The organism is Neobacillus sp. DZ-9 (assembly GCF_059587065.1).
This window is the reverse complement of sequence record NZ_JCAIOL010000005.1, coordinates 57,672-450,925: the sequence shown is the minus strand read 5'-3', so window position 1 is coordinate 450,925 and position 393,254 is coordinate 57,672. Positions and strand designations below refer to the sequence as shown.

The 393,254-nt window shown below is 38.6% G+C and carries 375 protein-coding genes, 1 tRNA gene, 3 pseudogenes, 2 riboswitches and 1 other annotated feature (1 of these 382 only partly in view); of the genes and pseudogenes, 94 read left to right on the top strand and 285 right to left on the bottom strand.

Going from position 1 to position 393,254, the window contains the following annotated elements; genetic code table 11:
• From AC59HZ_RS17090 to AC59HZ_RS17070, 5 genes are all read right to left on the bottom strand, one after another.
• Nucleotides 1-530: phosphate ABC transporter ATP-binding protein (locus AC59HZ_RS17090; RefSeq protein ID WP_496546988.1), on the bottom strand; the 530-nt coding region annotated here is incomplete at its 3' end.
• 11 nt (nt 531-541) lie between these two features.
• Nucleotides 542-1,363, bottom strand: a complete 822-nt coding sequence (gene pstB, locus AC59HZ_RS17085) for a phosphate ABC transporter ATP-binding protein PstB (protein WP_496546987.1) — start codon at nt 1,361-1,363, stop codon at nt 542-544.
• A gap of 19 nt (nt 1,364-1,382) precedes the next feature.
• Entirely contained in the window at nt 1,383-2,267 is an 885-nt protein-coding gene (gene pstA, locus AC59HZ_RS17080; protein ID WP_496546986.1) for a phosphate ABC transporter permease PstA, read from the bottom strand.
• Nucleotides 2,267-3,187: a phosphate ABC transporter permease subunit PstC gene (gene pstC, locus AC59HZ_RS17075; protein WP_496546985.1), complete on the bottom strand. Its 921-nt coding sequence runs from the start codon at nt 3,185-3,187 to the stop codon at nt 2,267-2,269. The genes pstA and pstC overlap by 1 nt, the downstream gene beginning before the upstream one ends.
• Nucleotides 3,188-3,257: 70 nt before the next feature.
• Nucleotides 3,258-4,166, bottom strand: a complete 909-nt coding sequence (locus AC59HZ_RS17070) for a phosphate ABC transporter substrate-binding protein (RefSeq protein ID WP_496547074.1) — start codon at nt 4,164-4,166, stop codon at nt 3,258-3,260.
• 136 nt (nt 4,167-4,302) lie between these two features.
• On the opposite strand from AC59HZ_RS17070, the gene AC59HZ_RS17065 reads away from it, so the two are divergent.
• Nucleotides 4,303-4,515, top strand: coding sequence for a hypothetical protein (locus AC59HZ_RS17065; RefSeq protein WP_496546984.1), 213 nt, complete (start codon nt 4,303-4,305; stop codon nt 4,513-4,515).
• A gap of 45 nt (nt 4,516-4,560) precedes the next feature.
• On the opposite strand, the gene AC59HZ_RS17060 is transcribed toward AC59HZ_RS17065, so the two are convergent.
• The 4 genes from AC59HZ_RS17060 to AC59HZ_RS17045 all read right to left on the bottom strand — a co-directional run bounded on the left by AC59HZ_RS17060 (nt 4,561) and on the right by AC59HZ_RS17045 (nt 12,455).
• Nucleotides 4,561-5,490, bottom strand: a complete 930-nt coding sequence (locus AC59HZ_RS17060) for a phosphate ABC transporter substrate-binding protein (protein WP_496546983.1) — start codon at nt 5,488-5,490, stop codon at nt 4,561-4,563.
• Between the two features lie 148 nt (nt 5,491-5,638).
• The gene (locus AC59HZ_RS17055) at nt 5,639-6,352 is read right to left on the bottom strand and encodes a winged helix-turn-helix domain-containing protein (RefSeq protein WP_496546982.1); all 714 of its coding nucleotides are present in this window, start codon (nt 6,350-6,352) and stop codon (nt 5,639-5,641) included.
• Nucleotides 6,353-6,517: 165 nt separating this feature from the next.
• Nucleotides 6,518-9,601, bottom strand: coding sequence for an efflux RND transporter permease subunit (locus tag AC59HZ_RS17050; RefSeq protein ID WP_496546981.1), 3,084 nt, complete (start codon nt 9,599-9,601; stop codon nt 6,518-6,520).
• 106 nt (nt 9,602-9,707) lie between these two features.
• A complete protein-coding gene (locus AC59HZ_RS17045; RefSeq protein WP_496546980.1) occupies nt 9,708-12,455 on the bottom strand; it encodes a bifunctional YncE family protein/alkaline phosphatase family protein in 2,748 nt (915 codons plus the stop codon).
• 242 nt (nt 12,456-12,697) lie between these two features.
• Between AC59HZ_RS17045 and AC59HZ_RS17040 the strand changes: the two genes are divergently transcribed.
• The gene (locus tag AC59HZ_RS17040; protein ID WP_496546979.1) at nt 12,698-12,880 is read left to right on the top strand and encodes a YolD-like family protein; all 183 of its coding nucleotides are present in this window, start codon (nt 12,698-12,700) and stop codon (nt 12,878-12,880) included.
• 311 nt (nt 12,881-13,191) lie between these two features.
• Here AC59HZ_RS17040 and AC59HZ_RS17035 read toward each other — a convergent pair whose 3' ends face one another.
• Nucleotides 13,192-15,129 (bottom strand): PhoX family protein, encoded by a 1,938-nt coding sequence (locus tag AC59HZ_RS17035; protein WP_496546978.1) that lies wholly within the window; start codon nt 15,127-15,129, stop codon nt 13,192-13,194.
• Nucleotides 15,130-15,257: 128 nt separating this feature from the next.
• Nucleotides 15,258-16,535, bottom strand: a complete 1,278-nt coding sequence (locus tag AC59HZ_RS17030; RefSeq protein ID WP_496546977.1) for a VTT domain-containing protein — start codon at nt 16,533-16,535, stop codon at nt 15,258-15,260.
• Nucleotides 16,536-16,776: 241 nt separating this feature from the next.
• On the opposite strand from AC59HZ_RS17030, the gene AC59HZ_RS17025 reads away from it, so the two are divergent.
• Complete coding sequence (locus AC59HZ_RS17025) at nt 16,777-19,899, top strand: efflux RND transporter permease subunit (protein WP_496546976.1); 3,123 nt, start codon at nt 16,777-16,779, stop codon at nt 19,897-19,899.
• Nucleotides 19,900-19,981: 82 nt separating this feature from the next.
• On the opposite strand, the gene AC59HZ_RS17020 is transcribed toward AC59HZ_RS17025, so the two are convergent.
• The 10 genes from AC59HZ_RS17020 to AC59HZ_RS16975 form a co-directional block, all read right to left on the bottom strand.
• Nucleotides 19,982-21,070, bottom strand: coding sequence for a PrsW family intramembrane metalloprotease (locus AC59HZ_RS17020; protein WP_496546975.1), 1,089 nt, complete (start codon nt 21,068-21,070; stop codon nt 19,982-19,984).
• A 153-nt stretch (nt 21,071-21,223) separates the two neighbouring features.
• Complete coding sequence (hmpA, locus tag AC59HZ_RS17015) at nt 21,224-22,513, bottom strand: NO-inducible flavohemoprotein (RefSeq protein WP_496546974.1); 1,290 nt, start codon at nt 22,511-22,513, stop codon at nt 21,224-21,226.
• A 149-nt stretch (nt 22,514-22,662) separates the two neighbouring features.
• Nucleotides 22,663-23,358 carry a respiratory nitrate reductase subunit gamma gene (gene narI / locus AC59HZ_RS17010; RefSeq protein ID WP_496546973.1) on the bottom strand — a complete coding sequence of 232 codons (696 nt, stop codon included), beginning with the start codon at nt 23,356-23,358 and terminating at the stop codon, nt 22,663-22,665.
• A gap of 15 nt (nt 23,359-23,373) precedes the next feature.
• On the bottom strand, nt 23,374-23,976 hold the full coding sequence (narJ, locus tag AC59HZ_RS17005) for a nitrate reductase molybdenum cofactor assembly chaperone (protein ID WP_496546972.1): 603 nt from the start codon (nt 23,974-23,976) through the stop codon (nt 23,374-23,376).
• Nucleotides 23,973-25,475: a nitrate reductase subunit beta gene (narH, locus tag AC59HZ_RS17000; RefSeq protein ID WP_496546971.1), complete on the bottom strand. Its 1,503-nt coding sequence runs from the start codon at nt 25,473-25,475 to the stop codon at nt 23,973-23,975. Before narH ends, narJ begins: the two co-directional genes overlap by 4 nt.
• Nucleotides 25,465-29,130: a nitrate reductase subunit alpha gene (locus tag AC59HZ_RS16995; RefSeq protein ID WP_496546970.1), complete on the bottom strand. Its 3,666-nt coding sequence runs from the start codon at nt 29,128-29,130 to the stop codon at nt 25,465-25,467. Before AC59HZ_RS16995 ends, narH begins: the two co-directional genes overlap by 11 nt.
• Complete coding sequence (locus tag AC59HZ_RS16990; RefSeq protein WP_496546969.1) at nt 29,111-29,407, bottom strand: hypothetical protein; 297 nt, start codon at nt 29,405-29,407, stop codon at nt 29,111-29,113. The genes AC59HZ_RS16995 and AC59HZ_RS16990 overlap by 20 nt, the downstream gene beginning before the upstream one ends.
• A gap of 16 nt (nt 29,408-29,423) precedes the next feature.
• Nucleotides 29,424-29,714 (bottom strand): hypothetical protein, encoded by a 291-nt coding sequence (locus AC59HZ_RS16985; RefSeq protein ID WP_496546968.1) that lies wholly within the window; start codon nt 29,712-29,714, stop codon nt 29,424-29,426.
• A 41-nt stretch (nt 29,715-29,755) separates the two neighbouring features.
• Nucleotides 29,756-30,178, bottom strand: coding sequence for a hemerythrin domain-containing protein (locus AC59HZ_RS16980; protein ID WP_496546967.1), 423 nt, complete (start codon nt 30,176-30,178; stop codon nt 29,756-29,758).
• Nucleotides 30,179-30,334: 156 nt separating this feature from the next.
• On the bottom strand, nt 30,335-31,834 hold the full coding sequence (locus AC59HZ_RS16975; protein ID WP_496546966.1) for a nitrate/nitrite transporter: 1,500 nt from the start codon (nt 31,832-31,834) through the stop codon (nt 30,335-30,337).
• A 306-nt stretch (nt 31,835-32,140) separates the two neighbouring features.
• Between AC59HZ_RS16975 and AC59HZ_RS16970 the strand changes: the two genes are divergently transcribed.
• From AC59HZ_RS16970 to AC59HZ_RS16950, 5 genes are all read left to right on the top strand, one after another.
• Nucleotides 32,141-32,797: a response regulator gene (locus tag AC59HZ_RS16970; RefSeq protein WP_496547073.1), complete on the top strand. Its 657-nt coding sequence runs from the start codon at nt 32,141-32,143 to the stop codon at nt 32,795-32,797.
• A 1-nt stretch (nt 32,798) separates the two neighbouring features.
• A complete protein-coding gene (locus AC59HZ_RS16965; protein ID WP_496546965.1) occupies nt 32,799-33,905 on the top strand; it encodes a sensor histidine kinase in 1,107 nt (368 codons plus the stop codon).
• Nucleotides 33,906-34,020: 115 nt separating this feature from the next.
• Nucleotides 34,021-34,959 carry an ABC transporter ATP-binding protein gene (locus tag AC59HZ_RS16960; protein ID WP_496546964.1) on the top strand — a complete coding sequence of 313 codons (939 nt, stop codon included), beginning with the start codon at nt 34,021-34,023 and terminating at the stop codon, nt 34,957-34,959.
• Nucleotides 34,960-34,971: 12 nt separating this feature from the next.
• The gene (locus tag AC59HZ_RS16955) at nt 34,972-36,084 is read left to right on the top strand and encodes an ABC transporter permease (RefSeq protein WP_496546963.1); all 1,113 of its coding nucleotides are present in this window, start codon (nt 34,972-34,974) and stop codon (nt 36,082-36,084) included.
• Nucleotides 36,084-37,229: an ABC transporter permease gene (locus AC59HZ_RS16950; RefSeq protein ID WP_496546962.1), complete on the top strand. Its 1,146-nt coding sequence runs from the start codon at nt 36,084-36,086 to the stop codon at nt 37,227-37,229. The genes AC59HZ_RS16955 and AC59HZ_RS16950 overlap by 1 nt, the downstream gene beginning before the upstream one ends.
• A gap of 140 nt (nt 37,230-37,369) precedes the next feature.
• On the opposite strand, the gene splB is transcribed toward AC59HZ_RS16950, so the two are convergent.
• Both splB and AC59HZ_RS16940 read right to left on the bottom strand, forming a co-directional pair.
• Entirely contained in the window at nt 37,370-38,398 is a 1,029-nt protein-coding gene (gene splB / locus AC59HZ_RS16945; RefSeq protein WP_496546961.1) for a spore photoproduct lyase, read from the bottom strand.
• Entirely contained in the window at nt 38,395-38,646 is a 252-nt protein-coding gene (locus AC59HZ_RS16940; RefSeq protein WP_496546960.1) for a transcriptional regulator SplA domain-containing protein, read from the bottom strand. Before AC59HZ_RS16940 ends, splB begins: the two co-directional genes overlap by 4 nt.
• 197 nt (nt 38,647-38,843) lie before the next feature.
• Here AC59HZ_RS16940 and AC59HZ_RS16935 point away from each other — a divergent pair, with 197 nt between their 5' ends.
• A complete protein-coding gene (locus AC59HZ_RS16935; protein WP_496547072.1) occupies nt 38,844-39,236 on the top strand; it encodes a pyridoxamine 5'-phosphate oxidase family protein in 393 nt (130 codons plus the stop codon).
• A gap of 23 nt (nt 39,237-39,259) precedes the next feature.
• Here AC59HZ_RS16935 and uvsE read toward each other — a convergent pair whose 3' ends face one another.
• The 9 genes from uvsE to AC59HZ_RS16890 form a co-directional block, all read right to left on the bottom strand.
• Nucleotides 39,260-40,225: a UV DNA damage repair endonuclease UvsE gene (uvsE, locus tag AC59HZ_RS16930; protein WP_496546959.1), complete on the bottom strand. Its 966-nt coding sequence runs from the start codon at nt 40,223-40,225 to the stop codon at nt 39,260-39,262.
• A 63-nt stretch (nt 40,226-40,288) separates the two neighbouring features.
• Nucleotides 40,289-40,873 carry a 5' nucleotidase, NT5C type gene (locus AC59HZ_RS16925; protein WP_496546958.1) on the bottom strand — a complete coding sequence of 195 codons (585 nt, stop codon included), beginning with the start codon at nt 40,871-40,873 and terminating at the stop codon, nt 40,289-40,291.
• A 12-nt stretch (nt 40,874-40,885) separates the two neighbouring features.
• Nucleotides 40,886-41,980, bottom strand: coding sequence for a bifunctional diaminohydroxyphosphoribosylaminopyrimidine deaminase/5-amino-6-(5-phosphoribosylamino)uracil reductase RibD (ribD, locus tag AC59HZ_RS16920; protein WP_496546957.1), 1,095 nt, complete (start codon nt 41,978-41,980; stop codon nt 40,886-40,888).
• Nucleotides 41,973-42,731 (bottom strand): GTP cyclohydrolase II, encoded by a 759-nt coding sequence (locus AC59HZ_RS16915; protein WP_496546956.1) that lies wholly within the window; start codon nt 42,729-42,731, stop codon nt 41,973-41,975. The genes ribD and AC59HZ_RS16915 overlap by 8 nt, the downstream gene beginning before the upstream one ends.
• A 195-nt stretch (nt 42,732-42,926) precedes the next feature.
• The gene (locus AC59HZ_RS16910) at nt 42,927-43,733 is read right to left on the bottom strand and encodes a hypothetical protein (RefSeq protein ID WP_496546955.1); all 807 of its coding nucleotides are present in this window, start codon (nt 43,731-43,733) and stop codon (nt 42,927-42,929) included.
• Between the two features lie 97 nt (nt 43,734-43,830).
• Complete coding sequence (locus tag AC59HZ_RS16905; RefSeq protein WP_496546954.1) at nt 43,831-45,306, bottom strand: pyruvate kinase; 1,476 nt, start codon at nt 45,304-45,306, stop codon at nt 43,831-43,833.
• A 149-nt stretch (nt 45,307-45,455) separates the two neighbouring features.
• The gene (locus tag AC59HZ_RS16900) at nt 45,456-46,814 is read right to left on the bottom strand and encodes an arsenic transporter (RefSeq protein ID WP_496546953.1); all 1,359 of its coding nucleotides are present in this window, start codon (nt 46,812-46,814) and stop codon (nt 45,456-45,458) included.
• A gap of 382 nt (nt 46,815-47,196) precedes the next feature.
• Nucleotides 47,197-47,493 carry a hypothetical protein gene (locus AC59HZ_RS16895; protein ID WP_496546952.1) on the bottom strand — a complete coding sequence of 99 codons (297 nt, stop codon included), beginning with the start codon at nt 47,491-47,493 and terminating at the stop codon, nt 47,197-47,199.
• A 51-nt stretch (nt 47,494-47,544) separates the two neighbouring features.
• Nucleotides 47,545-48,042 (bottom strand): hypothetical protein, encoded by a 498-nt coding sequence (locus AC59HZ_RS16890; protein WP_496546951.1) that lies wholly within the window; start codon nt 48,040-48,042, stop codon nt 47,545-47,547.
• A 220-nt stretch (nt 48,043-48,262) separates the two neighbouring features.
• Between AC59HZ_RS16890 and AC59HZ_RS16885 the strand changes: the two genes are divergently transcribed.
• Complete coding sequence (locus AC59HZ_RS16885; RefSeq protein ID WP_496546950.1) at nt 48,263-49,333, top strand: CotH kinase family protein; 1,071 nt, start codon at nt 48,263-48,265, stop codon at nt 49,331-49,333.
• Between the two features lie 220 nt (nt 49,334-49,553).
• Here AC59HZ_RS16885 and AC59HZ_RS16880 read toward each other — a convergent pair whose 3' ends face one another.
• From AC59HZ_RS16880 to AC59HZ_RS16830, 11 genes are all read right to left on the bottom strand, one after another.
• A complete protein-coding gene (locus AC59HZ_RS16880) occupies nt 49,554-50,858 on the bottom strand; it encodes a YheC/YheD family protein (protein ID WP_496546949.1) in 1,305 nt (434 codons plus the stop codon).
• Nucleotides 50,859-50,875: 17 nt separating this feature from the next.
• Nucleotides 50,876-52,222, bottom strand: coding sequence for a YheC/YheD family endospore coat-associated protein (locus AC59HZ_RS16875; RefSeq protein WP_496546948.1), 1,347 nt, complete (start codon nt 52,220-52,222; stop codon nt 50,876-50,878).
• Nucleotides 52,140-53,582, bottom strand: coding sequence for a YheC/YheD family endospore coat-associated protein (locus AC59HZ_RS16870; RefSeq protein ID WP_496546947.1), 1,443 nt, complete (start codon nt 53,580-53,582; stop codon nt 52,140-52,142). Before AC59HZ_RS16870 ends, AC59HZ_RS16875 begins: the two co-directional genes overlap by 83 nt.
• A complete protein-coding gene (locus tag AC59HZ_RS16865) occupies nt 53,563-54,633 on the bottom strand; it encodes a YheC/YheD family protein (protein ID WP_496546946.1) in 1,071 nt (356 codons plus the stop codon). The genes AC59HZ_RS16870 and AC59HZ_RS16865 overlap by 20 nt, the downstream gene beginning before the upstream one ends.
• Nucleotides 54,634-54,793: 160 nt before the next feature.
• Nucleotides 54,794-55,498, bottom strand: a complete 705-nt coding sequence (locus AC59HZ_RS16860) for an NlpC/P60 family protein (RefSeq protein WP_496546945.1) — start codon at nt 55,496-55,498, stop codon at nt 54,794-54,796.
• Between the two features lie 21 nt (nt 55,499-55,519).
• Nucleotides 55,520-55,927, bottom strand: coding sequence for an NUDIX hydrolase (locus tag AC59HZ_RS16855; RefSeq protein WP_496546944.1), 408 nt, complete (start codon nt 55,925-55,927; stop codon nt 55,520-55,522).
• Entirely contained in the window at nt 55,914-57,785 is a 1,872-nt protein-coding gene (locus AC59HZ_RS16850; protein WP_496546943.1) for a 2-aminoethylphosphonate aminotransferase, read from the bottom strand. Before AC59HZ_RS16850 ends, AC59HZ_RS16855 begins: the two co-directional genes overlap by 14 nt.
• Complete coding sequence (aepY, locus tag AC59HZ_RS16845) at nt 57,778-58,908, bottom strand: phosphonopyruvate decarboxylase (RefSeq protein WP_496546942.1); 1,131 nt, start codon at nt 58,906-58,908, stop codon at nt 57,778-57,780. Before aepY ends, AC59HZ_RS16850 begins: the two co-directional genes overlap by 8 nt.
• On the bottom strand, nt 58,895-60,499 hold the full coding sequence (aepX, locus tag AC59HZ_RS16840; RefSeq protein ID WP_496546941.1) for a phosphoenolpyruvate mutase: 1,605 nt from the start codon (nt 60,497-60,499) through the stop codon (nt 58,895-58,897). Before aepX ends, aepY begins: the two co-directional genes overlap by 14 nt.
• A 28-nt stretch (nt 60,500-60,527) precedes the next feature.
• On the bottom strand, nt 60,528-61,934 hold the full coding sequence (locus AC59HZ_RS16835) for a Mur ligase family protein (RefSeq protein ID WP_496546940.1): 1,407 nt from the start codon (nt 61,932-61,934) through the stop codon (nt 60,528-60,530).
• Nucleotides 61,935-61,946: 12 nt separating this feature from the next.
• Nucleotides 61,947-63,347: a UDP-N-acetylmuramoyl-tripeptide--D-alanyl-D-alanine ligase gene (locus AC59HZ_RS16830; protein ID WP_496546939.1), complete on the bottom strand. Its 1,401-nt coding sequence runs from the start codon at nt 63,345-63,347 to the stop codon at nt 61,947-61,949.
• A gap of 447 nt (nt 63,348-63,794) precedes the next feature.
• On the opposite strand from AC59HZ_RS16830, the gene AC59HZ_RS16825 reads away from it, so the two are divergent.
• From AC59HZ_RS16825 to AC59HZ_RS16815, 3 genes are all read left to right on the top strand, one after another.
• Nucleotides 63,795-64,343 (top strand): YwrJ family protein, encoded by a 549-nt coding sequence (locus tag AC59HZ_RS16825; protein ID WP_496546938.1) that lies wholly within the window; start codon nt 63,795-63,797, stop codon nt 64,341-64,343.
• 65 nt (nt 64,344-64,408) lie between these two features.
• Nucleotides 64,409-65,641 (top strand): hypothetical protein, encoded by a 1,233-nt coding sequence (locus AC59HZ_RS16820; protein WP_496546937.1) that lies wholly within the window; start codon nt 64,409-64,411, stop codon nt 65,639-65,641.
• Between the two features lie 189 nt (nt 65,642-65,830).
• Nucleotides 65,831-66,499 (top strand): YwrJ family protein, encoded by a 669-nt coding sequence (locus AC59HZ_RS16815; RefSeq protein ID WP_496546936.1) that lies wholly within the window; start codon nt 65,831-65,833, stop codon nt 66,497-66,499.
• 94 nt (nt 66,500-66,593) lie between these two features.
• Here AC59HZ_RS16815 and AC59HZ_RS16810 read toward each other — a convergent pair whose 3' ends face one another.
• Together AC59HZ_RS16810 and AC59HZ_RS16805 are read right to left on the bottom strand one after the other, a co-directional pair.
• On the bottom strand, nt 66,594-67,241 hold the full coding sequence (locus AC59HZ_RS16810; RefSeq protein ID WP_496546935.1) for a phosphatase PAP2 family protein: 648 nt from the start codon (nt 67,239-67,241) through the stop codon (nt 66,594-66,596).
• A 73-nt stretch (nt 67,242-67,314) separates the two neighbouring features.
• Nucleotides 67,315-68,388: an NAD(P)H-dependent flavin oxidoreductase gene (locus AC59HZ_RS16805; RefSeq protein WP_496546934.1), complete on the bottom strand. Its 1,074-nt coding sequence runs from the start codon at nt 68,386-68,388 to the stop codon at nt 67,315-67,317.
• A gap of 149 nt (nt 68,389-68,537) precedes the next feature.
• On the opposite strand from AC59HZ_RS16805, the gene AC59HZ_RS16800 reads away from it, so the two are divergent.
• Nucleotides 68,538-68,930: a thiol-disulfide oxidoreductase DCC family protein gene (locus AC59HZ_RS16800; protein WP_496546933.1), complete on the top strand. Its 393-nt coding sequence runs from the start codon at nt 68,538-68,540 to the stop codon at nt 68,928-68,930.
• A 585-nt stretch (nt 68,931-69,515) separates the two neighbouring features.
• On the opposite strand, the gene AC59HZ_RS16795 is transcribed toward AC59HZ_RS16800, so the two are convergent.
• A complete protein-coding gene (locus AC59HZ_RS16795; protein ID WP_496546932.1) occupies nt 69,516-69,926 on the bottom strand; it encodes a VOC family protein in 411 nt (136 codons plus the stop codon).
• A gap of 143 nt (nt 69,927-70,069) precedes the next feature.
• Complete coding sequence (locus AC59HZ_RS16790; RefSeq protein WP_496546931.1) at nt 70,070-70,621, bottom strand: GNAT family N-acetyltransferase; 552 nt, start codon at nt 70,619-70,621, stop codon at nt 70,070-70,072.
• 439 nt (nt 70,622-71,060) lie between these two features.
• On the opposite strand from AC59HZ_RS16790, the gene treP reads away from it, so the two are divergent.
• The 5 genes from treP to AC59HZ_RS16765 all read left to right on the top strand — a co-directional run bounded on the left by treP (nt 71,061) and on the right by AC59HZ_RS16765 (nt 76,729).
• A complete protein-coding gene (gene treP, locus AC59HZ_RS16785) occupies nt 71,061-72,485 on the top strand; it encodes a PTS system trehalose-specific EIIBC component (protein ID WP_496546930.1) in 1,425 nt (474 codons plus the stop codon).
• 74 nt (nt 72,486-72,559) lie between these two features.
• Nucleotides 72,560-74,227: an alpha,alpha-phosphotrehalase gene (treC, locus tag AC59HZ_RS16780; protein ID WP_496546929.1), complete on the top strand. Its 1,668-nt coding sequence runs from the start codon at nt 72,560-72,562 to the stop codon at nt 74,225-74,227.
• 14 nt (nt 74,228-74,241) lie between these two features.
• Nucleotides 74,242-74,955 carry a trehalose operon repressor gene (gene treR / locus AC59HZ_RS16775; RefSeq protein ID WP_496546928.1) on the top strand — a complete coding sequence of 238 codons (714 nt, stop codon included), beginning with the start codon at nt 74,242-74,244 and terminating at the stop codon, nt 74,953-74,955.
• Nucleotides 74,956-75,252: 297 nt separating this feature from the next.
• Complete coding sequence (locus AC59HZ_RS16770; RefSeq protein ID WP_496546927.1) at nt 75,253-75,930, top strand: SOS response-associated peptidase; 678 nt, start codon at nt 75,253-75,255, stop codon at nt 75,928-75,930.
• 181 nt (nt 75,931-76,111) lie between these two features.
• Nucleotides 76,112-76,729: an RraA family protein gene (locus AC59HZ_RS16765; protein ID WP_496546926.1), complete on the top strand. Its 618-nt coding sequence runs from the start codon at nt 76,112-76,114 to the stop codon at nt 76,727-76,729.
• A 39-nt stretch (nt 76,730-76,768) separates the two neighbouring features.
• Here the strand turns inward: AC59HZ_RS16765 and AC59HZ_RS16760 are convergent, their stop codons facing one another.
• On the bottom strand, nt 76,769-77,263 hold the full coding sequence (locus AC59HZ_RS16760; RefSeq protein ID WP_496546925.1) for a GNAT family N-acetyltransferase: 495 nt from the start codon (nt 77,261-77,263) through the stop codon (nt 76,769-76,771).
• Nucleotides 77,264-77,398: 135 nt separating this feature from the next.
• Complete coding sequence (locus AC59HZ_RS16755; RefSeq protein ID WP_496546924.1) at nt 77,399-77,758, bottom strand: c-type cytochrome; 360 nt, start codon at nt 77,756-77,758, stop codon at nt 77,399-77,401.
• A 239-nt stretch (nt 77,759-77,997) separates the two neighbouring features.
• On the opposite strand from AC59HZ_RS16755, the gene AC59HZ_RS16750 reads away from it, so the two are divergent.
• The 6 genes from AC59HZ_RS16750 to AC59HZ_RS16725 all read left to right on the top strand — a co-directional run bounded on the left by AC59HZ_RS16750 (nt 77,998) and on the right by AC59HZ_RS16725 (nt 83,814).
• The gene (locus AC59HZ_RS16750) at nt 77,998-78,195 is read left to right on the top strand and encodes a hypothetical protein (RefSeq protein WP_496546923.1); all 198 of its coding nucleotides are present in this window, start codon (nt 77,998-78,000) and stop codon (nt 78,193-78,195) included.
• A 96-nt stretch (nt 78,196-78,291) separates the two neighbouring features.
• The gene (locus AC59HZ_RS16745; RefSeq protein WP_496546922.1) at nt 78,292-78,690 is read left to right on the top strand and encodes a hypothetical protein; all 399 of its coding nucleotides are present in this window, start codon (nt 78,292-78,294) and stop codon (nt 78,688-78,690) included.
• An 84-nt stretch (nt 78,691-78,774) separates the two neighbouring features.
• The gene (locus AC59HZ_RS16740) at nt 78,775-79,725 is read left to right on the top strand and encodes an alpha/beta hydrolase (protein WP_496546921.1); all 951 of its coding nucleotides are present in this window, start codon (nt 78,775-78,777) and stop codon (nt 79,723-79,725) included.
• Between the two features lie 263 nt (nt 79,726-79,988).
• Nucleotides 79,989-81,539: a spore germination protein gene (locus AC59HZ_RS16735; RefSeq protein WP_496546920.1), complete on the top strand. Its 1,551-nt coding sequence runs from the start codon at nt 79,989-79,991 to the stop codon at nt 81,537-81,539.
• Between the two features lie 24 nt (nt 81,540-81,563).
• Entirely contained in the window at nt 81,564-82,664 is a 1,101-nt protein-coding gene (locus tag AC59HZ_RS16730) for a GerAB/ArcD/ProY family transporter (protein ID WP_496547071.1), read from the top strand.
• On the top strand, nt 82,651-83,814 hold the full coding sequence (locus tag AC59HZ_RS16725) for a Ger(x)C family spore germination protein (protein ID WP_496546919.1): 1,164 nt from the start codon (nt 82,651-82,653) through the stop codon (nt 83,812-83,814). The genes AC59HZ_RS16730 and AC59HZ_RS16725 overlap by 14 nt, the downstream gene beginning before the upstream one ends.
• An 85-nt stretch (nt 83,815-83,899) precedes the next feature.
• Here the strand turns inward: AC59HZ_RS16725 and AC59HZ_RS16720 are convergent, their stop codons facing one another.
• The 12 genes from AC59HZ_RS16720 to AC59HZ_RS16665 all read right to left on the bottom strand — a co-directional run bounded on the left by AC59HZ_RS16720 (nt 83,900) and on the right by AC59HZ_RS16665 (nt 98,186).
• A complete protein-coding gene (locus tag AC59HZ_RS16720) occupies nt 83,900-84,619 on the bottom strand; it encodes a YebC/PmpR family DNA-binding transcriptional regulator (RefSeq protein ID WP_496546918.1) in 720 nt (239 codons plus the stop codon).
• Nucleotides 84,620-84,773: 154 nt separating this feature from the next.
• Nucleotides 84,774-84,971 carry a CLC_0170 family protein gene (locus AC59HZ_RS16715; protein WP_496546917.1) on the bottom strand — a complete coding sequence of 66 codons (198 nt, stop codon included), beginning with the start codon at nt 84,969-84,971 and terminating at the stop codon, nt 84,774-84,776.
• A 22-nt stretch (nt 84,972-84,993) separates the two neighbouring features.
• Nucleotides 84,994-86,208, bottom strand: a complete 1,215-nt coding sequence (locus AC59HZ_RS16710) for a Ger(x)C family spore germination protein (protein WP_496546916.1) — start codon at nt 86,206-86,208, stop codon at nt 84,994-84,996.
• Nucleotides 86,189-87,298: a GerAB/ArcD/ProY family transporter gene (locus AC59HZ_RS16705; protein ID WP_496546915.1), complete on the bottom strand. Its 1,110-nt coding sequence runs from the start codon at nt 87,296-87,298 to the stop codon at nt 86,189-86,191. The genes AC59HZ_RS16710 and AC59HZ_RS16705 overlap by 20 nt, the downstream gene beginning before the upstream one ends.
• Nucleotides 87,246-88,847 carry a spore germination protein gene (locus AC59HZ_RS16700; RefSeq protein ID WP_496547070.1) on the bottom strand — a complete coding sequence of 534 codons (1,602 nt, stop codon included), beginning with the start codon at nt 88,845-88,847 and terminating at the stop codon, nt 87,246-87,248. Before AC59HZ_RS16700 ends, AC59HZ_RS16705 begins: the two co-directional genes overlap by 53 nt.
• A 201-nt stretch (nt 88,848-89,048) precedes the next feature.
• Complete coding sequence (gene ilvA, locus AC59HZ_RS16695; RefSeq protein WP_496546914.1) at nt 89,049-90,314, bottom strand: threonine ammonia-lyase IlvA; 1,266 nt, start codon at nt 90,312-90,314, stop codon at nt 89,049-89,051.
• Between the two features lie 85 nt (nt 90,315-90,399).
• Nucleotides 90,400-90,667 (bottom strand) — a binding site (T-box leader).
• A 170-nt stretch (nt 90,668-90,837) separates the two neighbouring features.
• Nucleotides 90,838-92,436 carry an amidohydrolase gene (locus AC59HZ_RS16690; protein ID WP_496546913.1) on the bottom strand — a complete coding sequence of 533 codons (1,599 nt, stop codon included), beginning with the start codon at nt 92,434-92,436 and terminating at the stop codon, nt 90,838-90,840.
• Between the two features lie 147 nt (nt 92,437-92,583).
• Nucleotides 92,584-94,218 carry an ABC transporter substrate-binding protein gene (locus tag AC59HZ_RS16685; RefSeq protein WP_496546912.1) on the bottom strand — a complete coding sequence of 545 codons (1,635 nt, stop codon included), beginning with the start codon at nt 94,216-94,218 and terminating at the stop codon, nt 92,584-92,586.
• Nucleotides 94,219-94,265: 47 nt separating this feature from the next.
• Nucleotides 94,266-95,183, bottom strand: coding sequence for an oligopeptide ABC transporter permease (opp4C, locus tag AC59HZ_RS16680; RefSeq protein ID WP_496546911.1), 918 nt, complete (start codon nt 95,181-95,183; stop codon nt 94,266-94,268).
• A gap of 17 nt (nt 95,184-95,200) precedes the next feature.
• On the bottom strand, nt 95,201-96,151 hold the full coding sequence (locus AC59HZ_RS16675; RefSeq protein ID WP_496546910.1) for an ABC transporter permease: 951 nt from the start codon (nt 96,149-96,151) through the stop codon (nt 95,201-95,203).
• Between the two features lie 29 nt (nt 96,152-96,180).
• Nucleotides 96,181-97,173, bottom strand: coding sequence for an ABC transporter ATP-binding protein (locus tag AC59HZ_RS16670; protein WP_496546909.1), 993 nt, complete (start codon nt 97,171-97,173; stop codon nt 96,181-96,183).
• Nucleotides 97,170-98,186, bottom strand: coding sequence for an ABC transporter ATP-binding protein (locus AC59HZ_RS16665; RefSeq protein ID WP_496546908.1), 1,017 nt, complete (start codon nt 98,184-98,186; stop codon nt 97,170-97,172). The genes AC59HZ_RS16670 and AC59HZ_RS16665 overlap by 4 nt, the downstream gene beginning before the upstream one ends.
• A gap of 233 nt (nt 98,187-98,419) precedes the next feature.
• On the opposite strand from AC59HZ_RS16665, the gene AC59HZ_RS16660 reads away from it, so the two are divergent.
• Both AC59HZ_RS16660 and AC59HZ_RS16655 read left to right on the top strand, forming a co-directional pair.
• On the top strand, nt 98,420-99,157 hold the full coding sequence (locus AC59HZ_RS16660) for a response regulator transcription factor (protein WP_496546907.1): 738 nt from the start codon (nt 98,420-98,422) through the stop codon (nt 99,155-99,157).
• Nucleotides 99,158-99,170: 13 nt separating this feature from the next.
• Nucleotides 99,171-100,940 carry a cache domain-containing sensor histidine kinase gene (locus AC59HZ_RS16655; RefSeq protein ID WP_496546906.1) on the top strand — a complete coding sequence of 590 codons (1,770 nt, stop codon included), beginning with the start codon at nt 99,171-99,173 and terminating at the stop codon, nt 100,938-100,940.
• A gap of 73 nt (nt 100,941-101,013) precedes the next feature.
• Here AC59HZ_RS16655 and AC59HZ_RS16650 read toward each other — a convergent pair whose 3' ends face one another.
• Nucleotides 101,014-102,201: a M20 metallopeptidase family protein gene (locus AC59HZ_RS16650; RefSeq protein ID WP_496546905.1), complete on the bottom strand. Its 1,188-nt coding sequence runs from the start codon at nt 102,199-102,201 to the stop codon at nt 101,014-101,016.
• A 14-nt stretch (nt 102,202-102,215) separates the two neighbouring features.
• Complete coding sequence (locus AC59HZ_RS16645; RefSeq protein ID WP_496546904.1) at nt 102,216-103,403, bottom strand: amidohydrolase; 1,188 nt, start codon at nt 103,401-103,403, stop codon at nt 102,216-102,218.
• Nucleotides 103,404-103,595: 192 nt separating this feature from the next.
• Between AC59HZ_RS16645 and AC59HZ_RS16640 the strand changes: the two genes are divergently transcribed.
• Complete coding sequence (locus AC59HZ_RS16640; RefSeq protein ID WP_496546903.1) at nt 103,596-104,108, top strand: gamma carbonic anhydrase family protein; 513 nt, start codon at nt 103,596-103,598, stop codon at nt 104,106-104,108.
• 276 nt (nt 104,109-104,384) lie between these two features.
• On the opposite strand, the gene map is transcribed toward AC59HZ_RS16640, so the two are convergent.
• The 10 genes from map to AC59HZ_RS16590 all read right to left on the bottom strand — a co-directional run bounded on the left by map (nt 104,385) and on the right by AC59HZ_RS16590 (nt 112,935).
• Entirely contained in the window at nt 104,385-105,125 is a 741-nt protein-coding gene (gene map / locus AC59HZ_RS16635) for a type I methionyl aminopeptidase (RefSeq protein WP_496546902.1), read from the bottom strand.
• A 120-nt stretch (nt 105,126-105,245) separates the two neighbouring features.
• Nucleotides 105,246-105,926 carry a YdeI/OmpD-associated family protein gene (locus tag AC59HZ_RS16630; protein WP_496546901.1) on the bottom strand — a complete coding sequence of 227 codons (681 nt, stop codon included), beginning with the start codon at nt 105,924-105,926 and terminating at the stop codon, nt 105,246-105,248.
• 82 nt (nt 105,927-106,008) lie between these two features.
• Nucleotides 106,009-107,334 (bottom strand): MDR family MFS transporter, encoded by a 1,326-nt coding sequence (locus tag AC59HZ_RS16625; RefSeq protein ID WP_496546900.1) that lies wholly within the window; start codon nt 107,332-107,334, stop codon nt 106,009-106,011.
• Between the two features lie 140 nt (nt 107,335-107,474).
• Nucleotides 107,475-108,044 (bottom strand): hypothetical protein, encoded by a 570-nt coding sequence (locus AC59HZ_RS16620; RefSeq protein WP_496546899.1) that lies wholly within the window; start codon nt 108,042-108,044, stop codon nt 107,475-107,477.
• A 117-nt stretch (nt 108,045-108,161) separates the two neighbouring features.
• Nucleotides 108,162-108,563 carry a hypothetical protein gene (locus AC59HZ_RS16615; RefSeq protein ID WP_496546898.1) on the bottom strand — a complete coding sequence of 134 codons (402 nt, stop codon included), beginning with the start codon at nt 108,561-108,563 and terminating at the stop codon, nt 108,162-108,164.
• Between the two features lie 104 nt (nt 108,564-108,667).
• The gene (locus AC59HZ_RS16610) at nt 108,668-108,937 is read right to left on the bottom strand and encodes a Spo0E family sporulation regulatory protein-aspartic acid phosphatase (RefSeq protein ID WP_496546897.1); all 270 of its coding nucleotides are present in this window, start codon (nt 108,935-108,937) and stop codon (nt 108,668-108,670) included.
• Between the two features lie 222 nt (nt 108,938-109,159).
• Nucleotides 109,160-110,401 (bottom strand): ATP-binding protein, encoded by a 1,242-nt coding sequence (locus AC59HZ_RS16605; protein ID WP_496546896.1) that lies wholly within the window; start codon nt 110,399-110,401, stop codon nt 109,160-109,162.
• 175 nt (nt 110,402-110,576) lie between these two features.
• On the bottom strand, nt 110,577-111,443 hold the full coding sequence (locus AC59HZ_RS16600) for a proline iminopeptidase-family hydrolase (RefSeq protein WP_496547069.1): 867 nt from the start codon (nt 111,441-111,443) through the stop codon (nt 110,577-110,579).
• Entirely contained in the window at nt 111,436-112,095 is a 660-nt protein-coding gene (locus AC59HZ_RS16595) for a Type 1 glutamine amidotransferase-like domain-containing protein (RefSeq protein ID WP_496546895.1), read from the bottom strand. The genes AC59HZ_RS16600 and AC59HZ_RS16595 overlap by 8 nt, the downstream gene beginning before the upstream one ends.
• Nucleotides 112,096-112,104: 9 nt before the next feature.
• On the bottom strand, nt 112,105-112,935 hold the full coding sequence (locus AC59HZ_RS16590; protein ID WP_496546894.1) for a hypothetical protein: 831 nt from the start codon (nt 112,933-112,935) through the stop codon (nt 112,105-112,107).
• 179 nt (nt 112,936-113,114) lie between these two features.
• On the opposite strand from AC59HZ_RS16590, the gene AC59HZ_RS16585 reads away from it, so the two are divergent.
• Together AC59HZ_RS16585 and AC59HZ_RS16580 are read left to right on the top strand one after the other, a co-directional pair.
• A complete protein-coding gene (locus AC59HZ_RS16585; protein WP_496546893.1) occupies nt 113,115-114,389 on the top strand; it encodes an MFS transporter in 1,275 nt (424 codons plus the stop codon).
• Nucleotides 114,390-114,451: 62 nt separating this feature from the next.
• Nucleotides 114,452-115,275: pseudogene (locus AC59HZ_RS16580) on the top strand (MFS transporter).
• Nucleotides 115,276-115,313: 38 nt separating this feature from the next.
• Here AC59HZ_RS16580 and AC59HZ_RS16575 read toward each other — a convergent pair.
• The 5 genes from AC59HZ_RS16575 to AC59HZ_RS16555 form a co-directional block, all read right to left on the bottom strand.
• The gene (locus AC59HZ_RS16575; RefSeq protein WP_496547068.1) at nt 115,314-116,726 is read right to left on the bottom strand and encodes an AAA family ATPase; all 1,413 of its coding nucleotides are present in this window, start codon (nt 116,724-116,726) and stop codon (nt 115,314-115,316) included.
• Nucleotides 116,727-116,826: 100 nt separating this feature from the next.
• Entirely contained in the window at nt 116,827-116,958 is a 132-nt protein-coding gene (locus AC59HZ_RS16570; RefSeq protein ID WP_496547075.1) for a hypothetical protein, read from the bottom strand.
• Between the two features lie 525 nt (nt 116,959-117,483).
• Nucleotides 117,484-117,777, bottom strand: a complete 294-nt coding sequence (locus AC59HZ_RS16565; RefSeq protein WP_289984334.1) for a hypothetical protein — start codon at nt 117,775-117,777, stop codon at nt 117,484-117,486.
• A 173-nt stretch (nt 117,778-117,950) separates the two neighbouring features.
• A complete protein-coding gene (gene aspA, locus AC59HZ_RS16560) occupies nt 117,951-119,381 on the bottom strand; it encodes an aspartate ammonia-lyase (protein WP_496547067.1) in 1,431 nt (476 codons plus the stop codon).
• A 36-nt stretch (nt 119,382-119,417) separates the two neighbouring features.
• Nucleotides 119,418-120,422 carry an asparaginase gene (locus AC59HZ_RS16555; protein ID WP_496546892.1) on the bottom strand — a complete coding sequence of 335 codons (1,005 nt, stop codon included), beginning with the start codon at nt 120,420-120,422 and terminating at the stop codon, nt 119,418-119,420.
• Nucleotides 120,423-120,606: 184 nt separating this feature from the next.
• Here AC59HZ_RS16555 and AC59HZ_RS16550 point away from each other — a divergent pair, with 184 nt between their 5' ends.
• Complete coding sequence (locus tag AC59HZ_RS16550) at nt 120,607-120,972, top strand: helix-turn-helix domain-containing protein (protein WP_496546891.1); 366 nt, start codon at nt 120,607-120,609, stop codon at nt 120,970-120,972.
• 198 nt (nt 120,973-121,170) lie between these two features.
• Here AC59HZ_RS16550 and thiC read toward each other — a convergent pair whose 3' ends face one another.
• Nucleotides 121,171-122,928, bottom strand: a complete 1,758-nt coding sequence (gene thiC, locus AC59HZ_RS16545; protein WP_496546890.1) for a phosphomethylpyrimidine synthase ThiC — start codon at nt 122,926-122,928, stop codon at nt 121,171-121,173.
• Between the two features lie 176 nt (nt 122,929-123,104).
• Nucleotides 123,105-123,218, bottom strand: a riboswitch (TPP riboswitch).
• Between the two features lie 165 nt (nt 123,219-123,383).
• Between thiC and AC59HZ_RS16540 the strand changes: the two genes are divergently transcribed.
• Nucleotides 123,384-123,563 carry a small acid-soluble spore protein H gene (locus tag AC59HZ_RS16540; protein WP_496547066.1) on the top strand — a complete coding sequence of 60 codons (180 nt, stop codon included), beginning with the start codon at nt 123,384-123,386 and terminating at the stop codon, nt 123,561-123,563.
• A gap of 75 nt (nt 123,564-123,638) precedes the next feature.
• The gene (locus AC59HZ_RS16535) at nt 123,639-123,803 is read left to right on the top strand and encodes a transposase (protein WP_496546889.1); all 165 of its coding nucleotides are present in this window, start codon (nt 123,639-123,641) and stop codon (nt 123,801-123,803) included.
• Here the strand turns inward: AC59HZ_RS16535 and AC59HZ_RS16530 are convergent.
• Nucleotides 123,753-124,754 carry an MFS transporter gene (locus tag AC59HZ_RS16530; RefSeq protein WP_496546888.1) on the bottom strand — a complete coding sequence of 334 codons (1,002 nt, stop codon included), beginning with the start codon at nt 124,752-124,754 and terminating at the stop codon, nt 123,753-123,755. The two genes, AC59HZ_RS16535 and AC59HZ_RS16530, sit on opposite strands and share 51 nt — an antisense overlap.
• Nucleotides 124,755-124,873: 119 nt before the next feature.
• Here AC59HZ_RS16530 and AC59HZ_RS16525 point away from each other — a divergent pair, with 119 nt between their 5' ends.
• Nucleotides 124,874-125,620 (top strand): hypothetical protein, encoded by a 747-nt coding sequence (locus AC59HZ_RS16525; RefSeq protein WP_496546887.1) that lies wholly within the window; start codon nt 124,874-124,876, stop codon nt 125,618-125,620.
• A gap of 64 nt (nt 125,621-125,684) precedes the next feature.
• Here AC59HZ_RS16525 and AC59HZ_RS16520 read toward each other — a convergent pair whose 3' ends face one another.
• The 3 genes from AC59HZ_RS16520 to AC59HZ_RS16510 form a co-directional block, all read right to left on the bottom strand.
• Nucleotides 125,685-126,410 carry a DUF475 domain-containing protein gene (locus AC59HZ_RS16520; RefSeq protein WP_496546886.1) on the bottom strand — a complete coding sequence of 242 codons (726 nt, stop codon included), beginning with the start codon at nt 126,408-126,410 and terminating at the stop codon, nt 125,685-125,687.
• Nucleotides 126,411-126,560: 150 nt separating this feature from the next.
• Entirely contained in the window at nt 126,561-127,769 is a 1,209-nt protein-coding gene (locus AC59HZ_RS16515; RefSeq protein ID WP_496546885.1) for an MFS transporter, read from the bottom strand.
• Nucleotides 127,770-127,920: 151 nt separating this feature from the next.
• The gene (locus AC59HZ_RS16510; RefSeq protein ID WP_496546884.1) at nt 127,921-128,394 is read right to left on the bottom strand and encodes a hypothetical protein; all 474 of its coding nucleotides are present in this window, start codon (nt 128,392-128,394) and stop codon (nt 127,921-127,923) included.
• Nucleotides 128,395-128,614: 220 nt separating this feature from the next.
• Between AC59HZ_RS16510 and AC59HZ_RS16505 the strand changes: the two genes are divergently transcribed.
• Entirely contained in the window at nt 128,615-129,160 is a 546-nt protein-coding gene (locus AC59HZ_RS16505) for a flavodoxin family protein (RefSeq protein ID WP_496546883.1), read from the top strand.
• A gap of 43 nt (nt 129,161-129,203) precedes the next feature.
• Here AC59HZ_RS16505 and AC59HZ_RS16500 read toward each other — a convergent pair whose 3' ends face one another.
• The 3 genes from AC59HZ_RS16500 to AC59HZ_RS16490 form a co-directional block, all read right to left on the bottom strand.
• Nucleotides 129,204-129,530, bottom strand: coding sequence for an antibiotic biosynthesis monooxygenase family protein (locus AC59HZ_RS16500; protein ID WP_496546882.1), 327 nt, complete (start codon nt 129,528-129,530; stop codon nt 129,204-129,206).
• Nucleotides 129,531-129,557: 27 nt separating this feature from the next.
• Nucleotides 129,558-130,082 carry a DinB family protein gene (locus AC59HZ_RS16495; protein WP_496546881.1) on the bottom strand — a complete coding sequence of 175 codons (525 nt, stop codon included), beginning with the start codon at nt 130,080-130,082 and terminating at the stop codon, nt 129,558-129,560.
• A 68-nt stretch (nt 130,083-130,150) separates the two neighbouring features.
• Entirely contained in the window at nt 130,151-132,514 is a 2,364-nt protein-coding gene (locus tag AC59HZ_RS16490; protein ID WP_496546880.1) for a polyprenyl synthetase family protein, read from the bottom strand.
• A gap of 145 nt (nt 132,515-132,659) precedes the next feature.
• Here AC59HZ_RS16490 and AC59HZ_RS16485 point away from each other — a divergent pair, with 145 nt between their 5' ends.
• The gene (locus AC59HZ_RS16485; RefSeq protein ID WP_496546879.1) at nt 132,660-133,205 is read left to right on the top strand and encodes a GNAT family N-acetyltransferase; all 546 of its coding nucleotides are present in this window, start codon (nt 132,660-132,662) and stop codon (nt 133,203-133,205) included.
• 39 nt (nt 133,206-133,244) lie between these two features.
• Here the strand turns inward: AC59HZ_RS16485 and AC59HZ_RS16480 are convergent, their stop codons facing one another.
• Together AC59HZ_RS16480 and AC59HZ_RS16475 are read right to left on the bottom strand one after the other, a co-directional pair.
• A complete protein-coding gene (locus AC59HZ_RS16480; protein WP_496546878.1) occupies nt 133,245-134,033 on the bottom strand; it encodes a hypothetical protein in 789 nt (262 codons plus the stop codon).
• A 137-nt stretch (nt 134,034-134,170) separates the two neighbouring features.
• Nucleotides 134,171-135,040 (bottom strand): cation diffusion facilitator family transporter, encoded by an 870-nt coding sequence (locus tag AC59HZ_RS16475; RefSeq protein WP_496546877.1) that lies wholly within the window; start codon nt 135,038-135,040, stop codon nt 134,171-134,173.
• A 245-nt stretch (nt 135,041-135,285) separates the two neighbouring features.
• Between AC59HZ_RS16475 and AC59HZ_RS16470 the strand changes: the two genes are divergently transcribed.
• Nucleotides 135,286-135,726 carry a YaiI/YqxD family protein gene (locus AC59HZ_RS16470; protein WP_496546876.1) on the top strand — a complete coding sequence of 147 codons (441 nt, stop codon included), beginning with the start codon at nt 135,286-135,288 and terminating at the stop codon, nt 135,724-135,726.
• A 64-nt stretch (nt 135,727-135,790) separates the two neighbouring features.
• Here AC59HZ_RS16470 and AC59HZ_RS16465 read toward each other — a convergent pair whose 3' ends face one another.
• The 23 genes from AC59HZ_RS16465 to AC59HZ_RS16355 form a co-directional block, all read right to left on the bottom strand.
• Nucleotides 135,791-136,117 carry a YciI family protein gene (locus AC59HZ_RS16465; RefSeq protein WP_496546875.1) on the bottom strand — a complete coding sequence of 109 codons (327 nt, stop codon included), beginning with the start codon at nt 136,115-136,117 and terminating at the stop codon, nt 135,791-135,793.
• 96 nt (nt 136,118-136,213) lie between these two features.
• On the bottom strand, nt 136,214-136,603 hold the full coding sequence (locus AC59HZ_RS16460; RefSeq protein ID WP_496546874.1) for a cupredoxin domain-containing protein: 390 nt from the start codon (nt 136,601-136,603) through the stop codon (nt 136,214-136,216).
• Nucleotides 136,604-136,772: 169 nt separating this feature from the next.
• Nucleotides 136,773-136,946, bottom strand: a complete 174-nt coding sequence (locus AC59HZ_RS16455) for a hypothetical protein (protein WP_496546873.1) — start codon at nt 136,944-136,946, stop codon at nt 136,773-136,775.
• Nucleotides 136,940-137,590: an enoyl-CoA hydratase-related protein gene (locus AC59HZ_RS16450; RefSeq protein ID WP_496546872.1), complete on the bottom strand. Its 651-nt coding sequence runs from the start codon at nt 137,588-137,590 to the stop codon at nt 136,940-136,942. Before AC59HZ_RS16450 ends, AC59HZ_RS16455 begins: the two co-directional genes overlap by 7 nt.
• Nucleotides 137,591-137,628: 38 nt before the next feature.
• Nucleotides 137,629-138,804: an acetyl-CoA C-acetyltransferase gene (locus AC59HZ_RS16445; RefSeq protein ID WP_496546871.1), complete on the bottom strand. Its 1,176-nt coding sequence runs from the start codon at nt 138,802-138,804 to the stop codon at nt 137,629-137,631.
• A 144-nt stretch (nt 138,805-138,948) separates the two neighbouring features.
• Nucleotides 138,949-140,406, bottom strand: coding sequence for a 4-hydroxyphenylacetate 3-hydroxylase family protein (locus AC59HZ_RS16440; protein WP_496546870.1), 1,458 nt, complete (start codon nt 140,404-140,406; stop codon nt 138,949-138,951).
• Between the two features lie 43 nt (nt 140,407-140,449).
• Entirely contained in the window at nt 140,450-142,177 is a 1,728-nt protein-coding gene (locus AC59HZ_RS16435) for a CocE/NonD family hydrolase (protein WP_496546869.1), read from the bottom strand.
• Between the two features lie 10 nt (nt 142,178-142,187).
• The gene (locus AC59HZ_RS16430; RefSeq protein ID WP_496546868.1) at nt 142,188-143,618 is read right to left on the bottom strand and encodes an amidase; all 1,431 of its coding nucleotides are present in this window, start codon (nt 143,616-143,618) and stop codon (nt 142,188-142,190) included.
• Nucleotides 143,619-143,812: 194 nt separating this feature from the next.
• Complete coding sequence (locus AC59HZ_RS16425; protein ID WP_496546867.1) at nt 143,813-144,997, bottom strand: M20 family metallopeptidase; 1,185 nt, start codon at nt 144,995-144,997, stop codon at nt 143,813-143,815.
• A 69-nt stretch (nt 144,998-145,066) separates the two neighbouring features.
• Nucleotides 145,067-146,104: an alpha/beta fold hydrolase gene (locus AC59HZ_RS16420; RefSeq protein WP_496546866.1), complete on the bottom strand. Its 1,038-nt coding sequence runs from the start codon at nt 146,102-146,104 to the stop codon at nt 145,067-145,069.
• A gap of 20 nt (nt 146,105-146,124) precedes the next feature.
• Nucleotides 146,125-146,676, bottom strand: coding sequence for a polyhydroxyalkanoate biosynthesis repressor PhaR (locus AC59HZ_RS16415; protein WP_496546865.1), 552 nt, complete (start codon nt 146,674-146,676; stop codon nt 146,125-146,127).
• Nucleotides 146,677-146,736: 60 nt separating this feature from the next.
• Complete coding sequence (locus AC59HZ_RS16410) at nt 146,737-148,062, bottom strand: MFS transporter (protein ID WP_496546864.1); 1,326 nt, start codon at nt 148,060-148,062, stop codon at nt 146,737-146,739.
• A gap of 31 nt (nt 148,063-148,093) precedes the next feature.
• On the bottom strand, nt 148,094-149,683 hold the full coding sequence (locus AC59HZ_RS16405; RefSeq protein WP_496546863.1) for a class I adenylate-forming enzyme family protein: 1,590 nt from the start codon (nt 149,681-149,683) through the stop codon (nt 148,094-148,096).
• Between the two features lie 25 nt (nt 149,684-149,708).
• Nucleotides 149,709-150,473 (bottom strand): SDR family NAD(P)-dependent oxidoreductase, encoded by a 765-nt coding sequence (locus tag AC59HZ_RS16400; RefSeq protein WP_496546862.1) that lies wholly within the window; start codon nt 150,471-150,473, stop codon nt 149,709-149,711.
• A gap of 242 nt (nt 150,474-150,715) precedes the next feature.
• Nucleotides 150,716-152,152, bottom strand: a complete 1,437-nt coding sequence (locus AC59HZ_RS16395; RefSeq protein ID WP_496546861.1) for a sigma-54 interaction domain-containing protein — start codon at nt 152,150-152,152, stop codon at nt 150,716-150,718.
• Between the two features lie 380 nt (nt 152,153-152,532).
• Nucleotides 152,533-153,177, bottom strand: coding sequence for a glycosyltransferase (locus tag AC59HZ_RS16390; RefSeq protein ID WP_496546860.1), 645 nt, complete (start codon nt 153,175-153,177; stop codon nt 152,533-152,535).
• Between the two features lie 121 nt (nt 153,178-153,298).
• Nucleotides 153,299-153,979 (bottom strand): DsbA family protein, encoded by a 681-nt coding sequence (locus tag AC59HZ_RS16385; protein ID WP_496546859.1) that lies wholly within the window; start codon nt 153,977-153,979, stop codon nt 153,299-153,301.
• Between the two features lie 49 nt (nt 153,980-154,028).
• A complete protein-coding gene (locus AC59HZ_RS16380; protein WP_496546858.1) occupies nt 154,029-154,433 on the bottom strand; it encodes a DoxX family protein in 405 nt (134 codons plus the stop codon).
• A gap of 221 nt (nt 154,434-154,654) precedes the next feature.
• Nucleotides 154,655-155,512, bottom strand: coding sequence for a M56 family metallopeptidase (locus AC59HZ_RS16375; RefSeq protein WP_496546857.1), 858 nt, complete (start codon nt 155,510-155,512; stop codon nt 154,655-154,657).
• A gap of 1 nt (nt 155,513) precedes the next feature.
• Nucleotides 155,514-155,930, bottom strand: coding sequence for a BlaI/MecI/CopY family transcriptional regulator (locus tag AC59HZ_RS16370; protein WP_496546856.1), 417 nt, complete (start codon nt 155,928-155,930; stop codon nt 155,514-155,516).
• A 170-nt stretch (nt 155,931-156,100) separates the two neighbouring features.
• Entirely contained in the window at nt 156,101-156,409 is a 309-nt protein-coding gene (locus AC59HZ_RS16365; RefSeq protein ID WP_496546855.1) for a putative quinol monooxygenase, read from the bottom strand.
• 160 nt (nt 156,410-156,569) lie between these two features.
• A complete protein-coding gene (locus tag AC59HZ_RS16360; RefSeq protein WP_496547065.1) occupies nt 156,570-157,472 on the bottom strand; it encodes a cation diffusion facilitator family transporter in 903 nt (300 codons plus the stop codon).
• 442 nt (nt 157,473-157,914) lie between these two features.
• On the bottom strand, nt 157,915-158,340 hold the full coding sequence (locus tag AC59HZ_RS16355) for a DoxX family protein (RefSeq protein ID WP_496546854.1): 426 nt from the start codon (nt 158,338-158,340) through the stop codon (nt 157,915-157,917).
• Between the two features lie 814 nt (nt 158,341-159,154).
• Here AC59HZ_RS16355 and AC59HZ_RS16350 point away from each other — a divergent pair.
• Nucleotides 159,155-159,421, top strand: a complete 267-nt coding sequence (locus tag AC59HZ_RS16350) for a ferritin-like domain-containing protein (RefSeq protein ID WP_496546853.1) — start codon at nt 159,155-159,157, stop codon at nt 159,419-159,421.
• A 34-nt stretch (nt 159,422-159,455) separates the two neighbouring features.
• Nucleotides 159,456-159,815, top strand: coding sequence for a spore coat protein (locus AC59HZ_RS16345; RefSeq protein WP_496546852.1), 360 nt, complete (start codon nt 159,456-159,458; stop codon nt 159,813-159,815).
• Between the two features lie 163 nt (nt 159,816-159,978).
• Here AC59HZ_RS16345 and AC59HZ_RS16340 read toward each other — a convergent pair whose 3' ends face one another.
• Nucleotides 159,979-160,557: a GNAT family N-acetyltransferase gene (locus AC59HZ_RS16340; RefSeq protein ID WP_496546851.1), complete on the bottom strand. Its 579-nt coding sequence runs from the start codon at nt 160,555-160,557 to the stop codon at nt 159,979-159,981.
• A gap of 43 nt (nt 160,558-160,600) precedes the next feature.
• Nucleotides 160,601-161,404, bottom strand: a complete 804-nt coding sequence (locus AC59HZ_RS16335; RefSeq protein WP_496546850.1) for an RDD family protein — start codon at nt 161,402-161,404, stop codon at nt 160,601-160,603.
• A gap of 113 nt (nt 161,405-161,517) precedes the next feature.
• Here AC59HZ_RS16335 and AC59HZ_RS16330 point away from each other — a divergent pair, with 113 nt between their 5' ends.
• Nucleotides 161,518-162,498, top strand: a complete 981-nt coding sequence (locus AC59HZ_RS16330) for a stage II sporulation protein M (RefSeq protein WP_496546849.1) — start codon at nt 161,518-161,520, stop codon at nt 162,496-162,498.
• Here the strand turns inward: AC59HZ_RS16330 and AC59HZ_RS16325 are convergent.
• The 5 genes from AC59HZ_RS16325 to AC59HZ_RS16305 are packed head-to-tail and all read right to left on the bottom strand — an operon-like array spanning nt 162,476 to nt 167,438.
• Nucleotides 162,476-163,837, bottom strand: coding sequence for a DUF58 domain-containing protein (locus tag AC59HZ_RS16325; RefSeq protein WP_496546848.1), 1,362 nt, complete (start codon nt 163,835-163,837; stop codon nt 162,476-162,478). The two genes, AC59HZ_RS16330 and AC59HZ_RS16325, sit on opposite strands and share 23 nt — an antisense overlap.
• Nucleotides 163,788-164,717 carry an AAA family ATPase gene (locus AC59HZ_RS16320; RefSeq protein WP_496546847.1) on the bottom strand — a complete coding sequence of 310 codons (930 nt, stop codon included), beginning with the start codon at nt 164,715-164,717 and terminating at the stop codon, nt 163,788-163,790. Before AC59HZ_RS16320 ends, AC59HZ_RS16325 begins: the two co-directional genes overlap by 50 nt.
• On the bottom strand, nt 164,714-165,832 hold the full coding sequence (locus AC59HZ_RS16315; RefSeq protein WP_496547064.1) for a DUF4350 domain-containing protein: 1,119 nt from the start codon (nt 165,830-165,832) through the stop codon (nt 164,714-164,716). The genes AC59HZ_RS16320 and AC59HZ_RS16315 overlap by 4 nt, the downstream gene beginning before the upstream one ends.
• 5 nt (nt 165,833-165,837) lie before the next feature.
• Nucleotides 165,838-166,494, bottom strand: coding sequence for a DUF4129 domain-containing protein (locus AC59HZ_RS16310; protein WP_496546846.1), 657 nt, complete (start codon nt 166,492-166,494; stop codon nt 165,838-165,840).
• A gap of 29 nt (nt 166,495-166,523) precedes the next feature.
• A complete protein-coding gene (locus tag AC59HZ_RS16305; RefSeq protein ID WP_496546845.1) occupies nt 166,524-167,438 on the bottom strand; it encodes a DUF7847 domain-containing protein in 915 nt (304 codons plus the stop codon).
• A gap of 216 nt (nt 167,439-167,654) precedes the next feature.
• Here AC59HZ_RS16305 and AC59HZ_RS16300 point away from each other — a divergent pair, with 216 nt between their 5' ends.
• From AC59HZ_RS16300 to AC59HZ_RS16290, 3 genes are all read left to right on the top strand, one after another.
• Entirely contained in the window at nt 167,655-168,515 is an 861-nt protein-coding gene (locus AC59HZ_RS16300) for a TetR/AcrR family transcriptional regulator (RefSeq protein WP_496546844.1), read from the top strand.
• Between the two features lie 111 nt (nt 168,516-168,626).
• Complete coding sequence (locus tag AC59HZ_RS16295) at nt 168,627-169,520, top strand: MFS transporter (protein ID WP_496546843.1); 894 nt, start codon at nt 168,627-168,629, stop codon at nt 169,518-169,520.
• Nucleotides 169,505-170,230, top strand: coding sequence for an MFS transporter (locus tag AC59HZ_RS16290; RefSeq protein WP_496546842.1), 726 nt, complete (start codon nt 169,505-169,507; stop codon nt 170,228-170,230). Before AC59HZ_RS16295 ends, AC59HZ_RS16290 begins: the two co-directional genes overlap by 16 nt.
• A gap of 208 nt (nt 170,231-170,438) precedes the next feature.
• On the opposite strand, the gene pepF (AC59HZ_RS16285) is transcribed toward AC59HZ_RS16290, so the two are convergent.
• Nucleotides 170,439-172,226, bottom strand: a complete 1,788-nt coding sequence (gene pepF / locus AC59HZ_RS16285; protein WP_496546841.1) for an oligoendopeptidase F — start codon at nt 172,224-172,226, stop codon at nt 170,439-170,441.
• 173 nt (nt 172,227-172,399) lie between these two features.
• On the bottom strand, nt 172,400-173,359 hold the full coding sequence (gene trhO, locus AC59HZ_RS16280) for an oxygen-dependent tRNA uridine(34) hydroxylase TrhO (RefSeq protein ID WP_496546840.1): 960 nt from the start codon (nt 173,357-173,359) through the stop codon (nt 172,400-172,402).
• A gap of 293 nt (nt 173,360-173,652) precedes the next feature.
• Here trhO and AC59HZ_RS16275 point away from each other — a divergent pair, with 293 nt between their 5' ends.
• Entirely contained in the window at nt 173,653-174,825 is a 1,173-nt protein-coding gene (locus AC59HZ_RS16275; protein WP_496547063.1) for a glycosyl hydrolase family 18 protein, read from the top strand.
• 36 nt (nt 174,826-174,861) lie between these two features.
• Here AC59HZ_RS16275 and AC59HZ_RS16270 read toward each other — a convergent pair whose 3' ends face one another.
• On the bottom strand, nt 174,862-175,224 hold the full coding sequence (locus AC59HZ_RS16270) for an acyl-CoA thioesterase (RefSeq protein WP_496546839.1): 363 nt from the start codon (nt 175,222-175,224) through the stop codon (nt 174,862-174,864).
• A gap of 110 nt (nt 175,225-175,334) precedes the next feature.
• Between AC59HZ_RS16270 and AC59HZ_RS16265 the strand changes: the two genes are divergently transcribed.
• Nucleotides 175,335-175,721, top strand: a complete 387-nt coding sequence (locus tag AC59HZ_RS16265) for a hypothetical protein (RefSeq protein WP_496546838.1) — start codon at nt 175,335-175,337, stop codon at nt 175,719-175,721.
• Nucleotides 175,722-175,779: 58 nt separating this feature from the next.
• Here the strand turns inward: AC59HZ_RS16265 and AC59HZ_RS16260 are convergent, their stop codons facing one another.
• From AC59HZ_RS16260 to AC59HZ_RS16240, 5 genes are all read right to left on the bottom strand, one after another.
• Nucleotides 175,780-176,718 carry an MBL fold metallo-hydrolase gene (locus AC59HZ_RS16260; protein WP_496546837.1) on the bottom strand — a complete coding sequence of 313 codons (939 nt, stop codon included), beginning with the start codon at nt 176,716-176,718 and terminating at the stop codon, nt 175,780-175,782.
• Nucleotides 176,708-177,760 carry an NADP-dependent oxidoreductase gene (locus tag AC59HZ_RS16255; protein ID WP_496547062.1) on the bottom strand — a complete coding sequence of 351 codons (1,053 nt, stop codon included), beginning with the start codon at nt 177,758-177,760 and terminating at the stop codon, nt 176,708-176,710. The genes AC59HZ_RS16260 and AC59HZ_RS16255 overlap by 11 nt, the downstream gene beginning before the upstream one ends.
• 26 nt (nt 177,761-177,786) lie before the next feature.
• The gene (locus AC59HZ_RS16250) at nt 177,787-178,767 is read right to left on the bottom strand and encodes an NADPH:quinone oxidoreductase family protein (protein ID WP_496546836.1); all 981 of its coding nucleotides are present in this window, start codon (nt 178,765-178,767) and stop codon (nt 177,787-177,789) included.
• 164 nt (nt 178,768-178,931) lie between these two features.
• A complete protein-coding gene (locus AC59HZ_RS16245) occupies nt 178,932-179,711 on the bottom strand; it encodes a DODA-type extradiol aromatic ring-opening family dioxygenase (protein WP_496547061.1) in 780 nt (259 codons plus the stop codon).
• Between the two features lie 22 nt (nt 179,712-179,733).
• Nucleotides 179,734-180,378, bottom strand: coding sequence for an alpha/beta hydrolase (locus AC59HZ_RS16240; protein WP_496546835.1), 645 nt, complete (start codon nt 180,376-180,378; stop codon nt 179,734-179,736).
• A 148-nt stretch (nt 180,379-180,526) separates the two neighbouring features.
• On the opposite strand from AC59HZ_RS16240, the gene AC59HZ_RS16235 reads away from it, so the two are divergent.
• Complete coding sequence (locus AC59HZ_RS16235) at nt 180,527-181,066, top strand: helix-turn-helix domain-containing protein (protein ID WP_496546834.1); 540 nt, start codon at nt 180,527-180,529, stop codon at nt 181,064-181,066.
• Between the two features lie 29 nt (nt 181,067-181,095).
• Here the strand turns inward: AC59HZ_RS16235 and AC59HZ_RS16230 are convergent, their stop codons facing one another.
• The 3 genes from AC59HZ_RS16230 to AC59HZ_RS16220 all read right to left on the bottom strand — a co-directional run bounded on the left by AC59HZ_RS16230 (nt 181,096) and on the right by AC59HZ_RS16220 (nt 182,634).
• Nucleotides 181,096-181,887, bottom strand: coding sequence for an alpha/beta fold hydrolase (locus tag AC59HZ_RS16230; RefSeq protein ID WP_496546833.1), 792 nt, complete (start codon nt 181,885-181,887; stop codon nt 181,096-181,098).
• 88 nt (nt 181,888-181,975) lie between these two features.
• Nucleotides 181,976-182,224, bottom strand: a complete 249-nt coding sequence (locus AC59HZ_RS16225) for a hypothetical protein (protein ID WP_496546832.1) — start codon at nt 182,222-182,224, stop codon at nt 181,976-181,978.
• 131 nt (nt 182,225-182,355) lie between these two features.
• On the bottom strand, nt 182,356-182,634 hold the full coding sequence (locus AC59HZ_RS16220; protein ID WP_496546831.1) for a DUF1292 domain-containing protein: 279 nt from the start codon (nt 182,632-182,634) through the stop codon (nt 182,356-182,358).
• A gap of 143 nt (nt 182,635-182,777) precedes the next feature.
• Between AC59HZ_RS16220 and yxiS the strand changes: the two genes are divergently transcribed.
• Nucleotides 182,778-183,074 carry a protein YxiS gene (yxiS, locus tag AC59HZ_RS16215; RefSeq protein ID WP_496546830.1) on the top strand — a complete coding sequence of 99 codons (297 nt, stop codon included), beginning with the start codon at nt 182,778-182,780 and terminating at the stop codon, nt 183,072-183,074.
• Between the two features lie 33 nt (nt 183,075-183,107).
• Nucleotides 183,108-183,191, top strand: a tRNA-OTHER gene (locus tag AC59HZ_RS16210).
• 100 nt (nt 183,192-183,291) lie between these two features.
• Here the strand turns inward: AC59HZ_RS16210 and AC59HZ_RS16205 are convergent.
• Entirely contained in the window at nt 183,292-187,434 is a 4,143-nt protein-coding gene (locus AC59HZ_RS16205) for a S8 family serine peptidase (RefSeq protein WP_496546829.1), read from the bottom strand.
• A gap of 456 nt (nt 187,435-187,890) precedes the next feature.
• Here AC59HZ_RS16205 and AC59HZ_RS16200 point away from each other — a divergent pair, with 456 nt between their 5' ends.
• Nucleotides 187,891-189,111 carry a helix-turn-helix domain-containing protein gene (locus AC59HZ_RS16200; RefSeq protein ID WP_496546828.1) on the top strand — a complete coding sequence of 407 codons (1,221 nt, stop codon included), beginning with the start codon at nt 187,891-187,893 and terminating at the stop codon, nt 189,109-189,111.
• A gap of 112 nt (nt 189,112-189,223) precedes the next feature.
• Here AC59HZ_RS16200 and AC59HZ_RS16195 read toward each other — a convergent pair whose 3' ends face one another.
• From AC59HZ_RS16195 to AC59HZ_RS16160, 8 genes are all read right to left on the bottom strand, one after another.
• On the bottom strand, nt 189,224-190,297 hold the full coding sequence (locus AC59HZ_RS16195; protein WP_496546827.1) for an alpha/beta fold hydrolase: 1,074 nt from the start codon (nt 190,295-190,297) through the stop codon (nt 189,224-189,226).
• A gap of 23 nt (nt 190,298-190,320) precedes the next feature.
• A complete protein-coding gene (locus AC59HZ_RS16190) occupies nt 190,321-190,872 on the bottom strand; it encodes a polyhydroxyalkanoate biosynthesis repressor PhaR (protein WP_496546826.1) in 552 nt (183 codons plus the stop codon).
• An 18-nt stretch (nt 190,873-190,890) separates the two neighbouring features.
• Nucleotides 190,891-191,526, bottom strand: coding sequence for a hypothetical protein (locus tag AC59HZ_RS16185; protein ID WP_496546825.1), 636 nt, complete (start codon nt 191,524-191,526; stop codon nt 190,891-190,893).
• A 100-nt stretch (nt 191,527-191,626) separates the two neighbouring features.
• Entirely contained in the window at nt 191,627-192,898 is a 1,272-nt protein-coding gene (locus tag AC59HZ_RS16180) for an MFS transporter (RefSeq protein ID WP_496546824.1), read from the bottom strand.
• A gap of 127 nt (nt 192,899-193,025) precedes the next feature.
• Nucleotides 193,026-194,930 carry an alkyl/aryl-sulfatase gene (locus AC59HZ_RS16175; protein WP_496546823.1) on the bottom strand — a complete coding sequence of 635 codons (1,905 nt, stop codon included), beginning with the start codon at nt 194,928-194,930 and terminating at the stop codon, nt 193,026-193,028.
• A gap of 146 nt (nt 194,931-195,076) precedes the next feature.
• On the bottom strand, nt 195,077-196,285 hold the full coding sequence (locus AC59HZ_RS16170; RefSeq protein ID WP_496546822.1) for an iron-containing alcohol dehydrogenase: 1,209 nt from the start codon (nt 196,283-196,285) through the stop codon (nt 195,077-195,079).
• A gap of 38 nt (nt 196,286-196,323) precedes the next feature.
• Nucleotides 196,324-197,841, bottom strand: coding sequence for an aldehyde dehydrogenase family protein (locus AC59HZ_RS16165; protein WP_496546821.1), 1,518 nt, complete (start codon nt 197,839-197,841; stop codon nt 196,324-196,326).
• A 62-nt stretch (nt 197,842-197,903) separates the two neighbouring features.
• Nucleotides 197,904-199,421 (bottom strand): long-chain-fatty-acid--CoA ligase, encoded by a 1,518-nt coding sequence (locus AC59HZ_RS16160; protein ID WP_496546820.1) that lies wholly within the window; start codon nt 199,419-199,421, stop codon nt 197,904-197,906.
• Between the two features lie 136 nt (nt 199,422-199,557).
• Here AC59HZ_RS16160 and AC59HZ_RS16155 point away from each other — a divergent pair, with 136 nt between their 5' ends.
• The 4 genes from AC59HZ_RS16155 to AC59HZ_RS16140 all read left to right on the top strand — a co-directional run bounded on the left by AC59HZ_RS16155 (nt 199,558) and on the right by AC59HZ_RS16140 (nt 204,433).
• Nucleotides 199,558-200,484 (top strand): LysR family transcriptional regulator, encoded by a 927-nt coding sequence (locus AC59HZ_RS16155; RefSeq protein ID WP_496546819.1) that lies wholly within the window; start codon nt 199,558-199,560, stop codon nt 200,482-200,484.
• Between the two features lie 271 nt (nt 200,485-200,755).
• Nucleotides 200,756-202,252 (top strand): spore germination protein, encoded by a 1,497-nt coding sequence (locus tag AC59HZ_RS16150; RefSeq protein WP_496546818.1) that lies wholly within the window; start codon nt 200,756-200,758, stop codon nt 202,250-202,252.
• A 26-nt stretch (nt 202,253-202,278) separates the two neighbouring features.
• Nucleotides 202,279-203,358: a GerAB/ArcD/ProY family transporter gene (locus tag AC59HZ_RS16145; protein ID WP_496547060.1), complete on the top strand. Its 1,080-nt coding sequence runs from the start codon at nt 202,279-202,281 to the stop codon at nt 203,356-203,358.
• Nucleotides 203,351-204,433, top strand: a complete 1,083-nt coding sequence (locus tag AC59HZ_RS16140; RefSeq protein ID WP_496546817.1) for a Ger(x)C family spore germination protein — start codon at nt 203,351-203,353, stop codon at nt 204,431-204,433. The genes AC59HZ_RS16145 and AC59HZ_RS16140 overlap by 8 nt, the downstream gene beginning before the upstream one ends.
• An 83-nt stretch (nt 204,434-204,516) precedes the next feature.
• Here AC59HZ_RS16140 and AC59HZ_RS16135 read toward each other — a convergent pair whose 3' ends face one another.
• The 7 genes from AC59HZ_RS16135 to AC59HZ_RS16105 form a co-directional block, all read right to left on the bottom strand.
• Complete coding sequence (locus AC59HZ_RS16135; protein ID WP_496546816.1) at nt 204,517-205,635, bottom strand: Ger(x)C family spore germination protein; 1,119 nt, start codon at nt 205,633-205,635, stop codon at nt 204,517-204,519.
• Nucleotides 205,632-206,741, bottom strand: a complete 1,110-nt coding sequence (locus AC59HZ_RS16130) for a GerAB/ArcD/ProY family transporter (RefSeq protein WP_496546815.1) — start codon at nt 206,739-206,741, stop codon at nt 205,632-205,634. The genes AC59HZ_RS16135 and AC59HZ_RS16130 overlap by 4 nt, the downstream gene beginning before the upstream one ends.
• Nucleotides 206,731-208,209, bottom strand: a complete 1,479-nt coding sequence (locus AC59HZ_RS16125) for a spore germination protein (RefSeq protein WP_496546814.1) — start codon at nt 208,207-208,209, stop codon at nt 206,731-206,733. Before AC59HZ_RS16125 ends, AC59HZ_RS16130 begins: the two co-directional genes overlap by 11 nt.
• 117 nt (nt 208,210-208,326) lie before the next feature.
• The gene (locus AC59HZ_RS16120; protein WP_496546813.1) at nt 208,327-209,700 is read right to left on the bottom strand and encodes a nucleoside recognition domain-containing protein; all 1,374 of its coding nucleotides are present in this window, start codon (nt 209,698-209,700) and stop codon (nt 208,327-208,329) included.
• On the bottom strand, nt 209,675-210,391 hold the full coding sequence (locus AC59HZ_RS16115) for a FeoB small GTPase domain-containing protein (protein WP_496546812.1): 717 nt from the start codon (nt 210,389-210,391) through the stop codon (nt 209,675-209,677). The genes AC59HZ_RS16120 and AC59HZ_RS16115 overlap by 26 nt, the downstream gene beginning before the upstream one ends.
• Nucleotides 210,381-210,635, bottom strand: a complete 255-nt coding sequence (locus AC59HZ_RS16110) for a FeoA family protein (RefSeq protein ID WP_223590403.1) — start codon at nt 210,633-210,635, stop codon at nt 210,381-210,383. Before AC59HZ_RS16110 ends, AC59HZ_RS16115 begins: the two co-directional genes overlap by 11 nt.
• Before the next feature lie 162 nt (nt 210,636-210,797).
• The gene (locus AC59HZ_RS16105) at nt 210,798-213,074 is read right to left on the bottom strand and encodes an ATP-dependent DNA helicase (RefSeq protein ID WP_496546811.1); all 2,277 of its coding nucleotides are present in this window, start codon (nt 213,072-213,074) and stop codon (nt 210,798-210,800) included.
• A gap of 125 nt (nt 213,075-213,199) precedes the next feature.
• Here AC59HZ_RS16105 and AC59HZ_RS16100 point away from each other — a divergent pair, with 125 nt between their 5' ends.
• Nucleotides 213,200-213,931 (top strand): YqcI/YcgG family protein, encoded by a 732-nt coding sequence (locus tag AC59HZ_RS16100; RefSeq protein ID WP_496546810.1) that lies wholly within the window; start codon nt 213,200-213,202, stop codon nt 213,929-213,931.
• Between the two features lie 22 nt (nt 213,932-213,953).
• Here the strand turns inward: AC59HZ_RS16100 and AC59HZ_RS16095 are convergent, their stop codons facing one another.
• The 3 genes from AC59HZ_RS16095 to wrbA form a co-directional block, all read right to left on the bottom strand.
• Nucleotides 213,954-215,195 carry a glutamate-5-semialdehyde dehydrogenase gene (locus AC59HZ_RS16095; protein ID WP_496546809.1) on the bottom strand — a complete coding sequence of 414 codons (1,242 nt, stop codon included), beginning with the start codon at nt 215,193-215,195 and terminating at the stop codon, nt 213,954-213,956.
• A gap of 7 nt (nt 215,196-215,202) precedes the next feature.
• Nucleotides 215,203-216,315: a glutamate 5-kinase gene (proB, locus tag AC59HZ_RS16090; protein ID WP_496546808.1), complete on the bottom strand. Its 1,113-nt coding sequence runs from the start codon at nt 216,313-216,315 to the stop codon at nt 215,203-215,205.
• Nucleotides 216,316-216,697: 382 nt separating this feature from the next.
• The gene (gene wrbA / locus AC59HZ_RS16085) at nt 216,698-217,309 is read right to left on the bottom strand and encodes an NAD(P)H:quinone oxidoreductase (RefSeq protein ID WP_430063192.1); all 612 of its coding nucleotides are present in this window, start codon (nt 217,307-217,309) and stop codon (nt 216,698-216,700) included.
• Between the two features lie 165 nt (nt 217,310-217,474).
• Between wrbA and AC59HZ_RS16080 the strand changes: the two genes are divergently transcribed.
• Nucleotides 217,475-218,710: an MFS transporter gene (locus tag AC59HZ_RS16080; protein WP_496546807.1), complete on the top strand. Its 1,236-nt coding sequence runs from the start codon at nt 217,475-217,477 to the stop codon at nt 218,708-218,710.
• 40 nt (nt 218,711-218,750) lie between these two features.
• Here the strand turns inward: AC59HZ_RS16080 and AC59HZ_RS16075 are convergent, their stop codons facing one another.
• From AC59HZ_RS16075 to AC59HZ_RS16035, 9 genes are read right to left on the bottom strand one after another with little or no spacing between them, the layout of a single operon-like run.
• Nucleotides 218,751-220,481 (bottom strand): AMP-binding protein, encoded by a 1,731-nt coding sequence (locus AC59HZ_RS16075; RefSeq protein ID WP_496546806.1) that lies wholly within the window; start codon nt 220,479-220,481, stop codon nt 218,751-218,753.
• A gap of 38 nt (nt 220,482-220,519) precedes the next feature.
• Nucleotides 220,520-222,076, bottom strand: a complete 1,557-nt coding sequence (locus AC59HZ_RS16070) for an acyl-CoA carboxylase subunit beta (RefSeq protein ID WP_496546805.1) — start codon at nt 222,074-222,076, stop codon at nt 220,520-220,522.
• Between the two features lie 40 nt (nt 222,077-222,116).
• Nucleotides 222,117-223,079: an ABC transporter ATP-binding protein gene (locus AC59HZ_RS16065; RefSeq protein ID WP_496546804.1), complete on the bottom strand. Its 963-nt coding sequence runs from the start codon at nt 223,077-223,079 to the stop codon at nt 222,117-222,119.
• The gene (locus tag AC59HZ_RS16060; protein WP_496546803.1) at nt 223,072-224,085 is read right to left on the bottom strand and encodes an ABC transporter ATP-binding protein; all 1,014 of its coding nucleotides are present in this window, start codon (nt 224,083-224,085) and stop codon (nt 223,072-223,074) included. The genes AC59HZ_RS16065 and AC59HZ_RS16060 overlap by 8 nt, the downstream gene beginning before the upstream one ends.
• 12 nt (nt 224,086-224,097) lie before the next feature.
• Nucleotides 224,098-224,937, bottom strand: a complete 840-nt coding sequence (locus AC59HZ_RS16055) for an ABC transporter permease (RefSeq protein WP_496546802.1) — start codon at nt 224,935-224,937, stop codon at nt 224,098-224,100.
• Nucleotides 224,938-224,952: 15 nt separating this feature from the next.
• Nucleotides 224,953-225,900: an ABC transporter permease gene (locus AC59HZ_RS16050; protein WP_496546801.1), complete on the bottom strand. Its 948-nt coding sequence runs from the start codon at nt 225,898-225,900 to the stop codon at nt 224,953-224,955.
• Between the two features lie 27 nt (nt 225,901-225,927).
• Complete coding sequence (locus AC59HZ_RS16045) at nt 225,928-227,487, bottom strand: ABC transporter substrate-binding protein (protein ID WP_496546800.1); 1,560 nt, start codon at nt 227,485-227,487, stop codon at nt 225,928-225,930.
• Nucleotides 227,474-229,117 carry an AMP-binding protein gene (locus tag AC59HZ_RS16040; protein WP_496546799.1) on the bottom strand — a complete coding sequence of 548 codons (1,644 nt, stop codon included), beginning with the start codon at nt 229,115-229,117 and terminating at the stop codon, nt 227,474-227,476. The genes AC59HZ_RS16045 and AC59HZ_RS16040 overlap by 14 nt, the downstream gene beginning before the upstream one ends.
• On the bottom strand, nt 229,104-229,316 hold the full coding sequence (locus tag AC59HZ_RS16035; RefSeq protein WP_496546798.1) for an acetyl-CoA carboxylase biotin carboxyl carrier protein subunit: 213 nt from the start codon (nt 229,314-229,316) through the stop codon (nt 229,104-229,106). Before AC59HZ_RS16035 ends, AC59HZ_RS16040 begins: the two co-directional genes overlap by 14 nt.
• Before the next feature lie 377 nt (nt 229,317-229,693).
• Here AC59HZ_RS16035 and AC59HZ_RS16030 point away from each other — a divergent pair, with 377 nt between their 5' ends.
• Together AC59HZ_RS16030 and AC59HZ_RS16025 are read left to right on the top strand one after the other, a co-directional pair.
• Nucleotides 229,694-231,550: a helix-turn-helix domain-containing protein gene (locus tag AC59HZ_RS16030; protein WP_496546797.1), complete on the top strand. Its 1,857-nt coding sequence runs from the start codon at nt 229,694-229,696 to the stop codon at nt 231,548-231,550.
• Between the two features lie 101 nt (nt 231,551-231,651).
• On the top strand, nt 231,652-232,278 hold the full coding sequence (locus AC59HZ_RS16025) for a hypothetical protein (RefSeq protein ID WP_496546796.1): 627 nt from the start codon (nt 231,652-231,654) through the stop codon (nt 232,276-232,278).
• Nucleotides 232,279-232,320: 42 nt separating this feature from the next.
• On the opposite strand, the gene AC59HZ_RS16020 is transcribed toward AC59HZ_RS16025, so the two are convergent.
• From AC59HZ_RS16020 to AC59HZ_RS15905, 24 genes are all read right to left on the bottom strand, one after another.
• Nucleotides 232,321-234,564, bottom strand: coding sequence for an AAA domain-containing protein (locus tag AC59HZ_RS16020; RefSeq protein WP_496546795.1), 2,244 nt, complete (start codon nt 234,562-234,564; stop codon nt 232,321-232,323).
• 102 nt (nt 234,565-234,666) lie between these two features.
• Nucleotides 234,667-234,867: a helix-turn-helix domain-containing protein gene (locus AC59HZ_RS16015; protein ID WP_496546794.1), complete on the bottom strand. Its 201-nt coding sequence runs from the start codon at nt 234,865-234,867 to the stop codon at nt 234,667-234,669.
• Nucleotides 234,868-235,029: 162 nt separating this feature from the next.
• Nucleotides 235,030-235,677 (bottom strand): deoxyribose-phosphate aldolase, encoded by a 648-nt coding sequence (gene deoC, locus AC59HZ_RS16010; RefSeq protein WP_496547059.1) that lies wholly within the window; start codon nt 235,675-235,677, stop codon nt 235,030-235,032.
• 174 nt (nt 235,678-235,851) lie between these two features.
• On the bottom strand, nt 235,852-236,115 hold the full coding sequence (locus AC59HZ_RS16005) for a EutN/CcmL family microcompartment protein (RefSeq protein WP_496546793.1): 264 nt from the start codon (nt 236,113-236,115) through the stop codon (nt 235,852-235,854).
• The gene (locus AC59HZ_RS16000) at nt 236,115-236,390 is read right to left on the bottom strand and encodes a BMC domain-containing protein (RefSeq protein WP_223590451.1); all 276 of its coding nucleotides are present in this window, start codon (nt 236,388-236,390) and stop codon (nt 236,115-236,117) included. Before AC59HZ_RS16000 ends, AC59HZ_RS16005 begins: the two co-directional genes overlap by 1 nt.
• Entirely contained in the window at nt 236,391-236,678 is a 288-nt protein-coding gene (locus tag AC59HZ_RS15995; protein ID WP_496546792.1) for a EutN/CcmL family microcompartment protein, read from the bottom strand.
• 14 nt (nt 236,679-236,692) lie between these two features.
• The gene (locus tag AC59HZ_RS15990; RefSeq protein WP_496546791.1) at nt 236,693-237,148 is read right to left on the bottom strand and encodes an RpiB/LacA/LacB family sugar-phosphate isomerase; all 456 of its coding nucleotides are present in this window, start codon (nt 237,146-237,148) and stop codon (nt 236,693-236,695) included.
• Complete coding sequence (tpiA, locus tag AC59HZ_RS15985; protein ID WP_496546790.1) at nt 237,148-237,984, bottom strand: triose-phosphate isomerase; 837 nt, start codon at nt 237,982-237,984, stop codon at nt 237,148-237,150. Before tpiA ends, AC59HZ_RS15990 begins: the two co-directional genes overlap by 1 nt.
• Nucleotides 237,985-237,995: 11 nt before the next feature.
• Entirely contained in the window at nt 237,996-238,274 is a 279-nt protein-coding gene (locus tag AC59HZ_RS15980) for a BMC domain-containing protein (protein WP_223590918.1), read from the bottom strand.
• A gap of 112 nt (nt 238,275-238,386) precedes the next feature.
• On the bottom strand, nt 238,387-239,814 hold the full coding sequence (locus AC59HZ_RS15975) for an aldehyde dehydrogenase family protein (RefSeq protein ID WP_496546789.1): 1,428 nt from the start codon (nt 239,812-239,814) through the stop codon (nt 238,387-238,389).
• Between the two features lie 2 nt (nt 239,815-239,816).
• Nucleotides 239,817-240,116 carry a EutN/CcmL family microcompartment protein gene (locus AC59HZ_RS15970; protein ID WP_496546788.1) on the bottom strand — a complete coding sequence of 100 codons (300 nt, stop codon included), beginning with the start codon at nt 240,114-240,116 and terminating at the stop codon, nt 239,817-239,819.
• Between the two features lie 14 nt (nt 240,117-240,130).
• Entirely contained in the window at nt 240,131-240,871 is a 741-nt protein-coding gene (locus AC59HZ_RS15965; RefSeq protein WP_496546787.1) for a hypothetical protein, read from the bottom strand.
• A 5-nt stretch (nt 240,872-240,876) separates the two neighbouring features.
• Complete coding sequence (pduL, locus tag AC59HZ_RS15960; protein WP_496546786.1) at nt 240,877-241,536, bottom strand: phosphate propanoyltransferase; 660 nt, start codon at nt 241,534-241,536, stop codon at nt 240,877-240,879.
• Complete coding sequence (gene deoR, locus AC59HZ_RS15955) at nt 241,529-242,491, bottom strand: DNA-binding transcriptional repressor DeoR (RefSeq protein WP_496546785.1); 963 nt, start codon at nt 242,489-242,491, stop codon at nt 241,529-241,531. The genes pduL and deoR overlap by 8 nt, the downstream gene beginning before the upstream one ends.
• A gap of 330 nt (nt 242,492-242,821) precedes the next feature.
• The gene (locus AC59HZ_RS15950; protein ID WP_496546784.1) at nt 242,822-244,177 is read right to left on the bottom strand and encodes an aspartate aminotransferase family protein; all 1,356 of its coding nucleotides are present in this window, start codon (nt 244,175-244,177) and stop codon (nt 242,822-242,824) included.
• Nucleotides 244,178-244,217: 40 nt separating this feature from the next.
• A complete protein-coding gene (locus tag AC59HZ_RS15945; protein WP_496546783.1) occupies nt 244,218-245,684 on the bottom strand; it encodes a CoA-acylating methylmalonate-semialdehyde dehydrogenase in 1,467 nt (488 codons plus the stop codon).
• A 133-nt stretch (nt 245,685-245,817) separates the two neighbouring features.
• Nucleotides 245,818-247,434: a PucR family transcriptional regulator gene (locus AC59HZ_RS15940; RefSeq protein ID WP_496546782.1), complete on the bottom strand. Its 1,617-nt coding sequence runs from the start codon at nt 247,432-247,434 to the stop codon at nt 245,818-245,820.
• A gap of 82 nt (nt 247,435-247,516) precedes the next feature.
• A complete protein-coding gene (locus tag AC59HZ_RS15935) occupies nt 247,517-247,750 on the bottom strand; it encodes a hypothetical protein (protein WP_496546781.1) in 234 nt (77 codons plus the stop codon).
• Nucleotides 247,751-247,773: 23 nt separating this feature from the next.
• Nucleotides 247,774-247,989 carry a hypothetical protein gene (locus AC59HZ_RS15930; protein WP_223590483.1) on the bottom strand — a complete coding sequence of 72 codons (216 nt, stop codon included), beginning with the start codon at nt 247,987-247,989 and terminating at the stop codon, nt 247,774-247,776.
• 22 nt (nt 247,990-248,011) lie between these two features.
• On the bottom strand, nt 248,012-249,430 hold the full coding sequence (hydA, locus tag AC59HZ_RS15925; RefSeq protein WP_496546780.1) for a dihydropyrimidinase: 1,419 nt from the start codon (nt 249,428-249,430) through the stop codon (nt 248,012-248,014).
• A gap of 21 nt (nt 249,431-249,451) precedes the next feature.
• Nucleotides 249,452-250,738, bottom strand: a complete 1,287-nt coding sequence (gene preA / locus AC59HZ_RS15920) for an NAD-dependent dihydropyrimidine dehydrogenase subunit PreA (protein WP_496546779.1) — start codon at nt 250,736-250,738, stop codon at nt 249,452-249,454.
• Between the two features lie 18 nt (nt 250,739-250,756).
• Nucleotides 250,757-252,109, bottom strand: a complete 1,353-nt coding sequence (locus tag AC59HZ_RS15915; protein ID WP_496547058.1) for an NAD(P)-dependent oxidoreductase — start codon at nt 252,107-252,109, stop codon at nt 250,757-250,759.
• Nucleotides 252,110-252,610: 501 nt separating this feature from the next.
• Nucleotides 252,611-253,417 (bottom strand): uroporphyrinogen-III synthase, encoded by an 807-nt coding sequence (locus AC59HZ_RS15910; protein ID WP_496546778.1) that lies wholly within the window; start codon nt 253,415-253,417, stop codon nt 252,611-252,613.
• Nucleotides 253,418-253,432: 15 nt separating this feature from the next.
• On the bottom strand, nt 253,433-254,101 hold the full coding sequence (locus AC59HZ_RS15905) for an oxidoreductase (RefSeq protein ID WP_496546777.1): 669 nt from the start codon (nt 254,099-254,101) through the stop codon (nt 253,433-253,435).
• 182 nt (nt 254,102-254,283) lie between these two features.
• Here AC59HZ_RS15905 and AC59HZ_RS15900 point away from each other — a divergent pair, with 182 nt between their 5' ends.
• A complete protein-coding gene (locus AC59HZ_RS15900) occupies nt 254,284-254,583 on the top strand; it encodes a hypothetical protein (protein ID WP_496546776.1) in 300 nt (99 codons plus the stop codon).
• Nucleotides 254,584-254,624: 41 nt separating this feature from the next.
• Here the strand turns inward: AC59HZ_RS15900 and AC59HZ_RS15895 are convergent, their stop codons facing one another.
• Complete coding sequence (locus AC59HZ_RS15895; RefSeq protein ID WP_496547057.1) at nt 254,625-255,392, bottom strand: cobalamin-binding protein; 768 nt, start codon at nt 255,390-255,392, stop codon at nt 254,625-254,627.
• Between the two features lie 141 nt (nt 255,393-255,533).
• Between AC59HZ_RS15895 and AC59HZ_RS15890 the strand changes: the two genes are divergently transcribed.
• Entirely contained in the window at nt 255,534-256,586 is a 1,053-nt protein-coding gene (locus AC59HZ_RS15890) for a metallophosphoesterase family protein (RefSeq protein ID WP_496546775.1), read from the top strand.
• A gap of 12 nt (nt 256,587-256,598) precedes the next feature.
• Here the strand turns inward: AC59HZ_RS15890 and AC59HZ_RS15885 are convergent, their stop codons facing one another.
• Nucleotides 256,599-257,075 (bottom strand): branched-chain amino acid aminotransferase, encoded by a 477-nt coding sequence (locus AC59HZ_RS15885; protein ID WP_496546774.1) that lies wholly within the window; start codon nt 257,073-257,075, stop codon nt 256,599-256,601.
• Between the two features lie 119 nt (nt 257,076-257,194).
• Complete coding sequence (locus AC59HZ_RS15880; protein WP_496546773.1) at nt 257,195-258,718, bottom strand: DHA2 family efflux MFS transporter permease subunit; 1,524 nt, start codon at nt 258,716-258,718, stop codon at nt 257,195-257,197.
• Between the two features lie 185 nt (nt 258,719-258,903).
• Between AC59HZ_RS15880 and AC59HZ_RS15875 the strand changes: the two genes are divergently transcribed.
• Complete coding sequence (locus AC59HZ_RS15875; protein WP_496546772.1) at nt 258,904-259,797, top strand: TetR/AcrR family transcriptional regulator; 894 nt, start codon at nt 258,904-258,906, stop codon at nt 259,795-259,797.
• A gap of 59 nt (nt 259,798-259,856) precedes the next feature.
• On the opposite strand, the gene AC59HZ_RS15870 is transcribed toward AC59HZ_RS15875, so the two are convergent.
• From AC59HZ_RS15870 to AC59HZ_RS15855, 4 genes are all read right to left on the bottom strand, one after another.
• Nucleotides 259,857-260,339 carry a PaaI family thioesterase gene (locus AC59HZ_RS15870; RefSeq protein ID WP_496546771.1) on the bottom strand — a complete coding sequence of 161 codons (483 nt, stop codon included), beginning with the start codon at nt 260,337-260,339 and terminating at the stop codon, nt 259,857-259,859.
• Nucleotides 260,340-260,369: 30 nt separating this feature from the next.
• On the bottom strand, nt 260,370-261,521 hold the full coding sequence (locus tag AC59HZ_RS15865) for a lactate 2-monooxygenase (protein ID WP_496546770.1): 1,152 nt from the start codon (nt 261,519-261,521) through the stop codon (nt 260,370-260,372).
• 143 nt (nt 261,522-261,664) lie between these two features.
• Nucleotides 261,665-262,357 carry an LrgB family protein gene (locus AC59HZ_RS15860; RefSeq protein ID WP_496546769.1) on the bottom strand — a complete coding sequence of 231 codons (693 nt, stop codon included), beginning with the start codon at nt 262,355-262,357 and terminating at the stop codon, nt 261,665-261,667.
• Nucleotides 262,341-262,718, bottom strand: coding sequence for a CidA/LrgA family protein (locus AC59HZ_RS15855; protein WP_496546768.1), 378 nt, complete (start codon nt 262,716-262,718; stop codon nt 262,341-262,343). Before AC59HZ_RS15855 ends, AC59HZ_RS15860 begins: the two co-directional genes overlap by 17 nt.
• Nucleotides 262,719-262,955: 237 nt before the next feature.
• On the opposite strand from AC59HZ_RS15855, the gene pepF (AC59HZ_RS15850) reads away from it, so the two are divergent.
• Complete coding sequence (pepF, locus tag AC59HZ_RS15850) at nt 262,956-264,770, top strand: oligoendopeptidase F (protein WP_496546767.1); 1,815 nt, start codon at nt 262,956-262,958, stop codon at nt 264,768-264,770.
• Nucleotides 264,771-264,810: 40 nt separating this feature from the next.
• On the opposite strand, the gene AC59HZ_RS15845 is transcribed toward pepF (AC59HZ_RS15850), so the two are convergent.
• The 6 genes from AC59HZ_RS15845 to AC59HZ_RS15820 all read right to left on the bottom strand — a co-directional run bounded on the left by AC59HZ_RS15845 (nt 264,811) and on the right by AC59HZ_RS15820 (nt 271,688).
• On the bottom strand, nt 264,811-266,136 hold the full coding sequence (locus AC59HZ_RS15845; RefSeq protein WP_496546766.1) for an aspartate aminotransferase family protein: 1,326 nt from the start codon (nt 266,134-266,136) through the stop codon (nt 264,811-264,813).
• Nucleotides 266,137-266,179: 43 nt separating this feature from the next.
• The gene (locus tag AC59HZ_RS15840; protein ID WP_496546765.1) at nt 266,180-267,013 is read right to left on the bottom strand and encodes an ABC transporter ATP-binding protein; all 834 of its coding nucleotides are present in this window, start codon (nt 267,011-267,013) and stop codon (nt 266,180-266,182) included.
• A 1-nt stretch (nt 267,014) separates the two neighbouring features.
• On the bottom strand, nt 267,015-267,812 hold the full coding sequence (locus AC59HZ_RS15835) for an ABC transporter permease (protein WP_430063072.1): 798 nt from the start codon (nt 267,810-267,812) through the stop codon (nt 267,015-267,017).
• Nucleotides 267,813-267,910: 98 nt separating this feature from the next.
• A complete protein-coding gene (locus AC59HZ_RS15830) occupies nt 267,911-268,903 on the bottom strand; it encodes an ABC transporter substrate-binding protein (RefSeq protein ID WP_496546764.1) in 993 nt (330 codons plus the stop codon).
• Between the two features lie 20 nt (nt 268,904-268,923).
• Nucleotides 268,924-270,021: an iron-containing alcohol dehydrogenase family protein gene (locus AC59HZ_RS15825; RefSeq protein ID WP_496546763.1), complete on the bottom strand. Its 1,098-nt coding sequence runs from the start codon at nt 270,019-270,021 to the stop codon at nt 268,924-268,926.
• Nucleotides 270,022-270,308: 287 nt separating this feature from the next.
• Nucleotides 270,309-271,688, bottom strand: a complete 1,380-nt coding sequence (locus AC59HZ_RS15820; protein WP_496546762.1) for a sigma-54 interaction domain-containing protein — start codon at nt 271,686-271,688, stop codon at nt 270,309-270,311.
• Nucleotides 271,689-271,951: 263 nt separating this feature from the next.
• Here AC59HZ_RS15820 and AC59HZ_RS15815 point away from each other — a divergent pair, with 263 nt between their 5' ends.
• A complete protein-coding gene (locus AC59HZ_RS15815) occupies nt 271,952-273,001 on the top strand; it encodes a sulfite oxidase (protein ID WP_496546761.1) in 1,050 nt (349 codons plus the stop codon).
• A gap of 42 nt (nt 273,002-273,043) precedes the next feature.
• Here AC59HZ_RS15815 and AC59HZ_RS15810 read toward each other — a convergent pair whose 3' ends face one another.
• The 13 genes from AC59HZ_RS15810 to AC59HZ_RS15750 form a co-directional block, all read right to left on the bottom strand.
• Nucleotides 273,044-274,780, bottom strand: coding sequence for a bifunctional metallophosphatase/5'-nucleotidase (locus tag AC59HZ_RS15810; RefSeq protein ID WP_496546760.1), 1,737 nt, complete (start codon nt 274,778-274,780; stop codon nt 273,044-273,046).
• A 128-nt stretch (nt 274,781-274,908) separates the two neighbouring features.
• Complete coding sequence (locus tag AC59HZ_RS15805; RefSeq protein WP_496546759.1) at nt 274,909-275,907, bottom strand: VanW family protein; 999 nt, start codon at nt 275,905-275,907, stop codon at nt 274,909-274,911.
• A gap of 157 nt (nt 275,908-276,064) precedes the next feature.
• A complete protein-coding gene (locus AC59HZ_RS15800) occupies nt 276,065-277,048 on the bottom strand; it encodes a proline dehydrogenase family protein (RefSeq protein ID WP_496546758.1) in 984 nt (327 codons plus the stop codon).
• Nucleotides 277,049-277,368: 320 nt separating this feature from the next.
• Entirely contained in the window at nt 277,369-278,502 is a 1,134-nt protein-coding gene (gene ftsZ, locus AC59HZ_RS15795; RefSeq protein ID WP_496546757.1) for a cell division protein FtsZ, read from the bottom strand.
• Between the two features lie 417 nt (nt 278,503-278,919).
• On the bottom strand, nt 278,920-279,270 hold the full coding sequence (locus AC59HZ_RS15790; RefSeq protein WP_496546756.1) for a 2Fe-2S iron-sulfur cluster-binding protein: 351 nt from the start codon (nt 279,268-279,270) through the stop codon (nt 278,920-278,922).
• Between the two features lie 143 nt (nt 279,271-279,413).
• Nucleotides 279,414-280,118 carry a GntR family transcriptional regulator gene (locus tag AC59HZ_RS15785; protein WP_496546755.1) on the bottom strand — a complete coding sequence of 235 codons (705 nt, stop codon included), beginning with the start codon at nt 280,116-280,118 and terminating at the stop codon, nt 279,414-279,416.
• Nucleotides 280,119-280,165: 47 nt separating this feature from the next.
• Complete coding sequence (locus AC59HZ_RS15780; RefSeq protein ID WP_496546754.1) at nt 280,166-280,696, bottom strand: chromate transporter; 531 nt, start codon at nt 280,694-280,696, stop codon at nt 280,166-280,168.
• A complete protein-coding gene (locus AC59HZ_RS15775) occupies nt 280,693-281,313 on the bottom strand; it encodes a chromate transporter (protein WP_496546753.1) in 621 nt (206 codons plus the stop codon). Before AC59HZ_RS15775 ends, AC59HZ_RS15780 begins: the two co-directional genes overlap by 4 nt.
• A 65-nt stretch (nt 281,314-281,378) precedes the next feature.
• Nucleotides 281,379-281,858, bottom strand: coding sequence for a GlcG/HbpS family heme-binding protein (locus AC59HZ_RS15770; protein ID WP_496546752.1), 480 nt, complete (start codon nt 281,856-281,858; stop codon nt 281,379-281,381).
• A 14-nt stretch (nt 281,859-281,872) separates the two neighbouring features.
• Entirely contained in the window at nt 281,873-283,351 is a 1,479-nt protein-coding gene (locus AC59HZ_RS15765) for an aldehyde dehydrogenase family protein (protein WP_496546751.1), read from the bottom strand.
• A 123-nt stretch (nt 283,352-283,474) separates the two neighbouring features.
• On the bottom strand, nt 283,475-284,206 hold the full coding sequence (locus AC59HZ_RS15760; protein ID WP_430063029.1) for an iron-containing redox enzyme family protein: 732 nt from the start codon (nt 284,204-284,206) through the stop codon (nt 283,475-283,477).
• 246 nt (nt 284,207-284,452) lie between these two features.
• A complete protein-coding gene (locus AC59HZ_RS15755; protein WP_496546750.1) occupies nt 284,453-285,220 on the bottom strand; it encodes a creatininase family protein in 768 nt (255 codons plus the stop codon).
• 58 nt (nt 285,221-285,278) lie between these two features.
• Nucleotides 285,279-285,611 carry a 2Fe-2S iron-sulfur cluster-binding protein gene (locus AC59HZ_RS15750; protein ID WP_496546749.1) on the bottom strand — a complete coding sequence of 111 codons (333 nt, stop codon included), beginning with the start codon at nt 285,609-285,611 and terminating at the stop codon, nt 285,279-285,281.
• 255 nt (nt 285,612-285,866) lie between these two features.
• Here AC59HZ_RS15750 and AC59HZ_RS15745 point away from each other — a divergent pair, with 255 nt between their 5' ends.
• Together AC59HZ_RS15745 and AC59HZ_RS15740 are read left to right on the top strand one after the other, a co-directional pair.
• Nucleotides 285,867-286,202 (top strand): hypothetical protein, encoded by a 336-nt coding sequence (locus AC59HZ_RS15745; protein WP_496546748.1) that lies wholly within the window; start codon nt 285,867-285,869, stop codon nt 286,200-286,202.
• Nucleotides 286,203-286,589: 387 nt separating this feature from the next.
• Nucleotides 286,590-287,972, top strand: coding sequence for a hypothetical protein (locus AC59HZ_RS15740; RefSeq protein ID WP_496546747.1), 1,383 nt, complete (start codon nt 286,590-286,592; stop codon nt 287,970-287,972).
• Between the two features lie 26 nt (nt 287,973-287,998).
• On the opposite strand, the gene AC59HZ_RS15735 is transcribed toward AC59HZ_RS15740, so the two are convergent.
• Entirely contained in the window at nt 287,999-288,679 is a 681-nt protein-coding gene (locus AC59HZ_RS15735) for an NAD(P)-binding domain-containing protein (RefSeq protein WP_496546746.1), read from the bottom strand.
• A 129-nt stretch (nt 288,680-288,808) separates the two neighbouring features.
• Nucleotides 288,809-290,257 (bottom strand): hypothetical protein, encoded by a 1,449-nt coding sequence (locus AC59HZ_RS15730; RefSeq protein ID WP_496546745.1) that lies wholly within the window; start codon nt 290,255-290,257, stop codon nt 288,809-288,811.
• A gap of 604 nt (nt 290,258-290,861) precedes the next feature.
• Here AC59HZ_RS15730 and nadX point away from each other — a divergent pair.
• The gene (gene nadX / locus AC59HZ_RS15725) at nt 290,862-291,668 is read left to right on the top strand and encodes an aspartate dehydrogenase (RefSeq protein WP_496546744.1); all 807 of its coding nucleotides are present in this window, start codon (nt 290,862-290,864) and stop codon (nt 291,666-291,668) included.
• A 59-nt stretch (nt 291,669-291,727) separates the two neighbouring features.
• Here nadX and AC59HZ_RS15720 read toward each other — a convergent pair whose 3' ends face one another.
• From AC59HZ_RS15720 to AC59HZ_RS15695, 6 genes are all read right to left on the bottom strand, one after another.
• Nucleotides 291,728-292,411, bottom strand: a complete 684-nt coding sequence (locus tag AC59HZ_RS15720) for a GntR family transcriptional regulator (RefSeq protein WP_496546743.1) — start codon at nt 292,409-292,411, stop codon at nt 291,728-291,730.
• 77 nt (nt 292,412-292,488) lie between these two features.
• On the bottom strand, nt 292,489-293,106 hold the full coding sequence (yyaC, locus tag AC59HZ_RS15715; RefSeq protein ID WP_496546742.1) for a spore protease YyaC: 618 nt from the start codon (nt 293,104-293,106) through the stop codon (nt 292,489-292,491).
• A 217-nt stretch (nt 293,107-293,323) separates the two neighbouring features.
• Nucleotides 293,324-293,800: a hypothetical protein gene (locus AC59HZ_RS15710; protein ID WP_496546741.1), complete on the bottom strand. Its 477-nt coding sequence runs from the start codon at nt 293,798-293,800 to the stop codon at nt 293,324-293,326.
• A 76-nt stretch (nt 293,801-293,876) separates the two neighbouring features.
• A complete protein-coding gene (locus AC59HZ_RS15705; protein WP_496546740.1) occupies nt 293,877-295,064 on the bottom strand; it encodes an aminotransferase-like domain-containing protein in 1,188 nt (395 codons plus the stop codon).
• Between the two features lie 195 nt (nt 295,065-295,259).
• Entirely contained in the window at nt 295,260-296,978 is a 1,719-nt protein-coding gene (gene cysI / locus AC59HZ_RS15700) for an assimilatory sulfite reductase (NADPH) hemoprotein subunit (RefSeq protein ID WP_496546739.1), read from the bottom strand.
• Between the two features lie 26 nt (nt 296,979-297,004).
• Nucleotides 297,005-298,825 carry an assimilatory sulfite reductase (NADPH) flavoprotein subunit gene (locus AC59HZ_RS15695; RefSeq protein ID WP_496546738.1) on the bottom strand — a complete coding sequence of 607 codons (1,821 nt, stop codon included), beginning with the start codon at nt 298,823-298,825 and terminating at the stop codon, nt 297,005-297,007.
• Nucleotides 298,826-299,042: 217 nt separating this feature from the next.
• Here AC59HZ_RS15695 and AC59HZ_RS15690 point away from each other — a divergent pair, with 217 nt between their 5' ends.
• Both AC59HZ_RS15690 and AC59HZ_RS15685 read left to right on the top strand, forming a co-directional pair.
• Complete coding sequence (locus AC59HZ_RS15690) at nt 299,043-299,942, top strand: LysR family transcriptional regulator (RefSeq protein WP_496546737.1); 900 nt, start codon at nt 299,043-299,045, stop codon at nt 299,940-299,942.
• Between the two features lie 104 nt (nt 299,943-300,046).
• On the top strand, nt 300,047-300,901 hold the full coding sequence (locus AC59HZ_RS15685; RefSeq protein ID WP_496546736.1) for an MBL fold metallo-hydrolase: 855 nt from the start codon (nt 300,047-300,049) through the stop codon (nt 300,899-300,901).
• Here the strand turns inward: AC59HZ_RS15685 and AC59HZ_RS15680 are convergent.
• The 3 genes from AC59HZ_RS15680 to AC59HZ_RS15670 form a co-directional block, all read right to left on the bottom strand.
• Nucleotides 300,890-301,564: an NUDIX hydrolase gene (locus tag AC59HZ_RS15680; RefSeq protein WP_496546735.1), complete on the bottom strand. Its 675-nt coding sequence runs from the start codon at nt 301,562-301,564 to the stop codon at nt 300,890-300,892. The genes AC59HZ_RS15685 and AC59HZ_RS15680 overlap by 12 nt on opposite strands.
• Before the next feature lie 126 nt (nt 301,565-301,690).
• Nucleotides 301,691-302,194: a DinB family protein gene (locus tag AC59HZ_RS15675; RefSeq protein WP_496546734.1), complete on the bottom strand. Its 504-nt coding sequence runs from the start codon at nt 302,192-302,194 to the stop codon at nt 301,691-301,693.
• An 85-nt stretch (nt 302,195-302,279) separates the two neighbouring features.
• Nucleotides 302,280-302,924, bottom strand: coding sequence for a sterol desaturase family protein (locus tag AC59HZ_RS15670; protein WP_496546733.1), 645 nt, complete (start codon nt 302,922-302,924; stop codon nt 302,280-302,282).
• Between the two features lie 246 nt (nt 302,925-303,170).
• On the opposite strand from AC59HZ_RS15670, the gene AC59HZ_RS15665 reads away from it, so the two are divergent.
• Nucleotides 303,171-304,748, top strand: coding sequence for a phytoene desaturase family protein (locus AC59HZ_RS15665; RefSeq protein WP_496546732.1), 1,578 nt, complete (start codon nt 303,171-303,173; stop codon nt 304,746-304,748).
• 411 nt (nt 304,749-305,159) lie between these two features.
• Here the strand turns inward: AC59HZ_RS15665 and AC59HZ_RS15660 are convergent, their stop codons facing one another.
• The 7 genes from AC59HZ_RS15660 to AC59HZ_RS15630 form a co-directional block, all read right to left on the bottom strand.
• Complete coding sequence (locus AC59HZ_RS15660) at nt 305,160-306,902, bottom strand: beta/alpha barrel domain-containing protein (protein ID WP_496546731.1); 1,743 nt, start codon at nt 306,900-306,902, stop codon at nt 305,160-305,162.
• A 103-nt stretch (nt 306,903-307,005) separates the two neighbouring features.
• Nucleotides 307,006-307,335: an asparaginase gene (locus AC59HZ_RS15655; RefSeq protein ID WP_496546730.1), complete on the bottom strand. Its 330-nt coding sequence runs from the start codon at nt 307,333-307,335 to the stop codon at nt 307,006-307,008.
• Between the two features lie 100 nt (nt 307,336-307,435).
• On the bottom strand, nt 307,436-308,971 hold the full coding sequence (locus AC59HZ_RS15650; protein ID WP_496546729.1) for an NCS1 family nucleobase:cation symporter-1: 1,536 nt from the start codon (nt 308,969-308,971) through the stop codon (nt 307,436-307,438).
• 461 nt (nt 308,972-309,432) lie between these two features.
• On the bottom strand, nt 309,433-310,065 hold the full coding sequence (locus AC59HZ_RS15645) for a DUF2238 domain-containing protein (protein ID WP_496546728.1): 633 nt from the start codon (nt 310,063-310,065) through the stop codon (nt 309,433-309,435).
• 119 nt (nt 310,066-310,184) lie between these two features.
• Nucleotides 310,185-310,553 (bottom strand): hypothetical protein, encoded by a 369-nt coding sequence (locus AC59HZ_RS15640; RefSeq protein ID WP_430062950.1) that lies wholly within the window; start codon nt 310,551-310,553, stop codon nt 310,185-310,187.
• Between the two features lie 96 nt (nt 310,554-310,649).
• On the bottom strand, nt 310,650-311,771 hold the full coding sequence (locus tag AC59HZ_RS15635) for an NAD(P)/FAD-dependent oxidoreductase (RefSeq protein WP_496546727.1): 1,122 nt from the start codon (nt 311,769-311,771) through the stop codon (nt 310,650-310,652).
• A 309-nt stretch (nt 311,772-312,080) separates the two neighbouring features.
• The gene (locus AC59HZ_RS15630; protein WP_496546726.1) at nt 312,081-312,992 is read right to left on the bottom strand and encodes a carbohydrate kinase family protein; all 912 of its coding nucleotides are present in this window, start codon (nt 312,990-312,992) and stop codon (nt 312,081-312,083) included.
• Nucleotides 312,993-313,114: 122 nt separating this feature from the next.
• Here AC59HZ_RS15630 and AC59HZ_RS15625 point away from each other — a divergent pair, with 122 nt between their 5' ends.
• Nucleotides 313,115-313,531 carry a DUF2243 domain-containing protein gene (locus AC59HZ_RS15625; RefSeq protein ID WP_496546725.1) on the top strand — a complete coding sequence of 139 codons (417 nt, stop codon included), beginning with the start codon at nt 313,115-313,117 and terminating at the stop codon, nt 313,529-313,531.
• A gap of 164 nt (nt 313,532-313,695) precedes the next feature.
• Nucleotides 313,696-314,829, top strand: a complete 1,134-nt coding sequence (locus tag AC59HZ_RS15620; RefSeq protein ID WP_496546724.1) for a CAP domain-containing protein — start codon at nt 313,696-313,698, stop codon at nt 314,827-314,829.
• A 33-nt stretch (nt 314,830-314,862) separates the two neighbouring features.
• On the opposite strand, the gene AC59HZ_RS15615 is transcribed toward AC59HZ_RS15620, so the two are convergent.
• Nucleotides 314,863-315,489, bottom strand: coding sequence for a hypothetical protein (locus AC59HZ_RS15615; protein WP_496546723.1), 627 nt, complete (start codon nt 315,487-315,489; stop codon nt 314,863-314,865).
• 88 nt (nt 315,490-315,577) lie between these two features.
• Between AC59HZ_RS15615 and AC59HZ_RS15610 the strand changes: the two genes are divergently transcribed.
• Nucleotides 315,578-317,170 (top strand): acetolactate synthase large subunit, encoded by a 1,593-nt coding sequence (locus AC59HZ_RS15610; protein ID WP_496546722.1) that lies wholly within the window; start codon nt 315,578-315,580, stop codon nt 317,168-317,170.
• Between the two features lie 21 nt (nt 317,171-317,191).
• On the opposite strand, the gene AC59HZ_RS15605 is transcribed toward AC59HZ_RS15610, so the two are convergent.
• Nucleotides 317,192-317,755, bottom strand: a complete 564-nt coding sequence (locus AC59HZ_RS15605; RefSeq protein WP_496546721.1) for a hypothetical protein — start codon at nt 317,753-317,755, stop codon at nt 317,192-317,194.
• 154 nt (nt 317,756-317,909) lie between these two features.
• On the opposite strand from AC59HZ_RS15605, the gene AC59HZ_RS15600 reads away from it, so the two are divergent.
• Both AC59HZ_RS15600 and AC59HZ_RS15595 read left to right on the top strand, forming a co-directional pair.
• A complete protein-coding gene (locus AC59HZ_RS15600; protein WP_430062927.1) occupies nt 317,910-318,104 on the top strand; it encodes an alpha/beta-type small acid-soluble spore protein in 195 nt (64 codons plus the stop codon).
• Nucleotides 318,105-318,229: 125 nt separating this feature from the next.
• On the top strand, nt 318,230-319,066 hold the full coding sequence (locus AC59HZ_RS15595) for an SDR family oxidoreductase (RefSeq protein WP_496546720.1): 837 nt from the start codon (nt 318,230-318,232) through the stop codon (nt 319,064-319,066).
• A 33-nt stretch (nt 319,067-319,099) separates the two neighbouring features.
• Here AC59HZ_RS15595 and pdxR read toward each other — a convergent pair whose 3' ends face one another.
• The 7 genes from pdxR to AC59HZ_RS15560 form a co-directional block, all read right to left on the bottom strand.
• On the bottom strand, nt 319,100-320,503 hold the full coding sequence (gene pdxR, locus AC59HZ_RS15590; RefSeq protein WP_496546719.1) for a MocR-like pyridoxine biosynthesis transcription factor PdxR: 1,404 nt from the start codon (nt 320,501-320,503) through the stop codon (nt 319,100-319,102).
• 82 nt (nt 320,504-320,585) lie between these two features.
• On the bottom strand, nt 320,586-321,125 hold the full coding sequence (locus tag AC59HZ_RS15585; RefSeq protein WP_496546718.1) for an NADPH-dependent FMN reductase: 540 nt from the start codon (nt 321,123-321,125) through the stop codon (nt 320,586-320,588).
• Between the two features lie 98 nt (nt 321,126-321,223).
• Nucleotides 321,224-321,397 carry a hypothetical protein gene (locus AC59HZ_RS15580; protein WP_496546717.1) on the bottom strand — a complete coding sequence of 58 codons (174 nt, stop codon included), beginning with the start codon at nt 321,395-321,397 and terminating at the stop codon, nt 321,224-321,226.
• A 121-nt stretch (nt 321,398-321,518) separates the two neighbouring features.
• Entirely contained in the window at nt 321,519-322,010 is a 492-nt protein-coding gene (locus tag AC59HZ_RS15575; protein ID WP_496546716.1) for an aminodeoxychorismate lyase, read from the bottom strand.
• Entirely contained in the window at nt 322,000-322,380 is a 381-nt protein-coding gene (locus AC59HZ_RS15570) for a hypothetical protein (RefSeq protein WP_496546715.1), read from the bottom strand. Before AC59HZ_RS15570 ends, AC59HZ_RS15575 begins: the two co-directional genes overlap by 11 nt.
• A 168-nt stretch (nt 322,381-322,548) precedes the next feature.
• A complete protein-coding gene (locus AC59HZ_RS15565) occupies nt 322,549-323,481 on the bottom strand; it encodes an aldo/keto reductase (RefSeq protein ID WP_496546714.1) in 933 nt (310 codons plus the stop codon).
• 71 nt (nt 323,482-323,552) lie between these two features.
• Nucleotides 323,553-324,854 (bottom strand): MFS transporter, encoded by a 1,302-nt coding sequence (locus AC59HZ_RS15560; protein WP_496546713.1) that lies wholly within the window; start codon nt 324,852-324,854, stop codon nt 323,553-323,555.
• A 372-nt stretch (nt 324,855-325,226) separates the two neighbouring features.
• On the opposite strand from AC59HZ_RS15560, the gene AC59HZ_RS15555 reads away from it, so the two are divergent.
• Nucleotides 325,227-326,237, top strand: coding sequence for a 2-oxoacid:ferredoxin oxidoreductase subunit gamma family protein (locus AC59HZ_RS15555; RefSeq protein ID WP_496546712.1), 1,011 nt, complete (start codon nt 325,227-325,229; stop codon nt 326,235-326,237).
• An 18-nt stretch (nt 326,238-326,255) separates the two neighbouring features.
• Complete coding sequence (locus AC59HZ_RS15550) at nt 326,256-328,568, top strand: thiamine pyrophosphate-dependent enzyme (RefSeq protein ID WP_496546711.1); 2,313 nt, start codon at nt 326,256-326,258, stop codon at nt 328,566-328,568.
• A 34-nt stretch (nt 328,569-328,602) separates the two neighbouring features.
• On the opposite strand, the gene AC59HZ_RS15545 is transcribed toward AC59HZ_RS15550, so the two are convergent.
• Nucleotides 328,603-329,103, bottom strand: coding sequence for a hypothetical protein (locus AC59HZ_RS15545; protein WP_496546710.1), 501 nt, complete (start codon nt 329,101-329,103; stop codon nt 328,603-328,605).
• A 195-nt stretch (nt 329,104-329,298) separates the two neighbouring features.
• Nucleotides 329,299-329,859, bottom strand: coding sequence for a class I SAM-dependent methyltransferase (locus AC59HZ_RS15540; RefSeq protein WP_496546709.1), 561 nt, complete (start codon nt 329,857-329,859; stop codon nt 329,299-329,301).
• 136 nt (nt 329,860-329,995) lie between these two features.
• On the opposite strand from AC59HZ_RS15540, the gene AC59HZ_RS15535 reads away from it, so the two are divergent.
• Together AC59HZ_RS15535 and AC59HZ_RS15530 are read left to right on the top strand one after the other, a co-directional pair.
• Nucleotides 329,996-330,496 (top strand): GNAT family N-acetyltransferase, encoded by a 501-nt coding sequence (locus AC59HZ_RS15535; RefSeq protein ID WP_496546708.1) that lies wholly within the window; start codon nt 329,996-329,998, stop codon nt 330,494-330,496.
• 191 nt (nt 330,497-330,687) lie between these two features.
• Nucleotides 330,688-330,909 (top strand): hypothetical protein, encoded by a 222-nt coding sequence (locus tag AC59HZ_RS15530; protein WP_496546707.1) that lies wholly within the window; start codon nt 330,688-330,690, stop codon nt 330,907-330,909.
• Nucleotides 330,910-330,952: 43 nt separating this feature from the next.
• On the opposite strand, the gene AC59HZ_RS15525 is transcribed toward AC59HZ_RS15530, so the two are convergent.
• Nucleotides 330,953-331,738 carry an arylamine N-acetyltransferase family protein gene (locus tag AC59HZ_RS15525; protein ID WP_496546706.1) on the bottom strand — a complete coding sequence of 262 codons (786 nt, stop codon included), beginning with the start codon at nt 331,736-331,738 and terminating at the stop codon, nt 330,953-330,955.
• A gap of 247 nt (nt 331,739-331,985) precedes the next feature.
• Between AC59HZ_RS15525 and serC the strand changes: the two genes are divergently transcribed.
• Nucleotides 331,986-333,083 (top strand): 3-phosphoserine/phosphohydroxythreonine transaminase, encoded by a 1,098-nt coding sequence (gene serC, locus AC59HZ_RS15520; RefSeq protein ID WP_496546705.1) that lies wholly within the window; start codon nt 331,986-331,988, stop codon nt 333,081-333,083.
• A 127-nt stretch (nt 333,084-333,210) separates the two neighbouring features.
• On the top strand, nt 333,211-333,480 hold the full coding sequence (locus AC59HZ_RS15515; protein ID WP_496546704.1) for a hypothetical protein: 270 nt from the start codon (nt 333,211-333,213) through the stop codon (nt 333,478-333,480).
• A 178-nt stretch (nt 333,481-333,658) separates the two neighbouring features.
• Here AC59HZ_RS15515 and AC59HZ_RS15510 read toward each other — a convergent pair whose 3' ends face one another.
• The 4 genes from AC59HZ_RS15510 to AC59HZ_RS15495 form a co-directional block, all read right to left on the bottom strand.
• Nucleotides 333,659-334,183 carry a cupin domain-containing protein gene (locus AC59HZ_RS15510; RefSeq protein WP_496546703.1) on the bottom strand — a complete coding sequence of 175 codons (525 nt, stop codon included), beginning with the start codon at nt 334,181-334,183 and terminating at the stop codon, nt 333,659-333,661.
• A gap of 144 nt (nt 334,184-334,327) precedes the next feature.
• On the bottom strand, nt 334,328-334,795 hold the full coding sequence (locus AC59HZ_RS15505) for an SRPBCC family protein (RefSeq protein ID WP_496546702.1): 468 nt from the start codon (nt 334,793-334,795) through the stop codon (nt 334,328-334,330).
• 217 nt (nt 334,796-335,012) lie between these two features.
• On the bottom strand, nt 335,013-335,732 hold the full coding sequence (locus tag AC59HZ_RS15500; protein ID WP_496546701.1) for a YwaF family protein: 720 nt from the start codon (nt 335,730-335,732) through the stop codon (nt 335,013-335,015).
• A gap of 165 nt (nt 335,733-335,897) precedes the next feature.
• Nucleotides 335,898-336,848 carry a ribose-phosphate diphosphokinase gene (locus AC59HZ_RS15495; protein ID WP_430062870.1) on the bottom strand — a complete coding sequence of 317 codons (951 nt, stop codon included), beginning with the start codon at nt 336,846-336,848 and terminating at the stop codon, nt 335,898-335,900.
• Nucleotides 336,849-337,056: 208 nt separating this feature from the next.
• Here AC59HZ_RS15495 and AC59HZ_RS15490 point away from each other — a divergent pair, with 208 nt between their 5' ends.
• Entirely contained in the window at nt 337,057-337,263 is a 207-nt protein-coding gene (locus AC59HZ_RS15490; protein WP_430062867.1) for a hypothetical protein, read from the top strand.
• Nucleotides 337,264-337,303: 40 nt separating this feature from the next.
• On the opposite strand, the gene sstT is transcribed toward AC59HZ_RS15490, so the two are convergent.
• A complete protein-coding gene (gene sstT / locus AC59HZ_RS15485) occupies nt 337,304-338,542 on the bottom strand; it encodes a serine/threonine transporter SstT (protein ID WP_496546700.1) in 1,239 nt (412 codons plus the stop codon).
• 391 nt (nt 338,543-338,933) lie between these two features.
• Here sstT and AC59HZ_RS15480 point away from each other — a divergent pair, with 391 nt between their 5' ends.
• Entirely contained in the window at nt 338,934-339,182 is a 249-nt protein-coding gene (locus AC59HZ_RS15480) for an ABC transporter (RefSeq protein ID WP_496546699.1), read from the top strand.
• Between the two features lie 104 nt (nt 339,183-339,286).
• On the opposite strand, the gene AC59HZ_RS15475 is transcribed toward AC59HZ_RS15480, so the two are convergent.
• The 7 genes from AC59HZ_RS15475 to AC59HZ_RS15445 form a co-directional block, all read right to left on the bottom strand.
• On the bottom strand, nt 339,287-339,775 hold the full coding sequence (locus tag AC59HZ_RS15475; RefSeq protein ID WP_496546698.1) for a GNAT family N-acetyltransferase: 489 nt from the start codon (nt 339,773-339,775) through the stop codon (nt 339,287-339,289).
• Nucleotides 339,776-339,910: 135 nt separating this feature from the next.
• On the bottom strand, nt 339,911-340,213 hold the full coding sequence (locus tag AC59HZ_RS15470) for an MTH1187 family thiamine-binding protein (RefSeq protein WP_430062860.1): 303 nt from the start codon (nt 340,211-340,213) through the stop codon (nt 339,911-339,913).
• A 156-nt stretch (nt 340,214-340,369) separates the two neighbouring features.
• Nucleotides 340,370-340,585 (bottom strand): hypothetical protein, encoded by a 216-nt coding sequence (locus tag AC59HZ_RS15465; RefSeq protein WP_496546697.1) that lies wholly within the window; start codon nt 340,583-340,585, stop codon nt 340,370-340,372.
• 3 nt (nt 340,586-340,588) lie between these two features.
• Nucleotides 340,589-341,023, bottom strand: coding sequence for a hypothetical protein (locus AC59HZ_RS15460; RefSeq protein ID WP_496546696.1), 435 nt, complete (start codon nt 341,021-341,023; stop codon nt 340,589-340,591).
• An 82-nt stretch (nt 341,024-341,105) separates the two neighbouring features.
• Nucleotides 341,106-342,095, bottom strand: a complete 990-nt coding sequence (locus AC59HZ_RS15455; RefSeq protein ID WP_496546695.1) for a helix-turn-helix transcriptional regulator — start codon at nt 342,093-342,095, stop codon at nt 341,106-341,108.
• 53 nt (nt 342,096-342,148) lie between these two features.
• Nucleotides 342,149-342,295: a hypothetical protein gene (locus AC59HZ_RS15450; protein ID WP_496546694.1), complete on the bottom strand. Its 147-nt coding sequence runs from the start codon at nt 342,293-342,295 to the stop codon at nt 342,149-342,151.
• Between the two features lie 885 nt (nt 342,296-343,180).
• On the bottom strand, nt 343,181-344,404 hold the full coding sequence (locus AC59HZ_RS15445) for an MFS transporter (protein WP_496546693.1): 1,224 nt from the start codon (nt 344,402-344,404) through the stop codon (nt 343,181-343,183).
• Nucleotides 344,405-344,731: 327 nt separating this feature from the next.
• On the opposite strand from AC59HZ_RS15445, the gene AC59HZ_RS15440 reads away from it, so the two are divergent.
• On the top strand, nt 344,732-344,878 hold the full coding sequence (locus tag AC59HZ_RS15440; protein WP_496546692.1) for a hypothetical protein: 147 nt from the start codon (nt 344,732-344,734) through the stop codon (nt 344,876-344,878).
• 65 nt (nt 344,879-344,943) lie between these two features.
• Entirely contained in the window at nt 344,944-345,699 is a 756-nt protein-coding gene (locus tag AC59HZ_RS15435) for a YoaK family protein (protein WP_496546691.1), read from the top strand.
• A 48-nt stretch (nt 345,700-345,747) separates the two neighbouring features.
• Here the strand turns inward: AC59HZ_RS15435 and AC59HZ_RS15430 are convergent, their stop codons facing one another.
• Nucleotides 345,748-347,538 (bottom strand): S9 family peptidase, encoded by a 1,791-nt coding sequence (locus tag AC59HZ_RS15430; RefSeq protein ID WP_496546690.1) that lies wholly within the window; start codon nt 347,536-347,538, stop codon nt 345,748-345,750.
• Nucleotides 347,539-347,781: 243 nt separating this feature from the next.
• Here AC59HZ_RS15430 and AC59HZ_RS15425 point away from each other — a divergent pair, with 243 nt between their 5' ends.
• Entirely contained in the window at nt 347,782-348,354 is a 573-nt protein-coding gene (locus AC59HZ_RS15425) for a hypothetical protein (RefSeq protein ID WP_496546689.1), read from the top strand.
• A 161-nt stretch (nt 348,355-348,515) separates the two neighbouring features.
• On the opposite strand, the gene AC59HZ_RS15420 is transcribed toward AC59HZ_RS15425, so the two are convergent.
• The gene (locus AC59HZ_RS15420) at nt 348,516-349,247 is read right to left on the bottom strand and encodes a gamma-glutamyl-gamma-aminobutyrate hydrolase family protein (protein ID WP_496546688.1); all 732 of its coding nucleotides are present in this window, start codon (nt 349,245-349,247) and stop codon (nt 348,516-348,518) included.
• Between the two features lie 248 nt (nt 349,248-349,495).
• Between AC59HZ_RS15420 and AC59HZ_RS15415 the strand changes: the two genes are divergently transcribed.
• Complete coding sequence (locus AC59HZ_RS15415) at nt 349,496-350,275, top strand: Cof-type HAD-IIB family hydrolase (protein WP_496546687.1); 780 nt, start codon at nt 349,496-349,498, stop codon at nt 350,273-350,275.
• Nucleotides 350,276-350,303: 28 nt separating this feature from the next.
• Nucleotides 350,304-350,837, top strand: a complete 534-nt coding sequence (locus AC59HZ_RS15410) for a GNAT family N-acetyltransferase (protein ID WP_496546686.1) — start codon at nt 350,304-350,306, stop codon at nt 350,835-350,837.
• 322 nt (nt 350,838-351,159) lie between these two features.
• On the opposite strand, the gene AC59HZ_RS15405 is transcribed toward AC59HZ_RS15410, so the two are convergent.
• Both AC59HZ_RS15405 and AC59HZ_RS15400 read right to left on the bottom strand, forming a co-directional pair.
• Nucleotides 351,160-351,810, bottom strand: coding sequence for a PspA/IM30 family protein (locus tag AC59HZ_RS15405; protein ID WP_496546685.1), 651 nt, complete (start codon nt 351,808-351,810; stop codon nt 351,160-351,162).
• A gap of 21 nt (nt 351,811-351,831) precedes the next feature.
• Nucleotides 351,832-352,170 carry a lmo0954 family membrane protein gene (locus AC59HZ_RS15400; RefSeq protein ID WP_496546684.1) on the bottom strand — a complete coding sequence of 113 codons (339 nt, stop codon included), beginning with the start codon at nt 352,168-352,170 and terminating at the stop codon, nt 351,832-351,834.
• A 243-nt stretch (nt 352,171-352,413) separates the two neighbouring features.
• Here AC59HZ_RS15400 and AC59HZ_RS15395 point away from each other — a divergent pair, with 243 nt between their 5' ends.
• On the top strand, nt 352,414-352,821 hold the full coding sequence (locus AC59HZ_RS15395) for a hypothetical protein (protein ID WP_496546683.1): 408 nt from the start codon (nt 352,414-352,416) through the stop codon (nt 352,819-352,821).
• Nucleotides 352,822-352,873: 52 nt separating this feature from the next.
• On the opposite strand, the gene AC59HZ_RS15390 is transcribed toward AC59HZ_RS15395, so the two are convergent.
• The 21 genes from AC59HZ_RS15390 to AC59HZ_RS15290 all read right to left on the bottom strand — a co-directional run bounded on the left by AC59HZ_RS15390 (nt 352,874) and on the right by AC59HZ_RS15290 (nt 375,600).
• Nucleotides 352,874-353,149, bottom strand: a complete 276-nt coding sequence (locus AC59HZ_RS15390; RefSeq protein ID WP_496546682.1) for a hypothetical protein — start codon at nt 353,147-353,149, stop codon at nt 352,874-352,876.
• A complete protein-coding gene (locus AC59HZ_RS15385; protein ID WP_496546681.1) occupies nt 353,134-353,403 on the bottom strand; it encodes a CGCGG family putative rSAM-modified RiPP protein in 270 nt (89 codons plus the stop codon). The genes AC59HZ_RS15390 and AC59HZ_RS15385 overlap by 16 nt, the downstream gene beginning before the upstream one ends.
• A gap of 721 nt (nt 353,404-354,124) precedes the next feature.
• Nucleotides 354,125-355,309, bottom strand: a complete 1,185-nt coding sequence (locus AC59HZ_RS15380) for a M24 family metallopeptidase (protein ID WP_496546680.1) — start codon at nt 355,307-355,309, stop codon at nt 354,125-354,127.
• A 19-nt stretch (nt 355,310-355,328) separates the two neighbouring features.
• Nucleotides 355,329-356,315 carry an ABC transporter ATP-binding protein gene (locus tag AC59HZ_RS15375; RefSeq protein WP_496546679.1) on the bottom strand — a complete coding sequence of 329 codons (987 nt, stop codon included), beginning with the start codon at nt 356,313-356,315 and terminating at the stop codon, nt 355,329-355,331.
• Complete coding sequence (locus AC59HZ_RS15370; protein ID WP_496546678.1) at nt 356,290-357,300, bottom strand: ABC transporter ATP-binding protein; 1,011 nt, start codon at nt 357,298-357,300, stop codon at nt 356,290-356,292. The genes AC59HZ_RS15375 and AC59HZ_RS15370 overlap by 26 nt, the downstream gene beginning before the upstream one ends.
• A gap of 13 nt (nt 357,301-357,313) precedes the next feature.
• Nucleotides 357,314-358,633 carry an aspartate aminotransferase family protein gene (locus AC59HZ_RS15365; RefSeq protein ID WP_496546677.1) on the bottom strand — a complete coding sequence of 440 codons (1,320 nt, stop codon included), beginning with the start codon at nt 358,631-358,633 and terminating at the stop codon, nt 357,314-357,316.
• Between the two features lie 11 nt (nt 358,634-358,644).
• Nucleotides 358,645-359,844, bottom strand: coding sequence for a hypothetical protein (locus AC59HZ_RS15360; RefSeq protein ID WP_496546676.1), 1,200 nt, complete (start codon nt 359,842-359,844; stop codon nt 358,645-358,647).
• A 1-nt stretch (nt 359,845) separates the two neighbouring features.
• Nucleotides 359,846-360,784 carry a succinylglutamate desuccinylase/aspartoacylase family protein gene (locus AC59HZ_RS15355; RefSeq protein WP_496546675.1) on the bottom strand — a complete coding sequence of 313 codons (939 nt, stop codon included), beginning with the start codon at nt 360,782-360,784 and terminating at the stop codon, nt 359,846-359,848.
• A gap of 18 nt (nt 360,785-360,802) precedes the next feature.
• Nucleotides 360,803-361,705, bottom strand: coding sequence for a nickel transporter permease (nikC, locus tag AC59HZ_RS15350; RefSeq protein WP_496546674.1), 903 nt, complete (start codon nt 361,703-361,705; stop codon nt 360,803-360,805).
• An 11-nt stretch (nt 361,706-361,716) separates the two neighbouring features.
• Nucleotides 361,717-362,700: an ABC transporter permease gene (locus AC59HZ_RS15345; RefSeq protein WP_335443713.1), complete on the bottom strand. Its 984-nt coding sequence runs from the start codon at nt 362,698-362,700 to the stop codon at nt 361,717-361,719.
• 58 nt (nt 362,701-362,758) lie between these two features.
• Nucleotides 362,759-364,366 carry an ABC transporter substrate-binding protein gene (locus AC59HZ_RS15340; RefSeq protein ID WP_496546673.1) on the bottom strand — a complete coding sequence of 536 codons (1,608 nt, stop codon included), beginning with the start codon at nt 364,364-364,366 and terminating at the stop codon, nt 362,759-362,761.
• Between the two features lie 34 nt (nt 364,367-364,400).
• Nucleotides 364,401-365,498, bottom strand: coding sequence for a M24 family metallopeptidase (locus AC59HZ_RS15335; RefSeq protein ID WP_496546672.1), 1,098 nt, complete (start codon nt 365,496-365,498; stop codon nt 364,401-364,403).
• Between the two features lie 231 nt (nt 365,499-365,729).
• Complete coding sequence (locus tag AC59HZ_RS15330; RefSeq protein ID WP_496546671.1) at nt 365,730-366,065, bottom strand: DUF3870 domain-containing protein; 336 nt, start codon at nt 366,063-366,065, stop codon at nt 365,730-365,732.
• Between the two features lie 385 nt (nt 366,066-366,450).
• Nucleotides 366,451-367,929: a glycoside hydrolase family 18 protein gene (locus AC59HZ_RS15325; protein WP_496546670.1), complete on the bottom strand. Its 1,479-nt coding sequence runs from the start codon at nt 367,927-367,929 to the stop codon at nt 366,451-366,453.
• Between the two features lie 112 nt (nt 367,930-368,041).
• Entirely contained in the window at nt 368,042-369,136 is a 1,095-nt protein-coding gene (locus AC59HZ_RS15320) for a threonine aldolase family protein (protein WP_496546669.1), read from the bottom strand.
• A 49-nt stretch (nt 369,137-369,185) separates the two neighbouring features.
• On the bottom strand, nt 369,186-370,166 hold the full coding sequence (locus AC59HZ_RS15315) for an aldo/keto reductase (RefSeq protein WP_496546668.1): 981 nt from the start codon (nt 370,164-370,166) through the stop codon (nt 369,186-369,188).
• Nucleotides 370,167-370,240: 74 nt separating this feature from the next.
• Nucleotides 370,241-371,371 (bottom strand): hypothetical protein, encoded by a 1,131-nt coding sequence (locus AC59HZ_RS15310; RefSeq protein WP_496546667.1) that lies wholly within the window; start codon nt 371,369-371,371, stop codon nt 370,241-370,243.
• Between the two features lie 117 nt (nt 371,372-371,488).
• The gene (locus tag AC59HZ_RS15305) at nt 371,489-372,763 is read right to left on the bottom strand and encodes an L-cysteine desulfidase family protein (protein ID WP_496546666.1); all 1,275 of its coding nucleotides are present in this window, start codon (nt 372,761-372,763) and stop codon (nt 371,489-371,491) included.
• A gap of 152 nt (nt 372,764-372,915) precedes the next feature.
• Nucleotides 372,916-373,815 carry a formyltetrahydrofolate deformylase gene (purU, locus tag AC59HZ_RS15300; RefSeq protein WP_496546665.1) on the bottom strand — a complete coding sequence of 300 codons (900 nt, stop codon included), beginning with the start codon at nt 373,813-373,815 and terminating at the stop codon, nt 372,916-372,918.
• Nucleotides 373,816-373,991: 176 nt separating this feature from the next.
• Nucleotides 373,992-375,434, bottom strand: a complete 1,443-nt coding sequence (locus AC59HZ_RS15295; RefSeq protein WP_496546664.1) for an MDR family MFS transporter — start codon at nt 375,432-375,434, stop codon at nt 373,992-373,994.
• The gene (locus AC59HZ_RS15290) at nt 375,415-375,600 is read right to left on the bottom strand and encodes a hypothetical protein (RefSeq protein ID WP_496546663.1); all 186 of its coding nucleotides are present in this window, start codon (nt 375,598-375,600) and stop codon (nt 375,415-375,417) included. Before AC59HZ_RS15290 ends, AC59HZ_RS15295 begins: the two co-directional genes overlap by 20 nt.
• A gap of 213 nt (nt 375,601-375,813) precedes the next feature.
• On the opposite strand from AC59HZ_RS15290, the gene AC59HZ_RS15285 reads away from it, so the two are divergent.
• Nucleotides 375,814-375,942 carry a hypothetical protein gene (locus AC59HZ_RS15285; protein WP_496546662.1) on the top strand — a complete coding sequence of 43 codons (129 nt, stop codon included), beginning with the start codon at nt 375,814-375,816 and terminating at the stop codon, nt 375,940-375,942.
• 56 nt (nt 375,943-375,998) lie between these two features.
• Here the strand turns inward: AC59HZ_RS15285 and AC59HZ_RS15280 are convergent.
• The 3 genes and pseudogenes from AC59HZ_RS15280 to AC59HZ_RS15270 all read right to left on the bottom strand — a co-directional run bounded on the left by AC59HZ_RS15280 (nt 375,999) and on the right by AC59HZ_RS15270 (nt 378,623).
• Nucleotides 375,999-377,190: pseudogene (locus AC59HZ_RS15280) on the bottom strand (glucose-1-phosphate adenylyltransferase).
• A gap of 270 nt (nt 377,191-377,460) precedes the next feature.
• A complete protein-coding gene (locus tag AC59HZ_RS15275) occupies nt 377,461-377,586 on the bottom strand; it encodes a hypothetical protein (protein WP_263297743.1) in 126 nt (41 codons plus the stop codon).
• 104 nt (nt 377,587-377,690) lie between these two features.
• Nucleotides 377,691-378,623 (bottom strand): D-2-hydroxyacid dehydrogenase, encoded by a 933-nt coding sequence (locus AC59HZ_RS15270; protein ID WP_496546661.1) that lies wholly within the window; start codon nt 378,621-378,623, stop codon nt 377,691-377,693.
• Between the two features lie 114 nt (nt 378,624-378,737).
• Between AC59HZ_RS15270 and AC59HZ_RS15265 the strand changes: the two genes are divergently transcribed.
• Nucleotides 378,738-379,565: an HAD family hydrolase gene (locus AC59HZ_RS15265; protein ID WP_496546660.1), complete on the top strand. Its 828-nt coding sequence runs from the start codon at nt 378,738-378,740 to the stop codon at nt 379,563-379,565.
• Nucleotides 379,566-379,618: 53 nt separating this feature from the next.
• Here the strand turns inward: AC59HZ_RS15265 and hpt are convergent, their stop codons facing one another.
• From hpt to AC59HZ_RS15245, 4 genes are read right to left on the bottom strand one after another with little or no spacing between them, the layout of a single operon-like run.
• Nucleotides 379,619-380,122, bottom strand: a complete 504-nt coding sequence (gene hpt / locus AC59HZ_RS15260; RefSeq protein WP_496547056.1) for a hypoxanthine phosphoribosyltransferase — start codon at nt 380,120-380,122, stop codon at nt 379,619-379,621.
• 60 nt (nt 380,123-380,182) lie between these two features.
• Entirely contained in the window at nt 380,183-381,334 is a 1,152-nt protein-coding gene (locus AC59HZ_RS15255; RefSeq protein ID WP_496546659.1) for a Ger(x)C family spore germination protein, read from the bottom strand.
• A complete protein-coding gene (locus tag AC59HZ_RS15250; protein WP_496546658.1) occupies nt 381,331-382,791 on the bottom strand; it encodes a spore germination protein in 1,461 nt (486 codons plus the stop codon). The genes AC59HZ_RS15255 and AC59HZ_RS15250 overlap by 4 nt, the downstream gene beginning before the upstream one ends.
• The gene (locus AC59HZ_RS15245) at nt 382,757-383,890 is read right to left on the bottom strand and encodes a GerAB/ArcD/ProY family transporter (protein ID WP_496547055.1); all 1,134 of its coding nucleotides are present in this window, start codon (nt 383,888-383,890) and stop codon (nt 382,757-382,759) included. Before AC59HZ_RS15245 ends, AC59HZ_RS15250 begins: the two co-directional genes overlap by 35 nt.
• A 128-nt stretch (nt 383,891-384,018) precedes the next feature.
• Nucleotides 384,019-384,199: riboswitch (Lysine riboswitch) on the top strand.
• Nucleotides 384,200-384,317: 118 nt separating this feature from the next.
• Here AC59HZ_RS15245 and dapA point away from each other — a divergent pair.
• Nucleotides 384,318-385,199, top strand: a complete 882-nt coding sequence (gene dapA / locus AC59HZ_RS15240; RefSeq protein ID WP_496547054.1) for a 4-hydroxy-tetrahydrodipicolinate synthase — start codon at nt 384,318-384,320, stop codon at nt 385,197-385,199.
• A gap of 46 nt (nt 385,200-385,245) precedes the next feature.
• Here dapA and AC59HZ_RS15235 read toward each other — a convergent pair whose 3' ends face one another.
• Nucleotides 385,246-386,211 carry a quinone oxidoreductase family protein gene (locus tag AC59HZ_RS15235; protein ID WP_496546657.1) on the bottom strand — a complete coding sequence of 322 codons (966 nt, stop codon included), beginning with the start codon at nt 386,209-386,211 and terminating at the stop codon, nt 385,246-385,248.
• 164 nt (nt 386,212-386,375) lie between these two features.
• Here AC59HZ_RS15235 and AC59HZ_RS15230 point away from each other — a divergent pair, with 164 nt between their 5' ends.
• The 4 genes and pseudogenes from AC59HZ_RS15230 (at nt 386,376) to AC59HZ_RS15215 (ending at nt 389,456) form a co-directional block, all read left to right on the top strand.
• Entirely contained in the window at nt 386,376-386,768 is a 393-nt protein-coding gene (locus AC59HZ_RS15230) for an SET domain-containing protein (protein ID WP_496547053.1), read from the top strand.
• Between the two features lie 131 nt (nt 386,769-386,899).
• The gene (locus AC59HZ_RS15225) at nt 386,900-387,667 is read left to right on the top strand and encodes a sulfite exporter TauE/SafE family protein (RefSeq protein WP_496546656.1); all 768 of its coding nucleotides are present in this window, start codon (nt 386,900-386,902) and stop codon (nt 387,665-387,667) included.
• Nucleotides 387,668-387,808: 141 nt separating this feature from the next.
• Nucleotides 387,809-388,242 (top strand): annotated as a pseudogene (locus AC59HZ_RS15220) (Rrf2 family transcriptional regulator).
• 26 nt (nt 388,243-388,268) lie between these two features.
• The gene (locus tag AC59HZ_RS15215; protein WP_496546655.1) at nt 388,269-389,456 is read left to right on the top strand and encodes an MFS transporter; all 1,188 of its coding nucleotides are present in this window, start codon (nt 388,269-388,271) and stop codon (nt 389,454-389,456) included.
• 72 nt (nt 389,457-389,528) lie between these two features.
• Here AC59HZ_RS15215 and AC59HZ_RS15210 read toward each other — a convergent pair whose 3' ends face one another.
• The 3 genes in view from AC59HZ_RS15210 to AC59HZ_RS15200 are tightly spaced (at most 14 nt apart) and all read right to left on the bottom strand, a layout consistent with a single transcriptional unit that may run on beyond the window.
• Nucleotides 389,529-389,993 carry a flavodoxin domain-containing protein gene (locus AC59HZ_RS15210; protein ID WP_496546654.1) on the bottom strand — a complete coding sequence of 155 codons (465 nt, stop codon included), beginning with the start codon at nt 389,991-389,993 and terminating at the stop codon, nt 389,529-389,531.
• The gene (locus AC59HZ_RS15205) at nt 389,990-391,036 is read right to left on the bottom strand and encodes a ribonucleotide-diphosphate reductase subunit beta (RefSeq protein WP_496546653.1); all 1,047 of its coding nucleotides are present in this window, start codon (nt 391,034-391,036) and stop codon (nt 389,990-389,992) included. The genes AC59HZ_RS15210 and AC59HZ_RS15205 overlap by 4 nt, the downstream gene beginning before the upstream one ends.
• A 14-nt stretch (nt 391,037-391,050) precedes the next feature.
• Nucleotides 391,051-393,254 carry the 3' portion of a ribonucleoside-diphosphate reductase subunit alpha gene (locus AC59HZ_RS15200; RefSeq protein WP_496546652.1) on the bottom strand. The gene runs 67 nt beyond the window's last position, so only the last 2,204 of its 2,271 coding nucleotides appear in the window; its start codon lies off the right edge, out of view; its stop codon occupies nt 391,051-391,053.

Below are 393,254 nucleotides of genomic sequence, written 5' to 3'. Positions count from 1 at the left end.
ATGAGTAAGACATCCGGTTTTGTTGCAAGTGCTCTTGCAATGCACAATCTTTGCTGCTGTCCGCCTGATAGACCAAGTGCTGGAGCATTTAATCGATCCTTTACTTCGTCCCATAAGGCTACGTCCATTAAAGATTTGGTTACAATCTCTTCAAGATGGGTCTTTCTTTTGATTCCATGGATTCTTGGTCCATAAGCAACATTATCAAATATCGATTGTGGAAACGGATTTCCTTTTTGAAAAACCATTCCAACATTTTTTCGCAGTTCTACTAGATCCATTTTTTCATTTAAAATATTTTGTCCATTATAATTAATTTCTCCTGTCATCTTAACATTTGGAACATAATTAATCATCAGGTTCAACGTCTTGATAAAAGTTGACTTTCCACAGCCGGAAGGACCAATAATCGCGGTTACTTCTTTTTTGTTAATCGGGAAGTTTATTTTTTTTAATGCATGATGCTCACCATACCATAAATTCAAATCATTTATTTGAAAAACCTGTCTATGTACTGTTACGGCAGACATACGAATCCTCCTTATCCAAACCTTCCTGAAATGTACTCTTCGGTCTTTTTTTGTGAAGGATTGGTAAATATTTTTTCCGTTAAATCGTATTCAATCAAATCACCGCTTAAGAAGAAAGCTGTTTTATCGGAAATACGAGATGCCTGCTGCATATTATGAGTTACGATAATAATGGAATAGTCCTTTTTTAATTCTATGATAAGATCTTCAACCTTTCCGTTAGAGATTGGATCGAGTGCGGAAGAAGGCTCATCCAGAAGCATAACGGTTGGTTTCATCGCGATCGTTCTTGCAATGCAAAGACGTTGCTGCTGTCCGCCTGAAAGACCTATTGCTGATTTATGAAGACGGTCCTTTACTTCTTCCCACAATGCCGCCTTTCGCAGGCTTTCCTCAACAATTCCATCAAGCACGCTTTTCTTTCTCGTTCCTGCAAACTTTAAAGCGTGGGTTATATTTGCATAAATCGATTTTGGAAAAGGATTCGGTTTTTGAAAGACCATTCCAATTTCCTTTCGTAATGCAACAACGTTTATTTGATCAGATAAAATATTCAGGTCCTCATAAATGATTTCTCCTTTTGCATGTGCTCCAGGGATAAGATCATTCATCCTATTAATACTTCGTAAAAAGGTGGATTTTCCACATCCAGACGGGCCGATGAGAGCGGTCACAGAATTTTTTTCAATATCCAATGATATCCCATTAACAGCTCGTTTTTCTCCATAAAAAATCTCTAAGTTTTTTACTTGTAGAATATGATTTCTTTGCAAATTCTCAAGACTTCCAACTGCTTTTGTTTCGACCGGTCTTTCTTTTGTAGCTGTAACCATGATTACTCACCTACTTTTATTAAGATGCTGTAATTTTCCGATGTATCATACTCCCGATCCATCTTGCCAATAAATTAAAAATTAATACAGAAATAACTAAAACCGCAGCTGCACCGCTAGAGACCTCTTCTACATCCGGGATTAAGCCTTGAGTATTGACAGACCAAATGTGCACGGCAAGAGTTTCTGCTGGGCGAAAAATATTTAATGGAGAGGTTTGAGAAAACGGATTCCAATTTGCGTAATCCAGTCTTGGTGTTGACAGACCGGCCGTAAATAAAAGCGCCGCTGCTTCACCAAATACCCGCCCGGAAGCAAGGATGATTCCTGTTAAAATAGTTGGGAATGCACTTGGTAATATGACGGTTTTAATTGTGTGCCAATGTGTAATGCCTAATGCAAGGCTGGCCTCTTTCAACTCCCTTGGGACAGAACGGATAGCGTCCTCACTTACACGCACTATAACGGGTAAATTAAACACTGTAAGTGCTAATGCACCCCCTAATATGGTATAGCCCCACCCTGTTAAATTAACAAACATCAATAAACCAAACATGCCAATTACAATTGAAGGAAGCGATGCTAAAACTTCAATGCATGAACGAATAATGTCTGTTACCTTTCCAGGTTTAGCATACTCAGCCATATAAATTCCGCCGCCAATCCCTAGTGGCACAGCAATCAGCATCGTAATAAACAGGACATAAAACGAATTAAATAATTGATCGCGGATTCCCCCGCCCGCTCGTACGTTTGATGAAGGACCCGTTAAGAAATCAAGGGAGATATTTTTTAATCCGTTTACCAAAATATAGTAAAATAAACCAACAAGTATTGAAATAATAACAAGTGCAATGACATAAAAGACACCTGAAGCAAATCGATCAGCAGATTTGGCATTCATTACATCTTCCTCCTTGAAGATAAATAACGTATGAAGAGAATAAATGCGAACGACATGATTAATAAGATTAATCCCATCGACCAGAGAGTATTATTTTCCACACTTCCATATGTGGTGTGCCCCATATTTAACGTAATAATGGTTGTCAACGTTGCGGACGCATCCAGTAAACTTGAAGGCAAATTCTTCACGTTACCAATAACCATTTGAACAGCTAAAGCTTCTCCAAATGCTCTCGCCATCCCAAGTACAATAGCAGTGAGCAATGTTGGCATTGCTGCAGGAATGAGTACTTTTCGAATGGTTTGCCACCTAGTTGCACCTAGTGCGTAAGAACCTTCTCTTAAGGGCTTGGGCAAAGAGCTCATCGCATCTGTAGCAATGGTTGTTACGGTTGGCAGAATCATGACAGAAAGAACAATGGTTCCGGATAGTAGACTAAATCCAAGTCCACCGACATTTTCCCTGATAAAAGGAACTAATACTGTAAGTCCGATAAATCCATAAACAACGGATGGAATTCCGACTAAAAGCTCTATGACTGGCTGCAAAATTTTTCTTCCCCAAGAAGGCGCAATTTCTGTCATAAAGATGGCTCCGCCAATACCTAACGGTGCCGCTACTAGTGCTGAAAGAAAGGTTACTGCAAATGAACCGAAAATGAATGGTAATGTTCCGTATGCTGGCTTGGCTTGATTAGTAGGATTCCAAGTCTTACTCGTTAAGAACTCAATAAGACTTACACCATTCTTAATAAAGGATTGCAGACCTTTTGTTCCTAGAAAAATCGTAATGGCTATCGTTGCTGAAATCATAATGACAGCACATAAAATCACTAGGACTTTTCCCCTGAATTCTCCCCCCATCCTATCTTTACTTGATTTTAATAGTCTTTCTTTTGCAGGAACCAGTTTTTCCATATTGCACCAAACACCCCTAAATTACGTCGTAAGGGTAAATGTGGATCCACATTTACCCTACTTATAATAATTATTTATTTGTTTGATTCCCTTTAGCGTCACGTTCTACTTTCATTTTGGTAACCGGTAAGTACCCCTGATCTTTTAACAATTTGTTTTGAACGTCGTCGGACATTAAATAGTCTAAAAATGTCTTTGTTACACCAGTTGGTTCACCTTTTGTATAGGAATGTTCATAAGCCCAAACAGGAAACTTGCCTGATTGCACATTTTCATCTGTCGGTTCAACACCATCGATAGATAATGGCGTTACCTTATCATCAGTGAAATAAGAAAATGCTAAATAACCAACTGCCCCAGCCGTTTCATTAACAATTTTCTTTACCGTGTTGGAAGAATCTTCGGTAATTCCCTCTGCAGGTGTTGCTCCATCAAGAGCAAATTTATTAAAGACTGCACGTGTACCAGAAGCATCAGGGCGATTTACTAAGACGATTTTTTGATCTTTCCCGCCAACGTCCTTCCAGTTTGTTATTTTGCCCGTAAAAACTTTAATGAGATTATCTTTTGAAATGTCCTTAATTCCAACATCTGGATTAACCGCAGCGGTTATCCCAACAACCGCTACTTTATGATCCACTAACTGGTTGGCAGGAATGCCTTCTTTTTCTTCAGCAAAAACATCAGAGTTCCCAATCTGGACGGACCCTTCAGCCACTTGAGACAAACCTGTTCCAGACCCGCCTGCATTTACTTGAACATCCACCTTTGGATTATTGGCCATAAATTCTTCTGCCGCGGCAGCAACAAGAGGCTGCATAGCTGAAGAACCGGAAACAACCAGGGATCCTGATAGCTCTTTCCCGCCTTTATCAGCAGTATCTTTTGTTTTATCTTTTGTTGCACCGCCGCCACAAGCAGCTGTAATCACCATGAATGTTAAAATTATAATCATTAGACTTAACTTTTTTAAACTTATCATCACTGGATTCCTCCTTGAAAATGGCTCATTTTATATTTTGTCTTTCCTAAAATAATTTATTTAGGTTATTTTTTAAATTTTTTTATAACCTAAGTGTACTTCCAGTTTTTCAGAAAATAAGTGAGGTGATTTTATGTCTATTGATGAACAAAACAAAATTGAGGCTAGGGAAACAAATCAAAATATGAGTCAAAAATTTAAAGACTATAGTGCGAGGGAGTCCTCTGAGGTGAATTCCGAGGCAGAAATGGCAAATCAGGAAATACAGGAACAATTCTATGGAAAAAACGAAGATAATCTTGCACCTTTTCATGTGGATATCAACAATCCACCAATTAAAAAATAAATGAAAAAGGTAAATGCGCTTGGCATTTACCTTTTTCATCGTTCATTATTTATTTGTTTGATTTCCTTTTGCGTCACGCTCTACTTCCATTTTTGTTACAGGTAGATATCCTTGTTCTTTTAATAAGTTGCTTTGAATATCATCTGACATCATAAAGTCAAGGAACGCTTTAGCAAGTTCAGTTGGTTCACCCTTTGTATAAGAGTGCTGGTATGCCCATACAGGGAATTTACCAGATTGTACATTTTCTGCAGTTGGTTCTACACCATCGATTGCAAGAGGTGTTACAGTGTCATCAGTGAAGTATGAGAATGCAAGGTATCCAATGGCACCATCTGTTTCGTTAATAATCTTTTTAACAGTGTTTGAAGAGTCTTCTGTTACTCCTTCAGCTGGTGTAGCACCATCAAGTGCAAATTTATTAAATACTGCACGTGTACCAGAAGAGTCAGGACGGTTTACAAGAACGATCTTTTGGTCTTTACCGCCAAGTTCTTTCCAATTAGTGATTTTTCCAGTGAATACTTTGATTAGGTCTTCTTTTTTGATATCTTTAATTCCGACTTTAGGGTTAACCGCAGCAGTCATACCTACAACAGCTACTTTGTGGTCTACAAGCTGATCAGCTGGAACGCCTTCTTTTTCTTCAGCGAATACGTCTGAGTTACCAATTTGAACAGATCCTTCAGCAACTTGTGATAGGCCAGTACCAGATCCGCCAGCATTAACTTGAATATCAACATTTGGATTTGCTGCCATAAATTCTTCGGCTGCCGCTGCCACTAATGGCTGCATTGCAGATGAACCAGAAACGACTAATGATCCAGAAAGTTCTTTCTTTTCTTCAGTTTTAGGTGTTTCATTCTTTGCAGTTCCTTCTGTTTTATCAGTAGAAGCTCCGCCTCCACATGCTGCCATGATTACCATTAATGCTGCGAATACTGTAAGCAGGCTTAGTTTTTTAAAGCTTTTCATTTGCTTTATTTCCCCCTAAGAGTAATGAATTTTTGTTCCGCTTTACATTTACTAGTATAGGAGTAAAGTATTAATTCAGTTTTAATAGAATGTAAAGGTTTTGTAAAAGTGTCCTCCTTCCGTTAAATAACACTTTTTCCGAATAATGTTAATATCCTTGTTGCACTTCAAATTTATAGCCAAGACCACGAACGGTTTTAATATAAGCCGGCCGCTTGGTATCCTCTTCAATTTTTTCTCTTAAATGAGCGATATGCACGTCCACAATTCTCGTATCCCCTGCAAATTCATAATTCCATACAGAACTAAGCAGGTTATCACGAGTTAGTACTCTGCCCTTATTTTGCACCATGAAAAGGAGCAGCTCAAATTCCTTTAATGTTAACTCCAGAAGAGTTCCTTTAATGTAGGCTTCGTATTTTTCAGAATAGATTGTTAATTTACCTATTTTTATTTTTGGCCCGTTTTTTTGCTCTTGTGCATCTTCCGCTTGAGCCTGGGTTCTTCTTAAGATCGCTTTTACTCTCGCAATCACTTCTCTTGGGCTAAAGGGCTTTACCATATAGTCATCAGCGCCGAGCTCAAGACCTATTATTCTATCAAATTCATCATCCTTTGCCGTCAGCATTAAAATAGGAGTCATGACTTTATCCTGACGAAGCAATTTACATACTTCCATTCCATCCAGCTTTGGAAGCATTAAATCTAAAACAATGATGTCAGGAGCTTCGATTGTTGCTAAACGTTTACCAGCTTCACCATCCATCGCGGTAATGACTTCAAAACCAGCCTGCTCCAAATTATATTGTAGGAGCGTTACAATGGACTGTTCATCATCGACAACAAGTACTTTATTTTTCATCAAATCACCCGCTTAACAGTAAGATAGAGACTTGTCCTATAAAACTAGCTCATCCCTCCAATTTGTAAATATAGTTCCATTAAACATAAAGAATATTAATGCCGCGTTTTGCTTTTGTTAAGGGAATGCAAAGATTTTGTAAAAACTAAATATTTCTTTCCAACTCTACGCTGAGATTTGGGACTTTTGTGAAGCTTTTGTGTTTCTGCCTTTTCCAGTCATCCATTCATACATGATTGGAATAACCAAGAGGCAAATAAGCGTCGAGCTGATCATACCTCCCACCACAACAACTCCCAATGTTTGTGACACGATGGTGTCTGCTTTACCTGACACGGCTAAAGGAAGCAAAGTTAATACAGTTGTACCTGCTGTCATTAAAACTGGTCTGACCCGTGTAGCGGTCCCGGTCACGATGGCTAATTTTGGTTCTAATCCGTCTCTAAGATTTCTTTCAATTTTATCGACAAGGACGATCCCGTTAGTCACGACGATTCCCGTCAACATCAATAATCCCACTAATGCTGCGAGATTCCATTCAAGTTGAAAAATAAACATTCCGATTACAGAGCCAATAAAGGCTAATGGGATACAAATTAATACGGTCATAGGTGCTCTCCATCCCCGAAAGACAGAACTTATGATGATCAGTACAAGCAAAATGGAAAAGAACAAAGCAAGCGCCATTTCGTAAATCATTTCATATACCTGCTGAGGAGCACCCGCGAATGAATACTCGATACCCTCAGGCAGCGGTATTTTTCCAAGGGCAGTTTTGACTTGTTTTGACACTTTCCCAATATCACTTGAAATGATATTTGCGGTAATCACAGCATACGGTTGTCCATCCTTCTCTTGAATCACCGATGAACCTGTTGGCTCTAATGATGCAAGCTGATCCAATCTCACGCTTTTTCCATCCTTATCTTGGAAGATCTCACCGCCCATTAACGTAAAGATATCCTTTGAAGTGCCATTTTGTTTATCGGTATGAATAACAATTGGAAATTGATTTTGATTAATTGAGATGAACCCTTTTGTTCCTTCAGCGGTATATTGCTGAATTCGATTGATAACGTCCTCCAGCTTAATACCAAAATGTTCGATTGCCTTGCGGTTTAGAGTAATCTGATACTGAGTCATATGATCATCAGCTTCCGCGGCCCCTTGTACTGATAGACCTGGAATAAGTTTAAGCTCGTTTCGTATGGTTTGAGCCATTGTTTCTAGTGTTTGACTATCGGATCCCGTAAGATTAATTTTTAATTGGGAATCATCGCCTGCAATATTTTGATTTGAAACAGCGTAAACAGCTTTGCTTGACAACGAATTTAATTGATTTTGTAAACTCTTTATAAAGTCATTTACATCCGTACCGTTCTTAACCTTTATGGAAAAATTGGCAATATTCGGTTTCTGAAGCCATCCGCCTCCTGCATCAAATACATCATCCGATTGAGGAGTAAACGTTGATCCGAGTCCTGAAGAAAATGACTCTACTTTATGATTCGTTTCCAATAAGGCTTCCAATCTTTTTACTTCTGCATCGACTTCGGTTAAGGAAGTATTTTGAGGCATTTCTAATTGGACAGCGATTTGACCCGTTTTGGCTGTTGGCAAAAAATTCACTGGCAGGAAGGCAGCTCCCATCGACGTTAATAGAAATAATGAAACAAAGGTTAAGACCACTTTTTTCTTTCGGTCAAATACCCAATTTAGAATTTTTTGGGCGAAAGGCTCTAATTTATCATCGCCCGACATCGGTCTTCCCTTCCAAAACAGGTTGTAAAGTGCAGGAACAACCAAAATGGAAACGAATAGTGAGATAATTAAGGCAATCACCACAGACCAAGCAAATCCGGAAAAAGCTGAACTTACCATCCCGCCAATAAGCGCGATGGGAACATAGACGGCAACAGTAGTCGCAGTTGATGAAACAATGGCAGGAATCATTTCTCTTACAGCATGTGTTAGTAAGTGGACGCTGGTTTTCGCGTTTGCCTCATGTACTTTCCGGTTCATATTATCAAGGATAACGATCGAGTCATCGACAACCCTGCCCATGGCAACAATAAGTCCTGAAACAGTAAGAATATTGAGACTAATACCCATGGTTTTTAATAAGCCAGTTGTTGCCAAAAGACAAATTGGCAGTGAAAGGACAATTAATAAGGTTGAACGGACTTTCCGGAAAAACAGAAAAACACAAATCATTGAAAACAAGCAGCCTAATAAACCTTCTTTTATTAGGCCTTTTAGAGATTCGTTAACCTGCGCGCCTTGATCAAATAAAATGGAGGCTTGAATATCTTTATTCTTCAATGCAGGAATATCTTTGATTTTACTCTTTATCCGATCAGATACATCTGTAATATTGGATGTTGAAGTCTTCAAAACATCTAATAGTACGCTAGGCCTCCCATCGGATCTTGAGATCGTCTCCAGGTTGACTATGGAGTTTGAAATGCCTGCAACCTCTGATAGAGGTACAGCTTTGCCTTCCCCGTTATGAATAGGCAGCTTCAATAGATCTTGTTGATTTATGCCCCACCCAGAAACTTGGACAGGAATAGATACCTGGTTGTTTGAAACCTTTCCCTCTAATCCAGTAATATAGTTTTCTTGAAGTGATTGTTTTACGTCATTAACGGTTAAACCAGCTTTCGTTAAATCTTCCAGCCGGAGGTTGACGGCATATCCAGCTGTTCCACCTCCGGATACTCGGACATCTTTTACCCCTGGTACTGATTTCAATCGGTTTACGAAATCCTCTTGAATAGAGGTTCGGAGCATATTTTCTGAGATATTTTCAGAAGAACTCATCAGACTCATTCTTATAATGGGCATGGAATGTGTACTAAGTCGGGTTACCAGCGGTTTATCAATACCAGCAGGTAATTTGATATCAGCCAAGGCTTTTGTAACCTGTTCCTCCGCTTGTTCCATTTTATAATTCATAGGAAAGTTTAGACTGATCAATGATCCGCCATTAAAGGAGTTTGTTTCTACATCTTGAAGACCATCAACGACCCGTACTGCCTGTTGGATAGGTTCTGTAATTATTGCTTTTACTTGATCCGCCTGGTAATTATCTGCACGTACTGTTACAGACAGGGTTGAATTATTGATTTCTGGCAGGTAGTCCCTTTGTATCTGCCATGCAGACATCCCACCCCACACGAGTATTAGAACTATTAAAGTTAATATGAGAATTCCGCGCTTCATCATTTCATAAATCAATGGTTTCATATCATTTTTTCCGGGCAATGGAAGCCCGAACTGCTCCCCCTTTTATTTATAACAATAGCTACCCTTGCGGATAGCTATTGTTATGATTCATTTTTCATTTAATCTTTTAGTCATTGTCAGTAGTGGTCGGAGCAAAGCTTTCAGGCTGTTTTTCGACCTCTTGGGGTGCAAGTGCTTTTTTCTCACCTGGGTATGGTTTATCAAAGCCTTCTGTCGCATACCAAACGGCATGATTTTGCATATTTGCGTTGATTTCATCCGGTACTGCATTTTTGCCGGTTAACTTATCTTTGTTCTTGTTGGACCACTCTGTCCATTTTTTCGAGAGTTCCTTTGCCTCCGGTGTTACATTGGTTGTGTTGGCAAGAACAGCCGTATTTGCTTCAGGTGTTCCGTTTAACGTGTCAAGCGGGATTTGGTTTGGCACAAATTCGTATGGTGTAAAGTCCGGCTTATTCGTAAAGAGTTCACTCATTGGCTCTGCAGCTGCATCGTTTTGGTTCATAGTAGGAATTCCAAGAATCTGCTCAATACTGCGAACCATATTGATGACAGTCCAATAGTGGCTGTTTGTAATCCCTTTCTTCACCCAAGGGCTGATGACAAATGCAGGCTGACGATGGCCGTCAACGTGATCTAAACCGTTTTGGGCGTCATCTTCTGTAACGATAATGACAGAGTCTTTCCAGTAAGGGCTGTGAGAAATCAAATCAACAATTTTACCGACAGCCAAGTCATTATCCGCAACCATCGCTTGAGGTGTAGGGAAGCCCGAAGCGAGTCCATTAGTATGGTCATTCGTTACCCACATTGTCGTAAGAGCAGGTAAATCATTATTCTTAACGTGTTGTTCAAACTGTTGTTTGAAAATTTCAAAACGATATTGATCTGGTATGCCCATGTCAAACGTTGGGAACGGTTTATGTGTAATTGGTTCAAGTGACGGAATATCCGTTTTTGCCTCATAGTTTCCAATCGGAACATGAAGATCGCCTTGCTTTTGGCCGGAAAGAATTAAATAATCATTATACCAATCAGTCCAAGAACCTTGTGGCAACGTTCCGGTAAATGCAGTTGTATCTTCTCCAAAGTTTTCTACAGTCTTGCCATGTTTAAGGGCCTGATCCCATAAATGGCCTGTAGGTGCATATGCCATCGCATCCCCAGCACCACCAGGATAGCTTCGCACGTTTGCAGCATCAGTTTCTTTATCCTCGTAGTCATTGTTGGTTCCTTGCATTACCCATTGGTGGCCGCTTGCTGATTGGATACCGCCAACGTAAGTATTGTCCAGAAGCGGGAACGTAGTAGCCAGTTTATGCAAGTTAGGGGTTACTTTTTGTGGGAACTGCGTTAAGGCTACTTCTCCATTTCCTTTTCCAACATCACCCAATACTTGGTCATATGTCCGGTTTTCTTTGATAATATAGAATACGTGTTTAATTGTTGAAGGCTCACCGATACGCTCAGGCATCGCAACAGGCTTTTTATTGTCGCGCGGTTTCGCGTTAAGATCCTTTAAGCCGTACCAGTTATTGTTTTTGTACACTTGATCTGTTCCCTTTGCTAAGGCCTGTGCAGTCGGGAATGGAATCAAGGAAAGTGACCCTTGCTGCGCATACGAAGAGTGACCGTTTACGGTAATTCCCTGGATGTTCAAATTACGTGTTGGCCCGCGTGATCCAATACCATCGGCATTGGCAACGACAAGATTTTTATTGGCTGAATCGACTGCGATATCGACTGGGAACCATGCCGTTGGTAAAAGTCCTTGCAATTCAGGTGTCTTATCTGGAGCCTGCCAGTCATAGACCGCAATGGCATTGTCACGGCCAAGGCTGACCATTAACTTGCCATCCACCATTTTAACAGCGTTTGGAGCTGAACCTTTTGGCGCATTTGGATATGGTTTAATGTCAATCGTTTGGACCACATCATTTGTCTTTGAATCAATTACTGAAATGGTGTCACTATTTGTGTTGGTTACAAATATGTACTGGCCTGACTGTGTCATCCGTTCCGGCTGTACGCCAACTGTAATGTTCTTAATAACTGTATTTGTCGAAAGGTCAACGACAGAAACGGTTCCCGTTGTAGTAGCACCTGTTTCATCTGTAACAACTGGAGTGCCTGAAGAGTCAACCGTAGTGTCGCCTGCTTGAGCTTTGCGGCCGCCTTGGTTGGTTACATAAGCAAAGTTACCGTCAACTAATACGCTTGTAGGAGCATTTTCGACGGCAACTTTGGTTATTGCACCTGTTACCGGATCGATTACGCCAAGGCTGTTGTCACGGTTTAAAGCAACTAGAAGCTTGCCGTCTGGCGCAACAGTAATATCAAGCGGGTTGATATTACCGCCGACAGTTGCTTTAGGAAGAGTGATAGATTTTAGAACTTTGGGAGTGCCATCTTGTCCAACAGTCATAACGACAACTTTACCAGTTGAGCTTGACGAACCAGTTGCATATAGCTGGCTTCCATCTTTTGAATAAGCCAAGCCCCACATACTGGAAAGACCTAAGCTGATATCCTGGGCTTTCATCACTCCGCTTGCAAGATCGATGACATTGATTCCAGTGCCGCCGTAATTGTTGCGGCCAACGATAGTTACAGCAGTTTTTCCATTTGGATTAACAGCGACCGTCATCGGGTTCCCGCCAAATTCAATTTGTTTTCCAGCTGGTGTGATCAATTGGTTAACAGGTGTTTGCACGGAACCATCTGCTTGTTGACCCACTAAATTGCTTCCAAAAACACCGTCTTGCGCAGCATAGACACCGGCTGAACCTAATAGCATGGTACTTAATGTAAGTCCCGCAAACAGCCTTTTCTTTTTTCTAAGTTTCTTTAACATCTCTCTCACTCCCTTTTTTGGTACGGTTTAAGATTACTCCTGTTTTATTAAGTGCTTATTGAATAATTGTTAATTACAAATTAATAAAATTCTGACTATATATCTATTACTATTAGACTAGTTAATTTTTCCAAATAACTTGTGATTTTGTTCACAATAACTTAACATTTTCAACATGTTTTCTTTATAAACTTATCTTATAATGTGTAGTGTGAAATCAATTCGAATAAAGGAGGATTACAATGTTCCTGAAAAAACTTGTTCAAAATGGTCTGATTACGATTGATTATTATAAAAATGGTGCTTTAAAGACCCTCAAGGGGCGTGTATATTGCCTCAATCTTAAAGAACAACTGCTATCATTAAAAGATGAAAAACAAGTGTTACACTCCATCCGTTTATCAGGTATTAAACAAATTTATTAAAGTTATATTATGGAAATGTTCATAAATTAGGGTTATTTTTTCATCTAAAAATGATTTGTTATTAACCAAACAAAACATACCTTAAATCTTCTATTTCCTTCAGATTCATTAACTCTCCCAAAATCGGCGATTATGGTGGTACACCCTTATTAAACTTTCAATTTATTACTATTAAGTGCGATTCATGTATAAGAAAAGAACCCGATTTGATCATTCGGGTTCTTTCATTTTCTTGAATAATAAACTCCGGTAACCTTGGATTACCGGAGTTTAAAAAAGGAAGCTCTTGATAAACAGCTTGATTCTGTTTATTATTTTTTCAAATCGGTTTTTACATCACTTTTGGTATTTTGCAAGTCACCTACAAAAGGCATCCCGGAAATATAGCCTACTCCACCAGTGCGATCAATACCAATTTCTTTTTCCATCGCCTGTTCTAATTCGGTTTTATCGACTGCAGTGATTTTCTTACCTTCTAATTCATCTCCTGGATGCTGGAAGTTACTCATAATGTATGAGAATCCATTGAGGTTATCTTCTGCAAACAAACCAGTCGATTCAGCACCTGCTGGAACGGAGAGGATTCTAGAGAGTTCCTTAGTATCTACATTATAAGCCCATACAAAGTTGTTTGTATGCATACCGCTATCCTCACCGATAAATAGCGTTCTTAAAGCTTCCGAATAGCTTAAATTATCCGTATTGGCTACTGAATTGACATCCGCTGTATTGCCGTATGCATCTGCAGTTGGCATATCCTTACCAGCAATCAATCCAGACATGCTGGCAGCCACATATTTACTTTTAATCTTATCGCCTTTGCTGTCTTTTTGACCATCAGTTAAATCTAATTGATACGTAACACCTGATTTAATTTTTGGAAGTTTCATATCATCTGCTGGATCTGCAGCATTTTCGAGCATACCATTGCTTTGATCGGAAATCGCAATGTAAACCTTTTTATCCCTCTCGTTTAAGGTTACACCTTCCATTTTATTAAATTCAGACGTCGCACCAAGCATTGCTGCATATCGGCGGGACTCTAGGAACGCAGCCGCTTTTTCCATACCAGGTTTCAGTTTTAAATATTCTGTTTTGCCGTATGAGTATTGCTTAATTGCTTTAAAGCCCTCTTTTGGAACATCAGATGTTTCGAAAATATCGCTGAACTTAATACCGCTGTCGATAATGTGTTTGACTTCTTTATCAGTTGCATGACCAAGTTTTATCCATTCTAAGTTTCCAGCTCCGCCATTTTCAGTACCAGTTTGGTGGAATTTTGCGGCATATAATGTACCGGCAGAAAGATCCTTCGCTTGATCGGCTACATACATGAACATTGTTGTATAAGAACCATCATCACCAAAGAAGGCAGTCCGGTTATCAGGCATCATCTTCATTAATTCATGGGAGAAACGGCCAATGCTGTAATGTTTTGAAACAGAAGCAGAACCGTGTTTGTCTACATTAATTTCAGGAATAAATCCGTAGAAATAAGGGTTTGCTTTTGACTTATCGCCAAAGTAAAGCTTAGCAAAGCTTTCTACCTGACTTCTTGCTGACGAATTCGGATCTAGTTCAAAACTGCGGGCATCTGGCTCATACTCCTCAGACCCTAAATGGGTATTCCATGGGGAAAGGGAACCATTACATGGAATCCAAAGTCCATTAACACTCGAAAAATCAATTTTCTTAACCGATTTAGGGGTTAATTCACCCGTTTTCTTATCTTGATTAAGAGTAGATAATGACATCGATGCAGGAACGATTCCATATGCTGATTTACCAGCCGCATCAATCGTTTGATATTCATAATGGGTTACCATGTAAATCTTTCCGTCAATTGGCTTCAATAAACTGTTTGAATCTGGTGCATCTGATACATAATATGTTGGTTTACCCTCCACACTCGTATCCATAATTGGGTCACCATTCACATCAATTGGTGTACCTGCAGGAATCAACTTCCCTTTGTTCATAGCTACTTTGTCTTCGGATTTAAAAAGTCTCTTATATGAAAGTGGGAAATTCTTCACTTCACCATTGCTATACTTCACTTCCATAGATGCGTTCGTATAGGTTTGAACCATTTTATCAATCGTTTTCGGTGCTTCCATTCCATTAAACTTTACAGAATCAATCGTAACATGACCATTTCCTGCCGCTGCAGCAGGTGTTAAAGCCGGAATAGTTATAGCTAATCCTAGTGCGATTGCAGCCGCTTTTTTGCTAAAACGCTTCTTACTCATTGTTCTCCCCCTAGTAAATTCATTTTCTTCTACAACACTATTAAATAAAATGAATGTTAACCTAGGGTTTACCTTGTGTAAAAGGTTTGTAAAATTAGTTAAAGTCCTTGTAAAGTTCCCAAGGACAATTATTCTTTTCGGACAACAAGTCGAGACATTTCAAACAACAGAAAGTTAAAAAATATCCAGACTCCGCCATAGACATATCCCCCAACAATATCACTAGGAAGCAGCGCATTTGATGCAATTTGTACTATTGCCCAACCAATTAATATGACTAACCCAAATATTGGGATAAAGATAGGCATATAATTATTTTTCGTATGCCTGACAAGTAAAAATATGGTGGTTCCATAGACGATCATCATTAAAGTAGCATTTACATCAGGAAAATTAGCAGAATGAAATTTCCCTACAAACCCGATGGATTGAAGCGTGTCAAAAATCTGCATAATGGTTTCATGAAATATTCTAGCTCCTAGAATCGAAACAATGAGAAGAAGATACTCCAGCATCCTATTCTTGCCTCTTCTCCATATACGAACTATGGTTATTGCTATTACTACGCAAACAGAATATGGTGATTGAAATACATTAAATAACTTCATCCAGCTCATAAAAATAGTGGACTGGACCAAATATTCAGTAATCTCATTAAACTGCGTAAACTCACCATATAAATAGTCTTCAGCTAAGCCCAGCATAAGTACGACCATTCCAATAAAAACCAATGTAAAAACAATAAGAAAAACTTCAGTAGCTCTAATCGTTCTAAACCGATTCATTAACCAATTTAAAAAACGAATAAGAAAATCCTTTATTTGATTTTTATAGAATCGATAGACCAAATACACTGCGATAATTATGGCGATAGCAATGATAAAAATAGTGAAATATTTCTTTGCAGCCTGATGGAAAACCTCCCATTGGGGCCCCAATACTTTTCCCAAGGTAATAAAACATAACCCCCAAAGAAAAGAACCAATATAAGCAGGAATAATAAATCTTCGAAACGGCATTCTTGAAATCCCTGAAATATAACCTGTGAAATGCCTAATACCAGGAATGAAATAAGCAAACACTAGCAATTTGCTGCCGGATCTTTCAAACCAAGCAGTTGTTTTTTCATATCTTTCAGGTCCCATATGGATATACCTGCCATATTTTTCGATGAGTTTATATCCTCCTGATTTTCCTATCCAATAAGTGACGGTTATGCCGGCACCACCTGCTAAAAAGACTGTTAAGAGTGCGAGAGTGTAATTCATTTTTCCCTGAAAGACAAAGTATCCCGCATAACTCATTAGAAATTCTCCAGAAATAGGCAGGGCCAAGAGCTCTAGAAAGATCCCTATAAATAAAATGACATAGCTATGCTGCTCAAATAGAGTGATTAGATGTGACATATGATGCCTCCAAAGATATAGAAATAGAGTTAGCATATAAGCTCTTCCTTATCTTCCTGAAATGTAGCACAGTAATTGGATAAAAATTGCATCTTAATCAATTATTAATCTTTTTTTCAGTGAACGTTCAAGTTCATTTTCTATACTTAGAGTGCCCTCTTTTGGAAATCAGTCACATTTTCTAATAACTTCTAAAGAAAAAATTAGGGTTCATTAAATATAGATATGGGGAGATAAAAACATGAAAAAATTAGTAGAGGCAACCATGCAAAGAGCCATACTTATGATTGTGTGTGTTGTCATCATCTTGGCTTGGGGTGGTATTTCCGCTTTTCAAATGCAGCGGGATTATTTGCCTGGAATTAATAATACTACCCTTTCGGTTAGTATGAGAGTACCTGGTTATCAAGCCGCACAGGTGAAACAGCAAGTAACCGATAATCTTGCAGGTGCCGTCAAAACGGTGGATGGTTTGTCCAATGTTGAAAGCACATCGTATGATGGCGGCTTGTTTATGAGTTTGTATTTTCCGATGAATACCGACATGAAACAAGCTGAGGATCAAGTTAATAAAGCCTTGGCAAATGCAGATCTTCCGCAGACAATTACTAGCACTCCTTCGGTGACGCGATTAACAACAAGCTCATTTCCTATTTTGACTTACAGTGTAACAAGTTCAAAATTGGATGAACCAACTCTTCGCTCGACCGCAACACAGGAAATTGTGAAGCAATTAAAATCTGTTCCTGGTGTATCGGATGTTTCCGTATTTGGGGGAGCGAAAGATGGGTATGTATTAACTGTCCGTATGAAAGACCTAGTGAAAAACGGATTAACATTGGATGATGTAAATAAATCGTTTGCATTGGCTGTTCCATCCATGCCACAAGGGAATATTGTAAACAACCAATTAGCTATTCCAGTATCATTTGATGGACTACCATTAACAGTTCAGCAAATGGAAAACGCAACAATTAAGAATAAGGAAGGAAAAACCATTCCTGTTTCAGCGTTCGGTACCATCACTCATTCATTAAATGACGTAAAAACGGTTTCCAGAACAAACGGAGCACCAAGTGTTACATTGAATGTAATCAAAACGCCTTCAGCAAATATTACCGATGTTGCTGACCAAGTAAAAGACCGGGTCGCGCATCTTCACTTGGATACAGTAAATCCAAAAGATGTTTCGTTTAAAGTATTACTCGACCGGGAGAAAGAATTAAACAGCTCACTATTTGGACTAGTCCGTGAAGGGTTGCTTGGCTGCTTATTCTCCATGATTTGTGTGTTCTTCTTCTTCCGAAATGTAAGAAGTACATTATTAATTGCTATTTCATTGCCAATTTCGTTACTGGCAACAACGGCTTTCTTAAAATCAATGGGTATCACTTTAAACATTTTAACGGTTTCTGGTTTGATTGTAGCGATGGGCCGTATTGTCGATGATTCGATTGTTATATTAGACAATATGTATCGGAAGCGGGAAGAATCTAAGGATAAATCTCTTCTTTCCATTTTGGCATCCTCTGTTGTTGAAATGATTCCTGCGATTTTAGGTTCGACCTTAACAACGATCGCAGTTTATATTCCAATCGCATTTGTAGGCGGCGTCATTAGTGCTTCCTACAGTGGGTTTGCATGGTCAGTCGTAATTGCCCTTATCATTTCATTCTTTGTTGCGATGCTTGTCATTCCTGCGCTTGCGTTTATGGGATGGAAAGGCGGAAACGGAGAAAAACAAACCGTCAAACTCGATACAAAAATGAAACCTATATTGCAATCCGCTTTTAAACACAAAAAAGCAATGATAATTGTTTCGATCTTAGTCTTTTTAGGTGCAGGAATCTATTCTGCTTTCCTTCCAGTAAGCTTATTGCCTAGTGCAAAAATCGGGCAAATTGCCATTAAAGCTGAATTGCCAAAAGGAAGCACATTAATCCAAGTAGATTCTGAAGTGCAAAAAATCGAAAAATCATTAAAAGAAAATCCAAAAGTCGATGCATATTCAGCCAATTTTGGTTCAACCATGTCACCGCAAAGTGATGACGTGTTTGACCAAGGCGGCGGCTTTATCACCTATCCAAATGTCGCTAACCTTTCAGTTGTGTTAAAGAATGACAAGGATTCAGATTCTGTCATTAAAGAGTTACAAACAAAGCTTCCGACATTATCTAAAGATGTTACTTATACCGTAACAAGTCAGAACATTTCTGGTGACGATTCACAAATGCGTATTTTGTTTACAGGTTCAGACCAAGCAACATTGGATCAAGTAGCTCAAGAAGCAAGAACCAACTTATCAAAAATATCTGACTTAAGTGTCGATGGAAAAGTAGATTTAACAAATGGCGCGCCTAAATATAAAGTGTCTTTTGACCAAAAAACTATTCAAGACAAAGGCGTAAAAGTAGCAGACATTCTAACAATCATTAATCGTTATATGTCTGGATCTAAAGATGCAACGATCACTATTGATCATAAAGCACTTCCTGTGGACCAATATTTAGATCAAATTGCATCTGGAACAAACTCTACTATTACTTTAAATGCTACTGCAGATGATGTGTTAGCATCTCTAGCTGCCGAAACGTTAAATGGTAATAATGGAGAAAAAGTTCGTTTTGACCAAATTGCTAAAATTTCAAAGGATACCTCTCCTTCAACTATTAGCGAACGAGACGGTCAGCCATTCTCCCTTGTAACAGCACAGATTACATCAAATGATATCAGCAAAGTGTCAAGCCAAGCGGAGAAAGCTCTAAGCAGCATGAAACTTCCTAAAGATGTAACGTACTCATTGGGAGGAATCTCTGAGCAAGTGAAACAAATGATTTTCGATATGTCTGTTGCCGTTGCCTTCTCAATCCTTTTAGTGTTGCTCATTACTTCTACCATTTTCAAAGGATGGAGAGCACCATTATCGGTACTTTTAAGCATTCCACTTGCTTTAAGCGGTGTGGTTATCGCACTCATCTTATTCCATGGAGAATGGAATTTGGCCGCATTAATTGGGGTTCTAATGCTTACTGGTATCGTGGTTACAAACGGAATTGTGTTAATTGACAAAATCGAACGAAATCGAAAAGAAGGAATGCCTGTTAACGAGGCGGTATTAAAAGGTAGTCTTTCAAGGATTAGACCTATCTTAATGACAGCTGCTGCAACAGTCCTTACTTTGTTACCACTTGCATTTTCACACAATGCCGATACAGTCATTTCTCAAACGCTCGGAATTGTCGTTATTGGCGGTATGGTAACATCAACAATTAACAGCTTTATTATCATTCCGATTATATATGAATGGCTGCATAAAAAATCAGCAGCTAAGAATACAAGTGCAATCGCCCAAAGTATGCACTAAAAATTATAAATTAATTATTCAAAAACAAAAAAACACCGACTTGGTCGATGTTTTTTTGTTTTTTTATTTCTTTCACCTTACATTAGGGTGTTGGATCTAATGGACTTATTATTGCCCTTCCCTTCTTCTCAGCGATCTCCTTTAAGCCCATCCGAATCATCCGAAATACGAGAATCCATGAGGCGGTCATCAAAATGATTTGTCCAACCGGGAAAATGCCTGGAATCGGAGCGTCCCATAAAGCATGCAACATAACAACGATAAAAAATATCCGAAGGAATTTTGCTTTTATAAACATGTTTAATTCCGGATTTTTATCCCCTTGTACCCTGCAAAATGCGGCACCTGTCAAAGCGGCCCAAGCGACATGGCCGCCAGGGGCTAGAAAACTGCGCCAAAGGATAGTGGAATACAGGCTTTCGAAACTACCTGAAAGAAGTGCCCTTAATGCATAACCAGCGGTTTCAAAAGCAGCGAAGCCGGCTCCTACCGCAGCACCTATCAGAAGACCGTTAAGTATATATCTGTATTTAATGTTGCGCACGAAAAGGATTACCGTCGCAACCTTTGCCAGTTCCTCGGCGACCCCTATCGTGATCGGATTGATGTTATGTTTTAAGATATTAAAAAAAACAAGGGCGACCAGCATCGATAGAATTCCGCCGATAAACACCACGTAAATGACTCTATAAAAAGCAATATTCTGAGGTGCGTTCATTTCCCAGAAGAATATTAGAGTGGTAAATGGCACTGCAAAAGCACCGACAATAATAAGTCCTGGTAAGAAGTTAATATTTTTGAACAAGCTCACACCCAAAAACAATCCAAGGAAAGAAATGAGTGCAATGATGAAAACCCTCGTAAATAGCCAAGGTTTCGGCCATGTTTCCTTTACTTCCTCTATTTTAGGAGTAGTAAGAGCTGTTCCAACGATGAAAAGCCGTTCAGCCTCAAGAATACTATGATTTCGGAACACCCGTGAGAATATATTTTGAAATTTTGGTTCAACTGAACGTTCAAATTTCGGAACCATGTCGACATAATGGGCAAATTCATAGAAATAGCTGTTTTCGTCCTGCTTACCGTTGTCAGGGTGCATAAACTTTTCTCCGCAGTTTAAACAAAACTTTACCCCATCCGGATTAACATAAACACATTCCGGGCATTTCATTTGTCTTCCCCCTTTTCATTATTCAAATTTTCTAATCGTAAACGTGCTAATAAATGTATGATTCCCTTTAGAAACCAATAATACCATTATATTTTTTGCGAAAATTTAGCGCAAAAAAGGCAGGAGGGTTAGAAAACCTGCTGCCTTTTTGCATTAATCCATTTCATCCAATCTACCAAAAGACCCAAAAAATTCGTAATGAATATGTTCTTCCGGTACTCCCCACTGCTTTAACGCTTTATTTACTACCTTCATGAAAGGCTCGGGTCCGCAAAAATAAAAATCAGCTTCTTTTGACGGTAAAGTTTGTTGTAGCCATTCTAGATTAAAAAATCCCTCTTTATCAAAGTTCCGCATTTCTTTATCTTCTTCTGATGGTTTCTCATAGATCTCGAAGGATTTCATATTTTTATGTTCTGCTGCCAGATCATTCACATGTGTTTTAAAAGCATGCAGCTTACTATTGAGGGATGCATGAATATAATAGATTTCCCGGTTCGGCTTTTCTTTTACGGTTGTATTTAACATAGACATCATCGGTGTTAATCCTACTCCGCCGCTAATTAACACTAAAGGCAGGTTAGAATCCATATCCAAATAAAAATCACCTGCTGGCGCTGTTACCGGGATGATATCTCCTTCATTGATATGATCATGCAGGTAAGTGGACACAATCCCTGCAGGAACATTATCGCCTTTTATATCTTCACGTTTAACGCTGATTCGGTAATAGTCTAATCCGGGACGATCAGATAAACTGTATTGTCGCAAATGGGTGTAGGTCTCACCTGGAATCTCTAGTTTAACGGTTATGTATTGCCCTGGTATAAAGCCGGCAATCTCCTTCTCATCTTTCGGTTTTAAGTAAAACGATGTAATAACGTCGCTTTCTACTACCTTTTTATTGACGACGAAATCACGGTAACCAGCCCATCCGCCTGGCATAGCTTCAGTGGTTTTGTACATTTTGTTTTCCATTCGGATGAAAACATCTGCTATCACTCCATAAGCATCTGCCCAAGCATCAATAATTTCACTTGTAGCCGCATCCCCTAATATTTCTTTAATCGCTCCAAGAAGGTTTTCACCGACAATCGGATAATGCTCCGGTTTGATTTGCAAGCTTCTATGTTTTTCTCCGATTCTCTCTAATACAGGCATAATTTGACTAAAATCCTCAATGTTAGCCGCAGCGCCATAAACAGCATCCGCGAGTGCTTTCGGCTGGTGGCCTGTAATTTGATGTGTCTGATTAAATATATTTAAAAGCTCTGGATGCTGCTTAAACATCCTCTTATAAAAAGCTTTCGTAATTGCTTCTCCGTGCTCTTTTACGACTGGCAATGTTGCTTTAATAATTTCGAGCTTTTGTGGGTCAAGAGCCTTAACCGTTTTTAAAACCTCTTGCCACGACTGCTTATCTTCTATTTTTGTAATGGACATAATCCTTTTAAAACCCCCTTTATTTGTACAAAATTAATTTATCCATATTGTGTAATTCTAAATGAGGTATTTTTTGTTATATGATGGGTTAACTTGGTGAAAGTATCGGATAATATGATTAATAGGAAAAAAGAGGAGGTTTCCCCCCTCTATCGACTATTCTTATTATAACCGTTTCTTGAGCGATACTGCTGCGGAGCGCGTGTTGGATAACGAAGAGGAAAACTAAACATATGGACAAGATGGGTAAACGGTATTGCGGCAAATAAAATAAAAGAGAAAATGATATGGACCTTAAAGAGAGCAGGAACGCCTACCATGAGTTGGGCCTGTGGGTGGAAGGTAAATAAACTCCTGAACCAAGGGCCAATTGCCAGGCGATACTCGTATTCCCCGACCGTCGTATTGTAAATCAGAGTCATGTACGTCCCTAATCCTGCCACTAATAGCAGCCATACTAGAGTAAAATAGCCGCCCCTTGTCGTGTGAGCGCGTACCCTTGGAAAGGAGAACTTGCGAATGAGCATGACGACCAATCCAAATACCACCATTAGACCTGCAATACCGCCGCCTGCAATGGCCATGAAATGATAAACTTCATCTTCCACACCTAACGCATGGTACACTTCAATGGGAATCAACATCCCCATGACATGACCGATAAAGGCAAAAATAATCCCATAATGAAAGACCATTGAACCTATTCGCAGCCATTTTTTTTCGAATATTTCTGTTGAAGGGGCGGTCCAGCTTTTTCCGCGAAAAATAAATCTGTAAAAGGTAGCGATAATTAGGATTGTTCCGCATAAATAAGGAAAAATGGTCCACCAAAACACAACTTCCATTAAATAGCCTCCCTCTTAGCGATACATCAATGGATATGGCAGCTCGTCCAAATCCGCTTCCTCACGTAAATTTTCCAGTAAAGAGATTTCTTGAGACCCTGGAGCTTCAAAGACAAACTTCAATAATAGTTCAATCACATTATGGTACGGATTGCTGTCAGCGAGATTCGTTACAATCCGATTGATCGCGTAAGCAACCCGTCTAGAAAGGTTGGAAATACTTTCATTCTCTTCAGATACCGCTAAAAGCTCTAATAGCAAGGGAATATAATCAGCCAGCTCCTTGCCGGCATAATCATAGCCGCTTTCACTAATCAGCTTTTGTAATTGAATAAGCGCAAAGCCGCGCTTTCTGCTATCTCCCAGCTCATGAGCGGTTAAATACAGATTGGTCTTCTCTTTATAATCAAACGTTTCCACATATAGCTCCTGCAGAACCTTTAACGTCATTTCATATAGAGGATTGATTCGATTGAAAATTTCCCGGCGAATTTCCTCTGATGGAATGTTTTCATGGAGGAACGAAAGTAATGCTGTCCGTTCCTCTGCAAACGCTTGATCAGGATAATTCAGCAGTCTCGACAAAAGAACCATAATCGCTTTTTCCTCATTAGTCATGAACTTTCACTTCTTTCAAATGGATAAGTGGTCATCCCTTCAGGTGGGGCCAGGTCTTCAATGCTGCAAGCACCCTGCCTATAATGCAAATCATCATTCATATCACGGCGCCCTGTCGGAATGACAAATCGCTCATTGTATTTGGCAACCGCCAGCAGCCTTGCCATGTCTTCCAATTCTTCAGCGGTTGTATGAGCTTCTTCGAGAAGTTTGCTCTTCTTTAATTCATCGAACCCGCCAACCGTTTTGGCGCGCATATGAACTCTCATTGCTGCCATTTTTAACAAAACCTTACGGATAACACTTGTATCATCTGCTGTTAAAATGGAAGCTAAATATTCCATCGGGATTCTCATTTGATCAACCGCAGGGATATAGCCCTCAGCGGTTAATTCCTGTTCATTTGTGATATGATTCATGATCGGACTTAGCGGAGGAACATACCATACCATCGGCAAGGTCCGGTATTCCGGATGGAGCGGCAAGGCGATTTTCCATTTGATCGCCATTTTATAAACCGGTGATTCCTGGGCGCTTTGAATCCAGCTATGGTTAATGCCTTGCTCTTGCGCTTTTTCGATTATCTCAGGATCAAACGGATCTAAAAAGACGGATAACTGAGATTCATACAAATCCTTTGGATCTTCAACCGATGCAGCTGCTTTCACCCTATCTGCATCATATAAAACCACACCGATGTAGCGAATCCGGCCCACACAAGTCTCTGAACAAATGGTTGGAAGACCAGCTTCCGTCCGCGGATAACAGAAATTACACTTTTCTGCTTTATGTGTATTCCAGTTATAGTACACCTTGTGGTAAGGACACCCGTTCATACAGAAGCGCCAGCCGCGGCAGGCATCTTGATCCACCAAAACAATTCCGTCCTCATCTCGTTTATATAAAGCACCTGATGGACAGGAGGCGACACATGATGGATTCAGACAATGTTCACAAATCCTCGGCAAATACATCATGAAGGTTTTTTCATATTCCGTTTTAATATGTTCTTGGAGCTTACGGACATTCGGATCATTCGGAACCGATTCACTTCCACCTGCCAAATCATCATCCCAGTTTGGGCCCCATTCAGGTTTATCGATATAGTTGCCGGTAATCATTGACCGCGGCCGTGCTACCGGGATACTATCGCCTTTTTTTCGGTGATGAAGATGCTGGAAGTCATACGTCCATGGCTCATAGAATTCATTTAAATCCGCCATGTTTGGGTTATAAAATATATTCGCTAACTTCGAAAGCGGGCCTCCCGCTCTTAAGTGCAATCTTCCATTTCGCAGCACCCAGCCGCCTTTATAGCGGTCGGTATTCTCCCACTCTTTTGGATATCCCACGCCTGGACGGGTTTCGACATTATTAAACCAGACATATTCCATTCCCGGCCGGTTAGTCCAAACATTTTTACAGGTGACAGAACAAGTATGACAGCCAATGCATTTATCCAAATGCATGACCATGGCAACCTGAGCTTTAATCCTCAAGCCAATCGACCTCCTTTAACGGCCGGACAATCGTCATGGTATCCCGTTGACTTCCGGTTGGTCCATAGTAATTAAATCCGTAGCTTAATTGTGAATACCCGCCAATCATATGAGTGGCTTTTGGATAGATTCTCGTTACGCTATTATGGGTACCGCCGCGGGTCTTATTGATGGTATTTCCGGGAACCCCCATTGTTCGGTCCTGCGCATGATACATGTAGACCGCGCCTCTAGGCATTCGGTACGTTAGAACGGCCCTTGCCACGACCACGCCATTTCGGTTATAAAGCTCAATCCAATCATTATCTTTAATTCCGATAGCGGCCCCATCCTCTTCATTCATCCACACGACCTGCCAGCCCCGGAACAACTGGACCATGTTGTTCGTATCGGTGAACATCGTATGGATTCCCCACTTTTGATGCGGCGTCATATAACGGAGGGTAATGGATTTTCCATGATTCTCAACTTCCTTTTCCCCTTTCACAAAAGCGCCTCTAGAAATAGGCGGGATATATAAAGGAAGTCCTTCGCCAAAATCCAGCATTACCTCATGGTCAAGATAAAAGCTTTGCCGTCCGGTAAGGGTATGCCAAGGAATATGAAATTCTTTATTTACGGTAAATGGAGAGTAGCGCCGGTTTTCATTTTCTAAGCCACTCCAAATCGGTGTTGAAATCGCTGGGCGTGGTTGAATCGTGATGGATTCCAACGTGTAGTCCTCTTCTTCTCGACCTTCTGAAACATGGCCAAGCTTTTTCCCTGTCTTCGCCTCCATGGATTTCCAGCCTTCTACGGCGCGTTTTCCATTTGTCGCTCCAGACATGAGAAGAATTGCATTAATGGCTTTTTTATCAGAATATAAATCCGGATACCCTTTTCCAATGCCCTCGTGCTTGGAAGGTCCGAGGCGGTCAAGCAGCTCTTCGTATACTCTCTCTCCAGGAATTTTGACTCCCTTTGTACCATAGCCATTCTTTATATTCGGTCCAATGGTAATCCACATATCATACACATGCGGATAATCCCTTTTCACGAAATTGAAATTAGGCATTGTTTTGCCTGGAATCCCTTCAACCTCGCCTTTACGCCAATCCTTTACTTTTCCAAATGGCTGCGCAATTTGATTAATCGTATCATGGGCGAGCGGTGACATGACGAGGTCTTCTTGGGCAGGAAGATGATCTTTTGCCAGCTCGGAAAAAGCCTTGGCAATTTCCCTGAAGGCGTCCCAATCGCTTCTTGTGTCCCATGGAGGGTTAATCGCCGGATTAAACGGATGAACAAATGGATGTAAATCCGTGCTGCTGAGATCGAATTTTTCATACCAAGTAGCGGCAGGCAAAATAATGTCGGAGAATAAACCAGAGCTGGTCATCCGGAAATCCATACTAACAAACAGGTCTGTTTTTCCTTCTGGCGGTTTTTCAGAAAGATGGACATTTTCTGGCTGCCAGGAGTTCTCAATATCAGTTAACAATGAATCTTGTGAACCGATTAAATGTTTCACAAAGTACTCATGCCCCTTACCGCTGTCTCCCAATAGATTGGAGCGCCAATTAAAAAAGACACGAGGGAAATTACGAGGGTCATTCGGATGTTCAATTGCAAAATCCAGTTTTCCTTCGGTAAGCTGCTTCGCAATATCCTTTACGACAGCTTGATCATCCTGATCCCGTCCCCGAGCTTCCCGCAAGATGTCCAAAGAATTTTGTGAAAGCTGAGGAAAGCTTGGGAGCCATCCTAAACGACATGATAGTGCATTAAAATCTGCTGGGTGCATGCTTGTGTATTGGCTTCCCCATTCTGTTTTTTCTTCACGTTTCTCATACTCATAGCGGAATTGTTCGGTGTGGAAATAAAAAAACGAAGTCCCATTCATCAGTCTTGGTGATTTCACCCAATCATTAGCAAAAGCAATTTGTTGAAATCCTTCAAGCGGGCGCACTTTTTCCTGTCCTACATAATGGGCCCAGCCGCCGCCATTGACTCCTTGTGAGCCGGTTAATAAAACAAGATTCAAAATGGAACGGTAAATTTGATCGCTATGATACCAGTGATTAGTTCCACCGCCCACCGCTATCATCGATTTTCCTTTGGTCAGCGCTGCATTCTCCGCGAATTCTCTCGCTACTTGAATTACATGGGCTTTGTTGACACCTGTAATACTTTCCTGCCAGGCAGGAGTATAAGGGTTTGCCGCATCGTTATAGTCTAGAGGATAATCGCCTATTAATCCTCTACCAACACCCGTATGAGCCAGCATTACGTCATAAACGGTCGTAATAATTAATTCATTACCTGACTTGTCTTTGATTTTCTTAACAGGCACGCCACGTTTCACGATCCCGCCGTCTTTTTCACCAAAATAAGGGAATTCTACCATGGCGGTTGAGTCTGAGTCCTTGATAAAGCTCATTTTGGGGTTAATTTCATTTAGATCGAGGTTCCACTTATTTCCGTTATCCCACTGAAAGCCTTCGCTGCCATTCGGGATGGCAAACGTGTTGGTCCCTTCATCCCATACAACCGTTTTCCATTCCCCTAACTCATGCTCATCGGAAATGTCAGATGCCCGTAAAAACCGGTCTGAGCGGTAATCTTCATTCTTTTTGTTTAACAGGACAAGGAACGGAAGGTCTGTATATTGTTTGGCATACTCGATAAAATAAGGAGTTTCCTTATCAACGTAGAATTCTTTTAAAATTACATGCGTCATCGCCATCGCCAACGCCCCGTCGGTTCCTGCTTTAGCCGGCAGCCACATGTCCGCAAATTTTTCATACTCAGCATAGTCCGGACTAACCCCGACTACCTTTGTGCCGTTGTACCTCGATTCCACCATAAAATGGGCATCTGGTGTTCGAGTTTGCGGGATATTCGTTCCCCAAATAATAAAATACTTGGAGTTATACCAGTCCCCGCTTTCCGGAACATCCGTCTGATCTCCCCATACCTGCGGTGAAGCGGGCGGCAAATCGGCATACCAATCATAAAAGCTTAGAATGGTCCCGCCAATGAGGGATAAGAATCTCGTTCCTCCCGAATAGCTGGCCATTGACATCGCCGGGATCGGACTGAAGCCGACAATCCGGTCGGGTCCATACTTTTTAATCGTATAAATGGAAGCTGCGCCAATCATTTGGCATATGTCCTTCCAGGTACCTCTGACAAAACCGCCTTTCCCGCGCGCTTTCACATATCGTTCTCGTTTTGCTGGGTCTGTGACAATATTCTCCCAAGCTTGAATGGGATTATCGGCTTTTGCTAATTCTTCTTTCCATAACGCATAAAGATCCCCGCGGACATAGGGGTACTTCACTCGGGTAGGACTGTATGTATACCAAGAAAAACTGGCACCACGCGGACATCCCCTTGGTTCATATTCAGGAAAATCATCTCCGGTGGATGGGTAGTCCGTTTGCTGAGTTTCCCATGTAATAATTCCGTCTTTGACATGAATTTTCCAGCTGCAGGAACCGGTACAATTCACCCCATGGGTAGAACGGACGATCTTATCGTGTCCCCACCGGTTACGATAAGCGGTTTCCCAATCACGAGGGCGGGGATTTTCTTCAGTCCAGCCATCATTAATTCGTTCGCCGCGAACAAGGTGTTTTAGGGAATGCAGAAAATTATTTTTCTTCTGTTCCATTGACGTCATCCCATCCTTTCAACCGATCTCTTAAGGGATTAAAATCCTCTCCCACTAATCGAAACGAATCCTTTCCAGCGTTTAATTCTTCTAAAAAAACATTCCAATCTGCCGCATTTGCAGCAGATAAAATAAGGTGCTGCAAGGTATTCATGTCATCAATATCATAGATTTTGTCTATCATTTCAGCTGACAGCCTGCCAAATCTCATCTGCAAGACCATTATTAAATCTTCTCTGTCATCCACGAGCAGCGCCTCTGATTCAAAGGAAAACACGACCCCCTCACTCCTTTTATAACTTGATCATTTTATAGTAGTCGGCTATTAAGATAGATTTACATTGTTTGGCGGCTTCATCAAAAAAGCCAGAAACATCCTCATCTGGACGGCTAGCCTGTTCAAAGCTGAATTGCTTTGTGATAGATTGTGAAAAATCATTTGAGAACCTTAAGGTGACAACTAAACCATTCTCATGTTTCAACACTGTGGCTTGTATATCATGTGGATGGATATGATGGCTGGATAAAGTTTCAACCATTTCCTTATATAATTCGGGAGCAGCAAAACGCAACAATTTTTCCACTGGTATTTTCCTCTCCTTTTTCCATTACTTCCTAATTTTTATCATTCGTTACCAGCCAGCAGTTTATTCATTTCATCTTCATTATGGATGGAGTCAACCACAATAAGGGAATCCAATAAGGAAATGATTCTGAAGTCAATCTCATTATTTGTCATTTGTTCTTTTATTTTCTCTACGATTCGACGCATCAAATCATGGTCACGTGTTAGTTGAATGACAAGGGTTTTTAGCACGGGATTTTCCTTGACCATTTCTTTATATAACCCTTCTTCTTCTGCCTCTGCATGTTTTAATGTCCGGGATTCCCAGTGTTCAATTACTACATCTAAAACCTGCAAAGCTTTGTCTTTTTCCCCTTCCACTAAACATTTTTGAAATAGGTCTTTTAATTCTTTCGCTTCATTCAAGGCCGCATCATGGATAGAAGAATGGGCATCTTGTTTTCTTAAGCTTGGTCCTGACATAATTTTTTCTCCTTTATCAAATATGAATCTATTCTATTCTTCATAATCCTTTCCATTCTCCTTTTCTCTAAACTCGGTTGGATGGTATTTATGTAAAACGGTAAAAGGACTCCAAATTATGTAATATGTACAACAAAAGAGCCGAAGGATATCCCTTCAGCTTTTCGGCACTGTCATATCACTAAATAAACCAAGGAAATACTTTACTTCCCCAGCGTCATTTCTCACTTCACTGATGGTAAGCCATTCCAAATAGGTTTCCCCATTTTTCCGTTTGTTCCAGATTTCTCCTTGCCAATAACCCTCCTCTTTAAGGGATTTCCACATGTTTTGATAAAAAACCGGTTCATGCTTGCCGGACTGTAAAATGTTTGGATTCTTTCCGATTACCTCTTCCGACTGGTAGCCTGTTACCTGTGTAAATGCCCGGTTGACTTTTGCAATCATTCCTTTTGTATCGGTCACCATCATACTTTGCCCAACGTTTTCCATAATCTTTGTTTCCAAGCTCAATCTTTCTAAGTAATACATCCACACTATAATGACAAAGCTCGCGAGCGCAAACATCGCAAGGGACATAAAACCAATCGCGAAATGTCCGGTTATGTTAAACACCGTGGTAAGGACAAGCGGCGGGAAAAATCCCCCCAGTCCACCCATAGCAGAGACGATCCCATTAACGATTCCTGCCTGTTTTGAAAAATAATACGGGACAAGCTTAAAAATCGTTCCATTGCCAATCCCTGCACAAAACGCAACTGTTAAACAGCCAATCGAATACAACGTTATCGTTGGTGAAAAGGAAAGTAAAACACCTGAGAAAGTTAATCCGCCGAATACAAATAGCATGATGAGAAAAGGATTGAATTTGTCACCGAGCCACCCGCCAACGGGTCGTAATAGGGTGGCAATGGTAATAAATCCAGCTGTCCTCATCCCGGCATCCACTGATGTCAACTTAAAGTTAGATACTAAAAAGTTTGGCAGGTAGACGGTAAATGCCACGAATGAACCAAAGGTAATGAAATAAAACAGGCTTAAAAACCATAGTTTCTCGTTCTTATATACGGCTTTTATTTGTCCTGATAATGGAACATTAACCTTTGTCTCTTTTCGGTCTCCAAAAAGAAAATTTAATAAGGCAAATAGGATGATTGGAATTAAAAATAATCTTACTGTGTTTTGCCATCCTATAGTATTCGCCAGGATGGGTGCTGAAAACGAAGTAATGGCTGTCCCGATATTTCCTGCACCATAAATTCCATTTACAAAGCCGTGTCTCTCCTTTGGATAGTACTTGGGCAACGAAGTCACTCCGATAGAAAAAAGGGCCCCTCCCAGACCCAGAACCAATCCGCCAATGATCAAATCGGAAAGTGAATCTGCCAAACTAATAAAGTAGACGGGAAAAATTAAGATAATAAAACTGATAAAAAAAATGATTCGGGCGCCAAAACGGTTTGTCCAGTAGCCCAGAAGGATTCGCAAAAGCGACCCTAATATTACGGGCACGGCTGTTACCATAGCAATTTCATTAGGAGTTAGAGAAATTCCTTTTTTTATAAATGGCATTAAGGATGAAATAATTACCCAGACCATAAACCCAATGACGAGACTTAAGGTTTGAAGAGGCAGCTGCCATTTTTGCATATTCATCTTTTATCTCCTCCTCACATGTTAATAAAAATAACATTATGCAAACTCTTTTTAGTTTACGAAATTAGTGAGTTTTCAATGCACTATAAATAGATTCCAAAAATAAAAAGCGATTCGTGATTTCAACATCAAGAATCGCTTTTTTAGCTTATAATCCTAAATCTTCAGTTATAATCCCAATTTTTTACTATATATATATCGGTATTGTAATAGACAAATATAGAAAGTGGAAATTTTACAAAGCAAGATTACTGGCTTCCCATAAATGAGTTATAATGGAGAAAAAAGGAAGTGACCGGCGAGGATATGGCTCCACTACAACCTAAAAAAATTAAATTGATTATTGCCGATGATAATTCATTTATCCGGGAAGGATTAAAAATTATTTTAAATACATACGAAGAATTTGAAGTGTTGGATACGGTGAATAATGGAAAAGAAGCTTTGGAATACTGCATGAAGCATGAGGTAAATATTGCCTTGCTCGATGTTCGTATGCCGAATATGAATGGCGTGGAAGCAACGAAACTCATCAGTGAACAAACGAAAACAAAACCGATCATTATAACGACCTTTGATGACGATGAGTACATATTAGATGCTATCAAAAATGGTGCAAAAGGTTACTTGCTGAAAAATAATGATCCTGAACGGATTCGCGATGCCATCAAAAGCGTCATGAATGGAAATAGCATTATTCAGGATGTTGTTTTGGAAAAAATCAAATCAAACTTAACGGAGAAAAAAGAAACAGAAACAAAAATTGATCCTACATTGTTTACAGAAAGAGAACGGGAAATCATGTCTCTAATAGCCAAGGGCTATTCAAACAAAGCCATTTCCAAGCAATTATTTATTTCAGAAGGAACGGTCGCCAATTACATCACCTCTATATTGGGGAAAACAGGACTTGAGCATCGAACACAAATTGCCATTTACTATATTACTGGGAAAGTAGAATAAGATGGATTTTTGGATTATTTTTAGCAAGCTGGCTTTATTGATTTTTATAGCCTTTACCTGTGTCAGGACTGACATTAGTCATATTTCATGGGTTGTTTTCACTATTCTGCTTTATTTCTGTATAAATATCACCCTAAATATCTTTAAAAAAAATTCATTAAAAAGAATCCTGTTATTACTCTCAATCGGAATATCGATTTCATCCTATTTCGAGATAAATTCGTTGTTTATTTTACTTTTACCTTTAGCACTAATTGAATTGGCAGCTGATTTTTTCAATAAAAAAATAATCACCCTGCTCATTTCCATAGTCCCTATATTAAACATTAATGAAACACTACAGCCTCTATATGGTTTAGTGTCGATTTTTTGTTTCATGATTTTTACCATTACATTCGTGTATGGGGATAGACTGTTAAAAGATGAAAAACAACTGGATTCAATGAGAAAAACACTTCAAAAAATGACCAAAAACTTAAATGAAAATACAGAATACATCCGCCAGTCGGAATACACCTTTAAATTAGAAGAACGAAATCGAATCTCACAGGAAATCCACGATAAAATTGGGCACTCGATGACGGGGGCGCTTTTTCAAATGGAAGCAGCCAAGCGTTTAATTGAAACTGACAAACGCAAAGCAACAGAGCTGCTCCAAAATGCCATTAATATTTCCAAGGATGGGATTGAAAACATTCGATTGACACTTAAAAATATGAAGCCGCCTTCTGAGCAGGTGGGGATTCATCGGATCAAGCTGATAATTGACGAATTTGCCGCAAAACATCAATATAAAACGGTCCTGACTCATGATGGCAATTTAGATATCATTACCCCGATCCAATGGAAAATTATACTTGAAAATATCACAGAAGCCTTAACCAATACCATGAAATATTCCACTGCAACGCACGTTTCAGTTGAATTGAAAGTGTTGAACAAAATGATTAGAGTCGAAGTTAAGGACAATGGTTCAGGAGCGGAAAAAATTAAAAAAGGGCTAGGGATCATCGGGATGGAAGAACGAACTGCTTCCGTTAACGGGAAAATGATTGTCGATGGAACCCGTGGTTTTTCTGTCACCACCCTCCTCCCTATTCAACCGTGAAAAACTCACGCAAACAATATGAATTTTCTCATGTGAAAAGAATGAACGATTGCACTTATCACCGTTCATTCTTTTTTTTATACTTAGACCATACAAACGATTTAGGGGTGAAAAGATGAACGTTTTAGAGATTAAAAATTTAACCAAAAAATTCAGTGATTTTATTGCTGTCGATAATATGTCATTAACAGTTGCCGAAGGTGAAATATTTGGATTTTTAGGCGCTAATGGTGCAGGAAAAAGTACCACCATCAATATGATTGCTGGCCTTCTGCGGAGTAATGAGGGTGTCATCAATATTCTAGGAAAAAATGCTTCCAAAAAAAGCCGTTTTGCTAAAATGAACATCGGGATGGTCCCTCAAGATTTAGCGATTTATGAGGATATGACCGCCTTTGAAAATGTGAAATTCTTTGCTGGACTTTACGGACTGCGCGGTACGGAGTTAAATGCAAGGGTGGAAGAAGCACTGGAATTCGTAGGTCTACAGGATAAACACAAAAGTTATCCTAATAGTTTTTCAGGCGGCATGAAACGACGGCTGAATATTGCCTGTGCCATTGCTCACCGTCCAAAACTAATCATCATGGATGAACCAACGGTCGGAATTGATCCACAATCACGGAATTATATCTTAAATTCCGTTCGAAAATTAAATGATATGGGCTGCACGATTATTTACACCAGTCACTATATGGAGGAAGTCGAGGAAATCTGTTCGCGCATCGCGATCATTGATCACGGCAAGATCATTGCCGAGGGTACTAAGGAACAGCTAAAATCCATCATCACCAATACAAAGGATTTATGGATTGAAGTCAAATCAACGGAAAATGTGAATGTGGAATCTATCAAAGCAATCAATGGTGTGGAAGCCGTTCAGGTTGATGAAAATCTTATCAAAATAAACTCTGACACAGGCGTTAACAATCTTAATAAAATCATTGAGCATTTTATCAATAGTCATATTGAAATCCGCTCCCTCCAAGAAAAAGCGCCGAACTTAGAGACCGTTTTCTTAACATTAACAGGTAGAAATTTGCGTGACCAATAAGGAGGATGTACTTTGAATATACTCAATATTGCTTGGAAAGGAATTAAAACGGACTTTAGGGATACTCGGACCTTGTTTTTTATGCTCGCTTTCCCCATCCTGCTTATGCTTGTACTCGGATCTGCCTTATCGAACACATTTGGCGACAGTCTTCCAGTGGATGACATTCATGTTTTATATCAAGATTCTTCACAAAGTAAAAATTTTAATCAATTTATCGATGCAGCAGAAAAATCTGGGATTCACTTTCAAAAAGTGACCAAAAAAATCAATCCAAAAAATGAAGTGAAACAAGGCAAATATGATGGATATGTAGAAGTGACACAAAAAGGTTTACAGCTGTATGTCAATAACGGGAACAGCATCGAAGGGAATATTCTTCAAGGAATGCTCACTTCCTATGTCGATAAATATAATATTGCTTCAGAGATCATGAAGGTTGCCCCTGAAAAGCTGGCAAGTGCCTTTACTCGCGAGAAAAAGGACGATTTTATTAAGGAAACTTCCATTCTTCCAAATAAACAGCCAGGTTCGATGGATTATTATGCGATAGTGATTACAACGATGATTGTCCTATATGGAGCAATGTCATCAAGCTCTTTAATCGTCAGTGAAAGGGTCAGAAAAACGGCAGATCGTTTAATTGCCTCACCTGTGAGGAAAAGTGAAATTTTTATCGGGAAAGTTCTAGGAAGTCTTGTCAGCAATACTGTTTGTATCTTATTAGTTATTTTGTGTAGCAAACTATTTTTTAAAGCCAATTGGGGCGATCATTTGGGGATGGTCATTCTCGTCTTACTGACCGAAATCATTTTTGCGGTCAGCATGGGAATTGGACTCAGCTTTTTGACAAAGACAAGTGCGGCTCCAAGAATTATCATCATGCTGTTTGTCCAGTTAGCGTCATTTTTTGGTGGAGCCTATTTTAAAATTGATAATCCGTCAGGAATCTTTAAGATTATCACGGATCTCTCTCCCCTTACCTGGATAAATTCAGCCATTACCAAAATGATTTATGCAAATGATCTTTCAGCAGCCATTCCTGCAGTGACCATCCATTTGACTGGAGCACTAATATTCTTACTAGTGGCTGTCATCTCTTTACAAAAACGGGAGGGACTATAATGAAGGATATCCTCTGGTTAATTCAAAATACGCTAAGTGTAACATTCCGAAAAAAGAAAAATATTATTTTATATCTTTGTATGCCCTTAATCGGCATCTTAATTTCCCTGCTCGTGTATGGCGGAGATCAAAAATTAATCCTGCATGTCGGAATTGTCAATCAAGACAAAAGTGAAATCGCATCCGATACAATCAAATTTTTAAAAGGCTTGGAGAATGTTAAAATTGTAGAAATTCCCGCTGATAAGGTTCAGGGTAAAATAATTTCGGGCGAGCTAGATAGTGTTATTACCCTTGAAAAAGGGTATTCAGAAAGTGTTTTAGCGGGTAATCCTGATAATGTCCAGATTACTTCGATAAAAGGAGCTCAAATCACGGGATTTGTTAAATCCTATTTATATCAGTACATCGATAATATTTCTACAATTAGTATTGCAGCTGCAGGTAATCAACAAACCTTTAAGCAGATGTATCAGGATTTTCAACAAACGAACTTCAAGTTGACTACTCATCCGTTAGTTGATACATCTAAAAACAAGAATATGACCAATCAAACCATTGGGTTCCTTATAATGATCATGCTTATGTCTGCAGGTAATATGTCAGAGATCATTCTTCTTGACAAAGAAAACAGAACCTATTTCCGCTTGCTTTCGACACCCATTAATGCTAGAAAATATTTATTGGCTAATGTCTCAGTCAACATGATTATTATGTCGATACAGGTTCTCATCACATTAACGATTATGAAAATCCTTTTTAATATCGGTATTAACATGTCATTTTGGCAGGCTGCCTTCGTGATGATTCTATTTTCATTTATTTCAGTAGGGCTCAACTTGGTGATTATTGCATTTTCTAATAGCCGTAGTGCTGCAGGAGCGATGCAAAATTTGATTATTACACCAACGGTTATGATTTCCGGATGCTTCTGGCCGGTAGAGGTGATGCCAAAAACGTTACAAAAAATCGCTGATTTCCTCCCGCAGCGCTGGACCTTAGCTACCTTAACAAAGCTGCAAGAAGGAAGCTCCTTCAGTAGTTTATCTTTAAATTTTATGATTCTAATTGCCTTTGCAGCTTCCTTTTTCCTTATCGCCGTTTATAAATTCAGCAGAAACAATTCTACACAGAATTTTGTTTAAACAGTAAGGTCCGTCTCCCCTCTGAAGGAATATACCTTCATTTGCAACTGAATAATTTTCCAAATATAGGAAAAAATATATTTTACATCATGAGAGTACAACAGCGAAAAGGTCTTGGAAAATAATCCCCAAGACCTTTTTCATGTGAAATATTCCAATTTTGCATTTGGGAAAAACTTTTCCATATAACCGTAAAGATGAGTTTTTAAATCTTCTTCATCTTCTTTTTGATAAATGTATTTGCCAATTCCATATTTCCCCCATTTGTATCTTCGCTTTTCTTCATCCAATTCTAATTTTGTCATCGGATAGTTTTTTTCAATGACTTTTTTAGCCGGTTTGGTAAAACGGTGTTGAATAAATTCAAAGGTTAAGTCCTCCTTTGCCTCTGGAGGCAATTCAACTTCCAAACGCTCAAACATTTTGTAATAACCGTCTTCCCATCCTTCATGAAGATAAATCGGTGCAACAATAAATCCAAGTGGGTACCCTGCTCTTGCTACTTTCCCAGCCGCCTCTATCCTTTTCTCTAATGGCGAGGTCCCAGGCTCAAAGTTTTTAATGACATAATCGGCGTTAACGCTAAACCTAAATCTTGTTTTCCCATTATGATTGGCACCAAGTAGGTGATCCACATGATGAAACTTGGTTACAAATCTAAGTTTTCCAAGTTCAGATTTTCCAAAATGCTCAATTGCTCTTTTTAGCGTATGTGTTAAATGATCAATCCCGACAATATCAGAGGTACAAGAGGCTTCAAACCTAGTCTGCTCTGGAGCCCGCTCCTCCATGTATTTATCGGCAGCTTCAAGAATCTCCTCAACATTCACGTATGTACGGATATATGGTTTGCTTCCCATTGTTGTTTGTAAATAACAATAATGACAATGCCCCATACATCCAGTCGCGAATGGAATGGCATACTCTGCCGAAGGCTTAGAAGTATCGAATTTCAGTGTTTTTCTAATTCCAACCACAAGTGTTGACTTAGCAACTCGATATCTTTGGAAGTCATTGTCACCGGGCAAATTTCTAACTTGATTATGGGATGTGGTGTAACGGATTTCGACATCCATCTTTTCAAATTTTTCTAAAAGTTCTTGCCCTAATGGGTAGTCCAATGCATTTGGCTCAAAGTAAACCAGTTTAGGTGTGAAAGGGTTATTCATTCCAATATCCCTTCTGAAGCACTGCCATAATAGTAATCAAAGGCTTGGTTTGCCTCTTCTTCTGTAGAATAAATGGCCATCTCATTGGAAAGTGGGTAATAGGTTTCATACAAAAATAACGCTAATTCATTGGGATGCTCAGGGTTATTGACAACCGCTGCTGCTTGGATGTTTGCAACATCCTGTGTATGGGGATTTCGGTAAAAAACATAAACGATATCTCCAGCATGGTAATTTTCGTTTTTCATTCCATCACCTTTTCTTCTTCGCAATTAACCATTGTAACCCATTATTAAATTTTTCCCTTTTCGCAGCTTAAATTATGTTTTCTTGATAATGGAAATTAACCATCGATTAGTATAGGTTAGTTAATTATGAGGAAATTAAAATTGACTTTTAAAAAAGGAGCAGATTCAATGAACGATCGAAATTTAAAAGAAAGGTTATCCAGATTATCTCTGATCACAAAACTGGTGTACTTTCATCAGTTGAAAATAATAAGCCCCATTCACGCTATATAACGTTTTACAATGATGACCTAACCCTGTATACACCAACAAAAAAGGATACTGAGAAAATTGAAGAAATAAAGAAGAACTCATCCGTCTCTGTCTTATTAGGTTATGAAAAAAATGGACAAAGCGATGCCTATGTAGAAATTACAGGAACTTCTAGCATAAATGACTCACAAAATCTTAAAAAGCAATATTGGGATGAATCATTCAAACAATGGTTCGACGGTCCAGATGATCCGAACTATGTGTTTCTTCAAATCGTTCCTGAAACTGTTCGGATCTTGAATCTTAATGGTGAACCTCCACAAGAATTTACTTTATAAGAACCTTTGGCTCTTCTTTCCGATTATTTCAAACGAAAAGAAGAGCCATCAATGATTTCAACATCCTCTTGAGTTCTTATCTCCTCCATTAAATGAAAAAGTGCCTCATCTTTTCTTTTAGCTTCAATCATACAGTCAATTTGCGGAATGCTTCCCTTAATTTCTGTAAGAAACTTGAAAAACATATTAATATCAACATAATCCGAATGGTGGCGAAATTCTTTTTGACTTTTTGGACTTGAAATATGCATCTTTATGGGAAGCTGAGAATACTTCCAGGTATGGACCACGCGCTCCCAATTCCCCTCCCAATTTGAATCCTGGTGAAGGGCAAGATGATGATGGTAATCAAATACAAGCGGTATTTCTAATTTTTCACATAAATAAAGCGTATCTTCTAAGGTAAAGGAGGTATCGTCATTTTCAAGCATAATCATTTTCTGAATCCCTCTTGGAACGGTCATCCAATTATCAACAAAGCGTTCGAGTGATGTTTCGGTTTCTTTATAGTTCCCGCCAACATGCATGACGCAGCGGTGAGTGGGATCAATTCCCATCCCCTTTAGTAATAAATAATGCAGCTTCAAGGTTTTGATTGAATTCTTTAATATGTGATCCTGTTGGGAATTAAGGAGAACGAAATGATCTGGATGGAAATCAACTCTCATCTTATGCTTTTGGACAAAATCACCCACTTCATGCAAACTACTTTTAAGAGGTTTCATATAATCCCAATCAAGAAGTTCCTCATGATTGGCTAAAGGGATTAATCGTGAGGTTAACCGATAAAAATGAATGTCAGAAGCGGCATTATGCTTAAGGATTCTTAACGTATTCTGCAGGTTTTCTTGTGAAATACGCTCTAATTTACGAATCGCAGCCTCCCGGTCATCAATTTTCTGGAATTGAGCGAATGTCATTGTTTTTGAAGGGGAAGCGTTTTTTAGTTCCATGCTCATAGCTACATAACCGAGACGTACAATTGTCATTTGTTCACCTCATCAATGGTTTGGAGAAAAATAGCCTGTTCCTTTTGGAACAGGCTGTTAATATTAAACTTCCCTTTTTTCTACTTCGCACTCTATAACAGTAGAGAAATCTGACCAATTTACAATTCGCGGTAAATCCAAATCTCGATTATAGGATTGATCTCTTACAAACACCTTTGTTGATTCTTGAAGAAGTGTATTTAGAACTTCCGGCTTATCATCGAAGTAATAATCCAATTTTAAATTTTTGATGATGTCCACTTTTTCATGATCTTGCATGCCATAGAAAAAACGTTCATCACGGATGGGAAAACCTCTTTCCTTTAACCATTCCATTGTGCGATCCCTATAGCCCTTTGGCCTTGAGGTGATGTAATAGATCTCATGCCCTTGTTTATCCAGTTGCTGCAACGTTTCAACTGCATCGGGATAAGGCGGACAGGATGTAAAATAAATTTCTTCTAATGATTGCATCCACATGTCCTTCCCTTGTTCATCCGTTAACCCAAAGGGACCATGGATCTCTACTCTTTTTAGTTCATGAAAATGGTCAATCGGCACCTTTTGATTTAATTTTTTATTATAAAGATGGAAAGCGTGCTCTCTTAAATTTATTAACGTATCGTCTATATCAAAGCCGAATTTCATTTTAAATACCCCTCATTTATTGTAAAGCGGATAGCCGATAAATTTAAAATCAGGCCCGATTTTTGTAAAAGATCCATCCGAAAGCTCGACAGCCTCGCTCATTTGTTCAAATCCTTCCCCTTCAAGGAAGGTTGGGGCATGCTTTCCGCCGATTAGTTTAGGAGCAAAATATAAGACCACTTTATCAATGAGTTGATTTTCTAAGAAAGAAGCGTTGATTGTTCCCCCACCCTCGATTAATAAAGAAGAAACTAAATTTTCTCCCAGGATATGTACCACGTCATTTGGATCGACATGTTTGGGGCCGTTGGTTTGAAAAACCTTTATTCCTAGTGATAAAAGTGCGGCTTCCTTTTCCTTGTCATAATTCTTACTTGTAAAAATCCATGTTTCTGCCTGTTTATCGGTGACAACTTTAGATTCTAAAGGAATTTTTAAAGAGGAATCCATTATGACACGGATTGGGTTCCGTCCATTCGGAATCCTTGTCGTCAACTCAGGATTATCTTTTATGACGGTATTTACACCGACTAAAATCGCCATATTTTCATTTCTTAGGTGATGGACATCTTTCCTTGCTTCTGCAGAAGTAATCCACTTGCTGTGCGAAGTGTGAGTCGCGATTTTGCCATCTAAGGTAATTCCTGATTTCAAGGTCACAAAAGGCTTTTTCTGTACAATAAATTTATTAAATACCTCATTCATTTGTTGAGATTCCTTTTCACGGACCCCAATTATGACTTCGATCCCAGCATCTTCAAGGATTTTAACTCCGTTTCCTGCAACGATTGGATTTGGATCAAGTGTTGCAATCACTACACGTTTAAGTCCTGACTCTACAATAGCAACGGCACATGGGCCAGTTCGTCCATGATGGGAACAAGGCTCGAGGGTTACATATATGGTGCCCCCCTTCGCTTTATCCCCCGCCATTCGGAGGGCATGAATTTCCGCATGCGGTTCACCGGCCTTTAAATGGGCTCCAATACCAACAACCCGGTTATCATTGACAATAACAGAACCGACCAAAGGATTGGGATCTGTCTGACCCTTCATGGCTGTTGCATTTTGCAGGGCCAAATCCATATAGAATTCGTGACTAGTCATTTGGGCAAGACCCCTCTTCTTCTTTTAAATGACCGGAGCGATTAATTTTTGTCTGAAGGTATTTTTCATTATACTCAGATACATCTCCCCATAATGGCCTTCTCCCTGAAACAGGTAAACCGGAATTCTTCAAGGCATCTAATTTTTTGGGATTGTTTGTCATAAGAGTAACTGGCTTTGAACGTAGGGCTTTAAGAACTTGGATGGCATCGCTGTAGTTTCTAGAATCATCTACAAACCCAAGTGCTTGATTCGCTTCAACGGTATCATAGCCATTTTCCTGAAGGATATAGGCCATTGCCTTGCTGAATAAACCAATCCCTCTTCCTTCATGGTTCGCTAAATAGAATAAAGCGCCTGTCCCATGTTCAACTATCATTTTCATGGATTGTTTCAATTGATACCCGCAATCACATCTTTTACTGCCAAAAATATCACCAGTATGACAAATGGAATGCATCCGTATGATCGCGTCTTCGCCGAATTCAAAGTCCCCATAGGCAAGGACACTCGACTGCTGGAATTCCGCTAAATTGACAGATGAAAGTTTGTCAATGATCCTTTCAAAATCCTCTGTTACTTCGTCGCAATTTAACCAGCAATACCATTTAAAAATAACCGTTTCACCGTATAAATTAACAGGGAGGCGAATGGGTCCTACTAAATAAATAGCGCCCTTTTGGGTTTTAATTAATTGGATTTTATCTTCTAAAACCGAAAGAACCTTTGGCTCTAATTTGGTTTGCTTCAAATGGATTCCCCCTTTTTTTATTATTATTTGTTAAAGTTTCAAAAAAACGCAAGGAATATGACCAAAAAAATGGTGGTTACTACTGTATTCCTGTAATAAAACATCGGTAATTTTGATTTAAACGAAATAAAAATTGCCGAGATAAATAACCTTTCTCGACAATCTGACGCCATTCACTTCGAATGGCGTTTTATTTTAGATTTTCAGTTTCGTAATAAAAAACAATTCGTTTTGGAACATATCTAAAAACTCTTCAAAGGAGGAATTAATTAAATGGGGAAAAAGATTTTCGAGTGCTTCGTAGTAATCCTGGCCTAATACTTCCCGGAGAATGACATATTTATTAAAAAGCAGTGCTTTTTCGAAATCAATACCCAGCTCGTAAAGGCCTCTAAACAAATCTGCCTTAGGTATTTTTTTAATTTTTCGATAAATTTTTTCGTTTTTTTCAATAAATTTTTCATTTAAGTAATGGGTTACATAATCAGTATAAATCATTTGGCCAATATCATTGGTTTCTTTCTTGGAATAATTAAAACCAATTACACGGTCTTCTTTATTTTCACGGATGATGAAGGTTTTATTCCCCTGTAAATGAGTAATAAAATTTTTCACGCTTTTATCAAAAATTTTGTTAAATTGAATGATTTGATGCAGTTTCACCGCAAAGTCCTTGTGTTCCTCTCCGACGACAAAAAGTCGATCCACGATTGGCAAAAGCTTTAAAACCCCTTCGGATAACTGGCTCGAGGCATCATAGATGATGATGTCGTGCTCCTTCTTCATCTTTTTAACTTTTTGTTTTTGTTCAGCCAGAGTTAATTTGGAGAATTCATGAAGGAGATGGTTGGAAGGATCCTCTTTTTCTAATGATCCATAGGAAATGAATGCAACAGATAAATTGGTGTTTGTTTTCAGCCACTGAAAAACGGACAGGGACAATTCTGTTACACCAGACTTTGCTTTTGGCGAATAAAAGCCGACCAAATACACTTTACTCACCTGCCTTTTATTTTAATAGTATTCAAAGTGGAAAGAATGGATATAGACATTCCCCCGATAACACAAAAAGAGCCGCGCTGCGTCGACTCTTCATCAACTATAAAATTTGGTAAGTACTTGGGTGGATCCTTGGTGAAGTACTTTGATCTGTTTGCAGTATAGTTCGAAGCATTTTTAAGGACTCAATGATATAAGGACCTTTGTTTAGCATAATACAAGCAGCTTGCTTTCCATAAGAAGCATCGGTTATTTCTGCCCGAGATGGAACACCTGTTTTCGTTAATTTTTCTAAGACACCTGTTGCCCAAATGGCGGGGATATAAGCAGCAGAACAAATTTTAAGGATTTCATCCTGGGCGATGGCCAAGTTTTCCGGTCCTACCTCTACGGCTAAATCCCCTCTTGCGATCATAATGCCAAAGCTTTTAAACTTTAAGCCCTCGAGGATAATTCTAGCTAACTGGTGAACAGCATCCTTTGTTTCGATTTTTGCTACAACCGCGAGATTCATTCCATTATATCGTTTCATTGCCTCACGAAGTTTTTCCAAGTCTATAGGAGAATGAACAAATGAAATTCCAACAATGTCGGCATGCTCAATAATAAAGGGTAAATCATAAAGGTCCTTTTCCGTTAAAGCTGGAACGTTTAAGCTTGGAAGTGAATCAGGCAAATTTACCCCCTTACCTTCCTTTATTCGAAGCGGTTTAATGACCGGTGAAAGGATGGAAATTTCAATATATTTTGATGTAATATATTTCACGACTCCCTTGATTTTACCATCGTCGATAAAAATCCTATCCTTTAGTCTCACATTTCGAAACGCTTTTTCTAGTGTAACGGGTACGCCAGCCGGAACATCAGCGGCAGCAGGGTGCCCTGTTATTTCTGGATCAAGATATAAACGTAAAATGTCGCCTTTTATGACAGATATTTCGAACTGCTCAAGCTTGCCGATTCGCACCTTTGGACCTGCCATGTCCATGTATATTTTGCAAGTGCGATGATCATGATTCCCCTCTGCCTTTAACTTTTTTTCCGCCCCTCGCAATCCTTCAATAATTTGTTTCCATATCCCTTGGTGATTGTGTGCACAGTTTATCCTGGCAATCTCCATTCCGTTCAATAATAACGCTTCCATTATTTCAGGCTCATGTATCATCTTGGCATCTAAAGTAACCATGATTGCAGATTGAGCCTGCTTTTCCCATTTTCCAAAAAGTTCTGCTGAATTTCTTTCCGAAATTTCTTTTGATTCAATTGGTGTTGGAATAGTGAGCCTGGCGGGTGGCTCAGTTTTGACCTTTAAGTGGTTTAATATTTTTTCCATGGTAAATAAAACGTGCAAAGTGGAGAATTCCAAAGGCGGAAGCCCTTCAGCCGCTAATGGAAAATATAATTCACGTAAATGATATTTTCGAAGTGCTAAAAAAGCCAGCAAGTTATCCCGATTTTGCTGCCCATTTTCCAATGGGAATTTTTCTAATGCCTGTTCACTTTCTTGAATCACTTGATGATAAAGGCTTGATACTTTTTGAGAAAGTTCTGGTTGATTAATTGAGACATTAACCACATTCTATTCACTTCCTTGTTAACGCTGAATTATCCATTTATTTTATTATTCAAGGAGAAAGAAAGTGAAAAGAAAGGATCAAAGATTAGAAATTAATGATAAAAAATTAAAAATTAAAAGGACTCATCCTTTGATGAATCCTAGCAAAATTATGGTACAAAAACGAGTAATAACCAAAAATACAAGCAGATGAGCGTGAAGACCAACGTTAGCGGAATAACCAGGATTGTCACTTTAATATACTCCATCCAGGTTATTCTAATTTTATTTTTCTTTAGGATATGCATCCAGATTAACGTTGCTAAAGTTCCGATTGGAAGAATAAGCGAGCCCACATCACTGCCAATTATATTACCTAGGTAAACGGTTTTTATTAGGAGCGGACTTAATCCCATATCCGTTAATGCCAAGGTTGAGATCATTAATGCGGGGTGATTGTTAAAGATGTTGGAAAGCAGTGCGGTTATTAATCCCATGGTTAAACTTGCATGCAATAAGCTACCGGAGACTAATGGTTTTAAATGGTCAATTAAAAAGCTTGAAAGACCAATATTGTGTAAACCAAAGATGATAACATACATACTAAAAGCAAAGATTAAAATATGCCAAGGAATCTTTTTGACGACGTCCTTTGGATTGGTCTTTAAATATACCCATCTCCAAATTAATAAAATCATCGATCCAAGTACGGCGACTAGGGATACCGATATTCCAACAAAAGATGCTGCAAATAAACTAATTCTTACAAAAAATACAAAGATTAGCATTCTAATCATTAGCTTTTGTTGTTGATTAAATAAATCTTCCTTATTATTCTGCAATGGGTGGTACCGCCGGTTTTTTTGTAAAGGGATACAATAGGAATGGTGTCCGATCTCACGGGGAATGTCATTCTTGAATACTAGAAACAATAAAAAGGAAAGAAATAGTAACCCAATTACCCCTGGCACAAACATCATTTCTGTTTGTATATAAAGGTCCATTCCAATTATTTTTAATGCAATTAGATTCACAATATTACTGACACCGATCGGTGCACTGGACGCAGTAGCAATTAACGCCCCACTCAACAGGAATGGAATTTTTTGTTTATTTTTCAATCCTAAATTATTTAATATTAATATTAATATCGGTGTTGTTATTAATATACTGCCATCATTATTAAAGAAAAGCGTCATTAGAAAGCAGAGCAGTAGGGTGAACCAAAATAAGCGAAAACCTTTCCCTTTTGATAATTTTAACATTAGAGCTGCAGTCCAGTTAAAAAAACCAAAGCTTTCAAGCACAATTGCCATAACAATGGTTGCGATAATGGTAATCGCTGCTCCGGTGACCTTGGAGCTGATATCTAGTAAATCCCCTGTCGAAACGCTTCCACTTAAAAAAACAAGAATGGCTCCAATGGATGCCGGAATTGCTTCGTTCATGTTTTTTGGACGGATAAAGATCATAACCATTGTTAGAATAAAAGCAAATATGGTAATGAGAACCGTCGATTGATGGTACATAAAAATTAATTTACTCCTTTCAAAGAGTTTCGTTCTTAATTTTCCGTTTCTTCATTTCTTGTCCTTGCTCTATATTACGTCCGTTTTGTGAGGCTTGACCTAAACGAATATCTCGGATAAGTAATAAATCAGCATTAATCTATAAATTTCATATAGATTTTTACCTATTTTTTTCTATATAGGCAGATATCACAATACTAGATTACTAGGCTTATGTACGATAAATTAGATGAATATTGAATTCATTAAGTTAAAAGAAATTTATAACAAATAAATAACCGATACTGATGGTCAGTATCGGCGTCTTCTTTTTTGACTGGTGGAATTGAATATTGATTTTTCACCTTAACCCTTGCCGCTCTTACCTTAGCTGCCTGTAAAATCAGTACCTGTACCGCCTAAGAGCTGCTACTGGAGCTGCTTCTTCGTCTTCTGGAACTGCTTCCTGAGCTTCTTCTTCGGCTTCTGGAACCGCTTCCTGAGCTTCTTCTTCGGCTTCTGGAACCGCTTCCTGAGCTGCTTCTTCGGCTTCTGGAACCGCTTCCTGAGCTGCTTCTTCGGCTTCTGGAACCGCTTCCTGAGCTTCTTCTTCGGCTTCTGGAACCGCTTCCTGAGCTGCTGCTGGAACCGGTCCAAGAGCCGCTCCAGGAGCTGCACGAAGAGCCGCTGCTTCTTGCACTGCTTACTCGGCCGCTGGAACCGCTTCCTGTAGAACCAGTACCTGTACCACCTACAGTGCCCATACTCGAGCTGCTTCCTCGGCTGCTGGAACTTCTACCAGAGCCGCTGCCTGTAGAAACAGTACCTGTACCACCCACAGTGCCGCTACTAGAGCTGAATCCTCGGCTGCTCGATCTGCTACTAGAGCTGAATCCTCGGCTGCTCGATCTGCTGCTGGAGCTGCTTCCTCGGCTGCTCGATCTGCTGCTGGAGCTGCTTCCTCGGCTACTCGATCTGCTGCTGGAGCTGCTTCCTCGGCTGCTCGAGCTACTGCTAGAGCTGCTGCTGGATCCACTGCTACCCCTTTTACCAGGACCTTTTTTGCCTCTACTGCTACTGCTACTGCTACTGTTACTGCTACTGCTGCCGCTACTGCTGCTGCTAGAGCCCGTACTGCTAGATCTGCCTGTACTTCCTGTACTGGAGGAGCTTGAAGACCTCCTTTGTGCAACAACACATTGTTTGTATTTTCTTCCAATAGGGTTATTATCCATAAAGCCGACAACATTATTTTGTTCTGCTTGCGAAAGCAACTCTGCAATATCAAGTTTTAAAACCATTTTTCCACCACTTTCTAGGTATTTTATTCTCTATTCCAATTTATGTGGAATTAGCACATTTGCCATAGACAAACATTTAATTTTTTGCTCGTAATTTTTTTAAGTTCATAAACACATACATATACATAAATGCATATATCTAGAAAAAAGTTGTTTAGGGGAATTCAAGTGTTAAAATATGAGATTTTTATCAATCCTAAGTGGTTAAGAAAATTGAATAAGGACATTTGGAATGATGATTTAGTGCCTGCTGAATTAATGATCGGGGAAAATCGATATGCAGTAAAAATTTCCTACAGAGGGAATGTCATTAGAGATAAGAAAAAAAAATCTTATCGAATTATTTTCGATAAGCCTTCTGTTGTAGATGGAGCCCATGAAATAATTCTAAATGCGGAATACATTGATGTTACTATGAGCAGAAACAAACTCTCCTTTGATTTATTTAATAGGATCGGTGTTTTGGCCCCCCACTCGAAGCATGTTCTCCTCTATATTAACGGATATTGTAAGGGCATTTACCTAGAGATTGAATCTGTCGACCAATATCTACTAGAAAAAAGAAATTTACCAACAGGCCCAATTATTTATGCGACCAATAATCGGGCAAATTTCTCATTACTAACCAAAAAGAAAGAACTGAAAACCCGGTTGAGCCAGGGCTATACTTTAAAATTTGGTACGAACGAAGATATAGAGGAATTAGAACAATTTATTGCCATGATTAACACTTTTAGTAATGAAGATTTTGAAAAAGAAATTCCTAAAGTACTGGACGTCGATCAATATCTAAAATGGGTAGCTGGAGTTGTTTGTACCCAAAACTATGATGGTTTTATTCATAATTATGCTTTATATAAAAATAGTAAAACACAATTATATGAAATCAGCCCATGGGACCATGATGGCACTTGGGGACGAAATATACGCGGCCGGTTGATGGAATATGACTATGTTCCATTTACTGGATATAACACCCTTACAGCAAGGCTCCTTCATCTTACACGATTTAAGAGACAATACAAGGATATCCTATCAAATATCTTAGAAAATGATTTTACTTTTAAAGTTCAAGAGCCTATTATTAATAATCTTTTTGAGACATTAAAGCCATACATGAGCCTTGACCCATATATTACTTCAAATCCCGAAGCAATAGATGAAGAAAAGAAAGTCATTTTTAATTTTATACAAAAAAGAAGTTCCTACATTATGGATGAATTAACAACATTTAAGTAGAAGTATATGGTCTAGTATCATATACTTCTTTTGCTTTTTTCATAATCTATTAATGGAAATAATAGTAATTCAATCTAGTATGTTTAACATGTATGATAGAATTATTAGCGCCTGGAGCGGAAATCAACAGACAAATTTAACAAAGCCAATAAATTAAAAAGCCCTAAATTATGATGTCATAATTTAAGGGCTTTTTGAAAATATCGTTTAACATAGCCTTTTACTTAAAGCCAGAAATTGATTTTGCGTAATCTAATGGAGCTGTAACAACTTTTAAATACAATTGCTTATCTGAATTTATTAATGCTATATGATCTTTTAATGGACTGATGGTTATCAGCCATAATTTCTGTGTCTCATCTAAAATCATTTGTATACCCATTTCAGCGTAGTTCCCGCCGGATTTTTCTAGATTTTTACAAAGATAGATACAAAACTCAATGATTTCCTGTTCCTTTAAAAAAACCTCTCTTTCGTCCATTTGAAATAATTTCCTAAAAGCATCTCTGCCATTTATTGTGAATGCTGTTTTACTGGAAAAAGAAGGTGTACTGCCAATTTCACTAAGTTGAGCAGCGATATAGGAACATTTCCAATCCATCCTTGCATTTTTTTGCATCATAACAATAAAATCTACCCAACGATGATCGTATCTCTTAACAGGCACAGCTTGCTGAACTAGATGTACTCCATTGGATAACAAGCCGTTTAGAAATTTTTTTGCTTCATCATAGCTATCAAAATTATTTTCCATTGAAAAATAATCGATGAATCGATATTTTTCACCCGTTTTTTCTACCTTAAAAAAATTTTGTCCCTTGCCAGCTTCGACAGGTTTAATATATGCGGATCCAAATTCCGCCAACAGCTCATCGAGGTTTTGTATGTCTTCCAATAACACAGTAAATGGCAAGTGTTTTAGAAGTTGTTTATCATCGTGAAGCCATTCCCATAATTCCCACTTATTACATAAATTCGTGTTAACTATAGAATCTCCGAAAATCGAAACCATTTTATCATAATCCGTTTTGTTTACATCAATATGAAGGTATAAGCAATCAGGAAATGGAAATGTACCAAACTTCCAGACAACGTCATCTCCATTACCCTCACCCTGATAATAAAATCCCTCGATGGTTTGATTAGAATAATTAATGCTATCAGATGCACAAATAAAAATGAGGCCCTTAATATGGTCATAGCTTGTAAAATAATTTAAATATTGATTTAATGCCTCAATGGTCATATCCTGTTTTTCCCTAAAAGCAAGAAAACCAATGACAGGACCAATGTGAATATTCCTGCCGTTAATTTTCATTTCATATTGGAGCTGATCAGGGAGTTCAAAAGGTAATTTTAGAGCACTAGCCATTCCAATAACATAATCCGGCAAGTCGTTTTGGAACTCAACGTTAACCTCATGTCTCCACTTGCCAATATTCACGATCATCCTGCGATGCCGGGCTTCCCCGATTTTCAACAAAGCTTCTGGAAGAAGCATTAGTTTTTCGTTTATAGTTGACATTCTTTTTATATATTGACTCATGGCAAATCCTCCGGAAAACCAGCAAGTCTTTTTGCATATAACATATTCAGCCGTTTGATTTGATAAAAAAGTGGTCTGTCATTGATATCAAGAGCGAACAATGGACTAGGATTCAAGTTGTTCATTTCAATAATCCATATGTTTTTCGAGGTGTCAATCGCGATATCTACCCCTAAATTTCCACAATGTACCCCACATTCTTCAATTCGGTCCGCAGCATTAAGTATGATTCTATTAATTTCTTTCCGGAACCTATAAACCTCTTCATCTGACAAACCGAATATTTTTTGAATCGTAATTTCTCCAATTTCAGCAGTACCACCAGCAAGAATATTGGTTACTATGCTGCCTTGCTGTCCATATTTTGCAACCATACACATATCTTCCCAAACACCAGATTGGTTTTTTACCATAACAATACGGAAATCAATTTTTCTGCCCTCATAGGAGATTAAGTCAAGAGCCTGCTGGAGAATAATGGTTTTCCTCTTAAACTGGTCCTTAAAATATGAGTCAAGCTCTTGAATGCTTGAAAATTGCTTTTCATACGGAACACCATTTTGATGATATTCTAACTTCAGTCCATTTATCCCATTTTTTGATACCTTAAATATCCGGTCACCCATGCTGCCATGAACTGGTTTTACAAAGATTTCATTATACATTCCAAGGAGGTAATCAATATCTTCGGCATGATTATAAATCATGGTTTTAGGCAGATAGGGAATGATCTCAGATGATTCACTTAACCATTTATACATCTCCCATTTGTTAAACACATAACTGTTAAAATAACGACTGCCATATACAGTTTGAAAATGATTTCGCCAATCTTTATTGAGATAGATAATTTTAAAAACAGATGCAGGATAGGCGTAAACTCCTGGCTCCCACTTTTTCATTTCCGGATTATATAAATAACCTTCGATTGTCTTTTCAATTGGATTGATTCCTTCGAGTGAGAAGGCTAATGCAGCTCCTCCGATATGATTATAATCATATAAATAATTGGATAAATACTGTACTGTTTCATCCAAACTCGACTTTTTAGATGCTGTAAGGATTCCGATATAAGGCCCGAGTATTATTTCGTTCATCTCCCGGCGAATCTCATAAAGGCAATTCAAAGGGATTCTAAGATGTTCAATGACTTCAACTGATATTTTCAACTCGTTTTCTTCTAAAAAAGAGGATGTTCTAAGCTTTATTTCCAAAGATTGAATACCAAATCGCAGAAACCATTTTTTTCGGGCTGAAATATTATTCCGTTTTGCCATATTCGGATGCATGGTTATGCAGTTTAGTGCATTCAGGTCCGGAATGATGTTGAATTTTGTTCTCATCTTGCACCTCCCTGCCAAAACCTGCCACCTGAGCAGAATATAGAATTGGTTCGTAGCAAATCCGCTGATAAATTCTCTCATCCAACTCTTTAAATCCTTTAAAAGCTGGTCGTACATTCGATTCTATAAACCAAAAATGTTTTTGCTGGTCAAGGGCTAAATCTAAACCAAATTCAGCAAAATGATAGCCTGTTTCATCCATTATTTTGCAAAACTCTAGCGATATTGATAAAATTTCTTTTTCGATTTGATCTATATCCACATCCGCACCGAACGCTAGTTCCAATGCCTCATTTAGGTAAAGCGCCCTGCCTCCGTTCGAAATATTTGTAATCATTCTGCCCATAGGAGCAAGTCTGCACTCGATACCATTACACTGCCATTCATTGCTTGTGTTTTTTTGCATTACAACTCTGATATCCCATGGTCTTCCATCAATTTTAGCTAAATTAATATATGGCTGGATAATATACTCATTTTGCTGGTATATACCCTTACTTAAATATTCCTCTAATTGAGTATAATGAATAATAATATCGTTATATTGTTGATGATCGTGAATTTTTATCCATCCGTTGGGTTTCTCAGTAATTATTGATATGCCTCTGCCTCTAGAAAGATTTTTGGGTTTTAGTATCACATTTTTATATAGTTTTAGAAACCTTGAAAGATTTGATATGTTCAATATTTCGGTTTCAGGGATTATGGGTCTTAGGGATTCATTATCCTTTATTCGACTGTATAACTCCCATTTATCAAATCTAACGTCATTAAAAACCTTCCAATTTAACTCATCTTTATACTGATTTACAAAATTATTCCGAGAATTAAAACCTCTTCGATAAACGACAGAAGGTAAAGGCAATTTCCCATACTCCCATTTTTGAGTAACAAAATTAAAAAATTGGCCGTAAATACATTTTTCATTCCAATCAATCGAACAATATCGGAACGCGATGAAGAGTCCACCTACTTGTTGATAGACTCCCATAGCATCCGTAAGCTCCTTCATTCTGCGGTGATGATAATAAAAATGCTGATCACCTAACAAGAAGCCAATTACTGGTCCTATGCGAATCGTCGAATCGGAAAAATACATTTGATATGTGGCCGATGTTTGAAGGAGAAGTTCTTCAATCGTTTCTATAGACATTTGAAAGACTGCTGGATTTTCAAAATGATTTCCTGTTGAAGATAAAACGTCAGGATTTGCTTTTACCGTTATAGAGATTTCTTTTTGTCCAAAGATCAGTTTAGTCTTGGTTTTTAGTTTGTTGGCCATTTCAATTGAAGTGTAAATAATATGTTGGAATTGATTTGAAGTATCCGCAGCACCTCGCTCAACTTTGATCCAATCCATTTGGCTGCACCCTTTTCGTTACATAATTATTCATTTGATAATACAGATAATTAAATGAATTATTGAGAAGTGTTAATTGAGTATCGAAATCTAGGAGTTGAAAGAAGGATTGATCTTGTTCGAAACCGCTAATATGAATCAGATAGGGGCAATTATTTTCGTCGAAAATAAAGTCAAATGTATAACTTCCAATGAATGGGATGTGGAAATCTAAAAACCTGCCGATTTGGATTGAAATATCTGAGAGTTGTTCTTCGTTTACTGGACTTATTAAATCGCGTGTCGCTTCGCTTGATGTAGAATAAGACAACTCTTTTCTCGAAAAAATCCCTTTTTTAACTGCCATAACAGTACTGCACCATTCGCCCTTCTCACTTTTCTGCAGAAATATCTTCGTCTCTAATGGATCATTTCCCATTCTTAAGAGCTCGATCCCTTTGAATAAGATATATTTCTTTTTGTTTATCATTTTTTTTATATAACTAACCAAATCGTCCTTTTTTCGCAATTGCCCATTTTGTCCAATGTAAATCATATAGTCATTGTTCTGAAAATTTTTGATTACAACAGCTTTTGGCGGGAGAAATGAATTTTCCGGCAGAAGAAAAAATGTATCATATTTGTGATCAAAATCGATGAAGGTGGAAGTATTAAATGATTTTGATGGCAAGAGATAAGGCCGAAAGGATGGACAAGATGCTAACATTTCGAAAATGATTCCTTGTATGAATCGATTTACTGGATTTATAACAGTAATAGCCTCCAATTTCCTTAAAATGCGCATTTTATCAATTTTATCGGCTGTTGAATGAAGAGCAAAATTATAAATATAAGCTGGTACTTTACATGGTCCATGACTAATATTGTCACCTGCAATCATTGTACCGGTAACAACCAGTTCTTCTAAATCCAAATGACCTAATGTAAAGAGAACAATTTTTATATTTTTACTTTTTGACAAATGTCTGAATTGATCGATCATCATCGTATAAAGCTGCTTTTGCTTTTTTTCATGATAAATGAAACCAAAATCAACGGTATCGAGTTGCACGGTCTACACCCCTTTTGTTGCAACGGGTAACAAAGTCAATACTTTATTTTATGAAAAGGATTCATAAATGTATGCCCAAAACCGAAAACCATTAGCAAAATCTGTTAAATAAAATCTAGGACTTGATAAAGTAGAGTAATTGTATGCAATAATCATAGTATTAAGGCATGATTATAGGATTTTGAGGCGGTAGAACATAACTCTTCGGAATTACTGGCCCTTTATCTTTATGACCAGAAATTTTCAAACCAGGAGTCCATGAGCCTTCCGGAAGTATTCGTTGGGCATTATAGAAATGCTTCCCATACCAGTGTTTATATTTACTGATAATCCCGATGGCCGTTGGTGCGCCTGTTGCTGTGCAAATTACCGTTGGTTTCCCGTCCAGTTGCCCCATATATATTCCAACATGACCGATGAAATAGGTTCCGTCAGCTCTTTCCTTCCACCACGTTAAAATATCACCCAGCCGCAGATTTTCCACACCATCAAGCCTCCAATATGAATCAACCAGTTTAGGATGGACACCTTCAACTCTCCGCCCAATTCCAATTGATTCATATTTTTTGGAGACCCCCGATAATTTAAAACCAAAATCACCAAAAACTAATTTGGCAAATCCAGAGCAATCGATCACTCCATGGGAATGATAGCCATTATAGCCGCTTCCATACACAGTATAGCCATGATGCATATACCAGATTGCTCTTTCCACAATTTGGTCAGCCAGACTGCCTTTTAAATTTCGATAGGTTTCCCGATACTTATCAACCTTCACCAATTCTTTTCGCACATAGTCCTTGTAATTCTTTTTGTACTTAGCGATTGCTTCTTCTGTAGTTAATAAGACAAAGGAGACACTCATTACTTAACTCCTTATTAAAGATTAGGATTCTATAATAAACGGATGTGTATCTTCATTTAAGCATTTAATAATTCTTTCTTTATACGTTTTCCAGGTTACTTTATTTAATGCCTCTTCAATAGGAAAATAACCAGCATCCAAGGCATCATCCCCTCCGCTTACCTCGCCGCGGAATGGGCTGCCTAAAAAAAGAACCGTACATCGGCTGTTTTTTACATCTTGAATCAGTCCGCACATTTTCGACAACTGAATCTCGATCCCAGCCTCCTCCTTCACTTCCCTTATGGCTGCTGAATGTAATGATTCCCCATTATCTACGTACCCCCCAGGGAACTCCCAGCCTCTTTTCCAATTTTTCACCAAAAGAATCTCATTTTGATTATTTAGAATTGCAACTGAAACAGCTAACCTATGTTTAGGAAATGCCATTTATCTCGTTCCTTTCAGGACAATAACCTATTTTTATAAAATATTGTTCGAGAAGATCTATAAATTTTTCCATATCAGTACATGTAATTTCCCCAATATTTGCAACTCGAAAGGTATTCTGTCCTTCAAGCTTTCCTGGATAGATTGTAAATCCTTGATTATAAAAATAATCATGCATATCTTCAAAATCATAGCTAGGGTGATCAGGGTCAACAATCGCAGTTATGATACGGGAATGATGTTCCTTCCTCACTAAATGGGATAATCCTAGCCTTTCTATGCCTTTCATAAGAACATCCCATGTCTTGGTATATCTCTCATACCTCCTCCCAACTCCCTCAATGATCACTTCTATGATTGCTTGTTTAAGAGCATAAAGTGTCTGAACAGGAGGAGTGAACTGCAGTTGCTTCGTTTTTAAAAAATGGCGATACTGTGAATAAAGATGAAGATACAAGTTCCTTGGTTTAAGGTGCTGGGTCTGAACCAAATCGGCCGTGTTGGCAATAACGAAACTTACACCAGCCATGCCTTGCAGGTTTTTGTTAGAAGAGGCGGCCAGATAGCTAATATTCATTTGCTCCATGTCGATTGGGATAGCCGCAAATGAGCTCATAGCATCGACAATCAATTGAATGTCATAAATTCTGCAAATACGTCCAATTTTCCCGATATCATTTAGCAGACCGGTTGTGGTTTCGTTATGAACCACGCATAAATGAGAAATTTTCATAGTTGCTTTTTGAATGAAATCCTCTAAGGCAATTAAATCTATCTCTTCATGCGAACTACTTTTATATTCAAGGTAATTCAGCCTATAAACTTCTGCTATCTGACACATCCTTTTTCCGTAAGAACCGTTATTAATGATAAGCACGGCTTCATCACCAATAACAGAGCTTAATATCGACTCAACCGCTGCAGTTCCAGACCCTCCAAACAATACGGTAGTATAATTTGTCGGATCTGCAACCAATTTTGTAAGTTCAGTTGAGATCATTTCCATTACTTCACCGAATTCTTCTTCTCTCGGACAAATGTCTGGAACAACCTGGGCAAATTTTACAGTATCAGTCGTTGTAGCAGGACCAGGATTTAATAATATGTTTCTATTTACGGACGGAAAATTCTTTTCTTTCATTTTAACCATTGGATATATAAATTGCTTTGCTCCAAGCAAATGCGCTTCATTGTCAATTTCACACCAGATTAAATGATCCAGCTTATCAACAGATAATTTCATTTGTTTCGATATGCCAATTAATGCCGATTCATAATCCAATAATGGATTTTCTATAAAACTAGACTTGGCATAGTCACACATTGCGAGAAAAGCTTGATGGGAAATCTTTGAGATTCCCGTTAACTCTGCGTCAATTGACTTAAGATCATGTCGGTTTTTAGACATATTTACTAAATGCTGATTTTCATCGATTTCAAGAAAAACTTCATCATTAGAATTTGTAAAACCACTTGCTAGGATGACGTCTGGCTTTTTCTGCTGAACTAAATGATCTAAAGCCTGTTTTTCATAGATAAGATCACTTTCCAGAAGAAGGAAGTCCTCGGAAACGTGCCCCCTCACGTTATAAAGAGTATACATACTGCCCGTTGTTCTATATTTATCATTCCGTACACAGTGAATTTGTGGATATTTTGTAGTCAGCTGCTCATAGACTTCAGACAAATGCCCTGTTCCTATGATAATCGTCTCTATACCTGATTGAAGTAACTTTAAAATAGATTGCTCAATAATGGGCTTGTCATCCAATTTTAGAAAACCTTTTGGCAGGTTTTCTGTTTTTTCACCTAGTCGGGTTCCCATACCCCCAGCTAAGATAACGGCCGTTTTAACCATTCAGGAACACCTTCAATCTCTCTTTTATTTCATGTGGCTTCATTTTAGGTCTTCCTAGATTTTCTTTTGATCCTTTTGCAATGTTAATATAAAGGAAGGTCAGTTGTTTGTCTTTCTTCCAAGCATTTATTTGGGCTTCTAATTCTGTCAGGTTATGGATGTGAATAGAATTTGAGTAACCGGAGGCTGCAGCAATGTCAACGAATTGTACATTGTGGGATACCGTGAGCTGTCCGCCCGTAGAATCATGAGTATTATTATCTACTAGAATATGAAGCATATTTTTGGGAGCGTAGTATCCATTAGTTGCAAGACTTCCCATCCGCATCAAAAGGGCCCCATCTCCTTCAATGACAACAATTTCATGATCCTTTTTAGTTATTGCAAGACCGAGGCCAATCGAACTTATACAGCCCATTGAACCAACCATATATAGGTTATTGGATGAATCTTCAACTTCATAAAGCTCTCTTCCCGTTTTTCCTGTAGTCGCTAATTGTACAGTTTTTTCTCCTTTTAATGAATTAATCAGTTTTAATGTTTCAAATCTTGTAGGAAATTCATTTTCATTAGTTTTCATTATTTTGATCTTATTTTGGTTTGAAAGTTGTTTTTGATCGTTTAAGGGTTCTTTCTCAAACGTATTTTTTTTCACAACAAAAAAGAAAGATTGATCGTTTTCGAAAAAAGCATTGGCCCTCACTAATTGCTTCTTTACCTCGTCGAAATCACTTGATAGATACTCCCATTTAATATTCATTAGGTCCAGCATTTCTGTCGTAATACAACCCATTAACTCATGTTGGGGTTCATCTGGGATACCTGGCTCCCCTCTTAGGCTGACAAAGCCAAGAACTGGAAGCCGGAAGGGGAAATTTAGGGAAACCAATGGCGAAACGGCATTGGTTAACCCAGAATTTTGCATGAGAACAACTGGTTTTTTTCCACCGAGATAAGCTCCTGCAGCAATAGCAACTACTTCTCCCTCATTGGTTGCTGCAATATAATCACAATCATTAATCGCATAGTTAATTAAATTCTTTAAAAATGAACAAGGGACACCTGTGAAAAAATCAAAACCATGCCTTCTTAATTCATTGCCAAATTCTTTAGTGCTTATCAAACAAATCACCTGCTTTATGGAGATCTATAATTGTATCAATATCAAGCCAAGATCCCTTAATATATTTCACGGCAATTGGATGTGAAAGACTAATGTGATTAAAGAGGTCCGCCATGGTCAGTTGTTTAAAGTTTTCTCTTTCGGATAAATCCGCAAGAGCTTTTTTTACAATGTTAGAACCATTTTTGTTTATCTTCCAAAGGCCGATAAATTCCCCATGGATTTCTTTATCTTTTAAGTCACCGGACATTTTCGTAAATTTAACAGTACTGGAATATAGCTTTTTGGAGTATGGTGTGGAAGTGGATACTAAGTCGCGATCATTGGTGATGGTTTCTACATCTGCGTCTACAATGAGGGTAATGTCACTCATATCATTTAAGAGGTCGTTAAGAATATAATTTTTAAAAATGATATCTCCATAGCTTATGATAGTATTTTCTTTAATTTTTTCCCGAGCTAGATATAAGGAATAAAGTTCCGTCGTTTCCGAATATAAATCATTATCAATCACTGAAAAATTAGCTGCAGCAACTCTGTCTTTCGCAAATCCCCTGACTACGGAAATATCCTTAATACCAACCTTGTTAAATTCGTCCACCTGGATTGATAGAATTGGCCTTCCCCCAACCTCTAATAAGGTTTTTGGGATTTCATCAGTCAACTCTTCCATATCCCCGCGGCTCGCTGCCAAGATGACTGCATTTACGTTCTTCCCAGAGGCAGGTAGATATCTTTTTTCCGCTCTCTTTAGCTCATCCGCTCCCTGTATGCGAAATACTTCATCAACAGAAACAACCTGTTTTTCAATATTGATTAGACTTTCTTCTTCAAAGATTTGCTTTGTGGTTTTTTGCATGGCTGTTATCGCTGATCTTAGATTATGATTTGCCCATATAACAAGGTTAGCACCCAATTCTCTGAATTTTTGGGTTGGAACTGTATAGTATTTCGTTGGTACAAGCACGACTGGCAGTCTGCCTCCCCACTCCTTCATAAAGGCCTCAATCTCAGTTATATCGCTTCTCTTGCTATGCATTAGGATGGCATCGGTTCCGGCCTGGCGATATGCCTCGGCCCTCCTAAGCGCCTCACTAAGTCCCCAGCCGGCAATAAATGCCTCAACTCGAGAGACGACAACAAAGTCATCATCCATTTGACTATCCTTCATTGCTTTAATTTTGCCGCAAAATTCTTCTATATCGGCTAAGGGCTGTGTCTCTCCACCGATAAAAGAATTAGTTTTTGGGAATAATTTGTCCTCAATACAAACTCCGGCAATTTGTCTGGACTCTAATTTTTTTACAAGTCGTCGCGCATTATTAAAGTTACCGTATCCTGTGTCACCATCGAGAAGAATGGGAATGGAAGTGGCTTCACTCATAAAGTCCAGCGTGTCGAGAACTTGTGTCCATGATGCTTCGTTATTATCACGAACTCCCATTGAAGCTGAGATGGATAATCCGCTCCCCCAAATTCCTTTGAAGCCCGCTTCTTCAACAATTTTTGCTGATAAACCATTGTGGGCCTCCATAATATATTCCAATTCGCTGGAACTAATTAAGTTTCTTAATTTTGTTGTCTTCTTCATTGCTATCTCCCTTTCAGTTGTAAACAAATCATTGGCCTTTATCCAGGATTTTTTGCTTTAACTCTTTGAAGGAATCCTGGACCATGACTCGGTGGGGTATTTTCATCAGAAGGGCAGTATTTTGATTTAAATACTGTTCAATTAATTGATAAATTTCTATACCATTTTGGCAAAAATGGACTTTACTAGGGTCCATGCCGATTTCAAGTGCTTTTCTGCCGATTTCTGTTGCTTCATCGCCTACAATTATGAGATGATCAAGTTTTGTTTCGACTGCTTTCTCTCCCATTCTTGCATACTGCTCCAGCGCATATATACTCTCGCCCAACTGAGGCATATAGCCTAAAAGGGCGATTTTCATTTTTGTACTTGAAGTTTCTTGTAATACTTCGAGGGCAGAGGCCATAGAAAGAGGAGCAGCATTCCATGTATCGTCAATTATCGTGCACCCGCCTGCTCCAATATGGAATTCCAAATGTTCGTTCATTTGTTCAAATGATGACATTCTCTCACAACATTCCTTTACATCCATTCCTGCAGAGGAAGCTGCTGCAATGGATGCAAGGGCATTATAGACATTTGGTTTGCCGTATCCGGGGACAAAAACAGGAAAAGTTTGATTTTGATGAGCCAGTAAAAATTTCATTCCACCATCTTCATATCGAACATCCTTAGCCTGAAAGTGGCACCCATCAGTGAAGCCGAAATAAATGACATGCTGATAACTATTTACATCCAAAACTTTTTTTATGTTCTCATCATCTGCGTTCAAAATGATGATACCAGTTTGAGGATCCAGCCCATTTATGATTTCTGCTTTTGCCTTCATATAGGCTTCTGGTGTTTTGCTGTCTGTTAGGTGGTATACGTCAATGTTTAGAAGGATTCGTATTTGAGGTTGGAAATATTGGATTGTATTCGTTAGGTAACCAGGTGAGGCAACAGGCATTTCAAATACGGCTGCCTCTGTTTCATCATCAATTCCAAGCAAATATTTCAAATTGAGTGCTCTTTGATTGTTGCTTAGAAATGTAGATTGGACTTTATAACGTTGTCTTAAGATATGTTTTACCATTTGTTTTGTTGTTGTTTTTCCGCACGTTCCTGTGATACCAATAACAGGTATCTGAAAAAGCTGGCGATAATAGGAAATAAAATTCCAGTATGCTTTTTCAATATTCGAAACTTTTATGATAATAAGATCCTCTGACAAATCTTTGAATTTATCAGGGAGTTCAGTCACCACCACAACAGATTTGTATTTATTAAATAATTTCTTTTCAATTTTCATATCATGATAGCGATAAAAAAGTAGGGTAAAGTCTTTTATTTTTTTTGGTCGATAAACAACATTCTGAATCAAAGGGTTCCTCGACCCCTTAACATTGGTAACGCCTATCTGTTCAAGAATATCTTGGAGAAATAGAGGTTTCATACCGTTCCCCCCTCATGATTCAATGATTTTTGATTTTAGCTCTTGAAATGAATCTTGAATCATAACTCGATGGGGAAGTTTAAGAAGTATTGTCGAATCCTGGTTCAAATATGGTTGAAGAATTTGATAGAGTTCATTCCCATCGTTAGAAAAGAATACATTACTTGGGTCCATCCCAAGTTCTATTGCGCGACTTCCAATTTTTTTTGCCTGATCCCCAACAACAATAAGTAAATCCAAATTGGCATCGAATGCCCTGCCACCCATCTTGGCATACTCTTGCTGTGCATAATCTCCATCGCCAAGCTGAGGCATATATCCTAAAAGCGCAATTTTTCTTTTGGAATCTGGTATTTCATCCAATACCTGAAGGGCTGATGTCATGGAAATGGGTGTTACATTCCACGTATCGTCAATGATCGTTGCCCCTCCCACCCCATTCTTGAACTCCAAATGTTCAATCATATGGTTGAACGTTGCCATATCTTCGCAGGCCTCTTTTATTTCTACGCCTGCACTCGAAGCAGCAGCAATGGCAGCAAGTGCATTATATACATTATGTTTTCCACTTCCAGGTACGAAGACAGGATAGGATTGATTCTGATGAAGGAGTGTAAACCGAATACCTTTAGAATCGGCAGTCACGTTTTCCGCTCGATAGTGACAGCCCTCACTTAAGCCAAAATATTGAATAATTTTTGAGTACCTACTTACATCAATTTTTTTAATGTTCGGATCATCACCATTTAGGATCAGTGTTCCATGCACTGGATCTAAATCATGAAGAATTTCGGCTTTTGCTTTCAAATAACGTTCTGGTGTTTTACAGCCCACTAAATGATAGACATCAATGTTTAATATCATCCTTATATTCGGGCGAAAATATTTCAAATAGTCCAGAATATCGCCAGGGTAATCTACACCCATTTCAATAACAGCTGCTCCAGTATTCTCATTAATTCCAAGTAAATATCTGTGACTTCGCTGCCCACCATTAAAGCTTTTATAGGTTGCTTGGACTGTATAACGTTTTTCAAGGATATGTTTAAGCATTTCCTTCGCTGTTGTCTTTCCTGCAGTACCTGTGATTCCAATTATCGGGATACTGAAAAGACTTCGATAATAATCAATGAACCTCCAGTAAGTATCATCAATGTCATCCACTTTAATGATCGTAATTCCATCTCCAAAGCTGGAAAAATCCTTTGGTTTTTCTGTTACAACAATTACAGGAGTTGATTTTCTAAATAACGCGGAGTCAATTTTAGATTTTGTATATATATCGATGAGAAGGGTATTAGGGCCGACCTTTGAAGGTTTGGTAACTACATTTTTTATAAGAGGATTACCCTCTCCCTGTACCAATTCACCACCAATTATCGGGCTAATCTCATTTAAATAAAGTTCTTTCATCTCCTGCTCCTTTCTTCATATTTTTATATAGTTCAAAATTAGCCAATCATTCTTTATAAATATGAGCAAGAAAGAATGCTTATGAGCAGACGTTTTTTTATTCCTAAACAAAAGATATTCCATAGGAGTTCATTTTGTGTAGGAGAATCCTTTTTTTCTATAAATTTATTAAAATACTGTTTTAGTTTATGACCGATCGTAATTACTTGCTATACGTGTTAACCAAAATCCAAAGAAAAGAATAAGTTTATTAATATCCCCTTTTCCAAATAGAGCTGACAAGCTCCATTTCTTGAATTGAATATATAGTTAAATATCATATACGTTTTTTTGCCTATTTTTTTCAAAATGGGTAAAAAAAGGCTACTTGTTTAGTACAACATCACACCGTGATACATATTGATGTAGTGTAAATGTTTATTTAATTTAAAGGAGGAAAATACTTTTATGAATAAAGACATGATGAAGTCTTTGGTCGGAAAAATTATAAAAATTGACCGGGGTGGTCCAGAATCAAGAATTGGAAAGTTACTGGATGTCAATGAGGATCATCTTGTTCTTCTCACAGAAGATGAAGGTGTGGTTTACTACTACACGCATCATATTAAAAGTGTGACGGAGAATGCAAAGGAACAACTGGAATTTAACATTGAAGTTCCTGAGGGTTTTACGTACAAACAAGCAGACAACTTCCATGGTCTGTTGGATCAATTAAAGTTCCAATGGGTCAAAATTAATCGCGGCGGTCCAGAAAAATTAGAAGGTGTCCTAAGCGATATTAATAATGATTTCGTTTCCTTAATCAATAAGGAGGAAATTGTTCGCCTTTCCATGTACCATATCCGCAATATCAGCTATGGATTAAAAATTGAAAAGGCAGAGGAAGAAAAATCAGATAACCAAAATAGCCAAGAAAAAATGTCTTCTTCTGACAAACAATCATCAAAACAACGAGTCGTAAAGTCCGAATCCTCAAAAAGCCAATATGCAAGATAATTAAAGATAAGAACCTTGTCGCTTCTCGAAGGAGAAGCGACAACATTATAAAAGGAGGATTTTTAATGGGTGGAAATAATTTTTCATCGACATTAGATTTATTAATTGGATTTAACGTAAATCTATACGTAGGTGAAGAAGTATATAAAGGAAAATTAATTGGAGTCGAACCCGATCATGTCATTTTAGAAAATGAAAACAACTATATCTTCTATTATAGTCTCGATCAGGTTCAAGCAATCACGAAGAATACGAAACAATTTCAAGGCGAAGATACAGAAACTGAATTCTTAAAAACACAAAGCTTAACGGAAGTATTGCATTCACTGAAACAATCATGGGTAACAATTTTGTGCTTAAACAAGCGGTCATTTAACGGTATATTGAGCCATGTTGATTCAGATTATGCTACATTGATTAGTGGTGAAGAAAGAATTTTAATTAAGTTAACCCATATTTCAAATATTTTAAAAGGTTTTATCCAAAATAATGATAACTCCAACTCCAATCAATCTGAAAAACAGGAAAATGTAAAAGCAGAAGATAATAAAAAGGAAAAGAAAGCGGAAGTTACCGCACAAGTGACTTCCACCGAATCTTCAAAACAAACGGTGGCCTCTTCATCAAAAGAAAGCAAAGCAGAGAACAAATCCGAAGAAAACGTTAAAGTTGTATCGGAAGAAAACGATCAACAAACAAAAGTTTGGTCTCAATCCATTAAGAATGTCACTAAAAAGTTAAATGAGGTTACAACTCAAAAAATCAACAATGAAATTAGAAAGCCTAAAGAAGAACAAGTTCAAAACATCCAAAAGCAAGAAAAACCACGAGCAGCTGAGAACAAATACACGCACATCAAAGAAGAAAAACCACGAGCAGCTGAGAACAAATACACGCACATCAAAGAAGAAAAACCACGAACAGTTGAGAACAAAAACATCCACATCAAAGAAGAAAAACCTGCAGCTCAAAAAGTAGTAACAGAAGCAAAAGTTATAAAAGAAGCAAAAGTTGTAAAAGAAGCAAAAGTTGTAACAGAAGCAAAAGAAGCTCAGGTGACGCAAAAACAAGAACCTATCGCACCAGTTTATAAAGCTAAAGAAATCGTTACTGTACCTAAACAGGCTGCGGAAGAGAACAAGAATGAAACTGCTCAGAATAAAAAGGATGAGACAAGAAAAGTGGAACAGCCAGTCAGAGGCTTCCGTTTTGCTGGTGAACCTGCAACATCAAAGGAAATCGAAAGAACTTCATTCTTCTCCGGATGGCCAAATAGAAGTAATAAGACAAGATTCTAACTCGCAAATTCATAGCTTATGAAACCATATATGAAGTATCCCAAAAATCACTGCGATTTCACTAAACCTTTTAGCATCCTAAGACATTTACAAAATAGTGTTGGGTATGAAATATTTTCAATTCATCGCAAATCCATTTCAACCCAGCTCTTTTTGTAAATTGAAATTAAAAGGAAAGGATGTGAGTTGATGAATTTAAAAGACAATATCGGTAAATATATTAAACTAGAAATCTCTGGAAAAAAGTTTATAAGTGGAATACTCTGTGATATCGGCAGTGACCTATGGGTTGTTTACAATGGATATGATTACCTTTACATTCCAACTATTCATTGTCAAAACTGGCAATTTTTGAAACAGGATGAAATAGATGAAATTAACCTAAATGACGATTTGGCGCCAATATACAATCATAATGAAGAAATTTCATTAAGAAAAACCCTAACAGCAGCAAAAGGCATTTTCACAGAAATTTATGTAACAAGTAAACAAGCACTCCATGGGTATATTATTAGCATTATGAATAACTATTTTGTTTTCTACTCCCCCATTTATAAAACAATGTTTATCTCCCTTAACCATCTAAAATGGTTGATTCCATATACAAACAATCAACGACCTTATGGATTAAGCAATTCTAATCTTCCAGTAAACCCTAGCAACCTTACCTTTGCCAGATCGTTTGAAGTCCAAATTGAAAAATTAACGGGAGAGTTGATTGTATTCAATATTGGTGAAAATGAGAATGTAATCGGAAAAATCCAAGGAATCAAGAATAATTTTGTTGAATTAATTAGCGCTAAAGAAGACCCAGTTTATGTAAATCTTCAGCATATTAAAACGGTTCATATGACATAAAATCCTCAAATTATTTTTGGCAATGAATGAAACAAGCTTATTAATTCAATAACTTAAATAGAGTGTCTAAAATGACACTCTTTTTAAAGGAATTTTATTTATTTTTCACATAAACGGTTTCGGACTTATTTGGGACACGCAAGTATAAGCGTTCAAAGGATATTCCAAATAAAAAAGAAACCAGATACATGGAGCCAATCATGTCAAAAACAACATGCTGCTTGACAAACAGGGTCGATATGATAATTAACCCACCTGTTACATGAATACATAAATTGTTTATCAGATGCTTATTTTTTATATGAAGTGAAGCAAGCATCACCGCAAAGGTTGTAAGTACATGGATACTTGGGAAACAATTATAGGGACGGTCCTTCTTATAGATCCATTGAACCAAGCTGGTTAATAGATCATTTCCTTCAAGGTCAGGCCTCGGTACGGTTGTTTGGAAAAAGAAATAAATAATGAAGCAAATAAACTCAGCAACAACCATTAATATTACAGTTTTAAGATATACCTTTGTATCCTTAAAACAAAAATAGACTAAATAAAAAAAGATGTAACCATACCACAAAATGTATGGAATGATAAATATCGATAAGAACGGAATGGCATGATCAATTGGAGTTGAAAGGTCCACTCCCTTTTGTGCCCGGAGATTTAATAATTGATATATCTTGGCAAGGAGAGGAATCACCAACATGAAAAGCAAGTAGGGTGCTTTCTTCAAATGATTTTTCACGCAGTCACCCCCAAATTACTAATATAATAGTTTACTCAGAATGAAGTAAAAATTTGAAGCTTATTTAAGCGGTTTATAGTTTTGAGCGTACTATTTCCGCCTCATTTACAATCTGATTGATTAGGTCACTAGCACGTAATTTCCGAGCAAGCCTCGGGCTTTGGCCAGCCCAAAGTGACATATATTCGGGATTTCCCGTTGCTGCTGAGTTCTTTCTTATCGCTTTAGTTAATTCGTTTTGTATCGGATAGTCTGGCAATCCATCTTCATAATTGGACAATTTTTCAATGAAGCGATTGTTTACACCTCTGGCCATTTTTCCTGAAAAGGCTTTGGTAACTACAATTTGCTCCTCAGTTGCTTGAATAATCGCTTCTTTATGAATTTTGTTTGCACTGCTTTCTTCGCAAACAAGAAATGCAGAACCCATTTGGACCCCAAGAGCACCAAGGGATTTCGCAGCAATGAATCCTCTTCCGTCCATGATTCCGCCAGCTGCAATAATAGGAATGCTAAGTTGATCAGCCACCTGTGGGAGTAATGACATTAAGCCTATTAAGCTATGTTTATTTTCATTTTGAAAGGTCCCGCGATGGCCACCTGCTTCTGTCCCCTGGGCAACAACAGCATCCATCCCTGCCTTTTCATTAATAAGGGCTTCTGATACCGTTGTGGCAGTTCCGATTAAGACGACCCCGTTTTCCTTAAGTTGATTAACCATTTCAAGCGGTGGAATCCCAAAAGTAAAGGAACAAATAGGCACATTTTCATCCAATATAATATTTAATTGTTCATGAAAACTTTGTAGATCTTGTTCGAAGCTTGGAAGTACGGATTGGTCCTCAGCACCTAGTTCTTCCAATATTGGCTGTAATAATGTTTTGGCATGATGCAGATTTTTTTTATCAGCTTCATATATTGCAGGTACGAATACATTTACACCGAATGGTTTATCAGTTAACTGCTGAACTTCCTTTATCTGAAGCCGGACTTGTTCAGGACTCATATAACCGGCTCCAATCATCCCAAGGCCGCCAGTGTTGGAAACCGCGGCCACTAACTCAGAGGACGTAATCCCCCCTGCCATCGGTGCTTGAATAATTGGATATTTAATCTTTAGCAATCTCGTAAAATCATTTTCCCACAAGACATTCGGCCCCCTTGACCCGATTTTACTTCTAATATTTCCCTATATAAATTTTATCATTGTTTTTATGTGGAGCAAGAATAAATTATTTCAGGACTAGTTTGTTATTGTGATATGATTGACCCATCTGAGATTAAGTTGGTGAAAATGTGGAACGGATTGTTCTATTTGATGGGGTCTGTAATCTTTGTAATCAAAGTGTTCAATTTATTTTAAAACGGGATGCCGATAAAGCCTTTAAATTTGCTTCGCTCCAAGGTGAAACCGGTCAAAAGCTTCTGAAACAATACGGCTTAAATACCGCTCTGAATAGCTTTGTACTCATCGAAAACAATAAACCATACCTAAAGTCAACTGCTGCATTAAGAGTTTGTATGAACTTAAAAGGTGCATGGAGATTATTTCCCTTCTTTTTAGTCATCCCTAAACCCATTAGAGATTTCGTCTATGATGTAGTCGCCATTAATCGTTATAAATGGTTTGGTAAAAAAGAAAGCTGTCTGCTACCTGCTCCCGAATGGAAGGACAGGTTTTTGGAGTGATCTACTTTATTGGTAGCGGAAAAATTTTTTTCAGACTCAAGGGCTGTATGGGTCGTCCATAGTGACCGTGGGGCTTCTTTTTTCGGAATCAGGGGCATTATGAACCGTCCTTAGTGACCATGGGGCTTCTTTTTTCGGAATCAGGGGCATTATGAACCGCCCTTAGTGACCGTGGGGCTTCTTTTTTCGGAATCAGGGGCATTATGAACCGCCCTTAGTGACCATGGAGCGACTTTTTTCAGAATCGGGGGCATTATGAACCGCCCTTAGTGACCATGGGGCTTCTTTTTTCGGAATCAGGGGCATTATGAACCGTCCTTAGTGACCATGGAGCGACTTTTTTCAGAATCGGGGGCATTATGAACCGCCCTTAGTGACCATGGGGCTTCTTTTTTCGTAATCAGGGGCATTATGAACCGCCCTTAGTGACCGTGGGGCTTCTTTTTTCGGAATCAGGGGCATTATGAACCGTCCTTAGTGACCGTGGGGCTTCTTTTTTCGGAATCAGGGGCATTATGAACCGCTCAAAATACCTTCAAAAAAAATCAATGCCATCAAACTAAGAATGGCATTGATTTTTTTTATTTAAGATTTTGGATGATTCAAATCCCAAATGATGCCGAAAGCGTCTTTTACTTTTGCATATTTTGCACCCCAAAAAGTATCCTGTAGTTCCATAAAAACGGTACCTTTTTCACTTAGTGCGTTATAAATTTTTTGAATTTCTTCTTCGCTATCTAATTCTATTGCCAAGGAGATATTACTTCCTACTGTAACTGGATTGCCTGGAAAAGCATCGGAAGCCATTAAAAATAAATCGTCCTTTTTAAATTGTGCGTGAATTATTCTGTCCGCTGCCTCAGGAGGTGTCGGGTAATCTGCTTCTCCATATGTTTGCACGTTTATTACTTCCCCGCCAAATACTTCTCGATAATACTCTAATGCTTCTTTTGCATTGCCATCAAACATCAAATAAGGTGTAGCTTGTCCCTTCAAATTAAACACTCCTCTAAATTTAATACCACTTTATCATTCGATTATTCTAAGTAAAATTCCTTTGTTGAAATAACAAATTTTCGAGTCAACAATAGACTATTTTTTCTATTTATCATTTTTCTATACCTTTATGAAGTAATTAGCTACGAACCCTGATAAGATGCTTTATGAAATTGGCCAATATATTTAAAAAGCAACTTCCCATCTCCAAGTATTTCAGCAACATTTGATAACTTCAGGAACATCGCTTGGTAAGGTTCAGGAACCCAAATGTAGTGGTGGATGTAATCCGTTAAAACAAAACCGCATTTTTGCCAAAAATGGATTCTTGCTAAATTCTCGGGTGTTGCCTCGGATTCCACTTCAATGACCAAACTATCATAGGTTCCGGAGGTTATTGACCATTCCTTAATATAATTAATCGTTTTCAAACCATAACCTTGGTTTTGATAGTCATGGTGAACAGCTAAATAATCAATCAGCAAGGTTTGGGTATCCTTAAGCTTTCCAGTTAGCGCCATCGATACAACTTGGTCACCGATAAAACCAATATGTAAAAAGCAGATTTCTTTCCGGAACATATTACGAATAATTTTTTCTGGTTTAGCGCCCTTTTCAGCAAATGCGTGATGATAAATAGAACTGACCATTTCCCATGTCTTCTCATCCCACTGATGAATCGTTTCGAATATCACAGGTGGCATTCCTCCATAAAAATGAATAAAGCTTTGCTGCTAATTTTACCAAATAGCCCTCGGAACTAAAAAAAAACCTTTGAACAAAAGTCAAAGGTTCCAACGAGAACTTAGTGGTCAAGGCTAAGCTCTCACATTAGGAGGTCTAAACTCAGAAGAATTTAAACATCTTTATATTACCATTTTCTAAAAATTCTTTCAACACTTCAAAGCTGTAAAGAGCAAAAGTGGTTCGAAAGACTCAATTTAATTTGAATTGCTATTTTTTGTTTCAAAATAATCCGTTGACAAGCTTGTATATACAAGTTAGAATGAAAACGTCATCAAAACTTGTATATACAGGTTACAAATTCTCAGTTTGAAAAGGTATTCAACACCTGTATATCTATATAAAAAATAATGTGAATTGGGTTATTCCCATTCACCAGGGGGAAGTCAAATGGCAAAGTACAAAGATCCTTCAAAAGATTTATTGAAACACATTGGCGGTAAAGAAAACATAGCAGCCGTCACCCATTGCGTAACCAGAATGCGATTTGTACTCAACGATCCTAGCAAAGCTGATGTAAAAGAAATCGAGTCGATCGGACTCGTAAAGGGTACATTTACCCAAGCGGGCCAGTTCCAAGTAATCATTGGAAATGAAGTCTCTAGCTTCTACAACGAATTTGTCAAGATAGCTGGTGTAGACGGAACTTCAAAGGAAGAAGCCAAAAAAGCGGCCAAGCAAAATCAAAATTGGATTCAGCGTATGATGGGTCATTTAGCGGAAATTTTCACACCATTAATCCCTGCTCTAGTAGTCGGCGGTTTAATCCTTGGTTTCCGAAATGTAATCGGTGACATCAAATTATTAGATAACGGCACGAAAACCATTATTGAAGTATCCCAGTTCTGGGCCGGTGTTCATTCCTTCCTATGGTTGATTGGGGAAGCGATCTTTCACTTCCTTCCAGTTGGAATCACCTGGTCCGTTGCGAAGAAAATGGGTGCGTCGCAGATCCTGGGTATTGTTCTTGGTATTACCTTAGTCTCACCGCAATTATTAAATGCTTATGCAGTTGCAGGTGCAAAAGAAATTCCAACTTGGGATTTTGGTTTTGCCCACATTAAAATGATTGGGTATCAAGCACAAGTAATCCCTGCTATTCTAGCTGGATTAGTTTTAGGTTTCTTAGAAACTAGATTGCGTAAAATTGTTCCTAACTCAATCTCTATGATTGTTGTACCATTCCTGGCATTAGTTCCAACTGTATTAATTGCTCACACGATTCTAGGCCCTATCGGCTGGTCTATCGGTTCTGGTATCTCTCATGTTGTATACTCTAGCTTAACTTCAGCATTTGGCTGGCTATTCGCAGCAATCTTCGGTTTTGCTTATGCTCCACTTGTTATCACAGGTCTACATCATATGACAAATGCGATTGACCTTCAATTGATGAGTGAACTTGGCGGAACAAACCTATGGCCAATGATTGCCCTTTCAAATATCGCTCAAGGTTCAGCCGTTCTTGCTATGATCTTTATTAATCGAAAAAATGAGGAAGAAAAGCAAGTATCCATTCCAGCAGCGATTTCATGTTACTTAGGTGTAACAGAGCCTGCGATGTTCGGTATCAACTTAAAATATGGTTTCCCATTCCTTGCTGCGATGATTGGTTCCATGGTTGCAGGCGTTGTATCTGTAGCTAGCGGTGTTATGGCAAACTCCATTGGTGTCGGCGGACTTCCTGGTATTTTATCAATCCAACCAAAACATATGGCTATGTTTGCTATCTGTATGTTAATTGCGATTGTGGTTCCATTCATATTAACGAACATCTTTGCAAAAACAGGTGTTAAAAAGTTTTCTGTAAAAAAATAAAACTCCATTAGGAGGGAGACAGACTCCCTCCTTTTTGACATTAGAATCAAAAAAATTTTAGGTGGGTGTTTGAAATGGCAACATCATGGTGGAGAAACGCAGTGGTATATCAAATCTATCCAAAAAGTTTTTATGATACATCAGGAAATGGTACTGGGGATATCCAGGGTATTATCGAGAAACTCGACTATTTAAAAAATCTCGGTGTTGATGTCCTATGGCTCACCCCTATCTATCAATCTCCTCAGCGTGATAACGGGTATGATATAAGTGATTACTACCGCATTCACGATGAATATGGAACAATGGAAGATGTTGATCGGCTGCTTGAAGAGGCCCATAAACGCGGGCTTAAAATCATTATGGATATTGTCATCAACCATACGTCAACCGAACATGAATGGTTTAAACAAGCAAGATCCTCTAAGGATAATCCTTACCGTGATTTCTATATTTGGAAGGATGGGGTGAACAGCGGACCTCCGACCAACTGGGAATCAAAATTTGGAGGTTCTGCTTGGGAATATGATCAGGATACGGATCAATATTACCTTCACTTATTCGACGTCACTCAGGCAGATTTAAATTGGGAAAATGAAAAAGTTCGCGAAGAGCTTTATGAATTGATGCATTTTTGGCTCAAAAAAGGTGTCGACGGCTTCCGGCTTGATGTGATTAATCTTATTTCCAAAGACCAGCAGTTTCCTCAGGATGACAGTGACGGACGCAAATTTTATACAGATGGACCGCGGATTCATGAGTTTCTTCATGAAATGAATGATAAAGTTTTTTCAAAATACGATATCATGACAGTTGGTGAAATGTCCTCAACGTCGATTGATAACTGTATTGGGTATACCAATCCTGAACGTGAAGAATTAAACATGATTTTCAGTTTCCACCACTTAAAAGTAGACTATCCAAATGGTGATAAATGGACGAGTGCGGAATTTGACTTTCATGCCTTGAAGCAAATTCTTTCCAAGTGGCAGTTGGAAATGAATGAGGGCGGCGGCTGGAATGCCCTTTTCTGGTGCAACCATGACCAGCCTCGTGTAGTATCCCGTTTCGGTGATGACAAAAAATATCACAAAGAGTCGGCCAAAATGCTGGCAACGGCTTTGCATATGATGCAAGGAACCCCTTATATATATCAAGGGGAAGAATTCGGAATGACCAACCCGGACTTTTATTCCATCGACGATTACCGCGATGTTGAATCGATAAATATTTTTAACATCAAGAAAAATGAAGGCCTGGATGAACAAGAAATTATCAAAGTCCTTAAGCAAAAATCCCGGGATAACTCTAGAACTCCTCTTCAGTGGAATGCTAGTTCTCATGCAGGCTTTACAACTGGATCCCCTTGGATTGAAACAGCAGCCAATTATCCAGAGATTAATGCTGAGAACGCACTTCAGGATTCAACTTCCATCTTCTATCACTATCAAAAGCTAATACAATTAAGAAAAGAATATGATGTGATCACGGAAGGTAATTTCGAGTTAATTTTAGATCACGATGAAGAAGTATTTGCTTACGTTAGGACGAATGGGCCGGAAAAGTTACTGGTCATTAACAATTTTTATGCGAACGAAAAGTTGATCACCCTTCCTGCCTACTTACATCTTGATGATTATATTAGTGAAATGTTAATCTCAAACTATACAGATTCCCCTTCACTAAAAAGGGAAGTCCAGCTGCGGCCATATGAGTCGCTTGTGTATCACCTGAAAAAATGAACGGAGAGGTCAACATGACGAACAAGTATCTAACCATATATAACACCATTGTCGAGCAAATCAAGAGCAGTGAAATTCCACCGCAGACGCTTCTTCCTTCTGAAAATGAATTATCCGAACAATTCAACACCTCCAGGGAAACAATTAGAAAAGCGTTGAATTTGCTGTCGCAAAATGGCTATATTCAAAAAGTTAGGGGCAAAGGTTCGATTGTGATTGATCTTTCGAAGTTTGATTTTCCCGTTTCCGGCTTGGTCAGCTTTAAAGAACTGGCACAAAAAATGGGCAGAAAACCAAAAACTATTGTGAATGAGTTTTCCTTAATCAAACCCGAAACCTATATCCGGCAGCAACTTCACCTTTCAAGCAAAGATCTCGTTTGGAAAGTAGTTAGAACGCGGGAAATGGGCGGAGAAAAAATTATTTTAGATAAAGATTTCTTAAGTAAAAAGTATGTCCCCAATTTAACTGAAGAAATTTGTGCGGATTCCATTTATCAGTATCTTGAAAACGACTTAAACATGACCATCAGTTTTGCCAGAAAAGAAATTGTCGTGGAAGAGCCTACCAACGAGGATCGCGCCCTTCTGGATTTGGAGGGCTTTCATAATATCGTTGTAATCAAAAACTATGTTTATTTAGATGATGCAAGCCTTTTCCAATACACAGAATCAAGGCACCGTCCTGATAAATTCCGCTTTGTGGACTTTGCGCGGAGATCGCGGTAATTCAAAAGGAGACCTCTAATATATCAAAGGGATCTCCTTTTTCATGTTTTTTTCATTCAGGTATTGTTTACTGCCAGATAATCTTTCAAAGCGAATTGTAGTGTCCCTTTGAAATCCGCTACCAGGTCCAAATTTATACCCAAATGAATCAATGTCTTGACTATTTCTCTACGTAAACCCGTTAAAACCAAAATTTCCAGAAAATTAATAGGTTAAATTATCCTAGTTCTATATTAATTTTGAAAAAAGAATCCTTAATTAGGTAAAATAATTGTAATTAGTTATGGGGGGATGAGTATGTGCGGTCGGTTCACATTAACAGCAAGTGTCGAGGAAATTATTGAGAGGTTTTTGATCGATTCTTTTTTAGAAGAAGAATTATTTTCGTCCAGTTATAATATCGCCCCCTCACAGTCCGTCTTAGCGGTCATTAATGATGGAAAATCAAACCGAATGGGATTTTTAAGATGGGGATTAATCCCGCCATGGGCAAAAGATTTGTCCATTGGTAATAAAATGATCAATGCCCGTGCCGAAACTTTAACTGAAAAGCCAAGTTTTCGCAAAGCTTTTATGAGAAAGCGATGTCTAATCGTTGCTGATAGTTTCTATGAATGGAAAAGGCATGAAGATAAAACGAAAACACCGATGCGAATTAAACTTAAAACGGATGAATTATTTGCGATGGCAGGTCTTTGGGAGCAATGGAAATCACCAGAGGGTAAATCAGTGTTCTCTTGCTCGGTTATTACAACCACTCCAAATGAATTAATGGAGGATATTCATGATCGGATGCCCGTGATTTTAAAACCCGATGATGAAAATACCTGGCTCAATCCCACTATTTCCGATACTAACTTTTTAAATCAATACCTAGTGCCGTTTGATCAAAATCTTATGGAGGCTTATGAGGTTTCTTCACAAGTAAATTCTCCTAAAAATAACAGCATTAATCTCATTCAAAAAATTTGTTAAAAATTTTTTTGAAAATGGACATGTTCACTACATGCACGTCCATGCTTGTTCATATGATGTATTACCCATAAAAGTTTTCCTTCTTTGGAAAGTGGTTACGCCACTTTCTTTTTTTTATTTTCCTCCCAATTAAAATCCCTTATAATGGATAAAGAATTGGAAAATGGAGAGGAGAATTTGGATGGATCAGATCGTCGATAATTTTCGAAATATTCCTACAACGTGCATTTCAGACGCTATGGATGGATTAAATAACCTCCACCCTTCGATTAAACCGCTTAAGGAAGAATATAAAATAGCTGGACGAGCCTTCACGGTTAAAATTCCGGTTGGTGACAACCTTGCTGTCCTAAAAGCAATTCGGGAAGCAAAGCCTGGCGATATTCTCGTTGTTGATGCAAAAGGTGATCAATATCGAGCGATTGCAGGAGATTTTATCGCTGGAATGGCACAAACCCTTGGTATTGGCGGAATCGTTGTTGACGGTGTGATACGCGACATCGTTGGAATCAAGCAACTGGATTTTCCAGTCTTCTCTAAAGGAACAGCTGTTGCAGCAAGTGGAAAAGCTGGCGTGGGTGAAATAAATGTTCCGATATCATGCGGTGGTACTGCAGTCAATCCAGGCGATATTCTCGTTGGCGATGCCGACGGAGTCGTGGTCATCCCTCAAACAATCGAACAGGAAGTATTAACAAATTCCCTTGATAAATTGAAAAAGGATCAAGCTAGAGAAGCTGGTATTTCCGGTAGCCGGGAAGCGATTATCAAATACTTGGATGAGATGTTATCAAAATAATACAAAACCCCTTTTCCTCGATGGTTAAGGGGTTTATTACTATATTTTCATGTGCAATATGTACATCGGCCCCTGCCGGCCCACAGCACGTATTCCTTCATCAACAAAGCCGGATTTTTTATAAACATGCTGCGCAATAGTATTGATTTGGTTTACAGCTAGGATAATTTCATTTTTCCCTGGAAAATGCTCTTTCACGAATGACGGCAACAACTCCAATGACTTCTGAGCAATTCCTTTTCCTTGGAAGGATGAATCCACTGAATAAGCTCTCAATAACATAGCCTGCTTATTATCAGAATAATCCTTTGCCCCATTCCAGCCATGGAGGACGAAAAAACCTGCAATCTTTTCTTCATAAAGAATCATTATGGGAACACGCTCTTCTTCATTTTCACAAGCGCGAATGGCATCTACCGGTTGTGCAGTAAATCTAGACTGTTCCTCACTCAAATAATAATTTTTAAACAAGTGCAAATACTCAGGTTGATAAAATTCTAAACGAGTTATAGACTTCGAAATGGATTGTTCCATACTCTATTTCCCCCTTAAAAAACGAAGCTGATATTTTGATAGTATATCAAATTGAAGGATTGATTGTTGTTGATTTGTATAATAAATCAAAATAGTCCGAACCTTGTCCGGACTACTCCACAACTTAAGTATAGATTATTTTTGATCCCATAAGTAACTTACAACAGCATCATACTCTTCTTTAGATAATGAAGCGGGTGCTGATTTTGGCATATTCTTAGAAATGAAAGCTTGTAAATCTTCTTTCGTTTTAAAATCGGTATGGATTCTGTTTGCATCCAGTACTTTTTGACCACCTGTAATATCGCCTGAACTATGGCAGGTAATACAGCTTTTTTGAAATACTTCATCCCCTGCTAAAGCAGTCGCCGGTGTACTCTCTTCCTGTTTTGCCGGTTCTTTCGCTGGTTCCTTCGCGCTATCATCTTTGCCGCAAGCGCTCACTATACCAATCAAAAGAATAAAAAAAATGGCAAATCCAAAAATCTTTTTCAAGCCGCCACCTCTATTCTTATAGATTCTTAGAATTGCCTATATGTCTCTTCACCTATTATTAGAGTAAACGGCAATTCCTAAGTCCATATTATTGTAAAATCTGTTCAATTATTCCTATGCGTTTAGTAAAATAGGGACACACATTATTTCAGCAATATTAGGATGAAATACCTATATATTCCTTTGAAATGGGGATGTTAATACATGAAACTTAAACCAATGAAAATGGAGATGAAAAAATGAGCGACAGCAAACAAGCTCACGAAGAAGAGCTTCTAGAGGCTGCAAACCAAATTAATAGTTTGCATACCTACAGCCTGGCAGCTAAAGATGATTCTTTAAACACCACCGACCACATCACTGCAAATACCCTTGCAGAACCCGCGAAAGCAGCAAATGATTCGGCGGAAGATATGGTGGAATCCAAAAACCAATAAGATAAATTTTCAAAAAAATCCCCTCCTCCTAAAAAATGTCATATTCTCCAGATCTGAACATAAAATAGAATATACGTTCGTAGGGAGGCGAGGATTTTGGTTAAACAATCCTTGATTACAGGTGAGATGTTAGTCAGGTATTACGAACTCAATAAACAGAAAAAAGAAATCGAGCTGGAAATGAATGAATTAAAAGAGGCTTTTCAAAGTTATTTTAATCATTTAGTTGGCATAGACCATAAAGGCGAAATCACCATCAGCGGCTATAAGCTGCAAAGGCAAATTCGGAAAACGGAAAAATATCATGAAGTAGAAACAATTAAAAGATTAGAAGATTTAAAGATGAATGACCTCATCCAAGTAGTGAAAAAGCCAGATGATGTTAAAATTAAAGCCGCTCTAAATCTAGGATTTTTAAAAGCGGATCAGTTGGATGACTGTATTATTACTACTACTACCCCAGCGATTTCCGTAAAGCCTTTATCACCTAGATAAATCATTTATAATGAAGAAGGAACCTATATGTTTGATATGTAGGTTCTTTTTTCATTGTTGTTAAATAATGGAGGATTTTCACGAATGATGAAGAAATACATATATGTAAACACTTACATACCATTTGAAAGGGGCAATGAGGAAATGGCAAGTCAAGAAAGTTTGTTAGTTCGGCAATATTTAAAGTCTTTTTCATCCAACCAATCGGCAGAATTTAATCTTGACGCAGCACGAAAAGGCTTGGAGACTTTATCTGGTTTAACTCCCGTTGCATCGGATATTAACGTAGAAAAAACAGAATTTGAAGGAGTTCCAGCTGAGTGGGTAACGGCTCCAAATGCTATTGAAGATCGTGTATTCCTCTACCTTCATGGCGGAGCCTACATAATGGGAAGCTGTAATACTCATCGTTATTTAGCTTCTAAGCTTTCTAGGTCTACTGCTGCTCGTGTTTTAGTCCCTGAATATCGACTTGCACCAGAAAATCCTTTCCCTGCAGCGGTTGAGGATGCGGTTAAAGTGTATCGCTCGTTGATTTCATCAGGTATTTCTCCTGAACAAATTGTCATTGGCGGAGATTCAGCTGGCGGCGGTCTAACCTTATCAACGCTGTTAACGTTAAAGGCTGAGGGTGATAAGTTACCTGCCTTAGCAGTACTTTTATCACCATGGACTGATTTGGAAGGAACAGGTGAATCGATGGAAACTCGTGCGGCTGCTGACCCTTGGTTATCACCTGATTCTACTCGTATTGTTCCAGCTTTATATATTGGTGATACGGATCGTCGTCATCCGATTGTTTCACCAATCTACGCCGATTTATCAGATCTGCCGCAAATGCTGGTCCATGTCGGCAATGATGAAATCCTTTTAAGCGATTCGGCCCGCCTTGTAGACCGTGCCCGTGCTGCGGGAGTCGAAGTCAGCTTTAAAGTTTGGGATGAAATGTGGCATGTCTTCCAAACCTTTCAAATTCCTGAAGGCCAGCAGTCGATAGATGAAATCGGTGAATTTGTCGTTAATAAAATAGGCTAAGATTAGGGTTACACAAATCTTTAGCTGGTACAAAAATGGTAAGCCATAAAAGGGGCTTACCTTTCTTTTTGAATTATTTTGTTTTTGAATCATTTTGTATTAGGCAGGTAGATGTAAAAAAAAGGTTAATTCTAGCATGATTAGTAAATAATATCAACGATGATTTCTAGTTACTTCCAAAGATTATCTAGGTGATGGTTTTTGTTTGTCCATATACCATTTTCTTTAAAAAGAACAATTTCATTAGAGAAAGAGTGATTAAAGTGCAATGGCGGAGGTTCAAAATCCAGCAGGTGAATAAACAAGAAAAGCACAAACAAACACAAGTACCAAAACAGCCTGCTCAATTGACCGGCAATCTCACTACAGATTTAGATTTAATTCGAGAAGAAATTGGCCACAATTCTGATGTGAGATTTCGTGAATTTCACCTGGGAAAATTGGATATTGGAGCAGCCATAGTATTTATAGATGGATTAGCAGACACGGACCTTATAAATAATCATATTTTGATGGAATTGATGTCCGCTTCACCAATTGAAACTGGCCGCCCTCTTAAAAGTCCCTCCTTAAAAGATTATATTAAAAACCAAGCCCTTTCTGTTCACGGTATTAATGAAGTTCATACACTTAAAGAAATAACCTCCGGAGTCATGTTTGGTTCGATTGCTTTATTAGTTGATGGTATATCAGACGTTTTCCTAGTTGGAGATGCAAAAGTAAAAACAAGAAATATGGATGAGCCGCCAACAGAGGTATTGGTTCGAGGGCCGAGGATAGGGTTTATTGAAAATATCAGTGATAATACCGCACTTTTACGCCGGCATGGCAAAGATCAAAACTTAGCCATAATTAGCTTTAAAATAGGAGAACGGTCAAAAAAAGAACTAGTGATCACATATATGAAGGATATTGTTGATCCGCAATTATTAAAAGAAGTGAAGGAGCGGATTAACAAAATAAAAATAGATGATGTCCATGATTCCGGCTATATTGAACAATTAATTGAAGACAATTTCTTAAGTCCTTTTCCTCAAGTACAGAGTACAGAACGGCCGGATCGTGTGATGTGTGCATTAATGGAAGGAAGGGTAGCTATACTATTAGACGGTTCACCCTTTGCCTTAATAGTTCCTGTTACCTTTAACATGCTCCTTCAATCACCTGAGGATTATTACGAAAGATGGCTTTCAGCATCATTAATTCGGATCTTACGTTATTTTGCAGCCTTTACTTCTTTATTTGTTCCTTCTTTATATATTTCTTTTACTTCCTTTCATCCTGGGTTAATACCAACCAAGCTTGTTTTTTCCATTGCAGCATCCAGAGAAGGAGTCCCTTTTCCTCCTCTAATTGAAGCACTTATTATGGAAATATCGATTGAAGTATTAAGAGAAGCTGGGCTTCGTTTACCAAGACCATTTGGTCAATCGTTAGGCATTGTTGGCGGATTAATCATTGGAGAAGCTGCAGTACAAGCAGGAATTGTCAGTCCGATCATGGTAATAGTTGTGGCCGTCACTGCCATTTCTTCATTTGCGCTCCCGCAATATAATGTAGGGATTGCATTAAGATTGCTTCGCTTTGCCTCAATGCTGTTTGCTAGTGTGTTTGGACTGTATGGAGTCGTCTTGTTCTTCCTTTTGCTTTGCAGCCACTTGGTCCAGCTTGAAAGTTTTGGCATTCCATACGTCAGTCCTGCTGTATCTTTTCGAGTGAATGATTGGAAGGACTTTATTATACGAGTACCCCTATTCATGTTGAGACGACGTCCAAAGCTGTTACATCCAAAAGATTCAGAAAGAAAAAGGTAACGGTACGAAAGGAATTGACTAATGATGCCTAGTAGTCCTTTAAATCAAATAACTACTTATCAAGCAGTAATGTTTATCACAAATTTTATTCTCGGTGCAGGGATTTTAACGTTACCAAGAACCCTGACAGAGAAAATAAAGACTCCTGATTCTTGGATCGCTGTCATTGTAAGTGGTTTGATCATTACTTTTATTGCAGTATTAATAATAAAACTTTGCCAAAGGTACCCAAACGAAACTTTCTATCAATTCAATCAAAAACTCCTTGGAAGATGGATAGGATCATTGCTAAGTTTAACTGTTATCAGCTATTACATTGTGCTCTCCGCGTATGAGGTTAGAACAATGTCTGAAACCATAAGGCTATTCTTATTACCGGGGACACCAACATGGGCAATTATGATGCCATTTTTATGGATAGGTCTGCACTTAGTCCGTGGAGGAGTTATTGCTATTGCACGGTTTTTAGAAATTATATTTCCAATAACGGCTATATTTTTCCTTGCAGTCATGTTTTTAGGCATGGAATTATTTGAAATTAATAACCTAAGGCCGGTATTAGGTTCGGGAGTTATGCCCGTTTTAAAAGGTTTAACAACCTCTTCTCTTTCCTTTGCCGGCTTCGAAATTCTCCTTTTTATTTTTATGTTTATGAAAGAAAAAAATAAAGTAACGAAAGTCCCAATAATCGGAGTTGGAACACCGTTTTTCTTTTACGCCATTACAGTAGTAATCGTGATCGGTGCCATTTCAGTAGACGGCGTAGTGTCACAAACATGGCCGGTACTCACATTTATTCGAAGCTTTGAAATCACTGGTCTTTTATTTGAACGTTTCGACTCCCTTATTCTTGTCATTTGGATTATGCAAATATTTGCAACGTATGTCATCGCCTATTTCATTGCAACACTCGGATTAAATCAGATTTTTGCAAAAAGTGCCCGTCCCTTTATTTATGGTTTATTACCTGTTATTTATGTTATTTCTATGGTCCCTAAAAATATCAATGAAGTATTTATAATGGCAGACGAAATTGGTAATTTTTCCTTTTTCTTATTTTTTATCATACCAATCGTTCTCCTCATTATTTCAACCATAAAGGAAAGAAAACATGAAAAAATGTAATCAATTTCGGCTATATTACCTTGTTTTCATGATTGTTCTCCTCCCCTTCTTACTTACAGGCTGCTGGAGCAGCAGAAACATTGAAGATCTTAATTTCGTAGTTGGATCGGCAATCGACAAGGCGGAAAATGGAAAAATTAAATCCACTCTCCAATATGTCATACCTAAAGCTATTGGGAAAACAAATAGTAATGCGCCACAACAAAAACCTTATATTAATGTTTTCTCGACAGGAAAATCACTGGAGCCCGCAGGCTGGGAAACGACATTAACAAGAGAGGGGCCCATATCTGGTGCACATGAAAAGGTCTACATTATTGGTCAAGAACTTGTACGCAAAGAGCCTCTTAGAGAAATAACAGATTTATATTATCGGTCTATAGAAATTAGAGGAAGCTCCTACATTTTTATCTCTAGAGGTGAAGCAGCAAAAACTCTTGAAACAAAAGAAGCCGGTGTTATTCCGGCTTTACGCTTAGTAGAAATGGCAGAACAGGAATTAACAACAAGAATGTTAACACACATTTCTTTAATTAAGATTTGGGGAAAATCGAATTCACAGACAAGCTTCCTTTTGCAGCTAATTGATGCCAAAAAAGGGGGAATTGAATTTAATGGAGCTGCAGTGATTAAAGGAAAAAGCAACAAAATGATTGGTATTCTTAATAAGGATGAGATAGAAGGAATCAATTGGATAATGGGAGAAAGGAAAAGCGGAGCGGTGAAAGCCTTCGAAAAAGAGTCTGATAAACCCACTTATTATCAGATCAATTCTATAAACAGCAAAATTATGCCACATGTGAAAGGAGATAGAATATCGTTTCATGTAAAAATCGAGTCAGAAGGAAAAATTGCTGAATATTGGAATCCACACTTTAAACCGGCTTTTGAGAATAAAAATCTTAAACGAATTGAAAAAGCGGCTGAAAAAGAAGTGATGCGCTTGGTAGAGAATACAACAAAAAAGATTCAAAAAGGGTACCATACAGATGTTGTGGGATTTGGAGACGAATTACGAATTCAATATCCTGAAGTTTGGAAAAATGTTAAGAATGATTGGGATGAAAAATTTAGTGAAATTCCAATTACTTATGATGTTACGTTAACAATAAAGGATTACGGAATGATTGGTTCGAAGAAAAAGAAGTAAATTTTTATTTTACCAAAAGTCTTTAATTATTAAAGATGATAAAAATAAACAGTGCCTGAACTAAAAATTTCAGGCACCAATATTTTTATTCCCCTAAATCAACATTGTGATAAACTTGCTGCACATCATCTAAATCTTCCAAAGCATCGATCATTTTTTCAAACTTTGCTTGTGCGTCCTCTGGAAGAGTAACATCGTTCTGTGCCATCATAGTCAATTCTGCAACCGTAAATTCTGTTATTCCCGCACTTCTGAATGCTTCTTGAACAGCATGGAACTGCTCAGGCTCTGCATAAACGATCACTTGATCTTCTTCATCGATGATGTCGCGCACATCTAAATCAGCTTCCATTAATAGCTCAAGGACTTCTTCTTCCGTTTTACCTTCAACTCCAATAACTGCAGTTGCATCAAACATATACGCTACAGAACCGCTGACTCCCATGTTTCCGCCATTTTTACCAAATGCCGCACGAACATCAGAAGCGGTACGATTTACGTTATTTGTCAACGCATCGACGATCACCATAGAACCGCTTGGTCCAAAGCCCTCGTAACGAAGTTCGGTATAGCTTTCCTCTGAACCGCCTTTTGCCTTATCAATCGCACGATCAATAATATGTCTCGGTACATTGTATGTTTTTGCCCGTTCAAGGACAAATCGTAACGATTGATTGGATTCTGGATTTGGTTCACCTTGTTTTGCAGCTACATAAATTTCAACACCAAACTTTGCATAAATACGACTCGTATTTGCATCCTTTGACGCTTTCTTTTCTTTAATATTGTTCCATTTACGACCCATTTTGAACACTCTCTTTCTTCTTGATTCAATGCCTATTCTATTGCCTTTTAAACCATAAATTATACATGCTCCACTTGCACAGATAATATTATACCGTAAATGGGCCATTTGTTAAGTGTTTAATAATCGAAAAATGCAAGGATTCTTACACCAACTAGAGAAAAATATTGTAAACCCAATTGACACTCATTAAGGCAAACCCAAGTGAGATGTTAATCCAGCCTAAGAACTTCGATGCTTTTTGTTCTTTTTCTAGATTTGCATTTTTATATGCATTTACATCCGTCAACAGAATTAATACGCCTGCGAGGTAAAATAAGGTCACCAAAAATCCTAAGTAACCAATATTCAAAATTCAACTTCCTTTCTCTCTACTATTTTGCTTTCATGCCAACCCGATGAATGTTTGTTTCAACATGAACATTAACAGTTAAATCTTTATAAATCCTATCCCAATTTTCTTTTGTTTTAATTTTTCCATTCCAATATCTCGGTAATTTTGCTCGAAAATGTTCTCCAAAACCAAAGATATCTGATTTGGTTTTCTGTGTCTTTTTAATTAAATCCCTGATGGATTTAGCGGTGTCTTTTGATGCCTGCTTATCGATATCTTTAATCATTTTAGATTTTGATAATGAAATGTTTGGACTATACTTTTCATCAATTTCGCTCTCATATCGAACCTTAATATCAACATGGGGTTTACCGTCCTTTATTCTTACCTTAATTTTGGTATTTCTGGAAACAGCTCTTACCAATACCATTTCTTCCTTTCCTGGTATTTTGGTAAAAGCTCCATACCCACCTTTTTTTATTCCAATGATGGACATATAAACTCCTATCTCCGAAGGGGATGCCTTGCCGACCATACGATCGCTATGAAAATATGCAAAGCCGTTTAATTGAATATTTGATCCTTTTTTGAGTGCTAGGTAAGGTAGGATTGGATCCTGACCTTTACTTGATAGAATGGTCCAAAATAGTCCAATGAAACTTGGGGGGAATTTTCCAAGAGCTGAAAGATTATCAACCATGTCAGCCAAATAGAGTGATGGAACACGTTCAAGTTCTGGAGACAATTTCATATATTTGGATGCTGGCTCTTTAGAAACCACTAGCGAAGCCGTTCGTCGTATTTCTGGATTACGCCTAAGGAAATCATTAAACCGCTGTGTGCCTCTTTTCGCAACCTTTTCATTTAAAACAATTATCCGTAAATGACCAAGAAATAATTTATCCGCTAATTCTTGCTGAAGATTTAGTATGGCATCATCTACTGTATGACCAACCACTTCCATGACTAATACAGGCTTTTCAGCACCTCCTGTTTGCTCTGGACCTAATGGTATTCGACCAGGAACTGCAATTTGTGCAGTTAATTTAATCATTTGTTCTTTTGGAATTGGAAATTGATTTTTTAAATGGGAAATTTCATCTTCTTTTGGCGCCTTCGAATCAACCACGTCAATACCTATCGCCAACACAGTCGCGCGCTGCTCAATTTCTTGACTGTCCCAGCATCCTGATAGTAATGGGAAAAGGAGAAAAAAAAGCACAATCAGCGGAAGCTTACAATTGTTGCGAAACACTTTTTTTCCGCCTCCAGCTCTTTATGAAGTCAATCAATAATAACAAGCCAGGATAAAAAATTGTGATCAATAAGCCTGCTCTGCCTACGTATTGGATAACCTCATACAATTGTAATATGTCTTTGGGAAGCATTGCCAAAATAAAAACAAAGGGGAGAATAAAGTAACTCAGCATTTTATGGTCCTTAAAATGACATAATTCCTTAATGGAATGAATGGTAAAGAAATAACTCGAAAATAGTGTCGTGAAAACGGCAGTTACCCAAACCGCTAGGAAAATTACATCCAGCCTCTGCAAAATATTGCCTGGCACTGTGGTTGTTCTGGCCAACTCCAATGTAGGCCAGAAAATTTGTTTGATCTCTTCTGGACCAAACACAGCAACTGTCGCAATGACCAATAAGAGGTATAAACCACCAGAAATAAATATACCCCAAAAGCTTGCCTTCAACGCTTTATTGGGCGTTTTCATCGAAGGAATAATCATCGTGATGATGAAAGAACCTTGAAAAAGCGCAGAGATTGTTAACATGCCCGTAAACATATTATAAAAATTTGTGCCAATTAGAGGACGTAAATATAAGATATTGGCATTCTTTAATGACAAAACAACAACAATAATCGCAGGTGCCAATATCATTGGTACATAAAAATTGTGAATGTAGGAAAACACGTTAATGTTGTTTCGACAGCTTAAACAGGCAAGCAAAAGCATGACAATGACGGTAACCTCCAATGGGGTCTCTCTTAAGACTGCAGAAACCACAACTGCCCCAAATTCACGGGATGCCAGTCCAGTTAAAACCAAAAAAAAGAAAATAATAAATAAACTGCAAAATCTCCCCATCCATTTACCTATTATATCCTGGCTATATGTGATGATGGTTTTTTCAGGATGACGCATTCCCAACAGTGTAAGAATAAATATACCAATAGCTGCTAGTATTATTCCAATTAATGTAACAAGTGGAGCACCTGTATCACCGGCTCGCACTGCAAATAAGGGCAGCGGAAGGACTCCAACCCCAATAATGGTACTAATTATGATTGTCGATGTTTGAAGTGTTGTGATTTCCTTCGGATCCCCCATTATTCAAACCCTCCCGTTGATCATTGCCAATCTTACTGTCTTTTAATACTGTATTATTATTTTTTTTAAGTCTATTTCGATTCTCAGGGTGGAGAAAATTCGGTCTTTTTGGCATCCACCATAAAGGACTCCGAAAGACTACATCTTTTACGCCTTGATAATCTTCTGGGGAAACAGGAGCCATATATGGGACACCAAATGATTTTAACGACAGCATATGGTTAAAGATAAAGATAATTCCAATGACAACTCCGTATAGGCCGAACATTCCAGCCATAATCATAATTGGAAACCTGAGCATTCTTAGGGCAAAGGCGGCAGAATATGCTGGCGTCGCAAATGAACCAATGGTAGTTATGGCAATGACTACTACGGTAATTGGGCTTGCTAACCCGGCTTCAACCGCCGCCTGTCCAATAACCAGCACACCTACGATTGATAGGGCACCACCCACTTGTTTAGGGAGCCGGACAGTAGCCTCCCTTAATACCTCCATCGCAACTTCAATAATCAATACTTCAAAAACAGCAGGATACGGAACTCCTGCTCTTCCTCCAGCGACAGCAACAGCAAATTCTGTTGGCAGCAATTCAGGATTAAAAGAAATTAAGGATACATAAAGGGATGGAAAAACTAATGAGAAAACTAAAGCTAATATACGTGCCATTCTGACAAAGCTGCCCATCAAAAACCTGGAAGAGTAATCCTCCGTTGTTTGATAAAATTGGTTAAACACAACAGGAACCATTAAGGCAAAGGGGGAACCATCCACAAGTATAGCCACCCTGCCTTCGATTAAATTAGCCACTGTCCTATCGGGCCTTTCAGTACTTTGCGTTTGCGGAAATGGCGAAAAAGGATTATCCTCGATAAATTGTTCTAAATAGCCAACATCCATAATCGCATCAATATCAATTTCAGATAATCTTTTTTCAACTTCCTTAATGACTGTCTCGTTAGCAATTCCTTTTAAATAACAATACGCTACGGTTGATTTTGTAAGCCTGCCAATCTTCATTGTTTTCACTTGGAAATCTGCCGTTGGAAGTCGGTATCGCAGTAATGCAATATTCGTAGTAATACTTTCGATATACCCCTCCCGAGGACCTAAAATAACTTGTTCTGTTTCCGGTTGGGTGATGGACCGCTTTTCAATGCTTCTCGTACCAATATGAAGAGCTTCTCCTACTCCATCAATGCAAATCACAGTTTCACCGCGCAGAAGTACCTCTATTAATTTTTCAATATTCGCTTCAGTTCTTGCTTGACAATGATATAAAGCTTCATTGAGAATCAAATAAATTAATTGTGGGAGCGGCTTCTCTCTTCCTATCAAATGTTCAGGAACATACATTAACGGTTTTAAAATATCTATATTGATGATTTCGATATTAACTAGATTGGGGAAATAGAAAAGTGCTGCGTTGTATTGTCCGAAAATTTTGAAATACTTTATATCAAGGTCATCATTTTCACCCAAAATTTCTATTATTAATTCCTCTGTCTCTTTTAACGAACTAGAGGCTGTGGTGTTACTGTGCTCCTCCATTACTTTACTTGGAACCAAAGGTTTTGCTTTTATTGTGTTTAATTTTCTTTTCTTAGTATTTCGAAATAAAGACACACCACCACCACCCTTTTATAACTTTTACCAATTTAATATAAATATTCCAATAAGCTTGCTATTTTGGTGTGATTAAATACAAAAAAGTGGTTCAGTTTCTCTGAACCACTTTTTTTCAAATTATGACTATACAAGCATTTGAAATAAGGTGCTATCTTTATTGACTTCCCGATAAACGAATCCCTTCGTTTTAATCCGATCAATTAATGGATAGTAATCGTCTTTATCCTTCAACTCAATTCCAACCAAAGCCGGTCCGGTTTCACGATTATTTTTTTTCGTATATTCGAAATGGCTAATATCATCGTTTGGACCAAGAACGTCTAATAAGAATTCACGTAATGCTCCAGGTCGCTGCGGGAACTGGACAATAAAATAATGCTGCAAACCTTCATAAAGCTTCGAGCGCTCTTTAATTTCCTGCATTCTTCCGATATCATTGTTTCCGCCGCTGATGATACAAACAACCGTCTTGCCTTTAATTTCATCTGCGTATGTATCTAAGGCTGCAACGGAAAGTGCTCCTGTTGGTTCTACGACAATAGCATTTTCGTTATAAAGAGTTAATAGGGTCGTACATACCTTTCCTTCTGGAACAACGACGATATCATCAACAATCTCTTTACAAATGTTGAAGGTATTAGACCCAACTTTTTTAACCGCAGCACCATCTACAAACGGATCAATTTTTGCAAGTGAAGTTACTTCACCCTTTAAAATCGATTCCTTCATTCCAGGTGCTCCTTCAGGCTCTACACCAATTAAATGGGTCTCCGGAGAGATGTGCTTTAAATATGTTCCTACCCCGGCCATAAGCCCGCCACCGCCGATTGCGCCGAATAGATAATCAACTTTTTCAGGACAATCATTAAGAAGTTCAACCGCCACCGTACCTTGACCCGCGATGACGTCAAAGTCATCAAAAGGATGAATAAACGTCCGGTTTTCAGCACGGCTGCATTCCAGCGCCTTTTCAGAAGCATCATCAAAGGTATCGCCTACTAATACAATTTCAACACTATCCTTGCCCCAGAATTTCACTGAGTTTACCTTTTGTTTAGGGGTTGTGGTTGGCATGAAAATTTTGCCGCTAATTTTTAATAGATGGCAAGAGTAGGCCACTCCTTGGGCATGGTTGCCTGCACTAGCGCAGATAATTCCGTTTTGCATTTCCTCAGGGCTTAACTTTTTAATCCGATTATAGGCCCCGCGAATTTTAAAGGAACGGACACTTTGCATGTCTTCCCGCTTTAAATAAACATTACAGCCATACCTTTCAGATAATAAATGGTTAAATTGCAGTGGAGTTGGCGAAATCACGTCCCTAATCGTGTGACTTGCAATGATGATATCCTCGACATTCAGCGTTTTTTTGTCTACTTGTTGACTCATTTTCTCGGTTCCTCCTCATATTCAAACATCATTTTTTCTCATTAGTTGAGGGTTTGAAAACAACAAAAAAAACCCGTCCCATATGGATAGGGACGAGTTGTTCTCGCGTTACCACCCTACTTCCGCAACAAATCTTTCGTTGCGGCTCTCGATAGACGTACAGCACTTAGCACTTTGTAATTCGTACTTGTACGCATTCCAATATAACGGAGGAATTGCCGGTATAGCCTACTGATACCGTTCAGCTATACATCTCGGAGATGATCTTCAGAATGTCCTGCTATCGACTCCCACCAAACGTCGACTCTCTAGGGAACAAGTAGCATTCTTACTCTTCTCGTCATTGATTTAAGATTAATTTTTTATTAGGTTACCATCGAAAAAAATCCCTGTCAATATTTTTTGACTATTTTTTATATTTAGACAATTTATAAAGCGCTTACATTTCACAAAGACAAAACGTCCTCTACGGGAGGACATTTGTCCACGAACGGTGCCTGACACCATTAATCATCTTTTCGCGTTATTTTTGGTATTTTATTTCGCCGTTTATGATGGTCATTTCAATCTCTGTTGCGAGGATTGCATCTGGGTTTTCTATTGTCATTAGGTTTTTGGTATAGATGGTCATGTCGGCCAGTTTTCCGCGTGAGATGGTTCCTTTAATATGTTCTTCATTGGTGGCGTAGGCTCCGCCTATTGTAAACAATTTAATTGCTTCCAACATGGATAATTTTTCATTCGCATTCCAGCCTTGATGTGTTTCTCCTGGAGCTCTCCGGGTTATGGCCGAATGGATACCAAGCAAAGGGTCAACGGGCTCTACTGGTGCATCAGAACCTCCCGCACACAAGACACCTGCAGACAATAAAGTTTTCCACGCATATAAATATTGCTCCCGCACCTCTCCTACTCTTTCGCGTACCCAAGGATAGTCCCCTACGACAAATCTTGGCTGGATGTCAGCGATTCGACTCTTGTCCGCTAATCTGCGGACTAAATCCGGACGAACAAGAGAGGTATGAATGATGCGATCACGATGGCCCACTGTCGGAAACTGGTCAAGGATATCTAAAACATTTTCCAACGCTTGGTCACCGATAGTGTGAACAGCAATAGGCATAGAGAAATCACGTGCCTCTTTGACAATTTCATATAAAGCTTCTTGGGATAGCATTGCATCTCCAAATTCGCTTGGCGCATCATGATACGGCTCAGAAAGAAGAGCTGTTCGCCGGCCGAAGGCCCCATCAGCAAAAATTTTGATAGCCCCTATTTGTAATGTCTCATTGCCAAAACCTGCTTGCATTTCTCTTTCTTTTAATCGTTTAAGAAAAGGATAATCAATGAGGAGGTTACTCCGTAAACCAACTTGCTCCTGGTTTAACAATTCATCATACAACTGATACGTTTGATCAAGCCCTCCAAAATAGGCAGGGTCATTAGTATGGACACTTGTTAACCCCTTCGAAACGGAAAAATTCATGGCATCCCGCAATCCATTTTTTAATTCATCGTAGGTTTTATCTGGCATGTTTTTCGTCACGATCTTCGATGCAGATTCCAGCAGTAGTCCAGTCGGCTTTTTCGAAAGTGGATCCAAGACTACGGTTCCACCAACTGGCACCTCAATAGAAGGATGGTATCCGCTCATTTCTAATGCCTTGCTATTTACCAAAAATGCATGGTGGCATATACGCTTCAAATAGATGGGACAATGTGGCGCAACATAATCCAGCTCCTCGATTGTAGGAATAGTGCCCTCAGTGAAAAGATTTTCATCCCAGCCCATCCCGATTAGCCAGGCCCCTGGAGCAACGGTTTTCGCCCTTGCCTCAATTTTCCTAAGCATTTCGTCTTTGGATCTTACTCCTGTTAAATCAAGATCTAAAAAATTAAAAGCCACACCTGAAAGATGCAAATGGCTGTCAATCAGACCAGGTGTAACCATTCTGCCCTGTAAATCAATGATTTCAGCATCTTCTCTTCCCCATTGAAGAACCATATCGCGATGGCTTCCTAAATCAATAATTCTGCTTTTTTCAACCACAACCGCTTCCACTATTGGCAAATTCGAATCAAGCGTATAGATTTTTCCATTTGTAAAAATCGTCTTTGACATAGCCGCTCCCCCTAGCCATAAAAATTGTTTGACATATTTCTTCTATATATAATACCAAAGATGATAGATTACTCGACAATTTCATTTTAGTTAAACTAAGAAAAAGAGACCACATTCATTCAGGAAAGTAGTCTCTTCTTAATGCTTTTATTTTTGTACTACCCAATCTTGAACATTATAGAACATACCAAATTGTTTTGGTAAACCTACTTTTACCTTTTTAGATACGGCTCCCATCAGGTAATCGGAATAAAGTGATATAGTAGGCAAGTCTTCATGTAAAATTTCTTGAACTTTATTGTAAATGACTCTGCGATTTTCAGGGTTTGGTTCTAACTTTCCTTTATTCAACAATTCATCCAACTCTGGATTACTATAACCGGCAAAGTTATAAGGTCCGCCTGTTCCATAGAAGGCACTTACATCAGGATCCACTTGATAAGGTATTCCAAGGAACATTAAATCAAAATCATGTTTTGCCCCTTTTTGCATATGGGTAGGGAAATCAAACTTTTGAATTTGAACATTTAAGCCGACTGCTTTTAAATTCTCAGCTATAATAACGGCTGATTGTTCACGAACCTGATTGCCAATTGGAACATTGACTCGAATTGGCTTACTCTTATCCCAGCCTGATTCCTCAATAAGCTGTTTTGCTTTCTCCGGATCATATTCATAGTTCTTAATATCTTTATCAAAATAAGGGTGCAGTTTTGTATACGGCCCATCAATGATCTCAGCTTTCCCTTTTAACAGCTTCTCAACAATTTGAGGTCGGTTAATCGCATAGGCAATAGCTTGACGCATCTTCGGATCAGTAAACGTTTTAGTATTCATGTAGATTTCTTGATAATCATAGCCCTTCCCGTCTACAGCCTCGACATTCGCCATATTTTTCACTTTTTCAACATCTTGGATGGCAATGGCTCCAGTGGATGGGTAATTCAAATGAATTTCCCCTGTTTGCAGCTGTGCAGTCATATTGGCTTGAGGCACAACTTTAAAGAAAAGCTTTTCGGTCTTCGGTGCCCCGCGGTAATAATCAGGGTTCGCCTTATATTCCACCTGTGTTTCCCCTTTGAAATTTACAAGTGTATAAGCGCCATCTGTTACAGTCGGTTTCAGCATAAATGGATCTTGATGAAGCTTTGCAGGATCTTTATCTTTTAGAATATGGCTTGGAATGGTTCGGATATTGATTAAGTTCCCTTTAATATAGTTAGGGTCAGTTGGTTTTTTTGTATGAATGATAAACGTTTTATCATCGACGATTTCGATGCCTTTTACCGTTTTTTCACCTTTAGGCAGCTGCCCATTATCATCTAAGCCTTCAATGATATTAAGAGTTTTCAGGCCAACGCTTTGAACAGCAGGATTTGCCAATGTGTCAAAGGTGAATTTAACATCCTCTGTTGTAACGGGCTTCCCATCCGTCCAATTTGCTTTTGAATTAAGTTTAATTGTAAAGGCTTGATTATCCTTTGTTTCAAAGCTTTCTGCTAACTTAAATTGGAATTCCATATTTTCGTTTAGTTCAAAGAAAGGGTCGAATAGAATCGATGATAGAGTCATAGCTCCTAAATCACGGGCGTTAATCGGATTAAGTGTACCTATGGCGTTTGAAACACCCACAACAATGGTATCACCCAAACTTGCAGATGCATTCCCCTTTCCTTTGTCCTTTGATGAAGACGATGTTTCATTTGCACCAGAACATGCACTTAATAATAGCAGCAAAGCAATGGAAAAAATGGTTAAAAACTTTACCTTCCCATTTCTCATCTCTGTCCCTCTTTTCCTTATAAAATATTTGAATAGTTTTTACAAAACTATTTCAATGTTTTCGGATCAAGTGCATCTCGCAGCCCGTCTCCGATAAAATTGATGGCTAAAACAACAAGAACAATCATAATCCCTGGTGGAAGCCAAAGCCATGGCTGCGAGGTTAATACTGTTAAGGATTGAGCATCAGTCAGCATATTTCCCCAGCTCGCTGTCGGCGGCTGAACCCCCATACCTAGAAAACTAAGCGAAGCTTCAACAATGATGGCTGCCGCAATTCCAAAGGTTGCCTGGACAAGAATAGGTGCAATCGCATTCGGCAATATATGCTGAAATAAAATCCTTGGAGTACTTAACCCAAGCACTACTCCAGATTTCACAAAATCAACATGCTTTAACGAAAGGACGCTGCCGCGGACAAGTCTGGCAACGGAAGGCCAGCCGAGAAGTCCCAATATCCAGATAATATTTAACAAATTTGGTCCCAGAATACTGACGACTACAAGGATTAACATCAGACTTGGGAATGACATAAAGACATCGGTTAAGCGCATTAACACGATATCCACCCATCCTCCAAAGTAGCCAGAAACCGCCCCGACAATCGTACCTATGATACTATAAATTAAAACGGCACCAAGGCCGACTATCATCGATACCCGGGAAGCATAGATTAAGCGGGTAAAAAGATCCCGTCCAACTTGATCGGTGCCTAACCAGTGCTCCGCAGACGGCGGCGCTGAAAATTCATCATAAACCTGAAAGGGTTCCTTTGGTGCAATCCAAGGAGCAAAAATAGCAACGAGGATAATGAAAAGCATAAAAATACTCCCTGCCACCGCTAAACGATGCTTCATAAAACGTTTTACGATAAGCTGTAAAGGTGTTTCCTCCCTCCCCAGCTCTGTATGGGAAATGGGTGGTATTTCCATTTCATTTTTGATACCAGTTTCCAGCATTGGCATAAACGATCCCTCCTCTCCTACTTATATTTTATCCGTGGATCCACAAACGAATAGAGAATGTCCGTAAATAGGTTTGCAAATAAAACCATAAAAGCTGTTAAAAGATTGAGCGCCATCAGAGTTGGATAATCCCTTGACATGATGGATTGGATGGTAAGCTGTCCCATTCCCGGCCACTGAAAGACCTGTTCCGTAATAACCGCACCGCCAAGTAAAAAAGGAATTTCAAGACCGATAATCGTGATAATCGGAATGAGTGCATTTTTTAAAGCATGTTTATTTGTGATGACGATTTCTTTTAATCCCTTAGCCCTGGCAGTCCGCAAATAATCCTGTCCAAGTACCTCTAGGAGACTTGCCCTGACATAGCGGACGTATTGTCCGGCAATTCCTACCGCCAGAACCATAACCGGTAGGATGAGATGCTTGATCTTGTCAAAGAAATCATCTTCACTTCCTAGGGTCGACATCCCTCCTGCAGGCAGCCATTGTAATTGTACGGCGAAGATATAAATAAGACCTAAGCCAAGGAAAAAATGCGGAATCGAGATCCCGAAAAAGGAAGTACCGGTCGCCAAATAATCAAGTTTGCTATATTGCTTTACTGCACTAATAATTCCGATCGGCAGCGCAATGATTAATCCCACGATAAGGGCAAGAAACGTTAATTGAAAAGTAGGGCCAATCCTTTCTAAGATTACTTTCGAAACAGGTTCAAAGGTGGAAAAGGAATAGCCTAGATTGCCCTGCACCAGATTACCGAGCCAATGGAAAAATTGAACCCATAAAGGGTCATTCAAGCCCAATTGTTCTTTCCGTAAATTGAGGAGCTCTTGTGAAGTGTTGGGGTCAACATACATATCAACCGGGTTCCCGGGCGCCATATTAATAATGATAAAGTTGACAATCGTTACCCCAAATAAGACTGGAATCGCAATTAATAGCCTGCGAATAATATATGGAACCAAATTTGCCCCCTCCTTCTAAAACATATCTTCTACGATTCATGAATGGCAAAGCATGCAACGCTATGTTCCTTCCCTTTAAGAACCGGACTTTGCTCCCGGCAAATCGCGGTTGCGATTGGACACCGTGTATGAAAGCTGCATCCGCTCGGTGGATTGGCTGGGCTCGGAACATCGCCTGGTATGATGATTCTTTCTTTCGATCTTAGTTCAGGATTCGGAATAGGATAGGAGCTTAATAATGCTTTTGTATACGGATGCTTTGGATTGCGAAAAATTTCTTCTGTTTTCGCTACTTCAACGATTTTCCCTAAATACATGACGGCAATTCGATCACTGATGTATTTCACGGCACCTAATCCATGGGCAATAAATAAATAGGTCAGGTTAAATTCCTTTTGCAAATCCTTTAAAAGGTTTAGGATTTGGGCCTGAATCGAAACATCCAAAGCAGAAACGGGTTCATCACAAATAATCAATTTTGGATTAAGAGATAAGGCTCTAGCAATTCCAATCCGCTGCCTTTGACCGCCGGAAAATTCATGCGGATAACGATTTTTATAGCTTTTAGGTAGTCCGACCAATTCCATAAGTTCATCCACTCGTTTATGGAGGTTTTCTTTCTCCACTACTCGATGAATTTTCATCGGCTCCTCTAATAGATCCTTGATTCGCTTCCTAGGATTTAAAGAAGAATAGGGATCTTGAAAAATAATTTGCAGGTCCCTGCGAATACTTTTCATCGTTTCACTATTTGCTTTCGTAATTTCCTGCTCCTGAAAGAACACCTTACCCTCCGATGCATTTTCAAGCCTTACAAGTGTTTTTCCAATGGTTGATTTACCGCAGCCAGATTCCCCTACCAATCCGAGTGTTTCACCGGATTGGATGAAAAAATCCACCCCATCCACTGCTTTAACATGTCCAACCGTTCTAGAAAGGATCCCTTTTTTAATAGGATAATAGGTTTTTAATTTTTCTACTCTTAATAGAGGATTCGTTACCTTTTCCTTCGTGATGGTCATTTGACTAATGCCTCCTTTGGCATTCCAGTGATCATACTTGGTTGAACCTCCTCGATTAACCAGCATCTCACTTTGTGCCTTTCCTGAATTTGCTCAAGTCCAGGCTGTTCCTGCTGACATCGCTTTGTGGCATGTGGACATCTTGCATGAAATCTGCAGCCTTGTGGCATATTCTTCAAACTTGGGACCGAACCAGGAATTGAGGCAAGCCGCTTTTCATTTTCATATTCCAAATGAGGTATGGACGCCATTAAACCTTGTGTATAAGGATGCTTCGGTTCTTTAAAAAGCGTGAATACATCGGCCTCCTCCACGACCTGCCCTGCGTACATGACAATGACTCGATCGGCAGTCTCGGCAATAACTCCAAGATCGTGGGTAATGAGCATGATGGCCGTATCTGAATCCTTTTGCAAGTTTTTCATTAAATGTAAAATTTGTGCCTGTATCGTTACATCCAGTGCTGTAGTTGGTTCATCCGCGATCAGAAGCTTCGGTTTACAAGCCAAGGCCATGGCAATCATCACCCTCTGCCTCATCCCTCCCGATAACGCATGCGGATACTCCTTCATGATTTCCTTTGCCCTCGGAATACCAACCTTTTTTAACATTTCCACAGCATATTCCTTAGCTTCCTTATTATTCATTTTCAGATGAAGCTGGATTCCCTCTATCATTTGATTGCCAATGCTGAAAACAGGATTTAGGGAGGTCATAGGTTCCTGAAAAATCATAGAAATTTCATTCCCTCTGATTTCTCTAAGGCGTTGCTGTGTTACCTGTGTCAGATCTTCATCACCGAAAAAAATATGTCCATTTTTTACTTTTCCGTTTTTACCGAGCAGACCCATAATCGACAATGAAGTAACACTTTTGCCGCAACCTGATTCACCTACAATTCCGATTGTTTCACCCGGTTTGACAGAAAAACTAACCTCTTCAACCGAAATCACTTCTTCCTTGTCCGACTCAAAGGCAATTCTTACATGATCAACTTCAAGCAAAGGTCTCATTTCCTCACCACTCTTCCAAAGATAATATTAAAAATATTCAGTCTTTTTAAAAGCTGTTTCATTACCGTTTAACTTGATTAACACTATTTAATCAAAGTATAGAAATGAAAAAAAGGGACTTGGATTGACATTTCGTATCATTAATTGACAAGCAAAAAAGGATTCCTCTTGTTGAACTATTAAAAGTATTGTATATTTTGAATATTATAATAATTTCACAGGAGGTGTACTTAATGTATAATTTGGTGATTGCTGATGACGAATATGAAATCCGACATGGATTAGTAAACTTTTTCCCATGGGAAGAGATTGGTTTCGAAGTGATTGGACAGGCATCAAATGGTAAAGAGGTACTGGATCTGATTTCCGAGGGCAATACTGATGTATTACTTTGTGACATCCAAATGCCAATCATGACTGGCATTGAGGTGATAAGAGAAATTCACCAGCAGAATTCACCTGTAATGACTATTTTTCTAAGCGGTTATCAGGACTTTCACTTCGCTCAGTCAGCCATTAAATATGGGGTAAAGAATTATATTTTGAAACCAACTAAATTTTCGGATCTAACAGAAGCGTTTACGCAAATCAAGAAAGAACTCGATATAAGAAATCCCTCCCCTCCCCTACCGGAAATTGCAGCAAACGTAAAAGATGAGGACCCTATTATTCAAAAAATAAGAGATTATGTAAAAACCAATTATAAAAACGCCACCTTAGAAGATGCCGCTCAAATTGTTTTTATGAACCCCCATTATGTGAGCAAATATTTTAAACAAAAAACTGAAGAAAATTTCTCTGACTTTGTCTTTCAAATAAAAATGGAAGAAGCAGCGAATTTATTGAAAACGATGAAATATAAGGCATATGAAGTCAGTGAAATGGTCGGATACAGCAACGCCAAGAATTTTACCAGAGCTTTCCGTAAATATTTCGGTATTAGTCCGAAAGAATATAGACTCATAAATTAAGGACTCACGATACATGGACTCACATAAACGTTCTTTTTATATTAAAAATTTAATCAAACTTCTCATTCCAATGCTCATTCCTATTTTCATTCTAGGATCAGCTGCGATACCCTTAATTCATTTCAATTTAAAGGAAAAAATTAATCAGGAAAATCTGAACCTGCTCAATCAAATTCAAATGAATGTGGTAATGATTTTTGATGAATTGGATTCGATTAATTTAACCATTGCTGCTAGTGCGGTTGAATTTATTGATCTGCAAAACATGCTAGAAAAAGAATGGCTTGACCAAGAGGATTATGTAAAGCTGGCATCGATCAAAAATACGATTGATTCCCCTGCTATTGCACATCCCTATGTTGATTCCATTTACATTTACATAGAAAATGACAAAAATCGATTTTTAACCTCTACAACCGGCGGAGTGGTCGACCTTAATACTTTTGAAGACACTTCTTGGTACGAGAGTTTAAATAAAGGGAAAAGCAGTGATAAAGTTTGGACAAAGAAAAGAACCATCGTTCGGAAGCCAGAAAATTTTCCAGCTAAAAAGATAGAAGTCATTTCCGTGTATCGAAGTTTTACTCTTGCAAATGGCGATCTTGGTTACATTGTCTTGAATGTAAACACAACTTATTTGAAAGATTATCTAAATAGTTTATATAAAATGCCAGGACAAAATATTTTGGTGATGGATATGACTAACCAGGTTCTCTTTGAAAACCATCCAGTCCATTTAACCTTTTCTGATATTGAAAAAATGGTTACTACACCAAATAAAATCGACACCATGAAAATTCAGAATGAAGCCTCTATCGTTTTTAAATTGGAATCTGAAAAATATAGTTGGTTGTTTTTTTCATCCATTCCGAAGAGTTCTCTTTATAAACTCCCGTATCAATTGATTATGGTTACAATAATTCTACTAATCTTGTCTATCATAGTTGGGGGAATTTCAGCTTATTATTTAACGAGAAGAAATTTCGCAGACATCCGTTCCATTATCACCATTTTAAATAAAGCAGAAAAAGGTGAACCGCTCCCACATTTACCAACCGTGGTAAAGGATGTTCACAGCTTTATTATTCATAAAATCGTGACGAACTTTATGGAGCAATCTTATATGAAAGTTCTTCTTTCGGAACGAAAGTATAAAATGCAAGCACTGGAACTTTCTATGCATCAATCACAATTAAATCCACATTTTTTATTTAATACACTAGAAACGATTAATTGGAAGGTTATTAGTCTTACGAAGAGACCAAATGAAATTAATGATATGATCGATCATTTGGCGAATATCCTTCGTTTTTCTTTAGATTCAAATGATGATTTAGTGGTATTAAAGGATGAAATTAAACATACGAAAAGTTATGTAGAAATCCAAAAGATCAGGCACAAAGATCAATTTACATGTGTATGGGAATGTGATGAGGGTGTTGAAAAATATTATGTCGTAAAGCTTTTTCTGCAGCCCCTTATTGAAAATTCGCTCGAGCATGGCATGGCGGGATTGGAAAGAACTCTATCCATAAAGGTGCGAATCAAAAGCAGTGCATCATTCCTAAATGTATCGGTCATTGACAATGGTACGGGAATTGGAGCGGAGAAATTAATGGATATTCGCTCAAAATTGGAGTCAGCTTATTCCTCTTCTGATCATATCGGTCTTTATAATACGAACAAGCGTTTACAATTAACCTATGGAGAAAAACACGGAATTACCATTCGAAGTAAGCTCGGATGGGGAACGATAGTGGATGTGCAGATACCAATCAATTAAATTTAGAATATATAAAAATGAAGCCGGCGAAGAGCAAAACAAACTGCCTCGCCGGCTTCTTTACGCTTCATGTTTATTTTTCATTTAAAAATTTTAAGGAAGTCCGTACAAAATAATGAACCCCAAGAATCAGAGCCTCTTCTTTTATATCAAATTTTGGATGATGATGCGGATAATTTTCAGCAGGATTTTCGCTTCCTGCGCCCAGGAAGGCAAAACAGCCCGGAGCAACCTCGGCAAAAGCTGAGAAATCTTCACTTCCCATCAAGGCTTGTGACCTGACAAAGTTCCTTTCCCCAAAGGTTTCCACAATCGTATGTTCTACAAGAGAGGTGATATTTTCTTCATTTATTGTTGGACTATATCCAAAGTTATAGTCTAATTGATAGGTTGCATCGTGAGCCGCTGTCAGCCCCTTTGTTAACTTTTCAATCCAAACTGGAATTTGCTTACGAATTTCGGGGTCAAACGTACGGACGGTTCCCCCGATCGTTACACGATCAGGTATGATATTATTGGCGGTTCCTCCATGGAACTGGGTAACTGAAATTACAGCACGCTGGCTTGCATCCACTTTTCGGGAAATAAGCTGATTGATTCCGTTCACAAGCTGTACACCTATCGCAATGGGATCAACCGTGCCATTGGGTTCTGAACCATGCCCCCCCTTGCCTTGAATTACGATATCAAAATCATCACATGCTGCTGTCACATTTCCATAACAAAGGGAAAATTTTCCTAAAGGACCTTGAGAACCAAGGTGAAGCCCAATTACCCCATCGAGCCCCTCAGCTGCACCAGCCTTGATCATCTCCTGTGCACCGCCAGGGGACAATTCCTCCGCATGTTGAAAGAAAAATCGAATTTCCCCATTTATTTCGTCCTTTAACTGGGAAAGGACTTTTGCAGCGCCCAGAAGCATGGCCGTATGTCCATCATGTCCACAAGCATGCATGACCCCGCTTTTTTTCGAGGCAAAGGGCAAACCCGATTCCTCCTGAATGGGCAGAGCATCCATATCGGCTCTCAAGCCAATCACCCTGCCCGGCTGTCTGCCAAAAAGACGTCCCATAACACTTGTAGGAGTTACCCAAGAAACCTCAATATTTCCGAAGGATTGAAGTTTTTCAAATACGTATTTAGAGGTCTCGACTTCTTCAAATGAAAGCTCAGGATTTTCATGGAAATGCCTGCGCCATTGGACCACTTCCGCCTCAACGGCTTCTACCAAGTTTTGAATATCGACGATTTTTTCAATCACAATTTTAGCCTCCCCTATTTTTCATTCAAGAATTTTAAGGCTGATTGCACGTAATACTGTACACCAAGAATCAGGGACTCTTCTTTTACATCGAATTTAGGATGATGATGCGGGTAATTCTCCTCCGGTTTTTCACTACCTGCACCTAAGAAAACAAAACAACCTGGGGCAACTGCCGAAAATGCTGAGAAATCCTCTCCTCCCATGATGGCTTCGGCAATCACGCGATTGCTTTCTCCAAACGTTTCCACAATGGTTTGATCCACCAATGCGGTGATCTTCTCCTCATTCACAACGGAAGAGTAGCCCAACTGATAATTCAATTGATAGGAAGCATCATGGGCTTCGGTTAGCCCTTTGGTAATTTGTTCAATCCAAACTGGAATTTGACTGCGGATTTCCGGATCAAAGGTACGAACTGTCCCGCCAAGGGTCACACGGTCAGGGATGATGTTATTGGCTGTTCCTCCATTAAATTTTGTAACCGAAATGACCGCACGTTTACTGGCATCCACTTTTCGAGAAATAATCTGATTAATTCCATTCACAATCTGAACACCAATTGCAATAGGGTCTACAGTTGCAAAGGGTGCGGACCCATGTCCACCCTTACCTTGGATCTCAATATCAAAAGCATCCGTTCCAGCTGTTACAGGACCATAGCATACGAAAAATTTTCCAGCAGGAATCTGCGACGCAAGATGGAGTCCAATTACACCATCAATTCCTTCTGTAACACCGGCTTTAACCATTTCTGCTGCACCACCTGGGAAAAGTTCTTCAGCATGCTGGAAGAAAAATCTGATTTCCCCTTTTATTTCGTCTTTTAATTGAGAAAGGACCTTTGCGGCTCCTAACAACATGGCAGTATGTCCATCATGACCACATGCGTGCATGACATCCTTGTTTTTGGAGGCAAATGGCAGTCCTGTTTCCTCTTGAATTGGAAGCGCATCCATATCCGCTCTTAAGGCCACGACTCTGCCTGGCTGACTGCCAACGATCCGTCCCAATACACTTGTAGGAGTTACTTTTGAAACTTCGATATTACCGAAGGCTTGGAGCTTTTCAAAAACGTATTTGGATGTTTCAAACTCTTTAAACGAAAGCTCAGGATTTTCATGGAAATGCCTGCGCCACTCAACTACTTCCTCTTCAACGGCTTCAACCAATTTCTGAATATCAACGACTTTCTCAATCATATCCCTTTACCTCCTCAAAATTCTGTATTCAAGATAATTTTAGAGAAAAAAGGTGGATGAAAACAATAAAAATTTAGAATATTCGAATAGTTGCCAATTAAAGAGTATTTTTCTTAAAACAAGAGACCTTTTTTAGACTCTCTTATGCTATATTAAATTCAAAAGATTCGAAATACATAGGAGAGATGAAAAATGAAAATTCCATACAATGGGAAATCCCCTGCTATTCATGAATCTGTATTTGTCGCACCAGGGGCATATTTAGTTGGGGATGTACAAATTGGGAAGGATTCGACGGTTTGGTTTAATGCGGTATTAAGGGCGGACGATGGCCCGATTATTGTCGGTGAAAGATGCAGCATCCAGGATAACACCACCATCCACTTATACGAAGGATTTCCCGTCATTATTGAGGATGATGTAACTGTTGGCCATAATGTTATTTTGCATGGGTGTAAAGTTGGCAGAAATTCGATAATTGGAATGGGCTCTACACTATTGGACAATGTTGAGGTTGGTGAGGAATGCATTATAGGTGCCAATACGCTCCTAGCTGGCGGAATCAAAATCCCGCCGCGCTCCCTTGTTCTCGGATCACCAGGTAAAGTGGTAAGAGAGTTAAACGAAAAGGACCTACAAATGCTTCAGATGTCCAGTGAGCATTATGTTCAAAAAGGAAAGGAATTTAAAGATATATTGAAATAATAGAAAAAGAGGTGCGGGATAGCACCTCTTTCAGTTTGATTGGGAATAGTAGTGAGCTTTCATTTACCGTGGAAGCACTCTTTTCCTCATTTCGGTAAATGAAATGGGCTTTCATTTACCATGGGAACTCTATTTTCCTCGTCACGGTCAATGAACTGGGGTTTCATTGACCGTGGGAGCTCTATTTTCCTCGTTTCGGTCAATGTACTGTGTGAAGCTCTAAAGTCATCTTCTCTATTATTGAACCTTGTATTTTTCGTAATAATAAGAAACCAATTATAGAGTTATGATGATTGGTCCCTCTTTCGTAAGGATCAATGTATGTTCAATCTGAGCGACAAAGCTTTTTTCAGTTGCATAAGTCCATTCGTCGTCCTTTTGGAACACTTCTTCTTCATCGGTGGAGATAAACGGTTCGAAGGCAATGACCATCCCCTCTTTTAGCAGCTCATCATCCCATGGTTCATAATAATTATAAACATGGTCTGGTGCTTCATGAATCCTGCGGCCAATTCCATGTCCCGTTAGGTTTTTAATAACGGTTAAACCATGCTGTCTAGCTGTTTGGTGGACGGCTTTGCCGATCCCGCTTTTTTTAGCGCCTGGTCTTGCTTTCTTTAGACCTGCTTCAAAAGACAATTTTGCTACATCACAAATTTTCTGCAAAATGTCTTTCCCTTCACCGACTACAAAGGAAATGCCAGTGTCAGCGAAATAACCGTTTTTAGAACCCGATACATCGATATTGACAAGGTCGCCTTCCTGAATAACGCGCTTTCCAGGAATACCATGTGCCACCTCATCATTGACACTTATACACGTAAATCCTGGGAAATCGTACTCTCCTTTTGGAGCAGAAATGGCACCTGCTTTTTCAAAAAGCTCACCAGCGATATCATCCAATTCTTTAGTCGTAATTCCCGGCTTCGTTTGACGAACCATTTCATCCCGAATGGATGCTACAATCTTACCTATTTCCTTTAAACTTTTAAAATCTTCTTCTGTCTTTGCTATCATCGTATACTACCTACTCTTTATTTTATTGTAATCATTTTAATATTTTACCTTTAGTTGCGTGAAAAATCCAAGAAAAACAATGATAAAAGCCCTCTGCATTTCAAAGGCCCTTCATGCATCTTAATTCCGCTTACTTTGTCGATATAATTCCATTGATTTAAACCCATCCCCCAAAACGGTTTCCATTTCGAGCAGACGCTTTTCCTGGGTTTCTTTTCTTTTGGCGCTGTATACATACCGTGCCCAATCCTTTTGATAGCCGGGAGTTAGGTCATTATAGAAATTTAATAAATCCTCTTTATTGTTTAAGTACTGCTTAATGTCTTCCACATTATTAATATAGTCATCCACACATTGACTAGCTTTTGAACTTGCGGCTTTGTTCGCTTTCTTTGGTTCGGATTTCAAGCCTACAACTGTAAACACATCATTTAAACTCACCATTCTGGCGAACTTGATTTCACTGCCAGAAACATAGCCATCTTCATCTACACCTATGCCGGGGAATATACTGTCGCGCTCTATGTATTCCTTATACGTCGGATTCCCTTTTTTCGGATAAGCAAAGAACAGATATCCTTTATCCTTCAGTAGCTTCTTTTCAATCACAAGCTTTATTTTACTAGAAAATTCTTCTAAGCTAAAAACAAAGAAAAAGCACATGTCATATTGATCTTTTTGAATCGATGAATCAAATTCAAGTTCACTAAAATCTTTCACATCTTCTGGTAATCCAAGAACGAGCTTCGTTGGATATTTCGTAAGATTTAATTTATCAATAACCGTTTTTTGTGAATTCATTGAAAGAGACTCCTTAAATTCTTTTTCTATAGTATAAATATAAAATCCCACCCTCGTCTACAACGGAAGGTGGGTTTTTATCTTAATTTCCTCGTAAAGCGGCCGTTTTGGCTGGAATGAAGAAGCTTAATAATACCGTTACCAGGCTTAAGCATAATGCATATAGGAAGACGTTTTTCATACCGATAGAAATACTGGCAGCTTGGTTAATAAGGACACCCATGATGGTTACCCCAATTGAGGTCCCGATGTTTCTTAAGAACATTTGCAAGGATGTTGATACCCCTTTAATATCCGCGTCAGCAAATTCTTGGGAGGCAATGGTGCCAACTGCAAATAATAAGCCAAAGGAAACACCTTGGACGGCCAGTATTAAAAACATCCCTAGGTAGGATAGTTCATTAAGGAATAAAAATAATGCCAAGCCTGATATAGCCGTGATAAAGCTTCCAATGATAAATAATTTTTTATAACCGAAGCGGATAATCCATTTCCCAGCCGGCGTGCTTCCAAACATCCAGCCGATGGCAATACTTAAAAGAATCAGTCCGCTTTTATAAATGCTCATATGGTTTCCTTCTTGTAAATACAGAGGAATAAAGTTGGATGTTCCGAAAAAGGAAAGACAGTAAACCAACATAAAAAGGTTGGACATGAGGATTCCCTTGTTTTTAAACAACGAAACAGGAAGGAATGGATGTTGCTCTTTCTTTTCCACAAAAACAAAGACGATCAATCCAATAAAACCAATGATCACGAACCAAATGGCATGGCTGACATTTGTAGCTAGCAATAACAGCGAGATAGATATCCCGAAAAGGAAAAAACCTTTAAAGTCGATGTGAGTCTTTTTAAATTCGCTTTGTTCCTGATATGGTATTAAACAAAGCACGGTTGCAATACCTATGGGGATATTGATGAAGAAGATCCATCTCCAGGATAATGCTTCAACAAAAAAAGAACCTAAGACAGGACCGACAATGGAGGAAATTGCCCAAATACTGCTAAAGACAGCTTGGATTTTCCCTCGTGTTTCGATTGTAAATAGGTCACCAACGATGATGATGGAGAGTGGAATCATCCCGCCGGCTCCCAAGCCCTGAATACCTCTGAAAATAATCAGCGTCACCATCGAGTTCGCCATGCCGCAAAGGATGGAACCAAGAGTAAATAAGCCGACCGCGAACATTAATAATTTTTTTCGGCCGTACATATCTGAAAGTTTTCCGTAAAGCGGTACGGTAACGGTGCTTGCTAGCATATAAACGACAAATATCCAGGCAAATAACTCCATCCCGCCCAGCTGCTTCACGATGGTCGGGCTTGCCGTTTGCATGATGTTGGCATCGAGTGCCGAAATTAGGGTTGTAATTACTAACCCCCAAAATACATATTTATTTTTGTTCATAAAACCTCCTGAAAAAAAGACCTGTTGATTTTCAACTACCTATTTTTTACAATATTTCCCCCATATATCATTATAGCAAAATGGGAAACTATTTATCTAATGTTTTACACTAAAAAAAGGCTGAAGGATTTCAGCCTTTTTTATCGGATTAAATACCCGCTCGTATGGAATTGATACCATTTTCCTGCAATATATTGACGGTTTTGAACCATTTCGCCGTTTTTTGATAAATAGTAGGCTTTTCCTTTATCTTTGATCCAGCCGGTTGCCATGGGACCTGTGGAAGTTAAATAGTACCATTTATTATTTTCCTTCAGCCATCCAGTTGCCATTGCTCCTGATGGCTTTAAGTAATACCATTTCCCACTGACAGACTCCCAGCCTGTTTGCATTTCACCATTGCCATTTAGATAATACCACTGACTGGCATTGTTTAACCATCCTGTTACCTTTAAACCATTGGGATTTAAAAAGTACCATTTCCCATGACCGTTCACCCAGCCAATTCGTTTGCTGGTTTGCACTGCAATCGATGATGGGTTATACATGTTAACAATGGAAATACCTGTGTAATAAAATTTTAAAATTTCATCGTAAATCTTCCCGACATCGCCCATGTTTTTGGCGCCCCATTGACTCATGCCGACACCATGACCATCACCTAATCCTTTGACAGAAAACGTTTCATTATCAGATTTAAATTCAGACACTAAATAACTTCACATTACACGATTCCCAATAATGGAGCGAACTTTTGATGCACTCACATCGGCAATGGCTAGACGCTTGAGAATTTTCCACGAAGGATACATTTCAATTGGATAGTCCTACATGAACACTGAATTAATCGGACGAACATAGCGCATATTTTCCACCACAAAATCAAAACTGCCAAGGTATGCGCGATTATTGATGGAAATCTGAGAATTAGGCTGTACAGGATTGGCTGATAATACAACAGAGGAATATAGAAGAACACCGTCTTTATATAATGCAATTTTTCCATTTTCCTGTTTTAATAGATAACTATTACCTGAAATTAACTTTAGATTTTGGTTACTCGTAAGATAATCGCCATTTGGTTTTAGGGTAATTTCCGTTTTGTTTCCTAAAAAATTAATCAACTTCACTTTAATGATTGGTTCAGGCTGTTCGGCAAAACCCTTAATTTGAGGAAACAAAGAAACAATGATTGTAAAAGTAATCACATTTAGCAGGACTTTTTTCAATCTTTTTTCCCTCCGAAACTATTAATAGTACCAAGTGCTAGAGTTATCATATATTAATAGTTCAGAAGTCCTCAATGGAACATTATTTCCAAATATAAATCCTATTAAAATTGGAAGTACCGAATGTATGAACTGCACCCTAGCATTAATAGCTTAAAGGTGCATTCATTTAAGAAAAGTATAAATTCATGATATTGTTGGATGGGCTTAAAACGGTTAGGCCGTAAATATAATCGATTATATTCGTTTAGCATATCATCCAGTTCTTGGCTGCAAAGGATCGTTTCTTCACAATGCAGTCCTTTTGCCATCCCTATTTTTATCATCTCGTCTCTTTTCTTACTTATTGCCTTTTCTAACTGTTCCTGTCTCATAGCAAAAATACACCTCAAAAAATATGTGATAATTTCGAATACTGTAAACAATTGCCGCAAAATGTATTATATCACGTTATCGTTTTAGTAGAATCGTTTCGCTAAAACAAGCTAAAAAAAGACGGGATTCCAATGTTTTCGACCTTTTCGTACAACGAACTACCAAAATCGACATTCTCATAAAAAAAAAGAATTCCTCTGTAAGCGGAGATTCTTTTTGGTCTATGAATAGCTGAATTCCTTTTTCAGCAACGGCTGTGTGATCGTCGGCAAGACGATTTCAATCGTTGTACCTTGATTTACTTCACTTTGGATCAAAAGCTGTCCATTATGACTTTCAATAATCCGGTAACAGGTCATTAAACCAAGACCCGTCCCTTTTTCTTTGGTCGTATAAAAAGGCTCCCCAAGAGTCGCAATCCGTTCCATAGGAATTCCAATCCCTTGGTCAGAAATTTTTATCGAAATATTTCCCTCTTCTCTTTCCTTCACCTTCACAAAAATATTACCGCCATCCGGCATGGATTCAATAGCATTTTTTAAAAGGTTTAAAAATACTTGTTTTAACTGGTTTTCCTCACAAGTGATGGTCGGAATCTCCCCTTCAAAATCAACGAAGATTTCCACACTGTTTAATATGGATTGGGTGTTCATTAAGGTGATGACATCGTTAATTAAAACCGTTACATCTTTTTCAATAAAAACAGCCGCGGTGGGTTTTGCCAAAAAGAGGAATTCACCAACAATCGAATTTATTCGTTCTAGCTCAGCTAAAACTATATCAAAATACTCATCCTGTTGCTGATTGGCCTTAAATAGCTGGATAAAACCCTTGATGGAGGTAAGTGGATTGCGGATTTCATGGGCAATACCCGCGGCCATTTGCCCTAATAATGCCAGCTTCTCAGACTTTTGTAACAAGCGGTCCGTTTGCTCCTTTCGATCAGTGATGTCCTTCCCAATCGAAAGCATCGCCTCTTTACCGCCAAATACGATATTCATAGAGGAGGATTCAAAATAGAATATTGTTCCGTCGAGCCGCTTCGCTTTGTATACGATCGTATTGACCGGCTGTTTTGCTTTTTTAATTTGCTTATATCGCTCCAATAAACGTTCCTTATATTCAGGAACAATGAAATCCATAACGGTTTTTCCGAACAAGTCCTCTATCTGTTTCGCACCAGCCATGCATAAAGCAGCATGATTTACATAAATAAATTTATGGTTATGGGTAATATAAACCGGTTCAGGTAAAGAATCGATCAATTTCTTGTAACTTTCCTCACTGTCACGAGCTTTTTTCCCAAGGTAGCGTGCTTTATCATATTGCCATCCGACCACCCAGGCGATTCCGGTAAAAATTAAAAAATCAAGCGTGAAAAAAGGATGATGTTCATAGAATCTTTGATATATTGAAAAAAGTATCGAAATGGATACTAAAGAGATTTGACCCATGTTTTTCATTGTTTTGCCCCTTATATAGGAAAATTGTCTTATAACACATTTCGTCATAATCCTATATTTTCCTTCTTATAAATCTATTTTTCTTTTTAATAATAGCAAAATAATAATAGAAGGTAATTATCTTTTTTTAAAAGGAAAAATCCACCATGATGAAATGGTGGATTTTTTGTAAATTTTAGTCGACAAATTTCAGATACTCTCTTACCACTTGCAAATACTTTTCCGGCTCTTCGACATATGGCATATGAGCACTGTTCTCAAATACATGGAATTTGGCGTTAGATGTAAGGCTGCTAAAATATTCGGTTGATTCCGGAGTCGCCTCATCAAAACGACCGCATGTGTACAAAGTGGGACAAGTGATTTCCTTTAATTGGGAAGTGCAATCAAAATTTTTCAAGTTTCCTAGGACTGTGAATTCAGAAGGACCCCACATGATATTGTATACTTCTGGATTGCGATATTGGGAGCCTTGTTTCAACCACTCTGGATACGGATCCAATCTGTTTACGAAGTTTTTATTAAACACCAGGGTTGCATCCTGATATTCCTTAGAATTGGTCATTTCCGATTCTTCACAGCGTAAAATGATTTCCTGAATCTCTTGTGGCAGCTTTTTAAGGTTCTTTCGCTGATCTTCCTCCCACAAAGGAGCGCTAAGGCAAGGGCTTGAAAAAATAACACTTTTTACACCGCTTGGCTTTGTTAAACAATAAGCTGCAGCTAGCGTCGTCCCCCATGAATGACCTAAAATATGTACTTCATTTAAGTTAAGGGCACCTCTAACTTGGCCTAATTCCTCGACAAACCGCTCAAGCTGCCATAAAGTGGTGTCCGTTGGCCGCTCCGACTTGCCACAACCAAGTTGATCATAAAAAATTACCGGACGATCCAGAGACAAAGCTTTTAGCCCTTGGAGCGAATAACACGAGGACCCTGGTCCTCCGTGTAATATGATGACGGGCGTCCCAGCGCCTTCTTTATTGTACATTTCATACCAAACCTTGCCGCCTGTTACTTCAATAAACCCTTCTTCATGCATGATGTGAGCCCCCTTCAATAATTTTTCCATTACGTATTTCGTTGATTTTTCCATAAAACTCAATATGCTCACCTTGAATGACAATGCCATCACCGTCATTACAGGTATAAATTGTCTTCTGGTTAGAATACCCCAAAAGCTCCGGCAACTGGGTATTTTGTTTATCCCAATGCGGCATAAACTCAAAATCTATTAAATCTAAAGCGTTTAATTGTTCCAAGTAAACGAAATTTTCATCTATGTACGCCGCGATTTTTATCGTCTTTGACATTAAAATGCTTCCAGCACTTACACCTATCAATAGTTTCCCGTTTACCGCCATCTCATTGATTTTTCCAAGCAGGTTTCTCTTTTGTAAGTTTTTTAAAAAATAGAAGGTATTCCCGCCAGATAAGTAGAGGCCATCACAGCTTTCGAGCTCTCCCAACAGGGATTCGTCATACTCCTCGTCTACATCAAAAAAGAGGAACTCGGTTATATCCAAAGAAAGAAAATATTCCTTTGCCGCGATAAAGTATTTCCTTTCTTTATCTAACTGGGAGGGAATATATCCAAGCTTAAATGATTTACCTGCGATAAGACTTTTGATTCGCGCTTCTAACTGAAGATTATTTTTCTTGGAAAAATCACTTAATAATACTAAATTTAGCAATTTCTATCCTCACTTACTATACATTTTTATTTGATAAAAGATATAACTTAACACCAAGGTAAACAGTGAAAACAGGAAAGCAATACCTGAAAAAGCAAGAACATAAGCATTATATTCCGCGAGTTTGACAATCAAGCGGTAACTGTCTATTTGGAGCAGGCCAGCAGCAATATTAAACAAAACTAATAAAAAGAACATCATCATTAGCCCTTTTGCTGAGCCTTGGATATCCGCTTTGCTTAATGCAATATGGGAAGAAATACTGATAGCTATGGCTAAAAATATCCAAAAAAGCGGGTTGATGAAATTTCCTAGGGTAAAAAGACTTTTACTTATCGCAAATATGGCGCCCACTATTGATTTAATAACATTTATATCCAACTTTTCAAGAGAAACATGTTGATGAAACTGCTCCTGAAAAGTTTTAAAGGATTGAGGCACGAAAAGATACATTCCCAAAATCAGCGAACCAATTCCACTAAAAATGGGTCCTAAGCCAATAAAGAAGTTCCCCACCTGCTGATACATGCTGTTCCGGTTATATTGATGCTCGACAAATCCAAGCACGCCATTCGGACTGTTCAGCTGCAGAAGTTTGACCCTCGTAACCCGGTGTCCCCATAGGAAGCACTGGATGAGATGGCCGATTTCATGAATGGGTGTGCCAATCCATGCAGTTACCAACACCCCTCGGGGGCCAAAGGCGCGTACGAGGTACGAATTTGAATAACGTTCAAGAAATCCTAAAATTAGCCCCACCGCGATGATGGATCCCACCAGATAGATCAATTCTATAAAACTTAGCAGCAACATATGTAAAAAAGATACTAGGATTTCCATGGCGATCTGACCCTTCCGCTTGTTCTGTTCCTATTCATCCATGTTAGACCATTTTCATAAAAAACATGCACCTTTCAGGCTACTGTCTGGATTTAAGCCATTTTATTGTACAATAGATTAAATAATGTAATATTCTTAATATTATTTTCACATTTTTGGTTAGGATTGTAGGTGAGGATTTGAAACGGATTCATTACAGTTGGATTATCTTGATTGTTGCTTTTTTCTCAATTATAGTCGCAGGTATCATCCGGTCATCATCTGGAGTATTTATTGTCCCATTTGAAAAAGAATTTGGATGGGATCGGTCAGTCATTTCTTTAGCTTTTGCTATCAGTCTGTTTTTATATGGTTTTTCAGGTCCATTTATGGCGGCTCTGCTTGAAGTTTTTGGGCTAAGAAAAATGATGGCAGCGTCTATGACTACATTATTGAGCGGTCTTTTCCTTACCTTTTTCATGAAGCAGGAATGGCAGTTGCTTCTCATTTGGGGAATCATTATTGGATTGGGTTCAGGATTGTTTTTAACCGTTCTAAGTACATATGTTTCTAATCGCTGGTTTGTGAGTCGACGGGGCTTAGCGCTTGGAATCCTAACGGCTAGTACAGCTACAGGCCAGTTAATTTTACTTCCGATTTTAGCGATTGTGATAAAAAATTATTCCTGGCGCTGGGCTATTGGCTTAATTCTAATTCTATGCTTCGTTATGTTCGTAATTATTCTCTTATTTATGAAAAACACACCCAAGGAGGCGGGGATATTTCCTTATGGCTTAGATAATGAGCCTGACGAGTCCAATATCCTTGAAAAGAAAAATCCAATTGTGATGGCTTTTCATGCATTACAAGACGCAGTGAGAATTAAAGAATTTTGGTTGTTAGCTGGCAGCTTTTTTATTTGCGGTCTTTCAACTAGCGGCTTGATCGGAACACATTTTATATCTTATTGTATCAGCTTTGGAATCCCTGTAGTTACAGCCGCTTCCCTGCTTTCTTTTATGGGAATCTTTGACCTGATTGGAACAACGGTATCGGGTTGGTTATCTGACCGTTTTGATAACCGCTGGTTGTTGTTTTGGTATTACGGTCTTAGAGGGGCATCTCTTGTAATACTTCCTATTGCATTAAATAGTGGCTCTATTACTCTACTAATCATTTTTTCCATTTTTTATGGATTAGATTGGATTGCCACTGTTCCTCCAACAATCAGCATTTCAAGGCAGGTTTTTGGAATTGAAAAAAGCGGCATTGTGTATGGATGGATTTTCGCAGCTCATCAGGTAGGGGCAGCAGTGGCCGCATATGGCGGCGGCATCATTTATAAAATCTTTAATTCTTACACATGGGCCTTTTTCCTGGGGGGAATCTTCTGTTTACTTGCAAGTCTTTTTGTAATGGTCATAAAAAAACAAAAATTATCTGGTTTGTACTCTAAAACGGAAATGAAGTTATAATTATATGGAATTATGGATAACAGGAAGGAGAAGGAAGCTTGCAAACAGGAACATCAAAGACAATCGGGTTAACAGAAGGGCTGCCTGCAGCAGGGCAGAAAACAACATTGTACCGGATCCTGTTGCTGATTAGTGTCGTTCACTTATTTAACGATACCATCCAAGCCATTATTCCATCTATTTTACCGATTTTAAAAACCAAAATGGAGCTGTCCTACTTGCAAGCAGGAGCGATTATTTTTACCCTTAACATCACAGCATCGATATTACAGCCGCCGATTGGATTTTATTCTGACCGCCGCCGAGCTCCATATTTACTCCCGCTCGGAATGGTTCTTACATTTATTGGTGTATTAGTCTTAGCTTTATCACCCAGCTATTGGATGGTCTTACTCTCGACCGTTTTTATCGGAATAGGTTCAGTCGTATTTCATCCGGAAGCATCCCGGGTAGCCTTTATGGCCGCTGGCAAGAAGCGGGGCCTGGCACAATCCATCTTCCAAGTAGGCGGAAACTTCGGCCAGTCCCTTGCCTCCTTAATGACGATTCTCATTTTTGTACCATTTGGCCAATTTGGGGCAATCTGGTTTACCGTCAGGCGTTTGTAATTTTGATTTTTAATGGATTTATTTTAATGACTGGCTGGTCTGTGACCGTTGTTTATGCTCAGGAACTTGTACCAAGTATGATCGGAACCGTTTCAGGTCTTACGACGGGACTATCGTTCGGCCTCGGAGCCCTTGGTGCCGTTGCACTTGGATCGTTAATCGACACCTACTCCCTCAAAACGGTTTTGAATCTGGTAAGCTTCTTGCCACTCATAGGATTACTCGGTTACTTCCTTCCAAGTAACCGTAAAGTAAAAGAATGGTCTTCTGAAACATAAAAAAAATGGATGGTTTCTTAAACCATCCATTTTTTCATTTATTCAGATTCCTTTGACTCAACATCATTCTCATTGATGGTTCCAGCAAGAGCATTTAACGCAGGTATATCAAAATTCACTAATGGTTTTACCTTTGGCGGTTCTGGCCTAGTTTGGCCATACAAGCTCACATAAATTTCTTCAATCTCTTCTCCTGTCAAATCGCCACGCTTCAATAACTCTGCGGCAATTGAGTGGACAAAGTCAGCATGGTCATTGACAAGTTTTTTCACTTGTTGCATCTGGTCTTTTAACAACAAATTTATTTTTGGACGCAGTGCTCGAAGACCATCGATTCGGGTTCCTACCGCAAGCCAGCTGAACAGTTCATCGCCCATACCGACCATGCCAAGGTAAACACCTGCTACCATAGTAGCCTGCCGTAGATCTGAGGTAACCCCGTTTAATTTCTTGCCGAGGAATTCCTCTTCCACTGCCCTGGCAGCCAAACAAACTTGAATTTCAGCGAGCAATTCACTGTCACTTTCGTTATACCGCTCTTCGGTCGGTTTAGTAGCCGCAAGGCCAAGCGCACCGCCGCGCCGAATAATCGTGACCTTCCATACTCGTTCGTGAGGCTTCAAGAGATATTGTGCCACCGCATGGCCAGCCTCATGATAGGCGACGTTACGCTTCTCATCATCCATCATAGAGCTTAATGGCTGTTTAAGCCCCCACTCATAGGTTTCCATCGCAGCCCGGAAGTCTTCGTAACTGGCTAGCTGGGCCCCACGCTGGTGGGCGATAACGACAGACTCATTGACAATATGCTTGATTTGCGCTGGACTATAGCCAATTGTGTCAAGAGCGGCCTTCTCAGAAGTCAGCGATGAATCGATTTTTACTTTTTTAAGATAGTATTGGAAAACATCTACCCGGCCATCATAATCAGGGGAGTCGACCCAAAGCTTGCGGTCAAAGCGGCCCGGCCGGAGCAATGCCTGGTCGAGGACATCAGGAAGGTTGGTTGCGCCAATCGTTAGAACGGCTGGGCGCTCTGCTACTTTTTTCCGTAGGCCCAGGGAGCGAAGAAACTTAGCGATTTTGGAGTTATCGATGTTCGGAGGGTCCATTTGTAATAGAAGTTCATTAAGCAGCCCGGCTCCCCCCATACCGGCCATGCCCATCAGTCCTCCACCTCCTCCTCCTCCGCCCTGGCGGCTCATCCCGATGGCGTCGATCTCATCGATAAAAATAATACAGGCGCCATATACATCTGCGAGCTTCCGGGCTTTCTTATAGAGACCCATCACTTTAAGGTTACCTACGCCAAAGAACATATTTTGAAAGCTTGGAGCCGAGGCATAGGCAAAGGGTACCTGTGCTTCGTTGGCGATTACTTGAGCCAAATAGGACTTCCCTGTGCCTGGCGGACCGCATAGAAGCAAGCCTCTTATGGCTTCGCCGCCCATTTCTTTAAACTCTTTTACCCCCCTAAGCAGGGTAACAATCCGTCTGGCATTTTCCACAATTTCAGGATTGCCCCGATAATCGTCCCAGGTCGTACCGGTCTCACCAGGCAAGATCCAGTACGTTCGGCCTCGGGCCAGAAACCAGAATAGCGCAACAAACTGTATGATCATAAATAACATTGCGAATAGCAATTGAAACAAAAAGCTGATGATTGTCAAGGCGACCGACCAATAGGAAGGTCCTCCCTTCACCAATACCACACCAATAAATACGATAAAGGCGAGCCAGAGCAGGAATTTGCGCCACTTTATCCATCGATGACTCTTCATGGTCCCACTTCCATTTCGGAAAATTTGGAATATTATATGAAGAAACAGCCTAAAGGTGTAAGCACTAATATCTTAAAATCGAGATTTTTTGAAATTTTATTGACAATAATATGGGACTGTAAATATCCTCTCTCTTAATGACCGTCCCAGTATTGTTTGAAAGCAGATGGGAATTAGGAGCCTCTACTAATGACCGTCCCGGCACTTTTTGAAGACTGAATGGGAATTAGGAGCCTCTCCTAATGACCGTCCCGGCATTTTTTGAAAGCAGCTGGGAATTAGGAGCCTCTCCTAAAAACCGTCCCGGCACTTTTTGAAGGCTGATGGGATAAATAAACCCTTCATTAATCAACTTAACACTTTTTTATGATATTGAATTTCTTAGCCAAATCAAAAGACCCTCCCTGGAAGGGAAGGCCTCTAATCATTATTTAACTAGTTTATTTTTGATGTCCAACAAGTACTTGATTACGACAGCAAGACCGCCAATGAAGTAGAAGGTAATCATAATCCATCCTGTTGGATCAATTGAATTCATGGAAATAAGAAGGTTCAATGGAAGAACGAAGTAAACGATATCCTTTAAATAATCTAGTACAAAACTTGTATCAAAGGAGCCTTTCCAGAACATTTGGATAAACTGAATTAGGAAATTAAGAATCATTAGTCCAAAAACGGCCTGCATAGTATATAGCATCCAGGCTGAAAGTCCGAAGTCCATTTATCATCACCACCTTTGCTATATACTATGCTTGTAATAATAACTGGTGATGGGAATGGCCCTTCCTAATTCACAAAATATTCATAATTAACAAACTTAATTTTATTACCATTCTAAAAGCAGAAAAGGTGCCTGTCACCCTCATTATTTGAAGGGTAACAGGCACCTTTTCATTAATCTCTATCCAGTAAAGACGCTCCAGCAATTCCTGGATGGGTCATTTCATACGGATCAAGAATTAAATCAAGCTCCGCTTCGGTCAACACTTGATATTTTAAACATAAATCACGAATCGATGTACCATTTAGAATTGCCTCTCTGGCTATTCTTGCTGCGGCTTCGTATCCTAGATGCGGATTCACAGCGGTAATGACCCCGGCGCTCTTTTCAACATACTCCTTTAAGCGTTCTTCATTTGCTTTAATCCCTTTTAAACAATGTTCCGTAAAGGCGCGGAAGGCATTATTCATGATGCTGATAGACTGCAGAAGGTTGAAAACCAACACCGGCTCCATGACATTCAATTCAAGCTGGCCTGCTTCTGAGGCAAGGCAAATCGTATGATCATTTCCGATAACCTGGAATGCTACTTGGTTAATTACTTCCGGCATAACTGGATTCACTTTTCCTGGCATGATGGAAGACCCCGGCTGGCGGGCAGGCAAGCTGATTTCTGCTAATCCCGCACGAGGGCCGGATGCCATTAGGCGCAGGTCGTTAGCGATTTTAGACATATTCATCATACATACTTTTAAAGCTGCAGAAACTTCTGTGTAGGCATCGGTATTCTGAGTCGCATCTACAAGATGCTCCGCTCCAACTAGCGGCAGCCCGCTGATTTCGGCAAGATATTTTACCACATGTTCTATATAACGGGGATCGGCATTTAATCCAGTGCCAACAGCAGTTGCCCCCATATTCAATTCAAATAAATGCTGGCGAGACTGCTTAATTCGTTTGATGTCCCTCTCGATGACACGGGCATAGGCTTCGAATTCCTGTCCGAGACGGATTGGCACAGCATCTTGAAGATGTGTCCGTCCCATTTTGATAACATGATTGAATTCTTGAGCCTTTTGTTGAAAAGCACTATGCATCACGTTCATGGTTTCCAGCAATTTTTCAAGAAGGTTTAACACAGCAATATGAATGGCAGTCGGAAACGCATCGTTTGTCGATTGTGACATGTTCACATGGGTGTTCGGACTGCAATGATAGTAGTCCCCTTTTTCTTTGCCCATTAATTCGATGGCACGGTTGGCAATGACCTCATTGACATTCATATTAATCGATGTCCCGGCACCGCCTTGAATCGGGTCGACAATGATTTGGTCATGCAGCTTACCATTCATTAATTCTTCCGCAGCCATAACGATTTTCTCGCCAATGCCGGAATAAAGCTGTTTAACGTCCATATTTGCCAGTGCTGCCGCTTTTTTCACCATCGCCATTGCGTTTATTAATTCTTCATGGATTCGGTAGCCCGTAATCGGGAAGTTTTCGACGGCCCTAAGAGTTTGAACACCGTAATAGGCATCGGCCGGCACTTCCTTTGTTCCTAAAAAGTCCTTCTCCATTCGAACATTTACATTGGTCTTATTCATGGTGGTCATAGTATCTCTCCTCGATATTAGTTAAGATTATTCTTCTTTATCAGAATTGATTGTTAAATCCCCTGCTAGAGGTGTCTCAATGATTTTCTTTACCTCATCTAAACCATCCGATTGTCCAAGAGCCCACATGAGTTTTGCGACAATTGCTTCTGTGTTCATATCCCCTGATAAAATAACGTTATGCTGCGCTACCTTCCGGCCGACTTCATAGAGGAGCAAATCTTCCCCTTCTTCAAGGCATTGGGTCGTAATGACGACCGCAACACCCGCACTGGTCAGCTCTTGGATTTTTGTAAGAAGGTTCCGTCCTTCAAACGGTAATCCTCCGTTACCAAAACTTTCTATTATGATCCCTTTATATAATCCTTTTAAACTATCAAAAATCTCTGGTTTTGTTCCGGGATATAATTTCATTAGAAATACGTCGGTGCATAAACGAGTGTTTATTGAAAGCTTGTCCTTGGCAGGTGCTGCTTTCCACTGATATTTCACTTCCTGGTCATTCACAAATGCAACATAGGGGTGATTCACACTTTCAAAAGCATCATAGCTTTTTGTTCTCATTTTAACTGCTCTTGTTCCGAGAATGACTCTGCCGTCAAAAACGATAAAGACTCCTCCAATTGTTTCACAGGCAAACCGGATGGCGTCGGCGACATTTTTTTTCGCATCTGTTTTTTTGAAGCTGATTGGAACTTGTGAACCTGTTAAAACAACTGGCTTATCAAGTCCTTGGAGCATATAAGATAGCGCAGCAGATGTATAGGCTAACGTATCAGTTCCATGCGTAATGACAAAACCGTCATATTCTTGATACTGATCATGGATAGCTTGGGCCATTTCCACCCAATGCTCTGGCTGCATATTGGTGCTATCAATATTCATTAAGATTTCACTATCAATTTTAATATCATAGGAAGTAATTGTGCAATAATGAAGCAATTCCTCAGCGGATAGACCTGGAACGAGTCCTTCATTTCCTTCTACGGATGCAATGGTTCCTCCGGTGGCTAGCAATAAAATTTTCTTCAAATGTATCAGCTCCATTGAGTGAAAAAATAGTGATTATTCGCGTATTGCGTATCTATACTTTTCATTATAGAACTTAAATAGGATAAATCAATAGTTTGTACTCGAAACGCGTACATTTTTCTATTCGAGTCTATCATTCTATGCTATAATGTGAACAATATTAAGAAAATGGAGTTGGAGACGAATGCTGGATCGTTTATCCGAATTAAGAAAGGAACGAAAATGGTCGCTGCAGGAAACCGCTGATCAATTAGGAATCGCTAAAAGCACTTATGCTGGATATGAGTCAGGATACCGGGAACCTTCCTTACTTTCACTCACACAAATAGCGGAATTATTTGATACGTCTGTTGATTATTTGTTAAGGAGAACAGATGAGTTGCATCGGATGCAGACAACAGTTGAAATCACAACTGCCATACTTCCCCTATCTCCTTCTCTTTTGATAGATGGGGAACCATTAACGGCAGACGAAAAAATCGACTTTATCGCCTTTATACGTTCAAAAAGAGAATTAAAATTAGAAAAAGGCCCAACATGTAAATGTTGAGCCTTTTGTTTCTTACACCATTAATAATAGGTGCTTTCAGCGAACCCACACTTCTGACATTTTCTCATTCCAGGGGTTTCCCAAAAAATATGCCTACATCGGCATTGAATGGAGTCTATTCTACTTTTTAAAAAATGAATTTTTTGGTATAAATCATCAATTTCCTCTAATAAATTTTTTACTTCATAGGAAGAAGTATTATCGGTATATTTTTGACCCATTGATGAGAAACTCCTCCGCTTTTTTCTTCATACCTTCATTCCTTTCATCTTTCTTTGCCATACCTCGAATATCATGGGAAATTTTCATCGAACAGAACTTTGGACCACACATGGAACAAAAATGAGCTGTTTTGGCCCCTTCAGCAGGGAGCGTTTCATCATGGTATTCTCTTGCACGTTCAGGATCCAATGAAAGGTTGAATTGGTCCTCCCATCTGAATTCGAAACGGGCTTTCGATAAGGCATTGTCTCTCAATTGCGCACCTGGATGACCTTTGGCCAGATCAGCAGCATGGGCTGCAATTTTATAAGCAATAACGCCATCACGAACATCATTCTTATTGGGTAAGCCAAGATGTTCCTTTGGTGTTACATAGCAAAGCATGGCCGTTCCAAACCAGCCAATCATCGCGGCGCCAATGGCAGAAGTAATATGGTCGTATCCAGGTGCAATATCGGTTGTTAAGGGCCCAAGAGTATAAAAAGGAGCTTCTTTACAAATTTCCATTTGCTTTTCCACATTCTCCTTAATCAAATGCATTGGAACATGTCCAGGGCCTTCAATCATGACCTGGACATCATGCTTCCAGGCAATTTCCGTCAATTCCCCTAAAGCTTCAAGCTCTGCAAATTGCGCTTCATCATTGGCATCGGCAATGCTGCCAGGGCGAAGTCCATCTCCCAATGAAACCGAAATATCATACTGCTTTAAAATTTCACAAATTTCTTCAAAATGGGTGTAAAGAAAATTTTCCTGATGATGGGCCAGACACCACTGCGCCATAATCGAACCTCCACGGGATACAATTCCTGTCGTCCGTTTCGCTGTCAAAGGGATAAAACGTAACAACACACCAGCATGAATCGTAAAATAATCGACCCCTTGTTCTGCTTGTTCAATCAACGTATCGCGATAAACTTCCCAGGTTAGATTTTCAGCAATTCCATTCACCTTTTCAAGGGCTTGATAAATCGGCACCGTTCCCACTGGGATTGGGGTATTGCGGATAATCCACTCTCTTGTTGTATGTATATTTTTTCCAGTAGATAAATCCATGATTGTATCAGCTCCCCATCGAGCAGCCCACGTCATTTTTTCAACCTCTTCTTCAATTGAGGAAGAAACAGCAGAATTTCCAATATTGGCATTGATTTTCACATGGAAATTTCGTCCAATAATCATCGGTTCACTTTCAGGGTGGTTGATATTAGCTGGAATAATCGCTCTCCCGCGGGCAACTTCATCCCTGACAAATGCAGGCTCTACATTTTCACGAATCGCGATAAATTCCATCTCAGGAGTGATGATCCCTTTTTTCGCATAATGCATTTGGGTAACATTATGGCCTTTTTTGGCACGCAAAGGTGATTTGTTTATGTTAGGAAACCATTCAAGATTGGCTCGCTCGTCTGCATCACGGAAGCCATTATCTATTGGCATTATTTCTCTTCCTGCATAGTTTTCAACATCATTACGTTCATAAATCCATTTTTTGTGAAGTGCCTGAAGCCCTTTCCTGATATCAATTTGATGGTTCGGGTCTGTATATGGCCCACTAGTATCATAAACTCGAACAGGTGCATTTTCTTCTTCACCATAAGTTGTAACCGTTCGTGCCAACTGAATTTCTCTCATCGGGACTTTAATGTCAGGTCTTGATCCTTCAAGATAAACTTTTCTGCTTCCTGTAAATGGTGATTGTAATTCGATGTTTACGTTTACTCCCTTTTGCATTGTAACTTCCTCCTAAAAATGATAGATTTTGCAATCTAGAAGTTACAGCATAGTCCATTACATGTTAAGTCCATAGACAGACATATAAATAGATGACAATAAAAAAAGGCTCTGTTGGCAAACAGAACCTGATTAATCGTCAAAAAGTAGCGGCGCATAATAGAAAAACGAAAATGACACCTTCAAAACTACTTCCCTACGCTGGTATGATCCAGATCAGGTTCAAAGGGTCAAAAGATTTTATGCATCCTTCTCTCAGTCCGAGCTATCGGACCCCCCTAGTAGAGCAAACAACAATATATTGTTATATAACTTACATATAATAAATAACATAATTTTAACTATTAATAAAGCTTTTTACATTACTCAACCAATAAATTATTCCATTCATATGAATAAACCCTTAGATTATTACAAATACTCTTGTAGTAAAAAACGAAAGGAGGTTACGCATGATGGACGCACAACGCGCACAGGAAATATGTAATTCACCACAAATGGAAAACGTGACCTATAACGGTACTCGTATTTATATTGAGCATGTAGATCAACAAAGCGGAAAAGCAACCATTCATCCACTGGAGGAACCAAACAATAAACAAAGTGTTTCTGTTACAAACCTAGTAGAACAATGATGAAACGAAAAGCAGTAAACCGTTGTACTGCACCCCAAAAGTTAGAGAGAAATTTAACTTTTGGGGTGTATTTTTATGGCTAAATATAGTGAACAATTTAAATTAAAACTTGTAAAAGAATATCAAGAGGGAAAATTGAGCTATAAACAATTGGCAAAGAAGCATGGAATGAAAGACAGTACCCCGATTTTAACCTATGATAGCTGCATGGAAGAAAACGCTGCTGGAGGGTGGTGCTGATGCCCTAAGAATAAATGTGAAAATTTCTCCCACTCCTTCTGCTAACCAGCCAGTTATCAGATATCCTATAGGTAAAAGAGCAAATGAACCTAACATATCTAAGCGTTCAACTCTTCCAAATTTTTCTTCTGGGACAAGTTCTTGAAGACTCGTTTCCCAAATCAATCCAAATAACATAATTCCGGCACCTTCCATAAACATACACAACATTAATACCGGAACACTCGAGATAAATGGCATCATTAACAATGCTGCTCCACTTAATGCAACGCCCCCATAAGCAAGCAAGCCTCTTTTTTTCCATTCTTTTCTTAAACCAAAAATGATTCCGCACAAAATAGCCCCTGCCCCGGACGAAGAAAGAACAAGCCCAAATACAACTGGTTCAAACTCATAATAAATATTCACAAGCCATGGTATTAACACCCTAATGATGCCGCCTGAAAAAATATTTATTAAGGAGAATGCTAGAATCGTAATCCATAACCAGGGCTTTTCTTTAAGGACCACAATCCCTTCCAAAAAATCCTGTTTGATTGAATTTTTCTCCCTCTGTATTTCTTTTGTTTTTTGAAAGGATAACGTTCGAAGGCTAAATAAAAAGATCAATGAAATAATGTAAGTAAGGGCATCAATCCCAATTCCCCAACCTGAAGATAAGGAAGCTAAAATCAATCCTCCTATAATCGGACCTGATATTCTTAACACCTGCATACTGACTTGAGTTAAAGAATTGGCGGCGTTACGAATATCCTCTGTAAAAACCTTTGCTCTTACAGCTGAATAGGCTGGCGGAAAGAAACTATCCATCATGCCCATAACAAACATGATCATAAAAAGGACGCTCATGTTTAACTGCCCCATAAATGCGATCACAGCTAAAATAAATAGGATACAAGCACACACACTGCTCATCCCTCTGGGTTCTGGCCTTGTATCATACTCTATCATTTGCCTATTTTCTCTTAATCTTAAAAAAAAAGGCTAATTTATTAGGACAACGTCATCCCGTGACACATATAGATGCAGTGTTAATATAATTCATTAAATTTACAGGGGGAAAACTTATTATGCATAAAGACATAATGAAATACTTTATTGGGAAAGTCATAAAGGTCAATCGGGGCGGCTCTGAATCCAGAATTGGGAAGTTAATGGATGCCAGTGAAGATCATCTAGCCCTATTCACGGAAGACGACGGACTCGTCTATTATAATACTCAACATATAAAGAGCTTTACCGATAACATGAAGGGCCAAATGGAATTTAACATCGTGGTCCCAAATGATATTCAATATAAACAAGCAGATAATTTCTATAGCTTAATGGAATCATTGAAATTTCAATGGGTCAGTATTAATCGCGGAGGCCCGGAGAAGATTGAAGGTGTTTTAAGTGATATCCATCCAGATTACGTGTCTTTAATTAACAAAGAGGAAATTGTCCGCCTTTCGATGTTCCATATCCAAAATATTAGCTATGGCCTTAAAATTGAAAATGCCCAAAATGAACAATCGAATAACCAGGCTTCAAATCAATCGAAGCAATCGAAGCAATCAAACAAACAAGAGGTTTCCCGATCCTCCAAATCAGAGAAACAAAGCGTATCTCGCTCTGATAAAGAAGCCGAAAGACAATCATCAAAATCAGATTCCGATAGGAAGAAATCACGTCAACGTGTACAGTATATTCAAGAGGAACCTTTAACAGACGAGGTTATTATGGAAAGAGCGAATAATGAAGATGATGATGTATCTTTATCTGAATTACTGTCCTCAATGGAGAAGTATTTACGAAAAGTCACTAAGAAGGAGTAACAACTATTACCAATAAATTAACAAATATAAGCAGGGTACTAGCCACCCTGCTCCATTTTTGAAATTAGATCGTTCTTTCTGAATTGCCACGGAAAAAATGAACGATAAAGGTTCCCATGAATACAGCTATTAAAATACTAAAGAAAATTAATTCATCGAGATGAAATCCGAAGGCTGCAGCCATCATTTTAATGGCAATGATGGCTATTAAAATAAAGGCTGTCGTTTCCAATTCCGGGACTTTTTCAATTAAGGTTAGGAATAATTGAGCGACACCGCGCATCATTAAAATTCCTAACATCCCGCCTAATAGTAGTACCCAAACTTGATTCGAGACGCCGAATGCCGCAATTATGCTGTCAAAGCTAAAGGCAATGTCCATAAGCTCAACGGTTATCACAGTTCTCCAAAAGCCCATTCTTTTGCCTTGGATTTCGCCTTCTTCTTCATTTTTCTTAATAAAATTTTGAAAAACCATCCAAAGGAGATAATGACCGCAGACAATTTTGATCCAAGCAATATTGATTAAGGAAACCCCTAACCCTATCGCGATAACACGAAAAAAATAAGCACCAAAGATTCCATAGAATAGGGCTTTCTTTCGCTGATGTTTTGGAAGATGCTTCACCATAACGGCTAAGACTAAGGCGTTATCGGCAGAAAGCAGCCCCTCCAAAATGATTAGTGTTCCGATAATCCCCCAGCTTGCTGGATTAGAAAAGACTGATCTTAATGCGTCTAGTGATAAAAAGGTATCATAACTATTAAATATTTCATGTAAGAAACCCATCTGCTTGTCCTTCTCCTTTATGTCTAGTTTAGTTACAAAAAAATATGGACTTATTATTTTAAATGTATGTACACCCATTGATTATATGAACCAAAAAAAATCCCCGGGTCCTCAAATTGGACCCAGGGGTTTTTTTGGATAAACAATGTACTATTTACTTGATACAGCCTTTCTTTTCAGGCTGCTATTCAACTCATTGCTATTCCAATAAGCCATTACCATCGCAACTAATAATAAAATGCCCGTTAACATAAATACACTTTGTACAGGGAAAATGCCCCCCAGTAATCCGCCGATCAACGGTCCTGTCATCCCGCCAATTTGGGTAGCCGTTTGGTTTAAACCAAACGCTCTTCCGCGGAAATCCTCTGTTGTCGATTTCACTACCAAGCCGTTTAAAGCTGGGAAAACCGCACAGAAGAAGATTCCAGACACAAAGCGTATCATCGAGAATCCCCATAAATGAGTGAATAGAATCTGGCCGATGGTGAAAATTCCGCCACCGAGCAGTCCTATAAAGAGAACTTTCTGAAATCCAACCTTATCTGCCCATTTTCCCCATAAAGGAGCAAAAAACGCACTTGCAATCCCTGGCAGGGAGAACACAATTCCTGCCAGTAATGAAGTGTTATCGGCAGAACCGCTCAATTTAACGATATACAAAGGTAACACCGGTTCGATCGTCATCACCGAACAGGCAGTAATGACGGTTAAAATTAAAACAAGCAGGAGCGGACGGTTCTCCAAGGCTGTTTTAAAATCATTTTTTACAGAGCCTCGTTTCTTGCTTGGTGTGAAATTTTCTTCTGTTACTAAAAAAATGATCAAGAAGGTCGCGATAAAAACAATGAATCCAGCGCTAGCAAAAGCCCAACGGTTTCCGACTAATTCTGCCATTCCCCCGCCGAGCAATGGTCCGACAATTCCTCCTGATGCCGAGGCAGAAGAAATCATCGAAAGTGCGTAGCCCACTTTTTCATTTGGCGTGTTGGTTCCAATCAAAGCAATCGCACCAGGAATGAACCCGCTTAATAACCCCTGCAGGATTCGCAGCACCAATATTTCATAAGGATTTGTGACAAAAGCCATTAACGTATAAATAACAAACAAAGCAAATCCTGCCCGAATGATCATCGGTTTTCTGCCATATTTATCTGCCACACTCCCCCAGAACGGCGAGGCAATGGCCCCGGCAAAAAAGGCCGAACCGAATAACAGACCTGACCACATTTCAGTGTGATCGTGAACCCCGATTTGAAGTAGAAAAATCGGTAAAAAAGGAATGACCATGGAAAAACTTGCTGCTGTGAAAAAAACTCCGATCCAGAGCACCCACAAATTTCGTTTCCACCTTAGCATGCTGTTCCATCTCCCAAAAAGATATATTTTTCCAATGTGCAATTTTAATATTGTTATAATATCACAAACTTCATTTATTTTCATTCCCGAAATATTTGATTGTGGAAGTAAAAATGCCCCGAGTGCGTGATAACACTTGGGGCAACATTGATTATTCATTATTTCTAATCATTTCATTCACCATGGTTTTCATTGAATGGATGACCGTTTTTTTGTACTTCACTGCTAAAATAAGGACCCTGATTTGTTGGGATCGGGATAAATCATGGAAACGGGGCTCTTGCTTCAATAAGGATCGTACAATCGACCAGCTTTTCGGCATTAAGGGAAAATCATCCAGAGGTTGTTTCTTTCGGATACGATAAAACCATGAGGCGATTCCAGGGGATGTGCTTTTATCAACAATACATGGTGCATAGATACTTTTTGTATGTTTCCGAAGATTTTCGAATCGGTCGTGACCGCTCACAATGATATAACTGTCGTCTTTCCGATTTTTTTTGACAATCAAAACAAACATGCAGTCCCACATAAACCTTTGAAGTCTCTTAATGTGCTCCGTTATTTTCATTGATAAATCGGGTTTGATCTTGTTCAAGGGTATATACTGCACCGTGAACTTCATTAGCATCCCCTCCTTACAAATGGAAGCAACTTCGGTAATCTCATATCATTATATGTAGGAACTGGGCTCATGTTTACTAAGGGAGAATCTTTTCCTTTTCTTAATATGACTTGACCCCCCCTTTTTTAAATAATTAATGGAAAATCAACATTCTCGATTTTTCCTCTCTGATACGATATAGTTATCTACAACTTATTGGATTTGAAAGGAGAAATATGGGATGTCTATCGCAGTAATTTATGGGGGAACCCGCCCAAACGGCAATTCGGAACTCTTGACCGATCATGCGGTCCAAGGAATAGCTGCCGAGAAAGTTTACCTTAAAGATTTTATTATCAAGCCAATCGAAGACATGCGGCATTCCCCAGAAGGATTTCAGGACAGACATGATGATTATAACTCTATCCTTGATCGGATTCTTCCGCATGATATTATTATTTTCTCTACGCCCATTTATTGGTATAGCATGTCAGGAACGATGAAAAATTTTATTGATCGCTGGTCCCAAACTCTAAGGGACGCCAAATATCCTGATTTTAAAAAGACCATGTCTTCAAAAAAAGCTTATGTGATTGCTGTTGGCGGAGATAATCCCTACCTAAAGGGCTTGCCGATGATTCAACAATTTAAGTATATCTTTGATTTTATGGGGATTGAGTTTGGCGGTTATATTCTTGGGAAGGGAAGCCAGCCTGGGGATGTATTACAAGACAAAGAGGCATTCTTCGCTGCTTCCCAATTAAATAATCATTTAAAAAATCTATAATTTTAACGGGCTGAACTCCAATGGAATTCAGCCCGTTTTTCCTTCACATTTCAAAAAAACTATGTCTTTCCACTTTACAGACTCTTAGAGAAAAATTTTTATACCATTCACTTTTCCCCTTTGCCTGTGCAGCTTTGTGTTCAACATGTTCCTTCCAATTCTTGATGGATTCCAGCGAATCCCAATATGAAACAGTGATACCTAGTTCCGTATCACGGGCGCTTTCTACTCCTAAAAAACCTTCTTGCTGATATGCTAATTCTATCATTCTATCTGCCATTTTTCCGTAACCCTTGTCGCCTTCAGTTCGCTGTGAAGCAAAGATCACCGCGTAATAAGGCGGCACGGGAGTATTTGCAACCCGACTCATTTAAGTCCACCACTCCTGACAATAAAATTACTTTTTCAAAATGCCTAAAAACTCTTTCCAAGGGCCAACGTCAGCCCTGTATCTCTCAGCCATGACCCGAACAATTTGGGCAATGTGAGTTAAATCATGAACAACCCAAGTAGAAAGCAATTCTCTTACCTTTACAATACCAAGATCAGGGTGTGAACCCGTCAATTCAAGTTGTATATCAGGATTAATTAGCCCAAGGAGTTTGTGTATATTTTGTGTTCTCAATGTTTTAAATTCAAGTAACTTTTGGTCGATGGAACTTTCAACGTTTTTATTTAAGTGTGAAAAACGATCAAATGCGGGGAAAGATTTATTAACTCCTTCCTGAAGAATATATTCCAATCTTGGTAACCAATTAATCTTTTCTGCCTCAATAAGATGCTCAATTACTTCAGAAACATTCCAGGTTCCTTCACCTTCATTGCATTGCAACCAATCATCAGATAATCCAGATAAAAAATTCTCCAATGTTGGAGGAGTACGCTCCAGAACTTCAATAGCTTCTTTCATATTAAAATTCATATTAATGCTCCCTTTTTAGATTAATTCAGCGAGAGACTTTACAATAATCTCTTTCGAAAATATCACTTTTAATGATCCCGATTTACAATATAATTCAATAAATGTTTTAAAAAGGAAGTTTTTCGCGGCACTTCCTGCCACACTTCCATCGCTAAACAGTAATGCTCCCACATCGCTCTTTTCGCGCCATCCATTCCTAGGATAGATACAAAAGTGGAATGATTATGTTCCGCATCTTTGCCAATTTGTTTTCCAAGTAAATCCAAATCTCCTTCAACATCCAGCAGGTCATCCTTAATCTGAAAGGCTATGCCAGCATGACGGGCGAATTTTTTCAAAGCTTCCCTTTCAAGCTCTGTAGCCTTTGCGAGGATGGCAGGCATGATAAGGGAAGCTTCGAATGCAATCCCGGTTTTGTAAAAGCTCATCAAATTCAATTGTTCAAGCGTCAGTGGTTTCCCTCTTGAATCCAAGTCCATTGCCTGACCCTTACACATATCGGCTGTCATTTGCGCCGAATATCGAATCAAGTTCAGCACCGTTTCAGAATCAAACTGGTTAAGGGATGCTTGTTCCTCGATCGCCTTTTGGGTTAGAAAAAGACCGGTTAATTCAGCTATCGCATTGTTATAAACCATGTGCAGCGTTTGACGGCCCCTGCGAAGGTCTGCATTATCCTGTGCGGGCAGATCATCAAAGATAAGCGACGCCGTATGCATATATTCCAAGGATTTCAAAAGGGGCACGATGGCCGAAGGATTTAATCCATATTCGTTGACGCCCATAACCCAAGTCATAATGGGACGCAAACGCTTGCCATCACCCTCAAGACTATAATTGGCAGCATCAGTGATTGGATCTTTCGGTAATGACGCATGTTGAGGTTTAGCGATATACAAGATGCTGTTGATCTGATTGCGGACAGTTTCAATCGTATCTAAAAAATCTTCCTGCTCTTTTCGTTCATTTTTCAAAATGGTTATCATATGGTCCCGAAGCAGTTTATCAAAGAAATCGACATCATCAGCTTTACGGACCATTTTTTGAATAACTCGATTGAAATTCGGAAAGCCAGAAGCGAATAGCTCCATCACTTTAATGTATTCTTCGCTCCCCTTCCGCTCTTTAAAACGCTTTAACCCGTTAATCGCCCGATCTAAAATCACTTCACAGGTCTTGGGGTCTGAACGATACACGTTATGTATTAAATGGGAAATGACCGCCCAGTATAATTCAAACGGATTGATAAGGTCCGGACGCTTATCATGATATTTCATGTAGTAAGTATAGGGTGTTACGGCCCCCTCCTCCATGTCGTCAAACATATCGGCAAAATCATCAGCAAGCTGGTTGTAGATGCCGTAAAAGAATGTTCGGCTTTCAAAGCCTGCATCCTCAGGAGCACTGATCACGGAACGGACAATCAATCGAGAAGATGACGATTTTAAGATAATCGGGACATAAAGCTCATCATTGGTGTACCTGTCATAGGATAAATCCTTTTCACGATCTACTTCTTGTGATTGAAAAAACACAAAGGCCTGTTCGAAAAAATGGATTCTATTATCTGGACGCTGGTGAATTTTAATCGCTTCAAAGGCATCACGGAGTTCTGAATGAATAAAACGAATTAATTCCGCGTTATCACCCTTCCACTCCGCCAATTCCGGCACATTGCCTGTGATAAGAGTGGTCCGTATCAAATTGGAATATTGCTTTTTTTCATCTGCAGACAAAACTTTGGCATCGAGAAGATCGTCAATGAAGGGATAGGTCAGGCCGTAGGCATAGCCAAGCCTAATCGCATGATCAAGTCTTATTGTACGCTCTGCTGGAGATATTTTATCGTCCATCTCTTCAAACTCGTGCATCAGCACACCAGCAATAATTTTAATTAGCTTTCGCTGAGCATTTTCAGCATCCAACCCATCTGGAATATTGGAGGATACAATCTTAAGTTTATTTATCAGCCAGATAATGGCAGTTTCAATGCCTTCCTTCTGAGCCCAGCGGTACAAACCGGCCATGCTGAACATCTCCGTATTGTCTTCCTTATTTGTCAGATGACTTTTTAAATTGTCAACGACACTGCGAACTCTTTTCTTTGTTTCGGGAGAGTCCAAGGCTTTGCCGAGATCCCGCATGTAAAGATAGGAAATGCTTCGATCCAGATAACGGTCTAGTTTACCTCTGTAATGGAGCCATTGGATATAATTGTGGTACCCATTTGGACCCGTTTTTTTTCGAGAAAATAAGGATAGGAATGTATGGTGATGGATATGGTTTTGTTTCCAGGATTGGATATCATCTATTAGTATTGGGACATAGGTCTTTTCTGAGACCAGATCATATAGCGTTTTAAAATAACGAGCAGCCTTTTTCTCTGCACGCTGATAACATTCATCTGAATTAATCATTAGCTCTACATTCATACTATATGATCCCTCAACTTAATATTTTAAATTCTAAATCTACAATAATATTTATTTATTCAATTATACTATAAGCACTATTCGAAACCATTGAGATTCTTTATAATTTAGTAAAAAAGGAAAATTATGTTTGGAGGACGTCTAATTGATTGCTAAACAAAAGGATTTTAATATTAATAATTTTAGATATATTGTACGCTCTGCAACTGAATCCGATGCCCAAAACCTATCTGAGGTTCGATTGCAGATCGATGGCGAAACAGAAAATTTAGATCGTGAACCAGGTGAGGCATACATAGATGAAGCAGGATTTAAACAAATCATTAAAGATGATACCGAAAGTAGCAATAACCTGTTTTTTGTGGCTGAAGCAAATGAAAGAATAGTAGGTTTTTCAAGGCTTGAGGGAAGTAAACTGAAAAGAACCTCTCACAAGGTGGAATTTGGAATTTGTGTATTGAAAGAATATTGGGGATATGGAATCGGTAAAAACCTTTTAAGCGAGTCGATTCAATGGGCTGACTCCAATAATATTAAGAAAATAACACTGAATGTCCTCGAAACCAATGAAAATGCGATCGGGCTTTATAAAAAATATGGATTTGAAGTGGAAGGAGTATTGAAAAAAGACAAAATTCTATCTGACGGTAATTACTATAATACCATAGTGATGGGAAGGTTTAATGGATAGGAAACTAAACGCTCGGCAGCTTAAGCCGAGCGTTTTCAATTATTCTTCAATATTATTTCTATAAAGATCATAGTCTGTCTTAACGAAATGAAAGGCTGCAGCGCTGCCTCCTTGATCAGGATGAGTAATTTTTAATAATTTTTTAAATCTTGCTAAAACCTCTTTTTGCCCTGCCGTTTTTGAAAGTCCTAACTTTTGACGATAATCAAGTGTTTTAGGCTGTAAAATGGTCTGCGGTTTTTCAGCTTCCCTTTTGCCCTCTTTAGAAAGCTCTTCTCTTAATTTTAACAACTCATTCCTTAATTCCATATTTTCTTTCAGTACTTTTATCGTTTCTGCTTGTAATTCATTTATTTCATTTTTTAGGTTAATATTTTCTCTGTTTAGTTTATCCCGTTGCTGAATCAGCGTTTTTATGGAAGATTGATGAAGTTCTTCGATCCCTTTAAGTTGGTCATCCTGAACTTTTATTTTTACTTGCAAATCACGGATGGCCTTATCCTGATCTGAGGATCGAGTTACATGCTGTGAAATGGATTCCTTTGATATGTAATCTGTTATCTGGTCTCTATTTCCAACCCTCTGTATCTTGCCATCATTTAGCCAGCGTTGAACAACGTGGAGACCAGCACTAGCGGAAACACCTGCATCCTTTAACAGGTTAATAGCTTGATCTGTATCATCTAGGATGTATTCGGTTTTCCGAAGTCCTATTTTTCCCTCGTATTTAATTTTTCGCTCCCGCAGCCAGCGCTTCACCGTTTGAATGCTAATATCGTCTGGAACTCCTGCGTTTTTTAACAACTCAAAAGCTTGATCAGTATTCACATTGAACCTCCTATCCCTCTTTTTCTAAAAAGACAGGCTAACATTATAGTAATGGAGTCACTTCACAATGTGAATGGCTATTTAAGACTATTCGATGTTTGGTACATTCGGATTATATTAATTTCATAGTATCGAATTTAACTTGGCTCTACATGGACATGAACATCATATACACCATGGTCTTCCATCATGATTTTTTCAACAAAGGTAGCTATATCATGAGCTTCTTTAATACCGAGCGTAGAATTAACAAGAATAACAACATCTATTACTTCATTATTCCCATAGTTTCTTCCTTTTATTTCTTTTACTCCTTTTACGCCATCCAATTCTTTAATGACATTGTTATATAGATGGATTTTATCTTCATCGAAACCGTCCGAAAGTTCAAGTGAAGCTTCTCTAAAGATGTCCCATGCGGTTTTACATATTAATAATCCTACAACAATAGCAGTTATGCTATCCAGCCAAGGCATATTTAATTGTGAACCCAAAATACCTAATGCCGTTCCTAAACTTACCCAAGCATCGGAAATGTTATCTTTTGCAGCTGCCATTACAGCTTTGCTATTAATCTTAAGTGCTAATTTCTTATTGTAATGGTAGACAAAATACATGACTAGCGCCGAAAAAACACCTACATATGCTGCTATAATATCAGGTGATTCTTTTGTCCCTTTAAAAATGGAGGTACCTGCCCCAATTAACACTTCAAGACCCACCGCAGCCATAATAAATGCAGCAACCATTGACGCTATCGTTTCACTCTTCCGATGTCCGTATCGATGGTTTTTATCAGGTGGTCTTTGTGAAATCTTGAGTCCAATGAGTACAGCAATTGATGCGATGATATCGGTTGTATTGTTAAGGCCATCTGCTTCTAACGCATCGGAATGGCTTATGTATCCAATTACTAGTTTTACGATTGAAAGACATATATAGGCAATAATACTAATGATGGCTCCACGTTCACCTAATTTAAGGTCATTATACTTTTCCTGTTCCATCCTAGATCCTCCCCTTATAGCACTTGATTATGATAACAGCTAAAATACAGGTGGGTCTAGAGCAATCTTTTTGCATCGTTTTATATTAATAAGGGACATGCAAATATGTTGCACAAGCGAAAATTTCACTTGCGGCATACATTGCTATTAGGTATATTATTCTGTCTAATTTTTCCATATATTGTTTGACAAAAGCGAAATCTGCCCTTATTATCAACTCGTACATATTTATGGGAGAGATCTAGATGAAAATTTATGTTGATGCAGATGCTTGTCCGGTAAAAGATATAATTATTTATGAAGGTACCAAGGCTGAAATCCCTGTTATCCTTGTAACTAGCTTTTCTCATTTTTCTAATGCGGAGCAACCATCTGGTGTGGAAACCATTTATGTGGATGCAGGAGCAGATGCTGCGGATTATCGGATTATGAAGTTAGCAGATAAAGCTGATATCATCGTTACGCAAGATTATGGACTTGCCTCGCTAGGTTTAGCAAAAGGCTGTACGGTTCTTCACCATAAAGGGTATAGCTATACAAATGAAAACATCGACCAATTGTTACAAACCCGTTACTTGAGTGCAATGGCTCGAAAAAGCGGAAAGCGTACAAAGGGTCCAAAACCATTTACAGCAGAGGATAGGGAGAAATTTAGGGAGCTTTTTAAAACAGCGATTTCACGTTAAACTAAAGAAAATCTGCTAAATTGACAGTCCTAAACTTCCGCAAAAGCTCCCTTTAATAAGGATGTTATTTGGGTAATGTTGCCATCATCGGATAAAATTCCACTGTCATTACTCCTGCCATAACAGCGGGATCTTCTGCGATGAGTTTTGGAACTTGGTCTTCCCTTTCAACTTCGATGATTGCGAGTCCATGTGGTTCTTTAGGATTTAGAACCGGTCCGAAAACCAAAGCAATCCCCTGTTTCTGTTGTTCTGTCCAATAGGCGATGTGTTGTAGCATGATGTTCCTTTCTTCTTCGGTCATATCCTGATGAAAAGTTGCTCTTGGCGGAGTAGACATTAACATGAAGTGTCTTTTTCCAGTATTATTGCTTGAGATGTTGTTCGACAATACGTATCCCTCCCTCTCGAATTACACAAAGCTAAATTTTCAAATAAGCAAAACTCATTGCCTATTAAACAAGCAAGGCCCTACTGGCCTTGCTTGTTATTTGACTATTACTTTTCCAACCATTCCACTTTGGAAATGGTACCGACATATCAGGTCATATGTACCGGGGTTTGTTGGTGTCACGGTAATGGTTTTTTCTTTTCCTGGCTGGACTTCGGCGTCAATTCCGAGTTTTTCCACTGTGAAGGTGTGTTCTTTCTTACCTACGTTTTTCAATATCAACGGTGTTGATTTTCCATTGAGAAGCGTAATGGCTTTTGGATTAAAGTAATCATCGTTCAATTTAACCTCAATCGCTTTCACCGTCTCCATAGGCTGGGTTTCAGTACTAGATTCGGCAAATACGCCGAGTGTGCCTAGACTTGTCACAACGACAATCATTGTAATCAAAACGACCAATCCTGCTAACCGCTTTTTCACAGACATTCGCAATCCCTCCTTTCCTTACCACTATTTTTTTCTAATTCGCAAAATATTATCAAAATGCATCGTAAAATACCTAGCTTTAAATTAGGGATACTCATGCGCAGGTGCCCATATGGTGATGTTCAATATTAACCCCCTTAACCAACAAGATTAAGGGGGAATGTAAATATTAAGTTAAATCATGAAAGAAATCAGGTACATCACTGCTTTTTAGCGGAAAGTGAGGGGATCTCTTTTCAAGAAACGATTGGACACCTTCCCTCGCATCACCGTTGTTTCCAGCCCACCAGAGAAACTTCGATTCAGCAAGATGTGAGGCACCCGGAGAGTTCTCACTTAGCATGTTCCACAAAAGCTTCGGACAAATCGGTTTGAGGTCGCTGCAGTTTCACCTGCAATTAATTGAGCAATTTCATAGGCTTTATTAAGCACATCGTTCACTTCGTACTGGACCAAGCCAGCCGCTAAGGCCTCAGACGTTGGTATGTATCTGCCCGTATACATCCATTCAAGCGCCTTTCCAATTCCGACAAGCCGAGGCAGAAACCAACCCGAACACGCTTCAGGACCAATGCCTCGTTTGGCGAAAACAAAGCCGATTTTCGCGTCTTTTTTGACGATCCGTTTATCCATGGCAAGTGTCATCGTTAACCCAATTCCAACGGCAGGACCATTGATAGCAGCAATGATTGGTTTTCTCAAGTTGTGTACAACAAGGCTGACCTGCCCGCCTCCATCCCGAAAGTCATCGATTGATTCTGTAGATGAAAACGTCTCCCCACCGCTGCCTAAATCCATTCCCGCACAAAATGCTTTTCCTTCCCCTGTTACGACAAGGACACGAACTTCATCATCCAGATCAGCTTTTTTATATACGTCCACCAGCTCCTCGGCCATGAGGGACGTGAACGCATTCATTCGCTCCGGACGGTTTAAAAAAATGGTTAAAATACCATTTTTAAGTTCCGTTTTAATGGTTTCGTACAAAAATTCTCATTCCCTTCAACTGCCTGGATTACAACTCTTTAAACGTGCTCAATCACCATCGCGATACCTTGGCCTCCGCCGATGCATAAGCTTACGACCGCAAAGCGTCCGTACTGTCGTCTCAATTGGTAAGCCGCAGACAATAAAATTCTTGCCCCGCTTGCACCAACTGGGTGCCCTAAGGCAATCGCGCCGCCGTTCACATTGGTTTTGTTCCGATCGAGTCCAAGCGCTTTTTCTACAGCCAAATATTGAGCGGCGAACGCCTCATTTACTTCAAAGAGATCGATGTCATTAATCGTTAGCTTTGCTCGGTTAAGCGCCTGTTTGATTGCTGGAACAGGTCCGATGCCCATGATGGTCGGGTCTACCCCGGAGACGGCCCAAGATACGATACGAGCAATCGGCTTTAGATTGTTTTTTTGGACAGATTCTTTTCCTGCAACCACAAGTGAAGCCGCTCCGTCATTGATTCCTGAAGCATTCCCTGCCGTGACGGTGCCATCTTTTTTAAATGAAGGCTTTAGCTTGGATAGGGCTTCTAAGTTCGCATCTGGCTTGATATGTTCGTCTTCTCGGATAAGCAGGCTTCCTTTCCTTGTTTTGACCTCAACAGCGACAATTTCCTCTTCAAATGCATGAACGGCTCTGGCAGCTCTTTGGTTTGATTCTACAGTGAAAACATCTTGTTCTTCTCTTGAGATTTCGTACATTTCTGCAAGCTTTTCAGCAGTAAGGCCCATTCCGCAGCCTGTGTATTGGTCTGTTAATGTTTCTAACAGCATGTCATCGAATGATAAGTTCCCCATTTTCGCCCCCGCAAAGCGTTGAGTGAAATTGGCATAGGGCGATTGCGACATATTTTCCGCTCCTCCAGCAAGGACGATGCTTGCATCACTGACTAAAATATGCTGGGCAGCCGAAACAACAGCTTGAAGTCCCGAGCCGCATAACCTGTTCAACGTTAGTGCCGGCACTTCCTGAGGGACACCGCTTTTTAGGCCAATATGCCTCGAGATGTAGGCTGCATTTTTTTCTGAGTGAATAACGTTCCCGTAAATGACATGGTCGATTTGTGCTGGGTCGACCTTTGAGCGGCGCAGCGCTTCTACAGCACTTGCTTTTCCAAGCTCAGTTGCACCCGTTTGCGCGAAGGAACCGCCAAACTTTGTAAACGCTGTTCTTGCTCCATCAATCAAATAAACTTCTGTCAATTTTTTTCCCTCCCAAAAAGGTATTAATAGTTTAAAAGAGTTTCAACTATTTGATTTATATTTATATCTAATAGAAAATCATAAAATTTAACGAGTAGATGCAGCTCAGCACCTACTCGGACTAAAATCAGTATTCCCTTAATACTAGCGAGTCAGTTTACTTGTTTTCTCTGAATCCTTGACAATTTCTGAGGCAAATTTAATCTTTTCTCCCCAATTTATAGAGCGTTGGATGACTACTTTTTGGGCTTGAGGCGAACCTGCCCCATGCATGCATTCAATAATAGGAGTGGAGCCTGTCATATTTTCAACGAGCCTCCCCATTTTAATTCTCTGAAGGGTGTCTACGTTTTCTCCAGTACTATAGTATTTGTGAATATATGGAGCAATCCTTGGATTATCTAGCTCTTTTTCGGAAGGCAAGGTTGCAACAAAGCCGCCTGCAATATCCTGTGACAGCTTTGTCACTTCAGGATAATATCGGGCAGTATTCAACTTTGAAGCATTGGCAAGGACCGGATCGACAAAAGCGGTTCCACAGCCATTTTTGGAGCAATTAAACGAGCAAGCAAGGGCCCCGCTGTACATGGTTTCCACTAAATGAGCCATCTCGGATAATTTCTCCTTCACATGACTGGCCTTTGATATTCCATGCATGTCAGCAAGAGAGGCCGTTGCCCCGATCAGGACATCCAGATTACCTGCTTTACAGGCTCCGTAATTTTGGCGATGGTAGGATGCGAATCGATCCACTAGCTTGCCTGTATACTGCGTTTCCTTATACATAAAGACACGTTCCCAAGGAACAAAAACATCTTCAAATATTATCAGCGCTTCTCCGCCAACTACGCCATATTTGGCATTTCCTTGATCGACTTTCCCTTCCCATTTACGGCTATCATTTACCTGTCGCCCAAAGACATAAATAATCCCTTTTGCATCTGCGGGAACAGCAAAGGAAAGCGCATAATCGGCATCATTTGGTGACATTGCAGTACCAGGCATGACTAAAATCTGATGTGAATTAATGGCGCCGGTTTGATGCATTTTTGCACCGCGGACCACAATCCCATCTTTTCTTTCTTCTACCATCCTTACATAAAGATCCGGATCATGCTGTTCGGAAGGCCTTTTGGAACGATCTCCCTTTGGATCTGTCATGGCTCCATCTGTCATAAAATCATTATTTTGCGTTTCGATTAAGAAGCGCTTAAATCTTTCATGGTATTTCGTCCCAAGATCCCGGTCCATCTCCCAAGTGGTGGAGTAGAGGGTAATGAGTCCATCCATTCCAACACATCTTTGAAAGCAAGTCCCGGTTATTTGTCCCGCAACCCTGAGCATCATCGCTTTTTTAACGAGGTCCTCCTGGGTTTGGGGAATATGGGTCCAACGGTTAATTTTCTTTCCGGTAAGATGGGAGATGGCACTGCCAAGCTCCTCATACTTCTCTTCTGTCCCTAATTTATACGTAACGGAAGCAGCATTTATATGTGGCCGCATGGCCGGGTGATCGACTACATTTTCGATCCTCTCACCCATAAAGTAAACTTCCTTCTTCTGATTGCGGAGACTTTGAATATATTCCTCAGGTGTCATCATAATTATCATCCTCCTGGGTTATTGTTACTACCAATCTACAAGTTTACCTCGGAATAACCGGCAATAAAATATGCGATGGATATCTTTCACTATGAAAGACTCGTTGTTCTGCAGATATTAACTCTTTGCTGTTTTTACCTGATTCACCCGTATTGGTATTGCGGTCAAATCGAGGAAAATTGCTGCTTGAAATCTCTACTCTTATCCGGTGTCCTTTTTTAAATAAATTACTGGTTGCCAATAAGTCAATTTCATAGCGATATACTTCATTTGGTGTTAGGAGTGATGGCGGCTGATTTGTGTCCCTGTTTTTGGCGCGAATAATGCCATCCACGATGTTATAGGCCTTGCCATTAGGATGAACATCTACAAGCTTAGCCGTAAAATCGGTATCAACAGCCGAGCTTGATGCGTATAAAATCGCCTTTACTGGTCCAGTTACTTCTAAGTCCTCCTCTAATACCTCACTCGTATATACTAATACATCTTCCCTCGTTTCTAGGAATTGCTGGTCGATTGGGCCGCGCGGATAATTCATAGGCATTAAATGGTTGCCGCCAAGTGTCGGTATAGGATTTTCCGGGTCATAGATATAACAATCGAAACACTCCTCCTGCGGCAGTTTGATCGATAATGTCCCATCCCCAGCTTTAGTATTGGCTTTTCCATTACTATTGAAGTAAAAAGGTGTATAAACGGTTCGTTGTAATGGCCACTCCTCTTCATTCCGCCATTTATTCTCACCCATAACAAAAATTTTCACAGGAGACTCTTCATCGATTCCGTTTTCGATTCCTTTTAACCAATGATCAAACCATTTTAATTGCAGGCTTGTTAGATCTATCTTATAATCCAGCATCAGGCTCGAAGCACTTAAGCCAAAATTCAGATCCCCAACTGTTGGTGAAAAGCCTGCATGTGCCCATGGTCCAATCATCAGTTTTATATTTTTTTTCTGTTTTAATTTTTCGAAATGCTCGAGGTCCTGCCCTAACAGGAGATCATACCAGCCAGCAATACCGAATACAGGAACATTCAGCCTTTCAGATTTTTCTTGAACACTTATATCCAAGTGGTAATCGTCTTTTGTTTCATGTTCCAAAATATCGTGAAAAAAGGAGGCAAAACCGTCGCCAAGTTTGAGCCATTCACTGTCTTGAATAGGCAATTGATTAAATCCGGCCTCTTCAATATGGTCGATGGAATGAACGAGTGTCATAAATTCTTTGATAAAGTCCTCTTTCCCTTGCTTTGCCTTGATAACAGCATTAGGGCCAATCGTTGCTAATGTCCAGGAAATGATCAGACCAAGTTCTAGCGCGCCTCCACGGTACATAAATACATCAGTTCCCCAGGTTATTGGAAAGATCGCTTTCAGATGAGGCGGCTGCATGACGGCCGCCTGAAATTGAGTCATTCCCTTATACGACAAGCCGTACATACCAACATTTCCATCTGAGTAAGGTAAAGAGGCTGCCCATTCCACTGAATCGTACCCATCGTTATATTCATTTTTATAAATATAAAAGGGGTCCCCCTCTGAATCAAAGCGTCCACGGACATCCTGAATAATGACGACATAGCCTTGATGGGCTGCCGCAATGGGATCTAGGACCATTGTGGTTAGAGGGAGAAATGTCCTATTGTATGGCGTTCGTTGCAGGAGGACGGGATATTTTCCTTCTCCTTCAGGGCGAAACACATCTGCATACAAGGTCGTGCCATCTCTCAGAACTGCAGGGACATTTTTTTCATGAATAATTTTACTCATAAAAACCTCCTTATTTTCTTATAATGGCTGGGGTTGGATCAATATAGGTTTGAAATGATTTCTCATAGGCTCTGCAAGCTTGTAACACAAGTTTATCAGCAAACCGGTTCCCTGCTGCTTGCAATCCGACTGGAAGTCCCTTCTTTGTCAGTCCGACTGGTAATGAGGCAGCAGGATGTCCTGTCAGGTTATAGATTTGAGTCATCATCCAACCTGTAGCTGAGTTCACACTTTTCCCATTAATCATGGATGGTCCCTGGAGGTGATGTTCAAAGGCGGTTACTGCGTTCGTTGGGGAAAGTAATAGATCGTAATTGTTCAAGATTGCTTGGATCTTTTTCCAAACAATGGTCCGTTTTAGTTCGAGAGTTTTATAGTCGATGGCGCTAAATTTCCTGCCTATTTCGATCATCTTTGCCATTCCTTCAGAAAAGCTTGCAGGGTTACGATCAAAATGCTCACCATAACCAGCAGCAAATTTAACACACCACAATCCCGAAAAAGTTCGTACAAGTTCTTTTAAGCTAAAACCGAAATCGATTTCCACCTCTTCCACTTGAGCGCCAAGCTTTGCAAAATTCTGAACCGCTTTATCAATGACTAGGGCAACTTCTTCAGAAACTTCATATAATCCAAAATTCCGGGTATAGGCGATTTTTAACCCTTTTATGTCTATATTAAGATCTGTGTAATCTTCGTTTTCTACTGGAAACGAACTAGGATGGCTGCGATCAAATCCTTGCATGACAGAGAATAACAATGCCGCATCTTCCACTGTCCTTGCCATTGGCCCGTTATGTAGGTACGGATGTTCAGACCCATAGAAATTACTGCGATCCCCATCATTAGGAATGACACCATATGTTGGCTTTAAGCCAAAAACCCCCGTAAACGCAGCCGGTATCCGAATGGACCCGCCCCCGTCACTTCCTTCGGCAAAAGGCGCAAGTTTAGCGGCAACTGCTACGGCAGAACCACCACTGGAACCCCCAGGCGTTAAATGGTCATTCCACGGATTTTTCGTCACGCCAAAAAGAGGATTGTCTGTTGTCCCTTTATGGCCAAACTCGGGTGTATTCGTTTTCCCTAAGACAATAGCCCCTGCCGCTTTTACTCTTTGTAAAAAAATAGGATCATAGTCTGGAACATAGTCTTTAAAAAGCGGTGAGCCATATGTGGTTAACATCCCTTTTGTCGGAGTTAAGTCTTTAATCGCAATCGGGATACCGTGAAGTTTCCCCAGCTTCTCCCCCTTCATGACGGAATCTTCCGCTTTTTTTGCTTCTTTCATTGCTTGTTCATTGACAGTAACATAGGCATTCCATTTTGAGTTTTGTTTGTCAATTCGGTCTAAATAAGCGCTTACAACTTCTACTGGGGATAGTTCCTTTTGTTTAATTAATGTTCCTAATTCGGTTGCAGTGAGATCGGTTACTAACAAGATTTACACCCTCTTTTTAAAAATGGATTTTTATCAAAAACTATTAAATCAAACTACACTTTAAATTTTATTATACATTAAAGGAAAATTATGTGAATTAAATTGCATTTATATTCTGAATATTTTAATTAATTAGCTTTAATAAAGAAACCGGCTTACTAAAATATGATTAAGCCGGTTTTTGTAGATAAATATTAGTTTTCCTCTAAATAATCAATTGCAAGTGCCATGAAATATCGAATAGAATCCATAAACTTATCAATTTCAACATACTCATTTGGCTGATGAGCGAGTGTCGGCTTTCCAGGACCAAAGATAATGGCAGGGACCTGCAAATACGGGCAATAAACCGATGCATCGGTATAATAGTTGACACCTAAAGGCTTTAAATCTAGGTCTAGATGATTTTTCCCTGTTGCAATCGCCAGTTGAACAAAATCATCAGATTCGCTAGTACCAACCGATTCCATACTATTAATAACCGATAATTCATACGTTGCTTCTGATTTGGCAGCAACCGTTTTGATCAAATTCTCAATGTCTATTAAAATACGTTCATTATTTTGTCCGGGAACGGTTCGGATATCAAGGGTCATCTTGCATTGATCAGGAACCACATTGGTTTTTACGCCGCCTTCAATCGTTCCGATATTCATAGTCGGGTGGCCCAGTACGGGATGCGGTGTGTATTCAAATTGATAGGTTTTTAAACTATTGATAAAATCGTTCATCGTTAGAATTGCATTGATACCCTGGTCGGGCATGGAACCGTGTGCTGTTTTTCCGTAGGTAGTAATCTCCAGCCATAAACAGCCTTTATGTGCATGAAAAATTTGGTTTTCACTAGGTTCCGATACAACTAATGCAGTAGCCTTGTCAATTTGCCCCTTTTCGACTACTTTTTTTGCACCGAAGCCATCCACCTCTTCTCCCGCTGTTCCAACAAACTGAAGCTTCCCTTTAAGTTTCACTCCTGCCTGCTCTAAATACTTCATAGCAAGGACCATGGCGGCAACTCCGCCCTTCATGTCTGTTGCACCTCGGCCATATACTTTGTTGTCCACTATTTCACCGGAAAATGGGTCATGTTCCCACTCGATCTTCCCTGGTGGCACTGTATCGAAATGACCGCTGTAAATTAGATACTTTTCATCTGTTGTCTCATTTGGATAGGTAACAAATAGATTCGCCCGGTTGTTCCCGAGATCGTCTAATTTAACTTGAAGATTGCTAGTTTTCAAATAAGCTTGTATGGCCTCAGCGACCCTTTTTTCATTTCCTTGTGGATTCACGCTATCCACTTGAATCAGTGACTGTAAAAATTCAACAGACTCTTTTTCGTTAATAACATCAAAAATAGCTGATTGCAAAATAGACATAACAATACTACCTCCCTTTAATCAAAGATACTACCTGTCACAACAGGCAGTATCCAAATTAATCCAGCATTACTTTGAATGGTCGCCAAGCCATTTTTCAAGGATTCCATTTAACTTTCCGGTCATGGCTAAGGAAACATGTCCTGCATCGACACTTAAATAGGTTTTATCTTTACTTGACACTAAATCCATTAATGGCTTGCTTTGGCCTTCAGGGATGAGGTTATCGTTTTTCGAGCTGACAACCAGCAGATTGGCCTTGATATTTGCTAAATCCACTTTTTGGCCATGAATCGTAAACTCGCCTTTTACCAGTTTGTTTTCTTTAAAAAGATCGATCGTTAATTGCCGGAAAGCTCCGCCCGTTAATGGAACATGTCCTTTTGTCCATGTGTTCATACGGCGCCACTTTTCCACAAATCGCCTGTCATTAGCGCGGGTTAAAAGTGTAACATAGGGACTATTGTAGATGGGAGAGGTTACGGACCTGAACATCGCCTCTACGAAAGAAGGTGGAATAACCCCAAACACATCGATTATATGGTCTAGATTGACCTCACCTTCCTTTAGTCCTTCCTCCCATTGATCCGGCAGTGCTGCAACACTAAAATCAATTGGAACGGTGGCAACAATCAGATTCCGAATAGGTTCTTCGGCAATCGCTGCATACATGGCTGCGAAGGTTCCGCCCAGGCAATATCCAATAACGGAAACTCCCTCCGCACCAGAGTGCCTTAAAGCACGTTGAACCCCTTTTTTAATATATTCAGCAATATAGTTTTCAATATTTATATCCTTATCTTCGTCACCAGCAATGCCCCAGTCTAATAAATAGACATCATAGCCATTGTTGACCAGGCCTTCAATGACACTGGATCCAGGAGCAAAATCAAGAATAGTAGGCCGGTTAAACAAGGAATAAATCATAAAAATAGGTATTTCATATTTTTTCTCTACAGCAGCATAATGCCACAAGGTTGCTTTATTTTTTTTCCAAATCGCTTTTCTTGGGGTATGATTGGTGCTAGGCTCGGGACCAATAACGGTATTTACGAATTCCCGCCAGCGCTCCACTTCTTTTTCAATATCAATAATAGTTGTTGCCAACCTGACTCTCCTCCTAGCATTTACTTAGTTAAAACTAATTCACGCTCGTGTTTTTGGCTATTTTCTGCCAACAATAATTTAAGACTGATAATCTCTTCTTTTAAACTATTCATTTCAGCTAGATCCCTTTTAATCTCTTGAAGTTCGGTATGAATCTCCCTAACCGTTTCCGATTCTTTTTTCTGTTCCGTTTTAAGCTGTTTCATTTGCTTAAGCATCTCACTAGTGATTTTTGCAATACTACTGTTTTCATTATTGGAAGCTTCGATGGAATCCTGTAAATTCCAAATCAGTTCCTCCAGGGCATCAAGCTTTTCTTCCGTTTGAATCGTTAGTTTTGCTGCATTTGTTATATCTCTTTTTGTCGGTAGATTTAACAGATTGGCTGCTTCCTGTTGATATTTTTGAAGCAACTCTAGAAAACGTGCCTGGATATCTGAGCTAATGGAAGCCATCTTGACTGCTTCACGATTGTTTGTCCACGATTGAATCATCTCATTCGTTTGTTTTTCCCATTGGTTCATATAGGTTTGCCACGTTTTATATGGATCAAATTCTTTTTGGTCTGCCATTGTCATTCTCCTTGTCTGGATGATTAGTTGAATGTGACTTTGTTTATGTTTAAAGAATGTTTAACTAACAGATTTTTCATTATCGATTGTGTTAACGGAATCCTTCATTACTTTCTTTTCCTTTAGTATGATCGAACAAAGTGCCGCTACTGCCGAAACGATGGCAAAAAAGATGAATACTCGGCTAAAATTCTGTGTTCCATTAGCCCCTACTGTAACTAAATAACCGGCAATTAGCGGAGAGATAAAGGAGCCTAATTGACCAATTCCATTTGCTAAACCTGTAGCACTTCCGACAATTTCCTTTGGATAACGCTTTGGTAAATAAGCATAGATAGAGCCAAAGTTTAAGTTTACAAAGAATCCAACCAGCAATAAAAGTGTAAGTAAAAGACCGGTATTTCCTTTTTCTACTGAACCAAGCATCCATAGAACAGGAATACTTCCGATATACCCTATCAACGCAACCGGCTTCATCCGATGAACCACATTATCCATCAGCCAGCCGCCAAGCATCATGGCAAAGAATGCAACGATATATGGAGCAGAGGCGAAAAGGCCCATTTCCTTAATATTCAACCCGTGCTGTGTAACCAGGAACGAAGTTAACCAAGTGGAAGTTCCCCAATAAACGGCCAACTGACAAAATAGACATAATGTAAAAACATAAAAATTAACATCTTTTAGGAAAACGCCATAGGCTTTTCTTTTCTCTTCCTTCGACAGCTTTTTAGGAGCAACGTTTTCTTCCTCGAGATCTTGATCCTTACTCAATTTTCCTTTTTCAATCATTTCTTTTGGAGAATCTGCTACAAACTTCCATAATAAAAAGATTCCAAGTACCCCAGGGATCGCGAGTACATAGAATACCGGTCTCCAAGCACCGCCAAAAAAGGAAACGGAAATACTTGTGACAATGACAGGAACGATGGCAGGAGCTACTGCCCAAGAGGTGGCGAAAAAGGAAACCGCTCTTCCTCTTTCTTTAAAGGGAAACCAGTTATTGATCGCACGAATGGCAGGAGCAAAATGATGTCCTTCTCCAAGTCCTAAACCAATTCGAAGGGCAATAAACTGAGCAAAGTTTTTGACCACACCTGTTATCGCTGTAACGAAAGTGAACACGGTAATAGCAATATACATAACCCGTTTCGAGCCAATTTTATCAGCAAGGAAACCTGCGCTGATTTGGGCTGCGGCATATGCAAAGAAGAATACAGAAGCAAGCTGGCCCACCTCAACAGGTGTTAAGTGTAAATCCTTCTGAATGAACGGTAAAAAGGTTAAGACCGCCATTCGGTCAAAATAGTTAATAATATAGACTAACCAAAGTATGACAAGAACCCAATAACGATATCCCCAAGCTTTTTTCATAATCGCTGACATGTTCCTCTTCCTTTCGTTCGAAAAAATTATTTTATTTGGTCTGAAGGTTCCTTAATACGTTCTTTAAAACCTTACCACCCGGATTTCGGGGCAGCTCTGAAACAAATTCGATTAGTTTAGGAACCTTATAATTTGCTAATCTCTCGGCCACAAAATCTTTTATATCTTTCTCCTCGAGGATTTCCCCCTCCTTCGGGACGATCACGGCTTTAACTACTTCTCCAAATAGTTCATCTGGAACGCCTACCACAGCCGCTTCCAATACCTTTGGATGATTATAAAGGACATTTTCTACCTCGATGGAGAATATTTTTTCACCGCCACGGTTGATTAAATCTTTTTTGCGGTCGACAATATACACAAAACTTTCCTTGTCGATTTTGGCCATATCGCCTGAGCGCCAATAGCCATTTAAGAAGGAAGCTTGGTTGGCCGTTTCATTGTTCCAGTATCCCTCAACGATCATCGGGCCCTTAATTAATAATTCGCCCACTTCACCAGGCCGACACAGTTCATCCTCCTCGTTGACAACCATCATTTCCCCAACCGGAACGGGCAGGCCGACCGAGCTCATTTTATCTTCGTTATAAAGTCTAGGCATGATGGTGGCTGGTGAAGAAGTTTCCGTCGCGCCATAGGCATTATGCAAATACGAATTCGGAAAATACTTCTTCAACTTATAGATGGTTTCCGAAGACATTGGCGCTCCCCCGTATGCGATACAGTTAACATTTGGATAACTGTACAATGAAAAATTCGGATGGGACATCATCATAATGTAAATGGTTGGAACGTTAAATAAAAAGGAAACCTGTTCCTCAGCAGTTAACTGAATGAATTCTTCCGTTTTGTATCTCCTCATAATAACGGAGGTTCCGCCGACTCTTACCATGTGAAAAAGCTGGCCGATTAAGCCTGTCACATGGAAAAGAGGAACAGCGATTAACGTCTTAGCTTCGTAATAGGTGTGCAACACCATTTCATAATTCATCGAGCTGTGAATGGCACCCAAATGACTGCCCACTGCCCCTTTGGGAAGTCCGGTTGTTCCAGAGGTATACATGATAAATAACGGGTCATCCTCTGACACATCAATGTCCTCAATAGAAGAGGTCTGCTCTAAAATTTCATATGGCAGATAGTCTTTTCGTTTCGGAGTTTGATTCCCAATCAGGAAGAAATATTGAACACCTGGAATCGAATCCTCATCTCTCATGGCTTCAACCTTATGTAAGAATTCATCATCAACAAACAAAATTTTACTGCCCGACTGTTCGAGCATAAAGGTAAGTTCTTTTTCTTTTAACCTTGTGTTAAGCGGCACCACAATGGCTCCTAACCTGGCACAAGCGAATACTAGAAGACTAAATTCGATGCTATTCCCTAATAAAAGAGCGATTCGGTCTCCTTTTTTCACACCCATGGATTTTTGCATATGTCCGGCAATCTTCTCCACACGGTCCTTCATATCTTTATAGGTTAATCGATTTCCATCCATGACAAGAGCTTCTTGGTCTGGATAGTTTTGCACCGACTCTTCGAGCATCGAGTAGAGGTTCTTGGGACGATCTTGGAACACCTTTACTTCACGATTAAAGTGGAATTCATTGACGATATTCATTTTTAAACCTCCTAAATCATTAGCATTATCGTGCTGTATAGCCTCCATCAACATGCAGTACCTGACCAGTTACATATTTTGAAGTATCAGAAGCTAAGAAAACGACTGGTCCAACAAGGTCAGAGGTTTCTCCGATTCGTTTAATCATGGTAGAACTAATGATTTTTTCCGATCTTTCCGGATCAGAAAGCCATTCCTTCGTCATTGGAGTGATAATATAACCTGGTCCAATGGAGTTAACCGTAATGTTATGAGGAGCTAATTCCTCCGCCCAAACCTTTGTTAATTGGTTAATGCCTCCTTTACTTGCCGCATAGGAAGTTTGAAACTGCATGCCGATTGTTCCAAGAATCGATGAGATGTTAATGATTTTTCCATAGTTTTGTTTAATCATCTGCTTTGCACAAGCTTGCCCTACTAGAAAAAGTCCTTTGAGATTGACATTAAAAACGGTATCCCAATCACTTTCTTCTACCTCTACCAGCGGTTTGCGGATGTTCATTCCGGCGTTGTTGACTAAAATATCAAGCGAGCCGAATTTCTCGACAATTTGAGTAACCAATTTTTCTACCTGGTCTTTTTTTGTCACATCGCATGGAATATAAGTGGCATCAATATTCTTTTCTTTTAGTTGTGAAACAGCGTTTTCCCCTTCCGCTGTCCCACGGCTGGAAATGACCAGTGTAGCACCATAATGCCCCAATGCCTCTGCCATTCCATAACCGATGCCTTTACTTCCACCTGTGACGAGCGCCACTTTTCCTGTGAGATCAAATGTTGGTATGTTCATACCCTTTTACACCTTCCAATCTTTGCTTAAGCTATTTTTGAAATACTGAAAAATGCATACATATTTTCTATTTGCAAAAAGCGTGCCAATTTTCTGTAAAAATAGAAAATATGTAATTTTTCGACATTTTTATACAAAAGTAGATATATTTCTCGTTATATTTAAGTAAAATCTGAAAGTATTCAAATAAAAAAAGCCAGCGAATGACTGCCTGCTTTTTAAAAATTTGATTCCTTTTTTCATCACATCGTTAAACCCAGCTTTTGCATTTTTTTTACGAGGGCTGATTGACTAATACCTAAAGCCTCCGCGGCACGTCGTGTTGTCTTCGATACCTCCATTTGCTCTTTAATGATTTTCCGTTCCACATTTGCCAGGGTTTCTTTCAGCTTACCGCCTTCAGATTTTTTAGAATCCCTGCTTGGTAGCAGGTAAGGAGGTAAATCCTTTATGGATATTTCATCTTGATCCGTTGTCACAGCCAGCCTTTCGATAAAATTTTCAAGCTCTCTTATATTTCCTGGCCAGTGATACCCTTCAAAAAATTGAAGGATTTCAGGATGAAACCGTTTATTTAAATGCGTTTTTTTATTGGTTTTATTTAAAAAGTAGAACGCAAGAGGAACAATGTCAACCTTCCTTTCCCTCAATGGAGGAACCTTTATAGGTACAATGTTGAGCCGGTAATAAAGGTCCCTTCTAAAGTCATTCTTATCGACCATTTCCTCTAAATTCATATGTGTGGCTGATATGACTCGGACATCAATTTTGATGCTTTTTGTGCCGCCGACACGCATGATTTCAAATTCCTGAAGGACTCTTAATAGCTTCACCTGGAGATCGATGGGCATGTCGCCAATCTCGTCCAAAAAAATGGTTCCCCCATTTGCCAGCTCAAATAGACCGGGCTTGCCCTGACTGTTCGCCCCTGTAAAAGCTCCTTTTTCGTAGCCAAACAATTCAGATTCCAGCAAATGACTTGGGATCGCGCCACAATTTACTTTTATCAATGGCTTGGCCGCGCGGTCGCTTTCTTGGTGCATGTAATTGACAATCACTTCTTTCCCGACACCAGACTCGCCTAATATAAGGACGCCGGAATCCACCTTTGCCACCTTTCTGGCAAGATGGAAAACCTTCATGATTTCCTGGCTTTGCGCGACAACCCCATCAAGATGCATATGTATTAATTCTCTTTTTCGTAATTCTTCAATTTCATTCATATAGGTTTCGGTCATTTTTTTGGATTGATAGAGTTCGGTTTTTATGGCGTTTAATTCCGAAATATCCCTTACATTTGTTACAACGTAAATGATATCACCATTTCTATCAAATACCGGACTTCCCGTAACCAATAGTTCCTTTCCTCTCACCGATTGAATAATCGTTTGGGGTGTTTTCTTTTCTAAAACTTTCACCGTGACTGATTCTGACACGATCCCCTCTTTCACAACGGTCTTCATGTTCTTTCCAAGCAATTCTTCGCTTTTTACTCCCGTAGTTCTTGAATACGCAGCATTTACCATTATGCCCACTCCATGTTTATCTGCCACGTAAATGCCATCATAACTGGACTGAAAAATCGATACTAATATGGTTTCAATATCGTTCTTTGTAACACTATCAAGTTTCGTGATCTCTGATAGGAAAATATCAGCATTTGGATGCCTCGTTTTCATTTCATGGTCCCCCTGGTGGAATAGTTAAGTGAATTCGAAAGGTCGATTACATTTAGAATCAAAATTTAAGGTTGATTCGAATTGGAATCATTTTTCCTATTTAATTCGCTAAAAACATTTTAAGTTCCTTTGTTTTTTCTGTTTTTTGAAAAAATTAGGAGGAAATGACTATTAAGACTTGGTCCTGTCAATATAGCGGTGCCATAATACCATAAAATATAAGATAGAACTATTAACCTAGGGTTTAATTACAGTAAATGAGTGGTGAATTTAATATTTCAAGAATGTTAATTTGTTAAATTAAACTTCTAATGGCATAGAGCAAACAAATGCCCCCCAAAATGAAAGAATCTCCAACAGAATGCTGGAGATTCTTACGATTATTTTTTAAACTTATCTGGAAACTGCTTTACAACTCCCGCAGAAATAGTATCTGCCATTAGAATTATATGTGAGACCCCACCGTCAATTGAAATTATTCTTGCGTTCCAATCCTTTGCTAAGCTTGCAGATAAATCATTTGTCACAAATTTCAGATGCATATATAACAATTTTTTTAGATCTTCATTTTTTAAATGGGGATTGGCACTGCTAAGGAAAGCTGCAATATCATCAGCATTTCGATACCATTCTTTGTTTAACTGATTCACCAAGGCTTTATTTCCGTTTTTAGCCGCATCGACAATCTTTCCCGCAAGAACAATATGCTCCTTAAGCAAAGCCGTAAGTTTGTTCCCGGCTTTCTCTCCGTATACTGGCTTTACAGCATTCCCAATATCCTCCTGATTTTTCAAAAGCCTAGTCAGTACCTGCTTTTGATCCTTCGCTCCAGCTGTTGTTGCACTTGTAATATAATTACTTGTCCACAAAACATGATCTATCCAAAGTCTCCTGAATTTATTTTCGAACTTTACCTCAGATTGGCTAATGCATTTTACCTGCGGTTTAGCGAATGCACTGGTGGTGCCAGCCATCATGTTTAGTGGAAATAAAAAAATCAATCCCATTAACAATAATTTTCTCATAAAGCCTTTTCCCTCCAAAGTTAAAAAGTACCTTTTTATTATTTGTATATATGGGATTTTTATATTCATACTACAAAAAACCTTACCATAAATGTCGGTAAGGTTTTGATGTATTACAAAATTATTCTTTTGCTGCTTCGTTTACTCTTTTCTTGAAATCATCGTAGGTATTCCCTTCAAATTTTACACCATTAATAAAAATGGTAGGGGTACTAGTAATACTTAACTTATTAGCAGCGTTCATATCTTTTTCCCATGCTTCTTTTGTTTGCCCATTATTATAGGAGCTGACCACTTTTTTCACTTCTGCATCAGAGGCAATTTCACTTAATATTTCCTTTAGGAAAGATTCTGTATAAATATCCATTTGCTCTGCTTTAGAATCATCTGGTTGTTTTTTATATAATAGCTCATGGAACTGCCAAAACTTTTCGTTTCCTAACTCTTTAAATACTGCTTCGGCAAATTTTGCAGACCGAGTAGAATCAACATTGATAAACGAATAATTCATAAAATAAAACGAAGCCTTTCCAGTATCGATAAAATCCTTTTGGATATTCGGAAAAAGCGAATCATTAAAATTTTTACAATAGGGACATTTATAATCACCAAATTCAACTATCTTAACAGGGGCTGACTTTTCCCCTAAAACAGGCTGTCCTTCGTAGTCCATTGCTTCTTGTTTTGCTGTATTTGATAAAAATATTAAACCGAAGAGACATACGGCTATTAGACCAATCACCCAGAAAATAAATTTTGATTGTTTTTTCGATTGTATTGTTTTTTTGTTAACTGAAGCCATCTATTTCCCCTCTTTCTTAGTATTGTAATCTCTCCATGAATTCAAGATCTTATTGTTGATTTTTAGCAAACAATTTTGAATCTAGAGAAAGAGTAGAATTAGAATTTAGGAATAAAAAGCCTGCCATAACAGCAAAAGCTAGTTCTAATTCATACCCTGCACCTTGTCCATTTCCCATAAAGCCTGCTGCTAATTTTACTTTAAATATGGCTCCGATCATGATGAATAAAAAGAGCATTGCTATGTATCGAGTACCAAATCCGATTATTAATAACAGTCCGCCAATTAATTCAATAATGGCAACTGCGTACGCCATAAAGCCTGGTAGTCCAATACTGTCAAACCAGCTTGCGGTATTGCTTATACCACTTTGAAACTTTGAAACACCATGGATAAAAAATGATAATCCTAAGAATACCCTTAAAATAAATACCCCAACCTCTGTTTTTTTCAATTTTGCTGCTCCTTTCTTTTACATCTTTTCTTGTAGAAAATGAAAATCCAAACACTACGATGTGTAGTGTTTATTAAAATAGTATTTCCTAATAAAAGAAAATAACTTTCTTAATACACTACTCATTGTAGTGCAAGCATCCAATAATGGTCAAGAATTATTAATCATTAAAAAGATACCCATTAAATTGAGAAAGGATTGGATTTCGCTCCAACCCTTTCTCATGCAATAACTAAGATAAATAAGATTAATATAAAAACATTTAACGAAATAATTATCGAACCTGTGTCAACCTTAACAGGGATAGTTTGTTGAGGATCAATCAGTTGTTTAAGCCTGTAATCGACTGTTTCATCGGCAAAATGCACAAGAGATGTAGTAGGATTTGAATTAAAGTTCAATTTCTTCTTGATTAGCTTTAATAGCGCACTTCCCAAACCAAGTTCAGAACCCATTCGATTAATCGCAAATTCATCTGCAGCCAGTTCAATTAAAATCCTATAATTCTGATACGACCATTTTGTAAGTGGGATATACCACATCGCTTCAGAAATGATTTGTAAAATAAATACTTTAATACCATCAAAATATTTCTGATGTGAAGTTTCGTGATATATTACTGCTTCTAATTCCTTCGAATCTAACATTTCGATTAATGTATTAGAAAGCACTATTATTGGTTTACAAAAACCAAAAGTAAATGCCAATAACTCATTATTTTCAATAACAACAATGTCTTCATTTATTCTATTAAACATTTGATTCAAATGTTTAGATTTATCATTATTAATATGTTGGAGCAACTTTTTACGAAATGACCTTAACATAATGATTTGATTAACAACCTTTTTACCAATAATGATTACGGAATAAAAAATGTAGAAGTTTACCATTAGCACTATCGCATAATAGGCAAACGTTCCTCTTTCAAATAAACTTACGCAAAAATTAAAAATATTAAACAGCTCTATTGGTCCAAATAGGATATTTATCAAGTACATAACCATTTGGGCAAACAAAATGATGGCAAAGAAAAGGGCTAATCCTAATACTGCAATTGATTTATGTTTCCAGGCCATTTCATTTTCTGTCCTTTTTTAATTGTTCCAGTTTATGCTCTAGTTTTTGCAATAAATGATCATCAATATCTTTTAAGGAATCCAACATATGATTGACGACTAGTCCCCCAAATTCATCCAAAAGATTTTCCGTTAGCTTCTTTGATTGGTGGTTAATAAAATCTTCTTTGGATTTTAAAGGTTTAAAGAGAGACGTTCTTCTCTCCAATCTTTTCGTAAGGATGTTTTTATCAACAAGACGATTCATTACAGTCATAACTGTATTAAAATTTATAGGCTTCTCGTTTTCTAATTGATGCTGGACTTCTTTTATACTCATCTCATTGCCGTTCCAAAGAATGTTCATGATCTTGGCCTCGAGTGGACCGAAAAAGCGATTTAGTCCTTCTTGGTCAAAACGAAAATTATTAATTGTCATTTAACGACCACCCTTCCATTACAAATTGTAGTGTAAAATATATTTTTTTTCAATCTGATTTTATGACTACTAAAGCTCAATACACTAAAAAACAAAAACAACACAAAAAGCCAACAGATAACTGTTGACTCTCATAAAAACAAAAAGAAGGTATATAAAAGAAAACTGATTTAAACAAAAGATTCTCCCTCACCTTGCTTTAAGGATTTTATCCTGACCATCCCAGATAATAATGGCTTCGCAAGTTTTATTATTTTCCTGGTTGATTCAAGCGCCATAGAGGATTGGTATGTGCCTTCACTACTCCATACCTCACTTATGAACACTAGATTAGAATCTTCAATGGATACATTAAAGTTAAATAAATGGCAGTCAGCCAGATTTTTCATATACGCTGTAGCTTGGGTCACTAATTCAATTAACAATTCACGTTTTCCCGATTTTGCAATTAATGTACTATATATGCAATATTTACTCATGTTCATACCTCCTTTTTTCTATGGCTTTGAGAATTAATACTGATGACAATAAAAAACTACCTTAAGAAGATAAGATAGTTAAATGTTGGCGGGAGGTTAATTTTTTTATTATTATATGCTTACTTTTTAGACCAATGATGAGATTTTAATGAAAATTCGGTTAGGAAGATTTTATATCCTCTTTTCGAAAGTACGGATTCAAGTGGATAAGCACCTCTTCAATATTTTCATGTTTTCTCTTCAGTTCCTGTTTGATTTCTCTGGTTAGATCATGACCTTCTTTAATGGTTTTCTCGTGATCAATTGATATTCTAAGATCAACCAAAATATAGTGGCCATGTTCCCGCGCTCGTATCCTGTCGATTCTTTTAACTTCTCGAAATGAGGAAACGATTGATCGGTAGTCATTTAGAATTTCTGAATCAATGTTTCGTTCAAGTAATATATCAAAAGATTCCTTAAGCATTTCCCTCGCTAAATTAAAAATTAAAACTGCTACTACAATACTAGCTATTTTATCCCCGTAAAGAAGAACTTGAATGTTAAATTTATCTCCAATAATGGATAAAATCACACCCAGCGCAGCCGCTATTGATGCAACAATATCTGCTTTATGATCATATGCAATTGCTTCAATCGCCTTACTGTTTTGCACTTTCGCAACCTTTAAAGAGTATCTATAAAGTAACTCTTTAGTACCATAAGATACAATTGCCACCCACATAGCAAGAATATTTGGTGTAGATATTGGGTGAAAGAATCCTACAGCTGCCTCATATACCACATAAAGAGACACCAGGAGTAAGATTATCCCTACAATTCCTGAAACAATGATTTCTGCTTTTCCATGCCCATATGGGTGCTCCTGATCAGCAGGTTTATTTGCAATTTTAATAACTAATAGTACTATTACAGATGCAAAAACATCAGCGGCTGAATGGATTCCATCCGCAAACACCGCATCACTCTTCCCGTACCAGCCCACGATTAATTTTCCTAACGTCAAAAGAATATTACTAATAACACTTATCCAAGCAACTTTTTTTGCTAAAGATTCTCTCATATCCAATTTAATCCCACCTCAAAAAAATCACTTGAGTATCTTATCAAATAAAGTTTGGGTGGGTCTAGAGAAACATTATTGCAGAAATCTATTAATTTATCACTAATAAAACAGTTTAATAGGTTTCAAACAAAGTTGTATTAATGAAACATATTCTTTATTCAACATAAAACAATAAGAAACCAGGTTTAAAATAATATGTTGATATAATAATTAAATGGAATTCTAACTCATTTACTCAAAAATTATTTTTAAAAAGATATTTGTCCCCTTTTACTAGTCCATTCTTGTCCAACATCCCTGAATAAACTGTTAAGTGAGATTGGTTGGACAAGGAGGTAATAAAATTGGGAAGAAATAATTTCAATAATGAAATGGGCTCAACCAAAGCGTATAAAAAAGCCAATCGACCATTGTCGATTGGCTCTATTATCATTCATTCTTAAGCGGCTTTTCTTAATTCAGTTGAATCCTTTTTAGTAAATAATTGATCGATTGATAATAACCTGCTGCCGCTGATTACTAGAAAAACTGCCATTGCCAAGAAGCCTAAATCTAATTCATATCCTGCCATTTGTCCATTTCCTAATAATCCAACTGAAAGTTTTACCTTTAGGATTGCCCCAATCATTAGGAAAGAAAATAAAGCAGAAACAATTCTTGTTCCCAATCCAATGATTAAAGAGATGCCTCCAATAATTTCAAGCAAGCCTACAGCATATGCCATAAATCCTGGCAATCCAATACTACTGAACCAACCTACTATATTTTCAATTCCCCCCTGATACTTTACAATCCCATGAATTAAAAATAATACACCTAATGTCACTCTTAAAATAAGTGCTCCTACTTCGTTTTTTAATTGCATTGTTCTTCTCTCCTCTTTTATAGTTTTATTTATAAATCTCGAAACTATTTATTATTAATTCGAGATAAATAGGCAAAATGTTTTGTCTTTTTAGTTTTCCTATATGAACTTTTGTTCTCTTATAAAATACCAAACATGATTATGGAATGTCAACGGTTTTTTTGTTTATATGAAATAAAGTTTTCTAATAGAAAACTTTCTGTCTTTTCAATCTAATGCTTTTGAATCTTATTGCTTCAAGACTTCCTTCGGTTTCCACCACCAAAAAAATGAGTGTCAAATTGATATACAATTTGACACTCATTTTTGGTATGGAACACCGTTACTAATTAAACCCGAAGCACTTTAAATTGCCCGCCTCCGAATACCGAATGAATATAGTCAATTTTAGCATTATCAAAATAGACCATATATCTTTCATTGACTAAAAATTGAATTCCATCTTGCTCTATGATTTCATCATTACCTAAAGCTGACTCCTCCAGAGTCAGACGAAGCTGTGGGCCCCCTCAGCTAATTCCCATGGCTAAACGGATTAGCGGCTTTTTCCCTTCGTCAATAACATCCTGAACTTCATTTGTAATTTTTACGATTGCAGCATGAGTAATTTTAACCATGACTGTTCCTCCCTATTTCTTGTATTAAATCGGGTAATTGATATTAGCACCGACTATTCCTAACATTCCCTAAATAAAGAATCCAACAAATCTAGGTAAACGCACCGGACAACAGCTAAAAGACTTTCACATTATTATGTATAAACTTTCTTGCCGGTAACACATTATGTATAGACAATTTTGAAAGGAGTTTTACTATGCAGACAAATCAAGTACCGATTCCCAATCCACCGCCTGCAATCACCACAAAAGATTTATCTTATATAAAGGATGCTTTATCCTGGGAGCTTTTAGCGTTTAAGAAATTTCATTTTTTAGCTCAGAATGCAACCAATCCCCAATTTAAGCAAGCATTGGATAAAGCAGGACAAATGCATCAAAATCATTATCAACGTTTACTAACTCATCTACAGGTCGATAACAATTCGATATTAGCCAGCCTGCCTAAAACACAGCAGCAGTGATGTATCCGAATTAATAACTATGGAGGTTCAGTGAATGCAAAATCAACAAATGCAAAGTCAGCAACCGCAAAACCCAAATCAAATTGCCAATCCGCAATCCGGACAATTACCGAAAGTAAAAGGCCCTGAGATGAACGACCGTGACTTCTTAAATGATGGACTCAGCACCTGCAAATATTTAACGGACAGCTTAAACACTGCTGTACGTGAGGCTAGCCATGATAAACTGCATGCTGATTTACTTCAAATTTTAAACGAAACACACCAAAGCTGTCGGGAGCTGTATTTATTAATGTTCCAAAATGGCTGGTATAAGCTTGAAGCAGAGGAACAGCAAAAAGTTGACCAAGCTTATCAGCAATTTAGCAATTACTCTACACAATTCCCATATTAAGTTGGAAAGCCTGGTTGGTTAAACCAGGCTTTTGCGTTTTTAAGTTGTCATTCGCGGGGTAACTTATTCCAACTCCAAATAACGTTCAAATGGCATTTCACAAGCCTCATACTGACCTATTTTATAAAAAAACTGCCATAAAAAGGCAGTTCAATTACAAAATCTATTCCAAATTATCTAATATATTTTCATTCGGAGAATCATCTTTAAAGGTCAGAACTTCTTCAACAGGCTGATAGGACTCACCATAAAAATATTGATCTTTATATGTATGAATCAAATCATATGTTTTTTTCATCGCTTCAAAAATCATCTCTTCAGATTCATTTTTCGGTGCCCAATAGAGGATTTCCATTGCATTGATCTCATTGGTTGCCAGCGACCGCCTTTTGTACCCGATTGAATGGGCATGCTCGAAACCTTCCCGTTTATAATAATGCAGCCGCTTTTCAGTATCACTGTCTTCGTAATTAACTGGCTCTACTTCCAGAATAATCGGTTTCCCCTTTTGTTTCATTTTTTCCATCAATTTATGACCAAGTCCCTGGCCGCGGGCATTTTTTGATACAAAGAGGTAATCAATAAAAACAAAATTGTCTAGTTCAGCGTACATTAATACATGATTGGGTCCCTCATCCTTATGGTAAATATCGGAACGCTCTTTTAGCAGGGTTTCCATATGTTCTTTTGATTTCATTTCCTCAACCGGAAAGTATTGATTCAATTTTTCATACCAATGCATGGTTATACTCCTTTATGGAAAAATTTCATAAAGGAAGTATGTGTTAAATTTCAAACTCCCATTCGTCGGTTAGGACTAAATAAAGGACCAATAGAATGTTTTCTAATTCCCAATCATCCTTCTCTTCCACACCTAAACCTATTTTCGGCAGCAAAATACCGGAGATCTGCTTCGTTAATGGATTCCTTTCTGATTCAGGTAATTGTTGAAAACGGCTGACGTATGTACTTACGAGCTTCCAATCCTTCACACTGAATGATTTTAACGCCCATTCGTCAATGGAAAGATCATTTTTGGATAAACCTCTTTTTTCAATTTCTTTTTCTATTGGTGTAAGTTTCTTTTTCCGTTTCGCCTTGCGCTCGTGGACAACAATCGTGCCAGCAACGAGATCGCCAAGTCTTTTATGCTTAGAATGGAAAAATACCATAATCATGCCAAGGAAATAAGCTGTTGGCAAGGAATCAATGATACGCATTAAATTACGGATAAAGCTTGAGAGCAAGGTAATGCTATGCCCATTTTCCTGAATAACTCTTATCCCTAATAATTTTTTTCCTATCGTCCTTCCTCCTGAAAAAAACTCAAAGGCAAAGAAATACCCCCAATTAATGATAAACAAAGCAATAATCATGATGGCAATTGGAATCGTATTCTCTGCGAAAAATATCGGTAGAAATGTTTCATTGTTCATGATAATTACTAAGATAATAATAATTGAGGCATTAACTGTCCATAAAATTAATTGATCAATTAAAAAAGCGGCTGCCCGGCTGCCTAAACCGGAAAGCTGAAATTGAAGTGATACATATTCAGGTGTTTTGATATCCATTTTGTCCTGATTCAAAAGAAGTCCCCCTAAAACAAGGATGTTTTTTTCTATTTCTGTTCCTATTTTTCTACAAAATTACTATAATTAGGAATAGTAATCCAAGCCTGACTAAACAAGAAGGTGTCAAAATGAATCTAAAGCAATTTGTTAAAATGCATCGAGAAGATTGGAAACAGCTCGAACAGCTGATTTCAGCATTAAGTAAAAGCAGAAAAACCATTACTGGCGAAAATATTACGCAATTTAATCGACTTTACCAAAAAGCTGCTCAGAATTTATCGTACAGTCAGACCTACTTCCCAAATGATGAAGTTACACAATATTTAAATGGACTTGTTGCTAAATCCCATAATCTTTTATACAAGGATCAAGTTTCAAGCTTTAAACAAATTCGATATTTTTTCGGAACCAAATTTGTCGGCCTGTTTTTAGAACAATGGAAATTCGTTGTGGTTGCGATGTTACTTTTTACCATCGGTGCATTGGGGAGCTTTATTTCAGTCTATAATGATCCCCTTCATATTTATTCTCTAATTCCGGCCAATATCGCTCAAGGAGTTGACCCTGAACAAGTTGGCAGCGATCGTGGTGCAGTAGATTCTTCCCTGATGTCTGCAAGTATCATGACGAATAACATCAAAGTAGCAATATTAGCCTTTGCAGGAGGTATCACCTTTGGGTTATTAACTGTTTATTTACTTGTCTACAATGGCATCCTAATTGGAGCGCTTGCTGCCCTATTCTGGCACCACGACAAATCCTATGATTTTTGGGCCTTTATTGTCCCCCATGGCATGATCGAACTTACAGCCATTTTTATTGCTGGTGGTGCAGGGTTATTAATGGGCTACAAGTTGTTTGTCCCGGGGCAGCATACAAGAGGTTACCAATTAAAGAATCAAGCCAAGCGCTCCGTTCAGCTTCTGTTAGGAACGATTCCGCTTTTTGTTATTGCAGGAGTGATTGAGGGCTTTATCACACCTGCCGCGATTTCTTTAGAAGCAAAATACCTAGTCGCTTTCTTAACAGTCGTTGGCTTAATCCTTTATGTCATCATTGGCAGGTTAAGACTGACGAAAACTAAAACTATAAAAGGTTTTGATTCATAATGGCAATATAATGGGAAACGGCCCTTATCGCCAATTTTTCTTCTTGGGCCTCGATCATTTGGAGGCCCTGTTTTTCCCATTTATTTTTCTCTCTTTTCTTAATCAGATTTTGCTGCTCAGCAATACTTTTTAGCATTGCCGTCTGAACATCGATTGGCTCCTCATTTATTCTTCGTTGTAATGAACGATCCTCAATTCCGATCATTAAAAACAGATGTCGTTGTCTAAGCTTCTTTAAATAGATAAGGGCACTTTCTTCATGGAGAAAGGTGCGAACATCACTAAATAACAGGAGCAGACTTCGCTTCTTTTGGACCATTTCTAAATATTGAAGGACTGCGGCATAATTGGATTCTGCTGCATCTACTTTCAAGTTGTAGATGGCTTGCAGGATAGTCTGGAGGTGAGCCATCCCTTTCGCTGGCGGGACATAAACTTTTATTTCATTTGAGAAAGCCAGCACAGACACATAATCTCCCTTTTGAAGGGCAGCCGCCGTACAGGTCATTGCCGCCTCAATTGTTCTTTCTAAGCGGTTTCCCTTCTTTAATTCGGCCCCCATCATTCTTCCGCAATCAATTAAGATCGTGATATACTTGCCATGCTCCGGTTCATATTCATTTGTCATGACTTCATGAAGTTTCGCCGTTTGTCGCCAGTTAATTTTTCGCGGATCATCCCCGACCACATAGCTTCTTATTTTTGAGAAATCACCAGCACCGCTTCGCATTCTGCGAATCTTTAGCCCTTCATGAAGCAAAAATTGCTGGGCATTTTCTAAATATTGCTTTGTCTCGGTTAAATCAGGAATAACCTTTATTGAATCGGCTAAATCCACAGTTACCTGCTTTTCCCACAATCCTAAAAGACTGCGATATCGAAAATATAGCTTTTGAATCTCATATTGACCTCTTTCTTGAGCAATCGTTTCATATGAGACCGCTCCGGCAGATTCCTTAGGGATTGATCCAACAAGTGGAAATCCCTGTTCAAAGGATTGCGGGAGTCCATCTATCAGGCGATATGAAAAAGGATAAACTGATTCATTCTTTATATTAATTTTGAAAGAATAGGTAATCCCCCTTTCCATCTCTTCTGAAAGTGAACGACTAAAGAAAAGCTGATTTTTTCTTGGTGATAACAAAAGATCTGCAAGACTTACCAAAAAAACGAATCCATTTACGAACAAGACATATCCCCATGAATAAACTCCCCAAAAAGACCCAAGCGTTAAGAAAAGGGAAAAAATAAAAAATAGGAGCAATAATCGATTTGTCGGCAATATCCCTCTATCTTGGAACAGGAACCGAGCCCACAAGCTCTTCAATGATTTGGTCAACGGTTGCTCCCTCCAATTCCACATGCGGGGATAATTGAATCCGGTGTCTTAGGGCCGGTTTGGCCGTCATTTTCACATCATCTGGGGTTACATAATTTCTACCATTTAGGTAGGCCCAGGCTTGAGCCGCTTTTCCAATCGATATTCCTGCTCTTGTACTTGCCCCAAAGCGAATCGATTCTGATTCCCTAGTTCTCCGAACAATTTGCATGATGTAATCGATCACATTCTCACTTACAGTTACTTTCTCAATCTCTCTTCTAATGGAAACAAACGTATCCATTTCTAGAACGTTAGTGATAAATGTTTCATCAAAGCTTTTTTCAATGACTTGTTTTAGTACATCCTTCTCTTCTTCAAACGAAGGGAAATCAATATGAAGCTTAAACAGAAAGCGATCCTGCTGTGCTTCAGGGAGCGGATAGGTTCCTTCGAATTCAATTGGATTTTGTGTGGCCACGACAAAAAATACTTCCGGCAGTTGATAGGTTTCACCTTGGATCGTTACTTGCTTTTCCTCCATAGCTTCCAAAAGAGCCGCTTGTGTTTTTGCAGGTGTCCGGTTAATTTCATCCGCCAAAAGAATATTTGTAAAAATAGGACCCTTTATGGTTTGAAAGGTACTATCCTTTAGGTTGTATATCGTGCTTCCTGTGATATCACTGGGAAGTAGATCAGGGGTAAATTGGATCCGGTTAAAGCTTCCACCGAGCAGACCAGCAAGCGTCCGAACCATTTGTGTTTTGCCTGTTCCAGGGACCCCCTCAAGCAAGACATGTCCTCCTGCTAATATCGCAGATAAAAGGAGCCTTAAATTTAGGCTTTGTCCTAATATTCTCTCCTCATATTTATCTAAAAAGGATGTTAACTCCGTTTTCATCCCGCCTCAACCTCTTTCCTCAATTGATCTAACTTTTTTGACCAAAGCAAGTATTCCTGCTTACTGATTTTTTCTTTTTCTAAAACTTGTGTCAATCCATTGATAAATGGCCGAATTTCACTAGTCGGTATTTGCTGCCATTTTCGCTCCAAATAATTAGGAAGATCCATCCATTTCCGACTGTAGGGAATCCCCCATCGTTCTTGGAGAAGAAGTTTTACATAGTCAGCTTGAATGATTATCGAATCATGATAGCGCCTGCCTTTAAGATACCAGGCTGTTAAGGCACGAATTCCTTCATCACTAAAGCGGACTGTTTCCTCCCTTGGCATGAAAATCGGGCCAAATCGCTTTCCTTTCAACCATAACCAAAGAATGATAACTACTGCTCCCTGAAGTAAAATAAGCAATAACCATTTAGGAAATGCCGACATAAACCCTGTGTCATTCCATTGGCCATGAATGTATTCGTCAAACAAAATCGCGTTTGAATTTCCTTCTTTTATTAATAGTAGAATTTGAGACAAATTATCTAACTTTAGGATATTCTGATTTGTCATCCATTCAGGTGATACCGCAACAATCAATCGTCCCTTGCCGATGGTACGTTTTAAGGCAATAGGACCTAAATGATCATGAAAAAGGATTTTGTCTTGACCGCTTGGCTTCAAGCGCTGACTACTTTTCACTTTTGACTTTACCACTCTATTCTCATTATCAAAGATAGTAGTAGGAGCATCATTCTTAGTGGATACGGTTTTAACGTCAAACATCCCTTTAGGATTGTCTTTTAATAACAAAATCGTGTTTCCATCTTCCATAAAAGAGACGTATTTTTGCATTTCCTCTTTGGTTAGCTGAATAGACGGCTCGATCATAATAAGGAGCTTATTCTTTGCAGTATGGGGCAGCAATTCTGGCGGCTTCCCCCAAATGGCAACATCCGTTTCTTTATTTAAGTATGTATAAATAGCCTTTACACCGGTGGGGGAGGGAGAATCCGTCACATATCTTGGAAAGGGCTGTGGCTTTGGTGAAAAGGTGAAGTAACTTATAAGGATAAAAAGGATTAGTACCGATATAAGCCAAAGCCAAGTTTTCCTGCTTGAATACATATTTTTCAATGTGTCTCCTTCCTCCCCACTTCTTGACGCTCTTCTTCAAGCAGCCAATTTTTTACCCCATTTTTAAATGGCAGGAACGCCTCTTTTTCAATCTTTTGTTCGCCATAAGTTACTTGATCGAAAAAAGAAGCAAGGCTATAAAATTGATCAGCACTTTCCCTATTGACTTTACGAAGTTCCTCATAATAATCCCAATTCGTTTTCCACATTCTTGCCTCAAGCCAACCCTTTTCATGGAAGTAAAGCAATAAAGCTAAGAATAAATGGCGGGTTGCTAGAGTGTAATCTGCGAAAGATTCTTGCCGCCTTGCTTCTTGTAAGTGCTGTTGAAACGACCAATTTATTTCCTGTAATGATTTGAGCGGTTTTTGCTCCCGGTGCAGACGGTTTCGCCTGTTATTACGGATAAGGAAAAAAGCAACAACCGCTAAACCTATTATTACGATAGCAATGATGGCAATTAGGATTGGGCCAGAAAGTCGACTGGCAGATGAGATAGAAGGAAACAAGTTTTCCAGCTTGTTACTTATCCATTCTTTCGCCTGTTCCCACAAAGTTTCCAGAAAGCCCTTTGTTTGATTGTTGTAGACCTGGTATTCCTTCATACTTAAGATATCTTTTAATTCATTTCGTGCCTTGTTAGCATCCAGCAAAAACAATCACCTAACTTTAAATCGGTTATTTATTTCAAATAATAGTCTTCAATCATTTCTTTAATATCATCAGCATCATGTCTAGTTTTTAAATCCAGATACATAACCGCATATCCGACAGTGAAAAACATTGTCGTAATGATCGTTATAAGGTTACTAATGATCGATAACAACACACTGTTTCCTAAGGAGAGTCCTAAACTCGCTTGTACAGCAAAACTAATACTAGAGATTATCAAGTAAAATACAATATAAAGCCCCAATAATGGCCAAGTGCGTTTCTTGGTTATCCTCCAGCTTCTTGAAAGGCCCGGTGATTGACGATCAAGTACGACCGAAGCAAAATAAAAACTCCAGCGGGTTATTAGTAAACCAATTACCAATGCGAAAGCAATAAAAAGCAATACCCCTGTAAGAATTCCAACTATTGGATGCCCAAGTGCCGAAACTCCGAAGCCAGCACCAGTAATGATGGCCACAGGAATTAGGATGATTCCAAACACGATTAGGCCAAATAACAGCGAACTCCCTAGCATGGGCCAAAATCTTGAAAAAGCTTCTTTTATCACTAAGCCTGATGAATATTCTTCATTTTCCCTAATGTGATTAACCGCAAAAAGCACTGCAGCTTCTGCAACGGGAAACAGAAGGAAACTTACAATTGCTATCACAATTACTCCTATATCTGCACTGATACTGCTGGTTTCGAATGTTCCTGACTCTTCAAAGCTTGAAAGCATTTTTTCAAACCAATCACTCCCACTCCCAACCTGTCTAAAAAAGCTAGTCCCCGACATAAGCTGAAGGATGGCTTGAATTAAATAAACAGGTCCCATTAAAATAAGTACAATCAGGAAAAACTCCTTAAAATGTTTTTTACATAAATTAAACGTGTGATCCAGAATTTCACCAAATCCTTTTGGTTTCGTAAATTTCGAATCCAAATCAATTTCCCCCTATCTAATAGAAATATATTTAAGGTTTATTTTATCAGTATTCTACCAGAATAAGTGTAAAAAGTTATTAAAAAATGGAAAATATGGGTGTTTTTGAGCAGATACACCTTCTTTATGTTTGTTGACAAATGAGTTCAATTCGAATAGCATTTTGACTATACAATTAGAAATCTGACCGGACAGTCATTTTTTGGAGGGTTTATTTTGCGGGAAAAGGAAAAGATTATTATTGAGTCGGGGATGAAGTTATTTGCCAGCAAAGGCTTTTCTTCAACCTCCATTCAAGAAATTGCAACAGAAAGCGGCATCTCTAAAGGGGCATTTTATTTACATTTTAAATCAAAAGATGAATTATTACTTGCCATTTTGGAGTATATCTTTGAAACGGTTCACTCTAGTATCTCCATATATGAACAGCAAAATTTGTCCCCACGAGATAAATTTATCAAACAATTATCTTCGCTCTTTGGTACTTTTTTAGGGCATAAAGAGTTTTTAATCATGCTTTCAAAAGAACAAGCCATTCCAAGGAATGAAAAAATTAAAGACCTTATGTTTAGCAAGCACTATGAGAATCACCTTCTTTTTCGTAAAGGATTAAGGGATATTTATGGAAACAATATAGAAGCTTATACCGTTGATCTGGCCTTGATACTTGAAGGATTATTTCAATCCTATATGAAATTGATGTTTTTTGAGCCAAATGGGTTCGATTTTGATGGTTTGACTCAGTATTTAATGAGACGATTAGATAGTATTGTAAAAGATATTACGTCTGAACCGCCATTTTTAACAGAAGATAAGATTAAAACCGTACTGATAAAATCAAAGGGTCTCTTTGAAAATATTGACATCCATCAAATAGTACAAAAGATGAGAGAAGAATTAAGTCATCTAGATAATAAAGAATCGTTGGAAATATCACTGGATGTTCTGGAAGAGGAAATTAAAAAAGAAAGTCCACGAATTCCAGTAATCAAAGGTATGTTATTTAACTTTAAGGATGTTGGTGAATTTAAAGCATATACGAGTTCCATTGCGTCTTATTATGGATTTGAGGATTAATCAAATCCATACTTTTTGATTTTTATTGACTGACCAGACATACGGGTGTATAATGACTCAGCGGTCAATAATTGCTAAAACGAATAAACACTATGGATAGGAGACATAAATATGGGAATACAAGAAAAAGGGATTAATACCCGATTAGTCATAACCGGCTTAATCATTGGTATGTTCTTTAGTGCCCTCGAGCAAACAATTGTCGGGACAGCCATGCCAACAATTATTGCTGAGTTAAATGGCTTCAAAATTTTTGCCTGGGTAACAACTGCCTACATGATTACCTCGACAACAATAGTACCAATTGTCGGAAAGCTATCTGACCTTTATGGCAGACGGTCTCTCTATTTACTCGGAACCATCATCTTCATCATAGGTTCGGGTCTATGTGCTACAGCGACCAACATGGAACAATTGGTCCTCTATCGTGGACTTCAAGGAATTGGCGGCGGAATGATTATGCCGCTTTCACAAACAATTATCGGTGACATCTTTACAGCTGAACAACGAGCAAAATGGCAAGGTATCTTTGGCGGTCTCTTTGGATTAAGTTCCGTTATTGGCCCGTTCCTTGGCGGTCTGATTGTCGACCATATCAGCTGGCATTGGATTTTCCTCATTAACGTGCCTTTCGGCTTATTATCTGCGTTATTAATCTTTGCCGGATTAAAAAATGAAAATGCTGCTGCGAAAAAAGAAAAAGTGAACATCGATTATTTAGGAATTATTACCCTGATACCAGCAATTGTATTGCTCTTGCTTGGTTTAACCTTTGGCGGCGATAAATTTGCCTGGGCATCCACCAAATCCTTCCTGATTTTCGGAGGAGCAATTGTCCTATTTATTATTTTCGGATTTATTGAGAAAAAAGCAGTTGAACCTATTTTAGATTTATCCTTTTTTAAAAATCGTATTTTTGCCACAATGAATGGCTTAGGATTTTTGTTAGGGCTTGGCTGTTTGGGGCGATTATGTTCGTACCAATGTATATGCAAGGAATTCTAGGGGTTTCACCAACTCAAGCTGGTTCTACGATGACTCCGATGATGATTGCTATGATTGCAGCAAGTATTATTGGCGGTCAATTATTGCTTAGATTTAGCTTCCGTTCGGTATTAACAGCCGGAATGGTACTCGCAGGTCTAGGATTTTATTTGATGAGCACCATGGGATTGGATTCTAGCGAATTTACAGCATACGCCTATATGGTCGTTCTTGGTTTAGGAATGGGATTGGTAATGCCTACGTTGATGATTGCGATTCAAAATGAATTTCCAAAATCACAGTTAGGTACAGTTACATCTGCGTCCACTTTCTTCCGTTCTATTGGCGGTACGATCGGCATAACAATTTTAAACTCCGTCATGAACCATTCTCTTGAAACAAAAATGGCCGATATAGCTAAAAATACTGACAACCCTGTTGCTCACGGAGCTTTAGAAACTCTTTCCGATAAAACAGATGCACTTTTTGGACTATTACTCAACCCAGGGCTTTTAAAACTACCTGGTGATATACAAAAAATCGTCATTCACGGGATTGAAACGGCTTGGTCAGAATCCTTTACAACCGTCTTTTTAACAGGTCTAATTTTTATTGCAATTGGTGTATTAGTTGCTCTATCTGTTGGTAAAGGCCGTATTAAAAAGGACAATGAACTTACCCAAGAAAAGGAACAATCAGAAAAGTCCTTTGGACGGGAAGCAACTGAATAAGTTTAAAATGAAAACAAGGCATGTAATAATGCCTTGTTTTTCACATTAGTCCCCTGCTATTTCTTCACCGCCTAATTGATTTGAAAAAGCTAGAAAAACCGTTAGCCAAGATATTAGTGACGTAGTTATCATCCAAAACTAAGACAATAACCCGCAGAATCCTGCGGGTTATTTTGACCTTCATCGCTCCTTGGAAATAAATAGTGGATTATAATTTTGAGAACTCCTCAACAAGTTCGCTAAACTTACGAAGAGAATTCTCAATCGGGAGAGGTGTCGTTAGGTCTACCCCGGTCTTTTTCAACAATTCCAGCGGATAATCGGAGCTGCCGCTCTTTAAAAACTCTAAATAGGAATGTAAGGTTTTCTTATCCCCTTCTAAAATCTTTGTTGCTAAATGGATAGCTGAAGCAAATCCCGTGGCATACTTATAAACATAAAATGGACGATAAAAATGAGGAATTCGAGACCAGCCATATTTTACTTCCACATCGCATACAATCTCTTCTCCATTGTATTCTCTAAATAACGCCTCATAGGTTTGATTGAATACTTCTACATTTAATGGACGGCCGTCTTGCGCCATTTCATGTGTCTTTTTCTCAAATTCGGCAAACATGACTTGAGTAAAAAAGGTCCCCTTAAATTGATCTATAAAATGATTGACTAGGTGTTTTCGGATGTTGTCATCTTTCTCGATGTTGAGCAAATAGTTAATTAATAAAACTTCATTGACTGTCGAAGCTACTTCCGCCACAAAAATACTATAGCCCGCGGTAATTTGCGGCTGATGTTGTGAACTTAGCTTACTATGAACACCATGACCGCATTCATGGACTAATGTAAATAAACTGTCTAAATCATCTTGATGATTAAGCAGGATATATGGATGGACACCATATACTCCAAGATTATAGGCTCCGGAACGTTTGCCCGGGGTTTCACGAACATCGATATATCTAGCATCTTTAAACTCTTTTAAGATACCCAAATAATCATCGCCAAGAGGTGATAATGCGTTGCACATCGTTTCGTAAGCCTCTTCAAAAGTGATTACCTGTTTAACGCCGCTGATGAGCGGAACACTCATATCATATTGTCGCAGTTCATCTAACCTTAACTTTTCTTTACGGATTCTATTATATTGATGAAGCGGGGCGATATTCTCCTTAGTAGTTCGGATGAGATTTTCATAAACCTCTTTTGGTACGTTATCACCAAATAAAGCTTTTTCAAGCGCTGATGGATATTGACGTATTCTAGACATAGTCACATTATTTTTAATGGCTGCTGAAAGTGTGGATGCAATGGAATTCTTCAGTTGTACATATGGTTGATAATACGCCTTATAGGCTTCCCTTCGCTTATCCCGGTCTTCATCCTCGATTAATTTTGAATACATCCCCCTAGTTAATTCCACTCTATCACCGTTCTCTGCAGTCACTTCGCCAAATTTGATATCTGCGTTATTTATCATGCCAAAAGTATGACTTGGAACTGATAGCGCTTCCCCTAATTGGGATAAAACTTCCTCCTGATCCTTACTTAACACATGCTTTTTATACCGGAACGACTCTAATAAATCCTCTTCAAAGTATTTTAAACCTTCTTCTTCCTTTATATATGCCTTTAAGGTTTCTTCCTCTAAACTTAATAAAAAAGGCATGAAAAAAGAAGTTGATGCACTGACCTTTACACTCAATTGTTTAGCCCGATCTAACAAAACCTGAGAGCTTGTTTCCCTTGTATCTACATCAACATTCAACATGGAAAAAGCATAAACCTTATTAAAAACAAACGATAATTCTTCCCTTTGCTTCAAATAAAGATATAAGGATTTCCCATCGGTTATCTTACCATCAAACCCCTTAAGTTCTGCTGCCATTTTTTCTATTAGCTGAAGATCATTTTCCCACTTATTTTCGTCTGAATATATATCTGTTAGATTCCATTTCTCGTGAATAGGGACTTCTTTTCTTGTCGTGTAGGTTGTCATTCGTAATGCTCCTTTTTTCAATAACTTTTACCTCTAAAAACTTCCTTATGTTAAATATATTCGAATGGATTCACCTAAATCCTTTAACATGGAGATAAAAAATTTCCATTTTCAAAAGTAATAGCAGATAAATAGAAAAAGCAGGCCATTAATATGACCTGCCTCATCCTTGTTTATATAATTACTTCTTCACCAATGGCCTTCAATCTTTCTGATACTTCATCTTCGCTTAAACCATGCTGGGCGATATAACGATTTTTCGGGTGTACCCGGCATTCATGGGAACAGCTGCGTAAATGTTTATGTTCATTTTCCTCTGAGCAAAGGATCTTTCGATTACATTCTGGATTTGCGCAATTAACATAACGTTCACATGGCTCACCCGTATAGAAATCTTTACCTACAACAACTTGCTCTTTATGATTAACTGGGACGCTGATCCGCTCATCAAAAACATACAGCTGGCCATCCCATAATTCCCCCTGTACATCCGGGTCTTTTCCGTACGTGACGATGCCGCCTTCTAATTGTGAAACATCTTCAAAGCCTTCCTTTCGAAGCCAGCCAGAGAATTTTTCACAACGAATACCACCTGTACAATACGTAAGAATCTTTTTACCTTCAAACTCTTGTTTATTTTCTCTAATCCATTGCGGTAAATCCCGGAAGTTGAGAATGTCTGGCCTTACTGCACCTCTAAAATGACCTAAATCAAATTCATAATCATTTCGCGCATCAATGACGACAGTATCCTCCCTTTGCATCGCTTCGAAAAATTCCTTCGGTTTTAGATGCTTGCCGGTAAGAACATTCGGATCAACATCATCCTCTAACCGGAGAGTAACAAGCTCTGACCTAGGTCGAACACGTAATTTTTTGAAAGCATGCTCATCAGCATCATCTATTTTAAAAACAGTACCCGAAAAAAGCGGATGCTCATCCATCCATTTCATATAGGCATCCGTTTGTTCGATAGTACCAGACACAGTTCCATTAATTCCTTCCGCGGCAATGATGATACGACCCAATAAACCTAAATCCTGGCACTCTTGGCGGTGTTCATTCGCCGTTTCCTCCGGATTCTCGATTTGTACGTATTTATAATATAATAACACTCTATATTCTTGTTTCATGTTTACCACCTTACATTAATAAAACTGTTTAAAATTCTAACAACCAATTTTAACAAAGTTTAAATTAACTTTCAATCAAATTGCCTGTAAGTGGATTAATGATAATGATTTCTTCATATTTTCTATTTAATTGTAAACTCTATAAATGAAAAAGCGATAAATGGTTGTTACAATGGGATCCCAATTAGAAAAATGAAATAATCCAAAAACAGGTCGATATTACCAACTCATTCTTCCCATTTTTTCTGTTACAATTTTTTAGGTAAGTGAAAAATAGGGAGGAATCCATATTGATGAAAAAACGTAATCTCCTCCTAGGACTGGTAATTGCCATTACCTTTATTGGAGGAATTATTACTGGAACATTATTCACTGGAGATAAGTCACAGTCAAACCACTCTGATAAGATTAATATAGATAAAGCACCAAAATCTTCCATTAATCCAATGGAAAAACCATTACCCCAAGTAGATAAATCTCATTCCAAAGTTTTAATCGGCTATGTTCAGGATTACCGTGATCCAAATATAGTTGATTACTCAAAACTTACGCACGTAATCTTTTCTTTCGCGCATCCAACTAAGGATGGCGGGATATTGCTTAATGGAGATACTCCATTAAAAAACTTACGTACGATGGTAACAAAAGCAAAGAAGCACAATACAAAAGTCATGATTGCAGTTGGCGGATGGTTTCACATGAATGGTGGAGAATCTTATCCGTATTTTAAAGCGGCTATCTCTAATCCTGTATCCAGAACAAAGCTAGTTAATGAGCTTACTAGTTTCGCAGACAGGGAAAAGCTAGATGGAATTGATATCGATTTTGAGCATCCCCATTCAACTGCTGATGCTCAAAATTTAGCCGCTTTCGCCAAGGAATTAAGCGAAAAGCTTCACCCGAAAAAGAAGGAATTATCGATTGCCGTATATGCAAAAATTCATGCAATCACCTTGAAGGAAACAGGGTTTGTCAAATATGAGCCGACCATGTTCCAGTATGTTGACCATGTTAATATCATGGCCTATGACGGTCAATGGGATGATGGCTATCATGCTGAGAATTTGTCTCCCTACCCATATGCTGAAAAGATTGTCGAGTATTGGGCAAACTATTTCGATCAGCAAAAATTATCAAAAGAAAAACTGGTTTTAGGCGTTCCCTTATATGCCCAGCCTGTAGATCCAAAAATCAAGCAGGTTTCCTATTCAGCCATCGTTAATCAAAACCCAGCTAATGCTGCCAATGACACAGTAAAAATGAATGGCACCACCTATTATTACAACGGCGATGTCACGATGAAAAAGAAAACTAAACTCGCCCTTGATCATGGTTTTGGCGGAATGATGCTTTGGGAAGCAGGCCTTGATTCCCAAGGCCCGAAAAGTTTAACTGGGACGATTTATACTGCAATTAAGGATTCAAGCAAGGAACCTGTCAAATATTACACAGTGAAGAAAAATTAAAGGCTGTCTCCTCTTAAATGAGGGCAGCCTTTTTTACTATTCCATGACATCTGATTGGTTATATAAATGTTTCTCTAATTCCATTCGAATATTTTCAGGAATTGGCTCTGATTTTTGCTTTTGGACATTAAAGTTTACATAAAAGGCAGTTCCTTTTGCACATACCCGTTTATTTTGATGAATTTCTTCATAAAGCTCTAAACTCGAATTTCCAATTTTCTGCACCCAAGTTTTAACCTCCACATTTTCACCAAAATAAATCTGGCTAACATATTCAACATTCATTTTAAGAATAATCATTCTCCAATTTTCAAATGAATGATCAGGAGTAAATAATTTAAAAAGTTGATTACGGCCTGCTTCGAACCAAACTGGTAGCAATAAGCAGTTTAATGACACATATTAATCATAAATTTTGGTATTTGTCGAATAATTTCCCGAAGTTTTTGAAGGATTTTGTCGCATTTTACAGAAATGAGTAATAGAGTTGCAAAAAAGGAGGAAAAGAGATGAAGAAAGTTCTACCATTACTATTTGGAGGCTTAATCGCTTTAACATTGTTTGTATCCACTGGGAATACAGCAAAAGCAGCAGAAATATTTTCGATACAATCTTTAATAACAGATGAACCTTGCCATTGTGAAGATGTTATACCAATCCTTGGAGCTGAAAGAAATAAAATCGTCTCTGATATTTTGAAAAGTGAAGGATATAAGAATGTTAAAAATAATTTTAAAAAACAGGGATATAAATTCGATGGTGTAAATGCAATAGAAGTATTTTATAATTACTATTACAAAGTAAAGATTGTAGGAATTCCTGTTACTAATGAAGAGGGTAAAACAGAAATGGCTGTTTTTATTGATGGTGTTTTTCAAGGTGTTAATCCATTATAGATTTAAATAAGTAAAATCCTTCCACACTCTAAAAGCTGGGAAGGATTTTTATTTTAATTTAAACTGCTTCGAAATACCAGATACCATTACTTAAGTACTTTTTACACTGATCACTTTGATGAAGATATTCCAAATGAGCCAAAGTCTCTCCAATGGCAAAACGGGTTTCATGGGTGGTTAAATTTTTAAAGAGCTTTTGGCATACTTCATAGATGGTCGATGGATTTTGGATAAATTCAAATGTTGCATCGAGCCGCTCATGGTGATGGGCAATTAATTCCTCAATCCTCTTATTGGCATTCCGGAAGGGATTACCATGTGAAGGGATGACATAATCGACGTCAAGCATTTCAATTTTTTTCAAAGATTGAAAGAAAGCTTCTAATGGGTTCTCAATCCCACGGAACCAGTAGGAAATATTCGGTGAAATCTTTGGTAAAATGTGATCGGTTGAGAAAAGGATGCTGTTCTCCTTGTTGTACAAGCTAATTAATCCATCAGAATGACCAGGAGTGAAAATCACTTCATATTCATATTTTCCAAAAAGGATCTTCATTCCCTCTTCCAAATAATGAGTTACCTTCGGATAAGGTTTTACCCTTGGAGTAAAGCTTCCTTCATCATTTGTCAGTTCAAATGAAACATTATCTGGCAGACCACTCATATCATAATTCATTTTCACAAATTCAAGAGAACCTGGTTCCCAATACGTTAATCCTGCCTCTTCATCAACCTTCGTCATCCATACGGCAGCATCAGTTAATTGTTGCAACGTCCCAGCATAGCCAAAATGGTCAGGATGATAGTGTGTAATAATTAGATCTTTAATATCATGTTTTTCAATAATTGGCTGCCATATATCCCTCGATACCGCATTATTTAATCCCGCATCAATAATCGTCCATCCCTCAGAACCTTCTCCTAAGAAACAATGAACATGATTTAATCGAAAAGGCAATGGGATCGTTACTTTTGTAACACCTATATCATTCAGCAATAGATGCCTCCCCCTCCACTGGGTTAAGGGAAGCAGCCTCAGCGACCTTCACAAGTTGTTTACCAATGTTTTCACCTCGAAAAAGTCCAAGAAAAGCTTCCACGGTATTTTCAAAGCCTTCTATGACATTTTCTCGGTATTTGATTTTTCCTTCACGTACCCACTTTGCTAACATTGTGTAACCTTCTTTATTATGTTCCGCATAGTCAGAAACAATGAACCCTTTCACCATGGAACTGGTTTTAAGTAGATGTCCAAGAATCCTTGGGCCCATTTCTGGTTTTTCCAAATTGTATTGAGAAATTTGGCCACAAATGACAATCCGTGACTGAAAATTAATCAGCTTCATCACTTCGTCCGTCACCGTTCCACCGACATTATCAAAATATACATCAATACCATTCGGGCATGCTTTTAATAGTTCCTTGTATACGTCTGGTGATGTTTTATAGTTGATCGCTGCATCAAAGCCTAATTCTGATGTTAGAAACTCACATTTCTCCTCAGCTCCTGCAATTCCAACTACACGGCAGCCTTTCAGTTTTGCGATTTGCCCCACTATCGTCCCTACAGCACCTGAAGCTCCAGAGACAACAACAGTTTCCCCTTCCTTTGGCTGTCCAATGTGTAATAATCCAAAATAAGCGGTCAAACCAGGCATTCCAAGAACATGAAGGGCCGTGGAAATCGGTGCGGCATCTGGATTGATTCTTCGGATGTTACTGCCATTGGAAACATTGTATTCCGCCCATTCCAGCCGTCCATCAACAAAACTATTAACCTTAAATTTCGGATTCTTCGATTCAATCACTTGACCCACGATTCCTCCAATGAATGGTTCCCCTACCTCATATGGCTTAGCATAAGATTTTGTATCCGACATTCGGCCGCGCATGTATGGGTCAACAGAAATATAGAGTGACTTAATTAATACTTCTCCATCCACTATTTCTGGTACGCTCGTTTCAATCGTTGTAAAATTACTTCCATCCGGCATTCCAACCGGTCGGTATGCTAATAGGATTTTTTTATTGTTAATCATCATTTTTCAGCCCCCGTATGATTGATTTATACTTTTACTACAACTTTCCCCCACGTTTTCCTCGTTGCAAGTAAATTTAAGGCATCCGGTACATCTTGAAAGTCAAACTCTTTATAAATGAGCGGTTTGATTTTTCCTTTTTCATATAAACTGATTAGTTCCTCATGTTCTTGATACACTTTTTCAGGATATAGTCGATTAAAATAACCCCAGTGGACACCAACAACCGAATAATTTTTTACTAAGACATGATTGGCTGGAATGCTTGGAATGTTACCTCCAGCAAACCCGATTACCAAAATCCTGCCATCGAATGCAATGCATTTTCGGGAACGGTCAAAAACCTCGCCACCAACCGGGTCATAAATCACATCTGCACCTTTACCATCAGTTTCTCTTTTCACCACTTCAACAAAGTCCTCTGTTAAGTAATCAATGACCACGTCAGCACCAAGCTGTCTGCAAATTTCTGTTTTTTCCGAACCGCCCGCAGTTGCTATTACAAATGCGCCTGCTGCCTTTCCTAACTGGATAGCTGCAGAACCAACGCCTCCTGCTCCAGCATGAACAAGTAATACCTCGCCGTTTTGGATATTAGCCCGATTAAATAAGGCGTAATAAGTGGTGTGGTATGTAATAAACATCGAAGCAGCTTCATTCCAGCTCATTGATTCAGGAATGGGATAGACCGAACCCTCTTCAACAGAAACGAATTCCGCTAAACCTCCATGCGGCTTTTGTGGTAATGCTAACACTCGCTGCCCCTCTTTAAACCTGCTGCCTTCCTTAGCTTGAACCACTATTCCGGATACCTCTGATCCAATCGTAAATGGAAGCGGCGGTTTTTCTTGATATTTTCCTTGACATAAAAGAATATCAAAAAAATTAAGCGCAACCGACTTAACCTGGATTAATACTTCGTTTTCTGCACGTTCAGGTTTTTCCGCATTTTCCATCCTTAGAACATCGGAAGGCTCCCCAAGTTCTTTTACTAGCCAGCTTTTCATGATTTTTCCCCCATCGTTTATTAATTGTTGAAAGCATTGTTTACATTTATAAGAATAATAACAATATTCATAAAATTTATCAATTTATTTAGTTTAACGAAAATTTAAATAGACAACAAAAAAAGGCCAGTAAACTGACCTTTTTTCCTTGAACTCGTAATGACTTACCCAAACTGCCAAACACTATGTGATAGATTTCCATAACGGAAGCTTCGATGTAATAAGCTTGCTTTTTTCACATCGTCAGCCGCTCCCATGGCATAAAACAAGGGAATAAAATGTTCATTTCCATAAGGAGGAACACTATATTCTGCATATGGTGCCAAAGAATCATACTTGAATAGTGACTCCACATCCCAAGTTTGCAGGTGATGGGCCAACCAATCTTCGAACTCAAGGGCCCATTGATCAACCTGGCCATTATCAGCCCATTTCAGTGCTCTCAGGTTATGAGATGTTCCTCCGCTAGCAATAATTAAAACGTCATTAGCTCTTAAAGCAGTTAAAGATTTCCCAATTTTATACTGTTCCAGAGGAGTAAGTTTTGGGTTAACGGACATGGCGATGACAGGAATATCAGCATTTGGATAAAGTAAACGAATGACAACCCATGCGCCGTGGTCCAATCCGCGTGAAGCTTCTACTTCAAACGGAATATCGCTTGCTTTGAACAAATTCTTTATTTCCTCTGAAATTTGCTGATCCCCTTTTGCCGGATATTTAATCGTATATAAGGCAGGATCGAATCCCCCGAAATCATAAATGGTGCTATATTCTTTAACTTCACTTACTTTTTGATTCTGGGACTCCCAATGTGCTGAAAATAATACGATGGCTTTTGGACGCGGTAATTCCCGGCCCAGCTGATTTAAGTAATCTGTGTATTCATTGTTCTCAACTGCAAGCAGCGGTGCACCATGAGCGATAAAGAAAGATGGCAGCATTTCTAATTCCTCCCTTTTAGTTTTATTTTTCAAGAATTTCAAACAGCCATTTCATAAAATCCTGCTGATTTTGTAGAGAAACGGAGTGACCTTCCTGATACGTTTTAAAGGTTACATTTGCACCTAATTCTCTAAAATATTCATTATTGGCTACTCCCCATTCAAAAGGAAGAACTTGGTCCATTTCCCCATGAGAAATAAATAGGGATAGGTTATTAACAGGTTTTATTTCATACTCTTCCTTAACAAAACCAGGAATATATCCGCTAAGGGCAACGATGCCTTTGATCCTGTCCCCTAAGGTAAGACCAAGTGTCATGGAAAGAATGGCACCTTGGCTAAAACCTAGTAAGAACAAATTATTTAGGTCTAATGGATATTCTTGGCATGCATAATCAATAAAGCTTGTAAGCATATTTATCCCTTCATCGAACACTTCACGGTGCGGTTTCCCATAACCCTGAATTGTAAAGAAGGCAAAACCAGGAGGCTGCGGCAGATGACCTCTTATACTGAAAATGTAAAATTTTCCTTCTAATTCCTTTACTAATGGCAACATATTTTGTTCATTACTGCCAATTCCATGTAAGAGAAATATGGCTGGATACGTTTTATTCGGATCTATTTGATTTGGTCGACGAAGTTCATAAACCATTGGAGAAATCATTTTTGCAACATCCCTTCGTTATTAAAAAATGTTTTCAAATATGAATCTTTGTTTTTTATAAGATAACAAGAAAGCGAGTGGATTGTCAATTATTTATTTGCTAATATATAAATAAGTTTTTTATTTAGAAACTTTTGAGGTGATTAATTTGGATATTGGTTCAAAAATTCGTGCAATCCGAAATCGAAAGAAAATTACGATTGCCCAAATGTGCGAAGGCACCGGTCTTTCCAAGGGTTTTATAAGCAATGTAGAAAACAATAATACTTCTCCGTCGATTAATACGCTGCAGACAATTGCCAACTTCCTTGGGGTTCCATTACCTTATCTTTTGTTGGAGAAAAAGCAACATATGCACGTTGTCAGAAAAAATGAGCGCACCTACTCATCCTTTAATCAATTAAAGATTGAGCACATTACTTCAAAAGGCGGTTTACGGATGATGAGCGTGGAGTTTCCACCAGGTGCTTCGATGGGGGAAGCCAATTCACATCAAGGGGAAGAGTGTCATTTAGTATTAGAAGGAAAAGTTCTTGCTGAACAAGGGGAGGATTCAATCATCTTAGAAAAGGGAGATTCCTTCAGTTGGAATGCAAGTGTACCGCATTTTGTGAAAAATATTGGAGATCAAAAGGCGGTTGTTTTAATATCTGTCTATTCAGATACAGAACTAAATGACTTGTTTTAAGAGGAACCGTTATGGTTCCTCTCATTCCATTAACAGCATTCATAAATTGTTGATAAAAAAAGCTTCATTTCTGAAATAAGTTTTTTCGGCTCTTCGTACATACTCATATGGCCGGCATTTTTAATAACGGATTGTCTGATAGTGGACTTCCTCACCGAGAATGTTTTTTCAGCTGGAATAATTTGATCGTGCTCACCTGCGATTAATAAAACTGGCAGATTGGTTGCCTCCAATACTTTATTTCGGTCAGGCCTGTCTTTCATCGCAATTAATGTTCCTATGGCACCCTGTGGGGGTGTTGCAAAGCCGATCTTCTTTGCCGTTTCAACATACGTTTCATTTTGATGATCAGCAGAAAAAAGTTTCGGGATTAGGCCCTCGATTAAAGGTTGGATTCCCTCCTGTTTGATTTTTTCGGCATTGGCAGCTCTTCCCTTTTTCGCTTCATCTGAATCAGGAAAGGCTGTAGAATGAACCAAGGAGAATCCTTTCAACCGGTCACTGAATTTTTCAGCAAAGGCTAGTGTAATATAACCGCCTAATGAATGGCCAAACATCGTCACTTTCTGGATCGTTAATTCATCCAGAAGGCCTTTTATACGATTGGCAAAATCATCAATTGTACAAGTATCTCCAAAAGGATCCGATTTACCATGGCCTGGCAAATCCGGAACAATCACGCGATAATTTTTGGAGAGCTCAGGTACAACTTCTTCCCAATATTGTGAACTTCCGCAAAACCCATGCAACAGGACGATTGGTTCTCCTTCACCTTGGTCTGCATAAGCAATCGTTGAATTTTCAAACTCCAGTTTCTTCATCGATTTTCACTCCAAATATTTTTAATGTTTTCAATACTAATCATATAAAAAAGCATTACTTAATGAAAAAGTAATGCTCTGCTTTTAGTTACCCAATCTGTTCCTCATCATGCTCCACACTAAGTAATGCTCTTTTATTTGGAATTAGTGATAAATTTGATTTTTTTAATAAATAATCTAAATGTTCAACTGGCATTGATCCATAGCCTTTGCCATCGCCAAGAGTAAATTGAATCGTGATACCGTTATTTGAGAGGACTGTTAACGATTCAGCAGAATTAAAATAGCTCTGAATACCCTGAGAGATTTGAAATTTTGTTCCTTCTTTAATAGACATTCCGTTTCTCCTTTGATGATTTTTCTCTGATTAGTATTCCATAAATTTCTTTATTCATACATAATTTTTCCAATAAAAAACCAATCAAAAAAAAGAGAGGCAAATTCATTACCTCCTGGAATATCTTATTCTTAATCTTCCTCTTCTTCCTCATCCATCATTTCATCAAAGGCTGCGGATACCTTATCAAACTCCTCATCACTTTCAATGGCGGAAAAATCTCCTTCTTCATCTACTTTCAAAAAGAAGATATCAATATCATCGTCTGTTTCTTGTTTTACATCTTCTGCAAAAGCAACAGCGACAAAATCAGAGCCTTCAATATTCATTACACCAAGTACTTCAACTTCCTGTTCATCGTCATTCTCGTCACTGATGGTAAATATTTCGCCTACTTCGATTTTGCTCATCTCAAATCCACCTCTCCTAATAGTGTAAATCATCCTTCAATCAGTATGTCTAAATTAGGAGAAAATCATTCTCCAATACAAAATCAACATTTTTCTTAAAAAACTTTTATAATGAATCTATAACAATAAAAGGAGAATTCTTTATGAATCGTAAACAAATAGAAGAAAAAATCATCGAGAACTTTAAGGGCGAAGAGAAAATGATGATTCTCGTTTTTACGCAATGGTGTGTGAACCATGATCTGGATCCCGAAGACTTATATCTAAAGGCATATCCGAATCAGGCTTCAAACCCAGCCTTAAAAGAAGCAATCGAGTTAACCGTGCCGAAGGAAGAAGCTGGAGAAGTAGATGACCAAACCTTGCTTGGAGTACTATCGTTGTTTGGAAACGATGATTTGGCATTTGTGGTTACAGAAGAAATAAGAAAGAAGAAATGAATAATTTCATCCATAAAGGTCATATTACAAACAGGACTTGTAGCTCAATGTAGAGCAACTGGCAGTCATGAACATTGGCTGTTATGTGTTTTGCGGGTTCGAATCCCGCCAAGTCCTTTGATAAAAAATGCAGATATCTATAAAGGATGTCTGCTTTTTTATTTATAAAAACTGATAAAGGCTGCCTTTGATGATCAAAGGCAGCCTTTATCAGTTTTTAATTGAAACTTTTTTTCAATTCTTCTAATGTTAAATCCTTAGTTTTTTCAACTGGTTTATTGGACGTTGGGATGTATGGATTGATGGACATGAAATTCTTTTCGATATAGTTGAAGTCAATAATGTCAACGACTCCATCTTTATTAAGATCTTCTTTCAATCTATCCCCTGTAACTCCAGCATTGTTTGCAACCAGCTTTGCGTCATAAATATCGATTACATTATCTCCGTTGACATCTCCAGCAGCAGCAGTATCCGTATAGACATTATAGAAAATACCTTGGACTATTCCATCGATCGTCCTGCTTAAAGTTATTTTTTTGCTGTATTGGAAATGCCCAGGAATATCGACAATTAATGTATATTCATCCTTCGTGGCAGGAATATCCGTTATTGTCATATAACCATTTTCTGAAATATCAGCAGGGTACTTTTTACCGTTTTTATCAACTAGATAAGCCTTTGTTCCAATCTTTGAATAATCTAAATCATAATTATCGAAATTAACTGCTTCACCATGATAGTAACCTTCGAACCACGAGTGCTGAGAAATGAATTTAAACTTTTCTGCAAATGTTGGTAAAGAAGACTTACTACCAGTGCTTGTTTGATAAGAAGATTCTTGATAATAGAATCCACTTTCTACCATGTAATTATGGTCATCGACTACTTTTAATGTGATATCAAATAAATCAATATCATCATTAATTGAAACTGGTAATTTTGTCTTTTTGTCTGAAATATCTACAGCAAATGCTGAAAGATTAGACCAGGTGCTTTTTGTAATTTGTGGCTTTGCGACATTAATTGTCCAATTATTTTTCTTTGCAAGATCCACTAGCTGTTTTGATGGCTTAACGTCTACAACTTTATAGAAATTAGGCACATCGATTGTTACAGAAGCACTTGTTAAATCTTTCGCGTTATGAACGGTAAATGTATTTACAAACTCCGATCCAAGACTTACACCTTTTGTATTTGGTTTAATTGTAGAATATTGATCTCCTTTATCAATAAAGGTGAATTCTGGGAAAATCGGATTTCCTGCAGTAGCGTAATCATAAGTATAGATAGCTACATTTGTTGGGTAGTTTGCATATTCTTCTGGAAGGACACCAAATTTAAATTCACCATTTGCATTTGGGAAAAATTCAGCTGTTGGCCAATAAGAATCTTGATATGCGTACGCGGTATTGGCCTCTTGAGTGATGTCATGTCCTCTACTTTTTAAATAGTCAATCGTATCATCATACAATTTTCCATGTACCCAATATGCTGTATAGTCTTGTCCGTCATAATTTTCAGTTGTTAAATCTGAACGTGAAAGTTCTTGGATTCCTGTTTTCTTATCAAATTCCAGTGTCGGAGCTGTATTATCGATCACCATGTCATTATCGATTTTATATGTTTTACCATCCACTCCGGTACCAATATAAGAAACAATGTATTTACCTTCTTTAAGCGGTTCATATTCCTGTGCTAAAGGTTTATTCGGATCACCTGTAAAATATTTTACTTCACCTGAAAATCCGAAAAATATTAAGTAATCCGTATCAACTGACGCATTTTCTAAATTAAATGTGCCATAAAACCCAATTGGTTTTCCATCTAGATCGCTAACCACTACATCAATCGTTTTCATAAGACTATTTAACTTGAATTCGACTGGTGTAAACGGCTCGATGTATGGATGAAAGTTACTAAGGTCATTCGTTATGGCATATTTATAAAATTTAAGTTTTTCGAATCCAGGTTTAGCATAACGAACATGGAAAGGAATTTGATATTCTGTAGTTTTCGACTCATTTTCAATATAAATATATCCCTCATATATACCAAATTCTGCATCTGCTGGAATCGTTATTTCTGCATTAATAGCCCTACTTTCATTCCCACCCACTTCGATTGAAGACGGTAATTGAAGCGTCACACCGCTCTTGCTTGCATCCCTTGAAACACCATCGATTGTTAAAAATTCTACTCTTGAATGATATGTTTCTAGTTCACTACTTAAATTCTTAATAGAAATCGAGGTTGTTCTATTTTGAGTCTCATTTGATTGTGCAATACTACCAAAAGGTATAGATCCTGAAATGTCATCGATTTCTATTTTAAATCCATCTTCATCTAAGGAAGTCGTCTTATTTTGTACTTCAAATAACGTTGAATTGTGAACTGCCTCATAAGCATCTACACGTCCTGCTCCAACTTCATTTACATTGTACGTACGACCTTTTAAAGGATCGGCCGTATTCATAAGCGCAGCTTTTACATCTGCAACTGTATAATCTGGATGTGATTGTAATAATAAGGCTGCAACTCCAGCAACATGTGGTGTTGCCATGGATGTTCCACTTAAACTCGCATAACCACTCGAATAATCGACACCATCTTCCGGACTATTAATATATTCTGGAACAGTAGAGAATGTAGAAACTCCAGGTGCTACTACATCTGGTTTAATATCAAAGTTATTACTAACTGGACCACGCGAGCTAAAATCAGCTAACACATCACCTGTAGTCATATTTGACTGTAAGTCTGTTAATTTAAGTTTAGCTGTAGGATCTGCTTTTAATTTTTCTGAAAGTTTTACTCCATCGGACTGTGACATTTTAAAGGTTGGGACATAGCCATGATTTTCACCCAAGAAATATGGAATTTCTCCCTCCTCATTATTGTAAATCAATACAGCTACAGCACCTTTATCATGAGCTCGTCGGATTTTTTCATCAAATGATATTGTGCCACGAGAAATTAATGCCACTTTCCCATTAATGTCTTTGTCAATATAATCCTCTTCTGTACCAATTCCTACTTCAACAACATCATACTCTTTATCCATTAACTTTAGATAATCTTTACCAAGGCTATGCCCCATTAATGTATTTTGAACTGTAATATCTTCTAAACTTGTTTTAACGGTTGGAATATCAGTCGGCACATCACTAGCACCCACAGTGATTGCTAGTGGAGAGGCACCTGGTGAACCTAACGTACCAGGAGTTGGCCCTGCATTTCCTCCGGCTATAACAGGTATGACCCCTTTTAATGCTGCATTGTTGATTGCTACAGATGTAGCGTCTAAGGAATTATTATTACCATTACCTAATGATAGATTAATAACATCCATTCCATCTTCTACAGCTCTTTCTATACCGGCGATAATGGATGAATCATATCCTGATCCATATTCACCTAATACTCGATATGCATACAAGTCAACATTCGGAGCGACACCTGTCATTGCATATTCAACATCATTTTTAGGGTTAGCTGCAATTGTTCCAGCAACATGAGTACCGTGTTCTGTATAGTATGAACTACCATCTATCGTTTCAGGTTGACCAGATGCAAGCCATTGCGCTCTAGTTGTTTCCATTGGATCAGAGTCATTATCGACAAAATCATATCCGCCTTTATAAACATCTTTTAAATCAGGGTGATTATAGTCAATCCCTGTATCAAGTACCCCAACTTTTATTCCTTGTCCTTTTAAGCCCTCATTATGTAAACGATCAACTCCTATATGAGGAAGTGCTGGTGGAATTACTTTTCCAGTTGTTGGTTCTTGGGTAGTAGTCGATTCATTTATCGGTAAACTAACGACATTGTCTTTCCAAATCCTTTTAACTACACCCGTCTGAAGCAAGGTATTAATTTCGCTTGTAGGAATCGTCATAGCCATTCCATTAAATACATTCTGGTAAGTTTGTTTAATTTGATATTTAATTGAATTTTCTTTTTTATTTTGGTTTAACTCCTCCTTCTTCTTAAAAATTTCAGTTAATCGTTGTTTAAAATATTCTTGTTCCCCTTTTATCTTTTCTGCTTTATTTTTAGATGTACCTTTTGATTTTGATTGCTTGGCATTTTCGACCGGAGCTGTTTTGAACTCAACAATGACATGTGCTGTTTTATCCTTTAATGACAATAAACTTGGATCAATAATAAAGCCTTCTTGTGGAGTTAATCGCTTAATAGACTGTTTTTGTTCTTCCGTAAGTCCTTTTAAGATCGATTCAGCAGAATTGGAAATAGCATACGTTTTGTGCTGGGGCATTAAATAAGATGTAAGTAAACTAGATGCTAATACACCTGTTACCATAACATTTAGAAATCGTTTCTTTCGAATTTTCATTAATTGACGCTCCTTCTACTAATTTAATTTCAGCGGCAAATTATAAACCTATAATTTTCTAAAAATAATAAATCTAGCAGTTTTCCTTAATAAAATGGTTACATATTCCTAAGATCATCGCTTTCCTCCCTAAAGAAAGATAGTGTAAAATAAGAGTAAGAATAATTAGACAACTCTATTAATTCATATTGTACTTGATTTTTGTTCTCGGCAAATTGGGGGAATTTTTCATCAAGTCGTTCTAATATCACTGCATAATTTGTCATAACTCCTGTAAAACACTGTCAAATTTTGAAGAATTGAACGTTTTTTTGTAAAATCTTAAACTGTTAGATTACTTTTAATTGACATCTTTTGAACTATATAAAAAAAATCATCTTTGTACTTGGGGGAATCTTGTTTTTCCTAATTCTCGAACACATCAAGATAAAATTTTTATAGAAGGAGAAATTCATTATGTATGAGGGGAAAATCATTAGGTTTTACCGCGAAAAATACCAAATTACTCAAGAGCAATTAGGATACGGGATTTGTTCTGGAACACATATTAGTAAAATTGAGCGTTTACATACTGAATATGCACCTGAAATTATCACTCTTTTATCCGAGCGTCTAGGATTAAATATCGAAAATGAAATAACAAAACTTAAAAATATAAAAAAGCGCTTACATCATTGGCATGATGTTATTATCATGCAATTATTTGAAGAAATGAATCTTATTAATCAAGAACTTGAGCAAGAAGAATTAATTCAAATCTCTGATTATATCAATTTTTACAAATTACTTCGGATAAGGTATTTACTAATGCATAATCTGACCGATGAAGCATTTAACATCATCGAGGAAATCCAAAAGAACAAACATAAATTATCATCCTATGAAGCAAATCTGTTCAAACACGTTTTAGGAATTTACTATTTAGCGAAGCATGAAAATATCAAAGCAATTCAAGCATTAAAGTCAATAAATGACACAGATTACAATAACAAGGAATATACCTATCATTTAGCAATCGCGTACCATTCGATTGAATCACCTGTTATGGCTTATTTTTTCGCAGATAAGTCGCGTCAATATTTTAAAGAAATTAATAACTATCTTAGAGTGATTGATGCAGAAATGCTTATGGTGATTCAAGTAAAAGATGATGGAGATTTTAAAGAGACTATTCAGAGGTTTGAAAGCTTAATCAAAAGCTGTGACCTTTGTCATTCACCTGCTCGAAAAGCAAAGGTAATACACAACTTAGCTTTTGAACACTTTAGAAGAAAAAATTATGAACCAGCTAATAAATACTATAAAGAGTCAATGAGTCTCAAAGATAGTGATTCAAGCCCATACTTACTTTCTCTAGAAGGGTATATAAACAGTGCATATTATGGGGAGTTACTTCCAAAGGATGAATTATTACAACTGGCAAATGAAGGACTTGAAACAGCTCTAAATAAAAATGACCAATTATTTATAAACTTATTTACCTTACTAAGTTATTTAATTCAAGATAAAGAACGGGAATACCATCAATACTTGTCCGAACATTCATTACCGTTGTTTGAAAAATTTGGGTTTGTCTATTTAATTAAACGTTCAAAAAAAGAATTGTTTAATTATTATTTTAAAAAGAAACAAAATGGTAAAGCCTTAAAAATGGCCCATGTATTGATTAATCATTAAATAGAAGAGGCATGCCACATTTAGTGACATGCCTTTTTTAATAAAATAATTGTAACTAGGTATCCAAGCGGGAAGTATAAGAATCCTTTCCGCTATTTCTTGTAAATAAAAATTATACAAGTACTTCCCCAATTTCCTCTGATCGAGCTGAAAGCCACCTATCCCAAACTTCAGCGAATACCCCGGTCAATGCAAGCGAAACATGTCCACCTTCATAAACCTCATAAGATTTATCTTTACTTGAAACAAGGTCCATCAGCGGAAGACTTTGCTTGTCTACAATAATTGTGTCACGTGAGCAAGAGAAGACAAAAAGCGGGCAGTTTATATTCTTTAAATCCACCTTCCTGCCCCCAATCACCAATTTTCCTTTTAAGAGTTTATTCTCTTGATAGAGATCGTTGAACATCTGTTTGAATGCAGCACCTGCAAACGAAACAGAGTCCTTCGTCCACTTATCCATTCGGCGCCACTTTTCTACATATTTCTCATCATGTGCACGGGTAACCAGATTAATTTTAGAACTTGCAGAACCCGGAGATACCATCCTAAATATCAAATACATAATTTCTGATGGAATGGTCCCATGTGCATCGGCAAAACGGTCAAGACTTAGCTGCCCCTTTTGTAGTGCTTCCAGCAATTTATCAGGAAAGATGCCGATACTAAAATCGATTGGAACGGCTGCAAGGGATAAATTCTTAATTGGCAGTTCGGTGATTGAAGCAAGAATGGCAGCAATGGTTCCACCCAGGCAATAACCGGCAAGGGAAATTTCCTTTGCACCTGAATGTCTTAAAGCTCGTTTAAGGGCGTTCTCCAAATAATCAATGATATAATGATCTAGTGTGATATCAGCATCTTCAAGCCCAGGGGACCCCCAGTCCAATAGGTAGACATCATAGCCGCGCTCGGTAAGTCCGCCTACAACACTGCTTCCTTCACCGATATCAAGAATGTACGCCTTATTTAACAAAGAGTAGACTAGAAATACTGGGATGGCATGTCTTTTTTTCTTTGCAGGATGAAACCATAAGGTTGCTTTATTTTTCTTCCAGACAGTCTGTCTTGGTGTAGGTACAATCTCTGGCTTTGGCTCGGTCATAATTTTATAAAGCTGTTTCCACCGTTTCGTTTCTTTTTCTAAGTTAAAGTTTGGAAAAAGGTTTGTTCCAAATGCTTTCATTATTATCACTGCTCTCCTCGATGTTATTTAATTTTATTACCGGTGAGCACCAGTTCTTTATCCTGCTTCTTTTCCGGTTCTTTTTTCTGCTTTTCCCGTCGTATTTCGATGAGACCTCTCTCTATTTCTTTCCGCAATTCCTGAAGGTCAGCATTCATTTTTTGCGTTTCCGCCACCTCTTTGGACATCTTTTGGAATTCATTCTTCATTTGCATGACAATTGTTAATATCTCTTCGAACATTCCTACATTTTCTTTCGTAATGGAGCTTACACTGTCTTGTAATTTCCAAATTTGTTCTTCTAAAATATCAATTTTTTCTTCTGTCTGAATAGATTGCTTCGCGGCATTCGCGACATCTTTCTTTGTCGGGATATTCATTAGTGAAGCAAAAAGCTCTTGGTTCTTTCTAAGTCGCTCTAGGTAAGATGAATAGGTGTTGATGCCGAAACCTGCTGTACGAACAAATTCTTCGTTGTTTGCTAGGTTATATAATAGGCCATTTACTTGTTTGTCCCACATTTCACTCAATTGGTTGAAACCCAAAAATGGATCAAAGGTTTTTTCATTTGACATACTGATGCTCTCCTTAAATTAAGACTTTGTAGGTTCTTTTTCCATATATTTATTTAGCGGGAAAATAAGGTCTTTGAATGGTGTTGTAAACAGATTGACAAACCCTTTTTGAAATTCATAAATCGGATTTCCAGCTTGTTTAACAGCTTGGATATATTGCAATCTTCCTTTTTTCCTAAGATCCATATATTGATCAATCATTTCTAGGTATTTCTCAATCGGCTGGAAATTTGCAATCGTTTGACTAGGAGTACTTAAGGGAGTCAATACACTCTTTTGAATCTGATCCATTTGCGCATTCATTTCCTCATAAGACTGAATCGGAAAGAAATGCTGCAAGGTGGTGGTTGACATTAAAAATTGTTCTCTTGCAGTCTTTTCCCATTCAGTAAATTCCTTTGTAAGTTGCTCTGCTATTGCTTTTAAATTCCCCTGATTCCTTTGTACACTTTCAGAGCATCGTCTCACCTCTTTTAAGAAGACTTCGTCGCGATGATCAGAACTTTTTGCCCATTCATCTAATTCATCAAATGCATATCTCCAGAGCATGTCTAAGCTAGAAAGCGATGCTTCTTTTTCGCCATCGACAGTGATTACTTCGTCCTGTTTTTCTACTTTCAATGATTCTTTTAAATTATCTTTTTTTGCAGCCATTTTATTCCCATCCTTTTAAAAATTTGTTAAAGATTTTGGTTTAGTTTGAAGTCTAGGTTATTAATAAGTCCAGTCAAATAATCTCAAATCTATGTTGCCACTAGAGGTTCACTGTTCTTTTTTCATTCTTTGTTGCGCTTCGTTGTTTTGGCTTTCCGAAAAGGAACATGAACATAGCTGTAACCAACATAGCAACAGAAATTCCATATATGGATGAGCTAAAACCCGCTGCTGGATTTGCACCTGAAGCTTGAATGAGCTTTCCAAAAATAATGGGAGCAAAAATACCTGATGATGTCATGATTCCATAATAAGTTCCTGTCATAAGACCTCGCCGCTCAGGGAGTAAACTAATGATTACTGAAGGATTAAGGTTTCCAGCTGTAGTCACTAAGGTATACACTATGGAGAGGATGATGATGATCGAACCCTTTCCAGTAGCAAGGGGATATAACGCATATATAATGCCTGCTAGAATCAGGCTACTGGCAGAAAAAAGAATTCTCGACTTCCATAAATTTAGAGTTTTTTTGTATATTCGATCTGAAAAAATTGCAAGTACTAATGCAAATATCGCGCCAATTAATCCAGAAATGGCAATAATATTTCCAGCTTGTTGTTCAGTGAACCCCTTAACTTTCATTAGATAGGCGGGATTAAAGGTAAGTCCAAAGACAATATAAGAAAAGCCGATACATGCAGCTAAGGATGTAAAAATAAAAATAGGAGATCGTAACGCTTTCCACTTGTCTTTCCCATTTGTCTCTAGTTTGTTTTCCTGTTTGCTTTCCTCTTCTTTAAACGAAACATCTGTTTTCAATCTTCCGAGCCAAAGCCAGCCAATTAACCAGACAAAGCTAATAATGCCAGAAATAAAAAATGTTTGTTTCCAACCAAAATTTGACATTAGAAAAACCACTATTGGAGCTGAAACCGCAATGCCCACAACATTGCCAAAATTTAAGATGGATATGGCTAATCCACGTGATTCCGGTTTAAACCATTTACTAATATGACTGGTTGCGGTTGCTTGAAAAGGACCTTCTCCTATACCTAGTAATACCCTGCTAAATAAAAGTAATGGAAGGCCAGAAACAATTATCACCATTGATTGCGCAATGGTCCAAATAATCGCCATAACTATCAATAATTTTTCTGTTCCATAACGATCAGATAAAGAAGCCCCTAATATTCCAGCTAATGGGAATAACCAAAAAAAACTGCTTCCTACCATTCCAAATTGAGAGAAAGATAGATTCAAATCCTTCATAATATGAATTCCGGCTAACCCTGTAATGGATTTATCGGAAAAATTAACAATAGACAAAATAAAAAGTGCAAGTAAAATAACCCATTTGGTCCAACCTTTCATTCGTACTCCTGCCTCTCAACAAATATTTCTTAATTTTTAATGGCATTAACTTTTTATACCCAAGGAGGAAAACACCTGCATTGTTCACCTTTATAGCGGATAAATTTAAGCAGGTGCTATTTGTTAATTAAGGTGTTACGATATTGGTTAATCTGTCAAACTCGTCTAATAGCAATAAAAAGTCATTCAATTTTGTTTGATCACCAGAAATGTTTAATTTACCTGCTGCTGCTGCTTGTTCTGGTGAAAGCAAGCCGAGTCCAACCCCAAAGAATGTTAATCGTTCCAGGGTTAAGGAAACATCCGGATTAGCGTCTAATTTTCCAGCCTTATAAATCAGAACGGAGTTTTCTAAATAAATAGCAAAGTTTTGGTTAATATCGGATAGAACTACATTCAACGTTATTTTTTTACCTTCTGCCCTTAGTCCGTTTAGTTTAACGGCGATCAGCTTTAAGAAATCCTCGATTGGCATATGGTTGATAATTCCGGAAACATCTAATGGGGCAAGATCTTTCTTGATTCCATTCCTGAGTTCGGAAGCACCAACAAGGTAAATATTACGCCAATTGGCTGATTCGGCTTGGTAACCCAATTGTTCGTAGGCATCTGCCAATAAATTTTTGGCTTCCGAATTTTCTGGGTCAGCCATTACGACATTTTTTAATACTTGAGCTACCCAGCGGTATTCCCCATTTTCAAAATCGGCTTTTGCTTTTTCCAAAATGGCTGACGCCCCGCCCATGTATTCTACATATTTCAGACCCGTTTCCACCTGTGGTAATGGATCTAAATCGGAAGGATTTGCACTATAATAGCCCAAATAATAATTGTATATCCCCTTTGAATTATGCTTCAACGTACCGTAATATCCTCGATTTCCCCAATACGTATCTAATGATTTGGGAAGTTTGATTGTTTCCGCTATTTCCTCCATCGTATATCCGTTATTAGCTAAACGTACGGTCTGGTCGTGCATATATTTATATAAATCGCGCTGCAATTTCAAATGTCCTAAAGCACGTCCTTTGCCCCAAACAGGCCATGCATGAATCATAAGCAAGGCATCAATCTCTTCGTTTTCAAATAAATCGATGGTTTTATCGAGTGAATTGGCCCAATGCAGGGCATCCCGAGTTTTTGCCCCTCTTACCGTATAAATTTGATGCATCAATTGATTGGCGTTCTCTGAGACAAATAATGCTTTATAATCTCGTATATAAAAATGCATTTCAGCTGGTGCTTCAGTGTTCGGGGTCAACAAGAATTGAAAGGTTACCCCGTCGATTTCCATCGTTTGGGTTTCATTTTCAATTTCAATCGTTGGCAGTGCAAAACTCATGGTTCCAGAGCTCATCGTATTACCTATACCAATTGATACCGAACCCTCCCTGCCATCTGGAATATTTTTTCCGAACTGATACTCGGCACGGCGCGCCATAATGGTACCCAAAAGCACATTTTCACTTAATGCTTCCTTTGTAAAATGCTGTGGGGCTATAATTGGAATATCTGGGTTTTCCGCATATTTTTGAACTGCTTGAATACCGCCGAAATGGTCAACATGACTTTGACTAATAATGATCGCTGAAACTGGCTTTCTTGGACGATGTTTATAATATAATTCCATTGCGGCTTCTGCAGATTCAGTACTTCCTAATGCATCACAGACAATGACTCCTTGTTTACCTTCAAAAAAGAAAGTGGTGGCCATGGATTGCCCACGCACTTGATAAATACCTTCTACAACTTCAAATAAACCAGATATTGCTTGTAATTGGGCATTTCTCCAAAGGCTTGGGTTCACTGTCTCTGGAGCAGTATCGTGAAGAAAATCTAACTTATCGATGTCCCAAACGACTTCCCCAGAAGGACCTTTTAGGATGGTAGATTCCAAAGGTGCAATAAAACCGCGGTTCGCATCCTCAAAATCCTGTAGATCGTCGAAATTTAGTGATTCATATACTGCTAAATTTACTTTTTTTGTAAAAGAAGTGGCGGACTTAGATTGATTTAATATTTTACTAATCATATAAACCTCCGAGGATTGTGTTTTTTTAAAATGCTACAAAAAAGGAAAACACTTTTGACTTCCTGGCAATAAGGTCCGGTCTGGAGACCATACATAAACAGGAGGTTTCAAGTGTTTTCCGTGTGACAAGATTGCCTATGGTCGTGTTAAGCCTCTATTGCTTTTAGCTCAAACACTTCGTTTATCACTTTGGTGATAATTGGCGCTGGTATCTTGAAGAAAACTCCTGCAGGGTCATGATGTACAGCCGGCACCAATAGGTGAAGCTTGTCTTCGTTACATTCAAAGTCAGCAAAAGAATCAGGTAAATTTACCGCTTTACGTAAATCTCTTATATATTCGATAACTTCCTCTAAACATTTTTCCGGTTGTTCTGATGGATTCTCGATACCTAGAGCTTGGGCAAATCCAGTGATTCGCGGCAAATAGTAGGCAGGCAAAGATTCCATAACATTTGGCAACAGTACAGCATTAGCCAGTCCGTGCGGGATATTGAATTTTGCCCCGATTGCATGCGCCATATTGTGAACTGGAACGGCATTCAGACATAAGCAGAAAGCAGAAATGGCCATCGAACTTGCCATCAGCATATTCGCTCTTGCTGAAAGCTCGTCACCTTTGTGCACCGCAGTCTTTAAATTATCAACAATCATACGAATCGATTGCAGGGCATAGGCATCTGTCATCGGATTCGCCTTCGGTGAAAAATAAGCTTCCACTGCATGCGTTAAGGCATCAAATCCTGTAAAGGCAGTTATTTTAGGCGGAAGGCCTACTGTTAAATCCGGGTCTAAAATCGCCATGTCCGCATTGATAAACGGATGAATCAGGTTTGATTTAATTCCAAGATTTTCATTAAGGATAACTGCTACTGGTGATACCTCCGCACCTGTTCCCGCTGTTGTCGCAATGGCTACATGCGGAATCGGAATATAATTGGCAGCTGGCCACCATTCCATCACATTTCCTGTAAGAAGAGATTCACGAATATCATCTAGGCCTTTATGGAGCATCCACTTGATACCTTTTACTGTATCTAAGACGCTGCCGCCGCCAAGAGCGATCAAGGCATCACCGTTGCACTCTTTAAAGAAACGGGCCCCCCGATTAATAATTCCGCCCTTTGCATCCTGTTCGATTTCATCAAACACCCCGACAAGCTCTGGTGTACCAGGCATGATTTCAAACAATTCTTTAATTTTCTTTGTAATTCCGGCTTGAGTTAACCCTTTATCTGTGAAGAGTACTGCCCTTTTACCTCCAAGCCCTTTAATCATCTCAGGAAGCAATGTCCTAGATCCCGCCCCGCTATTTACAACCGTTCGTACAGAAAATTGAAAAAATGATGTCGACATTAAATCACCTGCTTTTTAGATTTGTATTGATAAAATTATCACAATAATATTTGATACCATGGTCTTTGGCTTACTTCAGGCACGAGTGAGCAGTGGACATGCTTGAGTTGAGAATATTCGTCCAATGCATGGCGTCCTAATTCCCGGCCAAAACCACTTTGCTTGTATCCGCCAAATGGCGCATCACTTCGGAGCATATGCCAATCATTGATCCATATCGTTCCTGCCTTTAATTCACGGGCAATTTGCATGGCTTTATTTACATCCTTGGACCAAACGCCGCCTGCTAGTCCATAAATAGTATCGTTCGCAATTTCGATTGCCTCCTCAACAGTGGAGTAACGGATGACTGAGAGCACAGGACCGAAGATTTCTTCTCTAGCAATCTTCATGTCATTATGAACATCTGCAAAAATGGTAGGCTCAATATAATAGCCATTTTCAAATCCTTCCACAATTGCACGCTTTCCTCCGCAAACCAATCTCGCCCCTTCTTGAATTCCAGATTCTATATAAGAGAGTACGGTATCCAATTGTTGCTGAGATACCATCGGTCCCATTCCCGTTGCAATATCTAATGGATTTCCAATTTTAATTGTGCTTGCAAGTCCAGCTAATTGTTCAATGACTTGTTCATAAATGGAATCATGTACTAATACACGCGTACCGGATTCACAAACTTGCCCAGAGTGTGTCAAGAATCCGAATAAAATGCCAGGAATGGTAATGCTCATGTCAGCATCAGGTAATACGATTGCCGGTGATTTCCCACCTAACTCAAGCGTGACGCGTTTCACCGTTTTAGATGCCTGCTCCATAATGCGGCTCCCTACTTCTGTAGAACCGGTAAAAGCCACTTTGTCTACACTTGGATGCGTGACAAGCGCTTCTCCAATGCTGGCACCAGGGCCAGATACAACATTGAATACACCTGCCGGGACTCCTGCTTCAGCTGCCAATTCCGCTAATTTCAAGGTAGATAGCGGTGTATTGGATGCTGGTTTGACTACGATTGAGTTACCCATAGCCAACGCAGGAGCAATTTTCCACATAGCTAAAATCATTGGAAAGTTCCAAGCAGTCACAGCTGCTACAACCCCAAGCGGCTCACGCCAGACTTGGTTATTGCTTGGTCCAGGAAATGGTACAGTAGGAAGAGACTCAACATACGGATACTCTACAGTAAACTTTGCTGTTTGCTGTAAAAGATCTACAATGGATAGGATGTCTAAGTTTGAAATCCGTCGAACTGTCGCTCCCGAACTAATAGACTCTAAGTAACCCAGTTCTTCAGCATGTTCAATGATCTTGTTTCCAAATTGGACAAGTACGTGAGCACGTTCTTGTGGAGATTTTTTAGCCCATACTCCCGAATCAAAGGACTGTCGAGCAGATGAAACGGCCGCCTCCACATCTTCTTTCCCAGCTTTCGCTACCTTAGCCACGACTTCACCAGTTGCAGGGTTGATTACATCAAACGTTTCTCCGCTTATCGCTGGCTTCCACTCCCCATTTAAAAAGAGTGGAAATTCCAATGTTTGCACTGCTGCTTTCATAGCAATTCCTCCTTATTCTTTAAAAACCAATCATTATTTTTTAAAAAATGTTCCTTATCAAACTAATAAACTTCCACTTGTTCAACACGCAAAGCTCTTCTCAAAATCTTTCCAGTGCTGTTCTTAGGTAATTCCAACATAAATTCCACTTGTTTTGGCAGCTTGTACTTTGCAAGCTTGTCTTGGCAGAAATACAGGATGTCATCCATCGTGATACCATCATCATTAATAACCACAAATGCCTTCACGATCTCTCCGTATTCTTTATCCGGAACTCCGATCACGGCTGTTTCCACTATGGCCGGGTGTTGGTATAATACCTCTTCGACTTCTCTCGGATAAACATTGTATCCGCCAACGAGAATCATATCTTTCTTACGGTCAACGATATAAATGTATCCATCTTCATCCATACGGGCCAAATCACCCGTATAAAACCAACCGTCTTTCAAAGCAGCAGATGTGGCTTCCGGCATTCCTAAATAGCCGATCATTACATTGGGACCTTTTACAATTAATTCGCCGATTTCGCCTCTTGGAACTTCCATTCCATTCGGATCTACCACTTTATTTATTACTTCTGGTATATCTACACCTACTGAGCCTGGTTTACGAATTCCTCGTAACGGATTGAAGGCTGTTACAGGGGCTGTTTCAGAAAGGCCATAGCCCTCTAAAATGTGAACCTTAAACTTCTCTTCGAATCTATGTATTAATTCAACTGGAATCGAAGCCCCGCCTGAAAAACAAACACGTATCGATGAAAAGTCTTCTGCAGTCGATCCTGGCACTTGAAACAAAAAGCTAAACATGGTCGGAACCCCGGCAAAAATCGTTGCATTCTCTCTTCTTATCGTGTTGATCACTTCGCTTGGACTAAATTTCGGAACAATGACAATGGCTGCCCCGCAAGCAATCGGAATGTTGATACAAGTCGCCATACAAAACACATGGAACATCGGAAGAACCGCAATGATACGATCTTCTTCAGTAAATTCGGTAAGCTGGGACATCGAAGCTGAATTGGATGCCATATTCCGATGGGATAGCATCGCACCTTTCGGCTTACCTGTCGTGCCGGAAGTATAAAGAATGACCGCCAAGTCATCCTCTTCGATGGAAGGGCTTTCAAAAACTTCATTTGGTTCCTGAATGAGACACTCCCAAGGCCAATCGTTTTCAAATGAATCTGTATAGATGGTCATTTTCAACTTTTCTAGTTTTTCTCTCAACGGGGCAATTGTCACTTCCAACCATGAATGAGCAATAACACCTATTGCTTGGCTATTCGATAAAATATAGGAAATTTCTCCTTCAGTGTAAGAAGGATTAATTGGAACAACCACTCCACCTGCCCGAAGAATCCCATAGTAAGCAATTACAAATTCAGGACAATTACCAAGCAATAGAGCGACTCTATCACCCTTTGCGACTCCTGCGGCAGATAAGGCTGATGCAGCACAATCTACCATTTTATCAAGTTCTGAATATGTTTTACTTTGATTCAGAAATGTATAGGCGGTGCGATTTGGAAATCTTGCTGCACTGTTCTTTAAATTAACATTCAAATTCAAAGACATCCTTTTCCTTTCCTCCTTTTATTTTTTAGAAAATTAAGATTTTCTTGAATTCATTATATATATAATTTACACTGAAATAAATCAACCAATAGTGAATTATATAGAAGCTACACTTCTATATTCAAAGGAGAAAACTATGCATATCGAACAAATGGAATACATTGTAAAAGTTGCTGAAACGGGATCTATTTCGATCGCAGCAGAAACCCTGCATGTTTCTCAATCGGGAATCAGTCAATCGATTACTAGATTAGAAGAGGAGTTGGGCGTAAAAATATTTAAACGCCACCGACGACTTGGTGCCGTTCCAACTGATGAAGGAAAAACGCTAATTAAAAAGGCATATGAAGTAATGATGAAGCTTCAAGAATTTAAAGAAGCAGCTCAAACTTATAACACTGTCAATTCTGGAAACTTAAAATTATCATCTATTCCCGGATTTATGCTGTTCCTGTTAGAACCTTTATCTTCTTATAAAAATGCCTATCCAAATGTGGATATAGAAATTTCAGAAAAACCGGTCCAGCATATTATCGAGCATGTGCAAAATAATCAAATTGACATTGGATTAATTACGATATACGAAGATTTATTGAAAAAAAGAGAAGATTTACTTTTTGAAGTAATCCTTGAAGGAAAGATGATGGTATCCGTTAGCAAAAAGTCACCATTTGCAATAACTAAAACCATTACTCCTCAACAATTGATGTCTCAAAAAGTTATTTTATATAATGGTGATTATGTAAAACAATTTGCAAGTAAGTTAATGAGTAAATTTGGACCTATGAATATATTATTTACATCAGATAATACAGAAGTAATTAAAAAGGCGATTGCGGAAGGCTTAGGAGTTACTATCTTACCTAATTTTACTTTGTTAAATAATCCAGATGTTTTAAGCGGTGAAATCGTTCCGGTCGAAATAGTAGAGTATGACCAAGAAACAATAGGTCTAGGGTGGGTCCGCTCCGTTCATAATAAATTTTCAAAAAACACAAAGAAATTTTTGGAACATTTTAAATTCCACTCCCGGATGCTGACTTATTCATCTCATAATGATTAGTGTTAAAGAAAACTCCCTTCCAAAAATGAAGGGAGTTTTATTGTAGAACTCATTTATGAATTAAAACTTGCTTTTAATTCTTGTAGGTAAAAATTAAAAGAACTTTATCCATTTTCTTAATATTTATTCATTATTTTTTTTACAAAAGACTATTAACATTATTTCCCCATTATTTGTTTACCAAAATAATGTAAGCAGAATAAAATATGTGAATTTGAATAAAATCCTCCATTTTACACAAAATGAAAAAAATGATTTTAGAGGGATTTAGATGAAGATAAAAAATGGCGATAAGGACAAAAGCGAGACCTCCCACAAAACAAATGATCAAAATTGGCTTGAAAGATTATCCAAATCGAATGATTTCGTTCACGAGCATACTTCCTTAAGAGAAGAAGAGCCTTTTTGGATTTCATATTATCGCACCCTAATTTCATCGGACATTTTACACCAGGATGTTCTGCCCTATTTACAAGAACCTCTTCCACTAGAAGAATTAAAAAGTAGAATCACTGTCCAGGAGATTATCTTTACCAGGGATGAAGAGAAAATCATCCAAAGTATTATGAATGGGTCCTTGGCTGTTCAAAAGCATCAACATGATGAAGAATGTTTATTAATTAATATTGCAAACACCAAATTTCGTGATGTCAGCATACCAACGCTGGAATCATCAGCAGTTGGCCCGCAGGTTGGATTTATTGAAGAAATAGACACCAATATTAATCTTATCCGAAAAAGATTGCCTGTTCCGGAACTCCTCGTAAAGGAAATGAAGGTTGGAGAACTTTCCAAAACAAGAGTAGCTGTACTTTACATGGATGGAATTGCTGATCCAGAAAATGTAAACACCGTCATCCAAAGAATAAACGATATTCAATATGACCATATTCAGGACAGTTCATATATTGCATCGATGATTGAGGACAATTCTAATTCTTTGTTTCCGCAATCGATATCAACGGAAAGAACTGATCGAGTTGCCGCCGGATTGACAGAAGGAAAAATAATCATTGCCGTTGATGGATCTCCAAATCTCGTCATTCTTCCCATTACCTTTATGGAAGCTTATATTGCAATGGAAGATTATAGTTATTCCTGGATTATTGGAAACTTCTTCCGTTTATTGCGTTTGGCAGCTGTTTATATCTCCATGTTGGTAAGTCCGTTGTATGTAGCCATTATGACTTATCACTATGAACTAATACCGGCAAAGTTACTGGAGACGCTTGTTGGCTCACGGGAAGCCGTCCCCTTTCCTCCATTCTTAGAGGCTCTTTTCTTGGAATTAATGATTGAAATGGTAAAAGAGGCCGGAATCCGGTTACCATTAAAAATTGGACAATCACTAGGTGTTGTGGGTGGCATTGTGATAGGGCAAGCTGTTGTGGAAGCAGGATTAACAAGCAATGTTTTACTCATTTTAGTAGGGCTAGGTACTTTAGCTTCTTACACTTCCCCAGTGTATAAATTCAGTAATACCATTAGGTTTATTAAGTTTCCAGTTATTTGTTTTGCCCAATGGTTCGGTTTGTTTGGGGTATTTTTTTGCTTTCATTTCACTGTTGTCCATTTACTGCGGTTAACTTCGCTGGGACGCCCCTATTTTGGCCAGTATCCTATACGGAAAACGTCGATTCAAGATTTATGGATAAGGCTCCCTTTCTCGATGCAAAAAAATAACCCAATAAACTTGAGACCACAAAAAAAGAGAAAGTCTACTGGTACTGGAAAGAACCCAGAGCCATTGAACGATTTTTATGAATAAATCGTAAAGGAGAATTCAAATTGCAAGTGAACATAAGGCATCAAGTTTCTCCTTATTTGGTCTTCTTTATTATTTACAATTCACAGGTTGGGGTTGGCATTTTAGGATTCCAGAGAGTCATTGCAGCGAAAGCGGGATACGATGCGTGGGTTGGTGTATTAGCGGCAGGGTGTTTAGCTCAAATCTTTGTATGGATTATGTATAAACTGCTAGGAAAAGCCAATGGAGATATAATTGATGTACATACAAATATTTTTGGAAATGTCCTGGGCAAATTTTTTAGCTTTATCATCATGTTTTATTACTGGTTAGCAAGCGTGTCAGTTTTACTCGGCTTCATAAAGATTATTCAAGTTTGGATGTTTCCTACTATACCATCGTGGGTGCTTGCTTTATTAATTCTAATATTAACGTATTACTGTATTTCAGGAGGATTCAGGGTTGTGGTCGGTATATCCTTTTTATCGTTCATTTTTCCGCAATTATTGTTAATCCTCCTTTATATTTTTCCATTAAAAATTGCGCATTTTTCTAATTTGCTGCCTATAATGAATCATTCCTTTATGGAATTAGTGGATTCCTTTAAAAGCTCGATGTATACATTAGCGGGAACGGAGACGTTATTGATGTACTATCCATTTATAAGGGACCCTAATGCATCCAAAAAATTTGCTCATTTAGGTGTCCTATTTACTACTTTACTCTATACGATTTCTGCCATTGTTTCCTTTACCTATTATAGTGATAATCAATTAAAAACGACGATTTGGCCTGAACTGACTCTGACTAAAATAATAAAGTTTTCATTTTTGGAACGATTTGAATACTTATATATATCCATGTATTTGATTATCGTTTCTGCATTAATCACTATTTTATTATGGTGCTCCAGCAGAGGATTTAAGAAGATATTTAATAAGAAGCAAAAGTATATATTACTCATATTAAGTCTATTAAGTGCAATCATTTGTCAATTATCAAATGGTTCCTTTTTGGAGATTCTTGATAAATATGTCACAAAAATGAACTTATGGATATTCTACGGCTATATACCTATGCTTCTACTTGTTTTTACCTTTCTAAAAAGAGGTAATCAAAATGGTTAAACGGTTAGCAATTTGGTTGGTTCTTATTTTATTATTATCAGGATGTTCCTTCCTCCCTACCTATATTGTCAATGAAATCGATATGATACAGGGGGTAGGATATGATCTGGCCGGAAAAAAGGACTTAATGGGAACGATTGTATTTCCCATTTTTAAAAGAGATAAAACTTCTTCAACAGAAGTTAGAACAGCTATAGGGAAATCCAGTAAAGAGGTTCGTTCGATCTTAAATAACGAAACTCGATATCCATTGGTAAGTGGTCAAGTCCGGGTAGCTCTTTATGGAAAAAAACTGGCAGAAAAAGGGATTAATGATTTTGTAGATACCATACAGCGTGATCCGTCTATTGGGAGCCTTGTTCAAATGGCAATTGTTGACGGGGATACTAATGAATTATTTAATATGAAGAAATTTAAAAAGGAGAATGTTTCAATTCATGTCCATGACGTGCTGGAACATAATATGGAATTTGGGCTACTGCCTCGAACTAATTTACAGACCTTTTTATTTCAACAATTTCAAATAGGACAGGATCCTTATTTACCTTTAATTAAAACGGAAAAAGATAACATTAGGATTACTGGCATGGCACTCTTTAAATATGATCAATATGTTACATCTATTTCAATGGAAGATCTTTTCATATTTAAGACTTTGGTTGAAACAAGCAGGAATAGTTTATACCAATTTATTCTAGAAAATGATGATACGGTCGTACTTGAAACTCTCAGTTCAAAGGTAAAGTATAAAGTAAAAATTGTCCATGGTAGACCAGAATTTACGATTCATCTAAAAATGAGACAAAGACTTCAAGAATTCGCTCCTTCAAAGAAACAAAGGGTGACTTTTGATAAAAAAAAGATTCAAAAACAGGTTGAACAGAAATTAGAAAAAAATGCCCTAAAGCTCGTCAGCCAATTTAAGAAAAATCATGTAGACCCGTTAGGTTTAGGAGCAAAATATAAGGAACATTATCGTGGATTTAATGAAAAACAATGGAACATGTATTATCCCAACATAAAAGTTCTTGTAAAAGCCGATGTAGATATCCGACAAATCGGAATTATTGATTAGTGAACTCATATAAATGACCCATCATACGAGGAAAGGTTTATTAACCTTCTACAAGATTGATGGGTCATTTTCAAGGCTATTGGTTAATATATAATCCCTCGTTTAACTGTGTCAACTTTCACGTTTATTTTAATAGGTATATCCGGATATTCCTTTTCCCAATTAATTTTTTTCCACTCTTTATGATGATCAGCGATTAAATAGCGTCCAATTCCAAAGGCATCACAATTAGCACTTTTTAGTGTTTCTACCATTTCATTCGCTTCTTCCTCAATTCTTCGTGCTACTTTTTTATTGAGATCCAACTCCTCTTTTTGTCCATATAATGACCCTTTTGGATATTCATTTATTTCGACAAACAGCTTAAGATTTATGGTTGCTGCTGGTTTACCTTTTACAAATTTAATATCCATATCTCTTTTCGTATTTAAAACCGAGAAAGAGACAAAATTTTTTACATTATTGCCTTCAATGTTTTCTAGACTTTCTGTCAGCTTAATATCCTTGCTCTTTTCTCCTTTTGCCATTAATAAAATAACTGGTTTGTTGCCTTTTAACGTTTTACCTGTAAAGCTTCTCTTGTGAAACAGGGCAATTCCTGTAACCTTTACCGTTCCTTTATCTATTTTTTCAATATACGGAAGTGTAAAATCCTCTCCTTCGTCAAACATACTTGTAAGTATCGTTTGTTGATTTTCAACAGGAACAATGGTGTGTTCTTCTGCACTTTTTATAAGATCAATCAATCCTTCACTTATCAAATTTTCCTTTAATTTTTTCATTTTGATGATATCAGAAGCTTCGCCCTTCACTACAGCCACTTTTGCTGCAAGTGAACTTCTTGGATCACGAAAAAAGACATCGAAGTAAGGATAAAGGTCCTTGGTCGCAATTTTGTCCCCAATCAATAAGATTCTTAATTTATTTGGTTCATAAACACCCGGAATTTGTTTGTCCACTTCTAATCTGGTTTCCCTTATTGTATTTCCTATTTCTTCTACTATGTAGTTAATCGACTCACTTTGACCGCCTGAAATGATTTTGCTTGTCCGGATTGCCGTTGTAGCTTTGATTTTATTGTTTTTCGCTAAATCGATACCAATACTTAAAACAAGCGAACTATCCTTTAAGAGTTTTTCATCCCAGCATCCTGACAGGACAAGCAAAACCATTAATATTAAAAAACCTTTTCCTATCATCATTTAGGTTCCCCTTCATTCATGTCTTTCCGATGGAAAAGCAAGGACAAAATGATAGCCAATAACGGTATTCCCACTGTAAAAATGAAACTTAAAATGGTTATCAGTTTAAACTGAGTAATGATGGATTCTCTTGAAGTTGGAATGAATAGAACAAGAAAATAAACAAGAATTGTTATGATAATTGTTGGAATGGTTCGTTTTTTTAAGTGAAATAGCGTACATAATCCCATATTTGTCAGATAAATATAGGAGACATAGCTGGTCATCATCATGACAATCCATAAGGAAACAATAATGAGATCGAGCCTCTCTATGACTCCAAAGATTGTAATCGATTTAAATAAATACAAAATGGGTTGTGGAATCAAAATCAATTCTTTTGAACTAAAAAATAAAATACAGGTTAACATCACATATATATAGATTAATGTTATAAACACAATGGAAAACATAGAGGACTTAACCTTACTTTTTATCGTACCCTTTACAAAAGGTAAAATGACCAATAAGCTGTCAAACCCTAAAAACGAAGGAATGCTGCTCCTGCTTCCTCTTAATATATTAGTAAAGCTAACTTCATCAACAGGAAATAAGTATTTCCAATGAAAATAAGGCAAAGAACCTAGATTCATGAACATGAGAAGAATAATAATCCAAAAACATAGCTGAAAAAAGCGTGTAATTATTCTTAAGCTTTCCTTTCCTAAAGAAATTCCAAGCATAAACATAAGCAATAAAATCACTGATCTTGGAGTAGAGGTAAGGATCCAGTTTCTGATAGTTTCCATGTATACCCGATTAATATTCATGCATATAAGGAAAAAATATATTAGGTAGCCCAATATGATTAACTTTCCTAACCATTTTCCGAACATAATCATACAAATTTCATAAATGGTTTTCCTTGGGAATCGACGATGCAAATAAAGATAGGTCAAGACCAGAAAAAAAACGACAAAACCAGTTATCAAAATGGATATCCATGAGGCTTGCTGGGCATCTTTGTATACCAAATGAGGAAATGATAAAATGCCTTCTCCTATTGTTGCCAGTACAATGAAAAAGAACATCTGAAAAGAGGAAATGCTCTCCTTCTTATTCTCCATCCTGAGTCCACCTCTTTTTTCCAGTGGATTGTTTTTGATTCATTGGTTTCGCTGTACTAGGCCGGTCCTTCATTTTCCAATAAGGTACTCTTATTAGCGTGTCTTTTAAATCGGACACACGAATGGGACCAAGTGGCGCAAAATAGGGAGCACCGAAAGATTCTAATTTTACTAAGTGAATCATTAAAAACATAAAACCTACAACGATTCCAACTAACCCTAAAAGCGCTGCCGCAACAATCATTGGAAAACTTAATAAACGAATCGATGAACTCATTTCATGAATAGGCACAGTAAAAGACGAGATTGCCGTAATAGCAATGACAATGATCATGGTATTCGAAACAAGATTTGCTTCTACAATTGCTGTACCGATTACTAATCCCCCTACAATGGCTACTGTTTGAGCCATAGAAGTAGGCAGCCGGATTGCCGCTTCTCTTAATAATTCAAGTGTAAGCTGCATAATCAAGGCTTCGATAACAGGTGGATATGGTACATATTCCAAACTTGATTTAATATTTGTTACTAATTCATAGGGAAGGACCTCATAATGAAAGGAAACGATTGCAATATAAATGGATGGTAAACTAATACTAATAAAGAAACCTAGCAGTCGGATTATTCGTAAAAACGAACCTAAAATAAATCTAGAGTTATAATCATCCGGAGATTGATAAAAGGAAAAGAAGTTTACGGGCATAATTGATGCAGTGGCGCTTCCCTCCACCAAAACCGCAATTCGACCATCCATCAAGTTTGCGACAACACGGTCTGGTCTTTCTGTTTCTAAAATTTGCGGAAATGGAGAGAATGAGCTATCCTCAATAAACTCTTCCAATTTTCCAGGTGTAAGATTATTCTCAAGATTAATGGTAGAAATCCGTTTTTTTACGATGTTAACCACATCTGGATTTGCGATGTTTTCTAAATAAAGTATCGAAATATTCGTGGTTATATCCTCTCCACCTACACTTAACAGTTCGTTCTTTAGATTTGGAGTTCTAATACGATTCCGAAGAATATTAATATTTTTATTTAAACTTTCAACAAACCCGTCATGGGAACCGCTTACGATTTTTTCTGAATCAGGTTCCCTTATGGAGCGGGTTTCAAATAATCCGGTATCCAGCAGGAAAGCGATGTTCGAATTTCCCTCAAAAATTGCGACTTTACCATCCATAATACCAGAATAAATTTTTTTAAAGTTATCAGTTGCACTTATATTCGCTATAGGTATATCCACGATTGAGTCTTTATAATCTAACTTATAAATTTCATTTACAATTCTACCGTTAACGATATCCTTATTCGTAATCGAATCGATAAAAGTAATCCCAATCTTCCGATCTTTTATATCGAAAACTCTTGTCTTAAAATCATGTATGTTAGAAAATTTATTATTCACCGTTTGAATATTCAAATGAAAATCTGAATGAATGGTATCCGTTAAAGTTTCCTCTGACATCCTAATCCTCCACATAATAGGTAGTTATAGGTTTCTTCATTTACCTAAGACCTATTCGTTCATACTTCAACTTAATAAAAAAAGACACCACATTAATAATGTGATGTCTTCAGAATATTAAACCCAGCCAAAAAATCTTACTGTTTGCGTAATCACCAATGGAACAATGATAGCAATAACGGTTGGTATTAGAAATGCTAAGAAAGTCCATTTCTTACTCTTTGTTTCTTTATAAATATTAAGCAGAGTCGTTCCACATGGATAATGAAGCAGTGAAAATAACATCATGTTTAAAGCGGTTAACCATGTCCAGCCGTGATCGAGAAAAATTTTCTTTAAATCCACCAAGCTATCAACTTCAGTTAATGAACCGGTTGATAAATATCCCATCAACAGGATTGGCAGTACAATTTCATTTGCTGGCAGTCCCAAAATAAAGGCCATCATAATATATCCATCTAGGCCTAACATTTTTCCAAATGGGTCCAAGAAGTTCACTGCATACATCAGGATACTCGTATCGCCAATATAAATATTCGCAAATACCCATGTTAAAATCGCTGCGGGTGCCGCGACCTTAACCGCCCGGACTAAGACAGACCATGACTTAGTTAAAGAAGAACGTATCACCGTATCAAAGATTTTGGGCTTGCGGTATGGCGGAAGCTCTAACGTATAGTGAGTCGGAACCCCCTTTAGAGCGGTTTTCGATAGTACCCACGAAACGAAAAAGGTCACAATGATTCCAAACATGACAATTCCAACAATGACACCTGTGGTGACAAGTGATGCCATCCCGCCTGTGAAACCAGCTGCCATAAATAACGAAGACAACACAATTAAGGTTCCCCAACGTCCATTACATGGAACAAAGTTATTGGTCAAGATGGCGAGCATCCGCTCCCGTGGAGATTCGATAATCCTTGTTGAAATAACGGCAGCAGCGTTACAGCCAAAACCCATGGCCATTGTTAATGACTGCTTTCCATGTGCCCCGACCCTTTTAAATAAACGGTCCATATTAAAGGCTACCCGCGGCAAATACCCATAATTCTCAAGTAATGCGAAGGTTGGAAAAAAGATCGCCATCGGCGGCAGCATTACACTTATAACCCAAGTTGTTCCCCGATATAATCCGAGTACAAGAATTCCATGAAGCCATTCTGGAGCATGTATAAAGGTAAAAAATTGGGTTATAAAACCTTCCAGGTAACCAAAGAACTCTGCTATCAAGGATGACGGAATATTAGCACCAGCTATCGTTATATAAAACAATAATCCGAGCATCGCAATCATTATCGGAAAACCAAAGATCGGTGATGTAAAAATGGCATCTAGCTTTTCTGTCCTCGTATCCCGTTTTGTTTTTGTATAGGCAATGCCTTCATGGCATAATTTATGGCTGCGATCATAAAGCTGTTGAACAATATCATCCCTCAGCTTTGGTGTTGACAGCTTTTGGGCTTCAGCAAATATGTGTTGAATACTCATACTCTACCTGCCTCCCGGACAATCTCTGATTTATTTCGTTCAATAAGGTTTCGTCTCCATCTAGCAATCTCAAAGAAACCCATCGGGAAGATAATTGATCGCCAACGATTTCACGAACCTTTGGTTCAATTTTCTTAATTTGTTCTTCAATTTCTTCGGAATACGCCATTCTTACCGGGTTACATTCAATGGCTCCAGTCACAATGCGATCAAGGGTATCTAAAAGCATCGGAAAGCCTTTTTTGTTCCGGGCTGAGATCTTGATGACAGGAACCCCTAAGCGATTCGTCAACAATCGTTCATTTATTTGAATCCCTTGTTGTTCGGCAACATCAATTAGGTTTATCGCAATAACCACGTTTTTTGTCATCTCTAAAACCTGGAGGGCAAGATTCAAATTTCGTTCTAACGATGTTGCATCGAGAACAACGAGCGTTACATCAGGTTTTTCGAAAACGATATAATTTCTAGCAACCTCTTCATCTTTTGAATTGGAAAAGAGCGAATAGGTGCCTGGGAGATCGATAAGTTGAAACGTTTTATCCTTAAACTGCACAGTGCCTTGGGCAAGCGAAACCGTTTTGCCGGCCCAGTTGCCGGTATGCTGTCTGAGGCCCGTTAAGGCATTAAACAACGTGCTTTTGCCCGTATTCGGGTTTCCCGCTAAGGCAATTCGATATTCAGTTCCCATCGGATACCAGCTCCCCTTCTATTTTAGAACTTTCCTCTTCCCTAAGTGCAATCGTTGTTTGGCTGACACGAAAGGCAATGGGGTCACCCAAGGGGCTTTTCCGTACGACCTCAACCAATGCGCCAGTCACAAATCCTAAATCTAATAATCTTCTTCTCATCACACCGTCCAGATTTAAAGAAGTAATTTTTATGATATTTCCTTTTTCACCATTCACTAATTTCATTGTTTTAGGTTTATCCATCTCTCTTTCCCCTCCTTCAAAGTTTTTACCTTGTGCAACTTTTTGTTAATTATATGACAAAGATTCCGATTTTGTCACCTTATTTACAAAAATAAATAAGAATTATTTTAAAAAACGGGACCCATGTCCAAGCAAGAAAAAAAAGCACGCTTCAAAACGTGCTTAAATTATCGTGTAGTCCCGCCATTCCTGCGGCATTAGATTTTGATATTTGGTTTGTAGAAATCGATCATCGGCAAGTATGATCGTTCCGTGGTCTTCTTCTGAACGAATTAATCTTCCTCCAGCCTGCAACACCTTATTCATTCCAGGAAAAACATAAGCGTAGTCGTAACCTTGCTTTCCCTTCTTGTCAAAATGGTCCTTAATTAAATTTCTTTCAAAACAAACTTGAGGTAACCCCACACCTACCACTACTACTCCATTAAGGCGATCGCCAATTAAGTCGACTCCCTCGGAAAAAATCCCGCCAAGAACAGCAAAACCAAGCAAAGTTTCTTTCTGATTTGGGGTAAATGCCTCTAAAAAAGCCTCTCTTTCTTCTTCACTCATGCCTGCTTCTTGTAAAAGTGTTTTCGTTTCAGGATCTGACAGTTTAAACTCCTCAAAAACGGAACGTAAATATTGATGGGACGGGAAAAAAATTAAATAATTGCCTGGCCGTTTTTTAATAAATGATTGAAGCATTTTTACTAACGGATCCTTCGTCCGCTCCCGGTCTCGAAAACGTGTGGACACCGGCTTTATAAGAATATCCACTTGTTCTTTTGTAAATGGCGAAGGGATTGAAAGGATGTAATCTTCCCCCTGTCCGCCAAGAATATCTTGGTAATACGGAAGCGGCGATAAAGTTGCTGAAAAAAACACTTTAGAGCGAAAGCCTTTCCCCATTTGCTTTAACAATTTTGAGGGATCCATGCAAAAAAGCTTCACAATTAAATCCGTTTTCTGCTTCTCGCCATAAATCATATAATGTTCGTCGAGAAGTTCTACAATTTTACAAAAGTTGTTTACCTTGAGGTAGGCTTCCAATAAATGATTAGAAGGTCCTGTTTTTAAAAGCTCCTCTGCAGCATCCAAAAATTGGCCAAGCAGGAGATTTAGGTTATCATCCCATTTTTGAATAGTAAACTCATTTTGATTGGCATTTTCTTTTTTCAAAGAAATAAACCAAGAATTCAATTTATGCGCTGCTTCATAAATCTCTTGATTGACTTCCTTAAAGTCTTTTTTCAATTGAAGAAACATTTCTTTGTTGATGGAAGCTGAAAACATTTCCCGCCCGCGGTCCACTAGATTATGAGATTCATCAACAAGTACGGCAGTCGACTTTTTCTGTTCCTCAATAAGCCGCTTTAATGAAACTTGAGGGTCGAATATATAATTGTAGTCACAAATAATCGCATCGACCACATAGGCTAGGTCAATTGAAAATTCGAAGGGACAGACTTTATGTTTTCTAGAATAAGTTTCAATTACCGCTCTTGTCATACCTTGTTCATTCGCTAAAATATCGAGTATGGCATCATTTATCCGATCATAATACCCATCAGCAAATTCACAGTGTTCTTTTTGACAGATGGTTTCCTCTTTAAAACACATTTTATCTTTCGCTGTGATGGTGACCGTTTTTAAACAAAGGCCGCTAGTTCGCATTCTTGCGAAGGCATCTTCGGCAGTGGTTCGTGTAATGGTTTTGGCCGTAAGATAATAAACACGGTTTAAGTGGCCTTCCCCCATCGCCTTAACTGACGGAAATATAGTTGAAATGGTCTTACCGATTCCTGTTGGAGCTTTCGCAAATAAATTTTTTCCTTCAGAAATCGTTTTATAAACAGCACCGGCCAATTTCCGCTGACCTTCACGATAGGAAGAAAATGGAAAACTTAATACCTTACAGCTTGCGTTTCGCTTCTCACGATGCTGAAATTGTAGCTGGGCATATGGTGCATACCCTTTGAGACAATCGAAAACAAATTGCTCTAGCTCTTGAAAAGTAAACGTCTTTTTTATGTATTTTTTCTCTTCTGAATCGACATGAACATAAGTTAGCTGAACATTTATGGCTGGTAATTGATGATCTCCCGAATAAATATAGGCATACATTTTTGCCTGCGCCCAGTGAACTGGATACCCCTCTCGTTCAAGGAGTTCAAGCGGATGAGAAAACGACTTGATTTCATCTATTGTCACTTCACCATCTTTGAATAAAAGTCCATCACATCTGCCATCAATGATATATTTGAACCCTTCAAAAGGAATTTCAACACTGAGGTAAACTTCCTTTTGATCTTCCTCTTGATAGGTTTTTTGGATTTTTTGATGAATTCTTGTTCCATCTAGTAATGTTGCTTTTGAACGAAACCGTGAATCGATACTGCCGCTGCGGTAAACATATTCAACAAGTGTTCGAACTGATATTTGAACATCTTTTGTCACTGAATCACCAACTCAAAATAGGAATACACGTTTGTATTTTTATTTTAACAGAAATGAAACAAAAAGTTGAAATTCTCACCCTCTTTTTTAAATTTCATATCTTGAGAATGAGAGGTGGGAGCTTAATGAGTATCTATACAAAAGAAACACTTCAGCAGATAGCTTTAGAACATTGGCAAAAGGATGCAATGGAAAAATTCGAGGCAAAAATGACGGATAAATCCAAGCCCTTTCCTTGTATTCCTGCCACCCAAGGGTACCAGCTCCATCATTTTCGCTATGGTTTCGTTAGAAATTCCAATGCAAAGCAGCTTACCGTAATGCTGGAAGAATATTCAAACTACTTTCGAGAAATTGGTTCCTTTACATCATTAATTATTTTTTATGAACCAAATTGGGAATTACCTGAAAAAACCCCAGTTGAAAAATTTGAGCTGCTATTTTGGGAGCAGCTTAATCTTGTTCATGAATTCGATCAAATGAAATGGCCAAAACATATACCCCAAGATCCACATGATTCATTATGGGAATTCTGCTTTCATGGAGAACAATATTTTATGTTCTGTGCAACACCTTCCCATAAAAATAGATTAAGCCGGCATTTCCCATATTTCATGCTTGCGATTACTCCGCGTTTTGTTATTGAACAATTTTCTTCCAGTGAATCAAAGGCAACTAAAATCAAAGCATCGATTCGGAAACGTCTTTCAGAATATGATACTATTGCCATTCACTCTAATTTAAATACTTATGGAAAAAATGATAACTATGAATGGAAACAATATTTCTTGCACGATGATGACACAACCTTATCCCGCTGTCCTTTTCATTCAGTAATAAAAACAAGTAAGGACTAACATGGAGTCCTTACTTGTTCTATTATATTCTAATTTGTCCTGTTCCCTGCACAATCGCCTTTGTTGTCGTGATGGCCTTGAGTCCCATTGGGCCGCGGGCATGCAGCTTTTGTGTACTTATGCCAATCTCAGCGCCATATCCGAACTGTTCACCATCGGTAAACCTTGTAGAGGCATTATGATACAGGACGGCAGCATCCACCGCCTGGAAAAATAAACGGACATTTGGCTGATTTTCACTTATTATTGCTTCGGAATGCTTTGTACCATATTGATCGATGTGGTCAATGGCTTCGTTTATATCATTCACTAGTTTCACAGCCAGTACTGGCGCTAAAAATTCTATTTGCCAATCTTCTTCAGTTGCCAGACTGACAAACGAATATTTGGAAATTAATTCTTTATCGCCCCGCAGCTCGATCTCTTTTTCATGCAGCATATTTATTAATTCAGATATATATGGCCAATCTTTATGAATGAGAAGAGTTTCGGCTGCATTACAAACAGATGGCCTGTGTAATTTCGCGTTAATCGTGATCTCAGTTGCCATTTTTTCTTGTGCTGATTCATCTATAAAAACATGGCAGTTGCCAACACCCGTTTCTAGCACAGGAACCGTGGCATTTTGGATAACCGATAGAATTAATCCTGCGCCTCCGCGCGGAATAAGCACATCCAAATATTGGTTCAACTTAAACATATCAGAGGCCGTTGTGCGGCTTGTATCCTCTAACAGGTGAACAGCATCCGACGGTATCGCTGTTTCAGCAAGAGCTTCCCGCATTACTTGCACAAGTGCCAAATTGGAATGAAGGGCAGAAGAACTTCCTCTTAACAGAACCGCATTTCCGGCTTTTAAGCATAAAGTTGCGGCATCAACCGTCACATTGGGACGTGCTTCATATACCATGCCAATCACACCGAGCGGGACTCTTACTGTTTGAATATGCAAGCCGTTCGGTCTTTCCCAAGCCTCGGTAATCTCACCGATGGGATCTTCCAACTTAATGACCTGATGGATGCCTTCAACGATTTGGTCAATTCGCTCATCCGTTAACAATAAACGGTCTAATAATGAGGATGAAATTCCATTTTGTTTACCAGCTAAAATATCCTTTTCGTTCGCTGTTAAAATGCGTTTTTTTTCTATTAATATTTTATCTGCCAGTTTGGCCAGCGCTCGATTTTTTTCTTCGCTGGTAATCATTCCTAATTTCTTGGAAGCCTCTTTTAATTTTTTTGCTTTTATTAATAACTCGCTCATTAAACGTTCACTCCTTTGGCATAATGACCCAATTATCACGATGAATCACTTCTGCGTGTTGATTTATCGAATAAACCTTAGATTGCTCACTTGGTAATCCCTTAACTTTAAGTAGGTCTTGAGAGGAATAGTATACTTGCCCTTTCCCGACAATTTTTCCTTTTGGGTTGCGGACTTCTACTACATCCAGGGCATTAAATTCACCAGTTACATTCGTTACCCCTACAGGCAATAAGCTTTTCCCTTTTTGGACAATGGCCTGCTCTGCTCCTTCATCAATTTCGATGACCCCTCCGACTTGGGAATGATAGGCTATCCATTGTTTTCTCATCTGCATCTGTGTTTGGAATGGGCCTCCGATATACGTTCCGTCGCCTTTGCCAGCAAGAATATCAACCAATTTCTCCTTCCCTGCCCCCGTTCCCACAAAAACACTAACACCAAGCGATAATGCTTTTTTTGCTGCTAACAGCTTGGATTTCATTCCGCCGGTACCAACCATCGAACCGCTTTCACCTGCGATTCCCATAAGTTGATCCGATACTTCCGAGATGAAATGATATTTTTTAGCTTCCTTCGATACTTTTGGATTACCATCATAAAGTCCATTTACATCAGTTAAGATTATGAGAGCATTTGCATGTAAAAACCCGCTAACGAGCGCCGAGAGCATATCATTGTCTCCGAAGGTCAGTTCTTCAATCGATACTGAATCATTCTCATTTATGATTGGAATGACACCTCTTTGAAGGAGCTCCTGTATCGTATTGAAAAGATTATGGAACCTTATTTGACTGTAGAAGTCCTCTCGAGTTAATAAAATTTGCCCTGGAATAATATTAAACTCTTTAAATAGTTGAATATAATTTTGCATTAAGAGTGCTTGCCCTACAGCTGCTGCAGCTTGCTTCCCAGCAGTTGTTTTCGGACGGACTGAATATCCTAGTGTGCCAAATCCAGCGGCAACTGCACCTGAGGAAATTAGGATTACATCATGCCCCTGCTTTTTTAATAGTGACAATGCCTCAACATGATCACGGATTTTTTCCTCTGATATCGCTCCTGAGACATTTGTTAACGAGCTGCTACCAATCTTCACAACCACCAGCTGTTTTTTCATATTTTTAACCCTTCTTTTTTAAAAAATAAAAAACGACTCTCCTGTCCTAAATAAAAGGACGGAAAAGTCGTTTCCGCGGTACCACCTTCATTGATGCCAAGCATTACGCCTGCATCCACTTTCAACCCGTAACGTGGGGAACGGCTTATGTTTTCATAAGCAGCTTTACAAGGGCAGGTTCAATCCTCTTTCCGTGAGAAACCTTTCAGCCGGTGGGTTTCACTCTCTACCACATTCCAAAGATTTACTAGTCCCTTACCTTTTCTAAATTAATTTTCTTTGATTATCCATAGAAATGGCCAAAATGTCAATAGAATTTTTTGAAAATTTAGTTTAAAATAGAAAGAACCAACTGGAAATATCCAGTCAATTCAAACGTCAGCTATTGATTTGCTTTTTTCACCCATTCCGCAACCGTAACGGTCCGTTTAGCCTGATGCTTTACAGCAGCTTGCACATCTTCCACCATGTTCCCGCTCTGATCAACCGTTACACTTGTTCCATAAGGATTGCCTCCAGAACCGAATATAACCGGATCGGTATATCCTGGCGCCGCGACTATCGCACCCCAGTGGTACATCGTCGTATATAAGGAAAGAATGGTCGCTTCCTGTCCGCCATGAGCGTTTTGTGCCGAAGACATAGCACTAACCACTTTGTTCACTAGTTTTCCATTAAACCAAAGCCCTCCTGTTGTATCTAAAAACTGCTTCATTTGCGAAGGCATATTCCCAAAACGTGTTGGAACACTGAAGATAATGGCGTCTGCCCATTCCAAATCTTCCAATTTAACTTCAGGGACATTTGCGGTTGCTTCGACATGAGCTTTCCATACAGGATTTCCTTCAATAACTGATTGAGGTGCTAACTCAGGAACCTTTAATACCTTTACTTCCGCACCTGCTTCTTTAGCTCCCTCTTCAGCCCATTTTGATAACTGATGATTCGTTCCGCCCATGCTGTAATAAATAACGGCTAATTTTACATTTGTCATTGTTATTTTCTCCTTAGAAGATGAATTGAAAGAACATAAAAATTTTCTCCATAATTAACATCACTTATTCGTAAATGAATCAGCCTAAACAGAATTTTCGTAACCCGAAAGGAATATGATGGTAAAAATGAAATTATTATACTAAATTAAAGGGAGAGACTTAAATTGGAAACCAATAACCATAAAAGATTATGGGGTTATGCGCTCATTGGAATGTTAACAACAATGGTCGTATTAGCATTTGCAAGACTGTCCTATGGAGTTATCCTTCCTTTTATGAGAGAGGGTCTTCATATCTCTTATAAAGAAGCTGGATACTTAGGAACTACCACTTCTTTAGGATATTTGAGCACTATCATCTTTGCAGGAATCCTTGCGTCTAAATGGGGGAGTAAAAAGACCGTTTTACTGGGAATTTCTCTCGTTACATTAGGACTAGCTGGTTTATCCTTCACTTTTTCCTATCCAGTGACCTTTATTTTTATGCTACTCCTGGGTATTGGAACATCCTTTACCTATACACCTTTTATCTCTTTGCTCGTTACCTGGTTTCCGCAGCGAAAGGGATTTGTCATCGGCCTTACCACTAGCGGCGCTGGAATTGGGATCCTTCTTGCAGGAATCATCGTCCCCAACCTAAGCAGCCTCAATGGAGATATCGGCTGGAGAATTGCCTGGGGGATATTCGCTTTTATTGGACTTGTAGTGGTGATTTTAACGCTAATATTTATAAAAAATCCTCCCTTGGAAAACGCAGGCAATCAAAATCGACAACAAGCATCAGTCAAAGAAATTTATAAAAATCCAAAAGTAATTAACGTTGGGCTTATTTATGGAATAATCGGGATTACCTACATAGTCCAAATGATTTTTGTCATGAGCTATATGATTGAATCAGGAATTAATGTTAAATTTGCCGGCCAGTTAATGGCACTTAATGGAATCTTATCGATTTTTAGCGGGCCCATTTGGGGATTTATTTCCGATAAAATCGCCCGCCGAACATCCTTGATATTAACGATGGGTCTGACCGCTTTCTCGATGCTTCTTCCTGTAATCTTTCCAACAGTCATTGGTTTTACCATTCATACCGTTATTTTAAGCTGTACATCTACAGGATTATTTACCTTAACGCAAGCTTCCAGTATGGATCACGTGAAGCCTGCTGACATGCCTGTCGCCTTTAGTTATGTCACCTTCTATTTTGCTGTTGGGCAATTTATTGGACCCGCGATCGCCGGCTGGCTGATAGAGGATTGGGGGGGATTTAAAAGTGCATTCCTTTTTTGTTCCATCTGTTTACTTTTAGGTTTAGGTTTAACACTTAAAGTAAAGAACTCTGTTCAAAATCAACAGGCCAAAACAAACATAAAAACCGAATTAAATGAAGAAGTTTTATAAAAAAGGAGAGTACTAGTTATGAAACTAGCACTCTCCTTTTTTACACTTTTTCTGTTTCAAATTCTTTTATTAATTCCTGACGAATTTTATATTTCTCAATTTTATTCGTTGGAGTCCGCGGCAGGTCGATGGTAAAGCGGATATACTTTGGCCACATATATTTAGGCATTTTATCTTTCACCCATTCCCGTAACTCTTCCTCGTTTAAAGCGGCTCCGTTTTTCTTAACCACATAAACTGCGACATCATCTTCCTCTCCAACTTCTGCTGGGACTGGGAAAGCAGCACATAAGTCAATATCTGGATGACCGTTAATGATATCCTCTAATTGATACGAAGAAATCTTTTCTCCTCGGCACCGGATCACACTGCCAAGACGGTCAACAAAATAGTAAAATCCATCCTCTCCAAGGTAACCTGCATCACCACTGTGGAACCATAGATTCTTAAAGGCCTTATTTGTTGATTCAGGTTTATTAAAATATTCTGTTAATACGAGGTGAGGCAACCGCGGCCGAAAAGCAATCTGACCTACCTGCCCGACAGGAAGTTCAATGTCATTTTCATCAAACACTTTCACTTCAAAATAAAAGGTGGGTTTCCCCATGAAGCCTTTTTTCAAGTCCTGCTCCCCATTAATGATGGGAATATTCAACTTATCACAGACATTGATAATTTCCTGTCTGGAAAGACCTTTATATAATTCCTTCGGGGTCCCTTCATCCTCTTTTGTTTCGAGAATGACACTGGCAAGCGGATTCCCCGACTCCGTTTGCCCAAATCCGGCGGTCACATAATCAAATCCAAATCGCTTTGCTACCTCATTATGATATTTGGGAAGCGGCTGCATATGAACTTTATTAATGGTATTCAATCTATCGTCTTTTGACGGTTTGGCATTCATTAGCCAAGGAATCATCACATCTAGTAAAATTGCCGCAGTGGATCCACTTTTTTCAATCCGCTTCCAAAATTGATTAGGACTAAATTTATCCCATAATGCAACGGTACACCCCGTATAGGCAGCTCTCGCAATATTGGCAAACGCTCCGCCCACATGATAGAGAGGAAGATCATTATATACCACATCTTCAGGAGACATACATGCCCTCATTCGCAGGGTATATCCATTAATCCAGCGATGCGATTGGACCACTCCTTTTGCTGGCCCTGTCGTTCCAGAAGTATAAATAATATTGGCTGTATCCCAATAGTTCAATTCTAGGTTGAGGTTTTTGGTCTCCTCCTGTAAAAACCGATCCAAGGAGATTTCGTTATAGTTTAAATCCAGAGAAATTTCAGCAGTTTCTGCAATATAATCATGATCTCCCTCTTGGGGATTATAAACAGCTGTGCACAAATGGCCTACTTCGGAGGCAATTTCATTTAAAATGGGCACCATGGACCTCTCGGTAAAAAGCAGCTTTGGTTTTGTATCTTTTAACTGATAACTAAGAAGTTTACCCCGATAATTAAAATTAATCGGACTAAATATCGCTCCACATTTCCAGATTCCAAACATAACCATAGTGGTTATTAATGGGTTCTTTAAAAAGACAGATACACGGTCTCCTTTCTGGACTCCTTTAGATTTTAATGAATGTCCAATACTATTTGTCATTTCATTAAACTTTTGATAAGTGATTTGTTTATCAGCTTCTCCATAGTATATAAAAGTTTTCTCTCCTGCTACCTTCGCCCAATGCTCAAGGCATTTAGAAACGACTTCCTCCTTAGAAGAAAGCTCCTTTAACAAATCCTCCTGTTTCATCGAAAGTCACCTTCCTTTTATGAATTTTAATAAAAAAATCATGGCCTCATTCCATGGCGTGAAACGCCTAACTGTTGCGGGAGAAGTTCGTATGCATCTTTCACCCATTCACAGAGCAATGGACGGGTATCACGGGGGTCGATAATTTCTTCAATGCCAAAAGCCTCTGCCGTTCGAAATGGAGATCTAACTGATTCCATTTTTTCTAGTAATTCTTTTAATAGTGCTTCTGGATTGTCACTAGCCTCAAGTTCACGACGATAAGCAACATGAACACCCCCTTCAACCGGCAGTGAACCCCAATCCCCTGAAGGCCATGCATACCTCAGGTTCAACCCATGACCATTTGACATTCCTGCACCGCCTACACCAAACACTCTTCGCATAATGATTTCAACCATTGGAACAGATGCTTGATAGATAGCTGAGATGGCACGCACCCCTTTTCGGATGGTTCCCTTCTTCTCTGAAGGAAGTCCAATAACCATGCCAGGCTGGTCAACCAAATTCACAATTGGTAAATGGAAGGTTTGACACAGGTCGACAAAACGCTCTATTTTCTCAGAACTCTCTGCTGTCAGTCCGCCGCCATTTACAAATGGATCGCTTGCTAATACTCCAACTGGATAACCATCAAGCCGAGCAAAACAGGTTAGGGTCCCTCCTCCGTAAAATCGTCCCATCTCGAAAATTGACTCTAAATCAAATATCATGGTGAGCAGTTCACGAATTTTATAAGGCGCTCTTCTATTTTTAGGTATAACTGAAATCAAACGTTCGTCCCTTCTTCCAGGATCATCCCCAGCTGGTTCCACTGGCGGAAGCTGCCAAACACTTGATGGCAAATAGGAAAGGAATGTACGGATTTGTTCAAAAGCCTCTTCTTCTGATTTGGCCATATTATCTACCGCCCCACTAGTGCGGTGAACCTGCACCCCTCCAAGATCTTCTTTTGTTAAATCCTGCCCCATGCCAAATTTTACAACTGGAGGTCCAGCTACAAATAGTTGGGAAGTCTCTTCCACCATTACAGAAAAATGGGACGCGGCAACCCGCGCAGCACCCAGTCCGGCAACGGAGCCTAGGCAGGCTGCAACAACAGGGACACGTTCCATATTGGCAACGACTAAATCCCATGCAGGGTTTACAGGAACATATGTATGTCCCTCTAAATCTAGGAATTTTACACTTCCACCGCCACCTGTACCATCCACTAACCGAATGATTGGCACCTGAAGGTCATGAGCCAATTGCTCTGCGTAGATCTGTTTGCCACGGATCGCTCCATCCGCCGCACCGCCTCGGACAGTAAAATCATCCCCGCCTACAACAACCTTGCGGCCTTTCATTCGCCCTGTCCCCAGGATAAAATTTGCTGGTGTAAATTCTATTAAATTCCCATTTTCATCATATTTGCTTTTTCCAGCGATTGCCCCACGTTCATGAAAGGTGTCATGATCAAGGAGCTTCTCAATTCTTTCACGTACCGTCAGTTTGCCTTGGGATATATGTTTTGAGACTCTTTCTTCTCCTCCCATTTGGCGTGCTAAAGCTTCCCGTAGGTGCAATTCTTTAATTTCCGGTTCCCAGGTCACTAGATTTCCTCCTTAAACTGTATTCTTAAATCTATTATTCTTAATAAAAGCACGCTGTCCATCTTCTCTCCGCCACTTCTACAAGAGGAGGTTCTTCCCGTTGACAGCGCTCTGTAGCTAAAGGACAGCGAGTATGAAAGCGGCAGCCACTTGGAGGATTGACTGGACTTGGGAGATCCCCGCTTAGAAGTATACGCTCGCGGTCTCGCATCGTTGGATCTGGCTCTGGTACTGCAGAAATCAATGCTTTGGTATAAGGGTGCAGCGGATTCTCAAATAATGAATCCGTTTCGGAAATTTCGACCACTTTTCCTAAATACATCACCACAATACGATCACTGATATGCTTTACTGCCTGAAGACCATGAGCAATAAAAATATAAGATAAACCCAAATCTTCTTGGATATCTTTCAGGAGATTTAAAATTTGAGCTTGAATGGATACATCAAGGGCGGAAACAGGTTCATCGCATACGATCAGCCTGGGGTTTAATGCCAATGCTCTGGCTATACCAATTCTTTGACGCTGCCCACCGGAAAATTCTTCGGGATAACGCGCGCCATGTACAGATCTCAGTCCAACCCGTTCTAATAATTCATCTACCCGTTTTTTCCGCTCCTTACTGGTTCCAATCTTATGCAGAACTAAGGGTTCTGCAATGATATCGGCAACACTCATTCTCGGATTCAGAGATGCATAGGGATCCTGAAAGATCATTTGAATTTTTTTCCCTAAATCCCGCTTACTTCGTCCTTTTGATAAAAGTGAGCTGCCTTCAAAATGAACCTCCCCATCCGTTGGTTCAAGCAGCCCAACGACCATCCGGCCCAAGGTCGATTTTCCGCATCCGGATTCACCAACAAGTCCAAGAGTTTCTCCTTGTTTCACTTCAAGGTTAATCCCATCCACCGCTTTTAACCATTTGGTTTTCTTTCCAAATAATCCACTGCCAATGGGATAATATTTTTTCACATTTTTAATGGAAACCAATGGTTCAAGCATGCTTTGTCACCTCTTCGATTGGCCTTTCCTGTAGATTCCAGCAAGCTGCCCTTCTTTGTGGTCCTATATTCTCCAGGTATGGAGTATTACTACTGCATTGATCGTTTGCTTGACTACAGCGTGAATAGAAATTGCAGCCGCCTGTAAGCTCTAGAGGGCTAGGAACGGTACCGGGAATGGCATTTAAGCGTTTTTTCGATTGTCCTCTTAACTTTGGAACACTTGCTAACAAGCCTTTTGTATAGGGATGCTTTGGGTCCTGGAAAATCGAATAGACGTCGCCTTCTTCTACTATTTTCCCGCAGTACATGACAAGAACCCGATCCGCCATTTCCGCCACAACCCCTAAATCGTGAGTAATCAGAAGAATGGATACACCTGTTTCTCTCTGAAGTGACTTCATGACATTCAGAATTTGGGCTTGAATGGTCACATCTAATGCTGTGGTGGGTTCATCGGCAATTAACAGAGATGGATTGCAGGCAAGAGCCATTGCAATCATAATCCTTTGCCGCATCCCTCCTGATAACTGATGGGGATAATCTCTGAGCCTGCTTTCAGCATCAGGAATCCCTACCTTATTTAACAAATTTATGACAGTTTGCTGCGCTGTTTTGTAACTAACCCCTTGGTGGAGTTGGATTGGTTCTGCGATTTGTTTTCCGATTGGATGTAAAGGGTTTAAGGAAGATAACGGGTCTTGGAAAATCATTGAAATTTCATTGCCGCGAATTTTCTTCATTTGCCTTTTTTTCATCGTCAGTAAATTATGGCCTTTAAACGATATGATACTTTCTTTACCATAAGTGATGGTGGGCGCATTCAGTCCCATAACCGATAACGCGGTTACACTTTTACCGCTGCCAGATTCCCCCACCAATGCAACAATTTCACCTTTTCCAATTTTAAAAGAAACATCATTTACCGCTTTTACAACCCCTCCAGTTGAAGGGAAATACGATCTAAGATTATTTACTTCCAAAAGTGGTTCAAACTGCTTACTCAAACCGCTTCCCTCCTAAGTTCGCTTGATTTTTGGATCAATTGCGATTCTTAATCCATCACCGAAAAAGTTACCGGCTAAAACTGAAAGCAAGATTGCCGCTCCAGGGAAAATCATCATAAATGGATTGACAAAAATCATACTGTAGGCTTGATGAAGCATGCCTCCCCAACTAATTTGCGGTGACTGTGCCCCCATTCCAAGAAAACTTAATGATGCCTCCACCAAAATCGCCAAACTAAAACTGAAGGATGCTTGAACAATGATTGGAGAGGCGATATTAGGAAGGATATGCCGATACATAATCCACAAAGGTCCAGCCCCAGAAATCTTTGCCGCTTCCACATATGGTTCACGCCGGACTTGAAGAGTTTGACCTCTTGCCAGTCTGGCAAATTGCGGAGTGAAGATGATTCCAATCGCGATCATCGCGTTCCATAGGTTAACTCCTAAGGCACCTGTAATTCCTAAGGCGAGAAGAATTGCAGGAAATGATAAAATCGCATCAACAACCCTCATGAAAAGATCATCGATGATGCCGCCAAGATATCCTGAAATAATTCCCAAGGGAACTCCAATAAATAGAGGAATTAAGATTGCGATTAGCCCTGCTTGTATGGCCGCCTGTGATCCAAGAAGCAATCTTGTAAAAATGTCCCTTCCCAGTTCATCTGTTCCAAACCAGTGCGAGCCATTTGGTGCAATCATCACTTGGTTCAAATCCTGTGCTTCTGGGTCAAAGGGGACAATGTATCTGGCAAAAACAGCGACTAGGACTAAAATGATCAAATAGATCAAACTGACGAATGCCAAGCGTTCACGTTTTATCCTTTGTAATATAATTCGAAACTGCATGTTGTGCCCTCCTTCTTAATCAAATTCAATTCGAGGATCCAAAATGCTATAGAGTACATCGGTAATAAAGTTAATGATGAGGACCATCACAACCATTACTAAGACGACACCTTGAAGCATTGGAAAATCCCTTTGCAGTATTGAATTGACTGCCAGTTGTCCCATTCCAGGAATAGCGAAAACGCTTTCAATCACAACCGTTGCACCAAGCATGTTCCCAAATAGTAGCCCCGCCGTTGTTACGACAGGTAAAAAAGCATTTCTAAGTCCATGCTTCCAAATAACTGGCCATAATGATAATCCTTTAGAATAAGCAGTACGAATATAATCTGAATCCATACTCTCAAGCAGTGAAGATCGTAATTGTCGTGTGATTTGTGCCGCGCCAAATGCACCTAAGCAAAAGGCTGGGAGAAGAACACTTTCTAAAAATCCGCCCGAATTTTCAAAAATACTAACGAATCCTGTAGCAGGAAGCCAACCAAGCTTGACACTAAATAGGGCTACCAGCAGCATCGCTAACCAAAAATTTGGAATGGCAGTCCCCAGCGTGCCGAAAAACCTGGCCACATAATCCATCCAACTATTCGGCTTTAAAATGGAGGTAATGGCAAAAAACATCCCTATCAGAAAGGAAATAATCATCGCAGAAATAACTAGCTGAATCGTAATCCCCAGTCTTGAAAACACTGCATCACTTACAATTTCCCCTGTAAAAAGGGATCTCCCTAAATCTCCTTGTAAAGCATGTAATAGCCAATTCCCATACTGGATGAGCACAGGTTGATCCAGACCCAGTTGACTTCTCAACTGGGCTAGTTTTTCTGCCGTTGCATTATCTCCAAGAAGTGCAAGAGCAGGATCACCCGGTATAATCAAGATTAGGGAAAAGACCACCAAAGTCGTTACAATCAGCATGGGTATAACATAAATCAAGCGGCGTAACAAAAATTTATAAAACATTGGCTCTCTCCCTTCCTATCCTCTTTATTATTGTTCCAGCCACAAGTAGGAGAACTTTGGTTTCCCTAGTAATGTTCCTTCAAAGCCCTTAACCTTTGGCGACATGGCTGCAGTAGAAGGGGTAAACATAATAGGAATCGTCATCGCTTCTTCTCCCATTGCAATCTCATTTATTTCGCCATATAACTTTGCTCGCTCTTTTTGATCATACGAAGCTGCTGCCTTTGAAATCAATTCTTCTTTTTTAGGTGTTGTCTCCCCGCCAACATTGTAGAAACCTTTTCCGCCTAGGAATAAACTGATTGTTTGTTGCGGGTCGGGACGTCCTGTCCATGCCGTAAGATTTGCCGGCAACTGCTTTTCATTAAAGTAAAGAGCTACTCCTTTTGTGAGCTCCATTGGCTGTATGTTAATCGTAAAGCCAGCCTCCTTGACTTGCCCTTTTATGGCTTCCGCCAATCTTTGATAGAATGGTGCTGTTGGCGCGAACATATCAAATTTGACATTTTCAACTCCTGCCTGTTTCAATAATTCCTTTGATTTTTCAGGGTCATATTTAATTTTCATATCAGGATTTGCTGCCCAGTAATCACTTGGAAATGTTTGATTAGCCGACTCGCCTTCCCCAAAGGTTAAAGCTTTTACAAGGGCATCACGATCGATGGCATATTGAAGCGCCTGCCTGACTTCCTTTTTATCAAATGGGGCCATTTTGGTATTTAAATAAATATTATAGAACGCTACCTTCATTTTCGAATCTAACACTATATTCTTATCATTCTTTAAAACTTGACTATTGTCAGGTGATACATTCCAATAGAATTGAACCTGACCTGATTTAAGTGCATTTAATCTTGTATTTTCATCAGGCATAATTTTAGCTGTTATTTTATCAAGGTATGGAAGTCCTTTTTGCCAGTAATCCTTATTCGCTTCAAATTGAATTTCTCCGTTTCGTACCCATTTGACCATCTTGTAGGGGCCTGTCCCCACTGGGTTTTGGCTGAAGTCAGCACCAAATTTTTGGACTGCTGCAGGCGAAACCATCATCCCTGAACGATCAGATAGGGCAAGGATAATGGAGGAATCTGGCTGTTTTAAATGTAGTTTCACCGTTTGTGGATCGACAACCTCTACAGATTCTACATTAGATAAATCGGATACTTTTGATTCTTTCGATCTTACCCGGTCAAGGTTAAATTTAACGGCATCAGCGTTAAATGGGGTTCCATCATGGAAGTTTACCCCTTTTCTTAAGTGTAGAATAATGGTTTTATCATCCGAGGTGTCCCATGATTCCGCAAGGCCTGGTTGAGGTTCAAGATTCGCATTATAGTTTACTAATGTGTCAAAAACTGGATACAGCAGCGGATGATCGTTCCCGGAATTGCCAAGGATGGGATCGTAGTTACTCACATCAGAGTCATAAGCAACAACAAGGCTGCCTCCCTTCCTTGGTTCGCTGTTTTTTGGGCTTTCCTTGCCTGCTGAATTTTCACCAGCGGTAGAACTGTTTTTGGTGCAGCCAGCCACTAACAATAATGTGGCTATTAGGACAACGGATAAGACTTTGTTAATTTTTCTCATGGACAACCTCCTTATAATTTGCCTTCTCTTTTTCTTCATCTACAAGCAGCCTACGAAGCAATTTGCCAGTCCCGGTAACTGGCAGGCTCTCCCTGAATTCAACATAGCGGGGATATTTATAAGCAGCCATTTTTTCCTTGCTCCATCGGATAATCTCCTCTTCTGTAATCCTGGTTTGGAATTCCGGTTTAATCACTACAAAAGCCTTTACTGATTCGCCGCGAACGGGATCTGGCACACCAATCACAGCTGCTTGGGAGATGGCAGGATGGTTCATCAGCATAATTTCAACATCTTCAGGAAATACACTGTATCCAGAACACTTGATCATTTCTTTAATACGGCCGAGAAAAAATAAATATCCCTCATGATCCAACTTGCCAATGTCACCTGTATATACCCATCCATTGCGAAGCGTTTGGGCTGTTGCTTCTGGTTTATTCAAGTATCCTTTAAAAACACCGGGATTTTTAACAATAATCTCTCCCTCTTCCCCAATTGGAACCTCCCTACGCGGTTCATCAATAGACATGATTTTTATTTCTGTTTCCAATACAGGCTTGCCAGTAGTACCAAATTTGACAGCTCCTTCGGACATCAGCGTATCGGCCGTATGGGTTTCACTTAGCCCGTATGCTGATTCAAATAATCCTACACCTGTCAGCTCCCTCCATTGATTCGAAATTTCCTCAGTTAAAGGAATGCCAAAGCTGGTGCATGCATTCAATCTAAGTGAACGAAAGTCAACCATATTGGCATCTGGATGCTTCATAATGGCTATATTCATAGGAACAACAGTCTGAGCTACTGTGACCTTGTACCGCTCGATAACTTCCATTGCCGCTTCTGGAGTAAAACGATTAAGTAAGACCAGAGTTCCACCAGTAAAAATAACGACGTTCATGCCTAACATGCCGGCAATATGGCAAATTGGCATAATGGATAATGATATATCCTGTGCTGTTGTATTCCTTGTTTGCGCAACACAATAAGATTTATATAATGCATTTCGATAAGTCAGCATCGCCCCTTTCGGCTGTCCAGTCGATCCGGACGTATAGACAATAAGGGAAACATCATTTTCCACATCAATCTCTATTTTTGGAGGGTTTGCCATTTTTGATTGAAAAATCTGTATTAAATCAATGCAATCCGCTAAGCTTTTCTTTGGGGGTATTTTTTCTGGAAACTCTGGCTGTGGAATTTCTGGAAGAAAATCTATGTAGCTCGTAGTAATAACCAATTCTATCGGAGAATGATTTCGAACCTGGTCTACAATGGGGTACAATTGATCCAAGGCGACGATTGCTTTTGCTCCTAAATCATTCACTTCATAGGCCAATTCCCATTCCTTAAACATGGGACTGCATGGACCTACAATTGCTCCAATTTTCTGAATTCCAAAATGACAAATAATATATTGAGGACAATTGGGTAAAAAAAGCGCAACTTTGTCTCCCTTTTTAATTCCACAGGAATGAAGAAACATCGCGAAACGATCTGATAAATCATCCAGTTCCTGATAGGTAATCGTTTTTCCATAAAAGATGACCGCTTCTTTATTTGGTGTGATTCGTGCATAATGGCGAAGATACTCATGTAGCGGCTGGTTAACATTATTCCAACTCAATTATGATATCCCCCTCATTAACAAATTCTCCTTCTCTTACTTTCACATCCTTTATAACTGCTTTTGACTCAACTGTTATCGGAATCTCCATCTTCATTGACTCAAGAATAATTACATCATCTCCAGACTCAACAATATCACCTGTCTTTACCAAAACTTTGAAAACATTTCCCGCCATATTGGATGAGATATGTCCCAACCTTCCCACTCCCTCTCGACATTTAATGAAATGATTTTTCTTTACACAAGGTAAGCGTTTACAATATTCTGAAACTATTTCTGAAAATTCTGTATTTACAGAAAGTATATGGAATTGATAGAATGAAAACAATGTTGATTCACATAGCTTTTCTTCTAATAAACTATGGAAGTTCACAGTGAGGTGATAGATCTATGTTAAATCCTGCACAGCTCAGATCCTTTTTTATCCAAAATTTAGGAATTTCATGTTATGAGATTTGGTTTTATACTCCTGTAGAACATCGATGGATCTTATCAGATAGACAGGGTATTTGTGCTTTTCCTTCCTCAACCACCAAAATGGGGATTCAACCGTCCAGCTTGGAAAACCCCCAAATGTTAACACTGGAATATCCACAAGACTATAAGGTTACAATCCTCTATACTGAAACAACTACTCCATTAGAAAAGGATAATATTAACCTTTTATACCACCTGATGTATCCCTTTTACACTGATCTCTTGATGAAAAGAAAAGGAATAGAATTGGAAAAGCTGATCGAGGGTGTGCAAAACATTACGGTTTCACTAGACCTTGATGAATTATTGGCGAAAATTTTAGATAACGTAGCCGCTGTGATTCCGGGATCGGAAGCCTGCGTTTTTTGGATGTATAGTCCGGCATTAGACCGTTTAGTATGTAAAGCTTATAGAGGATGGAAAAAAGAAATAGAAAAAGTACGATATAAAATTGGAGAATCCGTAACAGGCAAAACATTTCTCGATGGACAACCAAGAATCTATTATTCATTTCGTGAGGCTAATGAAGCGATGGAAGGAACATCCGACGAAAATTACAAATATTTAATGCATGCTTTTCACAATCACAGGGTAAAAGTATCTGTCACTATTCCGATAAAATTTCGAGATGAAATTATTGGAGTTTTAAGCATTCATCAAGATGACCGCGAACGGAATCTTACTGATTGGGATTTTCAACTTTTACAAGGATTAGCTGCACAAATTGCGATTGCGATGGAAAATGCAAGGTTGTTTACGGAAATTAAACGAAAGAATCAAGTCCTAGTCAAACGAAACGAAGTCGATTCTACACTTTCACAGCTCTCTGTCCAAAATAGAGGAGTTGAAACGATCACTCAAGAATTAAATCGAATGCTTGGTTTGTCATTAATATTTGTGGACATGATCGAAAGCGAACACTTTCCAAAGCAAAAAGAACATCCTTTTTCGATGGATGAACTAACAAAACTCCTATCCAACCGAAAAGTTCCTATTTACGTTGAACTTTTCGATCAGGATGAAAAGGCATTTTACATTTACCCAATTTTAGTTGGATCTGTTTGTAACGGATGTATGATTATTGTTATTAATCGACCATTAACACAGCTGGAACATATCATCATTGACAGAGGGCGATCTGTGCTAGCAATGGAATTAGCCAAAAAGAAGTCATTGGCAGATATCTATTATAAAAAGACCCATGAATTTTATAATGACTTATTATTAAACGATAACCCTGATTTGCTAACCAAAAAAGCGATGAATCTTGGCTTGGATCTTAAATCAAACCTGTTCTCGGTTATTATTACGATTGCTAATTTTAAAGATCTTCAAATTCTAGATAGCATCGTTCATCGATTCATATCACGAATTAAACAAGTCCTATTAGATCATAACAAAATCGTATTTGGTAATCATAACAAAGTTACCATTCTATTCTCTCTTACGAACCCCGAAAACAAACGATCGGTAATGAGAAAATTGGATACTATTTTAAAAGAAAGTGAACTTAATGATCATATCCACCTGTTTGTCGGAGTTGGTTCGGTTTACCAGGGAATTGAATCTGTTGCCAAATCGCACAATGAAGCGAATAAGGCCGTCTCATATCTTATCTCACGCCAAAAATCAGGTATGATCCATTTTTCCGATATAGGGATAAACCGCCTGTTTATTAATCAGTCTTCCGAAGAGATTGAAAGGTTCCTTGAAGAAATTTTCACGCCTTTGAAATCCATTAAAGGTAATAATAATGATTTAGAAAAGACGCTCATAACTTATATACAAACAAATCGCTCGTCAGCTAGGACAGCTCAAAAGCTGCATATTCATGTAAACACACTTTATTTGAGGCTGAAAAAAATTGAAGAACAATTAGGCATGTCCCTTGAACAACCTGAGAATTTTTTAAAAGTGCAGCTTGCCTGCCATTTGCGTGAATCGTTTTTATAAAACAATTGTCTGTCATCCTCCTTCTTTAGTTTTATCTTCTATATGAATCTTCCGTGCATATCTTTAATACAAAAGGAAAAAAATGAAGGAGGAATACATCTTTGAATAAACTGGAATTTTTAGAAGCTAACCGAAATTTCAAAAGTTATTATAAAACCCTTCGCGATTTGAACAATTTTCTAAGCAGCTCTCCTGAGTCACAGGCTGCAAACCAAGCTATTACCCAATTAATCTTTGAATTTATTCGCATTAACGGTGTGACCTTTAGGCAGATGGACCGTGACCAATTCGAAAGAGAATATCAAATTTTTCAAGAGGATTTTATAAATGTTATTCAAAATAGTGGAGAAAACAATGTTGATTTCAATAGGTTTGCAGCCCTTTTAGATGAAATAATCGGAATCGCAAATCTAAGGCAAGATGCACTTGGAAAAATACAACGAACAAAGCAAGAATCTCCATTAGGGGAGGACGATGAGGAAAGCTCAGATGAAGCAATCGAAATTAATGTGGAAGCTCAAGCGGAAATTACCGAAGTACTCAACACTGCTGTAGAAGATGGCAATGAAGAAAATAATATTGATCCTGCCGTAAACAGCAATGATGTTAGAAATGAAATAGAGAGCAGTGAAGAGTTTACCACCATCGAAAATGATGAGGAAAGCAAAGAGGAATCAATCGAAAGCAGCAATGATCGTGATAAATTCAGATATCGGAGATTTCGATAGCAGGGAAATAGAAAAAAGCATCGGTGATGCTTTTTTCTATTTCTACCTTCCATGGAACTGACTTAAAATGTACTCCGATATCTTCGCTGATTCTAGCCGAGCTGCAATAAATGGAGGCTTAATAGCCTTAATCCCCTCTATCATTATTCCAAGCCAAATAATCTGGTTGTCAATTATTAAAAAGGGAAATGGGATAATTTCTTGAATTAATTGAGTTGGCAGTAAATCCGTCCAGTCCTCCTCCGATAAAATAATCAATGACGTCCGTTTATCTCTATTTTTCAATTTTATTTTCCATTCCTCCGACAATTCGGTGCCAGCTGGTAGTGACAGCGCAATGGAAGACCTGGCTGAATCAATATCCTGGAATACTTTTTCAAGTTTTCTAGCATGCATCCAGTGTAACTTAGAATGCTGATTTCTGATCCACGTTCCAATTTCACTATTTCTAACTGCTTGATTATGTCTCACTTGATATTCGACTAACTGTCGTAATGTTTTCGAATGATATACATGACTCTTTATAAACGCTTGATTGCTGACATGAATGAATTTTCCTTTCGTCCTGGTGATGGCAACATTGATTAATCGTTCACTATCTACGCCCGTTAACAGCATGCCAGCACGTTCCTGCGGTTCACCATCCACTGTATCGAAAACCATCACATCCCGCTCGCTGCCCTGAAATCGATGCACGGTTGCAGAAATAATTTCAGCGTTTATGCGTTCTTTTTCATATAAATCCTCTAATAACAATTCCATCAAATTGGCTTGAGCCCGGTACGGTGTAACATAACCAATAGAATGTGCTCCCCCTAAATAGGATTCATGAATAACCTGAAAAGATAGCAGCAGCTGCCAGAGATTTAGCCTTGAATTGGAGTTTTTTTCTGAGATGCAATGTGCACCAGTAAAGCTTGAATCTACTAAAATTGAAGCACGTCCAGGAAATGGTTGATTTTCAACTATTGTCTTGCGTGACTTTTGAACACTTTCATGATCACCCACAAGTGAATGATAAATGTATTGATTGGTAAAGGATGAAATGTCCGGATGCATCCTTCTCTGTTCTTTTAGTAAAAATAAATGCGGGTGCAACTTGCCATCCTTAACCCAATCAACCACTCCGGCCCGATGAAATATATCTTCCTTCAACCATTTAGTTACTAAAGCATCTCTGGAAGCAGCAATTGACGGCAGCTGCTTAAAATCACCGCAAATGATGACTCTTTTTCCTAATGATGATGCAAATCCGGCTTGAGGAACATATGCCATGCTTGCCTCATCGAGAATGATTACGTCAAAATCTTTTTCATATATCGCGGGGTCACTCGCTGCTTTAGCAAGTGTCGTTCCTACAATAAAAGAATTCTTGACAAACTCAATCTCCTTTTGGCGAATTTTCTCAAGGACCTTCGCAATCTTGGTCTCCAGCTCCAGCAATGAATGGGTGTCTCTTTTACTAAAAGAACGTGCTAGATCTTGTTTAAGCTTCCGTCTTTCCTCAACTAAAAGTTTTTTATCTGCTGCAAGCTCTGGGTCTTGTTTCTCAAGCAGTTGACTAGATGTAACCGTATCATGATTGGCAAGCTGTTCCCCGGTTAAAAACCCATACCGAAGGATGTCCCCTTCATTAAATCGATTTTTCTTAGTAACAAAGCTTGAAATCTCACCTATCAGTACATCGACTGCTTGGTTGCTATGTGATAATATGAGCACTCGCTTTTCCTGGAAATATTTATTTGCGGCCACTCGAGCAAGTGTATACGTTTTACCTGTTCCAGGCGGCCCCCAAACAAAAGTGACTGGATTATATTTTGAGCGTAATAATAACTCATGGACATTACTTTTAATTTTTTCCTGCGGGTGTTTGGCCGGCATCGAGGGATCCATTAACGTCTTAATCCGGCGACGTTTCTCCTTACTTTTCTTCATTTCATCCAGGCGTTGAATTAGCTGTTCGAGCAATTCCCATGGGTCATGAATTAGATAGGACTCATCTAATAAATCTCCGAATGATTTTTCTAAGGATAGCATGACCCCTTTTCCCTCTGATGACAGGACACGTCCTGATTGCTTCATACTGCCCCATACTAGTTTAATCGCTGTCCCCACTGGAATCCGTAAATTACTAGATGTATCAAAATAATAGGTATACGAACCTTCGGTAGAGAGCAGCCTTCCATTTGTAATGAGGTATTTAGTACTGCCGTATTTTTTTAAATAGTTTATTTCATTTTGCAATGCCTGCTGCCATTCTTTGATATAGGCTAATGTAGATGTCATAATTCTCTTCCTTCTAAAATAAAAAAAGCTCAACCATTTAAAGATTGAACTTTTTGCTAATGGAATAACTATAACATGTTATCTATTGGTATTCCAATTTTATTAGATAGACACATCACCAATTGAGAATGTGCAATTTAATACATTTGAAATTTTTGCTAAGGTGGAAATCTGTACATCCAGATCGCCTTCCTCAATAGCAGCGATGGTTTCGGCATTTAGGCCTGATAATAGGGCAAGTCTTTCTATTTCAATTTCACGATTTAATCTAATTTTCTTTAATTGATGTCCAATATTGTTCATTAGAAACACTCCTCTATTATGTAAGCGATTACATTTTGTTAATATCATTATAGTAAAATATCTAAAAATATTCAATACTTTTAGATTAGGAGTATAAGAAAAATGAGTTTTTCATATAGAGTGAAAACCTATATGAAAAACTCAAACCTTCCATCGATCATGTTAATATCCGGTTCCTTGTCCACCAGTAATAATTGCAATACTTGAACTAGCACCGATTCTAGTCGCGCCAGCTTGAATAAGTTTTCTAGCAGTATCTAAATCTCTAACACATGCTGATGCTTTAACGCCCATATCTGGACCAACTGCCTCGCGCATTAATTTGATATCTTCTGCTGTAGCACAGCCTGGTCCAAAACCAGTTGATGTTTTAACAAAATCTGCACCAGCCATTTTCGCTAAAATGCAAGCCTTTTTCTTCTCTTCAATTTCAAGAAATCCGGTTTCAATAATAACCTTAACTGGAGCATTACCTTTAGCCGCTAATACCACACCTTCAATGTCTTTTTTAACGGTTTCGAAATCACCTGATTTTAGTGCTCCAATATTAATCACCATGTCGATTTCAGTAGCTCCGTTAGCAATCGCATCCCGTGTTTCGGCGATTTTAACAAACGTGCTGGTTGCTCCTAATGGGAAGCCGACAACTGTGGTAACACCGACACCTGAGCCTTTAAGTTCATTTGCCGCAGTCTGCACCCAATACGGATTCACACAAACAGTTGCAAATTTATGTTCCTTCGCTTCCTCACAAAGCTTTACAATTTGGTCCTTTGACGCTTCTGGCTTTAATAATGTATGGTCGATCATTCTAGCAACAGATGGACCAGTAATAATGGTAGAAGCAGAACCTTCTTTATAGGTTACGTTTCCGGAAACAGCTGGTTTAGTTTCCTTTAACTCTTGTTTATTGGTTAATTGCTGCATAATTTGATTAGTAATTTGTTCCACTAATGCTTCGATTTGCATCTTGCTCACCTCACGTTATTCTAATCGATCAACGATTCCGGCAATGACGGCATCAAAAGAGCCCTTTGGATCTTCTAAAATGTCGCGTGCCGAACCACCTTCCTCAAGTAAAAGTACATAATCGCCAACCCCGGCGTGGAACCGATCAAATGCGATGATCGGTTCGCCGTTTTCTTTTCCCGAAGCATCAACCGGGATGACAACCATTAGTTTTTTGTTTTGATGGCTGGGTGTCTTTATCGTTGAAACGACATTGCCAACGACCTTTGCTAATTTCATTATTTTACAACTGGAAGAATTTTTTCGATATCTGAATGTGGTCTTGGGATAACATGTACAGATAAGAATTCGCCTACACGCTGTGCAGCATCTGCACCTGCTTCTGTTGCTGCTTTAACTGCGCCAACATCACCGCGAACCATTACACAAACTAAGCCGCCGCCAACATTAACCTTTCCTAGCAAAGTTACGTTTGCTGCTTTTGTCATTGCGTCTGCTGCTTCAATTGCCCCTACTAAACCTTTAGTTTCGATCATTCCTAATGCGTTGCTCATTTATATTTCCTCCATTCGTTTCGTCACGTTATAGTAATCAATGATTCCTAAAATCCCGGCATCTGATGGAACTAAATCTTTGTTAAGCGGTAAGGAAGACTCTCGGCTTTTTGCAAGATAAACAAGATCTCCTTCGCCTGACTGTCCAATCGTATCAATAGCCACAAGTGGTTTGCCTTTATCCTTCAACTGGTCATCAACCGGTTGGACAATCAGAAGCTTTAAACCTCTTAAATTATCATTTTTATGAGTACAAACCATTTTTCCAATTACTTTGGCTACGAACATAGTTTAACCTGCCTTTATCTGTGTAAAAACCGACTTTCAATTTCCATAATTTTTGTAACGCGTCGATCATGACGTCCGCCGGCAAAATCAGTTTGCAGCCAGGTTTTCACTAATTGCTTGGCAAGACCTTCTCCTATAAACTGCCCGCCGATCGACAACACGTTGGCGTTATTATGCTCTTTGCTGTTGATGACTGAGGACAAATCCCAACACACCGCACCGCGAACTCCAGGTATTTTATTTAAAACCATTCCGCTGCCGACGCCGACACCATCAATCATGATGCCAACGTAGTCATCATTTGTGGCAACTGTTTCGCCCACTAAAAAAGCGATATCGGGATAATCTACTGATTCGTTAGCCTTACAGCCAAAATCAAGATATTCATAGCCTAATTCCGTTAAATAGGCTTTTAACTTTTCTTTCAGTTCGTATCCACCATGGTCACTGCCAATCGCAACTTTTTTCATTACCTTTGTTCTCCTTTGGCAAATACATTGATAATTCCATCAAAAGACTGGGGGTTTAAGCTTGCGCCCCCGACTAGGACACCATCAATATCCGGCATCGCACTGTATTCGGCAGCATTGCTTTCATTAACAGAACCACCGTATAAAATCGAGATTTGGTCTGCTTTTTCACCCAGGATTTGTTTTAAAACAGAACGGATATAAGCATGAGTTTGTTGAGCTAATTCAGCTGTTGCTGACTGCCCTGTTCCAATGGCCCATACCGGTTCATAGGCTATAATCAAATTACTGGAATCAATTTCCTTTAGTGCACCAACCAGTTGGGTCGATAATATGTGTTCTGTTTGCATCGAATTTTTCTGACCCAGCGTTTCTCCTATGCAGATAATCGGGATGAGTCCGTCTTTGATTGTCTGTTTCACTTTTAAATTCACTAAATCATCATCTTCACCTGCAAATTGTCTTCTTTCGGAGTGGCCGATTATCACATATTCACAGCCAACATCCTTCAACATATTTGTGGATGATTCACCAGTGTAGGCACCTTTTTCAGCCCAATGGGCATTTTGTCCACCGAGATGAATCGGCTTTCCAGATTGTTTAATGAAAAGATGAGCGGGATAAAGCAGCTGGGATGGCGGACAGACCACCACTGAAACGTCCTTGCTGCTGTTTATTTTTTGAAAAAACTCTGCAGTCGTACTAAGTGTATTGTTCATTTTCCAATTCGCAATGACATAGGTCTGCCGGTCACTTTGGATTTGCAGCTCGCCGAGTGTGTGAACAATTGTGTCCCTTACGAGATTTTTGATAAAGCTTTCAATGGATTGTTCCATTTCGCTTCCCCTTATTCACTTTTTGGCAGAATACCTTCAACATCGCCGTTTGGACGTGGAATAACGTGTACTGAAAGAAGGGTTCCAACGCGTTGAGCTGCTTCTGCACCAGCTTCTGTTGCCGCTTTAACTGCGCCTACATCTCCGCGAACCATTACAGTTACAATACCTGCACCCACTAATTCTCTGCCTACTAATGTAACATTTGCTGCTTTAACCATTGCATCTGCCGCTTCGATTGCACCTACCAAACCTTTTGTTTCAATCATTCCTAATGCTTCTTGACCCATGATATTTCCTCCTTTAGGAACCTCTAATTTTTGTTTTATTTGCTTTTTTGTTTTTTCTGATTGTGAAGTGACGGTTTTTTCATCTTTAGATTTTGCCAATTAACACACCCCACTAGATAATTCTAAATCCATCTACTAAAACGCAGCGGCGCTGGCGTGTAAATGTTTTTGCGCTGGTTAACCCTTCTCCGGTTGGACCTGCAATTGTCAGTGTCGTGAAGCCTTCACTTTCAAAGCCTAATCCCGAAACGGAAGGGCCATTTTTAACAAAAATAGTTGCTTGAATTTCCTGCGCCATTTTTGTCAAGTTGGTAATGTTTTGTGAATGCATAATCGCTGTGTGACGGTTGCCCTTTTCAGCGATTACCGCTAATTCAATGGCTTTATCAACATCAGTGACTCTGACAATTGGTAAAATCGGCATTAACATTTCAGTCATCACCAATGGGTGATCCTTGTTTGTTTCCGCAATAATCAATCTCACATCAGGGCTTGCCTGAATGCCAGAAGCTTGTAGGATAAAGTGGGCATCCTTCCCGATGAAATCACGGTTTGGATAATACTTATCGTTTTTCTTTACAAGCACTTTTTCAAGCAGCTTTTCAAATTGAAAGCCTTTAAGCTCAATCGCGCCATTTTTCACCATTTCAGATTTAAGGGCATTTGCCACTTTTTCAACAACAAAGACCTCTTTTTCAGCGGTACATAAAACATTGTTATCAAAGCTTGCTCCCTTGACAATATCTGCAGCGGCCTTTGAAATAATCGCTGTTTCATCGACGACAACTGGCGGATTTCCAGGACCGGCTGCAATTACCTTTTTGCCTACAGCCATTGCTGCCTTTACGACAGGACCACCGCCTGTCACAACAAGTGCATTTACCTGTGGATGGTTCATGACCTGTGCCGACGTTTCCAGATTTGGAGCTGCGACAGAGGTCAAAGTATTTTCAGGCCCGCCTGCAGCCACAATGGCTTCGTTAAGCAGCTGCATGGTTTTAATCGAAACTCGTTTTGCACTTGGATGCGGGTTGTAAACAACCGTATTCCCTGCTGCAAGAAGAGAAATCGAGTTATTGATGATCGTTGCAGCCGGGTTTGTGGATGGAGTAATCGAACCAAATACACCAATTGGTGCATATTCCACTAGCGTTAACCCATCATCACCAGAATAAGATGTACTAACTAAGTCTTCCACGCCAGGTGTTTTGTTCGTGGCTAGTAAAATTTTTGCAACCTTATCTTCCACTCTTCCTAGACCCGTCTCTTCAACAGCAAGCTTAGCCAGCTCATTGACATGCTTCCGGCTTACTTCGCGCATGTTCTCGATCATTTGTCTTCGTACAGCAACTGGAAGCTTGCGAAGCTTTTCCCATGAAAGTCTTGCTGCTGCAGCCGCTTCGTCAACGGTGGTAAACACGCCATCGCCAAAGCTGACTTCTGGTAATGAAGAAACCGGGCTGCTCTCTGGCTGATTTTGGCCTAATTGCTGCAGCACTTGTTCAACCATTTTTTTGATATCGGTTTCGTTAATTTGCAAAATTAGCTCTCTCCTTTGTTAAAGGTTAAGGATCCTTGAATTTCTATTTGATCGACAATTCCTACAATTGCCGCGTCAACAGGAACACCGTTTGTAATTTCTGTTTGCCTGGCCGAGCTTCCGCTGACAAGTAAGACTACTTCACCAACACCAGAACCTACAGTATCTATCGCCACTAAGGGTTTACCGTCTTCCTCAATCGTTTTCATATCCAGAGGCTGAACAATGAGGAGCTTTTTCCCTCTTAGCTTTTCTGCTTTGGTGGTTGAAACAATGGAACCAACCACTTTACAAATGATCACGTACGTCCCTCCTTTCAAGGAGAAGTTTTTGTAATTTGAATTTTAAGGTCCTTCGCTAAGTCCTTCGCAGAAGGTGTCACCCTGCTCTTGTCAGGAACAACGATTTCCTTTAGTCCATCCTGAAACGCTTTTTCCACATGTTTTGCGAGAATAAGAGATTGCTTTTCCTTGAATGCCGTCTGCTGGGCATAAACCGTTTGCACAAGTTTACTTAGCGGTACCCATTTCACCTGATCCGCTTGAATTTGTCTTATGTAGGACTGCAAGCGTTCCTGAACAGAATGGGGCGCGTGGATTTGCTGGTAAACATTTGGCTCAATATAATCCTTGGCTATTACAATGGGCTTACCAAGCAATTGATATTGGAGAGCGAGCCATACGGCTAATTCATCATCAATTGTTAAAGCAAGCTTTGATAATAAACGATAGGATGCTACCGGAACAACCAGAGTACTGCATTTCTCTACAATTCTATTTAATTCCTCCAATGAGGTCTCATCTAACAAAACATATGGCTTTCCACTTAACGCAATGCGCGAAGGCAGCCAATCTTTTGATAAAATTAATGTAACCTCGTAGGAATCGATTAGTTGAGAAATCGCTTCCAAAACCACTGATGGATTTTGAGATTGATAGCCTAAAAGAATAGCAATCGATTGTTTTTCTATTTCTTTTTCTTTTACTTGCAGCTGTTCCTTTAAGTAAGCTTCGACAACCTGCTGGACCAGCATTTTCACCTTCGTTTTGACATCCACCAGTTTCAGCCTCCGCTCACTTGATTTCGACTTTCAACGGCTACAATTTCACCTATTTGTCCATTTTTTATGTTTGCCGCATTCGCTTCATCCAAATCGATATGCATTTCAAGTTTGTATTTAGGTGAAACCCGGATAAGCACATTTGAAAAAGTAACTCCTCGAGGACCTTCGACCTTTACTTGTACCACATCTCCATCTGCCACATCAAAGGCCTCACCATCACTAGTATGCATATGAATATGGCGCGCCGCACAAATCAATCCTTCATTAATCGTAATTTGACCTCTTGGTCCTTGAATGGTAATAGATTCTGAACCTTTGATATCGCCAGAATTACGAACCGGCGGTTTGACTCCTAGGGTAAAACCGTCGAATAACGAAACTTCTACTTGGGTATTACCTCGGGCAGGGCCGAGAACACGGACATTAGGAATTTTCCCTTTTTGACCAATCAGTGTAACGGTTTCCTTCGCAGCAAATTGGTTCGGCTGAGATAAATCCTTTAGCTTATTTAACTGGTAACCCCTCCCGAACAATCTTTCCACATGTTCAGGTGATAGATGGATATGACGGTTTGATGCTGCAATCGGTACCTGCTTTACATTTTGAAGGGTATTTTTGACAATTTCTTTGACTAGTTCCCTAATTTTCTCTTTATCCATTTATGTTATCACCCCTCATTTCGAGTAAGGCTTTTGCAGTGTACTGATCGGTAATAAGGACATTGGCGTGCCGGCCGTTAAGGGCACCATATATACCGTCCACTTTTGTATTTCCACCCGCAATAAGGATGCCGTATTCCTTTTCAGATAAATGGGAAAGTTCAATCCCAATGGTACGGTCATTTAAAGTCTCGTGGCTTATTCTCCCTTCGATATCGATAAATCGAGAGCAAATATCACCAACGGTTTGATTCTTCCGTAAAATTTCAATGTCATTGTCTAAAAAGTACCCTGCATGCATCAGTGTGGATTGCTCACCTGGCTCCCCTACCGTAAAAATGGCAATATTGGCCTTTTGGCCTAATTCCATAATTTTTTTCACATGCCGATCCGCAACAATTGCTTGCTTGACAACAATATGATCAACTACCGCAGGAACAGGAAGGAAATGCGGTGTCGTATGGAAGGCACTCGCGAGACCATTAACGATTTCTGATGCATACGTATTTGATTCTGAGTAACTCACCCCACCATTAAGCTGGACTATCGTAACATCTTTTACATTCTTAGGCTGAAGTTTTTTCACGAGTTGATAAAGGGTTGTTCCCCAAGTTATTCCGATGGTATCGCCACTTTGTACAATTTTATGCAAGTAGTCGGCAGAAACTTCTCCAAGTTTCTCTTTTATTAGTTCATCCTCATATTCAGGTATTGAGGCGACAATGCAATGCTTTAATTGGAATTTATCCTTTACCTGCATTGCGAGCTCTTGGACATCTTCTGCAGGATCGCATATTTTGATATGGACAACACCTTCTTGAACAGCTTGCAAAAGAAGTCTTGAAACGGTGGGGCGGGAAATACCTAACTTTTTCGCGATTTCTTGTTGGCTGTAGTCTAATTGATAGTACATTTTCGCCACTTCAACAAGGCGCGAAATTTTTTCATCCGCCATAATCAAGTCTCCTATTTAATAAATTATGAATATTGCAATCTTCTTTTTTTAAAAAAAGAAAACGGTTACAAACATTTGTAAAAAAATTTTCTACCTTTTCTTCTTTGGAATGAAATTATGTAAATATTCAATGAACGTTTGTTAAGTTTATTATAACCTTTCAAATCTATCTGTCAATTACTCTATCGAGAGATTTCGACATTTTTTCAACTATTTCTCAGAATTAAAGCGGAATTTGGAATTTTGTCGATTTTATGAACTTTATTAACATGAAAAAAAGAGCATTTATCATTTACAAAATGTAATGACAAATGCTCTTTTACGCTTTTACTAGAGTATTTTATTTAGAGATTCTGTTAGCGTCTTAATTAAAAAGTTCAAATCCTTTTGTTCAATATTTAACGGCGGTGCCAAGGTGAGAACATTATTGTACCCTGCAACCGTAGCTCCATTTTTTCCAATGATAATGCCTTTTTCCTTACAGCTTGCAATCACTTGATTGACAAGAGCTGGATCTAAAGGTTCTTTTGTGTTTTTATCATTTACAAGCTCAATCCCGATTAATAGGCCCTTTCCACGGACATTTCCTACATATGGATGGTCTTGTAAAAGAGTTGTTAAATCATTTAGAACCTGTTCACCTAAATCTCTCGAACGATCAAACAGATTTTCCTTTTCCATGATTTCAAGGTTTTTTAATGCCAAGGCACAAGCTGCAGGATTTCCTCCAAAAGTGTTCACGTGACGGAAATAATCATATTCTTCGGTACCTTTAAACGCTTCGTAAATGTCCTTGCGAACCGCTGTCGCAGATAATGGCAGATAGGCACTTGTAATCCCCTTTGCCATGGTAATGATATCCGGCTTTACTCCATAATTCATGAAGCCAAAAGGTTTACCTGTACGGCCGAAGCCACAAATCACTTCATCGACAATTAAGAGGGCTCCATGTTTTTCACAAACCTCTTTTGCTGCCTTCATATACCCATCTGGGGGAATAAGTACTCCTCCGCCGGTAATGATTGGTTCCATGATCATGGCCGCAATGGTTTCACTTAGCTCCCAAGTCATCGTACGGTCAATTTCTTTAACGGAAGCCAATTCCTTTGGATCCGTCACATTTGTGTCATCACGATAGGAATCCGGAGGTGATACATGGATAAAACCCGGGGCAAGCGGCTCATATTTATATTTTCGCTGCGCCTGTCCGGTTGCAGCTAATGCTCCCATTGAATTGCCATGGTAGGCACGGTAGCGTGAAACAATTTTATAGCGGTTATGCTCTCCCTTTTGCTGATGGAATTGACGAACAATTTTAAAGGCTGTTTCATTCGCTTCTGAACCGCTGTTTGAGAAAAAGATGACGTATTCATCTCCGAGCAATTCGTTTAATTTTTCTGCTAGTTTAATAGCAGGAACATGACTTTGTGATAGCGGAAAATAAGCCATCTCTTTTAATTGCTCATACGCTGCTTCGGCCAGCTCCGTTCTTCCATATCCAACATTCACACACCATAATCCAGCCATTGCATCTAAATAGCGCTTGCCATCCACATCTGTTACCCATGACCCCTCAGCCTTTTCCGCAATAACCGTAGCGTTGGGATTATATGGCTTCATTGAATGCCAAACATATTTATCATCCTGCTCTTTAAATGTATCTTGGGGACGTCTTGTCTGAACCATATCAAAATTTCCCTCCCTTTATATAATGGCCTGACACCATTTATGCGTCAAAACGAGATGTAATCATTTTCTTACGGGTGTAGAAATTTACGCCGTCTTTACCATTAACATGCATATCACCGTAGAAGGAATCCTTCCAGCCGGAGAATGGGAAAAACGCCATTGTGGCTGGGACACCTATGTTGATGCCGAGCATTCCTGCGTCTGCTTCTTCACGGAACTGTCGAATAGCCTTTGCATTGTTTGAATAAATGGTGGCACCATTGCCAAATCTAGATCTACGGATATATTCCAATCCTTCATCCAAATCAGCGGCACGAAGCAGACTAAGCACTGGAGCAAAAATTTCCTCTCTCGCAATCGTCATTTCCGGTGTAACATGATCGAAAATCGTTGGACCTAAGAAATTTCCTTCAGTAAGTTCATCCATTTCTTTGCGCCCATCTCTGATTAAGTCTGCGCCTTCCTCTAGGCCTTTTTCAATGTATCCAAGAACTTTATCGCGATGTTCCTTACGGATGACCGGGGTTAGTAACACTTCTTCGTCCATTCCATTACCAATAATTAATTCATCCGCCTGTTTCTTTAATGCTGTTACAAATGGTTCATTATCACCGACCACGACAACGGCACTACAAGCCATACAACGCTGGCCGGCACTTCCGAAGGTCGAGCTGATGATATGCTGAACCGCCTTATTCATATCGGCATCCGGCATGACAATATGATGATTTTTTGCTCCGGAAAGGGCTTGCACCCGTTTGCCTGCTGCGGCAGCACGCTCATAAACATATTTGGCAACCGGCTGGGAACCGACAAAGGAAATGGCAGCAATATCTTTATGCTCCAGCAGGCCATTTACGACATCATGGGCACCATGGACGACGTTTAATACTCCTTGAGGTGCACCAGCTTCAGTAAATAATTCTGCTAATCTATTAGCTAAAATTGGAGTCCTCTCTGAAGGCTTCAACACAAATGTGTTTCCGCAGGCTACAGCTAATGGGAACATCCATAAAGGAACCATCATTGGAAAGTTAAATGGTGTAATCCCGCCGACTACTCCTAGTGGGTAACGGAACATTTCGGAATCGATATCCTCAGCAATGCCTGACAGCGTTTCACCCATAATCAGGGTAGGAGCACCAGCAGCGAATTCAACGCACTCAATGCCGCGTTGAACTTCCCCATATGCTTCCTTGTAAGCCTTTCCATTTTCCAAAACGATTAATCTTGCTAATTCTTCATGGTTTTCTGTTAAGAGATAGTGGTATTTAAAAAGAATCCTTGCACGCTTTGGAACAGGAACATTCTTCCACTTCTTAAAGGCTTCTTTCGCAGCTGCAACCGCTAGATCAACATCCTCTTTTGTAGAAACAGGGACCTTTGTCAAGATCTCATTCGTTGCTGGGTTGGGCACATCCAAAGCTTGCGTACTATTTGAGCTAACCCATGCCCCGTTAATATAATTGTTTAAAATAGCAGTGTCCTTTTTTGTTACGCTCATCTCTTTTCCTCCTTATTAATTAACAATTGGAATTACTATCATTATCTCGCATGTATGAATGGCTTTCATTAGACATACTGTAAAATGTCTGCAAAGATTTCTTCGACAAATTGAACATTCTTTTAACTTTACATCATTGTACCTGATTTACTGCACCCGGTTTTGAGGATGATAAATAATCATGTACCAGCAGCATAAATTCAATCGCTACTCGCTTTTCATGATCCATAAAATCCTCTCCCAGCAAGTTCTCCAGCTTTTGCAGCCGATGGTAAAGCGTTTGTCTCACAATGAAAAGCTTATTTGAAGTTTCCTGCTTTGAGCCGTTACACTCTAAATAGGCTTTTAGTGTTTCTAACAGCTTTCCATTATATTTTTGGTCATATTGTATAACCGGAAAAAGATATTCCGATGCAAGCTCCTGTAAATCCGTATATTTGCTCATTTGTGAAATAAGCCGATATAAATGTAAATCCTCATAAAAATGGTAGATTTGTTTATTCGTCATTTTTTGCTGGATGCGAATTGTTTCCTTGGCTGTTTGATAGCTTTTATGTACATCCCTTAAGGACTCGGTAAACTTACCTGCGGCAATAATAAACTTTGCAGAACTTTGCTTTCGGATAAACTCGGATTCTTGAAGTGATTCCACTGCTTTTTTAATTCGTTCCTTTAGATTCTTTTTCGTTCGGCTATTTAATAGGATAAACGTAATCTCATTTCGTTTTTCCACAGAAAATACAACAAAACCATTCTGCTCAAAAACAGAACGAAACAGTAATTTCAGGTATGTCACATCATTGATTGATTTATCTTTGATTGGAAAAAGCTTTGTGATCAACACTACCGCGTCGCTGGTTTTTGTTTTAATCCCATTCTCTATTAAATATTCCTGTATATCCTCGAGGGAATGTTCGCCCTCCAGCCAGCCATGGAGCCATTCAAACTCTTCTACCCGCTTTTTTTCCTCAACAAATAAATCTCTTAAAAGATGTTGTGCTAAAGCTGTAGCAGTTCTGTCTAAAATTAATAAGTCGTATTCGCTGATAGGAATATCCTTCGAGTAAATGATTAATTCTGCATACTCTTGACCGAACAAAAAGATAGGGGAAACGGCGATCTGCTGACTTTGAATTTGTTTGGCCCCATCAATCTGAGAGAGAATAATCCCTTGGTCCTTGCGATTGATTTCCGGGACAAATTCATATTCCTGGTTTTTCATTCGAAAGATGATTTGCACATCAAGAGCAGAAAATATAAATTGAAGAATATCCTCGTACGTTTCTATTGTAAGCAATCTTTTATTTAAACTTTGTGAATAATCCTCCAAGTCCGCTATTTTCTGATATTGCTGATTAATGATTACGGAATGAATATCCTGCGTGATTTCCACAAATGGTACTTCCTCTTCAAAAATAATGATCGGAAATTGATTTTCATTCGCAAACTCAATCACTTCAGCAGGAATTTCTGACACATAAGTCCCCATTTCAATGCATAGGCCAGCCGCATTGTTTTTATAAAACTGTTTCACCATCGAGATAAATAAATCCGCATTATCTTTCCAGGCAACACCAGTGGATAAAATTAGCTCATGACCGTTTAATAGATTTCGAATACTCGTTGCCTCTACGACATGAACCCATTTAACAATCCGTTGAACTCCATCATGCCCTCCAATAACGCGGGCATTTTCGAAGTGCTTTCTATTTAAAATATCCGCTACCTTGAGTTGAAAATGTTCTTTCATCGTTTAGCTCTCCTAATAGAAAGGATATTTTTTTGAAGAAAAAGGATTGGTTCTTCAACCAATCCTTTTCTGTTATTGTGGGTTAATTAACAATCGGTAGGTATATTTTGATTTTATTTAGCATGGATTCAAATTCTTCGGGGTCTAGAAAATCATCAGATTTCCAATTATCCCTTATCCACGCCACTAATTCTTCAGGAGAATTGAAGTACTCACCGCTTGAATCCGACTTCCGAATCGTATACCGACCGTTATCTTCATCAATTGTGACTTCACATGGATAGGCATTATCCCTTGATTTTAAATAGAATTCCATACTACCCACACCCTTTATAATCACTATTTTCCTTGATTTTGTTTGATTAATAGACTCGAAAAATACTTCCTGCCATTTGCCGTACCAATTAAGAGAGTCTCAGTAACATTACCATTCGGATGTAAAAAATCAACAGTGGCCCCGTTTAAATGTTCGTTAACTCCATTAATTCGATATCCCTTCCCGATGAAAAAATCAATTTTATCTCTTTCATCTTGAAATTGTTGATATTCTGACATCTCATCCCCACCTCGGATTTAATTAGATTGATAATGTTTCATTTTGATTCAATGGTGTATTCAGGCTATATTTTTCCCGTTTCAAATACTGACCAGATCCCGGTTTACCCACGAATTGCTTGTCGCGGATAACATATTCGCCGCGAACTAATACAGAAACAGGCTCGCCTGTCACTTTCATTCCTTCAAACGCGTTATAGTCAACAGCCATATGGTGAGTTTCTGCTGAAATCACACGTTCAACATTCGGGTCGAAAATGACAAGGTCTGCGTCCGCACCGATAGCAATCGTTCCTTTTTTCGGGAATAAGCCAAACAGCTTGGCAACCCTTGTTGAAGTTAGATCAACAAATTGATTTAGACTGATTCGTCCTTTTTTCACGCCTTCAGAGAATAATATCGTTAAGCGATCTTCAATAATTGGACCGCCGTTAGGGATTTTTGTAAAATCATTTCGCCCAAGATCCTTTTGACCTTTAAAATCGAATGAACATTGATCGGAACCAAATGTTTGCAGCGTACCACTTTTCAAGGCGTTCCAAAGGACTTCCTGATTCCACTTCTCTCTGAGTGGAGGAGACCACACATATTTAGCTCCTTCAAAGTCCGGTTTTTCTAAATAGCTTTGATCAAGGACTAAATATTGCGGACAGGTTTCACCCCAGACATTAAAGCCTTTGCTGCGAGCTTCTGCAATTTGTTCAACGGCATCCGAGCAGGAAACATGTACTACATATAGCTGCGAATTAGCCAGCCCTGTCAGCCTAGCGGCGCGTCCTGTTGCTTCTCCCTCTAATTCTTGCGGTCGTGTTAAGGCGTGATAGATTGGTTCCGTTTTTCCTTCTTCAAGGGCCTTTTTCGTTAAATAATCGATAACATCACCGTTTTCTGCGTGAACCATGACTAAACCGCCATGTTCTTTAGCCGTGACTAGCGTCCGGAAAAGCGTTTCATCATCTGCTTGCAATACATTTTTATATGCCATGAACACTTTAAAGGAAGTAATTCCTTCTTCATTAATCACCTGAGGTAGTTCGCTTAAGACCTTATCATTGATTTCTCCAATCATTAAGTGGAAACCATAGTCAATTACAGCTTTATCTTTTGACTTGCCGTGCCAGGTTTGAATCGCATCTTTGAGGGGTTCGCCTTTATTCGTTAAGCAGAAATCAATAATTGAAGTCGTCCCGCCAAAGGCTGCCGCGATCGTGCCTGATTCAAAGTCATCCTTTGTAATCGTTCCCCCAAATGGCATGTCTAGGTGAGTATGTGGATCGATTCCACCTGGAAAAACTAAGCTGCCTTTTGCATCAACGATTTCAGCACCAATGGCTGAAAGGTTAGTGCCAATCTGCGTAATTTTTCCATCCTCGATTAATAGTTCCGCCTGAAAAGTATCTGTTGCAGTGACAATGGTTCCGTTCTTAATAATTTTCTTCATTTGAGCTTCCTCCTATTTTATCTATTTAATTACGTCAACTTTGCAATCTGCTGCCACTTTAAGTGTTGCTTGGCGCTCATTCCAGGTCATCGCCGGAAGTTCGCTAGGCACCTCAATCATGTCAATGGCCCCGTCTACTGGGCAGACAATCGAGCATAAATTACAGCCGACGCAGTCTTCTTCACGTACTTTTAAATAGCTTTTTCCATTCGCATCTGTCAGCATATCAATGCATTGGTGAGAGGTATCTTCACAGGCAATATGGCACTTATTACAATTGATACATACATCGGTATTAATTTTCGCAACGATATTATAGTTGAGATCCAGGTTACCCCAATCTGAATATTTTGGAACAGACTTTCCGATAATTTCAGATACGGAAGCAATTCCTTTGCTATCTAAATAATTGCTCAGTCCTTCAATCATATCCTCCACAATCCGGAAGCCATGGTGCATTGCTGCGGTACAGACTTGAACGCCTGTCGCACCCATAAGCATAAACTCCACAGTATCCTGCCAATTGGAAATACCGCCTATTCCCGAAATAGGAACATTAATATGCGGGTGTCTTGCGCATTCTGCCACCATGTTTAGCGCGATAGGCTTTACGGCAGGACCACAATAGCCGCCGTGTGCTCCTTTACCGGCAACATGAGGAATCGTGTTCCAAGTATCAAGGTCTACCCCCATTAAGCTGTTAATTGTATTAATCATACTGATGGCATCCGCCCCGCCATTGCAGGCTGCTTCAGCTGTTGCAGTAATGTCAGTAATGTTTGGTGTTAATTTTACGATGACAGGAGTTTTCGCGACTTCTTTTACCCAATAGGTTTGCCGTTCTACAAGAGCTGGTACTTGTCCGGAGGCCGCCCCCATACCGCGCTCCGCCATACCGTGCGGACAGCCGAAGTTTAATTCAAGTCCATCCACACCGACATCTTCAACACGTTTGACAATTTCATGCCATTTTTCTTGTTTTGGCTCTACCATTAAAGAAGCGATAATCGCATGGTTAGGGAATCTCTTTTTCGTTTCATAAATTTCCTTTAGGTTAACATCTAATGGACGGTCAGTTATGAGCTCAATATTATTAAAACCCGCAACTCGCTGGCCATTAAAGCTAACCGCCGCAAACCGGGAAGATACGTTTAAAATCGGGTCACCTAACGTTTTCCATACTGCTCCTCCCCAACCGGCTTCAAAGGCGCGCTGAACCTGATAACCGGAATTGGTAGGAGGTGCTGACGCCAGCCAGAACGGGTTAGGAGATTTAATCCCTGCAAGATTAATACGTAAATCAGCCATCACTTTTCCCCCTTAAATTTAAGCTGTTCCAACAGCCGAATATTGCTTATGAATTGCATATGCAACGTCTTTACCTTGCTGGGCCGCCGTTACGACCATGGCATCGCCTTTTCCTTTGCCGAAAATAACGTCACCACAGGCAAAGATTTTTGGATTGGAGGTTTGCAAGCTATCTTGATCGACTTTTACAACTCCGCCTTCATGCTTAAGACCTAATGACTCAATTAATTCCAAGTGTCGTGTTTGGCCGATGGCTTTGACCACTGCCTCAACTGGAATAATATGTTCAGATCCTTCAACTGCAACAGGCCGGCGTCGGCCATCCTTTTCCGGTTCACCGAGTATCATTTTAATACACTCAATTCCCGTTACCTTTCCGGCTTCGTCACCGATAATACGTTTAGGTGCTGTTAACCAGCGGAACTCCACGCCATCCTGTTTAGCAAATTCATACTCAAAATCATAAGCAGTCATTTCTTCTTCCGTCCTGCGGTAAAGGATTTTTACATTTTCTGCCCCTAACCGGACAGAACAGGTCGCGCCGTCAATCGCGGTATTTCCTGCACCAACGACTACTACTCGCTTGCCGATAAAATCATTTGATAATTGGCCGCTTTTCGTTGCCTTAACAAATTCAATGGCGTCGTAAACCCCGTCTAACTTTTCTCCTTCAATACCAAGATCAGGTACATTCGCCATACCCACGGCTAAAACGATTTTGTCGTAATTTTCCGTTAATTCTTCAACAGATACATCTCTGCCCACCATTGTGTTCGTTTTAATCGTGACGTTTAACTTCTTTACTTGCTCTACTTCCCAGTAAGAAATACGCTGCGGCAAACGGAATGAAACGATACCAAAGGTATTCAATCCACCAGCTTCCTCGGCTGCTTCAAAAATGGTCACGTCATAGCCTAATCTGGCAAGCTCCCTAGCTGCAGATAATCCGGCAGGGCCGCCGCCAATAACAGCCACTTTCACACCATTGGTTGCACCTGGCTGAAAAAGAGTTTTCTCATTTTGGATCGCCCAATCAGTCGCATATCGCTGCAGATTGCCGATCATAATCGGTTTGGTTGAATGGTTTAAAACACAAGCTCCTTCACAAAGCTCTTCAGTTGGACAAACCCTTGAACAGCTTGCTCCGACAGGGTTTGAGGACATAATCGTTGTTGCAGAGCCAAGTAAGTTTCCTGAGGCAATTTTTTTAATAAAGGTAGGTATATCAATACCTGTTGGACAGGCTTTAATACATGGGGCATCATAACAATAGAGGCATCGATTTGATTCTTCAAGAGCTTCACGGTTTGTTAATCCTCGTTCGACCTCTTGGAAGTTCTTTTCAAGTTCGGTTAAGGAAATGCGCTGCATTTTTTCAATGGTCAAAGAGAAACCCTCCCTTTTCAATTAAAGGTAAATTTTTATAAAATCAAAAATGAAAGCGCTTTATTAAAAATTCAATATTATCTATCCAACCTCCTTCTTTTTTCTTATGTACTTCGCAGAAAATTCTGCCTTATTTTTATTTTACAGACAGTAAAAGACCATTTCACCTTACATTCTGTAAAATGATGCAGCCATTTGATTATCCAATATGTAAAAAGAAATAATGTGGGATGCTTGTACATTTTTCTGAATTCTTTTTCAATTTATCATAACTAAATTAAAAAAAATGTAAAAAAATAGCGAAGTGTCAAATTATCTTACATACTTTTTTCAAAAGTATGAATCTTCAATATTCCACCGTTTTGTGGCATTTTTTAGTAATTAAAATAAGAAAAGCTCGAGAGAAAGTTCGACATTTATAAAGATATTGACGATATTTGAGGATAAAAAAATGCACCTTGTCTCCAGGTGCACTTTTTCCCCAAATTAGCCCTTATAAAATTGAGACAGCTCGACAATCATTGCTCCCATTCTTTCGTTTTCAGGAACAAGCAAACGGTCCACTCCCTCTTCCCTCAATGCTTCAGCAGTAACTTTTCCGACAGCAACAGCTAAAATATTTTTCATAAAACACTGAGCAATCATATCGTATATATTATTTTCCCTTGCAAATTCGAAGAGGGAACGAACTTGAGTGGCAGTTGTAAAACAGACAGCATCACACTCATTGTTCTGGATCTCTTCACATAATTGTTCTAGAGTCTCTCTTTCAGGGGCAATATGCTGATAAGGAAGAATTTTTTGTACCACTCCGCCTTTATCTTCAAAAAACTTAGTTAATGCAGGTGCTGTTTCACCATGCAGCTGAATCATAATACGCATCCCTGAGAAATTAAAGCTCTCGAGAGCAAGGGCTAATCCCTTGGTCGTTCCATCTTCGGCTACAGCAACAGGAGTAATCTCTAATTTTTTTAAGGCGGAAAGTGTTTTATAGCCCCTTGATGCAACTTTTGCTTTTTGTATTTGGTTTAAGAAATCTTCTAACAATCCTAGTTTGTCTGCAAGAGTGATTAGAGAATCAAGTCCGATCCCCGTTGTGAAAATCACCCAATCCGCCCCTTTATGAACAAATTCCAAAATATCTGGTTCTACTTCCTTTTCTGCAAAAAAAACGGTTCCTTGAAGCGGCCGAACAAGAGGTACTCCACCTTGTTTTTCTATTAATGTACTAATTTCTTCAGTTTTTCTCGCTCCACAAATGACCACTCTTTTTCCTGTTAGACCCTTTTCCATCACACTAATCCTTTCTTAATGCATATCAGCTATTCGTTGTATTTCATAGGACTGAAAAATATTAATACCAGTTTTGTTTGAAGCAGCAATCGCAGACATAGCTTTTGCTACTGATTTTGCATGGATGGCTTTATAGGATCGTAACGGTCCCACCATTAAAGTATTTAAAAACCCGCTTGCCTTCTCCGCTATTTTTTCCCCTAAGCGGAATTCATTTCTTTCTCCTAACAATAAAGACGGTCTAAAAATGTTTAGGGAAGGTATATTTAATGATTTAAGCGACCTTTCTACCTCTCCTTTAACTTGATTGTAAAAAAAGAATGATTCCGAGTTAGCTCCCATAGCCGTGACAATTAGAAATTTTTCTGCTCCGCCTTGTACGGCTAATTTGGCTGCTTCGATAGGATATTCGTAGTCAACTTTTTTAAAAGCTTCTTTGCTTTTTGCTTTTTTAATAGTCGTTCCTAAGCAGCAAAATACATCATTAACCTTAAATGATTCGGGATATTTCTCCAGCTGGTCAAAATCAACTATATGCACTTCACATCTTGAATCAGTTATTGATATCGGTCTTCTTAATAGCAAATGTATTTTTTTATAATTATTTTGTTCGATAAGTATTTGTACTAATTCGTTCCCTATAAGTCCACTTGAACCTAGAATTAGTGCCGTTTTTTCACCCATATTCATTTTATTACTTCAATTCTCCCTTCTTCCTTAGGCTGATTAATAATAACTTTTTAAAAAATCCCATAAAATTGAATAGGTGAATATAATGAGTTAAAGGTTTTTTATGTGTTCCATGTACATTGTTTATAATTCCTTGGACATACTGAAGGATGTAAATTTATGACAAGGAGGAATTTATGATGAGTGACAATCAATTTAGTAATTTCATAAATGAACTTTCGATCCAAACAAAAATGGAAAATGTCTGGAGTTATACGTGCGGATCCTGGGAAAATTGCAGTGAAGCAACAATACAATCCTTCCTGGCCCATTGCCTTGAATATAATATCGACCCTCAGTTCTGCATGAGCTGGGTTGAGCAGCATAAAGCGGAAATTCCAAATTGGAATGCAGTTTCCGAAACATCTCTTGGCTGGATCAATCAACATACCTCCAGCGGATCAGCGATTTCGATTAGTGATGAGGGCCTAAGTTAATACTACTTATTATCTGTCCCATGATTCCCCATGGGACAGACTTATTTATGAATTATTTTATAGAGTTTTTCCAATCCATCTATCAATCTAGGTGATGGTCTGCAATACAGTTCTTCCTCTAAAATGAGAATGTGATCGTCACTTTGATAATTCAGCTTTTCGAAGCCAGGGCGTTTTTTTACAACGCTTTTTTTGACTTTTGCTTTACGAACGCCAACCCATGCAAGGCAAATGTAGTCTGGTTTTCTGCTCAAAACATCCTCCCAATCTGTTTCGACACTTGCTAAATCAACATCATGAAAAATATTGATGGCCCCGGCTGCCTCCGAAACCTCCGTCAGCCAGTTAATGTTCCCCGGTGTAAATATTGGCTTCGGCCACCATTCCCAATACAAAGCTGGCCTCTTACTAGTATACTTGCTTTGTTGCTTCACATTTTCAAGCCGGGAACGAAATTGCCCGGCAGCATCCAGCCCTCGTTCTTTTTCCCCTATAACTTCTGCTGTTTTAATTAAATCCTCTTCGATATCTTTTAACGATTGCGGATTCAAAACAATGTGGGGAATTCCACGTTCCTGTAAAGCTTCAACATTTTTTTCCATGCCTGGTACACTTAATGAAGCCAGGACCATATCAGGCTGCAATTCCTCAACTAGGTCCATATTAATAGATAAATCCGGCCCCAGCCTTGGAAGGCCGGCAATAGCCTCAGGCCAGTCAGAAAAATCATCCACCCCTACTAATAAATGAGTTAGGCCTAAATATTCCATTAATTCGGTATTACTCGGACACAAAGATATAATCCGCATAGGCTCTCTCTTCCCTTGTGAAAACCAGTCGATTCCTGGTTTTTTCTTTTTTTGTTCAACTTCCATTTCATCTTAATAAAAAATTAAGGTTGTTTAATTAGTATCAACACATACTAATAATGTTCGAAAGAGGTAATAGACATGTTAAAATTCATCATTTCAGTTTTCCTGGCAATGGATGTATTCGGATTCCATCAAGTTCCTTCACAGCAATCACAAACAGAGACTCAAACTCATCAGCAAAAACAATCTGCGGAGACTACTGAAAATGTTCAACAGGTCGTCGCAAAACAGCAGGATGAAACTGCTGATACCGATCCTATTCTGCAGCTTGCAGTCATTAGCGATACCCATATATCAACTACGAAACAAAGTGTAGTTAAGAAATTTGAAACAGCATTACAAGACCTAAACACAGTGGCACCAGAATATGATGTTTTGGCTGTTGGCGGGGATATGACCGACCATGGTTTACCTTCAGAATATGATTTATTTAACTCGGTATTAAAGGCAAATATGAACAAAAATGCGAGTACATTTATGGTTATCGGAAACCATGAATGGATGGAGAAAAAAGTTAATCGAAATTCTAAAGTGACTGATAGTCAATTAATTGAAAGATTCAAAAGCAAAATGAATGTCCCAGGTATTTATTATGATCAATCGATTCAAGGGTATCATTTCATTACTATAGCTGGTGAAAAATCGGAGTCCACAATGCTTGCAACCTATAAAAATGAAGCTGATGCGGATTCCGCTTATATTTCAGATGCACAATATAATTGGTTAGAAAAAACGCTTGCTACCGATGCTAACAACACTAAACCAATTTTTGTCTTCCTTCATCAGCCAATAACCGGAACTGTATATGGAAGTGAGTGGGGTGCTGGGCTTGAGGATCAGAAAATATTAGCACTGTTAAAAAAATATCCACAAGTCATTCTTTTCAGCGGTCATTCACACTACCCATTAAATGATTCGTCGAATATCGTTCAGGACGGAATCACTATGGTCAATACAAGTTCTGTAGCCTATACCTACACAAAAGGAACTGGCAAAAATACAGTACAATCACAGGGATATGTGGTTAATGTTTATGATGACAGAGTAGAGTTTAAAGCAAGAGAATTCAGCACCGGAACCTGGATCAAAACCGTTACTATACCTATTTCAAAAACTAACCAGCTAAACTAGCTGGTTAGTTTTTTATGCTGCTCCATTAACCGAAGCGACTAGCTTGGATAAGAAACTGTATATTAGCTGAAAGGCTTCACTAATTGTCATTTCCTCTTGAAAACCTTCAACATAATTAAGGGTAAAATTTAAATTCCAAAGACCATCTTCAGAACTAAACATCAAATCAAATTTGGCCTCATCACCATTTAGATTCGAATTTAAATATTCCTTTATGTATTGATCATATTTCTTCTGCAGTTTTAAACCTAACATGACATCATAGGTTCCAAATACATCGTCCACTTCTAAGGAAACTGCTTCAACCCTAATCTCTTCAAATGAACTTAGTTCCATATAAATAAACTCGTTTTTGTGTTTTTTTAGATAATCAATCGACTCGTTTAAAAATGTCGAAGACTCTTCTGCAATCATCGTCTCTGTTTCTTTACTGCAGCGCTCAATGTATGCGTGGGAAAATAGCATTTTGGGATCTTTTTCTTTTAACATATTAGATTCTCCTTATTTGCAAAATATCTTATGTTAATATTGATGGATTGTCTTTAAAATAGCAAATTTTCGAATCGAAAAAAAGAGGTGACCATTATAGTCACCCCTTGCCATTAATTTTAAGCTAATTTACCAGTTACCTTATTTCCTACTGACTTTGTATCCTCAGAATCTTCTGCTTGTTTTGCCCGTTTAATAAATAATGCAAGAACCAAAGCAAGACCAGCAATGAAGACGGACACAAAGAATGCATCGTTAATCCCTTCGAGCATTGCTTTCATCATGATTTGCTGTTTCATTTCAGCAATTACCTGAGGAGTAGGCGGCTTTGTCAAATGTTTCATTGCTGCGGCACCAATTTCAGTCGCGTGAGTTTTTGCCCGAGTAGACATGACCGTTACCAGCAAGGCTGTTCCAATTGCACCAGATACTTGCTGCATCGTACTATTCATTGCTGTTCCATGCGGGTAGAAACGTGCAGGCAATTGGTTTAATCCATTTGTCGTTACCGGCATATTGACCATTGACATACCGAACATTCGGAACGTATATAACATAATTAAGTGTGGGTATGTTGTGTCCAGTGTTAATTTACTTAACATGTAACTTGTAACTACTGTAATCGTTAGCCCAATAATCGCTAATAAACGCCCGCCAAATTTATCAAATAATTTTCCTGTTATTGGCATCATGATGGCCATAACAATCGCTCCTGGCAGCAACATCAAACCAGCATCTAAAGGAGAAATTCCGCGAATCGTTTGAACATAAATAGGCAGAAGGATCATCCCGGAAAACATCGCCATTGTAACAACCATGGAAATTGCTGAAGACAGCGCAAATGCAGGATACCTGTAAATCTTAAAGTTAAGCATCGGACGCTCTTGTTTTAATTGACGTAAAATAAACGCAAGTAGTGAAACAACCCCAACTGCAATCGTTCCATATACTTCAGGGCTATCCCAGCCTTCTTTTCCGGCTGAACTAAATCCGTACAAGATTCCCCCGAAACCTACGCTTGATAATAAGAGCGATAAGAAATCAAGACGATTATTCGTTTTTTCCTTTTTATCTTTCAGCTTAAAGAGTCCAATCAACATGACGATGATTGCAATTGGTGTAATGAAATGGAAAAGCATTCTCCAATCATAGTGTTCAATAATCCACCCTGATAAAGTTGGACCAATGGCTGGAGCGAACATTAATACTAATCCGAAAAACCCCATCGCTGTTCCACGTTTTTCAATTGGAAAACTTGTTAACATGACATTCATTAGCAACGGCATCATAATAGCTGAACCAGAAGCTTGAATCATCCTGCCAGCTAATAATATTGGAAACACATGGGCAAAACCTGCTAAAATTGTTCCTATTGTAAATAGGCCCATCGCTGCTAAAAATAATTGGCGGACAGAATATTTTTGAATTAAAAATGCTGTTGATGGTATGAGTATTCCATTTACTAACATGAAACCAGTTGTCAGCCATTGAACAGTCGATGCTTCAACATCTAAGTCCTTCATGATCGATGGCAGCGCGATATTTAACAATGTGTTATTTAAGAATGCTATAAAAGCTCCAATCATCAAGACCGCAATAATTCCGTACGGTGGACGATTAGTTTGTTTATTTGATTGTTCCATTGTATTCCTCCCTGTGTACCCCTTGTTCATTTTTTTATACCCCTGTTTCACACTTAAATAATAATATACGCACGGTTCAATTTTTGCAATAAAAAAGTTTGCTTAATATTAAGGTTTGTAAAGAAAACGATTTTAATGTACTATATTTTTGTACACTAAGTACAATATGAAACCAAGGTGATTTTATGAATGACCGAAAGCAGCATGTTGTCAAAGTAGCACACCAGCTATTTATCGATAAAGGATTTCAAGCCACATCAATCCAAGATATTTTAGAATATAGCGGGATTTCAAAAGGTACTTTTTATAACTACTTTTCATCAAAAAACGAACTATTAATGGCCATTTTCAAAACGAACTATGCCGAATTGGAAAAAGAACGGAATGAACTATTAATTGGTCAAAACCGTTCAGATTTAGAGATTTTTATTAAACAAGTAGAAATTCAATTAAAGACAAATAGAAAGAATAACTTAATTTCATTATTTGAAGAAGTAATGGTTTTAAATGATGCAGATCTTAAGGAATATATCCAACAAGGCCAATTAAAAAATATAAGTTGGATATATCATCGGTTGATCGACATCTTTGGTGAAAAAAAGAAACCTTATTTATTGGACAGTGCGATAATGTTTATGGGTATTCTTCGTGAAAATCTAAAATATCATCAAAGGGCAAATGAATCAAATGCAAATATTGGTCACGTGGTCCGCTTCTCAGTTAAGCGCTTGGTGAAAATAGTCGATGAATTAGTTGAATCTGATGATCAATTAATTCAGCCAGAGCTATTTGAAAGCTGGCTGCCTGACTGCAGAAGACCGAATCACGCATTTCAAAAAAAGCTCCGTCATACTATTTTTATACTGAAAAGTACTTTGATTCAAAATGAGAAACAGTCAAAATCCACCGAGTTATTAGATTTTATTGAGGATGAACTGATGGACTCAAAGAGTCCACGGAGATTCCTCATCGAAAGTGCCATCCTTTCATTAAAAACATTTGGAAGAAAAGAAATCGAAAAAGACCTCCTACAGCTCGAACAGTTTGTTGACGAATATTTCGGAGACGCATCTTTTTAGGTTCTAAATGAAAAAGCGCCAGCGACCATCAAATTTTGATGACCTGGCGCTTTTTCTTTTTATTTACCTAAGAAAGTACTCGGCATGACCACGGCAACGACCTCTCCGCGGGCACAGAGGGTATCCTCAGCATAAACTTCCGTTTCCACTTTAAATTTCTTCGGGTGAATCTCGGTCACAGTTCCAATCGCTTTTATCGGTACGCCATGCGGGGTTGGCTTTAAAAAGTTAACATTTAAAGAAGCTGTCACAAAGCGCGGCGGTTCTGCGCCATCCCCTGCTTCATGACCTTTTTTCCGATGAAGCGCCAATGCGGCAGACCCCGTTCCATGGCAATCAATGAGCGAGGCAACAATTCCGCCATAAACAAACCCTGGAAGTGCAATGTGCTCCGGTTCAGGAGTATAAATGGTAATGGTATGTTCCCCTTGCCAGCCTGTACGGAAATGGTGTCCCGCCTCATTCATTCGGCCGCATCCATAACACCACGCAAAATCTTCTGGATATTCATCTTGAATGGCTTTTAAAACCTTTTCCTCCAAGGTGCTCCCTCTTTTCATCGTTTAATAAATTTATATTTTCTTTAATAAATCTCTGGTTAGCTCGTCAACAGAACGTTTCCCAGATAAAGCTAATGTTAAATCAAAATCAGCAAGCAAATTTCTCAGAACCTGCTTAACCCCTTCTTCTCCAGCCAAAGCAAGCCCATACATGAATGGCCGGCCGATTAATACCGCTTTTGCACCTAATGCTAATGCTTTGATCATATCAGAACCTCGACGAATGCCGCTGTCCAGCAATACAGGTATTTCCCCCTTAACAGCATCAATGATATCTGGCAATGCATCAATAGCGGCAATGGCTCCATCGACTTGTCTGCCGCCATGATTACTGACGATTATTCCGTCCACTCCATGTTCGACAGCCAGCTTTGCATCATCTGGATGCAAGATGCCTTTTAACAGGATTGGCAGGGATGTTTGACTTTTAATAAACTCTAAATCCTGCCAGGTTAAAGTTGGATTTCCAAAAACACGCGACCAGAGCATAATAGCCGATTTCATATCCTCTTGAGGAGATCGTTCTAATCTCGAACAAAAAACGGGATCCTCAAGGTAATTCCCAATTCCCTTCGCTTCTAAAAACGGCAGGTAGGCATTCTCAATATCCTTTTCCCTCCATGCCATCATTGGTGTATCAAGAGTAATAACAATCGCACTATAGCCAGCTGCTTCTGCCCTTTTGACCATACTTGCGGCAATTTCCCGGTCATTGCTCCAATAAAGCTGGAACCATCTTTCCCCTTGTCCTGCCTCTGACGCAATTTTTTCCAAGCTGTATGTAGAAGCTGTACTTACAATAAAAGGAACCTTCATCGCTGCAGCACCGCGTGCACTTGCCAACTCCCCTTCTGGGTGGACAATAGATTGAACTCCTACCGGTGCAAGCAATAGCGGATAAGGAAGTTTTTTACCAAATAACTCAATGCTTAAATCCCTTTTTGACGTATCACACAGCATCCGAGGGACAATATTCCATTTTTCAAATGCTTTATTGTTTTGTTTTGCCGTAACCTCAGCTCCTGCTGAAGCGGCTACATAGTAATAGGGTTTTGCATCCAAAAGCGCCTTCGCTTTTGCTTCTAGTTCTTCATAAGACACAGGAATAATATTTTTTTCTAACTGTTGATACACCTTTAATTGAACTTGATTACCGAAACTCAAAACTAAATCCTCCCCCTTAACTGCAAACGCTTACCTTCTTATGATACCATTGAAAAAAATAAAGGGCCAACGAATAGACGCAATATTATAAAAATAAGGAAGTGAAACGACTTCACTTCCTTGTTTCTAAAGTTTTTTCATTTTTAAAGATAAAAATAAATGAGAAATGGTGTAATCAATGACATACACATTGCTGCTGTGATCATCGCGATACTTCCCATCGTACCTTCTACTTCTCCCCAATCAAACGCGCGTTTCGCTCCCATTGCTTGAGCAGATGTTCCCAAGGCCAGCCCCTTAGCAATTTTACTCTTGATTCGTGTGTACTTTAATAATCCTGGTCCAATAAATAGTGAAAAAATGGCTGAAACAAAAACAAAAGAAACGGTTAAGGATGGAATCCCCCCTAGTGATTGTGAGATAGAAAGGGCTATTGGGGCAGTAACAGATTTGGGAATCATCGAAATCATCATTTCTTGATTCATATGCATTAACTTAGTTAGCCATACTATAGAAGCCACACCTGTCAACGTACCAGTCATTACTGCACAAACAATTATGAAGAAATATTTTTTAATCAAAGCAAATTGTTTATATAAAGGGACAGCAAGTGATACCGTTGCTGTTCCCATTAGCAATGAGAAGAGGTCAGTTCCAGAAGTGTATCCAGTAAAATCGAGATGAAAAAGGGTTAGAACGCAAATGATAAAAACCGTACAAGTATATAACGGATTAAGCCAAGCCTTTTTAAATTTTTGAAAAACCAGTACCCCAATTAAGTAACTTACAACTGTAATAAAAGTACACAATAGAATATTATCAATCATTTTCTCCATTTCGTTTGCTCCTTTTACTATTAGTTTCAATAATTTCAGCAATTATGGCTGTTATTAACAGTACGACCAGACTACTAACTGCTAAAATCGTCGAAAGCTTTACCCCTTCATGTCGAAAAATCCTGGTAAAATGCCATATACCTACAGCAAAAGGAATAAATAGAAGAGTTATATGTTTGATATGCAGCTGAGCCACTGACTCCACCCATCTTAAATCACAAATTCTTAATATCAAGGCTATGAATAGTAATATCATACCGACAAAACTTCCAGAAAGCGGGAGACTAAACCAAGTTACCAGCCCATTTCCCAATAGATAAAAAAAGAGAATTGTTAAAAACTGAACAACATATCGAACCATTCTTTTGTACCTCCAATACCTATGGAAACAGCAAGAATCGTTTTCCTTTTTGTAAGTATGTCATACGAATAACGGAAATTCATTATTGTTGTCAGGATTCCTTACTTGGAATTTTGCTGAAGAAAAAGAAAAATGGCAGAAAAACTTACATTTCTTTTGTCCATCTTCTAGTTGACATAATTTTCGAATAATATAAGATAAAATTTAGTAGTGCGAAATAAATAAGGGGGCAAAAGCATGGAAAAAACAGTTGAAAAACGGCTAAATCGCTCAGAAATACAAGAGGAACTGACTTGGAATCTCGATGATTTATTCCCGTCAGAGCAGGCATGGGAACAAGAATTAAACGTAATTGAAAAGGATATTTCTCAGTTTGCTAGATTTAAAGATACATTACATACTGGCTCTAAAGCCTTATTAGATTGTTTAGTCGCACAAGAACATCTTTCGATGAAAATTATTAAAGCTTGGACTTTCGCGAGCTTGAAACAATCTGCAGATGGAACTGATCCCAATCATCAAGCCAATTTGGCTAACTTCTTTTCCTTACGAACAAAAAGCATTGCTGCCCTGTCCTTTATTGATTCGGAAATTCTTGCCCTTGAGGATGGTATGGTAGAAAAATACCTACAGCAGGAACCTGAGCTCCAACCTTTTCGTAAAAATTTATTAGAGCTGCTTGAATCGAAAAAACACAAGCTATCGGCAGAAACAGAGGAGGCACTGGCTGCAATTGGTGAGCTGCAAGGTGCGCCCTACCAAATTTATCAAATGAGCAAATTAGCTGACATGCAGTTCACATCTATTAAGGACCCGAATGGTAACGACTTGCCTGTATCGTTTGCTTTATTTGAGAACCGTTATGAATTTTCACCAGACACTGAAATTCGGAGAAAAGCGTATAATTCTTTTGTTTCCACACTTAAGCAATATAAGAATACAATGGCAGCAACATATTCTGCAGAAGTCATAAAGCAAGTCACCTTTTCCCGCCTGCGGAAATATGATTCCGTCACCCATATGCTGCTAGAGCCGCACCAGGTATCACTAGAAATGTATAACAATCAAATTGACATTATTTATCAAGAGCTCGCCCCGCATATGCGCCGCTTTGCCCAACTGAAACAGAGACTTTTAGGTTTGGACAAAATGCTTTTCTGTGATTTGAAAGCGCCATTGGATTCGGATTTTAATCCTTCGACGACATTCGAAGAAGCTAGCCAATTAATTTTAGAATCACTTAAGATCATGGGACCTGAATATACCGAAATCATTGAACGGGGATTCAAGGAAAGATGGGTTGACCGCGCTGATAACGTTGGAAAATCTACTGGCGCCTTCTGTTCTAGCCCATATGGTTCGCATCCATATATTCTTATCACTTGGCAGGATAATATGCGCGGCTGTTTCACCCTTGCTCATGAATTCGGTCATGCCGGACATTTTTATTTAGCCAATAAAAATCAGCGAATCATGAATGTGCGTCCCTCAATGTATTTTGTAGAGGCCCCTTCCACCATGAATGAAATGCTTTTAGGTCAGCATTTGCTTTCTAATACAGAAGATAAACAAATGCGCCGCTGGGTGATTTTGCAATTGCTGGGAACGTATTATCATAATTTTGTCACCCATTTGCTGGAAGCAGAATATCAACGCCGCGTATATGCTCTCGCTGAAGAAGGTAAAGCGCTAACAGCCAAAATATTAACAGAATTAACAAGTGATGTCCTGACCGAATTCTGGGGAAATACGGTTGTGATTGATGAAGGTGCAGGCCTAACATGGATGCGTCAGCCTCATTATTACATGGGCCTATACCCATATACCTACTCTGCTGGCTTGACTGTTTCTACAGCTGTGGCCCAAATGATAAAAGAAGAAGGTCAGCCAGCTGTCGACCGTTGGCTTGACGTAATGCGAGCAGGTGGAACAATGAAGCCATTAGAGCTCATAAAGCACGCTGGTTTAGATATGTCGACACCAGATCCAATCCGTAAAGCAGTTGCTTATGTGGGGTCATTAATTGATGAACTCGAACAGTTATATAACTAACGTAAAAAAACCCATGAGATTCATGGGTTTTCTTTTTGACTTAATTTTCTACAAGATTCAAAATTGTTGCTTCATATTCAGATAATGCTTCATCTAGAATTTTTAATCCCTCATCAATTTGTTCTTTTGTGACGATTAACGGTGGAATCATTCTAATTACTTCGCTATGATTTCCGCAAAGGTAAAATAATACCCCTTTTTCAAGCGCCAAATCAAGAATTTTTAACAATGCCTTGCCATCCGGATCCCCAGTTTTTGGATCAACAATTTCAATTCCAATCATTAGACCAACAGCACGAATGCTGCCGATAACAGAGTGCCTTTCTTTAATCCGCTCAAGCTGTTCAACTGCATACTTCCCCATATTCCTTGTGTTTTCGAGAAGATTTTCCTCTTTCATCACTTCCAAAGTAGCAAGTCCAACTGAACATGCAATTGGATTACCGCCAAACGTTGTCCCATGACTGCCAAGCGGCCATTGCTTCATTAAATCACTCGATGCGACAGTTGCACTTAAAGGGAGACCAGAAGCGATCCCTTTTGCAATTGCCATTATGTCAGGAGTGACATCAAAAGTTTGTGCCGCGAACCATTCACCCGTACGTCCAAATCCAGTTTGGACTTCATCAAAAATGAGTAAAATGTTATGTCGGTCACAAATTTCACGGACTCTTTTCAACCAGCCCTTTGGTGGAACGATATATCCGCCTTCTCCAAGGACCGGTTCTAAAATAACACATGCCACTTCTTCCGGAGTAACTTGATGACTAAATAGACTAGCAAAATCTTTTTCTAGTTTTTCAATAACAAATGCTTCTGGATCTTTACCTTGCGGACACTCTTTCACATTGGCATAAGGAATTTGATAGGTTAGACCGGATGGCTGCATAAATTTTCGGTATTTACTTTTTGAAGTGGTGACACTTAACGCCCCTAATGAACGGCCGTGGAAACAACCTGTAAAAGAAATCACGTAAGGCCGTTTTGTAACATATTTTGCGAGCTTAATTGAACCTTCTATTGCTTCTGCACCACTGTTTGCAAAGAAAAAGCAATCTAGGTCCCCCGGTAATATTTCGGCTAGCTCATCTGCTAATCGTAAAATGGACTCGTACATAATGACACCAGAAGGTCCATGCATTAACTCATCGGCTGCATCTTTAATCGCTTGAACAATTTTTGGATGCCGGTGTCCAACATTGGTGACAGCAATTCCGGATGTAAAATCAAGATATTTTTTTCCATCAACACCGTAGTAATAACAGCCCTCTTCTTTCACAACAGGTAGATTCGGATGGTCCTTTGCCATACTAGGAGCAAGACGATTTGGCATATTTTTCACAAGATGTTCCCAATTTTTCCCCATATTTTTTGATCCCCCAATAAGTAATAATAACTTGTAAAATTTATTATTTGATAGATTTTAAACTTTCTTCCCTGATTAGAGAGAGTAATTCTTCCTTATACTCTGCAAATTCCACGGTCGCCTTCACACTGAAATCTCTTGGTCTTTCTAAGGTAATCGGAACCTTCTTCTTTAATCGTCCTGGTCTTGCTGTCATCACATAAACAGAGTCTGCCAAGAAAATAGATTCATCTACATCATGGGTAATGAATAAAATCGTCTTTTTTGATTCTTCCCATGCTTTTAATAACACTTCCTGCATGATGTTCCTCGTTTGCGCATCTAAGGCCCCAAACGGTTCATCCATTAATAATATTTTCGGATCGTTTGCTAAAGCGCGGGCAATTGCGACACGTTGTTTCATACCACCTGACAATTGAATCGGATAATGCTTCTCAAAGCCTTCCAGACCAATTAATTGCAAATAATGACGTGCCACATCGTCCCGTTCTTTTTGTGAAATTCCTTTTAACTTTAAACCAAAGGTAATATTCTCTTTAACGCTTAACCATGGATACAAGGTATAGGATTGAAATACCATTCCACGGTCAGGACCAGGTCCCTTTATTTCATCCCCATCTAGGAGGACTTTACCTGATGTTGATTCTTCCAATCCTGCAACGATTCGCAAAACGGTTGATTTTCCACACCCAGATGGACCTAAAATCGTCACAAACTCTCCTTCTTCAATCGAAAAGGAAGTCTTTTCTAATGCTGTCGTTTCTCCGCTTTTTGTTTTAAAGATTTTACCTACTTCTTTAATTTCTAATTTTGGTTTACTAATTTTAGGAAATATCGGTTTTACTTTTTCTATTTCTTTTACAACTGGAGTCACCATCCTACAAACCATCCTTTCTCATCCACGAAAACGAAGCGCGGTAAATGGCTTTAAAAATAATATCGGTTATGAGGCCTAATAAACCAATGATTAAAATCCCCACGATGATTTTATCTGGCTGTAAAAACCTTGATGCTTGCATAATCATGTAACCCAATCCGCTTGATGCACCGACAATTTCAGCTACCACTAAATAAGTCCACGCCCATCCAAACGTAATCCGAAGGGTGTCGACAATTCCTGGCAAGGAAGCTGGGAGAATTACCTTTGTAAAAACCTGTGCCTTCTTGGCCCCTAAAGTATAGGAAACATCCACCAAATCATTTTGAACGTTTTTTGTCACATCCATAACCATTAACGTAAGCTGAAAAAATGTTCCTAAGAAAATCACACTCATTTTTTCAGCCTCTCCAAGACCAATCCATAAAATCAATAAAGGGATGAAGGCTGAAGCTGGCATATAACGAATAAATCCGATGACAGGTTCAAATGCCCCTTCCATAATCCTCAATGATCCCATTAAGATTCCTAAAGGAATTCCAATAATGGCAGCAATAAGAAACCCCATTAACACCCGCGAAAAACTAATTCCAATATCTGAAAGAATGTCTCCGTTAACGAATAAATCAACGGCTGTAGCTAACACTGCTGACGGACTTGGTAAAAATAGAGGATTCACCAACTTACCGTAGCTTAGCACGGACCATACCAATAATAATAGAAGAAACGTAAGAAAGCCTGCTGATGTATAAAGCGGTTTAGATATTTCTTTATTAGGAGTTAATAATTTAGCTAACATTAAATCACCTATTTTCTCTATTAATCTTTTATAAAAAAGCCTAACCTATAAGGCAGGAAGAACACCTCATGAGTCAGGCTTCATAAAAATCCTATTTTCTATTTTTGAAAGCTTGGATTGATAACATTATCCACTTTTGGTTCTTTGTCAATTATCTTTTGATCTTTGTAAAACTTAATTGCATTTTCAGCTGATTGATAAATGTCACCTTTTGCACTTTCAGTTCCGAAAAGTTTTTGATTATCCTCTTTGGAGAAAAATTTTAATCCGGTTACTGTTCCTTCAAATTCTTTTAAATCGATTTTTAGACCTTTGGCCATAATTTCGTTTGCTTCTTTCTCATGCTCTTTCCAATATGTCATCGCTTCACCCATCGCCTTAACAAATGCTTTTACATCTTCGGGACGGTTTTTGATAACATCTTCCTTAAAGCTGACCGTATCGACAATAATTCCAGGCAGATCCTTTGTTGTTAACAATACTTTTCCGTTTGCTTGTGATCCCTTTGTTAACCAAGGCTCCCATGTTACCGCTGCATCAACTTTACCGGCAGCAAAAGCGGCTCCTGCATCTCCAGCTGACATTTGAACGACTTGTACATCTTTTTCTGTTAATCCGCCTTGTTTTAATGCTTGGAGGGCAAGCATATGGCTTGTAGATCCTACTTCAAATGCAACCGTTTTTCCTTTTAAGTCTTTTACACTATTAATATTATTTTTCACGAGAATCCCATCTCCGCCGTGGGAATCATCCAATAACCAAACAACTTGAACCGGAATATTTGAAGCCGCTAAAGATACCTGGACATCAAGCGCCGTTGCCATTCCATCAATTTTTCCACTTGCCAGCGCTTGTTTTCGTTCGCCTAATCCTTCAACAATAGAAAGGTCCACATCAATACCATTCTTTTTGAAAAAACCTTTTTCCTTGGCTAAAAATAATGGGCCATAACCCGTCCAAGTTGGCAGCGTCACTTTCAATGGTTCAGACGACTTTCCATTCTTGGAATTGCCCGAAGCTTCCTCTTTTCCGCATGCCGCTAACGCTAGTAATAACATCATCGAACAAACAACCATTAACCATTTTTTCATTACTTTTTCCCCCTTTATATTTATAATGAAATACTTAAAAACTCTTTTCCTATTCTATCCGCTTGTTTTACAGCTTTTATCACCATTTCCGGTGTGACATCAAACGGCATGTTTGCCATATCTTCAATCGTGACGGTTATTTCACCTAGCTTTTCCCATTGATAATCGGTTAATTCCTTTATACCCATATGCTCCAAAGTAAAGGGAAGTCCGATTTCTTGATAATAACGAATTAAGTTTGGCAGCTCTTCTTCCTTCGATTCCATACATAATTGCGCAAGGATTCCGAAGGCGACAATTTCACCATGATACGATTGATGACATTCCGGAAATATTGTTAAGCCTGAATAAATGGCGTGGGCACCTGCTGTCCTACAATCATCCCCACCGTACCCGCTCACACTTCCGCTTATTAAAATAATCGTATCGACACAATCTTCAAAAGCTTTCGTCAAAGTAAGGGATTCAACAGATCGAATTGCTTCATGACCAATTTCATGTAGAGTTTTATAAACTTGAGCTGCTATCGCAAAGGCGGTTTGATTTAACGCAGTTGAATTCGCTTTTTTTATAGTAGCCCGTGTTTCAAACCATTTTGCAAGCGTATCACCAATCCCCGCTATTAAAAAGCGAACGGGAGCTTTTAAAAGGATGGTTGAATCTACTATGACTAGTTCTGGAGCCTTCGACTCCCTCCCAATACCAATAAATTCACCTTCATCGTTATAAAGAATAGAAATAGGTGTTGCCGCAGCACATGTGGCCGCTATGGTAGGGATGACAACCAATGGTTTATTTAGTTTGAATGCCACAGCTTTAACCGTATCAATGGCTTTGCCTCCACCTGTTCCAATCAAAACATCGAATTCTTGGCTCTGTAATTTGTCTACCAGTCTATTAATATTGGTTTCAGAAGATTCTCCACCATACCAAAGGGAGGGCAACATAGACATACCTTCTGCGGACAAACTCTTTCTTAATGTGTCTTGTACAATATCTACACTAACCTGTCCGCCAATAAGTGCAGCAGTTTTTCCGAAATTTTTTATGTACGATCCAACCGCTGTTAATATACCGGCCTCTCTTACATACTGTCCAGGTCCTACAGTCACTTTCATATTCCATCCCCCTTACATTATTGAAAAATCATAAGATATATAACATTCTTTTAATATAAATATTCAAAATTCTTATGTCAATATAGATTTTTAATATTCAGTAATTAATTGTTTATAGATAAATGGAAATAAATATACATACCTCTAATTATTTAAATATATTTTCCGATTATTATTGTTGTATAAATATTAATTTTATACTATTAATAACTCTCTTTTCCGCCCCCATCCTCCACGTAAATTTTTCTTACAATTAACAATAAATTATGCAAGTTTTATGCCACTTTTTAATCTATTTCATATTTTCTGAGTTTTCTAAACACTGATGGTTGACTGATGCCTAATGCTTTGGCGATTTGAGTCATAGTTTTGTAACGTTTTCTAGCTTTAAACAATACTTGCTTTTCAACGCTTTCAAGTATTTCATCCAATGAGCGATTCCCATCTTCAATCGTTGCAACCTCTTGGTATGTCTTTCGATAGCGTTCAGGCAGGTTTTCTACTTCAATTAACTGCTTAGAGGACGTAACCACTAGCCTCTCAATTAAATTGATTAACTCTCTTACATTCCCCTTCCATTCATTTGTCAGCAATAAATGAATAACACCTTCATCTAGGGCTCGTTCTCTGTCATATTTATCAGAGAAATACTTTAAAAAGTAGTCAACTAAGGGAATAATGTCCGTTGAACGTTTTCGTAATGGAGGGATGGTGATAGGTACAACATTTAGACGAAAAAAAAGATCCTGGCGAAACGTTTTTTCCTCAATCGCTTTCTCTAAATCTTTATTTGTGGCTGCTAAGATACGGAAATCAACATTTCGGACCTTTGTTCCTCCGACACGATAAAACTGTTTTTCCTGTATAAACTTCAATATTTTTACCTGATTAGCTAACGACAGCTCCCCAATCTCATCCAAAAATAATGTCCCACCCTCTGCAAGCTCCGCTAAACCTACTTTTCCTTTATTGCTTGCACCTGTAAAGGACCCAGATTCATAACCAAAAAACTCTGCCTCAAATAGTGATTCAGGGATCGCCCCACAGTTCACTTCAATAAATGGACCATCTTTTCTAGGACTTTTATTGTGAATAAATTTCGCAATGTGCGATTTCCCAACTCCTGATTCACCAAGAAGTAACACATTTACATCGATTTCAGCTACCTGTAAAGAAAGTTGTAAAACCTTTTTCATTTCATCTCCGCTTGCAATCATGCCTTCAGTAAAGAAATGAAGATTTCTAAGCATTTCAAGCTCACTTTTTACTCTTTCCATTTCATCTTCCATATCGGTTAAATATTTTTGCATATTTAGTAACTCAGTAATATCATGTGAATAACTAACGATTCGCACAAGTTGATTATCCTGATTGAATACCGGTATCCCAGTAACCAATAATTTTTTCCCATCATTTGTAGTTTGAACAATTGTAATTTTCTTCTTTTCTTTTAACACCATGGGGGTCAAGATTGGTGTAAAAACTCCTTCTTTTTCAAGTTCATAAACCGACCTGCCAACCATTTCATTCGATTTTAAGTTATAAATACCTTCGGTGGCTTCACTTACTTTCAAAATAATCCCATCCGTATTCGTCACTAGAATATCATCTTGCAATGAGTGCAGAATGGCTTCACTTTCGTTCCAACTATTTTTTTCATTGACCATAAAAAACTCCTCCTCTCACCATCTTTTATACTAGTTCATTTATTCAATTTTGAATAAATGAAGAGAAAAATCCACCAATAATTCAGTTATATCAAATAATTAATTGATTTTATACAATTTTGAATATTTTATTTATATTTGAATTGAAATATATAACCTTTTCCTTTCCCAATACTTTTTATTAAAAAATGAGAATTCCATCAAATACATTAGTAAAGGAACATATTTATTACTATTACAGCTCCATTAATAAGGAGGTTTTCATGCAAAATATTTCTCTTACCATTCATAAACTGCATCCTGAAAATAAAGAAACACCTATTCAGTTTATTGAGACAGACATTCTTCCACCTAAATTATTTTATCGGAGAAACCATTTCTCCTATCCACCGCTAACCACTTCTAACTATTGGTTACCTATCAACGGTCATGTTCAAACAACCAAATTATTTTCAATGGAGGAGATTCTTAAGTACCCTGCAAAAACCATTAAGGTTGCCCTGGAATGTGCAGGTAATAAGCGAGGCCTATTCGAACCAAAGGTATTTGGAGAACAATGGGAAAAAGGAGCAATGAGTCAAGGCTATTGGAAAGGAGTATCTTTAAGAACACTGCTTGTGTTAGCCGGAATAAAAGATGGTACAAAAGAAGTTGTCGTGGAAGGATATGATTACGGAAATAGAACCGACTTGGACGGTGTTTTTACTTTCAAGAGAAGCCTTCCCTTAGATAAAGCCATGCATCCAGACACCATCATAGCCTACGAATATAATAATCATCCAATTTTATTCAAGCATGGCTACCCATTAAGGTTAATTGTTCCTCATTGGTATGGTATGGCTTCAGTAAAATGGATTAAACAAATAACCTTAATCGATTCTCATTTTACTGGACCATTTCAATCAAAAGACTATGTTTATTATCCATATAAGAATAATGATGAAGGATCCTTCCCCGTAACAGGCTTGAAGGTGAATTCAACTATTCAAAAACCGCTTAATAGAGACACCCTCCGTAAAGGCAAACATATCATTAAAGGAATTGCGTGGACAGGTAAGGGCGATATTACTAAGGTTGAAATTAGTACCGATAAAGGTCAAACGTGGGCATTCGCTGTTATAGGTCATCATAGTCGAGGAAACTACGGCTGGGTCCCTTGGTCATATGAGTGGGACGTTAAAGTAAATGGTGAATACACCATCATATCCAAAGCAACGGATTCCTTCAATCGCATCCAGCCATCAAATCCTTTTTGGAATCGAAATGGGTACGGCTACAATGCATGGGATCAAATCACGATTAAGATTGAATAGGGTGTCAGGCACCGTTGATGGTGCCTGACACCCTATTCTTGATTATTGAACCTTCTGAATCCGGTTCTGAATATTATAGGTAAATGGCTTTGGCTGTGCTGAAATATAATTGACGAGTGCATCTAAATCCAATGGTCCCACTTCTTTGTTTTGTGCTTTCGTAAATACCGTGAACCCGTCCCCCCCGCCAGAGAGGAAGATGTTTGCCGTCACTGTATAAGGGGTATTTGGATCAAGCACTGTTCCATCTGGGAGCTTCATGCTCACTACCCTTTGTCCAATTGGTTTATTAGGGTCCCACGAATAGGTTAAACCAGAAATTTGCAGCATGGTCGTTTTCGTCCCCCACTGCTGTTCGAGCAAGTCTCGAATCTGCTGTCCTGTCATTGTCATCTTGACAAGCTCATTATTAAAAGGCTGAACAGTATAAACCTCACCCCAGGTGATATCCCCTGCATCAATATCTGCGCGAATACCGCCTGGATTCATAAACGCAAATTGAGTGCCCATCGAGGACCGTTGAGCATCAGCGATAAGGTCTCCCAAGACGGATTCCCCATTTCCATTTTGCAGTGCCGTTAAAGGAACAGAGGTAGACCCGACCACCCGATTTACGATTGGGGCAATTTTTGCTTCATAGCCTTCAATAATTTGTTTAATCTCCGGGTCTGGTTCGATACCTTCTTGAAATGTTGTGACGATTTCTGCTCTTTTTGAAACAATATCCTTTGTTTTAGGGTCGATTTCGATATCCACGTCAGAAAATGCCGTTCCATATGAATAGGATTGAACAATTAATTTATTATCAATGGTGGCATTCATATACGCATGGTTATGTCCGCCAAATATAATATCCACTTCGTCATCGACACGATTGGCAATATCGACTAGCTGCCCTGTTGGATTTTCTCCATTTGGTCCTGATGAACCAGGGTTATGTGCTAAAACAATAATCGATTTCACACCTTGCTTTTTTAATTCTGCCACGTTTCGATTAATGGCTTCTACTTCATCTGTGAATTTTAATCCCGCCACTCCGCTAGGGACCACAACTGTAGGAGTTTCGGTAGTAACCACTCCGATAAAGCCAATGGACATTCCGTCTACTTTTAAAACTTTATAAGGCGGTAAAATCGTTTTTCCTGTTTTTTCATCTATTACATTTGCTACGATCCATGGAAAATTAGAACCCGCAAAATTTCCCGTTTTAGGATGTGTTCCCCCGTTAATCAGGCGGAGAAGTTCTTTTACTCCCTCATCAAACTCATGGTTTCCAACCGTTCCAATATCAAAGCCAAGTTTATTTAAGATTTCAATAGTCGGTTCATCCTGTAAAAGAGCGGAAACAGGCGGACTTGCCCCGACCATGTCACCAGCCTGTACAAATAGCGTGTTCTTATTCTCGGCTGCTCTTTGCTTTAAATAAGCTGCAAGATAGTCGACACGCCCTGCTGGCTTTCCATTAACTTTCCTTGTAACATTTAATTGACCGTGCAGGTCATTAATACCCAAAAGCTGTATTTGTTTAAATCGACTATTGGCTGCTTGTGGTTTTGGTTTCTTAAGTTTTGTTTCTGGCCTGTTTGATTTATGACCATGGTACTCTTCTGATAATCCTTGATCACCTGTACCAGTTGTCTGCTGTCTGCTTGCCTCTACATCTTGACGCTTGCTTAAATTTGCATCATCCAAAACATGGGCGGAAACATCCTGATTTCCAGTCCATCCTGCAATAGTTAAAATAATTAAGGACATGAACGACCTATTGATCCATCCCATAATATTCCTCCTTTGGTTAATCTTAAAAAGACAAAGGTATTTTTCGCTTATATTTGGAGGAATATACAGCGTTCGATTGGAAAATAAAAAGGCAGAATCTAGTGGTATCCACTTAGATTCTGCCTTTATTAATTTCCTTTAGCAATAAGGCTTTGGTAAGCAATGGATGTTCTAACTTCAACCGTTAATCTCCCTTTTCCGTAAATGGTTTTAATTAAAATCGGAACACCCTTCGTGTTCTGAAATCTAAAATCTGGCCCTCCATATGAGACCGTGGCATCCCGTCCTGCAGGTACATATCCCACTGACAATGAATGATGATGTTTTTCCACATAACTAATGCCTATTTGATCGACTGCGTTAAATAAAGTGGAAGAGGTTTGGCAAATTCCTCCGCCAATACCATCGACTAATTGCTTATTGACGATTTCCTTTGCCTTTTGATAGCCATGCGCGGCATCACTCGGACCAACTGTTGTATTAAAGGAGAAATAGTCACCAGCACCAACAATGACATTATTAATAGCTTGAGAAGACAACTCAATATTTTTTGACCGCCCGATTACCCCGCTGTCAAATCTGGTTGAATAGCTCGCCACGACCACTTCATTTAAATGGGCAGCATCCTCTGGTTTATAGCCGCTTTCCGTGACATAAAGTGGAAGCTCAACGTCACCGCCATGAACCGATGCCGCCATTACTTTTTCCACTAACTCGGATTCTTCTAAAATAACCTGAGGCTTTCCTTTTATGATTTGTCCATTCGCATCAATCTTGTCAAGAATCATTCTCTGATCGTAGCCATGCGTTGTTGGTGTCCCCCTTGCCATTTCGTTTGCCCATTTCCCAATTTCCTCTTGATAAGTTTCTTTATTGGTATCATAGCCCATTTCAAGAGGAAGAAGGGTCTTTATAATCGCTTTTGTTTTTGGATCAACGATATTAACCGTGATAGGCTTTTGTTCTTCTTCCTTGACCGTTTCTTCCTGAGGTTTTGTTTCAGGCTGCTTTTGCGGCTCTGTTACCTTACTCTCTGGTGGTTTTGCAGTTGTTTTATCTGTACATCCAGTTAACCCTATTAAACTACTAATTAGTAATATTGAGATTGCACGTGATTGCTTACCCATTATAGTAGACTCCCTCTTATTCTTTAAAATCCCACTCACCTATCCTATTCAGGGCAGCATGTTTAAATTACTTCTAAAATTGAATTAGATGATATTTCAGAAATGCAAAAAGCCCCTGCTTTTGCAGGAGCTTCATAATGTATGAATTGTTATTTAATTAACGGCGTTTATTATTATTAGCCTTTGAAATTCTTCCTAATAAAAAGGCGCCTGCAGCTACACCGATAATGGTGTTCGTTTTCTTATTAAATACTTGTTTAGCAACAAGATTTAAATTCTGAGGTCTTTCTGCAAGTCGTCTCATGAAATAGCCATACCAGTCATTTCCGAAAGGAACATACGTACAGAAGTTGTAGCCTTCTTTTGCCAGGTCAAGCTGCATGTCTTTTCTGAAACCATAGAGCATTTGAAACTCGAATTTATCATTTGGAATATCGTTCTTTTTAACAAATTCCTTCACATGATTAATGATACGGTGATCATGAGTAGCAATCGAAGTAAATTTTCCGTTGACTAAATGCCATTCGATTAATTTAATGAAGTTTTTATCAATATCTTTCTTATCTTGGTAAGCGTACTCTTCAGGCTCTTTATAAGCGCCTTTTACGAGACGTAACCGATAATTTTTGTATTTTTCAAGGTTTTCTTGCGCTTCGTAGAAGTAAGCCTGAATAACAGTACCTACATTCCCATATTCCATGGACAATTCATCTAATAAATCAAACGAAGGCTTTAGATGACCGTAATCCTCCATGTCGAAATTAACAAAAATCCCGTAGTTGTTCGCAAGATGAACGATTTCACGTAAATTGCCTAAGCAAAAAGAATAATCAATATCCAATCCTAATTGAGTTGGTTTTAAGGAAATATGAGCATCGACGTTATTTTCATGAATGGCCTCAATGACCTTAAGAATTTGTTCTTTAGCCTTAGTTGCCTCTTCTTTTTCAAAAACAAACTCGCCAAGATTATCAACTGTAGCTGAAATACCGTGCGCATTCAATTCTTTAATGCTTTTAATCGTTTCTTCGATAGTGGTCCCGGCAACAACACTTTGCGCTCCTAATTTAAGCCCGTATTTCTTTGCAGCACTATTTAGAAATTGGTTTTGTGATAAACCCATAAAGAAATCTTTTAACATTACAAAAACTCCTTTGTTGTATGAATAGAATCATTATAGCATACGCTTTCATAAAAAATGATTTTGCGAATTTTCCTACTATAATTAATTCATATTCATTATTTTTGGTTAGTCCTATTTAAATTATATATAGCTTGATAATATTGATTATTTCACCATTGAATAGTATAGCTCTTTTTCGAAAAAAATTATTCAAAATGACTGTGTTAAACTTGGCTGTTGATTTGCGCTCCAATCAACAGTGTTAAAAAATCAACAATAACCCTTAACACAGCCTTCAAATTAAAAGACTGCCGAGTGACATTCGGCAGCCAAAAGATTTATCTTCTATTTCGATTTCGTAGGAATGTTGGAATATCAAGCGTTTCCTCAGGTTCCATCCATTGTCTTCCATTTTCAGGCACCGCTTCTTCACTAACCTTCTGTTCTTTTATCGTTTCTCTTTGTGAAGGCGGCTTTGACCCTAACAGGTTTGAAGCCTTGTTTAATCTAGAGCCTTCTTTATCATCAAAACCAGTAGCAATAACCGTAATCATGATTTCTTCCTTTAGACTATCGTTAATGATAGAACCAAATATCATGTTTAATTCATGATCTGCGGCAGAAGCGACAATATCCGCTGCCTCCTGTACTTCATACAAGCTTAAATTGCTTCCGCCTGTAATATTCATGAGAACACCTTGTGCCCCGTCAATGGACGTTTCGAGTAACGGACTGGAAATCGCCTTTTTGGCAGCTTCCACAGCGCGATTAGGACCTTTTGCAACCCCAATCCCCATTAAGGCCGTTCCCTGGTTAGACATAATGGTTTTAACATCAGCAAAGTCAAGGTTTATTAATCCTGGGACGGCTATTAAATCCGAAATTCCTTGGACACCCTGACGGAGGACATTATCGGCTTCACGGAAGGCTTCGATCATAGGCGTCTTTTTATCGACAATCTGCAATAAGCGGTCATTCGGCACAATAATTAAGGTATCAACCGCGTTCCTCATAAACTCGATTCCGCTTGCTGCGTTTTGTGCACGCTTTCTTCCTTCAAATCCAAATGGGCGTGTGACAACTCCAATCGTTAATGCGCCGAGGTCATGAGCAATTTCTGCAATGGCTGGCGCTGCTCCTGTTCCTGTACCGCCGCCCATTCCTGCCGTGACGAAGACCATGTCAGCTCCTTTTAATACCTCTTCTAGCTGTTTCCTGCTCTCCTCTACGGCTCTTCTGCCGACTTCCGGATTGGCACCTGCTCCTAAGCCTCTTGTTAATTGAGCACCAATTTGCATTTTAATCTCTGCTTTTGATAGATTAAGAGCCTGGGCATCTGTGTTAACAGCGATGAATTCAACCCCTTGTACACCGCCTTCAATCATTCGGTTAACCGCGTTATTTCCGCCGCCGCCAACGCCTATTACTTTTATCCTTGCGATTTGATCTATATCCATATCCATATCCCACATGTTCATTCCTCCAATTTATCAAAACCTATAATGTAACTAATCGGAAAATAATAGAATAATTCCCTATAATTAGAAAAGGTCATTGTTATGTAATTTTAGATACTTTTTAATATTTTAGCAAAATTATCGTGTTTTTTATATAGTCCTGAGGTCATTCTCCACCAAAAAATGATAAAAAAAGCTGTCGAATGACAGCTTTTTTAAGAGGTGCGTGAAATGATGGACGAATCTTGGAATTCTTTATACTTTTTATATTTTATTGGCTGATGAGCATAATAAACTTTTACTTGTGCAGGTTTATCACAAAATGAACATTTGATATGGTAGGAAGCCTTGCTAATATGGGGAATATCTAAGAATGATAATACTTCTTTCATATGACTGTTACAGGCCCACATGATCTCACCCCTATAAAAATTATTTTGCCGTTGTTACTTCCTTTTGCAGTTTATCCGGCTTTCTTTTTTTCACTTGTTCGGTAATTTCGTCATCCCATGAAATAGAGATGTCGCCGTTTGTCACAAATGTTTGGCAGCCTAATCGATACCCTTCCCCTAACCACTCTTCCCCCAATTTTCTTCTTTCTTGGATCTTTACATTATCAAGGAATTCAGCTCCATTTTCCGCTTTAAAAACGCATGTGCCGCAGATTCCTCCGCCACATCGATTTGGGAGTTCTCCATCGTAACGAAGAGACATTCGCAAAATATTAGCATTCTCCGGCACCTCTAATTGTTTGTTACTGTTTATGAAATTTATTTTTGGCATGTCGTTTTCCTCCCTTAGATTCATCTTCTTGGTATACAATATACCATAATTTTAATTTTCAGACAATACAAAACTTTTGTTTTATTATTCTATTTTATTAAAAATGAAGACCACAAACCGGTAATGGTGTGGCCTTCGCAAGCTTAAATGGGAGATTTTAATTTATCCTTTTTATTAAGCTTTTCTTTTACATTTTCCATATAGGTGATATATGCCTTTTTAGAGTTTTCAATATGAATTCTCATTAAATACTCAGCCATATCCGATTCCTTATCCCGTAAGGCCTTCATGATATCGATATGTTCCTTTAATGATTCTTTTCGTCGCCCAGGAGTTTCGTACCCCATATTCGCGGCCATATGTATATAATCGATCAGGCCGGAAAGAATTTCGAATAATTTAGGACTTTTTGAAGCTTTATTGATCAGTTGATTCATTTGAATATGTTCAAAATTAAAGTTCTCTTCCGCCAGCCTTTCCAATTCAATTAGTTCTTGGATTTTTTGATCTAATTCGAGTTGGGTACTCTTATCCATCTTTTGTGCTGCCAACTTTACTGCCAAAACCTCCAATGATGAAAGGATGGTAAATACCTCAATGACTTCTGTTTCAGAAATGTTCGTAACCACGACACCTTTCCTGGGAACAGTTTTGACAAAGCCCTGTGATTCCAGCCGGAACAAGGCTTCTCGAATTGGGGTACGGCTAATATTTAATTTCCCCGCAAGCTCTCTTTCGATCAGCCGGTCTCCCGCTTTAAATTCTCCCTCTAGAATCATTTCCTTTAAATATAGATAGGCATGTTCTCGTATTGATAATAAATTGTTTTCCTCCCATCTTGTTTCCATTGCTCCACCCGCTTATTTATTATAGTATTTTCCTTAAGTTTATCCGCTTAAGATAAAAAAAACCCTCCATAAAACAATGCACATACAATGACCAGTGAAGGATGAATCTTTAGCCTGATTAATGCGAAATAGCTAATGCAGGCTAAGAGTAAAAGATGAAAAACACCACTTTTTTCAAACGCGGTTAAAAAGAATTGATAGGCCATTACGGCTAGTAAAATGGCAATAATCGGCTGAACTGATTTTGTCATCAGTTTGATTTTAGGAGAATCCTTAAATAGATTGACAAACTTAAATAACACAATTACAGCCAGAGCGGAAGGAAGAATTGTGGCTGCCAGCGCAATAATGGTACCTGGAATTCCTGCCAATTGATAACCAATAAACCCTCCCATTTTCGTGGCAATTGGTCCCGGTAAGGCGTTTGCAATAGCTAATATATCACCGAACTTTGAAACACTCATCCAATGATAATGATTAACAACTTCATTCTGAATTAATGGAATCGTTGCAGGCCCGCCGCCGTAGCCTAATAAATTTGCAATAAAAAATGACCAGAAAATATGCCAATAAATCATGAGCTTTTTTCCTTTCTCTGCAAGAGGACTTTCGTATCGGGTGCAGTTGCTTTTTCTTTTCGGTCAGCAATCCAATAAGCAGCAATCAGAAAAACGGCGATTAGAATCCCTGGATGTAACCCAAGAAATTGAACAAATACCAAAGAAACGGCCGATAGTATGACCATTTTCGATAATCCTAAGCCTTTGCGTCCATTTTGGAAAAATCGGTAGGCCATCTCCAATAACATAAATCCTATGACAGGCGTTACCCCCTGTACCATTCCGCTTACAATTGGAGATTTTCGAAAGGAATAAAGCACCCCAAGCAATCCAATCATGGCAATGATGGATGGAAGAATGTGTGCAAGGATGGCAACTGTTGCTCCTAACGATCCTTTCACTTTGAATCCGATATAAGCCGCCATTTTTGTTGCAATCGGACCCGGTAACGTATTGGCTAACGCCAAAATTTCCCCAAATTCCTCTTCTGTCATCCATTTATATTTTTGAACAGCTTCAAATTCAATCAACGGAATCGTAGAGGGACCGCCTCCATATCCAGTAACACCTGTGCGTGCAAACCCTATAGCCAACTCAACATATGGTTTCAGTTGATTCTCCCCCTTTATTAACAAAATTCCCCGTTGATTAACATGGACCCCATTCTGCCTTTGAAACAAAGAATGAGGTCCAGCTTTCGTTATTTTTTTATATCAGCATCAGTTATGACCTCAAGGCCATCACCTTCTACAAACTTTTGCAATGCTGCTAATGCAGCAGTACCAACGGCTGTATCTTGTTCGCCGTTTCCTCCGCTGACACCAATTCCCCCTACAACTTCACCATTAACCACAATCGGGAAGCCGCCAACAAAGATGGCAAATTTGCCAGGGAGCATCTGATTAATACCAAACGCTTCATTTCCAGGGAGAGCAGGACCATTTGGCTCTTTGTTAAATAAATGGGTAGACCGTTTATGACCGGAAGCCGTGTAAGCTTTCGCAATCGCAATTTCTGGACCAGTGATGCGTGCACCGTTCATGCGTTCCAGCGCAATCAGGTTCCCTCCATCATCCACAATAGCAATGGTTTCTAGCACATTGATTTCCTCTGACTTTTTCTTAGCCGCCTCAATCAAGATTTTTGCTTCTTCTAATTCTAATTTTAAAGCAGTTTTCATGTATGAATCTCTCCTTAATAGCCAATATAGACTGTTTTTAATTGGGTAAAGAACTCTAAGCCGACTCTTCCAGATTCACGGAAGGTGGAGGTGCTTGATTTTTTCAGCCCTCCAAAAGGTGCGTTCATTAAGTTGCCCGTTGTCGTACGGTTCACCTTAACGGTTCCAGCTTGAATATCCTTTGTAAATTGGTTGGCAACTTTTAAATTATTGGTGACGATGGAAGCAGATAAACCATACTCAACATCATTCGCAATGGCGATGGCTTCTTCATATGTATCTACTTCAATCACAGCAATCACAGGTCCAAAAATTTCTTCTTTGGCAATTCGTGAATCCGGATTTACATTCGTAAAAATCGCTGGCTGGATATAGTACCCATTTTGGTACTCACCCTCTGTTAAGGCATTACCGCCAAAAGCCAATGTGGCACCATCTTCTTTACCATATTGAATATACTTTAAAACATTATTAAACTGTTTCTCATTGGCAAGCGGGCCTATTTTTACGCCTTTTTCAAATCCATTTCCAATTTTAAGAGCGCTGGTTTTTTCTATAAGCTTTTGAACAAATGCCTCTTTCACTTCTTTTAAAACGATCACACGGCTTGTTCCTGTACACGCTTGCCCGGTTAAGGAAAAGCCTCCGTTTACAGTCAAGCTTGCGGCCAAATCAAGGTCTGCATCGTTCATAACGATGAGCGGATTCTTGCCCCCAAGCTCCATTTGTGTGCGAGTTGTAAAAGATGCTTTTCGATGGATATCTTCCCCGGCACTAGTAGAGCCTGTAAAAGTGACTGCCCTTACAGAAGGATGGGTTACTAATATATCACCCACATCTGAAGCTTTTCCTGTTACGAAGTTAATGACGCCTTTTGGAATACCGGCTTGATATAAGGCTTCGACTAATCGAAATGCAATTAGTGGTGTATCTGACGAAGGTTTGAAAACAACGGTATTTCCAGTAATTAAAGCAGGTGCTATTTTTCTGGCTGGAATTGAAAGGGGAAAGTTCCACGGAGTAATGACACTCACCACTCCAAGCGGCTCTCTTTCAGTCGATACCTTCATATTCGGATCATCATTCGGGAAAGTTTCACCAGTAAAGGTCTGACCTTCCACTGCATAAAACCGGAGCGTTTGCGCTGAACGAAGGACCTCATTTTTAGCATCATCAATATGTTTGCCTTCTTCGCGTGTTAACTCTTCGGCCAACTTAGCGGCATTTAGTTCGAGAATGCTGGCTGCCTGATTTAAGATCGCTGCACGTTTAGATGGTGCCGTTTGGGACCATGCCGGGAAGGCTTTTTGCGCCGCCTCTATCGCCAATCGGACATCCTGTTCATTTGAAGCTTGGAATACCCCCACAATTTCTTCCTTATTAGCCGGGTTTCCACTAAAAAACGTCTTTTGGCTAACAGATTCCTGCCACTCTCCATCTATTAAGTTATTGAATGTTTCTACTTTTGTAGTTAGCACATTTATCACCATCATTTCTTTATAAAAATAGCCGCCATTTAAACCTTAAACTGCAAGATTAAATAGGGCGGCATGTAAAGGAAGCGGATTCAAAAATGTCCATTTTTGAATCCGTCTTATTATTAACGAGCTTTAAGATTATTTCGCTTCTACTAAAGCTCCCAAATCCTGCTCTAAGTACTCTCTCCATAATCCATCCATGTACATGCGGCGCATTTTTGCTCCTGTTCTTACAACTTCCAAGCAGCGTTGCTGTAATTCTGGAGTATCGGCATGATCTAGAACGATTTTGTAACCACGCTCACCATGGATTTCATCAGAAACGATGTGTAAATCGAAGAATTCAATTTCTTCATCTGTAAATCCATATTGTTCACGTAATGCAGGAGTCTGCTTCCGGTAAATATCAGGAACTTGAGATTCTAAGCCAACAACTAAAGCAGCAGTGGCAACAACAAAGTTTTCACGTGCGGCAACCGCGAAACACCAGCTTTGAAGCCCTAATGTAGTAGGAGCCATATTATCAGGATTAACAACGCGTTCACGGGTAGTTCCACATGCTTCAGCGAAACGAATCAGCAAATCAGTGTGACGGTCAGCAGCAATTTCTTCCTCATACATATTTTGTAGAGTGAAATCCTTTGCAGCTTCAAACTTTTGAGCGGTTGGAGTGTTGTGGTAAATATACGCTAGATAGTCAGCGAAAGGTCCAACATAGTGGTAATGGTTTTCAGCCCATTTTGCAAAGTGTTTTCTTTCTAATTTCCCTTCAGCCCACGCTAATGTAAAAGGAGCCTTTTGGCTATGATTTCCTTTAATCGCTTCTTCCAGTTGTTTGCGAAATTCGTCTTTTGATAATAATTCTGTCAATTTGATCTCCTCCTCAATGTTATGTAGCTGTCCCAAGTGGTACTTGGTACTTGGTATTTGATATTTTGTATACCAAGAGAGGGTAAAAATAAAAGATTGATAGAATTTATCTAGCCCTCTTTAACATTTTTGCTTATTTGGTATACCCTTGAATAAATAGTATCCTATTTTTTATCGTTTGTAAATATAATTTTTAGAATTTTTAAAAGATTGTTATAATCTGATAATTGGTTTCTGGCAGATCTATTAATGCGTTTCTACTTCTATCTTTAATAATTTGTATAGCTCTTTCGAAAGGTTCTCCAATGATTCTTCGACAATTTGCCTGCCAATTTCCCAGCTGGCTTTAGTCGCATCACCGATACAACCATTTTGGGTCATTTCTTCATAATAATAAAACCCTTGGATGGCATTCCCCGGTCTTAGCTGCTTCCATCTTCCATCTTCCTGAATATCCCCTTTTTCAAGTAATTCAGGCCGCACGAGCTCTGGAGCCAAATATAAGGCTTCGGAAACTTCACGCTCACAGCTGTGGCCAAATAAAGTTGAAGTAACATAATTCTTAATCGATTGTTTAGCGGATGCTGTTGTTTTAGCGTAATAAATTTCAACTTCCAGTTCTTTTGTTAATGTCATTGATGCCACATTTAAAGTAGATTGGTTGCCGCCATGTGAATTTAATAATAAAAACTTTTCGATTCCATGATGTTTTAAAGACGAGATCATGTCATGTAATATTGCAATTAAGGTTGTTGGCTCAAGCGAAATGGTTCCCGGAAAATTTAAGTGATGCTGGGAAACACCCATATTTATGGTTGGAGTGACTATGCAAAAGGGAAACATTTTTTCCCCAAGCCTTTTAGCCATTCTTTCTGCTAAAACTGCATCACAACTTTCGGCCATATGAGGACCATGCTGTTCATGAGCCCCGATAGGAATGATGGCAAATTTAGCACTTTTTAATGCTCCCTCTACCTCTTTCCAAGTCATCCTGGTTAAATCGTAACAATCCATTACAAATCACCTGCAATTTTATTTTTGTATATTGTATACCAATAAATGGAACAAAAAATTATTTTACTTGAATTGCCGATTGTTTTTTTGGAAGCGGTACCAAAATATTTTCTTGAGAGATTTCGATATTTTGCTGAATAGTTAGTTGGCAGGTCAAGCGATATCCTTCGTTTACCTTATCTCCGAGCATTTTTTCTTCCTTCCAATTCGGTGGTGCTAAGTCCTCTGCTCCATCGATCACAATGCACGTGCATTTTGTACACCGCCCCATTCCACAACCGTACTTTAACTTTGGTAATTGGCGTGTAGCTGCCAGCACGACTAAGTTGGCATTCTCCTTTACTTCTTGTTCAACAGTTGTTCCATCAACATGGAGGATCACTCTAGGCATAAAACTTCCCCTTTCCGTTTATTCTAAAGATTTTGACTCTTTCCTGAAGTATACAATCTTTTTCTTAGAGAAGCAAACTAGTTTTTTAATTATTTTAATATTTAGAATATACTGTTGAATATTTCTACAACATCAGATAAAATACAAATAAGCAGTTTGGTATACAATGTTCCTAGGAATGATGTCCATATTATGAATCTACCTTTGAACGGTTACCAATAAAGTCTAATAGATTATTTAAAGGAGTGTTCAAATTTGGGAAAATTTGTTGTGCTGACGAATAAAGAAACTTTTCAAACGATTTTAGAAAACGATGGTCTAGAGCCAGTTGAAACGTATCACTTCTTTTTCTTTGAGCAATTACGAGCTAAATATACGATTGCAAAGGTTCTAGATGAAAGCGCTAAAATTCAATTATTTGAAAAATTTGAAGGAAAAGAATATGTAAATCATATCGCGGTAAAGTTTTTTGAGAGGTTTGAAACAATTGAAGCGGCACGTGAGGAATTAAACGAGATCGTGAAAGCATCAGGAAACAGCGAGGATTCAGTTAACTCCAAGTTAGTCAAATCCGATGAAGTAGCGGTATAATTTTCTACCATGACGATTCATATATAAGTCCGGAGAGAATATGACGTCTCTCCGGTTTTTATATTATTAAAAATAAGCATAAAAAAAACCGCCACTTATGCGTGACGGATGAATTCACAAACCTTTAAAATTTAAGTATTTTTCTTAATGATGCTAATTTTTTCTCGGCTTTTTCAGCAGATTTTTTAGAATTAAATAGAATGTTGAACATCGAATTTCCCCCTAGTGATGATGTTATTTATTAAGTTCATTTTATAATGTTGAATAAAAAAATACAACAATATTGTATACCAAATACCAAGATTTAATTAAAAAGTGGCAAATTTGTGACTGAATTCAGCCGGAATTTCTCTTTTGGTATACCTTATTTTAAGTTAGGGTGATGATATGCAAAGATTTTTATTTTTTTTAGTGATTTTATTGTATTTACTCTCCGTGCTTCTTCCCCAGCTGGATATTGGGGTTATCTTATCCGTTTTAAGTCTAATCATTGTTCTGTGTACGCTTTTCCAAGCAAAACGATTTGTTAAAATATTAGGCAGTACCTTTTTGATTCTGGGATTGATTTTATTATGGACAAGCGGTGCCCGCTGGCAGGAATATATCCTTTCCTTTGGTCCCATGCTCGATTTATTGACGATGTTTACCTTAGTCCCTATTTTAGGAATCCCTATTAAACTGGGGGGTTACAGCGGTGGAATTCAAACGATGATTCAAAAAAAGGTAAAAACCTCTGGCCAACTTTATATGATTACCTCTGGTTTTTCATACTTTTTTAGTATTTTTATGAATCTTGCAACATTGCCGATGACCTATTATTCGATTCGGCCTTCATTAGATATTATTCCAGTCCAAAATAAAGAACGGTTTATGAGCCGTGCGATTACCCGAGGGTTTGCCATGCCGTTACTATGGGCACCTGTTACCCCGATTGTCGGGATCGTAATCACGATGACGGGAGTTAGCTGGGTTTCGATTCTCCCGTATGTCATTCCTCTAAGTATTGTTGGGATGGGAATGGACTGGTACCTAGGGGCACGCAAATCAAAAATAATGATCCAAACACAGAAAAACCTCACTGCCCATGAAACAGCAGCTGCCGCTGAACCAAGTCAAATAGACCGTTCGCGAAGAGTTTTTCAAATATTACTGGCAATCATCATCTTTAATCTAGTTATTTCATTAGTAGAAAGAAAGTTTCCTTACCCCTTCTTAACACTCGTTTCTTTAATGGTTATCCCTTTTTCCTATACATGGTCTTTATGCTTAAAGCAAGGTAAAGAGTTTGGTGCCCATTTATTTCAGCATTTTCAATCGTTTTCAGTAGGCATGAAGGATCAATTCTTTATTTATTTATCGGCTGGCTTTTTTATCTCGACCATCAATGTTTCTCATACAAATGAATGGTTGGATCGCTTGGTAATTCAGTTTATTCATGTGGCGGGAGTAGAAATCTTTTTGATTTTGCTGCCCCTAATTCCTTTAGGTTTTGCTTTTCTCGGACTACATCCAGCTGTGTCACTTGCATTAATGACCGAAGGGCTCAATCCTGAGGTAATCGGTATCTCACCGCCTATATTAACAGTTGCAATGTTAGCGGGTGCGGTTTCTTCCTTTCTTGTGGGACCGTATAATGCCACACTAGGGCTCATGTCCAACATTGTGAAGGAAAGTTCCTATAAGGTATCAAATTGGAATTTATCCTTTGCCGGCCTATATATCGGCTGTGTGATGGTGTACCTATTTGTCTTACAATTGTTTTTTTCTTAAATGAGCATTAATAAAGCAAGGAGGAGTCAATTTGGTTTGACTCCTCCTTGCTTTGCTTGCACTTCTTTTACAATATCCATCGCAAAATGGCCAAGATTTCCTTCACTATAACTACGAATAACTTCAGGTGCTAAGGAAGTTAAGGCTCTTTTCACATATTCAGAGGAAATTCCTTTCCCAGAAAAATCTTTTTCAATTTCGATAGCTGCTTTTATGGCATAATAGGTTGCAAGTTTATTAACCTCAGTTAAACAATCCTCACGATCCAATTTTATCTTTCCTAAAGAATGATAGAGGTCCTCTATATTCGCTGGTAATGGAGTCTCTGTAATAAACAAGCCATTGCCATGATCCAATAAATCTTTCCAATGACCCATAAATTTCACCCCATGAATGTTTAGGGCTGGAAAGCTAGTTTTTATTTCTTTCGTATAAAGAGCGGTTGCCATATTAATGAAATGGGTTGATACATCAATCTTTAAGCTTGAAATAAAAGGTAACACCTGCATGGCTGGTATAGCTAATATTAACACATCCAATTTGGTTAATTCTTGCTCTGATAAATAATATCCATTTTGAAATTGCTGAACGAAATCTTCCGCCTTCTTTTTCACGGGGTGATAAATCCCTATCGGTATGCTGTTTCGATGCCAGTGCGTCATCATCGCATTCCCTAGTTTTCCGATTCCGACTAAACCTGCTTTCATTGACATCCTCCTTTCTTCATTCATTGTTTGCTGTTTCAATCCTCATTCTATTCAAAACTATACCAAACATGCGAGAAAAAAGGGCTTCCAAAAATCAGTCCATGACTGATTTTTGGAGGGCCCCAATGTCTACCAAATTATGACTGCTAAAATAGTGGCTAAGAGTAGTCCCGATATTACTGGTACAAAGTTTTTCCTCGCCAGTTCCAGTGGTGATACTTGTAAGAAGCCTGCAACGGCTACAAGAGATGACCAAGCAATCAGCGTTCCACCACCGCTCCATACTGCACCCATTTGACCAATGGCGGCCATAACGGAAGGATCGATGTGACTTCCTGGAGCGATTGCTCCTGACAATGCACCAGTTAATGGAAGACCAGCAAATCCAGATCCATCTAATCCGGTAATGATACCAACTATTAAAATACTAATCGCTGCAAAAAGTGGGCTATGCGGAATATAATTTTGTCCAGCTTGGATTAAATCAAATAGAAATGCCGGTTTTGCTGCCTTATCACCTAAAGACAGGATAGCCCCTGAAAAATCTCCGCTTCCCATAAAAAAGTAGCCTGCAATCGGTATCACCGGTGCCATGGCCTTGAAGGCAAAAACAAAACCTTCGGTAATATGTTCACTAATTTTATCAAGCGCATGAATTCGATTAAAAGCAATAGTAGCTAAGACTAATAGAATAGTGGCAACACCGCCAATGAATGCGGCACCGTCCCCGCCTTCAAATCCAGATCCACCGCCAATTTTTGTCTGGAACATAAAAATCATAACAGCTAACATGGCTAGAGGTACAATGACAGCGAAAACTTTTCCCCATGTTTCTTTTCTTTGGACGATATCAGCAGTCTCTTCTGCAGTCGCAGCAAGTTCTTCAGCCACATTAAAAAATGCTTTTTCTTCAGTATTAACGTTACTGACAGAACTAGATTTCTTAGTAATCGCCTTTCGATGCGTGACATAAACAATCGCTAAAGCGCTTAATCCTGTAATTATAGAAAGAATGAATGCCTTATCTGATACGGCAGCTTTATCAATACCCGCTGCTTTTGCACTTAGCATTGGCGCTACTTGCATGATATAGTCTGAGGAAAGAGCCATCCCTTGACCTGCGATAACGATTACCATTGCGGAAGTCATGACAGGCAATCCTGCACTTACTGCAGCAGGAACTAACAAGGCACAAATTAATGGAACTGCTGGGGTTGGCCAGAAAAAGAGCGAAATCACATAGGTTGTGACCATTAAAACTAAATAGGAAACATGTCCGTTTACCATTATTTTCTGAATCGGCACGACCATCCTTCTATCTGCCCCTAGATCCTTCAGAGAATTTAAGAGACCAATCATAATCGATATGATTAAGAAAATACTAAATAGTTCCTTAGCGGCTACAAGGTTAGCATTAAAGACAGCTTGAAAGCCTGCAATTAAACTACCTTTATATACGGCTGCCACAATAAAGGTCCCTACGATAAGAGGTAATACAACACCTTTTCGGAATAGCATAATAATAATGACAGCTGCAGTGACAATAAGGTAAACCCAATGAGCTAATGTTAATTCCATATATCCCCCTCCGACTTTTAAAAAAATTTTCAGCTAAATTTGTATCAAATGTTCTGCTTGAAATTTTCTGAAAGGTGGTATGGTGAGGAGAAATGATTCGTAAGCGCTTCCACCAAAGATGTCGGTCTCTCTTCTCAATTACCCTTTTACTGTTAACTGATTGAATACTTAAAATTGCTATTACGATAAAAAGGAAAAAATTAATAAGTAAGGTGAATTTTGTATTTTGTGGATTGTATACCGAGATAATCCAAAAAAAATAATCTTTACCCCTGGATTAACTCATTTTTGACGAACTAAACTTTAAACTATTAATCTTCAAAAACAGAAAAAAACGCCGCCAATACCAACATCGCTTTATTCTAATAATGAATATGTATGAATGATGAAGATTCCCCCCTCCTTTTCACTATATAGCCAGTGTTAACTATATAGGTTGAAAATAATATAACATTAACACCTTGAATACGCAACAATATTTCGAAAATTTAGACGTTTATTTATATTCAAAATTTTCTTCTTGATTTTCAGCTTTTCATCCGTTAAAATGTAGAAATTAATGGTATATAGTATACCAAATAATCAATATTGAGGAGAATCAAAAATGCTAAAAGCTGGGATCATTGGCTATGGAACACTTGGAAAAAGTATTGCTGAATATATCCATTCAGGACAGGCTGGAGATGTCATCCTTAAGTCTATTTTAGTTAGAAAACAGCCTAATCCTTTGGACAATTTGCCAGAACACTGTACCATAACAACGGATCAAGAAGCATTTTTCAATCAAAATTTAGATATTATTATCGAAGCTGCTGGCCATAATGCTGTTAAACAATATGGCGAAAAAACTCTATCCTCTGGAAGTGATTTAATCCTCTTATCAGTAGGAGTATTAGCAGATAACGAATTTTATGAATTATTACAGGAATCAGCTACAAAAAATATGAAACAAATAATTATTCCATCTGCCGCTATCGGTGGATTAGATCGGATTGCTGCCGGAGTATTAGGAGAAATTGACGAAATCAAACTCATTACACGAAAGCATCCAAGAAGTTGGTACGGTACGATTGCAGAGGAAAAAGTAAATCTTGCCACTATCACTGAGCCTTATTGTATTTTTGAAGGAAATGCCCGTAATGCCGCCAAGTTATTTCCTGAAAATGTAAACGTATCTGCGGCCTTAAGTATCGCAGGAATTGGTTTCGAAAAAACGAAGGTCCAAGTATATGTGGATCCAACTATTCAATTGAATACTCATACGATCCATGCGAAAGGCGAATTTGGACAAGTTGAAATATCCGTCCAAAACAAACCATTCACTCAAAATCCTAAATCAAGTCCAATTGTAGCCATGAGTGTGGCGAAAGTGTTAAAAAACATGACAGCACCTGCAGTTATCGGACTATAAAAATTTTTTATAATCAAATAAAGAAAAAAAGAAAACTCCACCAGCAGTGGAGTTTTCTTTTACCCTTTACGCTTTTCTTTTGCTTGCTGAACTGCCTCGATATAGGCCTTTTTAGAATTTTCTATATGGATCTTGGTCAAGAATTCAGCCATTTCTATTTCTTGATTAACGATGGCCTCCATTATTTTCAAGTGCTCTTCCATTGACTGTACCGCACGGCCAGGATTTTTAAATCCTGTTTTTGCAAAAGCACTAATATAATCAGACAAGCCACTCAATATTTCATAAAGCTTCGTATTTTTAGCGGAACTGTATAAAAGATGGTTCAATTCACCGTGTAAATGTGAAAAATCAGCTTCATTTTCACTTGCTAAACCATCTTCAATCTTTTTTATAAGGGCATTAAATTTACTTTTTGTTTCCTCATCTAATTTTTGTGCAGCTAATTTTGCAGCCAGAACTTCTAAAGATGATAGGATCGTAAAAACTTCAATGATTTCCTTTTCAGAAATATCAGCAACAATAACACCTTTTCTCGGCACTGTTTTCACAAATCCCTGTGATTCTAATCTAAATAAGGCTTCCCGAATTGGCGTGCGACTAATATTTAGTCTTTCTGCTAGTTCACGTTCCACCAGCCGGTCACCTGTTTTAAATTCACCTTCGAGAATAAGGTCTTTGATGTGGATATATACCCGTTCCCTTAATGAGATTAAATTTTCCTCTGTCCAATTGTTCCCCAATATTTATCACGCTTTCTCTCTATTTTAAATTGTACCAATTATAACCTACCAGCTTCATTCATTTCAAATAATTTGGATTAATCTTCCACGATAAATAAATTCCTAATTGACAAAGGTTCTTCTAATACTGCTCGTGAAATAATCTTAGTGATAATTTCAGCAAGCTTTATGACGGTAAAAAGTCTCGTGCTATTTAAGGATTGGACAGGCGAATAGGAATCAAGACTATTTACTACTGCTTTCAAGTGGTAATCCCCTATCGCCGGCAATACTTTATTTAAGGCAGAACCCGGAATAAGTGGACCTTGTTTCAAAATAATTGAACCAATTTGGTTTTTATCACCTAAACAAGCATCAATTCCTAAGATAAACGGTTCAAGATGTGTCTGATTAATTTTATTAAGGATTTTATGAATATTTAACGCATGAACTGGCTCTTCCAATGTACCATACACAAATATGGGGAGATTGTTTTCTTTCAACATGGATCCGACTATGGGACCGAGTGAGTCTCCTGTTGAACGGTCTGATCCGACGCATATAATAATAATATCAATAGAAGTCTTATTTAACACTTCTTTCAGTTTAATGGCTATTTTTTCAATTTCTTTTTCCTCAGTTACTTCTTTTATAGATAAATAACTGGGGTTAACTTCATGTTCCATCATTTTTTTCTTAGTTACAAAAGGCCACATCACCATCAACCTCTTTCTGGCTGTTATTTGGATTCTGTTTTAAGAATCATGATGACTAACCTTGCTTTAGTCGATATACTTTTATTTTATTATAGATAGTGTTTATCCTTCTATATGTCTGGGAAAAAAAACAGCTGATAACTCTCTAGTTCACAAATCTGTAACATTTAAAAAAGTGCCTTCAACATCCATTTTAGGATGTTGAAGGCACTTTATGTTAAACCCAATTATCATCACCGTTACCCGAATTTTCAAAATCATCATTATCTTGGAGATCATCTTGATCATTGTTATCGAAATCGTCATCGCGGCCGTCTCCATCCCAATCTGACGGCTCATTCCCTCTGCCCTGTCCAATTTCCTCCTGCAGCTGGTCTATTTCATGTTCCTGAATGATATTTTGATCCATAAGTTCCTGCATAATTTCATGATCTTGTAATTGCTGTAATGCATGAAACTGATCAAAACCGATTCTGCCTTGATTAAACAAATAAGTCAGTAACGCCCCCGCTGCCATTCCTCCGGCAAATGAACCTATTCCGCCAAATCCACTATGCCCTGGACCAAAATTCCCACGCGGTTCATAATAGTCCCTTCTAGGTTCATAAACCTGTGGACGATTCCGCTTGGTAAGCGGCCGAATAATCAGAAAATATACCAACAATATAATGATAACAATACCAATAAAAGCCATTCTTTTTCCATCCTTTTATTATAAAGTACCTTAATAAACTTTACATAATAGGAGAATTTCATTCAAGAACCCCATCTTAAACGACTGCTGGCTTTAACAAAACCTCTACTAAGCGATCCATGCCAAGCTTTATTTTATCAGGAGTAGAGTGGCTGAAATTTAAGCGGAACGTGTTGTGTTTAGGCTGGTCAACATAAAAAGGAGCACCAGGGACAAAGGCTACACCTTTTTCAACAGCTTGGGAAAGTAAACGGGTTGTATTTAATTCCTCATTCCCTTCTACCCACAAAAACATTCCGCCTTTTGGTTCTTTCCATGTAAACAAGCCGGGCTCAAGCTTATTCAAATAATCTCTCATAATGGTCATTCGATAATAATACTCATTTCGAATTTGCTTGATATGCCCATCTAGATTGAAATCACGCAATAAATAATATAATGCTTGTTGATCAAGGCTGCTGGAATGCAAATCATTCATTTGCTTCGCTTTTGTCATCATTTGCACCACTTCTGTTGGTCCAGTCACCCACCCTGTTCTAAGAGCTGGAACGACTGACTTTGAGAAGGTACTGGTATAAATAACATGACTTTGCTGCTTGTCTAAAGCTGCTACGGGTTGATATTGCTCCTCATAATGAAATTGGATATCTCCGTATGGATCGTCCTCAAGTACTAGTACATTATATTTATAGCAAAGATTTAATAATTTTTGACGTCTTTCATTACTCCATACCTTTCCATCCGGATTAGAAAAAGTTGGTATAATATAAACAAATTTTGGGTGGTATTGGTCCATTTTTGCCTCTAAATCATTAGGTTCCATTCCATGCTCATCACTGCTGACAGAGATAACATTTGCTCCGTAAGATCTAAAAACCTGCAGGGCTGATAGATAAGTAGGATCCTCCGTAAAGACAATATCACCTGGACTTAGCATAATCCTTGAAAACAGGTCAATAACCTGCTGGGAACCCGTAGTAACCAAAATGTTTTCAGGTATAGATGCAATCCCTTTTTGGGCCATTTTGGTTTGAATGGCCTCGCGAAGTGGTGTGAAGCCTTCTGTTAAACCATATTGCAAGGAAGATTTTCCCGATGCGAACACCTTTTCATATGCAATTTTAACTTCCTCAATCGGAAAAATGTCTTCAGCTGGCAATCCCCCTGCAAAAGAAATTACGTGGCCTTGTTGGGTCACCTTTAAAATGTCTCTTACCGCAGAAGATTCATAGGTTTTGGTTTGAGGTGCAAATGGATAATTCAAAGTAAGTCGCTTCCTTCTTATTAATTTAGATTAGTAATATTGTTATAGTATAATATAGCAATCAGATAAGCAAGTATAATATTCTAAATATTTAGAAAAAAGCGCTTTCAATTTTAATAAATTAATAATTGCTAGTTTTCTGGAATGGTCCATATAAAAAAACAGGGAGTTTATCCCTGTTTTCAGAACATCATTTTACTCATGAAAATTAGTACCGTCTGTAGTTGCATTAACTATGCCAGCACGTATGACAAAGTCACCGAAGTTCTCTCCATCTTCACGTTCCTTCGCAAAGCGTGAAAGTAAAACTCGAAGTTCACTTAAAATTTCTTCTTCACCAATGTTTTCACGGTACATTTTGTTTAAACGACTACCGTCAAAGGCAGCGCCGAGGTACATATTATATTTCCCAACGGCTTTACCAATAAAAGCAATTTCACCAAGCCCAGGACGTGCACATCCATTTGGACAACCCGTCATGCGAATCGTGATTTCTTGGTCGCGCAAGCCGTTTTCATCCACTATCTTTTCGATTTTATCCATCAGTACAGGAAGATAACGTTCTGCTTCCGCCATGGCTAGTCCACATGTTGGCAGAGCCACGCAAGCCATCGAGCTGCGGCGCAATGCTGAATAATATTTCCCATCAGTCAAGCCATATTGCTCAATCAATTCGTTAATCTTTTTCTTTTTCTGGCTTGATACATTAGCAATAATCACGTTTTGATTAGTTGTTAAACGGAATTCACCATTATGGATTTTAGCAATTTCACGTAAGCCGGTCTTTAGCTTATAATCAGCGAAATCCTTAACGCGTCCACCCTCGATAAACAAGGTTAGATGCCATTTTCCACCCACTCCCTTGACCCATCCGTAACGGTCGCCGTTACTGTCAAAATGGTATGGCTTTGCTTCATCCAGACTCCAGCCTAAACGGTGTTCCAGTTCTTCCTTGACTGTTTCCAATCCAAGGCGATCAACAGTATATTTGAAGCGGGCATTTTTACGTTCAGAACGGTTTCCGTAGTCACGTTGAATCGTAATCGTTTTTTCAGCCACATCATAAAGCTGTTCAGGCTTACAGAATCCGATTACTTTTGCCAGCTGCGGATAGGTCGCTTTGTCTCCGTGAGAGCTGCCCATACCGCCGCCAATTGCTACGTTAAAGCCGATTAGTTTCCCATCTTCAACTATCGCAATGAAACCCAGGTCATTTGAAAATACATCAATATCATTTGTTGGAGGAACTGCGATCGCAATCTTAAATTTACGCGGTAAATAGAGCGGGCCATACATTGGTTCGACCTCATCCACTTCCGGCGTTCCAGCCACTTTTTCTTCATCAAGCCATACTTCATGATAGGCTCTTGTCCGAGGCAGTAAATCATCACTCAGCTTTTTCGACCATTCGTATACTTCTGTATGGATTTCAGATTGATATGGATTAGAACTGCACAGTACGTTCCGGTTTACATCGCCGCATGCAGCAATCGTATCCAAAAGAGTCGAATGGATTGTCTGAATTGTATTCTTCATATTCCATTTTAAAATGCCATGCATTTGAAACGTCTGACGTGTAGTGATCTTTAAAGTGCCGTTTGCATTTTTATCTGCCAACTCGTCCATCACTAGCCATTGGGCCGGTGTCGTAACACCGCCCGGCAAGCGGACACGCAGCATAAATTGATACGCTGGTTCAAGCTTCTGTTTTGCTCGTTCATTGCGTAGATCCCGGTCATCCTGCAAATAGCTTCCGTGATGCTTCATCAAACGATTATCATCATCAGGAATTCCAGCGCTTAAACGGTCAAGCATTACTTCCTTTAACGATCCACGCAAATAGTTGCTTTCTTCCTTAATGCGCTCAACATCACTAGGCTTTCCTGCTGGCGCGGTTAAAGTTTCGTTCACCATGTTGAAAAAACTCCTTTCAATCCAAATCAGTATACATCACGCTGATAACGTTTTTGCTGTTGTAGCTCGGCAAGGTACGCTCCCGCGTTTTCACGACTCATGCCGCCTTCTTTTTCAATGATATCAAGAAAAGTATTATGGACATCGTGCGCCATATGTTTCTCGTCACCGCAAATATAAATCACTGCGCCCTCTTCCAGCCAAGCAAACAATTCCTTACTTTGTTCAAGCATGCGGTGTTGTACATACACTTTTTTATCTGTGTCACGAGAAAAAGCAACATCCATTTTTGTCAGGACACCGTTTTTCAACCATTTCTGCCATTCAGTCTGATAAAGGAAATCGGTCACGAAATGCTGGTCACCGAAGAACATCCAAGCTTTTCCTTCCGCTCCCGCTTCTTCTCGCTCCTGCATAAACGAACGGAATGGTGCTACACCTGTCCCTGGACCGACCATGATAATCGGTGTATTCGAGTTAGCAGGAAGCTTAAAGTTTTCATTATGCTGAATAAATACAGGCAGAGTGTCACCAGACTGCAGACGTTCTGCTGTTAAAATCGAACAAACACCTTTTCGTTCACGGCCGTGGGCATCATAACGTACGGCACCGATTGTCAAGTGCACTTCGTCTGGGCTCGCAGATAAACTGCTTGCAATTGAATATAAACGAGCTGGGATTTTCCGAAGAATCGACACAAATTCTTGAGCTGAAGTACCCCATACACCATAATCACGAACGAAATCCACTAAATCACGTCCATGAATATAGGTTTTTAATTTTTCCTCATTTCCTGAAGCTAAAAGCTCCTGTAGGGTTTCATTCCCTGATAACTCCGCCACCTTTTGTAGAAGTGGTTTCGTTAGAGTCGTAATTTCATAGTACGATTTCAAGGCTTCTTTGAGAGAAAGAATGTCCCCTTGTTTATTGAGAGTTACCCCTGTCTCGGAATCCCATTTCAATTCTGCTAATAGCAGTTCAACAAGTTCAGGTTCATTTTCAGGATAAATTCCGAGACTGTCCCCTGGTTCATAAGAAAGTCCAGAACCTTCAAGCGAGATTTCAAGGTGGCGCGTTTCTTTATGGGATCCGCGGCCATTTAAATTAATATTTTCAAGAACTTCTGCTCTAAACGGATTTGATCTGGAATATACAGATTCAACTACATTTGCTGCTGCGGCCTCAACAGGTGCTGCATTACTGCCCTCAGTTTCACTTAAGCTGCTAAGTACTCCTTGAAGCCATTCGGATGCAGGTTCATCGTAATCAACATCACAGTCAAAGCGTGGATATAACCGTGTGCCTCCGAGCTCCTCCAAACGGGAATCAAATTCTTTGCCTGTTTGACAGAAAAACTCATAAGAACTGTCTCCAAGTGCCAAAATTGAAAAATGGAGGTCATCAAGCTTTGGTGCTCTTTTACTATGCAGAAACTCATGAAATGATAGGGCGTTGTCAGGCGGATCCCCTTCCCCATGTGTACTAACGATAATAAGAAGATTCTGGACCTTTTTAATATTATTGGCTTTAAAATCACTCATGGAAGAAATAATTACTTTAAATCCGTTCCCTTCAAGCTGCTTGCCCGTCTTATTGGCAAGACCTTTAGCATTCCCGGTCTGTGAACCATAAAGGATGGTCACATCTTTTGAAATATTCTTTCCAGTACTTTGATTTGGAAGAACGGATGTTTGTGCATTTAATGCACCAAAAGCTAATGTCGATGATGAAGCAGCCAGATATCCGCTAAGCCAAACTTTTTGAGATTCTGTTAATGTTGGCAATATACGGTTAAGGAGTTCTGCCTGCTCCTGATTAAACGGACTGTTCAATACTTGAAGTTGCAACAAAATCACCCCACAAAGGTAAGTATCATTTTTTGAAATTTTAAATTCATCTGACAAAAAATTGATTAATATTATAATAGTTTTACTATTCCTATAAGTCAAGTCGGTTTTAATAAACTTTCTCTGTAATAAAAACTTTACCGAAAGACAAGGAATTAGTAAAATAAATATTAATAATCAGAACTATTAAGATTACTAATAATAAGGCGGGATATTTTTGTATTATGAAGAGTTAAAAACATTTGTTACCCTTGCAGAGGTTAAAAATTTTACCAAGACCGCGGAATTACTTCTGATGTCCCAGCCAAGTGTCAGCCTTCATATAAAAAATCTAGAGAAAGAGTTCCAGACAAAATTATTTCTCCGATCTCCAAAATTCTTACAAATCACACCGACCGGAGAAATTTTATATGATCGTGCCAAGCAAATGATCACCATATACGAACAAACGAAACAAGATATTTTAGAGCATCACGACTCCATTAAAGGGGAATTAAAGATTGGCGCTAGTTTTACCATCGGCGAATACATCTTACCTTCGTTGCTGATTGATATTCAAAATGATTATCCTGAATTAGACCTTCAGGTCATAATCGGAAATACGGAGGAAATTGTTCAATCTGTTCGCTTGTATCATGTTGATATAGGCTTGATTGAAGGCCAAACCAATGAAAAAGAAGTTTCTGTTCATTCATTTATGCAGGATATGTTATTTATTATTGCATCAAACAATCATGAACTTGTGAAAAAAAAGGAAGTGACGATGGAAGACCTTCAGAATCAAGCATGGGTCTCCAGGGAATTAGGTTCAGGTACAAGGGAATATCTCAATCATGTAATCCGATCGAATGGTTTGAAGGTGAAATCCCTTCTATCGATTAGCAGCAGTCAGGGTATAAAAGAAACACTAATAAATGGAAAAGGGTTATCGCTCCTTTCCCACAGTGTGATTGAAAGAGACGTTCAACAGGGACTTCTTTCTATTATAAAGGTAAAAAACCATCAATTTACCCGCACTCTTTCCTATATTATAGCGCCTATTATGGAAGATAATAGGAATGTAAAAACCTTTATTAGTGCACTAAATAAAAAATGGACAAACAAAGGAAAAGGATAGAAAGAGCTTCATGCTCAAACTATCCTTTTTTAATTATTCTCGTTACGGCAGGATTTTTACGTTTACACGATGAATATGTTAGGAAAATATTTTTTAGTGCCTTAATGGATGAAAGGATGTTAGCATTGCAAAAAGGAAACGGCTTTCACATTATTCGAGTACCAATTTCCACACCTACATTGCTTCCGCATACGACCACTAATTGCTATTTAATAGGAAACAGCCAGGAAAGTATTTTAATAGATGCGGGATTTGATCAACCTAACACAAAAATAGATTTAGAGAATGCAATAAGAGAAAATGGCCTTGCCATTCCTAAGATTATCATACTGACACACTGGCACCCGGACCATGCCCCAGGTGTTCGTCAATTAGTCGATTGGGATCCTATTGTTTATTGCCATCCTCTTGAAAAACAATTGACCCTTGAAGCCATTTCACCTTGGAGTAAATTATCCTTTTTGAATGAGGGTGATATTGTTCCTGTAGCTGGCCATAACTTAACCATTCATCACGCCCCAGGTCATACAGTGGGTCAATTAAACCTCTATATACCGTCTGAAAAGGTTCTCCTTGCCGGAGATAATATTGTTGCGGAAGGAACCTCATGGATTGGTCCCCCTGACGGTGATATGTCGGACTATATTCGGACTTTAAATCGGTTAAAGCAATTGACCTTAACAAAAATCGGACCCGGTCATGGTGATTGGGTAACCAAGCCCTACGAGCAAATTGATTTTGTGATAAATCGTAGACTTTTTCGTGAAAACCAAATCAAGGAGCTTCTCGAACATCATAAGAGACTTACTTCAACTGAATTAACAAACATTATTTACGAAAAGCTGCCCCACCCTAGTATTTTTGATGTGGCAAAAAGAACCACTGAAGCACATCTAATTAAATTAATAAAAGAAGGTTTTGTATTGCTAGATCATTCCTTTTATTCACTAAAAGATTAGTTTATAATCGTTGGCGTTAAATTCAGGCATAATGAGTTGAGCGTCATTTTGGTGGGCCACAATAGTTTTTAAGGAATGAATAGTCGGTGGAGGCAAAGAAATCTTCCCATTATGATAATTTGATAAGGCATCGGCTGGTGAAATCCATTTTGCGTCGCTAATTTCATTCTGATCGGGTTTTGGATGCTGTCCTTCTGGAAGCTGAGCAATAAAAAAACGAGTATCAAAGCGGATCTTACTAACATTTGGTGTAATGATATGCCCGAAATATTGTAAACTTTGCAGATTAAATTGAAGTTTTTCGTTTTTTAACATTTGCAAGAAAGTAATTTCACCATTCAAGAGCTGACGGCGGTATTTCCTTTCTTTTTCAAGATCCATAAGAATTGCGGAACCGTCTTCAGCGCTGCAAAGTAAAATTCCTACTTCTTCAAATAATTCCCGTGCAGCGGCAACGTAATAAGCAAGTTCAAAAGATTTATTCCGACTTCCTACTATTTCATTTTGAAAATCTTGGACTTCATCCCCCTTGTCTACAGCTCCTCCTGGGAAAACATAAACTCCAGCCATAAATTTCATAGTTTCAGGTCTTTTTGTCAAATAGACCATAGATTGTTGATTCATTAAAACTACTGTTGATGCAGGTCTTGGAAATGCGCTCATTTTTGGACCACCTTTGTTTCTAAGTTTATTACTTGTTATATTCCACTAATTACATCCATTTCCCTTCCATTAAATAAAAAAGCACACTGTTTCCAGTATGCTTGATAGTGTTTACGATGCAATTTTTTAAATTACGGGCGCTTCCATACCCATATGAACCCATTCTTCCCTAGCAGGACCATAAACTCCAGGAACGGAGATTCCAGCTTGACGCATGAGCACTGTCATTTGTCCGCGATGATGAATGAGATGTTTAAGGAAAAGTGAAAGGGTTACAGCTTTTGGCATTTCCATCCCAAACACATTTTTTATTTCCTTTAAGTTTTCGTCTGTCCATTGCTTTTGAACGCCCTCTATCGTGTCAGCGCTTACTTTTCGAAAAGCTTCAGCGATTTCTTTTGCTGATGATGGAACTGTGTTTTCATTTTCCACCATATCCACTTTAATTCCGAACTCATTCAGCATTCCGGGTGTACTTGTTACGACATGCCAGGCAATTCTCCCCAAACTGCGGTCATCCGGCGACACCATTTGCTGAAGGGAACTATCTGTCAGCGCATCCATGAGCTTTTGTGTTGAAGCAGCTTCTTGATTCCATTCTTGAATAAATTCATTAATCGAAGTATACATAATCTTTTCCTCCACTTTCAATTTTCACCAAAATATGGCGCTTAAAGTATAGCATTGGAAGAGAAAATTTCATAATGATCCCCCCTTAGAAAGGTAAATTCTGGTGGCCACGTTCCTCCAAATTTCGTGCAGTCTTACTTAATTCAACATCCTTCTGGTCTTTAAACGTTCCCAGCATCACATCATAAACTGGATTGGTAACACCATACCAGTAATTTTCATTTTTGAAATGATGCCATAAATGAACTTTTTTGATCCAGCGTCCCCACGATGTTGGAGGTTGGATGGGACGATGAGCGATATAATGCACCCATTCATAATAGAGCAAAAACAGTATTACTCCCGTAATAAAGGCATTCGTCAAAACTAGATTAGAAGTAATAAGGTAAACAAAAACACCTGCCACTAAAATGTTAGGTATGCTGTACCATAATGGCAGAAATAACAAATGCAAATTATTCGGATCTGAATGATGGTCATAATGCAACCGTTTAATCAATTTTAAAAAGAATGCATTTTTTGGAGTTTTTATATGGAAGAGAAATCTGTGTGTCGTATATTCGCTCACAGTGTATCCAACTATACCAAGGATAAAGGCAATCCATGTGTTTAAAGCAGTCATGTGGGGAGCAATAAAAATAAGGCAAATACAGAAGATAATGCTCATTATCAAAATATCTGGAAAGGTAAAAAATTCTTTTAGGTATTTTTTCAAAAAAATCCCTCCCATCCTAAAATAACCAGTACTCTCTCGTACCGTAATACCAGAATATTATGGAAATAATTGTTTTTCAAGCATTTTTAGATAAATAGTTCAAAAGAATTAATGCTTTTATAGAAAAATCCTCAAGCTTCAATTTCCTTTTAAAATGAAAGTAAAAATACCTAGTATATTTAATCCCATTTTAGTACTAAAGCATGGATAAGGTGCGTATTTTTATTTGTGTTCTATTATTCAATGAGGAGTGAATTTCTAATGAGGACTTATGATTCTATCATTATCGGAAGTGGACATAACGCCTTAATTACTGCGGCATATCTGGCGAGAGCAGGAAGAAGTGTGTTAGTTTTGGAGAAGAACGACCGTCCTGGCGGGTTTCTCCGGACCGAAGAATTAACGTTACCTGGATTCAAGCATGATGTATTTTCAGCTGCACATCCCCTATTCTTAACCGGACCTGCCTATGCTGATCTTGGTCCTATGCTGGAATCACGGGGACTACGATATATTAATACTGATTTACCGACAGGCGTATCGATGGAAGACGGAAGGACTGCTGTCCTCCCGCGTGACTTTGAGGATTTCATTTCAGAAGCGGAGAGACTGGCTCCAGGAGACGGCGCTAAGCTTGCCAAAGTGTTTGAAGAATTTCAGCCTTACGTTAACGATGTTTTTTCATTATTTAACGTCGATCTTTCTCGGCCAGGCTCATTGGCGGTAATAAATAGACTGATGCATAACGAAAGTGGGATTGGCTATTCACCTTTTGCATCGTCACTGTTCTCTACTGCACGAAACACAGTAGCACCGTTTAAATCTCCCGTTTTAAAAGCAATGATTGCTTCATGGGTAACTCATCTCGGACGAACTCCTGACGAAGTCGGCAGCGGAATCTGGGTCCCACTAACCGTGATGGCACTAATGGGCGGCGGGATGCCGATACCGGAAGGCGGAAGTGAAAAGCTTGCAAAATCTCTGGCGCAATTGGTGACGGATCTGGGTGGGGTGATCAGGACAAACGCCATTGTTGACGAGATACTGGTAAAAGACGGCCGAGCCGTTGGCATACGTACCAAGGATGGAGAGAAATACCAAGCTTCTCACTCAGTCGTTGCATCCACTACTCCAGATCAACTCTATTTATCATTACTTAAAGATACAGAAATTCAACCGCAAATTCGCTCTCAAGCTAAAAATTATCGTTACGGGCGTGGATGTGTGCAAATCAACCTTGCATTGAGCGAACCTCCAAAATGGTCCGATGAGCGTTTTAATAGAGTTGGGCAGCCACATTTAACAGATGGTTTGGATGGTTTTACGCTGGCAATTTCACAAGGGATGGCTGACCTTTTGCCAGAGAAGCCTACCTTTACTGTTGATTGTCCTACCAATCTTGATCCGACTCGCGCTCCGGCAGGAAAGGCAATTATGAGAATCCAGGTGCTTGAAGTCCCATGCCACCCGCGTGGTGATGCCGCTGGAAAAATTAATGTTGGGGATGGAACATGGACCAAGGATGTAACGGAGAGGTTTACTGAAAGGGTCCTTAATGTAGTCAGTAGACATATCCCTAATATTCCAAGTGGGGTAATTGGTAAACATGTCGTGACTCCGAAATCGATTGCCCAGTTTAATCCGAATGCTGGTCCTGGTGATCCTTACGGCGGAGCTCATGATCTCGCTCAAAGCTATCTGTTGCGGCCGCTTCCAGGACAGCCAAGCCACCAAACGGAAATTCCAAACTTATTTATGCTTGGCGCCGCAACCTGGCCGGGACATGGAATTAATGGTGGCTCTGGATTTATTGTTGCTCAGCAGCTGCTTAGTGAGTAGACTTTTGTATTATTTTCTTTTGAAATGTAATAGCCCGTTTCATGAGGACAGATTTGGTTAGTCTTTCTGGAATTCCGTCCTCATGAACGCCCCATGAGGACAACTTTTGCTTTTCTATCACAATTTCTGTCCTCATGAACGTCCCATGAGGACAACTTTTGCTTTTCTATCACAATTTCTGTCCTCATGAACGCCCCATAAGGACAACTTTTGCTTTTCTATCACGATTACTGTCCTCATGAACGTCCCATGAGGACAACTTTGCTTTTCTATCACAATTTCTGTCCTCATGAACGCCCCATGAGGACAACTTTTTGCTATTCTATCACGATTCCTGTCCTCATGAACCCCCATGAGGACAACTTTTGCTTTTCTATCACGAATTCTGTCCTCATGGATGTTACCCACACCCTATTTTCGGCCCGATTCATAAAAGAACCGCCGTGATAGTGTTAATCCCATCACGAACAGGAATAATACAAAATAGGCGGGTAAAAGATGAATAAATGTGGTATATCCGATCACAAAATGAGTAATTATCCCAGCACAAAAAGCTGGCACACCCCCGATTAGCAACGAATTCCAAACCCATTCCTCTCCTTGATGAAACCCCCACAATGCAATCATGAGAACCAGCAAGCCGACACTTAATAACGCACTGCCAAACCCAGCACGGTCATGAGCTATCAGGGGAATCAACCTGCTGTTTAAATCATTCATTTGATCAGGAGTCATACAAATAAACCCTAAATCCGTCGGGACAAAAACATTTGTGGCTCCAATTATAGAAATAAGCAGCCCCCCAATAATAAAGGCGAATCCTAGCACCACAAAGCAAAGCTGTCCCCAAAGGCTTTTTTTCCATCCAGGGTGATTCGTCCGATTTTTCGAAATAGGTGTGTAGATAGCCTTTTTGGTTTTTCGTACCCCGTTAATAAAAAAAGGAAAAAGAATAACCCAAAATAGTCCATGAAGCCAATCAAAATAACCAAAGCCAATAAACAATAATATCCCTAAAAAACCGACAACAGCCCCAATATTTATCGCTTTTCGCGCCCAATGAATTCCATATTTCACCCCATGACGAGCTAATTGCATATATAAGATTCCGCCTGAGACCATCGTTCCTGACAGAGTCATTCGATCATGAGCCATAAAATAAATAATATTAGGATTAATTGCCATTAATTCCTCTCGGCTAAATCCTAAAAAGGCTTCATCGTAATGGAGAATCACCGATGTCATACTAAAAAGTAAGGCAAGGACACCGCCAATTGTAATGAAAAGACCGAATAACCAATACCAGATCCATCCAGATACCTCCTCCCGCTCCCTATCCATTTGGTCCACTAAAGCTTCATTAATTCTTTTCGGGAGCCCTGGACCGGAAAGGACATAACCGACTGAAAGCATGATTAGATCGGCACCTTCCTCATATAATTCCAGCGCATCTTCTGGTTCCAAGACACCACCTGATATAATGATTGGGATTTTATTAAAACCGTTGGATTTAAGAAATTTTAATGATTGGAAAAGTTCTTTTTGCTCATCCGGGAACCTTAGTTCATTTCCCACCCTTTCTTCTAAAATAATCCCATCAATCCTAGAAAACTCAGAAATTTTTTCAAAAAGCTGGTTTGATTGGACAGAAAGAAGAATCGGTTTATTAGCAATTAATTTCTTTAACACTAGCAGTTCTTCATTGTCAAATATTTTTTCTAAGACAATAGCATCTCCATAAGGAGAAAGTGAAGGTAACAAACTATGTAATTCTTCAACAGAAAACTCGGAGCTTATGCGGATAAAAATTGGCTTATTTAAAGGCATTAACTCATTCAGCCTTCGAATAGTACTCTCCATACCGAGCGATTCCAATGGAATCGGAAACAGGATTTCCTCTCTCTGTTTTGAAAGAACTGCATATTTTCCGGCATCATTTGGCAAGCGTGAAATGGGGCCTACCTCAATAAAGCCAAACCCAAGATTTGAAAAAGCCGCTGATCCTGTTAATAAAGGATCTATCTTCCCGCATAATCCTACTGGACTTGAAAAAGTAAGACCTAATATATTTTTTTGAAGTAATGGTGATGGAGCCATATGGCCTAAAAATTCGATAATGTTAGGTCCACCTGGGAGAGATACAATCATGTTCATTCCTCGATGAATAAACTCTCTCCCCAAGGTTTTCGGGAGCCGGGATACTATTGGCTTAAAAAGTGTGTGATAGGACCAATCCGGCATTTTACCATCCTCACTTTCATTTTTCTAGTGTTCCGCATTGTAATGCTTCTTCTGCCAACCCTATTTTAGCCAGGATGTTCAGGACCAAATCCCGATGAATTTTTTCACCGCTATGAGAAGCGCAACTTAGCGCAAGCTCAGATTGCGTATAGTTGAATCTTTCTGCCGCACCTGTTTCTACTAACGGTACTGCCTGAAACGGCTTCATCGAAGAACGAGGAAATGTGAACCTGCTAGGATTACCGTATGAAAAAAGGAGCTTTCCCTCATTATTTACAACAGCAACATGTAGATCATGTGTGCTTTCTAAATGTTCCCCTCTATACACGAGAATTGGCTTTTGCATATCATTTCTCCTCAAATAATTTAATCATAATACGATTTTATCATATTTTGTATTACCCTGATTTAAAAAAACCCCTTCAAATGAAGGGGTCAATCATTTATTAATAATAAAATTCAGTTTCTGTACCTGGAGTTGAATCCGTCTTGTTGCCACGAGTATTGGAATTGAAGCTTGTGATATTTTCATATTCTCCTGGTTTGAGTACGCTTTGGTCACCTCTCATTAAATAGGTGTAAGCGAAAATGGAGATAAACAATCCAAAAGTCCAGGCATTATCCCATAAAAAGCGCAGTCCCGGAATAAATAAACCTAATACAGGAATAGCCACGCCAATAATTAAGGCATATACACCATTTTTATTAAAGCCAGAAGTATAACTATATCGGCCATTTACATCATATAGCTCGCTAAGTGCCATTTGCCTCTTTCGGACAAGCCAGTAGTCGGCAATGGCAATTCCATCAATAGGTCCTAATAATGCTCCATATGTTCCAAGCCAGCCAAAAATATAGTTACCAAAGTTTTCCATGATATACCATGGCTGCATGAGGATTGCAAAAACCCCAGTAATCAAAGCCCCGAGACCAAAGGTTATTTTTCTTGGGTTTAAATTCTCAATCGCACGTGCAGGTGCTACGATGTTCGCGCCGACGTTAATAGTCAAGGATGCAATAACGATGATTAAAGTGCCCAAAAAGATAACAAATGGCGGGAATTTAGCAAGCAGCTGGACCGGATCCCAAAGAGCAGTTCCGAAAATTACGACCGTTGCTGATGTAACAGCAATTCCAATAAATGAAAAAATACTCATGGTTAGCGGCAGTGATAAGGTTTGCGCCACCATTTGTGATTTTTGACTCTTAGCGTATCGGCAAAAGTCTGGAATATTCAAGGCAAGTGTTGCCCAGAAAGCAATGACACCCGTTAATGCTGGGAAAAATACTTTTAAAAAATCACCCGTGCTCGCGAATTTAGATGGCGTTGATAAAATCGGACCCCATCCTCCGGCATGTGTAAATGCCCAAATAAAAAGAATAATGGCAGCGATTCCAACAACAGGCGAAGCAATTAAGCCTAGTACCTTCATGGCTTGCGGTCCTTTATATGCGACGGCAACATTTAAGGCCCAAAACAAAGCAAATACGATCGCTGTGTGGCCAGGAAGGTTTTTCCATGCTGAAAAGGAAGCGGATAAAAGCGTATCAATCGCACCCGTTCCAATCCAAGTGTTAATCCCAAACCATCCCGCTGCTACAATCGCACGAGCTAGGGCAGGGATATGGGCGCCTTTTGAGCCAAACCATAAACGTGCAAATACAGGATAAGGAATTCCAAATTTGGTGCCGGCATGTGAATTTAATAGAATGGGGATAAGAACAATTACATTTCCAAGAAAAATGGTTAAGATGGCTTGCCACCAATTCATACCTAAAGAAATCAAACCGCTGGCCATCGTATAGGCAGGGATACACAAACACATACCAATCCAAAGTGTAGCAAAATTAATACCTTTCCATGAATGTTCCTTCGTGGTAGTTGGCCGCAGGTCATCATTCCACATACTAGAGCTGCTCAAACCATTTGCTGCTTCAGATGTCAGGGTAACAATCCCATTTTGTTCAATTTGTGTTTTCAACAAAATTCCCCCTTGATTTGATTTGTTGCAATCATGATAAAAAAATTAATAAGTAGATAAAGACCAAGGTAGCAAATAAAAATAGTGGGAATATTACAAAAATTAAAAACATAAAAAATTCACTTTTCAGGCATCACCACCAAAAAATATTGAGGAAACAAACCCCACCTTCCTATCTTATATTATAATTGACCAATACTTCCTGTCATTGGACAAAAGGTTAAATCATTCTAGGAAAAATTTATATGTTTTGTATGTTGGCAAAATCGATTGTTTTTTAAAGTATAATATAAGTTTATAAATTACGTCCTAAAGAGTGTTATGATTTCTAACACTCTTTTATTGTTTTAAGTCGATTTAATATTTCTACGGTCGGGTTGATTTTTCCACAATTCTGGCAGGATGCTGTTTTCATGTTCCATGGAACTCAATCAGTTAACATAATAATATTATAGTAATTTTTAGTGGTTGGATCCATTCATATTTTTTATAAGCATGCTATGCAACTTTGATAGAAAAATCAATGCGAGGATAGAACCAACAAATGTTAATGACATGTCCCACTGTGAATCCCAGATATCCCCTTGCATTCCTAAAAATTCTTTTGCAGTTTTTCCACCCCTTCCTATTTTTGTAAATAACCATTCAATAATTTCAAATAACGCACTAATGCACAATGACGTGCTTAAAATGACAAATATTAACCAAAACCCTTTTTTAATCGGGCTTTTTCGAATATACATTTCTCTTATTACAATGGCAAACAACCCCTTTAATAAATGCCCCAAACGATCATAGTTGTTCCTTTTTAAATCAAAATATTCTTTAACCCAATTAAAAAGAGGCACATCGTTGTATGTAAAATGCCCGCCAATAAACGTCAAAATCGAAAGAAGAGCAATGATGAAATATGATAGTGAAGTAAGACGAAATTTTTTATAGGTTGCTATCACAATGATTAATAAAACAAAGGCAGGAAGAACTTCCATTGTCCATATTATATAACCGGCTGGTTTAATAGCGGACCAAATAAAAACAGCAATGACAAAGAATAACAGAAGTAAATGAAAGTTTGAGCGATTATCTTGTTCCAATGTTTCTTCCCCCAGTAGATATGAAATCCTTTACATTATTTCTATGTCTAGGGAAAAAAATACAAATCAAACTAGTTTCAATTAATAAAGACTTCCAATTTGGAAGTCTTCTTAAACTTTTATTCGCTAGGAGTTACTGCCTTTGTAATTACTGCGGTGGATAAATTACCGAATTCAAATCCTTGAGTATCTGTTTCAATATAAACAGCACCCATAGCAGGTTCACATGAACCATTTCGTTTAAAATGAATTTTGCCGATACTCCCTGGATTAACACCTGATTCAAAAGTAAATACTTGTTCATCCACCATAAAATAAGCAATGGTTGATGTTGAATCCAGGAAATTGGTAATTGTATAAGTGATTTTGGTAAATCCTTCCTCTATTATACAATCAGTGGTAAGCTGAAAGTGTATTCTACAATCAACTTGTCCATTTACTCTCGTGACGATATCTATAACATCAGTATCGGAAAAAGCTTTAGTCAAAAATTACCACCTCCAAACCTATCTAACTTCAATAAATGAAAAAGTAAGGTTTTTAGAAACGGCGTTTTCCCTAGGACAAGAAATAAAATATCTTCTTTAGCTTTCACCCATTGCTCCTGTTACATCATAACGGCTAATATCAATTTCCGTTTCTTTGCCCAAAACTAGTTTGGCCAGTTCTGCACCAAGATATGGTCCACTGGTTAATCCGGAGGCCCCTAATCCATTAGCAACGTAGATTCCTTCATATTGCGGCAAAGCTCCTATAACTGGTAGAAACCCTGGGGTGAAGGGTCGAAAACCCACTCTAGTTTCAAGATACGTGCAACTCGATAAACCTGGAGCCACCTCAATGGCTTTGCTTAAAATTTCGTCAATCCCCCCTGCCGTGACGCGGGAGTCAAATCCAGCCACATCCTCATGTGTTGACCCTACAACGATCCGTCCATTTTCAAACGTAAGGATGTACTGATTTTTGGGAGGCATGACAACAGGCCACGAACTCGTATCAGTTTCTGGCAATTCTAGATGAATAATTTGCGCCTTTTGCGGTTTGACATGAAAATGAATTCCCATCGGTTCCAATATTTCCTGCGACCAGGCACCAGATGTAACAATAACCGTGTCTGCTCCAAAATCTTCTTCAGCAAGACGAATCCCTGAAACCTGGTTATTTTTTGATAAAATAGACGCACTCCCTCTAATAAATCGAGCGCCATTCTTTATGGATGCGTTTATTAGCGCTTTTCGTAAATCTCTCCCATTAACACGTGCTCCCCCACTAACATGTACCGAACCATATTCTTCTGAAATTGGTGGAAAAAGTTCCTTTGTTTCAACAGGTGACAAAATCGTAATTTCACCAATCTCAGGTGCATCCTCACGGCGTTTGCGTGCTCGCTCTGCCATTTGTTGCAGCTTCTCGAAATCAGTATGAAGACTAATTGCCCCAACACGCTTATACCCAGTTTCCTTTTCGCCATCTGCTTCTAATTGAGCAATTAATTCAGGATAGTACCGCGCTCCTCCTTTTGCTAACTGATACCATGCTTTATTTCGCCTTTGCGAAAGCCAAGGACAGACAATTCCAGCTGCGGCATCTGTAGCTTGTCCGGTATCCTCACGATCCACTAATGTAACATCGGCTCCTGATTTAGCAAGATGATAGGCAGTAGATGCCCCCAAAATCCCTGCGCCAATTACTATGATTTTTTTCATATGACACCTTTCTACTTTTTAAATTTTCTTTTTGTAACATCAATTTCCAAAAATGGGCAATATTATTACCAAATAAATATTATATAAAGAGGTTGATAACATGATTGAAATACCGAGAAACCTTTTTTGTGAAAAATGTAATAAAGAAACTGAACACATGGTAAGAGAAGACGCCTTAGAAATCGAATATACTTGCACAGAGTGCAATCGACAACAAGAAATTGTGAAATCATTTTTCTAATTCAAACATGTGCCAGTGACATCGTAGCGATTATTTTATCACTGGCACAATTAAATCAATCACAAAAATTAAATATTGAATGCAGATAAGGAACCTCTTTTTGTTGTCGCGATTGCACCGATTTGATTGGCATATTGGGTATATTCGGTTAACTGTGATAAATCTTGCGGGTTCCCTTTTTCGTGAAAACTAAACAATAATGCTGACATAAAGGCATCTCCTGCTCCGGTAGTGTCCACTGCCCTTACTTTGACTCCCGGGACAAAAATGTTCGTTTCCTGATTTACGGCGCATGCCCCTTTGCTTCCCATCGTTATAAAAACAAAAGGTATTTTCCATTGGGATAATTTTTTAATCCCATCATCCATTTTTTCCGTCTCCGTTAGAAAATAAAGTTCATCCTCAGCAAGCTTTACGATATCTGCAAATGGTAAAAAAGAGAGGACTGTTTTCCGGCAATGATCATCACTTTCCCAGCGCTTTATGCGGATATTGGCATCGAAAGCAATAAGAGTATTGGATTTCTTAGCATTGTTGATTGCCGTCAGAGTAGTGAGTTTTGCTTTTTCTTGAAAAAGAGTTCCTGATCCAAAATAAAAGATTTTCGCCCGTTCAAAAAGATCAGGTACCAGCTGGTCTTCAGACAAGACTTCATCTGGAGTTGGATTTAGGTAAGTATGAAAGTATCGCTCACCGTTATCATTAAGGTGAACATAAACACCACATATTTTTTTGTTAGGAGTTCGCACACAAAATTCAATATTGATATTCTCTTTTTTCAATTCTTGCTCGACAAATTGACTGATTTCATCGGTTCCTAATTTACATAAATAATAGGATGGAATCCCTAATCTGCTTGTTCCCGCTGCAACATTAACAGTCGCACCCCCAAGCAGCTTCTCGTACTTTGTATTCGATTTATCTATCGAAATATAATCTATAAACGCTTCTCCGAGAGAAATAACTCCTTGTTTTTTCAACTATGTTCCCCCTTTAAAAAGCATTTTAGTTTATCAAAAGATTTTTTCATTGTTAACAACATCTTTATATTACAATATAATTTTGAGAGAAACTAAATTTTTAATTAGGGAGAAATTAATTCGTGAAAATACTCGGTGCGATTACTGCTTTTTTTCTAACAGACTTTCTATTTCATTTAATAGACGCCCTTGCTTTTGGTATGAAGGCCGAAACTGCCGGCCAGCGTATCGGAGCCGTCTTTTTTGGAATTTGTGTCCTTTTAATTTTTATGGCGATTTTTCATCGTTTCTTTTCGAAGGCCTTTTTTAATGGATTCACAGTAGCAACAGGATTATTTTTGAGCTTCGATATTGTGGTCTTCCATTGGATATTCCAGCTTCACCGTATCACCAACGGCCCTGAAGCAAACTGGCTCGAGCCGCTATTTGTAGTAATTGGTATCATCTTAGTTTGGTATGGAATTTCGAGAGAGAGAAAGGTAAATAATAGAGTTTTACTCGACCAGAATGAGACTGGAACAGAAAACACAGGCATGTAAAAGCGGCCAATGTTGAAATGGAGTCGAAACATTTAATACGGCCACGTAGACCGCTTCTATGTGACCGATACGATGCTTGAACTCTAATTACAGTCACGTAGAGTTGTTACTTTTACATTTTAACTAGATTGGTTACAATTCTAATAGATATGGAGGTGGTAACGATGGTTCGTTTTTTTAAGCTCTGCTCATTTTTAGTTTTACTTTATTTATTATGGCCCTCACTTGAAAAACAGTTAGATAAAACAGATTTCGAAATAGTGAAGCAACAGGCTCAATCAGAAATGACTAGCTTTAAAGATAACCCTGAAGTACTTGCTGTCATAAATTCATTAGGGGAAAATGTTCAACAAATATTGAACGAGATTGGCATACAGTTTGACGAACAGCCACAAAAACAACCAGAAAACGAAACAAAAAAAGTAGAGTTAGCACCCCCTACTAATCAAATATTCTCTATTCATAATGTTGAAATTGGCGATACAAAAGAAAATATTGAACGGAACTTAGGAGCACCAAAGCGTTCATCCTTAAATGAATATGGGGCAAATTGGAATACCTATCATGAAAATTACCATAATTTTTTTATGATAATGTATGATAAAAACAATAAAGCTGTAGGACTTTATACCAACCAGGATTTAATTGCCTCAACCAATGGAATTAAAATTGGGATATCGAAACAAATGGTTCGTGAAAAACTAGGTGATCCCCTTACCAAAATTCAAAAAGGGATAACCATTTATGAATTGAAACAGGACAGCGATTATGATGTATACTTACTTAGTAACGAATATGTGACCATTTTTTACGATAAACACGAGAATAACACTGTAACAGCGATGCAGCTTATCAGCAAAGACTTTGAACAAAATAAAATAGATTTTTACACCAAAGCGAGTTCTGATTTAGAGGAAGGTTTTGAATATCAGTTATTCGATTTGACTAATGCCGCACGAGTGGAACATCTGCTGTCTGTATTAACATGGGATCAGCATGTGAGAGAAACAGCCCGCAAGCATAGCACGGATATGGCTGTTAATAAATATTTTGATCATACAAATCTTAAGGGGCAATCACCTTTTGATCGTATGAAAGAGGATCATATTATATTTCAGTTGGCAGGAGAAAATCTTGCCTATGGACAGTTTAGCAGTATTTTCGCCCATGAAGGCTTAATGAACTCTCTTGGGCATCGGGAGAATATTTTACAAAAGGATTATGAATATTTAGGTGTTGGTGTAGCCTTTAATAATCAATCTCAGCCCTACTATACAGAAAACTTTTATGCAAAATAAAGGTGTCCCAGATTCAGACCAGGGACACCTCTTTTAATTAAAAATAACCCTAGCTAACTCTCCATCCGTATAATTACCTTTTATGCCGGGTTTAGTTTTAAAATAATCATAGATTTCTTGAGCTGAGTAATCTTGTTCTAACCCCTTAACAATTGTTGTTAAGTAGGCACGTGACGGCTTTTTCCATTCTACGTCTTCCATATCCCAAGGTGCGGTAAAGGTATAGATCGGAAAACCTTTATCTTCGCCTAAGTATAAAACATTCCCATACCAAGCTTGCCGAAAAATTTTCGAACCCTTCCTTTTGACCTCGTTTAAATCAATCTCAAAGTCCAATCCATTATTTTCCTGTTTGACAACATCCAAAAACTGTTCAGTAGTGATTAAATATTTTTTACTAAAGGTTTTAGCTCCTGTATTTTGCTTTAAACCAATAAAGGCAACCCCTTTTGACTCCCATTTTGCTGCTTCCTTTGCAAAGTATAGGGGTAAATTTATGGTGAAAATGGATTCATCAACTGGTAATGAGGGATCATTACATCCTGCTTCCACTTTAGATGAGCCCTCAGGCCTGCCGCCCTTGATATAACATAAAAATCGATCGGTATTTATATTAGATCCATAACTTGCGTACCAAACATATTGTTTTTCATTCACCATCTATCACCTATTTTCTATTAAGTTCCATTATGGTTTTAATTTTAGCATTTGGCTAAAACTACTAACAGCAAATATTTAGGAGGGAATAATGAAGGTATCAGATGTACTAGTTCAGTGTTTAGAAAACGAAGACGTAGAATATGTGTTTGGAATCGTCGGCACGGAGACGTTGGACCTTGCTGATTCGTTATCAAAATCAAAGCAAATTCAGTTTATAAATGTTAGACATGAGCAAGGTGCTGCTTTCATGGCAGATGTTTATGGACGATTATCAAAGAAAGCAGGCGTTTGTTTGGCAACGCTCGGACCAGGGGCTACCAATTTAATGACTGGTATCGCAAGTGCACAGCTCGACCATTCTCCATTGGTAGCACTAATTGGCCAAGCAGGCATTGAGCGGCAGCATAAAGAATCCCATCAATATTTGGACTTGGTGAAATTATTTGAGCCCGCCACAAAGTGGAGTACCCAATTGCTTGAATCACCTTCCGTCCCTTCCATCATGAGAAAAGCTTTTCAAACAGTTATGATGGAGAAACCTGGCGCTGTGGCCATTACCTTGCCGGTGAATTTTTCAGCACAAATGATTGCCAACAAACCATTGCCTGTCACTCCATTGCCTGTGTGTGTACCTGCGTCAGATGCTCTAATGAAGGCAAAATTCCTAATACAAAATCACTATAAACCGTTTTTAATTATTGGAAACGGAGTCATTAGACAAGATGCCGTTCCTGAGCTGCAAATCTTGATTGAAACCCTTCAATCACCTGTAACTCACAGCTTTATGGCAAAAGGAATGCTACCTAAAGATCATCCTCTTAATTTCTATACCTTTGGCTTTAAAGAGAACGATGTAGTTTTAACTGGACTAGATGAAGCAGATTTATTAATTGTCATTGGATTTGATTTTGTAGAAAAATTACCAAAGGATTGGAATCAAAAGAAACGGCCAATTTTACATATTGATAGTGTTCCAGCAGAAATAAATGAGTATTATCCTGTTGAAGCAGAACTTATTGGAAACTTAAAGGAAACACTTCAATTACTTAATCAGGCTGGGGTTCCCGCTAAATCATGGATACCTGCTGAGAATCTCCATGAACATATTAAAACAGCCTATCAAATAAAAAATACGTCCGATTCCAACTCCCTGCCTTTTACTATTGAAAATGTCCTTCAGAGAATTGAAGCAATAACATCAGATGACACGATTGTGATTTCAGATGTCGGGGCCCATAAGGTTTCCATTGCACGTACTTATCAACCAAAACGACCGGACCGATTAATCATTTCAAACGGGCTTGCTTCGATGGGAATCGCCTTGCCTGGCGCAATCGGTGCCAAACTTGCTTGTCCTGATGATCCTGTTATTTGTATTACAGGCGATGGCGGCGCATTAATGAATTTTGCTGAAATTGAGACGGCCAAGCGTTTAGGGCTCTCCTTCATCATCATCGTTTTAAATGACTCGATGTTAAAGCTTGAAGTGCAGCAAATGAACAAAATGTTTGGACAAAACTATGGTGTAACCTTTGAAAATCCAGATTTTGTACAATTAGCAGGCAGTTTTGGAGTCCAAGGAACTCGAGCTTATAACCTAGTTGAATTTGAAACGATTCTAAATGAGAAGCTGCTTTCTTTAGATGGAATTCTCTTAATCGATGCAGTAATCCAAAGGTGACGCTCCTTCAGATTTGGAAAGTTATGATGCCATAATTGTATTTAATTTTTTAAAAATGATTAAGCCGATCTCTACCCAAATCCAATTATAAATGAGGGAGAACAAAAATATACCGCCTGTTGTGGAGATTGAAAAGGGCTCTGAAATCGAAGGTCCTAAGACAGGGAATTTAAGAACATATATTAGAATCAAAATTCCTATGGTTAATAATGATGCACCTGTTGTGATGATGATCCATCTCTTTTTGAAAAAGTAAAAGGCCGCTCCGATGCCGAGTCCTATTAGTCCTGTCGTAAACGGGAAGACAAATAGCTCACTAGGCTGAAGAATGAGTAACAATAAATTCGTAAGGACATACGCTATTGCTCCAAGTGGAAGTGAAAGCATGGAACAGAGTAGAATCGGTGTGGTTGCAAATGGACTGATAAAGTACCCCACTCCCGGCAAAATGCCACCTGCTGCTTGCAGAACAGCTGCTATACTAGTAAAAAGAGCAGCTAAGATAAGACGACTAGTTTTAGACTTTTGATTAAATGTTAATTGGGCAGTTCTAATATCAACGGAAATGTTTCTAATAAAATACATCGGTTTCACCTCAATTTATTTTATTAACTGATGAAACCGATGATGAATCCGATTATTTCCATTTTTGTAACGAATTACGATTATTTATTTGGATAAATTATATACGAGCAAATTATCCATTGCTCAAAAAAACATTCGTCGGGAGTGATGTATCATGGCTAGAAACAAACTATTGGTTCCTGGTGCAGATAATGTTCTGGATCAAATGAAAGAAGAAATCGCCAACGAGTTTGGAGTGCAGCTTGGTGCTGATACGACCGCACGAGCAAACGGTTCAGTCGGCGGCGAAATGACCAAACGTCTCGTTGCTTATGCTGAACAATCACTTCGAAATCAACAGAATATTTAATCTGTGATTTCAGAATGAGGGTGTCCAAATCGGGCACCCTTTTTCGATTAAGCCAAATTTTTCTATACAACCATATGTGCGATAAGTTTTAATTAAAGAAAAGATATAATTATAAGGAGAAATACATGAGTAGAAAAACGGCGATCGTTACAGGGGCCTCTAGCGGCTTTGGTTTATTATGTTCAGTTGAACTGGCACTAGAGGGATTTTCGGTACTTGCAACTATGAGAGATGTCAAGAAAGCAATACCATTGTTAGACCTGGCAAAAGAAAAGAATGTATCAGAATACATTAATATTGAACCACTAGACGTTACTTCAACCGTTTCGATTAACCAGTTTAAAACTATGCTATCAAGCTTTCCTTCAGTAGATGTTTTAGTAAACAATGCAGGATTCGCGCTCGGAGGCTTTAGCGAAGAGCTCTCGATTGAAGAATATCGACAGCAATTTGAAACCAACTTTTTCGGTGTCATTGCAGTGACCAATGCAGTGCTTCCATTTATGAGAGAAAAAAGGTCAGGCAGAATTATCAATATGAGCAGCATTAGCGGGCGAATGGGATTTCCGGGACTATCTGCCTATACAGCCTCAAAGCACGCACTTGAAGGATATAGCGAGAGTTTAAGGCTTGAATTAAAACCATTTGGAATCGATGTCTCCTTAATTGAGCCAGGATCATATCAGACGAATATTTGGTCTAGCGTCGACCAGATGGAAATCAATGCGGATTCCCCTTACTTTTCCTATATGAAGAGTCTTATAGATGAAATTGAAAGCGGCAAAACAGCTCATGGAAATCCATTAGAGGTCGCGAAACTAGCTGCACAAATTGCGTCACAGCCAAAATCCCCTAAGCTCCGATATCCAATCGGGAAAGATGTTAAGAAAAACCTTTTTCTAAAAAACTTCTTAAAGTGGGAACTTATTGAAGCGGCAATATTAAAAACACTAAAACATTAAAATTTCCCCTTGTTAGGATGGGTGCTTTGTGTGTCAAAGCCCCCATGCAGCTTTTAACAAACGTATCCCTTTATTAATTTCAAACTCTGATAACCCGCCAAAACCCATAATAACTCTGGACCCTTCGGAGGTATTTGACTCGTGATCATATATCGACAATGGGTATACTTTTACCCCATGGATTAAGGCTGAACGAATTAACTCTTTTTCAACCATATTGTTTTTTACGTCCAAAACAATATGAAGACCGGCATTCTCCCCAATTATTTGAACTTTTTCCCCTAAATAGTTTTTTATATCGACCATTAAGGTAACCTGTTTTTTACGGTAAAGCGTTCTCATTTTATTTAAATGTCTTTGCCAATGTCCATCCTTCATAAAAAGATAAAGGGTATTCTGATGAAGCCGGGAGACTGTCTGCTTATAAATAGTAAAGCGTTCTTCGTATTTAGAAAGAAGTGCAGCTGGCAAAACCATATAACTTATACGTATAGATGGAATTAAGGACTTGGAAAATGTTCCTAAATAGACGACTCTTCCATTTGGATCCAGCCCCTGTAACGAGGGGATTGGCTTACCTGTATAACGATATTCCCCGTCATAATCATCTTCAATTATATAACCGCACTGCTCTTCTGCCCATTTTAACAATTCCATTCTCCGCGAAATCGGTAAGACCATTCCAAATGGGAATTGATGTGATGGTGTCACATAGGCAACAGTGGCACTACTTTCTTTTAATTCACCTAAATTGATCCCACTTTCATCTAGCGATATGGGAATCGTACTGACACCTAAATCTTGTAAGACAACTCTTGTTCGATGGAAACCAGGATTCTCGAGTGCATAGATGTTGTCTTTCCCAATTAACAAACATAATAAACCAATGAGAACCTGTGTCCCTGCGCCAATAATGATTTGATCAGCTGAGCACCTAACACCCCTGGATGCAAAAAGTTGTATGGCAATTTGTTCTCTTAGGAGCCTTTCGCCTTTTGGATCACCGATATTAAATATCTCGTTTTGAACCTCATATAAAGCTTGCATTGTTAATTTTCGCCATACAGAAAATGGAAAATGTTCTAAATCGACCCTGCCCGAATTGAAATCAATCTTAACATTCGACTCTGAGGGCACCATTTTCACTTCTAATTGAGGCGGATATTTTTGATTTAAAAAAATGTCTTCATCAACTGATACTACAAATAACCCTTTCCGAGGTTTACTTTCCACATACCCTTCCGCACATAATTGATCGTAGGCAGATTGAATGGTATTCAAGCTTAACCCCAAATAATTGGATAAATTTCGTTTTGAGGGCAATTTTTCTTTCGGTTTGATTCTACCTGATAAAATTTCCTGTTTAACATAATTAGATAATTGCAGGTATAATGGTTTATCGCTTTTATAATCTAAAACAGGTGTAAGTTCAAGCAAATTGTATCTCCTGCCTTTGAAAAAGGTGCCTGTCCTCCATTGCGATAATACATTAAAGCATTGGGGTCAAGCACCTTAATTTTTATTCAGATATAAGATCAACAAACCGGTCAACTACATCATCGATAAATTTAAGTGTAGCTTCATCTGTTAACATTCCTGTTGATTCATTAAATTTGGAAGAAGCTTGATTAATTAGAATTTCGTTGCCCACCGGCGGCAAAAGCTTTACTTGCAAAGCCGTTAAGATTTGACGCAAATGAAGCTGTGCACGAAGGGTACCCATTAATCCTGTTGCTGCACCAGCCGTCATGACCGGTTTTCCGATTAGTACTTTATCAACACGGGACAACCAGTCAAGTGCATTTTTCAACACGCCAGGAATTGACCAGTTGTATTCAGGTGTGATGATGATGACTCCGTCAGCTTCCTTTACCTTTCTTTTAAAAACAGTAACTGATTCAGATGGATTTAATTCTGTATCCTGATCAAAATGTGGCAGCTGGGCAATATCAAGAAGTTCCAAATCAAATTTTTGGGCATGTCTCTCTTGAATCGTGCTTGCTAGCTGCCTATTATATGATCCTTTCCTTAAACTACCTACAATCGCTACAATTTTCATTCGTCTCTTCACACCTTTTTGTTATGTAATAATAATGATTATAGGGACTATATTTGGAAAGTTCAAAAAAACTGCCTCAAAGGCTTAGTGTTCTATTCTTATTGTGCAAACAGAATTTTGATTTCATTTTCAGCCTCGACCATCCTGCCAAATCTATATCCCTCGATTAAAACATGTCGTTCATGGTCAGTTAACCGACGACCCCATTTGGATTCTAAATAGAAAATGACCTCGTTATAAGAAATTTCCGAGTAATTAAAAGGGTTATTCATGTAATCGTCTCCTTCCTTTTCCTATTACAGTCTTGTCCAATTTTGTTTTTTATATTAGCCAACAGAAAAAAGTGCGAAGTACAACGCTATTTCCTTTCGTTGTAGTTCGCACTTATATATATTACTTAAAAATAGTTCCGACCATTTGATCAAAAGTCATATTACTATCAACCACAAAAACTCCTGGGCGTAATTTGGCCGTTAGCCCTCTTTGCTCAATAACTTTAGAGAAGTCAAACGCATTTTGAACCATACCTGCTTTAACTAGCATATTTCCAACATCAATGCTGGTCATACCCGCTGATACATTCACGATTAGTTTCGTGACAGTTTTAGTAGACTTGTTGTCTTTAGCGGGTGTTTGTTTTTGTACAGCTGTCTTTGCCTCTTTGACACTCTTGTCATATTCAGCTTTCGTTTGAATAACATAGCCTGCGGCTGCCAGTTTTTCTTTCATTTCTTTTTCAGATAAAGTGTGGGTTTCAGCTGGTTTAGCAGCTGGTTTAGCTGATGCTTTCGCGACTTTACTGTTATCAGTAAAGTACACAGTACCGCAAATAGCTGTCGTAATAAGAATTCCGGCTGCAAAGCTGCTTAATAAGTTAATTCTCATTGGCAACTTTTCTCCCTTCATCCTTTAAACCCTGAAAGGGAGCAACGATCTTTTCAATTTTATTTACTGAGACTTGTTTCATTTCGGCAATACTTTCTAACGAATAATTGCGTTTGAATAAATCTAGAACTTCACGCTTAAGAATTTTTTCCTCAGAAGTGAGTTGGACCCCTGCTTCTTTCATCAAGACTACATTGTCAAGCTCAAGATTCCGAATGGACTCCTGTAAGGAATTAATTTCTTTCATCGTAGATATATGAATCAAATCAATTTGATTATGTTCTACCTTTGCAGCACGTGTAGATTTTGAAATAGAAAAGATTAGTAATAAAACGGATATCACAAACAATCCGGCTAAAGTCCATTCCATTTAAATATTCCTCCTTGTATTGATAACAAGTTTTTATTATACAGCCAAAATATTAATTTATTGTTACAAAACGCAAAAATACGTAAAAAGTCCGATAAAATTGGCAAAATGAGGGGAAATAGAAAAAAGTGGGGTCAGACCCCACTTTTGGAAAAGAATGAATGATTATTAAGAAAAAATCCGATCAATCGCTTGAATTTCTTCTACAGTCAGCTGGACCTCTAACGTTTTAAGATTGTGAAGCACTTGTTCTGCCCGCTTAGCACCTGGGATAATGACATCAATCGCATCCCGCGTTAAATACCAAGCAAGAACGATGTGAGAGACTTCCACTCCTTTTGCCAAGGCAATTTTACGAACCTTCTCTATTTTTTCCAGGTTCTGCTGATACCTTTCTCCTTGAAAATTCGGTCTCTTTTGATTCTTTTCACTTATTTCGGTAGTTTTGGCGTATTTACCGGTCAATAACCCTGAAGCTAGCGGGTAGAATGGAACAAAGGAAATCTTGTGTTCGGTCATGTATGGGAATAAGTCCTTCTCTGCCTGACGGCTTAATAGGTTATACTCGCCTTGAAATACATCTACATATCCATCTTTATTAGCTTCTTTTAGCTGTTCCATCGTAAAATTCGATACACCAATTGCTCTGATTTTTCCTTCATCCTTCAATTGCTTCAATGCCCCGACCGCTTCATCCTTAGGGGTATCATTATCAGGAAAATGAATATAAAATAAATCGATGTAATCCGTCTGCAGGAGTTTTAAACTGTCTTCGACGGATTGCTTTAAAAAGACAGGGGAGTTGTCCAGCACAATGTCTTTTCCAACAAATTTATGAGCCGCTTTTGAGGCGATGACAACCTCCGAGCGATTCCCTCTTTCCTTCACTACTTCACCAATAATTTCTTCAGAGCGGCCAATTCCATATATGAAAGCAGTATCTAAGAAATTGATTCCATTTGCTAGACCTGCACGGACTAAATCTCTTCCAGCTTCCTCATCGAGGTTTGGAAATAAGTTATGCCCTCCTACAGCATTGGTTCCGAGTCCAATAGGATTAACATATAAATCTGTCTTACCGATCCGGGTTTGCTTCGCCATTTGCCAATCATCTCCTTTTATCATCATAATAACAAACACAAACAAAAAGTATAAAGGATTTAGCTTTGCATTTAATTTTTAGAACGTTTAGACCAGATCACGACAGGGATAAGCAGCAGTGAAAGGAAGCCTCCGACCAGAGAAAGTGCAGTATAACTAGATTGCGCTACAACAATTCCTGAAAGAGCTCCACCTGAAGCCCCAGATAAAGCAATCAAGACATCTATCGTCCCCTGCGTTTTTGCACGGGTAGAAGGATGTGTGGCATCCACGATGAGTGCGGTCCCACTTATTAAACCAAAGTTCCAGCCAAGTCCAAGTAAAGCGAGGGCAATGACTAGGGGCATCATGGAATCGGCAGGTGCACTCGCGGCCAGAACACCCGCCGCAAGGAGAGTGGCTCCGGAAGCGATAGCCATCGCTGTCCGTCCAATCTTGTCTACCAGAATACCGGTTACCAATGATGGCAGGTACATGGCACCAATATGGATGCCTATTACCAGTCCTACTTCACTCAAGCCATGTCCATGATGCTTCATTTGAACAGGTGTCATGGTCATGATCGCGACCATTACCATTTGGGTTAAAATCATGATGGCAGCCCCTACCACTATATCCCGACTTTTTATTTTTACACTATTGGTATTCTCAACTAAAATATGATCCTCTTCTATTTTTTTCACAGCTCTTATGGCTTTCGCGACTTCAAGTGGATCTGGGCGAAGAAAAGCTGAAAGCACTAAACCAGCGAGCAGAAAAGCAGCAGCGCCTAAAATAAAGGGGCCGGCTAAAGCAGGAACACCGATTGACACAGCAACACTGCCCATGACACCCACTAAATTGGGACCTGCTACAGCACCAAAAGTGGTCGATACTAATGCAATGCTGATGGCAGTTGCTCGCTGTGTACTGGTGGCCAAGTCGGAACCTGCATAGCGTGCTTGCAGGTTCGAAGCACTACCTGCTCCATAGATTAGTAGAGAAAAAAATAGCAGAAAGACATTATGGGTTAATGCTGCGAGGATTACGCCAATTGCGCCCAAGCCGCCAGTCATGAATCCCGCCGCCAGTCCGGTTCGGCGTCCAAACCGTTGGGAGAGCCTCCCTATAATAAGTGCCGCCCCAGCAGACCCTAAGGTAAGCAAGAACGCTGGAACACCGGCAAAACGATCCGAACCCAGCATATCTTGTGCCAAAAGCGCTCCCACCGTAATGCCCGCTGCAAGTCCGGCTCCTCCAAAAATTTGCGAAATAACAACGATTATCAAAGTCCGTTTATATAGTTGCCTTTGCTTTTCGGGAGAATCAATGTAAATTTGTAACCCTGCCGGATGACTTTCTAAAGCTTTTGATTCATCAGCATTTTGATTCATCACTTGTCCGCCTTTCTTTGAAATTCTTAATACATTTATTACTATTATAGTACATTAAAAGAGAAGAAAATCAGTTTATAAGGTTCATAAAGTAAAAATGCCCTCTTTCCAAAAAATCCTCAAAAACCATTGAATAATTGTTATACAACAAACAACATCTGTACTATATCAAATCAATGATATAATTACAACGAAACCTTTAATTAATACTTATAAACCCTATAAAACCACCATTATTACACCATGTGATTTTTCCATAGTAAAAAACTGTTGTAACTGTTTTTATTACCTGTTACAATAAAAAAGTATAATTTATTGAAAATTCCTAAAATTCTTATTGTTAATTCGGTTTACACGATGGGAGGAATACTATTGTCAAAATTGCCGAAAATCAATGAATTAGGCTTCTTTGAAATCCGCCTCGAATCCATTGGAGGCTTAGGAGCTAATTTGGCAGGGAAAATGCTATCAGAGGATGGCGTTGTTGGAAACGGACTGAATGGAGTCGGTTTTTCATCATACGGATCTGAGAAAAAAGGCTCCCCTGTCAAAGCGCACATACGTTTTTGTGACCCTGAAACCAACATCCGTGACACCACTCCCATAGAACGACCTCATGTTGTCGGCATTTTCCATGATGCCCTTTTTAAAACCATCGATTGCACAAGCGGGATCTATCCCGACAGTACCATCTTAGTGAATTCTCAAAAATCCCCTGATGACCTAAAAAAGCAAATGAAAATATCTGGTGGAACCATTGCCATTATTGATGCCACAGGAATCGCTTTTGAAGAACAAACAAAAGCCAACACCGCCATGCTTGGAGCACTTTATCGGATTCTAGATTTCTTAGATCCAGAGTCAATGAAACAGACCATTCGCCGAACATTCGAAAAGAAATATCCTCATTTTGTTGAGCCAAATATTCGCACCTTTAACCGGGGATACAATGAAGTCGAATTTAAAGCCTTTGAGCTTGATGAAGGGATGGAACCAAAGCCGTTTAAAAGAGCTGAACCGCTCCTAGGATATAAAACTCAAGCCATCGGCGGAATGATTACAAATCCAGGAAACAGTATTTTAAAGGATTTAAGTATTTCACGCGCAGGAATGCTACCCCATTTTCATGAAGAAAAGTGCATCAATTGCGCAGCCTGTGATACTGCCTGCCCGGACTTTTGCTTTGTTTGGGAAGAAAAGGAAGACAAACGGGGCCGCGCACAAATGTACCTTCAAGGAATTGACTACCAATATTGTAAAGGCTGTTTGAAATGCGTCCATGCTTGTCCAGTTGAAGCACTTACAGGTGAAAGAGAATATAATGACGGCTACGCTGACAAGAACCGTGTGCCGCATTTGTTTGATTTGGCGATTCGAAATTAAGGAAAGGGCGGGGTTTTCATGTCCATAGAAGTTAACCAAGATAATCTAACAGTCCCAAAAGGAACAGTTGAACAAAGTGTTGTTTTTGAATCAGGAAATGAAATGGCCGCCTATGCAGCCCACCAAATTAACTATCATGTGATGGGCTACTATCCAATCTCCCCTTCCACTGAGGTCGCCCAGTTCCTTGATGGAATGAAAGCCAAAGGTGAACATGATATCGTGTTGATTCCTGCGGATGGAGAACATGGATCAGCAGGAATTTGTTATGGGGCATCAACTGGCGGTGGTCGTGTTTTTAATGCCACAAGCGCTAATGGATTTCTATTTATGTTAGAGCAGCTGCCAGTTCAATCCGGAACCCGCTTCCCGATGGTACTGAATTTAGTCAACCGCTCGGTTTCCGGACCGTTAAATATTCACGGAGATCATTCTGATTTATATTTTGCCTTGAATACCGGTTGGCCCATTTTGATGGCCCGAGATCCGCAAATTGTTTATGATATGAACATTATCGCGATAAAACTAGCGGAAGACCAAGACGTAAGACTGCCAGTCATCGTATCGTTTGACGGTTATTTCACCTCCCACCAAAAGCGGCGTGTTCAAGTTGTGAAAAATAGAGCGGATGTTCAGAAATTTATCGGAGAGCTTCCGAAGAACTTCCCTCATGCGTTAGATCGGGAAAATCCTGTGACCATCGGTCCATATATGAATGAACCGGACTATATTAATAATTGTTTTCAGCAATCTGAAGCCATGTACAATGCGGAACATGTTTTTGAAAAAATTTCGAAAGAATATGCGCAATTAACAGGGCGGGAATATCCAGTCCTTGATTTATATCGCATGGAGGATGCTGAAGTAGCTGTATTTATGTTAAATTCAGCTGCTGAGGTTTGTAAAGATGTGGCCGACAAACTTCGTCTTCAAGGAATCAAAGCCGGGGTCATCTCCCCTAATATGATTCGTCCTTTTCCGCAAAAGAAATTGGCAGAAGCATTGAAAAATGTGAAAGCGGTAACAGTAGGAGATCGTGCAGATTCATACGGGGCACACGGAGGTAATATGGCACTGGAATTAAGAGCTGCTCTGCAAACAGTTGGAAATGCACATACAAAGGTCATAAACCGAATCTACGGATTAGGGGGCAAAGATTTTTATGCTGATGACGCCGAACAGTTTTTCCAGTTAGCTCTGGATGCAGCTAATTCAGGACACGTTGATAAGACTTTTGACTATTTTGGACACAACCCAGGATCCCCTGAATTTGCACCGAAAAGGGTATTAAATCCAATGAAAAAAGAAGATTTGAATACTGGTTTAATTACCGTTACGCCTGATGAAACTACAGGTGAACTAAAAGTGAAAATTCCTCCGATGCGTAGCTTAACAAAAAAACCAAAACGATTGGCTTCCGGACATGGAGCGTGCCCTGGCTGCGGAATTTTCTCTGGACTAGAGCTGTTCTTCAAAGGAATTGAAGGAGATATTGTAGCCTTATTCCATACTGGATGTGCTATGGTCGTAACGACTGGTTTTCCTTATAGTTCGCATAAAGCGACATACATCCATAATTTATTCCAAAATGGTTCTGCTACTCTGTCTGGTCTTGTGGAAATGTTTCATGAACGAAAAAGGCGCGGTGAATTTGCTGAACTGGGCTTGAGTGAGGATTTTACCTTTGTCATGGTTACTGGTGATGGTGGAATGGATATCGGTATGGGTCCTGCCATTGGTACAGCCCTAAGAAACCATAAAATGATCATCCTTGAATATGATAATGAAGGTTACATGAACACAGGCAGCCAGCTATCCTACTCGACTCCAATGGGACATATGACAAGTACCTCAAGTGTAGGCACGTTCCAAAAAGGCAAGCCGTTCCATCATAAAGATACCGCCCAAATTATGGCCGCCACTCATATTCCTTATGTATTTACAGGAACTGAAGCTTTTGACCGCGACCTGTTAAAGAAAGCTGCCAAAGCACAATGGTATGCCCAGAATGAAGGCTTGGTTTACGGCAAAATTTTAATAACCTGCCCATTGAACTGGAAATCAAAGGACGAATTAGGCCAGACAATCGTTGAAGCTGCGGTAAATACCTGTTTCTTCCCTCTTTATGAAGTGGAACGAGGAATTACAACCATCACTTATGACCCTGAGGCTAAAAATAAACGGTTAGATGTCTCCGAATGGTTGAAGCTGATGGGGAAAACGAAGCATATGTTAACTGAGGACAGCAAAGACATGCTGCAAATGTTTGATGATGAGGTTGAACGTCGCTGGATGAGGCTCAAAGCAAAGCACGAAAGTCCTTATCTATAATTCTATTAAACAAAAGCTGAAGCCCCTTTTGGGCTCAGCTTTTGTTTACTTTTCTAAATTCGTCAATCCATTCTTTAATCATTTCATTTAAAAGTCCCTTTTTTTGACTTTTCAACCATTCCACCTGGTCGATTGGGAGTTTTAATTTTAAACTAACTTCTTCAATCGGCATTTCAACTTTCCTGATTTCTTCTAATGTGATTCCTTCTTCGATATTTGGAAACCAGGCGTCATTTTCGTTCACCTTATCGAAATCTTCATACTCTTGGATGTCATCAAGCTCACAAAATAAATTAAGCTGCGGTAGACCTCCAGAAAAGACTTTTACATGCATAATGGAATTTATGATTCTTCCATCCTCTAACTCTATTTCAATAATAATGTTCTCCATCTTTTTATATTTTTTCACAGTAACCTCACTGACAATCAAATCTAATTCTAAAGTGATTCCTGTGCTTGATTTAAAAAGATAAATGGCACTTTTAAATACATGAATACTTTCACCATCGATTATTACTGTTTTAACACTAACCATACACTGTTCCCCCACACAGATGTTTCAACGGATTTATATTCGATACTATCATGTATTATAAATAAAAAATAGCCATCATTCGATGTCTTTGTGATTATTTTTATTGCATATTGTAATTCTTCAAAACCAATGGACTCGGTAGTTGGATTTTAGAGCAACTGTGTCCTCCATAGCGTTGCTTACGAAAGAGTGTAATTAACATTTTTTACAAAATATTGTTTGCCGTCCCTCTTTTTCATTTTCTTCAAAAAAGACTACCTTCCAATTATCAAATTGAGCTAACAATTCTTTTGAATAAAGCTTATATTGATTGGATACTCCCTGATTTTCATCTAGTGGTGGCTGATAAAAGGTTTCCATAAAAAAATAACCATCATCTCTTATGAGTTTCTTAACAATGGGGAATAAAGAGCGATCTAGGTAATAAGAAATAACTATTAAATCATAAGGGCTATTAGGCCAATTTAATTTATCTAATCTCGTTAGATCGGCCACCTGAGGGTACAAGTTAAGATTATTTTTTACTGAATAATCTTGAATAAAGTTGATAGCGACATCCGAAATATCCAACGCCTCAACGCTATAATTCATTCCCGCAAGGAAGAAACTGTTTCCACCTAAACCACAAGCTAAATCAAGGGCAGTTCCTCCCGAAAGATATTTAGACAAGTTCATTAATCTTGGATTCGCAGCAGGTTCCTTCAACTGCTCTAAGCGTTCTTTATGCTTAGAATTCCATTTTGTTTTTGAATTCATTTTGAGATCCCCTAATATTAGTATTTTCATAATACTCCATCTTATTTTTATTGCAAAGATTATGTTGTTCAATCCTATACTTAGATATAATCAGTAAGGTATTTATTAAAGAAATTTAGATTAAGTTGGTGTTTTTATGAAAAATTCTATTTATATTGATAAAATGCAAAAAGAAGATTGGGAGCAAGTCAAGGCAATCTATCTTGAAGGAATTGCAACCGGCAATGCCACCTTCCAAAAAGAGGCTCCCTCTTGGGAAGAATGGGACAACGGGCATATAACAAATTGTCGTATTGTTGCCTGCTTAGAAGGTACTATTTTAGGATGGGCTGCTCTAAGTCCTGTATCTAGTCGAACAGTTTATTCGGGTGTTGCCGAAGTAAGCATTTATGTTAGTCAAACCAGCAGCGGGAAAGGCATAGGCAGTAAGCTGTTACAGGCTTTAATTGATATGAGTGAAGAAAGAGGATTTTGGATGCTTCAATCTAGTATTTTCCCTGAGAATGCTCCTAGTCTCCAATTACATATAAAATATGGCTTTCGGGAAGTTGGCAGACGCGAGCGTATCGGTAAAATGGATGGTATTTGGCGGGATACGACTTTGTTAGAAAGAAGAAGCAGTAAAGCTGGAATATGATAAGTATAAAATCTTTTTGTGGTCACGTATCTTTTTGCGTGACCATTTTTTCTATTTCCTCCTTTCCACGGCCAAAAATATCTATTAATTAAAACGTTTACCAGGTTGGTCTAAATCTCCTTCTTATTCAATATTTATAAGGAGAAGTTAGTTTCCTATAAAAAATCCGAATAATAAAGGAGCGTTCAAAGGTGGTTGTTATTCATTTTTTAGAAAATAAATCTATCGTTTTAAGTCAGTTGCGATCAACGATTCCTTCGGTCGATGAGCCGATAAAAATAAAAGGAAAAAAAGGAAAAGTTGTTGGTATTAAGAAAATTGATGAAAAAGTCATTCATGTATACGTAGAATTTGAAAAAGTTGTGGTTAAAAATCAACCCGCTGCAAAAGAAGTCAAAAACAAAAAAAGATAAATCTATTGTATTAAAAAAGCCAGCGAGTTCATACACGCTGGCTTTAATAAGATTGAATCCCAAAATGGTCCTTAACCATTTCTTTAAATCTTTTAGTATCGATTTCCTGTTTAGTAACTTTTCCATTATCCCATACTGTAAAAGAAGTATCCGTTAGAATCATATTCCCACTATCCGTTATTCTAGTAATTAATGGTTTTTTGTTAAAAGGGGATTCTGGGTGCTCTATAATGATTTTTTGTACTTCATTTAATTTAGATACATCTTTTATTTGATCTGTAGAATCAAATACATATCCCAATTTCCAATCCTTGTCTTTATACTTTAATTTCATAAATAAAACATTATCACCTTGCTCAATATCTACTCTCTCTACTCGAAATTCTCCATTACTGGACTCGATAACCTCGCCTGTAAATGGAACAGGTTTTAAAGGTAAGTTCCCTCCAAAACCAGAATCAATGAGATATTGTTTTCCATGGTGGGTAATGATAATAGCGACGTGTGTCCTCCCAAACGTATTCCATCGTTGACTAGCTTGGTTATAGACCACTCCGCGAACTAAAGCTGCCTCAAAACCATTTTCCACTAAAAATAAGTAAAGGATGGAATTTAGGTCATAGCAAAGCCCGCCTTCGTTTTTTTTGATTATTTTACTAATTAAGTTCTCTTTTGTAATTTCAGTTGTTTGATTCTTGATGATACACAAATTTTCAAACGGGATTGATTTCGCAGTCTTTTCCAAGACATGATCCAATTTTTCAAAAGTAATGACTTCCCTATCAAGCAAACCGATTCTTCTCCTAAATATAAGATTAAAATCACCCATTACACGACTCTCCCTAAAATCATTTTTCGAACGTTACCTCTAAAATTATCCAATGCATAAAAATATTTTAAATCATCAAAGATATGGGTACAACATTGTGAACAATTGGTATTTTCTGCAATAAGTTCTGGATTTGAACAATCCAAATAAAAAAAATCAAAATTTTTTTCAAAAATCTTCACTTTAAAAAACATAAAATTCGAAAAACATGTTATATTCAAGTAAATAAAAATTGGAGTGAGACAAAATGAAAGTACAAGTTAATCGAACCTATAATTTTAATGCTGGTCCTTCAGCACTGCCGATTTCCGTTTTAGAAAAAGCTCAACAGGAATTAATTGATTTTCGTGGTACTGGAATGTCTGTGATGGAATTGAGCCACCGCAGCAAGCCCTATGAGGAGGTACATAATCAGGCAATTGACAGTTTACGAGAGTTATTGTCGATTCCGGACAGTTATGAAGTGCTTTTCCTTCAGGGCGGAGCAAGCCTCCAATTTTCTATGATCCCGATGAATTTTTTACATCCTGGGAAGCAAGCCGCCTATGTCATGACTGGATCTTGGTCTGAGAAAGCATTCACAGAGGGCAAATTATTTGGGGAAGTTTACCATTCAGCCTCTACAAAAGAAGGCAAATACCGAAGCATACCAAAGGTTGAAGAATTACAGTATAAAAATGAAGATGCCTATTTGCACATTACATCAAACAATACCATTTACGGCACACAATGGAAGGAATATCCAAACACTGGTGATGTACCATTAATCGCTGACATGTCGAGTGATATTCTTTCAAAGCCGATTGATGTCAGCAAATTTGCCCTTATTTACGCTGGTGCACAAAAGAACCTCGGCCCATCTGGTGTGACTGTTGTGATTATTCGCAAGGATTTGCTTGCTCAAGCAAACACAAACATCCCTACGATGTTAAAGTACGGCATACATGCAAAGAATAATTCCTTGTATAACACACCTCCAACCTTTGGCATTTACATGCTTGGCGAAGTCCTAAAGTGGGCTATGGAGTTAGGCGGATTAAAGGCCATTTCTGAACTGAATGAGAAAAAAGCGAAACTGATTTATGATGCAATCGACTTTAGTGATGGGTTTTACATCGGACATGCTGAAAAAGACAGTCGTTCGCTTATGAATATTACTTTTAATTTAAAAACAGAAGAATTAGAAAAGCGTTTCTTAGCACAGGCAAAACAAAAAGGGTTTGTAGGAGTTAACGGCCATCGCTCAATTGGTGGATGCCGCGTGTCAACTTATAATGCAGTGCCATTTGAAGCGTGCCAAGCATTCAGTGAGTTTATGATTCAATTTCAAAAGGAAAATAATTAGAATAAACGAATGGACCCCATAGACAGTATTCCTATGGGGCTTTTTTTATTTTTACACATCTCCTTTACTTTCGCCTTTTTCTTATTCAACTAACAAGCTATCGAAAAATAATATAGAAAAAAGGCGGGTGATAACTGTGACGGGAGCACTCATACTCATCGCTTTTGGGTTTTTCTTCCTACTGTTGGGATGGATCTTTTGGGGAATGGATGAAGATACAGGAGAACCATTCTGGGTAGCTTTATTAGAGACCTTATCGGATATTTTTTCTGATTTTCTTCTTGCTAGTTATCGAACAGTGGCGTTGATTTTTTGGACTATCGGCTTATTAGTCGTGGTACTTGGCCTTATTTCCATAAAACACCCTGATCTCTTTGATATTCTTTTACATCGATAGACCTTAGTAAGGGCTGGCCCGGCTTCGCCAACACACATCTATTTCCGCCGAATATCCCAATCAATTCAAATCATCCTTTAATGGTGATGAAAAAAATGCCAATCCTTTGTATTTTGTTAGAAGGATTGGCATTTTTTATTACCTAAACTGGCAATGGTCAATTGGCGGACCTGTAAAATCATATTTGGGGAATCTGTTTGTAAGCTAGCTTCTGGATGATTTCCTGATGCTGCGGATACTTTGCTAACAGCTCCTCTTGGGTAAACAGTTCAAAATCCTGAAAATCAAAGCCTGGCGAAACCATACAACCAACCAGGGAGTATGCATCATCCTCCATGACTGACGAGCCAAAGATTGAATTCTTTGGAACCAAAGCTTGGAGAACCTCTCCCTCCTCCAAATTCAACCCCAATTTCATTTCTTGATATTCGCCGTTTTCGTGAATGACGTGAATGGTCAGCGAACTTCCAGCATGAAAATACCATAATTCATCAGATTTCAATCGGTGAAAATGAGAAACATTTTCAGACGTAAGAAGAAAATAAATGCTTGTATAAAGCTTTCGCTGCCCCTCGTATTGAACGGTTAACTCATGATCAGTAACCTTTTCCCCAGATTCATAAGTACGTTTGTAAAAACCACCTTCAGGATGTGGTTCAAGTCCTAGCTTTGTTACCCAATAATCCACTTCATGAATTTTCATCGCAAAAGTCCTTTCCTTTTTTATGTATAGAAAAAATAAACTCACCAAAATATACTATACCAAAGAAATCATAAATAAAAGAGCTCGAATCATCAAGCTCCTTTGTCTGTACGTCGCTTTATTGAAAAAACATGCTTTTGTAATTTACATGGTTGTTTGTTCTGCATATTTTTTAAAATTATCTAAGATTGCCTGCCAGCCCTGTTGCTGCATTTCAACTGGATTCATGGTTTCGGCATCAAAGGTTTCAATGATTTCTGTTTCGTTGCCTTGACCAATAAAGGTAATATTTACTTTTCTTCCATCGCCAAGAGTATAGGAAATACTCTCATTTAATTTTACTTCATCATAAGTGCCGCCGAAATCAAATCCAAAACTGCCATCTTTCGCTTCCATTCTGGAAGAAAATTTACCGCCAGCCCTTAAATCATTCTCAGCACGTGTCGTATGCCAGTCATCAGAAGCTTGATTCCATTTTGTAATATGTAATGGCTCGTTCCAAAATTCCCATACTTTATCTACCGGAGCCTGTATTGTTGCCTTTACCGTTACTTTTGCATTATTCGTTGTTTCCAATTCATTTTCCACCTCTCTAAATATCCTTAAATTCATACTGGAGTAAGCACCACAAGTTGCATGAATCTATTATACTAACCAATCACTGTAATCGCAAACAAATAATGTCCACCCCACACGGACATTCAAAGCAAATTGTCCACGAACGGTGCCTGACACCATTCAATGACACCATTCACAAAAAATATCCCTTCATGCCGAAGAATCTTTATTGATTCTAAAGACTGGGGAGGGATATTTTCATTTAGTTTATTTAATTTTCGACACTTAAATTCTTGTTTTCTTTTTTTAGCAAAATGCCCATAGGAATATAAGTGATTATACATACCAAAAATGCGACAATTTCTAAATTAATATAATACATGATCCCGGTGCCGAAATAGGTCAAGATTGTTTCGGTTTCCGATGGATTCGCGATGAAAAAAAAGTTCGTGCCAAGCAATTGGTTCAAGAAAAATATCGGTACGGCAATGAGGTTGATAGTTAAAAAACTTGATAAAATGGCTTTTCTAGGAACTCTGTAACCTTCAAATAGGATAAAATACATGACGGCTAAAGGAATGGCTGCATGACGAAGAAAATATCTGATAAACCGGAAATGGGGAAATTGGTGGACAATATCTGGAGAAATCATACTTAATATCGGTGGAAGCAACCCGATAAAAAATAACAAATTAAAGGCCTTTTGACTTCTTTTGAAATATAGGTACAGCGCAAGAAAGGTACTTAGGGAACAGATCTGCAATGGAAGATCGCTAAACTCATAATCATGAATTAAAATTAAATACAATTGAATAGATAACTCACCAAATAGTAACATCGCAAATATTGTCCATTTTATCATGGCCTGGTAATGTTTAAGCTTTTTTCTGTAATACACGAAAGCAAAAAATGTAGTAAAGAAGATGAATAACGTAACAATATGGGGCATGGAAAACAACTTGAAATCCCGCATTCCAGTAACAGAAAACATGATTTCATCACCTCATTCTGCCAATAAGATCTGTTTACCTCCATTATATTCAACAACAAAAAATCAAGTTACGATTTATTTGGTGACTAGGAATGGATATATTTTAAAGAAAAATAGAGCGGTCACCTAAAAGGCACCGCTCTAAAAACAGAATGCTTATAAAACTTATTCGAATAAAGGGGTGACTGCTTTTTCATTGTGAACACGGTCAATCGCTTCTACCAGCAATGGCGCAACGGATAAAGCAGTAATTTTACTAATTCTTTTTTCTTCTGGGAGTGCAATCGTATTTGTTACCACTAATTCTTTAATAGGTGAATTTTCAATTCTCTCAATAGCCGGCCCGGAGAATACAGGGTGAGTGCAGCAAGCATAGACCGCTTTTGCACCCTTCTCCATTAAAGCTTTAGCACCTGAGGTAATGGTTCCGGCAGTATCAATTAAATCATCAATAATAATCGCATTTTTCCCGTCGATATTCCCAATAATGTTCATGATTTCGGACACGTTATGTTCTGGCCGTCTCCGATCAATTAAGGCAAGCGGAACATTTAATAGCGTCGCCATTTTTCTCGCTCTTACTACACCGCCATTATGCGGGGCTACAATGACGATATCATCTAATTCTTTTTTCTCAATATACTCGGTAAGGATTGGAATACCTGTTAGATGTTCAACCGGGATATCAAAAAAGCCTTGAGTTTGCACAGCATGAAAGTCTAAGGTAATGACCCTCTTCGCTCCAGCAGTTTCTAAAAGATTGGCAATTAATTTCGCGGTAATCGGCTCGCGCGATCTCGCTTTTCGGTCCTGACGTGCATAGCTATAGTAAGGCATAACAACGTTAATGGTTCGGGTCGAAGCTCTTTTCAAGGCATCAATCATGATAAGCAGCTCCATAATATGCTCATTATTAGGCTCGGAAGTGGATTGCACAAGAAACACGTCACTTCCTCGCACACTTTCCTCGATGCTTATTTGGATTTCTCCATCAGCAAATCGTTTTACGGAGCATTTCCCCAGCTCACAACCCAAAAGTTGCGCCATCTCGCTCGCCAATTCACGATTTGAATTCAATGAAAACATTTTAAAACTCTGTTTAAGTTGATAAGACACCTTAAATCCTCCATGCTTCGTTATTTATCATTATTTAATCCTGTCCATTTTTCTATTTTACATGAATGAAGGCCTAAGCGACACCCCTTTAACTCTGCCATTTTTTTTAATTAATGAAAACACAAAAATTATTCAATTTCAAAGAGGATATTCGCTTATTGTTGTAGAATTCTGAAAAGTAACAACGTTTTGTGAGGAGTGGGGAGAGTTGAAAATAAAAGTAGTGATGGATAGTGGAAAAGAATATGTAATTAACGAGAAGGATTTTTCATTAAATGACTTTACCGCTTCCTTTTATACTGATTCCCCAAATGGTTCAAGAATTTTGAATAATACGCTTGTATACTTGGATGGTGAAGAAAAAATCGTAATAAACCCAACGCACATTTCGTCGGTTGAGGTTATTGAAAAGTAATTAGAAAGCCCTCTAATCTTAGATAGAGGGCTTTCTAAAGTTATGCTACTTTTTTAATGTCTATTTTTTTACCTTCCTTAAGCTGCTTCCTATAATCAGCAGTTGCTGTGAAAAGTACGTCTGTAGATGAGTTTAGTGCCGTTTCAAAAGAGTCTTGTAAAACTCCGATGATAAAGCCTACTCCAACAACCTGCATAGCCACATCAGCTGGAATTCCGAATAAGCTGCAGGCTAAAGGAATCAGTAATAAAGAACCGCCTGCAACCCCAGAAGCACCGCAAGCACACACCGCAGACAGTACGCTGAGGATAATAGCCGTAGGAATATCCACGTGAATACCAAGAGTATGAACCGCTGCAAGTGTCAAAACAGAAATCGTAACTGCTGCACCAGCCATATTAATGGTGGCACCTAAAGGAATAGATACAGAATACGTATCCTTATCTAAATCAAGATTTTCACATAATTTCATATTAACAGGAATGTTTGCAGCCGAGCTGCGTGTAAAGAAGGCTGTAATTCCGCTTTCTTTTAAGCACTTAAAAACAATCGGATATGGGTTCTGACGTATTGCCGCGAACACAATGATTGGATTGACTACCAGTGCCACAAAGAACATACAACCAATCAAAATAGCAAGTAATTTTCCATAGCTTAGTAAAGAGTCAAGTCCATTAGTGGAAATAGACTCAATGACAAGGCCCATGATTCCAAATGGGGCGAGCTTAATTACCCACGTAACTACTTTAGATACCGCATCTGAAAAATTAGAAATCATTGTTTTTGTAGAATCAGGAGCATTTTTCAAAGCCACTCCAAGGACAACAGCCCATGCTAAAATACCAATATAGTTGGCATTATAAATAGCTTTTACCGGGTTATCAACAACATTCAATAGCAATGTTTTGAGAACCTCTACAACACCGCCAGGAGCCGTTACATCTTCAGCGCCCTTTGCTAGTGTTAAGCCTACAGGAAATATAAAGCTTACAATAACAGCAAAAAGTCCCGCTAAAAACGTTCCTAAAAGGTAAAGGAAAATGATGGACTTCATATTCGTTTGCTGACCTCTTTTATGTTGAGCGATTGCCGACATAACCAAGAAAAGTACTAAAATAGGTGCTATTCCTTTTAATGCCCCAACAAACAAAGAGCCTAAAATGACTAAAGGCTTGGCTACTTGTGGAATTGCTACAGCAAAGATAATGCCTATAATTAAACCAACAATGATTTGTTTTACCAGGCTAATTCGATTCCACTTTATCAATAGATTTTTCATTAAAATTCTCCCCCATTTATATAAATTTCACCATTTCCCTATCGTTAAATTTTCTCTTTCGAATCTCTTATGTGTGGTTTTTAGAGATTCATAATTTTCATTTGAAAAATAAATATGTTCTCGTAGAATTAAAAGAATTATGAACAAATATTATTATAATGAATATTTTGATATATTACAATAGTGTTAAAATTATTTAAGGAGAAACCGCCAGACATTTTCTAATTATTGTATGCAGGTTGGAACACTTGAAAGCCAATTGCCTACTTCTATGGAATCTACTCGATTTATTAGTGTCCTAAACTGAGCCTCTTTTCATGCATTTTATAAACAAGCTTTCAAGTCTATGCATATCCTAATGTTGAACAACCATTGACAGGGGGTGAATTTCATGGGTCATCATTGTCATTGTAATGGTCATTGTCACTGCAATATTTTTGGAATATTTCTTGGATTTTTAACAGGAGTGGCATGGCTGCTACTTGCATTATTGGGGTTCATTAGTGATTTATGTGGACTAATAGGTCTTGGAGGAGTACTAGGTAATATCTTAAACATCCTAATTGCTTTAATTGGATTCCTTGCCTTTCTCTTCTTTGGTTTATGCATATTTAAAAAAGCCTGGCGCTGTTGCAAATAACTAATGAATAACAATAGTCCTGGCTCAATCCTTGTGTGCTGACAGTCTCTTCTTAGAGACTGTTCCTTAAAATAAAAAAAGCTGTCATTACAGCTTTTTTTGGCTTACTCTAATTTTTTAACCATATTATACCATATTACACCACCATGTTCCGATCTAGATACACCCATGTTAATATATCCATATTTTTCATAGAAGCCAATTAGGTCTTCTTTACAGGTGAGTGTAATTGTTTTACGTTTGTTTGCTCGTGCTTCTTCTTCAATTTTCGAAAGTAACGCTGCTGCCACACCACGTGTTTGAAAATGTGGAGTAACTGCTATTCCTAAAACAGTTTGATGACCGCCAGACGGTGGATTTGCCTTAATTTCACTAAATAAGTCATCTGTTATGAATGGTGTTTCGATGACAGGACCATTGACAAAACCTACAATAAAACCATCTTTTTCAGCAACAAAGAAACTATCCGGAATGGTATGAATACGCTTTTGAAACGCTTCTTTTGTGGCAGCCTCTTCTTTTGGAAAGCACAGTTGTTCAATGATAATAATTTCAGGTAAATCTTCTGTTTTTACATTTCGTATATGCAACATTGAATACATGCCTCCAAAATAGATTAATAATTTTATATATTAAATTCCTCTCATACATAATATCATGTGTTTTCGACCATAAAAACAAAAAAAGAGGCATTCTTTAAAAAAGAATAACCTCTTCTCCCTTTTTGCTTATAATTTTGCTTGTACTGATTGAAGCTTCCGTTCCATTGTATTTTCTTTGTCACGGCGATCATCAATTCGGATATTGGTACACACTCTTTGCAAGCCTTTCTGAAATGGAACTTCATGAATTTCTTGAACGACTTCAAGTAATAATTTTATATCTCCTTCTATTAAAGTACTCATCGGGGTTAATTGATACTTTACTCTTCCCTCATACTGATGAAGAACTCTTTGAATTTCAGCTACATACTCACTAACACTTGGTGATCCGGTCCCAACTGGAATCACGGTAATATCAATAATAGCCATATTTTTTTCCTCCTGCGTTAAGGGTAATTTCTATTTGTCTGCTGTCAAAGATATCCTACCACTACTTTTCCATGAACTCCAGTACCGTACCCCTTAATAGGTTAGCTGGATCCATATTCAGCTAACCTATATTTTAAAAATACCATTCACCAGCCATTATTTAACCGGTGTTAATTGTACAGATTCGTGAGTTTCGATAATGTCTCCTTCGTCACAAAAGAATGTATAATCACCAGTGCCAATTCCTCCTGCACTGCCAAGAATTGTATTAACTTTGGCTGAAACACTGTCCCCGTCATATACAAAGAAGTTAGAGCCGCTTCCTAATGCATGTGCTACATATCTGCCTGCAGGGATATCCTTGCCTACCACATATTATTTTTTTGGGGCCCCTTCTGCTTTTTGCAGCTGACCTGTTGCAGATGCTAACTTTGCTTGAGTATCTTTAAGTTGTTCCTCTGCATCTGATAGTCCTTTTTTTGCTTCCACCAGCTTGGCCTCAATATCTTTTCGACCATCTGCTAATTCCTTATCTAATGTGCCTTTAATATCCTTCAGCTTCGCTTCTGAATCTGCAAGTTCATTTTGTGCTGAATCCTTTTTATCGATGATGGCTTTCGCTTCATCCCTATCTTTTTTTAAGGATGAGCTTACCTTCTTTAACTTGCTAATTTCTTTATCCAATGCCGTGATATCCATTTTCTTATCATGAACCGTTGTCTCTGCTCCGCTTGAACCAATTCCTGCTCCAATAAAGATTAAGACAAACGCACCAAGGATCATACCTGTAATTTTTAAATACTTTTTCACTGTAAATCCCCCTTGTATTTTGTTATCAAATTTCCTACAAACTGAATTATATAAAAAAGGATGCACCAAAAACGGCACACCCTTACGAATATAATTGATTCATTTTCTCAACTTCATCTTTCATCTTCTGAACTATTGACGGTGGGGATAGGATTTTGGCTTTGCTGCCCCAGCCGCGGAGCCAATTGTAAAAACCTTCGCCAACAATGGCTTTGGTTTTTAGAATAAAGGTATCATCGTCAACTTTCTTAATATCCGCTTCCAACCCGAATTTATCAATTATTGGGTTGATAAGACCTTTATCTCTAAACTCAATCACGACCCATTCCCCCTGCCCGGAGAACATATGAAAATTGATATGCAAGTATTCGTCGATATTATAGTCCTTACTTTTGAAGCGCTGATCATTTACTTCAACATCTCTCATTTTATCGACGCGATAATTACTTAATCCTTCCTTATTATCCTTTTGGCCAATCATGTAATAGAAGCCTTTGTCCCATATGAGGCCATATGGGAGATAAGTATACTCCTGCCCATTTCGATTTAGCTCAAACGTACGGTCCATATTAAATTTTCCATATTTAAATGTAATCACTCTTTTTTCATCAATAGCTTGATGGATTTTATCAATATACACTTTTGTTAAATGATAAATATGATTCATGGATTTGTTGTACTTGATCGGGCTTGGCAATGTTTTGGCGATATGCTTACTCGTAAGCTGGTTTAGTTTGTTAATCATATTTTTAGCCTGCTCCTCTGTTACAAAACTGGCCGAAAGAATCGCATCAACCAGCATTCTAAGCTCATATGTTTCGAAAAGTCTGGATTGATGACTATAAACAATTTTTCCGTACTTTCCCCCTTCTTGGAGAATTTCAAAACCGCTCTCATTTAATGATTCGATATATCGTTTTATCCTTTTTTTATCAATTGGATCAATAGCGTCTATAGCAAGCTGCAGTTTATCGATTAAATCCACCATTGATAATTTGTGTTCTTCGTCTGACTCTTCTAACAGAATTTTTTTAAGTGCCAGTATCTTTGTTGTATTTGGAACATCCGCCATAGGAAATCCTCCGGTAAAAATATTTTTCTATTTGTCCATTTTAATAGGAATAATTATTTCAATAATAGTCCCCTTTTCATCGCTCCAAAAATGGACGCAGCCGTTATGGTTTTCGATAATTTGCTTGGATATCCATGATGCCCATACTCTATTAATAGTTGTCTCTTTTCCGTCTTTATTTTTTCAACAGGACTGTTCATCTCTCTCTATCAGTTCCTTTACCAAATTTATCTATTAAAAAGCCAAGATGAGGTTAAATCTCATCCTGGCTTGTGTTTAGCTCAATTTGTTTGTTTCTCAAGAAAATCATCCTCTTATTTAAGATAAAAGCGTTATTTCTTTTATCCCAATTTATATTCTAAGTTTTTCCATTAAATTTTTCAATATGTCTCAGAGTTTAACTTGCAATTAGTACCTATATTTAATACCTAAGTACTAATCTAAAATTGAATTTTTGTCAAAAAAAAAGAAGTAGTCAGGAACTACTTCAATCAGTACTATAAAAAATAAGGAGGAAGTACAATTATTATGATATTAAATTGGATAATTTATTCCAAAAAAAGCCCTTAAGCTGCCTAAAATTTGCATTTCGGACATGGCTGAAAGTGGTTTTTAGTCTTACCACAGTAATGACACTTATCCGTGTCCTGGTTTCCGTTCTTATTTTTCCATTGATCAAAAGTGATTCTGCCAGAACTTTCATCGTTTAAATACTTGATATAATCTTTTCCATAAATGTGAATCAAATGTATCACCTCCAAGTGCTTACTATAAATGTATGCGCTTACATCCATTGAAAACACTGAGATTATAAAAAAATTCACCGCGAAAGACCTATATCCAATAGTTTTGACCATTGGAAAAGAAAATGAAGTAACCTCCCCGTTTTGATATGTGGAGGTTTTTTTCATACTTGTTACACATTTTCTGGCACTTATTACGTATTTTCGGATACTTACTACCTATTTTAATAAACTTTCGACATTTACCGGAAATTACATGGAAATCCCATAGTCTAGTTCACTTAAAACATCCAATTAAAAAAACCATTACCTCAGGTAAAAGAGGTAATGGCTTTAGGAGAATTATATAGCTTCAGAAAGCTTATTCACGGCTTTCGACTTTCGCTCCGCCTGACTTTTTTTCAAACTTAACATTGCCATAAACGAAATACAATAAAGGACGGCAAGATAGCTCATGGCGGTGGTTACATTCGCATGCTCTAATATGAATCCTACTAAAATGGGAGATAATCCACCCAGCGCTCTGCCAAAGTTAAAAATCGTATTCGTGGCTGTGCTGCGAATTTCAATTGGATAATAATAACTGATTAGTGCACCATAGCCGGCAAACATTCCATTTGAGAAAAATCCCACTATGGCACCCCCAATTAACACTCCTGTACTGCCAGACGCATACGAATAGAAAAATACAGCCACTGCTGACGCCAGTAGGAAGATTCCATATGTCCGCTTCATACCTAGACGATCCATAAATTGTCCAAAGGTTAACATTCCTATTATCATTCCAACAGCCGTGCTGATGGTCCATAGAGCCGAACCAGAAACGGATAAACCTTGTGATTGCTGCAGCATCGATGGCAGCCAGATCATCAAACCATTATAACCTGCAATTTGCACTGTTGCCATGATGGCTAGGGCAATGGTGGTTGTTGCAGTTCTTCGATTCGCAAATAATTGCTTCAACTTTCCTTGCTTATCAATATTCTGTTTCACTTTTTTTGATTCCAGCCATTCTGGTGATTCATCTAAATTCTTACGTACGATAAAGGCAAAGATAACTGGAATTACTCCAATGAAAAACAATCCTCTCCATCCCCACACAGGAAGGATAATTGCACTTAGTAGAGCCGCAAGGATGACACCAAATTGAGCACCTACACTAACATAAGATGAGGCGCGTCCTTGTTTATTCTTTGGCCATGCTTCTGCCACCAGCGTCATCCCGATTCCATATTCCCCTCCGGCACCTAGGCCAGCTATAAACCTAAAAATGTATACTTGTTCAACGTTGGCCGCTAAACCGGTTAAGGCCGTTCCAATGGCAAACAATATTATTGTATAAGTGAAAACTTTTACTCTACCAAACTTATCGGCAAGGATTCCGAAAATCATTCCTCCAAAAAGCATTCCTAAATTCGTAATAGAAGAAATAAGTCCGCCAGTTGCCATGCCAATATGAAATTGTCCAATTATCATCGACATCGCGAAGGATATAAACATAATATCCATTCCTTCTAGCGTTAAACCTGCTACAGATGCTACTACCGTTTTTTTCTGATAATTCACTTATGCATTCTCCTTCCAAGCCTCTCTGGACTATGATTAAAAGATACTTTTGCAAAATAAAATACCCTTCCGTCCAAAAAGACAAAAGGGTATCATATATCAAAAATCATATACGATGTTTACTTTCGCCTTTTTGGCCTCTCTGGACCAAGTTAAAGGGAATTTATTTTTTCTAATACTAACATGTAAATAACCGATTTGACAATAAAAAACGCCATTAATTTTCTTTTTACGATATTAAGACAAATAAATTTACATAAAATTTAAATGGTTTTCATATATTTTAGGGATGAGAAAAGTAGAATATTGATGAAAGGTGGAGTTTACATGGAGAACAATATTCATGTCCTTTATAATGGGAAGAAATATGTAATTCTTTATAAATACAATTCTGGATACTGTGAAATAAAGGAAATCGGAAGTTTTTATAATATTGAATTGGTTCATTCATCTGAATTAGAAAATATAAACTAAAATTTGGGGAAGCTTTAACTATGGTCAATTTTTAAAAAGCATATAGTATGTTTTGGAGATGTTATATGGATAAGACTCAGGATCACGTGTCACAGAATATAGCACTATCCTATTTGAGAAAGTATGTAAATATAAGTATGTCTAAGATGCCCCGAATCACTCCAGAATCCATTGGTTTAGGTATATTACTTGCTTTAGTTGGAGGATTTTTGGATGCCTATACGTATGTTAGCAGGGACGGGGTTTTTGCAACTTCTCAAACTGGGAACATTGTTTTGTTTGGAGTGGAAATGGCACAAGGACAATGGAAACAGGGGTTAAAGCATTTTCCTCCGATTGTGGCATTTGTTATCGGCGTGCTTGTGGCCGAGGGACTAAAACACCCCCATATTATGAGAATTTTCCCCTATCCGGCCCGCTCCGTTCTCTTTTTAGAGGGCCTTGTCCTAGTCATAGTTGGAACCTGGCCGCCCCAAGTTCCAGATATGATTGTCACTGTAACGATTGCCTTCGTCTCATCCGTACAAATTTCAGCTTTTCGAACATTGGTGAAATGGCAATTTAATTCAGCGATGGTCACAGGGAATTTGCGGACAGCCGCAGAAGCAGCCTACACGGCACTTGTAATGCAAGACAGGCAAAGTGTCATTCAATTTATTGACTTCACAATCATCATTATTTCTTTTATTGGTGGTGCCTTTATTGGTGCTGTATCCACTCTTCATTTTGGATTTAAAGCGATATGGATTGTCTCAGCCATCCTCATTTGTGCCATGCTTGTTTTAAACTCCAATCCTAAAACCTTGCTGAATAAGGGTTGATATTTTTTATATAAAATGGCGGTTCCTTATAAGGAACCGCTATTATTTTTAGGACCCTTCACCAAGATATCGATCAAAAAACGTTACCATTGCCTTATAGGCAGTTGTTTTATTTTTTTGTTTTTCGATCGAGTGGCCTTCATCATCAAAGCGAATAAAATCTACAGGGTGCTGTCTATCCTTTAGTTTCGTAACGATTTGTTCAGATTCTTTGATGTGAACACGGGGATCCGTTTCTCCGTGAATCACTAATAGCGGGGTGGAAATTCGTTCCGAATGATGCAATGGATCAATTTCATCAAAAAATTCTCCGTCTCTTTCTATGGTCCCGTATTCAATTTCCCTATGTTTCTTACGCCAAGGGCTTGTAGTTTCAAGGAAAGTTCTAAGGCTGGACATTCCGACAATATCAATACCAGCCGACCAAATCTCTGGATGGTGACTTATAGCAGCAAGAACCAAAAAGCCCCCATAGCTGCCACCCATGATCCCGATTTTTTTTTCATCGATATTCCGATTCACCTTCAGCCATTCCACTAAAAAAATCAGATCCTTTACTGCGTCCATTCTATTTTGGACATCATCCAAATGGGTGAAGGTTTTTCCATATCCTGTACTCCCCCGCACATTAGGCGTACATACAGCATAACCCTGGTTTAGGAAATATTGCAGGACTGGGTTATAGACTGCACGCGATTGGCTTTCGGGGCCGCCATGGAGATAAATGACAACTGGAGATTTTTCTACAATTCTTTGTGGCATATAATAAAAAGCTGGGATTTCTAGGTTATCAAAAGAACGAAAGGATATTTGCTCTGGCTCCACTAATTTTTTATCCAGAACTGGCGAACGGGAAACATACGTAAGCCTTTCCGCTTTTATGGTATTTAGGTCAAGTTCCCAAATATCAGAAGGATAGGCCGGGCCCTTAAACGTATAGGCTAATTTTTGGTTATCTGGAGAAAACTTCAGATTGGATATAACCCCGATTGGCGTTTCCCACGTATAAAGGAAACTTCGGTTCATGTCTAAAAGGATCCCTCTGGATATACCAGCCTCATTTATTGTAAAGGCTGCCATATTCTTATCTTTATCCATAGACAATCCTTCAAAATCCCATTGCCCCCGTTCGAGCCATACGAAATGTTTGGTTTTTATATTGATAAGGGCAAGCCCGTAAAATTCCCTTTCTTTATTTGATAATACATAAAGATGATCTCCATCTTTATTAAAGTGAGCATCTTTAAAGCTCGCTTCACCCTTATGCTCGGTTAACCAATTCGTAACCCCGGTTGAAAGGTCGAGTATTCCCAAATCATTATCTAATGGGGAATTTATCTTCTGGACCAAAAGTGATTTACCATCCGGCGTCCATTTAACAGAGGAAAAGATCCCCTCTCCAGCCAATAAAAGCCGAATCTCTAATGTATCAAGACTTTGAATATAGATATCAAAAAAGGTTGGATTTCGGCGATTACTTGACCATGTAATCCATTTACCGTCAGGTGAGGTACCGCCAAAACGGTGAATATGATCAGGAGATTTTGTAAGCTCCTTTAGTTTTCCATCGTTCCCAAGTAAATACAATTGCTGCTTCTCATTTCCGCCTGTATCCATTCCGATAATTTTATTTGAGGTGCCTGTTACATAACTTACAAACGTGATTCTTTCGCTGGTATAGGAAGTTTGGACCGGCCACTCATCCCCTAGATTGATTTCCCATACTTGCGGGATACCCGTATAGTCAGCTATAAAGCTAAGTTTGTGACAAGTCGGATCGTATTCGGGATATTTAGCTGAGCGAACATGCATGTATGGTTCTATCCCTATGACAGACATAATCCTCCCCCTATTTAATTTTTTTCTCTCATGTAAGTTATGAAAACAGCCCTTTTGAAGTGTTTATATATAAAAAAAATACACAATTTTTTTATTAAAAGCCTCATAAGATTGATTAGTTTAATTGGTATGGTTATTAAACAAAAATGAAAACAATTTTTGAACAGGCTGTTTAAAAGCCGTTTCACAATTTAAATAGACTTAGTAGAATGTATTAATGAATTTGATAGGAGGTGTTAATTTTTGGATGTTTCACAAAAGCCTATAGTAGTATTAAGCAGCGGTCCCATCACATTAAATCCTAAAACGAAAGGAATTTTAGTTGAGATACTAAATATTAGCCTAAACGACAAAAGAAAAGTAATCATTGAAATCAAGAACTGGACAAACAATCCACCTCAAGAGTTTGACAAGTTTGGATTTCTATTTGGTAAACAAATTAACCCTGCAGAAATTGGCGAAGCAGTAAGAAATGAAATGGATACTGAAGCAAGTAAAACAGGAAGTTCTCAACTCCCCATTCAATTTAACGATTTGACCATGACCTTTCCACCCATTATGGAACCATTCATATTTACTATCCCTGCACAAAATCGTCTTTCGATATTAGCTTTCCCTCCTAATCAAATGAATCCTAGTGTTTATGAAGTCCGTCTCTATCTTTTCAACCCTGTGAACCTTATTTATAGTAGTTTTGGTTTAAGTGACGATGGTGTTCCACAAGAAGGAAATACGATATTTAGCAAACAATTTGTTCCAAATCACCCTTTACCACCTTTTTCGATGAACCAAATTATTCCTCAGAGACCATTTTAATAAATGGTTTACTCCGAAAAGACAAGAATAAAATTATTAGTTGAATCATGAGAAATACTGGTAGCCAAAAATAGCTCATTAAAAAAGCCAGATGCACTATGCCTCCGGCTTTAACACTATTAAAATTATGCTAAATCATTATGTCCCATAGAAACGCTCATTTATAACGCCGGAACCTTCATACAGCTTTTAATAAATTCAACAAACAAATTGTTCATCACTGGGTTTGTACTTGCCATTGATTCTGGATGCCATTGAACACCCATTGTAAATGTTGTTGAATGAATATACTCAACTGCTTCAACGATACCATCGGCTGACCGCGCAACTACGCTTAAATCACTGGCCACCTTATCAATCGCCTGATGGTGAAGACTGTTGACTCTGACAATATCAGTATCCAAAATCTCAAATAGCTTACTAACTTTTGAGATAGTTATCCAATGAGTATCACGGCTTCGGTCTATTTTCTGCGAGTGCTGGATTGGTTTATTAACTTGACTAGGGATATCCTGAATTAATGTACCGCCAAGGGCCACATTTAATATTTGCACTCCTCTGCAAATCGCCAAAATTGGAATATTATTCTGGATTGCATGCTGTACAATGGCCATCTCAGCCAAATCCCGCTCCGGTATGGTTGGTCCTAATTCTGGATGGGGATCTTGACCATAAAATTGTGGATCAACGTCCTCTCCCCCACTTAGGATTATACCGTCGCATAATCCAATTGTTTCTAAAGCTATTTCAGGATTAAGAAATGGCAGGATAATCGGGATTCCGCCATTGGCGGCAACACTTTTATGATAATCATGATGGACATATACGCCTTCCATGTAATCGTTATGGTTCACATAGGCGCCGGTTATGCCTATAATAGGCTTCTTTTTCATCGTAATTTCCCCCTTATATTGTTCTTACCCTAACTCTATTAATAAATCTTTTTTTATTTTACCATTATCAAGCTCGATACTAACTTAATAAAAACACTTTTTCAAAAAAGTTTATATTGAAAATTACACTTTACTTGAAATGGTTAGTGTGTATTACTCTGATAAGCTTTTTATATTAAACATGTTATAATGTCCTAAAGGTAATTTTGCATAACAAGATAAAATCAGCATCCTAGGAGTGTGATTTTTTGAATTATAAAGTTGTCATCTTTGATATAGACGGTACAATCCTTCCACACGGAAAAACTCTTAGCAATGCCACTAAGGATGCAATCCAGCGGTTAAAAGAGAAAAATATGAAAGTGGTCATTGCTACGGGAAGAGCCCCTTATTTTTCTGAATCGATTATGGAGGAGACCGGTGTCGACTCATTGATCTTTTTTAATGGTTCGTATGTTTTTCATGAAGGAAAAGAATTATTCAAGAACACGATTGAGAAGCAAGTATTAAATAAAGTGCATATGTTGTCACATGATAATCAACATGCCCTGACATTTTTAGCAGGAAAGAGCTTCAAGGTTACTGATTTAAGCCATCCATTCGTCAAGGAGGCATACATGAATGATTCTTGGGTGCCGGAACTCGCCCCGCCCCAATTTTGGATGGATCAGGATATTTATCAGTTGTTCCTTCATTGTGACCTAGAAGAAGAGTTATACTATCAAACCATGATTCCGGAATTGGATTTCAGAAGATGGAGTTCAGGGGCAAAAACCTGTGATGTGAATTTGACCAATTCTAACAAAGCAGTGGGCATTACTAAGCTGTTAGAGAGAATCGGCATTGCACCTGACGATGCGGTTGCCTTTGGGGATGGATTAAATGATATTGAAATGCTTTCGCTTGTAGGAATGGGTGTTGCGATGGGGAATGCCCGAGATGAAGTAAAACAAGCCGCCAATATGGTAACCCTTTCCTCCGAGGAAGACGGAGTCCGCTACGGATTGGAACGGCTTGGATTAATCTAAACGATTGTTTATTAAAGGCGTGATAGAAATGAATTTAACATTTGATGTGATTCCAGAAGAAAAAATCGATTACTGCCGGGATTTATGCAATGAGCTAATGACCTTTCAAAAGTCGAAAGCATACATAAAACCGGAATTGTTTGACACAATGAGTTTTGAAACTCGGATGATTCCTTCAATAAAAAGTGCGCTTCAAAACTATATAGTGGTCGTTAAAGATGAAGATAAAATCGTAGGTTATGTCTATTCAAATATCTCTCCAAAAGAAGCATATTCGAATGGTTTCGCCACTTTTTTTGATCTTTCAACTGTAAGTAAAAAAAATGTCGGTTGTTTATCCCAATTTTATATTAAAGAAGAATACCGACAATACGGCGTTGGTTCCAAACTTTTTAATATGTCCATGGAATGGCTGCAGCAATTTGAGGATGTCGAAGATTATTTTATCTATGTCTCAAATGGCAATGATGATGCTTTAGATTTCTACAATCGAAAAGGCTTTTCCGTTAGTCATGAAATATTGGATGGTTTTATCACAGTTTTACGTAAAAAAAGGGCTTAGAGTTTTCCTCTAGGCCCTTTTAAATATAGAACAACAATAATTAGAATGATAAATGCAATTAAGAATAAAGGACCAACTCCTGACCTAAAAACGATGTAAATAGTCGTGTGGCGAATGGCATAACCAACAAGATATATGAACAAAGAAATAGATAAAAAAATGATCAGAGGCATATTATTATTTCGTTTCAAAACAGCCAGCCCCTTAAAAAATCGTTTACCCCACACTATGCTAAATCGTCTTGAATCATTCTTTTCAAGAAAATTTTTTTCGTACAAAAAGAAGCCAAACCGCTTTGAGATTCAGCTTCTTTTTTCCTCTTTTATTCTTTTGTAAGGTTCAAAGATTTATGATCCATTTCTTTTTCCAAATGTGCAATCCGATCATCTATACTGCTTTGATTAAAGGCTCCTTTAATCTTATGTTCTAAACGGTCAAGATAGTTTTCAATGTCCTTGAATTTTGAATAGGAATGGCTTTGAGAAGAATTTGCATCAAAGACCTGATTCATACCAATATTGGCGCGCGTTACATTTTCTCGGCCCATTAATTCCATTCTGCGAAGATTCATATCCTTTAACTTATGCTTCATTTCTTCGTATTTTCTTTTTAATTCACTCAATTGCTCATTCGCTTGTGCAAGTGAAGCGCTTAAACGGTGGGCACGCTCGACAAATTGCTGATGCTCTGCTGCGGCAAATTGATATAGCTCTGTCTCCCCCGCATTTGATGCGATTTCCGCTTGGTGCTTCCTTTTTTCAGCCAACTCTGCTGCCAAATTATACTCTTTCAAAAATTCATCCTTCAAACGAACTTGTCGTTCTACAAGCTTTCCCACTTTTTCTGTTTCCTGCTCACATTGGCGTAGGTATTGATTGAGTTTACTTATTGGATTTTGTGATTCCTTTTGGTGAAGAGTTTCGTTCAAATCAGCAACAATGATATCTTTTATTTTTGTAAATAAGTTTGACATGTTTATTTTTCTCCCTTGAAATTAATATTTTTTTAATTCATTCCATTGCTTATCAAAATTAACGAATGGATCATCATTATTTGGTGCTGCTTTTTTGTTCCAATTTTTATAGACAAGATATAGGACATAAGCTGCGCCTGCGCCAATAAGGGCAGGTATATTGTGGATGGTTGATGAAAGGACCACTAACCCAAAGATAATTAATGCGATCTTCCATCCGATGGAGTCCACTTTCAAAAACTGTTTGTAAATGAAGTAAAGAATCACGAGACTCAGAAGTAATGCCACCATTGGACCAATCGTATTCAGTAAGATGATGGCAGCCAAGCCTCCTGCTAAAAACAATCCAAATTTTTTCACTTTTTCTTCCTCCTTTGTTCTGCCTCTTTATGTTTTCATCTTACCTTTTTTCTAATGGTTCCATAATTGCGCTTGAGCTTGATTTTACTATCGGACCTAAGGCTTAGGTGATGTCGGACTATTTTACATAAAAAAGCTCACACTCAATCTTGCCGAACAAGCGAGTGTGAGTTTTCTTTTTAAAAACAAATGGCCAATTTTCCATACAAAGGTAATATAGATATTTATAAGGGGGCTGATTTGATGAATGTAATTGGGAATTTTAAAATCCTAACGGTTTCTAAAGGCATCCAGGGTCCTTATATGAAAATGAAGGTAACCCTTTCGGACGGTACCTCAACCATTCGTTTTGGATTAGATGAACCTACCTATGAAAATATTAAACAAATTGTTTCAAAAAATTATTTTGATTCACTTGCTAGAAGCTATCGTTTCGAATTATTGCCTTATTATGCAACTTACCAGGAAATTGATAACAGCCAGCCTGTCTTTATGGGTTCAATTAGATGTATTCAAGACCATAGGGCTAAAAATATTCAGTTTCCCTGTACCGAAAGATTTGCGGGAAATTTAGAATGGTTTAAACATGCCGTTTACAGTACTGAGGACATAAAACATTTGACCTTAGACGGTCATGAGGGACATTTTTGAAAGGAATTCTATAGCTTATGTCCTTCATAAAGTTAATGAAGGACATTTTTGCTTAAGGAAAATAAATTTCTAATCGATTTGAGTTGCTCCGCAATATGTAATAGTTTTGAAAATCATTGTTAACATACCTACTAGGATACTCTGTTAGTTCAATAGTAAATTTACTTCCGTCCTTCTTCAAAAAAGAAAGATAGCTTTCAATTAATTGGATGGATTCAAAGTGAAAACCATCTCTTTGAATAAGCATATCTTCATCATAGTAGTTTAATACCACTTGACGGTTTTGAAATAGGGTAATAACAATGAGATCTCCTATTTGTTTTTCCATACTCTTAACACATAGCCCCCACATCCACATTGATCAATAAATTTCAAAACAATTTCATCTCCAAATATGGATATTAACTCTTTTGTTAAATAAGCTTCAGGATTGCCAAAGATTGCAGGTGTGACCACATTGACATAAAATCCTTTTGAAGTTTTTTTTACGGCATCAATGGCATCCTTAATGACTAACTCCTGATCTGTTTCATATGCAACATGTTCAAGTGCTATCGACCAATTCTTTTCCAAATCAATCACCTCTCCTCACTTTATTTTAAAATGAATACAGCAAGGTTTTGGTGATATACATCACTAAATGGCCTCTCAGTCCGGAAAACAATATATTTTTCTGATTAAGATTTACGAATATTTTCTTTCGGCTTAACAATACTTTGATTGCTGTTGAAGGACTATGATATTAACTACAATCAAGTTTAATAAAGGTTTGAATTATTAACTGCGTAATTATTGGTGTATTGTTGGTTGATTGGGCCTAAATAAGCTTGATTGAGGACATTCAGTTCTTATATTCATGTTATATTGTCCTTAATGAGCCCGATGGAGGACATTTCAAGCTGGTAATCTGGTATGTTGGTCCTTAAGGAGCGTGATTGACGCATTTCGTGCAAAAAAATAATACCCCCACTTTACAAAAAAGTAGAGGTATTTCTCTATTAATTGACACTCTTCTGCCCAGTCCAGTACATTTCTCGTAACCGATATTTTTGCAATATGCCCGTAGCAGTTATTGGCAGGTCATCCACAAATTCAACATCTTAAAGAAAGCACCATTACAGCCCCAAGCTGGCAAATGCCATAAAAGAACTCCAACATGAAATGGGTGTTCGGAAGCATAACCATAACATGGTCACCTTTTTCAATTCATGCTTGCTCTAATGCAGCCGATAAAAGTTCAACAAGGTATCCAAATTCTAGATATACCAATGTGAAATTTGGAGCACCTCTCATGAAAAGTATTTTAGTAACAAATCAACGATTCCAAGTCTCTTGGATAATAGGTTAGCATTTCCATTCCATTTTCAGTGACGAGAACTGTATCGGAATGACGGAATCCACCTAAACCTTTCACATAAATCCCTGGTTCTACTGTAAACACCATTCCAGGTTGCATGATCGTATGGTCTCCCAAATCAAAAAATGGTGATTCATGAAACAATAATCCAATTGCATGACCTGTATGATGGCGTGTTAAGTGTGAAATATTATTTTCTTTGAAATATCTTTGCACTGCTTCTTCTACATAAGAGGTTGGTTTACCAGGTTTTATGTGTTGAAAGGCCACTTCTTGCGCGTCATACATGTATTTGAAAAAGGTCTCTTGTTCCTTGCTTACTTCCTGAACGAACATCGTTCTTTCTAATTCGCTTTTATAGCCCCAGATACTTGCTGAGGAAGCCGTAACAAGTGTATCTCCTGTTTTTAAAACAGCATTCTGGGTTACAGCATGCGGATAAGCGGACATTTCACCAATTTGCCCGCGAAATAAGGCAAAAGCCGTCTCCCCGTGCGGTTTATAATCAGGTCCCAAGGTTTCAATCATCGCTAGAGTTGATTCCGTGCTTGCCCTGCTAGTGATTTCAAGCTCGCTTAATCCCGGTTTTGAATATTTTTGTAATAAACGATGAGCCAGATTCCCCCATCTGCAAGATTCATTGATCAATTCAATTTCTGCAGGTGATTTAACCGCCCGCATATCTGGAATAACATATTTGATGGATTGAAATTCCTTCGCTTCAAGTAATTGATCTAGTGATGGACCTCGATATCCAGATGGTGACCCATATCCAATGGAATCAACACCAATTCTTTTTCCTTGGAAACCAGCCTTTCCTAATTCATCCTTAAAATATTCCATCGGATGCTTGATTCCGGGATATTCAGGATAGGAGTGAACATAGTGGATTTGTGCTGTAAAGTCCTGGGCATGCTCTTCCTCTAAATATGGAACAAATAAATGTGTTTTGTGCTCTGGATCGATATAAAACGCGATTGGCCGCTCCGTCGGATGAAAGTGGAACCCAGTTAAATAAAAAATATCTATTGGGTTAAAAAGAACAACACAGTCAAGTTCTTTTTCTTGGAGTTTTTGCAGAAATCTTTCCTGCCTTGTAAGAATTTCTTCTCTAGAAATTGATAATCTCATCTTTAAACTCCCTTACCTTTTATTCATATAAATGACAAGCGGTATACTGTCCAGATTCAATTTCTTTCAGGGCTGGCGTTTCTACTTTGCAAATTTCCATGCAGCTAGGACAGCGAGTATGAAAGGCACACCCTTTCGGCGGGTTCGCAGGGCTGGGAACATCCCCCTTTAGCACAATTCTGTCCTTTTTCTGTGCAGCATTTACCTCTGGAGCGGCTGAAATAAGGGCAAGAGTATAGGGATGCAAAGGGTTCGAGAATAATTGCTCCTTGCTTGCAAGTTCCACTATTTTTCCAAGATACATCACAGCTACTCGATCTGAAATATGCTCACAAACAGACAAATCATGGGTAATAAACATGTAGGTCAAATTAAATTGATCCTGAAGGTCTTGCATTAAATTAATCACCTGTGCCTGGACGGAAATATCGAGTGCGGAAACAGGTTCATCTGCAATGATAAGCTTTGGATTTAGCACCAATGCTCTGGCAATTCCTATTCTCTGCCGCTGCCCTCCGCTGAACTCATGAGGGTGCCGGATGGCATAGCTGGGATCCAATCCTACCTTATTCAACAATTCAGAGACCTTATCTCTTCGTTCATTTTTGGTTCCGATATCATAAACCTTCATTGGCTCCAATAAGGTTCGCTCTACTGTCCATCTTGGGTTTAAAGAAGCATAAGGATCCTGAAAGACCATTTGGATATCTCTTCTTGTTGACCTCATGTCCTGCTTTGGGAGGGTGGTTAAATCTTTTCCTTCTAGTTTAATACGACCATCGGTTACTTCGAGCAATCGAATAATTAATCGCGCCATGGTAGATTTTCCACATCCACTCTCCCCTACGATTCCAAGTGTTTCTCCCTTTTTAACTTGAAAGGAAACTCCATCTACCGCCTTAACAGCACCCACTTGTTTGGAAAAAACGCCTTTTTTAATCGGGAAATACTTTTTAACGTTTTCCACTTCCAAAATATATTCATCTTGCTGTTTCAATAATGACATCGCTTACCCTCTCCCTCCCCTCTGAAGCAAGCCAGCAGGCTGATTCCTGTGCATCATTCACTTTGAATAGCGGAGGCAAGGAAGAATGACACTCATTCATTACATAAGGACAACGATCGGCAAATCGGCAGCCTTTCCCCCAATTAATGGGGGCAGGAACCTGACCTGGAATGTAATGCAAACGTTTCTCTTTGAAGCCTTTTTTCGGTAATGACGCTAACAGCCCTTTGGTATAAGGGTGTGCCGGGTTATTTAATACTTCTTTTACTGGACCTGTTTCGACAATCTTGCCCGCATACATAACAACTAGACGGTCACAAACCTCTGAAACCACTCCGAGATCATGCGTTATTAATATCATCGACATGCCTTTTTTTGACTGGAGTTCTTTCATCAGCTCCAGGATTTGGGCTTGAATGGTTACATCCAAAGCTGTAGTTGGCTCATCGGCAATAATCAATTTCGGATCACAAGCCATAGCCATTGCAATCATTACTCGTTGCCTCATCCCACCTGACAATTGATGCGGGTAATTATCATAAATTTCATCCGGCCTTGGAATGCCTACCTGCTTCAATAAATCAACCACTTTTTCTTTACGTTCTTTCCCTTTTAACTTTTTATGAATTTTTAAGGATTCACCAATTTGGTCCCCTACCGTGTAGACCGGATTAAGGGATGTCATAGGCTCTTGGAAAATCATACTAATTTCATTGCCACGAATCTTTCGCATTTCTTTTTTGGACAGTTCTAGCAGGTTGACACCATCAAAATCAATGGTTGTTCCTGAAACCCTGCCAGGTGCTTTGACCAGTCCCATAATCGAAAGCGAGGTGACACTTTTCCCGCAGCCTGATTCCCCAACAATACCAAGCGTTTCCCCTTTACGGACATAAAAGGAAATTCCATCTACTGCATTAAATTCCGTTCTTCGAGATGTAAATGTAGTTTTCAAATTGTTGACCTCTAGAATGTTCGATTGCACGAATCATTCCCCCTTAAGAACCTGCTTTGATGGCAACCGTTTGTTTAAGACTCTCATCCATATAGACAATTAATTGATCAAGAATCTCATCTGTATGAGCATGCGAAATGGCATGATGCAGCAGATAGTTTGGCGAACAATATACTCCTTTACCCGCAAAAGCATTAATAAATGCCGCATATTTTTCCTTATCACTTGTGGTCGCGCTTCTGTAATCAACCAGTTCCTCATCGGTAAAATACCAATGGAAATGTCCGCCTCTACCCTGCATTTTTGCTTTAATTTGGTGTTTTTCTGCCAATCCGGCAAACGCAGCAATCAGCTTTTCTGTTCGGTTTTGAAGTGTCTGGAAAACCTGTTTCTCTTCATATAGCTCCATAAAAGCCATCGATGCCGCTAAAGAAACTTGATGCCCATTGTACGTCCCAACAAATGAACATGTCCCTTTACCCGGTGTCACCGTCTCAAAAATAGAGGCTTTACCCGCTAAGGCAGCTAACATATACCCATTACTGATCGCTTTTCCAAATGAAGCTAAATCAGGGGTTACACCGTAAAGACCCTGTGCCCCTCCAGGTGATAAACGGAATCCTGTTAACAGCTCATCAAAAACTAGTAAAATATTTAAATTATCACAGATTTTCCTTAAACCCTGTAAGTACTCCTTCTTGGCAGGAATATAGCCTATATCAATCATCGTTGGTTCAATAATTAAAGCAGCAATCCTGTGCTTATTCTCCGTCAATAAGCGCTCTGACACTTCAAGATCATTAAAAGGCAGAACAAGGGTACTCTTTACTACCTCCTCAATTAATCCTGAGGCACCAGGCAACGAGTTGGGTGCGGATTTATCCCCCGCCTTTTGTAAATCTGGCCAAGTGCTTACATATACGGCATCATGCCACCCGTTATACGCTCCTTCAATTACAGCCATATCTGACTTTCCCGTGTAGGCTCTTGCCATCGCCATTGCATGCATGATGGCCTCAGTGCCAGTATTGGTGTAGCGAATCTGTTCAGCCGTTGAGACTAAGGAAAGAAACTTTTCAGCGGCTTTGATACTTAATTCCGTTTCTACACCAGTAACAATGCCAGAATTACTGTAAAACTTGACTCGATCATTAAAATCCTGATCATTATGGCCTAAAATGACCGCTCCGTTTCCCATAATACAGTCAATATATCGGTTTCCGTCGATATCGGTAAGATAGGCTCCATCAGCCTTTTGGTAATAGATTGGGTGCGGGTTGCGATAACGGGAATTGGAATGGACCCCTGCAGGGATTGAGTTCAGTGCTCTATCGTATAATGCTTTTGATTTTGCTAGTTCCATAATGTCACTTCCTATCTAAATTGTTTGACGGTATCAGCAGATAGCATATATTTATATAAAAATTGATAAAATGATTGTCTCTTATTTTCTGATACGTTTCTATAAACCTCTTTAACCGCTTCATTTCCTCGCCAATAGGAATAAATAAACGGCGCCCTTAAACTATGTCTGAAGAAACGAAGTCTTGATTGGATCCAATTTTCCTCTCCAAAGGAAAATTCTTTTAAGAACGCTGCTACTTCGTTATCACTCTTTTGTTCTGCATGAATCATATGGGCTGCGTTTAATCCGGAGATAGATTTAATTTCCTGATAAACTGAATAAATTTCATCATCCATTGAATTTACCCAATCTATGAAATCGATCCCATTATCTCCAATTCCTTCGAAAATGGAACTGCTTGCTGTATTGGTGATAACTAAGGCAGCATCAAGAGGTGTATCTCCTGATTGAACGGCTAATTCCCTTATTCTCATATGTGTGGTATGGCCAGGGAACGACTCGTGACAAACTAAATGTTTTAAAGCTTCATAGGTATAGGTAAGATCCCCATTAATATACATTTTGCCGCCAACATAATCACAGTAAGCGCTGTATGGAACCCCAGTAACTATTACCGGAGTAACCTCGACATCTTCCATTTCAGGAAACATTTTTTCGACTACACGTTTTTTTGATTCTGCCAGCAAATCTTTTAAAACCGATTCGAGTTGTAGGAAAGGCACACGTTGGGAATGCTCCCATTTCCATACTTTTTCGGTTAAAGAACCGGCGAGCCCTCTTTTTGTCAAAAGACCATCTAGTTTTTGATGGAGTTCATTTCGTTCTGCAATCGAATAGGGATTTTCATTCACATATAACAATCCTCTGACTTTTTCCCTAAATGAAATCTCCTTACCACTACACCATTTTGCCAATGTAATTAGCGAACCAATTTGTTGCTGCATGTAGTTCCGGCGAATCTCGGATTGAATGAATATATAACTGCTCCTCAAATCGTTCAAATCTGAAAGAATTTCTTCCCAGCTGTCATAATGATTTGGCTTTTCAGATGTTAAATTAATAGGAACGAGACCTTCTTTATCTAACGATGCCTCCGTGCTCGGGGAATTCCTGTTCCGATAGAATTCATCCATCCCCAAGACAATTTGGGTATAGTCCTGGGATAATTTAAGGTCTAGTGCCTCATATCCAGCTGTTTTTGTACCCATTTTATTTTTCCTCCGCTGTATCAAGGTTACCAAGCATAAATCCATAATCGCCAGGACTTACTTTATTAAAGAGACCTCGTGTTAAAATAACTAGATTCCGTTTAAATGGTGAACGAATCACTTCTAGTTCTTCGAACGTTCTTGGATTGTATGTGCGTGCAAGCACCTGATTCCCTTCAATGACCGTTCCAACCGAACCAAAGTCAAATTCTGGAACCATGATGCCGCCATGTGTAGGACGAATAATCGCAATTTCTGTCATAACGGTTTGTTCTGGTGGGGGTGTAACAGCTCCTGGGATCATTTCTAATTTACGCATACAATTAAAGATCCCTTCCACTCCTCTTTCGATATCCTTATCGAAGTTCGGACCTCCGCCAATTTCAACGGTAATGCTCGGGATCCCTTTTTCTACGGTGTATGTAGCCGTTGTTCCCTCATATGGATGAGCAGGACGATACAATACCGGGAAATTAAAAGCTCTTGAAAGTTCTTCGTCGTTTTGAATATATACGTAGTCTACAACTGGAACTGCGCCCCCTGCATGAAGATCGATGTATACGTCAATTTCATCTAAAAAGTTTTTTACCATGGAATGTGCTAATTGTTCTGTCACCCATCCCTCTTTATCGCCAGGGAAGACACGGTTTAAGTTGTTCATATCTAGAGGAGTATTTCGCGTCATGCTTTCAAATGCAAGCGGATTGGAAACAGGAAGAAGTTTAACCGTCCCAGCCAGTTCGGATTCATTTAAACGGTTATATACCCGCCTGATGATCTCGGCACCAATAATTTCATCGCCATGAACGAGGGCAGAAATACCGAGAACCGGGCCTTCCTTTCCACCTTGAATCGTATGAATCGGTAATGATAATGGTGTTCCATTTGATAGATGAGTAACAATAACCTCTTTATATTGGCGTGTAGATGTAATCGTCATATTATAATTCCTCCCATATTAATTCCTTTTTAATTTTGAATCAGTTAAATCCCTGATCCCGTCACCGAGTAAATTAAACCCTAATACTGTAAACATAATAGCTAATCCTGGATAGATAGATAAATGTGGAGCTTCACGAATGAATTTCATCCCAAATGCCAATGTCCATCCCCAACTAGACTCTGGAGGTTGAATTCCGAGTCCTAAGAAGCTCAAGGTTGCTTCAGAAACAATGGCAACACCAAGTCCTAAAGTCGCTACGACTACAACTGGAGCTAAACAGTTGGGTAAAATGTTAAAAAAGATAATCCGGAAATCATTGGAACCAATTGTCTTAGCTGCTTGAATATACTCCTCTTCCTTTATGGCCAGCACATTAGCCCGGACAATTCGGGCATAATTTGTCCAATAAACAAAACCAAGGGCTAAGATAACATTCTCAATCCCAGGCCCTAAAGCAGCAACAAGGGCAATCGCTAGTAGCAAAACTGGAAATGATAAAACAATATCCACAAATCGCATGATGATTGTGTCCAGCCAGCCACCGTAATAACCAGATATTAACCCGAGTGTTACCCCAATAATCATCGCTAAACCAACAGATACAATCCCTACTTCCAATGAAACCCTTGCACCATATATAATCCTTGTAAATAAATCCCGTCCATACTGATCTGTTCCTAAAAGGTGTCCCTTTTCCATCGGTTTTAGAAGCCGGTCCGCCATATTCATTTGGTAAGGATCATGAGTCGAGATTAGCGGTGCAAAAAGGGCACAAATAACAACAATTAAGACGATGGCCCCCCCAATTAAGACAGATTTACTTTGAGTAATAAAATAGAAAAACTCTTTGAACTGAAAACCTCTTTTTGATGGTTTTGCTGTTTTCTTCTCGATTTGAACCTGTTTTGATAGTTCCATTATCCTCCCCCCTATACTCGTTGAATTTTTGGATTGATAATGGCATATAAAATATCTACTATTAAATTAATCAGCGCGAAAATTAACGCAATCATTAATACACAGCCTTGTACCACAGGAAAATCCCTCTGACTAATAGCGGTAATAACAAGGCGGCCAATCCCAGGCCAGGCAAAGACGGTTTCTGTTACAATCGCTCCCCCTAGTAAATTTCCAAATTGGAGTCCCACAATGGTTACAACTGGAATTAAGGCATTTCTGAAGCCATGTTTAATAATGACCATCAACCCTTTTACCCCTTTTGCCTCTGCAGTTCGAATATAATCTTCCTTTAAAACTTCGAGCATTGCGGAGCGAACCATTCTGGTAATAAGGGCTGCACTCATGACTCCTAATGTGAAAGCCGGTAATAGTAAATGCTGCAAGCTATCCACTACATAAAAGAGATTCCCCGTTTGAAGTGTATGTCCTATGGATTGGAATAAAGGCTCCCCTCTTCCAAACGAGGGAAGAATGTTTAAGTTAACGGAAAAACCAATGATCAATAATAGCCCCATCCAGAAAACCGGCATGGACACTCCCAGCTGAGCAAAAAACATACTGACGTAATCCAGCCAAGAAAATTGCTTGACTGCTGATACAATGCCCAAAGGGATTGAAATGATTAAGGCAATAATCATGGCCAACAACGCCAACTCAATGGTTGCTGGAAGGTGCTTTATAATTAATGAAATAACGGGTACATCCTGAAAAATTGAAATTCCCAAATCCCCGTGAAAGAGTTTTTTAAGAAATAACAATAGCTGCACGTAAATTGGCTGATTTAATCCGAGAACTTCCCTAAGGTGTTCTAGGTCCTCTTTTGTTGCATCCTGGCCAAGCAAAGTCATTGCCGGATCACCAGGAATGAGGTGAAGCAGAAAAAAGACAAGAATAGAAATCCCTATTAACACCGGAATAAATTGAAGCAATCGTTTTATGATAAATGTTGCCATCGAGAACACTCCTGACTTTCAAGATAGAGGGGGAAACCCCTCTACCTTTTTTTCAGTGTTATTTTATTATTTCTGCATCCTTTAAACCGTAGAGGTTTCCGCTTGGGTGAACAGTAAATCCTGAAAGATTCTTACCGTACATGGCAATATAGCCTTGGTAAAGCAATACATCGTACGCCACTTCATCTGTTACAATTTTTGCGGCTTCTTGATAGATTTTAGTTCGTTCGTTTTGGTCTAACGTTGTTCTTCCTTTATCTAGTAGACTATCAACTTGTGGGTTGCTGTATTTTCCATAGTTGCTTCCACCTTTTGAATGGAATGGATTGTAAAACGAACGGTCTGGATCTACCTGATTTAGCCAGCCAACTAAAGCAATGTCGAATTTACCCTCTGTTAAGGCAGTGTTAAACGTTGGGAACTCACTTGTTTTTACCTCGGTTTGTATACCGAATTTTGTAAACTCATTTTGAAGATACTCAACCGTTTGAATTCGGTTAGGGTCTTCACTATGAGTGGATAGGGTAATCGTTAATTTCTTTCCGTTTTTATCCAGGACTTTATCACCATTGGTATCTTCCCAGCCTGCTTCTTTAAATAATGCTTTCGCTTTTTCTGGGTCGTAGGAAAAACCAGTAATATTATCTGTGTATGCCCATGATGGTGGAATAATCGGTGATTTTCCAGGCTTATCCATGTTTTGATAAATATCTTTTGAGATGACCTCTTTATTTACCAAATAGGAAATCGCTTGTCTTACCTTTAAATCAGATAAGATAGGGTTTTTCTGATTAAAGTTCAAATACGTAAAGCCTAGTCCTTCCATTTCTTTTACTTCGAATTTATCATTTCCTTTAATTCGCTTTATATCTTGAGGAGAAAGTGGAGAATGTACTAAATCAATGTCCCCCGACTCTAACGAAGCTACTCGAGTTGAGTTATCTGGAATAATAAAGTAAGTTACCTTTTTGGTTTTCGGCTTTCCATTCCAATAGGAATCATTTGCCTCAAATGATATCTTGCTATTTTTATCCCATTTCACCATTTTATATGGGCCTGTACCAATTGGTGTACTTGATAATGAGTTGTCATTTTTTTCGGCAATATGCTTTGGTACAATCCCAATATCCAAATAGCTTAAAAGTGGCGCGAAGGGTTGCTTTAGAGTGAATTTCACTTGGTTAGTCCCTATTACTTCTACCGATTTTATAGGTGTATAGAGTGAGGCAGATGGCGCTTTGAAATTAGGATCGATTAAAGAATCATACGTATATTTAACATCTTCTGCAGTAAATGGTTTTCCATCATGGAAAGTGACATTATCGCGAAGTGTAAAGATCCAAGTCGTAGGATCAGGATTTTCCCATTTTGTTGCCAATGACGGCTGTGGCTCCAATTTATCGGACAGACGTACGAGGCCGTCATAAACAAGTTCTGTAACTCTTTTGGCGGATGTGTCTTTTGATAGACGTGGATCCATAGTGCCGGCATCCACATCCAAGCCAACTTTGATTTCATCCTTTTTAACCGCTGCATTTCCATTGCCACTTTCATTTTTTGTGTCTTCACTACTATTAGATGGTTTCTCATATGAACAGCCTGATAATAATATGGAAAAGATTAAACCAATAACAAAGAATAATGATAACCAAGTTTTTCGCTTCATAACTTTTCCCCTCTCATTGAAAATAAAAAGTTTTTTAAACCCCTAAAAGCTCTAAGTATTGCACCTCCTTGGAGCATTTATTGAGAATTTCACAGCCATTTTCAGTAACAATTACTATATCTTCAATCCGAATCCCATATTGATTCGGAAGATATAATCCAGGTTCAATACTAAATGCCATTCCTGCTTGGATAACATCATGGTTGTTTTGATGAATAGATGATCCTTCATGAAGCTCCAAACCAATCCCATGACCTGTTCGATGAATAAAATATTGATCATACCCCCACTTGGCAAATGAATTCCTAATAAACAAGTCAATTTCTGAAAATTCCACACCCGGCTTGACCAGCTCAATAGCCTGTTCCTGTGCCTCTCTTATGATTTGATATAAATCTTCAAATTGTTGATTTTTTCTTCCTAGATAAAAAGTTCTTGTAATGTCAGAACAATAATCGTGAAACAACCCGCCCATATCTATTAAAATTGGCTGATTGAATTGTGATATGTGATCACTGATTGTATGGTGTGGATTGGCTGAATTTTCCCCGAACCCAATAATAGGTTTAAAGGACAATTCATTGACACCATGTTCAGCAAAAAAACTTTTAATGGTTGCAGCAACCTCTCTTTCGGATGTTGGAAAATACTGCAGTTGGAGGATTTGATACATTACTGCGTCTGCAATTCTAGCAGATTGCCTCAATGTATCAATCTCTTTTTCATCTTTTATTTCTCTTAACTTTTCAACAATGGCACTTTTTTCGACCCTTATTGCAGGGAGTGCTTTTAATAGATCGATTAAAAAAGAACAAAGCCAATTCTGATCAATTCCTAATTTTTCATAGCCAGAAAAATTTGATGCCAATATTTTGATCGGTTCCATTTCATCACTGTAATAAATTACTTCAAGTTCGCTAGATTTAGGTACTTGGTCTGAAAACATTTGATGAATAATTAATTTCTTTTTTTTGCTGGGTGATAAAAGTAAGACTGTCATTCTTTCTCCTGTATCAATATTCGCTCCCATTAGGTACTTGAGATTATAGGGAGAAGTTACAACCAAATGGTCAAACCCATTCGATTCCAGATTTTGATAACATTTCATTAGCCTTGAAGTATATGGCTCCATTTTTTAGCACTCCTTTTTTAGCAAAAAATAAAGACCAAGCCATGCCGAACAAACCCTTAATAAGGTTAAATTCGGACAGCTTGGTCTTAAAATTCGTTGGTATGAATAGGGGCTTCCTATCCACTGAACTTTAGGCTCGCTGGAAAAATTATTTTTAGACTGAAAATTGAATTAATTTAAATTATACTGATAATTCAAATTAATTCAATACTTTTTTTAAAATTATTCGGTTTAAATTGAAACGCTCATAGATTTATAAATCAAATATTGGTTATGGGCATCCTTCATTGCAGAAATAATAGCTTTTTTTCCTAGACCAAAATATCTTTTCTCAAATCTTGCAATTGGTGCTTCTATCCCTTCTTTTAAATCATGACCTGACAAAATACTTTTAATGAAATCAGTACACATATTTGTGACAAAGGTACAAGAAGCATTCAGAATACAGTCCGTATTTGGGTCTATTTCAAATCCTACGCCCATAACACCATAAAGGTTTTTGGCTGCCATTCCATCGGGTAATCGTGAATAACCAGTGCATATAATTGTTTCATTGGAATTCATCATTGGTTCCCCCTCTATACATATTTAGTCACTCTAAAAATAATTATAACTTGATGTATAAAAGATGGAATTCTTTTTTTGAAAAATCTAAACCTTTTATAAATTAGAATTTGGTAAACTAAACCTTATGTTAAATTTCAAGACTATTACTTCTAAACCAGATTGTCCATAAAGTCGAATCCAACCACTCAAGATCGGGGTACTCTCTCCAACTCTTTCTGCAAGATTTTTATACTTTCGTTTCTTTTTAAATATCTTAATACAATTTGAATCTTTTCTTCCGTTGTAAATTGGCCATAAAAACACCCCGTAAATGTTAGTTTGATGTCTAACATTTACGGGGCAGTTCAATACAAATTGTTTAGTCTTTATTCTTTTAGAGTTATTCTTATCTTAAATCATCATAAATCTTACTTATTAATACTTTATTTGGATCCTGGCTAAGCTCCCACATCATCGCTCCGCCCAATCCCATTGACTTAATAAAGGATGTTTTATAACCGATCGACTCGGGATCATCATAGCTAATAAATTGCGAACCATTGAACAACCAAGGCACTTTAGAATCAGGCTCCCAGTAACGGATAAACCCGTTTTTATTAAGGTAACTTGCTTCAAGTTGACCATAACTTAGAGCAGAACCCCCGCCAGAAAAAGATTGATATAAACCGTTATTCACATTGTTTACTTGGTTATATACTCTTCCGTAAAATGGTATCCCCATTACAAGTTTAGTAGCTGGTACCCCGCTATTTATATAAGTTTGTACGGCATCCTGGACACTAAACTCTGCAAATTTAGATTCTGGATCGCGATATAACGGGGAATTCATTCCAGTTAAAGTTTCCCAAGATCCATGAAAATCGTATGTCATAAGCTGAATGTAGTCTAAATACTGTTGTAGTAAGCTTAGTTCCGTATTGGCAACATAGCCTTTGTTAGCACCGCCGGCAATCGTTAATAAGTATTTTTTTCCATCGATTGCACTTTGAGCATCTAACGTTTCTCTTATTTTTTTAACCAAAAGGGTGAAATTCTGTTTATCTTCAGGGCGATGAATATTACCTGCTTCTCCCCCAGCTACCGGATATTCCCAGTCCAAATCGATTCCATCAAATCCATATTTTAAAATAAATTGCAGACAGCTATCTGCAAAAATCGTTCTAGATTGATCTGTTAAGGCAACATCTGAAAACCTTTCTGACCATGACCAGCCGCCTACAGAGATTAACGTTATTAACTGTGGATATTGCTGCTTTAGTTTCGTTAATTGATAAAAATTACCTTTATATGGCTGATAGGCGGTATCACCTGGAAAAGTTTGTTCGATATCAGCAAATGGATCGCCAACCTCTATTTTTCCATCGGCATTAATATTGGCGAAGGCATAATTCAAATGTGTTAGTTTACTAGCATCAATGTCAGAAACCTGATAGTTAGAATAGGTAGCCCAGCCTGCGAAATAGCCTACTCTTTTAAAATTTGATTGAACAGGAGTTGTTTGTGGTAATGTTACAACGTTTAGTACACTACTAGCACCTGATACATTTCCACGTGCATCCCTGGCTTTGATATAAAAACTATAGGATGTATTTGGGGTCAGATTGTTAGCCACATATTGCGTGGAAGACACATTCCCAATCAATCTATTATTTTGGTAAATGTCATAACCCGTTACCCTCAGATTATCTGTTGAACTATTCCATGCCAATGAAAGAGATGTTTCCGCTATGGAAGTGGCATGAAGGTTGGTTGGTGTTGATGGCGGCGTTCGATCCGGCTTTGCAGCAAGAGCGACCTTGCCATTTGCAAGGAAAGTTAATAATAATAAAAAAACAATGACAAACAATGATAGTTTCTGTTTCATCTGTACCCTCTCCTACTACTCTTTTAATAACATTTTAATATAAAGAATAGTCTGACAAATAGGGACGATAGTAGGAAAAAGGTGCCTTGTGGATTAGGCACCTTTAGAGTCATTAATTTCTATATTTCATTTTCTTATCCAATAGTTTAAAAGCATTAATTAATTTTTCTCGCGGAACCGTCTCATACAAATCGCCAATGCTAATCTCGAAATAACTGGTCTCCTCACTTACTTCCCTTACGTAACTAGATAGGCCAATACCAGATTCCGTGTAAATTTCAGCTAAAATAATCTCCATTTCCTCTTTAGGAGCTTGAAAATGGACATGAAACATATTAGAGACCGTCTCTTGAGGGATGGTTGAAACACCATGACATTGATTATAAAAATGCGCCAGTTCTTTAGCCTCTGCATAATATTGCTTCATTCTCGCAATGCGTTTATCAAAATAATAGTCTGCACTTAGGAAATAGGGATATAGACTAATTAAATCTCCCCCATGACGCCTCTTCCATACTTTTGATTTCTCGATAAAATCTGTGTCACCTGCTAGAATAGCACCAGCAATTCCGCCGATTCCTTTGTAAAAAGAGACATATACACTATCAAATAGACTGCAAATTTCCGCAGCTGACTTTTCATAATAGGGGGTAATCTCAAAAAGTCTCGCTCCGTCTAAATGCAATTTGATTCCTTTTTCCCTGCAGTAAGCTGAAATCGCTTCAAGGGTTTTATAGTCCGGGAGCTGTCCACCAATCTCCCGCTGTGGTAATTCAAGTAGAATGCTGGCAATTTCCTCCTCTAGGCCTGCCACATCCTCGAACTCAATTACTCTAGTTTTATCTGCTAACAGAATCGATTCAATCTGATGCAGTTCTTTCAAGCCATCTTCCTCATGAATCTCCAAATGGCTTAATGGATGATAGGCTACTTTATTTATCCCTTTTTGATCACACCAAATTCTTAAAGCAATTTGCTGGGCCATAGTGCCGCTCGGGAAAAATACCGCCGCTTCTTTCCCTAAGAATTCTGCCATTTTTCCCTGAAAGTCTTCTATTATTGTTCCCTTTCCGTACATGTCACTTTCTAATTCTTCATTCAAGTCCTGCAATGCCTCTTTCAGAACTTGAATGTTTCTCGTTCCATGACCGGGTACTTTAAATTGGCTTTGTTTAAACGCCTCTTGTAAAAAATTATTATCATTCATGCTTCCATTTCCTTTCTCTCTATGTCTATGTAACTACTATATCAGAAAGTTATTGAAATCCCAGAACTGGATGAGGAACATATGGGTCTTCCATGAATGAAATTTCATCAGTGGTTAATTTAACGGAAAGAGCAGCCACCGCATCGTCAAGATGATGCATTTTCGTCGCACCAATTATTGGTGCTGATACCGATTCCTTTTGCAGCACCCAGGCAAGAGCGATTTGAGCACGCGGTACACCACGTTTCTCTGCCACTTTTGCAACACGTTCAACTACTTTACGGTCTGCCTCGACCGTTTCAGCATAGAGCTTTTTCCCGAATTCATCGGTTTCCGAACGTGCGGTTCCTTCTTCCCAATCTCGTGTCAGTTTTCCTCTTGCCATCGGGCTCCATGGAATAACACCTATTTTTTCCTCTTTACATAGTGGAAGCATCTCTCGCTCTTCTTCCCTGTAGAGGAGATTCAGATGGTTTTGCATGGAGACAAACCGAGTCCATCCATTTCGTTCGGCAATATGTAAAGCCTTAAGGAATTGCCACGCGTACATAGAGGATGCGCCAATATATCTGGCTTTTCCTGCCTTCACGACATCATACAAGGCCTCCATCGTTTCTTCAATCGGTGTATGGTAATCCCAGCGGTGGATTTGATAAAGATCCACATAATCAGTTCCAAGCCTCTTTAAGCTGTTATCAATTTCAGCCATGATGGCTTTCCTAGAAAGGCCTGCTCCATTTGGACCCTTATGCATTCGCCCGTGTACCTTTGTCGCAATTACAATTTCATCGCGCTTTGCATATTCTTTTAAAATTCGTCCGACAATTTCTTCACTGGTACCGTCTGAGTAGACATTAGCTGTATCAAAGAAGTTAATGCCATATTCAAGAGCCTTCTTTATTATTGGACGGCTTTCGTCCTCGTTTAGAACCCATCGATGTGCCCCGCGTTCAGGTATGCCAAAACTCATGCAGCCAAGGCAAAGTCGTGATACATCCAATCCGGAATTACCAAGTTTCACATACTTCATTTTTAAACCCTCTTTCTGTATAAAATCGATGACTTTCACCTAACATTTCCAATTATATTGCACAACATTTATTTTTAGGTCACTGTCATTTTCTGCATTTCAATGATTTTTTTCAGATATTCATATTCTTTTTGCTCCAGAATATCAATTTCATTGTTTGTAGCCAGTAAGATTTGGTCTCTGCACTTTGAAATTCTTTGAATCATCGGATGTATCGTTAAACTTGAGAGATTCACAAAGTCATATAGGTCGTTCAAGCACACCGGCAATTTATAGCCTTTATTGCTGCTGGCAATTAATAACCCGCTATCGCGCAGTTTGGAAACAATATTTGAACGAAAGTTATGAGGATTCATTTTGATGTCTCGAATAGCATTAAGATTTTCTAGGATTTCTTCCGTATACACGTATTCATCTGGATTTTCCTTTAGATTAAATAAAAGAAACTTAAGAAAATCGATTCGAAGCTTTTCATCCTCTTCTTCACTTTTTCGATGTTTCTCTATATACTTGTAGGCTGAATTTACAGCTTGTTTGATAATAATCTCGTCATGTTTGGAGTTTTGGTAGTCGGTTGTGTAATCATGAAGAAAGTTTTTATAGTCTAGGGGTAATAGGTTAATAGCAGCTATTTTATTTTTAATTATTTTGATATAAGAATGGTAATTTGCAGTATACTGGGTTCGTTCATAGCCTTTCGCAAGTGTTGCTGCGATTAAGTCTGCTAATCGCAGAATGCTCTCGGATTGATTATTATTGAATCCAAAAGTTGAATAATTAAAGAGGTCCGGAATACTTTTTGTCCCGATGTAATGTTTAAATTCTTTCAAAAATGGTTTAGTTTCTTGCTCATCTGCCGTAATGTCAAGCTGTTCAAATGTTCTATTTAAATCATCATATATCATTCGATTTAAATATTTAAAAAACGGCGTTTTATGCATAATGCCATAGTCTTCTCTTATTTTTCGCTTATCAAACACATAGGCATAAACACTGAAGGGTAAATCCTTAAGATCATTTAACATTTTGATTGTGTCTAATTCCTCCGTTTGAAAGGATTTTACTAATTCCGTTTCCAGCCATTCCTTATTAGGACTTTTTACCAGAATCGCAACAAGAATAAAGTGGGTTGAAACATCGTTTTTATCAAAAGAAAAACTATAATCGCCGCATTCATTCAAAAAAGCAAATTGAATATCGTCCATCCTGCCCACCCCGCCAATAAAATTTTAACTATCTATAATTTCAACAAAATTTTTTCTAAACCTCTTAAAAATTCCTTTTTTTAGACAAATAAAAAGGTTAACCAAATGGTCAACCCTTTATTTTTCCAGCATTAATTTTAAGATAAGTTCATCTGTTTGGCGTGTTCCTTCATTTCCAAGCTTACAGAAGCTTTCAATACTTTTTTCCACATCATCGTGTATAAAGCCGTCCGTCGATTGGATTTCTTGATGGTTCATTGCCAGCAATGCAGACTGTACGGCGACATTTGAACAGGTCGAAACTTTCATAGCACAGCCTGCTTTGGCCCCGTCGCAAATCATTCCCGATACGTTTCCGATTGTATTTTGAATCGCCGCTTTAATTTGTTGGAGTCCACCATCTAGCAGGTAAACAATGGCTCCACTCGCACCCATTCCGGCAGCCGTTACCCCGCATAAAGCAGAGAGGCGGCCGAATTTCGATTTGATATGAATGGTAATGAGGTGGCTAAGTGCAACAGCCCGAATCATTTTTTCCTCGGATACCTGCAGCTTTTCTGCTGCTGCAACAACTGGAAGTGTCACGGCAATTCCCTGATTGCCGCTCCCTGTATTTGCCATTACCGGTAGTGTTGAACCTGCCATTCTTGCATCTGAACCGGCTGCCGCTAACGACATGGCAGCAGTAGCAATATCATCCGAAAGGATTCCTTTTTTTACATTTTGTTTAATCGTTTTTCCTACTTTTAATCCATAATCACCGGAAAGTCCTTCATTTCCAATAAAACGGTTTAATTCAATACTCTTTTTAACCAGCGTTAAGTCCTTAAGATCCGCCTCTAATACCCATTCATATATTTCATCAATGGTTAATACTTCTAATTCCTCTTCATCCGTTTGTATGCCGATATTCTCACATCCGCCAAGGAAAACTGCTTTCCCATCAACTTCGATTAAGGTGATATTGCTATGGTTATCAGAAATGACCACTTTTGCTGTCTGTTGATCTGTTTCTACGATGACTTCGATATATAGTCTTTTTGGAGTATCAGCTTGTCCGGCTTGCACTTTTCCTTCTTCAATGAGCTTCAAAGCCGAGCGCTCATCATCAATTGTAAGACCTTCTAAAATTTCTAGGTTTTTATCTGGATTGCCCGCTGCCGCTCCTAGGGCAGCTGCGAACTCGAGTCCTTTTGATGACATCCCTGGAATTCCAACAGATTTTGCATTTTTAATAATATTTCCGCTTGCTTTTACGGTAATTGCCTGTATTTCACCCTTTGCATGGCTCTTTGCTGTGGCCGCTGCCAAGGCAATCGCTACTGGTTCCGTACAACCAAGGGCAACAACTAGTTCTTTCTCTAAAACAGCTAATATTTTATGCTTTCTCATATTGTCCCCCTGCTAAGATCACTTTACTAATATTCTACCATAATAGTCCATAGGTTTTTAAATCACTTTCTTCCAATCATTATGTGACCAGGCATACCTAAATAAAAAATGCCTTTGTCTCTTTGGGTTTGAAGACAAAAGCATTACTTTGATTAAAATACAATTGTTTTATTTTGATGAACAATAATACGATCTTCAATGTGCCATTTTACGGCACGGGCCAAAACGCTTCGTTCGATAGAGCGGCCAATTTTTTTCAAGGTATCCACATTTGCACGGTGGTCAACGCGGGCAATATCCTGCTCGATAATCGGACCCTCGTCCAAATCATTTGTTACATAATGTGAAGTTGCTCCAATTAATTTTACTCCGCGTCCATATGCTCGTTCATATGGTCTTGCCCCAATGAAGGCAGGTAAGAAAGAATGGTGAATGTTGATTATTTTATTTGGATTGGCGGCCACAAAATTCGGTGTTAAAATTTGCATATAACGTGCTAAAACGATTAAATCGACATCATACTCCTTTAGCAGCTGAAGCTGCTTTTCTTCGACCTGTTCACGAATTTCTTTATTGGCCGGAATATAGTGGAATGGTATCTTTAAACCCTCAACCACTTCTCTTGCCTCTTCATGGTTACTGATAACGACGGCAATCTCTGTCATTAAATCGCCGCTTTGCCATTCCCATATAAGCTCCTGTAGACAGTGCAATTCCTTTGATACAAAAATCGCCACTTTCTTCACTTTATAAACCGGAGTTAACCTCCAGTCCATTGAAAACTTTTTCGCGATATCGGTAAACTCCTGTTCCATACTGGCAGCTTTTTCTTTTAACCCTGGGCATTCAAACTCAATTCGAATGAAAAATATGCCGCCCTCTGGATTGGTTGAGTATTGACTCGACTCAAGGATATTGGCATTATGCGAAAATAAAAATTGCGAGATGGTGGAAACAATTCCCGGCTGATCTGGACAGCTGACTAACAATCGTCCACGATTTTGCTTCAAATGTTTAAATTGTTCAATTTGATCTTTAAAAGTAGTGTTCATGATAAAAGACCTTTCCGATTAATTAATGAAAATCATTATACCCTAGGTGAACTTTAATGTTAAGAATTTTCTTAAAAAATTATTCCTAGTTTACATAATAATATTATGTAAAACCATCACAGGAACTAATACCATAAAAAAACATATGCTCCTAATGAAGCATATGTTTTCCAAGCTTATTCCTGCATTTTGAATCTTACTTTTTGACGTCGTTTTCCTTCCATTTCATCCTCGGATTGTCGGTCATTTTTTATAAAAAAGGAAAGGATAAGCGCGAGTAATGTAAGAATTGACACGACCATGAAAGCTATATTGGCACCATACATATCGGGATAAGTAATTTCTGGTCGCTGCTTCGCTGTTTCCGCCGTTGTGGTCATAACGGTGACAAGGATTGCTGTCCCGACTGAAGCAGCAATCATTTTCATCGTATTATCCATTGCCGCCCCATGGGGAATTAACCGCTTTGGCAATTGATTTAATGCAGCCGTTGCCACCGGCATCATTGTCATCGAAAGACCCAACATTCTGATACTATATAAAATCGTAATGTAGGCCATCGATGTAGTTGGGCCTAGGTTAGTAAACGCAAATGAAGAAGCAGTCATAATAGTTAGACCGATTATCACCAGCCATCTTGCCCCAATTTTATCAAACACTCTCCCAATAATAGGGGCCATCAGTCCACTGACTAGTGCACCTGGTAACAGGGCCAGACCTGCATCGAAGGCAGAAAAATCCCTCATATTCTGCATAAACAACGGAATAATGGTTTCAGCACCAATTAACCCCATAAAGCCAATCATTCCTATGATAATTGCAAATGGGAAAATAGAATACTTAAATACACCAAATTCAAGCATTGGGTGCTTCAATCGTAACTGTCTTGAGATAAACAAAATTAGAGCAACTCCGCCCATACCCAATGAAATTAATGTAATAGTGTTTGACCAGCCATTATTTCCTGCACTAGTAAACCCATATAGGAGTCCGCCGAATCCAAATGAAGACAAAATAATCGAAATCACATCGACCTTTGGTTTAGAAATCTCGGTTACATTTTTTAAAGCAAAAAATGCGACAACAATATCTAATAGCGCAATTGGCAAAATGATAAAAAACAAAATCCTCCATGAGAAATGGGAGGTTACCCACCCTGATAATGCCGGACCAATGGCCGGAGCAAAGGAAATGACCAGTCCGACCAATCCCATAGCTGAACCCCGTTTATTTACAGGGAAAATCATTAAAAATACCGTTTGCATCAAGGGAAGCATGACACCCGCTCCCATCGACTGGATGACCCTTCCAAGTAATAGAAATTCAAAATTTGGAGCAAACCCGCCTACAAGAGTCCCAAAAGCAAATATGCTCATTGCTGAAATAAACAGTTGTCTGGTTGTAAACCTTTCTAATAAAAAGGCACTAATGGGAATCATAATTCCGTTTACCAACATAAAAACCGTTGTAAGCCATTGTGCGCTGTTAGCGGTTACGTTCATTTCATCCATAATCGGAGGAATTGCTGTAATCATTAATGTCTGATTTAATATCGCAATGAAAGTTCCTGCAAGTAAAAGCGCCACAATCGTGGAATGCTTATTTTCCGATATCACCATACATCCATCCCCCTATTTTTAAGGCTCTGTTAAACTTTGTTGTTGATTTGCGCTCCAGGCGCTTCGCTTTCCGCGGGCGTGCCGGGGAGCCTCCTCGGCGCTTTAGCGCCTGCGGGGTCTCCCCTGCCCCGTACTCCCGCAGGAGTCTTCGCGCCTTCCGCTCCAATCAACAGTGTTAAAAATCAACAATGCCCTTTAACAGAGCCATTTTTAAAATATACTTTTATAGATTAACGGATTTCCCCTTTTAGTTCCAATTTATTGCCTTCTTTTCCACGAATAACTTTAATAAAAAAACAGCATGATATTAAAGGCTTCCTTCATACCATTGGAGCAAGCTAAATAGCAAACGTACATAATGAAAGGGGACACAATCACTATGACAAATCGTAATAATAATCGAAAGCAGCCGCACACGGGTGGGAGCGATACCGAATTTGGATCCGAGTCAGGTCTAAGTAAGAAAGCTCGGAAAAAAGCAGCAAGAGAAAACAAAAAAAACCAATAATGAAAAAGGGTAACCCTATTAAATTTAATAGGGTTACCCTTTTTCATTGTGATTTTTTAGGATAAAACTGAATTTGCTTTGTTCATTAATTGCGTCTCTTGTAGCGTTGGATCGATTGTTTCTTGATTGCCAACCAGCATTAAATGCTCTTCAGGGTTCGTTGAAACCATAATCACACCATTTTTAATTACGGAATTGCTTCCTATGACGGCATTTTCGATCCATACATTTTCTTCAACAATTGCACCTGGTAAAATAACAGAGTTTTTTATAGAAGCACCTTTTGCTATCTTTACTCCGCTAAATATTACAGACTTTTCAATGCTCCCTGACAGTTCACAACCCTCGCTTAATATACTGTGGTACACCTTGGCACTTTCGGCCAAAAATAATGGTGGAACATTTTTTCAACTGTATGGATTTTCCATTCCGGATTTTTCAAAAAAATGTTATTTTCCTTATTTAAAAGATCTAAGTTAGCTTGCCAATAACTATGGACAGTACCTACATCCTTCCAATAGTTATTAAATTGGTAAACATACAGCTGCAACCCATCAGTCAGCATCATTGGTATAATATCCTTGCCAAAATCCCTAAAAGAGTATTCTTTTTTCTCATCCTGAATTAAATATTCCTTTAATATCGGCCAATTAAAAATATAAATTCCCATCGATGCTAAATTCGAAGTTGGATTTGCTGGTTTTTCCTCAAAACCCCTAATTTTATTTGTTGACTTAGTGATTTTGGTTATGCCGAACCGGCTTGCCTCTTTCCATGGAACCTCGACAACAGCTATGGTACAATCCGCTTCAGTTTCAATATGCTGCTCTAGCATGATTGAGTAATCCATTTTATAGACTTGGTCAGCAGAAAGAATTAGAACATAATCCGGGTTATATTGGTCAATAAATTCAATATTTTGAAAGACGGCATGAGAAGTGCCTCCATACCATTCAATTCCAGTATCATTCCGTTGATATGGCGGAAGTATTGTTAAACCGCCATCCCGATTATATAAGTTCCATAGCTGACTGTTCCCTAAGTGAAAATGCAGGGCCAGCGGACGATATTGTGTTAAAATTCCTATTGTTTCAATTCCTGAATTTTTACAATTACTTAAACTGAAATCAATTATCCGGTATTTTCCGCCAAATGGTACTGCTGGTTTGAAATATTATTTGTTAGCTGCCCTAATCTCGTCCCCCTTCCTCCTGCCAATAGCATCGCAATCCACTTTTTCTTTTCCATTTCCCTCCACCTCTTGTTTATTTCATTTTCTATCTACTTCTATTATCTCCGAATTTTTCCATTATCCCGAAAGACTTGTTACAGCATTGTGAATACTGACAGATTTTTCATCGACACATTTGGGGTCCAAAACACTAGAATTGACTAATAATGTCGGATTTTTTGTATAACGGCTCTCTGACAAACACTCTAAACGAAAAAAATATTTTAAAATAACATTAAAAACCCCAGCCGCTAACGGAACTGGAGCTGTTCATTATATATATACCACTACTTACCCATAATAAAATCGATACCAATAATGACAATGGACATGACAAAAAATACAGAATTTACGACTAATCCAATGGGTTCATATACTTCATCCTGAAATTGGTCTGGTTCTTGATCGTCCATTATTGTCACCTCCAATCCATGCAACGTTGTAAAAACATTATATGAAGATGATAATTTTTCGTATAGGACAACCATATAATTCTTTTAAAAATCCAAATTTATTTTTAATAACCTCGTTTACAATCAACTTTATTATGCAATGGCTTATTTTCTTCGAGCTTTTTTAACGTTTCAAGAAAACATGCAACGCCTTCGTCAGGTGTGGTAACCGCCGATATATGGGGTGTGATATAAACTCGTGGATGATTCCATAGAGGGTTATCCTTCGGGAGCGGCTCTTGTACGAAGACATCAAGAACTGCGAAGCTGACATGGTTATCATCTATTGCTTTAAGTAGCGCCTCCTCATGAATTGATGCCCCTCTCCCTACATTTATAAAACCCGCATTGGATAATTGTTTAAAAATAGGTTCATCAAAGAAAGCGACCGTTTGTTCTGTCAAAGGAAGAGTATTGATGATATAATTCGTCTCCCTAAGATTTGAAAAATGAGAATCGACTGTCAGGACTTCTTTGAAATCTTCTTTAGCTCTTCCACTTAAGGAAACGCCATATACTTCCATACCTAATCCAGATAATACTTTCGCTGTCGTCTGACCAATCTCACCTGTTCCAAAGATAATGACTTTTTGTTCTTTTAATAATTTCGGAGTCTTTGGCAGCCACTTTTTTTGCTGTTTTAATCCATGAAATTCATCGTGAAACTGCAAATCTTTTAGAATATAGCTCAAACAATATTCTGCAATTCTTTGTCCAAATGAACAAATCGTCCTAGTTAACAATACCTCTTCATTCCAGTCTTTTTGATATAAAAAACGGTCGACCCCCGCTCCAAGGGAGTGGACCCATTTTACATGACTGTAATCATATTCCGATTTTAAATTAAAAGTTACTAAGGCATCCGCCCAGCCTAAATCCTCCTGTGACATCTCTTCTTCGGATTTAAAAAGAAAATTATTATGTAGTTTTTCTTTTTCTATTAACGCCTTCAGCTCTTTAAACATTGGGCTGACGACTAGTATATTGTTTATATTCATTTTCGCACCCCTTTTTTTGTATTGTACCATTATTTTATTTAAAACTTTACAATCTACTGCCGATTAATCTGATATAGTAATGTTAAGAAACGGTAGAAAGGAACATATTGAACTATGAAATGTTTATCCATAGATCTAGATGGTACTTTGTTAAACTCTGAGCAGGAAATTTCTAATGAAAATGTGGAAACCTTAAACGAATTGCTGCAACAGGGACACTGCGTCATATTAAACACTGGCCGGGCATATGCTGATGTCATCAAATTGAAAGCCGTGCAAAATATGGAGGTGCCTATTTTTTGCATCAATGGCTCGAATTTATATTCTAGTAAGAGAGAATTGCTTTATGAAGCTACACTTTCGATTTCGGTTTATAAAGAAATATTTTCGATTTTAAAGGAATTAGGCGTAGGAATTCTTGTGTATACGAATTACGGTGGATTCCCTTCCACTCTACCTCCCTTACATGGTAAATCGAGAGATGAACTGGATGTTATTTTTCATGAATTCAATTATGATGAAATTTTGATGAAAGAGAATCTAAAAATCTATAAACTTATCGCGTTAACTCACTTTGATCAATTGGATAAAGTAGAAGCAGTCAAAAAAGCCTTGGTCGATAAATTCGATATTTCGCTGGCCTCCTCATTTCCAAATAATGTGGAAATTACTTCAAGTGAAGCACATAAAGGGAAAGCTTTACTGCGCTACCAAAAAATGATGAATATCTCCTTTGATGAAATTATCGCATTTGGTGATGGCGGCAATGATCTTGCCCAATTTGAAGTAGCTGACACTTCTATAGCGATGGGCAATGCTCCGCTTCATATTCAACAAAAAGCGGATATCATCACAAAAACAAATGATGAAAATGGTTTTGCTTACGCGATTCGTCACCTATTGAAATTGACCAGCCCTGAGGAAGAACCAACTGTTAGCTAAAGAAAAGGCATTCACTTTTTCCTTGGAGTGAATGCCTTTTTCACGCAATATTTTTAACATTCCTCTACCGTTGCAATATACGGTAAATTTCGATACATTTGGGCGTAGTCGATTCCATAGCCGACAATGAATTCATCCGGTATGACAAAACCAACATAATCGACAGGCAGTTCAACCCTTCTTCGTTCAGGCTTGTCTAGAAGAGTACAAATCTTGATTTTATTAGGTTTATGGGATTTCAAATGTTCATTGAGGAATTTGAGAGTGAGCCCGCTATCAATGATATCCTCTATCACTACGACATTCTGATTGGTAATATTCGCATCCAGATCCTTCAAAAGCCTTACTTTCCCGGTAGTTTCTGTATCATCGCCGTAGCTGGAAACCGAGATAAAATCGACTTTAATATCCCCCTTCATTTCACGGATTAGGTCTGCCGCGAAGACAAATGAACCTTTCAAAACGATGATTAAGATAATGGGTTCATGGTTAAAATCTGCTTCTATTTTCTCTGCAAGTTTCTTTACTCTTTGTTTAATATCTGATTCTGAAATCATCGTATTTTTTATTTTATAGGCCACTTTTCCAACAAATCCTTTCCAAATTGTTAAAAGTCACTAATCCATACTGTCCTCATATTTATAGGCATTAAAATGAAGCACTTCCACTTTTACATCAATGTTCGCTAAAGAGTCATGATCTAAATAAAAGTTTTTGTTTCTTAGTAATTTCTGATAATTTTTCGGATGCTTTCGAAACCATTTATCTCCTGTATTTAATAGATCCAGCCTATTATCGACTCCCTTATTATATAGGACAATCACCTTCTTTTTAATTTCTTTTTGAATCAAATTCTGTAATTTCTCTATGGGAATATCTTTTATTTTTTCGAGTAAATCTGCGTGGACAAAAATTTCAATTGAAAACTTGGGAGTTTTTGCACCTTTTTTATATTTTATCTTCATTTTAGGAGAGTCTAGTTTTAGTGCTGCAACAAGTTCACCATTGTCAACTACTTTTTGAGATATCGATACTTTCTTTTCTAACAACCAATTAATATTAATGGCATCATTGAAATTAACGTCTCTTATAAAATTTTGCTGTTGAAAAACTGAGTAACCGGAGAAATATAAGATTGGATATTTTTTGCCCGCCTTCCAGCTCTCTTTATCAATTTTAACCAACGGAATCTTAGCTGTGCCCATAGGCTCATAATAATCCCTCAAAAAATTCATTAGCGTCATAGGCTTTAAGGAATCCTGATACAAATTACTCCCATCTTTTTTATAAATAACCGTGTAAACAGCTGGATAATCAAACAACGCTTTCGTATTAAATACCTCTTCAAGTTTTTCTTTTGTTGCTACCAGTCTTAATGTGTGGCGAAGTGAGCGATTTCTTCCCATTTCCTTTATTACTTCTTTGAATTTTTCCGTTACAATCCTTTTGCTTAGTACAAGTGTGACAGTATGTCCAAAAAATAACAAGGGCTCCGACTTCTTATAAAGCTTGCTGACGGCTAAATTAAGGGTTTCTCCTTTTGCAGATGCAACAAAAATCGGGATTGGTTCCGTAGGTCTTCCCCCCTCCATTTTTGCCACGCTCGCAAAATTCAATGCTTGGAGATAGGCTGTATATTCATTCTTTTCTTTATCATAATCCATTCCAAAACCCACAATGTAGGTTATATCTTGAATATTTTTCAAACCTGAACAACCGGAAAGTAGCAAACAACTAATTAATAATGAAACTATCCATTTCCTAATCATGTTTGATTTCCGCCTCTAGTAGGATCATCCGCACTGGTTGTGGAGGTTCTCGATTTATAAAATTGTCGAGGCGCCATAAAGAATGATTTTATCATTTCTTTTAACTTTATCGGTGCAAGTGAACCAAGGTACGGTTCACCAAAAGAGGAGATGGTTGAAAAATAAAAAACAGTCATGATTAATCCAACTATCACTCCAAATAACCCAAAAAAAGTACTTAAAAGGATGATAAAGAATCTTAAAATGGTAACTGCCGAACTTAAAAATTGATTAACCAATGTAAAGGACGAAATGTAGGTTATCGCAGCCACCACCAGCATGGTCGGAGATGTTAAGCCGGCTCTTATTGCAGCATCACCTACGATTAAACCCCCTAAAACAGCAACGGTTTGACCAATCGCTCTAGGAAGACGAACTCCTGCTTCATTAAACAGCTCAAACAAAAATAGAACAATAAACATCTCAATAGGTGATGATAAAGGTAATCCAAACCGTGAAACTGAAATTGTTGCAACTAATAAATACGGTATCTGCTCGATATTGTAGGCTGTAAAGGCTATCCATAATCCAGGTAAAAAACCTGATATGATTAACCCTAACATTCTAAGGATTCTTTCGATTGTTACATAAGCATAATTAATATAGGAGTCTTCAGGTGACTTCGTCTGCAACAATATATTAACTGGTGCATAAGAAACAGTTGGATTTCCATCAACGATGAGCGCAAATCGTCCTTGATTCAACGCTTGTACAATAAAATCCGGCCTCCCAGAGTAATCCATACTAGGAAAAAAAGATAAGGGTCTATCACGTACAGATGATTCAAGTTCGTAAATACTTGTCAAAATATCAAGGTTTACCTTTTCCAATCTCTTATGGATTTCATCGAGCACTCTTTGATCAATTAAATCTTCCATATACATAAGAATTACTTTTGTTCTGCTTCTTTTGCCAATAATATATTTCTCCATACATAATGAAGGCGTATGCAGCCTTCGCCGAATTAAGGAGATATTGGTCCAAATATCCTCTACAAAACCATCCTTTGGACCTCTAATAGACGTTTCCAATGCTGATTCTTCTGGTGAACGCTTTGGAAAGAAACAGGCGTTTATACATATGAGCGAACTTCTAAATACCAATAAAATGTTTCCGTCAAAAAGCAAACTAGATATTTCACCTAAGGATTTGTCCGAAACATCAAGAGCTTGAAAGAACGATTTGAGTTTATCTATGATAGAACTATCATTAAGTACCCCTAGCCTGGGTAAGATATACTGGTCTAAATAATGTCTATCAATTATGCTTTCAAAATAAATAATCTCAAAAGTTTCCCTTTCTGTATGATGCTCTCTAAATAATAGGTCATGACTTCTGTTAAATTGTAATTTAAGTTCTGCAACTCTTTCCTGTATATTCCCTTTACGAAGGTGATCCGATATCTTTGTTCTTTCCAAGCCGTTCATCTCTTTTCTTTAGTACTGCTAGAATTAACGCTGATAGTAGGATTTGCATAAGGAAAAACCCCATACTGACTGGCAAAAAGTATTCGTAAACGGCCATATTAAAATAATAAGCTTCTACTTTTATAGTCATCAAACCGAATAAAAAAATATACATAATCCCAACAAGCTTTAAGTTTAGCTTGTAATGTTTCTTTTTAGTGGTAAAAAAGGTGCCTAAAAGGTACATTAACAAACCAACTCTAATCAACCCACCGCAGAGCCATTGATATAGTGCAAAGAAATCCAAATGTGAAATATATTCCCCAATGCTTAATACCCGCCACTGCTCATATGCAGGATAACGGAAGTTTATTGCTTCCGTTGCGCCAAACTCCATGATTGCTGCTGAAAGAGGCCCTAGGATTAATCCTGCTAGGATCGTCAAAAGGATAAACAAATGTTTAAATTTAATAGGTTCTTGTGAAAATGGCTGCAGCAGAATGACAATGTAGATTTCAAGGAGACCCGACAGCACATAGATCAGCCCTTTCATAACTGGGGAATATCCCGCAGCAAATACAGGAAATAAAAATTTCGGGTCTTTTAAGTGGAGGTTCGTAAACGCAATAAAAAATCCCAGAATCATGACAATCGGAAGTAAAAAACCGCTGGAAATTGCCATTGACTTTACTCCGGCTAGTGTAATGATAAAACAGACAAAAACAAGAATAATATTTACCATAAAAATGGAATATTCTGCAAGAAAGTATGCTTTAAGCCATATCATTAAGTCTCTCAAAGTTACATAAGAGCTTGTTAGTAAAAATAGCATGACGGGTATTGAAAATAGAATAGAAAAAGTCTTTCCGATTCGCTGCCGAATCATTGTGAAAAAGCCTTCATTTGGGCAATTTTTAACAATAAAATAAATAAGCCAGAGAAAGATAAGCGCAATTAGATAACCAATAATGACACTTATCCAGCTGTCCCTGCCTGCAGCGGTAAGCAAATTCGGAATAAGCACGACATGATTAAGTAATCCTGTCGAAAGAAGTAAAAGCAGGAATAACTGTCTAGGAAGTAATATTTTCATTAAGTTTTGCAAATTCATCACCGGTTTTTCTCATTTTATCTATTATGTTTTCTTGTCATATAAAAATTATCCATTTTCCTTGAAACAATGGGAAATTTCTGTTATATTACAATAAATTAAATATTTTCTTACTTCAAACCTTTTGAAGTGAGGATAGAGGCGCAAAGACCATTAGTACACAATTAGAGGATAATGAGGTCCATAGACAATTGTGGAAAGGGGAATTTGCCGAAGCTTCAAAGAATCTCATTGGACTTGAAGCTGGTTCTGCTATTGAAGAAATACAGAACTGTCATATAGGAATCTATATGGAGGGCTATCTCACGCATAGGAACTTGTTATTATTTACGTTTCTATTGCAGCATCGAGATTCCCTTGGTGCTGCTTTTTTGCGTCGGCCTTACCCCTCAAATTTTTTTTAAAATTTATATAAAGGGTGAGTATGATGAATTTTGGCCAACTTTTAACAGCTATGGTTACGCCATTTGATCAAAATGGTGAGGTAGATTATAACGCAACGAAAAATCTAGTAAATTACTTGATTGCTAATGGAACTGATGGATTAGTTGTTTCTGGGACAACTGGGGAATCCCCTACTTTAACTACCGAAGAGAAAGTTGAATTATTTAAGTTTGTGGTTCGTGTGACTGATGGAAGAGTTCCAGTTATTGCAGGAACAGGATCGAATAACACAAGAGCTTCAATCAGCTTGACAAAGCTGGCGGATGAAGCAGGTGTTGACGGCATCATGCTTGTTGCACCATATTATAACAAACCTTCTCAAGAAGGGATGTATCAACACTTTAAAGCGATTGCCGAATCTACTTCGTTGCCTGTTATGCTTTACAATATTCCTGGTCGATGTGTTGTCAATATGTCTGTTGAGACAATCGTTCGTCTTTCAGCCATTAAAAACATTGTCGCCGTTAAAGAAGCAAGCGGCAACTTAGATGCGATTGCCGAAATTATCAGCCGAACACCTAATGATTTTACCTTATACAGCGGTGACGATGGCTTAACTTTACCGGTGTTAGCTATCGGGGGCGCAGGCGTGGTTTCTGTTGCTTCCCATATTATCGGTAATGAAATGCAAGCCATGATTAATTGCTTTAAAAATGGTGCCCTTCCGGAGGCAGCTGAGGCACATCGTAATCTTCTTCCGATTATGAAAGCTTTATTTGCTGCACCAAACCCAACCCCAGTAAAAACGGCCTTAAATATGAATGGAATCCATGTTGGCGGGGTTCGGTTGCCGTTGGTGCCATTAAGTGAAGATGAAATGAGCGCCTTACGAAGCGTTTTGCCGGGTTCAATACTAAAAGTATAGAAATACAGAAAAATTGGCTGCCCTTTTAGTGGGCAGCCTGATTTCATTATGGTATTAATAAAATTTTTCCTGTGCTTCTGCGGCTTTCTAAGAAACGGTGAGCCTCTTGCCCATCACTCAATTCAAATGTCCTTGGTTCTGAAACCTTTAATTTTCCTTCCTCCATCCAGCGGAAAAGTTCATTCGAGCGATTTACCCTCTCCTTATGGGACTTTAGGACATTCCATAAATCTCCGCCCGTCAGGGTTTTTGATGTATCCATCAGCATTCGTGGGTCAACCGGAGCTGGGTCACCTCCTGCCATTCCATAAAAAACAACTGTACCTCCAATTCGAGTTGCAGCAAAGCTGTCTTGGAGTGTAGAACCGACAGATTCATAGACAACATCCACACCTCTGCCCTCAGTTTTCTCGAGAACCTTCGTTTTCCAATCATCACTGTAAAGAAAAACAATATCCGCACCTGCCTCTTTGGCAGCTTCAGCTTTTTCCGGTGATGAAGTTAAGCCAATTACCTTGCCTCCTAGCAGTTTAACAATTTGCACAAGAAGCTGCCCAACTCCGCCTGCTGCCGCATGGACAAGGACAAAATCATTCTTTTTTACCGCATAGCTGTCACGAGTTAAATAGTGGGCCGTTAAACCCTGAAGCAACACCGATGCTGCCATATTAAACGAAATCGTTTCCGGCAATGGAATCGCTTTGTCTTTAGGTACGGCAACAAGCTCGGCATTCGCATAGGGAACATCGGCAAAAGCAATTCGCTCCCCAATGTTAATCCCCTGGACATTTTCACCCATCCTTTCAACTACTCCCGCACCTTCATAACCTAAAATGTATGGGGGTTTACCAGATAGATGATAGTTTCCTTTTCTTCTGTAAATATCAGCAAAGTTTAATCCGATCGCTTTCATCCTTATAAGTATTTCATCAGGACCAAGGACAGGATCATCGATTTCAGTATATTCGAGTACCTCAGGCCCGCCAAATGTATTAAATATTAATGCTTTCATTAATAATCCCCTACTTTATAAATTTTTTAATTACTTTTTATATTTAATAGAAACGAAGGAGGAATTGCAAATAACTATTTCTCTAAATTGGTTAAATAGGTTGCTTTATTTTAAAAAAAACGGCAATATTAAAGTACTTCAAAAAGAAATAGCAGGTGATTATTATCTTAGAAATTAAAAAATCTCCCTTAAGCGATGGAGAATTCAATCGAGGGGTATTTGCGACGGTTGATATCGCAAAAGGAACACTTATTCATGAAGCTCCAGTCATTTCCTATCCCAATAGGGAACATGTTCATATTGAAAAAACATTACTGGCTGATTATGCGTTTGAGTATGGCAAAAACCATACTGCCATCCTATTAGGATATGGCATGCTGTTTAACCATTCCTATACTCCAAATGCCACCTATGATATCAACTTTCAGAACCATACGTTTGATTTCTATGCCTACAAAGATATAAAAGCCGGAGAAGAGGTCTTAATCAACTATAATGGTGATGTGGACGACCAAGAACTACTTTGGTTCGATAAAGAAAAAGAAGAAAACAAGTAACTTCCCTACTCAATTTGAGTGGGGTTTTTTTATGCAAAATAAAAAATTCAGAAAAGTATTTACAAATGATTCATAAAACTCTATAATTCACATATATTTACTCGGATATTGTTGAAGAAGGAGTGATAACCATGACATTGGGTATTGCATTAATGGGATTATTGGTTGGTTTTTTAGTCGGATTAACAGGTGTCGGGGGTGCTGCACTGATCACTCCTGTTTTGATTATGGTTGGTATTCAACCTTCTATTGCCGTTGGTACGGATTTAGTTTATAACGCCGTTACGAAATTGTTTGGAGTGGCACAGCACTGGAGACAAAAAACAATAAATTTCAAATTAATGTTATATCTGGCAATAGGGAGTATTCCTAGTGCTGTGATAGCGATCTCCATTCTAAGATATTTTGAATCTGCCTATCATAATCAGGAACATATTATTAAACATGCACTTGGATACGTCCTAATATTAGTAGCGACAGCAATCCTGATTAAGACCTTTTTTGATAAAAAAATCAGGCCCAACCGCTGGCAGTTAAAACCCATTGAAGAAAAACGCGGATTAACGATATTAATTGGTGCCGTATTTGGGTTTATTGTCGGCTTTACTTCTATAGGATCAGGCTCTTTATTTGCCCTTGCGATGATGTTTCTTTATCGATTGAAAGGAACTGAATTAGTTGGTACAGATATCGCTCATGCCTTTTTATTAGTTACGGTGGCTGGACTGCTTCATGCAAATGCAGGTAGTGTAAACTATACGCTGGTCGGGAATCTTCTAATCGGGTCCATTCCTGGTGTTCTAGTGGGAAGTACCTTATCTTCAAAAGTCCCGACTAAACCACTGCGAACGCTTATCTCTACGGTTATTATTATTAGTGCAATTAAGTTGATTTCATAACCATTAGTGATTTTTTCACTAGTGGTTTTTTTGTTTTGACTGTATTTTTATTTTAACGCGGCCATTTGTGATATATACTAACATGTAACAGACTTTGTTACGGGAGTATGTAGAAATAGTTGTTAAAGGAAGGCGAACTATATGTCACTCAGTAGTCGATTTGCTGTTGGAATCCACATTTTAACTCTTTTAGAAATAAACAAAAATGGTGTAAATTCTCCGAATTTATCGCAAGCAGTGTTAATACCAATCCAGTTGTTATTAGAAAAATCATGGGAATGCTGAAAAACGCCGGCTTAGTTAAAGTACGTCCAGGAATAGCAGGTGCAGTGCCAGCACAAGAGTTATCTGAAATATCATTGCTTGATGTTTATAAAGCCGTCAATATTGTTCAAGATCAAGAATTATTTGGGATGCATGACAATCCGAATCCAGATTGTCCTGTAGGAAGAAATATTCAGGAAACCATTACTCCCCTTTTTTCGGTAGCTCAACTGGCTTTAGAAAAAGCTTTGGGTAATGTGACAATACAGGATGTCGTCATGGGAATTATAGAAAAAGAACAAATTAAATAACAAAGGCATTTAAGGAAGTGTAAAAAATGAAATCAAAAAACGGTAAGATATTGGTTGGGTTGTCTATTGCTGCCTTTTTAGGGCCGTTTACTCAGACCATTTATACTCCGAGCCTTGCGGAGGTGGGACATTATTATCAAGCGAGTCAGTTCATGGTCAATTTGACAATCTCCCTTTATACCTTTGTTATGGCTGGTAATCAATTTTTGGTTGGTCCTTTGTCGGATACTCGCGGCCGAAAGGCAACTCTCATGCCGGGGCTACTCATCTTTATGGCCGGTTCGCTAATTTGCTTCCTAGCGCAAAATTATTATTTATTCCTCTTTGGAAGAGCACTTCAGGCTTTTGGCATCACCACCGGCTCAGTAGTAGCGGCAGCTGTTATCGGAGACATTTATCCTCCTTCTGAACGTGGCAAGGCAATGAGTGTGTACCAGACGATGGTGTTTCTCGGACCCGTTCTTGGCCCTGTTGTTGGGAGCTTTATTGCTGCTTATGCGGAATGGCACTCGGCATTTGCACTTCTTGCAGCTGGAGCGCTATTCGCGTACATATACAATCGGTTTACCTTGAAAGAAACGCTCCCGAAAGATACTGCACCGAAGAAAATCACATTTCAAACCTTTATGGGAATCGTGACAAACCGTGCTGCTTTTTCCATTTTGCTGCTCGGTTTCACTCAGTTCTACGGCTATTATATTTTTCTCGTGTTTATCCCAGGTTTGCTTGATGAGCTATTTTCTGTTCCTTTGGTATGGAAAGGGCTGTTTTTTATGCCGCTAACAGCTGGAATTGTGATAGGGACGTTAATTGGCGGAAGGCTTCAAACTTATTTGAAACATACAGCGATTCTCGTATATACGGCATATGGGACCGGATTAGTGGTTTCAATTTTCTGGGCATTTCTTTATTGGAATCTCATCACAATTCCCACCTTAATCGTATTTTTACTGGGCTTTGGCGTATTGCTTGGCATAAGCCTCCCTTCTCAAATAACGTCACTAGTTAATCTATTTTCACATGAAAAAGGAACGGCCATGGGCGTCTATAACTTTATTCGATTTACAGGGGCTGCAATTGGGCCGCTGCTTGGATCATCGCTTTATAAAATCGGCGGAGACAATGCTTTATACATCACCTTGTTCTTGTTCCTTCTTGGCGGAGCCTTGGTGATTCATCTAAACAGCCGGGTACCAGCGGCAAAACTGGGTTAAAAAGAAAATAACGGATTAAAATTCAGTTTTTTTTATTAAAAAGCATCCCCACTCAATGTGGAGATGCTTTTGCTATATTGCACTTTCAGTTTTGTTATTTTGATTATTTAAAAGTTCCAAAAAAATGTTAACAAATCTCTCACAACGTTCAACATCATACGTTTGTGGGGTTAGCTCAACCTTCAAGGTAACAGCTAAATTTGTTTGAACAAAAAGCATATTTTTAAATCGATCAACTGCACCGCAAAAATCGGGATAACCGCTATCTCCTGTGCCGACGATTCCTGTGACCACCCTCTTAACATCTAGGGCTTCAAAAGCATGATAAAAATCCAGCATTTCAGGAGGAATTTCTCCACTCCCCCAAGTATAGGTTCCAACCACTATACCATCAAATTTTATGAGATCGAGAAGAGGAAATTGTTCAATTCGATAAAGTAATAATTCTACCTTTTTCATTTGAAATATTTCCTTCATTAAAAAGACTAACTCTTCTGTATTTCCTGTTTTCGAAGTATAAACGATTGCTATTTTCATAGTTCATCGAAACCGTTCGATTGGGTCACTTTCGCATAGGTTCTCGACTTTTGCTCAAAAAAGTCAGATTTTGTACCGTTCATCATCTCATCGCTAAAAACATGAATCCAGGGCATTGGATTTGATCGTTCAGCGAATAAATTATCTAGCCCCATCTGCCGGAGGCGCTTATTTGCCAAGTATTCCGTGTAAAATTCATACTCCTTTAAATCAATCCCTTTTATATCCCGCAAGATGTATGAAGCCCACTCTTTTTCAAGCTCGACCGCTTGTCCAATCGCATGATAAGCATACTCAATGTTTTTAGAATTATTTAAATCTGGATTTTCAGTTAAAAGAATCCGGATAAACTGGGCGATAAAGTAAGCATGCTGCATTTCATCCCTCTGGATATAACTTATCATCGTACTCGTCTTTAGCATTCTTTGCTGACGTGCAAGATGGTAGAAAAAGGCAAAACCAGCATAAAAATAAATTCCTTCTAGGTTAATAGAATTCACAGCTAATTGAAACAGATGCTGCGGAGTTGGTTTCTCTCTAAATAGTTCATACGCGTCTAAAATAAGCTGATTCCGTTTTTGAACGATAGGATCCTTTTTTGCCTGATTAAACCGCGCCTTTTGTTCGGATACAGGCACCAAAGAACTTAAAATATATGAATAAGATTCATTATGAACAGCTTCCTGCTGAGCAATGACGGCAAATATCGCCTTAAAGCTCGAATCTGTCACATAATCCATCACTTGAGTCATAGTGGGTGTTTGCAAGCTGTCTAATGAGGCAAGCTGGGTATTAATACGCAGGAATACATCTTGTTCTGTTGAACTCAGCTGGTCCCATTGTTTAATATCATCCTGCATATTAATCTCCTGTGCCTTCCAAAAATTTGATAATAGGGTCTGATACAAGTCGTACATTTGTGGGTAGGCAATATCATTCCAATTAAGCAGACCAGATGATTTCCCGTTTACGATGCCCGTTGATTTATTTGGAAACTCTGGATTTAGTAGTTTTATTTTTTTTAATGATGAATTCATATTCATTTTTTATCCTCCAATCAGCTATGACAAGCTTCACATTCCTCAATTTCTGTTTGTGAGGTGCTCCTTACGTAATACGTTGTCTTTAGCCCCTGCTTCCAAGCTTCCATGTGGAGATGCAGCAAATCCTTTGCTTTAATATCATGACGCACATAAAGATTAAAGCTAATCGCTTGGTCAATGTGGCGCTGCCGGGCAGCATTTTGTTTAATACTCCAAACTTGGTCCAATTCATGTCTTGCCCGCCGATAATAGTTATAAGTCCGATGATTTAAGTCAGGTGCCGTTACCTTAAATTTAAAGTTCTTCTTTTCCTCTGCATATTCAGCCGAATAAATCGGATCAATCCCATCCGTAGAGCCTCCTATTTTTGCCGTTGAGGAGTTGGGGGCAACGGCCATTAACCAGCCATTTCGTATTCCGTGTCTGGCAACAGCTTTTTTTAATTCCTGCCATTTATCAGATTGATACTTTTTCCGTTCAAAATACTTGCCTGTCTGCCACTCAGATCCACTGAATTGAGAGTACCTCCCCTTCTCTTTTGCTAATTCCATCGAAGCACGGATCGTCAGGTAAGCAATATTCTCGTATAATTCATCCGCAAATTCTACTGCTTCCTCCGACTCCCAATGAATCCCTTTTAACGCAAGCAAATGGTGCCATCCGAACGTACCCAGTCCTATTGCTCTGAATTTTTTATTCGTTATCTGAGCCTGTCCGACAGATATGGTATTTAAATCAATGACGTTATCTAACATTCTGACTTGAATTCTAATTAATCGCTCCAAACCATTCTTCGGAAAAACCTTTGCAAGATTTATAGAGGATAAATTGCAGACAACGAAATCGCCGGGCTTACGCACAATGACGATGTTTCCTTCTTCATCCTGGTATTCTTTGATAACGGCCGTGGCGGACATATTTTGCGTGATTTCTGTACAAAGATTGCTGCAATAGACAGTGGTACGTCCCTTACCAGTCAAATGCTTATTGGGATTTTGCCTGTTTACCTCGTCACGATAAAACATATATGGGGTGCCCGTTTCTAATTGAGCAACCATGATTCGTGCCATTATATCCATTGCCCTGTACGTTTTTCTCGGAAGAAACGGGTTCCTTACGGCCTCGTTATATTTTTCAGTAAAATATTTACTGTCTGATTCATCATAAAAATCTTCTAGTCCCAGCGGATTCCCAGACTCATCTTTCCATCCCATGATTTGCTTTACTTGATGCGGGCAAAAGGTATGCCATTCCCCAATGCTTCTCCCATTCTCGTCTATCTCCTGTAACTTTTTCATAAAAAGATCTGGTACGGTTACGCCAGTGAAAATATCATGCGCTTTACGGCGTTCATCTCCGTTATTTGTTTTCAAGTCAAGAAAGCCATTCATGATATCTTTATGAAATACATCTAAGTAAACTGCAATGGCACCTTGGCGCTGACCTAATTGATCCACACTGACTGCCGTATTATTCACTAACTTAATCCACGGCACAACTCCTGAAGAGTTTCCTTTAAATTTCTTGATATCAGAACCTAGCGCACGGACCTTTCCGTAGTAGATACCAATTCCTCCGCCATCTTTACTTAAACGGGCAGTATCCCAATTATTTAAATAAATGCTATCTAAAGAATCGTCGATTGTATCGATAAAACAAGAGGAAAGCTGTCCGAAACTTTTTCCGGCATTTGCTAAGGTTGGTGTTGCTACAGTCATATATAAATTGCTTAAGGCCCAGTATGCTTCCTTTACAAAATCTAACCGCTTAGACGCATTTTCATTCTTCATAATAGTCATAGCAATAATCATGAACCTCTCCTGCGGCAGTTCAAATACATTTTGCTGATGATCTTTCGCAAGATAACGATCAGCTAGTAAAAATAATCCTATGTAATTAAATAAATAATCTTTGTCCGGATTAATCTCTTTCGCTAATTCAGCAATTTCCACTTTGTTATAAAAGTTTAGTAAGTCACTAGAATAAATCCCGATATCGGTTAATTGTTGAATTAGGCTGTAAAAATCGCCATACTTTAACGAACGGTCATATCCCCGGTTCATAGCTGCTTTTTCATATAATTCATTTAGGTACAAGCTGGCAGCTACAAAGCTCCAATCCGGCTGGTCCATGGCTATTTGATTAACAGCATAGCTGAGTGCCTGCTTGTTTGCTTCTTTTTCCTCTAGTTCCTTAATTTGATTTTTAAGCACCGTAA

Excerpts from the sequence above, each read along its gene's own strand:
- AC59HZ_RS16125 (WP_496546814.1), bottom strand. The coding sequence starts at position 208,209 with ATGTCAGAGGAAACTTTAACGGATACCATTCATTCAGATTTTCATTTG.
- AC59HZ_RS15270 (WP_496546661.1), bottom strand. The coding sequence starts at position 378,623 with ATGAATATAAACAATATACTAGTCGTCAGCCCAATGTTTAAAGAGCTG.
- AC59HZ_RS16165 (WP_496546821.1), bottom strand. The coding sequence starts at position 197,841 with ATGAAAGCAGCAGTGCAAACATTGGAATTTCCACTCTTTTTAAATGGG.
- AC59HZ_RS16670 (WP_496546909.1), bottom strand. The coding sequence starts at position 97,173 with ATGACCATCACGAAGGAAAAGGTAACGAATCCTCTATTAAGAGTAGAA.
- AC59HZ_RS16075 (WP_496546806.1), bottom strand. The coding sequence starts at position 220,481 with ATGAAACAGGAGGATTTGTTAAAGGAGCTTTCTTCTAAGGAGGAAGTC.
- pduL (WP_496546786.1), bottom strand. The coding sequence starts at position 241,536 with ATGGATAAAGAGAAAATTAGGGAACTAGTCAAAGAAATTGTCAAAAAT.
- AC59HZ_RS15330 (WP_496546671.1), bottom strand. The coding sequence starts at position 366,065 with ATGATGAATTCCAATGAAACAATTATATGCACTGGTTATTCACGATTA.
- AC59HZ_RS15575 (WP_496546716.1), bottom strand. The coding sequence starts at position 322,010 with ATGAGAATTAACTTATTAAGCAGCTTTGCAGCCGGAATTCTTATTACG.
- AC59HZ_RS16315 (WP_496547064.1), bottom strand. The coding sequence starts at position 165,832 with ATGTATTCAAGCAGGAAAACTTGGCTTTGGCTTATATCGGTACTAATC.
- AC59HZ_RS15475 (WP_496546698.1), bottom strand. The coding sequence starts at position 339,775 with ATGTTGCATATACGAAATGTAAAAACAGAAGATTTACCTGAAATTATT.
- pstB (WP_496546987.1), bottom strand. The coding sequence starts at position 1,363 with ATGGTTACAGCTACAAAAGAAAGACCGGTCGAAACAAAAGCAGTTGGA.
- AC59HZ_RS16530 (WP_496546888.1), bottom strand. The coding sequence starts at position 124,754 with ATGATAGAGTATGATACAAGGCCAGAACCCAGAGGGATGAGCAGTGTG.
- AC59HZ_RS15585 (WP_496546718.1), bottom strand. The coding sequence starts at position 321,125 with ATGAAAATTGTAGCGATTGTAGGTAGTTTAAGGAAAGGATCATATAAT.
- AC59HZ_RS16030 (WP_496546797.1), top strand. The coding sequence starts at position 229,694 with ATGTTAACACTGGAATATCCACAAGACTATAAGGTTACAATCCTCTAT.
- AC59HZ_RS16950 (WP_496546962.1), top strand. The coding sequence starts at position 36,084 with ATGAAGGATATCCTCTGGTTAATTCAAAATACGCTAAGTGTAACATTC.
- AC59HZ_RS15580 (WP_496546717.1), bottom strand. The coding sequence starts at position 321,397 with ATGAATAACCCTTTTAATTACTCGGAAATTTCTTATAACGAGGTCATT.
- AC59HZ_RS16095 (WP_496546809.1), bottom strand. The coding sequence starts at position 215,195 with ATGAGCGAGTTATTAATAAAAGCAAAAAAATTAAAAGAGGCTTCCAAG.
- AC59HZ_RS16440 (WP_496546870.1), bottom strand. The coding sequence starts at position 140,406 with ATGATGACACCTGAGGAATATATTCAAAGTCTCCGCAATCAGAAGAAG.
- treC (WP_496546929.1), top strand. The coding sequence starts at position 72,560 with ATGGCAACATCATGGTGGAGAAACGCAGTGGTATATCAAATCTATCCA.
- AC59HZ_RS15210 (WP_496546654.1), bottom strand. The coding sequence starts at position 389,993 with ATGAAAATAGCAATCGTTTATACTTCGAAAACAGGAAATACAGAAGAG.
- AC59HZ_RS16360 (WP_496547065.1), bottom strand. The coding sequence starts at position 157,472 with ATGAGAGAATCTTTAGCAAAAAAAGTTGCTTGGATAAGTGTTATTAGT.
- AC59HZ_RS15840 (WP_496546765.1), bottom strand. The coding sequence starts at position 267,013 with ATGGTGACTCCAGTTGTAAAAGAAATAGAAAAAGTAAAACCGATATTT.
- pepF (WP_496546841.1), bottom strand. The coding sequence starts at position 172,226 with ATGACAACCTACACGACAAGAAAAGAAGTCCCTATTCACGAGAAATGG.
- splB (WP_496546961.1), bottom strand. The coding sequence starts at position 38,398 with ATGAATAACCCTTTCACACCTAAACTGGTTTACTTTGAGCCAAATGCA.
- AC59HZ_RS15670 (WP_496546733.1), bottom strand. The coding sequence starts at position 302,924 with ATGGGAGGGATTTTTTTGAAAAAATACCTAAAAGAATTTTTTACCTTT.
- AC59HZ_RS16665 (WP_496546908.1), bottom strand. The coding sequence starts at position 98,186 with ATGAGACCTTTGCTTGAAGTTGATCATGTAAGAATTGCCTTTGAGTCG.
- AC59HZ_RS16660 (WP_496546907.1), top strand. The coding sequence starts at position 98,420 with ATGTATAATTTGGTGATTGCTGATGACGAATATGAAATCCGACATGGA.
- AC59HZ_RS16525 (WP_496546887.1), top strand. The coding sequence starts at position 124,874 with ATGCATAAAGACATAATGAAATACTTTATTGGGAAAGTCATAAAGGTC.
- AC59HZ_RS17040 (WP_496546979.1), top strand. The coding sequence starts at position 12,698 with ATGTTCCTGAAAAAACTTGTTCAAAATGGTCTGATTACGATTGATTAT.
- AC59HZ_RS15265 (WP_496546660.1), top strand. The coding sequence starts at position 378,738 with ATGAAATGTTTATCCATAGATCTAGATGGTACTTTGTTAAACTCTGAG.
- AC59HZ_RS15570 (WP_496546715.1), bottom strand. The coding sequence starts at position 322,380 with ATGGAATGGACTTTAGCCGGATTGTTTGTGATATCCGTTTTATTACTA.
- AC59HZ_RS15790 (WP_496546756.1), bottom strand. The coding sequence starts at position 279,270 with ATGCCAAAAATAAATTTCATAAACAGTAACAAACAATTAGAGGTGCCG.
- AC59HZ_RS16550 (WP_496546891.1), top strand. The coding sequence starts at position 120,607 with ATGCTGGATCGTTTATCCGAATTAAGAAAGGAACGAAAATGGTCGCTG.
- AC59HZ_RS16690 (WP_496546913.1), bottom strand. The coding sequence starts at position 92,436 with ATGTCAAAGACGATTTTTACAAATGGAAAAATCTATACGCTTGATTCG.
- AC59HZ_RS16140 (WP_496546817.1), top strand. The coding sequence starts at position 203,351 with ATGGTTAAACGGTTAGCAATTTGGTTGGTTCTTATTTTATTATTATCA.
- AC59HZ_RS16425 (WP_496546867.1), bottom strand. The coding sequence starts at position 144,997 with ATGTCTATTTTGCAATCAGCTATTTTTGATGTTATTAACGAAAAAGAG.
- AC59HZ_RS15320 (WP_496546669.1), bottom strand. The coding sequence starts at position 369,136 with ATGAATGATAATAATTTTTTACAAGAGGCGTTTAAACAAAGCCAATTT.
- aepX (WP_496546941.1), bottom strand. The coding sequence starts at position 60,499 with ATGAAGAAGACAACAAAATTAAGAAACTTAATTAGTTCCAGCGAATTG.
- AC59HZ_RS15655 (WP_496546730.1), bottom strand. The coding sequence starts at position 307,335 with ATGCAAAAGCCAATTCTCGTGTATAGAGGGGAACATTTAGAAAGCACA.
- AC59HZ_RS15560 (WP_496546713.1), bottom strand. The coding sequence starts at position 324,854 with ATGAATCAAAATGCTGATGAATCAAAAGCTTTAGAAAGTCATCCGGCA.
- treP (WP_496546930.1), top strand. The coding sequence starts at position 71,061 with ATGGCAAAGTACAAAGATCCTTCAAAAGATTTATTGAAACACATTGGC.
- AC59HZ_RS15430 (WP_496546690.1), bottom strand. The coding sequence starts at position 347,538 with ATGTCTGTCATAGGGATAGAACCATACATGCATGTTCGCTCAGCTAAA.
- AC59HZ_RS15440 (WP_496546692.1), top strand. The coding sequence starts at position 344,732 with ATGGAGAACAATATTCATGTCCTTTATAATGGGAAGAAATATGTAATT.
- AC59HZ_RS16970 (WP_496547073.1), top strand. The coding sequence starts at position 32,141 with ATGGCTCCACTACAACCTAAAAAAATTAAATTGATTATTGCCGATGAT.
- AC59HZ_RS16565 (WP_289984334.1), bottom strand. The coding sequence starts at position 117,777 with ATGGACTTCGGACTTTCAGCCTGGATGCTATATACTATGCAGGCCGTT.
- AC59HZ_RS16835 (WP_496546940.1), bottom strand. The coding sequence starts at position 61,934 with ATGAAACCTCTATTTCTCCAAGATATTCTTGAACAGATAGGCGTTACC.
- cysI (WP_496546739.1), bottom strand. The coding sequence starts at position 296,978 with ATGGTGAACGAAACTTTAACCGCGCCAGCAGGAAAGCCTAGTGATGTT.
- AC59HZ_RS15620 (WP_496546724.1), top strand. The coding sequence starts at position 313,696 with ATGGTTCGTTTTTTTAAGCTCTGCTCATTTTTAGTTTTACTTTATTTA.
- AC59HZ_RS15855 (WP_496546768.1), bottom strand. The coding sequence starts at position 262,718 with ATGGTTCGATATGTTGTTCAGTTTTTAACAATTCTCTTTTTTTATCTA.
- thiC (WP_496546890.1), bottom strand. The coding sequence starts at position 122,928 with ATGCAAAAGGGAGTAAACGTAAACATCGAATTACAATCACCATTTACA.
- AC59HZ_RS15595 (WP_496546720.1), top strand. The coding sequence starts at position 318,230 with ATGAGTAGAAAAACGGCGATCGTTACAGGGGCCTCTAGCGGCTTTGGT.
- AC59HZ_RS17020 (WP_496546975.1), bottom strand. The coding sequence starts at position 21,070 with ATGAAATGCCCGGAATGTGTTTATGTTAATCCGGATGGGGTAAAGTTT.
- AC59HZ_RS16965 (WP_496546965.1), top strand. The coding sequence starts at position 32,799 with ATGGATTTTTGGATTATTTTTAGCAAGCTGGCTTTATTGATTTTTATA.
- AC59HZ_RS15780 (WP_496546754.1), bottom strand. The coding sequence starts at position 280,696 with ATGATTTATTGGCATATTTTCTGGTCATTTTTTATTGCAAATTTATTA.
- AC59HZ_RS16150 (WP_496546818.1), top strand. The coding sequence starts at position 200,756 with ATGAAGATAAAAAATGGCGATAAGGACAAAAGCGAGACCTCCCACAAA.
- AC59HZ_RS16005 (WP_496546793.1), bottom strand. The coding sequence starts at position 236,115 with ATGAAATTAGCAAAGGTCGTTGGCAATGTCGTTTCAACGATAAAGACA.
- purU (WP_496546665.1), bottom strand. The coding sequence starts at position 373,815 with ATGAACACTACTTTTAAAGATCAAATTGAACAATTTAAACATTTGAAG.
- AC59HZ_RS16370 (WP_496546856.1), bottom strand. The coding sequence starts at position 155,930 with ATGACAATTAATAATTTTCGTTTTGACCAAGAAGGACTAAATCGCTTT.
- AC59HZ_RS15710 (WP_496546741.1), bottom strand. The coding sequence starts at position 293,800 with ATGGCTTTTATTGGTATTGTTATCATTATATTGTTGGTATATTTTCTG.
- AC59HZ_RS16355 (WP_496546854.1), bottom strand. The coding sequence starts at position 158,340 with ATGCAATTAAAAAACGAAGTAGGAGCACTTATTTTAAGAGTGACATTA.
- AC59HZ_RS16365 (WP_496546855.1), bottom strand. The coding sequence starts at position 156,409 with ATGAGTAAATATTGCATATATAGTACATTAATTGCAAAATCGGGAAAA.
- AC59HZ_RS16240 (WP_496546835.1), bottom strand. The coding sequence starts at position 180,378 with ATGATTTCTCCAATGGTTTATGAACTTCGTCGACCAAATCAAATAGAT.
- AC59HZ_RS16100 (WP_496546810.1), top strand. The coding sequence starts at position 213,200 with ATGAGTATCTATACAAAAGAAACACTTCAGCAGATAGCTTTAGAACAT.
- AC59HZ_RS16870 (WP_496546947.1), bottom strand. The coding sequence starts at position 53,582 with ATGGATTGGATCAAAGTTGAGCGAGGTGCTGCGGATACTTCAAATCAA.
- AC59HZ_RS17055 (WP_496546982.1), bottom strand. The coding sequence starts at position 6,352 with ATGAAAAATAAAGTACTTGTTGTCGATGATGAACAGTCCATTGTAACG.
- AC59HZ_RS15915 (WP_496547058.1), bottom strand. The coding sequence starts at position 252,109 with ATGCAGCGCATTTCCTTAACCGAACTTGAAAAGAACTTCCAAGAGGTC.
- narJ (WP_496546972.1), bottom strand. The coding sequence starts at position 23,976 with ATGACTAATGAGGAAAAAGCGATTATGGTTCTTTTGTCGAGACTGCTG.
- AC59HZ_RS16250 (WP_496546836.1), bottom strand. The coding sequence starts at position 178,767 with ATGAAAAGCTGGCTAGTAAAAGAACTTGGGGAGCCTTCCGATGTTCTA.
- AC59HZ_RS16110 (WP_223590403.1), bottom strand. The coding sequence starts at position 210,635 with ATGGATAAACCTAAAACAATGAAATTAGTGAATGGTGAAAAAGGAAAT.
- AC59HZ_RS15825 (WP_496546763.1), bottom strand. The coding sequence starts at position 270,021 with ATGAAAGTGACTGTAGGACCTGGACAGTATGTAAGAGAGGCCGGTATA.
- AC59HZ_RS16875 (WP_496546948.1), bottom strand. The coding sequence starts at position 52,222 with ATGAGAACAAAATTCAACATCATTCCGGACCTGAATGCACTAAACTGC.
- AC59HZ_RS16120 (WP_496546813.1), bottom strand. The coding sequence starts at position 209,700 with ATGAGTATTCAACACATATTTGCTGAAGCCCAAAAGCTGTCAACACCA.
- AC59HZ_RS15470 (WP_430062860.1), bottom strand. The coding sequence starts at position 340,213 with ATGGCTATTATTGATATTACCGTGATTCCAGTTGGGACCGGATCACCA.
- AC59HZ_RS16245 (WP_496547061.1), bottom strand. The coding sequence starts at position 179,711 with ATGCTGCCATCTTTCTTTATCGCTCATGGTGCACCGCTGCTTGCAGTT.
- AC59HZ_RS15215 (WP_496546655.1), top strand. The coding sequence starts at position 388,269 with ATGAAATCAAAAAACGGTAAGATATTGGTTGGGTTGTCTATTGCTGCC.
- AC59HZ_RS15390 (WP_496546682.1), bottom strand. The coding sequence starts at position 353,149 with ATGGAAAAACAAATAGGAGATCTCATTGTTATTACCCTATTTCAAAAC.
- AC59HZ_RS15905 (WP_496546777.1), bottom strand. The coding sequence starts at position 254,101 with ATGGGTGAAAAAACGGCACTAATTCTAGGTTCAAGTGGACTTATAGGG.
- AC59HZ_RS16390 (WP_496546860.1), bottom strand. The coding sequence starts at position 153,177 with ATGAGAAAATTATTGTTAATGGGATTGATTTTTTTATTTCCACTAAAC.
- AC59HZ_RS16000 (WP_223590451.1), bottom strand. The coding sequence starts at position 236,390 with ATGAGCAACGCATTAGGAATGATCGAAACTAAAGGTTTAGTAGGGGCA.
- AC59HZ_RS16520 (WP_496546886.1), bottom strand. The coding sequence starts at position 126,410 with ATGGGTTTCTTACATGAAATATTTAATAGTTATGATACCTTTTTATCA.
- trhO (WP_496546840.1), bottom strand. The coding sequence starts at position 173,359 with ATGAAACAAGAATATAGAGTGTTATTATATTATAAATACGTACAAATC.
- AC59HZ_RS16500 (WP_496546882.1), bottom strand. The coding sequence starts at position 129,530 with ATGAGTCGGGTTGCAAATACTCCCGTGCCGCCTTATTACGCGGTGATC.
- AC59HZ_RS16295 (WP_496546843.1), top strand. The coding sequence starts at position 168,627 with ATGGGAATACAAGAAAAAGGGATTAATACCCGATTAGTCATAACCGGC.
- AC59HZ_RS15615 (WP_496546723.1), bottom strand. The coding sequence starts at position 315,489 with ATGGTGAATGAAAAACAATATGTTTGGTACGCAAGTTATGGATCTAAT.
- AC59HZ_RS15945 (WP_496546783.1), bottom strand. The coding sequence starts at position 245,684 with ATGAGCGTAACAAAAAAGGACACTGCTATTTTAAACAATTATATTAAC.
- AC59HZ_RS16400 (WP_496546862.1), bottom strand. The coding sequence starts at position 150,473 with ATGAACATACCAACATTTGATCTCACAGGAAAAGTGGCGCTCGTCACA.
- AC59HZ_RS15845 (WP_496546766.1), bottom strand. The coding sequence starts at position 266,136 with ATGGGGAAAAATTGGGAACATCTTGTGAAAAATATGCCAAATCGTCTT.
- AC59HZ_RS17035 (WP_496546978.1), bottom strand. The coding sequence starts at position 15,129 with ATGAGTAAGAAGCGTTTTAGCAAAAAAGCGGCTGCAATCGCACTAGGA.
- AC59HZ_RS15950 (WP_496546784.1), bottom strand. The coding sequence starts at position 244,177 with ATGGTTCAGACAAGACGTCCCCAAGATACATTTAAAGAGCAGGATGAT.
- deoC (WP_496547059.1), bottom strand. The coding sequence starts at position 235,677 with ATGATCGACCATACATTATTAAAGCCAGAAGCGTCAAAGGACCAAATT.
- treR (WP_496546928.1), top strand. The coding sequence starts at position 74,242 with ATGACGAACAAGTATCTAACCATATATAACACCATTGTCGAGCAAATC.
- AC59HZ_RS15935 (WP_496546781.1), bottom strand. The coding sequence starts at position 247,750 with ATGGAATTCTATTTAAAATCAAGGGATAATGCCTATCCATGTGAAGTC.
- yyaC (WP_496546742.1), bottom strand. The coding sequence starts at position 293,106 with ATGTGGCCTTTTGTAACTAAGAAAAAAATGATGGAACATGAAGTTAAC.
- AC59HZ_RS16320 (WP_496546847.1), bottom strand. The coding sequence starts at position 164,717 with ATGAAAACGGAGTTAACATCCTTTTTAGATAAATATGAGGAGAGAATA.
- AC59HZ_RS15285 (WP_496546662.1), top strand. The coding sequence starts at position 375,814 with ATGACAAATCGTAATAATAATCGAAAGCAGCCGCACACGGGTGGGAGC.
- AC59HZ_RS16255 (WP_496547062.1), bottom strand. The coding sequence starts at position 177,760 with ATGATTAACAATAAAAAAATCCTATTAGCATACCGACCGGTTGGAATG.
- dapA (WP_496547054.1), top strand. The coding sequence starts at position 384,318 with ATGAATTTTGGCCAACTTTTAACAGCTATGGTTACGCCATTTGATCAA.
- AC59HZ_RS16640 (WP_496546903.1), top strand. The coding sequence starts at position 103,596 with ATGAAAATTCCATACAATGGGAAATCCCCTGCTATTCATGAATCTGTA.
- AC59HZ_RS15980 (WP_223590918.1), bottom strand. The coding sequence starts at position 238,274 with ATGGGTCAAGAAGCATTAGGAATGATTGAAACAAAAGGTTTGGTAGGT.
- AC59HZ_RS16470 (WP_496546876.1), top strand. The coding sequence starts at position 135,286 with ATGAAAATTTATGTTGATGCAGATGCTTGTCCGGTAAAAGATATAATT.
- AC59HZ_RS16135 (WP_496546816.1), bottom strand. The coding sequence starts at position 205,635 with ATGATGATAGGAAAAGGTTTTTTAATATTAATGGTTTTGCTTGTCCTG.
- AC59HZ_RS15740 (WP_496546747.1), top strand. The coding sequence starts at position 286,590 with ATGCAAAGATTTTTATTTTTTTTAGTGATTTTATTGTATTTACTCTCC.
- AC59HZ_RS15540 (WP_496546709.1), bottom strand. The coding sequence starts at position 329,859 with ATGAATTCAAAAACAAAATGGAATTCTAAGCATAAAGAACGCTTAGAG.
- uvsE (WP_496546959.1), bottom strand. The coding sequence starts at position 40,225 with ATGACAATTGTACGTCTCGGTTATGTAGCTATGAGCATGGAACTAAAA.
- AC59HZ_RS15800 (WP_496546758.1), bottom strand. The coding sequence starts at position 277,048 with ATGTTAAAAGATTTCTTTATGGGTTTATCACAAAACCAATTTCTAAAT.
- AC59HZ_RS15225 (WP_496546656.1), top strand. The coding sequence starts at position 386,900 with ATGACATTGGGTATTGCATTAATGGGATTATTGGTTGGTTTTTTAGTC.
- AC59HZ_RS15605 (WP_496546721.1), bottom strand. The coding sequence starts at position 317,755 with ATGTATTTTATTAGAAACATTTCCGTTGATATTAGAACTGCCCAATTA.
- AC59HZ_RS16225 (WP_496546832.1), bottom strand. The coding sequence starts at position 182,224 with ATGTCTATTAAAGAAGGAACAAAATTTCAAATCTCTCAGGGTATTCAG.
- AC59HZ_RS17060 (WP_496546983.1), bottom strand. The coding sequence starts at position 5,490 with ATGAAAAGCTTTAAAAAACTAAGCCTGCTTACAGTATTCGCAGCATTA.
- AC59HZ_RS16960 (WP_496546964.1), top strand. The coding sequence starts at position 34,021 with ATGAACGTTTTAGAGATTAAAAATTTAACCAAAAAATTCAGTGATTTT.
- ilvA (WP_496546914.1), bottom strand. The coding sequence starts at position 90,314 with ATGAGTCAACAAGTAGACAAAAAAACGCTGAATGTCGAGGATATCATC.
- AC59HZ_RS17025 (WP_496546976.1), top strand. The coding sequence starts at position 16,777 with ATGAAAAAATTAGTAGAGGCAACCATGCAAAGAGCCATACTTATGATT.
- AC59HZ_RS15420 (WP_496546688.1), bottom strand. The coding sequence starts at position 349,247 with ATGAAAAAGAAGCCTATTATAGGCATAACCGGCGCCTATGTGAACCAT.
- AC59HZ_RS15205 (WP_496546653.1), bottom strand. The coding sequence starts at position 391,036 with ATGAATATGAATTCATCATTAAAAAAAATAAAACTACTAAATCCAGAG.
- AC59HZ_RS16045 (WP_496546800.1), bottom strand. The coding sequence starts at position 227,487 with ATGAGAAAAATTAACAAAGTCTTATCCGTTGTCCTAATAGCCACATTA.
- AC59HZ_RS15685 (WP_496546736.1), top strand. The coding sequence starts at position 300,047 with ATGGATGAAAGGATGTTAGCATTGCAAAAAGGAAACGGCTTTCACATT.
- AC59HZ_RS16460 (WP_496546874.1), bottom strand. The coding sequence starts at position 136,603 with ATGTCTGTGAAAAAGCGGTTAGCAGGATTGGTCGTTTTGATTACAATG.
- AC59HZ_RS16590 (WP_496546894.1), bottom strand. The coding sequence starts at position 112,935 with ATGGAAATCCTAGTATCTTTTTTACATATGTTGCTGCTAAGTTTTATA.
- AC59HZ_RS16535 (WP_496546889.1), top strand. The coding sequence starts at position 123,639 with ATGGCTAAATATAGTGAACAATTTAAATTAAAACTTGTAAAAGAATAT.
- AC59HZ_RS16230 (WP_496546833.1), bottom strand. The coding sequence starts at position 181,887 with ATGAAGAAACTGGAGTTTGAAAATTCAACGATTGCTTATGCAGACCAA.
- AC59HZ_RS15360 (WP_496546676.1), bottom strand. The coding sequence starts at position 359,844 with ATGGGTACAAAAACAGCTGGATATGAGGCACTAGACCTTAAATTATCC.
- AC59HZ_RS15565 (WP_496546714.1), bottom strand. The coding sequence starts at position 323,481 with ATGGCGAAGCAAACCCGGATCGGTAAGACAGATTTATATGTTAATCCT.
- AC59HZ_RS16860 (WP_496546945.1), bottom strand. The coding sequence starts at position 55,498 with ATGAGTGTCTCCTTTGTCTTATTAACTACAGAAGAAGCAATCGCTAAG.
- AC59HZ_RS16705 (WP_496546915.1), bottom strand. The coding sequence starts at position 87,298 with ATGGGGGATCCGAAGGAAATCACAACACTTCAAACATCGACAATCATA.
- AC59HZ_RS16605 (WP_496546896.1), bottom strand. The coding sequence starts at position 110,401 with ATGAAAAACATGGGTCAAATCTCTTTAGTATCCATTTCGATACTTTTT.
- AC59HZ_RS16130 (WP_496546815.1), bottom strand. The coding sequence starts at position 206,741 with ATGGAGAATAAGAAGGAGAGCATTTCCTCTTTTCAGATGTTCTTTTTC.
- AC59HZ_RS15245 (WP_496547055.1), bottom strand. The coding sequence starts at position 383,890 with ATGAATTTGCAAAACTTAATGAAAATATTACTTCCTAGACAGTTATTC.
- AC59HZ_RS15830 (WP_496546764.1), bottom strand. The coding sequence starts at position 268,903 with ATGAAAAAATGGTTAATGGTTGTTTGTTCGATGATGTTATTACTAGCG.
- AC59HZ_RS15405 (WP_496546685.1), bottom strand. The coding sequence starts at position 351,810 with ATGTCAAACTTATTTACAAAAATAAAAGATATCATTGTTGCTGATTTG.
- AC59HZ_RS15930 (WP_223590483.1), bottom strand. The coding sequence starts at position 247,989 with ATGTCAGAATATCAACAATTTCAAGATGAAAGAGATAAAATTGATTTT.
- AC59HZ_RS15900 (WP_496546776.1), top strand. The coding sequence starts at position 254,284 with ATGATGAGTGACAATCAATTTAGTAATTTCATAAATGAACTTTCGATC.
- AC59HZ_RS16510 (WP_496546884.1), bottom strand. The coding sequence starts at position 128,394 with ATGAAGTTCACGGTGCAGTATATACCCTTGAACAAGATCAAACCCGAT.
- AC59HZ_RS16575 (WP_496547068.1), bottom strand. The coding sequence starts at position 116,726 with ATGGGCGGCGAAGCCATAAGAGGCTTGCTTCTATGCGGTCCGCCAGGC.
- AC59HZ_RS17050 (WP_496546981.1), bottom strand. The coding sequence starts at position 9,601 with ATGAAACCATTGATTTATGAAATGATGAAGCGCGGAATTCTCATATTA.
- preA (WP_496546779.1), bottom strand. The coding sequence starts at position 250,738 with ATGGCTGATTTACGTATTAATCTTGCAGGGATTAAATCTCCTAACCCG.
- AC59HZ_RS15335 (WP_496546672.1), bottom strand. The coding sequence starts at position 365,498 with ATGGAGCCATATACTTCAAGGCTAATGAAATGTTATCAAAATCTGGAA.
- AC59HZ_RS16290 (WP_496546842.1), top strand. The coding sequence starts at position 169,505 with ATGCAAGGAATTCTAGGGGTTTCACCAACTCAAGCTGGTTCTACGATG.
- AC59HZ_RS16410 (WP_496546864.1), bottom strand. The coding sequence starts at position 148,062 with ATGTCAGCGATTATGAAAAAAGCTTGGGGATATCGTTATTGGGTTCTT.
- AC59HZ_RS15450 (WP_496546694.1), bottom strand. The coding sequence starts at position 342,295 with ATGAACAGTCCTGTTGAAAAAATAAAGACGGAAAAGAGACAACTATTA.
- AC59HZ_RS16220 (WP_496546831.1), bottom strand. The coding sequence starts at position 182,634 with ATGAGCAAAATCGAAGTAGGCGAAATATTTACCATCAGTGACGAGAAT.
- AC59HZ_RS15990 (WP_496546791.1), bottom strand. The coding sequence starts at position 237,148 with ATGAAAAAAGTTGCGATTGGCAGTGACCATGGTGGATACGAACTGAAA.
- AC59HZ_RS15995 (WP_496546792.1), bottom strand. The coding sequence starts at position 236,678 with ATGTTCGTAGCCAAAGTAATTGGAAAAATGGTTTGTACTCATAAAAAT.
- AC59HZ_RS15890 (WP_496546775.1), top strand. The coding sequence starts at position 255,534 with ATGTTAAAATTCATCATTTCAGTTTTCCTGGCAATGGATGTATTCGGA.
- AC59HZ_RS16850 (WP_496546943.1), bottom strand. The coding sequence starts at position 57,785 with ATGGTTAAAACGGCCGTTATCTTAGCTGGGGGTATGGGAACCCGACTA.
- AC59HZ_RS16700 (WP_496547070.1), bottom strand. The coding sequence starts at position 88,847 with ATGGAGGAGCACAGTAACACCACAGCCTCTAGTTCGTTAAAAGAGACA.
- AC59HZ_RS16385 (WP_496546859.1), bottom strand. The coding sequence starts at position 153,979 with ATGGCTTCAGTTAACAAAAAAACAATACAATCGAAAAAACAATCAAAA.
- AC59HZ_RS16265 (WP_496546838.1), top strand. The coding sequence starts at position 175,335 with ATGAAGAAAGTTCTACCATTACTATTTGGAGGCTTAATCGCTTTAACA.
- AC59HZ_RS15910 (WP_496546778.1), bottom strand. The coding sequence starts at position 253,417 with ATGGAAAAGGGTCTAACAGGAAAAAGAGTGGTCATTTGTGGAGCGAGA.
- AC59HZ_RS16610 (WP_496546897.1), bottom strand. The coding sequence starts at position 108,937 with ATGAGACAGGAACAGTTAGAAAAGGCAATAAGTAAGAAAAGAGACGAG.
- AC59HZ_RS15365 (WP_496546677.1), bottom strand. The coding sequence starts at position 358,633 with ATGGAACTAGCAAAATCAAAAGCATTATACGATAGAGCACTGAACTCA.
- AC59HZ_RS16490 (WP_496546880.1), bottom strand. The coding sequence starts at position 132,514 with ATGAATGTAGAGCTAATGATTAATTCAGATGAATGTTATCAGCGTGCA.
- AC59HZ_RS16645 (WP_496546904.1), bottom strand. The coding sequence starts at position 103,403 with ATGATTGAGAAAGTCGTTGATATTCAGAAATTGGTTGAAGCCGTTGAA.
- ribD (WP_496546957.1), bottom strand. The coding sequence starts at position 41,980 with ATGACTAGTCACGAATTCTATATGGATTTGGCCCTGCAAAATGCAACA.
- AC59HZ_RS15525 (WP_496546706.1), bottom strand. The coding sequence starts at position 331,738 with ATGGGTGATTTTAATCTTATATTTAGGAGAAGAATCGGTTTGCTTGAT.
- AC59HZ_RS16740 (WP_496546921.1), top strand. The coding sequence starts at position 78,775 with ATGATGAAGAAATACATATATGTAAACACTTACATACCATTTGAAAGG.
- AC59HZ_RS16625 (WP_496546900.1), bottom strand. The coding sequence starts at position 107,334 with ATGAACAAAAATAAATATGTATTTTGGGGGTTAGTAATTACAACCCTA.
- AC59HZ_RS16600 (WP_496547069.1), bottom strand. The coding sequence starts at position 111,443 with ATGCATGAAGAAGGGTTTATTGAAGTAACAGGCGGCAAGGTTTGGTAT.
- AC59HZ_RS15610 (WP_496546722.1), top strand. The coding sequence starts at position 315,578 with ATGAAGGTATCAGATGTACTAGTTCAGTGTTTAGAAAACGAAGACGTA.
- sstT (WP_496546700.1), bottom strand. The coding sequence starts at position 338,542 with ATGAAAAATCTATTGATAAAGTGGAATCGAATTAGCCTGGTAAAACAA.
- AC59HZ_RS16435 (WP_496546869.1), bottom strand. The coding sequence starts at position 142,177 with ATGAGTAAAATTATTCATGAAAAAAATGTCCCTGCAGTTCTGAGAGAT.
- AC59HZ_RS16770 (WP_496546927.1), top strand. The coding sequence starts at position 75,253 with ATGTGCGGTCGGTTCACATTAACAGCAAGTGTCGAGGAAATTATTGAG.
- AC59HZ_RS15235 (WP_496546657.1), bottom strand. The coding sequence starts at position 386,211 with ATGAAAGCATTAATATTTAATACATTTGGCGGGCCTGAGGTACTCGAA.
- AC59HZ_RS15750 (WP_496546749.1), bottom strand. The coding sequence starts at position 285,611 with ATGCCTAGAGTGATCCTCCATGTTGATGGAACAACTGTTGAACAAGAA.
- AC59HZ_RS15880 (WP_496546773.1), bottom strand. The coding sequence starts at position 258,718 with ATGGAACAATCAAATAAACAAACTAATCGTCCACCGTACGGAATTATT.
- nadX (WP_496546744.1), top strand. The coding sequence starts at position 290,862 with ATGCTAAAAGCTGGGATCATTGGCTATGGAACACTTGGAAAAAGTATT.
- AC59HZ_RS17045 (WP_496546980.1), bottom strand. The coding sequence starts at position 12,455 with ATGTTAAAGAAACTTAGAAAAAAGAAAAGGCTGTTTGCGGGACTTACA.
- AC59HZ_RS15550 (WP_496546711.1), top strand. The coding sequence starts at position 326,256 with ATGTCCATAGAAGTTAACCAAGATAATCTAACAGTCCCAAAAGGAACA.
- AC59HZ_RS16020 (WP_496546795.1), bottom strand. The coding sequence starts at position 234,564 with ATGACATCTACATTAGCCTATATCAAAGAATGGCAGCAGGCATTGCAA.
- AC59HZ_RS17065 (WP_496546984.1), top strand. The coding sequence starts at position 4,303 with ATGTCTATTGATGAACAAAACAAAATTGAGGCTAGGGAAACAAATCAA.
- AC59HZ_RS15395 (WP_496546683.1), top strand. The coding sequence starts at position 352,414 with ATGAATGTAATTGGGAATTTTAAAATCCTAACGGTTTCTAAAGGCATC.
- AC59HZ_RS15875 (WP_496546772.1), top strand. The coding sequence starts at position 258,904 with ATGAATGACCGAAAGCAGCATGTTGTCAAAGTAGCACACCAGCTATTT.
- AC59HZ_RS16455 (WP_496546873.1), bottom strand. The coding sequence starts at position 136,946 with ATGCTAAGTGAGAACTCTCCGGGTGCCTCACATCTTGCTGAATCGAAG.
- AC59HZ_RS16160 (WP_496546820.1), bottom strand. The coding sequence starts at position 199,421 with ATGTCTTTGAATTTGAATGTTAATTTAAAGAACAGTGCAGCAAGATTT.
- pepF (WP_496546767.1), top strand. The coding sequence starts at position 262,956 with ATGGAAAAAACAGTTGAAAAACGGCTAAATCGCTCAGAAATACAAGAG.
- AC59HZ_RS15535 (WP_496546708.1), top strand. The coding sequence starts at position 329,996 with ATGAAAAATTCTATTTATATTGATAAAATGCAAAAAGAAGATTGGGAG.
- serC (WP_496546705.1), top strand. The coding sequence starts at position 331,986 with ATGAAAGTACAAGTTAATCGAACCTATAATTTTAATGCTGGTCCTTCA.
- proB (WP_496546808.1), bottom strand. The coding sequence starts at position 216,315 with ATGAAAAAACAGCTGGTGGTTGTGAAGATTGGTAGCAGCTCGTTAACA.
- AC59HZ_RS15295 (WP_496546664.1), bottom strand. The coding sequence starts at position 375,434 with ATGGTGATATCGGAAAATAAGCATTCCACGATTGTGGCGCTTTTACTT.
- wrbA (WP_430063192.1), bottom strand. The coding sequence starts at position 217,309 with ATGACAAATGTAAAATTAGCCGTTATTTATTACAGCATGGGCGGAACG.
- AC59HZ_RS16115 (WP_496546812.1), bottom strand. The coding sequence starts at position 210,391 with ATGGGAACTGAATATCGAATTGCCTTAGCGGGAAACCCGAATACGGGC.
- AC59HZ_RS16375 (WP_496546857.1), bottom strand. The coding sequence starts at position 155,512 with ATGGCCTGGAAACATAAATCAATTGCAGTATTAGGATTAGCCCTTTTC.
- AC59HZ_RS15820 (WP_496546762.1), bottom strand. The coding sequence starts at position 271,688 with ATGGTCAATGAAAAAAATAGTTGGAACGAAAGTGAAGCCATTCTGCAC.
- AC59HZ_RS16175 (WP_496546823.1), bottom strand. The coding sequence starts at position 194,930 with ATGATTAGTAAAATATTAAATCAATCTAAGTCCGCCACTTCTTTTACA.
- AC59HZ_RS16900 (WP_496546953.1), bottom strand. The coding sequence starts at position 46,814 with ATGTACCATCAATCGACGGTTCTCATTACCATATTTGCTTTTATTCTA.
- AC59HZ_RS15635 (WP_496546727.1), bottom strand. The coding sequence starts at position 311,771 with ATGAAAAAAATCATAGTAATTGGCGCAGGGATTTTGGGGGCATCTACT.
- AC59HZ_RS15885 (WP_496546774.1), bottom strand. The coding sequence starts at position 257,075 with ATGTTAAAAGAAAAAGATCCCAAAATGCTATTTTCCCACGCATACATT.
- AC59HZ_RS15810 (WP_496546760.1), bottom strand. The coding sequence starts at position 274,780 with ATGGGATGGATCAATAGGTCGTTCATGTCCTTAATTATTTTAACTATT.
- pstA (WP_496546986.1), bottom strand. The coding sequence starts at position 2,267 with ATGAATGCCAAATCTGCTGATCGATTTGCTTCAGGTGTCTTTTATGTC.
- AC59HZ_RS16190 (WP_496546826.1), bottom strand. The coding sequence starts at position 190,872 with ATGTCAAATGAAAAAACCTTTGATCCATTTTTGGGTTTCAACCAATTG.
- AC59HZ_RS16925 (WP_496546958.1), bottom strand. The coding sequence starts at position 40,873 with ATGAAATTCGGCTTTGATATAGACGATACGTTAATAAATTTAAGAGAG.
- AC59HZ_RS16415 (WP_496546865.1), bottom strand. The coding sequence starts at position 146,676 with ATGGCAGACCAAAAAGAATTTGATCCATATAAAACGTGGCAAACCTAT.
- AC59HZ_RS16330 (WP_496546849.1), top strand. The coding sequence starts at position 161,518 with ATGAATCTAAAGCAATTTGTTAAAATGCATCGAGAAGATTGGAAACAG.
- AC59HZ_RS15770 (WP_496546752.1), bottom strand. The coding sequence starts at position 281,858 with ATGAAAACTGCTTTAAAATTAGAATTAGAAGAAGCAAAAATCTTGATT.
- AC59HZ_RS16065 (WP_496546804.1), bottom strand. The coding sequence starts at position 223,079 with ATGCTTGAACCATTGGTTTCCATTAAAAATGTGAAAAAATATTATCCC.
- AC59HZ_RS16940 (WP_496546960.1), bottom strand. The coding sequence starts at position 38,646 with ATGAAAAACGAAAATTACCATGCTGGAGATATCGTTTATGTTTTTTAC.
- AC59HZ_RS16350 (WP_496546853.1), top strand. The coding sequence starts at position 159,155 with ATGCAGACAAATCAAGTACCGATTCCCAATCCACCGCCTGCAATCACC.
- aspA (WP_496547067.1), bottom strand. The coding sequence starts at position 119,381 with ATGAATAAGACCAATGTAAATGTTCGAATGGAGAAGGACTTTTTAGGA.
- AC59HZ_RS15435 (WP_496546691.1), top strand. The coding sequence starts at position 344,944 with ATGGATAAGACTCAGGATCACGTGTCACAGAATATAGCACTATCCTAT.
- AC59HZ_RS15255 (WP_496546659.1), bottom strand. The coding sequence starts at position 381,334 with ATGATTAGGAAATGGATAGTTTCATTATTAATTAGTTGTTTGCTACTT.
- AC59HZ_RS16395 (WP_496546861.1), bottom strand. The coding sequence starts at position 152,152 with ATGAAAACGAGGCATCCAAATGCTGATATTTTCCTATCAGAGATCACG.
- AC59HZ_RS15660 (WP_496546731.1), bottom strand. The coding sequence starts at position 306,902 with ATGAACATGATTGTATCTCTCCCAGGTGGACCTAACATTATCGAATTT.
- yxiS (WP_496546830.1), top strand. The coding sequence starts at position 182,778 with ATGAATCGTAAACAAATAGAAGAAAAAATCATCGAGAACTTTAAGGGC.
- AC59HZ_RS16180 (WP_496546824.1), bottom strand. The coding sequence starts at position 192,898 with ATGAAAGGTTGGACCAAATGGGTTATTTTACTTGCACTTTTTATTTTG.
- AC59HZ_RS15545 (WP_496546710.1), bottom strand. The coding sequence starts at position 329,103 with ATGGTTAGTGTTAAAACAGTAATAATCGATGGTGAAAGTATTCATGTA.
- nikC (WP_496546674.1), bottom strand. The coding sequence starts at position 361,705 with ATGGAACTATCAAAACAGGTTCAAATCGAGAAGAAAACAGCAAAACCA.
- AC59HZ_RS16685 (WP_496546912.1), bottom strand. The coding sequence starts at position 94,218 with ATGAGAAATGGGAAGGTAAAGTTTTTAACCATTTTTTCCATTGCTTTG.
- AC59HZ_RS16630 (WP_496546901.1), bottom strand. The coding sequence starts at position 105,926 with ATGAATTCACAAAAAACGGTTATTGATAAATTAAATCTTACGAAATAT.
- AC59HZ_RS15375 (WP_496546679.1), bottom strand. The coding sequence starts at position 356,315 with ATGTCATTATTGAAACAGCAAGATGAATATATTTTGGAAGTGGAAAAC.
- AC59HZ_RS16820 (WP_496546937.1), top strand. The coding sequence starts at position 64,409 with ATGGGTGGAAATAATTTTTCATCGACATTAGATTTATTAATTGGATTT.
- AC59HZ_RS16185 (WP_496546825.1), bottom strand. The coding sequence starts at position 191,526 with ATGGCTGCAAAAAAAGATAATTTAAAAGAATCATTGAAAGTAGAAAAA.
- AC59HZ_RS15665 (WP_496546732.1), top strand. The coding sequence starts at position 303,171 with ATGAGGACTTATGATTCTATCATTATCGGAAGTGGACATAACGCCTTA.
- AC59HZ_RS16055 (WP_496546802.1), bottom strand. The coding sequence starts at position 224,937 with ATGCAGTTTCGAATTATATTACAAAGGATAAAACGTGAACGCTTGGCA.
- narI (WP_496546973.1), bottom strand. The coding sequence starts at position 23,358 with ATGGAAGTTGTGTTTTGGTGGACCATTTTTCCTTATTTATGCGGAACA.
- pstC (WP_496546985.1), bottom strand. The coding sequence starts at position 3,187 with ATGGAAAAACTGGTTCCTGCAAAAGAAAGACTATTAAAATCAAGTAAA.
- AC59HZ_RS16980 (WP_496546967.1), bottom strand. The coding sequence starts at position 30,178 with ATGTCAGGACCAAGCTTAAGAAAACAAGATGCCCATTCTTCTATCCAT.
- AC59HZ_RS15455 (WP_496546695.1), bottom strand. The coding sequence starts at position 342,095 with ATGGCGGATGTTCCAAATACAACAAAGATACTGGCACTTAAAAAAATT.
- AC59HZ_RS16750 (WP_496546923.1), top strand. The coding sequence starts at position 77,998 with ATGAGCGACAGCAAACAAGCTCACGAAGAAGAGCTTCTAGAGGCTGCA.
- AC59HZ_RS16405 (WP_496546863.1), bottom strand. The coding sequence starts at position 149,683 with ATGAATATCGTCAATGAATTCCACTTTAATCGTGAAGTAAAGGTGTTC.
- AC59HZ_RS16725 (WP_496546919.1), top strand. The coding sequence starts at position 82,651 with ATGAAAAAATGTAATCAATTTCGGCTATATTACCTTGTTTTCATGATT.
- AC59HZ_RS15835 (WP_430063072.1), bottom strand. The coding sequence starts at position 267,812 with ATGTTAGCTAAATTATTAACTCCTAATAAAGAAATATCTAAACCGCTT.
- AC59HZ_RS15305 (WP_496546666.1), bottom strand. The coding sequence starts at position 372,763 with ATGAGAAAGCATAAAATATTAGCTGTTTTAGAGAAAGAACTAGTTGTT.
- AC59HZ_RS15895 (WP_496547057.1), bottom strand. The coding sequence starts at position 255,392 with ATGCGGATTATATCTTTGTGTCCGAGTAATACCGAATTAATGGAATAT.
- AC59HZ_RS15325 (WP_496546670.1), bottom strand. The coding sequence starts at position 367,929 with ATGAAACAGAAACTATCATTGTTTGTCATTGTTTTTTTATTATTATTA.
- AC59HZ_RS15380 (WP_496546680.1), bottom strand. The coding sequence starts at position 355,309 with ATGAGATTATCAATTTCTAGAGAAGAAATTCTTACAAGGCAGGAAAGA.
- AC59HZ_RS16730 (WP_496547071.1), top strand. The coding sequence starts at position 81,564 with ATGCCTAGTAGTCCTTTAAATCAAATAACTACTTATCAAGCAGTAATG.
- AC59HZ_RS15735 (WP_496546746.1), bottom strand. The coding sequence starts at position 288,679 with ATGAAAGCAGGTTTAGTCGGAATCGGAAAACTAGGGAATGCGATGATG.
- AC59HZ_RS17030 (WP_496546977.1), bottom strand. The coding sequence starts at position 16,535 with ATGTCACATCTAATCACTCTATTTGAGCAGCATAGCTATGTCATTTTA.
- AC59HZ_RS16515 (WP_496546885.1), bottom strand. The coding sequence starts at position 127,769 with ATGCTAAGGTGGAAACGAAATTTGTGGGTGCTCTGGATCGGAGTTTTT.
- AC59HZ_RS16815 (WP_496546936.1), top strand. The coding sequence starts at position 65,831 with ATGAATTTAAAAGACAATATCGGTAAATATATTAAACTAGAAATCTCT.
- AC59HZ_RS16200 (WP_496546828.1), top strand. The coding sequence starts at position 187,891 with ATGTATGAGGGGAAAATCATTAGGTTTTACCGCGAAAAATACCAAATT.
- AC59HZ_RS16015 (WP_496546794.1), bottom strand. The coding sequence starts at position 234,867 with ATGAACAATATTGGACATCAATTAAAGAAAATTAGATTAAATCGTGAA.
- AC59HZ_RS16495 (WP_496546881.1), bottom strand. The coding sequence starts at position 130,082 with ATGAATTTTAATATGAAAGAAGCTATTGAAGTTCTGGAGCGTACTCCT.
- deoR (WP_496546785.1), bottom strand. The coding sequence starts at position 242,491 with ATGGCGGATGAAAAAATTTCGCGCCTTGTTGAAGTGGCGAAAATGTAC.
- AC59HZ_RS15600 (WP_430062927.1), top strand. The coding sequence starts at position 317,910 with ATGGCTAGAAACAAACTATTGGTTCCTGGTGCAGATAATGTTCTGGAT.
- AC59HZ_RS16995 (WP_496546970.1), bottom strand. The coding sequence starts at position 29,130 with ATGGAACAGAAGAAAAATAATTTTCTGCATTCCCTAAAACACCTTGTT.
- map (WP_496546902.1), bottom strand. The coding sequence starts at position 105,125 with ATGATAGCAAAGACAGAAGAAGATTTTAAAAGTTTAAAGGAAATAGGT.
- AC59HZ_RS16205 (WP_496546829.1), bottom strand. The coding sequence starts at position 187,434 with ATGAAAATTCGAAAGAAACGATTTCTAAATGTTATGGTAACAGGTGTA.
- hmpA (WP_496546974.1), bottom strand. The coding sequence starts at position 22,513 with ATGTCCATTACAAAAATAGAAGATAAGCAGTCGTGGCAAGAGGTTTTA.
- AC59HZ_RS16155 (WP_496546819.1), top strand. The coding sequence starts at position 199,558 with ATGCATATCGAACAAATGGAATACATTGTAAAAGTTGCTGAAACGGGA.
- AC59HZ_RS15355 (WP_496546675.1), bottom strand. The coding sequence starts at position 360,784 with ATGACGATTACATCTACACGCCAATATAAAGAGGTTATTGTTACTCAT.
- AC59HZ_RS16275 (WP_496547063.1), top strand. The coding sequence starts at position 173,653 with ATGAAAAAACGTAATCTCCTCCTAGGACTGGTAATTGCCATTACCTTT.
- AC59HZ_RS15410 (WP_496546686.1), top strand. The coding sequence starts at position 350,304 with ATGAATTTAACATTTGATGTGATTCCAGAAGAAAAAATCGATTACTGC.
- AC59HZ_RS16975 (WP_496546966.1), bottom strand. The coding sequence starts at position 31,834 with ATGAATATGCAAAAATGGCAGCTGCCTCTTCAAACCTTAAGTCTCGTC.
- AC59HZ_RS15765 (WP_496546751.1), bottom strand. The coding sequence starts at position 283,351 with ATGATGGTGATAAATGTGCTAACTACAAAAGTAGAAACATTCAATAAC.
- AC59HZ_RS16880 (WP_496546949.1), bottom strand. The coding sequence starts at position 50,858 with ATGTCAACTATAAACGAAAAACTAATGCTTCTTCCAGAAGCTTTGTTG.
- AC59HZ_RS16765 (WP_496546926.1), top strand. The coding sequence starts at position 76,112 with ATGGATCAGATCGTCGATAATTTTCGAAATATTCCTACAACGTGCATT.
- opp4C (WP_496546911.1), bottom strand. The coding sequence starts at position 95,183 with ATGCCAATGCTGGAAACTGGTATCAAAAATGAAATGGAAATACCACCC.
- AC59HZ_RS15785 (WP_496546755.1), bottom strand. The coding sequence starts at position 280,118 with ATGGAAACAAGATGGGAGGAAAACAATTTATTATCAATACGAGAACAT.
- AC59HZ_RS16345 (WP_496546852.1), top strand. The coding sequence starts at position 159,456 with ATGCAAAATCAACAAATGCAAAGTCAGCAACCGCAAAACCCAAATCAA.
- AC59HZ_RS15675 (WP_496546734.1), bottom strand. The coding sequence starts at position 302,194 with ATGTATACTTCGATTAATGAATTTATTCAAGAATGGAATCAAGAAGCT.
- AC59HZ_RS16830 (WP_496546939.1), bottom strand. The coding sequence starts at position 63,347 with ATGAAAGAACTTTATTTAAATGAGATTAGCCCGATAATTGGTGGTGAA.
- AC59HZ_RS16195 (WP_496546827.1), bottom strand. The coding sequence starts at position 190,297 with ATGAAAGCATTTGGAACAAACCTTTTTCCAAACTTTAACTTAGAAAAA.
- AC59HZ_RS15275 (WP_263297743.1), bottom strand. The coding sequence starts at position 377,586 with ATGGACGATCAAGAACCAGACCAATTTCAGGATGAAGTATATGAACCC.
- AC59HZ_RS16855 (WP_496546944.1), bottom strand. The coding sequence starts at position 55,927 with ATGGCATTTCCTAAACATAGGTTAGCTGTTTCAGTTGCAATTCTAAAT.
- AC59HZ_RS15730 (WP_496546745.1), bottom strand. The coding sequence starts at position 290,257 with ATGGAATTAACATTAGCTCATTGGGTTTACCTTATTGTCACTGCAGCT.
- AC59HZ_RS15340 (WP_496546673.1), bottom strand. The coding sequence starts at position 364,366 with ATGAAGCGAAAAACTTGGTTATCATTATTCTTTGTTATTGGTTTAATC.
- AC59HZ_RS16170 (WP_496546822.1), bottom strand. The coding sequence starts at position 196,285 with ATGTCGACATCATTTTTTCAATTTTCTGTACGAACGGTTGTAAATAGC.
- AC59HZ_RS16505 (WP_496546883.1), top strand. The coding sequence starts at position 128,615 with ATGTCTATCGCAGTAATTTATGGGGGAACCCGCCCAAACGGCAATTCG.
- AC59HZ_RS16890 (WP_496546951.1), bottom strand. The coding sequence starts at position 48,042 with ATGTTGTCGGCTTTATGGATAATAACCCTATTGGAAGAAAATACAAAC.
- AC59HZ_RS16050 (WP_496546801.1), bottom strand. The coding sequence starts at position 225,900 with ATGTTTTATAAATTTTTGTTACGCCGCTTGATTTATGTTATACCCATG.
- AC59HZ_RS15755 (WP_496546750.1), bottom strand. The coding sequence starts at position 285,220 with ATGGATTGTTACGATTTAACCAGGATGACTTGGAAAGAGGTAGAGGGA.
- AC59HZ_RS15805 (WP_496546759.1), bottom strand. The coding sequence starts at position 275,907 with ATGGGTAAGCAATCACGTGCAATCTCAATATTACTAATTAGTAGTTTA.
- AC59HZ_RS16475 (WP_496546877.1), bottom strand. The coding sequence starts at position 135,040 with ATGGAACAGGAAAAGTATAATGACCTTAAATTAGGTGAACGTGGAGCC.
- AC59HZ_RS15310 (WP_496546667.1), bottom strand. The coding sequence starts at position 371,371 with ATGGACGATATTCAATTTGCTTTTTTGAATGAATGCGGCGATTATAGT.
- ftsZ (WP_496546757.1), bottom strand. The coding sequence starts at position 278,502 with ATGTGGGATATGGATATGGATATAGATCAAATCGCAAGGATAAAAGTA.
- AC59HZ_RS15500 (WP_496546701.1), bottom strand. The coding sequence starts at position 335,732 with ATGTTTTCTGTTACTGGAATGCGGGATTTCAAGTTGTTTTCCATGCCC.
- hpt (WP_496547056.1), bottom strand. The coding sequence starts at position 380,122 with ATGATTTCAGAATCAGATATTAAACAAAGAGTAAAGAAACTTGCAGAG.
- tpiA (WP_496546790.1), bottom strand. The coding sequence starts at position 237,984 with ATGGAACAATCCATTGAAAGCTTTATCAAAAATCTCGTAAGGGACACA.
- AC59HZ_RS15510 (WP_496546703.1), bottom strand. The coding sequence starts at position 334,183 with ATGAAAATTCATGAAGTGGATTATTGGGTAACAAAGCTAGGACTTGAA.
- AC59HZ_RS15940 (WP_496546782.1), bottom strand. The coding sequence starts at position 247,434 with ATGAAAGAACATTTTCAACTCAAGGTAGCGGATATTTTAAATAGAAAG.
- AC59HZ_RS15815 (WP_496546761.1), top strand. The coding sequence starts at position 271,952 with ATGCAAAATATTTCTCTTACCATTCATAAACTGCATCCTGAAAATAAA.
- AC59HZ_RS16655 (WP_496546906.1), top strand. The coding sequence starts at position 99,171 with ATGGACTCACATAAACGTTCTTTTTATATTAAAAATTTAATCAAACTT.
- AC59HZ_RS16720 (WP_496546918.1), bottom strand. The coding sequence starts at position 84,619 with ATGGGTCGTAAATGGAACAATATTAAAGAAAAGAAAGCGTCAAAGGAT.
- AC59HZ_RS15345 (WP_335443713.1), bottom strand. The coding sequence starts at position 362,700 with ATGGCAACATTTATCATAAAACGATTGCTTCAATTTATTCCGGTGTTA.
- AC59HZ_RS16540 (WP_496547066.1), top strand. The coding sequence starts at position 123,384 with ATGGACGCACAACGCGCACAGGAAATATGTAATTCACCACAAATGGAA.
- AC59HZ_RS16825 (WP_496546938.1), top strand. The coding sequence starts at position 63,795 with ATGAATAAAGACATGATGAAGTCTTTGGTCGGAAAAATTATAAAAATT.
- AC59HZ_RS15860 (WP_496546769.1), bottom strand. The coding sequence starts at position 262,357 with ATGGAGAAAATGATTGATAATATTCTATTGTGTACTTTTATTACAGTT.
- AC59HZ_RS15315 (WP_496546668.1), bottom strand. The coding sequence starts at position 370,166 with ATGAAGTATGTGAAACTTGGTAATTCCGGATTGGATGTATCACGACTT.
- AC59HZ_RS15680 (WP_496546735.1), bottom strand. The coding sequence starts at position 301,564 with ATGAGCGCATTTCCAAGACCTGCATCAACAGTAGTTTTAATGAATCAA.
- AC59HZ_RS16340 (WP_496546851.1), bottom strand. The coding sequence starts at position 160,557 with ATGCATTGGTATGAAAAATTGAATCAATACTTTCCGGTTGAGGAAATG.
- AC59HZ_RS15480 (WP_496546699.1), top strand. The coding sequence starts at position 338,934 with ATGGGTCATCATTGTCATTGTAATGGTCATTGTCACTGCAATATTTTT.
- AC59HZ_RS16760 (WP_496546925.1), bottom strand. The coding sequence starts at position 77,263 with ATGGAACAATCCATTTCGAAGTCTATAACTCGTTTAGAATTTTATCAA.
- AC59HZ_RS15505 (WP_496546702.1), bottom strand. The coding sequence starts at position 334,795 with ATGAATTTAAGGATATTTAGAGAGGTGGAAAATGAATTGGAAACAACG.
- hydA (WP_496546780.1), bottom strand. The coding sequence starts at position 249,430 with ATGAAGAAAATTATTAAGAACGGAACCATTGTCACTGCAACAGATACT.